This window comes from Clostridium perfringens ATCC 13124, from assembly GCF_000013285.1.
Classification (GTDB): domain Bacteria; phylum Bacillota; class Clostridia; order Clostridiales; family Clostridiaceae; genus Sarcina; species Sarcina perfringens.
The window spans coordinates 1,499,459-1,960,831 of the sequence record NC_008261.1 but is presented as its reverse complement, the minus strand read 5'-3'; the positions used below and the strand labels follow the sequence as shown (position 1 = coordinate 1,960,831).

Genomic DNA, 461,373 nt, shown 5'->3' with positions numbered 1-461,373 from the left:
AAAAGCCTTGCAGGCATATTATCACCTGAGTTAATATCAGAAAAGCTAGGTATAACAATAGAGGAAATTTACGAGCTTCAAAATGCAGAAGGCTAAAGAGAATAGAAAAATTTACTTTTAATAAAAAGCTTTGGATGAGAATAATTTTTAGAGATGAAAGTTATTTTCCACCAAAGCTTATTTTAGTATTTTAAATAATATATTTAAAATATGAACATCATAAAGAAGATATTCATAAAAATGAAAAATGTGCTATAATTAAAATCATTATAGATTTTTTAAAGGAGAGAAGTTAAAGAATGGAACTTTTAGTTTATGTTAAAGGAAGAAGGGATCCTTTTACTTATAGTGGTGATAGAATAGATGTTTTAGATTTTGAAATGAATGGGATAAAGTATAAGCAAATAAGATATTTTAGAAAAGGTTTTTCCAAATCAGAACTTATAGAAAGTGAATTAATAACTAGAATGAGAGAAAACAAGTAGATTAATTTTGCCATGAATAAAATAAGCCTTTACTCATAAAATAAAACTGATTTAAGATGAGGAGGTGAGATTTATGGCAAAGAAAGATCAACAATCTTCTTGGAATTCAAAAAGATTTAAAGCACCTAAAAAGAATAATGAAGAACCAGTGCCAGAAATTCAAGGAAAAAAATAGATATATATTGAAAAAATAATGAATAAGTGGCAAAATAAAACATAGAAAATTTATTATATGGAGGTGCAGGGGTGAAAAAATTAAATAAGTTTTTATCATTAGGTCTAATGGTATTATTTTCATTAAGTATATTAGTAGGATGTAATACTTCTAAGAAAGAAGAAGCTAAGGCACCAGAAGAAAAAACATCCATAGAAATAGTAGTACCAGATGGACTTCCAGCTATTAGTATAGTTAAAATGATAAAAGAAAAACCAGAAATAATAAAAGGCTTAGATATAAATTATTCAATAGTAAAGGGATCAGATGCTTTAGTTTCTAAGGTGTTAAAAGGAGAGGGAGATATATGTATAGTTCCTTCAAATGTAGCTGCTATTGCATATAACAAGGAAGCTAAATATAAACTTGCAGGAACAGTAGGTTTTGGTTCATTATATGTTATAAGCAGTGATGATTCTGTTAATAGCTTAGAAGATCTTAAAGGAAAAGATGTTTACAATGTTGGTCAAGGATTGACTCCAGATTTAATATTTAAGATATTACTTCAAAATGATGGAATAAATCCTGAAAAAGATTTAACATTAAGTTATGTAAATGCAGCTTCAGAATTAGCTCCTTTATTTATAGAGGGAAAAGCTAAATATGCAGTTGTTCCAGAACCTATGTTAACTCAAATAATGACAAAGAAACCAGAAACAAAAATAGTAGCATCATTAAATGAACAGTGGAAAAAAATGAGTGATTCAAAAATGGGATATCCTCAGTCTAGTGTTATAGTTAAAGAGGACCTAGCAAAAAATAATTCAGAGGCTGTTCAAAAGATCTTAAAGGAAATAGATAATAGTACTAAGTGGGCAAATGAAAATAAAGAAGAAGCAGGTGCCTTTGCAGAAGAAGTTGGCATAACAGGCAAAAAAGAAATAATAGCTAAATCTCTAGAAAGAGCAAATTTAAATTACGTAAGTGCTTTAGATAGTGAAAGTGAATATATTAAATATTATGACAAGATTTACAGCTTAGAGCCTAAAGCTATAGGAGGTAAAAAGATAAATGAAGAAATTTTCTTACAAAAATAAGAAATTAATATTTTTATCTTCAGTTATACTTTTTATTTTATGGCAATTAGCTAGTATGATTATAGGGAGTGAGGTAATATTACCTTCTCCCTATTTAACGTTTAAGGGGTTAATTGAAGTAATAAAATCAAATGATTTTTTCAAAATAATAATAAGTACTTTAGGAAGAACTTTCATAAGTTTTACCTTAGCCTTAGTTATTGCTTTATTTTTAGGTGTGTTTAGTGCTTTTAATAAATATGTTTATAATTTTATGATACCTATATTAAATGTAATGAGATCTTTACCAACAATAGGCTTTATAATACTTGCTTTAATTTGGTTAAGTCAAGGCATAGCTCCTATATTAGTTGGGTTTGTAATGAGTTTTCCTATATTTTATGATGCCATAATAGGAGCTATATTAAATATAGACAAAAATATACTAGAGATGGCTAAGGTTTATGAGATTGGTATGGGTAATTTAATAAAGAATATATATTTGCCAAGCATAAGTTTTGCCATATGTAGAATAATGGTTTCAACCTTTTCCCTAACTATGAAGTTAGTAGTTGGAGGAGAAGTTATTGGACAACCTAAATATGGTATAGGAACGGCACTTTTTGTGGAAAAGAATTATTTAAATACTAATATGGTATTTGCATGGATAATAGTAGTAATTATTATAGGAATAATTTTTTCTTTAATACAAAAAACTATTGATGGTAGAGTTTTTAGGTGGATGAAATAAAATGAGTATTAAATTAATAAATATAGAAAAGAATTTTGGAAGTAAAAAAATATATGATAAATTTTCTTTAACCTTTGAAGAGGGAAAAATAAACTGTATTTTAGGGAAATCTGGGTGTGGAAAAAGCACTTTATTAAATATAATAGCTAATCTTGAAGAGATTAACTCAGGCGAAATTATAGGAGTTCCTAAAAAAATAGCCTATGTGTTTCAAGAGGATAGGCTTATTGAATGGAATAGTATATACACTAACATGGAACTTCCCTTATTAAAAACTTACGCAAAGGATGAAAGAAAAGAAAAAATTAAAAATATCCTAAGAGAAGTTGAACTAGGGGATTGTATGAACTCATATCCTAAAGAGTTAAGTGGAGGTATGAGGCAAAGAGCAAATATAGCTAGGGCACTTCTTTATAATGGAGAACTCCTTTTAATGGATGAACCCTTTAAATCCTTAGATAAAAGTAGCAAAGAAGATATTATTGAGATATTTAAAAAAAATCATTTAGAAAAAAATAATACAGTTATAATGGTTACCCATGACATAAATGAGGCCTTAAGCTTAGGAGATAATATATTTTTATTAGGTGGTAACCCAGTTAGTTTAATGGATAAATTTAAAGATGTACAAAAATCAAAAGAAAAAAATAATATAGAAGATAAAATTCTACTTATTTTAAAAGAATAAGATTATAAAGGAGGGGTACAATGAGCAAAAAATTAGATTTACTACAGGATAAAGAAAGTACATTATTAAGAAAATATATGATACCTTCAGTTGCAGGAATGTTAGGCTTATCAGTGTGTATATTATTTGACACCATGTTTATAGGTCATAAAATCGGAGAATTAGGCTTAGCTGCACTAAATATAGCCTTGCCAATATATAATTTATATAGTGCCATAGGGCTTACTATTGGAGTTGGAGGAGCAACAGCCCTATCCGTAGCTATGGGGCAAAAAAAATTCCATAGGGTAAATAGAATATTTACTTCGGCAGTATTTGCAACTATCATATTTTGTATAATAATAAGTTTATTAGAAGTTTTCTTTTTAGATAAAATAGTTTATATGCTTGGAGCTTCAGAAGCAACCTTTCCTTTAGCTAAAGAATATTTAAAGATTATTTTAGCCTTTAATCCTGCTTTTATTTTTGCATCTGCATTTATTGTTTTTGTTAGAAATGATAGAGAGCCTAAATTAGCTATGTATGCAGTAATAGGATCAAATACAACTAATATAGTACTAGACTATGTATTTATATATATATTTAATCTAGGAATGTTTGGAGCAGCTTTAGCAACATCTATAGGGCAATTGGTAGCCTTAGGAGTTTTATCAATACATTTTATAAAGAAAAATAATACCATGCATATAGAACTTGGAGGAATAAATTTAGATAATATAGGAAAGGTACTTAAAAATGGAGTGCCTAGTTTCTTAAATGAAATATCAGCAGGCTTTGTCATATTTATTTTTAATATTGTAATATATAAATTTGAAGGAGACTTAGGAGTTTCAGCCTATGGAATAATTACAAACATAGTTTTAATATTCATGGCAGTCTTTAATGGAGTATCCCAAGGGGTTCAACCTTTAATAAGCGTAAATTTTGGAGCTAAAAAGGAAGAACGTGTTAAAGAATTCTTAAGGTTAACAAGAATAATAGTACTAATTTTAGGTGTAGGTTTTCTAGGTATGGGACTATTATTACCAAATCAAATGATAGGACTATTTACAAGTGATAGGGGAAGATTATTAAGTATAACTAGACAGGGAATATATCTATACTTTATAGCATTCTTATTTAATGGAAGCAACATACTTAACATAGCTTATTTACAAGCAGTTGAAAAATCAAAGGAATCATCTCTTTTATCAACACTTAGAGGATTAGTATTTGTTATTATATTTATAATAGTCTTACCAAGAATTATAGGGGTTTATGGAGTATGGCTAACAATTCCAATAACTGAGTTAAGTACACTTTTATTATTTTTAATATTTGAAATAAAAAGTAAAAGAAAAAATATATAAAACAATAAAAACCGTTGATTATCAACGGTTTTTATTGTAAATGCAAAGAAGTAAATATAGTATAGTAAGAGTTATAGTGATTTTTTAAACAGGAGGTTAAGTTAGTATAATTAACCTAATAACATACTATGCAGATTTATTAAAATGTGATAATAAATTAAATAAAAATATGATAATAAATTAAATAAAAAATTGTAGAAGTTAAATAAGTTGTATATAATAATATTAAAGCACTTTTTAAAGGAGAGATTTTTTTAATGGACATTGGTAATTATAGAGAGATGGATCCATATATGTTACTTAGTATTATAAATTTAAAATTAAGAGATTACTATAGTGATATAGAAAGTTTGTGTGATGATTTAGGAATTGAAAAAGATATTATTGGACAAAGACTTAAAGACTGTGGATACATATATAATAGAGAAAACAATCAGTTTGTTGCTGAATAATTATAATTTATGTTTTTTAAAATAGGGAGGATTAATTAAATGAACTTAAGAAAAGAACCATATTTATTGGTATTTGGAGCTTCTGTAGTGGATGTGTTTGGATTTAGTAAGGCCAGTTATAGACCCTATAACTCAACACCAGGTCATGTAAAGATATCTTTTGGGGGCGTTTGTAGAAACATTGCTGAAAATATGGCAAGAGTAGGCGTAAATACTAATTTTATGTCCATATTAGGTAATGATGAGCATGGAAAGAGTATAGTAGAGCACTCAAAGAAAATAGGATATCATATGGACGATTCTATGGTAATAGAAGGTGGAAGCACTCCAACTTACTTAGCTATTTTAGATGAAAATGGTGAAATGGTTTCTGCTATTGCAGATATGAAAAGTATAGGAGCTATGAATACTGATTTCATAGATTCTAAAAGAGAAATCTTTGAGAATGCTGAATATACAGTTTTAGATTCTGATAATCCAGAAATAATGGAATATTTATTAAAGAACTTTAAGGATAAAACTAACTTTATCTTAGATCCAGTATCAGCAGAAAAAGCAAGCTGGGTAAAACATCTTATAAAGGATTTCCATACAATAAAACCTAATAGACATGAAGCAGAAATATTAGCAGGTTTCCCTATAACAGATACAGATGACTTAATAAAGGCAAGTAATTATTTCTTAGGTTTAGGAATTAAAAAGGTATTTATAAGTTTAGATGCTGACGGTATATTCTATAATGACGGTGTATCTTGCGGTAAAATAAAGGCAACAGAAGTTGATGTTAAAAATGTTACAGGAGCAGGGGACTCTTTTGTAGCTGGATTAGGATACGGATATATGAATAAAATGCCTATAGAGGATATTGTTAAATTTGCTATGACTATGTCTAATATAACAATATCACATGAGGAAACAATTCATCCAGACATGGCTTTAGATACTGTTTTAGCTAAATTAGAGAAAACAACTTGGGAAGAAGAAAAATACGATTTAAATAAATAGAATAAAATATTTTGTATTTTCTTGTAGGCTTAAACTTTAATCCTACATAAATATATAAATGTGGTGAGGTGAGATTATGAGTAAAAAAATAAAAAAAGGAAAACTTGCTCTATTAGCCCTAGCAGGAAGTGCTTTTGTAGCATCACTGTTATATGATAAAAACCAAAAAAATAAAAAAGATATGGAAAACTTAGAATTAGAGTTACAAAATATAGAATCTGAAGAATAGAAAATGAAAAAGACACTAGTAATTACTAGTGTCTTTTATTTTAAATTAAAGAATTTGCTTTTTCTAAAGCTTCATCAAAATTTGTAGCAAAGTGATCTTCACCTAAAGTATCTATAAATCCCATAAGTCTCATAACTTTTTTTGGCTGTTCTTGTAATTCAGATATTATTAAAGTCATATTACGAGACTTACAACTTAGAGCTATATTTTTTATTTGTTTATATCCTGTAACATCTAAAGTCTTAGTATGTCTCATTCTTAAAACAAGAACCTTTGCATCATCATTTATTTCCTTCATTGTATTCATAAATGTATCTACAGCACCAAAGAAAAGGTGACCTCTTATATCATAGACTAAGACATTTTCTCCAACCTTAAGATTTTCCATATCAGTATCTATATTAGATTTATCAGAACAGTCACTTTCATTTAATTCATTTACTTCTATAGAAGTAGCAACTCTTCTCATAAATAAGCACATAGAAACTACCATTCCTATTCCTATAGCAATTACTAAATCAAATAATACTGTTAAGAAAAATGTTGTTAGTAATATAGCTATATCACTTTTAGGAGCCTTAAGTATTGCTTTAAAAGTTCTCCATTCACTCATGTTATATGAAACAATTATTAATATTGCTGATAAAGTAGTTAATGGAATGAATTTAGCAAGAGGCATAAATACAAGCATTATAAGTAATAAAGTTATTGAATGAACTATACCCGAAATAGGAGTTCTTCCCCCATTTTTAACATTGGCAGCAGTTCTAGCAATTGCTCCAGTAGCAGGAATTCCTCCAAATAGAGAAGAACCCATATTAGCTATTCCTTGTGCTATAAGTTCTGCATTTGAATTATGCTTGTCTCCAATCATACCATCTGAAACAACAGCAGATAATAAAGATTCAATTCCACCTAAAAGCGCTATTGTAAAAGCAGGTCCGATTAATGCTTTTAATGTATTAAGATTTAGGTTAGGAATATGAGGCATTGGAATATTTGAGCTTATTTTACCAAATTGACTTCCTATTGTTGCAACTGGTAAATTAAATATAAATACTACTAAAGTTGTTACTATTAAAGCTATTAAAGATCCTGGAATCTTTTTATTTATTTTTGGCCAAAAGATTAAAATAATAAGTGCTAGTAATCCTATAGCTAATGTATAAAGGTTTGTAGTGTTCATATGAGATATGTAAGCTTCCCACTTAGGTATAAACTCAGAAGGGGTTTTAGTCATTGAAAGTCCTAAAAAATCCTTAACCTGTGTTGAGAAAAGAGTTACAGCTATACCAGAAGTAAATCCTACCGTTATTGGATAAGGTATGTATTTTATTAAGCTACCAAATCGTAATAAACCAAATAAAACAAGAATAATACCAGCCATAAATGTGGCAATTATTAGTCCATCAACTCCATGATTTTGTATAATACCAAATACTATAACAACAAAGGCACCAGTAGGCCCACCAATTTGAACTCTACTTCCTCCTAATAATGAAATTATAAATCCAGCTATGATTGCAGTTATTAATCCTTTCTCAGGAGACACCCCTGAAGAAATACCTAATGCAATAGATAGGGGAAGTGCTATAATAGCAACTATTATCCCAGCGATTAAATCTTTAAAAAATTGTTCTTTTGAAAATCCGTTCTCTTTATCATCTAAAAGAGAAATTAACTTTGGTTTGTACATTGAAATATATCAACTCCTTATAAAACAGTCGATTTCTATTATATTACTTAAATGGTACATTTACAATTTCGTAGAACGATTTGAAACGTTATTAATTAGGAAATAGCTATTTTATTTACAAAAAGTTTACAGAAATTATCTTGAAGGTAACCTATGTTACAGAAGAATAGGGAAAGATAAAATATAATTGATTTATAAATTATATTAAGAGGTGAAAGTATGAGTTTATTTTTAGGAAAAATCCATTTTTGGTTATTTGATAAAATAAAGTGGTTTGAAAATCTAGAGGAAGAAGTTTTAAAAATAGCAAAGGAAAGAAATATGCCAGTAGAGGAGTGGGTTTCTTATGCAAATTTAAATTTTGGAGAAAAAACTCCAAATAAACCTTTAGATGAAATAATAGATGAAAGTAATATACATGGTTGGTTAGAAGGAAGAATAAATTCAGCTGAGAGTAGATGTGCATATTATATAACTAATATGTTAAAGGAAGATAAGGGAGTAAAGAAGGAGCTTATAGAGCTTTATGAAAACCATGGAAAAATAAATGCAGATGAGTGCAAAGGAAAAATAGATAGGGAAAATATTTTAGAAGTGTATAATTCTTTAAATGATTATATATTAGATGGTATGCCTTGTGATAGAATTAATGAGATTTTAGAAAATTCTCCTGAAAAAATAGTATGGCATATGAGTAGAGACCTACATGAAAGATTTTGGGAAAGTGTAGGAGGAGATGTAAATGAGTTTCATGATTTAAGAAATTCATGGATAAAAGCCTTTGTTGAAGAAATTAATCCACAATTAGAATTAGTTATTTATGAAAATGGACATAAGTCTATAGTAAGAAAATAGGTTAGACTATTAATTTTTAAATATTATAAATAAAAGTATAGTGAAATAGGTAAGATAATGGCACTTTGACAATTAAGGACATATTATAAATTAAAACCCTTTAACATAGGAGGATAATATGTATTTAGCTCAAGGTGCCATTATAAGTTTGGACTTAGGTAAAGGGCATATTATAGACAAAGATACATCAGATGATTTAAAAGAAAAAATTCAAAGAACTATTCTTTATTTTTTTAAGAAGGAAGTAGCTCAAAATAATTTAAGGTTTATTGATTTTACTCCCTATAATGAATTTTTTATTTCAAATGGAGAAAAGTTAAAAAGCATAGTGAAAAGAGTAAATAGAAGTGAATCAGATTTGCATATCACTTTAAATATTGATTTTTCAAAGTCAAATGAAATTTTTTGCTTTGTAGAAGAATTTGATTCAAAGGGGAGAAAGTTTGCAGAGAATATATGCTCATTTTTTGAATTAAGCAATTATAAGAATAAGGGCGTTAAGAAGGCCGAAGTTTATAATCTTTTATATATGGATAAACCAAGTATAATAATAGACTTAAATCTAAATATTAAGGATGAATCTGAAGTGGCTGAAAAAGGGGAATGCATAGCTAAAACCTTAGTTGAATCTATTTTATCCTTAGGAACAAAATAAATGTTGAGAGATAATCTCAACATTTATTTTTTAATCTATAAATTTCAGGAGTACTTTCATCTATTACTTCAAAGCTATATCCAGCTGATTTAAAATGTTTTATGATTGATGGCAATGCTTTAGCAGAATTATTATTAGAATATCCACAATGCATTAAAAGTACAATATAATCAGAATTAGAAATTGACTTTTGAACTATAGAACTTGGGCTTAGGTTTGGATTAAGAGCATCAGTGCTATCTACCGTCCAATCATATATTCTAAAGCCTTGTTTATGTAAGGAGTCTACTAAGGATTTTTTTAAGGTATATGTACTATTATTAGAACCAAATGGAAATCTAAGAGAAAATACTTTCTTTCCAATAACTTTTTCTATGGATTCTTGAGCTTTTAAGTTTTCTTCTAGGAATGAGGAGTCATTTCTGTAAATTTTATTTCTCTCATGGGTAAAGGTGTGTACTCCTATGGAATGACCCTCATCATTCATTCTTTTAACTAAATCAGGGTGTTTTTCTACTAGTTCTCCTATTAAAAAAAATGTAGCTTTTACATCATTTTCTTTAAGGGTGTTTAAAATTTCTTCTGTAACCTTACCACCAGGGCCATCATCAAAGGTTAAAAATATTTTTTTTGTGCTTTCTTCTAATTCAGCTGCTTTAATAGGTTTTGAAGAGGTAGCTAAGGCTGAAAAAGAAAATATTAATGTAATTAGTAAAAAAACAAATTTTTTCATTTTATCACTTCCTTAAGTATTATTTCTATATTTAAAACATCTTAATTAGTATTTTCAAAAAAAGCATTAAATATAAGCACATTAGGTTACAAATTAGAAAGGAATAATTGTTTTTTATTTCTTTCACTTTATGTTATAATTAATAAAATAAAAAATATAAAGAGAGTGATAATATATGGAGAAGTATTTAAGAATATTATTAGGAATAATTGTTACAATACTTATATTCGCTTTTGCAATTTGGGTATTACCTTATGTTTTAATAGGAGTTGCAATACTGATCCTTATAGGATGGGTGTACTTTAAATTTATAAGAAAGTATGTTAATAAAAACAAAAAAGAAAAAACAGAAACTTATACTTACACATTTACAAAAGAAGAAAAGAAATCAGAGGCTGATATGCAAGATGATGGCCCTGTTATTGATGTTGATTTTGAAGAAGTAAAAGATGATAAATAAGGATTGATTTAATGAATTTTAGAAAGTTAAAAATATTTTTTGAAACAGCTAAATGTTTAAATATGACTAAAGTAGCTAAGTCTATGTATATAAGTCAGCCATCTATAAGTCAAGCCATAGCTGAATTAGAAAGTGATCTTGATGTTAAACTTTTTGATAGAATAGGTAAAAGGCTTTATCTCACTCATGAGGGTGAAGTATACTTTGAATATAGTAGAAGAATTTTAAACCTTTATGAAGAGGCAAATAGTACCATTAGAAGTAGTAAAGAAGGTCAAAAAGGGAAAATAGTTATAGGTGCAAGTACAACAATAGGTATATATATACTTCCAGAGTTAATAAAGGAATTCAATGAGTTACATAAAAATATAGAAATCTCTTTAATAATAGAGAATACACAGTTAATAGAAGAGCTTATTATGGAAAATAAGGTTGATATTGCTTTAGTAGAAGGATATGTAAAATCAGATGAATTAGAAGTTTTTGATATAGGAAAGGATGAGTTAATATTTATAGCAAATCCTAATAATCCTATATTTTCAAAGGATAAAATAACTTTAAAAGACTTAGAAGATGAAAAATTTATTATGAGGGAGCCTGGAAGTGGTACAAGAGAAATTATAGAAAATTATCTTATAAACAAAGGGTGCAACTACAATGTATATATGGAACTTGGAAATACAGAGGCTATTGTAAGAGTTGTAGAAACAGGACTTGGTATAGCCTGTGTTTCTTGTAAAGCTATAGATGAAAGAATCAATGAAGGCTTAATTAAAGAAATAAAAATAGATGATATTAAGGTAAGTAGAGATTTATATCTTATATATCATAAGGATAAATTTATTTCTAAAAACTTAGAAATATTTATAGATAAAATTAAAAATTCAGATATATAAAAAAAAAGGATAGTAATACTTATTTTTTAGTATTACTATCCTTTCTTTTCTTTTATAGTAGATAAAAGAAAATTGATATAAAGTGACATAGGCTTCCTAATAATATGAATATATGAAATATTTCATGGAATCCTAAGTTATTAAATTCAAGAAATTTTGGTTTAAGTGCATAAATTATTCCACCAATTGTATATATAACTCCACCTATTGCTAACCAAATTAATGCTAAAGCAGGTATGTTTTTGAAAAATGGAATAGCACCTAAAGAAATCCATCCCATTCCTATATACATAAGAGTAGAAAGAATTCTAGGACAATTAAACCAAACCATCTTAAATAAAATACCTAAAATCGTAAGAATTACTATTAAAGAAGTTATAAAAATTTGAGCTTTACCTTCAAGACCAATAAGACAATAAGGCATATAACTTCCGCAGATAAGTATAAAGATCATAGAATGGTCTAAACGTCTTAAAAATGCTATAGTTTTTTCCTTTGCATTAACTAAATGGTATATAGCAGAGGCACTATAAAGCAACACTAATGAAAAACCAAATAGAATAACTGATAAAAGTGGTAATCCAATCCCGTATATATAAGTAGCTTTAGCTGTTAGTGCCACTAAGGCGAATATTGATAAAATAGCACCAAATAAATGAGTAAAACCATTTATTGGCTCTCTAAAAAACGTATTTTTCATAACATACCTCCAAGGAAAAAGTTTTCAAGTAGTTTTCGAAACTACTTACTATCATATTACAATTATCCTTTAAATATAGGAATATATCAACCTTTAAATTAGGGAGAATTTTAATGATATGTAGATAATATTGCCAAATAGCTTGAATTTATTTTGATTTCCTTATAATATAATATATATAGGATGAAATGTAGTTTTAGAAACTATGTGATAAATTAAATGGAATGGAAGTGATTTTATGAATTTAAATGATTTATTAGAGAGTTTAAATTTAGATAATAATATTAATTTAGAGGATATACCAGAATTAGATTTATATATGGATCAAGTAATACAATTATTTGAAAATAAATTAGGTGGAAATAAGAGATTTGAAGAAGATAAGATTTTAACTAAAACTATGATTAACAATTATGCAAAGGGAAAATTGTTAATGGATATAAAAAATAAAAAGTATAGTAAGGAACATATTATACTTATGTGCTTTATATATAATATGAAGGGTATATTAGCCCTTAGTGATATAAAACTAGCTCTAGGAGATATTGTTGAGGGATATAATAAGGAAGAATTTAATTCAGAGGATATAAGAAAGCTCTATAAAATATATTTAAAGGGACAAGAAAAGAATATAGAAGATATAAAGCAGGAAATTAATATAGATTTAAATAATTTAGGAGAAGAATTTAATTCACTAGAAAGTAGTGAAAAGAAATTACTTTTATCTGCAATGCTTGTGGATAAAGCAAATATATATAAAAAACTAGCTGAAAAAATACTTGATAGTGAATAGACATTAAAACACATAAAATGTAACAATTTGTAATTGGTAGTCATAATATATATTAATCATATGATAAAACCTAGGAGGGTAAATTATGGATTATAAAGATTACCAATGTGATTCTCAAGGAATAGAATTAAATGAATTAGAAGAATTATTTGAAGATGCAAGATATAATAACTATCATCATAATCACTGTGATAACCATGACCATCACAATCATTGTGATCATCATGATCATTGCAATCATCATGATCATAATCATGGATGCTGTGATGATGGAAGAGATTGTTGTAAGAGACCTCAACCAAAACCAATTCCTAAGAAAGGAACTATTGAAGTACAATCTTTATTAGGATGTTCTGATGGTGAACCAATAAGTGGAATGCCAATAGAATTATATAAAGTAGATTGTAACACTGGTTTTGAACTTGTAGATTGTAAATATACAGATCGTTGTGGTAAGGTTTGTTTTAAATGTTTAGAAGATGGATTATATGCTGTTAAACAACCTGTAGACCGTTGCTACTTTGAAGCACCAGAATACTATCCATGCTATGAAGTATGTATTTCTCCAAGAAATAAATATGCTAAAGTAGTAATAATCAACAAATTAAGAGATAGGGAAGACTGTAATAGACCACCTATACGTTGTAGATGCAATAGTGAAGCAAGCTGTCAATAATTAGAATAAAATTATTTAGAAGCTCACAGAATATTCTGTGGGCTTTAATTTTTATAAATAAAATTATATAATAGCTATAGTTTAATTTTATTTCTAAAAAATTATATAGATTAAACAAAAGAAAGGAATTTGATATGATAATTAGAATTAAGTATTTTGATAAAGCAACTAAATTAAAAAAAATAACAAAGGGTAATTGGATAGATGTATATGCTAATAAGGATGTATTTGTTAAATGTGGAGAGAGAGCAATGGTACCTTTAGGATTTGCTTTAGAACTTCCAGAAGGATGGGAAGGACATTTAGCACCTAGAAGTTCAACTTTTAAAACTTGGGGAATTATACAAACTAATAGTGTTGGTGTTGTAGATGATACATATATAGGAGATAATGATCAGTGGCATATGCCTGTTTATTGCTTACAGGGAAAAGACATTGAAAGTGAGAATGGGGAAGAAGTTAAAGGAACTTGGATAAGAAAAGGGGATAAAATAGGTCAATTTAGAATTATGGAAGTTATGCCAGAAATAGAGTTTGAAGAGGTAGAATCCTTTGGAAACAAAGATCGTGGTGGATTTGGTACTACAGGAACAAAATAGATAAATAAAGAAATGGTGTATTAAAATAACTTTAAGAAATTTATTTTAATACACTCTTTTATTTAAGTTCAATTTAAAAGAGAATACATGGGAAATTTTTTTTAAAAGAACTTTCCATGCATTCTCTTTTTAGATTGTTATATGAATAAATTCTTTTATTATTTTATTCCTCAAGAGATTCAGAAAGCTCTTCCCAAGTAGCGTAAAGAGAATCTATCTCTTCTTGAACTGAATTAATTTCTTTATTTACTCTTACACTTTCTTCTGGATTTGAATAAACTTCCTCAGTACAAAGCATTTCTTGAAGTTTTTCAAGTTCTTCTTCTTTTTGAGGAATTAATTTTTCAACATCTCTAAGTTGAGCTCTTAAAGCTCTAGCTGATTTTTCAGCAGATTTTTTCTTTTTTCTTTCTTCTTTTATTTGTGTTTTGGTTTTACCTTGGTTTATTTCCTCATCAATATCTTCATATCTATTAGGATTAGCTTTCTTATCCATATAATAATTGTAATTTCCTAAGTATGTTTTAAGACCATTTTCTTGAAGTTCAACAATTTTGTTAATTACTTTATTTAGGAAGTATCTATCATGGGAAATTACTATTAAAGTTCCATCATAACTTAAAATTGCATCTTCTAGGGCTTCTCTAGACATAATATCTAAGTGATTTGTAGGCTCATCTAAAAGAAGAAGATTGGCCTTTGAAAGCATAAGTTTTAAAAGATTTATCTTACACTTTTCACCACCACTTAATAGGGAAATTTCTTTAAATACATCATCACCAGTAAATAAGAAAGAAGCAAGATAATTTCTAACCTCAGTAGTAGTAAGATTAGGGAAGTCATCCCAAACTTCATCTATTATGGTTTTATGGAGATTTAAATTAGATTGCTCTTGGTCATAATATCCTGTAAATACGTTTTTACCAAGGGATACAGAACCAGAATCCTGTTTTAACATTCCCATTATTATTTTAAATAGAGTAGTCTTACCTCTACCATTTTCCCCTATTAGGGCAACCTTTTCTCCACGTTTTAAATCTAAATTTACATTTTCAAATAAAAGACTATCATAGCTCTTTTTTAGGTTTTCAATATGTAAAACATCATTTCCGCTTTTAACTAAGGTTTCAAAGCTTATTTTAGAGGCTTCTTTTATAACCTCTGGTGCCTCTAAACGATCCATTTTATCTAAAGCTTTTTGTCTACTTTCAGCAGCTCTAACACTTTTTTCTCTATTAAATGAACGGAACTTTTCTATAATTTCCTCTTGTCTTTTTATTTCTGCCTGTTGAAGATTATAAGCTTTTAATCTAGCTTCAATATCCTTTTTTCTAAGTTCAAGGAATTTTGTATAGCTTGCATTATAACAATGTATATTTCCACCAATAAGTTCAAAGGTTGTATTTGTTACAGAGTCTAAGAAAAATCTATCATGGGAAATAACAAAGACTGTTCCCTTATAACCATTAAGATATTCTTCAAGCCATTCTATAGCTTCTAAATCTAAGTGGTTTGTAGGCTCATCTAAAAGAAGTAAGTCTGGTTTTCTTAAAAGCAGTTTACAGAGTGCTAATCTAGTTTTTTGACCTCCACTAAGGTTTATAATTTGATTGTTGAAATCTTCCTCTAAAAAACCTAAACCTTTAAGAACTCTAGAAATTTCTCCTCTAAAAGTATAACCGCCTCTATTTTCATAAAGCTCTTGAGATAAGGTATAATCCTTTATAAGTTTATTATGATATTCTTTATTTGAAGCATCATAAGGTTCATTAAGTTTTTCTTCTAAGGTTTTAATTTTATCTTCAAGTTCCGTTAAAGATGAGAATACAGAAAGCATCTCATCATAAATAGTATTTTCACTATCTAAAGATAAATTCTGAGAGAGATATCCTAGGGTTTTGTTTTTATCTAAAAATAATTCACCACTATCATAATCTAGTTGCTTGGTAAGAATTTTAAATAAGGTTGATTTACCTTCTCCATTTGGTCCTATTAAACCAACCTTGTCACCTTCATTTATATTAAATGTTACATCTCTTAAAATCTCATCAATACCAAAACTTTTAGTTAAGTGTCTACAGCTTAAAATAATCATTTTAAAACTCCTATCATCGAATTTATAGTATTAATCACATACAATTATACTAATAATGAAGAATTTCATCAAATTAAATGTTTGCTTAGAAAGGATTTCATGAAATCCTTATGTTTTAAGAACCTAATTTAAACCTTTAGAATAATATATACCATTGGAGTGATGTGTTATGAATAATAATTTTAGAGAATTGTTTATAGGCGTTGATGAAGAAATAACTATTTATAATGGAAAAAAGATAGTACCAATTAATCTTGACAATGCAGCTACTACACCTGCTTTAAAGGAAGGATTAAAATGCGTTAGTGACATGTTGCATGTATATAGTTCCATTGGAAGAGGAAAAGGATATAAAGCAAATTTTTGTAATGAATTTTATGAAAACTCAAGAAAAAAGATTTTAGAGTTTTTTAATGTTAAGAATACAGAGGATTATACTGTAATATATGTAAAAAATGCTACTGAAGGGTTGAATCTTTTAGCACATTCTTTAGGAAACAAAAAGGATTATATAATAAGCACTAGAATGGAACATCATGCAAATGATTTGCCTTGGAGAGAAAATAGCAATATTTTATATGCTGAAGTGGATGAACTAGGACTTTTAAAAAAAGAAAAGATAGAAGAATTAATTAAAAAACACAAAGGAAAAGTAAAATACTTAACAATAACAGGTGCCTCTAATGTAACAGGATATTTAAATCCAATAAATGAAATAGCAAAAATGGCTCATGATAATGGAATTAAAATAATAGTAGATGCAGCTCAGTTAGTTGCTCATAAGCCAATAAATATAGGGGGAACTGGAAATAATGATCACATAGATTTTCTAGTTTTCTCAGCTCATAAAATGTATGCTCCCTTTGGAACAGGGGTAATTATTGCATTAAAAGAGCTTATAAAAGATAAAGATCCATTATTAAAAGGTGGAGGAGCAGTGGACTTAGTTTCAGATAATAAGGTCTTTTTAGATAGTGAGCCAGAGCGTTTTGAAGCAGGAACCCCTAATATAATAGGAGTATGTTCACTTTTATCATCAATTAAAGTAATAAAATCTATAGGTTTTGACAAAATAGAATTATTAGAGGAAAACTTGAAAAAAACTTTGTTAGATGGCTTAAAAGGTATGCCAGATATAATAACATATGGAGATTCTAATTATAAAAATAGAATAGGAGTAGTTGTCTTTAATGTTAAAGATATCCACCATGATGTAATATCAGAAAGGTTAGCTAACCTTAGGGGAATATCTATTAGAAATGGAACTTTTTGTGCTCATCCTTATGTTAGAAGGCTTTTAAACCTTAAGGATGAAGAATTTTCAAAATATGCTTATAGCAATAAGCCTAGACCAGGTATGTTAAGAGTAAGTTTAGGATTATATAATACTAAAGAAGAAATAGAGGAATTTTTAAATACCTTAGAAATAGTAAAAGAAAAAGATTTTAGACTATAAAATTTATTCTAAATAAATTCTTAAGTTTTCATATATAAGAATTTATTTAGAATTTTTTTATGTAAAATCACAGAAATAAAAAGAAATTTTTGATATTATAAATTATGTAATTAATCTTATATTAAATTAAAAAATAAAAGTTATATATTCTATTTAGAAGTTATTTTACTAGTTTAATTTAATAGGTTGCAGAACATTATAAATACTTATCTTTTGTGGAATATACAAGAGATATTTTAGAAAGAAGGAGAAAAATATGAAAAGTCCATCAGAATATCATAAGGAAGGATATACTTGTGCAGAGGCTATTATAAAATCTTATAATGAAGAATTTAATAAGGATATACCAGTATCTTTAGGAAGTGGCATGGGAACAGGAATGGCTGTTGGAAGTTTATGCGGAGCCGTAAATGGAGCAGTTGTAGCTATTGGTTTCATAAAAGGAAGAGAGAGTAATGATGAGAAAAATGAGGCCAGAGCTTATTCAAAGGAACTTCTAAATAGAATAAGAGAAGAGTTTAATTCAGAAATTTGTTTAGACTTAAAGAAAAGTAAGGTAAGTTGTGCAGAAATAATAGATTTTGCATATGATACTTTAAAGGATGTTCTTAAAGAAAAATAAAAGACATGCAGAAAATGCATGTCTTTTATTAAATGTAGGTAATTGAGTAAAATAATATTTATAAAACAAAACTATGATAAAGAGGAAGAGAATCTCTATCCTCAAAATCGCTAATTAATGGCTTAAGATATAATAAACCTTCTTCGGTTATATTATTACCTTCTTCATTTATCCATTCACTTGGAAAATATTTTATATTATTAGCTATTTTATCAGCTTCAATTAAAAAAGTAGAGCTTTTATATGGGAATGAAGAATCTCTTCTTATAGCAACCATATAACCACCTTCTGAATTAATAGAAGCTTCTAAGGCAGCTTGTCCTACCATAACAGCTTCATTTACATCTATTTTAGATGAAGCATGCATAGAACATCTTTGTAGAGTATTAAGTTCTAGAGATTTAACTCTATGTGTTATACTAGCTTGGATTATTAGGTTCTTTAAGTAAGTACCTACACCACCTAATTGAGCATGTCCAAATGAATCGTCATTTGGTGCAGTTTCAGTAAGAAACTTTCCATTTTCATCTTTTAATCCTTCAGAAGCTACTATATATACATGTTTTTTTTCTTTAAATATTCTAGCTACATCAGTTAAAAAGCTTTGTACTGAAAATGCTCTTTCAGGTAAATATACTAAATCAGCACATTTATTCCCGTTTATAGTTGCTAAGGCACCAGAAGCTGCTAACCAACCTGTATCTCTTCCCATAGTTTCAATTATGAAAATTCCATTATTAGTATAAACTTTTGAGTCTAAATAAGTTTCTAAAACTGCTGTAGATATGAATTTTGCAGCGCTACCAAATCCTGGAGTGTGATCTGTGTGCATTAAATCATTATCTATTGTTTTAGGGATTCCAAAGAATTTTATATCTATATTTTTAGCTTTTGCAAAAGCATTTAATTTAGCAGTAGTATCCATTGAGTCATTTCCACCTACATAAAAGAAAGCTTTTATATTAAGTGAGTTTAAAATATCTAAAAGTTTTAAGTACTCATCTTCACTTTCGCTAAGAGGTTTTAATTTATATCTACAAGAACCTAAACCAGAGGCTGGTGAATTTTTAAATCTTTCTAATTGAAGTTCATCAAGGTCTGAAAGGTTTATTATTTTCTTATTTAAAATACCTTCTATTCCGTTTAATCCACCATAAACATTCTCATATAAATTAAGTTTTTTATTTGCTTTAACTAGACCATAAACACTAGCATTTATTACTGAAGTAGGTCCGCCAGACTGAGCTATAATACAATTCATTTGAAAAATCTCTCCTTTTATTATGCACATTTATATAAAAAAGGTTAAATGTGCTATACTATTAAACTTAATAACGTACTCTATTTCATAATATACACTACTTTAATATTTCTTGTCAAATAGAAATATTAAAATTTTAATTTAAATTGAATTTGAAAATAATTCGTATTTATTTTGAGGATTTTAAAAAACATAGGGTTTTATTAAATTTTTTAAAAAATTAATTGATATTTTAATTAAAAAAAATAAATGGAGTTTTATTTAAATATTGGGTAACTTATTAAAGAAATTATCAAGAAAGTATTAAGAAAAATTAACAATGATTAAAGAAATATTTCTATTTTATTCATTTTTTGGTTGATTTTTGTTCACATAGTGCTATAATTAGTAATCGAGAGGTGAATTTTTTATGAACAAAAAAATCTTAATAGCAAGCCATGGCAAGTTGGCAGGGGGAATTCAGAGCTCCTTAAATATACTTGCAGATAAGGGTGATGATGTAGAAGTTATAAATGCATATATCACTGATGAGGATTACACTCCACAAATTGTAAATTTTATCGAGAGCATTGGGGAGAATGAGCAAGGTATAATATTTACTGACTTATTTGGCGGTAGTGTTAATCAAAAAGCAGTAACACAAGTTGCAACTGCTAAAAAGGAAAATATTTTTATAATTTCTAATGCTAATTTAGCAATAGTATTATCAATATTATTTTCTGCTGAAGATGAGTTAACAGAGGAGTCTATAAAAAATGCTATAGATGAAGCTCAAGTAACTCTTGTTTCAACAAAGTTATCTAGTGATGATGAGGATGACTTTTTCTAGATATTAAGAAATTAAAAACCAATATCTAACAATACCCTTTAAGAAAACGATTAATTATATTTATATGAAATAATAAATTTTTTTAAAGTAATAGTAATCGTTTAAAAAGAAAAAATTAACAAAATAGTATTTTGAATTTTAGGAGGAAAAAATTATGATAACTCAAATACGTGTAGATGACCGTTTAATACATGGACAAGTAGCAGTAGTATGGACAAAGGAGCTAAATGCACCACTTTTAGTAGTAGCAAATGATGAGGCTGCAAAAAATGAAGTTATGCAAATGACTTTAAAAATGGCTGTACCAAATGGAATGAAACTTTTAATTCGTTCAGTTGAGGATGCTATAAAAGTTTTTAATGATCCTCGTGGTAAGGATAAAAGAATGTTTGTTATAGTAAACAGTGTATCAGATGCTACAAAGATTGCTAAAGAAGTTAGTGATATAGAATCTGTAAACGTTGCTAATGCAGGACGTTTTGACAAATCTAATCCAAAAGACAAAGTAATGGTATTTTCAAGTGTTCAATTAAATCCAGATGAATTAAAAGCTGCTAAGGAATTATCAGAGCTAACTAATGTTAAATCTTATAATCAAGTATTACCATCAAATCCACAGCTTGATTTAAAGAAAGCTTTAGCACAATTTTAATATAATATTTGATTAAATAAACTAGACTTAGTTTAAATTAAAATTTTAGAATAGTTTATAAATCGATTTACATTGAATTTAAAAAAAATAAAGCTTAATAGAGCTTTTAGAAGTAAATATTAAAAAACTAAATATTTTTAGGGGGTAAAAAATATGTTGATGCATGCTTTAATGGCAGCACTAAGTGTATTTATCTGTTTTGCTGGTAACTACTTAACAGGACAAAGTATGATGGAACGTCCTTTAGTAGTAGGTCTTGTAACTGGTATATTAATGGGAGATATGAAAACAGGTATATTAATGGGGGCAGCTTTAGAAGCCGTATTCCTAGGAAATGTTAATATAGGTGGGGTTATAGCAGCGGAACCAGTTACTGCAACTACCTTAGCAACAACTTTTGCAATTATTTCTCATGTTGAAACAAAGGCAGCAATTACACTAGCTATACCTATTGGTATGTTAGCAGCTTTTGTTGTTATGTTCTTAAAAAACGTTTTAATGAATGTTTTTGCACCTGCTTTAGACGATGCTGCTAGAGAAAACAATCAAAAGAAAATAGTAGCACTTCATTACGGTACATGGGCATTATATTATCTTATAATATCAGCTATATCTTTCTTAGGTGTATTACTTGGAAGTGGTCCTGTAAATGCCTTAGTAGAAAATATACCTGCTAAACTAATGAATGGATTAAGCGCCGCTGGTGGACTTTTACCTGCAGTTGGTTTTGCAATGTTAATGAAATTACTTTGGGATAATAAATTAGCAGTATTTTATCTATTAGGATTTATTCTTACAGCTTACTTAAAACTGCCAGCTGTTGCAGTAGCAGTGGTGGGAGTTGTAATATGCGTTGTAACTTCACAAAGGGATTTACAGATTTCAAATCTTGTCCTTGCAGGTCCTAAAGGATCTGGACAGATGACCAAAGAAGATGAAGAGGAGGAATTTTTTGCGTAATGAAGATGAAGGAAAACTTATCAATTGAAGATAAAAAAATGTTACGTTCAGTATTTTGGCGTTCTTGGACTATGAATGCTAGCCGTACTGGTGCTACACAATATCATGCAGTGGGAGTTATATATACTCTTTTACCTGTAATAAATAGATTTTATAAAACTAAAGAGGAAAGATCAGAAGCTTTAGTTCGTCATACTACTTGGTTTAATGCTACTATGCATTTAAACAATTTTATTATGGGACTTGTATCTGCTATGGAACGTCAAAATAGTGAAGATGAAAACTTTGATTCAAGTTCAATTACTGCTGTAAAGGCCTCATTAATGGGACCGCTTTCAGGAATAGGTGATTCTTTTTTCTGGGGAATTTTAAGAGTTGTTGCAGCAGGTATAGGTATATCATTAGCTAGTACAGGCTCACCTTTAGGGGCAATAGTATTTTTATTATTATATAATATTCCAGCATTTTTAATACATTATTATGCACTTTATAGTGGATATTCAGTAGGTGCAAACTTTATACAAAAATTGTATGAAAGTGGCGGTATGAAAATATTAACTAAAGCTTCAAGCATACTTGGTCTTATTATGATGGGTTCTATGACTGCATCAAATGTTAAGTTCAAAACTATACTTCAAGTTGCTGTAGAAGGAAGCGACAAGCCTATTATGATTCAAGAATATTTGAATCAGTTATTCATTGGTATAGTTCCATTATGTGTAACTTTACTTGCATTCTACCTTTTACGTAAAAAAGTTAACATAAACATGGTAATGTTTGGTGTTATGTTCTTAGGTATAATATTAGGTTTATTAGGAATATGCTAAAATATACTTATAAGAATTCAGTGGTTTAAATACAATGGATTTTGTTTTAGTTTTTGATTAGATAGTATGTGTGGATAATTTCTACTAAAAAATGAAATTATAAAAAGGATATATTATGGTTGCAAAGATGCAATTTTAATATATCCTTTTGTATTTAAATTTATAATTAATTTTTAAATCATAAGTAAGACTAGATCAGTTTAATACTCCAATTTAGAAATATATTTTATACAAGTTTTTTTATGTGATATAATTTATATTAATGATTTAAATATTTGTTTAGGAGATTGTTATGGAAGTAAAAGAAATATTTAAAGCTAATGGTGTTAAAGTTACCAAAGCTAGATTATTAATATATGATTTGTTAAAGGAAAGTGATAGAAGTGTTACTGCCGATTATATATATAGTAAATGTAAAGAGATAAATTTATCTACTGTCTATAGAACTCTAGAGGTATTTTTAGAGAAGGATTTAGTAGATAAGTTTGAATTAGGAGATGGAAAAAGTTCTTATAAATTAAAGAATAGAAATATTCATAAGCATATTTTAGAATGTGATTTATGTCATAAAGAAATAGAAGTTCCATGTCCTATGCAACAGATTGAGGAGCTTTTAAGAAATCAAACAGGATTTAAAGTAAAAGAGCATAATCTTACTTTAAAGGGTATATGTGAAGAGTGTATAAATAATAAGAAAAAATAATTTTAAAATAGAATATTTACTTCAAAATTATAAGTATATGAATATTTATAATTTTGATATTTTATTTATAATTAATACTAGATTAAATAATAAATTATAGGCTATGAAGTAGTGAATAAAAATATTCATTATTTTATAGCTTTTTTTATTAAATTGTATGAACTTACAAAAAAGAAAATATAAAGAAAATCTTAATAAAAACTAAAATTTTTTCATTGTTTAAAGTATTTAGATTACTTAAAATGGGTTTAAAAAGGAGGGAATTATATGATAAAGTTTGATAAAAAAAAGAAGAATAATATTACTATAGTAAATATATATAATTTTATAAGAAAAACTGTTTATCCAAGTGGTGAATTTGTTGAAGATGATTTTCAGACAGTAGTTAGAGAGATTGAGTTAATAAAACAATATGGGTTTCCTGCAACCTATGCATTAAAACATGATGCTTTAATGGATGAAAGATTTGTAAACCTTATAAAAGAATCCATAGATGAATATGACGAAGTTGGAGCTTGGTTTGAGATAACTGAGGAATTAGCAAAGAAGGCCGGTGTTAAATGGAAGGGGGAAACTCCTATTGATGACCATGTTCATAGGGGATATTCACTAGGATACAGCCCAGAGGATAGATTTAAAATGGCTGATGTTTACATGGATGATTTTAAGTGTATATTTGGATACTATCCTAAGACAGTTGGTTCTTGGGTTATAGATATAAGAACTTTAACATATTTAAAGGAGAAGTATGGAGTAATAGGAGGGGCTATTTGTAGAGATCAAATTGGAACTGATGGATTTACTCTTTGGGGAGGATATTTTAATCAAGCCTATTATCCAAGTAAGTTAAATGAATATATTCCAGCTCAAAGGGAAGAAATGCAATTAGATTTACCTTTATTTAGGCTTTTAGGACCAGATCCAATTTATAATTTTGAAGAGGGATTACGAGAAGAGTTAAAAGGAGTCCATACTTTAGAGCCAGCATGGATAATTGGACAAAATAAAGAATGGGTTCATTGGTTTTTTGAGTGTTTAAATGAAGAGGAGACCTTAGGATTTTCTTATGCTCAGGTAGGACAGGAAAATACATTTTTATGGAATACCATGTATAAGGGATATGAAGTTCAAATAGAACATATATTCAATTTGCAAAAGGAGAAAAAGCTTAGAGTTGAAACCTTAGCTGAAAGTGCTCTTTGGTATAAGAAGAAATATAAATTAACTCCACCTACTACCTTTGGGGCTAAAAAGGATTGGAACACTTATAATATGAAAACTTTGTGGTATAACAGTAGATTTTATAGAAGTAGTTTTTTATTTGAAAATAATGTTTTAAGTATAAGAGATATTCATTTATTTAATGAAAATTATGAATCAAGATATTATGATAACTATTTAGATGATAATGAAAGTGTATTTGATGCATTGCCTTTAATGAGACCTCATTACTGGAAAAATGAAATAGATGAAAGACCAGAAATAAGCTTTGTTAAATTAAAAAGAATTGGTGTATATGAAAAAATTAAAGGAGATACCATAGATTTTAAAGGGATTAATGAGGATAAATGCAAAATAACATGGGATTTAAATCATGAGGAAAGCATAAAAATACTTTGCTATGAAGATAAGATAAGTATTAAATTTAATGTGAAAGATTCTAAAGAATGTATGCTTTGTATAAATACCTTACCTGTTCTTCAGGAATTAAATTTAAATACTATTTTATGTAAACATAATGATTTTAAATATAAAATCTCCTTAATTAAGGGAGAATTCTCAGTAGATGAAGAATATAAGATATTAATAATTCCAGAGGCGGGGGAAATACTTTTAGATTTAAATACTATTTGTGAAAAACCTAAGGAAAAAGAGTTCTTTACTGATGAATATTTAAAAAATAGAGAAGAGATAGATGGATATGTACCAGAATATAAAAGGTATAAGAAAGGTAGTAAGGTTAAACTTAGAGCCTTTAGACCAATTGTAAATATAGATACTTTACTTATGAATAAACCATTTTCTCAAGAAATTCTTTTAGGAAAAAGAGATAAAAAGGGAGAGATTAGATATACTTTAGATGGAAGTGAGCCAAATGAGAAATCCTTATTATATGAAGAGCCAATAGTTGTTAATGATAGAGCTTTTATAAAAGCTAAGGTTTTTAAAGAAGGATACAAGCCTAGTAACACTGTGGAAAGTAGAATATATGTAACTTTGCCAATAGCTAATATTAAAGGATTAACTAAGCCTACAGACCACTATATGTACAATAAAAGAGGAGTTTATGATTTAATAGATGGTGAAAAGGGAAGTTTACATTATACTGATGGAAAATGGCTTGGGTATACAGAAGATATGGAAGTAATAGTTGACTTAGGAGAAGTAAAAGAAATAAAAGAAATAATGGTTGGATTTTTACAAGACACAAGAGCTTGGATTTACTATCCTAAGTTTGTAGAGTTTTATTCTTCATTAGATGGAGAAGAGTTTACTTTATTAACAATGGAAGAAAAGGATAAGAATGAAAAAAGAGAAGAAGTAGGAAAAAAGGACATTACATCACAAAGAGAAATTAAGACTAGGTATATTAAAATATTTGCAAAGAATGAAGAGGTATGTCCAGCTTGGAGTATAATGCCTGGAGAGGGTCCTACCTTTATGTTTGTTGATCAAGTTACAGTAATATAAAGAGATTAATAGCAATAAAATTTGAAGGTTTTAAAGCTATTTAAAAGGAAAATTTTGTTCCTTTATAAATATATATAGGTAATATATTATTTAAAATACAGATGTATATTTAGGTTTTAGATATGTTATCATATCTAAAACTTAAATTAATTTACAAGAAATTAAGGCTAAAAATATAAATTTAAATTATTATATATAAAATAATTTTATATATTTAGCTTATATAAAATATGAATTATAATGTGTGGGAATAATTTTTTAGATACACAGGGGGAAAAATGGACAAGAGAATTGATTTAACCGAAGGAAAAATAACAAGCAACCTTATAAAACTTTCCATACCTATTATGGCTACCTCTTTTATACAAATGGCTTATAACATGGCAGATATGATATGGGTTGGTAGAATAGGAAGTAATGCAGTGGCAGCTGTTGGAACAGCAGGATTCTTTCCTTGGCTTGGTATGGCCTTTGTAATGATTTCTAAGGTGGGAGCTGAGATAAAAGTAGCACAGAGCTTAGGAAGAAATGATATAGATAGCACAAAGGATTATATAAAAAGTGCCTTTCAAATAAATATTATACTAGCTATTATTTATTCAATAATATTACTTTTATTTAATAGTCAGTTAATAGGATTTTTTGACTTAGGTGATGCTGAAGTTATAAAAATGGCTAAGACATATTTAATTGCAGTTGCTTTAGGAATGATATTTAACTTTTTAAATCCAGTATTTACAGCGGTATTTACTGGTTCAGGAGATAGTAGAATTCCTTTTATAGCTAATACTATAGGATTAATTTTTAACATAGTTTTTGATCCAATATTAATTTTTGGTATAGGAATATTCCCAGAGATGGGTGTACTAGGAGCTGCCTTGGCTACAGTTTTAGCTCAGGTTATAGTTACAGTTACATTTTTATATATAATGATAAAAAGTAAGGCTGAATACTTAAAAATAAATATTTTAAGTGGAATTAAAATAAATTGTATGAAAACTTTATTCCATATTGGATTACCTGCAGCACTTCAGAGTGGATTATTTACTGTTTTTTCAATGTTTATAGGGAAAATAGTTGCAGTGTTTGGCCCTGTTCCTATAGCTGTTCAAAAGGTGGGTTCACAGGTTGAAGCCATTGCATGGATGACAGCAGGTGGAATATCTACGGCCTTAAGCACATTTGTTGGACAAAATTATGGAGCTGGAAAGCTAAAAAGAATAGTAAAGGGATTTAATATAACTATGATAATTTCTCTTATAGTAGGAGTATTTGCTTCCTTAGTATTAATTTTCTTTGGAGAAGAGATATTTAGAATATTTATACCAGAGGCACAAGCTATAGAACAAGGAACAGTTTATTTAAAGATACTTGGCTATTGTCAGATTCTTGTTTGCGTAGAAATAACAACAACAGGAGCATTTAATGGATTAGGAAGAACTTATATACCATCAATAATAAGTATATTATTAACAGGAGCAAGAATACCAATGGCTTATATTATGTGTAAACCTGAGTTCTTAGGATTAGAAGGTATTTGGTGGGCCATAAGTATAACAGGTGCTTTAAAAGGGGTAGTAGTATATGCAATATATAGATACTTATATAAGAAAAACAAACTTTTTAAAGTATATAAGGATGAAAATGGAGAGGAATGTATAAGTATATAAATTCAAGTTATATATTTACCACTATGTTTTAAAAATAAGGGATTATATAAAAAAGATTAATAATAAAACTTACAAACGGTTTGAAGAGAAATCTAGTAATTCTCAGAATATGTTTGTAAGTTTTATTAACTTTTTATACAACCCATTTTTACTTATATTATAATTTTTTTCTGTTTAAAATTAATGATAATATAAGCACTATTACTGAAGTTAAAGCTATAGTTCCTCCTGGAGCTAAATCAAATAGAGAAGCTAGAAGTAAACCGCTTAAGACATCTATAACTCCTATTATCATTGAAATAATAAGGGACTTAGTAAATCCTTTTTTAAATTGCATGGCAGTAGCTGCTGGTATAACAATTATTGATGAAATAACCAGTATTCCCATAACTCTAATTGAAACAGAAATAGTAGCTCCTACTATGATTGTAAAAATATAATTTATAAGTTTTGTATTTATTCCAGAAACTTTAGCCCCTTCTTCATCAAAGGTAGTATAAACTAATTTATCATATAATGAAAATATTCCTATAAAACAAAGTAGAGAAACTAAAGCTATTATGGTTAAATCAGTTTTTGAAACTGTTAATATACTTCCGAATAAAAAAGAATTAACTGTTGTACTAGACTTACCACTACTAACTAGTATTAATGCTAATCCTAAACTAAAGGTAAGTATAATAGACATAGATAATTCTGCATATTTTTTATAATAATTTCTTAATAATTCTATAAGTAATGCACAAATAGTAGTAAATAAAAATGCTGTTAAAAGAGGATTAAATCCAAATACTAGCCCAATTGCAACGCCTGCAAAGGAAGAGTGGGAAAGTGTATCCCCTATCATTGAATATCTCTTTAACACAAGAAAAAGTCCTATACAGGGACATAAAAGAGATATTATAAAACCGGCCATAAATGCATTACGCATAAATTCAAATTGAAACATATTTTGTATAATAGACATTTTTAAAAAGAGCCCTTTCTATATAAATTCATTATTTATTTCATCTAGTTTTTTTAAGTATTCATTATTTTTAAATAAAGTAGCTTTAGAATCTTTTAATTCAAGAATATATGATGAATACTTAAGAGATTTTATTATATTGTGTTCAACACATATAATAGTCATTTCCTTCTCTTTATTTAACTTATAAATAAGTTCATATATATCTTTTTGAGTCTTTTCATCTATTCCTGTAGAAGGTTCATCTAATATTAATATATTAGGGTGTCCTATTAAAGCCCTTGCAATAAAAACTCTTTGTTGCTGACCACCAGAAAGAGAACCTATTAATCTATCCTTAAATTCTAGCATATTAACAGCTGAAAGAACCCTGTCTATTTCGCCTTTATCCTTTATTTTTAATGTTTTTAAATGTACTTTTAATACTTCATAAACCGTAATGGAAAATTGGGAGTTAAAGTTATCAACTTTTTGAGGAACATACCCAACGCTGTTTAAATTTATTTCGATGTTTCCCTTAATAGGTTTTAAGTATCCTAAAAGAAGTTTTAAAAGAGTAGTTTTAGAACTTCCATTTTCTCCTACTATTGATATAAATTCATTTTCAGGTAAGGTTAAATTTATATCATTTAATTGATAGGGTTTTTTACCGCTGTAGGAAAAGGAAAGATTATTTATCTTTATCAAATCGTATCACTCCTAGTATAATTCTAAATAAATTATACATGGATTTTAAATCAAGTGCAAATAATTTGCATTTTAAGTTAGCTTTTCTATTTCTTTTAAGTCCCAAACTGAATTTTCCTTTTTTTCAAAGTAAGCTTTGCAAGAAATAGATTGATGAGGCTTATCGTAACTAAGTCCATTAATTTCTACAATTGCAATATCCTTATCTAAAAATGATAATTCAAAATTTTTTATGGTTAGAAGGCTATTTTCTAAATTCCCTCTTGTTGTTAAATATTCAGTTGCAAAGTATAAATCTTTACACTTTTGCTTAATATAAATTTTATTAATAATAAAAACACTTGAAAATATAATAATAAAAAATAGGGATACTCCTAAAATAAGTCTTCTTAGCATAAATTTATTCATGAAAAATCACCTCTAGTATATTAATGTTACATAAAATATATTACCATAATTTTACAGTTAAATAAATATAAAGAGGAAGACTTTATTATATACGGCATATGCACTTGCAAATATAAATAGAAATTTTATAATTAGTATATATAGTAAAATAGGAAAGGATGATATAAGATGGATTTTTCTTCATTAGTTATAATGGAAAAAGATAAAGAAAATGGAGTTATAAAGGGTGAATTAGGAAGTTATTCAGTTTTAGAAGGAACTAATTTTGTTAAAAAATTATATTGCGTAGATGGAGATGTAAGTCTTTTTTTTGATACAGACAAGGATGTTTCAGAATGGGAATTTTCAGCAATATATGATTTGTTCAATGTGGAGGCCCTTACTTCATTAGGATATATAGTAGAAGAGTTTGATGAAGAATATAATCCAACTTGGGTAGTCAAATTTAAATTTGATGATGAGCATGAGGAAATGAGAGCAGTTTTAAATGAAGTTTGCTCTATTATAGATAAACAAATGAAGAAGGTTTTTGAGGACATAAAGGGTAAAGAAGAAGATTATAAATAATATTTGAAAGGAGAATTAAAATGAGTGAGGTCAAAAAACTTAGAAGAAGAGATGAAATTCCAGAAAGTGATAAGTGGAGAATTGATAAAATTTATGAAACTCCAGCTAAATGGAATGAGGAATTAAATAAGTTAAAAGAGGAAGCTCCAAAATTAAAAGATTTTGAGGGAAAGTTAGGAAACAAGGAAGACTTAAAAGCTTTTCTTTTATTAAATGAAAAGTTAAGCAGAAAACTTGGTAAACTATATGTTTATGCTCATATGAGAAGTCATGAGGACACATCTAATCCTGAAATGCAATCTTTAGTAAATAAAATAGATCCATATTCAGCAGAGTTTTCAAGTTATACTGCATACTTTGTTCCAGAGATATTAAGCTTAAAAGAAGGAACAATAGAAAATTTCATAAATGAGGATAAGGATTTAAAACAATATAAAATATATTTTGAAATGATATTAAATGAAAAGCCTCATATATTATCAAAGGAAGTTGAATCTGTTTTAGCTTCTGTATCAGATTGTTTAGGAGCTCCAGAGAGCATATATTCAATGCTTACTAATTCAGATATGACTTTTGGAGAGATAGTAGATGAAAGTGGTAGAAAGGTAGAATTAACTGAAGGAAACTATATTTCTTTTATAAAGAGCAAAGATAGAAAGGTAAGAGAAGCTGCCTTTAAACTTTTATTTGGAACATACAAAAAGTATGAAAATACTTTAGCAACAAGTTTAACAAGTTCTATTAAAAACTTTGTTTTTGAAAGCAAAACAAGAAAATATAATAGTTCCTTAGAGGCTTCTTTAAAACCTAATAATATTCCAGTAGAAGTTTACTATAATGCTTTAAAAACTGTAGATGAAAATATGGATGCTCTTCATAGATATGTTAGAATTAAGAAAAAACTTCTTAACTTAGAAGAAATTCATATGTATGATTTATATGTTCCAGTTATAGAATGCAAAAAAGAACATTTAGAGTATAAGGATGCCATAAGTTTAGTTGAAGAAGGATTAAAACCTTTAGGAAAAGAATATTTAGACATATTCAATGAAGGAATAAATGAAGGTTGGATAGATGTATATGAAAATAAAGGAAAGAGAAGTGGAGCTTATTCATGGGGATCCTATGATACTATGCCATATGTATTATTAAACTATAATTATGAGTTAAATGATGCATCAACTTTAGCTCATGAAATGGGTCATTCAATACATTCTTATTATACTAGAAAGACTCAACCTTATATTTATGGAGATTATAGTCTTTTCTGTGCAGAAGTTGCTTCAACAACAAATGAAATTTTACTTATACATCATTTAATAGAGAAAGAAACTGATAAAAATAAAAAATTATATCTAATAAATCAAGAGTTAGAGCAAATAAGAACAACTGTCTTTAGACAATTAATGTTTGCAGAATTTGAGTTAAAAACTCATGAAGCTATTGAAAATGGAGAATCTCTTACATCAGAAGTTTTATGTAAGATGTGGAAAGATATAAACATTAAATATTTTGGTAAAGATATGAATGTAGATGAAGAAATATCTATAGAATGGGCTAGAATACCTCATTTTTATTCTGATTTCTATGTATATCAATATGCTACAGGCTATGCAGCTGCATCTTCCTTTGCAAATTCAATTCTTTCAAAAGGAGAAGAGGCTGTTGAAAAATACAAAGGTTTCTTAAAGGCTGGAGGATCAATGTATCCTATAGATACATTAAAAATGGCTGGAGTAGATATGACAACATCTAAGCCTCTTAAAGATACCTTAGATAGATTTAATGAGCTTTTAGATATGTTGGAAGAAATTATTTAGAAGATTGAGGAGAGGCAATGAGTAAATTTGAGCAAGATTATTTCAACTTACTTATAAATAATTATGGTTTTTATGTAGAAGACTTAAAAGGAGAACAGGATAAAGAACTATGGATAGCTTTAAAGACAGTTAAAGATGATGGAAAATATGCAGTTATAATATCTAAGTCTTATGAAGAGGAAGAAAATTTAAAAATTGCAGAAGATTATTTAAAAAGCTTAGGTAAGTCATATTCTCTTCATAATATAATTCTTTATAAAAGCTATGATAGGGATGAAAAAAAGGATGAAGACTTTTCTATAGATGAGAATTGTCATAGAGTAATTGTTGATGTTCAGAAAAGAGAAGTTTTAAAAAGTGATAGGAGCTCTGAGCCTCTAGCAAAAATATTAGAATTTTTATTAAAAAAGAAAGAAGAACCAAAGGTTCCTTGGTATAAAAAATTAAGATGTGGAAAAGTTACAGGAATATTGATTGGTTTAAATATTTTAGCTTTTCTAGTTTGTCTTATTGTAGCTACTGCTTTAGGTGCTGGATTCTTCAGAAATATAGTAGAGATGAATCCACAAATTCTATATTGGATGGGTGCTAAGCATAATAATGCAATAATATTCCACGGAGAATATTATAGATTAGTAACCTCTATGTTTTTGCATGGTGGAATAGTACATCTTTTATTTAATATGTATGCTCTATATATATTAGGAGATTTCATAGAAAGGATTTATGGAGCGAAAAAATATTTAGCTATCTATTTTGTTTCAGGAATAGTAGCAAGTATATTTAGCTTATACTTTTCACCAGTTATGGGAGTTGGAGCTTCAGGAGCTATATTTGGACTTTTAGGGGCAGCTTTAGTTTTTGCTTATAATGAAAAAGATAGAATTGGTAAAGCCTTAGTAACTAATATAATAGTTATTATATTGCTTAATGTATTTATCGGTCTATCAATGTCTAATATAGATATATCTGCTCATTTTGGCGGATTCATAGCAGGAGCTATTTTAGGACTTTTCTTCCATAATTATAAAATAATAAGAAAATAAAAAAATTCCTCTGTTTTAAATAAGGCAGAGGAGTTTTTTTACCTTCAAAATTAAGAATAAATACTATATACTAAAAGATGGATAATTATTAAATAATAAGGGGAGAAGTATTTTGCAAATTTCAAATGTAGATATAAAATTAAATTCAGATGACTTAATGAGCTTTATTAATGATTTTGTGAAAATTAAAGGTTTAGAAATAAAAAGCTTAAAAATAAACAATAGTATAGAAGTGGAAGGCGTATTCAAAAAAGTTCTTGCTTTAGGTTTTAAGGCAACCTTGGATATTTTAGGAGTAGAAGGGGATAATCTTGTTATAGAATTTTCAAAAGCTAAACTTATGAGTGTTGGAATTTTAAAGCCTTTTAGAAAAATAGGTCTAAAGATAGCTTTAAAAGGTTTTAAAAATCAGGGGATATTAGTTAAAGAGGATAAAATACTTGTAGGTTATAAGAAAATACTAGGTAATATACCTTTCTTAAATTTAGATTTTAAGGAATTAAAAATTCAAGGAGAGGTTTTAAATATTGGCTTAGAAAAAATAGATGTAGAGCTTTCAAAGATTAAGGAACCTGTTTTAGAAATAGAAGTAAGAGATGATATTGAAGAAGAGGAAAAGACAGATGATTACATAATGAGCATTGATGTACAAAAAGTTGAGGACATGTATACAAGTAGCAGAGAGTATGTGGTTAATCATATTCCAGATAAAGCTAAAGATTATAAGGATTATATTATGTTCTTACCAGATATAGTAGCTTTAATATTTAGACTTTTAAAAGATAATAGAGTTCCTATGAAGACTAAGGCTGTAGTAGGTGCCTCTTTAGGATATGTAGTTTGTCCATTTGATATATTACCAGATAAAATACCTTTTGTAGGTGCTTTAGATGATTTAAGTGTAATTTTCTTTGCTTTAAATAGAATAATAAATGATGTAGACATAAATGTTATATTAGAAAATTGGCAAGGAGAAAATGAATTTGTAGTTATTTTAAGAAAGACTGTAGAATTCTTTAGTGGATTTACAGGTGCTAATAATTTAGATAATATATATGAAGTCATAGATGTAATAACTAATTAAAAAAGGAGTAAAATAATGGCTAAAAAATATTATGCTATAGCAAAAGGAAAATCAGGGATTCCTAAGATTGTTGAGACTTGGACAGAATGCCAAAAAGAAGTAATAGGATGTAAAGGCGCTAAGTACAAAAGTTTCGCTTCAAAGGAAGAGGCAGAAAAGTTTATTTCTATTCATGAAAATGGAGGAAGCTTTGAGGAAGTTAAAGGAAATGAAGAGGTTAAGGATGATTTAATTTATATTTACGTAGATGGTAGCTTTATGGTTTCTAAAGAAAATTATTCTTATGGCTTCTTAGTAGTAAAAAATGATGAAATATTATATGAAGATAATGGTGTTGGATATGATAAAGAAGCAATAGCTCTAAGAAATGTATCCGGAGAAGTTGAAGGAGCTATGAAGGCAATTGAATATGCCATAGAAAATGGATATAAAGATATAGTTCTTTGTTATGATTATCAAGGAATTGAGAGCTGGGCTTTAGGAACTTGGAAAAGAAATAATAGAATAACTCAAAATTATAATGAGTTTATGCAAGAAAAATTTAAACTCATAAAGGTTAGATTTAAAAAAATAAAAGGACACAGCGGAAATAAATTTAATGATAGGGCAGATATACTTGCCAAAAAAGCATTAGAAAGTCTTTAATGCTATGAATTACCTCTAATAAAAATGTTTTAATTAGACAAACTAAATATGAAATCATTATTAAAAGAGGTGATTATTATGGCAAAAAAATTAATGACTACTTTAGCCATAGGTGCTATTGGAGCAGCTGTTGGTATGATGGTAACTCCAAATTTAGACAGAAAAACTCAAAGAGCTCTTAAAAAGGCTTCAAGAAGAATGATTGATGCAGCGGGCGAAAGTATGGGATGGATGGAATAACTTATAAAAAAGCAGCTTAAGGCTGCTTTTTTGTATATATATAGAAATTTTTTTATTATGTAGAGAAATTTTCAATTATAATATATAATATTTTTAAAGAATAAGTATATATATTAAAAAATTAAAGATATAAGTTATTAAAATTAAAGTATATGATTAAAAAATGTTAAAAAATGCACAAACATATAGATTTTTTTACAAAAATACTGAATAATTGACATTAAAACCTAAATTTATGATATAATTTAATTGGTTATGGATGTTAAAATAATAACAGTAAGAGGATGATTTAAGCTATGGAAATATTATCATTGGGAGAAAAAATAAAAAGAAGAAGAAAAGAATTAAATATGACTCTTAAGGAATTAGCGGGGGAGAGAATAACACCAGGACAAATCAGTTTAGTAGAGTCAGGGAGATCAAATCCTTCAATGGATCTTTTAGAGTATATTGCAATCACGCTAAATACTTCCGTTGAATATTTAATGGAAACGGAAAAAACATAAGCTGAAAAGATATGTTTATATTACGAGCAAATAGCAGAAAGTGCTATTTTAAATGATGATATAAAAAAGGGTGAGAAATTTATAGAATATGCAATATATTATGCTGATAAGTATGACCTAATATATAGAAAAGCTAAAAACTTAGCATTAAAGGCTGAGATGTATTTAAAAAGCGAAGAATACGTTTTAGCTCAACAATATTTCTTATCTGCAAATATGTTGTTTTTACAAATAAACAGTAATATAGATATGGTAAAAACATACTTGAATATAGCAAAAATAAGCTTACATTCAAAAGCATATTATTCAGCTAATTCATACTTAAAAGAAGCTGAAAAGATATACATAAATAATAAATTAACTGAAGATTTACTTCTAGGAGAAATATATTATTTAATATCAAAAACATACTTCTTTATTGAAAATATACAAAAGGCAATCAATTTTGCATTTTTAGCAAAAAGCGAATTTGAAAAAGTTTACAACAAGAAAGCTTATGCTAAGAGTTTGGAATTACTAGCAGAAGAGCATGCTAAAGTTGGTGATTTAGAAAGTGCAATAGCATACTCAAAGCAAAGTCTTAACGTTTATAAAGAATTAGAACAATTAGATAAAATAAGTTCAATAGAAGATTCTTTAGGAAAATTATTCTTTGAATTTGACAATATAGAAGAGTCCTTTGAACATTATAATAGAGCTATAAAAATAAGAGAAGAAAACACTGATTCTAAACTTTTAGATACTTTATTTAATTTATGTGAAAATCATATTAAGACAAAAAATATGAATAAATGCATAGAAATTCTTAATGAAATAAAAAATAAATTAAATGTAAGTGATGTTAATAGATTAATAGAATATAAGATTCTGACTTTTAGAATAGAAGTCTTACAAAACAATATAAAAGAAGCAGAAAATATTTTATTAGATACACTTGAAATTGCTAAGAGAAATGATATGAAAAAGAAAGAAGCAGATATCTCCATAAGACTAGGTAAATTCTATTTAGAGCTTAAGAGAGATTATGAAGCGGCTAAATACTTAGACAAGGGTATAAATAACCTGAAAAATTTAGGTGTAATTAAAAGTTAAGGTATAGGTGAGAGTGATGGATTTTTTATCTACTGGGGAGAAAATAAAAAGAGCTAGAATATATAAAGGTTTAACATTAAAGCAACTTTGTGAAGATGATATATCTATATCTAGAATGAGCTGTATAGAGAATGGAAAAGTAAAAGCAGATAAATGGGTACTAGAGTTAGTTGCTAAAAGATTAGATTTAGATTTAGAGTATCTTTTATGTGATGATATAACACAACTAAATAATTCTATTGATAAGTATATTCAAAAGAAAGTCTTAACTGAAAGTGAAGCTGATGAGATAAAAGAGTACTTAGAATATTCTTTAAGCAAAGAATATGAAGATATTTCTGCAAAACTTATGCATATTTTATTTATAAATTATACTAATATTAGGGAATTTAAAAAAGCAAAAGATTTATTAAATGAGTATTCAAACATATACGAAAGCAATAAAGAGAGCAAAAGATTATATTATGAGGATTTAGCTTTATATTTTACAGTAAGAAAGAATTTTGCAGATGCAATAACATATTATAACATGCTTTTAGATTTCCTATTAAAAGATGGAATAGAAAAAAATAATGAGCTTTATATAAAAAATGCTACAGCTTTAGCAATATGTAATTACAGAGTTGGTAATATAGAGAAAAGTAGAGAAATAATAAAAGATATTTTCTCTATTCATGGAATTGATCTTAATAGTAAGTGCTTAGGGGAAGCCCAAGGAATTTTAGCTATTTTAGCACTTCTAGAAGGAAATAGTGAAGAGTTTGAAAGAAATTATACTTATTATAAAGAAAAGATAGATTGTAATTCTTACAACTGGAAAAGAATAAATAGTCTTATTATTGATGCTTTCTTAAAATGCGGAAAATATGAAGAAGCCCAAAAGCTTACTGAAGAATCTATAGAACAGGTTAATAAGGAAGATAAAATAGGGTATATAGAACTTTTATTATTTATAATAAATGTTTACAATGCTAATGGATGTATAGAAAGTGTTAAGGAATATTGTGAATTATCACTAGAATTAGCAATAAATAAAAATAATATGTTCTTTATAGAGAGAAGTTATTATTTTAAAGCAGAATTAAGTAAAAACGAGAGAAATGATATGCAATGGGAAATGTATATGAATTTAGCAACAGATCTTTTACTTAAATTTGGTACATATGAAGAGAAAAGAGAAAGATATTTAGAAATGGCTGATCTTTATCACTATTTAGATGATACTAATGAAGCTTTAAAATATTTAAGTTTTGCTATAAAAGAAGTGGATAATTTATATTAATATAGAATTAAGGAATTATATTAAATTAACTTTTTATACGCTTTACAAACACTATGAAGAGAATATCTAGTAATTCTCGGAATATGTTTGTAAAGTGTATTACTAATTTTGATGTAACTCCTTAATTTTATTTTAAAATGAAAGAAGAGCTAGAATTTTAAATTCTAGCTCTTTTCATATATATTTAATCTCTATAAAATAAGTCCATTGTTTGTTGTAAAAAACTTAATTTGCAATTAAAACAATTTAAATTAATCGGTCTAAAAAACTTTTTTAGCCTTGCCATAAAAAATACCTTCTTTCATATCTTCTCTTTTCTTCTATATTTATATTATATACCTATTTCCTTAATAAAATAATTTGCATGTATGTTTAAAAAAATGTACAAATGTAAGGAAAGTTTTTAAGGAAAATATTTGAAAAAGGCAAAAAAGTACTCTTTTTTCATGGTTATTATACAATATTAAACTTTTTTTAGTATAAATAGTTCTGCACAATATCCTTGAAGAGTTGTTTGTATATTTAAAATAGTATTTTTTTTGGCGTACTTAAATTCTATTTTAGGATAGGAAGCTTGGAATAATATATCCTTTTCTGCTTTTCTTAATCTTTTAGGTTTTCCCATGGAAAGCCAGTAATTAAATGAAGAGCCAAAGTTCTCCCCTATGGTGTATTTAGTTATTCTAACATCGCTATCTAAATCAAGTAAGTTTAAGGAAAGTTTTTTATCTACCAAGTCTTTAACCCCTCTTAACTTAGTAAAGTTTTTAAAATCTATAAGGGAATCAATTTCATCATTATAGGTATATACAAGAAGTTGATATTCATCCTCTGACTTAGTTAGTATATATCCATCTCCCTTATAAAGAAGTGTGTCTCCTAGTTTGCTTAAAAAATAGTAAGCATAATAAGAGGGTTTTTTAATTCCTTTATCATTTACCATTGCTGGATAGCCAAAGAAAACTTCATTTGTAATGTCAATTTGTCTATCTAAGGCATCAAAGGCTTTTATAAAGTTTAATTTGCTTCCTGAGCTTACAGTATTATGAATTATAAATGGAAGCATATAAGCTGTGTCATATATTAAATCTATTTTATTGTTTGGAGTATAAAGTTCATTTACTAAATTTAAATCCTTAGATTCAAACAATTCAATTAAAGAATTCTTTAGATCCTCATTAAATGTAGAGGTAAATTGGAATTTTAAATCTGTTAATTCAAAACTTTCTACCTCGCTAAAAAAGTCTATAAAGGATTTTATAACATCTAAGAAATTATCCTTAGAATATCCAGAATCATCTAGGACTATTAAAGGGATTAAATCTAATGAAGATATATATTCAAAAATATCAAAGGTTCTAGTCCAGTTAAAGAATTTTGAACCAGGGAATATGCCCATATCTGATGAAAATACATGTAGAAGTCTTATATAGTTATACCCTATATGATCTTGAAGATCTTCAACAATATCTTGGTTATCTTCTAATAATAAGTCAAAGGCATCTCCTACATTAAGAACTTCTTTAAAGTATTTATTAAATTCAGTGCCTTCAGTATTCATATTAAAAGTAAGCTTATGAATCTTATCTTCATAATTAAATCTTGGATAATCATCTAAGTAATAAGATAGTTCCTCAAGACTATCAGCTAAGGGATAGTAAGTTATTTCTTTTTGTTTATTATATTCCTCTTCACTTATTTTATGTTTTTTTCTAAATTGAAGAGGAGTGCAATTGTAATAGGCCTTAAAATGTTTATTAAAATAACGAGTATGAGAAAAGCCTATTTCATAAGATATTTCAGATAAGGACTTATCAGTATCTAAAAGAAGTTTTACTGATTCTTCAACTCTAGTTAAGTTTAGAAGGTCTGTAAAACTTAGTCCTGTTGCATATTTTATTTCATGGGAAAGATAATGAGTACTAAGAAACTCAGTATTAGCAATATCCTTTAAGGTTATATTCTTATTGTAGTTATTATATATATACTTAGAAATTCTATGGTACCTTTCTAGTAACATATTATTCTCATGAATTTCATCATTATCATATAAAAGATAGTGGAAATTATTTAAAAGGTGAAATAAAAGCTCTACTAGGGATTTTTCTATATATTTATCATAATCATCTACTTTTTGAGCTTCTTCACATAATATAATGGATAAAAATACTCTAAGTTTATCGTAAGATTCATCACTTTGAGCACCTTCATCAGAGGTGTTAGTATAGAAAAACATATTTTCTATATCGCTATAATATTTTTCGAAAAAGTGTGGATCTATTTTAAATATTAAAACTCTGTTATCCTTATTAGAATAAATTCTATGAGTTTGTTCTGTGTTTACTATTTCAATTTCATCTTCTTGTATTTCATAACTGTCAGTATCTATATCTACTTTTATGCTGCCCTTAAGAACATAAAGTATTTCTATTGCATCATGCCAATGCAAGGGGTAGTTTTTTATGTTTACATAAGATATGGTTACAGGTATGTCTGAAGGGAAATTAACATATTCTTTTCTCACTTAAAAAACTCCTTTATATAATAGGATTAAACTAAATTCTAAACAGTATTTGTTATATAAAATTTAGTTGAATTTATTTAATAAAATTAATTCTTAAAAAGATTTTTATATTAATAAGCTATTAATTACTGTAATTTTAAATAAATTCGCTTTTATTAATATTATATCCTAATAAATTTTAAAAATAAAATTTGTTAAATAATGTTATAGGGTCAGTTGATAAAAATAATAGGATGATTTAATATTAAAAGTGGTGATTACTTTGAATTATGTTTATATTTTAAAATGTAAAGATGAATCTTTATATACTGGATGGACTAATAATTTAGAAAAAAGAATAAAAGCACATAATAATGGATGTGGAGCTAAATATACTAGAGGAAGAGGGCCGGTAAAACTTGTTTATTTTGAATCTTTTGAGAATAAAAGAGAAGCTCAAAGTAGAGAGTATTATATAAAGAAGCTTACAAGAAATCAGAAGTTACAACTAATAAGTAGCAAAAGTATTAAGGAGGAAAATTATGAAAAAGAAATTAACCTATGATATTTATTTTGAAATTATTTTTTATATTTTACTTGTAGCATATTTAATCTATGGAATAATAAATAAAGATTTGATTTTATTATATTCAACAGGTTTAACCTTTATAACCTTAATTTTACCTAGACTTATATGTAAGATTGCAAAAATAAAATTATCTCCATTTTTAAATTTTATAATTGTAGGCTTTATATTTATTTCAATGTTTTTAGCTAAGGTAAATAATTTTTATGCAATACCACACTGGGACACTTTTTTACATACTGTATCAGGAATATTAACCTTTATACTTGGTTATATGTTATTTTTATATCTTAATAATTACAAAACTGACAATGTAAATTCTTTAGTTATAGCTATTTTTTCTATGATATTTGGAATTGCTTGCACAGCAGTATGGGAAATGTGGGAGTTCTTTACTGATCAAACCTTTGGATTAACTGCTCAAATAAGTTTATTTGACACTATGAAAGATATAATAACAGGAAGTATATTCCCTATAATTTTAGCTCCATCTTTAAATAAGTTTTTAAAGGGAAAAAAGAATAGATTATTTCAAGATTTAACAGACTTTATGAGAGAAAATAATAAAAGAAAATAGAGTTAAGAAGAGTATGATGTATCAAAATAACTAAGTCATAAGTTCTAGTTTTGATACATCATATTTTTTATAGTAAAAAATATTGATTTATTATTAATTAATTATGGATAAAAAGTTAAAAATAAATTTTTTCTTCTTTTATTATAGTGATTAAGGCTTTTTTATTTTAGAATTTAAGGGAAGACTTTTAAGTGGGGAGGCTTTAACATGTTTAGGGAAGAATTTAGTAATGTTATTAGTGCAGGTAGAGGTAAGATTGACTTGCTAAATAATAGTAAGGGCCGTTATTTAGTATATGCTATGCTTGCTGGACTTTATGTAAGTTTTGGTATAATGCTAGCATTTACCATAGGAGGAATATTAGATAGTGCTAATTCTCCAAGCACTAAAATAATAATGGGAGCATCTTTTGGTGTAGCCTTAAGTTTAGTGGTTTTTGCAGGATCAGAACTTTTTACAGGAAATAATTTTGTAATGACTATAGGAATGCTAAACAAAGAGGTAACATTTAAAGAATGCGGAAAAGTATGGGGACTAGCTTACGCTGGTAATTTTTTAGGATCTATAATAGCCGCTTTAGGTTTTATAGGGGCAGGATTAACTACAGGTAGTGTAAGTGATTTTATGATTAAAACTGCGGAAATAAAAATAAGCTTGCCACCAGAGCAATTATTTATAAGAGGAATATTCTGTAATATATTAGTATGCTTAGCTGTATGGTGTACCTTTAGATTAAAAACAGAAACATCAAAGTTAATAATGATATTCTGGTGTCTTTTTGCCTTTGTAACATCTGGTTTTGAACACAGCATTGCAAATATGAGCTTATTAGTAATAGGAGTTATATTAACAAAGGGAGCTACTATAACAGTAGCAGGAAGTTTATATAATCTATTTTTTGTTACATTAGGAAATATACTAGGTGGTGTTCTTTTAGGGGTAACCTACCATTATATAGCTAATAAAAAAGTAGAAAATAAAAAACTAGTTCATATTCAAAAATAGCTTTTTATAAAACTTACAAAGATTATGAAGAGGATTCTATTAATTCTCAGAATAAGTTTGTAAGTTTTTTTATTATATTTTCATAAAATCCTATTTTATATTTTTCTTTTAAATGTTAAAAATATAATTATATAAGTTCTATTATTTAATGAAATTTTGTGTTAAATTAGATTATATTGTGTTTGAATAATAAGATTTTTATAGAGTAGGAGAGATTATGAAAGCATTAAGTAGTGATAAATTAAAAGATATAAGTTTCTTTTCGGGACTTAATGATGAAACCTTAAAATATATAGAGAAAAATTCTAAAGTTTTAAAAAAGAAAAAGGGAGAGCATATTTTTAGAGATAAAGATAAGGTTCAGGATATTTTTATTGTTTTAAAAGGAAAAGTAACCCTATATAAGATGAATGAATATGGGCAAAAGAGAATAGTTTACATACTTGGAGAGGAAAGCTTTTTAAATGAAGTAATAGTTGATGACCTTCCTGCCTCAATAAATGGAGAAGCTTTTGAAAACTCAATAATACTGAGTATAGATAAAAATAAATTATTAAATATAATGAGCCAAGATTTTGAGCTTACAAAGATTGTTTTAAATGAAATGAGCAAGAAGGTAAGAAGATTATATAGACAAATGAAAAATGTAACTCCAATAAAATTAGAAAAAAGAGTAGCAGCAAAGCTTTGGAAGTTAAGCAAGGATTATGGAAAAGAAGTGCCAGAGGGGACACTTATTGACTTAGATATAAGTATAACTTACTTAGCAGATATGTTTGGTTCTCCAAGGGAAAGTGTATCTAGAGCTATTAAAACCTTAAGAGATGAAAATCTAATAATAAAAGAAAACAAAAAGATAATAGTACCTGATAGAGAAAAAATTGCTGCATATTTTAAATCATTAATATAAATAAGCTTTAGAAATTAAAAGCTATAAGGGGTTATTTATTTTTTTGTTTTGTAATTTAAGAATTTTTACAGTGTAACAAAAATCACATACTCAATAAAACTTTATTCTTATAATAGACTTTGTTAAATTCTTAATTATTAAAATATTATAAACAAATGAAAGAAAAAAACTTTCATTATTATAATCTATTAGAATTTATTTAATTTCAAAATAAAGTTAAATTTAAGAGGTGTTTTATTATGGGTTTAAGGCTTACAAAAGACAATTTTGATAAGATAATAGACTGTTTAAAAAAAGAATATAAGATATACGCTCCTAAAGTTATGGAAGGTAAAGGAAGATTTTCAGATACTGACATGACAAGATATGGAGAAATAGATTCTATAAATGATATTGAGTTTTCAAAGAAGTCAGATTTCTCATATAAAGAAGTTTTACTTCCAATAACTCAAACTTTATTCTTCTTTACTGAAGATAAATTTAGTGAAGCAAGTGTAGAGGAAAAGAATATATTAATTTTCTTAAGAAGCTGTGATATGCATTCCTTAAGAAGAATTGATGATATATACTTAAGAAATGGTTTTGAAGATCCTTACTACAAAAAACTAAGAGAAAAAGCTAAGTTTATAGTAATGGGATGTGAAAATAGCTTTGATAATTGTTTCTGTGTAAGCATGGGAACTAATAAAACAGATGAATATTCAGCATATATAGGATTAGATAATGATGAAGTTTTATTAGATATAAAAGATGAAGAGTTATCAAAAATCTTTGAAGCAGTAGAAAGTAATAAAGAAGAAGTTTCACCAAAGTTTGTAGAAGAAAATGAAACTAAGGTTGAAGTTCCAGAGGGAATTGATTTAAACATAATAAAATCAACTGTATGGAATGAATACTCAGAAAGATGTATAGCTTGTGGAAGATGTAACTTTGTATGTCCAACATGTACTTGTTTCACTATGCAAGATGTATTCTACAAAGATAATGAAAATGCAGGTGAAAGAAGAAGAGTTTGGGCTTCATGTCAAGTAGATGGATATACAGATATGGCTGGTGGACATAGCTTTAGAAAAGATAAAGGTCAAAGAATGAGATTTAAAGTTATGCACAAAGTATATGACTACAAAAAGAGATGGGGATACCATATGTGTGTTGGATGTGGTAGATGTGATGATATCTGTCCAGAATACATATCTTTTTCAGAATGTGTAAATAAACTTAAAGATGCTATAGAAGAGGTGAAGGATAATGCATAATGAATATACTCCTTTTATATCAAAAATATTAAACGTAAAAAAACATACTGACATAGAATATACTTTTAGAATGGAATTTAAAGGTGATGTTAAGCCAGGACAATTCTTTGAAGTTTCTCTTCCAAAGTTTGGAGAGGCGCCAATATCAGTAAGTGGTATAGGAGAAGACTATGTGGAACTTACAATAAGAAGAGTTGGAGTAGTAACAAATGAAATATTTGAAAAATACGAAGGAGATAAACTTTTCTTAAGAGGACCTTATGGTAATGGCTTTGATGTTAACAACTACAAGGGAAAAGAAGTTATAGTTGTTGCTGGAGGAACTGGACTTTCACCAGTTAAAGGAATAGTAGAGTATTTCTCACAAAATCCAAAAGATGCAGAAAGCTTTACTCTTATAAGTGGATTTAAAGGACCAAAGGATATTCTTTTCAAAGATGACATGAAAGAATGGGAAAAGAATATGAATATGATCATAACTGTTGACTCTGCTGAAGAAGGTTATGAAGGAAATACAGGACTTGTAACTAAGTACATTCCTGAATTAGAAATAAAAGATATGGATAATGTTCAAGTTATAGTTGTTGGTCCTCCAATGATGATGAAGTTTACAGTTTTAGAATTCTTAAAAAGAGGAATTAAAGAAGAAAATATTTGGATATCTCAAGAAAGAAAAATGTGTTGTGGATTAGGTAAATGCGGACACTGTAAGATAGATGACACATACATATGCTTAGATGGACCAGTATTCAACTACACTAAGGGTAAACTTTTAATAGATTAGGAGGAAAAGGACTATGTCTTTAGATATAAATACTAAAAAACTTAAGAAGAACGCTTTTAGGGTAACTAAAAGAAGAGGATATACAGCATCAAGAATAAGAGTTCCAGGTGGACACTTAGATGCTAAGTTATTACTTAACATTCAAGAAATAGCTGATACTTATGGAGATGGTACAGTTCATATCACTACTAGACAAGGTTTTGAAATACCAGGAATAGATATGAAAGATATACCAGAAGTAAATAAAAAGCTTCAACCTATTATAGAAGCTTTAGAAATAAATCAAGAAAATCCAGGAGATGGATACAATGCAGCAGGAACAAGAAACGTTTCAGCATGTATAGGAAATAATGTTTGTCCATTTGCTAATTACAATACAACAAATTTTGCTAAGAAAATAGAAAAAGCAATATTCCCAAATGATTTACACTTCAAAATAGCTTTAACTGGATGTCCAAATGATTGTATTAAGGCTAGAATGCATGACTTTGGTATTATAGGTATGACAGAGCCACAATATGAAAGAAATAGATGTGTATCTTGTGGAGCATGTGTTAGAGCTTGTAAAAAGAAAGCTACAGGAGCTTTAAGTTTTGAAAACTTCAAAGTAGTTAGAGATGGAAGCAAATGTATTGGTTGTGGAGAATGTGTTATGAATTGCCCAACAAATGCATGGACAAGAAGTAAAGAAAAATATTACAGATTAGCTATAATGGGTAGAACAGGAAAGAAAAATCCAAGATTAGCAGAAGATTTTATCCTTTGGGTAGATGAGGATAGCATCATAAAAATAATCTTAAATACTTATAAATATGTTACAGAATATATTGCTAAAGATGCTCCAGGTGGAAAAGAGCACATTGGATACATAATAGACAGAACTGGATTTATGGAATTCAAGAAGTGGGCTTTAGAAGGAGTAACTTTATCTGAAAAAGCATTAATGAAAAACAATGTTTATTGGAGCGGAATACATTATACAAACGGATTTTAATAAAGGTCTAGACTTTTATATTAAACTGAGTATTGATTTTTAGATAGACCATAAGATCTAGCTTAATTTCGCAAAGTATTGCTATGATCTGCTTCAGAATAATAGCTAAAGCTTTTAAACTCGCTAAGACTCAAACAAAAAAGCTTCTTAACGTTATTATGATGCAATACTAAATGCCTATTAAGATGGTCTTAAGGTTCTATCTAAAAGTCAGCATTAGTTTAATCAGCGTCTAATAAAAAGCACTCTATTTATAGAGTGCTTTTATTTATATAAGCTATTAATTATAATAAATATGTATTTTTCATATAACTAATACAATTATTTCATTGGGCATATATAATTTTTATGATATTATAAAATAGAGTGTTTTAATAAAATTTTAACATATGATATAAAAACTTAGGAGGCAGTTCATGATAGGAGTTATAGGGGTTAAAAGGAATGTAGATATAGCAATAAGAGAAAAATTAGCCTTATATCCTAAAAAACATAAGAAATACGTAGGAGAATTATTAAATTCATTTAAAGAAGTTGTAATATTAAATACTTGTAATAGAACAGAGATTTATTTTAATTGCACTGAAGAGATTTCAGAGGATGAAATTTTTGATAAAATTTTTAATGTGTTCAATTGGAATGATGATTTGAAAAAATATATGTTTTTATCAAAGGAAAAGAGAGCAGTAACCCATCTTATGGAGGTTATTTGTGGCTTTCATTCAAGAATTTTAGGTGAAGATCAAATTTTAGGACAAATTAAAGGTGCTTATAAAACAGCTATTTCAGATAATAGTATTTCATCAGAATTACAAAAGATGTTTGAAATAGCTATTGCTTGTGGTAAAAAATTTAAAACAGAGTGTAAAATGTTTGAAGTTCCAGTTTCATCAGTATCAATATCAATAAATAGTGCCCTATTAAAAGGATGTAGAAAATTTATGGTATTAGGATATGGAGAAATTGGGAAGTTAGCAATTAAGCACCTTTTAAGCCATAAAGTAGAGTGTATTTATTTAATAGTAAGGGATAAGAGTAAGGCAAGTGATTTAGAAGGTGAAATTGTAGAAGTTTTAGATTTTAATGAGAAAAATCAAGTTATAAATGAGATTGATTGTATAGTTTCTTGTACAGCAGCCCCTCATACAGTAGTTAGAAATGAAGATATAAAAACTGAAGGGGAGACAATACATATATATGATTTAGCTGTTCCAAGAGATGTTGACAAGGAATTATCAGAAAAAGAGAGAGTAATCCTTAAGGATATAGATGAAATAAGTAAGATTGATGATAAGAATAAAAAAATAAGAAAAGAACGAATGGAAGAGTATAAGCATATAGTTGAAGAAAGCATAGATGAATTTTTAAACTGGCTTAAAATAAGAGAAGTTTCAAGTAAAATAAGAAACATAAAAATAAGAGAAAATGAAATTTGTAGTGAAAGAATAAAGACTTTTTCTAATAAAGGAAATGGAGAAAATGCTAAATTAGCAGAAAGAATGATAAAAAGTACAGCTGATGCTTATGTTAATAGGGCAATAGAACTTTTAAAAAGTGAAGCCTTAAAGGGAAGTGATAGTTATTGTGCAGAAATAATAGAGAAGATATTTTTAACTTAGTGCCAATAAACATTATAAGCAATAAATTTCATGTTAAGGTCATAGGTGGAGGAAAAGCAGCCACCATAAAGATTAAAGGATTATTAGAAAAAGGTTGTTATGTACATATTTTATCTAAGGAGTTTTCAAAGGAAATCTTAGATATTGAAAATAAAAATTTAAAACTTGAAAAGGGAAACTATTATAAAGAGTTTATAAAAGATGCTCATCTTATAATAATAGCTGTGGATGAAAGTTCTCTAGTACATAAAATAAGCAAGGATTGTGAGAAAGAATATAAACTATATTTAAATGCAGCCAATTATAAAGAGGGTATGGTAGCTATTCCTTACAGTAGATGTTATGAAAATCTAGGCTTTAGTATAAGTAGTAAATTAGGATCTCCTAGGATAACTAGGGCTATAGGAGAAGAAGTATCAAATATTATTAAGGAAAATGACATATACTCAATTAAGGTGGCAAAAATTAGAGAAAAAGCTAAAAAAGAAGAGTTGAAGGATAATATAATAGAGATTATTTCAAGTAAAGAGTTTAAAAATGCCCTTTTAGAAAAAAGAGAATATGAATACTTAAAAAATCTTTTAGGAGAAGAATTAGCTAATTCATTAACTTTAGGATTAAAGTAATTATAACAGAATTTTTTATGAAAATATAAAAATAATCAAAATGTGAGGTTTGGATTAATGGAATTAATAATAGCGACTAGAAAAAGTAAGTTAGCACAAGTGCAAACTGAAAAAGTTATGGAACTTTTAAAGGAAAAAGAAAATGTAGATAGTAAGAAGCTTTTAGTTATGACAGAAGGTGATAGAAGACTAGATGTTTCATTAAATAAAATAGGTGGCAAGGGTCTATTTGTAAAGGAAATAGAATTAGCTCTTTTAAATAAAGAAGCTCATGGAGCAGTTCATAGTATGAAAGATGTTCCTTTTGAACTTCCTAGTGAATTTGAGCTTGTTGCAATGCCAGAGAGAGAAGATATAAGAGATGCCTTTGTATCTTTAAATGGATCAACTTTATCTAACTTAAGAAAAGGAGCTAGAATCGGAACTAGCAGTATAAGACGTGCAGAGCAGTTAAAGTTATTTAGAGATGACTTAGAGATTGTTCCAATTAGAGGTAATGTTCAAACTAGAATAAAAAAAATAACTGAAGAAAATTTAGATGGAATAATTTTAGCGGCAGCAGGATTAAAAAGACTTGGTATGGAAGATGTAATAAGTGATTATTTTGATCCAAAGGTATTTTTACCTGCTATTGGTCAAGGAGCTTTAGGAATAGAGTGCTTAAAAGGTGGAGAATTTAATGACTATTTTAAAGCTTTAGATAGCAAAGAGGTTAGAACTACTGTTGAGGCTGAAAGAAGTTTTATGAAGGTATTAAACGGAGGATGTCATAGTCTTATAGGTGCTTATTCAGAGGTTAAAGATAATGACTTATATATGATAGGTACATTTACTGTAAATAATAGAATAGTTAAAAAAGATATATTAGGAAATAAAGAAGATAATATATTATTAGGAAAAAAACTTGCAGAAAAAATATTAGGAGAGGTATAGGAGGAACTATGAGTAAAAAAGCATATATAATAGGGGCAGGTCCTGGAGATGAAGAGTTATTAACACTTAAAGCAATAAATGCATTACAAAAATGCACAGCTGTCTTATATGATAGATTAGTTGGGAACAATATACTTAATTATTTAAATGATGACTGTGAGATTTACTATTGTGGAAAAGAGCCAGGATGCCATTATAAAACACAGGAAGAGATAAATGAAAGTATAGTTGAGCTTGCTAAAAAAGGTCATGTTGTTGGTAGAGTAAAAGGAGGAGATCCATATGTTTTTGGAAGAGGTGGAGAAGAAGTATTAGCCTTAGTAGAAGAAAACATACCTTTTGAAGTTATTCCAGGGGTTACTTCACCTATTTCTGTTTTGAATTATGCAGGAATACCAATAACACATAGAGGATTAGCACAGAGTTTTCATATTGTAACAGGAATGTCAGCAAGAACTTTAAATGTAAATTGGAAAGCTTTATCAAAAGAAAATGGAACCTTAGTATTTATGATGGGACTTTCAAATTTAGAGACAATTGTTGAGAAACTTTTAGAAAATGGTAAAGATATAGAAACTCCTTGTGGAGTAGTAATGAGAGGAACAACTTCAAAGCAAAGAAAGGTTATTGGAACATTAGAAAATATATGTAAAAAGGTTAGAGAAGCTAAGTTAGAGTCACCTTGTATAATAGTTGTTGGAGATGTTGTCTCATTAAATGAAAAACTTTCATGGTATGAAAATTTACCTCTATTTGGAGCTAATATTTGCTTAACAAGATCTAAGGAACAATCTAAAGAGATTAAGTGGAAATTAAAAGAGTTAGGTGCAGAAGTAACAGAAATAAACTCTATAAAAATAAAAGAAACTGCTTATAATTTAGATGAATATATTAATACTTTAGAAAAATATGATCATATAGTATTTACTTCAGTAAATGCTGTTAATGTATTCTTTGATTATTTAGTAAAAAATAGAGTTGATATAAGAAAAATAAAAGCAGATTTTGCTGTACTAGGAAAAGCAACTAAAAAAGCTTTAATAGCTAGAGGGATTGTGCCAAGCATAATGGCTCATTCATTTACAGCAGAAGGTTTATTTGAAGTTTTAAAAGATAATATTAAAGAAGGAGAAGAGGTATTAATTCCATGTTCTTCTTTAAGCAGAGAATATTTGTTTGATAATTTAGCTTCTTTAGGAGCAAAATGTCATAGAGTTAATATTTATGATACTATATGCGGAGATGTTAAAAATCCAAGAGCTTTCAAGGAAGTTGATATGGTATTATACACAAGTCCTTCAACGGTTAAAAACATGATTGATATGATTGGACTTGAAGCTCTTAAAGAGAAAGTAAGCATAGCTATAGGACCTATAACTTTAAAAGCTTTAAATGAAAGTGGAATTGAAGGAAAAATGTGCAAAACACATTGTGGAGATGGATTTTTAAGTGAAATTGAGGGTATATGGCAAGAGGTTAAAAAATAAATTTGTGGTAAAATTAATTTTATAGGCAAATTACAAACAAATTAGGAGGAAAGATTATGATAAAGAGAGGAAGAAGACTTAGAATAAATAAGGAAATGAGAGACCTTGTTAGAGAAAATATTTTAACAGCAAATGACTTTATATTTCCTATATTTGTAGTTGAAGGAAACAACATAAAAAAGGAGATAAGTTCTCTGCCAGGAAACTATCATGTATCTTTAGATAGATTAAATGAAATAGTTGATGAAGTGGTAGCTTTAAATATAAAAGGTGTAATTATATTTGGTCTTCCAGAACATAAGGATGCTTGTGGATCAGAGGCATATTCTGATAATGGAATTGTTCAAAAGGCTATTAGAAAATTAAGAGAAGATTATGAGAACTTATTAGTAATAACTGATGTTTGTATGTGTGAATATACTAGTCATGGTCATTGTGGAATAATAGAAGGAAAAGATGTAGATAATGACAAAACTTTAAGTTTCTTAGATAAAATAGCAGTTTCACACGCTAAGGCTGGTGCTCATATGGTAGCTCCTTCAGATATGATGGATGGAAGAATATTATCTATGAGAAATGCTTTAGATGAAGCTGGATTTGTTAATGTTGGAATAATGAGTTATTCTGCAAAATATTGCTCAGCTTTCTATGGTCCTTTCAGAGAAGCTGCTAATTCAGCACCACAATTTGGAGATAGAAAAACCTATCAAATGGATCCTGCAAACTCAAGAGAAGCCATAAAAGAAGTAGAGCAAGACATAGAAGAGGGTGCAGATATAGTTATGGTTAAACCTGCCTTATCATATTTAGATATTGTTAAGGAAGTAAGAAATAAAGTAGATGTACCAGTTTGTGTTTATAATGTAAGTGGTGAATTTGCTATGGTTAAGGCAGCGGCTAAACTTGGACTTATAAACGAAAAACAAGTAGCTTTAGAAATGCTTTTATCAATGAAAAGAGCAGGAGCAGATATGATAATAACTTATTATGCTATAGAAGCTGCTAAATGGTTACAAGAATAGTTTAAGACTATAATATAATGAAAAAATATTTGCTTAACAATCTTATAGTTAGGAGAATGAATATGGACAGAAATAAAGAAATATTTGAAGAATCAAAAAAATATATGCCAGGTGGGGTTAATAGTCCTGTAAGATCTTTTGGAAGTGTTGGAATAAATCCTCCAGTAATAAAAAGTGGTAAAGGAGCTATGATAAAGGACGAGAATGGAAATGAATATATTGACTTTGTTTTAGCTTGGGGACCAATGATATTAGGTCATTGTGATGAAGATGTAGTAAAAGCAATAAAGAAAACTTCAGAGGAAAGTATAGCCTTTGGTGCTTCAACAAAATTAGAATTAGACTTAGCTAAGCTTTTATGTGAAACATTAGACAATGTCGACATGATAAGAATGGTAAACTCAGGTACAGAGGCTACTATGAGTGCTGTAAAGCTAGCAAGAGGATACACAAAGAAAGATAAAATAATTAAGTTTGCAGGATGCTATCATGGACACTTTGATGGATTCTTAATAGAAGCTGGATCAGGAGTATTAACAGAAGGAATTCCAGGATGCTTAGGTGTTCCAGAGGAAAGTATAAAGAATACTTTAATAGGAATATACAATGATGAGAAGCAAGTTGAAGAATTATTTGAAAAGTACGGAAATGATATTGCTGGAATAATAATAGAGCCAGTTGCTGGAAATATGGGTGTTGTTAAATGTGATCCTAAGTTTATGAGAAAACTTAGAGAATTATGTGATAAATATGGAGCACTTCTTATATTTGATGAAGTTATGTGTGGATTTAGAGTAGCATATAAAGGAGCACAAACTTTATTTGATGTTAAGCCAGATTTAGTTACTTATGCTAAAATAATGGGTGGTGGACTACCTTGTGGAGCATATGGTGGAAGAAGAGAGATAATGGAAAACTTATCACCACTAGGTGGAGTTTACCAAGCTGGAACAATGTCAGGAAATCCAATAGTAATGAGTGCAGGACTTGCAACAGTTAAAAAACTTTATGAAAATCCATCATACTATGATCATATTGAAAAAATAGGATCAAAACTTGAAAAGGGAGTTCTTGAAATAGCAAAGAAAAAAGGTTTAGGTCTTGTTGTTAATAGACAAGGTGGAATGATGACTTTATTCTTTACTGATTTAAAAGAAGTTAAATGTTATGATGATGTAAAAACTTGTGATGGAGAAAGATTTAAGAGATACTTCTTACATATGTTAAACAAAGGATTTAACATACCACCATCACAATTTGAGGCAATGTTCTTAAGTGTAAAACATACAGAAGAACATATAGATAAATTCTTAGAAGCTTTTGAAAGCTTTGAAGGATAATAAAATTTAAAAAGTTTTAAATCAATGCTGATTTTTAGATATATATTTAAGAAAAGACTTAATTTAATAGGAAGCTTTATTACAAATTAAATATACTTATATGTTTTTGTATTAGAAATTTTCTTTTTAATTAAGATATTTATATACCTGTAAATCAGCTTTAATTTTATAATTAGAAATTTTAATTAAGTGGGGTATTTATGAGAGAAAAAGTGAAATTAAAAAAAGACAAAGAATGTGATGTTTTTGTAATGGGAGCTGGAATTGCAGGAATTATGGCAGCAATTGAAGCCTCTAATAATGGTCAAAAGGTAATAATATCAAGTAGTTCAAATATCTTTTCAGGATCAAGCTTTTATCCTGGTACATGGGGTTTAGGGTTAATAGGGCCAGAGGATAGAAATGATGAAGAGGATTTAGCTAAGACTATTAAAAAAGTTGGGTGCAATATTGTAGATGAGGAATTAGTAGAAACCTTTGTTAAAAATATTAATCCAAGTATAGATTTATTAAAAGAAATGGGTGTTAAGCTTAAAGAAGCTAATAATTCAGGAGAAAAAGAATTCATACCATGCTTTGATCATAAAAATAGAAATTGGAATGGTATTTTATTTGAAAGTGCAAAAAAAGTTTTAGACCATAAGTTAAAGAGTAACGAAGTTTTGGAATATCCTTTTTCAGAGGTAATTGAAATAGTAAAGGAAGACAATAAGATTATAGGTGTAATACTTATTAACAGTTTAAATAAGCTTGAGTTTATAAAATGTAAAGCACTTGTAATTGCCTCAGGAGGTATAGGTGGTTTATTTAAATATAGGTTAAATACTACAGATATAACGGGGATGGGACAAGCTTTAGCCTTAAAAGCTGGGTGTAACTTAACAAATATAGAATTTATGCAAATGATGCCAGGATATATAAAGCCATGTCCAAAAACTATATTTAATGAGAAAACCTTTAAATATATAGAAGCTAGAAATGAAGAGGGAGAAGATGTATTTAAAGATATAGAAAACCTAAGAGAAAAGCTTGAAAAAAGATCGACTTATGGACCTTTTACTTCAAGATTAGACTCTAAGGATATTGACTATGCTATATTTAAAGAGTTTATGAAAAATAAAAATGGAGTTACTGTTAGATATAAAGATAGTTTGAAAAATAATATGCCAGAGTTTATTGAAGTTTATTTTAAGTGGTTAAAGGAAAATAAACATCTTACCCCAGATGATGAAATAAATATTGGAATATTCTTTCATGCAGCCAATGGAGGAATTAGCATAAATAAATGGGCAGAAACAAAGGTAGATGGATTATTTGCAGCTGGAGAATGTACAGGTGGTATGCATGGTGCAGACAGAATAGGGGGATTATCTACAGCAAATGGTCTTGTTTTTGGTAAAATAGCTGGAAAAAGTGCTAGTAGATATGCTTCTAGTAAAGGCTTAAGTGAAAAAGAAGAAGTAGAATTTGAAGCTTATGAAATAGAAGGAGCAGGGGATCTTATTTTAGAAGTTCAAGAAATAATGTTTAAAAATGCAATGATAGAAAAAAGTGAAGTAGGTGTTAAAAATTCACTTTTAAAGTTAGAGGAAATATCTAAGGGTTTTGTATATAAGAAAGAAGTAAATATGGAGAATTTAAGAAACTCATATAGACTAGAAAACAATATATTATTATGCAAGGCCATATTAAAAGCAATTGACCTTAGAAAAGAAAGTAGAGGTTCTCATTATAGATATGATTATCCAAAGGCAAATAAAAACATGGATAAGATGATAATGGTGGAGTTAGGTGATGATATTAAAGCTTATTTTAAAGAAAATTAGAATTACTATAAATAATAAAATTCTAATAGATTATTAAGATAGCCTTTTATATCTAGAAATCAATATTATTTTAAAATAGTGGTTAATTAATATAATTTAAAGTTTTGCAATTTATTATTAATAAAAAATACAGTGTATGGCAAAACATACACTGTATTTTTCTACATTAAAGGAGATACTAATCTTATTATGGATTCTCCAATTCGTGATATAATAGATCGTTTTTCAAAACTTTCAAGGGTTACTTTAGTACACACCTTTAGGTCTTTAAAGAATTGTTCTTCCATAGATTTTGAAATAGCTTCATTATATATAAATATATTGCTTTCAAAGTTTAAAGAAAAGCTTCTTATATCCATGTTAGCTGTTCCTACACTACATATAGAAGAGTCTGCCACTATGGTTTTAGCGTGAAGAAAGCCCTTTTCATATAAGTAGATCTTTGCACCAGCATTTAATAAGGATTCAAAATAAGAGTTTGCTATCCATCCCATAAATTTATGATCAGGATTACCAGGTAGCATTATTTTTACATCAACTCCAGATAAGGCAGCAAGTCTTAAAGCTTCAAGCATAGGTTCATCAGGGACAAAATAAGGAGTTTGTATGAAAAGATTTTTCTTAGCTGAATTTATAATTTTAAAATATCCATTTTTTATTTGTTGTTCAGTATGGTCAGGACCAGAGGAAACTATTTGAGCTCCAATAATCTTCTTTGGCAAATCAGTTGAATGAGGATTTATAAAATATTTTTTTAAATCTATGTCTAAATCTGATTCATTAGCATAACTCCAATCTAAAAGGAATCTTCCTTCTAGATCATTAATAGCAAGGCCCTTTATTTTAGTATGAGTATCACGCCAATGACCAATATTTTTATCTTTTCCAAGATATTCATCACCTATATTAAATCCACCTAAAAAAGCAACTTTGCTATCTATAATAAGTATCTTTCTATGATTTCTATAGTTAATTCTTAAGTTTATATATTTGCAAAAGCCAGGAAAAAATATTTTAAAATCTCCACCAGCTGCCTTTAATTTATCTATATCTTTTTTGTGTATAGAGTTACCAATAGAATCTACTAGTAATTTTACTTCAACACCTTCTTTAGCTTTCTTAGTTAAGGCTTGTAAGATTTTTTTGCCTATTTCGTCGCTTTTAAAAATATAAAATTCCATATGAATAAATTTTTCAGCTTTATTTATTTCATCAATCATTTCTTCAAAAAGACTATTAGCATCAAAATATAAATCTATATCATTACGTTGAGTGTAGGTTGAGTTGTCATTATTAAAGTTCATCATTATTAAGTCTTTATATTTTAAAGAAATATTATCTAATTTGTAGTGAGACTTAAATGAATTTAAATATTTTTGTTTTGTCTTGTCATCTAGAATTTTTCTTTTAAAGTTTTTTTCACGGGTAATATTTTGACCAAATAAAATGTAGATTATAAATCCTAATATGGGTAGAAAGGTTAATATTAAAATCCAAGCCCAAGTAGTTTGGGGATTTCTTCTTTCAATGAAGATTATGGAAATGATAAATACAATATTTATTAAAAATATCATATTTATAAATAAATGCATAATAATTCCTCCTTTGTATTTAGAAAGGTTTATCAGTCTAAATTTTTTTAATATATATTAGACTGATAAACTAAAAATGTTACCTTATATATATTTGTTCTAAAAGTTCAATTATGTTGACTTTACAATTTTCAGGGGTAGAGGCTAATAGCTTTATTCCCTTATAGCTTATTCTAAGTTTACATTTGCTATTTTTAAGCTCACTAGCAAACTCTAATATGGAACTCTTATCTAAATCCATATTAAAGGAACTTAATATAGTAAGATAAAGATACTCTGTGTAAAGATGTTTATGACTTACATAATTTTCATAAGAATCTATGCCTTCACATAGGAATTTAACATAATCATCTATATGATTAAATATTTCAGAAAGTTTATCTCTATAAATAAATTTTATAGAGTCAATTTCTAAGAATGCCTTATTTAAAGAAGATAAAATATCTTCTTTTATTATTGATACCTCTTCAGCTGAAAAAGTTAAATAAAGATTTAAATAGGAATCTCTATTAGAAAAAATAGTCTCTAAGTATCTTATAAAGGAATAAAAATCTTCTCTATTGTTACCAGGTTCTATTTGAAATAATATTTTAAAGAACAAGTTCCAATGAAAATCATAATTCATAGCATGGGCTAGTTTATTTCCAATTGAATTAGAAAATTCTGAGTCAAAACATAAGGGCTCAGCACCTATAGATAATTTGTTTTTAAAAGATATGGAATCCTTAAAAACTTCGTTTAATCTTACAGAAGTATTTACAAAAGTATTATAATATTCTTGAGAAGTATTACAATTATTTTTAGTAAATATGTAATCTATTATTATGTCACAGGCATTTCTAAAATCAACAGATATACCTAAATCATGTTTTACTTTAGAAGAGTATATATCATATATCATTTTAGAAAGTAAAATTTCAATACCTTCCTTCTTTAATCCAACCCCATTAGAATTATCCATATGAGAATTAACATGGTTAAATATAGTTAGAAGTTGATTATCTATTAAACATAAATTGTTTTTAATAGAATTAAGTATATTCTTATAAAATTTATCCCCTAAAATCATATTATAGTTTTTATATATGATCTTATGTTCAATTTCACCCCAAAAATTATTTACCATAGATTTTATTTGAAGTTCAAAATTAAACTTTTCTTCTTCATTTAGAATAAATCCATCTATTCTATATAATTCAAAACCATTTTTTTGTTTTAAGGGTTGATGTTCTCTAAGGTCTAAAAATATATTTGGATTTTGTGATGAGTAAGAAAATCCATCTTTATTAGTGCAATTAAATATTGTTCTTATAAATTTAAATATATGTTCCTCATCTTCTATAAATCTACATTCTATTCTGACACCTATTAAATCAGATAGGTTTCTAAATAAATCCGTAGGGGAATCATATTTTATGTAATAATTATGTCTTATTATTTTCTCTTTTAAACTAGAAGCTGATTTTACTCTAGTTGATATATTAAAAAATCCTTCACAAGAGTTCTCTAGTAGGGAGTAGAAAAAATCATCAAGCAGATTTGCACTATAGGCTAAATCTTTTTTCATCTCCTTAAGTAATTCTAAAGTACCTTTTGTAAATTCAAAAACTTTTAATTCCAAATTTAAAACACCGTCCTTGTTAGTTTATAAATAAAGTCAGTATATTTTAATAATACCAACATATAGTAAGTATAACAATAGAGGAATTTTAAATAATAATATATATAAGTGCTTTTATAAAAATGAATAATTTGTTAATAAAATCTCCTTAGAATTAAATATTAATTATATAAATGATTTATTAATAATAAATTATAAGAAAAAAACAGTAGTAATTAATAAATTCTGAAAGTGAAAAATAGACTTTGACTTTCTTTGACTTTTATAGTATTATAATTACATGAGATACAAAAAAGAGAATATTGAGGTGATAAAATGAATGCAGATAAAATGACATTAAGAGTACAACAAAGCTTAAATGATGCTTATGAAATAGCAGTTAAATATAATAATCAACAATTAGATATAATTCACTTATTTTCAGCATTAGTAAATCAAAAAGATGGTTTAATTCCTAATATATTTGAAAAAATGGGTGTTAATATAGATTCATTAAAAAGAGACATTCATGTTCAAATAGATAGGATGCCTAAGGTTTTAGGAGAAGCGGCACAATCATCAGGGGTTACTGCTACAAGAAGAATAAATGAAGTATTAATAAAGGCAGAAGAAATTTCAAAACAATTTGAAGATTCATATATAAGTGTTGAGCATGTAATGCTTGCAATGATAGATATAGATAAAAATGGAGCTGTAGGAGAAATCTTAAGAAAAAATAATATAACTAAAGATGGATTCCTAAAGGTTTTAAATGAAGTTAGAGGAAGTCAAAGAGTAGATTCACAAGATCCAGAAGGAACTTATGAAGCTTTAGATAAATACGGTACTAATTTAATAGAACTTGTAAAACAACATAAATTAGATCCTGTTATAGGAAGAGATGAAGAAATAAGAAGAGCTGTTAGAATTCTTTCAAGAAAAACTAAGAACAATCCAATACTAATAGGAGAACCTGGAGTTGGTAAAACTGCTATAGTTGAAGGATTAGCAGAAAGAATTGTAAGAGGAGATGTACCAGAAGGACTAAAGGATAAGGTAATTATCTCATTAGATATGGGTGCATTAATAGCTGGTGCTAAATATAGAGGAGAATTTGAAGAAAGATTAAAAGCTGTTTTAAAAGAAGTTCAAAGTTCAGAAGGAAAAATACTTTTATTCATAGATGAAATTCATACAATTGTAGGCGCTGGTAAAACAGATGGTGCAATGGATGCAGGAAACTTAATTAAACCAATGCTTGCAAGAGGAGAACTTCACTGCATAGGAGCTACAACTTTTGACGAATATAGACAATATATAGAAAAGGATAAAGCTCTAGAGAGAAGATTCCAACCTGTAATAGTTGAAGAACCAACAGTTGAAGAAACTGTATCTATTTTAAGAGGATTAAAAGAAAGATTTGAAATTCACCATGGAATTAGAATCCATGACTCAGCAATAGTAGCTGCTGCAAAACTTTCTCATAGATATATTCAAGATAGATATTTACCAGATAAGGCTATAGATTTAATAGATGAAGCTGGTGCTATGATAAGAAGTGAAATAGATTCTCTTCCAACTGAATTGGATATTATAAGAAGAAAGATCTTAATGCTTGAAACTGAAAAGGAAGCTTTATCAAAAGAAAATGATGATGCATCTAAGGAAAGATTAGTTGCTTTAGAAAAAGAGCTTGCAGAGCTTCAAGATAAAAATGATGAGATGACAATTAAATATGAAAAAGAAAAATCTCATATTTCAGCAGTTAGAGACTTAAAGGCTGAGTTAGATGAAGCAAGAGGATTAGCTGAAAAATATGAAAGAGAATATGATTTAAATAAAGTTGCAGAACTTAAATATGGAAAAATTCCAGAACTTGAACGTAAAATAAAAGAACAAGAAGCAAGTATGGAAAAAGATAATGAAAATGCTTTATTAAAAGAAGAGGTTACTGAAAATGAAATTTCAGAAATAATCTCAAAATGGACTGGAATTCCTGTTACAAAACTAGTTGAAAGTGAAAGAGAAAAACTTTTAAGACTAGAAGAAGAATTAAGAGAAAGAGTAATAGGTCAAGATGAGGCTACAACTGCAGTTGCTAATGCTGTAATAAGAGCAAGAGCTGGTCTTAAAGATGAAAGAAAACCAATAGGATCATTTATATTCTTAGGACCTACTGGAGTTGGTAAAACAGAACTTGCAAAAACTTTAGCTAGAAATTTATTTGATAGCGAAGACAATATAGTAAGAATAGATATGTCTGAATATATGGAAAAACATGCAGTATCTAGATTAATAGGACCTCCTCCAGGATATGTAGGATATGAAGAAGGGGGACAATTAACAGAGGCTGTTAGAAGAAACCCATATTCAGTAATATTATTTGATGAAATAGAAAAAGCACATGATGATGTATTTAACTTATTCCTTCAAATATTAGATGATGGTAGATTAACAGATAATAAAGGTAAAACTGTTGATTTCAAAAACACTATAATAATTATGACTTCTAACATAGGTAGTGGATACTTATTAGAAAATAAATCTAATGAAGGTATAGAAGATGATATTAGAGAAAATGTTATGAATGAAATGAAGTTAAGATTCAAACCAGAATTCTTAAACAGAGTAGATGATATCATAATGTTTAGACCTTTAAGCAGTGAAGGAATTAAGAAAATAATAGATATCTTCTTAAGAGATGTTGAAAATAGATTAAGAGAAAGAAATATAACTCTTGAAGTTACTGATGGAGCTAAGGAAATATTAGCTGAAGAAGGATATGATCCAGTATATGGAGCTAGACCATTAAAGAGATATATAAGCAATGTCTTAGAAACTGAAATAGCTAAGAAGATAATTGCAGGAGAAATTTATGATGGATCTGTTGCTTTAATAGATGGAGTAGATGGAAAAATTATAGTTTCTAGAAAATAAAATATAATAAATTTATAAGGACCATAGGTTTAATTAAATCTATGGTCCTTATTTTTATGTAATTTTAAATATATTTTTAATAAAATGATAACAAAAAACAAATTAATAATGAAAACATTTTAAATTTATAAAATTTTAATAAAAAACTGTAGAAAATTGAAAATTTTATGGTTATAATAATTTTAAAATACGAAAATAGTAAAGATGAAATTTATAATTTGAAAAGGAGAGATAAAAGTGGAACTGATAGGAATAGTAATAGTAATAATAGGATTTGCACTTAAATTTGATACTATAGCAGTTGTATTAGTAGCAGGACTATCAACTGGATTAGTAGCACATATGAGTTTATATGAAATATTAGAAAAATTAGGATCAACCTTTGTAAGCCAAAGACACATGACATTATTTATATTAACCTTACCTGTAATAGGTATGTGTGAAAGATTTGGCTTAAAAGAGAGAGCTATAACCTTAATAAAGAATATGAAAAATATGTCAACTGGAAAGCTTTTAAGTTGCTATTTATTTATTAGAGAAGTTGGGGCTGCAGTTTCACTAAGATTAAGTGGACAAGCACAATTTATAAGACCACTTATAAATCCAATGGCTCAAGGAGCAGCTTTCAGTAAATATGGAGAATTAGATGATAAAAATGAAGATTTAATAAAGGGAACAGCAGCTGCAATGGACAACTATGGAAACTTCTTTGGACAAAATGTATTCTTAGCAAGTTCAGGAGTTCTTTTAATAGCAGGAACCTTAGAAGAACTAGGATATGGAGTTAATGCTTTAGATATAGCAAAAGCTTCAGTTCCAATAGCTATAATAGCTTTAATATTAGGAGTATTACAAAATAGATTATTAGATAAAAGGTTAAGTAGAAACCTATCAAAGAACAAAGAAGAGATAAAATAGGGGTGATAATTAATGAATATGCAAATGATTTCTAATGTATTGCTTGAAATCTTTTATATAATAGTAGGACTTTTAATGTTAAATACTGCAATTGATACATTAAAAGACCAGGAACATAAAACTAGAATAGGAACGGCAATCTTTTGGACTATATTGTCAATCATATTTATAGCAGGAGGAGCTATTCCACCTGTAGTAGTAGGGGCATTACTTTTAGTTATAGGAGTATTAACTGCAAGTAAACAAGTAAATATAGGAAACCTAAAAATGCCTAATGTAGATTTTGCAGAAATGCAAGCTAAAAAGTTAAAGAATAAGATTTTTTTACCTTCAATTGTAATAGCAGTTGGATCTTTAGTTATTGCACAATTTACAAGTTTATCAGGAACTGTTGCCATAGGTATAGCTTCTGTGGCAGCTGTAATAACAACTTTCTTAGTATTAAAGGCTAAACCAAAGCATTTAGTAGAGGATAGTAACAGAATGGTTCAATCAGTTGGATCTACAAGTATATTACCTCAACTTTTAGCAGCTTTAGGAACAGTATTTACTGCAGCGGGAGTAGGAGATGTTATATCATCAGGTATATCTAATTTTATTCCTGAAGGAAACATATTAGCAGGTGTAATAGCTTACTGTGTAGGAATGGCAGTATTCACTATGATAATGGGAAATGCCTTTGCAGCCTTCTCAGTTATAACTGTGGGAATAGGATTGCCATTTGTATTTGCTCAAGGAGCTAATGTAGCCATAGCAGGAGCTTTAGCTCTAACTGCAGGGTATTGTGGAACATTATTAACCCCAATGGCAGCAAACTTTAACGTTATGCCAGCGGCCTTATTAGAGACAAAAGATAAGAATGTGGTTATGAAATGTCAAAGTTTATTTGCTATAATTTTATTAGTTATACATATAGCTTTAATGTATTTCTTAGCATTTTAATTAACTAGGTATTAGAAAGTAAGGAGTGTATGAGAATGAAAGTATTAATTACAGGATTTGATCCCTTTGGAGGAGAAAGTATAAACCCAGCTTTAGAAGCTGTTAAAATGATACCAGAAAATATAGAAGGAGCTCAGGTTATTAAATTAGAAATACCTACAGTTTTTAGAAAGTCTCTTGAAAAAATAGAAGAAAAAATAGAGGAAATTAATCCAGATGTAGTTATTTCTATAGGACAAGCTGGAGGAAGATTTGGTGTAACTCCAGAAAGAGTAGCTATAAATATGGATGATGCGAGAATAGAGGATAATGAAGGAAATCAACCAATAGATATTTCTATATATGAAGATGGAGAAAGTGCATACTTTAGTAATTTACCTATAAAAGCAATGGTTAAGGAAATGGTTGATAATGGAATACCTGCATCAGTTTCTAACACAGCTGGAACTTTTGTTTGTAACCATGTTATGTATGGAGTTTTATACTTAGTAAATAAAAAGTATAAAAATATAAGAGCTGGATTTATACATGTACCTTATATTCCAACACAAGTTGTAAATAAACCTAACACACCTTCTATGTCTATTAATGATATAGCAAAAGGATTAGAGCTTAGTATAAAGGCTATAGTTTTAAATGATAATGATATTAAAACTGTAGGAGGAGCTGTTTGTTAATGTTAGAACCTAAGGTTAAAAGAAAAATCTTTGTTTATGGAAGTTTGAGAACAGGATTTTTCAATTATGAAAAATACTTAAAAGGGAAAGTTATAAAAAGTGAATTAGGAAGGGTAAAGGGAACTTTATACCATATGCCTAAAAAAGGATATCCTGCTTTAATTGAAGGGAATGGATTTGTATATGGAGAAGTTATGACTATTCTTGATTACGAAAATGTTATAAATGCTATGGATCTTATGGAAGGATACTTAGGAGTTAATAACAAAAATAATGAATATAATAGAATTGAGATGGATGTTGAAATCTTAGGAAAGAAATCTTCTGAAAAATGTTATGTTTATTATTATGGAATGAATGATAAAGATGACTTTGAAAATAACAGTATATTAATACAGGATGGAAATTGGAGAAACTTTATGCTTAAAAAAGTTTCTTAAAGTAAAAAATAAGAGGTAAGAAAATTCTTACCTCTTATTTTTTGTTATTATTTCATTGATTGTTCGTATTTTTCTACCATTCTTTTAACCATTTCTCCACCAACGCTTCCGCATTGTCTTGAGCTAAGGTCTCCGTTATAATCTGAGAATGGTACTCCCATTTCATTTGCTACCTCATTTTTGAATTTTGATAAACCGTTTTTTGCTTCTGGAACTAAATGTTGTGACATTTTGAATTCCTCCTTTAAGTTTAATAAGATTTTTTTGAAAGGTTAAGTTTTTCTTTTCCTTTCAATATTATGATGTGCAGAATTGGATTTAATAATCTATAAACTTATATCCAATATAGGATTAAAAATCACATTATGGTATAAAATTACAAGTAGAACTGATTTATCTTATGAAAGTAAAATTAAAAATATCTTTGAAAAAAGCTCAAACAGAATTATTATCTGTTTGAGCTTTTTAATTTATACATTAAATTTTAAATCTTTATGTGATAAGAATCCATATGAAGAATCAGCTTCTTTAACAGCCTTTATAATAGCTTTCTCCATAACTTGAGCAGCTAAAAGACCAACTACATTTATATCTGCCTTAACTTTATTTGATGAAAGAGTAAATATTGTATCACCATCAAACATAGTGTGAGCAGGGCGAATGGTTCTTCCAAAACCATTTTGAGCCATAGATGCAATTTTATTAGCTTGAGCTTTATTAAAATCACCATTAGTCACTATGCACCCAATAGTAGTATTTCCTTTAAAAACATTTTTAGGATTAGAATAATTAGCTAATAAGCTTTCTTCTATGTTTATAAAGGAATTCCTATCTTGGCTTAATCCACCAGCTATTATTTTATTGTTATTATTAGGATCAACAATATCACCTAGGCTATTAACTCCTACAATAGCTCCTACCTTTAAATCTCCAACTTGCACTGCATAGCTTCCAAAACCACCTTTCATAGCAAGTTTTTGATTTAAGGCTTTACCTACTGTGGCACCTGTTCCACAACCTATATTTCCGTTTTTTGAGTCAAGATAGGTTTCAGAATTTTTACAGGCTTCTAAGCCCATTTCCTTATTAGGTCTTACTTTAGGATTACCACAGGCTAAGTCAAATAAAACAGCACCACATACTATAGGAACTTTAGCCACCCCTACGTCAAATCCAACATTTTTATTTTCTAGATATTCCATAACCCCTGAGCAGGAATCAAGTCCAAAGGCAGAGCCACCAGATAATACTACAGCATGAACTTTATCAACCATTTCCATAGGATTTAATAAATCAGTTTCTCTAGTTCCAGGAGCTCCACCGCGAACATCAACTCCTCCAGAAGCACCTTCTTCACATAGTAATACTGTACATCCTGTAGCACCTTCAAAGTCTTGAGCGTGGCCTAGTTTAAAACCATCTATATCTGTAATCTTTATTTTAAACATTATAATATACACCTCCATTAAATTGTTTTATATGATTTAGATGTTATATTTTAAGAATAATACTCTATTTTACATAAGTGATAATTTGCAGAGTTTAAAATTAATATAAAGTTTAAAAAATTTAAACCTTTACTAATAACTTAATAAAGTTTTAGCGTATAACTTTAAGTAAGCTATACGCTAAAATATATTTATAATCTTAAATTATCTTAAAATTTTTCTAACTCCTAATATAACAGGAATTGATATTAAGGCTGATATAAATGCCTCAGGAATTCCATTTGTAACTCCTATTCCTGCTAAAGTTAATTTTGCAGCATGTTCAGATATTCCTAGAGCAGAAGCATATCTTTCTAAATAAAAAACATATGTTAAGCCAAGTACACCTATGGTATTTGTTAAGGTTCCAATTACGGAAGCTGTACCTATAGATAGGGCTTCTTCTTTATTTTTATGTTTAAATTTAAACATGATAATCATACTTGCTAAAAAGAATAAAACACCGATTATAGCTGATATAGTTAAAGAATCTGTTAAAGCTTCAGAACTTACAAATAGAAGAACTCCAAGAATAAGAGAACTTATAATTGATGTAGCTTTTAAATTCTTTTTAGATCCTTTAATCATAGATGCATATACATAGTAACTTACCACACCTATAAGAATTCTAGGAACTAAAGCTATAATAGGATTTAGGAACATAAAGCTAGTTGGCATTGGCGCCGTAAAAGCTTGATACATAGAAAATAATCCAAAAACTAGTCCTATTAATCCTCCTACAATAGGACCCTCAATAATAGCTCCTATTATAACAGGAATATGCATAATAGTAGCCTTAACAGGTGGAATATTTATAAATCCTAATCCTGTTAATCCTAGAAATATTGATATACCAGATAGCATACCAATAACTACTAGTTTTCTTGTTTTTTGTCTAGTTTGATAGACTGCATTCATTGACTCTCCTCCGTTCTTATTCCCATTGGGATATAATTCGGTTGTTAAATTTTTAACCGTATAAAATAGTTCAGCTTCTAATATAGAATACCGACAGTGATATTTTAACATTAACTTTTTAAGTAATTCAATATAAAAAGGAAATTTTGTGCAAATTTATAAATGCCATAAAAGGTAGAATGGCTTACTTACAGGGATTAAAAGCATAAAGTAGTAATTTTCTGACAATTAATAAAAGAATGAATTTAAATTATTGGTGGTAAAATATAATTAAGTTAAATTAAAAATAAATTTTAATTAGTGAAAGTTTAGGAGTTTATATATGAAGGATAAAGAATTATTTGAAATTTTAGAAAAGCATATTTTAGAGGATAAGAATCCATCAGAATTTTTAAATTATTTAAAGGAAAAGAAGCTTTTAGAAGGCTCTTTTTTAGAAATATTAAGGGATTTAGAAGAGGTTAAGCAGGAGAAAAAACACCACCCAGAAGGAAATGTATGGATTCATACCTTGCAAGTTTTAGATGAAGCAGCAAGTTTAAGACAGCTTGCTAATAATAAAAGAGAATTTATGTGGGCAGCTTTACTTCATGACATTGGAAAGAGAGATACTACTAAGATGAGAAAGGGAAGATGGACTGCTTATGACCATGATAGGGTAGGAGCGAAACTTTCAAAAGAAATATTAGAAGAGGCTACTGATAATGAGAAATTTATAAGTGAAGTAAGCAGTTTAGTTAGATATCATATGTCTTATCTTTATATAGATAAAAATTTACCTTTTGTAAAACCAGAAGATATGGTTAAAAATTCAGATCTTCATGATATAGCTTTATTGACTTACTGTGATAGAGTTGGAAGAGGGAAAAAGACTTTAGAAGATAAGAAAAAAATATTAGATTCAATAAATAATTTTATAGTTAAAGTCAATGAGAAAACTAATGGAAACTATGAAAAATTATATGTTTTGGGAAAATAAGTAATTGATTTTTATAATGATTACTTATATAATGTCTATTATAAATTAAAATTCAATATGTTCGGATGAAGGTAATGGGAGAGTGATATTTTAAATATCCACCGAAGAGGGAAATCTTTCAGGTATTAGGACCGTTACTGGACGAGCCTCTGGAGAGACTCTTTTAAAAAAGAGCACCGAAGGAGCAAGGTCAAATTTTTTGACTGAAACTCTCAGGTAAAAGGACAGAGGATAAGGTTAGTTACTTAAATTTTTTAAGTATCCTTATTCTCCTCCGCAAATTTAAATTTAAGGAGGATTTTTTTTATGGAAAACTTATTAAATCAAATCGACAATTTAGTATGGGGAGTGCCACTTCTTATGCTGCTTGTAGGAACAGGAATATACCTGACTATAAGACTAAAATTATTACAAATTTTAAAATTACCATTAGCCTTAAAGTATGTATTTAAAAAAGATGAGGAATCTACTTGTGAGGATGCAGAAGGAGATGTTTCAAGTTTTGGAGCCTTATGTACAGCCCTTTCAGCTACTATAGGTACTGGAAACATAGTTGGTGTTGCCACTGCTATAAAGGCAGGGGGACCAGGAGCATTATTTTGGATGTGGGTAGCTGCTTTCTTTGGAATGGCAACTAAATATGCAGAAGGTGTACTTGCTATAAAGTATAGGGTTGTAGATGAAAATGGTCAAATGGCTGGTGGACCAATGTACTATATAAAAAACGGACTTGGTTTAAATTGGCTAGCTAATATTTTTGCTTTCTTTGGAATTGGTGTAGCTTTATTAGGAATAGGAACTTTTGGACAAGTTAAGTCCATAACTGATGCAGCAAGTATTACATTTAATGTTCCTACAATTATTACAGCAGGAGTAGTAACTTTATTAGTGGCTTTAGTAATTTTAGGTGGAATAAAAAGAATATCTAGCGTATCAGAAAAGGTAGTTCCTTTAATGGCGGGACTTTATATATTAGGAGTTTTAATTGTTATAGCTTTTAATTTAGATAAGGTTCCACATGCAGTATCAATAATTATTGAAAGTGCCTTTAATACTAAGGCTGCTTTAGGCGGAGCTGTAGGAGTTAGCATAATAACTGTAATGAAAAGTGGAATAGCTAGAGGGGTTTTCTCTAATGAAGCTGGGCTTGGAAGTGCTCCAATAGCAGCGGCGGCAGCTAAAACTAAGTCTCCAGTTAAGCAAGGACTTATTTCAATGACAGGTACATTCTTTGATACAATTCTTATTTGTACAATGACAGGTATAGTAATAATTCTTACTGGTGCTTATAGTGGAAGTTTAGAAGGAGCAGCACTTACAACACAGGCTTTTGAAATAGGTCTTCCTATAAGTAATATAGGAACATATATAGTTAATATAGGACTTATGTTCTTTGCATTTACTACAATATTAGGATGGAACTATTATGGAGAAAGATGCATTGAGTATTTATTTGGAATAAAAGCTATAAAACCATATAGAATTTTATATATAATTTTAGTTGCTATAGGATCATTCTTACCATTAACATTAATATTTATAATTGCAGATATTGTTAATGGATTAATGGCAATTCCAAACCTTGTAGGTATTATTGGATTAAGAAAAGTAGTAATAGAAGAAACAGAGGAATTCTTTAGGGAAAAAGCTTTAAGTGAAGAGAGTGCAGAATTAGAAGGAACTGTTTTAAATTAATATAAATAAAAAATCCATGAGTAAATTTTACTCATGGATTTTTTTATCTTCCTTCATTAGGAAGTTTACTTCTAACTATATTTTCAACTTTTTCAGGAAGCTCTGTAATTTCTTCCTTTGTAAGTTTATCAGTGTAAACTGGTGGATGAATATAAAGATTTACTTTACCAGGTTTTATGAAATAATGATTTCCTTCCATTATTTTATATGTTCCATCAATTGTAAGAGGAACTATAGGAACCTTTGGTTTAGTAGCTAATTTAAAACTACCAGCTTTAAATTCTCCCATTTTACTACATTGACTTCTTGTTCCCTCAGGAAAAACAACCATTGAATATCCTTCTTTTAATTGTTTAATTCCTTGTATAATACCTGCCATAGCTTTTTTAGGATGTTCCCTGTCAATAAATATAGCCTTTGAAAGTATTATCCAATCTTTTAATATAGGCATTTTTTCAAGTTCTTTTTTTGCTATAAATCCCTTTGGTCTATTAATAGAGTACATGATTACAGGAATATCCATATTACTTTGATGGTTACAAACAAAAAGAACAGGTCCATCAGGAATATTCTCTAAACCTTCAACATTAACTTCTATTCCAGCATCCTTAAGAAAAGTATGAGCTATTCTTCTACTGCATTGATATATGTATTCATCTCTTTCCTCAAGCTTACCTTCCTCTTCCATTTTATTTATTTTTTTTATATCAGATAAGGATTTTATTAATGTCCAGGCATATCCTTTTCCATACCAATATATAGATCTAAACATATATTTCGCCCCTTTAATATTACTAGTACTAAGTAATATTATAACAGTTTTTAAAAAATATCAAATATGGAATTTATTTTGTGGAGAGCAATAATAAAAAAGTATGGATATTTACTATTTCTTTCTTATAGAATATAATTTATCAAAATAGAGTTATTTTATTTGAGATAATTTAAATAAAAAATAAAGCAGAATAACTTATTTTAGAATATAAATTACTTTGATTGGAGAATACATTAAGATGAAAAATTTAGATTTGAAAAATGGAGTAATAATAGCAGATGGAGCTATGGGAACTAGAATAATGGAATTAGGAGTAAATTTAAAAGATACTCCATCAGAACTTTTAAATATTAAAAAGCCTGAATTAATAGAAAAAATTCATAGAGAGTATATAGAATCTGGAGCTAACTTAATACTTTCAAATACATTTATGTGTAATATTATAAATGCAAAAAGGAATAATTATAATTTAGAGGAAGTTGTGGGGGCAGGAATTCATATTGCTAAAAAAGCATGTGGAGATGGAGGTTTAGTTGCTTTAGATATAGGACCTCTTTCATATTATATAGAAGAAAATGATTCTTCTTTTAAAGAAATTGTTTATGAAAATACTGAAAGAATAATTAATGCTTCAAAAGATAAATTTGATTTAGTTATTTTTGAAACCTTAGGAAGTTTAAAGGAAGGGGAATTTGCAGTTAAAAAAGCAAAAACTTTAACAGATAAAAAGGTTATATGTTCTTTTACTTTAGCTTATAAAAAGGATATTCCTAATTTCATAAAAAATATGGTTTCAACTTTAGAGCCTTTAGGAGTAGATGCCTTAGGAATAAATTGTACAGGGTATGAAGAAATACTAATAGCCTTAGATATACTTAAGGAAAATATAAATCTCCCTATAATGATAAAGGCTAATTTAGGAATACCAAAAAAAGTAGGGGAAGAGCTTGTATATGATAAGACTTTAGAAGAATTTAAAAATTTATCTAAAAGAGCCCTTGAAAAGGGAGTTAATATAATAGGAGGATGTTGTGGAACAACTCCAGAATATATAAGAGCTATTTGTAATTTGAAATAGAGTATAAAAGAATAATGGTATAATAAGGGGATATAATTATGGCGAAAATAAGGGGAAAAAAGTTTTTTTAGAATTTCCTAATATATGTGTTTATTCACTAATAAAAAGTGATATTAAAGTTAAATAATCTATAAAAAGTCCACTAAACATATAAGATTGAAAATTGAATGAATGCTTTGTAAACGTATATAATCTAGGTATAGGTTAATGAACTTTAGATAAGGAGAGGTTAGGCATGAAAAAAGTACATGTAGTTTCCCACCAGTCACTGGGATAGAGAATGGTATATACCATTTCAAAAACATAGAGTTAAATTAGTAGATTTTATGGATTCATTAATAGATACCTTAGAAAATAATGAGCATTTTAAATATTTCCATTTAGATGGACAAACTATAGCTTTAGATGATTATTTAGAAATAAAGCCATATATGTTTCATAGATTAAAGAAACTTATAGAAGAGGGAAGACTTCATGTAGGACCATGGTATGTTCTTCAAGATGAATATTTAATAAGTGCAGAAGCAAATGTAAGAAATATGCTTTTAGGAATGAGATTTGCAAAAAGATTTGGAAACCCAGTAAAAATAGGTTATTTCCCAGATTCTTTTGGTAATATATCTCAAGCGCCTCAAATACTAAGAGGATTTGGAATAGATAATGCAGTATTCGGTAGAGGAATAACTCCAATAGCTTTTGATAACCAAAAGGTTGAAGAAGCAGGAGAAAATGAATATAACTCAGAGGTATTATGGAAATCACCAGATGGATCAGAAGTTTTAGGAATACTTATGGCTAACTGGTATAGTAATGGTAATGAAATTCCAGCAGATAAAAAAGAAGCTATTGAATTTTTAAATGATAGAGTTAATAAAGCAGATATGTATGCTACAACAAATCAAATACTATTAATGAATGGATGTGATCATCAACCAGTTCAAACAAATGTTGGTGACATAATAGATAATGTAAAAGAAGATGTTGATTTTGAATTAGTTCATAGTAATTTAGTTCAATATATAGAAGATGTTAAGAAAGAAGTTAAAGACTTAAAAGAGGTTACAGGAGAGTTAAATGGTCAATATACAGATGGCTGGTGGACTCTATGTAACACAGCTTCATCAAGACTTTACTTAAAGCAAATGAATAATAAGTCTCAAGTTCTTTTAGAAAGATATGTTGAACCTTTAGGAATTATGGCTTCATTAGAAGGAAAGAAATACGAAAGTGATTTCATACTTCAAGCATGGAAATACTTAATTCAAAACCATCCTCATGATTCAATCTGTGGATGTAGTATTGATGAAGTTCATCAAGATATGGTAACAAGATTTAAATCTAGTATGCAAATATCAGAGGAAATGATAGCTAGAAGTACTGAGTATATGTTAAATCTAGTAAATGGAACTACTACTGATAGAGAAAGCATTGTTGTATTTAATACATTAGGATGGGATAGAAGTGAGGTAGTAGAGGCTACAGTTGATGTAAATAAAGAATCAGATATAGAAAACTTCAAGGTTGTTACAGAAAATGGAGAGGAAGTTCCATCAGTGGTTGAAGCCTTAGGAGAAACATTTAAATATACTCTTCCAAATAATAGATTTAGGCAACCTGAGTATGTAAATAGATTTAAGGTTAAATTCTTAGCTAATAATATAAAAGCTTTAGGATTAAAATCATTTAAAATAGTTCCATGTGAAAAGAGAGAAGAAAAAGAAGTTTCCAAAGATTTAACTTTTGAAAATAAATTCTTCTCATTAAAGTTCAATGAAAATGGTACATTTGATTTAATTCATAAAGGAACAAATAAGGAGTATAAGAATTTAAATGCCTTTGAAGATTGTGGAGATATAGGAGATGAATACATCTTTAGAGCTCCTGAGAAAGATTTAGTGGTAAATACTTTAGGAAATAAAGCTTCTATTAATGTATTAAAAGATAATGAAGTAGAAAAAGTAATAGAGGTTAAAAATACTTTAGAAGTACCAGTAAAAGCTATTAAGAAAGAAAGTAGAAGAGTAGAAGAAATGACTGAAATTAAGTTAGTTTCTACTATAGTCTTAAGTGAAGTTTCTAAGAGAGTTGATATTAAAGTTGAAATAGAAAATACTGCAAAGGATCATAGAGTAAGAGCATTATTCCCAACTGGAATAGAAGCAAGCACTCATTTTGCAGAGGGACATTTTGATGTTATAGAAAGAGAAACAACTCCATGGGAAGGATGGCAAAATCCATCTAATTGTCAAAAACAAACAAACTTTGTTGATGTAAATGACGGAAAAGTTGGACTTATGATTGCTAACATGGGATTACCTGAATATGAGGTGTTAAGAGATGGTGAAAATACTATAGCTTTAACAATATTAAGATCTGTTGGAGAGTTAGGAGATTGGGGAGTATTTAAAACACCAGAGGCTCAATGTTTAGGAAAGAATGTTGCTGAATACTCAATAATAGCTCATGAAGGAGATTATACTGGAGAAAGAGCTTACGAAGAAGCATATAACTTAAATACTCCAATGTTAGCACTTCAAGGAGATTTCAAAGCAGAGGATTCTTTAGTTTCAATTAAAGGAGAAAATGTAGTTTTATCAGCCTTTAAGAAAGCTGAAGAGGGTGATTCTATAATAGTAAGAATATTTAACATTTCTGATAAGGAAGAAAACTTCCAAATAAAAGTTAATAGAGATGTTAAAGAAATAAATGAAGTTAACTTAAATGAAGAACTTATAGAAAAACTAGAAGTAAAAGAAAATGCCATTAATGGAATTATTTCAAAGAAACAAATAAAAACTTTTGAAATAGTGCTTTAATAAGGAAGTAATAAGAGGATATATCTTTTGATATATCCTCTTTATTAATTTCATGTGTCTTTTATTAGAGAACAGTTGTATTTTAAAATGTAGGGTGATATACTTTAGGTGTGTATATGATTAAAGATTAAAACCTGATTTTATCATATATAGAATATTTAAAAATTATATCTAATTATATAAAGTAAATAGAATAAAAATATTTTAATTAATATTTTTATTTTAGTGTTAAAGTATTTTTAAATTTAATTTATAAATGATGTTTTTTATTGAAAATATTAATTATAGGTGGTATTTTAATAAGTAGCGAATAAAAGAGGGCTATTATTTTACTTGGATTTTGGATATTTTATAGATGTAAAGAGGTGAATAGTTCCAATGGAAGGAAATTTATTAGTTATAGATAAAAGAGTATTACCAGAAGTTTTTGAAAAGGTAATAAACGCTAAAAGACTTTTAAAAGAAGGAAAAGTTAAGGAGATAACAGAAGCTGCAAAGCAAGCTGGTATTAGTAGAAGTGTTTATTATAAGTATAAAGACTATATATTTGAATTTGCAGAAACCCTTCAAGGTAGAAAAGTTATATTTAATATGGTTGTTACTCATGAAAAGGGAGTTTTATCATCTGTTTTAAATATATTATCAGATGTTGGGGGAAATATACTTACAATAGATCAAGGGCTACCTATACATGGATTAGCTCATGTAAGTTTCACAATAGACATATCAACTATGAAGTGTGATATAAAGGAAATGTTAAATGAAATAGAATTAGTTCATGGTGTTGAAAAGGTAGAATTTGTTGCCATGGAATAGAAAAATTCCTAACTTAGAATAATCTAAGTTGGGAATTTTTTTTGAAATTTATGTATTTGGTAGAAAATGTTTTTGATAAGGATAATTATTATGGTTTAATAATTAATATGATATAAGAAATGTGTATATATAATTATGTATATAGAAATTATATAAGTATAAGGAGGGTGAAGATGGAAGTTTATTTTGATAATAGTGCTACTACTAAGCCTTTAAAGGAAGTTAGAGATGAAGTTTATTATGCTATGGATGAATTCTGGGGTAATCCATCATCTTTACATAAATTAGGGGTAAAGATGCAAAGAAAGATTGAAGAGCTTCAAGAAAGTATTGCAAAAAAAATAAATGCTTCTAAGGAAGAAATAATCTTTACTTCAGGAGGAAGTGAAAGCAATAATATGATTATTAAAGGAGTAGTTGGAGAAAATAATCATATTATAACTACAACCTTTGAACATTCTAGTGTTTTAAATACTTATAGGGAATTAGAAAAGCAAGGTGTAAGTGTAACATATTTAAAGGTTAATAATAAAGGTTTTATAGATTTAAAAGAATTAGAAGAGGCAATAAATAAAAATACGGTTTTAGTATCTATAATGCAGGTTAACAATGAAGTGGGAAGCGTACAAAAGATTAAGGAAATAGGAAGATTAATTAAAGAAAAAAGTAAAAGAGCAAAATTTCATGTAGATGGAGTACAGGGTTTTGGAAAATTTGAAATTGATGTTAAGGCATGTAATATAGATTTTTATTCTGTTTCAGCTCATAAGTTTCATGGCCCAAAGGGAGTTGGATTCATGTATATGAGAAAGGGATTAAATTTAAAATCCTTAATAACTGGTGGAGAACAACAAAGAGGACTAAGGGCAGGAACGGAAAATACTCCTTCGTATATGGGCATGGTAAAGGCTATGGATATTGCCTATGATTCCTTAGAAGATTCTTATAATCATGTAAAAAATCTTAAGGAGTATTTTATAGAAAAACTTTCTAAAATAGAAAATGTAGTAATAAATAGCCCTAGTAGTGAAGAATATAGTCCTTACATATTAAATGTTTCTTTTTTAGGAATTAGATCAGAGGTTTTACTTCACATTTTAGAGGAGGATAACATATTTGTTTCAACAGGGTCAGCCTGTTCTTCAAAAGCTTCTATATCAAAGGGAAGTTACGTATTAAATGCTATGGGATTAGAACCAAAGTGCATTCAAGGGGCTATAAGATTTAGCTTTTCTAGATATAACAATTTAGAAGAAGTTGATTACACCATAGCTTCACTAGAAAAAGCTTTAAAATTTTTAAGGAGAATAAAAATATGAATAATTTAATTTTAGTAAAATATGCCTCAGAAATATTTTTAAAGGGGCTTAATAAAAATAAGTTTGAGAGAAAATTAAAAGAAAATATAAGAAAAAAGTTAAAAGATATAGATCATGAATTTATAACAGATCAAAATAGATGGTTCATAAAATCAGAAGACTTAGATGGAGTTATTGAAAGGGTAAAAAAGGTTTTTGGAGTTAAAGAACTTTGCTTAGTTACTCAGGTTGAAGGGGACTTTGATTCAATAAAAGAAGAGGGATTAAAGAAAATTAAAGAAAGCAAAGCTAAGAGTTTCAAAGTAGAAACAAATAGAGCTAATAAAAAATTCCCGATGAATTCTATGGAGGTTTCAAGAGCTGTTGGAGGATATATCCTTTCAGAACTTGGGGATGAAATAGAAGTTGATATACATAATCCAGAGTGTAAGCTTTATGTAGAAATAAGAGGAAATGCTTATGTGTTTACTGATAAAGATAAAATAAAGGCTGTAGGAGGCTTACCATATGGAATGAACGGAAGTACTATGGTTATGTTATCAGGAGGAATTGATTCACCAGTAGCAGCTTATTTAATGGCTAGAAGAGGAGTTGAAACTCATTGTGTATATTATCATTCTCATCCATACACTTCAGAAAGAGCTAAGGATAAGGTTAAGGAATTAGCAAAAATAGTAGGAAGATACACAGAAAAAATAACTCTTTATGTGGTTCCTTTTACAGAAATACAAATGGATATAATAGAGAAGTGTAGAGAAGATGAATTAACAATAATAATGAGAAGATTCATGATGAGAGTGGCTTGTGAACTTTCTGAAAGAAAGAAAATACAGTCAATAACTACTGGAGAAAGTATAGGGCAAGTGGCATCTCAGACTATGGAAGGACTTATGGTAAGTAATGATGTTTCAGATAGACCAGTATTTAGACCTCTAATAGCTATGGATAAAGAGGATATAATGGATATTGCAAGAGATATAGATACTTATGAGACATCAATACTTCCATATGAAGATTGTTGTACAATATTTGTACCAAAACATCCAAAGACTAAGCCTAGAGTTAAGGACATGATAATAGCAGAAAGAAAGCTTGATATAGAAGCTTTAGTAAATAAAGCTATTGATGAAATGGAAACTTTCATATTTGAATAATTAGTTTTTTATAAGCTTATTTATTGTGTTTTAAAGAAATTAAATATAAAATAAAAGGGCGTGTTTCAAAATAAGTTTTATTACTGAATTTTGATACAAACCCTTTTGTTTTTTAGGAGGAGTTATTAATGGAGAGAAATATTGAAAAAAGTATAGGAAAAATATTTAGACATTTTAAAGGTGATCTCTACTTAGTAGAGGGAGTAGTTACTCATTCAGAAAGTGGAGAGAAGATGGTATTATATAGAGCTTTATATGGAGAGTGTGGCCAATTTGTAAGACCTTATGATATGTTTTTAGAGGAAGTTCCAAAGGAAAAAGAAAATCCTACAGGACAGAAATATAGATTTCAAGAATTTGAAGTTGAAAGCTTAAATAGAAAATAATAATAGTATTTATTAATAAGATCTTTAAATTAATAAAATTTTAAAATTAAAATAACGTAATAGCTCAGAAAGTATTTTAAAATCCTTCTGAGCTATCTTAATGAATAAGAGGTTACAGCAGATTAGCCATAACGAAAAATGAGTTTAGAGAAATTTAAAACCCTAAAATAATAACGCGTACATTTTAGAATATGGTTTTAAAGTAACTCTCTAAAGTAGAGAAATATTATATAGGAACAGCTGTATAGATTAAATAACCCTACAGTTAGTATTATTGTCAAATATATTAAGTTATATACAAATTTAAAAATTATTTTTCATTACCAAAGGCTTTAGGTTTAATATAATAATCAATAACAGGTACAAGTAAATTCATAAGAAGAATTGAATATGACACCCCTTCAGGATAACCACCAAATATTCTTATTAAAGTAGTTATAAGGCCACAGCCAAAGGCAAATATAATTTGTCCTTTCTTTGTTAGTGGAGAAGTTACATAATCAGTTGCCATGAAAAAGGCTCCTAAAAATAATCCACCTGTAAAGATTTCATAAATTCCATTTCCACTTAAAAAGCCATTTCTACCTATAACAGTAGTTAATATTAAAACCGTACCAATATAAACAAGGGGAATATGCCATGTTATTACTTTTCTATAAAGCAAGTATAAAGCACCAATTAGTATAGCTAGAGAAGAAACCTCTCCTATGCATCCTGCAATGTTTCCAAGAAAAGCATTGCTTAAAGAAGGAAGATTTCCTTGTCCATTTTTTAGTAAAGCTAATGGGGTAGCTGTAGTAACTCCATCTAATGTAAATATACTAATGCTTTCAGGCCAAGCTGCTAGTAGAAAAGCCCTAGCTGCTAAGGCTGGATTCATAAAATTACATCCTATACCACCAAAAATTTGTTTTACTAATACTATGGCAACAATTGAGCCAATACATGCCACCCAGAGAGGAGTATTAATAGGTAGATTTAAAGCAAGTAAAACTCCTGTAACAATAGCACTTAAATCCTTTATAGTGATTTCTTTTTTTGTTATTTTTTGAAAGGCGTATTCAGAAATTACAGCTGAGATTGCACAGGTTGCAATTATAAAAATTGCTCTTAATCCAAATACTAATACACCAACTAAAGAGGTTGGAATGAGAGCTATTAAAACATCTCTCATTATGCTCTGTGTTGATAATTTATCTTTTATGTGAGGAGATGAATCAACTAAAAGATTCTCGTCATTTATGTGGCTTAATATTAAGGATTCCATAGATTCTTGTTTTGTATCAACCATTTTTTTCACCCCTTTAATTTTTAGATTTATTTCTAAGAGATTTCTTAGCATTTCTAATATTATTTACTATAGAAATTTTTGCAGGACAGGAAAATGTACAGCAACCACATTCTAAACAATCCATTCCACCAAGGAATTCAAATTCATCTAATTTATCTTTTAAAGCAAGTTCATTTAATTTTTGAGGAATTAAATTCATTGGACATGAATTTAAACATTTTCCACATCTTATACAATGGCTCTTAGGAAAATCATCAACTTTAGATAAGCATAAAATGCCAGAGGTACCTTTTGTAATAGGGAGATCTAAAGAATTTATAGCAGTTCCCATCATTGGTCCACCTAATATGATTTTATTTGGTTTATTTATAAATCCACCACAAAATTCAATTATATCCTTTACTGGTGTTCCAATTTTAACCCTTAAATTTTTAGGGGATCTTATGGAATCTCCAGTTACTGTTATAATTCTTTCTGTTAAAGGTAACCCATTTATTAAACTAGCATATAATTGATATATAGTAGATACATTAAAAACAATACATCCTATATCTAAAGGAAGCTTTCCAGAAGGAACTTGAAGTTTAGTTAAAGCATAAATTAAGTGTTTTTCAGAGCCTTGAGGATATTTACTTTTTAATGGCATTACCTTAATTTTATTATCTTCTCCTAAAATACTTTTAAATTTATCTATGGCGTTTAATTTATTGTCTTCTATACCTATGTAGATTAATGCCTTAGGGAAAAGTTCTAAAAGGATTCTTAAGCCACTAATTATTTCTTCCGTATATTCTAGCATAACCCTATGATCACAGGTTAAATAGGGTTCACATTCAGCTGCATTTATAATTATATATTTAATTTCTTTATCCTCTTTAACATTAAGCTTTACATGGCAAGGAAAGGTAGCACCACCAAGGCCAACTATGCCATAGTCCTTTACTAACTTAACCACATCCTTTAGGGAAAGTTCACTAGAATATTTAAGATTTTCCCTTGGATATTTTTCATATTTAGAATCATTTTCTATGATTATTGCCTGTGTATTAGATCCATTTATAGATTGAATCTCTCTAATATCTTTTATAGTTCCAGATACACTAGAGTGAATAGGAGCAGAAATAAAGGCTGAAGAATCAGCTATTTTTTCATTTACTAAAACTTTTTGACCAACCTCTACTATAGGCTCACAGGGTGCTCCTATATGTTGAGAAAGTGGGAAAATCAACTCTTTTTTAGGTTTAAAAATCTCTATGCTTTTATCCTTAGTAAATTCTTTATTATAAGGTAAATGAAGTCCTTTTTTAAAAGTAAAAAGACTCATGGATACACACCCTTTCATATAATCTTCATATTTTAATAATATGTATAAAATTTTTAAGAAATTACATATTTTTAATTAATAAGATTTTATATTAAGAAAATAAAATTATGTAAAACTATTGCTATAAGAAGAGTGTAAGGTTTACAATGAGATTTTTTGAAAAAATAATTTGAAATTGAAGTTTAATTAAATTTGAATCTGTAAAAACATAAGGGTATAATAAATATGTTAATAAAATGTTAAGTGTAAGGAGGGGAAATCTTTGAGTAATGAGAGTACGAAAAAAGTACTGTCACATAGAAAGGATTTAAGATTTAAATTAGTTCTAGAAGGTGCTGCCATAGGACTTTTATGTTCTTTAGTTTTAGTACTAAATAGAATTATTGTTAATTACTTATTTCCACTTTTTAAAAAGCTTTATGCATGGGCAGCATTAAGTATAACTAATATGATTATAGTTTTAGTTATATTAGCTATTTTAGGAGCACTTGTTGGATTTATGGTTAGAAGAGAGCCTATGATTTCAGGAAGTGGTATTCCTCAAGTTGAAGGAGAATTAATTGGTAAACTTAAAATGAATTGGCTAAAGATTTTAATTTATAAGTTCTTAGGAGGAGTAATTTCCTTAGGAGCTGGATTGTCTTTAGGTAGAGAAGGCCCATCAGTACAAATGGGAGCCGCTGTAGGAGAAGGATTTAGTAATGGTTTAAAAAGAATAAATATAGAGAAAAAATATTTAATAACCTCAGGTGCTTCAGCTGGTTTAGCAGCAGCATTTAATGCACCTTTATCAGGGGTAATATTTGCCCTAGAAGAGGTACATAAGAGTTTCTCACCTTTAGTTTTAGTTTCTGCAATGGCAGCATCCTTAGTATCTGATTTTGTTTCAAAACAATTTTTGGGAATGAATCCTAGTTTAGGAATAGAAAATGTTCCTGTATTACCTTTAAAGTATTACTGGGTATTAATAATATTAGGAGTAATTTTAGGTATAGGTGGTGCAATATTCTCAAAGGGAATTTTAAAAGTACAAAGTTTATATGGAAAGTTTAAAAATGTTCCTGTAGAAGTTAAGGTAATGATTCCTTTCTTATTAACAGGTATATTAGGTATTTTCGCACCAATAATACTAGGTGGTGGACATGAACTTATAATGGATTTAGCAACTAAGAGCTTTCCAATAAAGCTTCTTTTAGCTGTGCTTTTAGTTAAATTTTTATTAACTATTATAAGTTTTGGTGCAGGTACACCAGGTGGTATATTCTTCCCACTATTACTTTTAGGTGCAGTAGTAGGAAATATAGTTGGAATAGTAAGTTGTAATGCATTTGGAGTTCCAAATCAATATATAATAGATTTTATAATATTAGCTATGGCAGGTAACTTTGCTTCAATAGTAAAGGCACCTATTACAGGTATAATACTTATTACAGAGATGACTGGTTCTTTTGAACATATGCTAGCTTTATCTGTAGTTGTAATAATTTCCTATGTAACATCTGACTTACTAAAAAGTGAACCAATATATGAATCTTTATTAGAAAGATGGATAGAAAAGGTTGGTTCAGAAGTAGAAGAACCTTCTAATAATAAAACTCTATTAGAGGTTGGAGTAGAACTTGGTAGTGAAGCAGAAGGAAAAGAAATAAAAGATGTTAATTGGCCAGAGACAGCTCTTTTAGTTGCAATAAAAAGAGGAAATAACGAAATAATCCCTAAGGGATCTATTGAAATACAAAGTGGAGATTATTTAGTGGTTATGGTAGATGAGAGCAGGGCAAGCTCTGTCTTAGAAGAAATTCAATTCTTAACCTCTGCTAAAGAAGAAATTTAATTATACATATGAAAATATAATAATAAACTTTATAAAGATTTTATTATATAAGAATTAAAAAAAGACACTAGGAGAATTTGTAAAAATAAATTTTCTTAGTGTCTTTTTTATATTTAGTTAGGAATACTATCTTGATTTTTTCTTTTTCTTAATTGAATAACCAAAAGAACCTAGTGGTTTAGAATTAAGACCAAAATATTCTCCATGACTATATGCTAATAAATTAGCCTTATTAAAATGAATCTTTCCCTTTTCATCTATAAGACTTTCATCAACCTTTACATTAAGAACCTCAAATAAAAACATGTCATGTGTACCTAAAGGTGTTATAGATTTAAGCTTACATTCTAAAGCTACAGGTGCTTTTTCAATAGAAGGAGTACTTACAGCTATTCCTTTATCAAGGGCATATCCAAAGTGTTTAATTTTGTCAACTTTTCTTCCAGATTTTACACCGCAAAAATCAACAAATTTAACCATATCTCTACATGGTAAGTTTATAACACATTCCTTGCTTTCTTTTATATATTCATGGGATAATCTTTCCGGTCTTATTCCCATGGCGATCATTGGAGGTTTAGTGCAAACTGTGCTAACCCAACCAACAGTAAAAGCATTTACTTTATCTTCTTTATTTTTAGAAGTAACAAGAACTACTGGAGTAGGATTTAACATTACACTTCCCTTAAAATTAACTTTTTTCATATGTATCTCCTTTAATTTATATTAAATTCTTTATTAGACATAATTTAAGACTTTAAAATTATAACATGAAAAATTTATATGTAAAACCAGTGAATAATATTTTTTAGTGTTTAGAGAAATACTATTTATTATTTAAATACTAGAAAGGATTTTTATTATGAAAAAGAGATTTATATTTTTATTAGGAATTTTTCTTTTAGTAAATTTAGTTAGTACTACTTTACTGGGAGAGAAAGTTTTAGGAAAAGAAAAAGAAGAGGTTACTATATGTATTGATGCAGGGCATCAAGAAAAAGGAGATAAGAAGCTTGAACCTATAGCACCTTGGTCTAATGAAAAAAAGCCTAGAGTATCTTCAGGGACAGCGGGAGTTGGTACAAAAAATAAGGAGTATGAAATAAACTTAGAAGTAGCTATGATCTTAAAAGAGCTTTTAAATAGAGAGGGCTATAAAGTAGTTATGACAAGGGAGAAAAACCAGGTTACCTTAAGCAATAGAGAAAGGGCAGAAATAGGAAATACATCAAAGGCAGATATTTCAATAAAACTTCACTGTGATGGGTCAAATAATTCAGGAAAAAGAGGAGCCTCAATTTTAATTCCTTCCTCTGAAACAAAGGGAGTTAAAAGGTATATATGAAGAAAGTAAGAAATATGGAGAAATTTTAAGTGAAACTTTAAAAGAGGGTGGAGTAAAAGTTAACGGCGTTTTTGAAAGAAAAGATATGACTGGATTTAACTGGTCACAAAGACCTGTAATAATTTTAGAGATGGGATTTATGAGCAATTGGGAAGATGACGCTTTATTAGGAGATAAGTTATATCAACAGAAAATAGCTGATTTAATAGTTAAGTCCTTAGAAAAATATAGAGTAGAACTATAGTTAAAAATGATATGTATTAAAACTTTAATACATATCATTTTTATATTTAAATCAATAATAAACATCTACTAGATGAAAGCGTATATTGTCATTGCTCCAACCTAAATCAAAAGGAACAAGAAGTCTATCTGTGTTGTGACAAGTTACTAGGGGATAACCTTTACTATCTAATCCTGTAACTGTTGAAATGTGAGTTATTCGTCCATTTTTTTCATAAGCTACAAAATCACCAGGTCTTAAGTTATAGGCCGCTTTATATATTTCGGAATATTTACCCTTAGCAATATAGGAAGCACGTCCACTATTAACCATGTAATTTTTAAATGCTTGAGCATTTACCCAAGCCTTAGAACCTTCACCATCAGAATAGTTCCATGTTGAATTTTTCTTAAATCCACCACCTTCAAAAAGAATTTGAGAGGCGAAGTTTGCACAGTCTCCTCCTTGAGGGTTAAAGTCTGTGTATTTTTTATTATAGTTAAAACCAAGTTCATCATCTGCAGCTGCTCCACAATAGGTATGTGCATAATCTATAGCTTTCTGTGTTCTTTCATCAGGTGAATAAGATGGACTAGAACTATTTAAAATATAGGATTTAATTTCATCAGATTTTATATTATTTAAATCTAGAGAATCAGCAAAAGGATCAGTGTACCATTCCTTAGTGATAATATACCTATCTCCCTCATCTTTTAAATTTAAATAGTGATAAGTACCTAATCTAAAGGTATTAGTTTTAAGAGGATCATTAAGATAATAATATGTAAATTCACTTGAAACAACACATATTATTCCGTATAAGTCCTTTTCTCTTTCTCTAGCCTTTCTTATTTCAGTTTTTGATTTTATTTCATTAAATACAACTCCTTGTTTTTGAGACCAGTTGTTTAAATACTTAACTTTTTTACTTTCACTTTCATAGGCCCAAAGACTAGGCTTTTTTTCTAAATCATAAAATTTCTTTAATTCCTCTAAATCATTGTTTAATATGGCTATATTTCTATTTTTAAATAAGTCTTGAAGTACTTCTTCAAATTTTCCCTTTAATTCATCATCTTCTTTTTTGTCAGGTTCTTTTAATAAATTTATGGCTTCTGAAAATGCTGAAGTTTTCTTTTTGTTTAAGGATACATATATGGATAAGGTTAATAATACTATTAGGGATAAAGAAGTCACTAATAATATTTTTGGTTTTCTTTTCATTAAGCTCCTCCTATTTTTAATACATAATTCAATAATGTATATGATGAATAACTAAAAAAAATAATAAATAAAAGTAAATATTAACTTAATAAGAGATATATGCTTTTAAATTTTTAAAAATGTTGATAAAATTAATATGTAATAAGAGAGTAAAGGAGAATTACATAAGATGAAATTAGTAAAAGGAAAAATTCCATTTATAAGAAGTATTTTTGGATGTTTTATTTTCCCACTTGTAATCGGATACTTTTATACATACCTTAATCCGGAATGGTTTACAACAAATCAATGGGTTGGTGTGGCAGCTGGAGCTTTGCTTATAGCTAGAGGAATATTTGAAAAAGTTATGGCTAATAATCAAAGAAATGCAAAGGTTAGTTTTTTAGGTGGTGGAGCAATAATTTTATATGTTATTGCTAGATATTTTGGAATACTATAAAAATTATATACATAATTTTTAGTTTAATATTTTAAAAAGAAATATTAGTAAATTTAATAAAATTAATTAACCATAAGGAATAATCTTAAGCTAAAAGAGAAATGATATAGATTTAGTTATATCATTTCTTTTTTATTTAGAAATTAACATTCTCTTAAACAAAATATAGGAAGAAATTTAAATAAATTAAAAGCTATTTGGAAATAAATAAACTAGGATAATCTTTATTTTTAGAATATATTATTTAAAAAACTAAATTTATCTAAAGGGATAAATTTTAATCTATAACAGCAAACTTTTTAATATAGGGTAATTATGGTACAATTATTAAAATAAACATATTAACAAAATACCTTTCCATAGGAGTGTGAAAAATGAATTTTAAAGAGAATAATATTTATAGTGGATTTAAACTTTTAAACATAGAAAATTTAAATGAAATAGGTGGAGTAGGTTTAAGGTTTGAGCATGAAAAAACTAAGGCTAAACTTATAAAAATCCTAAGTGAAGATGACAATAAGTGCTTTGCAATAGGATTTAGAACACCACCTGAAAATAGTACAGGAGTTCCTCATATTTTAGAGCATTCAGTTTTATGTGGTTCTAGAAAATTTAATACTAAGGAACCCTTTGTAGAGCTTTTAAAAGGGTCTTTAAATACATTCTTAAATGCTATGACATATCCAGATAAAACAATATATCCAGTAGCATCAAGAAATGAAAAAGACTTTATGAATCTTATGGATGTTTACTTAGATGCTGTATTATATCCAAATATATATAAGCATAAGGAAATATTCATGCAAGAGGGATGGCATTATTATATAGAAAATAAGGAAGATGAATTAAAGTATAATGGTGTTGTTTATAATGAGATGAAAGGGGCATACTCATCTCCAGATTCTATACTTTATAGAAAGATTCCTCAAACAATATACCCAGATACTTGTTATGCCTTATCTTCAGGAGGAGATCCTGATGAAATACCAAATTTAACTTATGAAGAGTTTGTGGAATTTCATAAGAAATATTATCATCCATCGAACTCATATATTTTCTTATATGGTAATGGAGATACTGAAAAAGAATTAGAATTTATAAATGAAGAGTATTTAAAGAATTTTGAATATAAAGAGATAGATTCAGAAATAAAAGAACAAAAATCCTTTGAAAGTATGAAAGAAGAAAGTTTTACTTATGGAATAGCTGAAAGTGAAGATTTAAATCATAAAAGTTATTATAGTTTAAACTTTGTAATTGGAGATGCCACAGACGGAGAAAAAGGCTTAGCTTTTGATGTTTTAGCATATCTTCTAACAAGAAGCACAGCAGCACCATTAAAGAAAGCATTAATAGATGCAGGTATAGGGAAAGCTGTATCAGGAGACTTTGATAACTCAACTAAACAATCAGCCTTTACTGTTTTAGTTAAGAATGCAGAGCTAAACAAAGAAGAAGAATTTAAAAAAGTAGTAATGGATACTTTAAAGGATTTAGTTGAAAATGGAATAGATAAAGAACTTATAGAAGCTTCCATAAATAGAGTTGAATTTGAATTAAGAGAAGGAGATTATGGTTCTTATCCTAATGGATTAATTTATTATTTAAAAGTTATGGATAGTTGGCTTTATGATGGGGATCCATATGTTCATTTAGAATATGAAAAAAATCTTGAAAAAATAAAATCTGCTTTAACAAGCAATTACTTTGAAGATTTAATAGAAAAATATATGATAAATAATACTCACTCTTCACTTGTTTCTCTTCATCCTGAAAAAGGAATAAATGAGAAAAAGTCAGCTGAATTAAAGAAAAAGTTAGAAGAGATTAAAAATAGTTTTGATGAAAAGACTTTAAATGAAATAATTGATAATTGTAAAAAGTTAAAAGAAAGACAAAGTACACCTGATAAAAAAGAAGATTTAGAAAGTATTCCTATGTTATCTTTAGAGGATATAGATAAAGAAGCAACTAAAATTCCTACAGAAGAGAAAGAGATAGATGGAATTACAACATTACACCATGATTTCCATACTAATAAAATAGACTATGTTAATTTCTTCTTTAATACAAATAGTGTTCCTGAAGATTTAATACCTTATGTTGGATTACTATGCGATATATTAGGTAAGTGTGGAACAGAAAATTATGATTATTCTAAGTTATCAAATGCCATAAATATAAGTACAGGTGGAATAAGTTTTGGAGCTATAACTTTTGCTAATCTAAAGAAAAATAATGAGTTTAGACCATATTTAGAAATTTCATATAAAGCATTAAGCAGCAAGACTAATAAAGCTATAGAATTAGTTGATGAGATTGTAAATCACACTGACTTAGATGATATGGACAGAATTATGCAAATAATTAGAGAAAAGAGAGCTAGATTAGAAGGTGCTATATTCGATAGTGGTCATAGAATAGCTATGAAAAAAGTTTTATCATACTCTACAAATAGAGGAGCTTATGATGAAAAAATAAGTGGATTAGATTATTATGATTTTCTAGTAAATATAGAGAAGGAAGATAAAAAATCAAAGATATCAGATAGCTTAAAAAAGGTGAGAGACTTAATCTTTAATAAGGGAAATATGCTTATAAGTTATTCAGGAAAAGAAGAGGAATATGAAAACTTTAAGGAAAAAGTAAAATATTTAATAAGCAAAACAAATAATAATGATTTTGAAAAAGAAGAATATAATTTTGAGTTAGGAAAGAAAAATGAAGGGCTTTTAACTCAAGGAAATGTACAATATGTAGCTAAGGGTGGAAATTATAAAACTCATGGATATAAGTATTCTGGTGCACTATCTTTATTAGAAAGTATTCTAGGATTTGACTACTTATGGAATGCCGTAAGGGTTAAAGGTGGAGCTTATGGAGTGTTCTCTAACTTTAGAAGAGATGGCGGAGCATATATAGTTTCATATAGAGATCCTAATATAAAAAGCACTTTAGAAGCTTATGATAATATACCTAAGTATTTAAATGATTTTGAAGCTGACGAAAGAGAAATGACTAAATACATCATAGGTACAATAAGAAAATATGATCAACCTATAAGCAATGGAATAAAAGGTGATATAGCAGTTTCATACTACTTAAGTAACTTTACTTATGAAGATCTTCAAAAGGAAAGAGAAGAAATCATAAATGCAGATGTAGAAAAAATTAAGAGTTTTGCACCTATGATTAAAGATTTAATGAAGGAAGACTACATCTGTGTACTAGGCAATGAAGAAAAGATAAAAGAAAATAAAGACCTATTTAATAATATTAAAAGTGTAATTAAATAGATTTTAAATTTGATTTTAAAATTCTTTTATTAAAAAGTAAGTTTATTTTTAGAGATTTAATTGTAAATATGAATTTTAATCTATAAATACAACTTAAAAAATAATTTTAGACCTTATTGTATTTGAAATATTTTATTTCTACAGTAAGGTCTTTTTATTTTGAATTACATTTAAATAAATTAAAATAATAAAATAAAATGTGATATAATATTGTTTATTGTTACATAGAAAGGGAGAAAGACATAAATGGATTTTGTTGCAATAGACTTTGAAACTGCTAATGAGAAAAGAAATAGTGCGTGTTCTATTGGATTGACTGTTGTTAAGGATAATAAAATTGTTGAAGAAAAATATTTTTTAATAAAGCCTTGTGAAATGAGATTTCAGCCCATGAATATATGGATACATGGAATTAGACCAGAGGATGTTGAAAATGAGAGAACTTTTAATGAAATATGGGAAGAAATAAAGGATTACATAGATGGAAATTTAGTAATAGCTCATAATGCAGCTTTTGATATTAGCGTTCTTAGAAAAACTTTAGATTTTTATGATATACCTTATCCAGACTTTGAATATGCCTGTACAGTAGTTATGGCAAAGAATTATTATAAATCATTACCAAATCATAAATTAGGAACTGTAAGTGAAGCTTTAGGATTTGAATTTTCTCATCACCATGCAGGGGAAGATGCAAGGGCTTGTGCTAACATATTACTTAATATATGCAAAGATTTAGATATAGAATCAGTTGAAGAGCTTTCAGATAAGCTTGCCATAAGAATAGGTGCTGTTTATGAAAATGGATATAAGTCTTCTGGAAGAAAGGGAGAATGCAAATATTCAAGTAATTTAAGACTTAAAGAAAAGAAGAAAGAGGGAGAAATATCTTTAAAATGTAAAAATGTAGTTTTTACAGGGCCTTTAAGTTCTATGTCTAGAGGAGAAGCCATAGGAAATGTAATAAGGTGTGGTGGTTTTGTCTCAAGTTCTGTAAGTAAAAAGACAAATTACTTAATTACAGGAATTAGAGATTTAAATAAATTAAAAGAAAATGAAAAGAGTATTAAATTAAAAAAAGCAGAAAATTTAATAAAAGAAAATTTCGATATTAAGATAATAAATGAAGAGGAATTTTTATCTATAATAGAATAAATAAACTTTAATTTTAGATCTAAATATTAATAAATAGCTCATTTAGGGGCTATTTTTACTATTGTTAACAATAAGTTATTTACAATAATATTTATTATGCTAAAATAAGTTAGTAAAATTAATTAATTTATGTAATACTAGAATTAGTTAGCAAATTTTAATTAGGAAATTAGAGGTGATTAAATGGATAAATTATTTACTATAAGTGGAGTAGATTTTTTGGCAGGGGATTTTCAAGATGATATAAGTGAATTTCAAGATATAATACCTATATTACAAGATTTTCAAGAAGAATTAAAATTAGAGAAAATAGAGTGTACAGATGAGAATGATTGCTGTTTTAAAACTAAAGAAAATTATATATGTGAATTAGTTGGGGCTTTAACTGAAGATGATGAATTTTATTCATTAAAAGAGTTAAGAAGTGATTATAATAGATTTAAAGATGAAATGCTATATCCTTTTGGAATACAAGTTTATAAATGTACAGAATGTAATAAATGGATTATAAATTTACTAGAGGAGTAAGTTTTAACATATGGATAAATTGAGAGAGAGTATTACAGGGGTAGGTCATAACATTTATAGCTTTTATAAAAGAGTAAAGGATAAAATTATAAAAGAAAAGGATCCTAAGGTAATAATAATTTGTGTTATTGCTTTAGCCTTAATTATAGTATTTCTATATGGTAATGTTAGTAGTAAAAAGAGAGATGTAATTGAACAATTATCTAATTCCTTAAGCAAAGGAAATGAAAGAGCTTTAATGAACTTAATAGAAGATGGAAATAAAAATTCTGGAATAACAAAAGAGGAGTTAATACCATATATTGATTTTTTTAAAGCGGATAAAAGTAGAATTAATAAGTTAGTTTCTTCTTTAGAAAATGGGGATGAGATATACTCTACAAAATTGGAGTCTAAAAAAAGTTTTTGGGGAGAAAAATGGTATGTTGTAATACAAAAAAAGAAACTTATTGTGGCATCTAATTTCCCGGAAGCTAGTGTGTATTTAAATGGTAATTTTATAGGTACAACTAATACTAGTAGAACTTTAGAAATACCTAACTTAATACCAGGAGTCTATGATCTTAAGATTGAAAAGAAAGCATATAATTCTAATTTAGTAGAAGAAAAAAATATTGTTTTCATGGATAATAATAAGATAGACATACCTTTAAATGGAACCTTAGTCACAGTTAAGAGTAGTTTTGATGATAGTAATGTATATATAAATGGAGAGGACTCGGGTATAAAGGTAAAAGATTTTAAGGATGTTGGTCCTTTCCCAAAGGATGGTTCAACTTACTTAACTATAAAATGCAACACTCCTTGGGGAGAGATAGATAGCCAAAAGTTTTATATAGAAGATCATCCAGAAATAAATATAGAATTAGATTTAAAAGATACAATCATAAAAGAAGATGTTGAAAAAGTTGTAAAGGAATTTTATAGTAGCGTATTTCAGGCTTTAAATTCAGAGGATAAAAATGATATAAGAAATGCTAAGGATGAAGTTAAGGATAATATATATAATACATTAAGTCAAAAATATTTTCTTTTAAAGAATGACTATGATATAAGCGATCTTAAAATTAAGATGGAAAATAGTTCAATAGAACGAAATCATGGTGTTTATGAAGCTAGTATTGTAGTTAATGTTTCTTATAAGATAAAAAAGAAAATATTAGGAATAGATGTTAAAAGTGAATCAATGGAAAAAAACTTTTTCACAAATATGAAGTATGAAAATGGAAAATGGATAGTTTATAATGTACAAGACTTTTCATTACCAGGATTAGAAGAAGAGTAATTAATAAATAAAAAGGAGCTTTATCAAAAGTTATTTTGATAAAGCTCTTTTATTTTATAAAGTTATAGCAGCATCAAGAGCAACTTCCATCATCTTTGTGAAGGTAGTTTGACGCTCCTCACTAGTAGTTTCCTCAGCAGTAATTAAATGATCACTTATAGTAAGTATTGTTAACGCATTAACACCATACTTAGCTGCTAAGGTATATAAAGCTGCAGTTTCCATTTCAACAGCTAAAGTACCAAATTTAGCCCATTGTTTCCATGCTTCAGGATTATCATTATAGAAGCTATCAGCTGTGAATACGCTACCAACCTTAGGAGAATATCCTTTTTCAACGGCAGTATCGTAAGCGGCCTTTAAAAGTTTAAATGATGCTGTTGGAGCAAAATCTAAACCGTTAAATCTAACTTTATTTATTGCAGAATCAGTATGAGATGACATTGCTAAAACTAAATCTCTAACTTTTATATCTTCTTGCATACCGCCAGCAGTACCTACTCTTATTAAATTTTTAACTCCATAATCTCTTATAAGTTCATTAACGTAAATAGAAATTGAAGGAACCCCCATACCAGTACCTTGAACTGATATTTTTTTTCCTTTATATGTTCCTGTATATCCTAACATTCCTCTAACTTCATTGTAACAAACTGGATTTTCTAAAAAAGTTTCAGCTATAAATTTAGCTCTTAAAGGATCTCCTGGTAATAAAATTGTTTCGGCTATTTGACCTTCTTTTGCACCTATATGAATACTCATAATGTACCTCCTCATAATGTAAATGTTTTATAAATAAATTTTATCATAAATAATGAAAAAATGCTAAAAATTATAAAAAATTAAAATTTTAATTTAAGTAGTTAAAGCTTATTTAGTATGTTATATTAATAGGTAATAATACAAAATAATAATTTATTAAATTTGTATTTATAAAAATAATGAGGTGATAATTTTGTTAAATATAGATAGAAATGAAATTAAGGATACTCCAGAGTATGAAAGCTTTGGTGAAAATGAATTTCCACTGAAATACTTAAGTGAAGAAGAGTTAGAAGAGTTAGGCTTTAAAAAAAGTTGCTGTGGAAGTAGAGGAGGATGTCCTAAAAAAGCAAATGGAACCTGTGGAGGATGTTCTTCAAAGGGAGGATGCCAAGGAGGGTGTTCTAAAAATGGATGTGGATGTTCAAATGGATCTGGTTGTTGTAAGAATAAATAAAAAAAATACATACTCATATGAGTATGTATTTTTTTATATTATTTTCTTTTTTTAGCAACTTCTATATTAACAGTTCTTTTGTTAAGTTTTTTACCCATTGATTTTTTCATTATATTATTTACTGCATCAGCATCAACGTTAGCAAAGCAGAAGTTTTCTTTTATGTCTATATCTCCAACTTGCTTAGGGCTTATTCTAGCAGTCTCTTTTAAGAAGTTAACAAGAGATTTAGGAGTTATACCATCTCTTCTTCCAACAGACATAAATAATCTAGTTTCGTCCATTACAGGAGCTTCTATAGAATTTGAAGTGTAATCAAAAGAAGATTCTTTATCAAATACTATTTTTAAAAGAGCAGCTGCAACATCTACTAAGCTATAATCTTCATCTAATTGAGTAGCTATTGGAATAAACTTTTGGAAATCTTCTGAAGCTTCTTCTATAGTAGATTTTACATTATTTATTATGTTATTATGTTTATTTTGGAATATTTCATCAACTGTAGGTACAGCTTTTCTTATTATTTTACTCTTAGTATGCTTTTGTATTTGTTTAAGCATCATATATTCTTTTGGAGTAACTAAAGAATAAGCAACTCCCTCTCTGTTAGCTCTACCTGTTCTTCCGATTCTATGTACATAACTTTCATTGTCTTGTGGTAGATCGTAGTTTATAACGTGAGTTACGCTTTCAACGTCTATTCCTCTAGCTGCAACATCAGTAGCAACTAAGAAGTCTAAGCTTCCTTCTTTGAATTTTCTTAAAGTTTGAAGTCTATGGTTTTGGCTCATATCTCCGTGCATACCTTCAACCATATATCCTCTAGCTTGCATTTTTTCTACAACTTCGTCAACACCTTTTTTTGTTTTGCAGAAAATTATTGCAGCATTTGGTTCATCAAAATCTAAAACTCTACAAAGTGTTTCAAATCTATCTCTATGTTTTATTTCAAAATAAAATTGTTCTATTTTTGAAACTGTTAAAGAACTTTTCTTTATTGCGATGTGCTTAGTATCTTCTTTCATGTAATTTCTAGCTAATTTCTTTATTTGCGGAGGCATAGTAGCAGAGAATAAAAGTGTTTGTCTATCAGTTTTTAATGATTTAACAATTTCTTCTAAATCATCGATGAATCCCATGTTTAACATTTCGTCAGCTTCATCTAACACTAGGAATCCTATATCGTTAAGAGGTAAACTCTTTCTTCTTATTAAATCTAATACTCTACCAGGTGTTCCAACAACTATATCAACACCATTTTTTAAAGCTCTAATTTGTCTATCTATTGGTTGACCACCGTATATTGGTAAAACAGAAAGTTTTTCATGTTTTCCAAGTCTTACAAGTTCTTCATTAACTTGTATAGCAAGCTCTCTAGTTGGTGCTAAAATAAGTGCTTTTGGAGATTTCTTCTTTCCTGAAAAATCAGCATTATTTATTATAGCGCATCCAAAAGCAGCTGTTTTACCAGTACCAGTTTGAGCTTGACCGATTATATCGTGTCCTTCTAGGGCTACAGGAATACTTTCAGCTTGTATTTGAGATGGCTCTTCAAATCCCATATCTTTTATAGCTTTAAGTAAGCTTTCCTTAAGACCTAAGTCATCAAATTTTATATTGTTCATTCTTTATCCTCTTTCTTCTTGTATATTTTTAGTTTTTAAAATTTATTTTATTTTTAAAATTCTCACAATCAAACAAAGCTTATCATAACATAGTATCTCCATATAAGCAAATGATATTATTTAAAATAAAAATTAAAAAAGTTTATTTAAATGTTTACTATAAGTTATAATAATAAGGATTAAAAAGGAAGGAGAGAAATTAATTTGGAAGTTGGAATTTCTTCAGCATGTTTTTATCCAGATTTTGAATTGGAAAAATCATTTAAAATAATGAAAGAATTGGATTTTAATACAGGAGAATTATTTTTAAATACTTATTATGAGTATAGTGATGATTTTGTAAAGAAATTAATTGAGGAAAAAGAGAAAAATAACTTTAATATAAAATCAGTACATTTTTTTTCATCTATGTATGAACCTTATTTATTTGATCAATATGAGAGAAGAAGAAAAGATTCTTTAGAAGTTTTTAAGAATATATGTAAAGCTACTAATAAATTAGGAGCTTTTTCATATACCTTTCATGGTATGAGAAAACAAGAGTTTAATACTATTAATAAGAAGGGAATTTTAGATATATATAATGAATTAGCTTATATAGCAAGAGAAAATAATATATATTTATCTCAAGAAAATGTCTCCTGGTGTATGTCTTCAGATATAGAATTTTTAAAGTATTTAAAAAATAACATAAAATATGATATTAAATTTACCTGTGATATAAAACAAGCATATAAAAGTAATGAAAATCCTCTCCATTATATTGATATTATGGGGAAGGATTTAATTAATTTTCATATAAACGATAGAGATGAAAAAAGTATTTGTTTACTTCCAGGTAAGGGGAGAGTAAATTATAAACCTATCATTGAAAAACTAAAAACTTTAGATTATAAAGGACCATTAATAATAGAAGTTTATAGGGATAATTTTAAAACTTACGAAGAATTAAAAGATGTTAAAGATTTTATAGAAAAAAAACTACTAGTATGATAAAATGTATAAATGTAAGAATAAAATAAAAGAAATATTTGATAAAAAAAGAAATTATATGTTATAATTGCCTAGGTTAATTCATAAAAGATGAATTTAAAAGGCTATTTACAGGAGGAATATACAATGGAAGCTAAAATGAACAAAATAGACACAAATGTTGTAGAATTAGAAATTAAAGTTGATGCTAAGGACTTTAACGAGGCGTTAAAAAAGTCTTATAATAAAAACTCAAAGAAGTTTAACATACCAGGATTCAGAAAAGGAAAAGTTCCAATGAACATGGTTAAAAAATTCTACGGAGTTGAAGTTTTATTTGATGATGCAATAAACGCTTGTATAGATAAAACTTACGGAGTTGCTTTAGAAGAAAACAACGTAAGACCAGTTGATTATCCACAAATCGAAGTAGTAGAAGTTGGAGAAGGAAAAGACTTAGTTTACAAAGCTAAAGTTACTACTTACCCAGAAGTTACTTTAGGAGATTACAAAGGATTAGAAGTTGAAGAAGTATCTTACGAAGTAAAAGAAGAAGACATAGAAAAACAATTAGCTGATATGCAAGCAAGAAATGCTAGAGTTGAAACTAAAGAAGAAGGAACAGTTGAAAATGGAAACATAGCTGTTATAGACTTCAAAGGATTCATAGATGACGTAGCATTCGAAGGTGGAGAAGGAAAAGATTATCCATTAGAAATAGGTTCAGGAAGCTTCATAGATAACTTTGAAGAGCAATTAGTTGGATTAAAAGTTGGAGAAAGCAAAGATGTTAACGTAACATTCCCAGAAGCTTATGGAAAAGAAGACTTAAACGGAAAACCAGCTAAATTCGAAGTAACTGTAAAAGAAATAAAAGTTAAAGAATTACCAGCTTTAGATGATGAGTTTGCTAAAGAAGTTTCAGAATTTGATACTTTAGAAGAATTAAAAGCTGACTTAAAAGAAAAAGCTGTAAAAGCTAACGAATTAAGAGCTAAAAGAGAAATGGAAGAAAAAGTTATAAACGCTGTAGTTGATAACGCAAAAGTAGAAATTCCAGAAGCTATGATAAACAGAGAAGTTGAAAACATGGTAAGAGACTTAGAAATGAGATTAGGACAACAAGGACTAAGCTTAGAGCAATACTATGAGTTCACTGGAAGCACTGAAGATAAGATGAAATCTTACATGAAAGAAAATGCTGAAAGAAAAGTAAAAACTGATTTAGTTATGAGTGCTGTAACTGAAGCAGAAGCTATAGAAGCTACTGAAGAAGAATTAAAAGCAAAAGCAGAAGAAGTTGCTAAAATGTACTCAAACGGAGCAGAAACTGAGAAAATGGTTGATCTATTATTAAATGCTCAAAGAGCTGCTTTAGAGTTAGATGTTAAGAGAGAAAAAACTTTAAAAATGTTATTTGAATCTTTAAAATAATAAATAAATAAACTTTCAGATAATTGCCAGGAAGTATTTCTTGGCAATTATTTTAAAATTAAAAGTTTGTTTAGAAAAAGACTAATTAACAAATATCTATTTTTTTTATATAATAATTATGATAATGTATGTTTTTATGATATATATGGCAATATTATAATTAGAGTTTTTTTTAAAAGGAGGGAATTTAATGAGCAATTTAGTACCTATGGTAGTTGAACAAACAAGCAAAGGCGAAAGAAGTTACGATATATTCTCAAGATTATTAAAAGATAGAATAATAATGTTAAGTGGAGAGGTTAATGATGTAACGGCTAACCTTGTTGTTGCACAATTATTATTCTTAGAAAGTGAAGATCCAGATAAAGATATACATCTTTACATAAATTCCCCAGGAGGTTCTATAACTTCTGGAATGGCAATTTATGATACTATGCAATATATAAAGCCTGACGTATCTACAATCTGTATAGGTATGGCTGCTTCTATGGGAGCATTCTTATTATCTTCAGGAGCAAAAGGAAAGAGATTCGCATTACCAAATGCTGAAATAATGATACACCAACCTTTAGGTGGATTCCAAGGGCAAGCAACTGATATAGATATTCATGCTAAGAGAATATTAAAGATAAAAGATAAATTAAACCAAATCTTAAGTGAAAATACAAATCAACCTCTTGAAAAGATAAAAGTAGATGTTGAAAGAGATTATTTCATGGAAGCATCAGAAGCAGTAGAATACGGATTAATAGATAAAGTTATAGAAAGAAAATAATCTACAACTTAAATCTTATTGAAAGTTGAGGTGGATAAGATGGGAAAATTTGAAGACAAAAAGCAATTAAGATGTTCTTTTTGTGGTAAAAATCAGGAACAGGTTAAGAGATTAATCGCAGGTCCTGGTGTATATATATGTGATGAATGTATAGAGCTTTGTTCAGAAATAATAGAAGATGAATTTGAAGGAAATACAGAATCATCACCATTAGAAGCTAGCAATCTTCCAAAGCCACAAGAAATCAAAGACTATTTAGATCAATATGTTGTTGGTCAAGATAGAGCTAAGAAATCTTTAGCAGTAGCTGTTTATAATCATTACAAGAGAATAAATGCTAATAAGGCAGAGGATGATGTTGAATTACAAAAAAGTAACATACTTTTATTAGGACCTACAGGTTCAGGTAAGACATTACTTGCGCAAACACTTGCTAAAATGTTAAATGTTCCATTTGCTATAGCAGATGCTACAACATTAACAGAGGCAGGATATGTTGGTGAAGATGTTGAAAATATACTTTTAAAGCTAATTCAAAATGCAGATTATGATGTTGAAAGAGCTGAAAAAGGTATAATATATATAGATGAGATAGATAAGATTGCTAGAAAATCAGAAAATCCATCTATTACAAGAGATGTTTCTGGAGAGGGTGTTCAACAAGCCTTATTAAAAATATTAGAGGGAACAACAGCTTCAGTACCACCACAAGGTGGAAGAAAGCATCCACATCAAGAGTTTATACAAATTAATACTTCAAATATTTTATTTATTTGTGGTGGAGCTTTTGATGGAATAGATAAAATAATAGAAAAAAGAGGAACTAAGAGTTCTATAGGTTTTGGCGCTGAGGTTAAAGGAAAAAGCGAAAAGAACGTTGGAGAACTTTTAAAGGATATAATGCCTGGGGATTTATTAAAATTTGGTTTAATACCAGAATTTGTTGGTAGATTACCAGTATTAGTAACTTTAGAAGCTTTAGATAACGAAGCTTTAGTAAGTATTTTAACTAAGCCAAAGAATGCTCTAGTAAAACAATACAAAAAGTTATTTGAGCTTGATAATGTAAAACTAGATTTTACAGAGGAAGCTTTAAAAGCTATTGCAGATGAAGCTATAAATAGAAAAACTGGTGCTAGAGGATTAAGAGCTATAGTAGAAGAAACTATGATGGATATAATGTTTGATATACCATCAGAAGAGAATATTGTAAAAGCTACTATAACTGAAGAGACAATAAAAGATAGAAAAGATCCAGAGCTTGAAAAGCTTCCAGAAGGAGAAGTTAGACCAACTTTAAAAACTGAGAAGAAAAATAAAGCTAGAAAAGATATAGAAACTGCTTAATAGAAAAAGATGCATACTATTTATGCATCTTTTTTATTTTTTATGGAGTTTTTGGAATATCATCACAAAAATAGGTAAATACTAACCGTATAGAACGGGAGGTATTAGAGATGAATACTTATACATTTATAATGTTTCTACAATTACTTATGTCAATTTTATTCTATATATATATGAGCAAGTCCTTTGCGAGTAAGAAGAAAGATAATAGTGTTTTAGAAAAAGAAAATGAAAAAGAAATGGAAAAATTAAATAAATTAAGAATGATAAAACTGACAGAACCTTTAACTGAAAAAAGTAGACCAAGTAATTTAGAAGAAATAATAGGACAGGAAAAGGGAATAAAAGCTCTTAAAGCAGCACTTTGTGGGCCAAATCCACAGCATGTAATAATATATGGTCCGCCAGGGGTAGGAAAAACTGCAGCTGCTAGAATAATTTTAGAAGAGGCTAAGAAAATGGCAGCATCTCCTTTTAATAAGGACTCTAAATTTGTTGAAATAGATGCCACAACTTTAAGATTTGATGAGAGGGGGATAGCAGATCCACTAATAGGTTCCGTTCATGATCCAATATATCAAGGAGCAGGTTCCTTAGGGATTGCAGGGGTTCCTCAACCTAAGCCAGGAGCTGTAACAAAGGCTCATGGAGGAATACTTTTTATAGATGAAATAGGAGAACTCCATCCTATTGAATTAAATAAACTTCTTAAAGTTTTAGAGGATAGAAAAGTTTTTTTAGATTCAGCCTATTATAGTTCAGAAGATCCCAATACTCCTAGATATATAAAAGAAATATTTGATAATGGATTACCAGCAGATTTTAGATTAATTGGTGCAACTACAAGAAGTCCAGAGGAAATAGTGCCAGCTATAAGGTCAAGGTGCGTAGAAATATTTTTTAGGGGGCTAACTGTTGAAGAGATTAGAAAAATTGCTTTAAATGCCACAAATAAGGTTGGTTATAGAATAAGTGATGAGGGATTAGACATAGTATCTAGATATTGTACTAATGGAAGAGAAGTTATAAACTTAGTGCAATTATGTTCTGGCCTTGCAATAAATGAAAATAGAGATTACATAAAAGAGAGTGATATTTATTGGGTTATTGAAAATGGTCAATATAATCCTAGAATGGAAAGAATGATAAATGATAAACCTGAAATTGGGTATGTAAATGGCTTAGCTGTGTATGGAGCTAACAATGGAGCTTTAATGGAAATAGAAGCTACAGCAAAGCTATCAAGTAATAGTATAGGTAGTATAAAAATTACTGGAATAGTTGATGATGAGGAACTAGGCGGTGGAGAGAAGAAAATAAAGAGAAAAAGCACAGCATATTGTTCTGTACAGAATGTATTGACAGTATTAGATAATATATTTAATTTAAATTCAAAGGCATATGATATACATGTTAACTTTCCAGGCGGAATACCAGTAGACGGTCCATCTGCTGGAATAAGTATAGCTACAGCCATATATAGTGCCATAAAAGGAGTGCCTGTAAATAATAGAGTGGCTATGACTGGTGAGATATCAATAAAGGGAAAGGTAAAACCAATAGGGGGAGTAAATGCAAAGATATTAGCAGCAAAGAGAGCGGGAGTAGAATTGGTAATTGTTCCAAAGGAAAATTTAAGTAGTATAACTAGAGATATTGATGGAATAAAGATAGTTGGTGTTAAGAAAATTGAAGAGGTGTTAGATCTTGCACTTTATGAAGAAGAATGTATAGAAAAAGAGAGTTTAATAATTAAAGATAATAGGGCATTTTTTGGTGCTGGTGCCTTAAATGCAGAATCTATAAAGAAAGCTAACACTTAAAGTGTTAGTTTTCTTTTATGGAATTAAATAAGCTTGAAAAAAACTTGTAATATGTGTATACTTGTTAAAGACTATATATTTATATAATATGTAGTTATTAATTTTTTTGGAGGGGATATTTATGAAAGAAGATAAATTAATTCTTCCTTTAATTCCTCTAAGAGGTCTAACTGTATTTCCTAATATGGTTATATACTTTGACGTTGGTAGGGAAAAGTCAATAGAAGCTGTTGAAAAGGCTATGGCAGGAGATCAAAAAATATTTTTAGCAGCTCAAAAAGATATAGAGATTGACAATCCGAGTGAAGATGACATCTTTAATATAGGTACAATCTGTGAAATAAAGCAAATTGTAAAAATGCCAAAAAACACTATAAGAGTTTTAGTAGAAGGTATTGAAAGAGCAAAGATGGATGAATTCTTTGATAAAGAGGAATTACTTGAAGCATCAATAGAGAAAATAGATATTGATAATGAAATTGACCATGAACTTGAAGCTTTATCAAGAAAGTTAAAGGATGATTTTTTTGAGTTTTTAGATATTACAGCAAGTAGTGGAATAAATGGTGTTGATTTATTTGATAATCTAGAAGAAGAAAAAGATTTAAATAAGGTTACAGATTTAATTTCTTCATATGCTCTTATAAAACAAGAGGACAAGCAGGATATTCTTCAAACTTTAGATTTAAAGAAAAGAATAGAAAAATTAATATTTTATGTGAAAGAAGAAATTGAAGTAGCTAAAATAGAAAAAAGAATTGGAACTAAAGTTAAGAAGAAATTAGATAAAGGCCAAAGAGAATATTATTTAAGAGAGCAAATGAAGGTAATCCAAGAGGAACTTGGAGAAGATGATGATAATAAGAAAGCTATAATTGAGTTTGAGAAAGTTATAAATGAGAAAAAATTACCTAATCAGGTTAAGGAAAAAGCTCAATATGAAATTTCAAAGCTTAAGGCATCATCTCCATATTCTCAAGATGGAGGAGTTACAAGAACTTACTTAGAAAATTTATTAGACATGCCTTGGGGAGAATTTACTGAGGATACTTTAAATATAAAAGATGCGAGAAAAGTATTAGATAAAGATCATTATGGATTAAAGGACGTAAAGGATAGAATTCTTGAATATTTAGCTGTAAAGCAAATAAGTAATTCATTAAGAGGACCTATTCTTTGCCTAGTTGGACCTCCAGGGGTAGGTAAAACTTCTATAGCTAAAAGTGTTGCAACTTCACTAAATAGAAAGTTTGTAAGAATGTCTTTAGGTGGAGTTAGAGATGAAGCTGATATAAGAGGACATAGAAGAACTTACGTTGGAGCAATTCCAGGAAGAATAGTTACTGGATTAAAGGAAGCTAAAAGTATGAATCCAGTATTTTTACTAGATGAAATTGATAAGTTAGGAATGGATTTCAAAGGAAATCCAGCTGATGCCTTACTAGAGGTTTTTGATAATGAGCAAAATAAAACTTTTAGAGACCATTATCTAGAGGTGGATGTTGATTTATCAGAGGTTATGTTTATAACAACAGCAAACTCTTTAGATGGAATTCCAAGACCTCTTTTAGATAGAATGGAATTAATAGAGGTATCAGGATATACTTATGAAGAAAAATTCAGAATAGCTAAGAAATATTTAGTACCAAAGGTATTAAAAGAACATGGTGTTGATAATAAAATAATAACTATATCTGATTCTGCTTTAAAACTTATTATAGATAGTTATACAAGAGAGTCTGGAGTAAGAAATCTTCAAAGACAAATAGCTAATGTTATAAGAAAAGGAATAAAGGATATAATAGAAAAAGATAAGAAAAATTTAAATATATCTACTAAGTTAGTTGAAAAATACTTAGGGCCAAAAATCTTTAGCTATGAAGAAATTGATAAGGAAGATAAGGTTGGAGTAGTTACAGGAATGGCTTGGACTGCTTATGGTGGAGATACTTTACCAGTAGAAGTAATGGTTATGGATGGTAAGGGCAGATTAGAGCTTACTGGACAACTTGGAGATGTAATGAAGGAATCTGCAAAAGCTGCATACTCTTATGTGAGAGCTCATATGAAGGAATTAGGAATAAAGGATGAGTTTTATTCTAAGAAAGATATTCATATACATGCTCCAGAGGGTGCAGTACCAAAGGATGGTCCTTCTGCAGGGGTTACTATGACTACTGCCTTAGTATCAGCATTAACTGGTAAAAAAGTTAAACACAATGTTGCTATGACTGGAGAAATAACTTTAACTGGAAAAGTTTTAGCTATTGGTGGTTTAAAAGAAAAATGCTTAGCAGCAAGAAGAGTAGGAATTGATACGGTTATAGTTCCTAAGGAAAATGAAAAAGACGTAATTAAACTTCCTAAAATAGTTAAGGATAGTTTAAATATAATACTTGCAGATAAAATTGATGATGTATTAGAAAATGCATTGGTTGGAGTTGAAAAATAATGAAAATAAAAAGTTCGGAATTTATAATATCAGCGGTTAAGAGAGAACAGTATCCTGATGATAACCTACCAGAAATAGCTTTTGTTGGTAGATCAAATGTTGGTAAATCTTCTATAATTAATTCATTAACTAATAGAAGAGGCTTAGCAAAGGTAAGTCAAACTCCAGGAAAAACTAGATTAATAAATTTCTTCTTATTAAATAAAGATTTTTATTTAGTAGATTTACCTGGTTATGGATATGCAAAAGTATCTAAAAAAGAGAAGGCATCTTGGGGTGCTACAATAGAAAGATATTTATTAAATAGAGGACCTTTAAAGAAGGTTGTTTTATTAGTAGATTGTAGACATAAGCCTACTGCTGATGATGTTCAAATGTATGAATGGATAAAGCATTATGGATATGAAGTTGTAGTTATTGCAACAAAGAGTGATAAGATATCTAATAATCAAATAGGAAAAAGCGAAAAGCTTATAAAAGAAACTCTAGGATTACCTAAAGATCACAAACTTAAGTTCTTCTCTTCATTAAATAAAAAAGGAAAAGATGAACTTGTAGATTACCTTTTTGATGATTTAGTTGAAGAAGTTTAATTTCATAAATTAAATATAAAATTAACTTTTTAGATGTTTCTAGAATATAGTATTAAAGAAGCTGTGAAGATTTTATCTTCGCAGCTTCTTTTTTTGAAGTATATGCCCTTTTATCAATATTTATTACAAAAAGTAGAAAATATTCCATAAATATGTGTCAAAAATTTGTGAAGAGAATACTATATAGTATAAAGAAAATATATGGAGGTAACATTTATGGACTTAAATGAAATCTTAGAAGGAATGTCAAATGACAATTGTGGTAACTCAGGATGCTGTAATACTTCAGGATGTGGAAATTCTTTTGATAATTGTGGACAATCTGTAGGAGGAGTTAATAATTTTAACGGATTTGGAAATAACTCTTGTGGTGGATTTGGAAACAATTGTGGTGGCTTTGGAAATAACTGCGGAGGATTCGGAAATAACTGTGGTTTTGGCTTCGGTGGCGGAATATGGACATTAATTTGGTTATTCTTATTATGTGGTGGCGGATTCGGCGGAAATGGCGGATTCGGTGGAAATAGTAACAGATGCTGTTGCTGCTGTGAAGATGAATGCTGCTGTGGAGGCGGAAATGGTGGATTTGGATGTAACGCTATAATATGGATAATTATTTTAGCAACTTTATGTGGTGGCTTCGGAAATAATGGCGGAAACAATAACTGCAATGGATTATTAGGTAATTGTGGATGTTAACAAAGGCTTAGAAAATAGAAAAGGAGTAAAGAGAAATGAGTAGAAAGAAAAAATGTTGCTGTAATAGTCATGAAAACTATAGTAGACATGGCGGATGTACAGGAATGGATGCTTGTACAGTACTACCAACTCTTTTAGTTTTACAATGTTCAGGTTTATTATGTAACGATAGAGCATATATCTTAATTTTATTATCATTACTATGCGGTGGATTTAATGCTTGTGGATGCAACAATAATAGATGTTGCTAATAGAAAAAGGAGTGAATTTTTATGAGTAGAAAGAAATGCTGCAAATGTAGATGCAGATGTAAATGCGAATGCAAATGCAAAGGCAAAAAACATGATTGCTGCAGTCAACAAAGTAGAAATACTGGTTGTTCAGGATTTAATGCTTGCACAACATTACCAACATTGCTAATACTTTGTCAATCAGGTTTATTATGCAATGATAGAGCATATATCTTATTCTTATTATTCTGGCTATGTGGTGGTGTAAACGCAAATAGCTGCGGCTATGAATGTTGTTAGAATAATTTTTGGAGGGTTTTTTAACCCTCCTAAAAAAATAAAAAATTATAGTACATATACATAAATTTATTAAGGAGGATAGGAGATGTCAAAGCGTAGACGCAAAAATAAAGTTAGTGAAAATTCAAATCAAGGAAATTTTATGGGGGGATTAAATCCTCAGATGTTAGATATGTTAGGACTTGGAGATGTTGATGTAAACAAAGTATCAGAAGTTCTATCTTCTATGGGCAGTGATGGATTCGATATGAATTCTATAAATTCTATTTTAAATAACAAGGATGGAGGAAAGAATAATTCTTCTAAGAATAAAAGTAGTAAGAAAGGAAATATGAATAATAATAATCCTTTATCAGCTATTATGGGAGATGGAAACCCTATGGGGGATTTAAGCTCACTTATGGGATTACTAGGTGGCGGAGCACAAGGAATGAATCCAATGGGTAATATGGGGAACTTAGGAGCTATTGCTAATATGATGGGTGGAAATATGGGAGGTGGAAATTTAGGAGCACCAAATAATGTAAGTGGTGATACAAGTATGGATCCAATAGTTACTATGATACTTTCCCTTAGAAATTTTGTTGATCCTCAAAGAGCTAGATTTTTAGATAAGGTTTTAAAGATGTATAAGGAAGGAAAAATAACTTATTAGATTTATATACTTAATTTAAAAAAGAGATTTATCAAAACTTGTATATGAAATTTATAAATATATTATGAGAAATTCTTAACTTTGATCAAATTTTATTTATAATTTTTATTTATAAGTTATTTTGATAAATCTCTTTTTATTATTTATTAATATTTAAATTTATGGAACTTATTAAAAATGTATCATTAATTTTTTCTAATTGAATTATGAATTTAACTTGTGATTTATTATTAGGGTTTTCTTTTGGGATTTTATTAAAGTTTAAGGTCCAAGAGCAATTAGTGGCTTCTCCAGTATTATTCCAAGCTATATCCATAAAGAAAGCCTCTTGAAAGTCATAATAATAAGACTCTTTTTCTAATCTCCATATTTGAGATAGATCTTCTTTAGAAATATAAGTTGCAAATATATTTGGAAGTTCAGATATTTCATAATTTAAAGATATTATGTCTATAAAAGAAATTATAGAATATAGTCCAGTAGGTTCAACTGTATCATAGGATATATTTTTAAATTTTTTATTTAAAAGCATATATTTTTGAATATTTTCTTTACTATCACCTAAGGAAAAAGAAAGTATTTTAGGGGTTTTCCCATTATTTGAATCTACAATTCCTAATATATTGTTTGTAGAGTAAAATATATCTTCAAAGCCATTTCCAGTCCACTTAAATAAATGCTGTATAGAGCTATCTTCTTCAGAAGATTGAACAATTATCTCTTTAATATTATTTCTGTCTAAATCTAATAAGTTTAAAGTTATAGGACGATTAGGCGAAAAGTTACCTAGAGAATTAATTGTTTTATTTGGAGTTAATTCATAACTTTTTTCATTAATAGTTGCATTTATTATATAATTATTTTCACTTCCTAATTCTATATATAAACAATCTTCTTTCCCATCACCATTTAAATCTGACTTTATAGTTTCTTTAATAGTATTTTCATTAATAACAGATTTAGTAGAATTATCTTTAAAGGTAAATATTAAAGTAAAGGAAATTAAAATAATAGTAATAAAACTAAGATGTTTTATTAAATTATTTTTGTTTTTTAAAGTCATAAAATCACCTCAAATAGATTATATGCATATAATCTATTTTTTATTATTATTGTAATTTTTTTTTGCACTTTGAACAAAATATACTAAGGGTGGTGATTAATATGCTTTATAAAACTCATCTTGAAATAGGAGAAAATACATTTAATACTATTGAAGGAAGAGGAAGAAATTTAATTGATAAAAAAAGTTTTTTAAAAGGAAATGTTCTTCCAGATATTTCACCTAAATATAGGTTGAAAAAACATGGCAGAAAACAGTTTGAAGAGATTATTGATGAAAAGGTAAAAGAGCTAAGTAGGTTAAGTAGTGATGAAATAATAAATCATTTAGGAAAAGAAAAATTTAGTATAGAGTTAGGAGTAATATGTCATTTTCTATGTGACTTTTTTTCTTTGCCTCATGATGAGGAATGGGGTTTTAAGGAGAGTGTAACCTTAAAGCATGTGTTATATGAGAAAAAGTTACATAAGGTTTTTAGTAAAGATATAATAATAAAAGATAGTTATAAAATACTAGGAAACTCAGATTATGATGTGTTCTTTAAAAATGCTTTAAAGAAATATAGAGATGTATATGGACATAGAAATGATCTATTTTTTGCAATGTATTTAAATAATTCAGTTGTTAGATATGTTTTAGAATCCATAGAAGAAAATGATAAAATAAATCTTTCAAAAGAAAAACACATTGCTTTTTAATAATTGAAGCAAATATTACATATTATTATAAAAAGGATAAATGGGAGGAACTTAATATGATAATATTTGCAAAGAGGATTAATATAAAGGGAGTTATATATAATTTAATGAATTATAATGAGTATAATAAGAGAAAATATAGCTCTTTTTATAGATAAAAGTAAGTAAAACTTATATTGTTTTTAGAATTATAGATATGGGATAGTATAGAGTACATAAATCCTATATCTTTTTTTATAATCTTATTAATAAGGTGTAAACTTGAAAAAAGTATAACTTAGTATATACTTAAAAGTATAGATATATACTTTAAGGTGTATTTAAAGTTTTTATAAGGAGACAGGAAAATGAGAATAAATAGAAATGATTTATGCTGGTGTAACAGTGGTAAGAAATATAAAAAATGTCATATGGAATTTGATGAGAGAATAGAAAATTTAGCTAGAGAAGGATTTGAAGTTCCTACTAGAGATATAATAAAAAATGAAGAACAAATAGAAGGTATAAGAAAAAGTGCAGAAATAAACAATGCTGTTTTAGATTTAGTTGCAGAGAAAATAAAAGCAGGTATGAGTACTGAAGATATAAATAAAATAGTACACGATTATACTGTAAGTAGAGGAGCTATTCCAGCACCACTTAACTATGGTGGATTCCCTAAAAGTGTTTGTACTTCTATAAATGATGAGGTTTGTCATGGAATTCCTGATGAAAATATAATTCTTAAAGAAGGAGATATAATAAACGTTGATGTATCTACTATATATAATGGATATTATTCAGATGCCTCAAGAATGTTTATTATTGGAGAAGCTAGTGAAAATGCAAAAAGATTAGTTAAAGTAGCTAAAGAATGCTTAGAAAAAGGTATTGAAGCAGTTAAACCTTGGGGATTCTTAGGAGATATAGGAGCAGCAATTCAAGAGCATGCAGAAAAGAATGGATATTCAGTGGTAAGAGATTTTGGAGGTCATGGAGTAGGATTAAAATTCCATGAGGATCCATTTGTATATCACTATGGAGATGCTGGAGAGGGTATGGTATTAGTACCAGGTATGATCTTTACAATAGAGCCTATGATAAATGAAGGGAAATATGATGTCTTTGTAGATGCAGAAAATGATTGGACTGCCTTAACTATGGATGGATCACTTTCAGCTCAATGGGAGCATACAATACTAGTTACAGAGGATGGAATTGAAATAATAGCTAAATAATAAAAATTTAAAGCCTTCTAATTAATTTTAGAAGGCTTTAAAAATACATACTTATTGGTGCTATTAGTACAGCTGGTGATTTAACTTTAGGTTCTGGACATTTAGGAATTGGTATATTAAGATTTTTCAATAAATCTAAATAAGGTTCAATTGACTTTAATAAATCAACATAATAATTTTCCTGTGTAAGCTTTCTTAATAAATTTATACAATCATTATTATTTGTACAAACTTTAATAACTTTTCCTAAGACATTGCAATTACAATTACATTTATCAAAGACATAACAATCTCCATTTAAAAAGTATTTTGAATTGGTATTAAGTATGGCAGTATAGCCAGAACAATTCATAATTATATCTTCAGTTGAATTTAAAGAGAGTTTATCTTTAATTGTTTTTAGTAAATTTAATATTATAGAAAAGTTTAAATTGCCTAAGTTTTTATCTTTTAAAAGGGAGTCTAATATGTCTAAGGGAAAGCATTCTATTAAGCTTATTATTGAATCTAAGTAAGAAGAGAGTGAAGTTTCTGTTATGCATCCCTTTGTTCTTATAAAATCTCCTTCAGAAATATGAGAATCAACTAAATGAGAATTTTCAAGATCCTTAATAACTTTTGATGTAGTCATTCTTTTAAGCATAGTATTGTGTATTTCAAAAGAGGTATAAATTCTTTTTATTTCTTCTTCAGTTCTTCCAAATAGTCTATTTTCTATGCTTCTATCATTTCCATAACAATTTGTTTCATTAAAGTCATTTGATCTATTACTAGTTTTAAAACCCTTATTATACATTCGACTTTTTCCATCACTACAGAAGGTTTTATTATTTTCATCTAAGTGAATTCTTCCAGATAAGGTGTTGTCACAAATTCTTTTAGAAGTACGTATATCTATATATCCATTTAGATATACAGAAGATAGACTTTTTATTAAATATTCATCTATGTATATAAAAAGATTTAAAAGATCATTCATTATTATTCTCCTAAACTAACTTGATCATATTATAATTTATATTATGAATATTACTTTGCTATGAATATTAAATATAAAAATAAAATAAACTTAAAAATTTTAAAAGTATTTTTAGAATGAAAATTTACAAGAATTTATATGGAAAAATATGTATTGACAGAAATGAACAGTTAATATATAATAAAAATGTTCAAGCCGAAGTGGCGGAATTGGCAGACGCAGCGGACTCAAAATCCGCCGAGCTAATACTCGTACGGGTTCGAGTCCCGTCTTCGGCACCAAACACCTGAATATTATCAGGTGTTTTTTTTATTAATAAGATAAATATAATCTTTAGTATTGAAGGATTGGTATAAAAAGCTTATAATACAAAATAGAAGTTTTAAAAAGTAAAATTAAAAAAATATTTAATAAAGTTAAGTGGAAACTGAGAATATATATGTAAAATTATAGTATTATATAATAAAAGGGTCTTAGGAGGATATATGCTTATTGCTATTTTATTATTATTACTAAGTATTTTTAACATATTTATAGGAAAAAAAGTGAAGGATAAAAATCTAGCTCATCTTTTATCAGGTTTTGATAAGGAAAAAGATGATTTAGAGTATGTAAGTAGTGTCTTAGGAAATACCTTTAAGTGGATTGGAAATTTAGGGGTTATAATTACAGCTATTTATTTGATTCTAATTAATAGTATTTCAGTAGGATTATACTTAATTTGTTACGTAGGAGTTATAATACTATTTACAGTTAATCTTACCTTTAAAACAGATAGACACAGAAGAAGTAAATTAAAAGCATCAAAATAAATTAAAAGTACTAAAAGCTAAAATCTTTTAGTACTTTTTTAAATTACTTTAAACTTTGCTAAATTTTAATCAAAATATATGATTTTAATTTATAATATTGAATATGGAATAAAGTTTATAATATAATAAACTTTGTATTAATTCCCAATAGAAAACTTCAATTTATTATTTTACAGTTTAAATTTTTGAAATATTACGTTTATATAATGTTAATTTGGTAATAATTTAAAAGATTAGTCTGTTTAATAAATAATTGGAGGTATGTTTAGGTGAAACTTAAAAGTTACATATTAACAGGAGTTATTATTACATTAACAATAACTAGTTTTTTTATAGGAAGAAGCTATGAGTCTTACAAATTGAAAGCTTTAGAGGTGAGTAATGTAAGTTCTAATGAAGAGATAGATAATGAGAATAAAGAATCAAATAAAGAAGAGCTTAGTGAAGAGCAGCTTCGTATTAAAAAAATAATTTTAAATGATAAGGATGGATTGTTTAAGGTTGTAAATAAGGAAAACTCAATAGATAAAAGTTATAAGCCAGAAGAATTAATTATTCCAAAGGTTAATTTTGTAGGTTTAGAAAATGAACCTAGAAACAGAGTTAGCAATGTATTAAAGAAAGATTTAGAAAATCTTTTTAGTGATGCAAAAAAATCTGGGTTAGACTTATACCTTTCTTGTGCTTATAGGTCTTATGAAGAGCAGGAATATTTATATGGCAGAGCTTTAGAAAAAGAGAAGAGTGATTCAAGCAATCTTGTGGCTTTACCAGGAACAAGTGAGCATCAATTAGGATTAGCTGTAGACCTTACTACTAGATCTATAGGGTTTCAATTAGAAGAGTCTTTTGAGGATACAAAAGAAGGACAGTGGCTTTTAGAAAATTCTCATAAATATGGTTTCATTCTAAGATATTTAAAAGGAAAGGAAGATATAACTGGGTATAGTTATGAACCTTGGCACTATAGATATGTTGGAGATTTAGAAGTAAGCAAATATTGTTATGATAATAATCTTACATTAGAGGAATTATATGATGAATTGGATATAACAAAATAATATATAAATATAAGATTTTAAAGGAGATATTATTTTGTTTATAAAAATATAATCAAATATGGTCTAATAGGATATAATATAATCACAAGATGAAGTGATTATATGAGAAAATATTATAAACCTAAAGAATTTGCAGAATTATTAAATGTATCAGTTATTGAGCTGAAAAGGTGGGATAATGACAGAAAATTAAAAGCATTTAGAACTCCTACAAATAGAAGATGCTATACTTATGAACAGTATCTTGAGATACAGGAATACATAAAGAAACAAATAGTAGAAAAATAGTTATTTATACACGAGTTTCAACTTCTAACCAGAAAAATGATTTAAAAAATCAAGTTGAATTTCTTAGACAATATGCTAATACTAAAGGAATAATAGTAGATGAAGTTATAGAGGATTATGGAAGTGGACTAAAGTATAATCGTAAAAATAGAATAGACTTATTGATAGTTGTATGACAAATGAGATAAGTACAATTATTATAACTGATAAAGATAGATTTATGAGTTTTGGATATGATTGGTTTGAAATTTTTTCAGATAAATTCAATGTAGAGATTATAGTTGTAAATAATGAAAGTCTTTCTTTCACCACAAGAAGAATTATTCCAAGATATAATATCAATACTTCATATTTTTAGTTGTCGCATATATGGATTAAGAAAATATAAGAAAAAAATTAGAGGGGATGAAGAAGTTGAAAAGAGCATACAAGATAGAAATTAATCCTACTGATGATCAAAAATCTAAAATACACCAAACTATTGGTGTATCAAGATTTATATATAATTTCTACATTGCTCATAATAAAGAGATTTACGAGAAAGAAGGAAAGTTTGTTAGTGGTATGGACTTTTCAAAGTGGTTAAATAACGAATATATCCCAAATAATCAAGATAAAAAATGGATTAAAGAAGTATCTTCTAAAGCTACTAAACAAGCTATTATGAATGGAGATAAAGCATTTAAAGATTTCTTTAAAAAAGCTAAGGGTTTTCCAAGATTTAAGAAAAAGAAAAATCAAGATGTAAAAGCTTATTTTCCTAAGAATAATAAGACAGATTGGACTTTAGAAAGACATAGAGTCAAAATACCAACTTTAGGATGGGTAAGATTAAAAGAGTTTGGATATATTCCTAAAAATTCAGTAGTTAAAAGTGGTACAGTAAGTCAAAAAGCTGATAGATATTATGTATCTATATTGGTTGAAGAAACATATATAAAAATATCTAATCCCAATAATGAAGGTTTAGGAATTGACCTAGGTATTAAGGAATTTGCAATATGTTCAAATGGTAATAAATTTAAAAATATAAATAAAACTTCAACGGTTAAGAAAATCGAAAAGAAGTTAAAAAGAGAGCAAAGAAAACTTTCAAGGAAATATGAAAGTTTAAAAATAAGAAATAAAAATATAAAAGAAGGGAGAGCTACTCGTCAAAATATTCAAAAACAAGTAGTCAAAGTACAAAGACTTCATCAGAGATTAGCTAATATACGAACTGATTATATAAATAAAACAGTATTTTCAATAGTTAAGCAAAAACCAAGCTATATAACAATTGAAGATTTAGCAGTATCCAATATGATGAAGAATAAGCATTTATCTAAAGCTATTTCAAGTCAGAAGTTTTTTGAATTTAAAACTAAACTAATGTCTAAATGCAAACAAAATAATATAGAACTTAGAATAGTTGATAGATTTTATCCATCATCAAAGACTTGTAGTAATTGTGGAAAGATTAAGAAGGATTTAAAACTATCAGATAGAATTTATAAATGCGATTGCGGATTTACTATTGATAGAGATTTAAACGCAAGTATTAATCTTAAAAATGCAAAAGAATATAAGATAGCTTAAAATCAAAAGCACTTATATATGTACGGAGGGCTAACTTCGGAATTTAAGCCTTTGGAGAGCCATACAAAATCGTAGTAGCTTAGGCAAGGCGAGGCTTTATGAAGAAGGAATGATCTCGATATGGATACATTTGACCATATTTTGAGTAGCAGATAGGCTATGTATGTGATTAACTTTATAAGAGGGTTTTTAATGGCTTTAGCAGATAGTGTTCCAGGGGTTTCTGGTGGTACTATAGCATTTATAATGGGATTTTATAATAAGTTTATAAGTTCATTAAATGCTTTAACATCTACAAAAAAAACTGATGTAAGCAAAAAAGATGCTATAATATTCTTATTAAAATTAGGAATAGGTTGGATAACTGGTATGGTTTTATCAATATTATTTATAGCATCAATATTTGATAAAGAAATATATAAAATCAGTTCTTTATTTACTGGATTTATAATATTTTCTATACCAATAATAATTAGTGAAGACAAAGAATCATTAAAGAAAAACTATGGATACATAATATATGCTATTTTAGGAATAGCTATTGTTGCTGCAATAACATATTTTAACCCAGCTACAGGAAGTGCAAAAGGAACAAGTTTAGTATTAAATGAGTTTTCATTACCACTTGCACTATATGTTTTCTTTGCTGGAATGATTGCTATATCAGCAATGGTTTTACCAGGGATATCAGGATCAACATTACTTTTAATATTTGGTCTTTATGCACCTGTTGTAAATGGAGTGAAAGAAGTTTTAACATTTAATTTTAGTTATTTACCTATGCTTATAGTTTTTGGACTAGGGGTAGTTGTAGGAATAATAACTACAATAAGATTAATAAAATTCTTACTTTCAAATTATAGGTCTCAAATGATTTATTTTATAATAGGATTAATGATTGGATCTATATATGCAGTTTTTATGGGACCAACTACATTAGAGATTCCAAAGGCTGCTATGAATTTAAGTAGCTTTAATTTCCTATTCTTTATTATAGGAGGAGCTTTAATTTTAGGATTGCAACAGTTAAAAGGATACCTTGAGAAGAAAGAAAAAGTTTCTAATATATAAAAAATATATAGTAGCTGTCATTACGTAGAAGTAATGACAGCTTTTTCTTTAATATTGTAGATTTTTAGAATATAATAAGAGAAATAGAGGATTGTAGTCATTTCTTAATTAAAAATTAACCTTAAAGCCTTTGTTATACTAAATTTTTTATAGTATATTATTAATAAGCTAAAAATTTATTTATACGGAGGGATAAGCAATGTTTTTAAAAGAGTTAAATAAAGAACAAGGATTAGCATTTATAAATTTAGTAACTGAATTTGCTTTAGCTGATGAGAATATAAAAAAAGAAGAAGAAGATTTAATTCGTATATATCTTAAGGAATTAGATTTAGAAGAAGAGAAATTAGGAAATCTTTCATATGAAGAATCAGTAGAAACTATAAAAAATTCATCAGAAAAGGTTAAAAATATTGTTTATTTTGAACTTGTCAGAATAGGACTTGTTGATGAGGATTGTGATATAGAAGAAGTTGATTTCTTAGAAAAAATAAGCAAAGATTTAAATATATCAAGAGCTAAAAAAATACAAGTAGCTAATTGTTTCTATAACTTCTCAGAAAAAGATGGAGAAGAAAAATTAGAGGAAATGGCAAAAGATATAATAGGATAATAAAAAAAATAGAATCGGCTGTATCAAAATATAAGAATAAAAATTATTTTGGTATAAGCCTTTTTTATTTAATTATATGGAAAAATATGTATAATGGGGTTATAATTGAATTATAAAGTTATTAATAGGGGGAGAATATATGGGAAGTAAAGTTTTTGAGAGAAAAAATAGAGTTTATGATTTAAAATATAGTGATGATATAAGTAAAATTTGTAAACCTTATAAAATAGCTTCAAATATAGCTTGGATTGTAGTTGTAATTGCATTAGTAGAGCCTAGAGTTTTATTACCTACTTTTTTATTAAGCTTATTAATGTTTTTAAGTAAGAAAATGAAAGTATCATGGAGGGTAAGTACTTTTTTAGAAAAGGTGAGAAATGGAAGAGTCGATGAAGGAAAAAAGATTTTAAGTAAATTACAAGGGGATATAGAGGATCCTATTTATAAAGAACTTAAAGAGTTATTAAAAATATAAAAATTATCATTGACATAGAGGATAAAAGAATTAAAATAATTTAATAGGAACAGGAGATGATAATTAAAATGAATAATAAATACATGGTGGTAATTTCTTTAGATGCAGTATCTTCAAAAGATATTGAAATAATGAAGGAGTTACCTAATATATCTAAGCTAATGAAAGAAGGGTCACTTATAAAAAATGTAGAAACAATATATCCTTCTTTGACATATCCAGCTCATGTATCCATTATTACTGGGAAATATCCAGTTAATCATGGAATAACAAATAATATAGTATTAAATTTTAAGGATGAAAATCCAAATTGGAACTGGTACGGAAATAAAATAAAGGGAGAAACTCTTTTTGGACTAGCTAAGAAAAATGGTCTTACAACGGCTTCAGTGGTTTGGCCAGTTACAGGAAAAATGAAAATAGATTATAATATGCCAGAAATATTTGAGACAAAACCTTGGCATAATCAAATAATTATGTCTGCTTTAGCTGGAAGTAAAGTTTATCAATTTAGTATGAATAAAAAGTTTGGTTCTCTTAGAAAAGGTACAAAAGAACCTTATTTAGATAATTTTGTTACAGCATGTGCTAAGGAGACAATAAAAAAATACAAGCCTAATTTAACTATGGTCCATCTAATAGATGTGGATTCTCATAGACATGATTATGGATATGAAAGTTTAGAAGCTTTAGAAGCTTTAAAAAGACACGATATTAGAGTAGGAGAGATAATACAGTGTTTAAAAGAGGCAGGGATATATGAAAACACAACATTGATTTTACTAGGAGACCATAGTGCAATAGATACTCATAAGGTAATAAGGCTTAATAGTGCCTTTAGGGAAGAAGGATTAATAGAATTAAAGGATGGAAAGCTTAAAAGCTTTAAAGCAATAGCTAGGGAATGTGGAGGCTCATGTTATATTTATTTAGATAATAAAAATAAAGAAGATGAGAAGAAATGTTTAGAGATCTTGAAAAAGCTTAAGGAAGAAGGAGCTTTAGAATACATATTAAATAAGGAAGAGGCCATAAAAGTTGGAGCTAATGATCAATGTGATTTTATGGTAGAAGCTACTAGAGGATATTATTTTTCAAATGAATATGAAGGAAAAGTTATTGAGGAAACTAAAGATATAAAAAATAAACATACTTACAAAGCAGTTCATGGATATTCACCTAGAAAAAAAGATTATGGAACATTCTTTTTAGCTTTTGGAAGAGGAATAAAATCAGGTGTTGTTTTAGAGGAAGGTAAGCTTATAAATCATGGACCAACCTTAGGAAGAATATTAGGTTTTAATTTTCAAAAGGCAGATGGAATAGTTGAAGAGAGGATATTGAATCTGTAATAATTTTCTATGATTTTGAATAAAATAATTAATTGAATAAAATTGTTGAAATTGTCGCAAAATTATGATATTTTAAAATAGTAGAAAAAATATTGCCAAAAATTATTTCATAATGTAGATATGTAATTAATTAAAAGAACGCTTAAAATAGCGTTTTTTTTGCTTTTAATAATAATTCTAGAAAAAAGCTCTATAATAAAAGTTGATTCTGAGCATACTAAATATATAATTTAAGTTTTATAAAAAGATAATAGTTATCTTTTTATAGATATAGCTAAGATGTATTTAGTTTTTTATATATTGATAAAATAAAAATTAGTTAAAATATAGATTAATGTTAATATTCTAAATAGGTAAATTAAGAATAAATTGTTAAAATAGTTAACGAAAGTGATATAATTATCTTTAGTAAAATTTATTTTATATATGGAGGACTAAAGATGAAAATACTAAAATGGCTTTTAATATTTATTCCTATAAGTATTATAGGTGAATTTATGCATTTTTCTCCAACTCTTATGTTTATATTATCTGCTTTGGCAATAATTCCTTTAGCAGGTCTTATGGGAGAGGCAACAGAGGAAATATCATTTTATACTGGGCCTAAATTAGGTGGTTTTTTAAATGCTACTTTTGGGAATGCTACAGAACTTATAATTTCATTTTTTGCATTAAAAGATGGTTTGTTTGATGTGGTTAAGGCTTCTATTGCAGGTTCTGTAATAGGAAACATATTATTAGTGCTAGGTGCTAGTATGTTAGCAGGAGGATTAAAATATAAAACACAAAGTTTCAATAAAAAAGTAATGGAAACTAGTTCAAGTATGTTGTTATTTGCTGTTATTGGATTAACAATTCCTGCTATATTTATGCATACAATAAAACCAGAATTTTTAAACACAAAATATGAAAGTTTAAGTGTAATAGTTGCTGTAGTAATGTTTGCTATATACATATTAAGTTTAATATTCTCATTTTTCACTCATAAGGATATATATGCAGTGGAACAAGATGAGGAAGATGGAGAAGCTAAATGGTCATTAAAAAAGGCCATAACAGTGCTTGTTGTAGCTACAGTAATAATTGCCATAGAAAGTGAATTTTTAGTTGGGGCAGTAGAACCAATGACAGAGACTCTTGGGTTAAGTAAGCTTTTTGTAGGTATAATATTAATTCCTATAATAGGTAATGCTGCAGAACACAGCACTGCAATAATAATGGCAATGAAAAATAAAATGGATGTTTCAGTGGAAATAGCTATAGGATCAAGTCTGCAAGTTATTTTATTTGTGGCTCCAGTATTAATATTTTTAAGTCTTATATTTAAGCCTATGAGCATAATATTTAATGCCTTTGAATTAGTAGCTTTAATAGTTTCAGTACTTATAGCTAATAGAATTGTTAATGATGGAGAATCAAATTGGCTTGAAGGGGTACAACTTTTAGCTGTTTACATAATAATAGCAGCTATGTTTATGATCGTTTAAATTAAAAGATTAATTAAATAAAACAGGTGAATTTTAAAAAGTACTTATAATATAAGATATAATTTCAAAAATTAAGAGGTTGCATATATAATTAATAATAAAAATTATGTATATGCAACCTATTAATTTTTTAAATTATAAAAATAAATTTTTAAGATTTTCTATAAGAAGTTTATTATCTTCAGGTTTTAAGACACAAACCCTAAAGAAATATTCATTTAAACCTTCAAAAGAAGAACAGTTTCTTATTATCAATCCTTTTTCTAAAAGTTTATTATAAAGTTCAGTAGCAGTGAATTTTTTAGATCTAATTTTACAAAGTATAAAGTTACTGTAACTTTCATATACCTTTAAGTCCTTTATTGAACTTAATTCTCTAAATAAATAATCTCTTTCTTCTTTTAACTTAGAGGTATTTGAAAGAATATACTCTTTATCCTTAAACATAATTTCTCCCATTGTTGTAGCAAAGATATTTATATTCCACAAATCAAGTTTTTCAACCATTGACTTTTTAATTTCTTTATTAGAAATAAGTCCATAACCTAATCTTATACCTGGAGTTGAGAAAAATTTAGAAGTTCCTCTAATTACAAATAGATTATTAAATATATCTACTAGTGGAGTAGAGGAGTAAATTTCAGGCTCTGTAAACTCAACATAAGTTTCATCAACCATGAATATTGATGAAGTATTTTTTAGTAATAAAGAAATTTCATCCTTTGAAAAGGCGAATCCAGTAGGATTATTAGGATTACAAATTATAACTAAATCAAACTTTGAAGAGTTTATGCTATCTATTAATTTGTTAACATCTATTTTAAAGTTATCTTCTTCTTTGGAAAAAAACTTAGTTATTTCACAATTTATCTTTTCAAGTTCACTTTCATATTCTGAATAAGATGGAGAAAGTAATAAAGCTTTTTTAGGGTTTATAACACTTATAAAAGAGGATATTAATTCTGTAGCTCCGCTACCAACTATAATATTTTCTTTTTTGCAATGACAATATTGAGAGATTGACTCCTTTAAATCTTTATATTTAGGATCTGGGTATATAGAAACCATATCAATATTATTTAAAATTGCATCTTTAGCTTTTTTAGATGCTCCAAAGGGATTTATATTTGAACTAAAATCTTTAATATCTTTTTTATTTATACCTAATTCATTTGATAAATCAAATAAATTAGCACCATGATTAATACTCATAAGTACCTCCTAAGTTTATATAACTTTTTATCTCTTATCTATAGTATAATTCTTTAATTAAAAAATAAAAAGGTCTAGATTTTAATGAAATCTAGACCTTACTTTATTTTAAGATGCGTATTTGCTTGTTACGCTTTTAGAACTTATAGCTTTAATAAGTCTATTAACAGGTAAAATACCTAAAAGTACTACACATATTAAGCCATCAGCACCTATTAAAGAACCATTTACTAAAAATGAATATAGAATTGGAGACATTCCTTCAGGAGCAAAGGATCCGAAGAAAACAACTCCTGAAATAAAGTGAGCCAAAAATTTTAAAAATATTGCTACTACAGCTCCTGAAATTCTATGATTTTTAAAGAATCCTGCTACCCCTAATGCCATATATGGTATAGGATAATCAAATAATACTTGTACAGGATGAAGGATATATGGATCTATAAATAAGGAAATTATACCAAATAAAAATCCAGTAAGCATTCCAACTAATGGACCATAAGCATAAGCAATAAGTATTATAGGAATCATACTGCCTAAAGTTATTCCTCCACCTTGAGGAAATTTATATATCTTTAGCATGTTTAATACAGCAGTAAGTGCTAAAGCAATTCCTATTGTTGTAAGCATTTTTGCATCAAATTTGATGTCTTTAGCCTTTATAAGTAAAACTAATATTATTAGGACTCCTATTAAAGTGAGAATTGTTAGTGGATTAGTTACAATCTCCTTAAAATTTCCTCCTAAATTAATTGATGAAAAACTTTGAATAAAATCATTTATTATTTGTGAAAATGACATCATAGTTTTTACCCCCTCCTTAAACTTTAAGTGTGCTTAGAGAGTCTAAAGAATGTAAATAAAAAACCGAATCTAAATATAGATCCGGTTTAAATACAGCCCTAAACGCTTCCCTACGCTGGAATTAACCAGATCAGGTGTTGAGGGTTAATGATAAAATAATCATCTCTCAGCCTAAAGGCACCCCTAGCACATGAAATAATTCTAAGTATATTTTATATGCAAATGACAATTAGGTCAAGTAATATTAATTATTAAATAAAAATTTTTATCAAAACTTACAATGTTTAAATTTAACCTATACCACCATATATTATTCCAAGAATTATTACTAGTATAGTAACTAAGATAAAAATGTATTTCCCTAAAGGAATAAACCATTTTCCAAGTTTTTTATGAGCTCCCTTATTTACTTCTATTAATACATTTTCGCCACCAATAATATAGTAGAATACAACAGCTACCAATAAAGCACAAAGTGGAGAAATTATTATTGTAATAAGATTTGAGAAGTTATCAAAGATTCCCATATTTAATGATAAAGGTATTCCACATAAAAAACAAAGGACTGATATTATAATTGAAGTTTTTATTCTATTTGACTTAAAGTGAGCCATGAAAGCTTCAACAGGCCCCTCTAACATATTTACAGAGGATGAAATAGCAGCAAATATTACACTAAGAAAAAATAATGTACTTAGTAAGGCACCAAAATTCATACCTTGAAATATTTTTGGTAAAGTTATAAACAATAAAGATGGCCCAGATGAAGGATTTAATCCATATGCAAAAACTGCTGGCATAATCATAAAAGATGCTAAAAGGGCAGCCAAAGTATCAAATATGGCAGTTTGTATTGCAGATGATGGAATATCAAATTTATCATTTATATAACTACCATAAACAACCATACCGCATCCATTAAGGGAGACTGTGAAAAATGCTTGGCCAAGAGCCATTACCCAAGTATCTATTTTAAATAAGTTTTCCCATCTTGGAACTAATAGATATTTGACTCCTTCAAAAGATCCTGGTAAAGTTAGAGATCTTATGATTAAAATTATAAAAATTAAAAGAAGTAGTGGCATAACTATTTTGTTTAATTTTTCTATACCACGGTCTATTCCTAAAGAAACTATTATTAAAGTTAATATTATTGCTAGGGAAAACCAAAAGATTGTATTAGGTGTACCAGCAAAATTACTAAAGTAAGTAGTAGTATCAATAGTATTAATAGATCCAGTTAAACTTAAGAAAAAGTATTTAAGAATCCAACCTATTACTATAGAGTAGAATATAAAAACTCCTGTTAATCCTATAGGAGGGAGCATACCAAAGAATTTTCCTCCCTTTAATGATTTACTTTTAAAAGATTCAACTATACCAGTATATGAACCTGCTTTAAACTTTCTACCAAAGGAAAATTCAGTTATAAGACCTGTAGTTCCAAGTATAAAAACAAATAAAAAGTATGGTATTAAGAAAGCAGCACCTCCATATTGACCAAGTCTGTAGGAGAATAACCATATGTTACCAAGACCTAAAGCAGCGCCAACACAGGATATTACAAATCCAAACTTTCCAGTAAAATTTTCTCGTTCTTTCATTTAAAATACCTCCTAGATTTTTATATAAATATAAAAAAATAGGTCATATAGTTAAACTATACGACCTATAGGGTATTAAAACTCTTTATTAAGGCCATATAGTATTACCTATGTGACCTATCTTTATAACGAAAATTAAGCCATCATAGATACAATCCAAAATTCCTTTGGAGTTTGTATCTATGACTGCATATATTCAATCATAAATACAAACTATCTATAATAGCAATAATAAGAATTATTAAGTTTTGCTTTTATTAAGTTTGTACTATTTATCATAAAAAATTCTCCTAAAAACAAATTTACATTGATTATATACCTAAAAATATTAAAATGCAAGGTTTTAATTGTTAAATATTATCAATAATGTTTAAATTAAGATTGTTAGTAAGGGTATAGGCATAATCCATAGTATTATCCCAAAGATCACAAGGAGTGTGACAATCAGAGTTAATTATGGTTTTAACCTTTGCTAAAGAAACCTTATTCCAAAACTTTTCATAGGGATAAGGGAATCTTTCTCCATCAGAATATTTTTTCTTTCCTCTTCTAATACCGTTTGCATTAAATTCTAATATGAAATCATATTTTTTTGCTGTATCAATAATTAAATTACAGGCTTTATCACAATTTTCGTCCCAAGGAAAATCATTTATAAAGATTAAATCAGGGTGAGCTACAAAGTCAAAGTATCCACTTTTTATACCAAGACAAATACTTTTAGCATATTCTATATACTCTTTAGTACTTTTTAAGGAATATGTATTTTTCAATTCGCCATTTTCAGTTAAAAATAAGTGTTGACCTAGAGCTAAGTAATCAAATTTGAGCTCATTTTTTAGGTAATTATAATAAAAATCATCTGAAGGCAAATATTCTATTTCCAAACCAATTTTAATCTGAATAAAATTTTTAAATTTTATTTTAAGTTTTTCTAAAGTAGTCTTATATTCCTCAAGTTCGTTAAAGTTCATTCTAAGATTAAATCTATTATCTGGATAAGGACCATGATCACTAAATCCTAAAATATCTAAGTTGTTTTTTATAGCTGCATCAATATAATCCTTATCTTCTCCCTTAGCATGTTTACATCTTTTAGTATGGGTATGAAAATTAATTTTTTTTAACATAAATTCCACTTCCTCTCCTCAAATAGAGTATATCAAAAAAGCAAATAAAAGATAAATATTAATAAATTTTAAACAGAAAAATGTTAACAGAAAATTCTTTGACTTTTTCTTTTGAATAAAATAAAATTATTCCACGATAAGTAATGAACCATATTTAAAGCAGATAGTTTACAAAGGAAACTTTATCTAATTAAAGTTATTTTATTATTAATATTTAAAGGAGATATGAACATGGGGTAAAATTTTGATTTAATTTTTTGAATAAAACATTATTTTAAATTAATTTATTAGAAGAGGTAAAAAGAGGAATGAAAATAAGATTAATAGAAGAACATGAATTAAACAAGGTTAAAAGTATTTATGATAATGTTGTAAAAGAAATGAATTTAAGAGGACTTTATAATTGGAACGAAAGTTATCCCAATACTGAAATAATTTTTAAGGATATCTCTAATAAACATCTTTATGGAATAGAAGCTTCTGGAGAAATAGTAGCTGTTGCAACTATTAATGATTATGCTTATGATGTTTATAATGATATTGCATGGCAAGTTGATGGACCATTTTTGTCATTTCATAGAATAGCTGTTTCACCATCTCACAGGGGAAAAGGATATGGAAGAAAAATGATAGATTTTGTAGAAGAAATGGCAAAGGAAAAAAAGTGCAATTCCATAAGAATTAGTGCTTATCATAAAAATGAAAATGCAGTTAATTTATATAAAAACTTAGGATATGTACATGTAGGAGAAATGATGTCTATGAGAGATATAGTAGAACCTTTCTTATGTCTTGAAAAATCAATAATGTGATTATGATATGAACCAATTTATAGTTTTAAATAGACTATGAATTGGTTTTTTTATTGTTAAATTTGCATTAAGGTTATGTAAAGTGAGAATAATGAGTTTTTTTTATGAATAAACATATAATGAATGCTATGAAAAAAATAGGGTAAAAGATTAAAAAATGTAGTTATTACTCTATATATGTTGAAAAGAGGGGAGGGAAAATTAGCATTTAAAAATTTGTTTCAAGGGGGATTCATATGAAAAAGGATTATAAGATTTTAATAACTAAAGCATTATCCTTAAGCATGGTAGGAAGTTTATTTACATCTTATCCTACTTTTGCTAAGGAATTTAAAGCACAAGAGGGAGACTTAATAATATCTGAATATTTACATGGACCATCTAATTCAAAGGCTATTGAAATATTTAATGGAACAGGGGAAGGAATAAATCTTTCTAATTATGATTTGGCTGTATATTCAAATGGAAAATATGAGGGGAGTCCAGTTTCTCAAAGTTTAGAAGATAAGATTATAGAAAGTGGAGAGACTTATGTAATTTACAATAACCAAGGAAAAGATGAAAAATTTACTGAGGTTATAAATGATTTAGAAAATAAATTAGGGGTAGGAAGCCAAACAGTAGGTTTCAATGGTGATGATGTTATATTACTTAGAAAAAATACTGGAAATGGATACGAAATAATAGACTCCTTTGGAGCTAAGACAGAAAAAGATAAAAAGTTTTATGATAGTAAATTCATAAGTGCTAGAAGAAAATCTGAAATAAAAGATGGTGAAAATAACATAGATAAAACACCATTTGATGTTTCTATTCAATGGGATGTAGATACAGAAAATTTATATGATGATTTAGGAAAGCATGATATTTCATGGAGTGAAGGAGAAAATCCTTCAGGAAAAGTTCTTAAGGTAAAGGAAGCAAGAAATAAAAACTTAGGAGAGGAAGTTACTACAAGAGGTGTTGTAACTTTTAATGATAGAAATAAAACTCTTCATATACAGGATGAAACAGGAGCTATTGCAATTTCAAACTTTAAATCAGGAGTGGATTTTGGAGCAATAACTAAGGGGAATAAGATTGAAATAAGTGGCACATTAGATAATTTTAATGGATTACTTCAAGTACAAGCTACTGATATAAAAGTCTTAGGAGATTTAGGAATGCCTGATCCTAAGTTAGTTACTATTAAGGAATTAAAAGAGTCAAATTTTGATTCTCATTATATTGAGTTGAAAAATACAGTAGTTGATTTAGAAGCTAAAACATTAACACAAGGAGAGGATGTTTTAGATATTTACTTTATACCTTCAGGTTTAGAGGTTAAAACAGGAGATTTAGTAGATGTAAAAGGCGTTATTGGAAGATTCAATGATAAAGTTCAACTTTATGGTTCTTCAGCAGAGTTTACAAAAATAGTTGAAGATAATGAAAGTCCTGTAATAACTCATAAAAAAATTGAAAAGGCCAATATAAACGAAGATTTAAACATTGAAGCTAAAGTAAGTGATAATAATAAATTAGAAGAGGTATCTATTAGCTTTAAGGGAAAAGAGGATACTGAATTTAAAAAAGTAGTATTAAAAGAGGAAGATGGAATATTTAAAACTTTAATACCTAAGGAAGATTTAAAAGCTTCTGGAATGGAATATTATATTAAAGCTAGTGATGGTAAAAATATTTCAAGAGTACCAGAAAGTGGAGTATATGCTTTTCAGGTAGTAGACGAAGACTTAAGTGGACCAGAGGTTAAGAATGTTTTACCTAAGGAAAACTCAAGTGTAGGAGAAAACAGAAAACCTATTATAAGTGGAGAATTTATAGATAATTCTGGAGTAAATGTAGAAAGTGTAAAAATTAAATTAGATAATGAAGACATAACTAAAGTAGCTGAAATAACAGAAACTGGTTTTTCATATGAGATTAAGGAAGACTTAGAGGATGGAGAACATAGAGTGGAAGTTAGTGTAAGTGATTCTTTAGGAAATAATAGGGTGAAAGAATGGAAGTTTAGAGTAGGAAAGATAAATCATTATTATGGACAACTACATTCACATACTAATATTTCAGATGGAACTGGAAGCTTAGAGGATGCTTATAAATGGGCAAGAGATGAAGGTAAGGCTGATTATTTTGCCGTAACAGACCATTCAAACTGGTTTGATAATGATACTGAAGCTAATATAAATGATGGATCAATGAGTAAAGCTTGGACTAATGCTCAAAATATATCTGATAAATATAATGATGATGGTAACTTTGTTGCTATGTATGGTTATGAAATGACTTGGTCAGGATCTACTGGAGGCTGGGGACATATAAATACATTTAATACTCCAGGATTTGAAACAAGAAAAAATAGTGATATGAATTTAAAAAATTATTATAATACTATTTCTCAATTACCAGAGTCAGTTTCTCAATTAAATCATCCAGGAAAAACTTTTGGCGATTTTGCAGACTTTGGTTTTTATAGTGAAGGGGCAGACAAGGTAGTTAATTTAATAGAGGTTGGAAATGGAGAAGGACCTGTAAGAGGTAGTGGATATTTCCCAAGCTATGAATATTATACAAGAGCTTTAGATAAGGGATGGCATGTTGCTCCTACTAATAACCAAGATAATCATAAGGGAAAATGGCTTACAGCAAATGATGCTAGAACAATAATATTATCAGAAGAAAATTCAAGGGATGCTTTATATAAAGCTATGAACAAAAAGCAAGTGTATTCTTCAGAGGATAAGAATACGACTATTGATTATACTGTTAATAATCAAATAATGGGAAGCAATTTAGGTGAAGTAGAAGACTTAGATTTTAATATAGAAATAAATGATGAGGATAAAGAGGATACTATAAAGAAAGTTTCAATAATAGCTAATGGTGGAGTAGAGGTCATTTCAAAGGAATTTAATAGCAATAAAGTTTCTTGGAATTTTAAGCTTAAACCTGAATATAGCTACTATTATGTGAAAGTAGTACAAGGAGATCAAGATATTGCAGTTACAGCTCCAGTATGGATTGGGGAAAATGTAAATGTAGGATTAAATGAATTAAAAACTGATAAAGATATGCTTTTAGTTGGTGACGAGGCTAAATTCTCAATAGAAGTTTATAATAATAGTTCTGAAAGATTAAACAATATAAAGGTTGAATTCTTCAATGGAGAAATTTCAGGTGAGAAGAAAATTGGAGAAGAAATTATAGAAAGCTTAGAAGGAAATAGCTTAAAGGAAAGTTCTATAACATGGCAACCTGAAAGAGCAGGAGAATTTACTATTTATGCAAAAGCTACAATTTCAATAAATGGAACAGACAAGACATTTACTAAGAGTTCTAAGATAGAAGTTGTAAATGAAGGTGATGTTTATAAGGTAATGATAGATGGGGCTCATGCTAATCAATATGTAACAGGAAACTATGCAGGAAAAATAGATGCTTTTGAAAAGTTATTAACAGAAAATGATTGTATTCCTATAATAAACAAAGAAGAAATAACAGAGAAATCTTTAGAAAATGTTGACCTATTAGTTATAACTGATCCTCAAGGAATTGATGAGCCTAAGTATGAAGTTTACAAAAGTAATTTTACAGCCTCAGAAATTGACGCAATAGGAAAATACATGGATAAGGGTGGAAATATAATCATTACATCAAGGGCAGATTATAAAGATGGAGTTGGAGAGTATAGTAATGGTGCTCAATTAAATCCTATTTTAGAGAAGATAAATTCAGAATTAAGAGTAAATGATGACCAAGTTGCAGATTATGAAGTTAATGAAGGACAACAATTTAGACTTATGTTAAATAAGTATTCTTCTCCTAACTTTAATCTTGTTGAAGGATTAGGTGAAGAGGATAAATTTAGCTTCTATAGTGGATCATCAGTAGTATTAAAGGATGGAGCTAAGGGAGAAAAGGTTGACTTCTTAGTAAGTGGTCATGAATCTACAGGAACAGATGATTCAGATAAACAAGGGGATAATGTTCCAGTAGAAAAAGGACAAGTTAATGTTTTAGCAGTAGAAGAATTATCTAATGGAGGAAAGGTAGCCGTAGCTGGAAGTACTTTCTTCTCAAACTTTGAAATAGATGGAACTAATGCTGAAAGTAAAAGCAATAGTAAGGTAACAAAAAATATAATAAATTGGATGTTGCCTGAAAAAGAATTAGAAAAGCTTACTATTAAAGAATTTAGAGAAGATAAAAATAATGATGGAGAACCAGATAGATTAGGAGAAGAGTATGTTTTAGAGGGAATAGTAACAGCTCAGTCAGAGGCTGTAGAACCTAAAAATGCTTTCTTTGAAGTTATATACATTCAAGATGAAACTGGTGGAATAAATGTTTTTGGTGTTTCTAATACTCCTGTAAAAGTTGGACAAAAAGTAAGAGTTAAGGGAAGAGTAGAAGCATACCAAGGTGAATTTGAAATACAAATAAGTGATGAAAGTGCAGATTTAGAGATAATTGATGAAAATATAAATGAAGTGAGTCCTAAAGAAATGAGCACTGGGGATAGTATGCTTCATGAAAATGAAGGATGGTTAACAAAGGTAACAGGCAAAGTTGTTAACATGGATGATAGCAATCTTTACTTAGATGATGGTTCAGGAGTTTCAAGAATATATGTTGAAGGATATATATGGGATGGAATAAATGAAAATATGAAAGGTAAATGGGATCCAAGAATAAAAGTTGGTGATACTGTTTCAGCAATAGGACTTAGCTCAGAAGACCCAGAGGGCAATAGATTAAGGGTAAGAAATACTGGAGAAATTGTTCTTCAGGAAGAAGAAAATCTTGGAGTTATAAACACTGAAATTACAAGTGATAAAAATGAAATAAAAGAAAATGAAAAAATAAGCTTATTAACTAAAGTAGAAAATAGCACTAAGGAAGCTTTAGAAAATTTAACTTTAAAAATCTTTGCTAACAATGGTGAAAATGAAGTTTTATTAAAAGAAGAAAAAATAGATTCTTTAGGTGTTAATGAATCTAAGGAATTAACTTTTGAACATGCTTTTGAATTAGAGGGTAGATATAGTATAGGAATAAAGCTTTTTGATTCTGAAGGAAATGAAATAAAAAGTAATAATAAAGAGTTTTCACTAGTTGTTTTAAAAGAAATTAATGGTGGAGATTCTGATAATAATGGGGATGCCAATAATGGTGGAGATTCAAATAATGGATCAGGAAATGATTCAGGTGAGGAAAATAAACCAGGCATAGATAAACCTAATACAGAGAAACCAGAAGAATTACCTAACACTGGTAATAGAATGAATGCTAACATGCTTATGGGCTTTGGAGCTTTATACTTAGCTTTAGGATTTTATATGGTTTCTAAAAGAAAAAAAGTAAGATAAATAATTTATTAAGTTTTTAGGGCTGGCCTTCTTTAGGTCAGCCTCAATAATAAGTAAGTTAGGGTAGTAGGAGAAATATTATGAAAAATAGTAAAAAGAGTATTATTTTTATTATAAGTACAGTTTTAATATCTTTTTTAATTATAGGATTTTCAAGATTTATATTTGATAATGGCTTTATGAAGGATAGACTAAATAAAAATGTGCAATATTATGAAGGAAAAGTAAAGAGAATAACTAAAGAGATGTTAGAAGGAGATAAATACATAGAGGGTATAGAGCTAGGATATCAAAATATAGTCATAGAAATTTTAGAGGGACCAGAAAAGGGGAAGGAATATGAAATCGTAAATAATATTAGCAGAATATACAATATGCCAGTTGAGGAAGATACTAAAGTAATTCTAGGTTTCTTTTATGAGAAGGATGAAATAAAAGATATAGCTGTTTATAGTTATAAAAGAAGTAACATAATATTTTTGCTAGTACTATTATTTGTAATAGTCATAATTGGAGTAGGTGGAGTAAAGGGAATAAAATCATTAGTTTCACTGTTTTTTACTTGTGTTTGTATAATATTTTTAATGATTCCACTAATGTTAAGAGGGGTAAATCCAATATTAGCAGCAATTTTTTCAGCGCTTATAAGTATTATTGTTACATTGGTTTTAGTTTCTGGAATAAATAAAAAAACTTTTACTGCTATTTTAGGAACCTTAAGTGGAATAATTATATCAGGAGTAATAGCAATAAGTTTTGGAAAACTTGCAAATTTATCAGGTATTAGTATGGAAGAAGCTGAAAGTATGATGTATATAGCTGAAAATACCTCCTTAAATATTCATGGAATAATGTTTGCAGCTATATTAATAGCATCTTTAGGAGCAGTTATGGATGTTGCTATGTCTATTTCCTCATCAATTTTTGAAATAAATGATATTAATGATACTTTAAATAAAAGGGGATTATTTAAAAGTGGAATGAATATAGGAAAGGATATAATAGGAACAATGGCTAATACATTAATATTAGCTTTTGCTGGAGGGTCCTTAAATACAATAATAATGTTATATGCTTCTAATATGAGTAAAAATCAAATATTAAATTTAGATGTGCTTTGTATAGAAGTTATACAAGGCCTTGCAGGCAGCATAGGAATTATACTTACAGTGCCAATAACAGCTTTTATAGCAAGTTATTTTTGTAAGTTGAATTTAAAAAAAGTGTAAAAGGTCTTTTAAATCAGGGATATAATATGATAGTATAAAAATCTAGACATTATTAATTGAGAATATTTAAGACTAAATGAGGAGGAAAAGAATGAGTAAACAAAAGAAAGAGTTTCTTATGATTGGAATTGGATTAATAGGATTATCTCTAGTTTTACATTACGTGCATTATCTTATATTTCAAGATTTACATCATACACTAATATTTCTTTTTGCAGATATAGCCTTTATACCTATGGAAGTATTCTTTACTACTTTAGTAATTGATAAATTACTTGAAAAGAGGGAGAAAGAGCATTTAAGGGATAAGCTAAGTATGCTTATAGGAGTATTTTTTAGTGAATTAGGAACAGATATTTTAAATACATTTGTTTATGTAGATGATAATACAGAAATAATTGCTAAAGAGGCCTTAGTAACTAAGGAATGGAACAAAAATGAATTTAAGAATTTAGAAAAATTAGTAGATGAATATGAGTATGATATAGATATTAAAAAGGTGGACTTAATAGCTTTGGAAAAGAAATTAAATGCTCAAAAGGATTTAGTTATAAACTTAATAACTAATCCCATGTTAATAGAGCATGAAGAGTTCTCAGACATGCTTATGTCAATACTACATCTAAGAGAAGAACTAAGTAGTAGATGTTCTCATGAATTAGAAGATTATGAAATTCAACATTTAGCAAAAGATATAAATATTGCTTATAAATATTTAACCTTTGAATGGATTCAGTATATGAAACAATTAAAATCTAATTATCCACAATTATTCTTAAAAGCCTTAATTACAAATCCTTTTGATAAAAGATCATTAAAGGAAAAAGAATGTAGTTATTTATAAAAAAAGAAGTATGATATATCCTCTTAAGGTCATATCATACTTCTTTTTTAGTTATTCATTATTTGATATGTAGTTTTTTACATTTTTTAAAACTTCATCTTCACCAACATACATTATTATATCATCAGCCATTATTTTGAAATAAGGTCCTGGAGAAAGGAACATTTCTCCTTTTCTTTTAACTCCTATTATAGTTGCCTTTGTATTTTGCCAAAAGTCTAGATCCCCAATACTTTTTCCAACAGCAAAGCTTTCACTTTCAACAATGCTTTCAAAGGGTATAACAGTCCCTACATTCCTAAGTTGCGTAGCAAATTCAATTATATTTTCTATGTTTTTTTCAAGTTGCTTGTCTAATTCGTTCTTAGCTTTTAATATTTTATAAGTATCATTACTTAGGGTTGTAAAGTCAGATTGAGCTTTAAACTTGCTTAAAAAGTCCTTGGCATTTTCTTTACTATTTATGATTATTCCACTTTTTTCATTAACAGATACTACGTTCATATCCTTAAGTAAGGCCACTGAGCGTCTTATAGTTTCTGGTGAAACTTTATATATGCTAACTAGGGTTGTACGACCTGTAATTTTACTTCCTTCTTTAAAATCATTATTTAAAACTCTATTAGCTATATCAATAGCTATTTTTATGTAGTTTGGCGTTTTTGTACGTTTAGCCATTATAATATCACGCTCCATAGGATTAATATATTGCACTAAATTGATTTTATCACTTAGATAATGGCTTTGTAAATTATAAAGGATGTTTTTAGTAAAAAATAAGAGTAGAAAATAAAATTTAATCAACATATATATTAAAAATTATTCATATATATTTAATGTATTGAATAAATATGGTACTTAGAATAGTGTGAAAATTTGGGGGTGGAATTTTGTTAAAGAATAGAGAGAGGATGAAAAGGTTAATAGCTTGTGGAATAGCAGCAAGTATAGTTTCAGTTAATGGATTATCTGTTCTTGCTTCTGAGTTAAATAAGTCAGATAAAGTTAATTTAGCTTTAAACAAAAAAACTGTTGCCTCTTCAAGAGAAGTTAATGACAAATGGGGTGCAGAATTAATAACTGATGGTATTAAGGATAAGCCAAGTGATCCAAATGCTAAGCCAGGAAATTCTAGGTGGGCTAGTTCAAGAAGTGTACCACAATGGATATACATTGATTTTGAAGAAGCAACAACCTTTGATCAAGTTGATATACTTTGGGATGGTGCATATTCAAGAAATTATAAATTAGAGGTTTCTAATGATGGGGAAACTTGGGAAGAAGTTTACGCAACTAGTGAGGGGAAAGGAAATCAAGAGTCTATAAATCTTGGAGAAGATATAACTGCTAATTATTTAAGAGTTAGTTGTGAAGATACAGCTCATGAATGGGGAAATGTATCAATATATGAAGTTGAGGTTTATGATAACGAAAATGAGGAAAATGTAACTCCTCCAGAAACAGAGATAGGAGTTAATATTGCTTTAAATAAAACTGCTACGGCATCAGCATCAGAAACTAATACACTTACTCCAGACAAAGTTGTAGATGGAGATACATCTTCAAGAAATTCAAGATGGTCAAGTGGAGGATTTTCTAATGGTGCTAAACAGTGGATAACTATTGACCTAGAAAAGGAAAGCACTTTTGACAAGGTTAGATTATTCTGGGAAGCTGCCAACGCTAAGGTCTATGAAATCCAAACTTCTAATGATAATGAAAATTGGAAAACAGTTCATAGAAACGAAGCTGGAAAAGGTGGCACTGAGGTTATAGAATTAAGTGAAAAAGAAAATGCAAGGTATGTAAGAGTTTATTGTGAAGAAAATAATCCAGCAGTATGGAATGCAGTATCTTTATATGAAGTAGAGATATATAATGGAGAGATTCCTTCATCTGGTGATTTAGATGAAGTTTTAAACTCATTAGAAGTTCCTACTATAAATAAGGGGGACTCTAAACTTCAAATGCCAGAGGTTCCAAAAGGGTTTGAGATAAAATTTATTGGGGCAGATTATAATCAAATAATAAATGATGATATGACCATAAATGAACCTTTAGTAGATACAAAGGTAGTTGTGGATTTTGAAATAAAAAAAGGCAGTCTAAAAAGAGAAACTACTGGTATTGAAATAACTGTACCTGGTAAATATTCTGGTTCTTTAGGAAGTAATACTAAGCCAGAAGTAGTTCCAAGTTTAAGAGAATGGGTTGGAAAAGATGGAAACTTTACTATAAGAGATTCTTCAAGAATAGTTATTGATCCTACCTATGAAAATGAACTAAGCAAAACTGCAAGTGAATTTAAATCTGATTATGAGGAGATAGTTGGTAAACCAATGGAAATAGTTTACTCAAGTTCACCTGTAGAAGGAGATTTTTATTTTACTTTAAATTGTGAAGATAAGAGTATTGGAGAAGAAGGATATTACATGTATGTAGATGAGTATGTAAAGGTTGAAGCTACTCATAATACAGGAGCTTTCTACTCAACTAGATCAATACTTCAAATATTAAAGCAAAATGGAGAAACTATTCAGAAAGGAATAGTTAGAGATTTCCCAAGATATGAAAATAGAGGATTTATGCTTGATGCAGGAAGAAAATTCTTTACAATGGATTATTTAGAGCAGTTTATGGAAGTTATGTCTTGGTACAAATTAAATAACTTCCAAGTTCATTTAAGTGATAACTATATTTGGACTAATAATGAGAATTGGGAAACTGCTTATGCTGCTTTTAGATTAGAATCTGACACATATCCAGGTTTAACAGCAACAGATGGAAGTTATACTAAAGAAGAGTTTAGAGAATTTATAGAAAAGTCTGGGGATCATGGAGTAGAAATTATTCCAGAAATAGATGTTCCTGCTCACTCCTTAGCATTTACTCGCTATGATCAATCTTTAGCCTTAGGTACAGGAGGAGATGCAACTTATTTAGATGTAGGTAATCCAAAGGTTTATGATTTTGTAGATGGATTATTTGATGAATATTTAGGAGGAGAAAATCCAGTCTTTGGAGATCAAGATTTCCATATTGGAACAGATGAGTATAAGGGAGCACCAGAGAAAAAAGAAGAATTTAGAGCATTTACAGATAGATATCTTAAAAAAGTAAGAGATGATTATGGTAGAAATCCAAGACTATGGGGAAGTTTAGATGTTTTCCCAGGACAAACTCCTGTAACTAGCGATGGAGTCCTTATGAATATATGGTATAGGGGATATGCTGATGCTAGAAATATGATAAATCAAGGATATGATATTTTAAATACACAGGATGCAGATCTTTATATAGTTCCAGAAGCAGGTTACTATAATAACTATCTTAACACAAGATTTTTATATAATGAGTGGGAACCAAGAAGATTTGCTTCAGATTACAAACTTCCAGCGGGACATCCTCAATTAAAGGGAGGAATGTTTGCTGTATGGAATGATATGATAGATGAAAAAGCAAATGGAATTTCTGAAAGAGACATCTATGATAGATCATTCCAAGCTGCTCAAGTTTTATCAGAAAAAATGTGGGCGGCACCTGATAGTGAAACAAGTTTTGAAGAATTTAAAGAAAGAGTTGACAAAGTAAGTGATGTTCCAGATTCTAACTTAACTTATGATGTGGAATCTAAAACTGAAACTGTAATTGATTATGATTTTGAAGAAGATTCTACAGAAAATATTAAAGATAATTCTGGAAATGAATATAATGCTACAGGAGTAAATGTAGAATCTGTAGAAGGTAAAGAAGGAAAAGGAATTAAATTAAGTGGAGGAGAAAGCTATATTGATACTCCAATTGATAACAAAGGTTTAGACTATACGGTTTCTATGTGGGTGAAGAAAGATGCAAATGGAGATTATAGTGAGCAAATATTATCAGAATCTAACACAGGGGTATTAAAGGCTTGTCAAAAAGAAACTGGTAATGTTGGTTTCTCAAGAGAAGGATATGACTATTCATTTAATTATAAATTACCTGAGGATGAATGGGTAGAGTTAACATTTATTGGAGAATTAAATAAAACAAGTCTTTATGTAAATGGAGAATTTATAGAAACTATAAATAAGAGTAATGGTGGTAAGGTAGGAACATTTATTTTACCTTTAGATAAAATAGGAAGTTCAACTAATTCCTTTAAGGGTAGCATAGATGAAATTACTATTAAGGATGGGGCTCATAAAATTGTAGATCCTACAGTTATACCTCAAGAGCAAATGAGTGCAACTGCTAGCAGTGAGCATCCTAATATAGGATCAGAGGGAATAGCTGATTTTGCTATAGATGGAGATGAAAGTACTATATGGCATACTAAGTGGAGTCCTGTAGAAGCATTACCTCAACACATTACTTTAGACTTAGGTGGAAGTTATAATATAAATAAATTTACTCATATGCCAAGACAGGATGCCTTAAATGGTAGCATAAGTAAATATGAATTCCAAGTTAGTACTGATGGAGAAAACTTTACAAAGGTTTTAGAGGGAGATTGGACTGCTGACCATAGTACTAAGGTATTAAAATTTGATCCAGTAGAAGCTACTCATGTAAGATTAGTGGCTAAAGCTGGTCATGGTGGATTTGCCTCAGCTGCTGAATTAAATGTTCATCAAGTTTTAGAAGTTCCACAAGAGAATGTGGGACAAAGTTTCTTAACTTTACCAGAAAGCCTTAAAGTAAATGAAAATTTTGATGTTTTCTTAGGTGCTAACGAAATAAAAGAAGATTTATCAGCTTATGCAGCAGAATTTACTTTAAAATATAATCAAGAAGTATTTGACTTAGTTGAAGTTGCAAGTGGAATAGATGGAGTTTTGGTAAATTATAAAGAAGTAGAACCAGGCGTAGTAAAAATATTAGTTGCTAGTTTAGAAAAAACTATAGAAAATGATACAAACTTAGTAAAGGTAACTCTTACTCCTAAGAGTGAATCAGAAAGAGAAATTTTTGAAGTAATTTCAGCAAACTTAGGTGATGGAGAAAATGGAAAAGTTTGTGAATTAGGATTAACAAGTGGAGAGGTAGCAGTAGGCAAAGGTAGTGTAGATATAATTGTTAACCCAGTAGAAAACTTTGTGGCTTCAGAGATTAGTAGAAAATATGTAAATGTAACTTGGGAAGCTCCAAAGACAACTGAAGGTTTAGAAGGATATATTTTATATAAAGATGGTAAAAAGGTTGGAGAAGTTGGTGCTGATGAGACAACTTATAAATTTAAAGGCTTAAATAGACACACAATTTACAACTTTAAAATAGCTGCTAAGTATTCAAATGGAGAAATTTCTAGTAAGAAGTCAATAACTTTAAGAACAAGCAGAAATTAGAGAAATAAAAAAATAAGAAAAAGACCAGAATCCTTGATTTTGGTCTTTTTTTATAATAAATATTATTTTGCTATATAATATAATTAGTTATAGAAAGAGAGGATTGATTAACATGTTAAATGTAATCTTGTTAGGAACAGGGGGAGGCATGCCTATGCCAAATAGATTTTTATCATCAGTTGTTATGAATTTCAAGGGGAGAAAAATTCTTTTAGACTGTGGAGAGGGAACACAGGTTACCATGAGAGTAAATGGAACTGGATTTAAAAGTATAGATATAATTTGTATAAGTCATCTTCATGGAGATCATATATATGGATTGCCAGGATTACTTTCTACAATTGGGAATAGTGGAAGAGTAGAGGATATATATATAATAGGACCTAAGGGAATAAAAGAGGTTATAGAGGGATTTTTAATAACTCTCCCATATCTTCCATATAAACTTAACATACTAGAAGATGCAAGCAATTTAGAATTCATGGTTAAAAAAGAAAAAATGGAATTAGTTGAAGAGGATGAAAAAATAAGTTCAGATTTAAGTATAAAAACTCTAGAATTAGACCATTCTTCTCCTTGTTTAGGATACTCTTTTAATATAAGGAGAGGAAGAAAATTTAATTTAGAAAAAGCATTAATGAATAAAGTTCCAAAGGAAGTGTGGTCTAAACTTCAAAGAAATGAGGAAGTTAGTTTAAATGGAGTTAAATATTATAGTTATATGGTCTTAGGAGATGAAAGAAAGGGAATAAAACTAAGTTACACAACAGATACAAGACCTACAGAGGATATACCAGGTTTTATAAAGGAAAGTGATTTATACATATGTGAAGGGACTTATGGAAGTGAAGAGGATATGCATAAGGCCATAAAAAATAAACATATGACTTTTAAGGAGGCAGCTAATTTAGCTAAAAGAGGTCAGGTAAAGGAATTATTATTAACTCATTTTAGTCCAGCTATTAATGATCCAAAGGAATTTATAAATAATGCAAGAGAGGCATTTGAAAATTCCCATGTTGGAAGTGATGGAGAGGAAAGAGTTTTAAATTTTAAAAAATAATTAAAATAAAATAAGATGTTTAAAAATTCCAATAAATGTTATAATTAATATGTAATCTTATAACTAAGAAAGGGATTGAGGATATGAAGGGGTTAATAGTTTTTGGAGAAAAAGGTTCAGGAAAAGATACTGTGGCTAAGCTTATAAATGAATATTCAGAAAAAAGTGTTAGTTTCTTTAATATAGGAGACTTAGTTAGGGATATGTCATGTATATTTTTAGCAACAGATAAGTGGGAAAATAAAAAAAGAGAATTTTATGTAGATACGGCTATAAAACTTAAGGAAATAGATGAGGACTTTTTAAGTTACTATGTATTAGGAAAAATACTAGATAAGTTTAAAAAGAAATCTATGAAGGATATAGATAATGAGCAACTTATAATAGTAACTGGTGGAAGAACATATGAGGACTTTGAATTCTGGAAAAAGAGCGGTTTCAAAACATTAGGGGTTAAATGTAATGAAAAAGTAAGAATAGAAAGATTAAAAAGTAGAGATGGTTATGAACAAAACTCACAAGATGACCTTGAAAAGAATACAAGAAAAATAATTGATTTATGTGATTTTACAGTGGATAATAGCGGATCTTTTAAGGATTTAACAAAGGAAGTAACAGATTTTGTGGTTGAAAATGGATTATAAAATTCTACTAAGATAAATAAAAATAAGGTGTTTTAATAAATTTATAAAATTAATATTTGAGAATAATATTAAAAGGATAGGTAGGTTAATTCTTACTTATTCTTTTTTGTTTACAATAATGTTATATAATGTTAATATATGGTTTGTTGGGAGGAATATATGAAAAAGAAATTTGTAATAGGAATTTTAATTGTAATAGTTTTATTTTTAATTTTCGGATTTAAAGACATTAAAGACGGCTTTGAAGATGGATTTAATGCGGCGATAAAAACAGAGCATTTAAATTAGCATTATATGTGTAAAAGTATTATAAGTGTAAGTATTCTGAATTAAAAGCATAGTTTTTAACTGTGCTTTTAATTCAGAATTATTATGCTTATATATTTTAAGTACTTTATTTTATAATTATATAAAAAATAATAGTATATTAATATAATAGCTAATTATTTTTAAAATTACTTTTTAGGAGGAACAAATGAAAAAAGTCTCTTTAATATTTATAGCTTTAAGCTTTGCTCTTTTATTTCTAGGTTGTGGAAATAATAACGAAGCATCTAGATACTCTTCTACAGGAGATAGAGATACTATGGAATCCTTTGGTGTAGATGGACAGTTTGCCATCTATAAATTTTCTGATGAAAATTTCAATAAAAAATTAGATTTGTATGATACTAAAAATCAGGACGCTATTGATATTATATCAAATTATAAAGAAATAGAACCATATGTTTATACTATAGGAGAAAAAGGTTATACTAAATTAAACTATGCCAATGGGAATCTTATACAATCGAATGATTTAAACAAATTTTCAAATAATGATAAAGCTATATTTGAAGATTTAAACAAATAAAAAGAAATGCTTTTATAATAAATTTATTATGAAAGCATTTTTATTATATATGTGTAGAAAAGGAATGACATAAATGACCACCTTGAAGTAAATAAGTAGAATAAATCTAGATAATTATTTAGCTTAAGTAATTTAGCTTTGGCTAGATGAGTTTGTGTTTTATCTTCTAAATTATTTATATAGAATCTTTATAATCTTACTAGATTTAAGAGTTTATAATTAGTGTATTTTACCATTAATCTAGAATTTTGGTTCAATAAGATTTGATATTATATACTGAAAATATGGACACAAAATATCTTAATTTATATTAACTTCATCTGAGATAATATTAAGTTAAGCTTAGTTTTTAAAGAATTTTATTGTATAATTATAAATGATTTAAGTTTAAGAGGTGAAAATTATGGCAAAAGATAAGAAGCTTAAGACAAATGCTATGAGAATATTAGATTCTAAAAAGGTTTCATATGAAATGTTAAGTTATGAAAGCGAAGATGGAAAGATAGATGGAATATCTGTAGCTCATAAAATTGGAGTAGATGAGAAAAATGTATTTAAAACCTTAGTAGCTCAAGGAACAAGCAAAGAGTTATATGTTTTTGTTATACCAGTTGCAGAAGAATTAGATTTAAAAAATGCTGCTAAGATAGCTGGAGAAAAGAAAGTTGAAATGATAGCAGTTAAGGATATAATGAAATATACTGGATATATTCGTGGTGGATGTTCTCCAATGTTTATTTAGACAAAAATAGATGTTACATGAAAGTAACATCTAAAGAATCAGTTTCAGGATCATATATAATTTCTTTAAATAAACTCATAGCTATTTTTCTTTTGTCATCTACACTAAGATCATCATTAAATGCAAGTATATTATTATAGACTAATGAGCTATCTTTTTTAGTATTTGAATTAAGCTCTTGTAATTCTAGTTGTAGCAAATTATCTTTTAATATAGATTTTTCTTTTACTAATTCTTCTAATTTAGATATAAAAATAAGGGAAGCTTCATTACTTAGTAGAGCTATTTTGTCAGTAAGATTATTTATAGTTTTATCAATACTTTTTATTTGTTTTTTTATAGTATCTATTTTAGAAGAATTATCTATTTTATTAGAAAAATATGAAGAATTAAATGTTTTTTTATCTTTAAGCAAATGTATAAGTTCAGATACCTTAAATTCTAATATTTCTTGTTTAACTCTTTTAGTATTCGTACAAGTTTTTAATTTACCACGAACAGCATCCCTACAAGAATAATAACTATAAGTAGAAATATATATTTTTTCTTCACCATGTTTATTATAATGTTTGGTTTTAGTTGTTTTGGTTTGTCCACAAAATGTTTGACCACAATACTTACATCTAACTGTTTTAGTAAGCCAAAATTTCTCACTAAATCTATTACCTTCTCTTGATATATTTTTATCCATATCTTTATTTATAGAAATCCAAATAGAAGGCTCTATTAATCCAACTATATCACTAACAATAGCATATTTAGTTTCTTTATCTGTATATGTTAGATAGGAATGTATATTATCTTCATCACCTTGAACTATATATCCTTTAGTCTTTAAGTATAAAGATACAGAGGGAGAGCTTTTAACATATATAGGTTTTCTTAATGTGGTAGCTAAAGTTCCCCCAAGAAAATTATGATTATATTTTTCTTTTATATATTTAATAATATTAGAGTTTTTTTCTTTCTCATATTTCATATTAAAAACATCTAAAATCATATCTTGTTTATTCCATTCAAGTCCACCATTTAAACCATTTTTAAATCCAGTAGGAGGGGAGCCACCAGTCCATTTGCCTTTTTTAGCTATAGATAATAAATTATCTTTTACTCTTTGTTGAATATTAGTTCTCTCCATTTCAGCAAAACTAGCTAATAGTGTCAACATAACTTTTCCCATTTGAGTATTGGGGTCAAAACCTTCACTTATAGAAATAAGTTCAACATTATTTTCTTTAAATAGTTCTAATATTTTTAAGAAGTCTAAAGTGTTTCTAGCAATTCTATCTACTTTGTAACAAACAACTATATCAATTTCATTTAGTTGAGCCATTCTAAGCATTTTTTGAAAGGCAGGTCTATTAGTATTTCCACCTGAAAAACCTTCATCTTCAAAAACTTTAAATTTAGCATTAGGAAATTTATTATTTATATAATCTTTACACATATTAATCTGAGTTTCTATTGATACTGATCCTTCAACTAAAACAGATTTTCTTGAATAAATAGCAACTTTTTTCATAATAGACCTCCATTAAACAGAACAAGAATTATAAATTATTTCATCTTCCATAATCATTAATTTAGATATCCTAAACTTATCTTCTTTTAGGTAGAGTGATAATAACTTATATTTTATAATTTCTTCAGTAACATTAAAATGGAGAGCCAATCCACTTAAAGTACCAGATATGTGTAATAAAGCTTCAATTATTTCTTCATCAGAAACTAAATAGTTAGCAGCCCACATTCTAGCCTTCTTTTCTTGCTTACTTCTATTAATTTTATCAGAGTAAGTTATACATTCAGATGTTAAATTGCCTGAGGAGGTAAAGTGATGGCCAAGTTCCTCAGCTAACACAGATATATATTTTCTAGTATCAGTAAGTAAATTTTTATGTATTCCAATTATAGGATTCATTCCTGATACTTTAAAATATATACCTTCGATATTAGATGACTTAAAATAAACTTCTTCTAATTCTATGTTTTCATCTTCAATTACACTATAAATATCACTTAAACTTTTCATTAGTTCCACCATCCATTTTATTTATTTACAGGATAATTATAGCATCTATTTACTTAAAGGTCGAACATATGTTCTTATAAACTGTGAAAATAAGAACTAGATTAAAGTTGTCTAGTTCTTATCAAATGCATTTATAATAGTTGATTTTGAATAAAATAAAACTTCAACACCATAATATTTTCTTTCAACAGTATATTTTAATGGATATTGAATAAAAGAAAAATCATTATAGATATTAAAAATCTCAGGAGTGTTGTCATATGTAACAATCCATTTGTGAGTATGATCTAATTCTTTAATTTTATTTGCTAAATTCACATGATCTTGATGTTTGTAAAAATTTACATATAGATTTGAACCTTGATTATAATAAGGTGGATCAAAAAATGTAAAAGTTTTATCAGAGTTTGGTTTAATAATTTTATCAATTAATTCAATAGCATCATAATTATAAAGTTTAATATGTCTTTTATAACGAGAAATTAATTTTATACGTTCTATTAAATCTTCTTTATTAAATCTACAATCCATTTTGTAGTTTCCATTTTGATTATAGCCACCTATAACACCTGCTTTTATAATACCTGAACGATTAGTTCTATTAAGAAAAAAGGTTGAAAAACCTAATTCTAAAATTCTAGCATTTTTTTTATTGTTTTGAATTTCTTTTTGTTTGTACCATTCATCCATTGTTATTGGAGTATTTTTTATCAATTCACAAAATTTATTTGGGTATGACAATACACAACGCCAAAATGCATAAATTGATCTATCATAATCATTTATTATTATATTATCAACATGACCATTAATTAATAAATATAAACCAACAGCAGCTCCACCAGCAAATGGTTCAACATATGTATGACCATTTAAATCATTTAATTTTATTAAATTACCTACATATTTTGATAACTTATTTTTTCCACCTGGGTATCTTAGAGGTGAATAATTTTTTAGGCTCATAAAGTAAACTCCTTAGTCATTTAATTACAATATAAGTCTATCATAAAAATAAAACTTTGGCCATAAATTATTTTGTGATTGAATTTAATAAAACTAAAATAAAATATTCAAATTGATTCCAAGTGTTTTTTAAATTAGTTGCATCAGGTAGCATATGTTTATTATGAACATAACTATTAAATGTATTTATTGAAAATAGACTATCATGATTAGATATTGCTACATTAATAGGTTTTACTTTGTTTTTATCAATTAAATTTTTACTTTTTAAATCATCAATGCAAGCTTGTACTTTCTTATTGAGTTTATCGTTATTTGAAAGTCCAGTTAAATTAAGCTTTTCTATATATTCATCTACAACTAATTCTAAAAATACTCTAAAAAGAACTGAGGTTGAATTAGGAAAATCAGATACATCTAATTTTTTTAATTCTTTATAAATTTGTTGTATTCTTGGTACAGTTATTTTAACATGAAATGTACTTGGAATTAGAGCTTTTCTTTTATTAATATCTTTATTATCTCTTTTTGGAGAAGTAGATTTGATAGAGCTACTATTACCGGTATTGTTATTATTATTATTATTATTATTAGTGCTATTATTGATATTGCTAGAGTTATTATTATCAATATTAGCGATATTATTAGTATTACTAGTATTATTACTAGTATTATTACTAGTATTATTAGTAGTAGCACTATTATTGATATTGTTAGAGTTAATATTATCGGTATTAGCACTATTATCATTATTAGAGTTATTATCAATAGTTGTTTGTAAAGGTAAATTGATAAGATTTAAATTAGATAATATTTCAACTGGTTTATTTAATTTATTTGCATAATTAGGTAGTGAGTTGCTATTAAAAGTTTCTATATAATCCAATCTATCATTTTTAGTATAAACATCTGTTACTACAATTGTTTTATTTATCAAATCGTGTAGAATCTTTGACAATGGTTTCTTTATTTCGCTATCTGGATATAATTTATATATAGTATTTTTTTTAATATCTATACCAATATTTTCTCTTACATATGGATCACTTAATATTCTTTCAAGTGTAGTTATAGGTATATTAGTTAGATTTTGGGTTATTGTATCATCATAAATGTTACTTGATTTTATGTAAGAGAACAATGAAGTTATTATATTAGATGAATTATTGGGATTTGTTTTATTTAAAAATCGTCTTTTTTGAGTTGTATCCCATGGAATAGTACCTTTTCCACCATTAGATCCAGTATGTTTAAGTGCAATCCATTTATTGGAATCGGAAATATTATCTGTTATAGCGCAAGAAATCTTATCAATATTGATTTTAGAATTAGCGTTATTAAGTATTTTAGAATATTCATTAAAATATTTTTGTTCAATATCTTTTAGAAGATTCACATTATGTATTATTTTAAGAGCAGTTACCCTTCGATTTCCTTCTAATACAATATAAAATTCATTCTTTTTAAATACTAATAATCTTTCTAGTGGATTAAGTCCATTTTCTAAAATATCCTTTAATAATTCTTTGATTGCTTTATTATGATTTTGTAACATTATTTTTATTGCTGAAGTTTCATTGTCAACAGAATCAAATCTATAATTTTCAGGGTTTACGATAAGTTTGTCAATTGAAATATCTGTAAAAAAAGTACTCATTAAAATGTCTCCTCCAAATAAATATCAGTTATTTTTATAGTTTATAAAAACTATTTTTTATATTTATGTTTTACATATTCAATAAAATTTTCAATTTCCTTTTTAGCTTCATCAGGAAGCTCATCATCAATACCATTTTTATTGTGTAGAGCAATGGTAACTGATTTATCTTCTAATAATTGTTCAGCAGATTCTCGTATTTCTGTCTTTCCAATTAAGTAATCTACAGATACATTAAAATAGTTTGATAAAGTTTGTAGAGTTTCTGTATCAGGAGTTCTTCTATTTTGCTCATACATTCCAATAGCACTAGCTGATGTTTTTAATATATTAGCTAGTTGAGCTTGGGTTAAATCCTTCTCTTTTCTTAAAGTCTTTAATCTATTTCCAAACAATTATATTCACCATCCTTATATATATTTTACACAAAATGTGAAGTTAAAAACATCTATAAAAAGATTAAAACACAAAAAGTGTTAAAAAACTTGACTATACACAAAATGTGTAGTATATTTAAATCACACGATAAGTGTAGGAGGTTTACATGAATAGTTTACAAAGATTTAGGCTAAGTAAGAATTTAAGCAGAAGTGAAATAGCAAAATTACTAGGAATTTCCGAATCGTACTACACTAAAATTGAATTGGGAATAAGAAATCCTAGTTATAATTTCTTGAAAAAATTTAAAAGTAAATTTAGATGTACTTTAGATGAAATTTTTTTTGCAAACTAACTACACTTATTGTGTAGTTTGATTATCACATGAAAGGAGAAGAAAATACATGGCAAAACAACCAACTAAAGCAGCTAATAATGTGTATTGTATTGCAAGAAAAAAGGCTGCTGAATTTAATTCTAAATTTTCAAGTAGGGAGGGAGCTTCAGAGTTTTTAGGAATTTCAAAGGATTCATTAACTGATTATGAATTAGACCTTTGTAAAGTAGTTCCAGTAGATAAGGTTGTTATTATGGCAGAAGCATATAATGCTCCTGAACTTTTAAATCATTATTGTTGTAATGAATGTCCTATTGGCAAGAGAATTACTCCAATAATTGAATCAGAGAATATTGATAATTTGTATAAGTTTGCAATTTCAGTAGCTAATACATTAGATGATAGTGTTAATATTCAGAAGACATTATTAAAAATAGTTGAAGATGGAGTAATTGATGTATCAGAAAGAAAAGAATTGGAAATTATAGTAAAATTCTTTTCAAAATTAGAAAAGAGAGCAGCAGAAATGAGACTTATAGCAGAAAAATATTTAGGGGAGGATTAGGTAGTATGGCAAGAAGAAAAAAAGATGATCCTAAAGATTGGGATAGAAGTTTATTTCCAAAGAAAATTATAAAAGATGGAAATGTATTTATAACAGATGGATATATAGGAACAACTAAAGTGAGAATATTAAAACAACCATCTATGGAGGCTATAGAAAAATTCAATAGTTTCTTAGCTAAAAAGGCTATAGAGATTGAAAGTGAAAAGGCTAAAGAAATAATACAATGCAAATAATTTGTACAAGCTATAGGAGGTAATTATGGTATTAAAAGCAATTCAAAGATTAAAAAACAAATATTCAAGTTGTGATTTTAAAACTATTTTATGTATTGCAGAAGAGGATATCAGATTTAATAGACTTGGCTTTGGAAAGAAAACATCACAAATTAAATTCTTAGAGATTTTGAGTGAAGCAGAAATGCTAGTAAGAAGGGTTTAAATATGGATAAAGTTGAGATGAATAAAATTATTGAAAAAATAATAGAGCTTTCTTTAAATGGTATGTCATGTAAAGAAGCTCTAAACAAGTGTATTGATACCGACCAAAGCAATCAATGCACTCAAAAATACTTACAATTTAATTTTAGCATCCAAGATTAATTTAGGCAAGAAAAGAGGTGTATAAAATTGAAATACACAATTCATGGATTTAGTCAGAAAAAATTAATAGAATCAGGATTAGATAATGATGATGCTCTTATATTATCAGTAATTAAAGATATGTATTCAAGTAAAAATATGCAGTTTCAAATTATTGATGGAGAGCGTTTTATATGGATAGATCAGGGATATTTATTAGAACAAATACCGATAATAGGAACTCAAAGAAGTCTTAAGAGAAGATTAAAAAAGTTTGATGATTTAAAGATAATAGAAAGAAAAGTTTTATTTTGTAAAGATGGGATAAGAGGAAAATTTTCTTATATAAATGTTACTTCAAAATTAGATAACTTAACAGAATATATACCTTGGGACAAAATGTCCCAAGGGTTAGGACAAAGTGTCCCAAGGGTTAGGACAATATATCCCAACAAAGATTCTTCTATAAGAGATATAAATAATATTATATATAGTCGAGTTATAGAGTATCTCAATTCAAAGACTGGAAAATCATATAAAGCTACTACTAGAAAGACACAATCTTTAATTAAAGCTAGATTAGATGAAGGATTCAATGAAGAAGAATTTTTTAAGGTTATAGATAATAAAGTTTCTGAATGGAAAGGTACAGAGTATGAGAAATATTTAAGGCCTGAAACTTTATTTGGTAATAAGTTTGAAGGATATTTAAATCAAGAGCTTGGAGCAGGAACAAAAGAAATAAGTAAAGATAATCTTAATATAAAGAAAGGTAATTTTGATTATTAAAGGTGAGAGTATGGAGAGTAATTATGCTATTGATAGTGAAAAAGCTATTTTAGGAACTATTATACAAGATAATGATTTTATGATAAAAGCTATGGGTTCTTTGGAAGATAATGATTTTTATAGCTCTAAAAATAAAATTACATATAGAGCTATGAGAGAGTTGTTTAAGGATAACATAAGTTTTGATTTAACAATAGTCGCTGAGAAGTTATCCAAAGAAATAAAGGCACAAGCTATAACCTTATCTGATTTAACTGAAATATCATATCACACATCAAGAGGTACATTTGATAGTCATTTAAACTTAGTTAAAGAAAAGAGTAAGGAAAGAAAGTTAATTGTTGCTTGTAAAAGTATAATAACTGATGGTGGAAGTATTGAATCAAAAGTGGATTTATTACAAAATACTTTGCTTGAGCTTAATTCATCAGATAGAGAAGATAAATTTTATACAATGAGTGAGGTAATGGAGAAAACTTTAAATAAGATAGAAAAAGCTTTTAATAATAAAAGTGGATTAACTGGAATAAGTACAGGAATTCAAAAAATAGATAATGCGACAAATGGATTAGAGAAAAAAGACTTTATTGTATTTGGAGCAAGGCCTTCAATGGGAAAGACAGCTTTATCACTATCAATAATGGAAAATATAAAAGGCAAGGTTCTTTATATTCAGTTAGATATGAGTACCGAAGGAATGGGACAAAGGTTATTGGCTTCAAATACATGTATAGAAAATGGAAAGATTGCTAGAGGAAGATTCAATGATTCTGAGATGAATAGCTTATTAAATGTTTTTGATAGGTTAAGCAGGAAGAATAACATATTTGTTTATGAACCTGCATCAATAACAGTAAATCAAATAAGATTAATAGCTAAAGAAATTCAAATAAAGTATGGGTTAGATGTAATCATAGTAGATCATATAGGAAAAATAAGACCGACAACAAAGGGAAGTAAATATGAACAATCAAGCTATATATCAAATTCATTAAAGGCTATGGCTAAAGAGTTAAATGTAGCAATGGTAGCATTATGTCAACTTTCAAGAGCATCAGAGCAAAGGGCAGACCATAGACCAATACTATCAGACTTAAGAGATACTGGAAGCATTGAAGAAGATGCTGATGTAATAGGACTTCTTTATAGGGATGGTTATTATAGAGCAAGAGAGGATAAGGAAGATATTGTAGATGATGTTTTAGAAATAAACTTTGCTAAGTGTAGAAATGGTAGAACTGGAGTAGTTGAATTAAATTATAATTTGCCAACTCAAAGATTATCAGAATTTTAGGAGTGATTAATATGAAACTAAGTAAAGAAGAATTTGTTGCTAGATATGTTAATGACTTAAAAAAGAAGCGTAAGGCAAAAGAACTAGAATATGATAAATACAAGTTTACTACTATTGCCATAGCAAGAGGAAGAAATAATAGAAAGTATTATGACTAGAGAGGATGATTTAAATGAATAAAGTTGTTTTAGTTGGGAGATTATCTAAAGATCCTGAATTAAGATTTACTGCTAATAAAGGAACAGCAGTAACAAGATTTACACTAGCAGTTAATAGAGATTTTAAAAAAGAAGATGGAACACAAGAAGCTGATTTTATAAATTGCATAGCTTATTCAAAAAGAGCAGAAGTCATAGCTAAGTATTTAACTAAAGGTAAAAGATTTAGTATATCAGGGAGCATTAGAACTGGAAGTTATGATGCACAAGATGGGACAAGAAGATATATAACTTATATAGCGGTTGATGGATTTGATTTTATTGATTCAAGTGATAGTAAAGTAAATAATGATAAATTCAATGATGATATGATACCAGTTGATGATGGGGATATTCCATTCTAGGTAGTGACTAAGAGTAATCAAAAAGAGAGTTGTGTTTTACAACTCTCTATCTTAAAGGTGATTAATGAAGTGTTTATTTGATTTATTTTAACATATGATCTAACAGAATAGATACATATATATCTATTCTATAGCTTTAATTAAAAATTAAAGACATTTTAATATGCATAAAGCTAATACTAAGATTATCAGTAATGTTAAATCACCTTGCATTTAATCACCTCAATGGTTAATTTTATATTTAATATTATATTTAATATTATATTCAAAAATAAGATAGTTATTCATAAAAATATAGTAGGTGCAGGAGTGAAAAATTTAATTTTGAAAATATTAAAAGGTATGCTAGGAATAAGAAGTATATCGTTAATTAGAAGGTGTTTAGAGAATAAATATTAAATGACTAAGTAAATAAAAAGATTTTTACTAACTAGGATATAAGTTATTATGAAAGGATGTGAAAGTTCCTTTACAAAAGCTATATATTGTACAACTTAGTTAGTTTAAATAAAAAAAGTTAAAGTGAGGTATTCAAATGATAGGTAATATGATTAAGTTTAAGGATGATGTAGAAGGATTATTAAAGAGTTATAAAGAAACAGTAAGAGAAATAAGAGCTTTGGAATTAGAAATTGCAACTGTAGAAAATGAATATCAAGGATGTGGAGCATTACAATATTCAGAAAGAACTGGAACAACTTATAAAATAACAGATCCAGTAGTAAATGAAGTTTTATCAAAGGAAAAGAGAATACAGTTTCTTAAATATTTGAAAAGAAATAAGGAGTTGAGGATAAAGAAAATAGAAAACCTAATATCATGTTTAGATGAAGTTGAGTATGAGATAATCACATCATATTACTTTAGGGGAATGAATATGGAGAGTATTGCTGAAAGATTAGGGATGAATCCTAAATATCTTATATGCAAAAAATCAAAAATAATTAAGAAAATAGAGTTAGATATGATGAATTTAAAAAGTCTAACTAATTTCTGACTAAACTCTAACTATTATGTGGTTGAATAGCTAACTTTATATGCGTTAATATAATAGTATCAAATGAATAACCACTTAAACTTTAGAAGAGCTAACTTTATAGTTGGCTCTTTTTACTTTGTAAAAAAAGAGGTGAGATAAATGGAAAAGAGAAAGTTACCTATGTATATGTTGTGGGAAGGGAACAGACTTAAATGTGCATGTTCATTTTTCTCACCATTATGTAGTAAATATCAAAAAGGAAAGTGTCAAGAAGAAGTAGTTATTTATGATCCTTGTCAAGGAATTGATGAATGTATGAAACATAGTAGCTATAAAAGAGTAAATGGAGCATTAAGACAAAAATAATAAATTTTTTTGAAAATTATAAAACTTTAACTTATAATTATCTGTGGAGGGGATAATAATGGGAAAAAAATTGGATAGAGACCAAGAATTACAGAGTGTTGAGGCATTACAAAAATATTATTTTGCCAATAATCATCAAAATGGACCATTTAATACTAAGGTAGAAGTTTTATTAAAAAAAGGAAGGAAACTTGCATTTAATGCAAATGTTTCAATAGTTATAGCATTTGATAGTAGTTCGCAAAAGATAAGTATCATGTGGGAAGATGATGGTTTTGATGATTTTAGAGATATTCAACTCTTTGGAACATATAATTGTCATTATACAAAGATGAAATATCTAAAAACAAAAAAAATTCTAGAGATAAATTCATCAGATTCTAATAAAATAGTAAGAGTTTATGTACCATAATAAATAAAAGAAAGAGTTTTAATTATAATAAAAACTCTTTCTTTTATTTGTATTTCATAGAATAAGAAATAATTTTAGTTAAGTGAGGTAGTATATGAACTATGTTGAACCAATAAGAGATTCAAATAAGGTACATGAGATTGCTAATTACTTAAGAAAGTATAGTGAAAGAAATTATATTATGTTCATACTAGGTATTAATTCAGGATTAAGGATAAGTGATATTTTAAGTCTTAGAATTAGAGATGTTAAAGGAAAAGATTATATTTCCATTAGAGAAAAGAAAACTGGAAAGCAAAAGATATTTCCAATGACACCAATATTAAAAAGAGAAATAAAGAAATATTGTGATGAAAAAGATTTAGACCAATTTCTTATAAAATCAAAGAAAGGTTATAACAGACCTATTGGAAGAAAACAAGCTTACACTATATTAAGAGATGCAGGAGAAACTTTAGGACTTTATAACTTAGGAACTCACACTTTAAGAAAGACTTTTGGATATCATTTTTATATGCAATATAAGGACGTTGTTACACTCCAAAAGATATTCAATCATTCTGACCCTTCAATAACTTTACATTATATAGGGGTTGAACAGAGCCATATAAATAGAATGATTAAAGGTTTTAAAATCTATTAAATAGGACATAAAAGAATGAGGTGGCATTAAATTTTAAGACTACCTTTAAACTTAGATTTTATGAAGCTTTGAAGATAATTCATTTAAACCACACAATATGTATTATGGGGTATTATTTGCAAGTTGTTGAACTTGATATTGCAATAATATATAATATGTTATTGAGGTGATTAAATGGATAAAAAAACCATAATAAAAAATATATCAATAAGTTTAGGGGTAATATCAATATTGGTATATGCTTCATTATTTAGTATTTGGAAAGTATGGGGTAATCATTTTAAAGTTGCTGAATGGATTATATTTTGTGCTACAGTAGTAACTACTTTAATAGGAGCATATGCAACAATAATTGCTGTCTTAATTTCAATTGAATATTCTAAAAATCAGAAAAATGTTGAGCAAAAAGAAAAACTAAGAAGAATTAATATTATAGTTTATACTGAGTTATTAGAGTATATTAATTCAGTTAAGGAAGATTTTTTTTATTATATTTTTGAAGCAGGTAATACATGGGGGGTTAAGCGAGTAAGTGAAGATTTTAGATTTATAATTCCAGAAATAAAATCAAATGTAAAAGATTTAATATATGAACTAATGATTTATGATACCAATGAAAGTATAATAATTATAAAGAAAATATATGATTTATATATTGAAAATAAAAGACTGATTGATAAAAAAAGTAATCACGAAGTGATAATAGAATTTTTATTGGAAAATATATTGAATGATGAGTATAAAAAAACGGTTGATTGTACTACACCTAAGTTAAAGTTTGTGCCTGTAGAAGATACTAAGTTAAAGAATAATATTGAAGCTAGTAATCATATGAGACCAACAGAGCTAAGAGAAGAATTAATTCCACAAAGTCAGGAAGAGTCAGATTGTATAGATGACTTTGTGGAAAAATACAAAGAAAATACTTCTTTGATAAAAGTTAACGAAGAAATTGAAGGTGCATTAAAATATTTATTAGGAGCGATTAAAAATTAAAAAAGTTTGTAACTATAGTGGATGTAATAACCTTATAAAATTAAATGAAACTTATTGTAGTAAGCATTCATTTGATAATAAGGATAGACATAAGAATTATAAGGTAAGAAGAAAAGATAAAGATGAACAAGCTTTTTATAATTCTAAAGAATGGCATATAGTTAGGACTAACGTTATTGCTAGGGATTTAGGTTTATGTAAGGTTTGTTTAAGTAAGAATAGAATAAGAGTTGCTGATGTTGTACATCACATAATAGAGTTAAAGGAAAGCAGGGAGCTTGGATTAAGGACAAGCAACCTGCTTTCTTTATGTAATTCATGTCACCAAGAGATACATGCTAAATATAGAAAAGGTATGGTTACTAAAAGAAATACTCAGGAAGAGTTATTTAAGCTAATTCCTAAAGGGTAGGGGGTGTATAAAAAGTTTTTAAGGAGTGTCAAAAGGTCGCAGTATCTATGTCAGAAAAAATTTTTTCGTTTTTTGAACTAAAGGGGGGTAATGTTAGGTTTGGGAAGAAAGATGATTTCAGTTTCTCAAATTATTGCAAATGGTAATAAGAGCCATTTGACTAATGAAGAAATTGAAAAAAGACAAGAACAAGAAGAAAAATTAAAAAAATTACCTAGAGATAAAATAAGACCACCAACATGGTTATCCAAAGATGGTAAAAGTATTTTTAAGAAAATTGTTAAAGAGTTAGAAGCTGTAGATATACTTGCTAATATTGATAATTATAATTTAGCTGTTTTGGCTAACTCTATAGAAAAATATATAGAATGTACCATGAAGTTAAATTGTGATGAGCTTACAGTAACACATATTAATAAACAAGGATCTTTAACAACTCAAAAGAATCCTTTGATTTCTATTCAAATTCAATATGCTGATGTTATTAAAAAGTTAGGTGCAGAGTTTGGATTAAGTCCAGCAGCAAGATTAAAAATTATTCAAGAAGCATCTGATATTGATGATGATGAAAAAGCATTTAATAAGGATTTTGGAAATGTATAATACAGTTCTTGAAGAGCTTATTGATTATTCTAATAAAATACTAAATTGTGAAATTGTTGCTTGTAAAAGACATAAACAAGCTTGTCAGAGATTTCTAAATGATTTAGAAAGAATGGAGCATGAAGATTTCGAGTATTATTGGGATGAAGAGGAAGCTCAAAAAATTGTTAAGTGGTATAGTTACTGTAAACATTCAAAAGGAGTATTAGAGGGACAACCAATAATATTAAATTCATGGTCAAAGTTTGTAATTTGTAATATAGAAGCTTGGAAGCATAAGGATACAAATTATAGAAGGTTTAGATTTGCTTTTATTCAAGTAGGGAGAAAAAATGCAAAATCTCAAATGGAAGCTGGAATGGCTGGTTATGAAATAGGAGCAAAAGGGTATAATGCAGCAGAAGTTTATACTTTAGGAGTTGAAAGAGATCAGGCTAAAATTGTTTTTGATGAATGGGAGCTAATGACTTCTAAACCATTAAAGAAGAAATTTAAGTTTACTCAAAAAGAAATACGACATAGAAATAGTAATAGTTTTATGAAGCATTTAAGTAAAAAAGCTGGTAAAACTGGTGATGGTAAGAATCCACAAATGGCTATTATAGATGAGTATCATGCACATCCTAATTCAGATATGTATGATGTTATGAAATCAGGTATGATGGCAAGAACAGAGCCATTATTAGTAATAATAACTACGGCTGGAATGGACTACGAAGAAACGGCTTGTTATTATGAATATTTAGATTGTTGTTCAATATTAGATGGAACTTTTGAGAATGATAAATACTTTGTAATGATTTGTGAGCTAGAAAAAGAAGATGATCCTTTTGATGAAGAAGTTTGGTTAAAGGCTAATCCAATTTTATGTACTTATCCTGAAGGAATACAAAGCATGAGGGAAAATGCTAAATTAGCTAAGAATACAAGTAATGAAAAGAAGAGAATAGAGTTCTTTACTAAGAATTGTAATATATATGTTGCAGCAGGAGAAAAAAGGTATGTTGATGTTGAATACTGGAAAGCTTGTAAAAAGGAATTAACCTTAGAGGATTTCAGAGGACATGATTGTTATATTGGAATAGATTTATCAAAGTCAGGGGATTTAACTTCAATTGCTTTTGAGTTTCCTTATTTAGATGGGAATATTAGACGATATGCTTTATTTGGACAATCATTTATACCATCAGAAGTAGTTAAAGAAAAAATGATAACTGACAATGTACCATATGAATTATGGAGTAAAAAAGGTTGGTTAATAAAGACAGAAGCTAATGATGGTTTAATAGTAGATTTTTGGGCAGTTCTAAATACTATAGAAAGTATTGTAAAAGAATATGAACTAAATGTTATAGAAGTTAGTTATGACCCTCATGGAGCTGCAATGTTAGTTGGAGAACTAGAAAGAAAGGATTATACCTGTGTAGAATGTGGACAAAGTTGTGCAAAACTAAATGAAGCTACTGTAAATTTTAGAGATTTAATGAAAGTTAAGCAACTTGAACATGATGATAATAAACTTATGACTTGGTGTGTTCAAAATGCAGAGATTGATTCCAACTCTTTTGGAGAAATAAAAATAAGTAAAAAAAGCAGATTTAAAAGAATTGACCCATTAGCAAGTTGTATATTCGCTCATGTTAGAGCTATAACATATTGGAAAAGAGAAAACTTAAATGTGAGTGAATTTGCAGAAGAAGATTTCTTAAAGAGATTATGGGGGAGAAAATAGATGAAGTTTTTTAAAAAGTTATTTAATAAAAGAAGTAATTATGATGAAGAGATTGGTATTAATATATCTGATTCTAACTTTTGGGAGAAGTTTGGTATTAAATTAAAATTTTTAATATCAGGTAAGAGAGTATTAAAAGAAAATACAGTTTATATATGTACTAAGGTAAGAGCTGAAAGCATAGGTAAATTATCTTTAAAGATTTACAAGGATAGAGAAGAGTATAAAGAACATGAACTTTATTATCTTTTAAGATATAAGCCTAATCCATTAATGAACTCAATTAATTTTTGGAAGTGCTTAGAAGCACAAAGAACTTTAAAAGGTAATGCGTATACATATATAGAAAGAGATAGAAGAGGAAAGATAATTGGTTTATATCCTATTGATTCAGATAATGTAACTAAAGTTATGGATGATAATAACTTTTTAAGTAGTTTAACTAAAGTTTGGTATATAGTAACTGACAATAAAGGGATTAAACATAAGTTACTTCCTGATGAAATACTACATTTTATTGGAGATATTACTTTAGATGGATTAATAGGAATAGCTCCACTTGATTATTTGAAATGTACTATTGAGAATGGAAGAGCTACTCAGGAGTTTATAAATAAATTCTTTAAAAGTGGATTAACTACAAAAGGAATAATTCAATATGTAGGAGAGCTAGACGAAAAGGCAAAGAAAACTTTTATAAAAGAATTTGAATCTATGAGTAATGGTCTAGCAAATGCTCATTCGGTTTCATTACTTCCTTTAGGGTATCAATTTCAACCTTTGTCATTAAGCATGGCAGATGCACAATTTTTAGAAAATGCAAAATTAACTAAAAGAGAATTAGCAGCAGCATTTGGAATGAAGTCATATCATCTTAATGATTTAGAGAGAGCAACATTTAATAATCTTACAGAACAACAGAAAGATTTTTATATAACAACACTTCAACCATCTCTTACTAATTATGAACAAGAGATGCAAGATAAATTATTAAGTCAATATGAAACTTTAAATAATGTGAAAATTGAGTTTAATGTAGATAGTATTTTAAGAAGTGATATAAAAACAAGATATGAAGCTTATAGAATTGGTATTCAAAGTGGATTTATAGCTTCCAATGAGGTGAGAAAAAAAGAAAATTTACCACCAAAAGATGGAGGAAATGAATTACTTATAAATGGTAATATGATGCCTATAGCTATGGCTGGAAAACAATATTTGAAAGGTGGTGATAATAGTGGAGCATAAGGAAGTTAAAAGAGAAGTAAGAAATATAATTTCAAATTTTGAAGCAAGGTCAAATGATGAAACAGGAGTTAAAACAATATCAGGTTATGCATCAAAGTATAATGTTGAATCACAAGTATTAAGAGATTGGTGGGGAGATAAGTTTGTAGAAGTTGTTGCTGAGGGAGCTTTTGATAATAGTTTAAGAAACAATACTATAAAAGCTTTATATAATCATAATACTGATAATGTATTAGGTTCAACAAAAAGTGGTACTTTAAGGTTAGAAAGTGATTCAGTAGGATTAAGGTTTGATATTGATTTACCTAATACAACAGTTGCTAATGATTTATATGAAAGTGTAAAGCGTGGGGATGTTGATGGTACTTCATTTGGATTCAAGGTACTTGACGATAAATGGAGTAAAGTTGAAAAAGATGGTGAAGAAATAATGAAAAGGACTTTATTAGAAGTTGAGTTATATGAAATATCACCAACACCATTTCCTGCTTATGAAGATACTGAAGTAGATTGTAGAAGCTTAGAAAAAATAAAAATAAATGCAAAGAAAAAAGAAGAAAAAAGAAGTAATTTATTAGAGCTTATATATTGTTAAAGCTCTTTTTTTATTATTTAAATTTAGGAGGATTTTATAAATGAAATTATTTGAAAGATTAAAAGAATTAAGAGCAAAGAAGAAAGACTTAGAGGAAAGAAGAAAAGTAATAGTAGAAGAGATTAGATCATTAGCTAAAGAAGAGAAGGAAGAGGAAATAAGAAGTAAAGCTATTGAAAGAGAAAAGATAGAGGCTAGAATGGAAATAATTGAGGAAGAAATAGAATCAGTTATGGAAGCCATTGAAGAGGAAAGAAGCAACAGTAACTTTTCAGGTGGAAGAGTTTTAGGTGGAGAAGGTTCAAAAGAAGAAAAAAGAAGTTTACAATTAAGCGCAATGAGTAAAGTTGTAAGAGGAATATCTTTAAGTGAAGAAGAAAGAGATGTTATGTCAGCAACAAATAATGGAGCTGTAATACCTCAAGAATTTGTTAATGAATTTGAAAAATTAAAAGAGGGATATCCAGCTTTAAAATCATACTGTCATGTAATACCAGTTGCAAGAAATTCAGGAAAGTTACCTGTAAGAGCTGGGGGAAGTGTTACTAAACTTGCAAATTTAGAAGAAGATACAGAATTAGTTAAGGCTATGATGAAAACTAAACCTATGTCATATGATATAAATGATTATGGATTACTTGCACCGATAGATAACTCATTACTTGAAGATAGTGAAATAAACTTTTTAGAATTTGTAAATGAAGAATTCGTAGAATATGCAGTTAATACTGAAAATAGCGAAGTAGTAGATCAAGCTAATAAATTACTAGCTACTGAAGAAGTGAAAGATTATATAGAAATGGTTGAGAAAATAAATTCATTAGTTCCTAATGCAAGAAGTAGAGCTGTTATTGTTACTAATTCTTTAGGTAGAGGTTATTTAGATGCATTAATGGATAAGCAAGGTAGACCACTTTTAAAAGAATTATCAGATGGAGGAAGTTTAATATTTAAGGGAAGAGATGTGGTTGAATTAGACTCAACTACATTTAATACAGGAGAGGAAATCAAGTTTATAATTGCAGATTTAAAGACATTAATTAAATTTATGGATAGAAAACAATATTTAATAGATCAATCAAAAGAAGCTGGATATACTAAGAATCAAACTATAGCTAGAATTATAGAAAGATTTGATGTTGAATCACCATTAAAAAAATCAGAAGATGCAGCAGTAATAAGAAAATTTGGATTAATAGTAAAAGTAAATGAAGCTAAAGCGTAGAGTGATTAAAAATGAGCTTGGAAGAATTAAAAAAATATCTATGTATTGATTGTGATGAAGATGATGATCTTTTATTAGGTCTTTTAGAAGCAGCAGAAGAATATTTAACAAATGCTGGCGTGAAAAAAGATTATAGAAAGAAACTTTATTCATTAGCAGTAAAATTACTTGTAAAGAACTGGTATGATGATGAAGAAAGTATTAGTATTGGCAATAAAAATGATAAAGCTCAATTTGCATTAAATTCAATAATAACTCAATTGAAATATTGTGGTGATAATAATGTCTAGGCTAAGAGAAAGAATATATATAAAGAAAATAGAAGAAGTAATTATTAAAGGGAGAAGGCAACCACCAAGGGAGCCAACTCCCTTTTATGATTGTAGAGCAAAAGTATTAGATTTATATGGTAAAGAATTATATGAAGCTATGGCTATGAAATTAGAGAATACAGTAATATTTAAAGTTAGATATTGCAAAAAGTTAGAAGAGCTTAGGAATAAAGAAAATTTTATAGTTGAATGGCAAGGTAGACAATATGAAATATATTATCCTGATTTCTTAGGATATAAAAAGGATTTTATAAAACTAAAATGTAAAGAGGTGCTTTAATGATTAATATGGAGTTTGTTGGATTAGATGAACTTATAAAAACAGCAGAGAGCATTTCTACAAATGAAGGGTTAGAAAGAGTAAATAAAGATATACTTAAAGATTGTAGTGAATTAGCTTATGATACTGTAAAGCCTAAAATTCATAAAAGTAAAGATAATTCTAAGAGTGGGAGGAAAGGAAGCAGACCACCAGGGCATGCAAGTGATAATATTCCTAAACCTAAATTTAGAAAGAAGAATGGAAACTTATATGTAATTATAGGATGGGATAAAACGGATAATAGTCCTTATTATTATATGAAGATGGAAGAGTGGGGAACAACTAAAAGACCTCCACATCATAGTTTTGGTACTGTTAATAAATTGCTGAAAACTAAATATGATACTATTGCTATGTATCATTATGAAGCTCTTGTGAAGAAATTAGAAAAGTAGGTGATATATTGGAGTTTGATATTATTGCTTTGGTAGCTGATAGTTTAAGTAGTTTAGATATTCCAGTATTTGAAGGTTGGTATGATGAAGAGCTAAAAAAAACACATATTACATTCTTTGAATATTTAGAAGCTCCAGAGGATTTTTTAGATGATGAAGAAGTTTCAATTACTCATAATATACAAGTTGATATATGGACAACTAATAGTGAAGAAGGATTGAAGTTAAAAAATAAGGTCAAGAAATTATTAAAAGATAATGGATTTTTATTAGAGGATAGTAATGATCAATTTGAAGTAGATGTGAAAATTTATCATAAAGCTATGAGATTTAATTATAGCGAAGAATTAGATTAAGAAAGGTGGCGTTGATATGGCACAACCAAAAGGATTAAAAGATTTATATGTAGCACCAATAACAGAAGATAGTGCTGAAAATTATACTACTGGTAAACCAGTTAGATTAATGAAGGCAGCTAGTGTAAAAACAAAATTAAAATATACGAATGAACCAGTATATTTTGATGATGTTCAAGATGAAAGTGACAATGATTTTGAAGAGGGAACTATAGAAATCGAAGGGGATTATCTATCAAGAAAAATAAGAGAAATGATAAGAGGTCATAAAAATTTAGGTGGAATGACTGCTATAAATGCTGACGATAAAGCTAAAGATGTAGCTATAGGATATAGAACAAAATTAACTAATGGATTATATAAATTTTATTGGTGGTATAGAGTTAATTTTGGCGAAGAAGAGGATGAAGAGGCAGAAACAATAGCTAAAAAAGGAAAAAGACAAAATGCAAAAATAAAAGGAACTATAATACCACGAAAAAAAGATCGTAATATTGGTGTGGATGCAGATGAAATGGATCTTGCTGATGCAGGAAGTGCAAAAGAGGTTTTAGATGGATGGTTTGGACAAGTTCAAGAACCTAAAAGTTTAGGAACAGAAAAGAAAGTGAGTGAGTAACTATGAAGATAGAGATAAATGGTACTACATATGATAGTGGAAAAATAGTAAGAAAAAAGTATAGAACATATACTGAAGCTAAAGCTAAGATAAATGAAAAAGAGGAAAAGAAAATTGATTATACCGATGATGATTTAGAATTAATGGAAGATACAATAGTAACTATATATGATAATCAATTTACCAAAGAAGATATAGATGACAATTTAGATGTTGCTGAAATCATATTTGAATTTATGAAGTGTGATATAGAGATAGTAGGAAAACTAGATAAGAATATAGATAAGGCACAAAAGGCTTTTACGAAGGGCAAGAAATAAGTGATTTAAATATTTCTTGCAATAGAAAAAGAATTTATGCAACTGATATAACTGGATATAAGTATAAAAAATATCTTGAATATAAAAATACGATTAATGGATTAGATTTAATATATAGAATTATAGATTTAATATTTGATGGAAATATTAAAAAAAATAATTTGGAAAGATTAGATATAAAAGATTTGTATTACATTTTTAATTTTATAGAAATTTATATCAAGAATGAAGTTGTAGAAAGATTTAAATCTTTAGGATCAGTACAGGAAATTAAAATTGAAAAAAGTATCTTTGAAGAATATGACAAAGAAGAAGGATATGAAGAAGAAAGAGAAATAACAATATATGAAAATCTTCTTGACACATTATATAGTATTTTTAGATTTGCTAGAAAACAATGTAACATGAGTTTAAAAGAATGTTTAGATATTTCTATAGTTGATTTATTAGATTATATAAATTCAGAATTTGAATATTTAGAAGAGAATAAAGACAAGGATTATACAGATGTATAGTCCTTTTTATTTTGTTGAAGAAAGGAGGTTGATTAATGGGTGCTAATGTAAAAATAGGAGCAAATACATCTGACTTTCAAAAGCAAATGAAGGATATGGTAAGAGAGCTTAAATCTCTTGGCAGTACATTTAATTTAGCAAGTACTCAGGCTAAATTATTTGGTAATGCTAATGAACAATTAAAAGTAAAACAGGCTGAGCTTACTGAAAAAATGAAACTTCAAAATAGAATGATTAATTTACAAAAAGAAGCAATTAATAAGTTGACTAATGATGTTCAGAAGCAAAAAGAAAAAAGAGAAGAATTATCTAAAAAAATAGAAGAAGTAACTAAAAAATATAAAGAAAGTTCTGAAGCTACTGGAAAGAATAGCGAGGAAACAAAAAAGTTAGGAAAATCTTTAGCTGATTTAAAAGAAGAATATGCTAGGAATGAAAGAGCAATAGATTCATCTAATAGAAAAATAGATACTGCAAATATGAAAATGAATAAATCTAAGACAGAGCTATTAGAAAATAAAAAAGCTTTAGAAGAGGTTGATAAGAAATTAAAAGATATCAATTTAGATAAATTCTCTCAAAAAATGGACAAGGTAAGCAATGCTACAGGGAAGGCAGCTAGTGCTTTAAAACCAGCAGCAATAGCTGTTACTGGATTTGGTGTTGCTGCTGCAGTGACAGAAATGAAGTTTCAGGATGGTATAGCAAATATAAATACTCTTTTAGATGACCAAAGTCATTTAGAAGGATATAAAAATAAAATAATGGAAGTATCAAACCAAACAGGAATTGATTTGAAGATTGTAACAGATGGTATGTATCAGGCTATTTCATCAATTGGAGATGGAGGAGCAGAAACAGAGAAGATATTTGATACTATGGCTAAAAGTGCTAAGGCTGGTGGAGCAGAGGTTAAAGATGCAGTTGCTTTAATTAGTGCAGGAATGAAAGGATATAATCAAGTTAATGATGAAACAGCAAAGAAGATAAGTGATTTAGCCTTCCAAACAGCTAAGTTGGGAGTAACAACTTTTCCAGAAATGGCTTCAAGCATGCAACCATTATTCCCACTAGCAAGCAATTTAAATTTATCAATGACAGATTTATTTACTAATATGGCTACATTAACAGGGGTTACAGGAAACACTTCAGAAGTATGTACCCAGTTAAAAGCAGTATTTAGTAACTTAATTAAACCAACAGCAGATATGCAAAAATTAATGGAGAAATATGGCTTCCAAAATGGTCAAGCAATGTTAAAAAGTGAGGGCTTAATTGGTACTTTAAAAATATTACAAAAAGAAACTGGTGGACAATCAGATAAAATGGGAAAACTTTTTAGTAGTACTGAAGGACTAACAGCAATTACAGCATTAACAAGTTCACAGTTTGATACGTTGGCAGATAAGTCTAAGAAAATGAATGAGGCTATAGGAACAACTGATTCAGCTCTTGCAAAAATAAATAATACTACTGGAAATGATTTAAGAACATCTTTAAACTTAGCTAAAAATAGTCTAGTTGGATTTGGTGAAGTATTAGCACCATTTATTTCTTTAGCTGCTAAGGGAATAGGTGGTATAGCTAAAGCTTTTGGTGGATTAAGTGAAGGGCAAAAAAAGGCAGTAGTGGGAATAGGAGCTTTTGTAGTTGGTTCTTATGGAGCTTTAGCAGTAACAACTAAAGTTACAGGAACAATAAGAAATGCCATTAAAGATTATAAAGCATTTAGAGATGTTATGGAAAAATTAAAAATTGCTACAAAGTTACAAACAGCAGCACAGAAAGCTTTAAATTTTGTTACTGAAATATCTCCAGTAGGAAAAATTATATTAGTCGTTGGATTAGTAGTAGGAGCTTTAACTTATTTATATAATCATTGCGAGTGGTTTAGAAATGGAGTTAATAAAATATTTAGTGGACTTATAAAGTTTTTTACAGAAACAGTACCTAATAAATTAAAGCAGTTAATAAATTTCTTTAAAAATGATTGGAAGGAAATTTTGTTGCTTATAGTTAATCCTTTTGCTGGAGCTTTTGCATTAGCTTACAAGCATTGTGAAGGATTTAGGAATGGAGTGGACAAATTATTTTCAAATATTAAAGAGTTTTTTACTAAAAGTATTCCTGATTTCTTTAAGTGGTTAATATCTAAACTTACACAATTTAAAACAGACTTCATAAATAAAATAAAAGAGTTTGGTACTATAATAAAAACTAGAATAAAAAATTATATAGAAGAAGTAAAATTTATATTTAGTAATTTACCTAAACTTATGGGGATATTGATAGGAAAAATTGCAGGAGAAATTTATAAGGGATTTTTAAACATAAAAATATTTATCACTAAAACTATTCCAGATGCAATAAATTCTATAAAGCAATGGTTTGCACAGCTTCCTGAAGCAATAGGGAAACAATTACTTGATTCATATATGAAAGTAAAGACATGGGGAAATAATTTATATATTTCAGCAAAAAAGACAGGTAAGGATTTTATATATGGAGTGATAGATTATGTTAAGGAACTACCACATAAAATTTGGAATAAGATTACTGAAGCTTATGATGGAGTTACTACATGGGGAAATAATATGTACCAAGAAGCTAAGAAAGTGGGAAAGGAATTTGTTGATTCTATAGTAGATCATGTTAAAGAACTACCAACAAGATTTAAAAATTGGTTAAAAGAATCTTGGAATAAGGTAAGTGCATGGGGAGAAGATTTAAAGACTGCTGGTAAAGAGAGTGGTAAAAAGTTAGTTGATTCTATAGTAGATACAGTAAAAGCTATACCAGGACAAATGAAAGAGATAGGTAAAAATATAGTTCATGGGATTTGGGATGGTATAACAGGTGCTATTGGATGGATAAAAAGTAAGATAAAACAATTTTGTGATGGAATTGTAGAAGGATTTAAAAGTTCTTTAGATATACATTCTCCATCTAGGGTGTTAAGAGATCAGGTTGGTAAATTTATGGCTCAAGGTGTTGGAGTAGGTTTTGTCAATGAAATGGAAGATATAAATTTAGATATAAAGCAAAGTTTGGATAGAACTATAAATACTAATATAGTACCTTCTATATCAAATGTTGACTTAGAAAAAATAAATACAAAACTTAATAATACAAACAATAATAATATAGTAGTTGTAATTGAAAATGTAACTAATTTAGATGGTGAAGTAATCAGTACTAAAGTATATAAGAAAGTAGCTAAACAAATGAAAAGTGATGAAAATAGTTATAGAGTTACTAAAGGAAAGAAGGGAGGTCGAATATGTGCATAAATATTTTATTTGGTTCAATAATTGCACAGATTTAGAAATAGGAATTAAGGCAATAAAAAGACCATTCTTCCCTTCACTAAAAAAGAGATATAGAGAACAACAAATTGATGGTAAGGATGGGACTGACTATAAAATTATAGGTTATGAAAATAGAATTTTGGTTGTAGAGTATAACTTTATTGATAGGAAAAATATTCATGAAAAAGTAAGAAGAATAAGAAGATGGCTAGATAATATTAAAGACAAAAAATTATGGGAAGGAGATGATCCTTCTTATTTTTATATAGTTAAGAAAGTTGAATATGATGATATAGAAAGAAAATTAAAAACAATAGGTAAATTCAAAGTTACTTTTACACTAGAACCTTTTGCATATAGTTTTTATGGAGCTGAAGAATTAGAAATAAATAATGGGGACATGCTTTATAATAGTGGAGATTTTGAAAGTAAACCAATAATAACTATACAAGGAGAAGGAGATATAAAGTTATGGATAAATGAAAGTTTAATAGAATTAAATTTAACCATGGGAAAAACAACTATAAATTCTAAACTTGAATTATGTTATAAAGATACTTTAGATAATCCAACTAATAAGTACATGAAGGGAGATTTTCCTATTTTAAAATTAGAGGAAAATACAATTAGATGGGAAGGAAATATAGAGAGTATAAATATAATTCCTAATTATATTTATTATTAAGCTTATGGGGAAAGTACAATTATATAAATTTAATAATAAGAATTTTGTTAATAATGGAGATATGATATTAGAACCTTCTAAATGTACTTTGAAAATGGAATTAGTAACTGGATTAAATGAAGTAGCAATGGAGCATGAATATGATGAAGAGGAAAGATGGAAATATATTTCTAGAGATGATGTTATAAAAGTTAGTACACCATATAAAAAAATACCAGAACAGCTTTATAGAATCTACGATATAGAAAAAAACTTAGATTATATGAGTGTAAAAGCAAGGCATATATTCTATGACTTAGTTGACATATATATTAAGGATTTAACTAGAGAGGAAAATATATTTGATGTTAGATGTGTAAATTGTAATGGACAACAAGCATTAGATAAAATTTTAAAAGGGACAGAGTTTAAAGGACATTCAGATATAGAAAAGATAGCAACATCTTATTATTTTAGAAAGAAGATAGTACAAGCAATAGGTGGAGATGATAAAGAAAATTCTTTTTTAAGTAGATGGGGAGGAGAATTATTTTTAAATAATTTTGATATTTACTTAAATAAAAGAGTAGGAGAAGATAATAATGTTAGAATTGCATATAAAAAGAATTTAACAGGTTTAGTTGAAACAATAGATATGGATAGTTTAATAACTAGAGTAATACCAACTGGTTATGATGGTATCTGTATAAGTGGAACAACTCCATGGGTAGATTCTCCATTAATTAATAATTATAGTCATGTGTTTGAATCAGAGCAAAGATTTGAAGATATTAAGTTAAAAGGGACACCAAACAATAAAGGTGAAAATGCAGAGGGGTTTGATACACAAGAGCAGGTTAATGAAGCGTTAAAAAATAAAGGTAAGGAGCTTATAAGTAAAGGAATAGATAAGCCGTTAGTAAATTATAGTGTTCAATTTATTCCTTTATCAAGTACTGAAGAATATAAAGAGTATAAGTCACTAGAAGAGATTTTATTAGGAGATACAGTATATATAGAACATAAACCATTAGATATTAATATTAAAGCTAGATGTATATCACTTGAATATGATTGTTTAAATGAAGAAATGTTGAATTGTGAAATAGGAAATTATTTAGACACATATGCATCAGCACAAGCAGATAAGAGTGTAACATTTGATACTATTGCAGGAAGCTTTGATGGTGATGGGAATTTAGGTGGCGAAAATATAATTGGAGCAATAAATGCTATGAAAGCTCCATTATTAGCACAAAGAGATAGAGCAAAAAAATTAGATATAGTTGCTTGGATTCAAGAAGTTTTGGATCCAAATGATCCTGATTTTGGATGTGTTCAAGGTGGGACAAAAGGGATTCTTTTATCTGATAAAAGATTAAGCGATAATTCAGGGTGGGACTTTAAAACAGCTATAACTCCAAAAGGAATAATAGCTGACGAATTAATAGGTATTTTAACAACAGTTTTAATACGGAATATGGATAAAAGCTTTGAGATAGATTTAAAGAAACCTGGTGGAGCTTTATTTAGAAACAATGGAAAAGATGCAATAAAGATAGAAAATAATATGATTAAGCTTTACAATTGGAAAAAGAACGGCGATTATATAGGTGCGTTAATGTCATTGGTTCAAGGAGATGATGAAAATAAGCCTTTGATTGGGTTAGCAAATGATATTGATAGTGCAATGTCTCTTGGGTATGCTGTTGAAGGTAAGACAAAAGTTCCTTCTTATATTGCGCTTGACAAATATAACATTTTAGATGATTCAGGTGGAAAGCCAGTAAGAATATATGAAGAAGTAGATTTTAAAGGGAACAAAGTTTATAACATAGATATTCGTTCTGATAATGGTACAAATAGCATTCATGTTGGAGATCATTTTATTAATATAACTACACCTGATAATGAAATTGTAGTTGCAGGTTCAGGAACAAGGATAGGAAAAGATAAATCTTTATATTATGATGCTAGAACTGGAGAATTGAGATGTAATGACCTAGTATTAGATGGTGTTATTAAAAATACAAGTGGTACTACTGTATTTGACCCAAACTCTCCTATAGGAGGTGGTGTAGATACCCTAGGGAATGTTAGTAAAGGAATACCTTCAAGAAAATATTTCAGGTATGTCAAAGGAATAGAAGGCCTACAACAATATCCAGGTAATATTGGAGATGGCCAAATAACATATGGTTATGGAGTTACTAAAGCTAATGAGCCAACATACTTTGCTAAATTAGGTAATCCACCTTGTTCTGAAGAAACTGCATCTAAAGTTTTATTTGAATTAATACCAGACAGATATGGCTCTTTAGTTAAAAATCAAATGCTTAAAGATGGTTTAGACCTTAGTAAAGTTAATATAAATGTTTTTGATGCATTTGTAGATTTATGCTATAACTCAGGATATTATAATTCTCGTATGTACAGAGCTTGGATAAGGGGTGCTAGTATTGATGAAATTTATAATGATTGGCTAACATATGCAACTATGCCTGGAACAATTTTTGAAAAAGGATTAAAGCGTAGAAGAAAGGAAGAAGCTGAAATGTTTAAAAATGCTAACTACATTATGTCTCCTATTGGAATTTTAAACGCAAGTGGAAATCAAATAGGCACAGTAAAAGGTGATGGATACTTCCCACCTATAGAAAGTAGTAACTTTAAAACAATAAATAATGAGTATGGTAATGGTTGGATTATTCCAGTAAGTAATGGACATGTAACAGCAACATTCCCTTATTATCCTTCAGGGGCTCAACATTCAGGAATAGATTTTGGTGTTCCTATAGGTACGCCAGTTAGAGCTTCAAAGTCAGGTAAAGTTATAAAAAGAAGAGAATTAACTACAAGCTATGGTAAATATTTATTTATAGATCATGGCGGTGGATTAGTTACTATTTACGCTCATAATAGCGAGTTGCTAGTAAATGAAGGTGATACAGTAAAAGCAGGACAAGTTATATCTAGAAGTGGTAATACTGGAAATTCATCAGGCCCACATTGTCATTGGGAACTTAGAGTTAATGGTACAGCTCAAAATATAGCTCCTTCTTTAAAAGTTGGAGATTTAGTGTAAGAGAGTAGTTTTCTACTATCTTTTTTATTACAAGAAAGGAGAAATAATTTATGCAATATTTAGAACCACCTAGAAAAATTTATATTAATCGAGATGATCCAATAGAAATTAAAGCGGTTGAGCATGATATTAAATCAAGGTTTATAGATTTTAAGTTTCTAGGTGAAATTAATATTATAGATTTAACATATAGTACAGTTAGAATTTCTGGTATAAACCCCAAACATTTTTCTATTTTTGATGAGTTAACTATAGTTGATGGTAAAAAAGGAATTGCAAGATTAGAATTAACAGATGATTTTTTAATTCCAGGAACAGCAGATTATCAATTAACAATTAGTGATTCTACTGGTAGCCATCTTACACCGCTTTGCTTAGTTAGATTAATTATTTCCGAAAGTTTAGTAGATACTGAAGCTATACAAAGTTCTAATAAATTTTCTGCGTTAGATAAGGCTCTTGCAAAAGTAGATAATTTTAATGAGGTAGATGTAAGAAGTAAAGAAAATGCTTCTAACATAACTGAAATGACTAAAAAATTGGATTATACAGCAGAAAGAATGCAGGATAATACAGAAACTATTATTTATAACCTTAAAAACAAAGAAGGCTCTTATGGAGATTGTATAGTAATAAAGAGCGACGATGGAACATTTTCGATGATAGATTGTTTCATGGAAGAAAATTTTCAAATAATGATTCAACAACTAGATAAAATTGGAGTAAATAAATTAAAATATTTTTTTGCTACTCATGATCATTCTGATCATATAGGGAATGCACCAGCCATTATAGAAAAATATAGACCACAATACATTGTATATAAAGATGGAATAGATTATTCTAGGTTACCATCACAAGAAACTGAATGGGACACTAAAGGGTACCATGATAGAATGTTAGCAGCAGCAGATAAATTCAATGTACAAAAAATAGTTGCTAATGACCAACAGTTCAGAATTGGGAAAAATGATTATATAGAAGCTTTCGCATCTAAATTCTATGATTATAGCAATGAAAATAATATGAGTGTTAATTATCTTCTAGTATCTCATGGAACTAAATCATTGTTTCCTGGTGATAGTACAGTAGCTACTGAAACACATTTACAAAACAGAATAGGGAAAATTGATTTATACAAATTAAGTCATCACGGAGCAGACGGTGGTAACTCAGACAGGCGATTTGAAGAATTACAAGCTAGGTATTGTTTAATAGATAGATTGGATGTTTATAAGAAAGATATAATAAAAAACTTTGCTTTAAAATGTCTAAAATATGGCGGTAAAGTTTACTCCAACGATAATAATGATATGACAGTATTTAAGATAAGTCGAGGTGCTATTTATCCATGTTGTCATGAGTATAAATTACCACTTCAATTCCTGGATTACTATAGCGGCAAATATAAAATGACTAATGAAGCTGGTGGAATTGCAACTAAAGGAATTTACCCTTATAAGAGTGATTTCTATTTCGTAAAAGATGATGGATTTATTGCTAAAAATGAGTGGATAAAACATGATGGGATTGATTATCATGCAAGTTCTTCAGGTGCTTTAGATAGAAATTGCTTTATTCAAGGTACTTTTAATGAAAAACCTTGTTATTATTGGATAGATGAAAATTGCAAAATGGTTATAGAGCCTAAACTTATTTATTATAACAATAATACTTATTTAATTAAGTCTAATACATTAATGGCAGAAGAAGAGTTTTATGAATACCAAGCTAACTATTATTATGCTGGTAAAGGTGGAGCATTAAAGAAGAATGAATGGCTTTATAAAGATTCTAACTACTATTGGCTAAAATTTAATGGGGTAATGGCTTCCGAGGAAACCTTATTTATCGAAGGTAAATGGTACGACTTTAATGGAAGTGGAGTATGTACTAATCCAAGTGCTGGAAGAGATACAAAAGCTAAATAGAAAGGAGCGTGAATTATGAGAGAAATTGAACTAAAAGTTAATGTTGATTCTTATAATAACGAAGGCATTAAAACAATAAAAGGCAATAATAATGCTGAAATCTATAAAATATGTGTATTACAGAATAAGAGAAGATTAAATTTAACAGGTAAGACTGTTAAACTTGGCTATGTAATGGCTGGAACAACCAAAGGAGACATAATAGAAAATTTAAATATTACAAATGCAGAGCAAGGAGAAATAACTTTCCCAATAACTAATAGAATATCTAAACAAGATGGTGTCTATAGTTGTCAATTAGCTATTTATGGAGCAGATGGATTTTTAGAGCATACAGCAACATTTGGATTAACTGTAGAAGCTAATATATTTACTAAAATAGCTGGAGAAATAGCAGATAGTAAAGACTTTACTTATTTAGAAAATATACTAGACAAAGCTAGTAAATTAAATGAAAAGTTAAAAGAAAATACTTCTAGTGCTACTAATGCAAATAGTAATTTAGAATCTAATATAACAGAAGCTAATAATATTAATTCTAAGCTCTTAGAAAATACTTCTACTGCTACTTCTTTAAATAAAAATTTAGAATCTAACATAGATCTAGCTAAAGAAGTTAAAGAAACTATAAAAGATTTAGATACTAAAAATATAGAATCTACAGAGAAAATAGAAACACTAACTGGATTAAATTCTAAAGCTGAAGAACTATCAAATAATATAAATAAAGGACTACCTTTAAATTCAGAATTAATTAAAAATGTTGAATCAGCTAAAGTTGCTAACACAAATCTTGCAGCAACTAACCAAGAAGCTACTTCTAAAAATACAGAACTTCAAGCTTCTTTGGAAAAGACTAAAGAATTCATAGAAGGGTTGGATGGAAGTCAAAACATTCCTCAAATTCGTATGGATGTAACGGAACTACAGAATGGACTTAAAAGTAATCAAGCTTTAAGTTATGAAGGGAGTTCTATAAGTGCAAATGACACACTAGAAGGTAGAACAGAAAGTATGAAAATTAAGGGTAGAACTTTGAATAACCTATATAAACCAAATAATACAAGAGATGATGCTGGAGGAAACTATATACTTGTTGATACGCTTGTGAAGAATGAACCGAAAGACAGAATTGTTTATGTAGTGAATAATACTAACAAAATACTTTTATTGAATGTGTATAAAATAGGTGGAGGATGGGATAGCAACCCTATTTTAAAAGAAAATTCTATAACTAAATTAGACTTAACTGGTAAAAGATTAACTGGTTTTCTAGGTATGTATGATAGAGGGTGGACTAATAGTGAAACTGATAAGGAATTGCTAAGAAATACTTGCATAGTACTTGACAGAGAAGAAACTTATATGCCTAAAAAATATTTTGAAGGCTTAAAAAGCTTTGGAGAAGCAGAAAAGGTTGAAGATAAGTATAAAATTAGTGTTTTAAGTACTGGTAAAAATCTTTTTGATATACAAAAAATTCAACAAGGTGCAGTAACTAATTTTAAAAATGAAAATGGCGTTATAAGTGGAATTGCTAATCAATATAATGGAACAACATCAGCTAAAATAAGCATTGATAAAAAAACAAAAGTATTGATTAAGGCTAAATTAAAAGGTTGTAGATTAATAATAAATAATTGTTGGTTAGAAAGTGGCGAATTTAGAAATATGATAGATACTAACAATTGGAATAATAATCTTAATGATTTTCAAGTTGGACAAAGAATTGCCTATATTGATACTAATAGTAGTATAAGAATAGAAAATCCACATAATACACAAGTTAATTTTGTGGCAAAAGATTTATTTTGTTATGTTATAGATGGAACTGAAAATCAACCATACGAACTTTATAAATGTTATAAAAAAGATATTTTAATTAAAGAACCACTTCGTGAAGATGATTATCTTTATGAGGATAATGGACAAGTTAAAGTTTATAGAAATGATTTTGAGGTTAAGTTAGCTACATTAAATTTTATGAAGTCTAGTGTAGCTAGTGGCACAGATATTAACACTATCCGTTTTTCAGCACAATTACCAAATAGTTTAAATTCTAAAGGCGGAAAAGGAATAATTTCAAACTTCCCAATACTTTCAGAATCAACATGGGATAAAGATAAGGAAAATATGCAAATTTCTGGTGGTAATCTTTATATCAGAATAAATAAATCCAAGCTAACAACACAAGATGTAGAAGGCTTCAAAGCATGGCTAAAAGAGAATCCAACAACCGTGGTTTATCAATTAGCTACACCAGTAACAGAAGTTGTAGATGGGGTAATAGATATAGATTTAGATACCTATCAAGAAAAAACTTATTTTTCTATAGAAAATAGTTTACCAGGAACTTTAGACTTTAAAGTACCTTCAAACCTAGGAAGCTCTTTGCAAAACTTAGCTAAAGAAGTTAATAATATCTGGGATGTTATTAATAATTTATTAGTACCAGGTATATTAAAAGCTAACGGAAATCTTGCTATGATTAAATTAAATAATAATTTAAAATAAATGAAAGGATGATTAATTATGATGTATGAATTATGTAAAAGACAAATAGAAAATAGATGTAAAACAGAGAAGGAAAGAGAGGAAATGAAGCAATTTTTAGGCTGCTTCATGATGACTCATGAAATAACACCTGAACAATATATTGAGTTATCTAATCTGTTAGTAACTTCATTACCAACAGATCATGAAACAATTCAAGCTTAATAAAATAGAAGGGGAATAATTAAGGCTAGAGATAGTCTTTTTTTATTCTCTTAAATTACATAAAAAAGAAAGGGTAGCGATATGCATGAAGAATTAGTAGAAGATAAATTAAAAACACATGATAAAAGATTAAATAATCATGCTGATAGATTGGATAAGTTAGAGCAAAGTGATGCTAAAAAAGAAGTTCAAATAACTAACTTAATAAAAAGTATAGATACTTTAATAATGATATTAAAGATATTTATAACAATGTTTGGAGGCTCTATAGTAGGCTTCTTTTTTTATGCAATACAAAATCATTTATTTAAATAAAAAGAAAGAAGGAATGTAAAATGGAAAAGATATTAGACCCAATTTTAAGTGCTTTAGCTGCTGCTATTACACTTTTTTTAGCTACAATAATAAAAACTCTAGGTGACCAATTAATACAACTAATTAAAGTCAAGATAGAAGCTACAGACCAAAAGCTTAAAGCTTCTAAATTTAATGAAGCATATGAAACTGGTAAAAAAATATTCTTTGCTATAGAAGAAAAATATAGAATTACAGAGAATATAGAAAATCTTGCTAAATCAAAAGCTGATTTATTTGATAAAATGCTTTTAGAAAACTGTCCATACTTAACCAAAGATGAATTAATACAAATTAGACAAGCTATAGCAGGAGAATATAACAAAGGAAAAGCTATGCTATATGAAGATAGTTTAAAACAACAAGCTACACAATTAGTAGAAGAAAATGAGAAGTTAAAATTATTAAATGCAGAAACAGAAAATAAATTAGCAGCAGTAAAAAGCTTAAATGAGAGCCTATAATTTAGGTTCTCTTTTTTCTATAAAAAATATTTTAAAGAAAGAAGGAATTAATAATGCAAAGTAGAAACAATAATAATTTAAAAGGAATTGATGTATCAAACTGGAAAGGAAATATAAATTTTGAGAGTGTAAAAAATGATGGCGTAGAAGTAGTTTATATTAAAGCTACAGAAGGTAATTACTTTAAGGATAAATACGCTAAACAAAATTATGAGGGAGCAAAAGAACAAGGATTAAGTGTAGGGTTTTACCATTTCTTTAGAGCTAATAAAGGGGCTAAGGATCAAGCTAATTTCTTTATAGATTATTTAAATGAAATAGGAGCTGTTAATTATGATTGTAAATTAGCTTTAGATATAGAAACTACTGAAGGAGTAGGAGCAAGAGATTTAACATCTATGTGTATAGAATTTTTAGAAGAGGTAAAAAGACTTACAGGAAAAGAAGTTGTTGTATATACTTATACAAGTTTTTCAAATAATAATTTAGATAGTAGATTATCTAATTATCCAGTTTGGATAGCACATTATGGGGTGAACACTCCTGGAGCTAATAATATTTGGAGTGAATGGGTTGGATTTCAATATTCAGAGAATGGAAGTGTAGATGGTGTAAGCGGTGGATGTGATATGAATGAGTTTACAGAAGAAATATTTATTGATTCAAGTAACTTTAATTTAGATAATGCTACTACTAAAAATGTAAGCACTAAATTAAATATAAGAGCTAAAGGAACTACTAATTCTAAAGTAATTGGTTCAATACCAGCAAATGAAACCTTTAAAATAAAATGGGTTGATGAAGATTATCTTGGTTGGTATTACGTTGAGTATAATGGAATAGTTGGTTATGTAAATGCAGATTATGTAGAAAAGCTACAAATGGCTACTACTCATAATGTAAGTACTTTTTTAAATGTAAGAGAAGAAGGATCATTAAATTCTAGAATAGTAGATAAGATAAATGCAGGTGATATTTTTAGAATAGATTGGGTGGATTCCGATTTTATAGGTTGGTATAGAGTAACAACTAAAAATGGAAAAGTTGGATTTGTTAATTCTGAATTTGTTAAGAAGATCTAATTAAGAAGTGATAGATAATTAATATTATCTATCACTTTTTTCATTTTTGAAGCTATTTATACAAATAAAGTTAATCTATATTTTAATTATTGTCATGCTATAAAACTTTATACCGATAAGGATATAAACTTTTTATATTAATAAAAATATTATATAATGTTAAACGGAAAATGATAAATTAGGAGGTAGTTATGAAGATAGGTCCTAGAAAACCAAGCTTAAAAAAAAGTGTAAAATCAAGAACAACTGGAAAAGTAAAAAGACAAGTAAAAAAATCTATAAATCCTACATATGGTAAAAAGGGCATGGGATGGGTTAATGATCCTAAAAAGGCAGCTTACAATAAAGTATATAATAAGACAAGCTTTGATGCTATGGATGGATTAAAAAATGATAGTTCTAATACAGATGATGATGTTGTAACTTGTCTAAGTTGTGGATGTATAGCTTTTATTATAATTATATTATTTATAATTATATTTTTAATATTATAAAGTGAATATGGGATTGAATATTATGATGGTAATATAAGTGATTATGATTTAACATTTAAATTAGTATAAAAAGACTAGGTTTAACTAGTCCTTTTTGCATTAGAGTTATATATTTTAAGTGTTTATTGTATAATTATAAATGATTTAATTTTAAGAGGTGAAAATTATGGCAAAAGATAAGAAGCTTAAGACAAATGCTATGAGAATATTAGATTCTAAAAAGGTTTCATATGAAATGTTAAGTTATGAAAGTGAAGATGGAAAGATAGATGGGATTTCAGTAGCTCATAAAATTGGAGTAGATGAGAAAAATGTATTTAAAACATTAGTAGCTCAAGGAACAAGCAAAGAGTTATATGTTTTTGTTATACCAGTTGCAGAAGAATTAAATTTAAAGAATGCTGCTAAGATAGCTGGAGAAAAGAAAGTTGAAATGATAGCAGTTAAGGATATATTAAAATACACTGGTTATATTCGTGGTGGATGTTCCCCTATCGGTTTAAAACGTGATTACAGAACATTTATACATGAGAGTGCTAAAGGCTTAGATTTCATGATAGTAAGTGCAGGAAAGATAGGACATCAAATAAAATTAAATCCCAATGACTTAGTAGAAGTAGTATCTGGTAAATTTGAAAATCTAATAAAATAGTTTTGTCTAAATAAACATAGGTGGATGTTCCCCTATAGGAATGAAAAAGAACTATAAAACATTTATACATGAGAGTGCAGAAGATTTAGATTTTATAATATTTAGTGCAGGAAAGATAGGACATCAAATAAAAATGAATCCAAAAGACTTAGTAAGTGTTGTAGAAGGGAAATTTGCATTTTTAATAAAATAGTAAAAACTAATTAGAGTAGAGTTTAAAAGAACTTTTAAGAAATTAAAAGTTTAGAATTTTTAAAATAAAATTTAATTATTAAATCAAAAAGAAGCCACAAAGTTTTATGTGGCTTCTTTTTACTTTTTAAAGCATAGTTTTAGCAAATTTCATTAAAGAAGGAGCAGCTGCTAAAAGACTTTTGTTTGATTTTGAATTCATTTTTTTCATTGCACAGGTTACACCTATAATGCCTGCTGCAGCTCCTATGCAGGATGCAATAAGAACTTTTTTATTTACTTGAATTTCTTTGTTTAATAGACAAGATCTTATTTTGCAATCCTCATCATTAGAGTTAGCACAATCCTTTAAATCTTCAATAGAATCAAAGAATGAATAATCCTCTAAGTCATCTTCCTTAGAGTTATTCATTGAATAGTTATCTCTATAATGAGATGGGGGAACAAAGCGTTTAGATTTTTTTCTTAAGGCCTTGTATTCTTTATCCATATTTATACCAATTGCTTTATACATAAAATCACCTCAAATTTATTATTTACAAAATTAATTTATATAATCACAAATTAAAATCTTTTTATAATTTCCTTAATGATAAAAACTTAAAGATTAAAATAATATATTAAGTAACTTTAATATGATTGGTGAATAAAATGTATTATGTGGGATATATTCCAAATTTATTTAGAAGGCGTGAATTTGTATGAATAAAAATGATTTAAATAAAGTTGAAGAAGGATATTATGGGAATAAGGAAGATTATTATGATAAGCAAGGGCATTGTTACACTAGTTTTTTTATAAGTGATATTATTATAGATAACAATAAGAAAGGTAGCGTTACAATAAATAATAATTTTGATATTTCTAAAGAAAAAAAAGATTTTTTGAAAGAAGAACTTTTAAAATATTTTAAACTTGAAAAAAATGAAAGTTTAGATGATGAAGAGTTAGATAAACTTATAAGATTTTTTGTAGAAAATTTAGGAGCACAATTTTATATACAAGGGGTTATAGATTCTTATAAATATATTGTTGAAAAATCTGATGATTTGTTGAGTGTAGAAAGATGATAGAACATAGAAGTTGTCCAATTTAAATAGGGACAACTTCTTTTTTTGTTATTTTTGATATTTTTTTGTAACTATTTTGTTGATAAATTCTACTAAAGAATATATTATAGAAGGTGAAGAATTATTTTAGGCAGGGCTTAATATGACTACTAGGGAGGATTGTGTATGAATAGGAATAAGATAGCAGCTTTGATTTTTGCTGTATCAACGGTATGTGTTGTTTCAGCACACAGTGAAAATGCTTATGCAACAGAACATAAAAATTCTAATCAATTAGAAGAGAATAATCAAACTAGATCGGTAAAAAAAGGACAAGTTATAAATGTAAGTACAAATTTAAGAATTAGAAAGAGTCCAAATACAAGCAGTGATGTTATTGGATATTTAACTAATGGTGAAATTTTTAATATAGATGGAAAAGAAGGTTCATGGTATAAAATAAATGCTAATGGTAAAGTTGGATATATTCATGGAGATTATGTTAAAGAAGTAAGTGGAAATTCTAATAGTAGCAGCAATAATAGTGTAAGTAATTCAAATTTAGATACTTCATTAGCTGGGAAAAAGGGTACTGTTGTAAACGTAAGTACTTCTTTAAGAGTTAGACAATCACCAAGCACAAGTAGCTCAGTTGTAGGTAGCCTAAGAGGTGGTCAGACATTTGAGATAAAGGGTAAAAGTGGAAGTTGGTATTATATAAATGCAAATGGACTTACAGGCTATATTCATGGAGATTATGTACAAGTAGGTGAAAATAGTTCAAATAATGGTGGGCAATCATCAGGAAATAATGGACAATCATCAGAAAATAATTCAGGAATGGATACTTCATTAGCAGGAAAAACTGGTAAGGTTGTAAATGTAAGTACTTCTTTAAGAATTAGACAATCACCAAGTACAAGTAGCTCAGTTGTTGGATCATTAAGTGCAGGCCAAACTTTTAAGATAAATGGTAAAAATGGAGCTTGGTATAATATTGATGCACAAGGAACAAAAGGACATGTTCATGGAGATTATGTACAAGTATTAAGTGGAAACGAAAGTTCTAATAGTGGAAGTAATAATAATCAAAGTGGAAGCCAAAATAACAATTTAGATGAATCTTATAATGGAAAAGCTGGAAAGGTTGTAAATGTAACAACTAATTTAAGACTTAGAAGTCAACCTAGTACTAGTAGTTCTGTTTTAGCATATTTATTACCTAATGAAAGATTTACTTTACAGGGAAAGACTTCTTCAGGATGGTTTAAAGTAAATTATAATGGAAAAATTGGTTATTTACATGAAGATTATGTTAAAATAGTATCTTCAGATGAAGGGGCAAATGGAAATACAGGCGGAAACCAAAATGGAAGCACAAGTGGTGGACAAGTTAACCAAAGTAAATATGAACAAGTTTTAAGTATTATGAAATCTCAAATTGGTTCTCCATATATTTATGGAGGTGCTGGAGAAACACTAACTTCAAGCTTATTAAGTAGCTTAAGAAGAACTTTCCCAGATCATGCTGCAAGAGGATTTTATGATATACCATCAAACTATTTAAATGGAAATTACAGAGCCTTTGATTGTTCTGGATTAATGCAATGGAGTTTTAGACAAGCTGGAATTAGTTTAGGAAGAACAACTTGGGATCAAATAAACAATGGATATGAAGTTTCTCCAAGTAATGCTAAGCCAGGAGACTTATTATTCTTTAGTAATTTAGGCCATGTAGGTATGTATATAGGAAATGGTCAATGGATAGAGGCGCCTAACAAAGGTAAATTTGTTTCTATTACATCTGTTCCATGGAGTAAAATAGGAAGAGCAAGAAGGGTTCTTTAAGATTAACATAATAAATTTATTATAAAGCAAGTTATATTTAGCAATAGCTTACTAAATATGACTTGTTTTTTTATTTATTCAATATACAAATTTTGTAAAATATTATATAATTAGAATGTAAAATAATGGGAGGTGATTTGGTGAAAAAATTATTATTATTTATTAGTAGTTATGAAGGGGAAAAGAGTAATTCTTATTATATAGCAAATTATATAGAAAAAAAGTTATTAGGTAAGGTAGAATGTACTAAAATATTATTAAGTGATAAGGTGATAGATGGGATAAAAGATAAAGTTAGAAAGTGTGATAATGTGATTTTTATTACTTCATTAAGAAAAGATGAGTTTAATAGAATATCAAAAATGTTTTTAGAGGCCATTAGAGAGGAAAATAAGAATAAGGAGCATAATAAAGAAATAAAGTTTTCAGCTATTTTAAATGGTGATGTTGAAGTTTTAAGTGGAGTAGAAAAAATAGAAAAATTATTAGAAAACTGCATGGAGATATGTAACAAGAAATATATTGTTTGGCAGAAAGGCATAGGAGTATTAGCTAAATTAAATCTATGGGAAAGTGGTTTAGAAAACAATGCTTTAGAATATGATCAATTAGAAATAGAATTAGAAATGTTTTGTCAAGATATAGTAAATGAAAAGAGATACCACCATAATAGCTTTGCCATACCTAAAAAGGGCAGTGGGTTTTTTAAATTTATAAATAATAAAATAAAGCAATTTACTTAGGTTTATAACTAGAATATAATCATTAAATAAAAAATATATAATTTATGGAGATTAATTATATTTTTTATGATTTTGAGACTATTAAGTTATTATATAGATTAAGTTATTTAAATAAAAAGGGGATTAGAGAACATTATATAGCTTTGTTAAAAAAACAAAACTATATAATGTATTTTTCTTTAAATAAATTTTTCTTCAGTGAAAATTACTTGTATTTTTATAATTATTTTTATAAATGAAGGCTATTATCTAAAGTCCTTTTTTATTAGAATCAGGGGAAATACCTTTATCTTTTAAAATTTCATAAATTGTTTTAGATGTTGTATCTTCCATTGAATAGCCTAAGTCTATTAAAATTTCACTAAGTTTTTCCTCAGAAGAAGTTTCTATTTCTATGTATGGAAATGGACAAAATGATGGGTCATTAATATCTATTTCTATTAATGAATCTTTATATTTATAGCTTTCTCTATATTTCTTTATAGTTTCAAATAAATCTAATCCTAAAGATTTAAAGATATTTTTACCCATAGCCCCATCTTCTATGATTGTTTCATTTTCTTCCATTACTTTAAACTTATTTTGGCTAAGCATTTTTTTTGTAGTCATAAAATAAACTGTTTTATTGTTTATAAGGTCTTCAACAGTTCTTATTCTTGCATAACCTTTTTTATCTAATAATTTTCTATCTGGAAAATCAAAAATATCGTTTGTTTGATTTTCACGCTTTACATTCTCTGCTCCAAGTTTATTTAATGTTTCTCTTATCTTTTCAACATCTATATCTATAATACGTGTTTCAAGTTCTTTCATAATTAAAATACCTCCAAATTCTTTATAATACTATTATAAACAAATTGTTAAAGGGAGAAAAGAATAGTATGGTGATTTTTCCTTTATACTTTGATAAAATATAAGATGTGTCAAATTTAAGAAAAGTGGGAGGATAAAGATGGAATACGTAAATGATATAAATATAATAGAAGCTGTTATACATATATTAGACAGTAACAGTGATGAACCTATATTAAATGAGTATAAATTAGAGTTAACAGATGAAATTTATAAGTTTATATATAAGCATGTAGAAAAGGGGTTAAAAAGTGAAGATTTAAAGTATGCTGTTTTTAATCCAGAAAGACATATAGTTAAGGAAGTTTCTCAAGATTTTTTAAATGGAGTTAATAATGATATAGTGGAAGTTTCTAAGGAACTAGCAAGACAGATGTTTTATATTATGAAGGCAAATATAAATATTCCAAGTTGTGATTTACTTACAGTATCAATATCCACAGATCAAGGACCTATGCTAGGAATTTTAAAAATGGATTACATAAAGAACTTTACTCATAAGGTTGATTTTGTCCATGATAAAATAGGGATAGGAATAGTAGAACAGGCAGCAGGACTTCCAGCATCAGGACAAAAAGTTCAAAAGTGTGCATTTATAAAACCTATAAGAGAAGATCAAAAGGTTAATCTTATGGTAATAGATAAGAAAAAGAAATCTTCAGAAGGGGATGAGTTATCTTTAAATTACTTTGTAGATAACTATTTAGGATGCACAGTTTTTCAAAATGAAAGAGATATGACAAAAACTTTTGTAAAGGCAACAGAAGAGTGGACTAGGAATAATATTATTGAAGATGCAGAAAAAGCTGAAGGTATAAGAAGTAAAATAAAGAATAAGCTTAAAGAAGAGGAAATTATAAATATAGAAGAATTATCCCGTGAGTTATTTAATGAAGAAGAGCCTATACTAAAGAATGATTTTACAACCTTTGTAAGAGGTCATGGCTTAGAGAATGATGTTGAAGTTGATAAACTTTGGATTGAAAAAAAGATGAAGAGAACTAGACTTAAAATAGATAAGGAAATAGACTTATATATTGATGATGAAGCTTATCATGATGACTCTAAATTTGAAATTGTGAGAAATGGTGATGGAAGCATAAATATGGTTATAAAAAATATTAAGAATTATATAGAGAAATAAAAAAAGAGATTAGAAAATCTAATCTCTCTTTTATTATTTAAAACTATTAAGCTCTGTTTACTGAACCGAATAATTCCATTTTTTCTTTAACTGTAGCTTTTATAGCTTCGAATCCAGGATTTAATAATTTTCTTGGGTCAAATCCTTTTCCTTCTAAGTCTTTTCCAGCTTCTATATATTTACGAGTAGCTTCAGCAAATGATAATTGACACTCAGTATTAACATTTATTTTTGATACTCCTAATGATATAGCTTCTGCGATCATATCTGAAGGGATTCCAGTACCACCGTGTAATACTAAAGGCATATCTCCAGTAGCAGCTTTAATGTTAGCTAAAGCTTCGAAGTTTAATCCAGCCCAGTTTGCAGGGTATTTTCCGTGAATGTTTCCGATACCAGCAGCTAACATAGTAACTCCTAATTCAGCGATTTGTTTACATTCAGCAGGATCAGCGATTTCACCAGCTCCAACAACACCGTCTTCTTCTCCACCGATTGATCCAACTTCAGCTTCAACTGATACGTTTTTAGCAGCAGCTAAGTTGATTATTTCTTTAGTTTTAACTATGTTTTCTTCGATTGAGTAGTGTGATCCATCGAACATTACTGATGAGAATCCAGCATCCATAGCATCTATAGCTCCTTGGTAGCTACCGTGATCTAAGTGTAATGCTACAGGAACAGTTATTTTTAATTCTTCTAACATTCCGTTAACCATTCCAACTATTGTTTTGAATCCACACATGTATTTAGCAGCACCTTCTGATACTCCTAATATAACTGGTGAGTTATTTTCTTGAGCAGTTAATAATATAGCTTTTGTCCATTCTAAGTTGTTTATGTTGAATTGACCAACAGCGTATTTTCCTTCTCTTGCTTTATTTAACATTTCTTTTGCGTTAACTAATGCCATTTTGTTTACCACCTTTCAAAATCTTTCATTAACTTTTATTAGATTTATATATAGGGACAAAAAAAGTCCATGCGGGACTTGCCCCTTTCAATAACATTATAAACTAAAATCATTATAAATTCCACAATAAAATATATTTTTTAGGTTGGAATTTAAAATATTACCTATATTAACCTTCTGAATATCCTTTATATGCTTTGTATAGCTCTTGATTATATGTACTGAGGATAAACTATTGGAAACATCTTCAGCCTTTATATATTGAGTTAGACTAAGTATTTCCTTACTTAAATTATCTAATTGTTCATGATTTATGTAAAGAGATAAAGAAACATAATTTTCTTCTAAGAGATTACTTAACTTTAAAGACTCTTCATAAGATTCCTTCCAATCCTCTTTACTTAAGGAATTTTCTATTTTATTACTATAATCATTTACCTTGTCACATACATTTATTAGTTTATTATTAAAAAATAGAACAGAAGCAAGGAGGGAAAAAAATATTACTGATGAAATTATAGTGTTTTTCATAGTATGATGTCCTCCTTATCTTTCTGATTTTTTCTTTGAATAAATAATTTCCCATTAGAATCCATCATAACTAGGAATAATTTATCTCTAGGTGGATAATTAAGGGACTTTAATTTTTCATCTAACCATTTTTCATCCTTGTTCATTCCTTGAAGAGCTTTTTTATTTAAACGCCCATCTTCAAATAAAACAATTGGAATTTTTGATTCGCTTTCTTTTATTTTTAAGTCTTTTCTCTTAACATTATCACAAGCACTTTTAGGAATTATTGATATGGTTCCATTAGTTTCTATAATTGCATATTGAATATCGCTTATATCTAGATAACCAGCGCTTCGTAATTCTTCTAATATATCGTTCATTGTTAGCCTTTGTTTTTTCATCATTTCTAGGTTGATCTCTCCATCACTTATTATTATGGAAGGAGTACCATCTAGGATTTTTTCAAATAAACGGCTATGTTGTTGGATTTCAGATATTAATATTTTTACAAATAAAAGTGTAATTATAGGTACTATTCCTAAAAGGAGAGGAAGACGAGTATCTTGCATTGGTAAGGATGCTAAATCAGATAGCATTAAGGTTATTACAAGCTCGTAAGGTTGCAATTCCCCAATTTGACGTTTACCCATAAGTCTAATACTTATAATTACAATGAAATAAAGTATTGCTGTTCTTATAAAAGTTATTAGCATAAAAAATACCTCCTCTAATAAAATAGGGTAACAAATTTAAAGGGGATTTATACAAAAATAGATAATTTTTTTGAAGTTTTAAGTGTATAATAACAATAAGGCGGCTTATAAGTAGAGAGGAATGGTGTTTATGAAAAGCTTTAGGGTTAATGTAAATGGAGAAAGTTTACTCTTTAATGAGGGAGAAAAATATTCAGCAATTTTAAAAAAGGACTATATAAATGAAAAAATACCTATTACTTTAGTTAAACAGAGGAATAAGTATTATGAGTTTACTGATTTAATAAATAATGATGGGGATATAGAACTTATAAATATAAGTGATCCACATGGAAAAATAGCTTATAGTAGAACTTTACAGTTTGTATTTATAAAAGCAACTTTAGACTTATTTAAGGATGCTAGAATAAATATAGAGCATTCTATAAGCAAGGGAACTTTTGGAGAAATTCACAAAGAAAAGGCCTTAGATGAAGAGGATATACTAAAAATAAAGAAAAAAATGCAAGAGATAATAAATAAAAATATTATAATAGAAAAAATAAAGATGCCTAAGAAAGAGGCTATTTATATATTTAAATCTTATAAGATGCAGGATAAAGTTGATTTATTACATTGGGTTCAAGAAGAGTATGTAAACTTATATAAATTAGAAGATAGGTATGATTATTTTTATGGAGATATGGCATACTCTACAGGAGTTTTAAAGTATTTTGATTTATTATATTATAATCCAGGTTTTATACTTATGGTACCAAGCCATAAGGAGCCAACAGTTGTACCTGTATTTAAGGAACAAAAAAAGTTATTTAATGTATTTAGAGAGAATGAAACATGGTTAAATATATTAGGAACTCCAGATGTAGGTTCTTTAGATTATAAATTAGAGGGAGAAGAATCCTCAGACATAATAAGGGTTTCTGAGGCTTTGCATGAGAAAAAAATAGCACAAATTGCAGATATGATAAGTGAGAGAAAAGAGGTTAAAATTGTTTTAGTAGCAGGGCCTTCCTCTTCAGGTAAAACAACATTTTCAAAAAGACTTTCTATACAGCTTAGAGTTAATGGTTATATACCAATAGCTATATCCTTAGATGATTATTTTATAAATAGAATTCATACTCCTTTAGATGAAGAGGGAAAACCTGATTTTGAATCTATAAATGCTTTAGATTTAGAATTATTTAATAAGAATCTTTATGATATTTTAGAAGGGGAAGAAGTAGAAATACCTTCTTATAATTTTAAAATAGGAGAAAGAGAATGGCTAGGCAACAAGATTAAACTTCCTGATAATGGAGTGCTTGTTATAGAGGGAATACATGGACTAAATCCAAAACTGACAGAAAAAATTCCTTCAAAGAATAAGTTTAAGGTTTATATTTCTGCTTTAACACAATTAAATTTAGATAATCACAATAGAATTCCAACTACAGATGTCAGAAAAATAAGACGTATAGTTAGGGATTCTTTATCAAGAGGATATGGAGCAGAGCAAACTTTAGAAATGTGGAGTTCTATAAAAAGAGGAGAGGAAAAGAACATATTTGTTTATCAGGAAGAAGCAGATGTTATGTTTAACTCCACTTTAGTTTATGAATTAGCAGCGTTAAAGGAATATGCCTTAAGAGAATTAGAAAAAGTAGATAAAAATAGCAGTGTTTACTATGAAGCTAAAAGAATAATAAATACATTAAAGTTTTTTGTGGAAGTTAAGCCAGAGAGAGTAACTGAAAATTCGATTTTAAGAGAATTTATAGGTGGAAGTTGCTTCTATAAGTATTAATTAAATTAAAATTAAAAATATAGTAAGGAATTTATTATCTGTAATACTTAAAATATATTAGAAATTAAGTAGGGATTAATACAATTTATAAAGATTAGTTTGAAGATATTTTAATAATAAAGTATATTAAAATAAATGAGATGTATCAAAATAAAGTGTAAGCTTTATTAATGATACATCTCTATTTTATTTAGCTATTAAGTGAATTTGTAAATCTCTTGAAACCTTCTAAGCCTTCTTCATTTAATTTAAACACACCACAGTGCTCTAAAACAGATACGAATTTGTTTGATAATTCTTTATTTACAAAGTCATTTAAATCTGTTGATGATTTTAAATAATCAAATTTCTTCTTTAATTCAAGGGCCCATGGTCTATGATATTCTTCAATATTATCTAAAGAAATTTCATCCCTTAAGTATTCCTTTATTTTTTCAAGCTCTTTTAAAAGTCTTCCAGGTAAAACAGCAAGTCCCATAACTTCTATTAGGCCTATGTTTTCCTTTTTAATATGATGAACTTCTTCATGAGGATGGAATATTCCAAGAGGATGCTCTTTAGAAGTTCTGTTATTTCTAAGAGATAAATCAACTACGAATTTTCCATCTTCTTTTCTTACCATAGGAGTTATTGTATTATGCATTTCACTATTAGAATAAGCTAATATATCTAAAGTTTCATCTGAATAATCTCTCCATTTTTTTAGTATTAAATCAGAAGCTAATACTAGAGAATCTATATTTTCTCCTCTTAATCTTATAGTAGAAATTGGCCATTTAATAGCTTCACATTCCACATCTTCAAAGCCATCTATAGAGAAATTAAATAGTTTCTTAGCATCATTCATAGGGAATCTATGATTTCCTCCTTGATAATGCTCATGGGAAAGAATAGAACCTCCAACTATAGGTAAATCAGCATTTGAACCAGCAAAGTAATGAGGGAATTTATCCACAAAACTTAATAAATTTTTAAATGTTGAAATATCTATTTTCATTGGAACATGATCCTCTGAAAGTATTATGCAGTGTTCATTATAATAAAGATAAGGGGAGTATTGAAGCATCCAAGTTCTATCATTAAGATCTAATCTTATCATTCTGTGATTAGCTCTATCAGGGTGAGTTACTGTTCCCTCATATCCTTCATTTTCTATACATAATAAACATTTTGGATAATTACTTTTAACAGAATTTCTTGCTAAAGCTATTTCTTTAGGGTCTTTTTCAGGTTTTGATAAGTTTATTGTAATATCCATAGTACCATATTTAGATGGTGCCTTAAAATTTATATTTTTAGCTATTCTATCAGTTCTTATATAATTTGAACTTTTACTTAAAGAATAGAAATAATCTGTACTTTCCTTAGGTGAAATAGCATATCTTTTATAAAATTCCTTGTTTATTAAAGATGGTGTAGGTAAAAATATATTCATTATATCACTAGAAAATATGTCTTTTGAATATAAAGCATCTTCTATGATTTTCTTTTCTATAGCTATATTTATTAGTTCATTTAATGTTTCATGAAAAGAAAGCGTAAGCTTCTCTTCACATGGAGTATAACTATTTTCATTAAATAGACTAAGAAGTCTATTTCTAGTATATACAGTGTCCATGTCTTCTATGAGATTATTATTTATTGATATCTCTATTAATCTATCTATTAAAGCATTTAAATTATACATGAAAAATCCCCCTTAATTAAATTGAAGAGGGCATGTATCAAAATAGGTTTTTATAAAACTTACAAAGAGTATGTGTTTGTAAGTTTTATTATTATATTTTGATACAGCCCAAAGGTTTTATTTTAAAGTTCAGTAGGACCATTACCTATAGAAGCAACATAGAATGATGCTTCATATCCTATAGCATCCTTGTAAGCCTGTCCAACATTTTTAATAAATTCATCAACATGAGCATTATTAACTATTGCTATGGCACATCCACCAAAGCCAGCCCCAGTCATACGAGCACCTAAAACTCCAGGTTGTTTCCAAGCGTTTTCAGCTAGGGTATCTAATTCTTTACCAGTAACTTCATAATCATCTCTTAGGGAAATATGAGACTGATTCATAAGTTGTCCAAATAATTCAAGATTATTTTCTTTTAAAGCTTTTACAGCATCTTTTACTCTTTCATTTTCAGAAATAGCATGTACACATCTACGTAATTTATTAGAATCTTCTATTTTATCTTTATATGTTTCAAATTCTAATGAAGTTAGTTCACAAAGAGAAGAAATATTAGTATATTTCTTTAAAGTGTCTAAAGAATCATCACATTCTTTTCTTCTTTCATTATATTTAGAATCTGCAAGTTCACGTCTTTTATTAGTGTTCATTATAATTATTGAATTATCTCCTAAGTTTAAAGGAACATATTCATAATATAAGCTATTACAATCAAGTAAAATTGCCTTATCCTTTTCTCCTAGAGAAATAGCAAATTGATCCATTATACCACTATTAACACCTATATAAGTATTTTCTACCTCTTTACCTATTAGTGCAGCATCTACCTTTGAAATATTAAGAGAAAAGAAAGTATCTAAAATTTTTACTATTAACATTTCTAAAGATGCTGAAGAGGAAAGACCAGCTCCGTTTGGAAGATTTCCATTGATAACTAAGTCAATACCCTTATCTATTTTATATCCTTTTTCTATAAGTACTTTTAGTACTCCTTTAAGATAGTTTGTCCAATTATCCTCTTTTTTATAAGATAAATCATCTAAAGAAAACTCTATTACTCCAAGAGATTCAAAGTTAAGAGAGTAAGCTCTACAAATTCTATCTTCTCTTAAGCTTGCTGCTGCAAAAGTTCCAAGAGTTATTGGGCAAGGAAATACGAAGCCCCCATTGTAGTCAATATGTTCACCTATAAGATTTATTCTTCCTGGTGAGAAAAATAATGAAGTAGGTTCTTTACCAAAATTATTAATAAAAGTTGATTTAAGTGTATTTAATTCCATGATATACCTCCGAATAGAAAATCTGTAACTTAATTATACGATTACAAAAAATAAAAATCAATTGTTTTACTAAAAATTTTACTAATTTTTTGTTAAGTTATTTTTAAATATAGAATTTTTGATAAAATTCTTAAAACTAGCATGTTTAATAGAGTAAAGATTATTGAAAAACTTATATTAAGTTGTTAAAATCAAACTATAGATATGAGAGGGAGAGTGAATAATTTGGTTATAGAAAGTAAAATTAATGATGAAATAAGTAAAATAGTATTAAAAAATAATAAAGTATATGTGGAAATATTAAACTTAGGTGCTATTGTAGAAAAAATAAATGTAGAGGATAGATATGGAAATAAAGAAAATATAGTTCTTGCATATAAGGACGAGAAAAGCTATATTGAAAATCCTTCAAGTTTAGGTGCTGTAGTAGGAAGAGTAGCAGGTAGAATAGGAAGGGGTTCCTTTAAATTAAATGATAAGATTTATGAGTTAGATAAAAATAATAATGGAAACTGCCTTCATGGAGGGTATAAAGGTTTTAGTAAAAAAATCTGGGATTATTCATATAGTGAAGATGAAGAAAAATCTACAGCAACATTTACTTCTTTTAGTAAGGATAGAGAAGGGGGATTCCCAGGTAATTTAAAGGTCAAGGTTACTTATTCTCTTGAAGGAGACAAGCTTTCCATAGAATATAGAGCTTATTCAGATAAAGATACAGTAGTAAACTTAACTAATCATTCATATTTTAATTTATCAGGAAACAATAAAAGAAATGTATTAGAACAAAAACTTTATATAGATTCAGATAAAATATGTGAATTAGATAAAAACTTAATTCCAACAGGAGAGTTTTTAAGTGTAGAAAAAACACCTTTTGACTTTAGGGAGTCAAAAAAAATAGGTGAGGATATAAATAAAAACCACTTGCAATTAGAAATTGGATCAGGATATGATCATCCATGGGTTTTAAATAAGAAGGGTGATTTTGATGCAATCTTAGTAGATGAAGAATCAGGAAGAATTATGAAGGTTAAGACAGATCAAAAGGCAGTAGTATGTTATTCAATGAATTTTCCAGATGAATTACCTTTAGAAAATGGCAAAGTAGCCAAAAAGCATGATGGAATATGTTTTGAAACACAAAACTTACCAGTAGGATATGATGATTGCTTCTTAGATGGAATAATACTTAAAAAGGATGAAGAGTATTATCAAAAAACAATTTTTGAATTTAAGTGTATATAAAAAAATGTATGGAAGAATATTTCTTCCATACATTTTTTATTAGTTCTTTTTCATGTATTTTCTCATATCAAGAGCTACAGCTAGAACTATAATTAAACCTTTTATAACGAATTGTAAATAAGGGCTAACACCTATAAAAGCTAGACCATAGTTTATAACTTGGAATATTAAAACACCAGTTACTATTCCAGGAACAGTACCAACACCACCAGCAGTGGAAACTCCACCAACAACACAGGAAGCTATGGCATCTAGTTCATACATTTCACCAGTACTAGCAGTAGCACTACCAACACGACCAGCTTCTAGAGTACCTGCAAAACCATAAAGAACTCCAGCTAACATATAAACTAATAAAAGTGTTCTAACAACATTTACACCTGAAACCACAGCAGCTTCTCTGTTACCACCTATGGCATAAAGGTTTTTACCAAATTTAGTTTTATTCCATAAAGTCCAAATTACAGCTATTACAATAATTGCATATATAACTAAATAAGGTATTTTTATATTTCCATATATAGGAATGGAACCAAGTGTAAAATTACTAAAGGATTGGCTAAGACCACCTATTGGCATAGCTCCATATGGAGGTCTATCAAAGTATATTGAGTTAAGTCCATATATTCCTGTCATCATTCCTAGAGTAGCTATAAATGGAGGAACATTAAATTTAGAAACAACTAATCCATTTACAAGACCAACGATTCCACAAACAGCCATTGCTATTAAAATTGGAATGAATATAGGTAATTCAGGTAAATTAGGATACATTTTATATGCATAATCTCCAGCTTGAAGTAAAGAAGCTGATACTACGGCAGCAAGTCCAACTGTTCTACCAGCAGAAAGGTCAGTACCTTCAGTTAAAAGTATTCCTCCAACTCCAAGAGCTATTATTATACGAGAAGAGGATTGGCTTAATATATTAATAAAGTTTTTTAGTGATAAAAAATCTGGTGAAATAATACAAATTCCTATTAATAAGGCCACTAAAACTATATAAATAGCATTATTCATTAACCATTGGCTATTTAAATTAAACTTTTTCTTTGATTTGGTTTGCATTGTTAACTCCTCCTGTTACTGATAGATATTTTGCAGATAGATGCATAATTTCCTCTTGGGTAGTCTCATTAGCATTAACTATGCCAGAAACCCTACCATTACTCATGACTAGTATTCTGTCACATACACCTAAAAGTTCAGGCATTTCAGAAGAAACCATAATTATTCCTTTGTCTTCTTTAGCAAGTTCATTTATAAGTTGGTATATTTCGAATTTAGCACCAACATCTATACCTCTAGTAGGCTCATCTAGAAGTAGTATTTCAGGTTTTCTAAGAAGCCATTTTCCAATTACTATCTTTTGTTGATTACCACCAGATAGGCTACCGATTAGAGTTTTTTGACTTGGAGTTTTTACTTTCATTGAATCTATAACCCATTGAGTATCTTTAGAGATTCTTCCATTTGCTAAAAGACCGGTTGATGTTTTATAACTATCTATATTAGCTATTATAGAATTAAAATCTATAGGTAATTTTCCAAAGATTCCAGTTTGTCTTCTTTCTTCAGTAACAAGGGCAAAACCATTTTGCATAGCCTTAAAAGGCTTACTGTTATCAACTTTTTTGCCATGTAAAATAATATCTCCAGAGCCCTTTTCTCTAAGGCCAAATAAGGTTTCTAAGGTCTCAGTTCTTTTAGCACCAACAAGACCTGCAATTCCTAAAATTTCTCCCTTTCTAAGTTTAAAGGAAACATTCTTTAATTCATTTTTGGCATCACTAAGATTATTTACTTCTAAAATAGTTTCTTTAGGAATATGATCCTTTTTAGGGAATCTATCAGTAAGTTCACGTCCAACCATAAGTTTTATTATTAAATCCATAGTAAGATCTGAAGCTTTTTCAGTAGCAATCCATTTACCATCTCTCATTATGGTAACTTCATCAGAGATCTCTAAGATTTCTTCCATCTTATGAGAGATATAAATTATACTTATTCCTTGCTTTCTAAGTTTATTTATTATTTTAAATAGATGACTTACTTCTTTTTCTGTTAAAGAGGAAGTAGGCTCGTCCATTACTATTATTTTAGAGTTATACGAAACAGCCTTTGCTATTTCAACCATTTGCATTTGAGAAACAGATAGGGTAGAAACCTTATCACGAGGATTAACATTTATATCTAGATCTTTAAAGATTTTTTCTGTTTCATCATACATTTTCTTTTCATCTATAAAAAGTCCTTTTTTAGGATATCTACCAAGCCAAAGATTATCCATAACATTTCTTTCTCTAACTTGATTTAGTTCTTGGTGAACCATAGATACTCCATTATCTAGGGCGTGTTTTGAATTTTTAAATTGTACCTTTTGGCCAGAAATAAAAATTTCTCCTGAATTAGGGTGATATATACCAAATAGACATTTCATTAAGGTTGATTTACCAGCACCATTTTCTCCCATTAATGCATGTACAGAACCTTTTTTTACTTTTAAGGTTACATTATCTAAGGCTTTAACCCCTGGGAATTCTTTAGAGATATTTCGCATTTCTAACAGGTTTGAAGAGTCTTTCATCTTTTTTTACCTCCTGTTTTATTAAGGGCATATATCAAAATTAATTTTGATATAGCCCCTTTATTTTTTATAAATTATTTATATGAATCCTCAGCAACGTTTATATTGTCCTTAGTTATTCCTACATATGGAACACGGATTGATTTTTTATCATCAAGTTTCCAATTAGTTCCTTCAGTTATCTCTTTTCCATTTACTAAATTCATACAAGAATCCACTAGAGCTTGAGCTTGGTTCTTAGCATCGTTTAATACTGTACCAGCCATTTTACCAGCTTTGATTTTATCTAAAGCTTCAGGAATAGCATCAACACCATATATTGGAACAAACTTTTCAGGAGTTCCATCTAAATATCCTGCTTTTTCAAGAGAAGAAATAGCACCTAAAGCCATTCCATCATTATTACAGATTACCATTTCTATATTGTCACCATTTTTAGCAATCCAAGCATCCATTTTTTCAGTAGCTTTAGTTGAGTCCCACATAGCTGTATCCATTGCTAACTCTTCAGTTTCTATACCAGCCTTGTTTATTGTTTCAATAGAATATTTTGTACGAGCTTCTGCATCAGGGTGACCAGGTTCTCCTTTAAGCATTACATATTGTATTTTTCCATCACCATTTTTGTCCCAAGCAGGATTAGCTTTCCAACCTTCTGCCATTACTTCCCCTTGGATTATTCCTGATTCTTCAGAAGTTGTACCAACATACCAAACCTTGTCGTAGCTTTGCATAACAGCTTCGTCTGGTTCCTTATTAAAGAATACTACTGGTAAGTTGTCTGCCTTAGCTTTATCTACTACAGTAGGAGCAGATTTAGGGTCAACTAAGTTTATTGCAAGAATATCAACACCCTTAGCTATCATAGTGTCTACTTGTTCTATTTGCTTAGATTGATTATTTTGAGAGTCATTCATTAATAACTCGGCTTTTCCATTACAAAGTTTTTCTATATTTCTACGTTGGTATGACATGAAGTTATCTTCAAAACTATAAATTGTAGCTCCTATCTTAGGTGAATCGTTTTCTTTTGGTGTATCACCAGATGATCCAGTAGAGCCTGAACCTCCACCACAACCAACTAAAGTACCCATAGTTAAAGCTGAAATTAAAATTAGTGCTAAACCTTTCTTTTTCATAATAAGTCCTCCCTATTTTACCTTAAAACTTTATTGTAATTTTAAGTAAATTATAACATAAAATGAAAATAAAACAAGGGAAATTTGTTAAAAAATAATAAAGAAAGTATTATTTTATATTTGTTTAGTTAAATTTTATATATTATACAAAGAAAAGGTTAGAAAATTTTAGTAAAAAAATATATAATATAAAATAAGAAAAGTAAGGAGTGATTATGTGGCTACTATTAAAGATATTGCAAAGGGTGCTGGAGTTTCAATAGCTACTGTATCTAGAGTTTTAAATTTAGATGAAACGCTTAACGTATCTGAAGAAACAAGAAAAAAAGTAATGGAAATAGCTGAAGAATTAAATTATGTACCAGTAAAAGAAAGAAAAAATAAAATAAAAAATTACACCATAGGAATAGTTTATTGGTACACAGAAATACAGGAATTAAACGATCCATATTTTCTTTCAATAAGAATGGCTGTTGAGAAAAAGTGTAATGAAGAAAAAATTAAATTTAAACCAATAGATTTTCAAAAGATAATTAATGAAGGGACAAGAGAATATAGGGATTTAGATGGAATATTGGCTATTGGAATATTTGAAGAAGAAGAGATAAGCTTAATGGAGAAGTTATCAAAGAACATAATTTTTGTAGATTCTTCTCCAGAAGAGTGGAAATACGATTCAGTGGTAGTAGATTTTAAGTATGGAGTAAATATTTGTTTAGATTATTTAACATCCTTAGGCCATAAAGATATTGGATATTTAGGTGGTGAATCAATTCCCCATAATGGCAATGAGTCCATAAGAAAGGTAAATTACAGAGAGAAAACCTTTAAAGAATATATGGAGAAAATGGGTAACTATAAAGAAAAGTGGGTTCTAAAGGGCAGATTTTTACCAGAGCATGGTTATGAACTTATGAAGAAGGTATTAAAAGAGAAGGATCTTCCTACAGCATTTTTTATAGCTAGTGATCCTATGGCCATAGGAGCCTACAAAGCAATATTTGAAGAAGGATTAAGAATACCAGAGGATATAAGTATATTAGGTTTTGATGATATATGTACTGCTAAATTTTTAACACCTTCCTTGACAACAATAAAAGTTTTTACAGATCATATGGGAAGTATTGCCGTTGAGACACTTTTAGAGAGAATGAGAACAGGAAGAGAAATAGCTAAGAAAATAGTTTTACCTGTAAAATTAATAGAAAGAGAAAGTTGTAAAAGACTTTAAAGATAAATTTAATTTTATTTACTAAAAGAGACTACATGAAATTTTTTATGTAGTCTCTTTTAGTTATGGTAAAAATAATTTTAAAATATAAATTAAGATTTAAAATAGAGCTTAATATTAAAATAAAGCCTTTATTTTTTCTAAGTTTTTTATGCAGGCATTATATCCATAGTTATAAGCCTCTTCTAATTTAGTTACATCTTTTTCAAAACTTTCAATAGCTTCATCTTCATTTGGTCTTATTATAATCGCCTTACCAGCCTTTTCTAATTCTTCGCAAAATTTTACTGTTTCATTATATTTTATATGTCTTGATAAAAATGTATCTTTTAAGTTAGGGTATTTACGTCCCACTATTTTAGATGCTAACTTATTACTTTTTCCTAAGGTTTTTCTATAACTTTTAGGTCTAGTAAGAACTATTAAGTGTTTTTCATTTCCATCTGCTATAGCTTTTTTTATTGGAATAGGATCTAATAGTCCACCATCATAATATTCATTTCCATTTATTTTTATTGCTGGGAAAAGTATAGGAATAGCGCAAGTTGCTCTTAAAGCCATATATTTTTCATCTTTAACTTTTCCATCTAAGTATTCTGTTTTTCCTGTATTAGCATTTGTAACACCTACTAAAACTTTTCCCTTATAATTTGAAAGTGCATTAAAATCATAAGGGAAGAGTTTATTTGCTAATTCATCAAATACAAAATCTAAACCAAAGATGCTTCTACACTTAAAGAAGTTAGAAAGACTTAAATATCTCTTATCATTTCTATATTTTTTTAATATTTCAATATTTCTTCCTTTTTGATTAGAAAAATATGAAAAACCATTAGTTATTCCTGCTGAAACTCCAATACAATAAGGAAATATTATATTATTATCAAGAAGAGCATCCATAACTCCTGCACTAAAAATAGGACGAAAAGTTCCTCCTTCTAAAACTAAGCTAACCATAAAATATCCTCCTAAGCTTCATCATATATTTAAGATTATAATCCTTAAATTAAAAAAATTCAAAAAAAGGTATGTTGAAAAAGAAGGGTGACTATGGTATCATTTGGATTAGAAAATAGCATAAAAAATAGCTAGGGGGGCCAGTAGTGTCTGGCTGAGATTAGAAATGAAATTTCTTGACCCTTTAACCTGATCTGGTTAATACCAGCGTAGGGAAGCCCAAGATACATATATTTAAATTGATTTTAAAGCATATATAGCCTTAGGGCTGTATATGCTTTTTCTTTTTTAGAAGGAGTGAAAAATATGAGTAAATTATTTAATGCATTAACAATTGCAGGGTCAGATAGTTCAGGGGGAGCAGGAATACAGGCTGATATAAAAGCTTTTTCTGCTAATGGAGTTTACGGAATGAGTATAATAACTGCCATAACAGCTCAGAATACTCAAGGAGTTTTTGGAATAATGGATGTTACTCCTGAAATCATAGAAAAACAAATAGATGTTATTTTTAATGATATAGAAGTAGGTGCCATAAAAATAGGTATGGTATCTAAAATTGAATCAATAAAAGCCATAAGTAATGCTTTAGGAAGAGTAGAAAAATTGCCTCAAATAGTATTAGATCCTGTTATGATTTCAAAAAGTGGATTTAAGCTTTTATCAGATGATGCAAAAAATACTTTAATAGAGAAGTTAATACCTATATCTACTTTGATAACTCCAAATTTACCAGAGGCAGAAGAATTATTAGGCAGAGAAATACTTACAATAGAAGATATGAAAAAGGCAGCCTGTGATCTTAAAAAATTAGGAGCAAAAAATGTTTTAATTAAGGGTGGACATTTAGAAGGAGAGGCTACAGATATTTTATATGATGGTGAAAACTTTATTCTTTTTAATGAAGAGAGAATAAATACAAAGCATACCCATGGAACAGGATGTACCTTATCATCAGCTATTACAGCTAATTTATCAAAGGGAATGAATATAGTTGATTCTGTGAGATGTGGAAAAGAATATATTACAGGTGCTATAAAAAATGGGTTTGAACTTGGAAAGGGTGTTGGACCAACACAGCATTTCTATAAATTTTACTAGGAGGAATAAAAATGGAAGTTTTAAAAAGAGAAAATCCTTTAATACATATGATAACTAATTATGTTACAGTTAATGATTTAGCACAAGTAACCATTAATTATGGAGGCTTGCCTCTTATGGCTACCCATCATGATGAATTAAAAGAGATAACAAAAATGGCTAATGGATTATTAGTTAATATAGGAACTTTAGAGCCTTACCAAATGGAGTCATCAATGATTTCTATGAAAATAGCAAAGGAAAAAGGAATTCCCTCTGTTTTAGATCCAGTAGGTGTACAAGCATCAAAACTTAGAAAAGATTTTGCTAAAAAATTAATACTAGAGGGAGAGCCTTCACTTATAAAGGGTAATTTAGCTGAAATAAAAACCCTTATAGGTGAAACTTCAAATTCAATTGGGATAGATTCCTTTGATGATTCTTTAAGTGAAAATACAAAAAATAAGATAAAGGAATATGCAAGAGAAAGAAATCTTATAGTAGTTGTTTCTGGAGTGGTTGATTTTATAACTAATGGAGAAGAAAGTGCAAGTGTTAAAAATGGAACTTATAAAATGAGTAAAATTACAGGTACTGGATGTATGTTAGGAGCTTTATTAACACTAGCTTTAAGTTTTTATGACCATAAAGATTTAAGATTTAAAGAAGTGGTTAAAGCAGTATCTACATGGGGAATATGTGGAGAATTAGCTGAGGAAAGATTAAGAGAAAAAGAAGGGTTAATGACATTTAAGCATAATCTTTTAGATGAACTTTCAATTATTAATGATGAAACAATAAAGGAAAGGGAGAAGGTTATTTATGATTAATAAAGATTACAAAAAATTATATTTAGTAACAGACTATAGAATTCCCTTTAATGAGCTTTTAGAAAAAACAAAGGAAGCTTTAATTGGAGGGGTATCCATTGTTCAATATAGAGCAAAGAATAAAAAAACTAAAGAAATGTGTAAGGAAGCTAAGGAGTTAAAAAAGCTTTGTGATGAGTTTGGAGCATTATTCTTAGTAAATGATAGAATAGATGTAGCCTTAGCAGTAAAAGCTAATGGAGTTCATATAGGACAAGATGATATGGAAGTTTTCATAGCAAGAGAAATAATGCCAAAGGATGCAGTTATAGGTGTTACTGTTCATAATAAAGAGGAAGCTTTAAAAGCTATAAAAGAGGGAGCAGATAACTTAGGTGTTGGAGCTTTATTTTCAACTAATAGTAAAGATGATGCAACATTAATGACCTTAGAAACCTTAAGAGAGATAAAATCTGTTTCTAATATTCCACTTTATGGAATTGGAGGTATAACTCCTTATAACTTAAATAAGGATATTTTAGAAAATCTAGATGGGGTAGCTGTCATATCTGCTTTGTTAAATAGTGATAATATAAGAGAAAAAAGTAAGGAATTTTTAAATATTCTTAGTAAATAAAAATTTTTGAATATTAAACTTAAAATATGAAATAATCAAAAAGAGGTTCTTAAGTTATAGAATCTCTTTTTTATTTAGAGTTTATTTTATAGTATAATATTTATAATTTAAGGACTATTTTAACTAAACCTTAATTTTAAATAGGTATAAATTTTATTTTACATATGCTTAGTTTAGATGTGGTCTTAATTTTATATAAGTTAGATAAGTAGTGATTTTAGGAGAAGGATATGAGAAGAGAGTTTGAGGTATTAAATAATATTTTTGGATATAGGGACTTTAGAAAAGGGCAACAGGAGGTAATAGATAAGATTTTAAATGGAAAGGATGTATTTTGTATATTACCTACTGGAGGAGGAAAATCTTTATGTTATGAAATACCTGCTTATATTTTTAAAGGAACAACACTTGTTATTTCTCCCTTAATATCTCTTATGAAGGATCAAGTTGATAACTTAAATTCCTTAGGAATTAATGCTGCTTATATAAGTGGAGGAAATGACTTTGAAGAGGTTAAAAATATAATTAGGAAATTCATAAAAGGAGAATTTAAGCTTCTTTATGTATCACCTGAGAGATTAGAAAATAGATATTTTTTAGATAATATAGAAAAAGCTAATATTGCACAAATTGTAGTTGATGAAGCTCACTGCGTATCAATGTGGGGCCATGACTTTAGAAAAAGTTATAGCAAGATAAAACCATTTATTTGTAATTTAAAGAAAAGACCAATTATTACAGCCTTTACAGCTACGGCTACAGAGATAGTTATGAAGGATTCCATTGAACTTTTAGGTCTTTATAATCCCTTTATTTATAAGGGTAGCTTTAGTAGAGATAATTTGGAGATAAATGTATTAAAAGAAGTTGATAAATTAGAAATTATAAGTGAAATTATAAGTGAACATGAGGAAGAGTCAGGAATAATTTATTGCTCAACTAAAAATGAAGTTGAAGAACTTTATAAACATATGCTTTATAGAGGGAAAAGTGTAGGGAAATATCATGGATCCTTAAAAGATAAGGAAAAAAATTATTACCAAGAAGAGTTTTTAAATGATAATTTTAAGGTTATGATTGCCACAAATGCTTTTGGTATGGGAATTGATAAGCCTGATGTTAAGTTTATAATACATTCAACATTTCCAAAAAGTATAGAAAATTATTATCAAGAAATAGGCCGTGGAGGAAGAGATGGAAGCTTAGCTAAGTGTTATCTCCTTTATTCAGAGCAAGATATAAGGGTTATGGATTATTTGATAAGTTCAACTACAGAAATATCTAGAAGAACTATAGAACTTAAAAAACTAGAAAAAATAATAGAGTTTTGTAATTATGATAAGTGTCTTAGAAAATATATTTTAGATTATTTTGGAGAGGAAAATTCCATAAAGTATTGCAATAATTGTACTAACTGCTTAAAAAATAGTGATTTAATAGATATGACATTAGAGGCACAAAAAATATTATCATGTATATATAGAACAAAGGAAGCCTTTGGAGAAAGTGTTTTAATAGATATTTTAAGGGGGATTCATGGGCCAAAGATTGAAAAATATAAGCTATATGAGCTTTCAACCTTTGGAATAATGAAAGAATATACAAGTAAGTATATAAAGGACATAATAAAGGAGCTTTTATCTATTAAGGCTTTAGAGAGAAAAGAAGGAACATATTCTATGCTAAAGTTAAATAGAAAATCTATAGGAATATTAAAGGGAGAAGAAAAGGTACTTTTAGAGGTTAATAATAATGAAGAAAGCATGTGCATGGATTTAGAACTTTTCAAGAAGCTTCGTATTTTAAGAAAAGATATATCAAGAAGAGAAGGAGTAAAACCATACATAGTTTTTACAGATTCAATGATTATGGAGATAATAAATAAAAATCCTAAAAGTAAAGAGGATTTAAAAAATATTAGGGGTTTTGGAGAGCAGAAAATAACAAAGTATGGCCCTTTTATTCTTACAACTTTAAGAGATTATGAAAAGTATGGAAAAAGAAATTAGTTTTACTAATTTCTTTTTTGTTTTATAAGGATATTTTGTCATAGAACATAATAGATAAGGAATATATTTAGGGTAAAGGAGGGATTACAATGGATTTTAAAGAGTTTATAAAAAGCGATAGGGAAAAACATAATAAGCAGAAGTTTAAGGGAACATTTCTTGATTATTTAGAAATTGTAAAAAATAATCCTGATGTTGCAAAACTTTCTCATAAAAGGATTTATGATCTTATTATGGATAAGGGCTTTGAAATATTAAGACCTGAGGAAAATGCAAAAATTAAAAAGATATATGGTAATGAAAAAATAAAGAGATATAACTTTTTTAAAGAAGATTTTTATGGAATTGATACAGTTGTGATGAAATTAATGAATTATTTTCATTCAGCTTCAATGAGGGGAGAAGAAGCAAGACAAGTATTATACTTAGTAGGACCTGTAGGAGCTGGTAAATCCTCTTTAGTAGAATCAATTAAAAGAGTTTTAGAAACAGCACCGCCAGTATATGTTTTAGATGGATGTCCTATGCATGAAGAGCCACTGCATTTAATACCTAAACATTTAAGAAAAGAATTTGGGGATATGTTAGGTGTTGAGATTGAAGGAGATTTATGTCCAGTTTGTAAGTATAGATTATTAAATGAATTTGGTGGAGAATATGAAAAGTTTCCAGTTTCAACAAAGAATTTTTCAATTCGTTCTAGAAAAGGAATTGGAGTTGTACCTCCAGTAGATCCTAATAACCAAGATACCTCAATTTTAACAGGATCTATTGATATTTCTAAAATGGACATGTATCCAGAGGATGATCCAAGAATATTCTCATTAAACGGTGCATTTAATGTTGGTAATAGAGGGTTAGTTGAATTTATTGAAGTATTTAAAAATGATGTGGAATATTTACACACCATAATAACTGCAACTCAAGAAAAATCTATTCCTTCACCAGGTAAGGGATCAATGATTTATTTTGATGGACTTATAATAGCTCACTCTAATGAAGCTGAGTGGAATAAATTTAAATCAGATCATACTAATGAAGCAATCTTAGATAGAATAGTAAAAATTGAAGTTCCATATTGTTTAGAGCTTAGTGAAGAAATTAAAATTTATGAAAAAATATTAAAGAAATCTAATTTTGATGCTCATATAGCTCCTCATACTATGGAAATTGCTTCAATGTTTGCTATATTAACAAGATTACTTCCTTCTATGAAAGTTGATCCAATTACTAAACTTAAACTTTATAATGGAGAGGAAATTGTTGAAAAGGGAACAACTAAGAGAATTGATGTTTTAGAGTTAAAAGAAGAAGCTGGAACCATGGAAGGCATGAAGGGAATTTCAACAAGATTTATTATAAAGGCAATAGATAATGCTCTATCAAATGCAGAGCATAAGTGTATAAATCCATTAAGCGTTATGGAAAGTATAATAAAATCTGTTAAGGATATGGATATATCTCAAGAGGATAAGAAGAAATATTTAGGATATATTCAAGATACCATAAGAAAAGAATATAATAAGATTCTTGAAAAAGAAATTACAAAGGCATTTATTCACTCTTTTAAGGAGCAAGCAGAAAGTTTATTTAATAATTATATAGATAATGCAGAGGCTTATGTAAATAAAACAAAACTTAAGGATTCTTCAACTAGTGAAGAGTTAGAGCCAGATGAAGAATTTATGAGAAGCATAGAGGAACAAATAGGAATATCAGAATCTTCTTCCAAGGGATTTAGGGCAGATGTAACATCATATATGTTCTATATAGTTAGAAGTGGCGGAAAAATGGACTATAGATCTTATGAACCACTAAAAGAAGCTATTGAAAAGAAACTAACAGCTTCAGTTAAGGATTTATCAAGAATAATAACTAAATCTAGAGTAAGAGATAAAGATCAAGATAGAAAGTATAATTCAATGGTAAATCAAATGGAGAAAAATGGTTATTGTCCACATTGCTGCGATGTAATATTAAAATATGCAGCTAATAACCTATGGAAGGATTAAAATATGGCCATATTTAGAGATCAAGCAGAAAACCATGTAGAACATGATAGATCTATAGAGGATAGAAGACGTCACAGGCAGTTAGTAGAAAAATCTATTAAAGAAAATTTAGGAGATATACTTTCAGAGGAGAGCATAATTGGAGAGACTAAAAATAAAAAATATAAAATTCCTATTAGAGGAATAAAGGAATATCAATTTATTTATGGTGCAAATAATAAAGGGGTCACAACAGGTACTGGAGAAGAAAGACGAGGGGATAGAATTTCTAGTGATAAGAGAAAAGCTATTTCTAATAATAAAGCAGGAAATCAGGAGGGAAAGGATATATATGAAACTGAGATAACCTTAGAGGAACTTATGGATTATATAGTTGAGGATCTTGATTTACCTAACTTAGATAGGAAGAAGTACTCTGAAATAATAGTTGAAAGTGCAGCTAAAAAAAGAGGATATCAAAAATATGGTGTAAGGCCAAGGCTTGCAAAGAAAAAAACTGTTATGTGTAAAATAGCTAGAAAACAAGGAAAAAAAAGAGCATTGCGTGAAATAGGAGAAGAAGCGGAAATAGGAAGATTTCCTTTTAGAGAAGATGACTTAAGATATTATAAAGTGAAAAAACATCCTAAAAAAGAAAGCAATGCTGTAATGATTTTTATAATGGACGTTTCAGGTTCTATGGATAACACTAAAAAATATTTAGCTAGATCATTTTTCTTTGTTTTATCTAGGTTTATAAGGAGAAAATATAATAATGTAGCCTTTGAATTCATATCTCATACTACTACAGCTAAGAATGTTAATGAATATGAGTTTTTCCACAAAGGGGAATCTGGAGGAACGTATATATCTTCGGGAATAAATGCTGCCATAGATTTAATAAAAGAAAAGTATAACCCAGGCGTTTGGAATATATATCCTTTCTATGCTTCAGACGGCGATAACTGGAGTGAGGATAATGAAAAGGCTATGGAAGCTGTAAATGAAATTTCAGATTTAAGTAATATGTTTGGATATATAGAGCTTTTACCATCCACTTATTCCACTACAATGTTCTACAGATTTAAAAAAGAAATAAGTAAGAAAAATTTTGTCTCTGTAACTGTAAAGGAAAAGAAGGATCTGTGGAATGCTATAAAATATATGCTATCTGAAGAACTACAGGAAAAGAATAAGGAATGAGAGTTTTAAGATAAGGGGCTTTAAATATGGATTATAATTTAAAAGATTTAGAAGGATGGAACAATAAGATAGAAGAAATAGCAAAGAGTGAAGGACTAGATTATTATCCTCAGGAATATGAAATTATAGGCTATAATGAAATGCTAAGTTATGAAGCATATGTAGGAATGCCTTCTAAATATCCACATTGGAGTTATGGTAAGGCTTATGAAAAGAATAAAACCTTATATTCATTAAATATGACAGGATTACCATATGAGATGGTTATAAATTCTAATCCTTGCCTAGCTTATTTAATGAAGGATAACACTTTATTGCTTCAAATATTAACTATGGCTCATGTATATGGTCATAATGATTTCTTTAAAAATAATAGATTGTTTAAAGAAGGAACAGATGCAAATAATGCTTTAGAAATGTTTAAGCTAGATGCAGATACTATAAGAGGATATATAAATGATCCAAGTATAGGTTATAGCCAAGTTGAAAGAATATTAGATTCTGCTCATTCCATAAGATATCAAGTGCCAAGGGTTATAGGTGAAAAGAGGGAGTCGCAAGATGAGCAGAGAAAAAGAGTATTAGAGATATTTAATAAGAAAAAAGAAAATAGAGGTATTTTAGACTCTATGGAAGAAATACTTCCTCCTGATATAAGTAAAATTCCACTTAATCCAGATGATGATATTATTCAGTTTATAATAGACTATAGTAATTTAGAAGAGTGGGAAAAAAATATTCTAAAAATAGTTAGAAGAGAAAGCTTATACTTTTTACCACAAATAGAGACTAAGATAATGAATGAAGGCTGGGCAAGTTATTGGCATTATAATATTTTGAAAAAGTTAAATTTACCACAGGGACTTCATTTAGAGTTTTTAAAAAGACATAATGATGTTGTGGCTCCTGTTTCTTATGGACTTAACCCTTATTATATAGGTTTTAGAATTTTTCAGGATATAGAAAAAAGGTATGGCAGAGAAAAGATCTTTGAAGTAAGAGCATTAGAAAGAGATAATTCCTTTATAAGAAAATATTTAACTAGGGAGCTTTGTGAGGAGCTTAATTTATTCCAGTATGTTAAAAAGGGATTTGATTATGTTGTAGAGGAAGTTTCTGATGATTTAGGATGGAAGAGTATTAGGAATCTTATTGCAGATGAATGCGGTGTAAGCTCTATTCCACATATTAGAGTTAGAGAGCTAAATAAAAAAGATATGACTTTAAATTTAGAGCATGTTTTTGATGGAAGAGAATTAGAAGCTAATTATGCAAAGAAAACCTTAAAGTATATAAATATTTTATGGGGAAGAAAGGTAAATTTAAGTAGTAAGGGTAAAGATGGGTCAGATATATTATTTATGTGTGATGAATAGGAAAAAACTTTCATATTATAGAATATAAATAATATAAAATATGGAGTTAATATGAAAAGTTTAAAAGGATCTCAAACTGAAAAAAATCTTTACAAAACCTTTGCAGGAGAATGTCGTGCTCGAACAAAATATAATTTATTTGCTGAAGAGGCAAGAGAGGAAGAACAACATTGGATAGCAGATATCTTTGATGAAACTGCTAAGAATGAATATGCTCATGCTAGAGAAGTTTTTAGAAGATTTTTAGGTAATGTAGGAGACATACTAGATAACCTTATGGTAGCAGCTATGGGGGAAAGTGATGAATTTAAAGAAATATATAAAGAGTTTGAAGAAACAGCACGTAGTGAAGGCTATGAGGAAATAGCAGACTTTTTTAAGGAACTTAGAGAGGTAGAGGAATCTCATAATGAAAGATATATGGACTTTTATGATAAGGTTAAATCAAAAAGTTTATATTCATCAAAAGAACCTGTGAAATGGGTATGTACAAATTGTGGATATATCCATGAAGGAAAAGAAGCTCCAATGAATTGTCCTCTATGTAGATTCCCTCAAGGATACTTTAGACTTTTAAATGAATGTTAGTATTAAAGAGGAGAATTTTAAATGGGACAAATCGAGATTTTTAGAAAACATTTTAAAGAAGTTAATAATTTAAGTGTTGTTTTAAGTAGTTATGCTAATACCTATAGACTTTTAGTTGGAGCTGCTGGAGAATTAAATAATATATCCAAAGTTAGAAAGAGAGATTTAGATGATGCCTTAGATAGAGTTGATGAAATGGGAAAGATAATAGATTCTATTTTAGAGGTCATTAAGGATAATGAAGAAGCTTATATTAAGTATATAAAACTTAAATCTAAATTTATAATGGAAAAGGCTTCAAAGGATATAATACAAACTGAAGTAGAGCAGGACTTACTTTTTGAAAACTCTAATAGAGAGGAAGAAGAATAAATAATAAAAAATCCTATTAAAGAAAATTCTTTAATAGGATTTTTTGTTAAAATTTCTTTAATTGTAAATTACTAACCATTAAGTAAGAGAATACAACTAAAATTACTACTGGGAATAAAATATTTAAAGTAAACTTTATTGATAATAAAATAAATAAAGCAACAACAGCTCCAGCAATAGTTATAGGTACTCCTCTAAATACACCGTCAAATTCAGTTGCATTGTATCTAGCTAATCTGAAAGCTCCACAAATAGGGAAGCAAAGTAATAATGCATAACCTATAATTCCCATAGGACCTAAAGATTCAAAATTATAAAATACAAAAGTTAATACTGATGGTGCCACACCAAATGATACTAAATCCGCTAAAGAATCTAGTTCCTTACCAAGATCACTAGAAACATTTAAATAACGAGCAACTCTTCCGTCATATCTATCAACTAATCCAGCAAGAAGTATAAATATTGCTGCTAATAAATACTCTGATTTAAATGTTGCTAATAATGATAATATACCAAAAGATAGGTTTATAAAAGTAAATATATTTGGTATACTACTTTTTCTCATATAATCACTCCTAATAAAAATATTAACAATAATAAAATTATATTAATGTAAATCCCAAAATTAAATATATCTTAGAACAAAATAACTTTGGACTAATTGTGAATAAAAAGTTAAAACATAGATATTATTGCATAATTTTTAGTATAAGTCAAAATGTAATTACTTATACAGCATTATCGACAATAGGATTAACAAATGATATAATTTTATAATATTGTAGGGTTTGTATAATATATTAAAAATGATACCATTAATTGAAAGAAATATCAATTTAATTTATTTATAGTAAGTAATTAAAAGTGGAGGGTAAGACATTGAAGAAAGTAAGATTTATATATAACCCATATTCGGGAGAGAATGCTATTTTAAAGGAACTTGATAAAATAATCACTATGCATCAGGATAAGGGATATACTATAGTTCCCTATAGAATTCAAAGGGGAGTAGATGTAATAAATGCTCTAGATATAGTAGATTCTACTTATGAATACATACTTATTGCAGGTGGAGATGGAACTATAGACACTGTTGTAAATGCTATGAAAAAAAGAGGAATAGAAATTCCAATAGGAATTATTCCAGTGGGAACAGCAAATGACTTTGCAAAACATTTAGGTATGCCTCAAGATGCAGGTGCATGTGTTGAGCAAATATTAGATTCTTATGCAGTTGGAGTAGACCTAGGTAAGGTAAATGATAATTACTTTGTAAATGTATTATCTACAGGATTATTTACTGATGTATCTCAAAAAACAGATACAAATTTAAAAAATACAATAGGTAAATTAGCATATTATTTAAAAGGTTTAGAAGAATTGCCTAACTTTAGAAAACTAGATGTTAAAATAACTGCTAATGGCAAGGTGTTTAATGAGCCTATATATTTAATGCTTGTGTTTAATGGTCAAACAGCAGGAAACTTTAAATTAGCAACTAAGGCTAAGGTTCAGGATGGACTTTTAGATATAGTTATATTTAAGGCTTGTCATATTCCAGAATTAATACCTATGTTTATAAAGGTATTAAAGGGAGAACACTTAGAAGATTCTAGAATTGAGTATATAAGAACAGATGAGCTTCTTATAGAATCTGATGAGGAAATAGTTACAGATATAGATGGAGAGAGAGGGCCAGATTTCCCATTAAGAGTTCAATGTATTAAAGATGGAATACAAGTTTTAGGAATAAATAAGTAATATAAATAATAACTTATAGTAATGAGATTTAATATGTAAACAAGATAGGTGAGAAATAAATTAGGAGGAATTATGAATCAAACATTTATTTATTACACAGTATTGTTTCTTATAATTTTCATTACTATAAGTAATTTAGTAGAAAATTATAGGTATTCACCTAAAAAAATAAAAAATATAATAGGTATAGCTTTTTTGTTGCAAATTATAAGAATCGTATCCTTAATAGCATTAGCTTTAGTAAGTGATCAAAGGTATATAAGTTTATTTAAATATGTAGGTTTTTTAGATATAATATATATTCCTTTAATGGCATTAATAGCCTTTTATATTTTACTTAGAAGTGACAAGATAAATTTTCAGTTTTTTAAATTTGCACCAATGGTATTAACAGGATTTTATATTGGAGTAATAACTATTTTTAAACCTTTTTTTAAGATGTCTTGGGAATATGGTTACGTAATTACAACGGAAAAACAAATTTTACTTAAATCCATATATATTCTTTTTTTAGTAGCTATATTAAGCTTTTTAATACTTTTTAAAAAGGAAAACCATTCTGATAAAAAAGGTATAGTATTTTTAGGGGTGACCTTAGCTTTTATAATAATAGAAAACTCCTTAGAATTATTAGGAGTTAGATTTTTAAATGGTGCTATAATTAGTGAGCTAATATTATGTATTTTAGGTTTTTATATAGTTTTAACTTTTAAGAAAAATAGAATTTCTATAAGGGACTGTATCAAGAGTTAATAATAAAACTTATAAACAGATTCTGAGAATTACTAGATTCTAAGTGAAAGTCAAAGTCTAGTAATTCTCTTTATACTATTTATAAGTTTTGCTTAAGTAATTTTGATACATTCCCTTATTTTTTGAGGTAATAATAGAGTAAAAATAAAATTTAAAAAGTTAAGTGGATTAGATCCAAAACTCTTTTGAAGGTATATCCTCTAATATTTTTCCAGAATCTAATTTTATAATTCTTGAAGAGACCTCTTTTGCAAATTCCATATCATGAGTTATTATTAATACTCCAATATTTTCCTTAGCTAAGGATTTTATAATATTTGAAACATCCTTAGTTAAAGATGGGTCTAAGGCTGAGGTAGGTTCATCAAAACATATATATTTAGGGTTTAACATTAAAGCTCTAGAAATGGCAACTCTTTGTTTTTGCCCACCTGATAGTTCACAAGGGTAAGATCTAGCTTTATCTTCTAAAGAAAGTTTAGAAAGAATTTGCAATGCTTTTTTAGTAGCCTCTTCTAGGGAAAGGTTTAGAGTGTGCATTGGAGCTAAAATTAAGTTTTCTAAAATATTCATATGAGGAAAAAGATTGAAGGTTTGAAATACTAGTCCTATTTTTTTGTGAATTTCTTTTTGTGCTTTGGAATCTTTATATATTCCCTTCTCGCAAATTTTTAAAGAATCTAAGGTTATATCTCCAAAGTCACAGGTTTCAAGTCCATTTAAAATTCTAAGTATCGTTGTTTTACCAGCTCCAGAGGGGCCTAGTAAGGTTAATATTTCTCCTTCCTTAAGAGTAAAGGAGATGTTTTCTAATATTTTATTACCCTTAAAGGATTTCTCTAAGTTTTTTATTTCTATCATTTTTAATCCTCCTAATTATAATATGAATATTTTTTCTCTAACCTATTAAATATTTTAGTTAGAATTCCTATTAACAGTAGATATATTATGCCTATTAAAAACAAGGGAAGGAGAGAAGCGTCTCTGTTACTTGCAATTTTACCAGCTCTTAAAAGTTCACCTATGCCAACTACATAAACTAAGGATGTATCTTTAACTAAAGTAATAACTTCATTAGCAATTGAAGGCAAAGTCTTTTTAAATGATTGAGGAAGAATTATCTTTTTAAAGGTAAACCATTTTGAAAGACCTAGGATTTTACTTGCTTCAAATTGTCCTCTATCAATATCTTTTATACCAGACCTAAATATTTCGCCAAAATAAGCTGCGTAATTTAAGGTGAATGCTATTATGGCAGCTGGGAATCTATCTATGCTAACTCCTATTATTGGTAGTCCAAAAAATATAAATATTAGTTGTAATAATAAAGGGGTTCCACGCATAACTAAAACATATAAAGATGATATAAAGTTTACTATTTTAATATTTGATAATCTAAGTATTGCAACTATTATTCCTAAAGGAATAGATAAAAGTAGTGTTAATATAAAAACACCTAATGTATTTTTTAAGCCTTCTATTATTGAGGGCATTAAAGTAATAATATAATTCAAAGTTAATACCTCCTTATTTCTCTAAATCTTTTCCAAACCATTTATTAGATATTTTAGCTATAGTTCCATCTTCTTTCATATCTTCTAAAGTTTTATTTAAATGGTCTATTAAATTAGAATTTTTTCTAAGTCCTATGCTATAACTTTCTTCCCCTAAGTCTTCAGTAAGAACATGAAATTTACTAGGGTCATTTTTAAAAATATAATACTGAGCAAGAATTTCATCACAAACAACTGCGTCACTTCTTCCAGCTTCTAAATCCATAAAGCAATCATTAAAGCTATCAAAAAGTACAGGCTCTCCATTTTTAAAGGATTTAGTTAGTTTTGGTCTTTCAAATAGAGTGTCAAGAGAGCTAGAACCATCTTGAGTAGTTACAGTTTTCCCTTTTAGATCATTTAAGGTATTTATATTAGAATTAGAAAGGGTAACTATAACTTGTCTATTTTTTAAATATGAATTTGTAAATGCAACTTTTTTTTCTCTTTCATGTGTCATGGTGTATCCATTCCAAATCAAATCTATATTTCCATTAGTAAGTTCAGTTTCTTTCATTGACCAATCTATTGGTTGAAAAATAACTTTTAAATTCATACGCTTAAAAGCTTCTTTTGATAAATCAACATCAAAACCAACTATGTCACCTTTTTCATTTTTAAAACCCATAGGAACGAAAGTGTCATCTATTCCTATAATCACTGTGTTACTATCCTTTTTAGTTTCTATTTTCTTTGAGGAACAACCAGAAATAAGAATAGATAAAATTACTATGCTAATTAATAAAAATAATAACTTTTTCATATCTTTCTCCTTTCGATTTATTACACTAATACTTTACCATGATGAAGTAATAAAGTCAAATGAGAAATGAAATAATTTTATTTAAATATTGACAAAACGTTGCATTTTAGAGTTTATATAATATAATAAATTAGAGAGTTATGTAATTTTTTATTTATAGGTGGTGAAACTAAATGGAAGATAGCCCTCGAGAAGATAGGTGCAATTTTAAATTAAATATTATAAGAAAAGAGGGAAGTTATTTTCTAGATTAGATTAAACTTATAATATACTTCTCCTTTTCTTAAAAATGAAATTTAATTTTAAAATTTTTTTAAAATTAAAAAGGAGGAGAGCTGGATGAACAAATTAACAATGTTTTTATACAGTAACATAATCAATAAGAAAATATATGATGAATTCAATGAAGTCCTAGGAGTTTTAAAGGATGTTTATGTAACTACAGAGGATGGTTATCCAAGAATTATAGGATATAAAGTAAAGAGAGATGGAGTCATATTTGATTATGAGTTTAAAAATATAGATTTTTATCAAAAAGATAATGGGAAATTTAAAATACAAATAAGGGGGAGTAGAGAGATATTACCTAGAAATTATAGCTATCTTTTATCTCAAAATTTATTAGATAGAAAAATAGTAGATATAAATGGAAAAAAAGTAGTTAAGGTTGATGATTTAAGAATAGTAAAAATAGCAGGTGAGTTTAGGGTAATAGCTGTTGAAACTGGAAAGATAGTAAAGTTTAGACGTAATGGATTAGAGGGATTAGGAAAATTATTAGCTAAAGTTTTTAAAGAAAAGTTTCAAGAAAAAGTTATTATGTGGGAAGATGTTGAGTCTTTAGAAATGATTAATGATAACTTAAAGTTAGCTATTCCATATAAAAAGCTTCAAAAATTACATCCAGCTGACTTAGCAGATATACTTGAAGAACTTGATGCCATAAACAGAAAAAAAGTTTTCGATAGCTTAGATGAAGATTTAGCTGCAGATACCTTAGAAGAAATAGAACCAGAAGTACAAAGTAGTATAATAAAGGGACTTTCCCATTCTAAAACTGCAGAGCTTTTTGAAAATATTCCAAATGACGAAATAGCAGACATTATAGATGAACTAGATGAGGAAGAAAGAGAAAAAGTATTAATTGCCTTAGAAAATGAAGACGCAGAAGAAGTTAAAGAGCTTATGGGATATTCAGATGAATCTGTAGGTAGTATAATGAACAAGGATTTTATATCTTTTAATTTAGATCTTACTGTAAAAGAGACTATAGAACTTTTAAGAGAATTAGATGCAGATGAAGAAGTTATGTACTATGTTTATATAACTGATGAAGAAGATAGATTAAATGGAGTTGTAACTTTAAGAGATTTAATAATGAATGAAGAAAATAAGAGACTTAAGGAAATTATGCACACATCTTCCATAAGTGTTAATATAGATAGTACTATAGAGGATGCCATAGAAAAATCAACAAAGTATGATTTAATATCTATTCCTGTTGTGGACTATGAAGAAAAATTAGTTGGTATGGTTCTTATTCACGATATAGTTGATGAATTAATTCCTAACAACTTAAAAAGAAAATTTAAGAAAAAGTACACAGATTAGTTGACAAATTTTAATAAAAGAATATAATAAAGTATATAATTCGTATCAAAATAGTCGGATAAATGTTGTGATAAAGTAAAGTATTATAAGGATAGGTCACAGAGAGAAAGTGGGGCTGGAAATCTTTCACCAAAGCTTTATAAGAAGTGCGCTTTTGAACAGGAATTTCGAAAAGTTATAAGTAGAAATTTTCGAGTATCACCCGTTAACGTGATAGAGTATTTATAGTACTTGATTAAGTGAGGTCTTTACCTAATTAGAGTGGAACCACGGAGTAAAAAGCTTCGTCTCTAAATAGTGTAAGGCCTTTTTATTATATTTTTAAGGAGGAAATTTATATGGTTTTTAACAGTCTTTTAAGTTTAATAGGAAACACACCAATATTAAAAGCAAATAATTTATTTGAAGGGAATAATGTATTTGTTAAGCTTGAAAAATTTAATCCAGGAGGAAGTATAAAAGATAGAGCAGCTTTAGGAATGATAGAAGAAGCTGAAAAAAATGGATTATTAAAAGAAAATGGAGTTATAGTAGAACCAACTAGTGGAAATACAGGAATTGCCATAGCTATGATTGGTAAAATTAAAGGGTATAAAGTTATTATAACTATGCCAGAGACAATGAGTAAAGAAAGAAGAGATATGATCAAAGCTTATGGTGCAGAGATAATTTTAACTGAAGGAAGCAAAGGAATGAAGGGAGCTATTGAAGAAGCAGAGAGGTTAGCTAGTACAAAGGGATATTTCATGCCTCAACAGTTTTTAAATGAAGCTAATGCTAAAAAACATTATGAAACTACTGCGGAAGAAATAATAAGAGATATTCCAGACTTAGATGTATTTATTGCAGGGGTAGGAACTGGAGGAACTATTACAGGAGTAGGAAGAAAATTAAAGGAATATAATCCTAATATAAAAATAGTTGCTGTAGAACCTAGTGATTCAGCTGTATTATCAGGAGAAAATTCTGGTCCTCATAAAATTCAAGGAATAGGTGCTGGATTCATACCAAAGATATATGACTCATCAGTAGTTGATGAAATAATAAAGGTTAAAAATGAAGATGCATACACTATGGCAAAAAACTTTGCTGATAAAGAAGGGGTTTTAGTAGGTATATCTTCTGGAGCTGCACTAAAAGGAGCAAAGGATATTTTAGAAAATATAGCAAAAGATAAAAAAGTGTTAGTTATAGCACCTGATGGAGGAGAAAAATATTTTTCAACAGGGCTATATGAGTAATTTGTAGGAGTGAAAATTTTGTTCAAAAATTTAAAATATGATATAGAAAATGTTATGAAAAATGATCCAGCGGCTAGAACAAAACTAGAGGTTTTATTGCTTTACCAAAGCATACATGTTTTGATATTTTATAGAATAGCACATGGACTATATAAGATAAAATTATTTTTTCTAGCACGATTAATTTCTCAGTTAGGAAGATTTTTTACAGGTATAGAAATTCATCCAGGGGCAAAAATAGGAAAAGGACTTTTTATAGATCATGGAATGGGTGTTGTAATAGGAGAAACTGCAGAAATAGGAGATAATGTAACTATATATCATGGAGTTACTCTTGGAGGAACTGGAAAGGACAAGGGTAAGAGACATCCAACTATAGGGAATAATGTTATTATTGGATGTGGAGCTAAAATTTTAGGGCCTATAAGTATAGGCGATGGAGCAAAAATAGGAGCAAACTCTGTAGTATTAAAGAATGTTCCAAAGGGAAAAACTGCTGTTGGAATTCCAGCAGTTATTAAAAATTAATTTATAAATATGCCAATTTTTATTATTTGGTTTATAATAAGACTATATATAAATTTTATTAGTTAGAGAAAAATTAAAACCATATGTTTTACATTTACTAACTAAAAATTTAATATAGTCTTTTTTAGTTTGAGGTGATAATTTTTGAAGGAAAAGATTTTAGAGTTTTGTAAATCTTTAGGATTAGATACTGTGGGATTTGTAAAGTGTAGAAGATTTTCAGAACTTGAAGAGGTGTACAATATAAGAAAAGATAAAGGGTTTGAAAATGAGTTTGAGGAACAGGATATAGAGAAAAGAGTGAATCCTAATGTGTACATGGAAGACGGGAAGACCATAATAACAATTGCTTTTCCTTATTTATATAATGAAGACTATGTTGATAATGGATTTTCAGTTTATACTAGAGGAATGGACTATCATTATGTTGTCTCTAATTTCCTTAAGAAGATAAGCGAATATATAGAGTCTTTAGGGGGACGGGCAATTTCTTTAGTTGATAGTAATTCATTACCTGAAAGATATATTGCATACTTAGGTAATATAGGATTCATAGGTAAAAACAATATGCTAATCACTAAAAAGTATGGTTCCTATGTGTTTTTAGGAGAAATAATTACGGATTTAGAAATTCAGTGTGAAGAAGAAAGAACTTTAGAGGAATTAAGAACTCATAAGGAATGTGGTACCTGTGAGATATGCTATAAAAATTGCCCAACTAAGGTTTTAAATAGAAGTAAGATGAAAAATACTAATTCATGTATGTCTTATATAACTCAGAAAAAAGATATAGAAGATAAATATTTAAAACTTATGAAGGGAAGAATATTTGGATGTGATAGCTGTCAAAAAGAGTGTCCATATAATAAGGAAATAACTTATACAAATATAGAAGATTTTAAACCTCTTACTTTTATGCAAAAGGATTCTTTTGAAGATTTTCATCAAATAAGTAAAAAAGAATTTAATGAAACTTTTAAAAAGACTTCTTGTGGATGGAGAGGTAAAAATACAATTTTAAGGAATATAATGATTAAAAAGGTCTTAATTAATAAGGAAGATATATCAAACTATCAATTAAATTCTGAAAGTCTTAAAAATTTTAGAAATAGACTTTTAAATTTTTATGATGTATAATAATATATTGTTAAAATTTGATACAGGAGGTAAAGTTATGTTTACTCGTATAGGAGCTAATATATTAGTTAGATTACCGGATAGTATTTTTAAACCAATAGCAGGAAAGTTAATCGGTGGATGTTTAAATAAATATGCTGACCTTAATGTTTATGGACTTGATAAAATAAAGAAGGAAGAGGGTCCATTTATATTTATAGGAAATCATTTAAGTAATGCAGATGGATTAGTTTTAGATAAGGTTTTACAAAAAGAATATGATCCATATTTTATTGCTGGAGTAAAGCTAAATGATGAGGCTTTAACTAATATAGGTACAAGATTAGTTAAAAATATAAAAATAAAGCCAAATTCAGCAGACAGAGAATCCCTAAGCAAAATTGTTAAGGCTGTTAAGGGTGGAGAAAATATAGTTATTTTCCCAGAAGGAACAAGAAGTAGAAATGCAAAAATGATAGAAGCTAAAAAGGGAATTATACTTATAGCAAGATTAACAAAGGCCAAAATAGTACCTTTTGGAATGACTGGAACTGAAAAGCTTATGCCAATAAATGATGAAAATATGGGAGCAGAAAAGTTTCATCATTCAAAGGTTAACATAAAGTTTGGAACTCCTATTGACCTTCCAAAAAAAGAAAAAGATGAAGGAAAGCATGAGTATGAAGAAAGGGCTTTAAATTACCTTATGAAAAATATAGCCAATCTTTTACCAGAAGATTATAGAGGGGTATATAAGGATTAGGGGGATATACTATGAAAAAGAGAACTAAAGAGGTATTAGAAATATTAAAAGAAGAGTATCCAGATGCTAAATGTGAGCTAAATTATGAAACTCCCTTTCAACTTTTAGTTGCTACTATTTTATCAGCACAGACTACGGATAAAAAGGTTAATGAGGTAACTAAAGGGCTTTTTAAAGACTATCCAGATGTAGAATCTTTTTTAACTATAAGTCAAGAGGAACTAGAGGATAGAATAAAGCAAATAGGACTTTATAGAAATAAAGCTAAAAATTTAATTATGATGGTTCATCAATTAAAAGAAAATTTTGGTGGAGAAGTTCCTAAAACTATGGAAGGAATAACTTCTTTAGCTGGGGCTGGAAGAAAAACTGCCAATGTGGTTTTATCAAATTCCTTTGGAGTTCCATCTATTGCAGTAGATACTCATGTATTTAGAGTTTCAAATAGAATTGGCTTAGCACATTCAGATAATGTACTTGAAACTGAAAAACAACTTCAAAAAGAATTACCTAAAAAAGAATGGTCCTTAACCCATCATCTTTTAATTTTTCACGGGAGAAGATGTTGTATAGCTAGAAAGCCTAAATGTGATATATGTAAGATAAATAAATACTGTGATTATTTTAAAAATAATAGATAAAAAGCTACACAAAATAGTGTAGCTTTTTTTTATTTGCTAGCTTCTTTTTTATTATATAAAAATATAGAAAAAGATGCTAATAAAATTAAGACATATCCTATTAGGGATATTTTATCTGGTATATCTCCAAATAATACAAAGCCTATTAAGGCTGTGAAAATAACTTGAGTATAGTCATAAATTGAAATATCTCTTGCTGGAGCATATTTATAGGCAGCTGTTAATGCAAATTGAGCACAAGAAGCGGCAACCCCTGCAAGAATTAAAAATACAAATTGTTCTAAGCTAAAGGTTTCAAATTGAAATAACATAATAGGAAAAGTAGTTACTATTGAGAAGAAAGAAAAGAAGAAAACAATAGTAGCTCCCTTTTCTTTACCACCTAAGTATCTAACAAAGGTATAAGCACCTCCAGCAAAGGCTGCTGAACAAAGTCCAATTATAGCAGGAATAAAGTTACTTGCTAAATTCCCAGAAGGTCTAACTATAAATAAAACTCCAGAGAATGCAGCTAAAAGACATATTATATGAATTGGTTTTAATTTTTCTTTTAGGAATAAATAAGAAAATATAATAACGAAAAACGGACTTAATTTATTAAGAATAGTAGCATCTGATAATATTAATCTATCAATTGCATAGTAATTAGCCCAAATTCCTAAGGTTCCTAAGGCAGAACGTCCTATAAGAGCAAGTCTATTTTCCTTGTGTCCAAAAAGTAAGGCATTATCTTTTTTCACTAAATAAAATGCCACAAAACAACTAACTAAGTTTCTAAAGAAACTTTTTTCTATTGATGGTAAATCACCGGATAATTTTACAAATGTACTCATAAGAGCAAAACTAAGTGCTGATATGGTTATTAAAATTATACCTTTTGTTTTATTATTCATTTAATCCTCCTATTAAATTGTTGAAATTTTTATAATAACATTTTAGATGTTAAAAATAAATAGGTCAATATTAATAATATATAGTAATTTTATGAAGAAATGAATAAATTTTTGAAAAAAGAGGTATTTTTACTTATTTTAAATATTTATTTAATATATAATAGAAGTACTATGCTAAATAAGAATGGGGAAAATTTAGATATGTTAATTGGACTTTTTAACAATTTAGGTATTAAAGAGAAAACATTAAAAAGAATAGCAATAGTCACAGTAATATTACTTAGTTTATTTTTTATAAAAGGGTTAAATTTAATTTGTGCCTTAAATAGAGATTTGTTTAAGGATGTAAGTGTAGTTTATGCTGCTGAAGAAATTATAGTAATGACTCAAATAATTCTTTGTATTATGATATTATCTATATGCTTTATATATTATAGAGGACTTAAACGAAAAGAGTTCTTTGGTATATCCCTTGTTTATGTAAGTATTATTACTGAAATGATTTTTATAGTCTTAACAGGAAAAATAGTTGAAAATCAGGTTTATGACTTGAATTTATTTAGTTTGTTATTTAGAGGGATATTACTACTTTTAGCTGTTTTATGCCTTGAAAATTTTGATGCTTTTATAAGGAAATATAAAAAATTAACCTTAGTATTTGTAATATTGGTAACGATTATATTACAAATATTAAATGTTAATTATAACATAGGAATATATACATATAATTTTATATATAATTTAACTTTAGTTTTAATAGTTTTAACATATATATCTTGTATAATATTTTGTTTAGTTAGAATTTTTCAATTTAGAGAAATAACTTATTTAGTAATAATGATAAGTGCTTCACTTATGTTATTAAAATTAGTTTATGGCCTTTCTTTAAGTATAACTAATAATAATCTTATAAAAATAAACATTGTATTTTTTAATTTTATATCATTTATGAGCTTTGTATTTGGTATGTTTTTTGATTTACTTCAAGTTATAAAAAATAAAAATTTTATGCAAGAAGAACTAAGTGCATTTTTTAACCTAATAGAATTTGATTGTAATAGTGAAGTTGTAGTACTTAGTAACAATTTAAAAGTTCTTTATGCAAATGAAAAATGTAGAAGTAAGAGAATATCACCTAAAAATAGAGAAAATAAAACTTATATTGATTTAGAAAAACAAATTAAAGGATTTTTATATGATAAAAATATAATTTGTATAGAAAGTGTGCTTAGAAATTCTAAGGAATGGAAAGGTATAATAAAGTTAAATGAAGAGGATGAAGTTGTAAAAGTAAATCTTCAGAGAATAAAAAAAGAAAAAAATCTTTATTATGTACTTAGAATTAATGATATAACAGAAGAATACAAAATGGAGAAAAATTTAAAATTAGAGGAGCAAAGGCTTAGAGGAGTTACTGAAAATATAAAAGATTTAATATTTACAATTGATGTTGAAGGAAAAATAAGCTATGTAAATAAAGCAGTAATAGATGTTTTAGGATATAGTGAAGAAGAATTAATAGGAAAAAATTATTATGATTTATTATTAGTTGAATCTAATTTAAATATAATAGACAGCAAATATTTTAATGAAGATAAGATTTTAACAATAGATAAGGTAAGATCTAAAAAAGGGTTGGTTCAATTAGAATCCATTTCTAGTAGAATTAAGGATAATAAAAATAATACCTTAGGATGGGTAAGAGTTGCTAGAAATATAGAGGATGTAAGAGAAATAGAAATATTAAAGAATAAATTTGAAGAAATAAAGCAATATGACAAGGTTAGAAGTGAGTTTTTTGCAAATTTATCTCATGAGCTTAGAACTCCTATTAACATAATATATTCATGCATACAGCTTTTAAACACTAGTAAAAAGAATAAGGCAAACTTTGCTAATTTATATGATAAGTATGAAAAAACTTTAAAACAAAATTGTTTTAGGATGTTAAGGCTTGTAAATAATCTTATAGATATAACAAAAATAGACTCTGGTTTTATTAAGATGGACTTTATTAATTATGACATAATAAAGCTTACAGAAGATATAACTATGTCTGTAATTCCTTATGTAGAATCTAAGAATATAGATATAATCTTTGATACTAATTGTGAGGAATTAGAGATAAGATGTGACCCAGATAAAATTGAGAGAATAATTTTAAATTTATTATCTAATGCCATAAAATTTACAGAGCCAGGTGGAAAAATAGAAGTTAGTATTTTTGCAGATGAAACTTGGGTAGATATAAGGGTTAAGGATACAGGTATAGGAATTCCATCACACATGAAAGAATTTATTTTTGAAAGATTTATACAAAATGATAAATCCTTAAATAGAAATAAAGAAGGAAGTGGAATAGGATTATCCTTGGTTAAATCCTTAGTGGAATTACATGAAGGAAAAGTTTTCTTAAGAGAAAGTAATGAATCAGGTAGTGAATTTTCAATATTACTACCTAATGTGAAATTGGAGAATGATGTTTGCGAAAATGGAAGCTTAGATTATAAAACAGAGGTTGAAAAAATATCAATAGAGTTTGCTGATATTTATGAAATATATTAGGAGATTTAATAAGTTTAAATGATTTCATAAACTTTCTATTTTAAAAAGATAATGATATAATATTAAGGGCTTGTTTAAAAAAGACAAGTCCTTAATTATTTCTATTTGGAGGTAAAAATATGAAAGTTGGAGTAATAATGGGAGGCATTTCTTCAGAAAGAGAGATATCAATACAAAGTGGCAATTCTGTAGTTCATGCCTTAGATAAAGATAAATATGAAGCTATTCCTATAGTTTTAAATGAAAAAGAAGATTTAATAGAGAAGGTTAAAGGAATTGATTTTGCTCTTTTAGCTTTACATGGAAAATTTGGTGAAGATGGAACTGTTCAATCTGTTCTTAAAACTTTAGGAATACCATTTTCAGGATGTGGTCCATTAAGTAGTGCTATATGTATGGATAAGGACATGACAAAGAGAATTTTAGCCTTTGGAAATGTTAGAACAGCAAGATGGGTAATGGTTTCATCAGTAGATGAAATAGACTATGAAAAAATAGAAAATTTAGGTTATCCAGTATTTATAAAACCTAATAATGGGGGATCATCAGTTGCTACAACTTTAGTTGAATCTAAAGAAGCAGTTAAGGATGCTGTGTTAGAAGCCTTAAAATATGATACAGAAGTAATGATTGAAGAATACATTAAAGGTGATGAGATAACTTGTCCTATAATTGATGGAAAAATGTTACCTGTTTTAGCTATAAAACCAAAGGGAAAATTCTTTGATATAGCTTCAAAGTATGAAGATGGAGGAGCAGATGAATTTATAGTTAAATTAAATGAAGATCTTCATAAAGAAGTAGAAAAAATGGCTTTAGAAACTTACAAGTTATTAAAGTGTGATGTATATGCTAGGGTAGACATGCTAGTAAAGGATAATATTCCATATGTATTAGAAGTAAATACATTACCTGGTATGACAAAGAATAGTTTATTCCCTAAAAGTGCAGCAGGAATAAATATGAGTTTTGAAGAACTTTTAGATACAATAATAGAAAAATCTTTAAAGGTTAATAGAGAATAATTTTATTTAGTAACAACTTTCCCTGTAATATTATATTTTATATAGTAAGAACTACTTTGCAGGGAGAGTATTAATGCAAGATAAAAATCCATTAAGTACATTTGGTCCAGATTTAAATGAATTTAGCAGAGATGTTAATTTCTTAACACTAGCTAAAAATTCAGATTTTATTTATTTAAGAGCTTCAGGCTCTGGAACAGGTAAACTAAGAATTGATAATAAGTTTTTAGAGTTTGCAAAAGAGTGCAGAAGATTAGGAATTCCATGTGGTGCATATCATTTTGCTAAACCTTCTAAGGATTTAGATAGTGCTGTTATTCAAGCAGATCAATTTATTGATGTTTTGCAACAGGGTTTTGGAGATGGGGACTATGGAGATCTATTTCCAGTATTAGATGTGGAAACTCCTACAGATAAATCCTTAACTACTACAGAGCTTGTAAATTGGATTGATAGATTTAGAGATAGATTTGAAGAAAAAACTAGAAGAAGATTAATGTTATATACAGGATTATTCTTCATAGGTCTCTATGATGATTTTAAAGTTCCAGGAAAGGGATACCCTTTAAGTGATATGCCTTTATGGATTGCTATGTACACTAGAATTCCTTCTAATCCAAGGATTCCACCAAATGTTGGAGGATGGAAGAGATGGACTATGTGGCAATTTACTGATGAAGGAAAATTAGATGGAGTTGGAAGTCCGGTAGATTTAAACTGGGGGCCAAATAGCATAGATAGTTTAATGCCACCTTCTGCAGTTACTGGACTAAACGCATATATATCTGGTAATAAAATATTTGTTAATTGGACAGCTAATAAAGAGGATGATTTAAATGGATATAATGTTTTTGTAAATGATAATTATGCAGGAACATTACCAAGAAAAGCAACTAAAATTGTAATTGATAAAAGTAGATTTTATCTTCCAAAAGGAAAGCCAATAAGAATATCAATAGAAGCTTTTGATATTACTGGAGATTTTTCGAAAGAAAGAACTGAATATGTTTTAGATAATAATGGTGAATTCCTAGGATAGATTGGTTTTTATGTTAAATAGAGTTAAATTTTTTTAGCTCTATTTAATTTTTCTCCAAAAGCTATAAAAATTTTGTTATAATAAGAAATGTTATTATATTGTAATAATTTTTAGTAATATTTAGATTATAGTTTTTTTAGAAGGTTTTAGAGAGGAGAGTAATTGTGAAAGAAGAAAAGAAGAAATCAAGCACAGGCTTACTTAAAAGCAAAAAGAAAATAATAATATCAATAGTTATTGTATTAGCAATTATAATAGGTTCTATTGTTGCATATATAGTTAGTATTCAGAAAAAAGTTGAAGAGTGGAATGATAAGATATATCCTAACGTATATGTTGAAAATGTAAATTTATCAGGAATGACAAAGGAAAAGGCCATTGAGGTTTTAGAGAAGGATGTAAAAGAACCTGTAGAACATAAAACTATAAAAGTTCAGGCGGCAGATAAAAGTATTGAAATAAAATATTCTGATTTATCACCAGAATATAATATAGATGAAACTGTTAATGAAGCTATGAATTATGGAAAAGATTTAAATCTTTTTGAGAAAAATAACCTTATAAATGGAAAAGATAAAAAGGAATTAAATTTAGATTTTAAATATGATGAATCTAAGTTAACAGATTATGAGAAAAAACTTACTGAAATGGTAAATCAAAATGCTAAAAATGCTACCATAAGTATAAATGGTAGTAATATAAGTGTAATAGAAGGCGAAGATGGAAGAGCCATAGAAGAAGATAAAATGGTTTCTTTAGTAAAAGAAGCTATAAATGCAAATCCAGAGGATAATTCAGTTGTGGAAGTACCTGTAGAGGTTACAAAACCAAAAATAACTAAGGAAATGCTTTCAAAAATAGACGGCGTTATAGGAAGTTTTACAACAAGTTATACAAGCTCAGATGCTAATAGAAGTGCTAATGTTGAAATTGCAGCTAAAACGGTTAATGGAACTATTTTAATGCCAGGAGATACATTTAGTTATAATAATACTTTAGGGGAAAGAACCACAGCTAAGGGATATAGAGATGGAGCGGCTTACGTAGGAAATAAAGTAGTAATGGTTACTGGTGGAGGAATCTGTCAAGTTTCTACAACATTATACAGAGCTGTTTTAAGAGCTGGAATAATGCCAACAGAGAGACATAATCATAGTATGACAACTACTTATTCAGGCCCAAGTGAAGATGCTACAGTTTCATGGGGATCTTTAGACTATCAATTTAAAAACCCTTATGATTTCCCAATATATATACAAGGATATACAAGTAATAAACATGTAACATTTAATATATATGGAAATGTACAAGGTATGGATGGAAAAACTTATGAATTACAAACTGTAGTAAATGAAACTCTAAAACCATCAGTTAAAACAGTTGATGATCCTAATTTGCCAGAGGGACAAAAAGTTGTTGAGCAAAGACCAGTTACAGGATATAAGTCATCAGGATATTTAGTAACTTATCAAAATGGAAAAGAAATAGATAAGAAATTAATAGGACATGATGTATATAAACAAAAGGATGAAATTATAAAGGTTGGAACAAAAAAAGCTGAGCAACCAAAGCAAGAAGCACCAAAACAAGAACAGCCAGCTACTGCAAAGCCAGAGGAGCCAAAACAAGAGGCAACTCAGCCATCAACATCACAACCTGCTACAAATCAAGCACCTGATGCAACACCTCAAACACCTAATGCAGGGCAAACACCACCAGCGCAGTAAAATGCAGGAATAAATTAAAAGATAAAATAAATAATTTTTAGTTTTAAAGTGAATTAAAAATTTATTTTAAAACTTAAGCCATAAAATAAATTTAATATGCTAAAAGGGGGAGAGGTTAATAAATTAACTCTCTCCTTTTATTTTGGGAGGAGAATTTATGAAGTATAAAATGATATGTATAGATATGGATGGTACATTATTAAATTCAAAGAAAGTTGTAAGTGAAGAAAATAGAATTGCATTAAAAAAAGCTTATGAAAAAGGAGTACACATAATAATATGCACAGGAAGAAATCCTAAAAATGCAATATATTTTTCAGAATTTTTAGGAGTAAACTGTGCTGTAATAGCTAATAATGGAGCTTGGGTAATTGATGAAGATAAGGAAGTTATAATATCAAAGGATGTTTTAGATGAAAATCAATGTATGGATATTATGAGCATATGTAAAGAGTATAAAGGGGTTCCTAGTTTTCATTCAAGGGATAGTGTGTATTGGCCATCAAGATTTAGAAAATATTTATGTGATATTATTTTGAATAAAAAAATACCTGAAAAATATAGAGTTAAGAATATTTATGTGAAAGAAAAAGAAGAGTGGAGAAAGGTCTTTAAAAGCAATAACATAGGTAAGTGTATAATAATAGAATTAAATACTAAAAAGCTAAAGAAAATAAGAGAAAATTTAATTAAAAAAGGTAATTATGAAATTACTCAATCAGGAAGATATGCCTTAGAAGTAAATAATAAAGGGGTATCAAAGGGAAGGGCTGTAAAGGCTTTAGCAGAGGAATATAAGATAAAAAGAGAAGAGATTATATGTATAGGTGATAATGAAAATGACTTATCTATGATTACTTATGCAGGCTTAGGTGTTGCTATGGGAAATGCCATAGATTCTTTAAAGGAAAAAGCAGATTATATAACTGAAAGTAATGATAAAAATGGGGTAGCAAAGGTAATATATGAATTTGTATTAAAGAATGATTAACTTGCATTTTATTTCATTAGATAATATCATATACTTGTGACTTAACTTAAAAATTTATAATTTTTTACATTTATTTGGAGGGACAAAGGTGAATCTTAATATAGTATTATATCAACCAGAAATACCACAAAACACTGGTAATATAGCAAGAACATGTGTTTTAACAAATTCAAAGCTTCATATAATAAAACCTATGGGCTTTGTTATAGATGATAAACATTTAAAAAGAGCTGGATTAGATTATTGGAGTCAATTAGATCTTGAAATTCATGAAAGTTATGAAGATTTTATGAAAAAGTATGGAGATAAGAAAATTTACTTATCAACAACTCATGCTGAGGATCATTATGATGAAGTAAAGTATGAAGAGGGAGCTTTTATAATGTTTGGAAGAGAGTCAGCTGGAGTTCCAGAGGACGTTCATAATGCTCACCATGGAATAAAAGTACCAATGATAAATACAACTACTAGGAGTTTGAATTTATCAAACACAGTAGCTATTATAGCTTATGAAGCTTTAAGACAAATTGGATTTCCAAACATGAAATAAGGGGGAAATATATTTTGGATAAAATAAAGATCATAACAGATAGTACCTGTGACTTATCTAAGGAGATTATAGAAAAGTATGACATAGACGTAATGCCTATGTTAATAAACTTTGGAGAAGAGAGCTATTTAGATGGAGTTGAAATAAAAGTAGACTCTATGATGGAGAGAATTGAAAGAGAAGATACTCTTCCAACTACAGCTCAAATAGTTCCAACTAGATTTATAGAGAAATATAAGGGTTACTTAGAAGAGGGATACAAAGTTATATCTATACATATATCATCTAATATGAGTGGTACTTATCAATCAGCATGTTTAGCTAAAGCTGAGTTAGAAAGTGATGATATAGTTGTAATAGATTCAAGAAATGTAACAGTTGGACTTGGATTAATTGTATTAAAAGCAGCTAGATTAATAGAATCAGGAATAACTTTAGAGGATTTAGAAAAAGAAATTTTAGAATACAGGAATCATATTAAAAGTACTATAGCCTTTGAAAGTTTGGACAACTTAGTAAGAGGGGGAAGACTTTCAAAAGGGAAAGCTTTATTTGTTAATGCCTTAGGCATAAAACTTATGCTTAATGTACTAGATGGGGAAATGAATGTTCAAGGAAAAATAAGAGGAACTAAAAAGATGGTAAAGGCTATGATTGAACAATTTGATTCAATCCCTAAAAAAGAAGGAGAGCCTATTATATTAGTTGAACTTGAAAATGAGGACATTTACTTACCTATAAAGGAATATTTAGAAAATAATAATATTGAATATTTAAAACTTCCTCTAGGATGTTCAGTAGCAATTCATTCTGGTCCTAAAGTTTGTGCATTATTTTATGTAGAAGAATATTAAAAGAAACTCCTAAGGGAGTTTCTTTTTTTTACATAAATTTTCTTACTTAAAGAAATAATAATTTTGACTAAAAAAATAGGAGGACTAAAAATGAAATTAAAAAAAACGTTTAAAGTTTTGGCTTTGCTTTTAGGAGTAACTTCAATAATTGCTGGGTGTGGTGCAAACAATTCATCAGCTTTAAAAAAAGTAGATGTTATAGAAAAACAAGTTTATAATTTTGCTTTAGTAAAAGATGACTTTTCTAATGAGGAAAATTATTTTACTGACTTAGCTGTAGATGGATTAGAGAGAATAAAAAAAGAATATGGTGCTAGAATAGAAGTTTTTGATACTAATTCATCAGAGGATTATGAGAAGAGACTTAGAGAAGCAGCTCAAAATAATGACTTAACTTTTGCTTCAGCCTTTAAATTTCTAGAGAGTTTAAATAATGTGGCTAAAGATTATCCAGATAAAAACTTTGCTATAGTAGATACTGTATCAGACCTTCCAAATGTAAAATCTATAGATTTTAAGGATGAAGAAGGTGCATTTCTAATGGGAATAATAGCTGGTAATACTACTAAAACAAACAAGGTAGGTTTTATAGGTGCAATAAAGGAAGAATTAATAGAAACATTTTTATCAGGATTTATGGCTGGACTAAAGGTTTCAAATGAGGAAGCCTATAAAAATATAAGAAAAGGAAATTTAGTTCAGTACATAGGAAACTTTAATGATCAAAAGAAAGCAAATGATATAGCTAAAAAAATGTATGATGAAGGGGCAGATATAATATTTGAATCAGCAGGAGAAGCTGGAAAAGGACTTTTTAAAGCTGCTAAGGAAAAAGGAAAGTATGCTATTGGAGCTGATATTGATTGGGCAGAAAGATTTCCAGAGTATGCTGATGTTATATTATCATCAATGATAAAGAATCTAGATGATGCAGTATATACTACAGCAAAAGAAGTTATAAATAGTGATTTTAAAGCTGGCCCAAAGAATAAAATGGAAATAGGGCTTAAGGATAATGGAATTGAGATAGCTAAGACAACAAGCAATTTAGTTTCTAAAGAAGTTTTAGATAAAGTAGAACAATATAGAACTTCTATTATACAGGGAGAATTTAATGTGCCAAAGACCTTAGATGAGGTTGAAAATTTTAATATTAAGTAAAAGCAATATAAATATGAAGGTTGACAAAAGGTATATAAGTGTGTAATTATAAAGTGAAAATAAAATAAGAGCATTAGGTGTTTAGTAACTTAATAGGGAAAGTTAAAAACTGCAGCCCCCGCTACTGTTGATAAGGACGAGAACAAAAAGCCACTGTGATAAATAGTCATGGAAAGGATTGTTTTAGGATGATTTATTAGCCAGGAGACCTGCCTAGTATGCTATTCTTATTGTTTCGGAGGGAAGCATTATATAAGTTTAAAAGTATGTAAATTATTTTAACTGGTGGGGATAGTTATCCGTACCAGTTTTTTATTTTGAAAAAATATTTACAGAAAGAATGAGTATAAGCTTTTCTAAAGATTAATTAGAAATAGAGATTTCTAATTAAAAATTTTAACTCTATTTAATTAAGGATCAATTATTCTAAGGTTATACAAAGATATTATGTTTTAGTATAATTATGAAAAATTGAAATTATAATTTATGTTTTGTTGGGTATGAAATTTTATTTAATATTAAAAGTATAACTTACTAGTTAATAGATGCCTTATAATGTAGAGAGAAGGAAAATAATATTAATTAGGAGGGTAAAATAATTATGAATTTTACTAAGGAAAAAAAGAGATTAGATGTTAAGAGTTTGTGTTTTTCAGCTATACTTATAGCAATAAGTGTTATATTAGCTAACTTCCCTATATTCTCTAGTATAGCATTAGATTCAATGCCAGCTTTTGTTGGGGGAATAATAATATCACCTGTAGTTGGAGGAATAATAGGACTTTTAGCTCATTTATTTGTAGCTTTAAGAACAGGATTTCCTTTAAGTTTACCAGTACATATTTTAGTAGCATTAGAAATGTTTGTTGTTGTATACATAACATCAATAATATTTAACAGAGGAAAAGTAATTTTAGCAGGAATTGTTGGTACTCTTTTAAATGGAATAGGATTTACTTTTATAACAGGAGTATTTATGTATTTTGTTTTAGGAGGAATGAATCCTGTAGACTTTTTAAAACTTTTAGGATTACCACTTACTTTAGCAAGCTTAGTTAATATAGTTATAGCATTTATAGTAAGTAAGGGATTAAAAAATGCAAATATACAAGTTTAGAGACTTAACTGTATTAGAAAATGAAAAAAATAAACTAGTAATAGCTTGCGATAGTTGTGGTGGAATTGGTGAAAATGAAGGAGACTTTGTAAAAGCCGAAAATGAGATTGTATCATATTTCTCAGCTAGAGTATGTCTTTTTGAGCTTTTAGCTTTTAGGGCAAAACCATTAGTAATAGTTAATAACTTGGGTATGTCTATGAATAATGGAGGAGAAAAAATAATACAAGGAATCAATAGAGCCATAAAAGAGTATAATGCTGAGGACTTTTTCTATGAAAAATCCAATTTATCAGAGTGTGTAACAGGAAGCACAGAGGATAACTTTAAAACTATTCAAACCTTTTTGGGATTAACTATAATAGGAGAAAAAGAAGAAAACTTAAAGGTTAATTTTGAAAAGGGAGATTCCATTTGTTTATTAGGAATACCTAAAGTTGGACAAGAAGTTTTAGAGGATATAAATAATAATATTGGAGAAATCGTTACTTTTAAAGACTTTAAGATTTTAATGGATAATAAGGATGTTAAAGATATATTACCTATTGGATCAAAGGGGATTATTCATGAAATAAGTGAATTAGAAAAGAGTAATAAAATAAGGATAAACTTATCCTATGAAGGTGATTATTTAAGAAAATCAGCAGGACCTGCTACAGCTTTATTATTTATTTTAAGAAATAATTCTTTAGAAGATATAAAGAGAAAAATAAAAACTCCTATAATAAAAATAGGAAATATTATTTAAATTAAATATAAAAATAGTAAGGGCATTTATCAAAGCTTAATAAAACTTAAAAAATATTCTTAAAATCATTAGATTTTCCTAAGAAGTTTTGTAAGTTTTATTAAAAATTATTTTGGTATATGCCTTTCTTTTATAATTAGCTAAAATTTTAAATTATTGAAAAATAATTTTATTTGATGGATAATTATATAAGAAAGGTTAAAAGATAAAAGTAATAGGTTAGAATTAGATAATTTTAGGTGATATATATATGTTAATGGATTTTAATTTGAATTTAACCCAAGAGCAAAAGCTTATTATGACCCAGCAAATGCAACTTTCAATAAAACTTTTGCAAATGTCAACATATGATTTAAGAGAATATATTGAAAAAGAATTTTCAGAAAATCCTGTATTAGAAGCTCAGTATGAGGATATTAAAGAGGTATCAAAAGAGCAAGATAGATTAGAATATAAAGAGTTAGTAAAATATTTAGAGTCAGATAACTATGGTTCTCAAAGTTATGGTGAATATGATGAGGAAGGAATATCACCTTTTACTTTCATAAGTAAGCCAGAATCTTTAACAGATTATTTAGAAGGTCAAATATTAGAACTACCCATAGACGAATATATGAGAAGTGTATGTAGTTATATGGTCGAGTGTTTAGATCAAAAGGGATATTTAGATATAAAAAAAGAAGAATTAATGAATGAGCTAGAGTGTTCTGAAGAGACTTTTAATAGGGCTTTAATAGTTATTCAAAACTTAGAACCTGCTGGTATAGGGGCAAGAGATTTAAAGGAATGCTTAGAAATTCAGTTAGAAAGAAAAGGTGAAAATGACCCTATAGTTAAAGAGATTATAGATAATCATTTAGACGATTTAGCAGATAATAGATATCAAGTTATTGCAAAGGATTTAGACATTACTCCTAAAAAAGCACAAGATTATGGAGATTTAATAAAAACTTTAGAACCAAAACCATCAAGAGGCTTTTACACTGGTGATGAGGTGGGATTTATAATTCCTGATGCGGAAATAAGAAAGATAGATGGAGAATTCCTTATATTAATGAAGGATGGAGTTTTACCTATGCTTTCAGTTAACCCTTTATATAAAGATATATTAAAAGATAGTACTAATGATAAAGAGGCTACAGAGTATGTAAAGGAAAAAATAGATAAAGCTATGTTTTTAATTAAAAGTATAGAACAAAGAAAAAGCACTCTACACAAAGTTCTCCAAAAAATACTTGAAAAGCAAAAGGATTATTTTGAGAAGGGTGAAAAATATTTAAAACCTATGACTTTAAAAGAAATAGCTGAGAAGCTAGAAATGCATGAATCAACTATTTCAAGAGCCATAAGAGATAAGTATATTTTAACTTCCATGGGAACAATAAAGATAAAGGATCTTTTTGTAAACTCAATAAGTAATAAGGAAAAGAGTCATGGAGAAGAAGATGTTACAGTTATAAATATAAAAAAGGCTTTAGAAGAAGTAATTAAGGAAGAGGATAAAAGGAAGCCCTTATCAGATCAAGCCATAAGCGAAATTTTAAAAGAAAAAGGAATGGCTATTTCAAGAAGAACTGTGGCAAAATACAGAGAAGAGTTAGGCATAAAGTCATCTAGCAAGAGAAAAAGATTTTAAAATAGAAAAGAATTTCTATCTTGTGGTAAATGAGGTTATAAAGTGCTTATTTTCAGTGAAAATATAGAGAGACTGGGTAATATCTCTATATTTTTTTATATTTTTTAAAAAAATAAGAAAAAATTTTCTAAAAACCCTTTAATTTTTTCTTAATATGTTTTATAATAAACGTGCGGGACATTTGAGAAGCGAGTGGGACTTAGAGTGTCCAAAGGAGTTGTTAGATTTGCTAGAGATTTTAAAATTGCAAAAGATAATAGTTCCTGAAATGGTAGAACTATTAGTTAAAAGATACAATATAATCAGAACAATTTATTATAATCAGCCAATAGGTAGAAGAGCTTTGGCAAACAATTTAAATTTAGGTGAAAGAATTGTAAGAACAGAAATAGGTTTTTTAAAATCTCAAAACCTTATACAAATAAACACTCCAGGTATGTCTGTAACCCAAGAAGGAGAGTTCATGTTAGAATCTTTAAAGGGATTTATACATGAAATAAAAGGGCTATCTAATCTTGAGAAGCAATTATGTGATATGCTTCATGTAAGAAATGTAATTGTTGTTCCAGGAGATTGCAGTGAGGATGAAAACACTATAAAAGAGCTTGGAAAAGCCGCTGCAAATTATTCTAAGAATATCATTAAAGATGGCTATACTATTGCTGTTACTGGTGGAAGTACTGTAAAAGAAGTTATAGACGAATTACCAGAAATGGCAAACCTAAAAAATGTGTTAGTGGTGCCTGCAAGAGGTGGTATGGGTAAGAAGGTTGAGACGCAGTCAAATACATTAGCTGCAAATTTAGCTAAAAAGTTAAATGGAACCTATAAAATGCTTCATGTTCCTGATAATATAAGCAAAGAAGTAATGGATGCTTTAATGAAGCAGGAAGATATGAAGGAACTTATACAAAATATTAAAAATGCAGATATGCTAATATATGGTATAGGTCAGGCTAAAAAGATGGCTAACAAAAGAGGAGTGCCTAAGGATCAAATAATAAAGTTATTAGATTTAGGTGCTATAGGAGAAGCTTTTGGATGCTACTTTAATGATAAGTCAGAAGTTGTTTATGTAATGCCAACTTTAGGGGTTACAATAAATGATCTTAGAAAAATAAAAAATCACATAGCTGTAGCTGGTGGTAAGAATAAAGCAGAAGCTATTTTAACTACTGTTTATGGCAATGAAAATGCCGTTCTTATTACTGATGAAGGAGCAGCTAATGAAATTTTAAATTTTTTAAATAGAGATGAATAAAAAAATATGAAATCTCTAAAAATAACTTTGTTTAAAATATTTTTAAATATTTTATATATAAAAAACAACATCTTTTAGGAGGTATTTATAATGGTAAAAGTAGCTATTAACGGATTTGGAAGAATAGGAAGATTAGCGTTAAGATTAATGATCGACAACCCTGAGTTTGAGGTTGTAGCAATCAACGACTTAACTGATGCTAAGACTTTAGCACACTTATTCAAATACGATTCAGCACAAGGAAGATTCAATGGTGAAATAGAAGTTAAAGAAGGAGCTTTCGTAGTTAACGGAAAAGAAATCAAAGTAACTGCTAAAAGCAACCCTGCTGAATTACCATGGGGAGAATTAGGAGTAGACGTAGTATTAGAGTGTACTGGATTCTTCGCATCAAAAGAGAAAGCTTCAGCTCACTTAACTGCTGGTGCTAAAAAAGTTGTTATCTCAGCTCCTGCTGGAAACGACCTACCAACAGTTGTTTACAACGTAAACCACGACATATTAGATGGAAGCGAAGATGTTATCTCAGGTGCTTCATGTACTACAAACTGCTTAGCTCCAATGGCTAAAGCTTTAAATGATAACTTCGGATTAAACAAAGGTTTCATGACTACAATCCACGCTTACACTAATGACCAAAACACTTTAGATGCTCCACACAAAAAAGGAGACTTAAGAAGAGCTAGAGCTGCTGCTGCTAACATAGTTCCAAACTCAACTGGAGCTGCTAAAGCTATCGGTTTAGTTATCCCAGAATTAGCTGGTAAATTAGACGGAAACGCTCAAAGAGTACCTGTAATAACTGGTTCATTAACTGAGTTAGTTTGTACTTTAGATAAAAAAGTAACAGTAGAAGAAGTAAACGCTGCTATGAAAGCTGCTTCAAACGAATCATTCGGATACACTGAAGATCCAATAGTATCATCAGACGTTATCGGAATAAGCTTCGGATCATTATTCGATGCTACTCAAACTAAAATAATGGAAGTTGACGGACAACAATTAGTTAAAGTTGCTTCATGGTATGACAACGAAGCTTCATACACTAACCAATTAATCAGAACTTTAAAATGCTTAGTTTCTAAGTAATTTTTAAAATTAAATATTTAGACTGATTATATAAAAGGGTCTGGTTTTATAGTTAAAGCTATGAGGCCAGACTACTTTAACATATAAATGATTTTTGTTTATATTAAAGGTAATTATAAAATATTATTTAAGAGGTGAATATAATGAACTTCAATAAAAAGACTATAGAAGACGTTCAAGTAAAAGGTAAAAAAGTATTAGTAAGATGCGACTTTAACGTTCCATTAAAAGATGGTGTTATAACTGATGAAAACAGATTAAACGGAGCTATGCCAACTATAAAATACTTAGTTGATAACGGCGCTAAAGTAATCCTTTGCTCACATATGGGTAAACCAAAAGGAGAAGCTAAACCAGAATTCTCATTAGCACCTGTAGCTAAAAGATTAAGTGAAATGCTTGGTAAAGAAGTAGTATTTGCTGCTGACGACAACGTTGTTGGAGAAAATGCTAAAAAAGCTGTAGCTGAAATGAAAGATGGAGACGTAGTTTTACTTCAAAATACAAGATACAGAAAAGAAGAAACTAAAAATGGTGAAGAGTTATCAAAAGAATTAGCTAGCTTAGCTGAAATGTTTGTTAACGATGCATTCGGTACTGCTCACAGAGCTCACTGCTCAACAGTTGGAGTAACTGAATACTTAAAACCAGCAGTATGTGGATACTTAATTCAAAAAGAGCTTAAGTTCTTAGGAGATGCTGTAGAAACTCCAGAAAGACCATTCGTTGCTATCTTAGGTGGAGCTAAAGTTTCAGACAAGATAAACGTTATAAACAACCTTTTAGAAAAAGTTGATACTTTAATAATAGGTGGAGGAATGGCTTACACATTCTTAAAAGCTCAAGGATATACTGTAGGAAGTTCATTAGTAGAAGAAGATAAAGTTGAATACGCTAAAGAAATGTTAGCTAAAGCTGAGGAAAAAGGTGTTAAATTATTATTACCTGTAGATCACAGAGTAGCTAAAGAATTCAAAGATGTTGAAGCTGTAGTTACAGAAGATCAAAACATTGCTGAAGGATTCATGGGATTAGATATCGGACCAAAAACTGAAGCTATCTACGCTGAAGCTATAAAAGATGCTAAAACAGTTATCTGGAACGGACCAATGGGAGTATTCGAATTCGAAAACTTCAACAAAGGAACAATAGCTGTTGCTAAAGCTATGGCTGAAGCAGATGCTACTACTATAATCGGTGGTGGAGATTCAGCTGCTGCTGTAAATATCTTAGGATTCGGTGACAAAATGTCTCACATCTCAACTGGTGGTGGAGCTTCATTAGAATTCTTAGAAGGAAAAGTATTACCAGGAATAGCTGCTTTAAACGATAAATAATATTATAAACCTTAAAGTAGATATTTAGATTGAAGTATAAAGATTGTTGTTTTATAAAAAAATAAGACTAAGTTCAATGAAATTTATTTTTCATTGAATCTTAGCCTTATTATGCTAAAAGTTAAGAAAATCTTAGGCTTATTATTTAATATTTTCAAAGCTTTTAGAGAAATAATATATAGTAGGGGATTGAGCCTTATATATATTATTTAATATTTAAAATATTAATAGAGGTGAATATAGATGAGAACTCCAATAATCGCAGGAAACTGGAAAATGCACTATACAATAGACGAGGCTGTTAAATTAGTTGAAGAATTAAAGCCATTAGTTAAAGATGCTAAATGTGAAGTTGTTGTTTGCCCAACTTTTGTTTGCTTAGACGCAGTTAAAAAAGCTGTTGAAGGAACAAACATAAAAGTAGGTGCTCAAAACATGCACTTTGAAGAAAAAGGAGCATTCACTGGAGAAATCGCTCCAAGAATGTTAGAAGCTATGAACATAGATTACGTTATAATTGGACATAGTGAAAGAAGAGAATACTTCAACGAAACAGATGAAACTTGCAACAAAAAAGTTAAAGCTGCTTTCGCACACAACTTAACTCCAATCCTTTGCTGTGGAGAAACTTTAGAGCAAAGAGAAAACGGAACTACTAACGACGTTATAAAAGCTCAAATCACTGCTGATTTAGAAGGATTAACTAAAGAGCAAGCTGAGAAAGTTGTTATAGCTTACGAACCAATCTGGGCTATCGGAACTGGAAAAACTGCTACTTCAGACCAAGCTAATGAAACAATAGCTGCTATAAGAGCTATGGTTGCTGAAATGTTCGGACAAGAAGTTGCTGATAAAGTAAGAATCCAATACGGTGGATCAGTTAAGCCTAACACAATAGCAGAGCAAATGGCTAAATCAGACATCGATGGTGCTTTAGTTGGTGGAGCTAGCTTAGTTGCAGCTGACTTTGCTCAAATCGTAAACTACTAATAAATATTAGTAATTAAATAGTAGCAATAGGCAAGTAATACCAATTGTCTATTGCTATTGTTTTTTAATTAGGTACACATTATAATAAATGTATAAATAGAAATTTAGTTTTTGGAGGGTTATTATGAGTAAAAAACCTGTAATGTTAATGATATTAGACGGATTTGGAATTTCTCCAAACAAAGAAGGTAATGCAGTAGCTGCTGCTAATAAACCAAATTATGATAGATTATTTGCAAAATATCCACACACTGAATTACAAGCTTCAGGATTAGAAGTTGGTCTTCCAGAAGGACAAATGGGTAACTCAGAGGTTGGTCATTTAAATATAGGTGCTGGTAGAATAATATACCAAGAGTTAACTAGAATAACTAAAGAAATAAAAGAAGGAACTTTCTTCACAAACAAAGCTTTAGTTAAGGCTATGGATGAAGCTAAAGAAAATAATACTTCATTACACTTAATGGGATTATTATCAAACGGAGGGGTTCACTCTCACATAGATCACTTAAAAGGTCTTTTAGAGTTAGCTAAGAAAAAAGGACTTCAAAAAGTTTACGTTCATGCTTTCATGGATGGTAGAGACGTTGCTCCATCATCAGGTAAAGAATTCATAGTTGAATTAGAAAATGCTATGAAGGAAATTGGTGTTGGTGAAATAGCTACTATAAGTGGTAGATATTACGCAATGGATAGAGATAACAGATGGGAAAGAGTAGAATTAGCTTATAACGCTATGGTTTTAGGAGAAGGTGAAAAAGCTTCTTCAGCTGTTGAAGCTATAGAAAAATCTTACCATGATAACAAAACTGACGAGTTCGTTTTACCTACAGTAATTGAAGAAGATGGACACCCAGTTGCTAGAATTAAAGATGGAGACTCAGTAATATTCTTTAACTTTAGACCAGATAGAGCTAGAGAAATAACTAGAGCTATAGTTGATCCAGAATTCAAAGGATTTGAAAGAAAGCAATTACACGTAAACTTTGTTTGTATGACTCAATATGACAAAACTTTAGAGTGTGTAGATGTTGCTTATAGACCAGAAAGTTACACAAATACTTTAGGAGAATATGTTGCATCTAAAGGATTAAACCAATTAAGAATTGCTGAAACTGAAAAATATGCTCACGTAACATTCTTCTTTAACGGTGGAGTAGAACAACCAAACACTAATGAAGATAGAGCATTAATAGCTTCACCAAAGGTTGCTACATACGATCTTAAACCAGAAATGAGTGCTTATGAAGTAACTGATGAATTAATAAATAGATTAGATCAAGACAAATATGACATGATAATATTAAACTTCGCTAACCCAGATATGGTTGGACACACTGGAGTACAAGAAGCAGCTGTTAAAGCTATAGAAGCAGTTGATGAGTGCTTAGGAAAAGTAGCTGATAAGGTATTAGAAAAAGAAGGTACTTTATTCATAACTGCTGACCATGGTAATGCAGAAGTAATGATAGATTACTCAACTGGTAAACCAATGACTGCTCATACTTCAGATCCAGTTCCATTCTTATGGGTATCAAAAGATGCTGAAGGAAAATCATTAAAAGATGGTGGAAAATTAGCTGATATAGCTCCAACTATGTTAACTGTTATGGGATTAGAAGTTCCATCAGAAATGACTGGAACATGTCTTTTAAACAAATAATATAAGTTAGTTATATATTTTAAATAGTATTCTTCTTCATGAAGGATACTATTTTTTTATAATAAAATAAGTTTTTAGCTTGTGATTTTATTACTCATATAGGGCTTTATTTTTTTATTAAGTAAGCTCTATAGATAAAGGTTTAATTACTATTTATTTTTATTAATATTCAATATGATTTAAGCTTAAGGCTTTTATCTTTTAAGATTAATATTTATTTTATTAACACTTAAATTTGATTATTAATATTGATGATAAAATAATTTTAATATAAGAAAAGTCAATATGTTAAAAAATATATCTTTATTTTATATTAATAGTAATTTAAATCATTTAATTTGTCTTATTTTTAAAGATTAAAATTAAATAATGGAAGTTTGAAATATTTTCAAAAAACATTTAACAAATAAGGAGTAAAGAGTTATAATATATATAAACAAAACGTTAACAAAATGTTAACTATGTTTATAACTCAAAAATTTAAAAGTTTCTTACTTCTATTTGAAGCAACTAACTTTTTAATTTATTTGAGCTAATCAAATAACTTAAAAGGAGTTGAATTTAAATGAAACAGGAAGGAACAACAAAAAAATCATTGACACTTTTTGGATTTTTCGCAATGACAGCCTCCATGGTTATGGCTGTATATGAATATCCTACTTTTGCAACATCTAAATTGCACTTAGTATTTTATCTACTTTTAGGAGGTTTCTTATGGTTTATTCCAGTTGCTTTATGCGCTGCTGAAATGGCAACTGTAGATGGATGGGAAAAAGGTGGAGTTTTCACTTGGACTGGAAAGAACTTAGGTAAAAAATATGGTTTTGCAAACTTATTTTTTGAATTCTTTGAAATAACAGTTGGATTTGTAACCATGATTTATTTCATCCTTGGGGCTTTATCATATGTATTTGACTGGCCAGCACTAAATAGTAACCCAATGATAAAATTTATAGGTGTATTAGTAATCTTTTGGATTTTAGCATTATCTCAATTTGGAGGAACAAAATACACTGCTAAAATAGCTAAAATAGGTTTTATAGTAGGAATACTTTTACCAGCAGCTATTTTAATAATCTTAGCTCTTGTATATATAATTCAAGGAAATCCTATATATATATCAAGTAAAGATACTTTTGTTCCAGACTTTACAAAGGTAAATACCTTAGTTGTATTTGTATCCTTTATATTATCTTACATGGGTGTAGAAGCATCAGCTACTCATGCAAATGAAATGGATAATCCAAAGAAAGAATATCCATTAGCAATGCTTTTATTAGTTATAGTAGCAATTGTTGTTAGTACTTTAGGAGGTCTTGCAATAGCAGCAGTTATTCCTCAAGATCAAATAAATTTAAGTGCTGGGGTAGTTCAAACCTTTGCTGTTTTATTAGGTCACTTTACAGCTAACAATACAATTTTAGTTAAGATAATAGCTTTATTACTTGCCTTTGGTGTAATTGCAGAAGTAAGTTCATGGGTTGTAGGACCAACAAGAGGAATGATTATAGCAGCTGAAGAAGGCGCTATTCCAAAATCATGGGCTAAAACAAATGAACATGATGTACCAGTTTACTTAGTTATAGCACAAGGTATAATTGTTAGTATATGGGATGCTGTTTTAACCTTTGGAGCAGGTGGAAGTAATCTTTCATTTTTAGCAGCAATGTCATTAACAGTTGTAATTTATTTAAGTGGATATATTCTATTCTTTGCAGGATATATAAAAGCTATATTAGGAGAAGGATTAAATGGAGCTTATCAAATTCCTGGTGGAAAACCAGTTAAGATTATAGTAGCCATAATTGGACTTGCAACTTCTATATTTGCATTCTTTATATCTTTTGTTCCACCTACATCAATTGCAGGAAATGCAGTTCAATCACATGAGTACATGTGGATGCTTATTATAAGCTATGTAATATCATTAATATTACCATTTGCTATTTATGATTTATGTCAAAAATACATGCATTCTCATGAAGGAAATATCCATCATGCAGTAGCAGGTCATAAACACTAATTTAAAGAAGGCTGTCCTAAAGAGTTGATAACTCAGCTTGTTTAGGAGAGCCTTTTTTATTTAGTTATAACTTAAGTTTATATAAATTATTTCTGCAAAATAATATTAAAGTAAAATTTTAAAATTAATTTATAAATTCCTTTATAAGTGTAAATAATAAAACTAGAATTTAAATTACTTAATTACAGAGGACAAGGAGAATAAAAAATGAGCAAGAAAAAAACTTTAAATGGAATACAACAAAGTATGAAACAGCACAATGCTGAATCTTCAAATTCAAAAACTGGATTTAATGAGAGAAGTAATACAGCTAAAGAACCAGGAATAGCAAATACAAAAGGACTTTAAAATTAGAAAAATGAGCTTTTAAATAGCTCATTTTTCTTTTAAGGAATTTAAATTATTAAATAGTATTTGAATTTAAAAAACAAAATTTTATAAAAATTTTTTTGGGAGTATTAATTATTAATATTATAGTTAATTCATAATAAAACACTATTGTATTAAGTATAATGAACATTTGCTTATTAAATTATAAATTTTATAGGTATTTAAGGATTATTTTTCTAAAAAGATGAAAAGTGATAATCATTTTCAATAAATGTGATTTAAATCATATTTTTAATATAAAAAATAGATTAAAATTAAAGCATAAAATTTATTAGAAAAGTAAAGAATAAAAAATAATTGAGTATTAACTTGAATTTTCTTAAGGAGGAATTTAAAGATGAAACAATATATTGAAATAATTGACGTGGTAGCAAGACAAATTTTAGATTCAAGATGCTTCCCAACAGTAGAGGTTGAAGTTTATTTAGAAGATGGAACAGTTGGAAGAGCAGCAGTACCTTCAGGAGCTTCAACAGGGATATATGAAGCTGTTGAATTAAGAGATGGAGATAAAGATAAATACCTAGGAAAAGGTGTTGAAAAGGCAGTAGCAAATGTTAATGATACAATTGCAGAAGAAATAATAGGATTAAATGTATTAGATCAAGCTTACATAGATAAAACTCTTATAGAGTTAGATGGAACTAAAAATAAAGGTAAATTAGGAGCTAACGCAATCTTAGGAGTTTCTTTAGCAGTAGCTCAAGCAGCAGCTAACTATTTAGGAATGCCTTTATACCAATACATTGGAGGAGTAAATGCTAAAGTTTTACCAGTTCCAATGATGAACATAATAAACGGAGGAAGTCATGCTGATAACTCAGTAGATATCCAAGAGTTTATGATTATGCCAGTAGGATTTGATTGCTTTGAAAGAGCTGTAAGAGCTTGTGCAGAAGTTTATCATGCATTAAAGAAAACTTTAAATTCAAAAGGATACTCAACTGGTGTTGGTGATGAGGGTGGATTTGCTCCAAACTTAAAATCAAATGCAGAAGCAATAGAAGTTATCTTAGAAGCTATTGAAAAAGCAGGTTATGAGCCAGGAAAAGAATTCTTCATAGCAATAGATGCAGCTTCATCTGAGTACTACAAAGATGGAAAATATGTTTTAGAGCATGAAGGAAAAACTTTAACAGCTGCTGAAATGGTTGACTTCTTTGAAGATTGGGTTAACAAATATCCAATAATCTCAATAGAAGATGGTATGGCCGAAGAAGACTGGGAAGGTTGGAAGCTAATGACTGAAAGACTTGGTAAAAAAGTTCAATTAGTTGGTGATGACCTATTCGTTACAAATACAGAAAGATTAAAAACTGGTATAGAAAAAGGAATTGCTAACTCAATTCTAATAAAACTTAACCAAATAGGAACATTAACAGAAACATTAAATGCTATAGAAATGGCTAATAGAGCAGGATATACAGCTGTTGTTTCTCATAGATCAGGAGAAACTGAAGATACAACTATAGCAGACTTAGTTGTTGCAGTTAATGCAGGTCAAATAAAAACTGGTGCTCCGGCTAGAAGTGAAAGAGTAGCTAAATACAACCAATTAATCAGAATAAATGAAGAATTAGGTGAAGTAGCTGAATACAGAGGAAGAAATGCATTTTTCAACCTTTCAAAATAATTATATTAAAAGATAAAAAATAAAATTTTATAAATAAAAAACCTCTAAGCTTTCTTAGGGGTTTTTTGCTTTCGTATATTTATAAGTTAGTTTTATATTAGAAATTAGTCCTACATTAGAAATTACTTCTATATTAAAATTTAGTTTTATAGTATTTTTTTATATTGAAAAAATAGAAATTTTTATTTGAATAAATAAAGCTAAATAATATGGAATATGAGAAAAAAATAATTAGGTTATTTTAAGTCTTATAACTTTAGTGGAACATAAATATTTTTTAGGTTGTCATGACTTTAAAAGTTTAAGATTTATTAAAGCTATATTAATTATAAATAGCAACTTATATATTGATTATTCTTAAATAATATACTCGTAAATGATAACAAATAAAATAGTAAAAAAGAAAAAGTAAAAATAACAAAAGGTGGGTATAAAAAATAAATAGCTTTAATAAATAAAAAGAAAATTGAATTTTTTATTTTAAATAGAGGCTATAACAAAAGGGAAGTAACATTTAGTAATTGTATATTATATAATAATAAAAAACGATAAAATAATTTTAACTATTGAAAATAATACATTAATAAAGTAATATAGGAAAAAAGAAAATATTAAATAATCCTTTGAAGAGGAGTAAGTAGTTAAGCTTAGTTTCAATAAAGAGAGTCAATGGTGGTGGAAATTTGGCAAGAAAGAGTTTAGTGAATGGACCTTGGAGGAATAAAATGAAATCTCTTTAAGAGAAAGTAGTGGAATGGTGTGCTGCACCTTATAGCAGATAGAGTATGTTAGTACTTGAAAATGAGAGATATTAGTAAGTATTTTAAGTTTAAAACCCTAGCTAGGTCTATTTAGTTATAATTAAAATACAATACTAATATAAATTAGGTGGTATCGCGGATTCAACTTCGTCCTATTTTTAGGGCGGAGTTTTTTTATTTGTTACAAATAAAACTAGAAATTATTTGGCTAAGGAGTAACACCATATATTTAGCTGAATGGTAAAGTTTATATTTTTAGCTAAAAAGAAAAAGCTTACATTTAGCTAAAGAGTAAAATCTTATAGAACTAAGAATATACAGGTAAGTTTAAAAATAGTTTTGATTTTTAAATGTTCTTTAGATAAGTAAACATAGTTTCATATAAATAGAAAGCTTTAAAAATTAATAAAGGTTTTTATTGTTTTTATGATACAGAATTTTTAAAAGAGGGAGCAATATACTTCTTAATTAGTAAACCTACTTAGCATTTTTATTACTAAACTTTTGGTACACTCACTTAAAATCTATAAACAGTAGTAAACCTACTTATTATTTTTAGGATGTATTGATTATTTTATGAATCAAGGAGCTTTAAAAAGTAATAAATCTATTTATTATTTTATTACTATAATCTAATAAATATTATGTTTTAGTCTTAGTTAGGGATTTAATTAGGGATTATGACCTTATTAAGAATGATAATTGAGTTTAAATTTGATAGGGGGAGTTAAATATGAAATGAAGTTTAAAAAATCAATATGAAAATAATATAGAAAATTTAAAGTTAAAAACTCCCTTGAGGAGGAAATGGATTATTAGGAGGATTTTAAAATGAATGTAAGAAATAATACAAAACTTATAACAATAAATGCTTTATTATTAGCCATAGGAGTAATATTACATCAAATAACACCAATATTAGGCTTGCCAATGCAACCAGACTTTGCTCTTACTATGTTATTTATAATAATTATATTAAATGATAACTTTAAGATAACTATGGTTTCAGGAACTTTAATGGGGATATTTACAGCTATGACAACTAAGTTTCCAGGTGGACAATTACCTAACGTAGTAGATAAGATTTTTACTGCACTTATAGTATTTTTATTTATAGCTTTAATAAAAAAATCTAATATATTAGGAAGATTATCAGTAGAAAAGAGAAATAATATATTAATTGCAATTGTTTTACCTTTAGGAACTTTAGTAAGTGGAATTTTGTTTTTAGGAACTGCTAAAATAATTGTAGGACTTCCAGCAAGTTTTTCAATACTATTTTTAACTGTTGTAGTGCCTTCAATTGCTTTAAATACAGTTATAGGACTAGTATTATATAGAATTGTAGAAAAGTCTCTAAGAAGAGCCTCTTATAGTATAAGAGGATAGAAATTTAGATAAATTATATAATAATAGGAAGATGGGGAAAATATATATAAGAAAAGTAGTCAAACTATATAATATGCATTGTTTTATAAAAGTGTGATAGTCAAGGATATAAATATTGTAAATTTTTCATTGGTGTGATATGATAATTGCATGGAATTATGCAACTATACAAAGCTTAGGAGGTTTTCTTATGAACACAATTTTAGTAGTGGTCCAAACTATTTTAGCTATAGTAATTTTGGTTTCAATAATGATGCAACCAAGTAAAGCAGATGCCTTAAGTGGATTAATCCAAGGAAGTCAAGATAGCTTCTTCTCAAGAAATAAAGGTAGAACAAGAGAAGCTAGACTTATAAAAGTTACTATCTTTGCATCTGTATTATTCGCTATAAATACATTAGCTATAAATTTAGTTAAATAGTTATTTTTTGGCCACCCATATAATTAGGGTGGCTTTTAAATTATATTGGATTGATTAAAATTTCATATTTAACATTTTACAAGAATGGTTTTAGATTAATATTGGATTGAATTTCCTTAATCAAAGAGAGGATTTAAACATATCATATTAGTAGGATGATAACTCAATGTTTTCTAGCAGTATCTTAGATAATTAGGTGAGTTAATTCATTAGAATTTAAGAGAAACAGGCTTTGAGCTAAAATATAAAAGTTGCATTTAAATCTATATATAGAACGGAGGAAAAAGCATGAAAATAAAAGATATAATTTTAGGGTTTATGAAAGAAGAAGCATACAGACCAATGACAATGTTAGAATTATCAAAGATATTTAACATAAATAAAGCTGAATATAAACAATTTAAAAAAGTCTTTAAGGCATTAGAGGCAGAGGGATTAATAGCTAGAGATGAGGAAGATAGATTTGGCTTAATAGATAAAGTGGGTTTAATACCTGGAAAAATTCAAATACATCAAAAGGGATTTGGTTTCTTAATACCAGATGAAGAAGGTGTAACTGATGTATTTATACCTAAGAATGCTTTAAATGGGGCTATGAACGGAGATAGAGTATTAGGTAAGGTTGTAAAAGAAAGCCAAGAAGGAAAAAGACGTGAAGGTGAAATAGTAAGAATAACTGAGAGAGTTAACACAAAGGTAATAGGAATATATGAGGATAATAAGAGTTTTGGATTTGTACTTCCACAGGATCAAAGAATTCAAAATGATATATTCATATCTAAGAAGGATAGAAATGGAGCTAAAAAAGGTAATGTAGTTGTTGTTGAAATAACTAAGTGGCCAGATGGTAGAAGAAAGAATCCAGAAGGAGTAGTAGTAGAAATACTAGGAAACAGAGGAGATTTAGGTTTAGATATTATAACTGTAATTAAGAAATATGCTCTTCCAGAAGAATTCCCTCCACAAGTTTTAGCCTTTGCAGAAGAAATTTCAGAGGAAATCCCAGAGTCAGAAATTAAGAGAAGAACAGATTTAAGAGATGTAAAAATGGTTACTATAGATGGTGAAGATGCTAAGGATTTAGATGATGCTGTATCTATAGAAAGACTTCCAAATGGAAACTATAAATTAGGAGTTCATATTGCAGATGTAACTCACTATGTAAAAGAAAATAATCCTTTAGATAAAGAGGCCTTTAAGAGAGCTACTTCTGTTTACTTAGTTGATAGAGTTATTCCTATGCTTCCTAAAAAGTTATCAAATGGAATATGTTCATTAAATCCACAGGTAGACAGACTTGCTTTAACTTGCTTTATGGAAATAGATCATAAAGGAAATGTGGTTAACCATTCAATACATGAAAGTGTAATTAAAACTAATGAGAGAATGACATACACTGATGTAACTAAGATTTTAAGAGATAATGACAAAGAGTTAATTGAAAGATATAAAGATTTAGTAGATGATTTTAAGGCTATGGAAGAGTTATGTAAAATCTTGAATAAGAGAAGAATGGGAAGAGGAGCTATTGACTTTGAATTTGCAGAGAGCAAAATAATCTTAGATGAAAAAGGAAAGCCAATAGATATAAAACCATATGAAAGAGCTATAGCAAACAGAATCATAGAAGAATTTATGTTAGTATGTAATGAAACTATAGCAGAATATATGAATAAGGCTGAAATACCTTTTGTATATAGAATACATGAGGAGCCAGATAATGAAAAACTTCAAAGATTTAAAAACTTTGCATATAGCTTAGGATATTCATTTAATTTTGGAGAACTTATTGAGCCTAGAGATTTACAAAAGGTTGTTGAAGAAGTTAAGGGCAAAAATGAAGAGATGGTAATAAACACATTACTTTTAAGAAGTATGATGCAAGCTAGATATTCTCCAGACTGTGCAGGTCACTTTGGATTAGCAGCTGAATACTATTGTCACTTTACTTCACCAATTAGAAGATATCCAGACTTACAAATTCATAGAATAATAAAAGAATATATAAATAAGAAGATTGATCCTAAGAGAGCTAAGAGACTTTTAAGTATTGTTGACTCTGCATCTAAGCAATCTTCAGAAATGGAAAGAATAGCTCAAGAAGCTGAAAGAGAAACAAATGATCTTAAGAAGGCTGAATATATGAAAGATAGAATTGGAGAAATATTTGATGGTATTATTTCTTCAGTTACTGGATTTGGAGCCTTTGTTGAACTTCCAAATACTGTAGAAGGTCTTGTTCATGTAACAAGCTTTAGAGATGATTATTACATCTATGATGAGGAAAACCTTCAATTAATAGGTGAAAGAACTAAGAAGGTTTATAAACTTGGAGAAAAGGTTAAGGTTCTTTGCTCAAGAGTAGAAATGGATACTAGAGAAGTTTATTTTGAAATAGTTGAGGATAAGTACACTATTGAGGAAAAGGAAGCTGAAACTGAAGAGAGAGAGAATTTACTTGATGAAGTAAAAAAAGAGCTTGAAGCAGAGGGAAAGGTTGAAATAATAGAACCAAGAGAAGAAACTGCTGAGGAAGAGCTTTAATAATAGGAAGATAGAAAAACTTATAGATAGATTTCGAGAATTACTACATTTCATTAAGAATTTATAGTAGTCACTCCAAGTAAGTTACTAAAATCTGAAAACTTGCTGCGCTTCGGACATTCAGGTTTATTAACGTAACTTACTTTACGTGACTACTTAAATTCTAAAATTCATGTAGATATTCTCTATATTCTATCTATAAGTTTTATTAATATCTTTATATAATTAAAGGCTCTTAAGAGATAAGTTTGTATAATAGGATAAAATCTAAAATTAGAATATTTATTAGCTTATTAAATATTAGAATAATTCACATAGAAAATTAGTATGTTCAAGAGTTATTTAGTTAAAGCGTACGGTGATTTGAAACTTTTTATATGGAAAAGTATGGAGGGATATGATAACGTGATTTGAAGATTTTATGGTTTTATGGGGAGGATATAGGGGCTTATTAGCTTAAGGTTAATAAGTATAGTTTTGTGAATTTACATTTAAATAGTAAATATGTTAAAATAATAAGCAAAGAAAAGAAATAAGAGGCGTTTTGCTTTGGGTAAGTAAAATTGCTTTTAATATAACCATAGTAGGTGAGAAGTATGGCAAAGAGAAAAGACAATAAGACATTAGCAGAGAATAGGAAAGCTAGACATGATTACTTTGTTGATGAGGCTATGGAAGCAGGTATAGCTTTAGTTGGAACAGAGGTTAAGTCTATTAGAAACGGAAGAGTTAACTTAAAGGATTGTTATGCAGATATAAATAATGGAGAAATATTTATAAATAACATGCATATAAGTCCTTATGAGCAAGGAAACATATTTAATGTTGATCCTTTAAGAAAAAGAAAATTACTTCTTCATAAAAGTGAAATTCAAAGATTAATAGGAATAGTTCAACAACAAGGGGTTGCTTTAATACCACTTTCTTTATATTTAAAGAATGGAAGAGTTAAGGTTAACTTAGGAGTTTGTAGAGGTAAGAAAAACTACGACAAGAGAGATACAATGCTTGAAAAGGCTCATAAGAGAGAAATGGATAGACAACTTAAGGAAAGAAATAGATATTAGATTCTTTTCTAGAAGGTACTTAGAAGAAAAAGTTATTATTTTAATTTTAAAACTTTATCTTTTAAGTACCTTTTTTATATTTAAGTTAAGGAACTTTTGTTTATTATTAATTTATAAAGTTTTAGATTAAATTAGGTTATTATATGTTTTTATTAACTTATGTAAAGGAGGAATTTTATAAGGGGGAGGAGGTTAAAGTTTAGAGAGGTAGTAATTTAGAAAATTATAAATTAAAAGGAGGCAGTATTTAGGGGATTTATAAATTAAAAATAGTCAATTTTCTAGGAGAGCCTTGAAAATTAAAGACATAAAAGACTTTAAGTAAGAATAAATTTTTAAAAGATTAGGTTACAATTAGAAATTGATCATATAATATAAAAAATATTTACAATTAATATAAATAGGCATTTTAAAATTATAATATAAAAATTAATATAGGGGTGTTTTAATGAGAGTTTTAAAAGGGGTAATTTTAGCTATAATTCCAGCATTCTTATTTATGGGATGTGGAGAATTTTCTAAAAATGATGTTGCAAAGGTAAGTTTTGAGAAGCTTTCAGAAAAAGAGGAGCAGATTTTAAATTTGACTGACAATAGAGTTTTTTTCTATAAGGTGAAAAACATTTCTAAAAATAAGGGTTATAGGATTGATTTAAATTATGAGGTTTATAAAGAGGGAAAAGAAGTGAAAAATGAACCGATTTTGACAAGTGTAAGTGAAACATATGAAAAGGGGAAAGAGAATATAACCTTAGGAATAAACTTTAAAGATGATAATAGGATAAATTGTCTTTTAGGTGGAGATGGAGCTTATAGTCGTCATAATTACAAGGCTGAGGAAAATATAAAGGACTATTTTAGTGCTAATTTTGCTGGTGATTATGATTTAGAGCTTGAAAAAGGAAAGAGAGTTTGTCTTTATTATGCAACTTTAGGAAATGGAATTAGTAGTAATGTTATAGGAATGAACATGGATTCAGAGGAAATAAAAGAAACTATTAATAGAAATAATGACTGTATTTTCTTAAGTATAAGTGTAGATGATTTTAGTGAGTAGTTTATAAATGTATTTTAGAGATTAAAATAAATCTAAAAGAGTAAATGTTCCTTAGAAAAGTTAATGGTTTATAAATAGAATTTAGAGCCTTAATAAAGTTAGTATAAAACTAAGTATTATTAAGGCTCATATTTTAAACTTATTATATAAGATTTTTCTGTAGAAATTTAAAAAGGAAGTATAATTAAAAATTAATAGTTAAAAAATTAATCAGTATAAATTTATATTAACTCTTAAAGTTTTAAAATTAATATGTGTAATTTTTAAGATTTAAGAGTTTTTTTAGATTGATTCTAAATCTATGAAAAAATTAATTAGAATAATTTTTAGCTTTTCACTTTAAAAGTTAGTTTTGTATATTATGAATCTCTAATAATTCACTAAACTTTGAGAAAAATTTTAAGTTTGTAAGCATCTCATCCTTAAGAGCTATTTCTTTTAAGGAGTCACAATAGTTAAAGGCTCTTTCTAAATAATAAAAGGCATTATCAAAATCTTTTTTTAATGAATAAGCTCTTGCTTTATAATAAAAGGCCATAAAGTTATATGGGGATATGGCAAGGGCCTTATTTAAATTGTTTAGTGCCTTATCATAGTGACCTAAGCAAAGAAGTACATTTGCATATTCACAATAAGAAGCATCATTTTCTTGATCTATTTCTAAGGATTTCTCGTACATTTTAGAACTGTTTTTTAAGTCATTTAAAAGAAAGTAACATTCTCCTAATTTTTTATAAGCAGAGGCATTGTTTTTTTCAATTGAAACAAAATCTTCAAGATATTTAGTAGCAAGAAGATAATCACCATTTTCAAAAGCACAGTATGCCTTCCCTGATAAGGCGTTTTTAAAACAAGGGTTAAACTCAAGTGCTTTATCAAAAGATTCCTCAGCTTTAGAGTATTCTCCTATTTCAATATAAGAGAAACCTTTATTGCTTAAAGCAAAGGTATCTATAGGATTTAATTTTAAGGCTCTTTCTGAAAAATCTATGGCTCTATGGTAAAGTTTTAGATTATAATATACAAATGCAATATTATTGTAAAGTTCATAGTTAGGTTCTTTAAGCTTTTTTATTGCCTCTATGGAAAGTTCATAGGCTGCATCAAAATCTTTTTGCTTTGATAGTACTAAAATTTTATTATTATAGAAAAATAGAGGATCTAATTTTTTTGAATACTTGTCTAAAAGATAAAGAGCATGTTTAAATTTCCCTAGAGAGACATATTTCCTTATTTGTTTTTCTGGCAGAAAATTATCTGACTCTATTAAATATAAAATTATAATTATGGATAAAATACATATAAGTATTATTATTAATGATTGAAATGAAGTCATATTTATCTCTCCTAAATATTCTTCTACTATTATTATATAAAGAATTACTAAAAAGGATTACATGAATAATAAGAATACTGTATAATAAAATTAGATAGCAATAGGTTTTCCTATTATGATATAATATAGGAAGTTAATACTATAAATTAATAGTAAGAAAGGATGTAACCAAATGGAACTATTAAAAGATAAGATAAAAAAAGAAGGTAGAGTTACAGAAGATAATATTTTAATGGTTGATTCTTTTTTAAATCACCAAATGGATGTAGAATTTTTTAACGAAGTAGGAAAAGAATTTAAAGATAGATTTAAAAATGATCAAATAGACAAAATCCTTACAATAGAATCAACAGGAATAGGATTAGGAATAATAACTGCTCAATACTTTGATAATGTACCAGTTGTTTTTGGTAAGAAAATAGAAAGATTACCAAGAAACAAGAGAGAAGAGGTATTTAACTCAGAGGTTTATTCATTCACTAAAAAAACAATATACAATGTTGTTGTTGATAAGAAATTCATAAAACCAGGAGAAAAAATCCTTATAGTTGATGATTTCTTAGCAAATGCATGTGCAGTTTTTGGATTAATAGATGTTGTTAAACAAGCTGGAGCAGAAGTTGTTGGAGTAGGAATAGTTATAGAAAAAGGATTCCAAAGCGGAAGAGCTCACTTAGAAGACAAAGGAATAAGAGTTGAATCTCTAGTTACTATAGATAAGATAGAAGATGGAGAAGTTTACTTTAAATAATTTTTTTAAGATTATTTTTATTAGCTAAATAGGGCTAAAAAGTAACATTTTAAGCTTAAAGAGAGCAAAAGATAAGAAATTTTAATTTAGGTAAAATTAACCATTGATATTTTAAGTAGAATTAGGTATTATATAAATTGTCTGTTTTAGAATGTTAAAAGTTAATTAATTAGTCAAGGAATTTATCTCTTACAAACAAAAATATATGTCCCTTGACTAAATTAATTAATTAATATATAATGAGAACATAAGTTTGATTAAAACTTTTGAATTTAAAAATTGAATATGGAATTTTTAGCGTTTAGACCATATTATTATCTCATACATGGGGGCGTTTTGGCTTCGACGGGGGTAAGATGGGTTTGATAAGCGAGTCGAGGGAAGCATGGTGCCTCGATAATAAAGTATGCATTAAAGATAAACGCAGAAGATAATTTTGCATTAGCAGCTTAATTTAGCGCTGCTCATCCTTCCTCAATTGCCCACGGTTGAGAGTAAGGGTGTCATTTAAAAGTGGGGAACCGAGCCTAGCAAAGCTTTGAGCTAGGAACGGAATTTATGAAGCTTACCAAAGAGGAAGTTTGTCTGTGGACGTTCTCTGAGGGAATTTTAAAACACAAGACTACACTCGTAGAAAGTCTTACTGGTCTGCTTTCGGACACGGGTTCGACACCCGTCGCCTCCACCATAAAACCCTAGACAATACCGAAATGTTTTGTCTAGGGTTTGTTTTATGCTTATATAATATCTATAGCTTATATAAATATAAAATAGGATAATATTATACTTCTTATATAGTATGCATTAATAAAAATATTAAATAGTAGATAGTGGGGCAAGTTAGTTTGTAAATGTTGAGAAAAACAATTATCGTAGTTTTTATAAAATTGACAATAGTTTAAAAGATTTAGTTTTAAATGATAAATTGTGTTAAGTTTATATTAATTCCAAGCGTTATAGAGATACAATATTATTATTTTAATAAATAATAAAACTTTTAAATAATAAAGACTAGAAAAACTAATATTTAATTTAAAATAATATATTAGTTAGTTATAAATAAATTAGTATATTACAAATATCTTACTTCTCATCTAACAAAAATCCACGCCATATATGTCGTGGATTTTTTTGTGTAATGAATACTGGATTATATTAATAGTTATAAAAAGGTTATGCTAGTTGTAATGAATAGAAAAAAATAACTTGTATAAAATAAAAGTGGATGTTTGTAAAATGCTAAAAATTTATATGAAAATAAAGATATGAAAAGTATAGAATCAAATTTATATGAGAATAAATGTAAAAATATAGTTGTCATTTGTGAAATAAGTGAAATAAATCAATAATATTTTTTATAGAAAAATTGAGAATTTCTATGGTAATGAATTTTTTAGAGTATTAAGTATATCACAATGAATATATGTGATAATGTAAAGAGAATTATAAATTATATATTAACACGTTTTTGTAAAATTATATCATTTTATATATAAAAATAGTGATTTGATAATTAATGTAATTATATGTATAATTATAGTAAATAATTATGTTTAAGGTTATAAAGAGGAGTAAAAAATAATGGATTATATAAAAATACCTAAACGATTCGAGCAAAAATTAGAAAAAGATCCAGATTACAACAGCATAGTTAATGAAATAATTCGTAGATTTTCACCTATTATTAAGGAAAACAAGCTTGAGTTTTTTCCTGAGTATACTGATCATGGATTTTTACATATAAATAAAACTTTAGAAATTGCAAATAGAATTATTCCAAGTAAAACATTTGATAAGTTAAATACGTTAGATATAAGCATGATAATATTATCAATTTTTCTTCATGATTTAGGAATGCATATTACATATGAATTTTTTATTGAGTTAATTCGTGGTGAATCAAAAAAAACTATTGATATAAGAGTTGATAAAAAAACATGGGATATACTATGGGATGAATATTTTTCTGAAGCAAAGCTTTGGAGTGTTAAGAAACTTAAGGCTATATTTAATGATGAATTTGAAATAAAGCAACCACCTACAAAAAGGGGAGATGCAACAGAAAATGATAAGAAATTTATTGGTGAATTCCTAAGGAGAAATCATCCAAGATTAGCATATGAAATATGTGTATTTGGATTCTTGGAAGTTAATGGAGAGAGAATGGAGTTCTCAAAAAATTTAGATAATAAATTGAAAATGTTATTGGGATTTATAGCAAGAAGTCATGGTATGAATTTGTGGGATGTTTTTCAATACATAGAAGATGAATTTGGAAGAGCGCAAATACGAGCGCCAAAAAATGTACATGCTATTTATATTATGGTGATTCTTAGAATGGCAGACTATTTAGACATAGATAAAAGTAGAGCTAATACACCTATACTAAAATTTAAAAAAATAAATAGTATTATTTCGGAGCTAGAATGGAAAAAGCATAATGCTATTGATTATGTGGCTATGGAATATCAAGATGATCCAGAATCAATTTATGTATATGTTAATGAGATTACACAAAGTAAAATATATTTATCTATTAGAGATCTATTGAAAAATATGCAAAACGAATTAGATACATGTTGGGCAGTTTTGGGAAAAGTATATGGTGCATATGAAAATCTAAAACTTTCTTTTAGAAGAATACATTCTAATATTGATAATAAAGAAGTATTTTTAAAGTATATAAATTTTATTCCTGAAAGAGTTAAATTTGATTCAAATCCAGATATTTTAAAACTTTTAATTGAACCTTTATATGGTAAAAATCCAGCGTACGGAATAAGGGAGCTATTACAAAATTCTATAGATGCGTGTATAGAGAAGGAAAGAGTTTATTGTGATAAATATGAACCAAAAGTTATAATTACAATTTCGGATGATCAAGAGTATATAATTGTAGAAGATAATGGTATAGGTATGAATAAAGATATATTAATAAATTATTTTCTTGTAGCAGGGGCTTCTTTTAGAAATAGTGATGTTTGGAAAAAAACTTATTGTTCTAATAATAAGTCTATAATACCTAGAAGTGGAAGGTTTGGCGTAGGAGTATTTGCTAGTTTCTTACTTGGAAATGAAATTTTAGTTGAAACATCAAGAATGGGAGAGGAAATAGAATATAAATTTGAGGCAAATATTGATACGGATCAAATTGAAGTATTAAAAACAATTGTTGACAGTAATAAATCTGGAACAAAAATTAAAATTAAATTGGATAAAACAGTTATAGAACAGTTAAAAGAACAATATGAGAATACTGTAAGAGGAGTGAAATGGAATTGTTGGTATTTTGCTGAAAAACCTAAACTTATAATAAATGTTCCACCATTATGGAGAAAATATTCAATAAACGATGGGATTATAGTTAGCTTATATAATGAAAATATAGAATCTTATTGGAAATCAATAAGACCAGATGGATACTATAGAGTAGATTGGACATATAAAATATATAATAAACTTATTTGCAATGGAATAATTATACCAAATGATTATAGCGCTTACACTTTTAAGAGATATAGATTTCCAAGTAATTTTTTACTACCTACAGTTTCAATTGTTGATAGCGATGCTAATTTACCTTTGAATTTAGATAGAAATGGAATAAGTAGCAATAAAATTCCATTTGAAACAGAACTTGTAAAAGATATTTATACTGATATTATAGCAAATCTATTAACTATGGAGAATATTAGTGAGCTAAATACTCAACAATTAATAATTAAAGAAACAAAGTTTTTACATCCAGCTATTAGAAAAAGAGAGTATAAATATCATAGTTTGGAATCTGAAGATTTAATATTAACAAAGAAAGGATTTAATTTATGTCATTATTATAATTTAGAGAGATTAGATATTAAACTTATTAATAAAATGTGGGTAAACAGTGATACCTATGAAATAAATGATAAGGAATTAATTTCAAAAATTGATCAGTTAATAGTATCCAAAGAAAATATTTCTTCTATTCAAGATTTTAAGCAATGTATAGATTGTAATTTTCAAGTAAACTTAGGACGGGATTATGATTTAACAAATATAAGAGCTTTTATTAAAAAAGAGGATTTTAACTATATATTTGCAAAAGGTAAGAATAGAATGAGGGGTGGTTTCGAAGCTAATATACATATTGAAAGTGAAAGTGACAACTGGTATTGTATAGTATATGGAGATGTTCCAGATTCAAAGCTTAATATTGAATATTTTGAAAGAAATAGTAGTGATATAAATTTATATGTAGAATACTATTATACTATTTCACAGTATTATCAGAGTTATTATAATGAAACTACTATTTTTGAAGATATTATGGCAAAGTATTTTGGTGAAGATATTTATATTCCATATGATATTAATATAAGAATAGATAAATTTAATACAGTACTAAAAGAATTTAAAAAATATTTACCTACAAAATAATTTTTAAAACAGACAGTAAGTTGATAATTTCTATATATAATATTAGGAATGAAAGTTAATAATAGAATTTTTAATGGATAAATTTTTTAGTTGTTTTTATATTTTGAGGTATTTTAATTATAAATAAAAAAGAGAAAATTATTACATAAAATTAGAAAAATTTTTAAATAGAGTTATTTAGAAAGTATTTAGAAAAGAATTTACATTCACTTTTAAATAAAAGGAGTATTAAAATACAAACATATAGATAACCATTATATGGTAATTATATATTTGTATAGTTATATTAATAGTTTTTATAATTTGGAATTGATGACTATGAGAATTTATTATAATACTATTTTAAATTGTATAAAAGATTATAAACTGTTAGAGAAATAATAATTATAGAGAAACTATAAAATGTATTTATTTTAGAGTTTCTCTATTAATTCTTATCTAACATTATTTAATTCTTACTAAATACTTTATGACAGTAGATTCCTATCTTTTGTGATATATATCCTAATACGTTTCCACAAAGTAGTGCTGGTATTACAGCTTGCCAGTTTCCGTTTAATCCAAAGGTTGAGAAGCAGCCACAGAATGCTCCAGAGATAAATTCGAATTTTTTAAGCTTGGCTTGTATTACCATCATAAAAGAGAAAAAGGCTGTTAAAAAATAAGACCAATATTCATTTGGGAAAATAGATGCTCCTTTTATAATAAGCAGGGCGTAAATAATTCCTGTTGCATTTGAGCAAAGAGATCTAAAAAGTCCTTTAGCCATTCCACCTGAGGAATAATAACTAGTCCAACCAACAAAGCCAGTCCAACTTACCATTCCAAATACTGCTGCCATCCATGCCCAAACTCCAGATAGTATACCAACACTGATAGCCACATATACAAGTACGTCCATAGAAAAATATCCTCCTCATTAGTATCTTATAAACTTAATCTTAATGTTTTGTATCGTACCTTAATATTTTATCCAAAAGTAAACCTTTAATCAACTTATTAATGTGTTAAAATATAAATAGTTTATAATAGATATTTTTAAAAGGAGACGTAGATTTTGTCTTAGAGGATTTAAGCGGATTTTAGTTTAGAGATTTAGAAAGAGAAGTAGTTTTAAAGAGAGTAAGAGATAAATAAAAAAGTTAAAGGTGAATTTAAAATAACCTATATAATTTGAAAAATAATTTTTTTTATAGGAGTAGTATTTTAATATTATCTGTAAAGGAGAACTTATGGAAAATACATGGGAGAAAAAGTGGGTAGAGGATATTGAGTATTTAAAAGAAGAGCTTAAGAAAAGGCATAAAAATCTATTTGCTTATACAGCGGAAGAAAGTTTTAATGAAAAGATAGAGAATTTAAAAAACATGGTTAATGAACTAGATTATGAAGAGATGAAGGTTGAAATATCAAGGATTGTGGCTTCTTTAAAGGATGCCCATACTTCACTTATATTTCCTGCTAAAAGGTTTATTCCATTAAAATTTTATTGTTTTAATGATGGGGTATATATTATAAATACCTGCAAAGGGTATGAAAACCTGTTGTTTAAAAAGGTTTTAGCCCTTGGTGATATGAAGATAGAAGAGGTTTTAGAGGAACTTTCTAATATTATTTCCTTTGAGAATGAGTATTTCTTTAAGGCTCAAAGCATGAAATATATGCAAATAGCAGAGGTTTTATATGGACTTTTAATAATTGATAATATGGATAAAATAAAAATAACCTTAGACGAGGGAGAATATGAGGTTTTAAGCTGTTCCTTTGAGGATTTAGTTTATACAAATAAAAGAGTTCCTATGTATGCTAAAAATGATTTTTCTAATCTTTGGTTTGAAGTTTTGGAGAGTGGAGAGTTATACATAAAATATAATAGCTGTAGGGAGAATGGAGAGGAAAGCATAGGAAAAAAGATTGAAAATATAATGTGTCTAATTGAGAAGGAAAACATAGAAAAGGTAACTGTAGATTTAAGAAATAATTTAGGGGGAGATTCAACACTTTTTACTCCTTTAATAGAGTTTTTAAAGAGCAATGAAAAGATAAATAAAAAGGAAAATTTAAAAGTTATAATAGGAAGAGAAACTTTTTCTTCAGCCCTTTTAAATGCTTATACCTTTAAAAATAGTACTAATGCAAAAATAATAGGGGAACCTAGTGGAGGAAAGCCTAATTGTTATGGGGAGATCTTAAGAATTACTCTTCCTAATAGTAAGCTTGTAATTACTTATTCTACAAGATTTTATAAACTTATAGAAGATGATTTAGTTATGGCCCTTTATCCAGAGGAGGTTGTTTTAGAGTCAATAGAAGATTATATAAATGTATAATTTTTTATAACCACATGAATATGTTGTATAAATATATTCATGTGTTTTTTTTATGGAAATTTGATTCTTATAAATTAAGGTGATATAATTACCTAGGTAATTATTACTTAGGTAACTAAATGAAAGGAGGAATAAAATTGAATTTATATGGGCATAAAGTGAATCAACTAGCTAGAAATTTTACTAAGAAATTAAATGAAAAGATTGCTCCTCTTGGGCTATATTCATCACAGTGGAGTATTATATTATATTTACATGAAAAGAAACAGTGTACCCAAATAGAAATAAGTCAATATCTTGGGGTAGAGGCTCCAACGATTACTAGGACATTAACTAAGATGGAGAAAATGGGCTTAGTTATTAGAACTGAAGGGAAGGATAAGCGTGAAAGAATTATAAATTTAACAGAAAAGGCTTATGAAATGTTTCCTAAATGGTTTGAAGAAGCCAAGAATATAGAAGTAGAGGCTATAAATAATATTAATAAAGAAGAATTAGAGATTTTTAATAGTGTTTTAGAGAAAATGATGAACAATTTAGATTAATAAATATAAAGTTTAGTAGAAAATATAGACTTTAAAAAGGAGTGTACATGGATAAAACTATAATAAAACAATTATTTAAAATTAATAAAACTCCTTTTCCTTGGAAAAAAGCAATAAATGCTGGAATCTGTGCAGGATTTCCAGTACTTATAGGAGTTCTAATAGGTCAAATTCGTTTAGGATTATTAGGTGGAATAGGAAGTTTTTCATATTTATATGTTATAAATGAGCCTTATGCTCAGCGTGGTAAAAAAATATTTTTTGCAGCCCTTGGTATTAGCTTGTCAGTTGCTTTGGGAACTTTATTAGCTCCCTATCCAATACTTATTATATTAATGGTAGGTTTAATTGGAGGGATTACAATTTTTATATTTGGTGTTTTAAAAATACCAGGACCTTCTTCAATGTTCTTTGTATTAAGTTTTTTAGTATCAACAGGAATGCCTGTTAATCAGTCAGAAGCGTTTATAAGATTTTTTGTTGTGCTTATGGGAGGACTTTTTGCATGGTTAATGAGCATGAAGGGGTATTTTTTTAATCCACATGGTCCTGAAATAAAAGTTATTAAAAGACTTTATTTAACCTTAGCAGATTTTAGTGAAGCCATTGGAAATGAAGATATTAATGATATAAGAAATAAAACTGTAAATGCTTTAAGGGAAGCGGAGGAAATTCTTTTAACTGGATATATTCCATGGAAGAATTCATTCTTATTTAATAGATTATACCTTTTAAATGAAGAGGGTAATAAATTATTTTTAGAAATGCTTGAGTTGCATGTTAACAAAAATAAGAAGTTGCCAAAAGAATTTAGTAATATGATAAGAAAGTTAGCTATGGCAATTGACTTTAAGGATGGAGACAAGCTTAAGATAGATTCTTATGAAAACTTAGATATGGATTACCATAAGCTTTTACAAATAATTTATGATACTGAAGCTATCATAAATTTGCCATTAACATACATTGGAAGAAGTATTAAAATTTCAAAAACTTCATTAATGAGTAAGGTTAAAAGAGCTTGTAATAAAGATTCAATAGTATTTATTAATGCAATTAGATATGGGGGTGTTCTTTCTATATCAGCTATAATAGCCTTTAGTTTTCCTTTTTCAAGGCCATACTGGATACCTTTATCCTGTGCTGCTGTCATGTCAGGTTCAACTATTATATCAACCTTTCATAAATCAATTCAAAGATCCTTTGGTACAATTATTGGAGTAATAATAGCTACTATTATTTTAAAAACAAATCCAAATGGTTTTATAATAGTTATAATTAATATGATTTTAACAGCTTTAACAGAGCTTTTTATTGTAAAAAATTATGCCATAGCAGTAATGTTTATTACGCCAAATGCTTTACTTATAGCAGAGACTTCAACACAAATACATAATATTACTTATTTTGCAACAGCACGTATTACTGATATAGTGGTAGGTTCTTTAATAGGTTTAATAGGTATTTATATTTTTGGACGACGCTCAGCTTCTAGTAGATTAAAGGATTTAATAGTAAAATTAATACATAGTCAAAAGAATTTATTAGTTCTCCTATCAACTAATGATAAAGAAATTAACAATAAAAAGATAAAAGATATGAAAGAAAAAATGGGTGTAGACTTAATGAATCTTAAGGTGGCCTATAACACTGCCTTAGGGGAAGTTCCTCGTAATGAGGAAATGCTTGAAATGCTATGGCCTGTATTCTTTTCATTAGAGCACATTAGTTATTTACTTTCTAAGTATTGTACAACTAAGAAATATTTAAATTTATCTGATGATGAATTAGCCCAATTATTACTTGTATTAGAGAAAATAGCAATATCTATTGAGCAGGGAATAGATGTAAAACCTAAAAAGGTTCCTAATATAAAGGAAATATCTCAAATTTGCGAAGAATTTAATTCTATACAAAGGGTATTTTATATTAAATCTCATAAATAATAGACTTTATTTATTATGTTCAACCTTAACTTTTTAATTAAAATTTAAAGTTGAACATTTTTTAATAAAATTTTAAAAATGCATAAAAATGCGTATTTGGATGTTCGAAACGTATTCATATGGTTAAAATTAAAATAAGTTTTATTTCTTCTTTCAATTTTAATATTATTAAGCCTTTACATATATTTAAAAGAAATTTATAATTGAAATGTTTATAAATGTGTCGAAAAGATGTACGAATTAATATTTTTTTTAAAAATAAAACTGAATAAGGATTTTTTTGAGAAATATTAAAAACAATCTACTAAAAGTGTATTTATTGTACCATATGCACAAGATAATAATATTAAACTTATGGTATGTAACAAGGAGGAAAAAATGAAATATATTATTGGAGTTGTAGGATTAATTGTTATTTTAGCACTTGCGTGGATTGGAAGTAGTGATAAGAAGAATATAAAATATAAACCTATATTTTTAATGCTTATTTTACAATTCGTATTAGGATTTATACTGCTAAATACTCAAGTAGGAAATTATTTAGTTGGAAGTATAGCAAATGGTTTTGATGTGCTTCTTGCATGTGCAGGAGATGGAGTAAACTTTGTATTTGGTGGACTAGTTAATAATGATCAATTTTCGTTCTTTATTAGTGTTCTTTTACCAATAATCTTTATTTCTGCCTTAATTGGTATTTTACAATACTTAAAAATACTTCCTTTTGTAATTAAATACATAGGCTTAGTTTTAAGTAAAATTAATGGCATGGGTAAATTAGAGTCTTACAATGCTGTAGCATCAGCTATACTTGGACAATCAGAAGTATTTATTTCTGTGAAAAAAGAACTTGCTTTATTACCTAAACATAGATTATATACTCTTTGTGCATCAGCAATGTCAACAGTATCAATGTCTATAGTTGGTTCTTACATGGTTTTATTACAACCTAGATATGTTGTAACAGCAATTGTTCTTAATTTATTTGGTGGATTCATTATAGCATCAGTTATAAATCCATATTCTGTATCAGCAGAAGAGGATATTTTAGTAGTTGAGGATGAAAAGAAACAAACTTTCTTTGAAGTACTTGGTGAATATATCTTAGATGGATTTAAGGTAGCAGTTATAGTAGCAGCTATGTTAGTTGGATTTGTAGCAATCATTGCTGTAATAAACATGATTTTTAGATCAATCTTTGGAATGAGCTTCCAAGAGATACTAGGATATGTATTCTCACCTTTTGCATTCTTAATGGGTGTACCTTTAAATGAGTCAATACAAGCTGCCAGCGTAATGGCAACAAAGCTAGTATCTAATGAGTTTGTTGCAATGAATTTATTATCAAGTGGAACTTTAAATTTATCAGCAAGATCAATTGGTATTGTTTCAGTATTTTTAATTTCTTTTGCAAACTTCTCATCAATTGGAATTATTTCAGGAGCAGTAAAGGGGCTTAACCAAGAACAAGGAAATGTAGTTGCACGTTTCGGACTTAAACTACTATATGGTGCAACATTAGTAAGTATGTTAACAGCAACTATTGTTGGATTAATTATATAAATAAATTAAGTTTGTTTAGTTTATATAGTAAAATGTAATGAGAAATGAAAACAGCAATAATATTTAAAATATTATTGCTGTTTTTTATGTAGAAATATTTTTAAAAGTTTAAATTATTCTTTTTTTCTTGCTTTAATTTTAAAAGTACTATATTGAGATGGGATATAGTATTTGTTAAATAATATAGGAGGGGAATAATCATTAGCATATAATGTTTCTAAGACTAAATCGCATTGATTTCCTCCAACAAGCTTATATTTTGGATTTAAGGAGTTACCAGCAGAGGAATGCTTTATTTCTAATATAGAACTTTCTGATATTTCATAGGATTTATGTTCAAGAAAGTCTAGTAGCTCACTTTCATTATTTAAATCTATTTTAAGTTCTTTTATGGTTTCAACAGATATAAAGGTAAAAGCGTAGGCTAAAACTTTATTTTTGCTTTTATAATAACGTTCACAAGCAACTACTGCTGTGGAATCCTTTTCTAAAACCTGTTTAGTATAATCACTATCAAGTTCTAAGCGGAATACAAATTCAATATCTTGAATTTTTTCAGTATGACACTTGTATATAGGATTTCCTATTAACTCTAAGAAATCTCTTTTAGCACATTTTTCTGGAGATATTATAAAATTCCCTTTACCTCTTATATTTTTTACTAAACCGTCATCTTGTAGTAAAGCAAGTGCTTGACGCAAAGTCATTCGGCTAACCCCAAAGCTTTTTGCAAGTTCAGGCTCAGAGGGTAATTTTGAATTTAAAGGGTATTCCCCATTAATAATCATTTTATATAACTTATCATATACAGATGTATAGAGCAATTTTTTTGAAGTTTTAGTATCTTTTGTAGTGAGTTTCATCTTAACACCTTACTTATTTATAAAATTTATATTATATACAACCTTTAACAGAAATAGTATATCATAAATTTCTATTTATTTGAATTAATAGAGAATTATTTTTAAGTAGAGATGATAAAAATATACAAGTTAAAATAAGGTAAATTATATATATTATAGGATAAAACATAAAAATAAGGGATAAAATAAAGCTTTATAAAGGGTATTGAAATTGAAATAAAGATATGATAGTATTAACTTGTCTAAAAAAATAAGCAAAACTTAGACAAGTTTACTTACTGCTAAACAAGTTGATTTTAGTATGTTCTGTAAACGATTATTGAGGGAGGATGAAGTAAAAAGAGTAGACAAGTTTATAATGATTATTAGTAAGCTATTATTTAAGAAGCACAAATGAAAAAGAAAAGAGAGGATTTAAAATGGACATTTCACTTAATACTTTAGAAAATGTTGAAGAAGTAAAAATAAAAAAAGCGGTACCTGCTGTATTAGCTTTAATGATTTTTGCTTTAGTTATTGACAACTCATTTAAAATTATTTCACCAGATTTGGCTAAAGCTTTTAACATATCAGCCACTGCTGTTAGTTGGCAAGTAACTTTAGCTGGATTAGTTATTGGTATTGGAGCTGTTGTATATGCTTCTTTATCTGATTCAATAAGTGTTAGAACCTTATTGGTACTAGGAATTATATTAATATGTGTTGGTTCACTATTAGGATTTATTTTTCAGAAATCATTTTTAATTATTGTTATTTCAAGAATAATTCAGTCAGCTGGATTAGGAAGTGCAGAAACATTATATGTAATATTTATAGCAAAGTATTTTAAAGAGAGTGAACATAAAAAATACTTAGGATTTAGTACAAGTAGTTATGCTATTTCACAGGTAATTGGTACAATTACTGGAGGATATATCTCAACATATTTAAGTTGGCAAGTACTATTTTTAATTCCATTATTAACTTTAGTAATATTACCTTTTATATTAAAATATATTCCTAAGGAAAAGAATAAAGCTGGTAATGTGGATTATATAGGATTTATATTAGTTGCAACAGTTGCAGCAACATTAATGATCTTTGTTTCAGGATTCCAATGGGGAGTTTTAATAGGATTTATAGTTGCACTTGCATTATTCCTTATATACATAAGTAAAAATGAAAATGCTTTTATAAGCATTAAGTTTTTCACAAATAGAAATTTTATATCAGTATTACTTGTAGCCTTTGTTATATACAGTGTACAACTTGCATTTATATTTATGTTCCCATTCTTAGTTGAATCTATATACAATTATAGATTAGACCAAATTTCATTACTTTTAGTTCCTTCATATGTTTTAGCTGCTACTGTAGGAGCTTTATCAGGAAAGGTTTCTAAGAAAATAGGAAGTAAGCAATGTATTCAAATGGCTATAGTAGGTATAATAGTGAGTCTTATTATAGGAGCTTTATTTGTAAAAACATCAGTTTTAGTATTTATTTTTGTAATGATACTATTCTCAAGTTCTTTTGCTTTAATGTATGCACCTATGATTGATACATTAACAAGAACAATACCTAAGGAAAAAACAGGAACTGCTATTGGTTTCTATAATTTCTGTTTAAATATAGCTACTTCAATAGGAATAACATATGTAGCAATATTTATGGAAACTAAGTATTTAGGAAAGAACTTTACTGGACTTTTCAGTGACTTAGTAGCTATACAATATAGTAATGTTTTACTAGTATTAGCAGTTATATCTTTAGTAGCACTTGTATTATACTGGACTTTAATCGGAAGAAGAGAGAAAAAGGACATATAAATAAAACTTTAAAATTTTATAAAGAATAGTTTTAAAAAACTAAGTGTTAAAGAGCCTATAGGGTGGTCCATTTAAAAGACTATCTTATAGGTTTTTTGTTTATAAAATTTTAGTGGATTATAAATCTATTAAGTTTTTGGATAAATTATTAAAAAAAATGCTTATTTATATTAAATTTATTATAAAGACTATAAAATTAAAAGAAATTATGATATTATAACTTTAAAAAAATGGGCAAAATTAGAGAAATCTAATGACGCAAAGCTATAGGGACTAAGGTTTATAACTATGTCAGCCAGTTGCCAAAGAGTGCATTAAGCTTTTTGTTTTATATTAATTATGGAGGAGGGTGTAGGTTAAAAATTTAAAATTTATTTTGTACAAGCTTATATTAAATTGTAAGTAGAAATGCACTTCTGAGGGGAAAGTCAATCAGGAGGAGAGAAAAAATGAATAAGAGAAAAATAGCAGCTATAATTTTAGCTACGATGATTACAAATCTTTCTGCTACAACAATTGATGTTTTAGCACAGGAATTAAACACTAAAAACAATTCTAAGGTAGAAGTTAGTCATGATGATGAATCACATCAAGCAAGGGTAAGTAAGTTTGATTTATATAATAGTGATAAATTAGACGCTTATAATCAAGAATTTCAAGTCAGCAGATCAAATATAAAATCCATAAATAATAATGGTGGAAAGTATAATAGTTCTACTATTGATAAAGCCATAGATGGCAATCTAGAAACTCATTGGGAAACAGGAAAACCTAATGATGCAAATTTCACAAACGAAGTAGTAGTTACATTTAATGAAATAACTAATATAGATAGAATTGTATATTCTGCAAGAAGAGACTCTGCAAGGGGAAAAGGCTTTGCAAAAGAATTTGAAATATATGCTTCTCTTAAAGATGAGGGAGATGATTTTAATTTAGTAAGCAGTGGAGAATATACAGAATCAACTAGAGATTTAGTTGAAATAAAGTTTAATCCAACTGACTTTAAAAGATTAAAGTTTAAGTTTAAAAAGGCTGACCAGAACTGGGCTTCAGCAGCAGAATTTATGTTTTATAAAGAAGATAAATTAAATGAAAAGTTTAATGGATTATTTACAGATTCTAGTATGAATAAAGTATCTGAGGAATTTAATACATTAGAGAAATTAAATGCCTTTGAGAATGAATTAAAAGATCATCCAATTTATGATTTATACAAGGAAGGACTAAATAATGCTAGAGCTATTTTAACAGAAACTTCTGAGAATCCTACTAAGGCAACTTTAGGACAAATAACATATAATCTTAATGATGATTATAATAATCAATATAGAATGCCTTATAAAAATATAAAAGCAATAAAAAATAATGGAAGACATTATGCTGCTCAAAATATTGAAAAGGCTATTGATAATGATGTAAATACTTATTGGGAAACAGGAACATTAAATAGTTCTTCTTTTAACAATGAAGTTGAGGTTGAGTTTAATGATTTAGTAACTTTAGATAGAATAGTTTATGGTTCTAGACAAAGTGACTTAAAGGGCTTTGCTGAAGAGGTTTATATATATGCTTCTAGAACAAGTAAAGGGGATACATATAAGTTAGTTGCTACAGGGGCTCATGAAGCTACTAAGGGATTAGTTGAAGCTAAATTTGAGCCTACAGAATTTAAAAGAGTTAAGTTTAAATTTAAGAAATCTAAACAAAATTCTGCAACTTTAAATGAATTAATGTTTTATAAACCAGATGAAGTTTATTCTTCAATACCTAAGCTTTTCACAGATGGTACTATGAGTGAACTTAGTGAAGAGTTTAATAGTTTAGAAAAAATAAATGCCTTTAAAGAAAAAGCTAAAAATCATCCATTATATAATGACTTTAACGAAACTATAGAATTAGCCGAATCATTAATTTCTAATCCAAGAAAAGAGGATGTACTTGAATTAGAAATGAGAGGAGATTCTATAAGTGAAGCTAAAAAGAGAAAGGTATGGAATTTCCAAGACTGGCAAATAACAGGACTATCTGCTAGAGCTGGAGATAAAATAACTGTATATGTGGATGTAGCAGAAGGTGATCCTACTCCAACATTATTATACAAACAATCTTTAACTCAACATGGTGGAGCAACAAGCTTCCAATTAAAGCCTGGTAAAAATGAAATAACTATACCAGAAATAAATTATGAATCTAATGGAATACCTAAGGATGTTATTCAAGGGGGAGATTTATTCTTCACTAATTACAAAAGTGATAGTCAAAAGAGAGCACCAAAGGTAAGAATAGAAGGTGCAAGCAAATATCCTGTATTTATTCTAGGAAAATCAGATGAAAATGAAGTAATGAAAGAGTTAGAAGCCTATGTTGAAAAAATTAAAGCAGAACCTAAGACTACTCCAAATATTTTTGCAGTAAGTTCTAACAAGTCATTAGAATTTGTACAAGCTACCTATGCTTTAGATTGGTATAAGAAAAACAACAAAACTCCAAAGTACACAGCGGAGCAATGGGATCAATATATAGCTGATGCTATGGGATTCTGGGGATTTGATAACTCAAAAGATGTTAATTCAGATTTTAATTTTAGAATAATGCCTATGGTTAAGAACCTTAGTGGTGGAGCATTCATGAATGCTGGAAATGGTGTTATAGGTATAAGACCTGGAAATCAGGATGCAATACTTGCAGCTAATAAAGGATGGGGTGTTGCTCATGAACTTGGACATAACTTTGATACAGGCGGAAGAACCATAGTAGAAGTAACAAATAATATGATGCCATTATTCTTTGAGTCTAAATATAAAACTAAAACAAGAATAACTGACCAAAACATATGGGAAAATAATACCTACCCTAAAGTTGGCTTAGATGATTATTCTAATAATGAGTTATATAATAAGGCTGACAGTACTCATTTAGCTCAGTTAGCGCCATTATGGCAATTATATTTATATGATAATACTTTCTATGGAAAGTTTGAAAGACAGTTTAGAGAAAGAGATTTTGGAAATAAAAATAGAGAAGATATATATAAATCTTGGGTTGTGGCAGCATCAGATGCTATGGAGTTAGATTTAACTGAGTTCTTTGCAAGACATGGTATTCGTGTTGATGATAAGGTTAAAGAGGATTTAGCTAAGTATCCAAAGCCTGATAAAAAGATCTATTACTTAAATGATTTAGCAATGAATTATAAAGGTGATGGATTCACAGAGAATGCAAAGGTATCTGTAAGCACAAGTGGTTCAAATGGTAATATAAAACTTTCATTCTCAGTAGATGATGAAAATAAAGATAATATACTTGGATATGAAATACGCAGAGATGGAAAGTATGTAGGATTTACTTCTAATGATAGCTTTGTTGATACTAAATCTAATTTAGATGAGGATGGTGTATATGTAGTAACACCATATGATAGAAAGTTAAATACCTTAAATCCAATAGAGGTAAATGCATTGCAACCAACTTTATCTGTAAACCCAGTGATTACACTAGCTTTAGGTGAGGAGTTTAATGAAGAAGAATATATTGTAGCTAAGGACATAAAAGGTAATTCTCTAAGTGAATCTGTAAAAGTTAAATCAAGTAATGTAAATACTTCTAAAGTTGGAGAATATGAAGTTTTATATAGCTTAGAAGATTCTAAAGGCAATGAATACACTAAAACTTCTAAGGTTAATGTTGTAAGTAGAAAAGAGTATATGAGTGATTTAACTCCTAAACAATCTTCAAATGGATGGGGAACTGTTAGAAAAGATAAGAGCATAAGTGGAGGAGTAATAGGTCTTACAAGAGATGGAGACTTTGTTGACTATAATAAGGGATTAGGTCTTCACTCAAATGCGGAGTATGTATATGATTTAGAAGGAAAAGATTATGACTACTTTGAATCTTATGTAGGTGTTGATAAAGCAATGTCATCTAGACCAGCCTCTTCAGTTATTTTTAAAGTTTTAGTTGATGGAGAAGAAAAGTTTAATAGTGGAGTAATGAGAAGTACAACACCTCAAAAATATGTTAAGGTGGATGTAAAAAACGCTAAGGAGCTAAAATTAATAGTAAATGATGCTGGAGATGGAGATAGTTCAGATCATGCAAGCTTTGGAGATGCTAAATTAGCTACTTTATCTTCAAAACCAATAATTAAAGGTGAAAATTTAGCTTATAGTATGGATGAAAAAGTAGATTTAATGAAAGGAATAACTGCAACAGATATTGAAGATGGAAATATAACTTCTAAAGTACAAATAAAATCTTCAGACTTTGTTGAAGGAAAGTCAGGAATATTTACAGTTGTGTATTCAGTAACAGATAGTGATGGATTAACCTCTGAATGTTCAAGAACTATAGCAGTTACAGATAAAGAAACTCAATTATCTGATTTAAATTGGAAATCTGCAACTATAGGCTCAGGTTCTGTAAGAAAAGATAGAGCAGTAAGTGGAAATCAAATAAGATTATTAAATGAAGATAATTCTGTTGAAACCTTTGCCAAAGGAATAGGAACTCACTCATATTCAGAAATAGTTTATAATTCAGAAGGGTATGATATCTTTGACACTTGGGTAGGTATTGATAGACATGTTGCAGACAAAAAAGTTTCTAGTGTTAAGTTTAAAGTATATGTTGATGGAGAATTAAAGGCTGAAACAGATGTAATGAGAATTGATACTCCAAAGAAACGTTTAGTTGTAGATGTAAGAAACTCTAAAGAGATTAAATTAGTAGTAGATGTAGCTGACAATGGAAACAATTGGGATCATGCAGACTGGGCAGATGCTAAGTTTAGAAATTTAGCAGAGTATGATGCATCAGAGTTAAATAAGGCAATAGAAGAGGCTAAAAAATTAGACTTAAATAATTACACTGAAGAAAGTTCAGAAGCTTTAAAAAATGCAATATCAAAGGGTGAAGAAGCCTTACTTTCTAAGGATAAAGAGACAATAAATTCTGCCCTTGAAGAGTTAAATAAGGAAATGAATTCTTTAGTAAAAGTAGATTTAAATGCTGTTATTAATATACCAGATAAATATTTGCTTAAGTCCATTCAAAATCAATTAAATAAAACTGGAGATATAACTTTAGGGGATATGTATAGTTTAACGACATTAACATTAAGCGGAGTTGAAGACTTAACAGGCTTAGAAAATGCTAAAAATTTAGAAACTTTAAATATGGATTATAATGAAGTTAAAGACTTAAGACCTTTATCAAAATTAAAGAAGCTTAATACATTAAATGCACAAGAGCAATTTATTGCAGCAGGAGAGTTAAAGCCTTCTAATGGTAAAGTTATAGGTGACTCAAAAGTATATAATAGAGAAGGAAAAAATGTAGCTAAAACTATTAGAGTTGTTGATAAAAATGGAAATACAATTCTAGAACAAGATGCTAAAGATGAATTCACAATAAACACTAAGGATTTATCATCAGGATTATATGGTGTTCATGTATTATTTGAAGATGAAGGTTTTAGTGGAGTAATGTTCTATTTATTTAACGTATAATAAATGGAAAAATATAAAGTTATTTTGCTTATAAATTAATTTTATAATATAAAAGAACTAACTTTTTAAAATAATTTTAATAAAAGATATGTTTAGAGTAGAGTCTATAGAGAGGGATTCTACTCTATATTTTTTTGTTTATGATACAATTCTAAGCTTAATATAAATTAAGAAGGAGTTTTTAATTTTATTTATAATTTTTAAATATTAAACTAAAAATAATAGGGTATCTAATAATAAATGTAATTTTTATAGGAGGTGATAAAAATGGGTAATAAAAATAGAAATAGTAAAAAGAAAATGGCATCTTTAGGTCTTAGAAAAGATGAAAATGGAGATTATAAGTATATTGACCCTAATGATACAACTTCAGAATTTGTTCCAGTAAGGAATCATGGAAGAAAGTCTTCTCATAATTAAATATATATTTATTAAAGAGTTTTTTATCATAAACCACACACCTTTACTTAAATTGGTGTGTGGCTATTTTGTATTTAATGCTTTTTAAAGGAAATATTATTATATCTTCATTAAAATAATTTTTAATATGTTAAGTTATTTGTAATATATTGACATAAAAACATAAATATAGTAATATGTTGTGGAAATAAATTATATCAAATATAAAAAGGGAAATAAGGGGGAAAAACAATGGGGAAAAAAGGTAACAAACTTATTGAATTTGTTAGTAAGATCATGGCTTTTGTTATGGCAGTGACTTTATTATCAAGCTTACCTGTACAAAATGTATTAGCTAATGGCAGCAAAGAAACAAAGGGAGATGAGTATGAAATCTATCCAATTCCTCAAAGTATAAAATATGATAATAGCATAGTAACTTTAGGGACTGATGCTAATGTTGTATTTGAAGAAGGAATTGATGAGGCAACAAAAAACAGACTATTAGAGGTTTTATCAATTAAGGGAATTAATCATGAAGAGAGCAATGAAATAAAAGAAGATAAGACAAACTTTCTAATAGGAATAAATAACTCAGAAGGAGTTGTAGACAAGTACTTTACAGATAATAATTTAGTAAATGATTCTCATTTTGAAAATCATGATGCCCATGTAGTATCAGTTAAGGGAAATGTAATAGCTGTATTAGGTAAAAATACTGATTCAGCATTTTATGGTATCACATCTTTAAAAGCAATATTTAATCAATTAGAAGGAAATGAATTAAAGGAATTATTAATTGAGGACTATTCAGATGGTCAATGGCGTGGTTTTATTGAAGGATATTATGGAATTCCTTGGAGCAATGAAAATCGTAAGGACTTAATGAAATTTGGTGGGGATTTTAAGATGAATTCATACATCTTTGCACCAAAGGATGATCAGTATCACAGTCTTAAGTGGAGAGAGCCATATCCTGCTGAGAAGTTAGCTGAAATAAAGGAAATGGTTGATGTTGGAATAGCAACAAAGAATAAATTCATATGGACAATACACCCATTCTTAAAAGATGGTATGAACTTTGGATCAGAAGAGAGTTATAAAGCTGATTTAGAAAAGATAATAGCTAAGTTTGAACAATTATATAGTGTGGGAGTACGTCAATTTGGTGTGCTTGCAGATGATGCTGAGGGAGAAGCTAATAATCAAGTAAAACTTATGGAAGACTTAGAAAAATGGCGTTTACAAAAAGGTGATGTATACGAATTTATATTTGTTCCTAAGGTTTATACAAAGGAATCAGCTGGTGGAGATGTTAATAATGAATACTTAAAAACTATTGGTACAATGCCAGAAACTATTGATATCATGTGGACTGGTGATGTAATACTTGGTTATGTAACTCAAGAGACATTTGAATTCTTTGAAGAAGCTGTAGGACGTCAAGCCTTTATGTGGTTAAACTGGCCAGTAAATGATATTAACAATAAACGTTTACTAATGGGTAAGGGTGAGATGTTAGATCCAACAGTTACAAACTTTAAGGGAATTGTAACAAATCCAATGCAAGAAGCTCAAGCTTCAAAGGTAGCTTTATTTGCTATAGCTGATTATGGATGGAATAGAGCAGATTTTGATATGGACAAGAGTTGGAAAGATTCTTTCAAATATATAGAGCCAGATGCAAGTGAAGAATTATATACCTTTGCAAAACACATGAGTGATCCAGCTCCAAACTGGCATGGATTATCTTTAGAAGAATCTGAAGAGTTAAGACCAGTAATTGAAGAGTTTACAAGAAGATTATGGGAAAAAGAATCTGTTTTAGATTACAGTAAGGTTATTTTAGATGAATATCAAGAGATTTTAGATGCAACTAATAATTTTGCAACTAAATCTAAGAATGAATTATTAAAGAGTGAAATTAAAGGATGGGTTGATTCTTTAAGAGATTTAGCAGAATCAACTATAGCATATATAAATTCAGCAGTAGCTTTTGAAAAAGGTAACTATGAGGAAGCTATGAAATACTATGTTCTAGGAGAAGAAGAGTACACTGCTTCAAGATCTCATAGAACTCCTGTAATAAATGGACAATCTAGACCAGAACCAGGTACAAGACACTTAATACCATTTATTAAGGATTTATCTAAAATCATAGGAGATAATATTGACCAAGTTATAAATCCAGATACTACTAAGTTAACACTTCGTCCTTATACAAATATGTCACCTCTTTATTGGGGACATGTTCAAAATATAGCTGATGGAGATAATACTAGATATTCATGCATGTGGATTCGTAATTCAGCTAAAGAAGGAGACTATGTTGCTGTAGAATTAAATGAGGTAACTAAGGTTAATAGCATTACTTTTGAACAAGGACAAGATGAGGGAGATGCATTTAACTATGGTAAATTCCAATATTCTATGGATGGTGAAAATTGGACTGATGTAGATGGTGTAGATTATGGACCAAAAATGCATAAGATTGTAGTTGAAGGTTTAGATATAACAGCAAAATATTTAAGATTTATTCCTACTAAAGAAATTTTAAATAACTGGATTGCTGTTAGAGAATTCTCTGTTAATAAAAAAGATGAAAATAATATGAAAGTTAATGCATATACAAATGTAGAAGCTTTAGCTAAGAATGAAGTAAGTATTTCAGAGGAAAAAGCTACACTTTCAGATTTAAATGATGTTACTTTATCAAAGGGAGAATATGTTGGAATTAAGTTAAATAAGCTTAGAGAAGTAACTAACATAGTTTCAGATTTAACAAATAAGGATAATTTAACATTAGAAACATCAATTAATGGAGTTGAGTGGGTAGAAGCAAAAACTTTATCAGAAACTATAAATGCTCGCTATGTTCGTATTATAAATAATACAGATAAGGATGTAACTTTTAATTTAAATAAATTAGAAGCTGAATACTCTAATAATGATGTGAATTTTGATATTAGACCAACAGCAGAAGCAAAGTTTGAGCCTAAGAACTTAATTGATGGAAAATTAAATACAGCATTTAAACCACTAGAAAGTGCACCTAAATCTGGCCAATTAACTTATAGAATTTCTGACAAAACAGATATTAAGAAGTTTACAATAGTACAAAATCCAAATACAATTTCTAATGCAATTGTATCTGTAAGAAATGAAAATGGATGGAAAGAGATAGGAAGTTTAGGAAAGAGCTTTAATGAGTTTAATACAGAAGATTTTGAAAATGTCTTTGAAATAAAGGTAGAGTGGGATGGATTTGCACCTACTATTTATGAAATAGGACTTTCAACAATTAAAGAAGAGGTTCAAGTAGATAAGTCTAAATTAGAAGAAGCTATTAAGGAAGTAGAAAAGCTTAAAGAGGAAGACTATACAAAGGACTCTTGGAGTAACTTAATAGAAAAGTTAAATTTAGCTAAAGAGGTATTATCTAAGGAAGATGCTACTCAAGATGAGGTAGATAATGCTATAAAAGCTTTAAATGAAGCCCTTAATGGATTAGTTAAAAAAGAAGAGACTGAAGGACCAGTAGATCCAGACAAACCAGAAGGCCCAATTGATCCAGACAAGCCAGTTGATCCTGAGAATCCAGATAATACAGAGAAACCTGAAAATCCTGAAGGTACAGATAAACCAGAAACTCCAGACAAACCAGAGGGTAATTTACCAAACACTGGAGGAGCTTCATCATCAATATTCTTACAATTAGGAGTAGTAATGATGGCTTCAGGAGCTTTTGTATTAAAAAGAAAGAAAAGATAATTTTCTTAAAAGTTAAAAGCCTTAGAAAATAGTTATATGAGAAGCTGCATAGATTTATAGGTCTATGCAGCTTTTTAGTTTAATTTTATTTATATAAATATTTTTATAGGTTTTTATATAAGGTTTATGATGAAATGTTAAATTTCAAAAAAATCAATATTATTTAATAATAAATGTAAAAAATTTGTATATGTGAAAGAATTATCATGGATTTTTTTAAGTTAAAATGGTATTATTATAAGCATGATAAAAATATTTTAATAGTAAAATACACCATGAAAATATAAAAAAAATCTAATTTTTATAGGTAGATTTAAGCAAAGTATTAATTCATTGAAACAATGAAATACTTAATTATAAGCATTTCTTCTTTATGTATTTAGAAAGTTCTAAAAACATTTTAAAAGTATAGTGATAATAAATTACTATATAAAGGTTAACTTAATTGACAGCTTTTTGTTTAGCCTGTCTTTTAAGATGAGTTTAAATATAATATGCGCAATAATTAGTTTAGATAGCATTATAACTTTTGTTTTATGTGGATATAGTATAATATTTGTGCATTTTATAGAAAATATAACAAGAGAACATATCAATAAAGATTTTACTATTGGTATGAATAAACGAAAGGAGAGATTAGGTGTATGAAAAAGAAATTACCTAAGGAAGCTTATGGTGGTGTAAGCGGTAAAGATTATGTTCCTTATTTTACTGGTAAGTCAAAAAATGGAGTTAATCTTCCTGTACTAATAATAGGTATAGTATTAGCTATTGTTTTTGCTGCTTCAACTGCTTATTCAGGTATGAAATCAGGGTTAACTGTTGCTGCTGGTATACCTGGAGCTATCATAGGGTCAGTTTTTGTAGGAATATTTGCACGTAGCAAGGGTATTCTTGGAAAAAACATAACTCAAGGTATGGCAAGTGGAGGAGAATCTATAGCAAGTGGTATGATATTTGTATTACCAGCAATTATACTAATAGGAAGTGACTTTACTTTCTTAGAGGGTGTAGCTGCAGGTGTAGGAGGAGTTCTATTTGGTATAGGATGTCTATCACTAGTTTATAACTACCTAATAGTTGAGGAACATGGAAAACTTATGTATCCTGAGTCAATGGCAATATCTGAAACTCTTGTTGCTTCTGAAGGAAGTGAAGACTCAATTAAATTTATGGGTATTGGATTTGTTATAAGTGGTATCATAAATGTTTTAACAGGATCATTTTTAAACTTAATAAACAATACTGTTACATATTTAGGAAGCAAATTTTATAAGTGGAAGTTCTCTACTGAAGTAAACCCACTTTTACTTGGTATTGGATTTATAGTTGGATTAGAAGTATCACTTACTATGTTTGCAGGATCTATACTAGCTAACTTTGGTATAGCTCCATTAATAGGATATTTCAGTGATATGGCAGAGAAGAGCATGCATTCATGGAATGACGCTTCAATGTTAATTCACCAAATGGACGTAAATGCAATATCAGGAAGTTACGTTAAGTATATAGGAGCAGGAATGATGCTTTGTGGAGGTATTATAGGTGCTATAAAACTTATACCAACTATAATAGTTTCAATAAAAGAAACATTAAAAGCAAGCCCTGTTAATGAAGAAAATGCTGAGAAAAATAGCGGATCTATAATAATACTTTTAGTAGGAGCTGTATTAGCTTTTGTTATAGGATTCTTTATTTCTAATAGCATTGCAATGGCTATAACAGGAGCAGTTGTTTCAATAATCCTATCATTACTATTCGTAATAGTTGCAGGACGTTTAACTGGTACAATAGGAACATCAAACCTTCCTGTATCAGGTATGACAATAGCTTCATTAGTAATATTAACACTAGTATTCGTTATAATGGGATGGACTGGAAAAGCTGATAACAAAGCATTACTTTTATTTGCTACATTTATGGTTGTTTCAATCTCTGTAGCAGGTGGATATAGCCAATCTCAAAAGGTAACATATATAATTGGTGGAAGCAAAAAAGAAATGCAAAACTCTTTCATGATTGCAAGTATAGTTGGTGTTGTTGTTGTTACTGGAACAATATTAGTACTTTCTAGCCAATTATCAATAACTGGAGCAGATGCACCTTTTGCATTACCACAAGCTAACTTAATGTCAACATTAACTTCAGGTATAATGGAAGGAAACTTACCTTGGCCTATGATAATTGTTGGAGTAGTTATGGCTTTATTCTTATACTTAGTAGACTTACCAATAATGACTGTTGCAATAGGATTCTATTTACCTATATCAACAACTTCTATAATTTTAGTAGGTGCATTAATACGTGTATTTATTGAAAAAATGAGCAAGAGTGATCATGAAAAAGAAGTTAAGGTTTCAAATGGAATAAGTTTATCTTCTGGTCTTGTTGCTGGAGGATCTATTGTGGGATTAATAGGAATAGTTCTACAAGTAACAGGAATAATAACACCTGGAACACCAACTGGTTTTGTAGCTAGCAATGGAATGGCAATAATAGTGCTTATTCTTTTAGTTTTAGCAACTACATTGCCTATTATGAAATCTAAGGTGAAACATTAAGGTGAATTATAATGGATAATGAAGAACTTTTAAATATGCGATTTAAAATTTGTGATAATCTTCAGTATGAAGTTGATGAAGAGGGAATAGTTACTATTTTAGAAAAACAAGATCATAAGATTCAAAGGTTTTTTAGAAAATTGAAATTTAAGATTCCAATGTATAAAAGAACTTCTTTAGATGAATATGGTAGTGAGGTGTTTTTACAAATCAATGGAACTAATACCGTTAAGGAAATTGGTGAAGCTTTAGAGGTTAGGTTTGGTGAAAAAGTACATCCTCTTTATGAAAGACTATTAGTTTTTCTAAATCACATATATTTAAATTGCAAGTATATTGAAAAAGTAGAATAGATTTTATCTTGTAACCTACAAAAGTCTTTTTATAGATTTTTGTAGGTTATTTTAATTTTAGGATATATTTTAAGTGAAGTTGTAATTTTGAAAATATTTAACTTAAGGAGCGTTTAAACCTTTCTTAAATAAGGAAAGATATTTTAAGTTTATAACAAAGCATCCCTATAATCATATTTATTGTTTTTAAGTCATGGAAGAAATATTTAATATTTTTAAAACTATGAACAGAAAATATTGACTAAGAATAAGTAGATGCTATAATAAACAAGACTTGATAATAATTATTAATAACAAATGAAATGATTATTCATCATAAGAAATATAGGACATTAGGAATAGGGACATTATTATGAAAAATCAATATGAACTAAAGAATGAAAAAATTGGAAGGTTGCTTTTAAAATATTCACTACCAGCTATACTATCTATGATGGTAACTTCCTTATATAACACTGTAGATAGAGCTTTTATAGGTTCTATTAAGGATATAGGAGCCTTTGCCATATCTGGCTTAGGAGTAACTATGCCCTTGTTTACAATATTAGGTGCTTTCTGCGTTGCCATTTCTGTAGGAGGAAGCACTAATATATCAATAAAGCTAGGGGAAGAAAAGAAGGAAGAAGCTGAAAGAATATTAGGAAATACTTTTATATTATCCATAGTTGTTGCTTTAATCATTATGATCTTTGGATTCTCATTTTTAGAAAAAATACTATACTTTTTTGGTGCAAGTAAGGAAACTATTATATATGCAAAGGATTATATGAGGGTAATACTTATAGGGGCATGGTTTAACTTTCCTGGATTTGCTCTTAATAATGCAATAAGAGCTGAGGGAAATCCAAAGTTAGCTGGTAAAATCATGATAATAAGTTGTGTTTTAAACATAATTTTAGATCCAATATTTATATTCTTATTTCATATGGGAATTAAGGGAGCTGCCTTAGGAACTATAATTTGTCAATTCATAGTTTTTCTTTGGACAATGTATTATTTTACCTTAGGAAAGTCAAACTTAAAGCTAAGGATTAAAGGAAAGATATTAAATAAGAATATTTTAAGGGCAATAATTTTAATTGCTTTAACTCCATTTTTTATGGAGCTTGCAGCAGGATTTATACATTTAATAACAAATAGAGTTCTTAAGGATTATGGTGGAGATTTAGCCATAGGAGCAATGACTTCAATAACATCTATATACCTTTTATTTTTAATGCCAGTCTTTGGCTTAAGTCAAGGAATGCAAACCATAGTTGCATATAACTATGGAGCAAAGGAGTATAAACGTGCTAAAAAAACTCTATTAATGACTATAATAATTGCAACTTTAATTTTAACCTTAGGACTTGTACTTATTAGAATTTATCCAAGAGAGTTTATCAATATATTTACAAAGGATAAGGAGCTAATAAATATAGCACTTAATGGATTAAAAATATATACTCTTGCCTTACCTACCTTAGGGGTTTCAATCTTAGGGGCAGTATATTTTCAGTCCATAGGAAATGTTAAAAAGTCAATTTTTCTAAGTTTATTAAGACAAGTTATACTATTTATACCTATTATATTTATAATACCTAGAGTATATGGACTAAATGGAGTGTGGATTTCACAGCCCTTAGCTGATATTTTAGCTACCGTATTAATACTTATATTTTTAATAAAAGAATTTTACATAAGAGATACTCATGATTTAATTTGCAGAGCAGAAAGAACATAGTTAATTAGATAAGTTTTCGCAAAAATAGTTTAGTTGCTAAGTGGATAAGAAGAAAAAAGGCTGATATAATATTTTCTAGAATCTTTAAAAAAGGAGTAAACAAATGAAGTATTATTTAGCACCAATGGAAGGGATTACTGGATTTATATATAGAAATTCTTATGAGAAGTTTTTTGGAGGAATTGATAAATACTTTGCCCCTTTTGTTGTTCCAAATAGTAGTAAAAGTCTTAAAACTAAGGAATTAAGAGATGTTTTGCCAGAGAATAATAAAGGAATCAACTTAGTTCCACAAATACTTACTAATGATTCAGAAGGCTTTATCTCAACAGCTAGGAAGCTTAAGCAGTTAGGATATAATGAAATAAATTTAAATTTAGGATGTCCATCTGGAACAGTTGTTGGAAAGAAAAGAGGGTCAGGATTTTTAGCTCACAAGGAAGAACTTGATAAGTTTTTAGAAGAAATATTTAAAATAGATGACATGAAACTTTCAATAAAAACTAGATTAGGAATGGATAAGCCTGAGGAATTTTATGAGCTTATAAAAATTTATAATAAGTATCCTATGGAGGAGCTTATTATTCATCCTAGAACAAGACAAGATTTTTATGCAAATAAACCTAATTTAGAGGTTTTTAAAGATGCAATTTCTTTAAGTAAGAATCCAATTTGTTATAATGGAGATATTTTTACTGTGGAAGATCATAATAAATTAATTGAAACATTTCCAGAAGTAGATAAAATAATGTTAGGAAGAGGGATTTTAGCTAACCCAGCCTTAATGAATGAAATTTTAAACAATGAGTTTATGGACAAAAAGGTATTAAAAGAGTTTCATGATGAAGTATTTAATAAATACAGAGAAGTATTTAATGAAGATAGAAATGCAATGTTTAGAATGAAGGAGCTATGGGGATATATGATATATATGTTCTCAAATAATAAAAAATATGCTAAGAAAATAAAGAAAGCTCAGAAGGTGGTTGAGTATAACCAAGCTGTTACAAGTCTATTTTTAGAACAGGATATACTTAAGGGAGCTGGATTATTTAGTAGTGAAGAGTAAATATAAGATATGTTTCTTTATATTTAATATATTTATTTTAAAATCTATCAGACTTTAGTTTTATTGTCTGGTAGATTTTTTATTATAGGAATAAGAATAGTATAGTAAAAAATAGTAAATTAGAAAGTGTGCTATAATTACATTTATTAGAGCAATTAGACTTTTAACTAATATAATGAAAATATGGAGAGAAATTATATGAATGAAGAAAAGATTATTAAGAAACTTTCAGGTTATGATGATTTTAAGTGTATAGCTGATAGCTGTAAATTCACTTGTTGTGAAGGATGGGATATTGATATAGATAAGGATACATATGAAAAATGGAAAAATAATAAAGAAGATTCTAAATACCTTTTAAATAATGTAAAAGTGAGAGAAGTTAATGGGGAAAAATTATACTTTATAAACAAAGATACCTTTGAAGCGTGTTCTTTTTTAGATTGTAAGGGACTGTGTAATATAGTTAAGTGTAAAGGGGAAGAGTATTTATCTAAAACTTGTAGTACATTTCCAAGAATAAGTAATGAGTTTGAATATAGAAAAGAGCTTTCTTTATCATGTTCATGTCCAGAAGTTGTGGAAATATTAGATAATATAGATAGTGAGATTATAATAAATCAATTGGAAAAAATAAATAAAGAAGATATACCATTAGAGCTTAAATTGAGGGATACTTTAATAAATATAATGTATGAAGAGGGATTTTCCTTAGAAGAAAAATTACTTTTAGGTTTTGAGATGTTGTTAAATATATTAGAAAATGAAAGTTATACTAGTGAAGATATTTTCTTAGATGAACTAGAAAAGTATAGTAACATAGAGTACATAAAAGAAGTGATTTATCTATATAATGAAATAAAAATAAATAAAGGTGAATCATTAGAGGAAGTAAACTCTCTGTTTTTAGATATTATAGAAAATTATAAGAGTATTTCTAATCTAAAGTGTGTACTAGAAAGAGTATCTGATTTTGCTGAAAATACTAATATAAATCTTTTAAGTGAAAAGTGGGAGAAATATAAAGAATCATTTAAAGAATTTGAAGATTTACTTAAAAAATGTATTATATCTAAGATATTTAGTAATTGTACAAGTGATGATATGGAAGATATGATAATTTCTTTCCAATTAATTATATTAGAATATTTATTAACAAGATATTCTGTATTTTTAAATTATTGTATTAATGATGAAAAAATACAAAGGGAAGAGATAAAGAATAATATTATTACTTTTTCAAGAGTTATTGAAAATAATAAAGATGCTGTTATAGAGTTCTTAAATGATGGCTTTGAGGAGATAATTTTAGAAATAGGTTATCTATGTTTTATAAGTTTGGTCTAAATTGTATTTTAAACTAAGAAGAGATTTAAAACTATGTATAAGTTTACATATATAAGTTAACAATAACTTAAAATTTTTTATTTAAATACCATATTTAAGACAATAATCATATTGAAAAATATATATGATTATTGTCTTTTTGTGTTTATAGATGGATTTTATTTATTATTATAGGGACTTTCTACAGTTTTATAATGTTCGTGATTTTTATAAAAATATGAATAAATTTTTAATTTGATTAATTTAAAGGTATTAAAATAATATAATTTACGAATATTATTTTATATTATATTGACAATATACGTAATAAAAAGTAGAATAAAATTAAATTATGTAGAAATTAAAAACAGTGAGTAAAGATACAGCACTTAGAGACGGAGGAAAAACATGAGGAAAATAAGCCAGTATTTATTATTTATACCCTGCATAGTATTAGTAGCATATTTTATGATAGTTCCATTACTAGATGTAATAATTCCTACTTTCACTAATACAAATGGTGGTATGTTTAGTGCCTATAAAGAATTTTTCACAGATTCTTATATGATGTCAATATTTTTGAGAACCATTAAGATATCTTTAGTATCATCTATAATTTGCATGTTTATAGGTGTGCCAGTTTCTTATTACATATCAAGAGTTTCTAAAAAGGTGAGAGGTTTTCTTATAGCCTTAACAGTCTTTCCCATATTAACAAATTCAGTTGTTCGCTCATTTGCTTGGATGAGTATCTTAGGAAAAAATGGAATAATCAATAGTTTATTAATGAAGTTTAATTTAATACAAGAGCCATTATCACTACTATATACAGAAGGAGCTATTATAATAGGTACGATTTATATTTTCTTACCACTTATGATTATCTCCCTAGTAGGAGTTATGGAAAATATAGATAATGACTTATTAGAAGCAGCAGAAAGTTTAGGAGCTAATAGATTAAAAGCATTCTTTAAAGTTGTATTTCCACTTAGCTTACCAGGATTAATAGTTGGAACAGTTTTGGTATTTACAGGTTCCTTAACAGCCTACACAACACCTCAATTATTAGGAGGAAATAAAAATACGGTTTTAGCAACTTTAATATACCAAAAAACTATGACATTAGGTGATTGGCAGGGGGCCGCAGTTGTAGCAACAATAATGATTGTAGTCACTTTAATAGTAATAAAGGGGATTAACTTCCTAGCATCAAGATTAGATAAGAGAGGGGTTTCTTAAAGTGAAGAAGAGCAAAGTATTAACAACCTTCGTTGTTTTGGTTTATATATTTCTATTTGCACCGCTAGTAATTATTGCCATGACTAGTATAGGAACAGAAAATTATATAGCATTTCCTCCAAAAGGATTTAGTTTGCAATGGTTTATTACAGTATTTAAATCTGAGTCATTTATAAAAAGTATGGGGACAAGCTTCTTAATATCTACAGTATCTACATTATCAGCTTTGGTTATAGGAATGCCAGCGGCTTATGGATTAAGTAGATATAACTTCAAAGGAAAAGATATTCTTAAGAGTTTCTTCTTTTCGCCTTTAATAGTTCCTGGAATAGTAGTCGGATTCTCATTGTTTCAGTTTTTATTGGTAAAGATGAACTTATCAGTATATGCTAGTTTGTTTATTGGACATACTTTAATAATAATTCCTTACATCATAAGAGTTGTAGGATCAAGTTTAGAGGGATTTGATTATTCCATAGAGGAAGCAGCTATGAGCTTAGGATGTAAAAAATCACAAACTTTCTTTAAAGTAGTTTTACCAAATATAACATCAGGGGTAATGGCAGCATTTATGTTAGCTTTTATAAATTCATTTAACAATGTTCCAGTATCTATATTTCTAACTGGACCAGGAGTAAGCACATTACCTACAACTATGATGAACTATGTTGAATATAATTATGATCCAACAGTATCAGCTTTATCAGTAATCTTAATGATATTAACTATTGGAATTATGTACATATTAGAAAAAACATTAGGATTAAATAATTTTGCAGGATAGAATTTAAGTTAAAAATTTATTTGGAGGATGAAAACATGGATTTAATAAACCTACAGAATATAAATGTTTCTTATGATAAGAAAAATAATATATTGGAAAATCTAAATTTAAAAGTTAAAAAAGGAGAATTAGTTTCTCTTTTAGGACCAAGTGGGTGTGGAAAGACAACAACATTAAGGGTTGTAGCTGGATTTATAGAACCAACAGCAGGAAAGTTTTTATTAGGAGATGAAGATTATACAAATATACCTGTTCATAATAGAAACTTTGGATTAGTCTTTCAAAGCTATGCATTATTTCCTCACTTAACAGTAGAAGAAAATGTAGCTTTTGGATTAAAAATGAAAAAGATGAGCAAAGAAGAAATAAGAAAAAAGGTTGATGATATATTAAAAGTTGTTGATATGAGCCATTTAGCAAAGAGGTATCCAAAGGAATTATCTGGAGGACAAAGACAAAGGGTTGCCATAGCAAGAGCCTTAGTAATAGAGCCAAGTCTTTTATTACTAGATGAACCTTTAAGTAACTTAGATGCTAAATTAAGATTAAAAATGAGAGTTGAAATAAGAAAACTTCAACAAAAGCTTGGAATAACAACATTATTCGTAACTCATGACCAAGAAGAATGTTTTTCAATTTCAGATAAAGTAGCAGTTTTAAATAAAGGGGTAATAGAACAATTTGATACTCCAGAAAATATTTATTCAAATCCAGCAACAGAGTTTGTTGCAAGATTTGTAGGTTTTGAAAACTTTATAGATTTAATAAAGGTATCAGATGGTATATACAAAAATGAGAGTGGAATTAACTTAAAAGTTAACAAGGTTAAGGATAAGAATGAAGTAAAAGCAACTATAAGACCAGATGATATAAAGATTGTAAAAGAGGATTTAGAAAACACAGTAGATGGAGTTATAGAGGTTAGAACTTTCTTAGGAAAGGCATACCAATATGATATTAAAACAAAACTTGGGAATCTAATTGTAAATAGTGAAAATGACAGTATATATGAAAAGGGACAAAATATAAAACTTCAATTACCAGTAGATAAAATAGTAATTTTATAAAACTTAAATATAAAAAATATGTTTATAAAGGAGAATCTTATGAAAAAGAAAATTTTAGCAACCTTATTAACAGGATTAGTACTAGGGACATCTTTAGTTGGATGTGGAAAAACAGAAGGAGCAGAGGCAGGAAAAAAATTAGTAGTTTCAACTTGGGGATTAAATGAAGATGTATTAAAGGAGACAGTATTTGAACCATTTGCTAAAGAACATGGTGTGGAAATAGTTTTAGATATAGGTAATAACTCAGAAAGATTGACTAAGATGAAAAATAATCCTAACTCACAAATAGATATAACTTATTTAGCAGAATCTTTTGCAGAGCAAGGAGTAGAAGCAGGTATATTCGATAAATTAGATTATTCAAAGATTCCTAATGCAAGTGAGATGAATGAAAAGGCTAAATCTACAGTAGAGGCAGGATATGGACCAGCATATACATTAAATAGTATAGGAATAGTTGTAGATCCTTCAGCAGGAATTGAAATAAATTCTTGGGAAGATTTATGGAAACCAGAACTTAAAAATAAAATAGCTATACCAGATATTACAACAACTAATGGTCCAGCAATGGTAGAAATAGCAGCAGAAAAGGCAGGAGTAGATGTTAAAACTGATAATGGAGAAGCTGCATTTAAAGAATTAGAAGCTTTAAAACCAAATGTTGTTAAAACTTATAGTAAATCTTCAGATTTAGCTAATATGTTCTCAAATGGTGAAATAGTAGCTGCTGTAGCATCAGACTTTGCTTTTGGAACAATTTCAAAAGCTAAACCAGAGGTTATAAATGTAATACCTGAGTCAGGAACTTACTTAAACTTTAATACAATAAATATAAATAAAAATTCTAAAAATAAAGATTTAGCTTATGAATTTATTAACTATGCATTAAGCAAAGAAGTTCAGGAGAAAACTGCTAAAGCTTTAAATGAATCACCAGTTAATAAAGAAGTTAAATTAAGTGAAGAAGAAACTAAAAACTTAACATATGGACCAGTGGTTGATAATGCTAAGGTAATTGACTTTAAGTTTGTTAATTCAGTAATGGATCAATGGGTTAATAACTGGAACAGAATAATGAACTAGTTTGCAGGTAGTGAAATGCAAGTAGAATTAATTATTAAAAATTTAAACGTATATAATAGTTATTTTAAAAAATTCATAAAAGGTGATATCTTAATAAATAAGGGGAAATTTCTTCATATAGGGAAAGGATATGAAGATAGATTATGGTCTGAAAATGTAATAGATGGGGAAGGAAAATATATAATTCCTGGATTAATAGATATACACATGCATATAGAGAGTTCTATGACTATTCCAAGGGAATTTTCTAAGGCTGCAATAAAACATGGGGTCACTACAGTAGTAGCTGATCCTCATGAAATTGCTAATGTTTTTGGAATAAGAGGTATAGAAGAATTTATTAAATTTAAGGGAAATCTAGATATATTTTATGGTATCCCTAGCTCAGTACCTTCAACTTCAAGTTCACTAGAGACAACAGGGGAGAAAATAACTCACAATGAGGTAAAAAGATTATTAGAGTATGATAATATTATTTGTCTTGGAGAAGTAATGAACTTTAAAGACTTAATAGAAGATGATGATTCTAATATAAATAAAATAATAAATATAAGTAAAGAAAAAAATATACCTTTAGAAGGGCATTGTCCTAAAATACAAGGAGTAGATTTATCACTTTATATTTATAGAGGGGTTAATGGGGATCATACTCAGCAGTCAGTTGGATCCCTTCAAGAAAAAATTCAAAATGGTATGTTTATAGAGATGCAACATAAATCAATGACATTAGAGAATATAAAATTTTTGATTGAAAATAATTTATATGAGCATTTTGCATTAGTAACAGATGATGTAATGGCAGATAAATTAGTTAAGGGGCATCTTGATGAGATTTTAAAGGAAGCCGTAAAGCTTGGAATGTCTATAGAGAATGCAATATATGCATCTACATATACACCAGCTAGAAGAATGAATCTTTTAGATAGAGGAACAATTGCACCTGGAAAGCTAGCAGATTTTATATTGTTAGATAGTATAGAAGATTTTAATATATATGAAGTTTATAAAAATGGGGAAATGGTTTTTAATAGAGATAAGGGGTTAAAAGAAGAGTTTTTTGAAGATAAAAGCAAATTAGATTATAGATTTTATAATAGTATAGAATTAAATAATATTACTAAAGAAAGTTTAGAGGTTAAAGTACCAAATAAGTATAAAAATAAAGTAAATTGTAGAACTATGAAAGTCTTAAAGAATACTACTTTTACAGAAGAGGGAGAAGTAACTTTAAATGTTTATAATAATATTTTACAATGGGAAAAGAGTAGCTGTGCATTAATTGCTGTTTTTGAGAGATATGGTAAAAATAATAATATATCTTTTGGATTAGTAGAAGGAGAAATTATAAAAGAGGGAGCAATAGCAACTACTTGGGCTCATGATCATCATAACCTTATGGTAATGGGAAGAAATATTAGTGATATGACTATAGCGGCTAATGAGGTTATAAATTCTAGGGGAGGATATGTAGTCTCAAAAAATAATGAAGTAATTGCTAAATTAGAGTTACCAATAGGTGGAATAATCAGTGATGAACCTATTGAAATCATAGGAGAAAAGCTAGGGGAAGTTAGGAGTGCCATGAGAGATTTAGGATATAATCATATGAATGAAATTATGTCATTTAGCACTTTATCTTTACCTGTTAGTCCTGCATTAAAGATAACAGATAAAGGGTTAATAGATGTTAAAAAAGGTAGTATTGTTTCTTTATTCAAATAAAGTCTATATTAAGTGATTATTGATTTTTATTTAGTTAGCTTTAACTTAATTACGCAAAGTAATATAAAAGGAAAGTAAGGGGATGTATCTTAGTAGATATAGCCTCTTATTTTTAGCTATATTTTAGGTTGATTTTGGAGGGGATAATATGAGTAAAATAGTAACTTTAATAAAAAATGTTACAGTTATTACTATGAATGAACATAAAGAAATTATAGAAAATGGTTTAGTTGTTTTTGAAAAAAATAAAATAGTATATGTTGGAACTGATGTAAGGACAGAAGAAAAATTAAAAAGAAGTGGATATAAAGTTGAGGTAATAGATGGTGAAGAGGGAATATTAATGCCAGGTATGATAAACTGTCATACTCATGGGTCTATGGTTCCTTTTAGAAGTTTAGCTGACGATTGTAAGGATAGATTAAAGAGATATTTATTTCCCTTAGAACAAAGATTAGTTGATAAAGAATTGACTTATATAGGAGCAAAGTATGCTATAGCAGAAATGTTATTAGGTGGAGTAACTACCTTTTGTGATATGTATTATTTTGAAGATGAGGTAGCGAAAGCTGCTAAAGAATTAAATATGAGAGGAGTGCTTTGTGAGACAATAGTAGATTTTCCTTCGCCAGATTCAGAAAAGGCTTTTGGAGGGATAGATTATTCCATAAGATTTATAGAAAAATGGAAAAATGATGATTTGATAACTCCAGGAATAGCTCCTCATGCACCTTATACAAATACAGAGGAATCATTAAAGGAAGCATATAAAATTAGTAAAAAATATGATGTTCCTATAACTATGCATTTAGCAGAAATGGACTATGAGTTAGAGGAATATAAAAATAAATATAATCTTACTCCAGTTTCTTATTTAGATAAGCTTGGGGTTTTAAACTCTAATTTTATAGCGGCCCATGCAGTTTTAGTTAATGAAGAAGATATAGAAATTTTAAAGAAGAATAATGTTAATATATCTCATAATATAGGGGCAAATTCTAAAGGAGCTAAAGGAATAGCACCAATATTAAAGATGAGAGAAAAAGGAATAAATATTGGACTTGGAACAGATGGTCCTATGAGTGGAAATACTTTAGATATATTAAGCCAGATGTCACAAGTGGGAAAAATTCATAAATTATTTAATAAAGATAGAACTTTACTACCATCAATAGATTTAATAGAAATGGGAACCATAGGTGGAGCTAAAGTTTTAGGAATTGATAAAGAAGTTGGATCTATAGAGGTTGGTAAAAAAGCTGATTTAACTTTAATAGAAACAAAATCAGTAAATATGCAACCTATATATGATTATTATGCAACAATAGTATATTCTGCTAATTCTAGTAATGTAGAATTAGTAGTTGTTGATGGTAAGATTGTTGTTAAGGATAAAAAATTAGTAAGTGCTAGCTTTTCTGAAGTAAGAAAAGATTTACTAGGTTTAACAGAGAAAATAAAGAAAATTTCTAAAGAACTTTAGGGTTTTATATAAGAATAAAGCTTAATTAAACTTAATAGAATAAAAACACATTGAGAAATTCAATGTGTTTTTTAGTTATAAGTTTTATTATTTACTACTAAATAAATAATTTATAATGATAAATTATTTTGTAATAGTTAAAAAGTTTTTATGACTTTACCATGAATTTACTTGGTGGTATTATTATACATATAAGTTAAAATAAGTAAAATAGCTTATATGTATATTTAATAAGGGGGGAAATTAATATGCAATCATTTAACAAAAGGGGGACAGCTTTAGGAGCAGCAATTGCATTTGCTTTAACCTTAGCACCTACCTTAGTAATGGCTGAAACAAGACAAATTCCTGAATCTGAAACAGTAAATGTTGGATTCATAAAAGATGGAGAGAGATCAACAATATTCAATCAAAACTGGAAGTTTTTTAAGGGAGATCCTTCTGGTGCTGAAGGGGTAGACTTTGATGATTCTTCATGGAGAGGACTAAACTTACCTCATGATTGGAGTATTGAAGGAGATTTTACTGTTGAAGGGGAAGCTGAAAGTGGATTCTTATTAGGAGGAACTGGATGGTATCGTAAAGCCTTTGTAGTTCCTGAAAAGTATAATGGTAAGGATTTTACATTAAACTTTGATGGCGTATATATGAATGCTGAAGTATATGTAAATGGTAAAAAGGTTGGTGAGCATAATTATGGATACACTTCTTTTGCCTTTGATATTACTGAAGCTTTAATATGTGATGGACAAACTGAAAATATAATTGCTGTTAAGGTATCTAACCCAGTGCCAACTAGTAGATGGTATTCTGGAAGTGGAATTTATCGTGATGTAACTTTAAGTGTAACAGATTCTATTCATGTTGCCCATGCAGGAACAACAGTTACTACTCCAAAACTTGAAGAGCAAAAAGATGGAGACGTAGATGTAGCTATTGAGACTATAGTTGAAAACGAGTCCAAAGACAATTCTATGGTTACTGTAAAAAGTACAGTAGTAAATTCTAAGGGAGAAGAAGTTAGTGAGTCAGTAATAAATGAAAAAAGTATAGGAGCTAATGAAAGTTATACTTTCAATCAAACTGCTATTGTAAATAATCCAGGTTTATGGTCAGTTGATAATCCAAATATGTATAAGGTAAAAAGTGAAGTATTAGTAGATGGAAATGTTATAGATACTTATTTTACTGATTTTGGTTTTAGATATTATAATTTTGACAAAGATACTGGATTCTCTTTAAATGGAGAAAATATAAAGTTAAAAGGTGTTTGTATGCACCATGACCAAGGAGCTTTAGGAGCAGCATCTTATTATCGTGCAGTAGAGCGTCAAATGGAGAAAATGAAGGAAATGGGAGTAAATGCAATCCGTGTTTCTCATAATCCTGCTAGTGAAATGTTATTAGAAATTTGTAATCGTTTAGGATTGTTGGTTATTAATGAGGCCTTTGACACATGGACAAATCCAAAGAACGGAAATGTAAATGACTTTTCTAAGTATTTTAATGAAGTAATAGGAGAAGATAATGAAATTTTAAATGGTTCTCCAGAAATGACATGGGGAGAGTTTGAAGCTAGATCTATGGTTAAAAACTCTAAGAATAACCCATCTATAATAATGTGGTCAATAGGTAATGAGGTATTAGAAGGAATTAGTGGAAGTGCATCTAATTATACTAACGTAGCTCAAAATATAATTGATTGGATTAAGGATGAGGATGAAACAAGACATGTTACTATAGGAGATAATAGAACTAAAAATGGAGATAGAACAGCAGAGGCTATTTCAGAGGTGGTTGATGACAATGATGGATTAGTTGGTTTTAACTATGCAAATGAAGCACAGGTTGCACAGCAAAGAGCAAACCATCCAGATTGGACATTATATGCTTCTGAAACTAGTAGTGCAATACACACTAGAGGATATTATAAAACAAAGGGAATAGATTATAGTAATCATCGTATTTCAGAGTATGATAATAATCAAACAAGAGTTGGTTGGGGACATTCAGCTAGTGATGCTTGGAAGTTTGTAATCAAAAATGATTATAATGCTGGAGAATTTGTTTGGACAGGATTTGACTATATAGGAGAGCCTACTCCTTGGAATGGTACTGGTACAGGTACAGTTGGTGGAGGTAATGGAGCAGCTCCAAAATCAAGTTACTTTGGTATAGTTGATACTGCAGGATTTGAAAAAGATATTTATTATTTATATCAAAGTCAATGGAATGATGATGTAAATACATTACATGTACTTCCAACGTGGAACAGAGAAGATATAGTTATAGAAAATGGAAATGTTGAAGTAAACGTATTTACTGATGCTCACAAAGTTGAATTATATCTAAATGATGAAAAGATTGGGGAGCAAACTTCAACTGAGCATACAACTGATGCAGGATATAAATACTATACTTTTGGAAATGATTCATTGTATCCAGTATTTAATGTTCCTTATAAAGAGGGTACATTAACTGCTAGGGCATATGACAAAGAAGGAAATGAAATCACAAATACAGAGGGAAGAAATACAGTGAAAACAACTGGAGAGGCTTCTACTGTAAGATTAAGTGCAGATAGAGATACTATTGATTCAGATGGATATGATTTATCTTATATTACTGTAGATATTGTTGATGAAAATGGCAATATAGTTCAAAATGCAGATAACAGATTAAATTTTGAGTTAGAAGGAAATGGAAAAATTGTAGGTGTTGACAATGGAGATCAAACTGATACAGATTCTTATAAACCTACAAGTGATACAGAAGCTTCTAGAAAAGCATTAAGTGGTAAGGCATTAGTAATAGTTCAATCAACTAAGGATGCTGGAAATATAAGATTAAATGTTTCAGGTGAGGGATTACAATCTCAATCTATAGAAATTAATACTGTAAATAATGCTGGAGAAGATAAGTTCTTAGAATCTTATGAAATAGTTAAAGACTACTATGTTAATTTAAATGAAAAGCCAGAGTTACCAAGTACAGTAGAAGGAAGATACAGTGATGGAACAACTGAGACTTTTAATATTTCATGGAATGATTATGATGAATCACAATTAAATACTCCTCAAGTATTTAAGATAAATGGTAAATTAGAAGGAACAGATGTGGCTGTAAATGTAAATGTCCATGTAATTGGTGATGTGGTTTCAATGGAAAATTACTCAACATTTACTTATGCTGGACAAACTCCAACACTTCCTAAGACTGTTAAAGGATATTTAGCTGATGGAAATGAAAGTGAAGAGTTTAAAGTGGATTGGAATTTAGAAGGCGTAGATTTCTCTGAGCCTAATACAACAGTTGAAGTTTTAGGAGAAGTATCCTTATTAGGTAAGACATATACTGTTACTTCAACAGTGCGTGTAGTTGAAGCTTTAAAAGCTGCTGCTAACTTAGCTATAAATAAGGATACTAATAAAGATGTTCCTGCTTTAAGTCAAAGTTGCGTTTCTCAAGCTGATAATTTAAATTCTATTAATAATGGAATAACTAATAATGGTACAGATACAAGAGAACGTTGGACAAACTGGAATGAAAGAGATTTAACTGTAAATGGTGAACCTAAAGGGGCATATGTTCAATTAGATTGGGAAAATAAATATAATATTGATAGATTAGATTTATGGTTATTTACTGATAATATTTATGGAAGAATTCCTAAGAAAGTAGAAATAAGTTATAAAAATGAGGCTGGTGAATATGAGGTAGTTACTCATTCAAATACAACAGAGGTATCATACCTTGCTGGAGAAACAACTTATTTCTTAGATAAAGTAATAAATACTGATAGTATTCGTGTTTATATGCAACAACCTGAAGTAGGTAAGTGTATTGGATTATCAGAGGTTGCAGTATATGAGTATGTACCACAAGTAAGTGCTAATGAAGGTAATAAATTATCTGAAATAAAATTAGATGGCGAAGCCTTAGAAGGATTTAATCCTGATACTAATGAATATACAGTTAATTTAAAAGAATTACCTAAAACTGTAGAAGCTTCAGGGGAAGAAAATGTGGCTATAACTATATTACCAGTTCATAATAATAAATCAATAATCATTGCTCGTTCAGAATCTGGTGCTAAAAACATCTATACTGTAAATTATGTATTAGAAGAATCTGAAGGGTCAGCAGATATTAATGAGGATGGTTCTATAAATGTAGGAGATTTATCCATAGTATCTAAATATCAAGGAGAGATTATATCAGGAAATGCTTTAAGTGAAAAATCTGATATAAACAAAGATGGAGTAGTAGATAAAGCTGATATCCAAATAGTTATGGGTAAGATCTTAGGAGAATAATCTTTTAAATAAAAAATAAGTTGTATAAAAGGGGTGTGTATCAAAGTATAATAATAAAACTTACTTTGATACACGTCTATTTTTATTGATTTCTAAAGGGTGAAAATTTCTAAGTAGATTAACTACAAGGTTTCCATAGTTAATGAAATAAATTCTCTTGCAAAGTTATTTATGCCATTTTTAATTCTATTTGCTTCTGAGATAGTTAAATCTCTATCTTCCTTAGAAGCTGCTACTGCAGAGCCATAGGCATTTTCTCCTTTATTAGGTCTTTTTAGAGAGTAGATTAAATTTTCTATAGAATTCTTTAAGTTTGGAGCCTTTTCCATAAGGTATTTAGCTTTGTTTATATCTCTTATACCTTCTTTTAATTTTTCTAATCTAGGAGTAGAATAAAAGGTTTTACCTATACTATCCTTTTCTGCTGGGTATATAAGAAAAGGGTCTCCAGGTTCCCAATATTTGTAAGAAACATTTTCTAAAGGGTTTTCAACCCAACCATCCCATGACCAACGTAAAAAGCCATTGGTGTTTTGGTATAGGGAATACCAAATAGTAAAGGCACCTTCAGAAGGATCACTTATAGTGAAACTACTTGGATAATCTCCAGTACAGGTGTATATTGTAGTTAATAATCCAAGTTCTTGTCTATGAGTAGCCATATTTTTCATATCATCAGAATTATGATTTATATGGGATAATCCAATTGATATATCATCTATTCTATCTAAGAAGGAGTAGTCATTTCCACTTTCATAATCCATGGCAGAAGAAATTTTAAAATGCTCATAAGAGTTATTTGTTATGTTTTCAATTAAATCAACACAAGCTTTTAAATCATCCATACTTCTTTCATCCATTGAAATATAAGTTATGTTAAACCAACCCTTTTCTTCAAGATGAGACATAAATGAAGTTAAAAATTGTGTCCAAATGTTTATCCAAAGATCACTACCAGGGGTTGGATTTATGGCTTCTTCTTTATTAGTAGCTTCATTAAAGTACTGAATTCTATTATTCCAAGGGACAATACTATAACACTTTATTTGGCCAAAGCCCTTTTCAGGATCTAGAATTCCTAAGTCTATATTAAGTTGAATCCACTTATCAAAGTGAGAGTAGTCAAATTCAAAGGTGCCATAGGAGTTTTTTCTCCACTTAATCATTGAAGGGTCACTATCATAAGATTGATGATTCCAAGCTTCATGAACTATAGTAGCTATAACACCACGTCCTCCCATATTTCTATACTCTTTAAGATTACCTCTTAAATATTTAAAATGCTTTTCTGTAAATAAATCTTCTTTGCATATTTTATAATACCTTGCTATGGTGTAAGGATGTTGCCAAAATTCAATTTGAGTATTTGTTTCACTTGGAAGAGGTTGTACTAAGTTTAAAACTTCAAAGGAATAATCAAAAGTATAGGATTTTTCTAATTCATCAGCAGTGACCTCAATAGAACCATTATAAATTCCAGGTTTTGCATTCCTAGGAATTTTTATATTAATCCAAGCAGAGGCTATTTTATTTTTTTCTATATTTAGTGAACCAGAATTATGAATAATATCTGGGAAAGGTTCAAGGGGAGCAGAAGGATTACTACGTCCTATATTAGCTAAGGTTTCTTTAAGCCAAGAAATCTTAATATTATTTGAAGAGATTAAATCCCCATTTTCATTTATAAAGTCACTTGAAGAAAGGGTAACATTATTAACAGGAGAGGAGTTTGTCCACATAACAATTTTAGAATTAAGTTCATCTCCTATCCAAGCTACCTCATTCCAAGTATTTAAGTTTAATTTCTTTATTTCATCATAATCTTTTTGGAGATAATGAAAGTCAGTAGAGCCAATAGAAGCACCAAGAGTAGTATCTTTTTTCATAAAATAAACCTTCCTTCTTTTTCTAAAATTTAGTAATAAATACATTATAAAATAGATGTTTTAAAAATAGAACATTTAAAAAAAGTCTATTGTTAAAAGATTAAGTAAAGAAGAGATTTTATATTACACAATTATATTATAATCTCATAATTTTCTGAATTTATCATATACATTATAAAGGTATAAATTAAAATAGTAGTGTTTTAGAAAAACCTATTTTATGTAGAAACTTTAATTAAATTAATAGGGGGGAAAGAAGTGCAAGTTAATAAACTTTCAAAAAAATCATTATCTTTAACATTAGGGCTCAGTGTGGCTCTAACTAACACAGCACCATTATCAGTATTAGCAAATGGATCCAAGGTAGAGGATGTTGTAGCTAGTAAGAGCCAAGATAAAATCACTATTGGAAACGAGTACATTTCTAGAGAGTTTTCTATTGAAAACGGGAAGGTATTAACAAGTGAAATAGAAAATAGCAGAGCAAATACTACTTTAGTTCCACAATTAGGTTCAGAAGATTTTATTATAAATACAATACAAGAAAATTCTGATTTACCAGAAGTAGAAGCTAATTCTCCAAAGGAAGTTTTAGATAGAGCTAACTGGAATGCAACCCTTACAGCTAATAGTGGAACAGCATATCCAGCTACAGATATTGAAAAATTATTCGATGGAGATAAAAATACTTATATAGATAGTTATAATATAACTGGTTATCCAACATCATTAAAAATCGATTTAGGAGAAGTTAAAACAGTATCTTCATTTTCTTACCAAAAAAGACCTGGATTTACTGATGCTAATTATGGCAAAAATGGAACTATGGGACAGTACAAGCTTTATGTAAGTGAAGATGGAGAAAATTGGACAGAAGCTGGAGAGGGTGAGTTTACTAGAGAAGACTTTAACTTGCATCAAGAAGGTAATCTTCACAATGTAGGAGATGTTGTTTATGGTAATTTTGATAAAACTTATGAAAGTAGATATATAAGAATAGATCAATTATCAGATGCCTTAGGCAATACACAGGAGTTTTCAGGAGCAGAAATAAATTTATATTCAGATAAATATGAAAAACCAGAGGAACCAATAGCACCTAAAACTGCCATTAAATCAAGTGATTTAACAATAGATACTTCCTCTACAAAGATAGAAGATATTGAAAATGGGAAAAAGCTTACTATTTCATATGAGCCATATGATTTTAATGGAACTGAGTATGATATAGATATGGTTACTGTTCTTGAAAATGATGACCACTATATGAGATCTTTCCTTGAAATCAAAACTAATAATGAAAATGCAAAGATAGATTATATTGATTTAGATCACTTTATATTAGAAGATGGCATAAAGGATACTTTATGGTCCCATCCAGATTTAGAAGATGTAACTTCCATATTAATAGGAAAAAATGAATTGATGCTAGGGCAGCCTATTTATGCCAATGGTATGTTCTTTGGATCAGAATTCCCAGCTACAGATACTGATGTAGTGAATGATGGAATGCAAATTAGATATTATAGTGGTAAAAGTTTTGAAGAGTTAGAAAGGGATAATCAATTAACTACAGATGGAAAGTTTGTATCATGGCAAAATGTTGTGGGAGCTGCTAAGGGAGTAGATACAGATGTTGTTCAAACTGATTTCTTTGAATATATATCAGAAATAGCTACACCAACTGATTTTAGAAAGCAATATAATTCATGGTATGATAATATGCTTACAATAACTGATGAAAGTATTTCTAAATCTTTCTATGGAACAGAAAAAGGATTAACAGAAAATGGAGTGGAACCAATTGATTCTTATGTAGTAGACGATGGATGGCATAACTATAGAGATCCAGAATTTAACCCTAATATTTCAAAAGAACAAGCTGGAAATAGTATGAATAGAACTGGATTTTGGGAGTTTAATGATAAGTTTCCTAATGAGTTATATACATCTACAGAGTTAACAAGTAAATTTCAATCAAAATTTGGATTATGGCTTGGACCACAAGGAGGATATAATTTCTATGGTGGTTTTGCAAGATACTTAGAAAAAATGGGAACTGGATATGCTCAAACTAATAATGGGGTAAATGTTTGCGTTGGTTCAGATAGGTATATTAAGAATTTAACAAGTCTTTTCTTGGATTACCAAGAGAGATTTGATATAGATTATTGGAAACTAGATGGATTTGCTCTTAGACCTTGTACAAGTGAAAATCATGATCACATGACTGGTGGACACAACAATATGTATTATACAACAGACCTATGGGAAAAGTGGACAGATGCTTGGGAAACAATGAGAGCTAGTAGAGCAGAAGAAGGAAAGGACCTATTTATAAATGCAACTTGTTATGTAAACTTAAGTCCATGGATTCTTCAATGGGTAAATACTGTATGGATACAAAATTCACAAGATACAGGAGAAGCTGGTACAGGTTCAAGACATCAACAAAAAATAACTTATAGAGATGCTGTTTATCATGATATTTATAAATCAAACCAAATACAATTCCCTGCAAAGAATATATATAACCATGAGCCAATATATGGTGTATCTGATGGAAGTTTTGCAACTACAGAGGACTTTAGAGATTTCTTATTTGCTAATGCAGTTCGTGGAACAGCATTCTGGGAATTATATTACTCACCATCAATAATGGATGATGAAAAGTGGAAAGTTAATGCAGATGTTTTAGACTTTGTGGAAAATAATTTTAATGTTTTAGAAAAGGCTAAGTTATTCGGACATAGAGCTACAGAGGGTGTTTATGGATATTCTGCATGGGATGGCAATGAAGGTATAGTTTCATTTAGAAATCCAACGGGAGAGACTAAAGAGTATACTTTAGAGTTAATTGATATAGTAGGAGTTCCAAAGTCAGTATCAAATCTTAAAGGAAATCAAGTATTACCATATAAAGTTGGTGATATAGGATCAGTATCTTATGGAGATAGTATAACTGTAACTTTAGAGCCATATGAAACTAGAATACTTCAATATGGAAAGGTAGATAATAAAGCTTCTGAAATAGTTTCTGCTAAGGTAACTGGAGAAAATGAAATAACTATTAAGTACAATGAGCGTGTTGAAAATGGAGAAGGAGTTTATTCAGTTGAAGGAAATGAAATTATTGAATCTAAATTATTAGATGATTATAGAACAGTGGTTATAAGTACTTCTAATAAACTTCAAGGAGAGGCTAAATTAAATATTAATGGAGAAAGAGATGCTCTTCAAAATCCACTTACAACAAGTTTAACAATTCCTGTTTATAATAATGGAAAAATTGTTTCAGTACAAAGTGGAGAGGAATTAATAGGTGGAGAAAATATAAATAAGAAGTATAATGGAAATTCAGACACATACTTCTTAGAAATGAATAAAGCTTATGAGGTTGATACAAATGAAAGCTTTAAAGGAAAAACTGATTTTGCAATATCTATGGCTATTAATACTACATCATCTAATGTAAACTTATTAAGCCAAGGAGAGGAAATAAAGCTATCAATTGATGAAGAAGGATATGTAAACTTCAAAGTTAAAGATTTAAATCTTACTTCAAAGTCAGAAGTAACTACTGTTACAGAAAAGGCTCATGGAACTTTTGGAACTAATGAATATGTAGAAACTTCAACTGAATCAACTTTTGTTGGTAAAGTAAATGATGGAAAATTACATCATATATCTGCAGTTAGAGAGGTTAACGGAGTTCTTAAAGTTTATATTGATGGTGAATTAATGAATTCTGTATATGATAAGTCATTAATAAATCAAGAGATAAATGGTGGAACAATTATGGTTTCTGATAATAACTTTACTGGAGTTATAGGAGATATTGAATTAAGAAATAGTTCAATATACTATGATGAAGCAAAAGAACTTTATAATTCTTATGAAGGTTCTGACATAATTGAGTATAGCAGAGAAAATTGGGCTACAAGTGCTTGTTCAGAAATGAACCCACCAAGTGGCAATGATGGTCCTGCTTCATATGCTATTGATGGAAATGAATCTACTTTATGGCATACAAATTATGTTGGTGGAGATAATCATAGTGGAAATCATTGGCTTTCTGTAGATTTTGGTGAAGAATTAGACTTTGATACAGTTAATGTATTATCTCGTGGAAAAGAAATAAATGGTTCAATTAAAGGATATAAGTTAGAGGCTAATATAAATGGAGAATGGGCATTTGTTAAAGAAGGAGAATTCACAGATGGAGTTAAGGAAAAAATAGAGTTAGATGAAGCTATAAAAGCAAGTGGAATTAAATTAACAGCCCTTTCTACATTTAATGGACAAAACTTTGCAGCTGTAAGAGAAATAAGTGTTACTAAGAAGGATAGGGAAGCAACAGAGGATGAAATAAATGAATTAAAAGCTTTAGTTAAGGAAATAAATAAAGAGGATTATACTAAGGCAACAGCTAATAGATATATTAAGGTAGCAGAAAAAGTAAATGCATTAGATAAGATTAATTTATCACAATTAGATAGATTAAGAAGTGATTTAAATAAAGCTTATGAAGGATTAGTAGAAGCTAGAGAATTAAATAAAACTTTAGTAGAAGCTGGTAAATTAATTAAAGAAGATTATACAATTGAAAGCTGGACAGTATTTGAAGAGGCATTAAATCATGCAAAAGACTTAAACAATGATATAGAAGCTACTAAGGAAGGGGTAGATGAAGCTACATCAAGATTAAAAGAAGCTATGAATTCTCTTGAGAAGGTTAATAATGAAGGAGAAATAGTTAATGGACCTGTGAATAATTTTGAGGCTTCAGAAATAGCTAAGAAGAACGTAACTGTTACTTGGAGTGCTCCAGAATCTACAAAGGGCTTAGAAGGATATGCTCTTTATAAAGATGGCAAAAAGGTAGCTGAAATAGGTGCAGAAGAAACATCATATAAATTTAAAGGATTAAACAGACATACAATCTATAATTTCAAGATTGCTGCTAAATATTCTAATGGAGAACTTTCAAAGAAGGAAAGTATAACTTTAAGAACTGCTAGATAATAAAGAGTAAGTGGCTGTATCAAGATAAAAATATAAAACTTATAGATAGATTTTAAGAAGTAAGCATATTCCTTCTTTTTATACTATCTATAAGTTTTCTTATTTATATAGTCATCTTTACTTATTTTAAAGAAAGATTATTTTTAAGTAAGAAATATTTTAAATAGCTAATAATTAATTAGGATTAGAAAATTTAAATTTTTCTTTTAATATTAGAATAGAGCATAATTTATAAGTTTTAAATTTAAAGAAAAATTTCTACTGTACAATATAGTAGTAAACTATTTTTATAAGTTAAGCTAAGTCTATTATAATATTTCTAATACTTCTACAGTGTAGTTTCCACCAGGAGCTTCAACTTCTACTACATCTCCAACCTTTTTACCCATTAGGGCCTTTCCTAAATCTGATTCTATACTTATACACATGTTTTCTAAATCTAAATCCATAGTTGTAACTAAAGTAACAACATCCTCATCATCATCTTCAACAAATTTAATTCTAGCTTTGCTGTTAAGACCTAGTGTAGATTTATCATTACTTTCTTCATCAACTATTATTGCTGTTGAAATCATAGTTAAAAGGTATTGTATTCTATTATCATTTTCTCTATAGTTTCTACAAGCCTCTTTATATTCAGCGTTTTCTGATCTATCACCATGGGCTGCTGCCTCAAGTTTCTCTTTCGCAATCTTTGCTCTAACAACAGACATTCTATAGTCTAACTCTTCTCTTAACTTTCTAACGTTTTCCTCTGTCAAATAATTATTCATAACAAGATCTCCCTTACCTCTTAATTCTTTATTTTATCATTATACAACATTTACATAAATTTTAAAGGTGTTAATTAGGAAATAGGGTAGTATTTATAGGTCTTTATATTTAAGTGACAGAGTAAGTGACATATTAATGACAATTTTGAGCCAGAGATATTATAGTGATATCAATGGTTGTGCTATACATGACAGACTTTTTCTATTTATATATAGGGGGGGGAATTAAAAAAAGCAATAAAAAATAAGTAAAATATATAAATACCTATATATAAGGGGTAGAAAAACTTGTCATAGCGTCACACCATGGCAAAAGTGAGTAATACCAAGGGCTTAAGCTATGACAGCTTAGTTTTAAACCTGTCATCTTAATAAAACTACTTTAATTTTGCAGGGCTTTAAAGAAAGCGCAAGGAAAGTACTATGTGAAAATAAGATTTTATGTTTTTCAAAAACTATTAAAAGTTCAATTAGATGTTTTAAGAAAAGTATTTAATAGCATTACTATTTAATGGGTATAATCAGCTTTTTAAAGATAGAAAAAAACTTTATTTAAGCTTATTTTAAAGGGAAAAATATAGCTTTTTATGCTTTAGTGACGGAGTTGTGACGGACTTGTGACGGATTTTGAGTCAGAGTTTTCTTAGTGATACCAAGGGTTTTGACGGAATTGACGGACTTTTTTTACTCCTATATAATAGGGAAAATAAAAAAATAGTATAAAAAAAAGACATTTATTAAATACCCTATATATAGTGAGTGAAAAATAGCAAAAGTCTGACAAGGTTTGGCTAAAGCTAGTCATACCAAGGTTTTAGAGTATGACGGGCTTTTTGAAAGTCCGTCACAAACTTGTGAAAGTAAGTTAAAAAACTATTGAAAGTTCAATTTAGAGGTGAATGAGAGAGTTTAATACTATTATTTGATGGGTATAATTAACAATTTTGTTATACATTAAGGGAAAAACAGATATAAAATATAAGTGAAACTAAAAGAGGAAAAAGTTAGAAAAGAAATTAAAAGAAAATAAAGATAGTTTTAAATGAAATATGAAAATAAGAAATAAAAAAGAAAAGGAAGAATATGATATGAAAAAGGGAATTGGGGTAACTATTTCAATTTTAAGTTTAGGAGTTTTTTTAGCTTTATCATTTTTTATTATTGCTAAGAAGGAAATAAAGGATTATAAAAACATAGGGATTGATCTTACTTATGATGAAAGGATTAAGGAGCCTATTGAAGAACTCTTAGTTAAGTTTGTTGATTTTGATTATTCTAAAGAAGAGGTTAATTGTGAGGAGATAATTTCTAATAAGGAAGTTGCAGAGACATATAATTTAACTTTTAATTCTACACTTAAGTATAATTTAGAAAGTGAATTGAAGATGTCAAAGGTTTCTATAAAAAGTATTGTAAAAGAGCCTGATAATGAATATAGGGTAAACTTCCATAGGAAATTTGAGATAAAGTTTGACAAAAATAGTGATACCATATCAGGTGGAATGGATGATTATACAGCCTATATAGTTGAAAAGAATGGGGAATTTTATATAGATAGAATTCTTAATGATGTTGATTTTAACCAGTTTAAAAATAGTAAGAGTAAAATAGCTAAATTATTTAAATCAGAGGAGGAGCTTTTTAATGAGGCAATGAAATCTGAAATAGAAGCTAGAAAGAATTATGAGGAGTATCTTAAAAATTTATAATTAAAAAACCTAAATAAACTAATTAAGAAATAAAACTAGATAAGTATAGAGTCAATAACTTAAATAAATATATGGTTAAATATAACTTTTAATTAAACTTTATGATTTTATTCTTAATAAAATAAAAATATTTTAAATTAAACTTAAAGTTAGTTGATTTATTTTGGTTTATATGTAAATATATAGTAACAAAAGTTTTTAACATGAATATTTTATTATTTATAAACATCTAATTTAAAGGGGAAATTTGAAATGTCAAAGATGAAAAAATGTAAAGTTTGCTCTAAAGAAATAGCATCTAATGCTAAAACTTGTCCTGAATGTGGGGCGAAAAATAAAAAAGCAATATATAAAAGACCATGGTTTATAGTATTAGCAATAATTATAATAATTGGAGCTGTAGGAGGATCAAGTTATGAGGATTCAACAGTAGCTAATAATGAAACTATAAGTGAAGTGGAGCAAAATCAAGATAAAGAAATTAGTAATAATCAAGGCGAAGAAAAAGATGTTTTGGTTAAAGAAAATGAAGAAAAAGTAGATGAAAAAGAAGAAAAGGTAGAAGAGGAAGTTCTAAAAGAATATAAGTCTGCATTAAGAAAAGCAAAGGTATATAGTGATACTATGAGTATGTCTAAAGCAGGCTTATATGACCAATTAACATCTGAGTACGGAGAGAAATTTACAGCAGAAGAGGCTCAATATGCTGTAGATAATTTAGATGTAAATTGGAAAGAAAATGCATTAAAAAAAGCAAAAGTATATCAAGAGACTATGGCAATGTCTCCAAGTGCAATATATGATCAATTAGTTTCAGAATACGGAGAAAAATTTACAGAAGAGGAAGCTCAGTATGCTGTAGATAATTTATAGTAGTATATTTAAAATTTATGATTTAGTTTTAAACAAAGATTTTTGGCTTTAATACAAGAGATATAGAAATTTTCTATATCTCTTAATTTTTTAGCTATTTAAAAGGAAAACTCATTTAAAATAGAATTTTATGTTAAAAATTTCATATGTTATAATTACATAAAATAATAAATATTGTATAATTATAGAATGTGGAGTAAGAAATGGTAATATACACTTCGTAGTTTATTTAAGATAGTTTAAAAGAATAAATTTATAAAAACATATATTGTTTTAGTGAGTGGGGGAAGAGTTACTTTGGATAGAATTAAATCATGGGAATATGATGATGTTTATAATAAATTTGCCATAAAGGATTTAGATAAATCCTCATTTAAGAGGGGAAGCCATATACCAATAAAGGTTAGAAAGGTCTTTGAATGTGAAGATATTAAATATGGAGATAAGAAGAAAATAACTCTTATATATAAAGGGGAAGCCTTTGAAGCTGAAATAGAAGGCGGAATCAAAGGTAGAATACGAATGAATTGGCCAAAGTTAATACCTAAAATGAAGGAAGTTTTTAAAAATGAAATAAATGACTTTGAAGATTCTAAAGAGCTTAGTGTAAGAGTGCCTAGATTGAAATTTACAAAGGAAACAGCCATAAAATATGATGTGGAAATGAAAACTAAATATAGTCATGATGTTCTTTTTGAGTTAGAAAGGCTAGATATAGATGTTGAAAATAAAACCATAGAAGAAATAAATGAAGTGGGAGAAGTTATAGAGAGGATTGTTAAGGCTAGAAAAAATCAAAACAAATTTAGAGAAGCACTATTTAAAAGAGAGAGTAAGTGTAAAATTTGTGGACTAGCTCATAAGGAGCTTTTAATAGCAAGCCATATAAAACCTTGGAGTAAAAGTACACCAGAGGAAAAGCTAAATCCCTTTAATGGATTCTTACTATGCCCAAATCATGATTCCTTATTTGATAAGCATTTAATAAGCTTTCAGGATAATGGAGAAATCATAATATCTAAAAGGCTCTCAGAAAAGGAGCAGGAGCTACTAAACATAAATAAGGATATCGTGGTTAATATTGAAGATGGAAACAAGAAGTTTTTAAAGGAGCATAGAAAGGTTTTTTATGATATAGAGGAGGCCTATACTGTAGAGAAAGAATTAGCAATAAGCAATAAGGAAATATATAAGGTTGAATTAGAAGTTTAATAGGTTTAAATTTTTTATAGTTCTATTAAACTATGCCATAAAAATGATGGCTACTTAGCATAGTGTAGATAAAACTAGATATATCTAGGGTTCCATTATTTATATAGCATAAAAGTTGTTATGGAGTAGTTTTTTTGTTTTTAAAGAGAAAAGGGGCCCATACTTAAAAGTTTTTTAAGTATGGGCCTTTTTTAAAAGATTTTATAGGTTTTATTTAGGATACTTAGAAGCAAGAAAAGATCTAAATTATCCTAGTATTAATTTTATAAGTTCAAATTTTTTTAAGCTATAAATTCTTTAGCACACCAACCTATGTTTCCATTATATCTAACTTTGTACCAAGAACCACTTTCTTCTAAGATTTCAACCTTATGACCATTACCCATTACAGTTAATCTAGATGAAGTAGAGGAGTCTTTAGATGAGTGTAGCCACAATCCTCCATTAGCTTTTACATGGGCTGATCTTAATGAAGCTTCATTAGTATTTGATTGAACTAGATGAACTGTTTTACTTTCTTCCACAGTATTACTTTGTGATGTTACTGGATTGGTTAGGAACTCACTTGAACACCAACCTATATTTCCATTGTGGTCAATTTTAAACCAAGAACCACTTTCTTCTAAAACTCTTACCTTTGATCCTTTGTTCATTATACTTATTCTAGAAGAAGCATAGGAGTCTTTAGAGGAGTGTAACCATAAACCTCCATTTGCTTTTATGTAAGCTGTTTTTACTGTACTAGTAACTGGCTTGCTTACTTCAACTGTTTTGTTTTCATAAACTGGTTTATTTTCCTCTACATGCTTACTTTGTGAGCTTTGAGAGATAACAGTTGGGTTACTTAAAAATTGGTTTGAGCACCAACCCATAGTTCCATTATAGTTAACCTTGTACCAAGATCCGCTTTCATCTAAAATATCAACCTTTTCTCCATTACTCATTATGGTAATTCTAGAATATGCATAGGAATCCTTAGTAGAGTGTAGCCATAAACCACCATTTGCTTTTACAGAGGCTCTTTTAATATTTGTTAAAGTAGGTTTACTTGTTTCAGCTTCCTTTTTAGGTTTATTTTCTTCTACAGCTTTACTAGGAGAGGTATTTTTAACTTCCTCTACCTTATTAGATTCAGCAGGTTTTTCATAAGTAGTAGGTTCACTTAAGTACTTACTTGCACAGAAGCCAGTTTTACCATTATAGTTAACCTTAAACCAATCTCCATTTTCCTCTAAGATTGTAACCTTTTCACCCTTATCCATAATTGCTAATCTAGAAGAGATATATGAATCCTTAGAAGAGTGTAACCATAGTCCACCATTAGCTTTTATAGAAGCAGTTTTAACAATTGTTAAAGCAGGTTTACTTGTTTCAGCTTCTTTCTTAGGTTTATTTTCTTCCATAGTTTTTTTAGGTTCTGTAGATTTATTTTCTTCTACTTTTTTATTAGTTGAACTTTCAGAAGAAACTGGATTAGTTACATATTTACTTGAACACCAACCTGTATTTCCATTATAGTCAACCTTAAACCAAGAGTTATCTTCCTCTAAAACATTAACCTTAGCTCCATTACTCATTAGATTTACTCTAGAAGAGTATGAAGTATCCTTACTAGAATGTAGCCATAAACCACCATTAGCCTTTATAAAGGCAGTTTTTGCAACTGTTTCAGAAGTCTTACTTAATTCATCTTTTTTAGTTTCTTCAACTGGCTTACTAGATTCAGAAGGCTTAGCTTGTTCAGCTTTATTTGATTCAACTTTATTAGTAGCTTTATCCTTAGATTCATCTACTTTTTTATCTTCAGTTTTACCTTTAGAATCTTCAAATCCCTTGTTCACCTTTTCATCTTTGTCTTTAAGAGAACTTTCTATCTTTTTATTATCTTCTTTAGAATCAGATTTTTTATCTGAAGTATTAGTTTTAACTACGCCAAGAGGAGTAACAGAATCAGAGGACTTAGATGGAGCTTCCTTTTCTTCTAAGAAGTCAGTATATCTATGACTTATGTAAGCTTTTTGGCCATTATAAAGAACTTCATACCATCCATTTGAGGCTCTACCAGTTACAGTTAATTTATCTCCTCCATTAGCTAGTCCTACAGGCTTAATTCCTTCAGTAGTAGGGAAGGGTTTTTCATTAATATAAACATCTTGCTTAGCTGTTACAGTACCCTTTAAGGCTTCAACTGTATATTTATGATCCTTTGAGCTAACAGGTTTTGATGTTACAATGTTTGTTTTTACAATGTCAGAATTACTTTTTGAAGAATTTCCTTTATATTTGTAGTATCTTGTAGCTCTATATTGTCTATTCCATCCATTTTCTTTAGTGGGAGCTTGTCCATTTAAATTACGATGAGCATAGGCATCTCCATAGGTATAGGCTTCATTTCCCATTACATAGGCAATACCATTTGCTTTATCCTTCCATCCCATGAAACACATTGTGTGATATTCACCTGCAAAGATAATATCTCCCTTTTGGATGTTTGAAAAATCTCTATGCATTTCCCAGTTATTATTTTCAAGCCAATTCCAAAGGTTAGAAGTGTATCCAATATGACTTGGAACAGGTACTCCTATTGCTCTTAAACAAGCACCTTGGAAGAAAACACAAGTGTTGCTAGGGTCTCCATTATGAAGACGAATAGCTTCATTCATTGCATTAGATTGATTACTTCTAACACTTTCATATTCATATAATCTTCTATTAACATCTGAAGCAAAGTTACTTGAGTTATTAGATAAATTTTCAGAAGAATTCTTTGAATCTTTTTCAACAGGTAATTTTACTTCTTTTATAACAGGTTTTTGATTTTTTACCTCTTCTTTAATTTCTTCAGAACTTTTCTTTATGTCTTTATCCTCTTTAACTTTAGGCTCAGTTTTTACCTGAGCTTTATTTTCTTCCTTTGAGTTACTTTTATCTTGCTTTTTTTCTTCAACTTTAGGCTCGGTTTTTTTATCAGATTTTAAATTATCTTTATCCTTTGATTGTTTTTCATCTTTTATAGGGGGATTAGTTTCTTTTTTACTTTTTACCACAGCAACATTAGAATTAGACAAGTCAATATTAATCTTATCATTTGGTTGTTGTTGCTGCTGAACTATTGCTACAGCCATAAAATCATCTCCTATTTTCTTAAGTTTAAAATAGTGTATATAATACTTAAATTTTCCATGTAATTATACCATAATTAGAAATGTTAATAAATAATGGAATAATTGTGAATGTAATTTTAACTTGAATTTAGGAGTAGAACTTTATTTATAGTTTTTATATTTTATTTTAAATGAAATACTCGTAAATGATAATTAAAATAAAAGAAGCAATAAATTCTTAATATAATACTTAAAATTAAAAAATTTAATCCTTAGAAGTTACGCAATTATGTCTTAAATGAAAAGAAATGGTTACAAAAATAAAGAATAAGTTAGCACTTTTATAATCTTTTGATTAAATTTCTCTGTAAACGTTTTGTTAAACGTTGAAAAAAGAAGAATAAGAAAGTGATTTATACAATATATATATAATGAGGACTTATTAGTTTGATTTAAGGGGGAAAAGAAAAATGCTTAAAAACAAAAAACTGATCGCTTTATTATTAGGAGGAATAATTGGAACATCTTCTATCTTAGCTGGATGTGGCTCAGGGGGGAGTGCTTCATCTAGTGATGGAGAAGGAGAAAAACCAGTAAACTTAGTATGGTATGTAATCGGTAAACCACAAAATGATGGAGAATTAGTTGAGGAAGAGGTAAATAAGTATATAAAGGATAAAATAAATGCTACTGTAGACATAAAACATATTGACTTTGGTGATTATAGTCAAAAAATGAACGTAATAGCTAACTCAGGAGAAGAATATGATTTAGCATTTACATGTTCATGGGCTTTCCCATACTTAGATAATGCAAGAAAGGGAGCTTTCTTAGAGTTAAATGATCTTATAGATAGTCATGGAAAAGATCTTAAGAATGTTATTGATGAAAGACTTTGGAAGGGTGCAGAAGTTGATGGAAACATATATGCAGTGCCAAACCAAAAGGAAATAGCAGGAGCACCTATGTGGGTATTTGATAAGGAACTTGTTGAGAAATATGATATTCCTTACCAAGATATTCATTCCGTTGATGATTTAGAACCATGGCTTGCACTTATAAAAGAAAAGGAACCAGATTTTGTTCCATTCTATACTCAAGGAGATGGAATTCCTATAGAAGGTATAGAGGATATAACATCAGGCTTAGGTATTTTCTATGATGATAAAAGCTTAACAGTTAAAAATATGTATGAAACAGAGGAGCTAAAACATCTTTTCACTAAATTAAGAGAATTCTATGAAAAAGGATATATAAATCAAGATGCAGCAGTTAGTAATATGAAAAATGAAGTTAAGAGATTTGTGTGGAAGGCTGATGGACAACCATATGCTGAAAATGGATGGAGTCAATCTTTAGGTAGAGAGGTTGTAACTTCATCAATAGTTTCTTCATATGTTACAAATGCATCAACTACAGGTGCTATGACTGCTATATCAGCAACATCTAAGCATCCAGAAAAGGCTATGGAACTTATAAACTTAGTAAATAAAGATTCTACATTAAGAAATCTATTAATGTTTGGAATAGAGGGAACTCACTATGAAAAGGTTAGTGATAATCAAATAAAGAGAGATCCAAATGGACCATATAGTGTTACAAGTTGGGCTTATGGAAACTTATTTGATACTTATGTTTTAGATAGTGACCCAGTAGATAAGTGGGATGCTTTTGAGGAATTTAACCAAAAGGCTAAAACTTCAACTATATTAGGATTTAAATTTGATACAGAAAAAGTTGTAACTCAAATGTCAGCTGTAAGTAATGCTTTTGAAGAGTTTATTAAACCTTTATATACTGGTTCAGTAGATACTGAAGAGACTTTAGAAAAGTTAAATAAGAAGCTATATGATTCAGGTCTAGAAGATATAAAAGTTGAGTTACAAAGACAATTAGATGAGTGGAAAAAAGAAAATAAATAGAATTTAGGAATAAAATTAAATAATAATAAATAAAATGTAAAGTAGATTATAGTTTATATAATCTACTTTGTTTTTTGTTAAGAATATATTATTTTGGGAGGAATTATTATTATGGCAAGATTTACTTTACCAAGGGACATATATCATGGAAAAGATTCTTTAGAGGTATTAAAGGGCTTAGAAGGTAAAAAGGCTTTTATAGTTATTGGTGGCGGATCAATGAAAAGATTTGGCTTTTTAGATAAGGTTTTAAGTTATTTAAAGGAAGCTGGAATGGAAACAAAGGTTTTTGAGGGAGTAGAACCAGATCCATCAGTAGAAACTGTTATGAAGGGTGCTAAGGAAATGGAAGAATTTAATCCAGACTGGATAGTTTCCATAGGAGGAGGTTCACCTATTGATGCAGCAAAGGCTATGTGGATTTTCTACGAATATCCGGATTTCACTTTTGAAAAGGCTATTGTTCCTTTTGGATTACCTAAGCTTAGAAGAAAAGCAAAATTTGTAGCTATTCCATCAACTTCTGGAACTGCTACAGAGGTAACTGCCTTTTCAGTAATAACTGATTATAAGGCTAAGATAAAATATCCTTTAGCAGACTTTGAAATAACTCCAGATATAGCTATTGTAGATCCAAGCTTAGCAGAAACTATGCCAGAGAAGTTAGTAGCTCATACAGGAATGGATGCCTTAACTCATGCTATTGAGGCTTATACTGCAAGTTTAAGATCAAACTTTACAGATCCTTTAGCTTTAAAGGCAATTGAAATGGTTAATATGCATTTAGTAAATTCCTTTAAGGGAGATATGGAAGCTAGGGGAGAAATGCATGAGGCTCAATGTTTAGCAGGTATGGCCTTTTCTAATGCCCTTTTAGGAATAGTACATTCTATGGCTCACAAGGTAGGAGCAGTATTCCATATACCACATGGATGTGCTAATGCTATCTTCTTGCCATATGTAATTAAATATAATAGAAAGGCTTGTGAAGATAGATATGCACAAATTGCAAGACATATTGGATTAAAGGGAGAAAGTGAAAGAGAGCTAACAGATGCCTTAGTAGATTTAATAAATAAGTTTAATAAGGAACTAAATATACCTTCATCAATGAAAGAGTATGGAATAGATGAGAATGAATTTAAAGCTAATCTTAAATTTATAGCTCATAATGCTGTTTTAGATCCATGCACAGGATCAAATCCAAGGGAAGTTGATGATGAAACTATGGAAAAATTATATACTTGTGCATATTACGGCAGTGATGTGGATTTTTAAAGAAGATAAGATTATCTTTTTAGGAAGAATATAAAGCAGATATATATATAGTATAGATAAGAGGATTGTGTTAAAACTCAAAGATAAAATCTATAAATTTTATGAGTTCTTTGATACAATCCTATTTTTTAGGTGGGAGAATAAAATATTTTTTGGGAGAGGTTTAGTTAGATGTTTAAAATTTTAGAAAAAAGATATTTAAATGACTCTGTTTATTTAATGAAGATAGAAGCACCTAGAGTAGCTAATAAGGCTAAGCCAGGTCAATTTATAATACTTAGAACAGATGAAGAGGGGGAAAGAATTCCTTTAACCATAGCTGATTATAATAAGGAAGATAAAAGTGTAACCATTGTTGTTCAAGGCCTTGGAGCTAGCACCTTAGAACTTGGAAAATATAATGAAGGTGACTATATACATGATTTTCTTGGCCCATTAGGAAAGAAAAGTGACTTTATATATGAAGATTTAGAGGAGTTAAAAAAGGAAAGAATACTATTTGTAGCTGGTGGAGTTGGAGCTGCACCTGTATATCCTCAAGTGAAGTGGCTATATAACCATGGAATTTTAGCAGATGTTATAGTTGGAGCTAGAAATAAGGATTTATTAATCTTTGAAAAGGAACTTAGGGAGGTTTCTAAAAATCTATATATAGCTACTGATGATGGAAGTTATGGCTTTAAGGGAAGAGTAACTGAACTTTTAGAAGATCTAGTTAAGAATAAGGGCATAAATTATAATAGAGCAATTGTAATTGGACCCATGATAATGATGAAGTTTATGTGCATTCTTACAAAGGAATTGAATATTCCTACCACTGTAAGCTTAAATCCCATAATGGTTGATGGAACTGGAATGTGTGGTGCTTGTAGGGTTACAGTAGGAGGAGAAGTTAAGTTTGCTTGTGTTGATGGACCAGAATTTAATGGGCATTTAGTGGATTTTGATGAATCTATTAGAAGACAAGCTATCTACAAAACAGAAGAGGGAAGGGCCTTTTTAAAACTTAAAGAGGGAAATACCCATAGTCATGGTGGATGTGGATGTAGAGGTGATTTGAAAAATGAGTAATTTAAAAAAGAAAAGAGTTAAATCTAGGGAGCAAGATCCAATAGAAAGAGGTAAAAACTTTAAGGAGGTTTCCCTAGGATATGGAGAAGAAGAGGCTATTGAAGAGGCAAATAGATGTTTAGGGTGTAAAAATCCTAAGTGTGTAGAAGGCTGTCCTGTTTCTGTAAATATACCAAGTTTTATATCTTTCATAAAAAAAGGAGATTTTTCAGCTTCTTTTGAAGAATTATCAAAATATAATGCTTTACCTGCTGTATGTGGAAGAGTTTGCCCACAAGAATCTCAATGTGAAGGGAAGTGTGTTTTAGGAATAAAAGGAGAGCCATTAGCCATTGGTCAATTAGAAAGATTCATAGCAGACTTTGCAAGAAATAATAAATTAAGCTCTTTAAAAAAGAGTGAAAAGATTTTAGAGAAGGTAGCTGTTATTGGAAGTGGCCCTGCTGGTTTAACCTGTGCAGGAGAACTAGCTAAACTAGGATATAGAGTAACTATTTTTGAAGCATTACATGAATCTGGAGGGGTTTTAGTTTATGGAATTCCAGAATTTAGATTGCCAAAGAAGGATGTAGTTAAATATGAAATAGAGGAAATAAAAAAACTAGGAGTTAAAATAGAAAACAATGTGGTAGTTGGTAAAACTGTGGACATTGATGAATTAATAGAAAATGAAGGATTTAAGGCTGTCTTTATAGGTTCTGGAGCAGGTCTTCCAAAATTCATGGGGATTAAAGGGGAAAATGCCAATGGAGTTTTTTCAGCTAATGAAGTTTTAACTAGGGTAAATCTTATGAAGGCTTTTAAAAATGAAAGCCATACTCCTTTAAATTTAGGAAAAAAGGTTGCTGTAGTTGGTGGAGGAAATGTTGCCATGGATGCAGCTAGAACTTCCTTAAGATTAGGAGCAGAAACTCACATAATTTATAGAAGAAGTGAAAAGGAGCTGCCAGCTAGATTAGAAGAAATTCATCATGCTAAGGAAGAAGGAGTTATTTTAGATGTTTTAACTAATCCTACTGAAATTTTAACTGATGAAAAGGGTTGGGTAAAGGGTATAAAGTGCATAAGAATGAAACTTGGAGAGGAAGATTCTTCAGGAAGAAGAAGACCAATTGAAATTGAAAATTCAGAGTTTATTATGGAAGTAGATAGTGTAATAATGTCCTTAGGAACTTCTCCTAATCCTTTAATATCCAATGCCACAAAGGGATTAAAGACAAATAAGAGAGGATGTCTCCTTGTAGATGAAGAAAGCTTAAAAACCTCCTTAAAGGGAATTTATGCAGGAGGAGATGCTGTTACAGGAGCAGCTACAGTTATCCTTGCCATGGGAGCAGGAAAAAAAGCTGCAAAGTCCATTGATTCTTATTTAAGAAAAGAAGAGCAAAATAATATTTAGCAATTCTTAAGGAAGAGTTTCATATGAAATTTAAAAAAAATAAATTAACTCTATTAATCTTTACTCTTATAGTAATTTCAACAGCCATAATTTTTTATGTATTAAAACCTATTAATTTATTTAAGTTTATTTTATTTTTAATTTATATATTTTTAGAAATACTTTTATTTAGACTTTGGATATTAAGCACCTATGGTTTTATTTGTATTAATTGTGGGAATACTTTTAATATAGGAATCTTAAAAAGACTTTTATTTTTTAAGGAAAATAAAGAATGTCCAAAATGTAAAAGTAGAAATATAGTAAAGGAGCACCTTTGGAGTTATTGTTTAGACAGTTGGAATGATTTAGATGAGGATTAATATTAAACAAAGAAAGGTGATTATAATAATCTTAAAGAATTAGATACTATAAAAATTAAATTTAATCATTAAATGAATATTAATTTTCATTCTAGCCACAAATGAAACATAATTGACATACTTTTACTTTATAATTTAAACTATAATAAATTACTTATATTTGTATAGGAGGTAGAAACATGAGAAGAGAATCAAATCCTGCATTAGCAGCTGGGTTTGAAAAGGCTGTTAGTGATGGAACAACCATGACAGTTGGAGGAACTATAGTAAAAATATTAATAATGACAGCTATTTTAGGTGTTGCTTTTGTTTATAGTTGGATAGCTTTTCAAAATCCAGATGTGAATTATAAAAGTGCTTTAGTGGTTTCACTAGGAGGATCATTAATTTTAGGACTATTAACATCATTCATACCAAAGATTGCACAGTTTACAGCAGTTTTCTATGCAGCTTTTGAAGGTGTTCTTTTAGGTTCTATATCAAGATACTTTGAAAGTATGTTTCCTGGAATAGTATTCCCAGCTATGCTTTTAACAATAATATGCTTAGTTGCTACAGTACTTATATATAGAAGAACTCCAGAGATAGCTGGAAGAATTAGCAGAGGAGTTTTCATAGCCATAATATCAATTGGAGCTATTTACTTATTAGGAATGGTACTTAGTTTCTTTGGAATAACTTTACCTATATATGGTTCAGGAATAATTGGTATAGGATTTAGCCTATTTGTTGTTGCAATTGCTACAGCAAGCTTAATAATGGACTATGATTTCATACTAAAAGCTTCACAATATGGATATCCAAAGTACATGGAATGGTATGGAGCTTTTGGATTAATGGTAACTTTAATATGGTTATACACTGAAATACTAAATCTTTTAGCTAAATTTTCAGATAACTAAGGTATAAAAACTAATAAATATAAATAAGAGGTTTAAATCAAATTTAATAGTAAAACTTACAAACAGTATGAAAAGAATATAGTAATTCTCGGAATATGTTGTAAGTTTTATTAAAAGTTGTTTTCATAAGCCTCTTATTTTTTTGCCCTATTTTAGATTAAGCCCTAAAATAGGGCTATTTCTTTAATTAAATTTTATAAAGTTAGGAATACATAAATAAAAAGTAAATTATTTAAAATAGGCACATTTAAGTATTTACATATATGGTAAATAAAGTATAATTATTATAAAGAGAGCTTGAATTTTATGACTTTTAATGAAGAGATTTAGTAATAAATGAAGTTTTATGGTATATAAACTCATATTAGGTAGTGGGGTAGGAGGAAGTTATGGAGAATAGGAATGAAGATAACTTAATAGATGAATTTAATGAATTAGTTTCAGAAATAAGTAAATCAGTCTTTGAAAAATCTATTTATAGGGATTTAAAACTTACAGAAGAAAATTTAATAAAGACCCTTACAAGTACTTCAGAAAAAACTGCTACAATAAATAGAAATAACTTAATAAGTTTACAAAATAATTTAAAGGTAATATTAGATGAAGCTATAGCAGACTTTAATTTAGGGGTTCAGCAAGGGGAAGAAGCCTTTGAGAAAAAAGCTAATGAATTTTTAAACAATATAGAAGAGGTATCTACTAAGTCAAAAGAAAACATTTACCATTTAAAAGATAAGGCAAAGGAAACCTATGATGAAATAGAAAGGTTAAAGGAGCAAGTAGAGGGAATAAATAAAAATATAGGGGAACTATCAGAAGAAGAAGGGCTTCAAAATATAGCTACTTTACAAAGAATAGGCAGTGAATTAAGTGAAAAGATAAGGACAAGCAATCGCATAGCTAAGGAGCATATAGAAAAAATAGAAGAGATGGATAAAATGCTAAAAGGTGAATGCTTAAGAGTTATGAACTGCGTCAATAAACTAGAAAATAGGTTAAAGGTTGATAAGAGTGAAATTAGAGATAATTTTTTAGGCTTTAAGGAATATATTGGAGAAGGCCTTGAAGAGATAAATTATAATGTTAAGTTAGAGTTTAATGAAATAAAGGATCTTTTAGAAGAGGGAAATACCAATATGAATAACTCTATGGAATTATTAAATAGTGCCATAGATAAGTATAATGTTGATGTAATAGATGCCACAAGAAGGCTTGGTGAGAGAGTTAATAATTTAGATAGAAAAATATCTAATATGAATAAGGGGTCTGAGGAACCATTTTTCCATGAAGAGTTAAAAAGTGAATTAGATAAAAAATATTACTTTTTAGTAATTAGCATAGTAATTGTAGGCATTTTAGCAGTTTTATTTTAGGAGAAAACCATGTTAGTTAAGGAATATGAAGTAAAAGTTTCTAAAGAAAAAGAGGAAAATAAGGTTCTTTATAATTCACAGAGTTTAAATGAGAAGTTTTTAAAGCTATATAAGCATATAAAGAGGTATGAAAAGGAAAATAAGCTATTAATAATGACTTTAAAGTTAAGAGAATATATAAAGGATTTAAAAATAGAATTAGAATCCTTAGAAAAATGTGCAAGTAGCAATGGGGAGGATAATAAAATAAAATCTTTTTTAAGGAAAGCAAAAAGAGAATTTAAGGAGATAGATATAAAAATTAACTCTATAAGAAAAGAGAATTTTAAATCTTTAGAAGAGGAATTAATAGATGAAGTTTTATTAAATTTAAAGTACAAGCTATTAGAATCTATTAAAGAGTATAATGAAGAGTTAAACAGGGATTATTTATATCACAATCAGTTAAGAGTTGATTTTGGAATTCAATGTAAGGGTTTAAAAGAAAAGTTCTTAGAAGAATTAAAAGCTTACCTAGAAGGTTCTTCTAAAAGAATTAAAGAAAATATTAATTTAAAAAGCAAAGTAGTATTAAAGGAAATAAAATTATCTTCAAAGGAAGATATTAATTTAGACTTAGTAGATATAATAAAAAATGATATTTTAGAATTAAATTCTGTAAATGAGGAGATATTTAATATTTATAGAAAATATGAAAAAGCAATCCATGAGAGTTTTTTTGAAAGTTTAAATAAATTAGGAATAAAAGAATCAGAGAATGCTGTTTCATATAAATGTGAAAAGGTTGATTATACTTCCTTAAATAAGAGATTTTTTAAGCTTATAGAATCTTTTAACAAGGGATTTTTAAAAAATAAGATTTTAATTGATATAGAGAATTTCATAGGACATGAAAATATAGAAAATAAAATGGAAATAGAACTTTTATACGCCTTAGATTTATTTAAGGAAGAGTATATTAAAAGCATAGGGGAATTAATTTTAAACTTAAAAGAAAGATTAGAGGAAAATATATATTCTAATTTTGAAAGTGATTATGGAAAGTTATTTTCAGTAGAAGATCAAAGTGAAATATTAAATAATATGTATTTAAATTTAAAAAATGTAGAATCAAATAATTTTAATAAAATAACCTTAGTTGATTATTTAAACAATAGCAATAAAACTCACAAACATATTTCTAGAATTAATAGACTTTCCTAAGAATTTATAATCATTACTTAAAAGATATTACTAAAGCTTCAAAAGTTAAGTTAAAGTCAAAAGTTTTAATTTTGATTTTTAAACTTATACAATGGAGCTTTGTGAGATTGTATTACTAAGAAAAGAAAATACACCCATTTATGCATGTTAACTTTAAAATTGTAAAAAAATGTTGTATTATATAAGTAGATGTGAACATAAATAGATAGGGGGTAATTTTGTGGGGAAAAAGGTAATATTCCCTATAGTGATTATAATAATTATTCTTGGAGTTCTTGTTTCTATTTTTATTAAAGAAGATAATTCCTTTAAGGTGAAGGAAAGTGAAGTAGTGGCAATGAAATACTATATGAATAAAGAAAGAAATGAAAATTACCATAATGTACCTAAGGATTTAGAGAAGAAGAGTATTGAAGAGGTAGTAAGTGTTTTAAATGAAAGTGATGTTACGGAAAAAAAGAACTTTGCACCAATAACTGATAGTGATAGGAAATTATATATATTTTTAAAAAACAATGATGTAATAGTTATAAATAATAATAGTATAGATGAGGAAAAATACATAGTTGAATATCCTAATGACTCAATTTTAGGTAGCAGTAATAAATCAAAATATATGGTAATAAACTCAGAAAGGTTAAAAAATGTCTTTTTAAATATAGAAAATTCTTTTAATGATGTAAACGATTATAGGCAGAGAATGAGAGTATAGAGAGTTTTCATATTACAATTTTATATTAATAAAAGCGATTTAAAAATTTTTTTAAATCGCTTTTAATTTTGAATTTTATTTAAATTAATGTAAAATAATATTAATGATGTGTTAATAAATGCAAAGGAGAGAAATAAATTGAAAATTAAAGTAAATAATAAAGTTAAGCTTTTTTTAAAGATAACTTTTATAGCAGTAGTATTAGTTTTAGTGGCCTTTGGATTTAAAAATATGTTTAAGGAATTTAATATGACCTATTTTAATATGTATAGAGATAAATTGCATTTTTTTAAGCTAACTCTAATTGCCATAGCTGGTATTATTGCATATATGCCTTTATCTATTTATGATTTTATTTTGAAAAAGAATGTTGGAATAGATATTAACAATATAAAATTATATAAATATTCTTGGATAGCAAGTTCCATTGCAAGTTTACTTGGATTTGGAGGGGCGACCTCCTTAGCTTTTAAGCAATATTTTTATGGAAGTCATGTTAAGGATAAAAAGAAGCTATTAAGAGAAATTGGAAAGATCATATTTTTAAACTTAACTGGATTGTCTGTATTATGTATAATTTATATTCTCTTAGAATTTAAAGATATACAAAATTTAGGGCTTATAAAATATGTAGTATATGGAGTTTCTGCCTATGCTCCTTTGGTTATTATAAATTCACTATATAATTATAAGAAGAAAAAGGACGAAGAGGGATTCACCTTAAAGGTTGTAGGCATATCCTTTGTGGAATGGACCTTAAATATGCTCCTTATATATTTAATATTAGCTATTACAGGAGCTCATATAAAACTAACAGAATATTTTTATGTCTATGTAAGAGCTACAGCAGTTGGAATAGTTAGCATGGTTCCTGGAGGACTTGGCACCTTTGACTTAACCTTTATAGATGGCTTTAAAGCCTTAGGAGTACCTATAGAGCAAACCTTTTTAGTAATAATACTTTATAGGATAAGTTATTTTATATTGCCAGCAGCAATAGGGGTAATTCTATATATTCATGAGTTTGGAATGAATTTCAAAGCCTTAATAAAAAGTAGAAAAAATAATGAGGATTAAGTTTGAAAAGCATTAAGGGACTGTATCAAAATAACTTTTTATAAAACTTACAAACATATTCCGAGAATTACTAGATTTTAAATGAAAGTCCAAATTTTAATTTGGAAACTTGAACTTATCCAATGGAACTTTAGTTACATTGGAGTCATTTGAATAATCATTACTACGAAGATATTACTAAAGCTTCGAAACTTAAGTGAAAGCCCAAATTTTTAATTTGGAATCTTGAACTTATGCAATCGAACTTTGTGAGATTGTATTCCTAAGAAATTAACAGTCTCAGCTTTTTAACGTAATATCTTCTCCGTAATAATTTAAATTCTAAAGCTCATCTAGATATTCTCTTCATAATGTTTGTAAGTTTTATTTGTTATATTTTGATACACGTCCTTTTTTAGTTATATTTAAGGTAAAAATAAGGAAAGTGAAACATTAAAGTAATATTTAACAAGTAAAATTATACAAGGGAAATAATTCTTACATTTTTGTAATGCAAATGAAATATTAATCAATGGATGTGAAGAAAGGTAAAGTGTATAATAAATTTGGATTTTAAACATGGGGAGGACAAAAGGTGAAGTTAAATATAAAGATAAGTGACAAATTAAAATTATTTTTTAAAATAGCATTCGTTTCCGTAGTAATACTATTTATAGTTAGGGAATTTACTTCAGTATTTAAAAATTTCAATTCAGAATATTTCTTTATTTATAGAAATAAACTAGACTTTTTAAACCTATTAATAATTGCAGCATTAGGTATAATTTCTTACATTCCTTTATCTTTCTACGATTTTATTTTAAAGAGAAAAGTTGGAATAAGATTAAAAAATAGAAAGTTATATAAGTATTCTTGGATAGCAAGTTCCATTGCAAGTTTACTTGGATTTGGAGGAGCTACATCCTTAGCTTTTAAACAGTATTTTTATGGTGACTATGTAGATGATAAAAAGAAATTATTAAAAGAAATTGGTAAAATAGTAGCCTTAAACTTAACAGGCTTATCAATAGTTTGTTGTACATATATGGGGATTAGAATATCTTCATGGAATAACCTAGGTATAATAAAATATGCCATAGGAATAATAGCTTTATATGCACCAGGTTTTATAATTTACTCAGCTTATAAATATAGCAAAACAAGGGATAAGTTAGAGTTTTTCAGTACTTTAGGTATTATATTCATATCATTTTTAGAGTGGCTTACAACAATAATTTTAATTTATGCAACTTTAAGAATAACAGGAGCATCAATAAGTGTTTTAACTTTCTTACCAATATATATTGAAGCAGCGGTTGTAGGAATGATCAGTATGATTCCAGGGGGAATTGGTACCTTTGACTTAACCTTTATGACTGGATTGGATGTTTTAGGTATTCCTATAGAACAAACCCTATTAGTTATAATACTTTATAGAATAAGTTACTATATAGTTCCAGCTCTTATAGGTGTATTACTTTTTGTACATGATTTTGGTGGTAAAATAAATAAAAAGTTTAATGGATTACCTTATGAAATAGTTTCTAAGGTGGCTTATAAGATAGTAGTTTCTTTAGTATTTATATCAGGAGCTATTATTGTTTTATCAAATATAGCACCTCAATATTTATTAAAGATAAAATTATTAAAAGAAATTTTAGGTAAACAGGTATTAGGCTTATCAATTGGAATGAGCGTAGTACTAGGATTTTTAATAATGCTTGCAGCTCTTATGCTAAAATACAGGGCTAAAAGTATTTACAAAGCAAGTATGGTTTTATTTATATTAGGAATAATATTATCCTTAACAAAGGGAATTAATCCTTATGAATTAGTATTTTTAATTATTGTAGCGTACCTTTTATATTTAAGTAAGAGAATGTTCTACAGGGATAGTTTTGTTGTAAGTTGTAAAAACACCTTAATAGATTCAGGGATATTAATTGCATCTTTTTCAATTTATTTCTTTATTTTAATTACCTTTGGAACACATCTTAAATATGTAGGAATTGTTCGTAAAATGCCTTATAAGATGGCGTATAAATTTGGATTTATAGCCTTTGCTTTAGTAACTGTAATATATGTAGCTATTTACTTTTTAAATATAAGAAGAAAAATTCCTGTTAAGACCTTTGATGAATGTAGCGAATATGTAGAAAAGATAATAGAAGAATACAAGGGTGATTCTCTAACACATTTAGTATTTTTAAAGGACAAGTATATTTATTTAAATGAAGATAAGGATCTTTTCATTCAATATGAAGTCTATGGAGATAAGCTTTTTGTTTTAGGAAATCCTGTGGGAAATAATGAAAATCTATTTAGGGAAATAGAAAAGTTTTGTGAGTATGCTGATAATTATGGTTACACACCAGTTTTTTACCAGGTTAATGATGAAATGATAAGTTACCTTCACTCTAATGGATATGATTTTATGAAAATTGGAGAAGAAGCTAAGGTTGATGTAAAAGAATTTAAAGTTGTAGGAAATAAAATGAAGAGTTTAAAAACTTCAAGAAGTAAGGTGACTAAGGAAGGTTATACTTTCCACATGGTTGAACCACCTTTTTCAAAGGAATTTTTAGATTCCTTAAGAGAAATATCAGATGAATGGTTAGATGGAAGAAAAGAAAAAGGATTTTCAGTGGGATTCTTTGATGAAGATTATTTAAATAAAGCTCCTATAGCTATTTTAAAGGATAGAGAGGGAGAAATAAAAGCCTTTGCTAATATAATGTATATGTATGATGATGAAAGCTTCTCAGTGGATTTAATGAGATTTAGCAAAAATACTCCAAGGGGAGTTATGGACTTTATGTTCATAAATTTAATTGAGTATGGAAAAGAAAAGGGATATGAAATATTCAACATGGGAATGGCTCCTTTAGCCAATGTTGGTTTATCTAAATATGCTTTCTGGAATGAAAAATTAGCCCTTCAATTCTATGAGAATGGACAAGCACTTTACTCCTTTAAAGGATTAAGACGTTTTAAAGAGAAGTTTAGTCATAATTGGGAGTATAAATATATTGCTTACAGAAGAAATACATCCATACTAATAACGGTAATACAAGCAGCTATAGTTTGTTCAAGAAACAGAAATGTAGATGAAAGTATAGTTGTAAGAAACTTAAAAAGCTTAATTAAATAAAAAGTTGTATTTTAATAGGGTGTATCGTGAGATTTTTATTTATACAAAATTTAATTAAGAATAAAATATATGATTTCAAAAGGACCAATTTTAGGTCCTTTTAATTTTTAAATAATTTTTGCTTTAAGTGGATTATTAGTTTAAAATAAGCTTAAATAATATACTTTATATTAAAGAGGAGCTGAGAATATGAAAAAACTTAAATGGGGAATATTAGGACCAGGAAATATAGCTAGAGACTTTGCACAGGCTTTAAATAGGGTTAATGGAGAGGTTTATGCAGTAGCTTCTAGAAATAAGGAAAGAGCAGAGAAATTTGCAAGAGAAAACAATGTTAAAAAAGCTTATGGAAGCTATGATGAGATTATAAAAGACAAGGATATAGATGTAGTGTATATAGCAACACCACACAGTAATCATTATGAGTACATTATAAAAAGTTTAAATAATAATAAACATGTTCTATGTGAAAAGGCTATAACTGTAAATGAAAGAGAGTTAGAAGAAGCCTTAAAAATAGCAAGAGAGAAAAATTTAGTTTTAGAAGAAGCAATGACCTTATTTCATATGCCCTTATATGAAAAGGTTATAAAGAAGATAAATAATGAAGACTTAGGAAAAGTGAATATGGTTCAAGTTTCCTTTGGAAGCTTCAAGGAATATGATGAAAATAACAGATTCTTTAATCTTGATTTAGCTGGAGGAGCACTTTTAGATATTGGAACTTATGCCTTATCCTTTGCAAGATATTTCTTATCTAGTATGCCAGAGGAAATCTTAAGTACAGTTAAGAAGGCTAAAACTGGTGTAGATGAAGAGTCTGGAATAATATTAAAGACAAAGGAAGATGAAATTGCAACTATATCCCTAGCCTTTAGATCTAAAATGCCTAAGAGAGGAATTGTTTCCTGTGACAATGGATTTATAACAATTGATAATTTCCCAAGAGCTAATAAGGCAACCATAAACTACTTAGATGGTGCAGTAGAAGTTATAGAGTGTGGAGAAGAGGAAAAGGCCTTAGATTATGAAGTTATCTTTATGGAAGAGAGAATAAAGGAAAATAAAGAATCTAATAGTATAGAACTAACTTATGATGTTACAAAGATTATGAATAAGGTTAGAAAAGACTGGGGAATTGTTTATCCCTTTGAAAAATAATTAAAGTTTTATAAAAGGTTTAATTTTTGTAATAGCATTAATATTAAAAAATAATATATGAAATTAAAAGTCACCTAAGGAATATAATGTAGTATTAATATTCCTTAGGTGATTTAATTTGGATAGTAATGCTTTAAAAAAATATAAATCTTTAAATTATACAGATTTTAATAGTGATATGGATTCCTTTGTTAATTCAAACAATCTAGAAAGTAGCACTGATTATCTTTTAGTAACTAATTTAAAAACTAAATATACTTATGTTTATAAGAAGTCTAATAATAAGTGGATAAGGAGCTATAAATGGATTAGCACAGTAGGTAAGCCTTCTACACCTACTAGAAAAGGAATTTTCTTTATTAATGGAAGAAAGGCAGGATTTTCTGGAGCAGATTATTCAGTAAAGTATGCTACAAGAATAGTGGATGGCTATTATTATCACTCAATATTATATGATAAGACTGGAAAGAATATAAAAGATGGTAGGCTTGGTGAGGCATTAAGTCATGGATGTATTAGACTTAATCCAGATAATGCTAAATGGATATATGATAATATACCAGATAATACTACGGTTTTAATAGCTTAGATTACACATACTATTTTTGAACATTACTTTGAAAGGAGAAATTAGTATGGAGAAAATTCATTGTTTAGTAGATGGCTTAGGAAGTTCTACAAATAAGACTCAAGTTAAAAATGCTTTAGAAAATTTAGATGGTGTTCAAAAGGTATGTGTAGATGTAGCTAGAGGAAGTATAGAAGTTATGTTTAATGAGCATACAAGTGAGGGTGAAATTAAAAACTGCATAGAAAACACAGGATTTTCTATAAGAAGTTAGTAAGAGTTTTTAAAAGAAACTTTATTAAAATTATAATAAACCCTATAAAAATATTCCGAGTAATCACCATAAATTATATTGTGAATTTACTCGGAATATTTATTAAAACATTTAAATCTCTTCTTAACTTAACGGGATTTAAGCCTTAGTTTTTATAACTTTTGAACATTAGTAGCCATTGGGCCTTTTTCACCTTCGCTTATATCAAAAGAAACACTTTCACCTTCATGTAAATCTTTTTCAGGTCCTTTTTCCTTCACTTGTGAGATATGTACAAATACATCATCACCTTCATCACAAGAAATAAAGCCATAGCCTTTCTCTTGATTAAACCATTTTACTATTCCAGTTCTACTACTCATAAATACATCTCCTTAAATTAAAAAAGTCTAAACACTAATAGTATTTCATATAATAGTAAATTTAAACATATTTCTTTTAGAAATTTTACTCTTATTTTAAATTAAAGTTCATATAAACATATTTTCTAAAAGGTAATTTATTATGAAAAGTAGAAGGATACTTAGTAATTTTTTATATTTACTTTTGTAATATTATTGTATATAGTTTACTGGAAGGTTTTGATAAAATTTTTATATTGAGAACTGGAGAAAGGAGATATATGTGAAGAGTTTAGTTATTAAGTTTATTTCAATTTTTTTAGGAATAATATGTATATTATATTACATCTTAGTTAATGCTTTAAGTGGAAAAACAACCTTTAGCTCTTTTTATTTAATTTTAGGAGTAGTCATTATATTATACACACTTTTTATAAATAAGCTTTTAAAATTACAGTGGTTTAAAACGGTGTACAAGCCTATGAAGATTTTAGCTCTTATATGCATAAGTATATTTATAATAGTAGAGGGAGCAATAATTTTCTATCCTAAAAAATCCTTAAAACCTTGTGATTATATAGTTGTTTTAGGGGCTGGAATAAGGGGAGAAAATTTAACCGCTACATTAAGAGACAGATTAGATAAGACCATAGAATATTTAGAGAAAACTGGATTTAATGGAGAGATTGTAGTATCTGGTGGACAAGGTCCTGGAGAAAGCATAACTGAGGCTTATGCAATGGAAAAATATCTAGTGGAAAATGGAGTGCCAAAGGATAAAATTGTACTTGAAAATAAAGCAACTAGTACATACGAAAATCTAAATTATTCTAAGAAGATCATAGAGAACTTAAGTGGAAAGCCTATAAAAGACTTAGATATTTTAATAGTTACCACAGATTTTCATGCTATGAGAAGCAATCTTTTAGCTAAAAGAAATGGATATAATAAGGCTTATTTATATACAAGTAAAACTCAGTGGTATTTAGTACCTTCTATGTATGCAAGAGAATTTTTTGCTTTTTGTAAATCATATTTTCTTGATAAGAGAATTTAGCTTTTATAAATATTAAAATTTTAATTGCTTAATTTAAATTAGACATGAGTTATGATTAAAATTTAGAATATAGAATTAAAATGAAAAGCAGATTAGAAAAAACTAATCTGCTTTTTATTTTGCATGTAGTTATATGAATAAAATGTAAAAGGAGAATCACAACACAAAGAAACAAATTACAGGTTATATAGTTTAAGAATATTCATAGAAGACACTACATGCTTGTGTAAAATAAGAAAAAGTGAGGTTAAAAATTACTAAATTATAATTTTTATTACTATATATTTATGAGCTGTTTTTATGAAATATTACAAAATATAAAAAAAGAATGAAAATTTTTATTTACAAATTGTTTAAATATACTTAATATAATATATAGAAATAATATTTTGAAACTTTTATTGCATTTTGGAGGTGGTATGAATGGAAAGCGTTCCCCCTAGTAGGAACTTAAGATTAAAATTAAAAATAAGAGGAATGGTACATTTATATACCTTTAAGGAGCAAATTATCCTATAGATAGTTATTATTCCTCTTATTTAAGGAAAAGAGGAAATGATATGAATAAAAGAATAACAAAAGAAAAGCTAAAGGATATTTTAGCTAAATATCCAAGTAATAAATTTGATTCTCTAGATGATATACATCCAGCTGATATAGTTGATCTTTTAGAGGAGAATGAGGAAAATATTAAGCTTATAAAAAAACTTCCAGAAAATATGATTGCAGATATTATAGATTTTGCGAAGGATGATGACAAGGTAAATATATTAAAAAGTTTACCTGAAGAAAAGAAGAAGAAGGTTTTAAATTTAATAGCTTCAGATGAACTTACAGACCTTATGGCAAGCTTAAATCGTGAAGAAACTAGCAAATTACTTTCAAGTATGCCAGTTCAAGATGCTAAGGATTTAAGAAAATTATTAACATATGCACCAGATACAGCTGGTGGTGTTATGGCCACAGAGTTTATTTCTATAAAGGATACTATGAGTGTAAAAGAAACCTTAGAGTACCTTCAATTAGAAGCTCCAAAGGCTGAATCAGCTTATTACATATATGTTGTAGATGACTTAGGAATATTACAAGGTGTAGTTTCTTTAAGAGAACTTGTAATAAGTAAGTTTGACGAAAAAATTTCAGAGATTGTGAATAAAAACGTCATAAGTGTTCCTTTTGATATGGATCAAGAAGAGGTTGCAAATATATTTGATAAATATGGACTTTTAACAATACCAGTTGTTGATTATAAAGATATGCTTTTAGGTATAATAACAATTGATGATGTTATTGAAATTATAAAAGAAGAAACAACAGAAGATATACACCGTCTAGGTGGTGTAGATGGAGAAGAAAAAGTTGATAGTACAGTAAAAGAATCTGTAAAAAGTAGATTACCATGGTTATTTGTTAACCTAATAACTGCTTTCTTAGCTTCTGCCACTGTTGGACTTTTTGAAGGAACTATTAGCAAGGTTGTAATTTTAGCTACATTTATGCCTATTGTTGCAGGTATGGGTGGAAATGGAGGAACTCAAACCTTAACAATTATAGTAAGAGGTATAGCCTTAGGAGAATTAACTTTTAAAAATGCAAAGAGAATTTTCTTTAAGGAAATTGGAGTTGGTATTTTAACAGGGGCTGCCACTGGATTAGTAACTGCAATAGTTGCTGTTTTATGGTCAGGAAAACCTGCAATTGGAATAGTAATAGGATTAGCTATGATATTAAATATGACTGCTGCTACCTTTGCAGGATATTTAGTACCAGTTGTTTTAAAGAAATTAAAAATAGATCCAGCTTTAGCTTCTGCCGTGTTTGTTACAACAGTAACTGATGTATGTGGATTTTTCTTCTTCTTAGGTTTAGGAACTTTATTCTTACCATATTTAACTTAGATTATTATTTTTATTAAGAGGGTGGAATTAATGAAGAAGAGTTTTAGAAGTAAAAACATTTTATTAGTGGTAATTTTAGCACTTTTAGTATTTGTAGGAGGCAATATTTATTTTAGTAATCCTGACAATTTAGCAAGATTAGAGGTTGGTAACAATCCTCAAGGAATAATGAGCATACAAGAAAGTAATAATTAAAAAGGTGCTGTATCAAAGTAGATTTTAATAAAATCTTTGATACAGCACCTTTTATTTTGTTATTTGTTATTTTTTTTAGATTGAATATATTCAGCTATAGAAATTATAAGGCATATAAAACATGAAATAGCAACTAAAATATATACAAATCTCATTCCAGAAATAAATATATCAGGTCTATTAGGAACAGATCCTAAAACTCTAAATCCAGCTAACTTACTCATTTTTGCATATAAAATAGAGGTTGAAGCTGATACTCCAAAGGCAAGACCTAAATTCCTTATTAAGGCATTAGTACCTCCTGCTATTCCAAGCTTATCCTTAGGAACAGAGGACATTATAAGGTTTGTATTTGGAGATTGGAATAATCCATTTGAAAAACCTAATAAAGATAACATAAGGAATATGGATGTTTCACTTGAGTTACTATTTAATGATGATAATAAAATCATTGAAACTCCTGTTAAGAATAATCCTATTAAAGTAAGTATTTTACTTCCTATTTTATCTGATAATGTTCCACTAAGTGGTGCAATAACAAATAATACAATTGGATAAGCTGTCATTATAACTGAAATTTTTCCAGGACTATAGCCTAAAATGTCATTTAAGTAAAAGGGTTGAATAACATTAATTGTATTTATTGCAGTAAAGGAAATAAATGCACATATTAAGCTTACTGAGAATATTGGCTTTTTAAATAAGCTTAAATGAAGCATAGGATTCTTTATCTTGTTTTCATAGATTAAGAATAAAGCAAGAATAATAAGTCCAATTATTAATCCTAGGATTACATATATGCTAGTAAAGCCTAAATGTTGGCTAATTAATATTGATGTAAATATAAGAATTGTAGCAATGAAAAACATTGTTGCTCCAGGCTTATCCATTGACTCAGATTCCTTAGGAATTCTTATTGGTAGATATTTTTTAGCGAATATGTAGCAAATTATACCTATAGGTACATTTATTAAGAAAATATAGTGCCAAGTGAAATATGTAACTATGAATCCACCTAATGCTGGACCTAATATAGAACCTAAGGCAACAAAGGAACCAGAGATACCTAAAGCTTTTCCTCTTTCCTTAGGAGGGAAAACATCTGTTATAATACCTTGGTTAGTGGACATTAACATAGCGGCACCAATAGCTTGCACAACTCTAGATAATACTAGAATAGGAAGTGATGGGGATATTCCGCAAAGGAAAGATCCAAGAACAAATATTAAAATCCCTTTTATAAATACTGAACTTTTTGAATGCATATCTCCTAATCTACCAAAGATTAAAATTGATGCAGAAATTATTATTAAATATGAACTTACAATCCATTCAGTTCCAGCCATAGTTGCACCAAGTTCTTTTTGAAGAATTGGAAGGGCTACATTAACTATGCTACTGTCTAAACATGCCATGAATGGTTGCATTACTAATACTGCTAATATAAACCATCTGTTTTTATAAACTAAATCTTCAGTGTTTTTAGAGTTTTCATTAGCATTATTCACCTAATCATCTCCTTTATTAAATTTTAATTAAATTTTTGTTAAACATTAACTATACAATTATAAAACGACAAAATTTTATTGTCAAAATTGAAAAAACTCATATTTTTCATGTATAAAGGCCTTTTATGAATTAAAAAATATTAAATTTCTAATAATTACTTCCTTTATTAAAAGTTGACTTTAATTAAAATATGCTTACCTAAAAATATTGTTTTAATTTGGAAGAGGGAAAATATCCTATGTTATTATTCATATAAAAGTGTTAGAATAGATACAAAGGAAATAAGTTACATCAAGGGAGGACTTAATATGCTTAAGGTATTTTTTTCTTTTAAAAAACATTTTATAGAACATAAGCTATTGATTCTTTCAGTGGTTCTTTCACTATTTATGTCTAGCATATTAAAATGGAGTTTCTTCAAATATATAGTTGGTATATTATCTTTTTGTATGATTATGCTAGACTATAAAGAGAGTTTAGATAATTTTGTTGAAAGCAAAAAATTAATATATAAAAAGTATATAAGGAATATATTCTTTTTAGTTGATAGTTTAATTGTAGGATTTATAATAAATGAAGTATTTTGGATACTTACTAAAAATGAAATATTTCAATTTAAAGAAGGGGTTTTAAAGAGTACATTAATAACAACAATAAGTATAATAGCCATAGTTAATATTGTTTATGCACTTTTTCTAGAAAAATTAGATTTTGAAGACATAAAGTGGATAAGTATTGTCTTAACTTTATTTATAATGAATAGCAATGTTATTAATGGAACAATAAACAGTTTATACATAATTCAAAGTAAGGATGGATTAAATTTAATTATTACCTTAATAATTGTTTTAGGTATATTTTTTATTAGCTATTATATATTTAAAACTTTGATTTTACAAAGTATTAAATTAAAAAAATAAATATAAAAATAGGTATTGGGAAGAATAATAATAAATTATTTCAAATATGAGGAGGTAAAAAATGAAAAATAATTTTTTAAAACACAAAAAAAGTCCATTAATGTATCCAGCTTACTGTGGATCATCTTCAACTAAAGGGGAAGGTTTTAAATTAAAACCTTTAGATTATCCTTATGATGCTTTAGAGCCATCAATAGATGCAGAAACAGTAAAAATTCATCATGACAAACATCAACAAGCTTATGTAGATAAGTTAAATAAAGCTTTAGAAAAACATCCTGAGCTTTATGGCAAAAGCTTATACGATATTTTAAGCAATTTAGATGATATGCCAGAGGATATTATGGCTGATTTAGTAAATCAAGGTGGTGGAGTTTATAACCATGAATTCTACTGGAGCATTTTAGGAAAAGGATGTAATAGACCAGTTGCTGAAATAGCAGATGCTATAGACAGAGATTTTGGTTCTTTTGAAGAATTCAAAGAAAAGTTTAAACAATGTGGAATCTCTACCTTTGGTTCAGGTTGGGCATGGTTAGTTAGTGATAAAGATGGAAAGTTAGAAATCATGTCAACTAAGGATCAATCATCTCCTATTTCTTTAGGATTAATTCCTATATTAACAATGGATGTTTGGGAACATGCTTATTATTTAAAATATCAAAATAGACGTCCAGAGTATATAGACTATTTCTTCGATATAATAAACTGGAAAAAGTGTGAAGAATATTATAACAATAGATAATAGAAAAATATCATATAATATGTAATAAATCATAGAAAGAGCGTGTATTAAAGTGGTTTTTAAATAAAATTTACTTTAATACACGCTTTTTTAAATATTATATGGTAATATTTGTAAAATTATTGTAGTATACATATTATGTGAATGGTAAATTTAAAATTATACTTAGGGAGAAAAGCTGTTAAGTTTTTTATAAAAAATAACTTAAGGACTGAAAGATAGGGGGAAATTATGGCGCAATATAAATTTATGAGAAAAAATCTTTCAAAATATAAATCTTATTTATTAACTTCAATTTATGGATTAACGTCAGAATCATCAAAGGGAGTAAAGGATTATATTAGTAAAGAGTCAACTAAGAAAAATATTGATGGAGAAGTTATAGACTTAAAGGAAAAACTAAAAAGGGGATTAGAGTTTAACAATAAGGATATTACAAATCCTAAGTTTATTCTAGAAGGGAATATAGAATTTAGAAAAATATTAAGCATTGAAATATTAAAAAGTAATGGGTTAGAAATAGTTGTTGATAGAGAATTTCCTAATATAGTTCAATATAAAATAGGAGAGAAGATCCTTAAGGGAGCAAGAAAATCAAGGGATGAATTTTTAATAAATGGAAGTAGATTTAAACCTAAAGTAACCTCAGAAAAAATTTATGACCATATTGAAGGAGAGTATTATTTATATAGATTGAATTTTAGAAATATAAATGTAGAGATGGCAATATCTTTTAAAATAATTGATAATACAGTTAAACTTCAGTTTGAAGAAATAAATGAAAAGGGGGAGTTTAAGATTTATAAAATACAAATTCCAAATCATAATCTTATAAGCATAAATGAAGAGGAAGAAAATCTAGATATTACTACAGCAAGAGCTCATGGAATATTAAGTTCTAATGATTACTTTTATGATTTAAGAGAAAAAGAAGTTGATCAGAATCCAGTTCATCAGACTATGGCATTTTTAGATAATGGAGGATTAGTTGCATCTTTAGAGAATAATGTCCTTGATTATGAGAAACAAGTATATTATCAAACAACTTTAAATGAAGGGGTTAAAGAAGCAGGACTTTGGAATGGCTCATGGACATATAGGGAGCAATTAAGTGACTCAGAGGGTGGAACTTTTAGTGGAGTAACTGAATTACCTTGGTCAAGAATTGTAATTTCAGGAGATAAAAATAATGATGATTTAGTTGACTAATTATTTAGATGGTTTTGGACAAATGATGCTTATTAAAGGGTATGAATCAGAGGGGCATCATAGTTCTCACCAAGACTATAGTAATAACTTTAATAAAAGAGCTATTGGAGTAGAAGAATTTAATGAAATGTCTAAGGTTGTTTAAGAAAAATATAATACCTTAGTTGGGGTTCATATAAATATGAGGGAAATATATCTAATAATGTTAACTATTTATAATAAGAAAGTTTAATAAACTATGGGAAAAACTAATTGGAGTGAAACAAGTATAGTTAGAGATATGGGATTTGATAGTTATAAATTTAAAGAAACCTTAACTTTAAGAACAAAAAGGTAATAATAAAAATTGGGAGGAAAAAATTATCCTTCCAATTTTTTTAACTATTTACAATACTTGTAAACGATATTATAATTGTAATGTAAATATTTTGAAATAGGAGGGGACTATGAAAAGAAAAATGCTTAAGAGACTTTTAACTTCAGCTTTTGCTTGTATGTTTATTGCAAATGGCTTAATAACTACTACTGTAAGAGCTGTAGGACCTAAAACTGGGGAAGAAAACCAGGTTTTAGTTCCAAATTTAAATCCAACACCAGAAAATTTAGAGGTTGTAGGAGATGGATTTAAGATAACTTCTTCTATAAATTTAGTTGGTGAGGAAGAGGCAGATGAGAATGCAGTAAATGCTTTAAGGGAATTTTTAACTGCAAACAACATAGAAATAAATAGTGAAAATGATCCAAATTCAACTACCCTTATAATAGGTGAGGTTGATGATGATATTCCTGAGTTAGATGAAGCTTTAAATGGAACTACAGCAGAAAATTTAAAAGAAGAGGGATATGCTTTAGTTTCAAATGATGGGAAAATAGCTATTGAGGGTAAAGATGGAGATGGAACTTTCTATGGAGTTCAAACATTTAAGCAATTAGTTAAGGAATCTAATATACCAGAAGTAAATATAACTGATTATCCAACAGTTAGTGCTAGAGGTATTGTAGAAGGCTTTTATGGAACTCCTTGGACACATCAAGATAGATTAGATCAAATTAAATTTTATGGTGAAAATAAATTAAACACATATATTTATGCTCCTAAAGATGATCCATATCACAGAGAAAAATGGAGAGAGCCATATCCAGAAAGTGAAATGCAAAGAATGCAAGAACTTATAAATGCTTCTGCTGAAAATAAGGTTGATTTTGTTTTCGGTATTTCTCCAGGAATAGATATAAGATTTGATGGAGATGCAGGAGAAGAAGATTTTAATCATTTAATAACAAAGGCAGAATCTTTATATGACATGGGTGTAAGAAGTTTTGCAATCTATTGGGATGATATTCAAGATAAGAGTGCAGCTAAACATGCTCAAGTTTTAAATAGATTTAATGAAGAATTTGTAAAGGCTAAGGGAGATGTAAAACCATTAATAACAGTTCCAACAGAGTATGATACTGGAGCTATGGTAAGTAATGGACAACCTAGAGCTTATACTAGAATTTTTGCAGAAACTGTTGATCCTAGTATAGAAGTTATGTGGACTGGCCCTGGAGTTGTTACAAATGAAATTCCTTTAAGTGATGCACAACTTATAAGTGGAATATACAATAGAAATATGGCAGTATGGTGGAATTATCCAGTAACAGATTATTTTAAAGGTAAACTTGCCTTAGGACCAATGCATGGATTAGATAAAGGATTAAATCAATATGTAGATTTCTTTACTGTAAACCCAATGGAGCATGCTGAGCTTTCAAAAATATCAATACACACAGCTGCTGACTATAGCTGGAATATGGATAACTATGATTATGATAAGGCTTGGAATAGAGCAATTGATATGCTTTATGGTGATTTAGCAGAAGATATGAAGGTATTTGCAAACCATTCAACAAGAATGGACAATAAAACTTGGGCTAAATCAGGAAGAGAAGACGCTCCAGAGCTTAGAGCAAAAATGGATGAGTTATGGAATAAGTTATCTTCTAAAGAAGATGCAAGTGCTCTTATAGAAGAGTTATATGGCGAGTTTGCAAGAATGGAAGAAGCTTGTAATAATCTAAAGGCAAATTTACCTGAAGTTGCTTTAGAAGAATGCTCAAGACAACTTGATGAACTTATTACTTTAGCTCAAGGGGATAAGGCTTCATTAGATATGATTGTAGCTCAATTAAATGAAGATACAGAGGCTTATGAAAGTGCTAAAGAAATTGCACAAAATAAATTAAATACAGCCTTAAGTAGCTTTGCAGTTATATCTGAAAAGGTTGCTCAATCATTTATACAAGAAGCTTTAAGTTTTGATTTAACATTAATAAATCCAAGAACAGTAAAGATAACAGCTTCATCAGAAGAGACTTCAGGGGAAAATGCACCAGCTTCCTTTGCTTCAGATGGTGATATGAATACTTTCTGGCATAGTAAATGGTCATCACCTGCTCATGAAGGTCCTCATCATTTAACTTTAGAATTAGATAATGTATATGAAATAAATAAAGTTAAATATGCTCCAAGACAAGATAGTAAAAATGGAAGAATAACAGGGTATAAAGTATCTGTTAGTTTAGATGGAGAAAACTTTACAGAAGTTAAAACTGGAACTTTAGAAGATAATGCAGCTATTAAATTTATAGAATTTGATAGTGTTGATGCTAAATATGTAAGATTAGATGTTACAGATAGCGTTTCAGATCAAGCAAATGGTAGAGGAAAATTTGCTACTGCTGCAGAGGTTAATGTTCATGGAAAGTTAAAAGAAAATGCTGAGGTAACAGGAAGTGTATCTCTTGAAGCTTTAGAGGAAGTTCAAGTTGGAGAAAACTTAGAAGTTGGAGTGGGTATAGACGAATTAGTAAATGCAGAAGCTTTTGCTTATGATTTTACACTAAATTATGATGAAAATGCCTTTGAATATGTAGAAGCAATTTCTGATGATGGAGTATTTGTAAATGCTAAGAAAATAGAAGATGGAAAGGTTAGAGTGCTTGTAAGTTCTTTAACTGGAGAACCATTGCCAGCTAAAGAAGTTTTAGCTAAGGTTGTCCTAAGAGCAGAAGCTAAAGCAGAAGGAAGTAATTTAAGTGTAACCAATTCATCAGTTGGAGATGGAGAAGGATTAGTTCATGAGATTGCAGGAACTGAAAAAACAGTTAATATAATAGAAGGAACTAGTCCAGAAATTGTTGTAAATCCAGTAAGAGATTTTAAAGCATCAGAAATAAATAAAAAGAATGTAACTGTAACTTGGACAGAACCAGAAACAACAGAAGGCTTAGAAGGATATATTCTTTATAAGGATGGTAAAAAGGTAGCTGAAATAGGCAAGGATGAAACTTCTTATACATTTAAAAAGTTAAATAGACATACAATCTATAACTTTAAGATTGCAGCTAAATATTCAAATGGGGAAGTTTCAAGTAAAGAAAGCCTAACTTTAAGAACTGCAAGATAGTAATACAAATAATAATATAAGGTGCACCTCATTTTGAGATGCACCTTATTAAATTACATAGAATATAACATGAGATTTATCTTATTAAATAGAAATAGTATAAAAGACTGAAGAAAATATATTTAGTGGGATGTTTTTTGTAGAAAGAAATATTTTTTATAAAGAGATAAATTTTAAATTAGTAAAATGTGATATAAAGCACATTTTATGAATTTAAAAAATATTAGATTTTAAAATGTTTATTGAAAAGGATTAATAGGTAAAAATATAATTTGTTTTCAATAATTTGGGAAAAAATATGAGAATTATTCTCAAATGTTGTAATAAAATAAAAAAATATTGAGTTTTTTTAGAAAAATTTTTAGAAATATATTGTTACATCGCCATTGTTTTGTTAAAATAGACGTGAGGGTAATTAAATATCCCATAGGGACGAAAAAAGTCCCAAGTTGTTAAGAGGAATAGATATAGTAAATTTTTACTATAAGTTATTTTTTAGGGAGGAGAAATGAATATGATGTATTCAAGCGAAGTTCAAGAAATGTGTGTAATTGCTAAAGGTCCAAACCACGGTCCAGCACCAATCCCTGTAGAAGGTAGATGGGTTCAATCAAGAGAAATAAAAGATGTTTCAGGTTTAACTCATGGAGTTGGCTGGTGTGCACCACAACAAGGAGCATGTAAATTAACTTTAAACGTTAAAGATGGTATCATAGAAGAAGCTTTAATAGAAACTATAGGATGTTCAGGTATGACTCACTCAGCTGCTATGGCTTCAGAAATATTACCAGGAAAAACTATATTAGAGGCTTTAAACACAGACTTAGTTTGTGATGCTATAAATACTGCAATGAGAGAATTATTCCTTCAAATAGTTTATGGTAGAAGCCAAACTGCTTTCTCAGAAGGTGGACTACCAATAGGAGCAGGTCTTGAGGACTTAGGAAAAGGATTAAGATCACAAGTAGGTACTATGTACGGAACTTTAGCTAAAGGACCAAGATACCTTGAAATGGCTGAAGGATATGTAACAAAAGTAGCTTTAGATGCAGATGATCAAATCATAGGATACAGATTCGTTCACTTAGGTAGAATGATGGAAATGGTAGCTAAAGGAATGAGCGCTAACGAAGCTATGGAAAAAGCTACTGGTCAATACGGAAGATTTGACGAAGCTGTTAGAACTATAGATCCAAGACACGAATAATCTATATATTCATTATTGAAGGAGGATAATAAAATGGCATTATTTGAAAGTTATGAAAGAAGAATTAACCAAATACAACCTGTATTAGAAAAGTACGGAATGGAAACAATAGAAGATGCTAAAGTAGTTTGCGAAAATTTAGGAATCGATCCTTATACAATCGTTAAAGAAACTCAACCAATAGCATTCGAAAATGCTGGATGGGCTTACACTTTAGGTGCTGCTATAGCAATCAAGAAAGGATGTAAAACTGCTGCTGATGCTGCTGAAGCTATCGGAGAAGGATTACAAGCTTTCTGTATTCCAGGATCTGTTGCTGATGACAGAAAAGTTGGATTAGGACACGGAAACTTAGGAGCTATGCTTTTAAGAGATGAAACTAAATGTTTCGCATTCTTAGCAGGACACGAATCATTCGCTGCTGCTGAAGGTGCTATCAAAATAGCTGAAAAAGCTAACAAAGTTAGAAAAGAGCCTTTAAGAGTTATATTAAACGGTCTTGGAAAAGATGCTGCATTCATAATTTCAAGAATCAACGGATTTACATATGTTGAAACTAAATTTGACTATGTAACTGGTAAATTAAACATCGTTAAAGAAACTCCATACTCAAACGGTCCAAGAGCTAAAGTTAAATGCTACGGTTCAGACGACGTTAGAGAAGGTGTTGCTATAATGCATCATGAGGGAGTTGACGTATCAATCACTGGTAACTCAACTAACCCAACAAGATTCCAACACCCAGTTGCTGGAACATACAAAAAAGAATGTGTTGAACAAGGTAAGAAATACTTCTCAGTAGCATCAGGTGGTGGTACAGGAAGAACTCTTCACCCAGATAACATGGCTGCAGGTCCAGCTTCATACGGTATGACTGATACTATGGGAAGAATGCACTCAGATGCACAATTCGCAGGATCATCATCAGTTCCAGCTCATGTTGAAATGATGGGTCTTATCGGTATGGGTAACAACCCAATGGTAGGAGCTACTGTTGCAGTTGCTGTTGCTGTAGAAGAAGGAATGAACAAATAATAGATATATCAACGCTTAGGAAAGATATAAGTCTATTATAAAGTTTTAATAAATGAGTACACGTTATGTAAATATTAAATTTGCATGACGTGTATTTTTTTATTACAAATATTACTTTTGTTGAAAATGTTTTAGTATAATAAAATATAGAAAAAAATAGAAAAATTATAATTTAGTAAACAAAAAAGGTGGAATTTTAAAAAGATTTGTTTTATAATTATTGGCTAATTTTGATTTAGGAAGTATAATATTATTGGAAAGATTATGAGCAATAAGTAATAATTATAAGAAATTCATTATTTTCCTTAGAATTAACATTGATTTATAATGAATTTTTTATGATTTTATATAAAATATTAATTTTTTATAAAAGGAGGGTAACATGAATAGAAATAGATTAAGCTGTCTTATAGTAGGTGCTGTAATTGGAGCTGGAGCAATAGTTTGTACAACTAATACTAAAGTACATGCGAAACCAGTGAATGAGGTTAAAAACATTAATACTTCTAAAGGAAATTCATTTGGAGAAATTATTTCATCAGAAGACCTAGGATTAAGAAAAGGTGCAGATTCTTCTCATGAAATAATAACTTCAATACCTAGGGGCGCTAGAGTTAACATAATAGACAAGGTATCTGATAACTGGTATAAAGTTGGTTATAAAGATTTTGTAGGTTATGTAGAAGCTAAGGACATAAGAGTACTAGGAGATAATTTAAATCAAGATAATGTTGGTTTAATTTCTGCTAATCAATTAAATGTTAGAACTAGCCCAAATGAAAATGGTCAAGTGATTGGAACTTTACATAAAAATGATAAGGTAAATGTATTAGATAAATCAATTGATGGTTGGTATAAAATTGATTTTAATGGTAGAAGAGCATATGTATCTAGTAAATATGTTAATTTAATTTCATATAAAAATAATGAAGTTAAGACAGAAGTAAAAAAAGAGCCAATTGAAGGAACAGGTAAGGTTAATATAAATACAGCTTTAAATGTTAGACAAGCGTCTACTACAAATAGTAGGATTATTGGTAGCTTAAAAGGTGGAGAAAAAGTTAACATAATAAGTGAAAGTAATGGATTTTATAAAATAGAGTTTAATAATTCATATGGCTATGTTTATTCTAAATACATATCAAAAGATGGAGACAGTGAAAAGGTTCAAGTTGTAAAACAAGAAGAAGTTAAAAAAGAAAAAGTTGATGAATCTAAAAAAGAAGCTAAAGCTACTCCTAAAGCAGAACCTGTAGTTTTGGCTGTTAGATCTCTTAATAAGACAGGAATAGTAAATGTAAGTAGTTCACTAAATGTAAGAAGCAGCGCAAGTACAAGCAGTAAAGTTATAGGAAGCTTAAGCGGAAACACAAAGGTAACAATAGTAGGAGAAGAAGGAGCCTTCTATAAAATAGAATATAAAGGTTCTCATGGGTATGTAGCTAAGGAATATGTTAAAGATGTTACAGAAAGCAATAATAGTAACCAAGGTACACAGACTCCAGAAAAACCAAGTACTCCTGAAACTACTAAAAAGACAGGAATAGTAAATGTAAGTAGTTCTCTAAACGTAAGAGAAGGAGCAAGTACAAGCAGTAAAGTTATAGGAAGCTTAAGCGGAAACACAAAGGTAACAATAGTAGGAGAAGAAGGAGCCTTCTATAAAATAGAATATAAAGGTTCTCATGGGTATGTAGCTAAGGAATATGTTAAAGATGTTACAGAAAGCAATAATAGTAACCAAGGTACACAGACTCCAGAAAAACCAAGTACTCCTGAAACTACTAAAAAGACAGGAATAGTAAATGTAAGTAGTTCTCTAAACGTAAGAGAAGGAGCAAGTACAAGCAGTAAAGTTATAGGAAGCTTAAGCGGAAACACAAAGGTAACAATAGTAGGAGAAGAAGGAGCATTCTATAAAATAGAATACAAAGGTTCTCATGGATATGTAGCTAAGGAATACGTTAAAGATGTTACAGAAAGTAATAATAGTAACCAAGGTACACAGACTCCAGAAAAACCAAGTACTCCTGAAAGTACTGAAAAAACAGGAATAGTGAATGTAAGTAGTTCACTAAATGTAAGAAGCAGCGCAAGTACAAGCAGTAAAGTCATAGGAAGCTTAAGCGGAAACACAAAAGTAACAATAGTAGGAGAAGAAGGAGCATTCTATAAAATAGAATACAAAGGTTCTCATGGATATGTAGCTAAGGAATATGTTAAAGATGTTACAGAAAGTAGTAATAGTAACCAAGGTACACAGACTCCAGAAAAACCAAGTACTCCTGAAAGTACTGAAAAAACAGGAATAGTGAATGTAAGTAGCTCTTTAAACGTAAGAGAAGGAGCAAGTACAAGCAGTAAGGTTATAGGAAGCTTAAGCGGAAACACAAAGGTAACAATAGTAGGAGAAGAAGGGGCATTCTATAAAATAGAATATAAAGGTTCTCATGGATATGTGGCTAAGGAATATATCAAGGATATTAAAGACGAGGTAGTAACAGAACCAGAAAAACCAAGTAACCCTGAAAATAGTAAGAAAACTGGTGTTGTAACTGCATCTAAAGGATTAAATGTAAGGAAAGAAGCTAATACTTCATCTCAAATTATTGGAATTTTAAATAGTGGAGAAAGTGTTGAAATAATAGGAGAAGAAAATGGTTTCTATAAGATAACTTATAAAGGACAAGAAGCTTATGCATCTAAAAATTATATAAATATTTTTGATGGTAACTCAAATGTTAATCCTGGATTAGATATAGGAAATGCTTCAAAAACAAATTATGGAGTATCACTTAACGAATATATAAAATTACAACAAAGAAATAATCCTTCAAATTATTCATACTCAGAATTTGAAAAATATATAAATCCAGCTAAAGCTACTAATAAGCTACAGTTCTTAAGAATAGATAAATTTAGATCAGTTAATGTAAGTGGATTAAGTAGTAGATTAAGTAACAAAGGAGTTTTAACAGGACAAGGACAAGCTTTTGTAAATGCTGCTAAAGCCTTTAACATAGATCCTATATACTTAGTTGCTCAATGTTTACACGAAACAGGTAATGGAACAAGTAAACTTGCAAAGGGTGTAACAATTACTGAAATTGCAGATGAAAGTAAACCTATATATAATGGTAATGGTCAATTAGTAGGATATCATATGATTAAATTATCTAAGCCAGTAACAGTTTATAATTTATTTGGAATAGGGGCTAAGGATAATTCATCAGTTTTTCCAAATAGAGCTTTAATATTAGGAACAACATATGCTTATAATAGAGGTTGGACAAGTATTGAAAATGCTATAAAGGGTGCTGCAGAATTTGTTTCATTAAATTATGTTCATAGTTCAAGATATAGTCAAAATACTCTTTATAAGATGAGATATAATCAAAATGTATCAAATATATGGCATCAATATGCTACAACACCATGGTATGCATCAAGTATTGCTGATATTATGAGGAGTTATCAAGATTTATATTTAGAAAATAATTTCACATTTGATGTACCTGTTTTTGCAGGATAATAATTAAAGTGATTTACAGTTTAATTAAAATAGGAGTCTAGTTGACTCCTATTTTTTTTGCTATTACTATTTTATTCTTTATAATTATGATTAAAATCATATCTTTACAAAAAATAAGAAATTTAATAAGGATATTATTATAGAGTTTCTTTAGGAATTATAAAGTTTACTTACCTAATAAAATAATTAAAATCTTAAACAAGTAAATGAATAATTAAAACTTTTATTAAGTAAAATAATAGAGAAGTATTTTTAGGAGAATAGATTTTGGAATTTTTAGATTGGAAATTTATTTTTATAATAATAACTTTTGCTTTTATAGGCTTAATATGTATATTTAAAAGATCAAAGATTGGATTAACAGCAGCCTCAGTAGGTATTATTGGAAGTTTGATTTTATGGGGTTTTTTTAAAGTTAGTATTAAGGTTAGAAATTTCTTAGATGGAGTGGGTTTAAGTTTTAAAGATCTATTAAACTTTTTATTTGTAGTTATTACTGCAATAATAGCATTTTTAGTAATTTTTCTTTTTTTAAAGGCATTTAATAATTTTGGAAGTAAAATAAGAAAAAGATAAGACGAAAAGTCTTATCTTTTTACCATTCACCAGGATAAGCAACTATGTGTAATGTAACTTGACGTCTTCCCCAAGATATACATTCATCATGAGAGTTCATGTAAAGGTCAATAATATTTCCCTTTATAACTCCACCTGTATCTGATGCTATAGCATAACCATAACCAGGGATGTACACTTTTGATCCTAAAGGAATTACACTAGGATCAACTGCTATTGTACTTATTCCACCTGGATCTCTTACAGGTTTAAGTCCCATAGCTGTTAAGGTTCCACCACTATATGCAGTGGCTTCCATAGAAAGTGTTTTCTTATACTTGCCATCGCTACTAGGTTGGCTAGAACTATTATTACTGCTAGTAGTATTTGAAGAGTTTGCAGCATTATTTTTAGCAGCTTCCTCTGCTTTTTTAGCTTCTTCAGCTTTTAATGATTCAATTTTATTTTTAGCAGCTTGTACAGAATTGTTAGCTGCCTCTTTTACAGAATCAATGTTAAGTTGTGGTATTAATTGATTCAATGTGCTTACTGCACTTTCAAGTTCATTAATTGATGAACTTGAATTTATAACTGAAACTGAATGAGATATTAAAGACATTTCATTTTCTTTAATTACTTCTAAAACAGCCTCTTTTTGTTTATTTAATTCATCAATTTTCTTTTGTTCTTCAATTTTTTTACTATCTAAGGTTTTAAGAGATTCCTCAGTTGAAGCTTTCAATTCTTTAAGTTCAGCTTTATCTCTCTCTAACTTTTTAATATCACTATTAAGAGAATCTTTTTGCTCATCTAAACTTTGTATAAGATTTTTATCTAAAGCTGTAACCCTTGCTAAAGCGTCTATTCTTGTTATTAAATCTGATAAGTCTTCAGACTTAAGCAAGAAAACTACGGGATTCATAGAATCCTTACTTTTATACATAGCACGCATTCTTTTTCCTAAAACAGATTGTTTTTCATCTATTTCAGTTTTTAAAGTGCTTACTTTGCTTTCTGTCTCTTTTAAATTCTCTTCTGTATCTTTCATTTTAGCCTTATTATCTTCTAACTTAGCATTTAAATCTTCAATTTCATTATTAAGTTTTGACACTTGAGAGTTAAGTGAAATAACTTCATTATCTAATTGTGAATATTTTACTTTATTCTCCTGTATAGTAGATTTCTTATCATTTACTGTATCAGCAAAAACTACATGAGTAGCTGAAATACTAATTGCCATAGCAATTAATGCTGACAAAATTCTTTTTTGCATAAACTACACTCCTTTAGTTAAACTGTCCACAACTTAAGTGTATTTCATCATATATTACTGAATTATAACATAAAAGTCAAATGTAACACAAATTTAACCTTTAAAGATTTAAAATATGGTAAGAAAAAATTAACAACTTAATTATACTACAAATATAAAAAATAAGAAATTTACCCTATATTGAAATAATTAAGATTATATATTATAATTAAAAAAAATAATATTTTATATTTTTAGGTTTGATTTTAATTAAAAGGGAAAGTGGTTAAAGTCCACTACAGCCCCCGCTACTGTGATAGGATACAAGTTTCTATTTGACCACTGATTATATAAATTGGGAAGGGAGAAATGAGGATAAGCCTTAAGTCAGGATACCTGCCTAAAGATCATGAACTAAGCTTCGGAGGGAAGAGATTAGTACTTATTTGTTCATAATTTTGAGGAATAATTACTTTGATTTGTAAGCATCTGTTCTTTGTAGCACAGATGCTTTTTATTTTTAAATTTTAGAGGTGAAATATGAAAAAAGCTATATTAGTAGTAAGTTTTGGAACAAGTCATTTAGACGCATTAAATAATTCTATAAAGAAAATAGAAGATTCAATACAGGAAAACTTTAAAGAATATGATGTTTTTAGAAGTTTTACATCACATATGATAGTAAGAAAACTTAAAGAAAAACATAACATGGAAGTATTATTTCCAGAGGATGCTTTAAAGAAATTAGGAGAGGAAGGATATGAGGAAGTTATAGTTCAACCACTTCATATTATTCCAGGAGAAGAGTTTGATTATATAAAGCATATGGTAAAGGAATATGAACCATGCTTTAAAAAGATAGAAATAGGAAGACCAATATTCCATTATGAAGGTTTTGAATCAGGTCCAGATGATTATTCATATTTCGTAGATACAATGAAAGATTTAATAGAAAAGAATTCTCCATGTGTATTTGTTGGACATGGTAGTGCTCATCCATCAAATGCTGTTTATGGATGTTTACAATCTGTTTTAATAGATAAGGACTATGAAGATGTTTTTGTAGGAACTGTAGAAGGGTATCCTAATTTTTCAAATGTCTTAAAGAAAGCTAAGAAGAAAGATATAAAAGAAATAACAATAATTCCTTTAATGGTTGTAGCTGGAGATCATGCTAAAAATGATATGGCTTCAGATGAAGAAGATTCATGGAAGAGCAGATTTGAAAGTGAAGGAATAAAGGCTAATGTTATTTTAAAAGGCTTAGGAGAATACGAAGAGTTTGGAAATTTATACATAGATAGAATTAATGATGTTATTAATGGTACATATAAAGGACTTGGAGAAACTAAAAAGAAGAAACATAGAAGGGAAATGAAATAATGGATTACATGAAAAGCCCTATGGGAATTGAAAAAAGAAGTTTTGAAATTATAGGTTCTGAAATGCATGAACATAATTTTTCAGAAGAGGAATTACAAATAGTAAAAAGAGTTATACATACTACTGCGGATTTTGAATATCAAGATTTAATAGAAATAAGTGAAGGTGCTATAGAGGCAGGAGTTTCTGCATTAAAGAATGGAGCTAAAATATATACTGATACAACAATGGCTTTATCAGGAATGAACAAAAGAGCATTAAAAGAATTAAATGCATCAGTTGAATGCTATGTTGGATTAGAAGAGGTATTTAAATTAGCTAAAGAAAAAGAAATAACTAGATCAATGGCAGGAGTTGAACTTGCAGCAAAGGAAAATGTAGATATATTTGTTTTTGGAAACGCTCCAACTGCCTTATTTAAACTTAGAGAACTTATTAAGGAAGGAAAAGCTAATCCAAAGCTTATAGTAGCAGTTCCAGTTGGTTTTGTAGGGGCTAGTGAGAGTAAAGAAGATTTAGATGAACTTGGAATTCCTTATATAAGAGTTAAGGGAAGAAAAGGTGGAAGTACAGTAGCAGCAGCTATAATAAATGCATTACTTTATATGAATTATAAAAGAGATATGTAATAAAGAAGGTAATCTAAATGTTTGATATGTATATAGAAAGCGGTGGAAAGAAACTTAGATGTGGATACACTACAGGGTCTTGTGCAGCAGCTGCTGCTAAAGCCGCCACTTATATGCTTTTTAATAAAAAAGACATAAGTGTTATAGAAATAGATACTCCTAAAAATATAAAACTTAATTTAGAAATACAAGATATACAGGTCGAAAAAAATTCAATATCTTGCTCCATAGTAAAAGATGGGGGAGATGACATAGATGCTACCTCAGGTCTTGAAATCTTTGCAAAGGCAGAAGAAATTGAAGAAGGCTTTGAACTATGTGGAGGAGAAGGCGTTGGAGTAGTAACTAAAGAGGGTCTTTTTGTAGAAAAAGGACAACCTGCCATAAATCCAGTACCTAGAGAAATGATAAAAAAAGAAGTCTTAAGTGTACTTCCTAAGGATAAGGGAGTTAGAATAACAATTTTTGTTCCAAGAGGAAGAGAGATTGCTAAGAAAACATTTAACCCTAGATTAGGTATAGTTGATGGAATATCAATACTTGGTACTACAGGAATAGTTTATCCAATGTCAGAAGAGGCCTTAAAGGAATCTATAAGAATTGAAATAAGACAAAAAGCCGTAAATAATAAAGATCTTGTATTTGTATTTGGAAATATGGGAGAAAGATTCTTAAGAGAAAGAGGATACAAAAAAGACAATATAGTTGTTATATCTAATTATGTAGGTTTTTCTATAGAGTGTGCCTTAGCTCAAGGAATAAAGGATTTAACCATAGTAGGACATATAGGAAAGTTAAGCAAGATTGCCTTTGGATGTTTCAATACACATAGTAGGGTTTCAGATGTTAGATTAGAAGTTATAGCCCTAGAGCTTACCTTAATGGGATATGATTTAGAACTAGTAAAAAAAGTTTTAGATCAAAAAACAAGTGAAGGTGCCGTAAGACTTCTTGGAGAGGATTTTCCTATGTTATATGAAAGAATTGGAGAAAAGGTACTAAAGAGATTAGATATATATGCTTATGGTGAAGCAAACTTTAATATTCTTATGTACTATGGATCAAAGGAAATGAAGTTACTATATGAATCTAAAAATTCAAACTTGTTTGATTAAACTTAAATTAGAAAGGAATGAAGGCTTTTGGTTAAAATATTAGGATTAGGACCAGGCCATGAAGACTATATAATTCCTAAAGTTATTAAGGAACTAGAAAAAAGTGATTATATAGTTGGTTTTGAAAGAGCAATTTCTAGCTTAAAGTTTTTAAATAGTATAAATGATGAAAGATTTAAGAGAGTAAAAGGTTTAAAAGAAATAATAGAATTTCTAAATGAAAATAAGGAAAAGAGGATTTCAATAGTTGCCTCAGGAGATCCAACCTTTTATGGAATTACAAATTATATATGTAAAAATTATGAGGGAGAAGTTTCTATTGTTCCTGGAATAAGTTCTTTTCAATATTTAACATGTAGGGTTAATAAGACTTGGAATGATGCTTTTGTTGGAAGTATGCATGGAAGAGAAGAAAATTTTATAGAAGTTGTGAAGGAAAATAAACTTTCTATTTGGTTAACAGATAAAAAAAATACTCCTTCTGAGCTAAGTAAAAGGTTAATAGAAAATTCTATAGAATGTACTATATATGTTGGAGAAAATCTTTCTTATGAAGATGAAAATATAACAATTGGAAGCCCAAGAGAAATTTGCGAAAAGGATTATGGAGATTTATCTGTAATAATAATTGAAAGATAAATTTTCCTTTGGAGGATATATGAAGTTTATAAAAGATTCAGAGTTTATAAGAGGAAAATGTCCTATGACAAAAGAGGATATTAGAATCCTTACTATTAGTAAATTAGATTTAGATAAAGATTCTAATTTTTTAGATATAGGAAGTGGAACTGGTAGTATTACTATTCAAGCTTCTAAATTTATAGAAGAGGGATCTGTATTTTCTATAGAAAGAGATGAAGAAGCCATAAGAGTAACTAAGGAGAACTTAAAAAAGTTTAATTGTAATAATGTTACTCTTTTAGAGGGTGATGCTATAGAACATATGGAATCACTTTCAAAGGAAATTAAAGAAGAAAAAATCTCAAAATTTGATTCTATATTTATAGGAGGCTCTGGTGGAGGCCTTGAAAAAATTATAAATATATCAGATGAAATATTAAAAGAGGATGGAGTTTTAGTATTAAACTTTATAACTTTAAACAATGCATATAATGCAATAGAATTTTTAAAGAAATTAGAATATAAAACAGAAATTTCTTTAGTTAACATAAGTAAAAATAGAGAAAATACATACATGATGATTAGCAATAATCCAATTTTTATTGTTAAGGCATTTAAGGAGGAAAATTAATGGCAATATTATATGGAATAGGTGTAGGACCAGGAGATAGTGAACTATTAACAATAAAGGCAGTAAAGGCTATTGAAAATAGTCATGTTATAGTAGCACCAAGTGCAGAAGAAGGTGGAGAGAGCATAGCATTAATAGCAGCTCAGGAATACATAAAAGAAGGAACAGAAATAGCTGTTAAACATTTCCCAATGGGAAAGAAAAACAGAGAATTAAAAGTTAAAGAGGCTTATGACTTTATTTTAGAAAAACTTAAAGAAGGAAAAAATGTAAGTTTCTTAACTATAGGGGATCCTTATGTTTATAGTACTTATATACATTTATTAAATTATGTAGAAGACCATGGTTTCCATGTAAAAACTATTCCAGGAATAACATCTTTCTGTGCTGCAGCTAGCATAGTTGATAGAACATTAGTTGTAGGTAATGAACCATTACTTGTTCTTCCAGCAGGTAGAGTACATGACATAAAAGATGAAAAGTTCGTTGTAATAATGAAAGTTTATAAAAAAGAAGAAGAAGTTTTAGATGTTTTAGAAGAAAAAGGATTTGATTATGTTCTAGTTAGTAGAGCAGGTAGAGAAGGGGAAAAAGTTTTAAAAACTAGAGAAGAGATCTTAAATCATAGAGATTACATGTCTTTAATACTAGCAAGTAAATAGAGAAAAATTATAAATAAAAAATCGTATTTTATTAGGAGGCAAAGGATAAAATGTTATATTTTATAGGTGCAGGTCCAGGAGCTGTTGATTTAATAACTGTTAGAGGAAGAAATTTATTAGAAAAAGCAGATGTTGTAATATATGCAGGATCTTTAGTAAGCAAAGAACATTTAGATGTTTGTAAAGAAGGAGTTAAAATATATAACTCAGCTTCAATGACTTTAGAAGAGGTAGTTGAAGTTATAAAAGAAAATGATGGTGAAGATAAAGTAATAGTAAGACTTCACACTGGAGATCCATCAATATATGGAGCTATTAAGGAACAAATGGATGAACTAGATAAGTTCAATATACAATATGAGGTTGTACCAGGAGTAAGTTCCTTTACAGCAGCAGCTTCAGCTATAAAGAAAGAGTTTACTCTTCCATCAGTAACTCAAACTGTTATATTAACTAGAGTTGAAGGAAGAACACCAGTACCAGAGACAGAGGATTTAGAAAAGTTAGCAGGAATAGGAGCTTCTATGGCATTATTCCTTTCTATATCAATGATTGATAAGGTAGTTGAAAAATTAAAAAGAGGATATGGAAGAGAAGATGTTCCTATAGCTGTAATTTCTAGAGCAACATGGGATGATCAAGAAATAATCATAGGAACACTAGAAAATATATCAGAAAAGGTTAAGGAAGCTGGTATAAATAAATGTGCTCAAATATTAGTTGGAGATTTCATTGACTGTAATTATGAGAAGAGTCTTCTTTATGATAAGCATTTTACTCATATGTTCAGAAAAGGAATTGAATAAATATGATTGGAATAATAAGTGTTACTGAAAAGGGAGACTTTATAGGGGATAAGCTTAAGGATTTTTTTGAAGAAAATAATATTAGTTTCAAAGGAATTTATAAAAGTAAATGTGAAGATTTTTCTTTAAAAGGAGCCACACAGGAAATGTTTGAAACTTGTAAGAATATTATTTTTATAAGTTCAACAGGAATTGCAGTTAGGGCTATAACTCCTTTTATAGTAAAAAAAGATAAGGATCCAGGGATTGTTGTGGTTGATGTAAACAATAAGTTTACTATAAGTTTAGCAGGAGGACACATTGGTGGAGCCAATGAATTAACTTTAGAAGTAAGCAAAGTTTTAAATAATATTCCAGTTATAACAACTGCCACAGATAACCAAAATAAAGTTGCACCAGACATGGTTGCTAAAAGTAATAATCTTATTATAGAAGATTTAAAAAAGGCTAAAGACATGGCTTCAAGGTTAGTAAACAATAAAAAAGTTTATTTTTTAGATGATAATAATTTAATTAAATTGCCTTTAGGTTATGAAAGTACATATTTATTAAAAGACAATACTCTTTGGATAACTAATAAGGAAAAAAGTGAAGAGGAAAATCTTAAGGGAGTTTTAAGATTAATAAGAAAAAATATATTACTTGGAGTAGGTTGTAGAAAAGGAGTGCCTTCACAAGAGTTAATAGATTTTGTTAAATATTCACTTAAGGATTTAAATATTGATAAGAGAGCTGTCTTAAAAATAGGATCAATAGATTTGAAAAAAGAGGAAAAGGCTATTTTAGATTTAAGTGAATATTTAAATTGTCCTTTTGAAACATTTTCTAAGGATGAGATTAAGAGTGTTCAAGATGAATTTGAAGGCAGTGATTTTGTAGAAAAATCTGTTGGAGTAAGAGCTGTATCAGAGCCAGCAGTTCTTTTAATGAATGGAAATATTATAGTAAATAAACTAAAGAAAAATGGAATGACGTTAACTATTGGAGAGCTTAAAAGGTAAAGTAAAGGGAAGTAAGCTTTATAAAGGTAGAAAAAACTCTATTAAGATAAATGCCTTAGAAATTCTTTAAAAGTATAGTAGAAAAGTAAAAGCTTTAATAAGCTTATAACCATAATACTTTACAACTTAAGCCACATAATAAGGAGGAATAATAATGGGAAAATTATATGTAATTGGAATTGGACCAGGTGGATTAGATGAAATGACTTTAAGAGCAGTTAAAGCTATTGAAGAATCTGATATAATAGTTGGTTACACTAAATATATAGAAATGGTTAAAGACTTAATAAAAGATAAGGAAATCTTTAAAACTGGTATGCGTGGAGAAGAGGAAAGATGCAGAGAAGCCTTAGAACTTAGCAAAGATAAAAAAGTTGCTTTAATAAGTACTGGAGATTCAGGAATTTATGGTATGGCTGGACTTATCTTAGAGATGAGAAAAGATGAAAATGTTGAAATAATACCTGGTATTACAGCATCTAGTGCAGCAGGATCAGTTTTAGGTGCTCCTTTAATGCATGATAACTGTAACATAAGTTTAAGTGATTTAATGACTCCTTATGAAGATATAAAGAAAAGAGTTCGTTTTGCAGCAGAGGGAGATTTCGTAATTTCTCTTTACAATCCAAAGAGTAAGGGAAGACCACACTATTTAAGAGAGTGTGTTGATATAATTAAGGAATTTAGAGGAGAGGAAACTCCTATAGCAGTTGTTAGAAATGCTTTAAGAGAAGGAGAAAGTAAAGAAATATTTACTTTAAAAGACTTTAATGATGAAGTAGTTGATATGTTCTCAATAGTAATCATAGGAAACTCAAAAAGTTATATTAAAGATGGATATTTTGTAACTCCAAGAGGATATAAAATAAAAAAATAAAACTAATGGGGTGAGAATGTGATTGCACTTATATTAGGAACTTCAGAAGGAAGAGAGTTTTTACAAAATCTTAAGGGATTTGAAGATAAAATAGTTATATCTACAGCTACAGAATATGGTGGGGAACTTTTAAAAGAATTCCCTGTTGCATTTATGAATACAAAACCTTTAGATGAAGAAGGACTTTTAAATTTTGCTAAAGAATTTAATTTAAAAGGAATAGTTGATGCTTCTCATCCTTATGCAAAGAATGTTAGTGAAAACACAATAAAAGTATGTAAGAAATTAAACATAGAATACATAAGATATGAAAGAAATGGTGTACTAAAAGAGTTAGACAATCCTAATATTATTAGAATAAGTGGATTAGACAAGCTTAAAGAATTAGACTCTACTATTAATGGACCAATTTTAAATACCACAGGAAGTAATGGAGTAAAGCAGATATTAGAATCTTCTCTTGAAAATAGAGTTATTCATAGAGTATTACCTTCAAAAAAGGTTATGAATGATCTTATAGATTTAGGGGTTAAGATAGAAGATATAATTGCTATAAAAGGCCCTATTGGCTATGAACTTAATAAGGCTTTTATAGATGAATACAAGGCAAAGGCTCTTTTAACTAAAGATAGTGGTGAAAGAGGAGGAGCTTTAGAAAAAGCAAAGGCTACACTAGATTCAAATATTAAATTAATAATAGTTGAAAAGCCTAAGGTGGATTATGGTAGATGTTTTTCTGATATAGATGAAACAGTAAAATACATTAAAAATATTTTGAAATAACAGGGGGATAAAATGAGAAGAAAAAGAATTTTAGGTTTAGCTACTATAGGGTTAGTATTTTCCTTAGCTTTAGCAGGATGTACTGGAAGTTCAAAGGAAAGTACAGCTTCAAAAAACACTGAGGAAGGTTACCCAGTAACAATAAGTACATATGATCAAAGTGGAAAGGAATTTCAGGAAACTTTTGAAAGTAAACCTAAGAGGGTTATTAGTACAAATCAAACTACTACAGAAATAATGCTTGATTTAGATTTACAGGATTCCTTAGTTGGAACATCATTTATGGATAGTCCTATACTTCCAAGATTAGAAGATAAGTATAAAAATATAAATGTTCTATCAGAAACATATCCAAGTAAGGAAGCTGTTTTAGCTTTAAATCCAGATTTAATAATGGGATGGAAAAGTGTATTTTCAGATAAAAATCTAGGTTCTGTAGAATCATGGAATGAAAAAGGGGTTAAAACTTTTATTCAAAGAAACTCTGGTATTTCAAAAGAGCAGACTTTAGATGATGTTTATTATGATATAAATGATATAGGTAAGATATTTAATATAGAAGAAAAATCAACTAAATATGTTGATGATATGAAAGAAAGAATAAATAATATTTCTGAAAAGATAAAATCAGTTAAAGAACCTATGAAAGTTTTAGTAATAGAAGGTGAAGGAGAAAATAAATATAGAGTTTATGGACCTAAAACCTTAGTTTCAGATATGGTTTCAAAAGCTGGTGGTACTAATGTGGCAAAGGAATCAGGTAGTGTTGGAGTTGAGAATATAATAGAAATGAACCCAGATGCTATAGTTCTTATACATTACTTAAATCAAAATAAAGATAACAAAGAAGAAAAAGCATTATTAGAAAATCCAGCTTTAAAAAATGTAACTGCAATAAAAGAAAATAAAATAATATATACTCCTCTTTCAGAAACATATGCAGGTGGTGCAAGAACTGTAGAGGGAATAGAAAGAATAGCAAAGGGATTATACCCAGACTTATTAAAATAAATTAAGTAAAATATAAACTCTAAGGAACTAAGCTTAAAAATAGTTTCTTAGAGTTTAATAATATATTTTAGGGAGAGATAAATAAGGTTGTTTAATTTAAGTTGGAGAAAAGACAAAAAAGTTTTCATTGCAGTTTTGTTAATTTTACTTTTTATATCATCTATAATATTAGGAATATCTTTTGGAGCTGTTGATATTCCACCTTATGATGTTTATAGAGTGTTTTTATATAAGGTTTTTGGAATTAAGATTGGAAATTTAGATGAAATATTAAATAGTACTTTATTTGATATAATATGGGGAGTGAGAATGCCTAGGGTGCTTTTAGGAGCTTTTGCAGGTATGGCCTTAGCTATGGTTGGTGTAATTATGCAAGCTACTATACAAAACCCTTTAGGTGATCCTTACATACTAGGATTGTCATCTGGAGCATCCTTAGGTGCTACATTTTCAATATTAATAGGATTTTCAGGAGTGTTATCAAGCTTTGGAGCACCCTTAGGAGCATTTTTAGGAGCTTTAATTGCATCTATATTTGTGTACTTTTTAGCGAAAATAGGTGGGCGTATAACTCCTTTTAAGATGATATTAGCTGGTATGGTTATAAGTTCTATATGTTCATCACTTACAAGCTTAATAATATTTTTATCAAAGGATAACGAAGGCATAAGAACAGTTAACTTTTGGATGATGGGAAGTTTGGCTGGAGCGGAATGGAGTAATATAGTTCTTCCCATAGCAATATCAGTTATACCACTAATATACTTCTTTACTCAATATAGAAATTTAAACTTAATGGTATTAGGAGATGAAACATCTATTACCTTAGGGTTAAATATTGAAAAGCATAGAAAAATATATATGATACTTTCATCTTTAATAACTGGAGTTATTGTATCAGTATGTGGAACTATAGGCTTTGTTGGAATTATGATTCCACACATTGTAAGACTTATATTTGGACTTTTAGGGGCAGATGTAATTGCTAGATGTGCTATTACTAATATGGAACTTCCTATAGGAATAATTACCTCTGTAATAGGAGCCCCTTTCTTATTATGGCTTATGGTAAAAGGAACTAGAGAAAAGGAGTAAGGATTATGATAAGATTAGAAGAGTTAGAAGTTTCTATAAACAAGAGTGAAATTATAAAGGGAGTTTCATTTCATGTTAATAAGGGTGATTTTGTTGGGCTTATAGGGCCAAATGGAAGCGGAAAATCAACCATATTAAAAACTATATATAAGTTAATTGATAAAAAATGTGGGGCAATATACATAAATGGTAAAGAAATAGACAGTATTAGCATAAAGTCAATGGCAAGAGAATTAGCAGTAGTAAGCCAATTTAATCAATATAATTTTAGCTTTAAGGTTAAAGATATTGTTCTTATGGGAAGAAATCCATATAAAAGAACTTTTCAATTAGACAATAAAGAAGATTATGACATAGTAAGAGAGGCTTTAGAAAAGGTTAATATGCTTGAATATAAGGATAGAGATTTTCTGAATCTTTCAGGAGGAGAAAAACAAAGGGTATTATTAGCAAGAGCCTTAGCACAAAAAACAGAAATTCTTTTATTAGATGAACCTACAAATCATTTAGATATTAAGTATCAAATAGAAATAATGAATATAGTTAAAGAGTTAAATATAACGGTATTAGCTGCACTTCATGATATGAATTTAGTTTCAGCTTACTGTAATAAAGTATATATGATTGATAAAGGAAAAGTAGTTTATGGAGGAGAAACAAAAGAAGTTTTAACTCCTAAAAATATAAAAGATGTTTTTGGTGTTGAATGTGAAATAGGAGAAAATTCAAAAGGACATATAACAATAAACTTTTTATTTTAGATAATGACTCTGTTTTAAGCTTATAACTTAAGGCAGAGTTTTTATTATATAAACATGGAATTATTTAAAGTTAGTGTTGATTTTAGTTAGATATAAATAAAAATGTAAAGTTATAAAAGGTTTGAAAATCAAAATAAAATAATATAAAATTACAATATGAAAATAAGTTTTTTTATAAGGAGTATTTTATATGAAAAGTATAAGCAAAATTAAAGTAAGATATGCTGAAACAGATGCAATGCAGGTTGTACATCATGCCAATTATTATATATATTTTGAAGTTGCAAGAGAAGATTTTATAGAACAATTTGGAATTACATATAAGGAAATGGAAGACCACGGGATTATGATGCCTTTAGTAGAGACTCAATGTAAATATATAGATGCAGCAAGATATGGAGATAACTTAATAATAGAAACTGAGTATGATGAAATAACACCTATTAAGGTTTCATTAAAATACACAGTAAAAAGAGAAAATCATAATAAGCTTGTAGCTACAGGCAGAACTTTACAAACTTTTGTAGATAGTAAAACTTTTAAAATTATAAACATTAAAAAAGTTCATCCTCAAATTTGGAGCAAATTAACTAAGTATTAATTATATTAATAAAATGTAAAAAGCTAAATTATATATTGAAAAATAATATTAATTTAAATATAATCTAATAAAATAAAACTATTCTTTAAAGATAGTCCAGAGAGGCTACAAGAATTAATTATTTAGATTATAAATAAAAATTTTATTTAGTTTAAAGAATTAACTTCTTGCCTGTAATCTCTTTGGTAAGAAGTTTTATTTTTACCTTTTTAAATCAGTCCCGTGAGGCTGAAAAAAGGAGAAGCAGAGCTTTCTCCTTAAGAAAAAATAAGGAGGCTTAAATTATGGCACAACAATTAATAAGCAAAGAGCAAGGAAGTATTAAAACATTAGGAATTTTCTCTTACTTTAAAAATGGAATTTTAGGATTACAACATTTAGTTGCTATGTTTGGAGCTACAATACTAGTACCACTAGTAACAGGCTTAGATCCATCAGTAGCTTTATTCACAGCAGGGATAGGTACTTTAATATTCCACTTATGTACTAAAGGAAAAGTTCCAGTATTTTTAGGATCATCCTTTGCATTTATACCTGTAATACAAGTAATTGCATCTAAATATGGAGATTTAAGATATGCACAAGGAGGTATATTCTTTGCAGGATTAGCTTATGTATTAATTTCTTTTGGAATAAAGAAAATAGGTGTAGATAAAATAAAAAGATTTTTACCTGCAAGGGTAGTTGGCCCAATGATAATGGTTATAGGGTTAAATCTTATACCTAATGCCTTAGAAATGGCTGGGGTAAAATCTTTAATAGCTGGAGAAACAGGAGCTATGACTTCAGTTTTAATAGCTTGTACTACATTAGGATTAGCATTAATAATAAGTAAGTTTGGAAAGGGATTTTTTTCACAGTTAGCAATAATAACAGCAGTTTGTGTAGGATATACTTTAAGTTTAATTTTAGGACAAGTTGATACAAGTTTAATTCAACAAAGTACAATGGTTGCAGTACCAAACTTTACATTGCCAAAATTTGATTTTGGAGCAATAATGATAACTTTACCAGTTATTTTAGCTGTATCAATGGAGCATATAGGAGATATAACTACTAATGGACAAGTTGTAGGTAAAAACTTTATAGAAGATCCAGGACTAAATAGAACAGTATTAGGAGATGGATTGGCAACTTTAGTTGCATCTTTATTAGGGGGACCAGCTAATACTACTTACGGTGAAAATACAGGAGTTTTAGCTATAACTAAAAATTATAATCCATCAATTTTAAGATTAACAGCTGTTTTTGCCATAATACTAAGCTTTATAGCTAAGTTTGGAGCGGTTATAAGAACAATTCCACAATCAGTAATGGGAGGAATAAGCTTAATGCTATTCTCAATGATTGCTTTAGTGGGAGTTAAAACTATAAAAAATGAAGGGGTTAAATTAAATAAAACTAACCTAATATTAATGGGATCAATAATTTTTGTAGGTTTATCAGGCTTATTTATGTCAGAGCCTATAGGAATTGAAATAAGTGAAGCTGTAAGCATATCAGGCTTAAGCTTAGCAGCTTTAATAGGTGTTATTTTAAACTTAATAATCACTAAATTTGAATCAGCAAAGAGTAGAAAAGAAGTAATTGCTTAAATAAAAATAGCAAGTCATATATAAATGGCTTGCTATTTTTATTATTAAGTATGTAAAGTTTATATCTTAACTTCTTAATTCATCATTTTAATAAAATAGATTAGAAAATTTTGTTGAAATGTGGTAAAATATTAATAATATATATTAATATTTTGTTAACTTAAAGTTGATGAGAGGAAGTGTCAAAAATGAATTTAATAAGTAGCAAAATTGATGAAATGAAAGATGATTTAATTGAGTCAGTACAAAATATTATTAGAATCAAAAGTGTTGAGGATGAACCAAAAGAGGGTATGCCTTTTGGGGAAGGAGTTTCTAAATCTTTAGAATGCGCCTTAGAAATTTCAAAAAAATTAGGGTTTAAAGTAGTTAATTTAGATGGACATGTAGGATATGCTGAATATGGTGATGGAGAAGAGTATGTAGCAGCTTTAGGACACTTAGACGTTGTTCCAGAAGGTGATGATTGGATTTACCCAGCATATGGTGCAGAAATACATGATGGAAAAATATATGGAAGAGGTACAACTGATGACAAAGGTCCAATAATGGCATCATTATATGGATTAAAAGCTATAAAAGAATTAGGATTACCTTTATCAAAGAAAATAAGAATAATATTTGGTACTAATGAAGAGACTGGAAGCAAGGATATAGAATACTATTTAGAACATGAAAAGGCTCCAGTAGCAGGATTTACTCCTGACGCAGAATTCCCTATAATAAATGGAGAAAAGGGTATCACTATTTTTGACATTGTTAAAACTTTTGGAGAAAAAACAACTGATGGAGATGTATTAGTTGAGAGTATAAAGGGTGGAATAGCATCAAATGTAGTTGCTAGTCTTTGTGAAACAAAATTAAAAGCTAAGGAAGCAAATAAGGTTTGTGAAGAAATATCAAAATTTGCTAAAGAAAATAATATAAAATTTGAAGTATCACATAAAAATGATGAAATAGAGTTAAAAGTATTTGGTGTCTCAGCTCATGGTAGTACTCCAGAAAAGGGTATAAACGCTATAATGCAAACTATTAAAATTTTAGCAGAATTAAATTTAGCACAAGAAGATATAAAAGCTTTCGTTAAATTCTTAAATGATAACATAGGTGAAGATGTCTATGGAGAAAAATTTGGAATCTTATTACAAGATGAAGCATCAGGAAAATTAAGCTTTAATGTTGGAGTGATTGATTTAAATGATAAAGTAGGAAGACTTACTTTAAACTTAAGATATCCTGTAACTAAGACTTTAGATGATATGATGACTCCTTTTAATGAAAGAATAAAAGGTACTGGCATAGAAATAGAAAACTTTGAACATCAAAAACCATTATATTTCTCTCCAGATCATCCTTTAATAAAGACTTTAAAGAATGTATATAAAGAGGAAACTGGAAAAGAAGGAGAATTAATGTCTATTGGAGGAGGTACATATGCTAAGGAAATGCCTAATATAGTAGCATTTGGACCAATATTCCCTGGAGAACCAGATGTTATTCATAAACCAAATGAATACATTAAAATAGATGACTTAATTTTAATAAGCAAAATATATGCAAAAGCTTTATATGAATTAGCTAAATAATTTTATTTGGTTAAAATATAGACTTTATAAAAATTAATATTTAAATATAAAAAAGAGTGGTAAATTACCACTCTTTTTTATTCATGTTTATTTTGACATTCTTCACATATTCCATAGAAATACATTTTGTTTGAAAGTATTCTATAGTTTGAATGTTTTTGGGCTTCTTCATTTAGATGAGTATAATCTAAATTCTCAAGATCATCAACTCTACCACAAGCTAAACATTGAACATGACAGTGATCATTTGAGTTACCATCATATCTAAAGTTTCCTTCACCAACGTTAATTTCTTGTATTAATTCCACTTCTACAAGAGTTTTTAACGCTTTATAAACTGTAGCTAATGACATTGTAGGGTAATCTTCCTGTAAAGCCTTGTAAATAGTCTCAGCAGACGGATGTTCTTTCGTACCCTTTAAGTATTTATAAACAGCAATCCTTTGAGGAGTTAGTTTTAATTTTTTTTCTTTAAAAATAGTAGTTATATTGTCCATTTCCACCATCCCTATCATATATAAGAATTAAATATATTATATAATAATAATTATTATATGTCAAAGATTATCTTTTAATACTATTTAACATGAAATAATCTTGATTTTTATTGAATATTATTTAAGAAAATTAATAAAAAAAACTTGTAAAAATAGCCTTTTTATGATAAAATTTATTTAAAGGTTGTTAATTAATTAACAAAGTTTTTCCATGTTCATTTCATTTTCCTTTAAGAACAGTTTTTACTGTTCTTTTTTTTATATAAAAAGTATTAAAAGTTTTAATATATCTAAAAATACTTTTATTTTAATGAATTTTATTTTAAATATTTTTAAACGCTATTAACTATTTTACTTGTATAAAAAGATAATTGCAAGTAAAGAAATTAAAATTAATATTAATATGTTATAAAAACCTTATATTTTTTAAAAAATTTTTGGGGAATTCAATAAAAAAATTATTAATATAAAATTTTTACAAATAAAATCAATACATAATAAACAATAAAAGTAATATATGTAAATAAATTAAAGAAAAATAGAACCTTGTAATACTTTACTTAAAGTTAAAGGAGTGGTAAACTTTACTATATAAATAAATTACTTAGGAGGTTAATTATGTCAAAGTATAAAGTTGGAGATGAATTAATTATTGTTACAGATCCTAATCAAGAAACTAAAAAATTAAAAGATTTAAGCTTCTTAAAAAAAGATGGAGATTTTGCTTGTTTATCATGGGGTATAAAAATTGTTGATGTATTATATGAAAAACCAAATGTTACATTAACTTATAAAAATGTTATGGGAGAGACTAACAAAGTTTTTGCTGTATGTAAAAACGTTGAGAATTTTGATCACGAAAAAGTTTTAGAAAAGGCTTTACTTAAAGCTTTCCAAAATGAGCTTACAAATATTACAGTTATAAAGAATTCAGGGTTAAAGACTATATTATAATTAATTTAAGAGGGGATTGAGAGTATAATATGGCGTATTGTCCATTTTGGTCAAATGAGAGGGAGAAATTTAAGTGTTATAAGGAATGTCCAATGAATGAGAAAATCACAGGAGAAGAGTGTGTATTTTCTATGTATTTAGACAAAAGTTTTTTACTTGAGGATGATTATGAAAAATCAAATCTAGTTTTAAGTCAAGTAAATTAATAAGAGACGCTTCACATTAATGAAGCGTCTCTTATTTTTTAAAAATATAAGTGCTATTTATATATGCTAGAATATCTATGAAGTAAATTATGTTTTAAATTCCATAAACCATTTGATAAATCCACATAATAAGTATGAGGATTTTCAAATCTTAAAATTTCTGGCCAAAGTTTTTCACACTCTTTTTGAGCGTAATCTCTAATTTCCATTACTGTTGGATTTTTGTAGCATACTTTTCCATCTTCAAATATTTTAACTAGTAAATCTTTAACGTAATAATTAGTTAATGTTTTTCTTTTCCAAACATGAATAGGATCAAAAATCTCTAATGGTTTAGTAGTATCTATTTCTTCATCATTTAAAAGAATTAAATCAGCTAAGGCTGTATGAGTATTATTATCAAATATTCTTATTATTCTCTTAAATCCAGGGTTTGTTATTTTTTCTTCATTTTCACTTATCTTTATTCTAGGAATTATATTACCTTCTTCGTCTTCTACTGCAACTAATTTATAAACTCCACCAAAAACAGGTTCTGATCTAGCTGTTATAAGTCTTTCTCCAACTCCAAAGGCATCTATTGAAGCTCCTTGGCTTAATACATCTCTTATTATATATTCATCTAGAGAATTTGAAACTATTATTTTACAATCTGGATATCCAGCTTCATCTAACATCTGTCTACATTTTTTAGATAGATAAGTTATATCTCCACTATCTATTCTTATTCCTTTTGGTCTTTTTCCTAAAGGTTTTAAAACCTCATCAAATACCTTAATAGCATTAGGAACACCAGACTTTAAAACGTTATAAGTATCTATTAATAATGTACAGTTATCAGGATATGCCACTGCCCAGGCCTTAAAGGCTTCATATTCGTCTCCAAAAAGTTGAATCCAACTATGAGCCATAGTTCCTATAGCAGGTATGTCAAACATTTGATCAGCTATTGTACAGGCTGTAGAATCACAACCACCTATGGCAGCAGCTCTTGCTCCATAAATAGCTCCATCATATCCTTGAGCTCTTCTAGAACCAAATTCCATTACAGTCTTATCCTTAGCTGCTCTACATATTCTATTAGCCTTAGTAGCTATAAGTGTTTGGTGATTTATAGTAAGAAGTATCATAGTTTCTACAAACTGTGCTTGTATTACAGGACCCTTAACAATAACTAAAGGTTCATTTGGGAAGACAGGATTTCCTTCTGGAATTGCCCAAACATCACAAGTAAACTTGAAATTTATTAAAAAGTCTAAGAATTCATCACAAAATAATTCCTTTGATCTTAAATAGGCTATATCATCTTCTGAAAAGTTTAGATTTGATAGGTATTCAATTAATTGCTCAACACCAGCCATTATACAATAGCCGCCACCATCAGGTACCCTTCTAAAATACATATCAAAATAGGCAATTTTATTTTCTATGCCATTTTTAAAATATCCATTTGCCATAGTAAGTTCATAGAAATCAACTAGCATTGTAAGATTTCTAGGGTTTTTTACATCAAACTTATAATCCATATAAAAATTATCTCCTTTTCATAAGTTATCAATAACTATTGTAACCAGTAGTTAGAATTATTACAATATATATGTTAATAAATATTATGGTTTACTAGATTAATTTTAGTCAATAATTAAAATAAATTTTATTGAACATTAGGAGAATTATAATGTCTAATTTAGATAAATATCAAAATGAAGCTGTAAGAGCAAGGAGTAAAAGTGTCCTTGTTATAGCTCCACCAGGAGCAGGAAAGACCACAGTAATATTAAATAGAATTAAATATCTTTTAGAAGAAAGAAAGGTTAAAGGAATACATGTTATAGTAATAACTTTTACTAAGGCGGCAGCAGAAAATATGAAAAGTAGATTTAAAGAAATGCATAAGGAAGGTGTTATTCCATTCTTTGGAACCTTTCATGGACTTTTTTATAAAATTTTACTTAGGAATAAGGATGAAATAAGGCTTATAGAGTCTAAAGATTCTTATAATATTATAAGGAAAGTATTATCCTCTTATATAGAAGAGGTAAGTGATGAAAAAATAAAAGAGGTATTAAATAATATATCTAGAAAGAAAGTTTCTTCTAAGGATTTAGAAATATCAATGACTTATGATATTTTTAATAAATGCTATGAAGCATATGAAACTTTTAAAAATGAGAGAGGACTTTTAGATTTTGATGATTTACAAATAAAAGCAGTAACTCTTTTAAAAGAAAATCCTCATATATTAGGATATTATAGAAATTTAATAAAATATATATTAGTTGATGAGTTTCAAGATTGTGATGAAGTTCAATTAGAATTTTTAAGACTTATAAATAATGAAGTTTTTTGTGTTGGAGATGAGGACCAAAGTATATATTCCTTTAGAGGAGCAACTCCTAAATGTATGATAAACTTTGAGGAGAACTTTGAAGGTAGTGAGAAGGTTTATTTAAAATATAATTATAGAAGCTTAAAAAATATTGTGGAGGTATCTAAGGATGTTATAAAGCATAATAAAGAGAGATACCAAAAAGAAATAATAGCTTTTAATGAAAATCAAGGTAAAATAGAGCTTAAAAAGCCATTTAATGAGTCTGAGGAAGCAAATATAATTGCTTTAAAAATAGAAGAAAGCAAAAGATTAGGGAATAAATATTCTGATACTGCTATTTTGTATAGAACAAATATGGAGAGTAGAAGTTTTATTGATGCCTTTATTAGAAAAAAGATTCCCTTTAAGCTTTTAGATAAAGAGTATAATTTCTTTAATCATTTTATATGTAGAGATTTAATTGCGTATTTAAGACTCTCAATAGATCCATTTAATAAAGAAGATTTTAATAAAATAATAAACAAACCCTTTAGATATGTTTCAAAAAGCGCTATTTATGGAGTGATGAATTCTAAGAAGAAAGAAAATGTTTTTGATATATTAATGAATGTGGAAGGCGTACATCCATTTCAAATGAGAAAGTTTGAGGAGCTAAAAAGTGACATAGCTTATTTAAATAAACTTTCCTTAAATAGTGCTATTGATTTTATATTAAGTGATTTAGAGTATAGTCAGTATATAAGAGAGTATTCCTCTAAATTTAAGCAAAATCAAGAGGATTTATTAGATATTGTAGAAGAATTTAAAAGTTCAGCTATGGAATTTAAATCTATAATCACTTTTCTTTCTCACATAGAAAGCGTTGAAGAAAATTTAGAAAACTTAAATTCTAAAGGTAATATAGACTCTGTTATATTAAGCACCATGCATGGGGTAAAGGGAATGCAGTTTAATGATGTTCACATTGTAAATATAGTTGATGAAACAATACCACATAAAAACAGTATGGAAAATTTAGAAGAGGAGAGAAGACTTTTTTATGTGGGTATAACTAGAGCCATAAATAATTTATATCTTTATGCACCTAAAAGTGTAAGAGGTAAATTTAAGGAGCCATCTATATTTTTAAATAATACAAATCTAGATAGCCAATGTAATATAACTGATTATGGATTAAAGGAAGGAGATGTCATAAGACATAATTATTTTGGCATAGGTGAAATTTTAAAAATAGAGAAGGATACTATTTCAATTAAATTTATTCAAGGAGAAAATAAAAAATTTTCTTTAAGAACTTTGATTGAAAATAATTTAATAGAAAAAATAATTTGTGAAGTTTAAATGTGTAGTAACAAAGGAAATTAGAGGATTTAAAGAAAAATTTTCTTTGTTACTATAATTTTCAACATAATACACTTAAATAATATACTCGTAAATGAGTATAAAATATAATTGAAGAAAAAAACATAGTAATATATAATCAAAAATATATAAAATAAATAGTATATATAATATATTATTTATAAATGAAAAGTAGGTGTTAAAAATGAATATAAATTTAATGGATGAAGCTCAAGAATTAAAAGACTTACTTGTAGCTTTAAGAAGAGATTTTCATGAAAATCCTGAATTAGGTTTTGAAGAGTGGAGAACTTCAGGAAAAATAAAGGAATTTTTAGCTAATGAAGGTATTGAATATATAGAAACTGCTAAAACAGGAGTATGTGGCATAATAAAGGGAACACTAAAGGATGAATCTAAAAAAGATAGATGCATAGCTTTAAGAGCTGATATTGATGGTCTTCCTATGGATGATAAAAAGACTTGTTCATATTCATCAAAGGTTAAAGGAAGAATGCATGCTTGTGGACATGATGCCCATACAACAATATTATTAGGTGCAGCTAAATTATTAAGTAGACATAGAGATAAGTTTAGTGGTACTGTTAAGTTACTCTTTGAACCAGCAGAGGAGACAACAGGCGGAGCTCCTATAATGATAGAAGAAGGGGTTTTAGAAAATCCTAGAGTAGAAAAAATAATAGGCCTTCATGTTGAAGAAACTTTAGATGCTGGACAAATAATGATAAAAAAAGGAGTAGTTAATGCAGCATCTAATCCTTTCACAATAAAGATAAAAGGAAGAGGAGGACATGGAGCTTATCCTCACATGGCTGTAGACCCTATAGTTATGGCTTCTCAAGTTGTTTTAGGATTACAAACAATAGTAAGTAGAGAAATAAAGCCTGTAAATCCAGCAGTTGTTACAGTAGGAAGTATAAATGGAGGAACTGCTCAGAATATAATACCAGATGAGGTTATATTAAAAGGTGTTATAAGAACGATGACCCTAGAAGATAGAGCTTACGCTAAAGAAAGACTAAGAGAAATAGCTACATCTATTTGTACAGCCATGAGAGGAGAATGTGAAATAGATATAGAAGAAAGCTATCCATGTCTTTATAATAATAGCTCCGTTGTAGATTTAGTAACTGAAGCTGCAAAAGGAATTATTGGTTCTCAAAATGTTAAGGAACAAGAAGCACCAAAGCTTGGAGTTGAAAGCTTTGCATATTTTGCCCTAGAAAGAGATTCAGCTTTTTATTTCTTAGGAGCTAGAAATGAGGAGAGAAATATTATTTATTCAGCTCATAATAGTAGATTTGATATAGACGAGAATTTATTACCAATTGGAGTTTCAATTCAATGTAAAGCAGCATTAAATTATTTGACAAGGGAGTAAATTAATATTAATCTATAGAATAGTAATTATAAAATGATTTAAATTAGGAGTGAAGCAATTTGAAAATAGAGATAGGTACAAATGAAGCGGGACAGAGATTAGATAAGTTCTTAAGAAAATATTTAAAGGATGTACCTCTAAGTGCAATATTTAAAGCCCTAAGAAAGGGTGATATAAGAGTAAATGGAAAGAAGCAAAAAGAAAAGTATTCTCTTTTAGAAGGAGATGTTATAGAGATAAGATATCTTCAAAGTGTAGTAACTAAGGAGAAGAAAAAGCCTAATTTCCAAATGGTTGATTCAGGATCACTTCAAGTGGTATATGAAGATGAAAATATGCTTTTAGTTGAGAAATGGCCAGGAGTATTAGTTCATTCAGATAAAAAGAATGGAGCTCCAACCTTAACTGACTATGTATTATCATACTTATTCAGAAAAGGAGATTATGTTCCAGAAAATGAATTAACTTTTACTCCTGCATCTTGTAACAGATTAGATAGAAATACTTCAGGAATAGTATTTTTCGGTAAGAATTTTGAAGGATTAAAATTACTTAACGAGATGATAAGAGAAAGAAAAGTTAAGAAGTATTACTGTGCTTTAGTAAAGGGAAAAATACAGCCTGGAAAATATGAAGCATATATATCAAAAGATGATGAATTAAATAAGTCAACAGTTTACGATACTGAAAGACCAGATACAAAGAAAATAAAAATGGATGTTAAGGTTCTACAAACTAATGGTGCCTTTTCATTATTAGAAATAGAACTTATAACTGGAAGAAGTCATCAGTTAAGAGCTCATTTAGCTCATTTAGGAAATCCTATTGTTGGAGACTTTAAATATGGTGATAATAAAATGAATTCCTTCTTTGAAAATAAGTTTGGATTAACATATCAATTCCTTTATGCTTATAAAGTTACATTTAAAGAGGTTCCTGAAAAGTTTGATTACTTAAAAAATAAAACTATAGCTCAGGGATTACCTCCAATGTTTAAAAAGATAAAGAAGGATGTATTTAAATTTAGGATTTAGTTTTTAAGATAGGAGATTTTTATGAAAGAGCAGTCTATAACTAAAGGCTTTGCAATACTTTCTATTGCAAGCATAGTTGCTAAATTATTATCTTTAATTTATGTACCTTTTCTTACTAGAATTGTAGGAAGTGTTGGTATGGGTATATATGGCAAAACCTATGACATATTTGTTTTTGTGTATGCTTTAACAAATGTAGGTTTACAAACGGCCATATCAAAATATGTTTCAGAGTTAGATGCAGTTGGCAATTACAAAGATGCCTTAAGAGCATTTAAGATTTCAAGAGCATTTTTACTTGTAGTTGGTACAATATTTACTATAGTTTTAATGTTAAGTGCTAATTTTATAGCAAGTATGAGTCAGACTCCACAAATGGTTTATCCAATAATTTTCTTAGCACCAACAATTATGATAACAACAGTCTTAGTTACTTATAAAGGATATTTCCAAGGAAGATCTCAAGCTACACCAATAGCTATAGCAACGGTTATTGAACAGGTTGCAAATGTATTTTTAAGTTTATTATGTGCATATTTCCTTATAAAGAAAAGTGTATCTTTAGGGGTTGCAGGAGGAACTGTAGGATCTTCTGCTGGAGCCTTAATGGCGGTATTATATTTAATATACATATATAATATATATGGAGTTGAAAAAGAGGCTAAGAGAAAACAAGAGCCTGGAGTTAGAAGAATTACAGGTAAAAAAATAGCAAGAACCTTATTTAAATATGGATTGCCAATAACTCTTAGTACTGGACTTCAAAACTTAGGAAATATAATAGATATGTTAACTGTAAGTAATAGACTTGTTGATGCAGCTAACTTTTCTCAAAGTGATGCTAATGCACTTTATGGATATTTTTCAACAAGATATAAGATTTTAATAAATGTTCCAATGGTATTTATAACTTCTTTAGGATACATGGCATTACCTGCAATATCAAGAGCATATGCTTTAAAAGATAAAAAAGAGATAAAAAGTAAGATTAATTTCTCTATGAGAGTTACATATCTTTTATCAATACCATCAGCCTTTGGATTAGCTTTATTAAGTGAAAATATATATAGATATATTTTTGCAGATTCAAATGGATATAAGATGATGGTAATAGGTGCCGCTATGATACCATTAACGGCAATAGTTCTTATGCAAAATGTAATACTTCAAAGTGTAAGTCAATTTTACTATGTATTATTTACCTTAGCTCTTAGTATTGTAGTGAAGTTTACATTAAATATGACTTTAGTTGCAAATCCAGATATAAATATTTATGGAGCTGTAATTTCTGGAATGGTGGCTTTCGTAATTTCTTTAGTACTTAATCACTTTAGAATGAAAAAAACATTAAAGATGAAAATATCAATGTTAAAGTATGCATTAAAACCTTTATTAGCATCAATATACATGGGTATAGGAATAATACTTAGCAAATATGTAATATCTTTATTTATAGATTTTGATAAGTTAAGTTTAATATTAGGCATAGCTATATTACTAGTAATTATAGCTATAGGTGCATTTATGTATCTTCATGCTATTATAATTCTAGGAGGAATTAAAAAGGAAGATATAGAAGAAATTTCACCTAAACTTTTAAGAGTTATGCCAAGATTTTTAAGAAAAAATATAAAATAATAAAAAGTAAGGTATCTATAGTGTGATACCTTACTTTTTTATTTTTACTTTCTAAATAATTTTAAGATTTCATTTATTGCAAATGGAATTAAGGATACAAGTATAACCACAATCCAATCATATAAAAGTAAAGGAGTAACCTTAAATATATTAGCAATAAAGCTTATTGAAATTATTATTACTTGAAGGAAGATTCCAAGTAAAATTGAATATACTAAGTATTTATTAGAAAATATTCCTAAGGAGAACGCTGATTTAGTATTACTTCTTAGAGATAGTGATAAAAATAATTGAGATACACTTAGTACAACAAAAGCCATTGTTTGAGCATGAATTAAGGAATCAGCATAAAGTCTTTCACCTAATTTAAATGCAAATAGTGTTATTCCTCCTATTAAAACTCCATTTATTATAAGTTGAATTTTATCAGACTTAACAAATATACTTTCCTTAGGATTTCTAGGAGGGTTATTCATAACATCTTCCTTTGCTTTATCAACTCCTAAAGCTAGAGCTGGAAAACTATCTGTAATTAAATTAACCCAAAGAATGTGTATTGGTTGAAGAGGAGAATTCCAATTTAGTAATATAGCTGTAAATAGAGTTAGTATTTCTCCTAAATTACAGGATAATAAAAATACTATAGATTTTTTTATATTTAGATAGATTTTTCTTCCTTCTTCTACAGCAGAAACTATTGTTGAAAAATTATCATCAGTAAGAATCATATCTGAGGCTCCTTTAGATACATCTGTACCTGTTATGCCCATAGCTACACCTATATCAGCAGCCTTTAAGGAAGGTGCATCATTAACTCCATCTCCAGTCATAGAAACTATATTTCCATGAGACTTAAAGGCTTTAACTATTTTTACCTTGTGTTCAGGAGACACTCTTGCAAAAACTCTGTAATTTATAATTTTTTCATTGAACTCTTCTTCTTTAAATTTATCTATTTCATGACCAGTAATAGCTTGAGAAATATCTTCTGCTATTCCTAGTTCATTTGCAATAGCAAAAGCTGTATTTTTATGGTCTCCAGTTATCATAACTGGAGTTATTCCAGCACTTTTACATAGTTTAATAGAATCTTTAACCTCTAGTCTAGGTGGATCAATCATTCCAACCATGCCAATGAAAACTAAATCTTTTTCTAAAGAATCTAAAACTATATTTTCTTTAGATATATCTTTATATGCAAAGGCAAGAACTCTTAAGGCTTTGTCTGACATTATATTAGAGTTTTCTAAAACTTTAGCTTTATATTCCTTTGAGAAGTCTACTAATTTTCCATTAACAGATATTTTATTACAAATTGAAAGTATAGAATCTAAGGCACCCTTAGTAAATACACGAGCTTTTTTGTCATCTACTAAGTTTACTGTAGTCATTAACTTTCTATCAGAATCAAAAGGAATTTCATCTATTCTTTTAAATTCTTTTTCAAGTTTTTCTTTTAGTATATTAAGCTTAAAAGGAGATTCTAAAAGTGCTATTTCAGTAGGATCGCCAGTTTGGCTTTTTTCTGAGTATGTGGCATCATTACAAAGAACCATACAATCTACTAAAAGTTTAGATTCATTATCATTTAAATTAAATTCACTCTCTTTTATATAAGAATCATTTGTGTAAACAGTAGTTACAGTCATTTTATTTTGAGTTAGTGTACCTGTCTTATCAGAACATATTATACTTACAGAACCTAGAGTTTCCACAGCAGGAAGCTTTCTTATTATTGCATTCTTTTTTACCATTCTTTGAACTCCTAGTGCTAATACTATAGCAACTATGGCAGGCAATCCCTCTGGAATAGCGGCAACAGCCAAAGAAATAGAAGTTAAGAACATTTCAAGTAAATCTCTTCCTTGAAAAAATGAAATAATAAAAATTAGAATACATATACCTACAGCTAAAAATCCTAGAATTTTTCCAAGTTCGCTTAATTTTTTTTGTAATGGAGTCTCATCATTTTCTTCTTGTTCTATCATTTTAGCTATTTTACCAATTTCAGTATTCATTCCAGTACCAACAACCACTCCAACTCCACGACCATATGTAGCTAGAGTAGACATAAAGGCCATATTATTTTGGTCTCCAATAGGAATTTCTTTATCTGGTAAAAAAGAAGCATCTTTTTCAGAAGGAACAGATTCACCTGTAAAAGCAGATTCCTCTATTTTTAAGTTTGCTGTATCAATTAATCTTAAATCACCAGGAATATATCTACCAGCATCTATTATTACAATATCCCCTGGTACAATATCTTCTGAAAGAATTTCCTTTAAAGAACCATCCCTTTTAACAAGAGCTTTAGGAGTGGAAAGTTCCTTTAAAGCATCTAAGGCTTTTTCTGCTTTAGATTCTTGAATAACTCCTATAACTGCATTTATTATTATGACTAAGAGTATTATTAAAGCATCACTTATTTCTCCTAAAAATGCAGATATTATTGCAGCTATGATTAGTATATAAATCATTACATCTTTAAGCTGAGATAAGAACTGTTTAAATAGAGTTTTCTTCTTTTTAGTTTCAAGTTTATTCTTACCATACTTTTCAAGTCTTCTTAATGCCTCAGTAGAGGAAAGACCATTTTTTTCATCTACATCTAATTCCTGTAGTATTTCATTTTTTGATTTTTTGTACCACAAAAATAATCACATCCTTTCCTATTATATTAGCTTATAGATTTTTATAAAAAAAATACTAAAACAGATAGAATTTTTTTATTTTATATAAAATAGTATGATTATTAAAATGGAATTGTATAATATTTAACAATATTTTAATTTTTTATAAAATTCAGAGAAAAATAACAGAAAATTTAGTAAAATAAATTTAACTATGTTAAATAACTTATAAAATTTATTTAGGGTTTAAGGGGAGAAAAGTATTAAAAAGTGAGGGGATAAAATTGGACAAGATTACTTTAGTAATAATGGCAGCAGGAATGGGAAGTAGATATGGAGGTTTAAAGCAAATTGATAAAATAGGGCCAAAGGGGGAGACCATAATAGAATATTCCATTTATGATGCTATTAAAGCTGGTGTTACAAAGGTTGTATTTATAATAAAAAAAGATATTTTTAAGAAATTTAGAGAAACTATAGGGCTTAAAATAGAAAATATAATAGAGACTGAATATGTTTTTCAAGAAGTTGATAATTTAGAAAAAGAATTTAAAGGAAATTTTAAAAGAGTTAAACCTTGGGGAACTGGACATGCAATTTTATGTTGCAAAGGTTTTATAAAAGAACCTTTCATAGTTATAAATGCTGACGATTTTTATGGAAGAGAAACTTATAAAGTACTTTGTGAAGAAATTAAAAAAAGTAAGTGTGATTCTGAATACTTTATGGTGGGGTTTAGGGTAGGAAAAACATTAACTGACTTTGGAAGTGTATCTAGAGGAATATGTGATTTGAATTCTAAGGGAGAATTAATTTCTATTAAAGAAAAAACAAAAATTATGAAAAAAGGAAATAGTATATGCTATGAAGAGAATGGAAATTATTATAATATTCCTAAAAACACCTTAGTTTCTATGAATATTTGGGGATTAAAACCTAGCATATTTACAGAACTAGAATATAGATTTTTAAATTTTTTAAAAGATAAATGTATAGATAAATGTAAAGAGGAGTTTTATTTGCCTACAGCAATAGATGAGCTTATAAAAGAAGATAAAGTTAAGGTTAAGGTTTTAAAAACAAATGAACAATGGTATGGAGTTACTTATAAAGAGGATAAAGAAAGCGTTAGGGATTCTTTAAAAAATTTATCTAAAAAAATTTATCCAGATGATTTGTGGGAGGAGTTTAAATAAAATGAACAAGACTTATGATTTTAAAAGCATAGCAGAAAATTTTAATTTAGAGGGAGAGATAAAAACATCAGATAGCCATGTTTGTGGACATATAAATGATACATTTATAATAAATTGTGAAGGGGAAAATGGAGAAGAAATAAAATATGTTCTTCAAAGAGTAAACTCTGACATATTCAAAAATCCAGAGCAACTAATGGAGAATATTGAAAATGTTACTTCACATATAAAAAATAAAATTATAGAAGAAAATGGAGACCCTTTAAGGGAAACTTTAAATATAGTGAAGACAAAAGAAGGTAAAAGTTTCTATAAATGCAAAGAGGAAAATTATTGGAGAATTTTTAATTTCATACATGGCGCTAGTACCTATCAAATAGTTGAAAAACCTGAGCATTTATATACAGCTGGTAAGGCTTTAGGAAAATTCCAAAAGCAATTATCAGATTTTAATGTTGATATGCTTTATGATACAATTCCTGATTTTCATAATACAGAAAAGAGATTTGAGGTATTTATGGAAGCTGTAAGGGAAGATAAAAAAGGGAGAGCAAAGGATGTAAAAGAAGAAATAGATTTTGTAATTAACCGTGCTGAAGATACAAAAGTTTTAGTAAATATGATAAAAGAAAATAGACTTCCTTTAAGAGTTACTCATAATGATACAAAGTTTAATAATATAATGATAGATGATGAAACAGGAGAAGGAATTGCAGTTATTGATTTAGATACTGTTATGCCAGGACTATCACTATATGATTTTGGAGATTCTATTCGTTCTGGAGCTACAACTGCTTTAGAAGATGAAGTGGATTTATCTAAGGTAAACTTTGATTTAAATCTTTATGAGCATTTTGCAAAAGGATTTTTAGAGTCAGCAGGGGATGCCTTTACAAAAGATGAAATTGAATATTTACCTTTTGCAGCTAAACTTATGACCTTTGAATGTGGAATGAGATTTCTTATGGATTATTTAAATGGAGATGTTTACTTTAAAATACATAGGGAAAATCACAACTTAGATAGAGCTAGAAATCAATTTAAGCTTGTTTCTGATATGGAAAAAGAAATGGACAATATGAAGAAGATAGTATATTCATACATTTAAAAACTCTATTTTTATGAAAATATATTTGTCATTCTTTAAAACATTATAAATTTAGATAATCCTAATATGGAATTTAGACACTGTTTAAAATGTACAAGTAATAAATGTTATTGTATGAATCATATAAAAAATCATGAGCATAAATAAAATTAGGGGAAAGAATGGTGAATAGTATGAGCAAAAAAGAAACAGATTTAGGAAGGGATAGTATTGGAAAGCTCCTTTTTAAACTAGCTATGCCAGCTATAATAGCTCAACTTGTTAATGTTTTATACAATATAGTAGATAGAATGTTTATAGGAAGATTGCAATCTGGTGATATGGCTATGGCTGGAGTTGGGGTAGCCTTTCCAATTATAATGATAGTCGCTGCTTTTAGTGGTTTAGTTGGTATGGGAGGAGCTCCTTTAGCAGCGATTAAAATGGGAGAAAAGAAAAAAGAAGATGCTGAAGAAATAATGACAAATAGTTTTTCTGCACTTATAGGATTAGCTTTATTTTTAACAGTATTTTTCTTTATATTTAAGGAGCCAATTTTATGGGCCTTTGGGGCTAGTGATGCAACTATAGGATATGCTTTAGATTATTTAGGTATTTATTTAATAGGTACTATATTTGTTCAAATTGCCTTAGGAATGAATTCCTTTATAAATACGCAAGGATTTGCTAAGGTTGGAATGATAACAGTTATGGTAGGAGCTGTAATAAATATTGTATTAGATCCTATTTTAATCTTTGGATTTAATATGGGAGTTAAGGGAGCAGCTTTAGCAACTATAATTGGTCAATGCGCCTCTGCTATATGGGTATTATACTTTTTATTTGAAAAACAAAGTATTCTTAGAATAAGAAAAAAATTCTTAAAGCCAAAATTAAAAATATTATTTTCAATAATGGCTTTAGGAGTATCTCCATTTATAATGCAAGCTACTGAAAGTTTAGTCATAATAAGTATGAATAATAATTTATTAAAGTATGGTGGAGACTTAGCCGTTGGAGCAATGACTATTATGAGTAGTGTAATGCAAATAATATTACTTCCATTAATGGGACTTTCTCAAGGGGCACAACCTATAATAAGTTATAACTATGGGGCTAATAAAGTCTATAGAGTAAAAAAGGCCTTTAAATTACTTTTAGTATCATCAATGGTATTTACCACAATTATGTGGAGTGCATTAATGATGTTACCAGATGTGTTTGTAAAGATTTTTAATAGTAATAATCCTCAATTAATGGAGATAACCTCATGGAGTATTAAAATATACTTTGCAGGTATTTTACTTTTTGGTGCACAAGTTGCTTGCCAACAAACTTTCTTAGCTTTAGGACAAGCAAAGATATCATTAATTTTAGCCTTACTTAGAAAGATTGTGCTTTTAATACCATTTATATATGTGCTTCCAATGGTTTTTGAAAATAAACTTATGGGAGTTCTTATGGCAGAACCTTTTGCAGATATAATAGCAGCTCTATCAACAGTAACATGCTTTATTGTATTTTATAAAAAACATTTATCACAAGGTTTAGAAGAAGAAATAAAAGTAAATTCTTAATAAAAACAAAAAGTCTAGAGAAATTTAATTTTTCTAGGCTTTTTATTTTTATTAATTATGTGATAGAGTTTATATATACACAGTGAAAATGGGTGATTTAAGTGAAAAATGAATTAATAAAGATTTCTATAAGAAACTTAGTTGAATTTGTTTTAAGAAGAGGGAGTATAGATAGTCGTATAAAAGCATCTGTAAGAGCTTTAGAAGGAATAAAGGGACACAAGAAAATACAGAGTTCTTATTCTGAAAAGGATAGGGCTGAAGTTACCTTAAAAGAGGATATTGATTTTGAAGATTTTACTTTAAGGGTAGAAGGTAGAGCAGATGGAATATTAGAGGAAAATAAAAAAATAATTATTGATGAAATAAAAACTACTACAAAAAACGTAATGGATATAGATTATGATTTTAATGAATTGCATTGGGCTCAGGCTAAAGTATATGCTTATATATACAGCAAAGAGAAAAAATTAGACTCAATAATAGTCCAGTTAACGTATTACAATGTTGAAGATTTTGGAACAAAGTTTTTAAGGAAAGAATATAGTTTTCATGAACTTAGAGAGTTTTTCTATGATTTAATAGAAAAATATAAAGAATGGATAATTTTAGAGAAAATTTGGATAGACTTTAGAAATGATTCTATAGAGAATTTTAATTTCCCTTTTGAGTCTTATAGGAAGGGACAGAGAGAACTAGCTATTAGAGTTTATAAGGCTATTACAGAGGGGAAAAAATGTTTTGCAGAAGCACCTACTGGCATTGGGAAAACAATGTCTACATTATTTCCTGCAGTAAAAGCTTTAGGCGCTAAGGAAACTCAAAAAATTTTTTATATAACGGCTAAAACTACCACAAGAGAAATTGCAAATAATACTTTGCGTATTATGAGAGAAAAAGGATTAAATCTAAGAAGTGTTAATATAACTGCAAAGGAAAAATGTTGCAAGATGGAAGAAAAAAAGTGTATTCCAGAATATTGTCCTTATGCTAATGGATACTTTGATAGGGTTAATATTGCTTTAAAGGAAGCACTAAAGCATAAGGAAGAATATGATTTAGAATATATAAATGAATTATCTGAGGAATATAATATTTGTCCCTTTGAATTCTCTCTTGAGCTAAGCAATTTTTGTGATGTAGTAATATGTGATTATAATTATATATTTGATCCTCAAGCTTCTTTAAAGGGAATATTAGAAGGGAAAGCCAAGGATTATATTATTTTAATAGATGAAGCTCATAATCTTTTAGATAGGGGAAGAAGTATGTATTCTTCAAAATTATTTAAAGATGATTTTTTAAAGCTAAAAAGAGAATTTAAAAGTAAGGATAAGGGAATATATAACTCTTTAGATAGGGCTAATAAATATTTAATAGAAAAAAGAAAGGTTTTAGAAAATTTAGAGACTAAAAGTCTTGTGGAAAAGGAAGAACCAAGTGATTTATATGGAATTTTAAGAGGCTTTTTAGAAAAGGTAGATATTTATGAGAGTAAATCTAGTGAAGAGAATTCAAATCTTTTAGAGTTATATTTTAATGTTTATGAATTCTTAAATATATGTGGGTATTATGGAGAAGATTTTACTACTTTGTATAAATTAGATGGAAATAACTTGGAATTATTAATTAACTGTTTAGATCCATCTAGGATACTTAAAAGTATAATGAATAGGTTTAAATCAGTTATAATATTTTCAGCTACTCTTCTTCCTATGGAATATTTTAAAGAACTTTATGGAGCACAGGAAGGGGATTATTCTGTTAATTTAACTTCTCCCTTTGATTATAAAAATAAACTTACTATAGTTGGAAAGGATGTATCAACAACCTATTCTAATAGAAAGAAAACTCTTCCTAAAATAGTTAATTACATAATAGAATGTGTTAAGAGCAAGAGAGGCAACTATCTTGTATTTTTCCCTTCTTATGAATATATGTGGATGGTTCATGAGGAAATTAAAAAAAGAGAAGTTGATTTTAGCTTAGTAGCTCAAGGGGACCATATGAAGGAAGAGGAAAAAGAAGAGTTTTTATCTTTATTTAAAGAAGGAGGAGAAAAAACACATCTTGGCTTAGCTGTTTTAGGTGGGCATTTTTCAGAGGGAATAGATTTAACCTTAGATAAACTTATTGGAGTTATAATTATTGGAGTTGGTATGCCTAAAATTTGCTTAGAGAGAGAAAGTATAAAAGAATATTATAACTCTATAGGTAAAAATGGTTTTGACTATGCCTATGTTTATCCTGGAATAATTAAGGTGCTTCAAGCAGCGGGAAGATGCATTAGAACAGAAAAGGATAAGGGGGTAGTACTTTTATTAGATGATAGATACTTTACAAATAAATATAAGAGGTTACTTCCAAGAGAGTGGTTTTTAAATATTTTAGTAGAAAGTGAAGAAGGAATTAAAAACACTTGCAAAAATTTTTGGAAGGAAGTTTAAAGGAGCTGCAAAAAAATATAACAATAAACCTTATAAACATATTGAGAAAATAATATATTTCTCTAGAAAGTTTATTTACACTATTTATAAGGTTTACTAAAAATTATTTTGATACAGACTCTTTTTAATGTTATAATCATATGAAGATTTATTTAGAGGAGTTTTAAATAAGCTTAAGAAGAGACAAGTAGGTGAAGAAATGAGTGAAAATAAGTTTTTGCCAATTTGCAAAGATGATATGATAGAAAGAGGATGGGAACAATGTGACTTTGTACTAGTTACAGCAGATGCATACATAGACCATCATAGTTTTGGTACAGCAATTATATCTAGGGTTTTAGAGAATGCTGGATATAAGGTTGGAATAATAGCTCAACCAGATTGGAAGAGCGTTGATGATTTTAAAAAATTAGGTAGACCAAGATTAGGATTCTTAGTTAATGGTGGTAACATGGATCCTATGGTTAATCACTATACAGTAAGCAAAAAGTTAAGAAAGAAAGATCTATATACTCCTAAGGGGGAAATGGGTAAGAGACCTGATAGAGCTACAATAGTTTATTGTAATAAAATAAGAGAAGCTTATAAGGATGTTAACATAGTAATTGGTGGAATTGAAGCTAGTTTAAGAAGATTTGCTCATTATGATTACTGGGATAACAAAGTGAGAAAATCAATCTTAGTTGATAGTGGAGCGGACCTTTTAGTATATGGAATGAGTGAAAAGCAAATCGTTGAAGTGGCTGATTTCTTAAATCAAGGATTTGATGGAAAGTACATAAGACATATACCAGGAACATGTTACATAGCCGATAGTTTAGATGAAATCTATGAGGAGCATATAGTTCTGCCATCATTTAAAGAAGTTTCAAGTGATAAGAGAACTTATGCAGAATGCTTTAAAATTCAATATGATGAGCAAGATCCTGTAAGAGGAAGAACTTTAGTTCAAGAACATAATGGAAAATATGTTGTTATAAATAAACCAGAAATGCCTCTTTCAAGGGAAGAATTAGATAGAGTATATGCTCTTCCATATCAAAAAACTTACCATCCTATTTATGAGAAAGATGGTGGTATAGCTGCTATTGAAGAGGTTAAGTTTAGTATAGTAAGTTCAAGGGGATGCTCAGGAAACTGTTCATTCTGTGCAATAACCTTCCATCAAGGAAGAATTGTAACTAGTAGAAGTGAAGATTCTATAGTAGAAGAAGCTGAAGAAATAACTAAATATGATGATTTTAAAGGATATATACACGATATAGGGGGACCTACAGCTAACTTTAGAAAGCCAGCATGTAAGAAGCAACTAACTTTAGGAGCTTGTAAACATAAAAGATGTATGTCACCAGGTATATGCAAGAATATGGAGGTAGATCATAGAGAATACCTTCATTTATTAAGAAGAGTAAGAAAATTACCAGGAATTAAAAAGGTATTTATACGTTCAGGACTAAGATATGATTATATAATGGCAGATAAGGATGATACTTTCTTTAAGGAATTAGTTGAGCATCATGTAAGTGGTCAATTAAAAGTTGCACCAGAGCATGTATCTCCAAATGTTTTAAAATACATGGGTAAACCAGCAGGAAAAACTTATGATGAGTTTAGAAGAAAATTCTTTAGAATCACAGAAAGATTAGGAAAGAAACAATTCATCATTCCTTATTTAATGTCAAGTCATCCAGGATGCAAGTTAGAAGATGCAATTATGCTTGCTGAATATTTAAGAGATATAAATTATCAACCAGAGCAGGTACAAGATTTCTATCCAACACCAGGAACATTATCAACTACAATGTTCTATACTGGATTAGATCCTTTAACAATGGAAGAAGTTTATATTCCTAGAAGTAAAGAAGAAAAAGCAATGCAAAGGGCTTTATTACAATTTAAAAATCCAAAGAATTACAACATAGTTTATGATGCTTTAGTTAAGGTAGGTAGAGAGGATTTAATTGGTAATGGTCCAAAATGCTTAATTAGAGATAAAAATAGCTTTGGAAAAGGAAATAATCATAGTAATCACAAAAGTGGTGGAAGAAAGAGTAGAAATGAGAACAGCGGAAGAAGAGAGTCAGAAGATAAGAAAAGAAGTTCTCATAGTAAAAAACAAAGAGGAAACAAATCAAGAGGATTTGATCAAAAGAGCCAAAGAAGCTCAAAGGGCAAGAAAAGAAGATAATTAAATATAAGAAAGGTGGTTATTGAGTTTTTTGCTTAATAACCACTTTTTATGCATATATTTACAGTTAATAAGTAATCTTTATTTTAATGAGAATATGGAGTAATTTTTAAAAGTAAATTTAAATTTTGCTTGTTATTAAAACTTTTAATTAGGTGATATAATTAAATAATTATGATATAGTTAATAAAGAGTTAACGAAAAATGAATTATTTCTTCAAAATTTATTCATATTTTTGCATGATAATTAATAGAAATATATCAATTATTAATAAAGAGGTGACATTAACTTTGTATTACAAAATAGGTATTGATGCAGGGTCTACAACCTTAAAGTGTATAGTCTTAAATGAAGAGGACAAGATACTTTACTCAAATTATGAAAGACATTACTCTAAGGTAAGAGAAAAGCTAATCGAAGAACTAGAAAATATAAAAGGGATAATTGAGAATAAAAAATTTAAGATAGCTATAACTGGATCTGCTGGTTATGGAATTTCAAAAGAGTATAATTTACCTTTTGTTCAAGAAGTATTTGCTACAACTTTAGCTATAAAAAGATATTATGATGATGTGGATGTGGCAATAGAGCTTGGAGGAGAAGATGCCAAGATAATTTTTTTAACTGGTGGTTTTGAGGAGAGAATGAACTCAAGTTGTGCAGGGGGAACAGGAGCTTTCATAGATCAAATGGCTCACCTTATGGGGCTTACTGTAGATGAAATGGACAACTTAAGTCTTAAACATGAGAATATATATGAGATTGCTTCAAGATGTGGGGTTTTTGCTAAAACAGATATACAACCTCTATTAAATCAAGGAGCAAGAAAAGAGGATATTTCAGCTAGTGTATTCCAATCTGTTGTAAATCAAACAATAGGTGGACTAGCACAGGGAAGAAGTATTGAAGGAAAAATAATGTTTTTAGGAGGTCCTTTATATTTTTGTAAGGGATTAAGAGAAAGATTCATAAAAACATTAAAATTAAAGGATAATGATGTTGTTTCTCCTGAAAATGCACAGGTTTTTGTTGCTATTGGAAGTGCTATATATTCAAAGGAAAATAATAAAAAATATGAATATGAGGAATTATTAAATACAATAAAAGAAAATCATAATGAAATATCAACTATGAATGTAATAGATCCATTATTTAATTCTGAAGAAGAATATAATGAGTTTAAGGAAAGACACAAAAAAGCTAAGGTTAAAGTTAGTGATATAAATAATTATACTGGAGATGCATATGTAGGCATAGATGCTGGAAGTACTACAACAAAGGTTGTTTTAATAGATAAAGAGGATAATATTTTATATGAATATTATGGATCTAATAAAGGAAATCCTATTGAAGTTGTAAAAAAAGAATTAAAGCATATTTATAATATATGTGGAGAAAAAATTAGGATAATGGGTAGTGCAGTTACTGGCTATGGAGAAGAGCTAATAAAAAAAGCCTTTTCAATTGATTTTGGAATAGTAGAAACTGTAGCTCATTATATTGCAGCAAGTCATTTTAATCCTAAGGTAGACTTTATTTTAGATATAGGTGGACAAGATATTAAATGCTTTAAAATAAAGGATGGCATTGTAGCTAATATAATGCTAAATGAGGCATGTTCATCTGGATGTGGTTCATTTATAGAAAGTTTTGCTAATCAAATGGGATATGATGTAGAAACTTTTTCAAAACTTGGTTTATTTGCGAAGCATGGTGCAGATTTAGGATCAAGATGTACAGTTTTTATGAACTCATCAGTAAAACAAGCACAAAAGGAAGGGGCTACAGTAGAAGATCTTTCAGCTGGACTTTCCGTAAGTGTTGTTAAAAATGCTCTTTATAAAGTAATAAGAGCAAAAAGTCTTGATGAATTGGGAAAAAATATAATTGTTCAAGGGGGAACCATGTATAATGATGCCATCCTTAGAGCCTTTGAAAAAGAGCTTGGTATGAATGTTATAAGACCTAGTATATCAGGACTTATGGGAGCTTATGGATGTGCTCTTTATGCAAAAAGAAAAAATTTAAAGGAAAGTAAGATAATTTCTAAAGAGGATTTAGAGAATTTTACACATAAATCAAAAATCGCTAAATGTGGATTATGTACTAATAGATGTAATTTAACAATAAACATCTTTAATGATGGAGAAAAATATATTTCAGGAAATAGATGTGAAAAACCAACTGGTAATAAAAAATCTGAAAGTATTCCTAATATGTATCAGTATAAATATAAAAAATTAAGAGAATATGAATCATTAGATGAAGGAAAAAGAGGAACTATAGGATTACCAATGGTATTAAATATGTATGAAAATATTCCTCTATGGGCTACATTCTTTAAAGAGTTAGGCTTTAAGGTGGTTTTATCTGATGAATCAAATAAGAAGATGTATTTAAAAGGGCAACATACAATTCCATCAGATACTGTGTGTTATCCAGCAAAATTAGCTCATGGCCATATAGAAAACTTAATAAGTAAAAATATAGAGCATATATTCTATCCATGCATGAGTTATAATTTTGACGAAGGTATATCAGATAATTGTTTTAATTGCCCTGTTGTAGCTTATTATCCAGAACTTTTAAAGACAAATGTAAAAGAGTTAGATAGTAATAACTTTATGATGGAATATTTAAGCTTAAACAATAAAAAATTATTAAGCAAACAACTTTATGAGATTTTAAATAAAACTTTTGGAGATATAAAACAAAAGGAAGTTAAAAATGCTTTAGAAAAGGCTTATATAGAGTATGATAAATATACTAAGCATATAAAAGAAAAAGGTGAAGAATTTATAGAGTATGCTAAAAATAACAATAAGAAGGTTATAGTAGTAGCAGGAAGACCTTATCACATAGATCCAGAAATAAATCATGGAATAGACAAGGTTTTAAGTAGCTTAGGAATTGTTGTTTTAACAGAAGATTCTATTGAAGTAAGTCATGAAAAGCCAAAGGTTAATATATTAAATCAATGGACATATCAAGCTAGATTATATAATGCTGCTTATTATGTTGCTAAAAATAAAGATATGGAACTTATACAATTAGTTTCCTTTGGATGTGGAACAGATGCCATAACTTCTGATGAAGTTAAAGACATACTAGAGAGAAATAACAAAATATATACTCAATTAAAAATAGATGAAACTAATAATTTAGGCGCAGCTAAAATAAGGATAAGAAGCTTGCTAGAGGCTATAGCACAGGAATAGGTGATAGAATGGAAATGGAAAATAATAAAAATTTTGCAGTATTTACTAAAGAGATGAGAAAGACTCATACTATTTTAGCTCCTACAATGTTGCCAATACACTTTAAACTTTTATCTGGAATAATGAAAAAGTACGGTTATAAATTAGAATTTTTTGATGGTGATACAAATAGCGCTATTGAAGAAGGATTAAAAAGTGTTCATAATGATATATGCTATCCAGCTATGATTGTAATTGGACAACTTATGGAAGCTTTAAAAAGTGGAAAATATGACCCAGACAAAACGGCTTTAATAATGAGCCAAACTGGGGGAGGATGTCGTGCATCTAACTATATACATTTATTAAGAAAGGCACTAAAAGAAAATAACTTAGAGCAAGTTCCAGTAATTTCTTTAAACGCAAGTGGATTAGAAAAGCATGAAGGGTTTAAAATGTATCCAGGCTTATTAATAAAATGCATATATGCTCTTTATTATGGAGATCTGCTTATGTATATGTATAATCAGTGTAAATCTTATGAGATTAATAAGGGTGAAACAGATAGGGTTTTAGATAAGTGGATTGAGATTTTAAAAGAGAAGTTTGAAAGCTTAAAATATTTAAAGGTAAGAGAACTATATAAAAATATAATTTTAGATTTTTCTAAGATAGAACTAGAAGAAACTGAAAAAGTAAAGGTTGGTATAGTGGGAGAAATTTATTTAAAGTATTCTCCTTTAGGAAATAATAATTTAGAGGAATTTTTAAGAGAAGATAATGCTGAAGTTGTTATGTCTGGTGTTACAGATTTCTTTATGTATTGTCTATCTAATTCAGAAATAGATTATAAATTATATGGAATGAAAAAAGTCTCAAGTAAATTTACTAAAATTGGATGTTCATATTTAGAGCATTTACAAAATGTTATGATAGATTCAATAAAAAAATATAGTAAGTTTAGAGCACCTGCTCCATTTAAGGAATTAAAAACTTCTGTTGAAGAGTACATAGGAAGAGGAGTTAAAATGGGTGAAGGGTGGCTTATGACTGCTGAAATGTTAGAACTTATAAATAGTGGTGTAAATAATATAGTTTGTGCTCAACCCTTTGGATGTCTTCCTAATCACATAGTTGGAAAAGGTATGATTAGAGGAATTATGGAGAAACATCCAGAAGCTAATATAGTTGTTGTAGATTATGATCCATCTTCAACTAAGGTAAATCAAGAAAATAGAATAAAATTAATGTTAGCTAATGCTAAATTAAGTGAATATATATTAAATAACTAATAAATATAAGGTCTCAAATAAGGAATTGTTTTTTATTTGAGACCTTAATCTTTAATATTTTAATTTTGCAAAGAATTTTTATTAGTTTTATCTAAAAACTTGATTCTAATTTGTATAAAGAAGCAAGATGCTATAATAAGTTAAAGATTAAGCTTAAAAATATCTTAAATAATATAATTTTAAGTTTAGTAAATGTAGTGTTTAATATTATAATGTATTTAAGTAATTACTATATAGGAGGGGAATATGAATATTTTAATAGCTGAGGATGAACAAGATATAAGAAATCTTTTAGAATTGCATTTATTAAAGGAAGGATACACTGTATTTAAGGCTGTAAATGGATTAGAAGCCTTAGATATCTTAAAAAAAGAACATATACATTTAGCCTTATTAGATGTTATGATGGATGGAATAGATGGCTTTAATCTATTAAAGATGTTAAGGGAATGGAGTCAGATTCCAGTTATATTTTTAACTGCTAAAATTGAGGATGATGATAAAATATTAGGTTTAGGCTTAGGGGCTGATGATTATGTTATAAAACCTTTTAAACCTGTAGAACTTATGGCTAGGATTAAATCAAATTTAAGAAGGTGTTATAAATATTCTGGAGAAAATGAACTTATAAAAATAGGAAATTTAGAACTTAGTAAAGAAGGATGTACAGTTAAAAAAGATGGAGAAATAGTAACTTTAAACGCAAAGGAATTTAAAATTTTAGAAATGCTTATGAGCAACATTGGAAGAGTGTTTACTAAAAAACAAATATATGAAAATGTATGGCAAGAGGAATATTTAGGTGATGACAATACTATAATGGTTCATATAAGCCACTTAAGAGATAAGATAGAGGAAGATCCTAAAAATCCTTGCAAGATAAAAACTATAAGAGGGATAGGATATAGGTTTGAAAAAATTTAATTTAGGAAAAAACAGATATAAGGTATCAAATATATTACTTAGGAATTATCTTAAGGTATTTTTACTTATTACTATTATAACAGCTACTATATTTCTAATTTCTTTTATTATAGGGGTTAGTATATATTTAAAAAGTGAGCCAATAGAAAATGAATCTTCTAAAATACTTGCAGGAGAAATAGAAAATAAAGATTATAACAGCATAGGTAATCAAGATTATGTAACAGAGCATGGTGGATGGATTGAAATTATAGATAAGGATTTAAATATAATAGAAACAATTGGAGATCAAAAGGTGAAAAGAGATAATTATTCTAGTGAAGAATTCAGTAAAATCTTGGTGGATGAAATGCATGGAGTTAATATAGATGAGGATTACTTATCTTATACTGGCTATAGCAAGGAAGGAAGATTTTTTGTAATTACTAGAATACCTGAAGAAAACTTCGGAAAAATGTTTACTAGAAATCCTAAAATTGGATTTAAGATATTTGTATATATTATGATTTCTTTATATATCTTTATTTTTACAATGAGTCTAATCCTTTATTCAAAATTAACTTCTAAGACATTTACTAAACCTTTAGATAAGCTTATGAATGGAGTTAGGAAATTATCCTTAGGAGATTATTCTACTAGAATTAACATAGAAAAAAACAATGAGTTTGAGGAGCTTGGAGAGGCTTTTAATAATATGGCATCTAAAATAGAAGAGGAAAAGAAATTAAAAGAGAAATCAGAAAAGCTAAGGAAAGAATTTGTTAGAAATATAGCCCATGATTTAAAGACTCCCTTATCAAGTATAATAGGATATTCCAATATTATAAAAAACAACCCAGATATTGAAAAAGAGTCTTTACATAAATATATAAGTGTAATTGAGAACAATGGGGAAAGAGCAAATGAAATGATAATGGAACTATTTGAATTTTATACACTTCAAAGTTCTGAATTTATTTTACATAAAAAATATCAAGATTTAAGCGAGTTTTTAAGAAATTTAATTGCGGATTACATATATCTCCTAGAAGAGAAAGACTTTGATTTTGACTTTGAAATAAGTGAAGATGATCTTTACTTAGAGTTTGATAATAAAAGGCTTGAAAGAGCCATAGGCAATTTAATAATAAATAGCGTCAAATATAATAAAAAAGGAACTAAGTTTTTAATAAGCCTAAAAAAAGAAGGGGATAAGGTTAAAATAATAGTTAGTGATGATGGTATAGGCTTAAGTGAAGAAATAAAAAAACATATATTTAATCCTTTTGTTAGGGAAGAAAAATCAAGAAATTCTAAAAAGGGTGGTTCAGGGTTAGGATTAACCATAAGTAAAGAAATTGTAGAAAAACATGGAGGAACAATCTACTTAAGTGATGGCCCTTTAAAAGGATGTAATTTTGTTATAGAATTGCCAATAAAATAAAAAGGCTTAGCTATTAAAGCTAAGCCTTTTTTATTATGCAGCCCTTCTTGAAGGTCTTTTACTTCTACTATATTTCTTACTTGATTTTCTCTTTTTATATGAGAATTTTCTTTTAAAATAACTATATATCATATCAGTTATGGTATGAAGACCAGAACCTAAAAATAAGGCTAAAGCCATATTACCAAATAAAATTTTATTCTTTAATATAAAATTAAAAACTAACTTTAACATTTCTGGTGTAGATATATTAATTATGGAAAAAGAATATAACAATGAAGAAATTGTTATAGGGATAATAGATACATAAAGTATTCTTATTATAGGTCCTAATATAAATCCATGTGTAAAAACACTTCTATGTTCAAATAGTTTTTGGTATGGAATCCAAATAAACTTTAAATACCCCCATCTTCTAAATTCTCTACTTTTAATATCTAAATCTCCAGAAAACATATACCCACCAAACATATATATAGATACGCCTAATATTGTAAAGGCAAGGCTACTTCCTAAGTCTTCTAAGAAGATCATATTTATAAATAAAAAGAAAGAAGCTATAAAAGGGGTCATAATAACCGTAATTTTGTCATGTGTTTTTCCTGCTGCCAAAATATCACCCCACAAAAAAATATTTATAATAATAATATAACATATTTTGTACTAATATCACATAATTTATTACATTAACAAATTAAAACTTTTATTTTGAATTATTTTATCATAATTTATATAATAACTTAATTAATAAAAAAACTTTTGATTTTCTGATAATATTATAATAATAATAAATTATTAACTAAATATTAATAAAATATTTTTATTTAGTTCAAAAATTATTTAAAATGTTTAAATTTTATGATAAGATGGTATATTATATGTATAAAAATTTTATAACTTAATAATTTAACCAAGGAGGAAAAATATGAGCTCAGAACATAAAAGTAAATTGTCTTTAACAGCGCTTATATTAATGATTTTCACATCAGTATATGGTTTTGCTAACATGCCAAAGGCCTTTTATTTAATGGGATATAGTGCTATTCCATGGTACATAATATCAGCATTAGCTTTCTCAATTCCATATGCTTTTATGATGGCAGAATATGGAGCAGCATTTAGAAAGGAAAGAGGGGGAATATACTCATGGATGGCTAAATCTGTAGGACCTAAATATGCCTTCATAGTTACGTTCATGTGGTATTCATCAAATTTAATATGGTTAGTTAGTAACTCATCATCAATATGGATTCCTTTCTCAAATGTTATATATGGAAAAGATACTACAGGAACATGGTCTTTACTTGGATTAAGTGTTCCACAGACAATGGCTGTATTAGGATCAATACTTATAATAGTTATAACTTATGCAGCATCTAAAGGATTAAAGAGTATAACAAAGGTTACTTCAATTGGAGGAACTGTTGTTGCATTATCAAATATAGTACTTATTTTAGGAGCAATTATTGTTTTTGTAAGCAATGGATTTAAACCAGCTGAGGTAATAAATGGGTCTGCCTTTGTTCATGCACAAAATCCATCTTACCAATCACCAATAGGTGTATTAGGATTTTTAGTTTTTGCAGTTTTTGCTTATGGTGGACTAGAAGCTGTAAGTGGATTAGTTGATGAAACTAAGGATGCTAAAAAGAATTTTCCAAAGGGATTAATGATTGCATCTATAATAATAGCCGTTGGATATGCTGTTGGAATACTTTGTGTTGGATTATTTACAAATTGGCAAGAAGTATTATCAGGGGATAATGTTAACTTAGCAAATGTAGCATATATAGTAATTCAAAACTTAGGTGTAAAATTAGGTCAAGCTTTTGGCATGAGTACTAATGCTTCACTTCAATTAGGAGCTTGGTTTGCAAGATACATAGGTCTTTCAATGATGTTAGCCTTAATGGGAGCTTTCTTTACATTAAGTTATGCACCTATTAAACAATTAATAGAAGGAACACCTAAAGAAATCTGGCCAAAAAAATGGACTGTGTTAAATGAAAATAACATGCCAGTTAATGCAATGTGGGTTCAATGTATAGTTGTTGTTATATTTATATTAGTAGCTTCTTTTGGTGGAGAATCTGCAAATAAATTCTTTAGTTATTTAATATTAATGGGTAATGTGGCCATGACAATACCATATATGTTCTTATCTGGAGCTTTCCCAGCATTTAAAAAGAAAAAACATATAGAAAAACCATTTGTTATGTATAAGTCATATAAATCATCATTAATTTGGTCAATAATAGTAACATTTACAATTGGATTTGCAAATTTATTTACAATAATAAAACCTGTTATTCAGGATAAAGATTATACAGCTATGGCATTCCAAATAACTGGTCCAATAGTTTTTTCTATAATTGCTTTTATACTTTATCATAATTATGAAAAGAAAATGAAAAATAAATAATTTAAAACAACATCTTTTTAAGATGTTGTTTTTCTTATATTTTCTTAATATGGATTCTTATAGAATTTATGTAGTATAATTATTTTAACAATAATAAAATGGAGAGTGTAGCATATGAAGAAAAAAACATTAATTATTCTAGGTGTTATATTGATAGTATTAATAGGAGTAGGATTTTATTTTTTTAGTAACCAATCTACATATAAAGTCATTATTAATAATAAGACTAATAAAGAAATAAGTGGTTTACAAATAAGTTATAGCAATAATAGTAAAAATATTAGTGTACCAAGTATAAAAGCAGGTGGTTCAGAGGAAGTAAAGGTAAAAGCAGAGGGAAATGGTTCTTTAGTTATGTATTATACAGATATTTTAGGAGATTCTCATAAAGAAATATTAGCAGGTTATTTTCAAAAAGGATCCGAGGGAAAAGTAGTAGTAAATATTACAGCAGTAAATGACTTAGGCATATATGGCATGGAAATAGCTTCTCCTGAAGCAGAGAATATACTAAATAATCAGTAAACTATGAAAGGAAGTGAGTTAAAAAGAGAGGAATTCTCTTTTTATAGTTATGGAAAACATTATATATAATATTTTGTATATAATAATATATAGCTTTTTAGGATGGTGCTGTGAAGTTATATATTGTTATATAATAGATCACAAGTTTACAAATAGAGGCTTTTTAAATGGGCCATTATGCCCTGTATACGGATTTGGAGCTTTTTTTGTTTTAACATTTTTAGATATGTATAAAAGTAATATAATATTAGTATTTATATTAGGAATAATAATTACATCAGTTTTAGAGTATATTACCTCTTTTTTATTAGAAGCAATATTCCATACTAAGTGGTGGGATTATTCAAAACACAAGTTTAATATTCATGGAAGAGTGTGCTTACTTAATTCCACACTATTTGGTATATTATCAGTTATATTAGTTGAGTTTATAAATCCTATTATAGTTGATTTTGTTAGTAAATTTCCAGAAAAGATAGTTTTTATTGTAACAATAATTTTAGCAGCTCTAATTGTTATTGATTTTGTAGTAACAGTACAAGCTATGATTAAGTTAAATTCAAAATTACACAATCTTCAAGATTTATCTAAGGAGTTTGAGGAGTTTGGAATTTCCTTTATAGATAAGACCGAGAAAGAATTAGAACTTACTATGAACAAATTTAAGCGTGAGGCTAATTTAAAAGAAGAAATGTTAAATAGAGCTAAATCTCTAAGAAGAAATAATATTCTTCAAAGAAGACTTTTAAAAGCATTCCCTAATATGAAACATAAGAGATACAATGAATTACTACAAAAATTAAGAAAAGAAGATAAGCTTAAATAGAATATAAATTAAAATAAAGGAAGCCAATTAATTGGCTTCCTTTATTTTAATTGTATTTGTCCTTTGATAACACTTCTTTTTTTACTAATACTCCATTTTCATAAGTTTCCTTATAAGTTGTTGATGATTTAGGTCCATGTTGATCTACAGATATAACTATTTCTTTTCCTGGGTCTTCTTTTATACCCCAAATGTTAGACTTAACTTGTCCAGAAGAAGTTATATAAGTTTGAACAATAACTGGATTATTCATATTATTTTGAAACTTAAAGTCAATAACTCCACTTGCCATAGTAGCATCTCTACCTATAGGAGCATAAGTTACTGGAAGGCTATGAGGAGCTCTCTCAACTATTTTTAAGTCAGCATATAATACTGAGTTATAAAGAGTTGTAACTCCTTGACATATTCCACCGGCTAATATATCTACTACTTTGTTTCCAATATAACCAGGGGCATAAGTATAACCATTACTTTCAGTTCTATCTTCTCCTTCTTTATCAGCAGAAAAAATATCTCCTGGCATTAATATAGTACCATTAAGCTTACTTAAATAATTGCTAATATTTTTAGTACGTCCACCTGTTAAACTAGGAAGTTTAGTAGTATATGAGCCTAAAATAACCATGTTATTAACAGTTTCTTGAGTTAATTTAGGTTTTATTTCTTCCACAGGTATATTAATAGTACAATTTAGACTATCATGACTATTATTTAAATCATTAACTATTTCAGAAGTAAGCTTTTCTAAGTCAAGCTTGTACCCAATTTGTTCTTTAGTTGCTGATATAGAATCATTTGAAAAAGAAATAGTTGGTTCAACCTTTTCTTTATTGATTTTATTACTTATTTCAGAAAGTTTTTCACTTAAAACCTCTGAATTTGATTCAGGTTTAAACTGAAAATATTTAGGATTAGATTTTAACTTTAATCTTTCTATTGTATTAGAAAATATATTGCTATTTTTTCCGAAAGAAAAAACCTGATTAGATAAATCATTAATATCAAAGAAAAATCCTAAATCTTTTGCTGAAAAAGTTTCATTAAAATTGTCTTTATAATTAAATGTTATTTTAAAATTATTTAATAAATCAGAGTAGTGCTCATTTAATTTTTCCTTTAAATCTTTCTCATTTAAATTTGACACATTAATGTTTTCAACATAAATTCCTTCATAAGTAACATTTTTACTAGAATAAGTTTTAAATAAAACTACAGAAATTAAAATTAAGAATAAAGCTATAAGTACTAGTGAAATTTGTAGTGCTACCTTTTTTGAATTTAATTTTTTTATTCTCTTACTTCTCACCTTTATTACCTCAACTATTATTAATTAATATTATAAAACTATACGAGTATAACTTAACAAATAAATATAAATAAAATGTGTAGATTTTACATAATTTGCTTTATTCAAATAGTTTTAATTATGTAGTAAAAAAATTTTATGTTTAGTAGATTTTATATTAACCTTCTTTAATTATAATATAAAATATTGAAAAAATATACAACTCTGAGGGATTTTTCATATTATATTTAATAAGCTATAAATTTAAAGAGGAGTTATGTTTAAAAAAATTACTTTAAAAGATAAATCTCTTTACTACCAATATATAGATAAAAACAAATTCCTAAGCTGTGAATATTCTTTTGCTACACTTTTTATGTGGAAAGACTTTAATGATATAGAATATGATATAGTAAATAATATTTTTATTATTAAAAAATATGATAAAAATAATGGTAAATTTTTTATGGAGCCTTTAGGGGATATAGATGATAATTCTTTAATAAATATTATTGACTATTTAGAATCCATAAGAAAAAAAGAAAAGAGTAAATGGTTATTTGGAGATGTAAGCATAAATTTTCTTAATAGGTTAGAAGATATATATAAAGAAAATTTAATTTTTGAGGAAGAAATAAATAACTTTGATTATGTATATAACTTTGATGATTTAAGAAATTTATCAGGAAGAAAATTTAGAAAGAAAAGAAATAAATATAATCAGTTTATTAAAAACTATAATTATAAAACAGCATTTTTTAAAAGTTTTTTAGATAATAAAGAAAGGGAAGAATGCTTAGAATTTTTAGATAAATGGTATTTAGAAAATAAAGAAATGGATGAGGAGTTTTTAGCTGAAATAGATGGAACAAGAAATTTAATAAATTATTTAGGCCAATTAGACTTAGATTTAATAAAACTTTATGTGGACAATAAATTAATAGGAATTTCTATAGGGGAGAGATTTAATGATAGCACATATATAGTTCATGTGGAGAAGTGTTTAAAAGAATTCAAAGGAGCCTATGCTTTTATAAATAATGAACTATTAAAAAATTATTTTTTAGATTTAAAATATGTTAATAGAGAAGAGGATTTAGGGATATTAGGATTAAAAAAATCAAAAATGTCTTATAATCCAAAGTTTTTTGAAAGAAAATATTTAGTTAAAATAAAGTGAGGCAGTTTTACCTCACTTTATTTATATTTTATGTTTAGTTATATAGTTAAAATTTATTTTATTCTTTAAATCCATAGAATGAAGTTTTTGTCATATCTACAGATTTATTTATATTATTTAATGTATTTTGAATAAGTTGTTTGTTTTCATTCTTTTCAACTGTATTTAAAGCTAAATTTATATATTCTTGAGCATGAAGAGCATTTTTAACTGCCAAATTAAGTTCTCTTTTTATATTTTTATTTGAGTCTCCCATAACTAACACTCCTTAATATTAATCTTCATAATTATTATAATTATTTTGAGCATGTTCTATAGCACTAGCAACTGTTTTTAAGGCTGCATGTACTTCTGTTTTATTTTCTTCTTCCTTTAAGTTCATATATGCATTATTTAAGTGATTTTGGCAAGAACAAAGTTCATCAATAGCAAGTCTAAAATTATCCTTTGCATTATGTTTCATAAATAACACCACCTTTAAAATTTTTTCAATTATAGCTTGTGTATATTTAGTAAAATAATAAGTGGAAATAAGATTAATTAGTTCCTTACAATTCCTTTTACAAATTAAATAGTATATATATTTTTTACATATAAAGTATTATCTTAAATGATATACTCGTAAATGATTATTAAAATAAAAAAAATAAAAATAAAAATAAAAAATAGAAAAAACAGAGAAAAATCTCTGTTTTTAAAAAATTACTTATTTTCATTATTTAATCTATCTATCATAACATTCTTAGCTTTAATTTCAAAGGTATCATCTAAAGGTGATAATGAAATATCATCATATTTATTACTAAGAGCTAATGTTAAAATTCTATCTGCAAGCTCTGGATTCTTAGATAAAAGTGATCCGTGGAAGTATGTACAGAAAGTATTTTTATAAATACATCCCTCATAACCACTTTCCCCATTATTTCCATAACCATGAATGCATTTTCCAAGAGGTTTTAAATCTCCAATAAATGTTCTACCAGAGTGATTCTCAAAGCCAACATAAGTTTCATCAAATTCTTCGTTATGAATTACTGTGTTACCTATGAATCTAGTGTCTCCACCTTCAGTATATATATCTAAAATTCCTAAGCCATCTATTTTTTCTCCTGTAGGGGCAGTGTAATAATTACCTAAAAGTTGATATCCACCACAGATAGCTAAAAGAACTTTTCCTTCTTCAACATATTCTTTTAAAACATCTTTTTTTAGGTTTATTAAGTCATCAGATACTATTGATTGCTCAAAGTCTTGACCGCCACCAAAGAATACTATATCGTAATTATCTTTATCAAATTTATCACCCATAGAAACATTTATTACATTTACTTTGATTCCACGCAATTTTGCTCTATGCTTTAATATTAAAATATTTCCTACATCTCCATAAACATTAAGTAGATCAGGATATAAGTGACATATATTTAATTCCATATGAATCTCTCCTTTAACTACCAAAGCTTATCAATATAACCTTTGGAATGTAAGTATTTTCTATAGTTAATCATAGCAGTATAAGTTGCAAGGATATAAACCTTGTTTTCCTTAGAATTTTTGATTGCCTCTGTTAAGCCTTCAAAATCTTCCTTTATTAAAAACTTTTCAACTGGTAGATTAGCAATTTTCAATCTTACAGCCATATCATAAGCTCTCATTCCAGAGATAAATATTTCATTTAAGTCCATTGAATTTAATTTTTCAAAATCAACATCCCAGATCCAAGAAACATCCTTACCATCTGCATAATTATCATTTAATAAGAATGCTGCAGCAAAGCTTTCTGAATTTAGAAGAAGAGTATCTAAGGCTTGATTATATCCAGCTGGATTTTTAACCAAGATAATTCTAGCTTCCTTATCTCCAATTTTTATTGTTTCCTGTCTTCCAAAGGATGAACTTTGATTAGAAAATGATTTTTGAATAACTTCATCATTAATATGTAATTCTTTTGCAACAGAATAAGCACATAATCCGTTGTATATATTATAAGTACCAGGTTGAGTTATTGTAAATAAACCACCATTTATAACAACCTTAGAACTTTCAGGGGTAAGTTCTACTATTTCCTCTACTTTATATTTTAAATCTTCTCTTTTGAATCCACAGTTAGGACAGTAGAAACTTCCAAGATGATTGTATGTTATAAAGTTATAAGAATAAGGCTCTTTACAGAACTTACAGAACTTAGCATCAGCATTAATTTCTATATTCTTGTTTTTATTTAGAGAAACTTCGAATCCATAATAAACTTTAGGGTTTTTAACATCAAGTCTTCCTAATAAAGATTCATCTCCATTTAAAAGAAGAGTAGTACTTGGTACTTTAACAACTCCTTCTAATATTTTATTTAGAGTAGTATAAACCTCTCCATATCTATCTAACTGATCTCTAAAGAGATTAGTTACAGTTATTATTTCTGGAGTTATATACTCTGTTATAAATTTTAAGTTAGCTTCATCAACTTCAATTACTGCATATCTTTCTTTATTTGAAGAAAATTTGTAATTAGCTACGAAGGTACTAACTATTCCTGGATAAAGATTTGCTCCAGTAGCATTAGTTATAACATCTAATCCATTACCTTTAAGGACATTATATATCATTGAAGTAGTAGTAGTCTTTCCATTAGTTCCAGTAACTAAAATAACTTTATAATTTTTAGAAACTACTTTTAAAATGTTTCTATCGATTTTTAAAGCTACTTTACCTGGAAAGTTAGTTCCACCTTTAAAAACTTTCTTTGAAATAAATTGTGTCATTTTAGATAAGATTATGCTTAGATAAGATTTAATAGCTATTTTAAACACCACCTTACAATTACTTTTTAGTCAATCTTCTTAAACTATTATAGTATAGCACAAAGTATTTAATTTACCAATATAGTAATTTATTAATAATAAGTAGGGATTTTTTATTATTAGTAAATTAAATGTATTTATTCTATACTTACTAGAAATTTTACAATGCAATATATGTAGAAATATTGTATTATATATAGGAAGGATATAATTAAGTAGCATTAATTATACAAATAAACTAGACTAGGGGGAATACTAAATGTATCCAATAAGATTTGAAAACTTATACTATGATAAAGTTTGGGGTGGAAGAGATTTCGAACTTTTCAGAGACAATATGCCAGAGGGAATGATAGGAGAAACTTGGGATGTTGCTTGTCATCAAAATGGAATGAGTATAGTTGAAAATGGTGAATATAAAGGGTTAAGATTCGATGAGTTAATAGATAAATTAGGAAGTGACTTAGTAGGTACTGAAATATCAAAAGAGAAATTTCCTCTACTTATAAAATTAATAAACGCTAAGGATAAATTATCAGTTCAAGTTCATCCAAATGATGAATATGGTATGAGAGTTGAAGGAGAGCTTGGAAAAACTGAAATTTGGTATGTTGTTGAAGCTTTTGAAGGAGCTAATTTAATAGTAGGAACAAAGGATTGTACTAAAGAACAATTTGTTAAAGCTATAGAAACTGGTGAATTTGATCAGTATTTAAATAGAGTAGAAGTTAAAAAAGGGGATACTTTCTTTGTAAGAAGTGGACTAGTTCATGCTATATGCGAAGGTGTTATAATAGCTGAAATCCAACAAAATAGTGATACAACTTATAGAGTATATGACTATAACAGAGGAAGAGAAATCCATGTTGAAAAAGCTTTAGATTGTATCGATTTCTCATTAAAAGGAGAAAAAGCTAAGGGATTAAAAGTTTCATATGATCAATATGATAAAACTTATCTTTCACTATGTGAATATTTCTCATTAGAAAAATATGATATACATGGAGTATGTGAAGAAGAGAGTGATAAAGAAAGATTCTTCATATTTACATGTGTTGAAGGAGAAGGAATCATAACTTCAGAAGAAGGCGAATTAGCAATTAAAAAAGGAGATAGTATATTCATACCTGCATCCTTAGGAAAATACTCTTTAAAAGGAAACATGACATTATTAAAGAGTTATGTTCCAAAAGAAGGTGCTGTTGAAGAGGAAATACTTTCAGTAGTAAAAGCTTAATAAGATTTATTAAGAAAATCAATAATATATTTAATTGTATAATTTAAAGAAAGAGTATATGAAAACTAATTTAAAATAATAAATGATTATGAATTACTTTTAGAATAAAAAGCATAAAGTAATAATAATTTATAATAATTATTAATAAAATTAGTTTTAGATATACTCTTTTATTTATATTTATGTAAAAGTGGACAAATTTAACTAATGAAATTATAATAAAAAAGTAAAACTTAATTATTAGAAAGCGAGTGTAGTTATGGGAATTGATTTTTTATTCATACTTAAGGCCTTAATAATCGCAATTGTTGAAGGTCTTACAGAGTTTGTTCCTGTTTCCTCAACAGGACACATGATTCTAGTTGGTGACCTTATTCACTTCAATACGCAATCAGGTGGATTTCCTGAAATGTATGAAGTTGTTATTCAATTAGGTGCCATACTAGCAGTTGTAGTATTATATTGGAGAAAGATAAGTAGCTCAGTAGTTGAGTTTTTATGTTACATATTTTCATTTATCGGATTAAAAACATCAGGCGATAAAAGAAAATATGAAAAAAGACTTGCAGAATCAGAAACAGGTTTTAGATTTGGTATAAATGTTATTATAGGAACAATACCAGCAGCTATTTTAGGTCTTTTATTCCATGATGAAATAAAAGAATATTTATTTTCAACAAAAACTGTAGCTATAGGATTTATAGTAGGTGGTATATTACTTATAGTTATAGAAAATAACTTTAGAAAAAGAGCTAAAAGAAGTAAGATTGTAAAAGATATTGATAAAATGACATATGGACAATCATTACTAGTTGGATGCTTCCAATGTTTATCTTTATGGCCTGGAATGTCAAGAAGTGCATCAACAATAATGGGAGGATGGATTTCTGGATTAAGTACAACTGTTGCTACAGAATTTACATTTTTCTTAGCAATACCAGCTATGGTTGGAGCTTCTGGCTTAGATCTATTTAAATTTGATTATTCTCAAATGAATGCAACAAATTGGATCTCATTAATCTTAGGATTTATAGTTGCATTTATAGTTTCATTAGTTGTTATAGATAAGTTTATAAATTACTTAAAGAAAAAACCTATGAGAGTTTTTGCTATATACAGAGTATTTGCTGGTATAGTATTAGCTATTTTAATATTTACTAAAGTAATTAGTTAACAAAAAAGACAAGGATAAAATTCCTTGTCTTTTTTTATCGAAGGAAATAACAAATTTTACATAGATATCATTGAAATTATTATAATTTTCTAAATTTTTAAAATAATTTTACTTTCAAAAAAAAGCTTTATATGATATCATTTACTTAGAAGGTAATTGTAAAAAACTTACAGACTATGGTTTAAAATTGTTTAGGAGGAGGATTTTATATGATGCAACCAATTAAGAAAATAGCTATACTAACAGGAGGAGGAGATTGTCCTGGATTAAATGCAGTAATAAGAGCTGTAACTAGAACTGCAATCTTAAAATATGGATATGAAGTTATAGGTTATAAATTTGGATATAGAGGTCTATATAATAATGACTTTGTAAAATTGGATCTTGATTCTGTTTCTGGAATACTTCATAGAGGAGGAACAATACTTCATAGTTCAAATAAGGACAACCTATTTGATTATCAAGTTGAAGATGAGAATGGTAAAATAGTTAAAAAAGATGTTTCTGATGTTGGTGTTGAAAACTTAAAGAAAGAAGAGGTAGATGCTCTAGTTGTTATTGGAGGAGATGGAACCTTAACCTCTGCAAGAGATTTCGCAAGAAAAGGTGTTAATGTAATAGGTGTTCCTAAAACAATAGATAACGATTTATTAGCCACAGATGTAACCTTTGGATTTAATACTGCCACAGAAATAGCTACAGAAGCTTTAGATAGACTTCATACTACAGCTGAGTCACATCATAGAATAATGCTTTTAGAAGTTATGGGAAGAAACGCTGGTTGGATTGCTTTAGAATCAGGAATAGCTGGTTCTGCTGATGTAATATTATTACCTGAAATACCTTACGATATAAACAAGATAGTTGAAAAAGTAAAAGAAAGAGAAGAAGCCGGAAAACAGTTTACAATTATTGTAGTTGCAGAAGGAGCAAAACCTAAAGATGGAGAAGTAGTTGTTTCTAAAATAGTTGATGATAGTCCAGACCCAATAAGATTAGGGGGAATAGCTAACAAATTAGCTATTGACTTAGAAGGATTAATAAAAAATCATGAAATAAGAAGCACTGTTCTTGGACATATACAAAGAGGGGGAAATACCTCTACTTATGATAGAATACTTTCCACTAAATATGGAGTTAAAGCTGTTGAACTTATAAATAGTAATTTATTTGGAAACATGGTTGCATTAAAAGGAAATAAAGTATCCTATGAAAGCTTAGAAAATGTAATTGGACATACTAAAAATGTAGATCCAGAAGGTGAATTAGTAAACACTGCTAAAAGTATAGGAATTAGTTTCGCTGATTAATAATATAAAAACACTCATCATACTTAATTTGATGAGTGTTTTCTTTTCTGTTTAGTAAAATTTCACTTATAACTTAGTAAATCATAAGGATAAAGATGTATCTTAAAGCGAAAAATTAAACGTTAACAAGAAAAAATTTACAATTAATACTTCAAAATTTTCTGAAAATATGGTACACTTTAAACAAGGCAACAATAAAAGCAACATTAAAAGAAAGCTGGTGGGTATTTATGAAAGAAGTTCAAAAATATTTAGAGAGCAGAATTGGTTCGTATAGCTTTTTCTTTGAGGATTTAAAGAGTGGTTATACTTATGGTTATAATGAAAACGTTAAAATGATTTCAGCAGGTTGTATGAAATTACCTATAGCTATAGCTCTTATAAAAGAAGTAGAGGAAGGCAAAATAGACTTTTTGGATAAAGTTAAAATAGAAAGTTCAGATAAGGTCTATGGAACTGGTATAATACATGAGTTTGGAGAGAGGGATTATACTGTATTTGAACTTATGGTAGCAATGCTAATTCAAAGTGATAATACAGCAGCAAATAAAATAATTGATTTAGTCGGTATGGATAAAATAAATGAAACTATTAAGGAATTTGGTATGAAAAATACTGAGCTTAATAGAAAAACTGCCGATGAAAGAAATTTCAAATCAGATGTAGAAAATTATACAACAGCTTATGATTTAACTTTAGCCTGGAAAAAACTTAGTGAGGGTTCTTTCTTAAGTAAAGAAAACTCCCAAATGCTTATAGATATACTTACAAGACAACAGATTAAAAACAAACTAGCTTTATATATACCAGACAACCTTAAGTTTGATATATCAAGCAAAACAGGAGACAAAAAGGGAGTTGAGAATGATACGGCCTTAATTCATACTCAAAAAGGGAACTTTGCTTGTACAGTAATGTCTAGTGGAATTCCTAACTCAGTCTACGGGACTGTGACCTTGGCAAAATCTGGTAAAATGACCTGGGACGCCATCATGAACAATTGGCACTAATATTTAATGTATTTTATAAAACTTTAATAATAAAACTTACAAATAATGTGGAGAGAATATATAATTATTCTAAGATTTAAATTCTCAAAATGTGTTTGTAAGTTTTATTTTTAACTTAAAATATAAAATAATTATTAAAAACATTATTGACATAAAATTTCTAATATGGTATTATAAGCACAATAAAAGCAGTCCAGAGAGGCTGAATAAAATAACCTTTAAATTTGATCCAGAGAGGTCAATAAGGAAGTTATATAGTTGAATTATAATCGTAAAAGATTTATTTATACGTGAAAAGTCTTCCTTATCTTAGGAAGACTTTTTTTAATAAAATTATATAGCTTTTCTTCTTTAAATTAACACAGAGAGGTTAAAAAGGAGTGAAATTTTATGTTAAAAAACAAACACTTATTAGATCCATCAGATTTCACAATAGAGGAATTTGATGAAATTTTCAAATTAGCACATCAAATTATGGCAAATCCAAAAGAATATCAAAACATATGCAATGGTAAAATTCTAGCAACACTTTTCTATGAGCCAAGCACTAGAACAAGATTGTCTTTTGAATCAGCAATGCTTAGACTAGGTGGACAAGTTATAGGTTTCTCAGAACCAAATTCTTCATCAGTTTCTAAAGGAGAATCTTTAAGAGATACTATTAAAACAGTAAACTGCTATGCAGATCTTATAGCAATGAGACATCCTTTAGAAGGAGCAGCAAAAGTTGCTTCAATGTATTCAGATATCCCAGTTATAAATGCAGGAGATGGAGGTCATCAACATCCAACTCAAACATTAACAGATCTTCTTACAATAAAAGAATATAAAGGAAACCTAGAAGGAAATACAATTGCATTATGTGGAGACTTAAAATTCGGTAGAACAGTGCATTCTCTTATAAAAGCACTTTCAAGATATAAAAATAATAAATTCATCTTAATATCTCCAATAGAACTAAGAATTCCCAATTATATTAGAGAGCAAATTTTAGAAAAAAATAATATAGAATACAAAGAAATTACTAGTTTAGAAGAAGGAATTAAGGAAGCTGATATTTTATACATGACAAGAATACAAAGAGAAAGATTTGTAGATCAAAGTGAGTATGAAAGATTAAAAGATGTATATGTATTAGATGAAGCAAAAATGAAGGGTGCCAAAGAAGATATGATGGTTCTTCATCCTCTTCCAAGAGTAAATGAAATAGCCTATGAAGTAGATGAAGATTCAAGAGCATTTTACTTTAAGCAAGCCAAATGCGGAATGTATGTAAGAATGGCCTTAATGGCAAAACTTTTAGGGGAGGCGTAATAGGATGAAAAATAGAGAATTACAAAATCATAAATGTAAAAACACAAAATGTATAACTCAAGTGGAAAAATATGTTCCTCAAAGCTTTACTTTAATAGACAAAAAGAATAATACATACAATTGTGATTATTGTAACGCAGAAAACACTTTTCAAAAGCATTAAATTTAGGAGGACATAATTAAGATGAATTTGCTAATTAAAAATGTAAATTTAATAGATGAAAGCAACAACTTTTTTGGTGATATATATATAGAAAAAGGGGTAATAAAAGAACTTGGAACTGAACTAAATAAAGAATGTGAAACCCTAGATGGAAAAGGCTTAGTACTTATGCCTGCATTTATAGATACTCATGCACACTTTAGAGATCCAGGTTTTGAATATAAAGAAGATATTGAAAGTGGATCTAAGGCTGCAGTGAGAGGTGGATACACAACAGTAACCTTAATGCCAAACACAAAACCAGTTTGTAGTTCAAAAGAAATTTTAGATTACGTGGTTAATAAGGGTAAAGAGGTAGGCTTAGTAGATTTATATCAAACAGTTTCTATAACAAAGAATTTATCAGGTGAAGAAATAAATCATCTTAGAGAATTTGAGGGCAATCCTAATGTTAAGGCAATAACAGATGACGGTAAAGGGGTGTCAGATTCTAAGATTATGATGGAGGCTATGAAAATAGCTAAGGAAAATAACTGGATAGTAATGTCTCATGCTGAAAGCCCAGAGTTTTCAAAGGTTGATATGAGATTAGCTGAAAATATGATGACATGGAGAGATATTACACTAGCAAAGTTTGTAGATTGTAGACTTCACATGTCTCATGTAAGTACTAAGGAAGCTATGAAATATATAATAGAAGGAAAAAATGATGGAGTTAAAGTAACTTGCGAAATAACTCCACACCACTTAGCTTTAAATAATAAGATTAGTAATTATAGAGTTAATCCTCCTATAAGAGAAGAAGAAGATGTAAATTTCTTAATAAAGGCAATAAAAATGAACTATGTTTATTGTATAGGAACAGATCATGCTCCTCATTCAAAGGAAGATAAGGAAAAAGGAGCACCTGGCATGATTGGAATTGAACAAGCTTTCTCAATATGTTATACGAAGCTAGTTAAAGAAAATCACATAAGCTTAAATAAGCTAAGCCAATTAATGAGTGGAAATGCTGCTAAGTTATTAAACATAAATAAAGGAAAACTTCAACCAGGTTTTCTTGGTGATTTAGTTCTTATAGATTTAAACAAGAAAAGAATATTCAAAGAAGAAGATATAGTATCTAGAAGTAAAAACACACCATTTAATGGAATGGAGTTTTATGGAGATGTAGTAGTAACAATAAAGAATGGAAAAATAGTTTATAAGGGTGAATTTTAGGAGGTATATATGATAGCTGATAAATTATTTGAAAAAGTAGAAAAAAACGGAGTAGTTTGTGTTGGACTAGATACAAGCTTAGATTATATACCAGAGGAATTTAAAAGTAAGTTTTCAAATGAAAGCGATATGTTATTTGCCTTCAATAAAGAAATAATAGATGCAACACTAGATGTATCTGCATGTTTTAAAGTTCAAATAGCTTATTATGAAGCCCTAGGTCTTAAGGGATTAGAGTCTTACAAAAATACTTTAAGTTATTTAAGAGAAAAGAATGCTTTAATCATAGCTGATATAAAAAGAGGGGATATAGCTGCAACGGCTAAAATGTATGCAAAGGCTCACTTTGAAGGGGATTTTGAAAGTGATTTTATAACTCTAAATCCATATATGGGAATGGATAGCATAGATCCATACTTACCTTATATAGAAAAAAATGAAAAAGGAGTATTTGTACTAGTAAGAACTTCAAATAAAGGAGCTGAAGATATAGAGTATCTAGAGGCTGGACATGGAAAGAAAGTTTATGATGTAGTTGGAGAAAAGTTAAATACTCTAGGAAAAAACTATTTAGGAAAACATGGTTATAGTTCAATAGGTGGAGTTGTAGGTTGTACTCATCAAGAAGAAGCAAAAGAAATGAGAGATAAATTAGATACAATGCCATTTTTAATACCTGGATATGGTGCACAGGGAGGAACTGCTAAAGATGTAGCAGCTTATCTTAAAAATGGAAATGGTGGAATTGTAAACTCTTCAAGAAAGATACTATTAGCCTATAAAGCTATGGAAGATAGTAAAAACTTTGCAGAATGTGCTAGAAAAGAAGCCATTTCAATGAGAGACAGTATAAGAGAAGCAATTTTAAAATAGATAAAACACTTGGGAGGACAGATTATGGCTATGGAATATTTCAAAGGTAAAGTAAAGGAAAATATTGAATTAGTAGAGGGAATATACTCACTAGTAGTAGAGCATGAAGCTAAAATAAATGCAGGACAATTTTATATGATAAAAACTCCAAACACTTTCTTAGGAAGACCAATAAGTGTTTGTGAAGTAAATGGGAATGATGTACGTTTTGTGTATGCTACTGTTGGGGCCGGAACAAATGAAATGAAAAAAATGATTTCTGGAGATGAAATAGAAATAATAGGTCCTTTAGGAAATGGTTTCGATATAAATAAAGATTACGGAAAAGTTGCCTTAGTAAGTGGAGGTATAGGAACAGCTCCAATGCTAGAACTTGCAAAAAGCCTTAGAAAAAATAATAAAGATATTAAAATGGGTTTCTATGGTGGATTCAGAGATGACATATACTTAGTAGATGAAATATCAGAATATGTAGACGAGGTTAAAATTTCAACAAATACAGGAAAACATGGACATAAAGGATTTGTAACAGAAATTCTTCCTCTTCAAAATTATGATACAGTGCTATGCTGTGGACCGGAAATCATGATGAAGAAGGTAGTTGAAATGTGCAGGGAAGCTAAGGTTAATGTGTATATTTCCATGGAAAAACACATGGCTTGTGGAGTAGGTGCTTGCTTAGTATGTACATGTAAAACAAAGTCAGGAAATAAGAGAACTTGTAAAGATGGTCCAATATTTAATGGATTAGAAGTTGAATTCTAATTTAGGAGGGGTTAAAAGTATGTTAAAAACAGTTATAAATGGAGTAGATTTTAAAAACCCTGTTATAGCAGCATCAGGTACTTTCGGCTTTGGAGCTGAGTATAATAGCTTCTATGATGTGGGAGAATTAGGAGGAATAAGTTCAAAAGGACTAACTCTTAATAGTAGAGAAGGTAATGAAGGAATAAGAATATATGAAACTCCTCAAGGAATAATGAATTCAGTAGGACTTCAAAATCCAGGAATAGAGAAATTTATAGAAGTAGAACTTCCTAAAATGTTAGAACTAGGAACAAATATAATAGCAAATGTAGGGGGAGCTACTATAGAAGATTATGAAAAAGCAGTATCTCTTTTAAATAAAGAAAAGATAGACATGATAGAGTTAAATATATCTTGTCCTAATGTAAAATCTGGTGGAATGGCCTTTGGAATACAATCAGATGTAGCATATGAAGTGGTTTCTAAGGTTAGAAAAATATGTGATAAACCTTTAATGGTAAAATTATCACCAAATGCTGAAAATATATGCAATATGGCATATAGATGTGCAGAGGCAGGAGCAGATTCAATCTCTTTAATAAATACATTAAAAGGAATGGCAATAGATATAAAAAATAGAAAGCCAGTATTTAACAATGTGTATGCAGGACTTTCTGGCCCCGCTGTAAAACCTATAGCCCTTAGAATGGTTCATGAAGTTGCTAAAACTGTAGATATTCCAGTAATAGGATTAGGAGGAATTTCTACAGCAGAGGATGCCATAGAATTTATGATGGCAGGAGCATCAGCTATACAAATAGGTACAATAAACTTTGTAAATCCTAAAGCAGGTATAGAAATAATAAAAGGATTAGAAGACTTTTGCAAAAAAGAAGGATTAAAAAATATTAATGAAATTGTAGGATGCATAAAGTAATAAAAGATTAAATAGCTAAAAGATTATAAATAAATTTTAAAGATTATTAAATCACAAAATTTATCTTCATATTAATATAGTGATTTTTATAAAAAGTAATTTTGAAGATATTAAGAAAATAAATAAGAAAGTTTTGGAGGAATTAAATATGAAAAATACAGACGCTATGGTTATAGATACATTAAAAGAGGTTGGAGCATTATTAGAAGGACATTTCTTATTATCATCAGGAAGACACTCAAATAGATATTGCCAATGTGCTCAATTATTAAAATACCCAGAAAAAGCTGAGAAAGTATTAAAGGTTGTAGCTGATCAGTTAAAAGATATAGACTTTGACTTAGTTGTAGGACCAGCTATGGGAGGAGTTATAGTAGCTTACGAATTAGGAAGACAGTTAGGTAAGCCTGCAATCTTTACTGAAAGAGAAAATGGCGAAATGACTCTAAGAAGAGGATTTACTATAGAAAAAGGACAAAAGGTAGTAATAACAGAGGATGTTGTAACTACAGGTAAGAGTTTTAAGGAAGCTGCAAAGGTGATTGAAGAACAAGGTGGAGAAGTTGTTGCAGTAGTTTGTATAGTAGATAGAACTCCAGGCAATGTAACAGATTTCCCAATGTATAGTTCAATAAAACTTGATATAGAAAGCTTTGAGGCAGAAAATTGCCCACTATGTAAAGAAGGAGTGCCTTACATAAAACCAGGAAGCAGAAATATAAAATAATCCGATAAATTTTAAAAAAACTCTAGTTATAAAGCTAGAGTTTTTTATTTTAGAAAATATATTCTAAAAACTTATTTAAATCAATTGATTCTCATCACTTTATTACTTATAATAGAATAAAATACATTTAATTACAATAAAGAAGGGATATTATAAGTTGAGTATATTTTTATTTATGCTTCAAGAGGAAAAAGTAGAATATGATTTTCAGGTGAATGGTATTTCGGATTTAACTCATAATGTATCTAAAATATTTAAAGTTTATATAGATTAACATTGAATATAATAAATAAAAAAATATTATTTTGGTTAAAGAGGGATTATGAATTTAGAAAAAGTGATTTTTAAAAAAGATTTGATTAAGGATATAAAAAGTATTTCTTACTTATATGAAAGTGCAGGATGGTTTGACTATACTGAAGATTTAGAAAAATTAGAAGAGGCATTTAAAAATTCATTAAAGATAATTTCAGCATGGCATGAAGAAAAATTAATAGGTCTTATTAGGGTTATTGGAGATGGACTAACTATAATATATATACAGGATATAGTAGTTCTTCCTGAATATCAGGGAAATGGTATTGGTAGAGGTTTGATTAATTCTGTATTAGATGAATATAAACACGTTAGGCAAAAGATTCTAATAAGTGAGGATAAAGATTCCTCAATTGAATTTTATAAAAATATAGGTTTTAAATCAATTGATACTTATAATGGAGTAGCTTTTGTAAATTATATAGAGTAAATTTAAATCAACAAAGAACATCATTTAAATATTGATGCTCTTTGTTGATTTATTTCATTTCATAAATACTTTAATATTTTTTATTAAATATATCCTTTTCTTAATTTATAACATATGTAATTATAAATTTTTTCTAAAGAATACTTCCCCAACGTTATTTTCATTTATTGAAGTAATAAATCCACACTCTTCAAATCCTCTTCTGATATGCCATTTTTGAGCTTTTGTAGCATCAGTCATTGAAGAACTTAATAAAAACTCAGAATTTTTTTCTTTCTTTAAATACCCCTCTAAAAAGTTTAAAAGGCTTTCACCTATTCCAGAACCTCTAAGTCCATCCTTAACCACTATATAGCTTATAAAAGGTATATGAGTCCATATATACTCTTATTCATTTAATTTAGCCCCCTTGTTATTTCTTTTAAATAATTATATTACAATTATTTAAAATTAAATAATGATTTATTTAATTTTTTTTATTACAATATATTATATACAATTGAATTTAGAAATAAATCAGTTGTTATATTTTAAAACTTAATTATATTTTTTATTGATTAAGTATAGGAGGAAATTTAAATGAAATTAATATCATGGAATGTTAATGGCTTAAGAGCTTGTGTTAAAAAAGGCTTTTTAGATTACTTTAAATCTGAAGATGCTGATATATTCTGTCTACAGGAGACTAAACTTCAGGAAGGACAAATAGATTTAGATCTAGAGGGATATTTTCAATACTGGAACTATGCTGAGAAAAAGGGGTATTCAGGAACTGCAATATTCACTAAAAAAGAACCTCTAAATGTTTATTATGGAATAAATATGGAGCACCATGATAAGGAAGGAAGAGTTATAACTTTAGAATTTGAAGACTTGTTTATGGTAACTGTTTATACTCCAAATTCACAAAGTGAACTTGCTAGATTAGAGTATAGAATGGAATGGGAAGATGATTTTAGAAATTATCTTTTAGAGCTTTCATCTAAAAAAGGTGTAGTTGTATGTGGAGATTTAAATGTAGCTCATAAGGAGATAGATTTAAAGAATCCTAAGACAAATAGAAAGAATGCTGGCTTTACAGATGAGGAAAGAGATAAATTTTCTACATTATTATCAAGTGGGTTTATAGATACTTTCCGTTATTTCAACCCAGACTTAGAGGGAGTTTATTCTTGGTGGTCATATAGATTTAATGCAAGAAAAAATAATGCTGGATGGAGAATTGACTATTTCTTAGTTTCAAATAATTTAGAAGATAGAATAAAAGAAGCTTCTATAGACACTGAAATACTAGGGTCTGATCATTGCCCTGTTAAATTAATAATGGAATAGTTTTATCTTTTTATATTTAAAAGAAAGCCTTTAATTAAAGGCTTTCTTTTCTTGCTTATATAATACTTTTGAAAGAGGTAAGGCTATAACTATACCAACCCCAACTTGAAGTATATTACCTATTATATCCTTTGCTGAATATGCTAAAGCTCCTATTATGGTATTAGAACTTCCTGTAAATAAAAATGCTATTATTGCACCAGAGAAGAAATAAGCTACAACCATAAATATACCAGAGATTAAAAATGGTACTAAATAACTTTTTCTATGATTATACTCTAAAATAGCTCCAGCTATATATGCCATTAAAGCTTTTATTATAAATGTAAAAGGTGCCCAAATTATATATCCACTATATAAATCCACAAGAGCCATTCCTATACCACTAGCTAAAGCTCCACGCTTTTTCCCTAGTAAGGCTGCTGCTAAAAGAACCATACAATCTCCAAGATGAACAAAGCCTCCTACAGTAGGAATTCTTATTAAATTTGCTGATATAAATATTATTGCAATCATTAGTGCTGTAAAAACTGTCTTATGAAATTTACTGTTAGTGTTAACATTCATATTTTTCTACCTCCAGAACCAAAATATATTTATATATTAAAATATTATTAGTGTATTATCAAATGTATGGGTACAATTATATATTGTATAATCCCTTTAAAATTTATTTATTTATGATATACTGTTAAATAATACATAAATAGAAAGTTTACAGAAGAGGAGTGAAAAAAATGAAAGAAAAAAACATAGCAGCATTTTTTGATATTGATGGAACAATATATAGAGAAGGATTAATAACAGAAGTATTTAAAAAAATAATAAAATACGAATTAGTTGATGAAACTAAGTGGTATAAGGATGTACGTCCATCATTCATAAAATGGGATAAAAGACAAGGTGGTTATGATGAATATTTACTAAAAATGGTTGATATATATACTGAAGCAATAAGAGGAATAAGCAATCATCATATAGAGTATATAGCTAAGAAAGTAATAGAACAAAAAGGGGATAGGGTTTATACATTTACTAGAGAAAGAATTAAATGGCATAAAGAACAAGGTCATATTGTCATAGCTATTTCTGGATCTCCTTATGAGCTTGTAAAAGAAATGTCAGAAAAATATAATATGAATGATTTTAAAGGAACTATATATAAGCTTGATCATAACAATACATATAACGGAGATATAATTCCAATGTGGGATTCTGAAAGCAAAGAAAAAGCTATCTTAGAATTAAAAGAAAAACATAATATAGACTTAGAAAATAGTTATGCTTATGGAGATACCTCTGGAGATTTTACAATGTTTAAAAATGTTGGAATACCATATGCAATTAATCCAACAAGAGAGCTTATCACTAAAGTTCTTCAATGTGATGAAATTAAGGAGAAAATTAAAGTAATAGTTGAAAGAAAAGATGTTACTTATGATTTAGATATAAATAACTTAAAACTTCTTTAGATTATAAAAGGAGTATATATTTTTTTATCAAGCAATCTTATAATTCGTCTTTTTATCAAAAATTACGGGGTTGTATTTTTCTACTAACAATAAATATACGTTATATTATGAATTTATTGCTTTAACTTTAGTTTTTTATTCGTTAAATATTACTATTAAAGTATGTATTGAAAATTAAAAACTAATAAAATAATATGTTAAAATATAAAAAACTTGGATAGTTTAAAATCAATTAACTATTAAACAACATTGAAAACTTTATTTGAATTTATATTAAAATAGAGGAATAATATATAATAATTTGCTATAATATGTATATAAAAAGCGAAATGTGTAAAAGGGGAGACGTATATGAGTAATATTAAATTTTGTTCTATTATTATAAAGGATGACTTTAATAATATTTTAATTTCAAAAAGAAAAGGAAAAAAAGCAGATGAGCACCTATGGTATGTTTTTGAAAGAAAAATAAAAGGAAGAGAAACTCCAGAAAAATGCGCAAATAGAGCAATAAAGGAAGATTTAAAAACCATAGTTTTTGATTTAAATCAATTATGTGATTTAAATGTTAATGAAGAAGAAACTTTAAGAGTTTTTACAGGTTCCTTAAAAGAAAAAATTACTTGTGGCGCTAATATAACTACATATAAATGGATAAATAAAGATGATTTAGATGATTATACTTTTGCAAATGGAGAATTAGAAAAGATAAACGCTTTTTTTGATACAATATAAAAACATGCCAATATTGGCATGTTTTTCTTTTATTGTTATAATAAAACGGTGAGGTGATTATTATGACATTATTAAGAAAGAAAATTTTAGGAGAAGATTTTCATGTTACTATAAAACCTATATATAACAGAGAAGATACATTGGCATTTACCTTTTCGCCGGATCAGAAAAGAGTAGAAATTGGTGAAGAAATTACAATTACAGTGAAACATCCTACAGAAAAATATGATGCTTTCTGTGATGAATTAGTAGAACTTATAGCTAGATATCAAGAAATATAAAAAAACAGTCCATATGGACTGTTTTTCTATTATTAAGCAGCATTTTTGCCTATAAATTTATGTACAATTTTTTCACATGGCGGCATAAAAAATTGTATAGCTGGACCTGTGAAAAGTACTGCTATTATTGTTCCAAGACCTACAACACCAGCTAGTAAATAACCAACTACTAGGAAGCTTAAATCTAAACCGATACGTATCCAACGGTATTGGAAGTTAGTTTTATCTCTTATTATAAGAGGAACTAAATCGTTTGGTGCAACTCCTAATTCAGTACTAACTAAGAATGAGAATCCTATAGCTATTATAATACAGCTTACAGCTACAATTACGCATTTTGTAAATAAGTTAAAGTTACTAAGTGAAGTATCTAAACCAAATCTATGTAATATTCCCATGATTGCATCTATAGTAGGGCCTACAACTAAAACAAGTACAAAAGTTCCAACTTTAAGTTGTTTTCTATCTGCAATGAAGATTGCAATAACTAAAGTAACAAGTATTATCATGTTAGCAGTTCCAGTTGAAACGCTTAGAGCTTTTGAAAGTCCTTGAGTAAATACAGTAAAGGGGTCTGATCCAGCTCCGCTTAATAAGAATATTACAACACCTAATTGTATGATTGCCATTCCTAATAAGAAAAATATAAGCTTAGGAATAAGTTTTTCTTTTTTCATTTTTAATACACTCCTTGTTTTTGAGTTTTGTGAATCGTATTTTTGAATGTGAATTTAAATATTTAATGTGTATTTAAAAACTTAAAAGAAAACCAAACAAAATGATTATAACCATTGTTAATCTATATGTCAAATAAATTGAATATTTTAATAAAAAAATTCATAACTAAGTAAAATTTCCCTGTTAAAACTTACTATATTAGAATAAATAAGAAAATTGAAATGTACTTAATTTTATTTTATAATTATTACGTTAGATGGAAGAGGTGGAAAATATGAAGGATACTAAGACTAAAGAACATATTGCTAGAATAGCAAAAGCTTCAACATATTTTATTTTTAGAAATGGACCTGTAAATAAGCTTCATAAAGAAAATAAGGTTTCTGATGAAGAACTTAAAGAAATGCAAGAGTATATGCAAAATCACTTAGCATATCTTTATGAAGTTTTACTTGAAGAGGGTAATTTAAAAAAATATGAACTTGTAATGAATACTATGAATCAATTTTATGTAAATGATGATACAGAGGTAGTATTAGCTGATGAGGGCTTTGATTCTTTATATGATCAATTATTCCCTAAAAGTAGTAATATAATTCTTAAATAAAAAATGACTATGAGAATTTCTCATAGTCATTTTTTTAATTACAACTAACCTTTGGAATAAAGTCTTCTTCAGCCTCTTCAATTTTAATGTTAGTATTATTTCTTTTCTTTAAGATTGATTCTACTATTATAGCTATAGCCCCATCTCCAGTTACATTAGTTGCTGTTCCAAAACTATCTTGAGCAGCATGAAGTGCTATCATTAAGGATTTTTCAACATTACCAAATCCAAGCATACCTTCAAGTAATCCTAAAGCAGCCATAACTCCGCCACCTGGTACCCCTGGTGCTGCTACCATAGTTACTCCTAACATAACTATAAATGGAACCATAACAGAGAAAGTTGGAACTTGTCCTTTCATATACATTACAGCCATTGATGCAAGAACTAAAGTAATAGTATCACCTGCTAAATTTATTGTTGCTCCTAAAGGAATAACAAAATCTGCTACATCTTGATCAACTTTATTTTCCTTAGTACAGTTTAAAGTAACTGGGATTGTAGCTGCTGATGATTGAGTTCCCAAAGCTGTCATATATGCAGGAATCATATTTTTAAGTAATTTTAATGGATTTTCTTTCTTTAAAGTTCCAGCTAAAGCATATTGAACCACTAAATAAGATCCTTGTATTGAAAATAAAACTAAGTACACAAGTCCAAAAGACTTTAAAGTAGTAAAAATCTCACCATTATAACTTAACTTTGAAAATATTGAAAGTATGTAAATAGGTACTAAAGGTATTAACACATTTTTTATAGTTAATGAAATAACGTGATTAAATTCTTCTGATACTTTTAATAAGTAACTATTTTTTATTCTTGATATTCCTATTCCTAATAAAAATGCAAAAACTAAAGCTGACATAACACCAAACATTGGAGGAATATCAATTGTAAAATAAGGATCAACATTTACTGATCCAGTGCTTAGAGAAGCACTTACTATAAATTTAGGAAGTACTGCGCGTCCTATAAAGAAAGTAAGTATTCCTATTAAAAATGTTGAAGCATATGAAATTAAAGTAGTTATGAAAAGTCCCTTTCCTGATTTATTTCCTAAGGATGCTATACCAGGAACTATAAACCCAACTATTATAAGTGGGATTAAGAAACTTAGTAAATTCCCAAATATGCTATTAAAGGTCATTAATATTCTAATAGGTATATCTAAATTAATATAGGAACATCCTAGCCCAATAAGTATTCCTAAAATAATTGCAACAAATATTCTTTTTATTAAGGATAAATTTTTCATAATAGCCCCCTTTTGTATTCTTATTGAATACACATGTTTTTTGTATGAGTACATATTACTATAGTTAGGATTTAAAGTCAACAATAAAATCTAAATTATTTTATAAATTGTTCAGTAATTTTTATTTATAATTTTTATTTATCAATAAAAAAATATTGACATTTTGCAAATTTAATCTCATAATTGTTAATATAAAGTGAATAACTGAGATAGAGGCGCGATGATTAATAGTATCTTTGCAGAGGTAAGCACGTTGAAGCAAAGTGAAAGGATGAATCGCCGAAACCATTAGAAGAGGCTTTAATTCTATTAGGTTGGGGTTGCATAAAATATATGTAACACTGTCACAAATTATTTTGTGGTGTGCTATCATGAAAGAAGAGTATTGTATATAACTTTACGAACCCTTAAGCATGAAACACGCTTAAGGGTTTCTTTTGTTAGCGAAAACTTAGTTATCACTTATGGCTTAATTATTAAAACCATAAGGAGGACTAAAAAAATGAGTCAAGAACAAAATACTAATCTAAAAAGAGGCTTGAAATCAAGACATCTTAGTATGATTGCCATGGGTGGTGCCATAGGAACTGGTATTTTCTTAGCCATGGGAGATACACTTCATCAAGCCGGTGTAGGAGGAGCTTTTGTAGCTTACGGAATTATAGGAGTAATGGTATATTTCTTGTGTACAAGCTTAGGGGAGATGGCAACATATATGCCAGAAACAGGTTCCTTTGGAGCTTATGCAACAAAATTTGTTGATCCTGCTTTAGGATTTGCTTTAGGATGGAATTACTGGTATAACTGGGCTATAACAATAGCAGCAGAAATGGTTGCAGGTTCTTTATTAATGAAGTTTTGGTTTCCTAATGTTCCAGCAATAGTTTGGAGCGCATTATTCTTAGTAATTATATTAACTCTTAATTTATTATCTGCCAAAGCTTATGGAGAATCAGAGTTTTGGTTTGCAGCTGTAAAAGTTGCTACTGTTATAATATTCTTAATCGTAGGAGTTCTTATGATTTTTGGAATATTAGGTGGAGATAATGTAGGATTCAAAAACTTCTATGAAAATGGAGGCCCGTTTATTGGAGGAGCAAAATCAATTTTCATGATTTTCTTAATAGCTGGTTTCTCATTCCAAGGAACTGAATTAGTAGGGGTTGCTGCTGGAGAAAGTGAAGATCCTGAAAAAAATGTACCTAAGGCTGTTAATACAATATTTTGGAGAATATTATTGTTTTATTTAGGAACAATTTTAGTAATAGGTGCTTTAGTGCCAAATGCTCAAGCTGGAGTAGAAACAAGTGCCTTTACAATAGTATTTGAGAAATTAGGATTAGCTGGAGCCGCTTCCATTATGAATGCCATAATACTTACATCTGTTTTATCAGCTGGTAATTCTGGTATGTATGCATCAAGTAGAATGCTTTATGCCATGGCTAAAAGTGGAATGGCACCTAAGATTTTTGAAAAAACTAATTCTAGGGGAGTACCAGTTAATGCTATTATAATAACAACAATAATTGCAAGTTTATGTTTCTTAACAGGTATTTATGCTGAAAATACAGTTTATGTATGGCTTGTAGCAGCATCAGGATTATCAGGATTTATAGCTTGGCTTGGAATCGCAATATGTCATTATAGATTCAGAAAAGCTTATGTAGCTCAAGGTAAAGATATGAATAGATTAGTTTATAAAGCTAAATTATTCCCACTAGGGCCTATAATAGCTTTAATATTATGTGGAATAATAGTTTTAGGTCAAGGATATGCATACTTAGATGTTAGAAATGGAGTAGACTGGGGTGGATTAATTTCATCTTATATTGGATTACCTCTATTCTTTGGATTATTTGCATATTATAAAATTAAATATAAAACTAAAATAATAGACTTAAAAGATGTTGACTTAAGTGTAGAGCATATAGATACTGATGAGAGTATAGAAGATGAAGTATTTTCTTACTAAAAAAAGAGGTGATTTTTTCACCTCTTTTTTTATTTTAAAATTAGTAAATTTGTTTTATTACATAGTTTTGATCTGTTAAAGCTTTTTTAATTTCATCTATATGAGAGTGGCCATTGGTCTCTAAGGTTACTTCTATAACCATGTTCTTAAGAGCATCTGTTGCTTTAAAATGATCATGTTCAAGTTTTACTATATTAGCATTAGTATCAGCAAGAACTTTAGCAATTTTTAATATTTGGCCTGGTTTATGAGGAACTTCTAGACTAAAACCAAAAAGTCTTCCCTTAGCTACTAATGCACTATTTATTAATGCGGTTATAGTAACCATATCTATATTACCACCACTTATTATTGATACTACATTTTTACCTTTAAAATTTAATTTAGAAGAGGCTGCTAATGATACAGCTCCTGAAGCTTCTGCTAGAAGTTTATGTTTTTCACTTAAAGTAAAGAATGCTTCAACAATTTCATGGTCTGATACAGTTATTATATCGTCAACATATTCTTTTATAAATTTAAATGTTAAATCACCAGGTCTTTTTACTGCAATTCCGTCAGCAATGGTATCAACAGAGTCTAAAGCAATTATTTCTCCTGCCTTAAAACTTTTAACCATTGCATTTGCCCCTTCTGCTTGTACTCCAATTACTTTAACATTAGGGTTTAAGGCCTTAGCAGCTAAGGTAACTCCACTTATTAAGCCACCGCCACCTATAGGGCAGAGAATAACATCTACATCCTTTAAATCTTCAAATATTTCTAAGGCTACTGTGCCTTGTCCACAAATTACATCAATATCATTAAATGGGTGTATAAATAAGGCTCCTTGTTCCTGTTCAATTCTTTTAGCCTCATTAAAAGCATCATCATAAACATAACCTGATAAAACAACATTTCCTCCTAAATCCTTTGTTGATTGGATTTTTAGTAGAGGAGTAGTCTTTGGCATTACTATAGTTGATTTAACATTAGCTTGTGATGCTGCAAAAGCTACGCCTTGAGCATGATTTCCAGCAGAAGAGCAAACAACCCCTTTTGCTTTGTCTTCATCTGATAAGGATCTTATTTTATTTAAGGCACCTCTTATTTTGTAAGCACCTGTTAATTGTAAATTTTCACATTTCATATACACTTGGTTTCCAGATTTCCTTGAAAAAACCTCGCTGTATATTAAAGGTGTTTTTATAACTACATCTTCTATATTTTTTTTTGCTTTAATAATTTTTTCTAAATACAAAATAATCACCCCTCATTTCTCATTATGTAAACCTTTTATAATTTAATTATAACAAATAAAAATGGTTTTTTACAGGGAATATTTTTTAAAAAAGTATGCAAAATAATAGTAAAGGAAGGTGATAATCATGTCAAATTCTATAGTTAAAGTAAAAAAGAATAGTAATGGAGAAATTACAGATTACGTTTTAAGTAGTGGAAAGACTGTTTCTAAAGCTGAAGGTGTAAAGCTTGCAGAAGAGGGAATGATTGATGGAGTAATAATTTCTCATTCAAAGAAAGGGGAAGCTTATTTAAGAAGTATTCCTGATGGAAAAGAAAGTAACAACTTAGACGAATTATCATAATTAAAAAATTGCGATATGCTTATATTATAAGGAAACACAATAAAATGAAGATAGCTAAATTTAAGTTATCTTCATTATTTTTGCGTTCTAATATCTAAATACGATATTAGAATAGAGTCTTTAATTTATATAGGTAATTAAATTAGCAAATATACTATATTATTTTATTTATAATGTATATTTACTATGGTTTTGGTTATATTTAAGATATATTGATATTTATTATTCTGTATAAAACGTATTACTTTTATATGTAATACTAATTGTATTACAGTTAGTTAGAATAAATACTTTATAATTTTTCATCAAAAGATATTTTTAATAAAATAAGATGTTTCAAGGTTAAACAAAGTTAAAAAACAATCTTAAATCAGATTGTTTGAAATACACATATGAATTTCTAAAATACCCCCAATTTATAACTTCGCTAAATATACATTTAGCGAAGTTATTGTGTTTTTTGATAAAATATGCTACAATATAGTCATATCAAGGCTTTGAAAGGATTTTAGACTATGAATAATGAAGCGAATCAATTCGAAAATTTTAAATACTCACAAGAAATCAAAGAATTACTGAATATAAATTTAAGTAATGATGACTTAAATAATCTTGATCACATATATAACTATTACGATTCTCAAAACATCCAGCGTGACTATGAAGATTTAATTGAAGATATTTATATTTTTATTTTCAAGAGAAATCTAAGTATTACACAACTGGCAGAGATCTATAAAGTTAATCAAAGAATAATTAAACGATGGTTAAAAGAACTTGGAATGGACAAGCTTTTGGAAGTAGAAAAAGGTGTCGATTCTGTTGAAAAATTAAATTCTAAAAATAACGAATCCGATGAATTCCTTAAAAAGAATAAATTAAAATTTGATTTTTTAGAGAAATCAAAGCATCCAAAAAGAGTTATTGAATTCTTAAATTACTTAGAAAATGTAAAAGGAAAATCCGTAAATACCATAAAAGGATACTCAGTTGATTTAGGATTATTTTTTAAATTTTTAAAAGTTTATAAAGGTCTAGAAAATAATATTGAATTAGAAAAAATTGAAGAAGTTGAAATTTCTGATTTAGGTGATAATTTTATAAAGGATATAACCTTATCTGATATCTATGCATTTTTAGCTTTTTTAGAAAAAGTTAGAAACAATAGCGCTTATGCCAGAGCTAGAAAAGTTGCTACTTTAAAATCTTTCTTTAAGTTTTTAAATTCTAAAATAAAACTAATAGATGAAAATCCTACAGTAGAATTAGAATCTCCAAAGATAAATAAAAGACACCCAGTTTATTTAACCTTAGATCAAAGTATAACTGTTTTAAACTCTATGGATAAAGAAAATAAAAATTATTATAGAGATTATTGTATACTAACTTTATTTTTAAACTGCGGAATGAGATTATCTGAACTTTGTAATATTGAAATAGAAAAAATCAAAGGAGATACCTTAACTATTATAGGTAAAGGAAATAAAGAAAGAACTGTTTATTTAAATGAAGCTTCAATTGCAGCTATAGAAAACTATTTGAAAAATAGAAATGATTCAAAAGCTACTGAAGAAGCTAAAAAATACTTATTTTTATCAAGTAAATATAGACCTATAAATAAAAGAAGTGTTGAAATTTTAGTGAAAAAACATATAGAAAATGCAGGGTTTAAAGATCAAAAATATACACCACATAAACTTAGACACACAGCCGCCACCCTTATGTATAAGTATGGTAATGTAGATATAAGAAGCTTGCAAAATATATTAGGTCACGAAAATATTTCAACAACTCAAATATATACCCATGTAGATGATGAAACTTTAAGAGAAGCAGTTAAAACTAATCCTTTAGCAAATATAAAATAGCATCACTTCTTGATTTTATGAAGAAAATACGAGGATAGAACATATGTTCTATCCTCGTATTTTTAGCACTTTTATATAAGAAACACTCTTCTACTTTTCTTTTATTTTAAGTTTTCTAACCCCTGGAAATACTTCTTCTGTCATTTCTTCCATAGTTAAATCATCGTTTAAATCTATATCTTCAAGATATTCAATATGATCAAAAGCATCCTCATATTCATCTTGCTTAGCTAAATACTCTTCCCAAGTTTCTGTTGTAAGCTCTTCTTCTAAATCATCTTCCATTTCTTCTTGTTCTTCTTCAGCAAGTTTTTTAAGAGTTTCTTCTATTTTCTTGTTTTCTTCAACTTCTTTTGCTATGTCAGCTATTCTTATGGCTTTTGTATCTATCCCTTGCATCTCTAGACAATCACCGCAATTATCGCAAATCTTTCCATTATATACATCACAATAATCATCATTGTTAAATACTTTTTTATCCATAAAGTCACCTCTTACTTAAAAATCATCTTTTCATTATAACAAATATACTCTTTTTTATCAAATAAAAAGTTGTTTTTCCATAAAAAATAATACAAAAATCACCTTATTTTAAGTGTTTTTATGAAAGTTACGGTATGAGAACATAAGTTTGCTATACTCTCCTTACTGTGGTATAATATTACCAAAGAATCGTGAGGTGCAATTACTATGATTATTAAGGAAAATTCAGATAAACAAACTCAAATATATAACTTTTTAATTGAATTTACAAAATCAAAGGGGTATCCACCTTCAGTTAGAGAGATATGTCAAGCAGTTAGCTTGAAATCAACTTCAACTGTTCATGGACATTTAAAGAGATTAGAGAAAAAAGGATTAATATATAGAGATCCAACTAAGCCAAGAGCTTTAGAAATAGTAGAATTATCTAACGAAGAAAAGGAATTAATAGATATTCCTATAGTAGGTAAAGTTACTGCTGGTATGCCTATTTTAGCTACAGAGAACATAGAAGATATGTTTCAAATACCGATAAACTACGTTAAGCACAATAATGATTTATTTATTTTAAAAGTTACTGGAGACAGTATGATAGAAGCCGGAATCTTAGATGGAGATTTAGCAATAATAGAACAGAAAAACGTAGCAACAAATGGTGATATTGTAGTAGCTCTAATAGAAAATGAAGCTACCATAAAAAGATTTTTTAAGGAAAATGGATTTATAAGACTACAACCAGAAAACAAAAACTATGAACCTATAATAGTTGAAGATTGCTCTATTTTAGGTAAATTAGTAGGAATTTATAGAGCTTATTAAGAAAAAATGCTAGGGAATTTTATGCGTTACAAATTTCCTAGCATTTTTCTTATTTAAAAATATAAAAACTTATTATTTTCTTATTATTTGCTAAATATTCAACTATATAATCTATACTGAATATTAAAGCACCTATATTATCTAAATTGAGTTATTAATTCAATTCACCAATCAATATATTATGAATTTAACTTACTTTCTAAAACTTCTTTTTCATATTTTAAAGTTTTTATATCTAATTCTAAGGTTCTTTTCTCTAATTCTAACCTACTTTCAAAATCCTTTCTAAGCTTCTCAGACTCTTTTTCTGCCATTTTAGAGTATTTAGTCTCTAATAACTCTAACTCCTTCTTATGATCCTTTCTCATAGCTTCTACAAGCTTTTTATATGATTCTACCTCTTCCTTATAAGACTTCTCTTTTTCTTCATAGAAATTTAGCTTTTCTTTAAGAGCTTCTTTTTCTAATGCTAGAGATTTTATATGAGATTCTCTTTCTTTTAAAGAAGCTCTATCCTCTTCTCCCTTATTTCGTAACTCTTCATTTTCCTCCTTTAAAGATTCTAAAGATTTTAAAGAGGCTATTTCTTCTTTATTTTTTTCTATTAAATCATAGTTTCTAGATACTAATTGAGATAATGTGCTTTTATCTTTTTCTAAAGTTTTTATATTTTCTTTAAGCTCTTCTATCTCCTTTGTTTTAGCTTTATTATCCTCTTTTAAAGCCTTATCTCTTTCTATAAGTTCTTCTTCTCTTCTTTGCAGCCTCTCTATGGTCACATCCTTTATAGAAAGCTTCTTAACAAATTCCTCTTCTGCTCTTTTTCCTGCATCCTCACTCATTTGAAGAGAAGTTAAGAAAAGTTGGTTTATCTTGTTTAAATAATCCTGAAAAGACTCTATTTCTAACTTTCTTTCTATCAATGTTGATTTAGAATTCTCTAATTCATACAGTGATATTAATGCATCTAAACATTGTCCTTGATTTCCAAACTCATCAGATGCTATTTTCTTAAATTTATCGAAAGTTTCTTCAGTTACCCTAAAGCTTTTTACTTTTAATTCTTTGTTTCTGCTCTCTTCCAAAATATCCTTCCACCTTTCTTTGTAATACAATATGTAATATATAAAATGTAATACGTAATATTAAATTAATTAACTATTTTAATTATATCTTATAAAAAAGATTTATTCCATAAAAAGAATATAAAAAATAGGCCTTTATCAAAATAAATTTCAATAAGATTTAAAGTAAATAATTTTGAAGAAATATCTTTGTAAATCTTATTATTTTTTGATAAAAGCCTATGTTAATTTTTGTATTTACTAATTTAAATTAGCATATTATTTAAAAATGTTATTTAAAGCTATTAATACACCTATTTTAGCATGGTCAAAAGTTAATCCACCTTGTAAATAAGCTATATATGGCTCTCTTATAGGTGCATCTGCTGAAAGTTCTATAGAAGAACCTTGAATGAAGGCACCAGCTGCCATAATAACCTCATCTGAATACCCTGGCATAGCCCATGGTTCACATTCAACGAAAGAATCTATTGGCGAAGCATATTGAACACCCTTACAGAATTTTATAAGTTTTTCTTTATCATTGAATTTTATAGCCTGAATTATGTCACTTCTCTTGTCATTATATTTAGGAAGAACTTCAAATCCAGCAAGTTCCATTATTCTAGCACAGAATATTGCTCCTTTTAATGCTTCTATAGCAACATGAGGAGCTAAGAATAATCCTTGGTAGAAATCTTTCATCACTCCAAATGTACATCCACACTCAGCTCCTATACCAGGTACAGTAAGTCTATAAGATGCTTGCTCTACATATTTTTCTTTTCCTACTATGTATCCACCAGTTGGAGCTATTCCTCCACCTATGTTTTTAATTAATGATCCTGCTATTAAATCAGCACCAACATCTGTAGGTTCTATTATGTCTATAAACTCTCCATAACAATTATCAACAAATACTATTAAGTCTTCTCTTAATTCTTTTATAGCTTTTATTGCTTCTCCTAATTCTTTAACTTGGAAGGCATTTCTAAAGCCGTATCCAGTTGATCTTTGCATATGTATTAACTTTATTGATTCATCATCTTTAATCATTTCTAAAGCTTTTTTTATGTTAATCTTTCCATCTACAAGATCTACTTGCTTATAATTAACACCGTACTCTTTTAAAGAGCCTATATTTTCTTCTCCGCTTATACCAATTACACTGTGTAAAGTATCATAAGGGCTACCAGTAACAGCTAATATAGTATCTCCAGGTCTTAAGTTTCCAAATAAAGCTGTTCCTAAAGCATGAGTTCCATTAACAAAATGTGGTCTAACTAAAGCTTTTTCAGCATTAAAGATTCTAGCATAAACTAAATCTAAAGTGTCTCTTCCAATATCACCATAACCATATCCTGTTGAATTAGTAAAATGATTATCTGAAATTCTTTCCTCTTGGAAAGCCTTAAGAACTTTTAATTGATTATATTCTCTTATTTCATCATATATTTTAAATTCATTTTCTACATCAATTATAGCTTGATTATAAAGCTTTATAGTTTCATCTGTGAAACCATATTGTTTTTTTAGTAATTCTATAGTTGCATTAAGCATTATTATACCCCCGCATTATTAAAATATCGTACATTTATAAATCTTATCATATAGAAAAAAAATAGGCAAACCATCTAGGGTTTACCTATTTTTCTTTTCTATATTTAATTATCAAAAACTTGCGCGTTATTAAATAAAATAGGTTTAGCTGGTGATACTGTGCTTATAGCATGTTTATAAACTAATTGTTGCTTTCCATCACTATCTAAAACTACTGTAAAGCTATCGAACCCTTTAACGATACCCTTTAATTGAACCCCATTTACTAAAAATATTGTTACAGGAATTCTTTCCTTTCTTGCATTGTTTAAGAATATATCTTGTAGGTTATTGATTGACTTATTCATTCTATTGCCCTCCATAAATTTTTAATATAATTTAATTATAAACCTAAGAATTTATTATGTCATTAATAATTTTGGAAGAAATATCTTCTTCAGAGGCGAAAGTATCTTTATCTATAAATATAGCTCTAGGATCCTTTCTAAACCAAGTAAGCTGACGTTTAGCATAGTTTCTGCTACCTTGCTTAATCATCTCTATGCATTGTTCTAAAGAGATTTTACCATCAAGATAATATAAAACTTCTTTGTATCCTATACCTTTCATAGACTGCATATCATCAGTTAATCCCATGGCTTTAAGATTCTTAACCTCTTCTAAAAGACCTTTTTCAAACATTATATCAACTCTTTTGTTTATTCTGTCATAAAGCTTTGCTCTATCCATATTAAGTACATAATAATATATATTATATGGAGTTTCATAAATACTATTCTTAGCTTTAAAAGATGAAAATGGTTTTCCAGTTAACTTATAAGTTTCTAATGCCCTAATTACTCTTTTTCTATTATTAAAATGTATTGAATTATAGCTTTCTAAATCAATATCTTTTAGCATCTCATGTAAATATTCATTTCCATGCTCATTAGCTATTTTTTCAAGCTCTTCTCTATACTCTTCATCCTTATCACTTTCTGCAAAATTCATATTGCATATGATTGAATTTATATATAGTCCAGTTCCTCCTACTAATATAGGAAGTTTTCCTCTACTTTGTATATCTTTAATTTTTTCTGTAGCTAAGTCTTTAAATTCAGCTACACTAAACTCCTTACTAGGATCAACAAAATCTATTAAATAGTGAGGGACGCCTCCCATTTCTTCCTTAGAAATTTTAGCTGAACCTATATCCATGTATTTATATATTTGCATAGAGTCAACAGATATTATTTCACCATTTAGCTTCTTTGCTAGATCTACTGAAAGGTCACTTTTCCCTACGGCTGTTGGCCCAGCAATAATAAGTAAATTATTATTCATTTAAACTGTCTCTCTCCTTAAGTTATTCTTTTAAACTTCTTATCTAATTCATAACTGGTAAATTTAATTATAGTTGGACGTCCATGTGGACAGTGGAAAGGATCATTTATGTATCTTAAATCCTCTATTAAGTTTTCCATTTCTAATATGCTTAAAACATCATTAGCCTTAACTGCCGCCCTACAGGACATAGATGCTATTTTATTATATTTAACCTCTACAGTTTCTCCAGTACCCATTTTCTTCAAGTTATTTATCATAGATGTTATTAGCTCTGTTGGATTTAATTTATCTAAAAAGTATGGTACCTCTTCAATTCTTATAGAATTATCACCAAAATCGCTTATTTTAAATCCTGCCTTTTCAAAAATCTCTTTATTTTCATCATAATAAAGATAATCCTCTGTAGGTAAGGTTACTACTAGTGGAATCATTAGAGGCTGAATTTCAACCCTCTTTTTAGCTATATCTGAAGAATACTTCTCAAATAAAATCTTCTCATGAGCTGCATGTTGGTCTATTAAATATAAAGTAGAATCATACTCAGCTAATATATAGGTTTTATTAAATTGACCAATAACTCTTAGCTTAGGGAATTTTGCTTCTCTATAAATTATTTCCTCTATGGAATTTCCATATTCATTCTTATTACATTTATAGTCACTTCTTTCAAGTGATTCAGAAGTACTTTCACTTACTTTATCTTTAAGTTCATTTTTTATAAGTATAGGATCATATGAAATCTCTCTTTTAGCTGAACCTTCTTTAAAATTATTATTTTCTAAAGAGTTATTAATACTAAAAGATTCCTCCTGATTTTCTTTTGATAAGAAATCTACTGGAATATTAACCTCTGTTTTAGCTTCATAATCCTTAGAGGGATTATAAGAATAAATCTCTTCCTTCTTTCTATCCTCACTTACCTTATAATTTATATTTTCTTTTAACTTTTCTAAGGTACTTATTTCCTCATCTAAGCTTTCCTGAATAACTTCTTCTTTTAAAGCTTCAAATTTTTTCTCCTCTTCTTCTGGAAGAGTAAAGGTATCTTTTACATATTCCCTCATAGCTGAATGAACAGCATCAAAGACTACCTTGAATATAAAACGTTCATCTTTAAATTTAATTTCAGATTTTGTTGGATGTATGTTAACATCTATAAGCTCTGGATAAGTATCTATAAATAATACGAAGAATGGAAACTTACCTGTAACATTAAAGGATCTAAAGGCATTTTCCACAGCTACAGTTAAGCTTCTATTTTTTACATATCTCTTATTTACAAAAAGACTTTGATTATTTCTAGAGGCTCTTGCTAAGGTATCATTTCCTATAAATCCATAAACAGAAGCTGTGTCCTTATGCTCTTCAAAATATATTAAATTTTCAGCAGTGGACTTACCATAAATAGTTCTTATAACATCTATTAATTTTCCATTGCCATAAGTATTTAAAATCTTTTTATTGTTATTAAATAATTTAAATGATACATCTGGGTTAGCTAGTGAAATTCTGTTTACTAAGTCATTTATTAAGGCACTTTCTCTAGCCGTTGTCTTTAAAAACTTCTTTCTAGCAGGTACATTAAAGAATAAATCCCTAACTTCTATTTGAGTTCCTCTATTCATAGAACAATCCGTTAAAGATTCTTTTTCTCCCCCGCTAATTACTAATTCCTTACCCATGTCAAAGTCTGATACTTTACTCTTAAAATCAACCCTTGCTATAGAAGCTATACTAGGCAAAGCTTCTCCTCTAAATCCAAGGGTATTTATACTAAAAATATCATAAGTATCTTTTATTTTACTTGTAGCATGAGGATTAAAAGCTTTTTCAACATCCTCTGGATGAACCCCTGAGCCATCATCTATTATTTTTATAAGAGATTCTCCACCATTTTGAATCTCTATAGTTATATTTTTAGCCCCTGCATCTAATGAATTTTCTACAAGTTCTTTAACCACAGAAGAGGGTCTTTCAACAACCTCTCCTGCTGCTATTTTATTTGCTGTATCTGCATTTAAAATATTTATTCTATTCAAAATTTATAACAGCTCCTTCCCATAAGCTAAATTAAATTTTTAGCTTCTTTAACTAGAGCATATAATCTATTCATAGCCTCCATAGGATTTAAAGATAAAATATCAACTTCTGAAAGTTCTTTTATCAAATTATCTTTTCCTATGGCAGAAAAATCTAATTGTATTTGATCATCTTCTTTTTTATGTGTTTTAGCCTCTGAAGCTTTTGAAATAACTTCTTCTTTAATTTCAATTTTATCCTCTTCTACTAGGGTTTCTTTAACTTCATAAGAGGTTGTAATAGAGGCTTCTTCTATGTCTTCTTTTGAAGCATTTACTTCTTTAAGAGCTAAATCTAAGTTATCCTTTGAAGATTCCATTTCAAGAGTTTCTAAGATTTCCTTAGCTCTATTTATTACCTCATCTGGAATACCAGCAAGTTTAGCAACCTCAATACCATAAGATTGATCTGCTCCACCTTCTATTATTTTTCTTAAGAAGATAATATTGTTATCAACTTCCTTCACAGCTACTGAATAATTTCTAACTCCGTGAATTTCTCCTTCTAATTTAGTTAACTCATGATAATGAGTAGCAAAAAGAGTTTTACATCTTAAATTTTTATTTTTACATATATACTCTATAACAGACCAAGCTATACTTAATCCATCATATGTACTCGTTCCTCTTCCAACTTCATCTAAAAGAACCAAGCTATTTTCTGTAGCATTTTTTAAAATGTTAGAAACTTCCCACATTTCAACCATAAATGTACTTTTACCACCTGCTAAATCATCAGAAGCTCCTATTCTAGTAAAGATTTTATCTACTACACTTATATTAGCCTTACTAGCTGGCACAAAGGAACCTATTTGACACATTAAAGTAATAATAGCTACCTGTCTCATATATGTTGATTTACCAGCCATATTAGGCCCTGTTATTATAAGAAGTTGATTATCATCTTTATTTATAATAGTGTCATTAGGAATAAACTCTCCCTTAGGAATTACCTTTTCAACAACAGGGTGTCTTCCATTTTCTATTTTAGTTTCCCCATCTTCATTAATTTCAGGTTTTATAAAATCATTTTCTAAAGCTACAAAGGCTAAATTGCTTATACAATCTAACTCAGCAATTATCTTAGCAGTAGTTTTTAGTCTATCTATATGATTTTCAACTTCATTTCTTATATCTAGGAAAATATCATATTCTAAAGAGCAAAGTTTTTCACTAGCTCCTAAAAGTTTTTCTTCTATTTCCTTAAGTTCTGGAGTAATAAATCTCTCTGCATTAGCTAAAGTTTGCTTTCTTATATATCTTCCTTCAGGAATAGAACTATAATTAGCCTTAGATATTTCTATATAATAACCAAAGACCTTATTAAATCCTACCTTTAAAGATTTTATGCCAGTAAACTCTCTTTCTCTATTTTCTAAGCTAGATATCCAATCCTTACCGTTAGTCTTAGCAAGTCTTAATTCATCTATTTCACCATTAAATCCATCTTTTATTAAATCACCATCTTTTAATGTTAGGGATGGATCTTCTTTTATAGATTTTTCTAAAAGATCATAAATATCTCTTAAGTCATCTAAATTATGGTGATAATTCTTTAGAAGACTTGAAGTGCAATTTTCTATAATTCCTTTTACATTAGGAATTTTACCTATAGATGTTTTTAATGCTATTAAATCCTTAGCATTAGCATTTTTATTTGAAATTTTCCCTAATATTCTCTCTATATCATAAATATCATGTAAAGCTTCCTTAAGAGAGTCATTTAAAGAAAGATCATTAAATAATTCTTCTACAGCATTTAATCTTAAAGTTATCTTTTCCTTATTAACAAGAGGTTCTTCAATCCATCTTCTAAGCATTCTACTTCCCATAGAAGTTTCTGTCTTATCTAATACCCAAAGAAGAGAACCCTTCTTGCTTTTTTCTCTTAGATTCTCTGTAAGCTCTAAATTTCTTCTAGAACTTAAATCTATAGTCATAAAGTCAACCAAACTATATACTTCTATATCATTTATATTGGTTAAGCTTATTTTTTGAGTGTCTAGTATGTATTTAACTAAAGCATTACTTGATTTCTTAACCATTAAACTTAGAGAGTTTGATTTTTCTCCAAATTGATTATTTAATACTTCCTCAAAGTTTTCCTCAAAATATTCTATAGGCTTTCTACTTATTAAAGCTGGAGTAGTTAATGTTATATCTTTTATAAGCTCTTGATCTAAAGAATCTAAAAGTATTATTTCTTTAGGATTAAACTTAGATATTTCATCTAAAATAACTCCCTTTTCTAATTCTCCCTCTGTAGCTAAGAAATCTCCAGTAGAAATATCTGTTATAGCTAGTGAACATCTATTTCTCTCTAAGTCTGCATAAATAGTCATTATATAATTATTTTTTGTTTCCTCAACAAAAGAAGAATCTGTATATGTTCCAGGAGTTATAACCTTTATAACATCTCTTTTAACAATTCCTTTAGCAAATTTAGGATCTTCAACTTGTTCACAAATAGCAACCTTATACCCCTTAGCTACTAATCTTCCTATATATGAATTAGATGCATGAAACGGAATTCCACACATAGGTGCTCTTTTTTCTAAGCCACAATCTCTTCCAGTAAGAACTAATTCTAATTCCCTTGCAGCTGTTTCTGCATCCTCAAAGAACATCTCATAGAAGTCTCCAAGTCTAAAAAATAGAATACAATCCTTATAATTTTCCTTTATCTCAAAATATTGCCTCATCATCGGAGTCAGCTTCATTTTAGTACCTCCATCATTTCTATATGCTAAAACCTTATAACATTTTCTAAAATATCATAATCAATAACTATTATAACTTTTAAATATAAATTCTTTTTATTTAATTACTAAAGCCTAAAAACTTTTCTTTAAAAAGTTAATAAAATATACTTTGATTTTTTTAAAATGTTAATTATGTCATACTAATTATTCTAACATATTTTTTATGTAAGAAAAAACTAAAGCCTAAAATTAGACTTTAGTTTTTATCTAAATAATTATATTAATTAAATATTTCTTTTTCAAGTTCTTTTAACCACTTTTTATCTAAAGGTGGAACTCCCTCTAATCTATATGGAATATTAAGCCCTTCATATTTATTTACACCTAAAACATGATAAGGTAAAAGTTCAACCTTTTCTATATTATTAAGACCATCTACAAAATTCTTAATTCTCATTAAATCTTCTTTATTATCTGTATATCCAGGAACTACAACATGTCTTATCCACATTTTTTTATTCATGGACTGAGCTACCTTTAGAAACTCTAAGGATTTATCTATTGGAACTCTTACTAAATTTTTATATTTTTCAGGATCAGTTTCCTTTACATCAAATAATATAAGGTCAACATATTCAAGAATTTCTTCGTAATTTCCTAATCCCACACCTGCAGTATCTAATGTGGTATGTATTCCTTCCTTCTTACATAATTTTAAACATTCTAATAAAAATTCTGGTTGAAGAAGAGGCTCTCCACCTGAGAAAGTAACACCACCACCTGATGCATTAAAATATGTTTTAAATCTTTTTATCTTATTTACAAGCTCCTCTGGAGTATATTCAGTCCCCTTATCTTTACACCAAGTATCTGGATTATGACAAAAAGCACATCTTATTCCACAGCCTTGCATAAAAACTACAAATCTTATACCAGGTCCATCTACTAAGCCCATAGTTTCTAATGAATGAATTCTTCCTTTAACCATAATGCTGTCCCTCCTTACGGTAAACATTTCAAAAAAGAGTGTATAAAGCCTTCACCTTATACACTCTTATTATATAAGATTATAGAGAATCGTGGAATGTTCTGCTTATAACCTCTAATTGTTGATTTCTAGTTAATCTATTGAAATTAACAGCATAACCTGATACTCTGATTGTTAATGTTGGATACTTTTCAGGATGCTCCATAGCGTCCATTAAAGTTTCTCTGTTAAATACATTAACATTTAGATGGTGAGCTCCTTGTTTGAAGTAACCATCCATAATAGCAACTAAGTTATCTATTCTAGAATCTTCTTCTTTTCCTAAAGCATCTGGAACGATTGAGAATGTGTTTGATACACCATCTTCACAAACTTCACAGTATGGAATTTTAGCAACTGAGTTTAAGCTAGCTAAAGCTCCACTGTTATCTCTTCCATGCATTGGGTTAGCTCCTGGAGCAAATGCTTCACCAGCTTTTCTTCCATCTGGAGTTGAACCTGTTTTCTTACCATAAACTACGTTTGAAGTAATAGTTAAGATTGATAATGTGTGCTTAGCACCTCTATATAATGGATGTTTCTTAAGCTCACTTGAGAACTTTCTAACTATTTCTACAGCTAAATCGTCAACTCTATCATCATCATTTCCGTATTTAGGGAAGTCACCTTCGATTTCAAAGTCTACAGCTATTCCATTTTCTCTTATAGGTTTAACTTTAGCGAATTTAACTGCGCTTAATGAGTCAGCTACAACTGATAAACCAGCTATACCAAATGCCATTAATCTTCCTACATGAGTATCATGTAAAGCCATTTGTCCAGCTTCATAAGCATATTTATCATGCATGTAGTGGATAACATTCATTGTATCTACATAAAGCTTAGCAACGTACTCCAAAACTTTATCATAGTTAGCTCTTAATTTATCATAATCTAAAACTTCGTCTGTTATTGGCTCTAAACCTTTAATAACAACTTTACCTGATTTTTCATCAATACCACCATTTATAGTGTAAAGTAAAGCTTTAGCTAAGTTAGTTCTAGCTCCGAAGAATTGCATTTGCTTACCAATTTGCATTGCTGATACACAACAAGCTATTGAGTAATCATCTCCGTATATAGGTCTCATTAACTCATCATTTTCATATTGAATTGAGTCAGTTTTAATTGATACCTCAGCACAGAATTTTTTGAATCCTTCTGGTAATCTATCTGACCATAAAACAGTCATATTTGGTTCTGGAGCAGGTCCTAAGTTTATTAAAGTTTGAAGATATCTAAATGAGTTTTTAGTTACTAATGGTTTACCATTTACACCCATACCTCCAATACCTTCTGTTACCCAAGTTGGGTCTCCAGCAAATAAATCATTATACTCAGGAGTTCTTAAGTGTCTAACTAATCTTAATTTTATTATAAATTGATCTATTAATTCTTGAGCTTCTAACTCAGTTAAAGTTCCAGCCTTAAGATCTCTTTCTATGAAAATATCTAAGAAAGTAGAAGTTCTTCCTAGAGACATTGCTGCTCCATTGTTTTCTTTAACTGCAGCTAAGTATCCAAAGTATAAGAATTGAACTGCTTCCTTAGCGTTTGCAGCTGGTTTAGATATATCAAAGCCATATCTTGCAGCCATTGACTTTATTGCTTCTAAAGCTCTTATTTGCTCTGAAACATTCTCTCTTAATTGAATATATTCTTCTACTGAGCCTTCGCTTTCAAATGATATATTAGCATAATCTTTTTTCTTTTCTTCTATTAGATAATCTATACCGTAAAGGGCAATTCTTCTATAGTCACCTATAATTCTTCCTCTACCATAAGCATCTGGAAGACCAGTTAAAAGACCCGCAGATCTTGCAGCTCTTGTTTCAGCTGAGTATGCATCGAATACACCTTGGTTATGAGTTTTTCTATAAGCGTTAAAGTGTTCTCTTATACTGCTATCTAATTCATAGCCGTATTCTTTTAAAGAACTTTCAACCATTCTCATTCCACCGAAAGGATTAACTATTCTTTTAAGTGGTGCATCTGTTTGGAAACCAACGATAACTTCGTTATCTTTATCTAAATATCCAGGCTCATAATTGTCTATTCCAGATACTCTATCTGTAGCAACATCTATAATGCCTTTTTCTATTTCTTCTATAATTAACTTTTGAGCTTTTTCTAAAACTGCATCAGTTCTTTTTGTTGTTCCTTCTAAGAAACTCTTGTCTCCCTCATATGCAGTATAGTTCTTTTGTATGAAGTTTCTAACATCTATTCCATTTTGCCATACTCCTTCTTTAAAGCCTTCCCATTGTTTAAACATATGGTCTACCCCCTCTTTCTTAATTGAAAATCTTTATCAATCTAAATTTAACACATTTTCATCACATTGTAAAGTTTTTGAGAATCAATTTCAACACCTTACAGGTAAATTTTTGTTAATTTGTTAATATTTAAATTGAATTATAGAATAATCACTTAAATTATAAGGTATTTTTAAAAAAATATAAATAATAAATATTTAAAATTTTCACATACTTAATAATTTATAAATAAAAAAATCACAATTATTTCCAAATAAATCTTTACTTTTAATTTGAATCATAATTTTAAAATAAAAGAGATTCTATTTCTTAAGTTGAATAAAATCTCTTTTTCAAAATTGCCCCTTTTTACTAAAGTTAATTTTTTATGAATCTGATACAAGTATATTTTCCTTTTCACTATCAATTCTAAATCTACATATTCCATGTCTCATTAAAGTAATTTCTTCAAGGCTAAAACCATCACTATACAATGAGGAATAATATTTCAATATTAAAAAATCTTTCTCTGGATTTTCTATGAAGTTTTTAAATTTTAAAAGCATATGATCTTCTAAATAAAAATCCTCTTCTTCTCCATCCATAAAAAATATATTAACATTTGTCACAGATTTAATATCATTATCTAAGTTATTTTCTTTTAAATAGGAATCAATAGAAGTATAACCTTTTCTTTCTTTATTTTTACTAAATAACCCCATTACCTCTTACCCCCGTATACTGTTTACATAGAAATATTATAACATTTAATATTACTCTTTTTAAATATAAAAAAGAGTATCCACTCTTGGATACTCTTTAAATTACTATATAATTAAATTTCTTCTAACTGTTCTTTTATAAAGTCTACTAAGGATTTTGCTTTTATTTTTCTATAATTTTCTTTATCTTCTATAACAAAATAAAAGATATCTCCTTCTAGTTTCATAAGTTCAAAATCAGTGTCCTCATAAACTTTTTTAACCTTCATTAATTCTTTTAATTCTTTATTCCAATTCTCTCTACCTTGAATTTTATATCCTCTATCTAAATGCTCATAACCAAAATCTTCTTTAATAGCCCAATTTAACTTGCATAAATTAAAGTCTGTATCCAACCAAAATCTGTACTCTTTACCCTGTATTTTAAGATAATTGTTACAAACCTCAATTCTTATTTTTCCTACTTCTTCATTTTCTAATCTGTAATCAACAAAATTTTCTTTAATATCTTTTACAAATCCTAATTCTTCAGTTAAAAATTCATCAATCTTTCTATTTTCATTTGCAATTACTTTGTTTTGTGCATTATAAAACTTTTCTTTAATAGATAGTAACTCTCTAACTGTTCTATCTATTTCCTTTTTACATTCTTCTACTTCCATCTCTCTTATATTATTTTGCTTTAATTTGTTTAAATCCATTACTCAACACCTCTTTTAAATTTAGTATTTTGATGATTTCTATTGCATTAATCCTTTAATTCATCAATTACCATATCTCGCCGTCTTGAATAATCTAAGCCTATACTTTTTAAATTTTATATAGGGCTTTCTTATTAATAATACTCAATAAATAATACTCAATAAATAATACTTAAGAAATTTAGTTTTAAATTAGCACTTTTTTAAAGTTTTAATTTAGCCTTAACTTTCAAGTCTTTTTATAAAAAATTAAACTTTTACCATTTGTTGTTATTGACCAAAATTTTTTATCCATAAATAATCCCTCCCATAATACTTTATAATTTAATATTAACAAATTATGTATATTATGTAAACTATTTTTATGGAAATCAACTGGTTTTTTAAATATTTCTTGTAATTAAAATAATATATTTTCTTTATTTAAAGTTAATAACACTGAAACTTTTATTATAAAGTAGTATTAAAAATTTTTCCTAGTCAAAAGTTCTTTATATCCTAATTTATTTAAAATTTTTGCAAAATTAGATAAATCTTTTTTAAATGCTATTATAATTGGTTTCTTTTTACCTTTTAAATATATCTTAACAATATTATTTTTATAATCTAAATTAAAATAATCTATGTCAGACTTTTTTATTAATTTAAAATTTCTATAAATATAATCGTTATTTATAGAGATAGATAAATTAAAAGCATATATTAAAAAATATAAAGCTGCTATATTAAAAAAATTAATTTTGTTTGTATAAAAAAATAATATTAATTGTAAAGTTGCAACTACTGTTAACTGTATAATTACAGATAAAAATTTAAATAATGTAAGCTTTTGTATATCTTTTTTTCTGCTTGGATTAATATAATAGGATTCATTAGAAAATGATCTCTTATAAATAAACCAATTCTTTATAAAAATACATGAAAAAGATATAAAAAGCACAAAGTTAAATAAGTTAATAGCGTTTGTTTTCATTTAATTCTCCCCGTTATATTAAAATCTCAATTTAATATTAACAAGTTATGTATATTATGTAAAGTTTATAATGATATACATGTTTTTAACAATGCATATTGTTTATTATTTTGTTTATTTGCTAAAACTTTAACATCATAAAATATAGCTACAATATGTGTTATATATAGTTCAATACTATTGTACTTATATGAAAGCTTAATTATGATTTCCGAAGTGTCTAGTTTTATTACAATGAATTTATTTTTAGGCATAAGAAAAGAGCATACCCTTAGATATACTCTCTATTATTTATAATTAAAATCTAAATGCTTCTATATCAAATAAATCATCCAAATCTTCAACACTTAGATCCTCTATTCCATTAGATTTTTTTATTTCATTTATCAGAATATTTTTCATCATATGCTTTATTTACGCTAATAACAACGCTTCTCTATTCTATTTAAAGTTGATTTTATAATACTTTCACTATGACATTTTTTACATTGACTTTGAAGCTGTTTGTTTTTTCTAGCCAAATTGAATTATTCTATAGATTTAGTTTCACCACATTTGTTGCATTTTTTAAACTTGCCCCTATTTACTTCTTCTTTCGTTCTTTGAACTCCTAACACCTCAGCTAAAGCTCTTTTTTCAAACTCTATACGTCTTCTTATTTTATCACATGATTTGCAATAACTAGTTATCCCATATTTAGAAGCTTTGCTATTATGAAATTTATCTTTTTCTAAATACTCTCTGCATTTAGGGCAATAATATAAGTCACCTTTCTTTTTTTCAATCCAAAGTGATTTTTAATTTAATTCTTTCATTTTTGCAGTAATCTCATATTTGTTGAAAAAAGACCTTAGAATTAATCTAAGTTCTAAAAATTTACTTACCGTACTTTAATAAAAATTCAATCCATTCTAAAGTTATTTCCATATCCCCTAATTCAATAAATCCCATCCTTTAGAATATATTGTAATATTAATCCCTAAAATTCTAAAGGAGATATATCATGAAAAAATTATTAGTTGCTATATTAACAGGATTATCATTAATAGGCTTAGTTGGATGTGGAGAAGCTCCCATAACACCAGAATCAATAAATACTAAACTAGACCAATGTATAGAAATATCAAACAAAGATGCGGAAATACAAAAACAATATGACTGGGCAAAAGAAAATAATAGACAATTCGAAGGTGTAAATGAATTTACAGATGATGAATTAAATACAGTAGAATATCAAAAATTCTTAAACTTATCAAAAGCAGAAATATCAGTAATGGATAATGATGAACTTAAGAAAACTAATGCAATAGTAGATGCAGTATTAATGATGGCAACTGATGATTGCAAAGAGCAATTAATAATACCTTATTCAGTATCTACAAGAGATACAATGATAAAAGCTTATACTCAACCCAATATTATAATAAATGAAATGCATAGAATAGTTAATGAATTAGAAACTTATAAGATGAATGTAAATGAATTTATAGAAGTTGGAGTTCCTGACAACTGGGAAATGATAGGAGTCATGCTACCAGAATCAGACCAATCATTTAAAGAAATTGTAGACACAATAGAAGAATATAATAAAATTTATATATTTGATGATGAATATTTACAAATTATGGAAGAACTTCAAACATCATTTCATAACTTTGCAGAGCAATATCCAAAAGAAGCTTATCCAAGAACAGAAGATAGTTTAACATTACAACAAGCTAGAAAAAGCTTTAATCAAGCATATGACAAATTAATGATGTTTGATATAAGACAAGCAGAAGGAGTAGTAGCTCCATAAAACTGGATTTTTGGAATACACAACTATTATTTTTTAAAATAAACGAACTGCAACTTTTTTCTAGAATTACCAACTGTATAAGTATTATTTACTAAAATAAAAAGCACCTCCTATTAATTAGCTAAAAACTAACTAATAAGAAGTGCTTTAATACACTTAATAAAATTCCTCATTTATTTGGTTTTAATTAATATTATTTATTGGTCTCAAATCAAGTTTATTGACTTTTTTGTTATAGTATAATTATATAAATTACCTCATATCTAATTTATACCAAACATATTTTAGCCTATACTTCCTCTTACTTTACCCATTCTTACTATCCACTCATTTAGGATTTTAAGTTCTTCTGTGCTGTTACGCATTACATTTTCCTCAAGTCCCATTAAGTGCATAATTATAGGTTTTGTAGTTTTAAGTAAAGTATGGTAGAATTCATTTTCGTTTAAGAAATCATAATCCAATCCAAGGTTAAGAATTTCATTTACATATTTCATGTCTTCTTTATATTCTTGTCTAGCCTCTTCATCTATTATCTTCTTAGAAACTCCTCCATTTGCAAATCTAGCAGCAAATGCTAAGTCTTTTCTTAAGATTGGGTATATTTCTAAAAGTTTATCTATACCTTCTTGGCCATACTTAGTTTTTATTTCATTTAATGCTCTACCCATTCCCATAAGTTCAGGTGGCATTCCTAATGTGTACATAGCTCCAGTAAATGATATAGCTCTTGGAACTGCATATTCTTTTGAGTTATCTATGCTAAGAATTTCTTGTTTTAATACTTCATCCTTAACTAAATCTGCTACGTTGTCTAAGTTTGCTACTTCTCTATTATATTCTAATCCAGTTTTAGCTTTTGTTAATCTATCTCTATTCTTAGGAATAAAGTCAGATACAAATGAAACTGTATCTATTACCTTTAAGAATGTTTGAAGATAATGTTTTGAACAGATTCCTATGAATTCTTTCATTAAATCTTTATCTTCTTCACTGAAATTTCTAGGTTTTGATTCTGCAATTTTTGCTTTTAATTCATTAACTGCATGTTTAGTTGCTTCTTCACCATGATCATATCTTAAAGCAGATTGGAATGTGAAAGTTTTAATTCCACTATATGTAGCAAGGATTTCATCTATGTTTTCTTCTGAGAAATGGCCTCTAAATGGAAGTGATCCACAACCTAAGATTGGGCTTATAGTTACACCATGTTTTTCTCCCCATTTATAAGCTCCATCAACCGCCATAAGAACTGATAAAACTCCTGAAATTAATCCATATGACATAGCTGTATCAGATCTTGCTATCATTATTCTAAGATCTTTTAAAACATGTCCTTTACTCTTTTCTATTTCGTAATGTTCATCTAATATTCTATCTATATTTGCTAGTGCAGGTACATCCTCAACTAGAGGTATTATTCTAACACTATTTAAATCTAATTTAGTTTTGTAGTTTTTATTCCCCATATCAACTACTGAGTTAACTCTATCTTGAAACTCTGAAATTTCTTTACCAGTTTCAATCATAGGAACAACAACCTCTGAGATTGCTGGAATTCCAGTTAATTCTTTTGATTGAACATTTGTTTCAATTATAGACATTATACTCATAAGTTGTCTAAATACTGATTCTTTATTTGCATTAGGTATTCTAGGAGTTACCCTAACGTCTTTTCCTGGAATTATACCATTTGAAATTAATCCTAATGCTATTTGTGATGTTTGATGGTAAGGTGTTAACTTTCCTTCAAAATCTATCATAACTTCTTCTATTCCTAAACCACCTTTATCTTGTGGTGTTAATCCTTTTATCGCTTCTGCTGGTTCTTGTTGTATTGAAATATAAGTTTCTACATTATCCGGATGTTGAGTCATCATGGAACAAGGTATCTTCATAATAAGTCCCCCTTTTCGTTTTAAAAAAATGAAATTTATAAGTTAATTATATTGCAATAATTTATTAAAATCAAGTGTTTTTAAAATAAAAATGCAATTTTTTTAAAAAACCACTTGCATTTCAAAGTTGCAAGAAAAGTTTCACTGATAAATTCAACAGAAAAATATTTTTGCTTTAACGAACTTTATTTTAATAAGTAGTAAATATAATTCGTAATAAAGAATAATTTCACTATTTCAAACTATATTATCCCCAAATAAGTTATATTAATTTATTAAAAGCTAGATTTTTATAAGCAAATATTGCCTAGGAAACCTTTTTTAAATTTAAAAAAGATATTACTAGATAAGCTAAAATAAAAATACACCCTAATTAAATAAGAAAGATTACTTGCAAATTTATAAAAATTAAGTGGGATGTATCAAAAATCATCTTGATACATCCCACTTTTAAATTATTCTACTATTTCACCAATTAATGAGAATGGTTGTGCTCTAACTATTTTTAAGTTAACTAATTCACCTACTAGTTTTTCATCACCAGCAAAGTTAACTAATTTACCATTTCTAGTTCTTCCAGTTAATTTAGTTTCATCATTCTTACTTGGTCCTTCAACAAGAACTTCAACTACCTTACCTTCATATTCTTTATTTTTTATTACAACCTTTTTGTTTATAGCTTCAACTAATCTATTAAATCTATCATGCTTTATATCATCTGGAATTTGATTTTCCATTTTGTCAGCAGGAGTATGATTTCTTCTTGAATAGATAAATGTAAATGCTGAATCATATCCAACTTCTTCACAAAGACTTAATGTATCTAAGAAGTCCTCTTCAGTTTCTCCTGGGAATCCAATGATTATATCAGTTGTTAAAGTAACATCTGGTATTTCTGATTTTATTTTCTTAACTAAATCTAAGTAGTACTCTCTGTCATAGTGTCTATTCATCTCTTTTAATATTCTTGATGATCCACTTTGAACTGGTAAGTGAACTTGTTCACAAAGCTTATCACATTCTTTTATAGCCATGATAACATCATCACTTAAATCCTTAGGATGAGAAGTCATAAATCTAACTCTCTCTAAACCCTTAACTTCATTAACTTTTCTTAAAAGACCAGCAAAATCTATATCTTCTTCTAATCCTTTTCCATATGAGTTTACGTTTTGTCCTAATAAAGTTATTTCTTTATATCCTTGAGATACTAATTCTTCTATTTCTTTTATGATATCCTCAGATTTTCTACTTCTTTCTCTTCCTCTAACGTAAGGAACTATACAGTATGTACAGAAGTTGTTACATCCATACATGATAGTAACGAATGCTTTAACATCACTCTTTCTATCTATAGGTAATCCTTCAACGATTCCTTCTTCTTTGTTTAATATTTCCTTAACTTGAACACCTTCTTGAAGTACTCTATGTAGGTATTCAGGGAATTTATGGGCATTATGTGTTCCAAATATTATGTCAACATAAGGGAAAGTTTTTAAGACTTTGTCTGCCATACCTACTTGTTGCATCATACATCCACAAATCGCTATTACTAAGTTAGGATTTTTCTTTTTTAATTGCTTAAGTTGTCCAAGATTACCAAAAACCTTATTTTCAGCATTTTCTCTTACACAACATGTATTAAAGATTATAATAGAAGCCTCTTCTTTATTTTCAGTTCTTTCATATCCTTGAGATTTTAACATCCCTGATAATTTTTCTGAATCTTCTTCATTCATTTGGCATCCGTATGTAGAAATACAGAAGAGTTTTTTATCCATGTTATTTTCTAATGTCATGTCATTTCCTCCAATTTAAATTGTTATCTGTTGTATTATAGCATAAAATTTATTTTTATTAAAAGATAGATTTTTTAAATCTTATTATATAAATCAAAAATATTGAATTGCTTCTAATAACAAACTGAATTTAAAATAAAAAAAGTCTTATTTCTAAGACTTTTTTGTTATGTAAAATTTATTCATTAAATTGAATAAGTTACTAATTCGTTTTCTTTAACATTTTCTAAAGAAAATTCTTTTGTATCTATATCGTTAAACACACGTAAATATAACTTACCTAAGCTTTGATCATATGCACACATATAACTTGAAAAATCTGATTCTTTTTTATCTTCATAAAAACGTTCAACATCCTTTGGAACCCAAACAGAATTTAAAATGCTAAATAAACGTGCTGGAGCTTCTTCGTCAGTAATGTCCCCTATAAGATTTCTTAAATATGCTACACGTACAAACCTTGATGGTGAAGTGTAATCTCCAGGTAAGCCAAGTAAGCCTGTACCATTTGAAATTGGTGTAATAACTGTTTTGCTATTTAAATGATTTTGTTGCTTATTAAACCCTTGAACTTGAAGATAATTTGCTAAATTAGTCATATGCCAATCAAATGTTGGATCATTAGCCATTACCCCTACAGTATTATCAAAAACACGGAAATGTCCATGGTTTGTTGGTTCTAATACAACTGATTCTCCCATTTTATCTGTGAAAGTATAATGTGCAGTAATAGGATTACCTTTTCCAAGCTCTCCTAATGAAGGAATATCATCAGATGTTACTACAACTTTTGATATGTTATTTTTTATATCACTAACACTTTCAAAGTTGCTTAAAATCCAAGTAACTATTTCTCCACTATTAATGGCTATAAGTCCTTGCTTTTCTATATTTTCTTTCTTATCCCATGTACATGCCTTTAAAAATAAAAGACCTCCAGCAAGCCCCTTTTCATTAACTCCATCAAAAAACAGAGTAGATCCACATAAATTTATACCTAAAAAGGCGTATTTAGTTTTCCAAGGTTTACTTTGAGTTTCTAAAGTAAAGTTTCTAGGAACGATTGTTATTTTAGAACCAACCTCAAATGGATTAAATGATGTATCTAAAGTTCTTCCCCAATAAAGATTATTGTTAACACTAGAAATATGTATGTGAGTGCACACCTAAATCATCTCCTCAAAAATTTTTTAAATTATGTTTTTAGAGTATACCTACAAACATTTATTGTCAATTTGAGCTTAATGCATATATGTATGCTAAAAAGGAGATTTACTTTGATTTTTTTATTATATATACATTAATAAATAAAATTTTTTATTAAACATATAGTATTTTTTTATTTTTATCAATTTAAAGTAACTTAAATAAATACTTATAATTTTATTGCTTAGTAGCTATATAACTTAAAATATGTTTATCTAATAAGCCCTTTTTTCATATAATTAATACCTTCTTATTATTAGCTGTTTTTAAATTTTTTATAAACTTTATGATATAATTAAAACAAAGGAGGGAAACTATTATGTATTTTCAAGAATTATACGATTCAAGCAATATGAGCATTTTAATTGCATTTATATTCTACTTAATAAGAATCTACCCAAGTTATGTTATGGCTAAGAAAGCTAACTTAAAACATTCATGGATGATGTTCTTTCCTGTACTTGGAGAATTTCAGATGTTACATTTAGCAGGATTATCATACTTATATTTTATAATTTATTTAATACCAGTTGCTAGAGTTATACTTTTTGTAATTGTATTTTATAGAATACTTAGAAATTTTGGATTTGGACTATTTATGACTATATTAGGAATCATATTTTCTTTTATAGCATTCTTAACATTCTGGTATATTGTCCTAACTGATAGAGAATTTATAGGAGATATTCCACGTGAGTATCAAGAATTTTAAAAAGGCTCTGTTTTAAGTTTATATTTATTTTCATAAATTACTTAAAACAAAATAAGCAAAAAAACTAGAGTAGAAATTTATCTTCTCTAGTTTTTTTATATTCCCTATTTTTATATCTGTATACTTGAAATATGAAAATATATGAAATATAATGAAAATATAGGAATTGAGAGGTGTATGAATATGAATAACTTTGAAAAACTTTATACTATTGAAGACATAGCAAAGATGACTAGACTTACTTCACGTACCATTAGAAACTATCTTAAAGATGGAATATTAGAAGGCAAGAAAATTGGTGGGCAATGGAGATTTACTATGAAGGATATTGAAAACTTTTTTGATAACAGTAAATCTAAAGAAGAGGTAAGAGCTACCCAAAATAATGAAGTACTTGATTTTTTAGAAGGGAAAAATGTAGATTCACAAAAAGAAGTACAGATCTGTACTATAATAGACCTTCATTGTAAAAATATATTAGAAGGAAAAGAATTATCTAAAAAATTAATTACAATAATAAATGAAGATGAAGAGGCTGTTAAAAATGGTGCTAAATTTTCTTATGAATATATAAAAGAATCTTCTAAAGCACGTTTTACTCTATTTGGAGATCCTGAATTCATAATAAAAACATTAAAAACCCTTGAAAAATAAACATTCTCCTTAAGTATATTATATAGTAATATACTTAAGGAGTTATTAAACTTCTATATATTCATCTCTTATATACTTTTGATTTAAGTAATATAATTCCATAATATTTTTATATAGATGATATGATGCCTGTATAGGATATAATAATAAAATAAGATAATAACCGTAAATTGATTTTATTGTTATTTTAAATGAATATGCAACTATAAAAATAAGAAGTAATGCTAATAATAAAAAAACAAATGCCTTAATTAAATGTTTTAATATATACTTATCATTAAGCTTTAAATTCCCTCTATAGACTACTGATAGATATGAGGAGTTTACTAAAATAAAGTATAAAAATTCATCTAAATATTTATGGAATATTAAACCTAAAAATAAAGCTAAAAAATTCAAAAATAAAGCTATTAGAAAATATCTTTTAAAATACTTACTATAAAATTTATTTTTTAAAAATATGTTTATTGGTATACATATAATAGAGAATATAAATACATCTAAAATCATAATAGATTCCCATTATAAAACTTTCTAAAATAATAATTCATACATAATCCTCCATCTTTTATTTAAATAATTTTATCATTTTATATACAAATTGTAAAATTATGTTGAAATAAAAAATAACCTTTGGAATACCAAAGGTTATTTTATTATATCAAATATATATTTTTTGAAATCTTCAAAAGACATCTTTTCTATTGAAGCTCCCTTATTGACTTTTCCAGTAGCAAAATCATATGATGCTGATCCATAGTTAAAAGCTGGGCTACCAACTATAAAGTTACTTCCTGGAGTTCTGTATGTAACCTTACATCTTAAGATATCTTCACAAAAGTTTAAAACTTCTAAATAATCTTCTAAATGTTTTTCAGAAATCATCTTAACTATAAATGAGAATAATTGATATCCTCCTAATAATTGTTGCATTCTTCCACCATGCATATTAAAGATTTTATCTGTACTGTAGAAATACTTCATATCCTTATAAGTTAATGTTTTAAATTCACTATTTATCTCTAAATCTTTTAAATCAATTCCTTTTAAATCCTCTTCAATACTTTCCCACTTAATTGATTTTGGTGTAGCGTTATTATGCACTGTTTGAGTAAATTTCTCTATTGCATTATCCATATATTTATTAACTGTAACTACTTCATCATTTATGTAGACAGTAAATTCTCCATTTTCATATACTAAGCTAATTTTATTTTCCATAAAAAAGCACTCCATTCTTTAATTAATAATAATTATTATATAATAATAAGCTAAATTTGTCCATATTAAAATATTTGCTAACTCCTAAATAAGATTTTCTAAAGTTGTTAATACTAGTAAAGAGGAGGTGAATACCATGTATGATTTAAAAGAACTAGAAGAAAATCAATCAAATCAAGAAGGAACTAACATAGAAATAAGCGATCGTGCTTATTATAGTAACCATTTAACAGATAGTGTATTCAAAACTAAGATATCCTATGTACCAACGGATTCTCTTTTATAAACTCAATAATAAAACTTACAAATCCTTTAAGAAAAAGTTCTAAATTTTCTCAGAATAGATTTGTAAGTTTTATTAAAGATTTATTTTTATACATATAATTTATCCTAACAATTCATATATACTTATTTCAGAAGCTTCTTCAAAGCCAGTCTTTTTATATAAATTTATAGCATTTATGTTATCAGACTTAACCTTTATATATACTTCCTTTAATCCTTTTATCTTAGCCTGATTTAATATGTGTATAAGTAAAGCTTCACCATATCCTTTACCTCTAAACTCCTCTATTATTCCAAAGTTAGCAATAGTGTATTTATCCTTTAAAAGTAATATTTGACCATATCCAATTATTGTATCATCTTTTAATTCAAAAAATGCTAAATCCTCTAAAAAAGCTTTTCTATTACATTCATAAACAATATCTTTTGTTTTTAGTGGAATTCTGTTTTCTTCATAAAAGATCTCATTTTGTACCTTACAACGAATACTTTCATCTCTTCCCTTTACAAAATGGGTGAAAGTGAAATTTTCATTATTCTTTTTATTAAAATTAGAAATATCTATCTTTAACATTATATTAGAAGCCCTCTTTTCAAACCCATAAATTTTTAAATCAATTCCCTCATCTTCTTTTGCAGTTTCATATATATATTTACTTATATTAAACTCTGAAAAAACACCACTTTCTTCAGGAATACTTCTCATGCTACCTATCTTAGTAATTTTTTTTATATATGCATCAAAGTTTGCTACATAATCTATTTCCCAAAGCATATAAACCTCATTTTTATAAGTTACTTTGACAAAATAATTAGTACATAGCCTTTTTAGTGATAAATTTAAAATTCTTGCATATTTAAAATAATCCCACAAATTAAATCTAACTATATTCATACTACTACTCCTAAAACTTCGTCATATATTTATAGTATAAAACAATTCCCAGTTTAATACCAGTAGTACAAAATAATTATGAATTAAATTGCAGGATTACATTTAAAAATTATAATTCTTTAATCTTAGAAATCACTTCATTTATTATCCAATCTGGAGTTGAAGCCCCAGCAGTAATTCCTATAGTTTTAACACTTTCATCTTCTAATAGGCTTTCATCTAATTCTTTAACATTTTCTATATGATAGCTCTTAGGACATTCCTTTTTGCATATTTCATATAATTTTGTTGTATTAGAACTATTCTTTCCACCTATAACAAAAACTAAATCAGCCTCTTTTGAAAGCTCTTGTACACTTTTTTGTCTAACATCAGTAGCTGAACAAATAGTGTTAAAAGCAACTATTTCTTTACTTGCTCTTACTATTTCATTTAAAACCTTGTTCCAAGTTTCTTTTTTCTCAGTAGTTTGTGAAACTACACAAACCTTTGCTGGAATATTTTCAAGTTCTGTTTTTCCATTTGTTATTATGGCAGAATCATTACACCAGCCATTAATTCCAATAACTTCTGGGTGATTTTCATCCCCAACAATTATTATCTTATATCCTTGTTCATAACATTTTTTAACTTTTAGTTGAATGTTAGTTACATATGGACAAGTTGCATTTTTAACAATTAAACCCTTGTCTGTTAAATCTTTTATTACACTTTCTTTAACCCCGTGGGATCTTATAAGTACAACATCCCCCTTCTTTAAAGAATCAGCATCTGAAAGTTCAATTGCAAATATATCATTATCCTCTAAATAATTAACAACATCATTGTTATGAATAAGTGGTCCTAAAGTATATATTTTCTTTCCAAATTCTTTTTGATATTTTATAGCTTCATCAACTGCTCTTTTTACTCCAAAGCAAAAGCCAGCATTCTTAGCTAAAATTACGTTTCTTTCCATATTATTTCTCCATGTAGCTAGATATTTTTTCAACTACTCCCATTATACCTATGCCAGTAGTATCAATTTCAATAGCATCCTCAGCTTTTCTTAGAGGATCTACTTCTCTATTAGAATCTAGGTAATCTCTTTTTATTATATCTTGTAATATTTCATCATAATTAACTTCTACACCTTTTCCCATAAGCTCTTTATATCTTCTATCAGCTCTTTCTTCTGGGCTAGCAGTTAAGAAAAATTTGAAATTAGCATCTTTTAATACAACTGTTCCAATGTCTCTACCATCCATTATTACGCTATATTTTAAGGCCATTTTTCTCATAAGATTAACTAATCTTTCCCTTACTTCTCTTATTGAAGCATAAGCTGAAACATTTTTACTTATGTTAGGCATAGTTATTAATGAGTTTATATTTTCTCCATTTAATATAAGCTCATCATTTTCAAAATGCATATCCATTCCATCTATCATAACTAATAATTTATCAACTTCTTCAGCTGAAATATTATTTTCTAAGGCTTTTAAAGTAACAGCTCTATACATAGATCCTGTGTTTATATACATTAAATTAAATTTTTCTCCTATTATTTTAGCAATAGTACTTTTTCCAGCTCCTGCTGGTCCATCAATAGCAACTGTAATTAGTTTATTCATAATTCTTAAGTCCTTTCTCATAAAAACATTGTAAAATTTATACTCTCTTTAAGTTTACTATAAAGTTTCTACTAAACTAACTAAAATTTTTATTAACTTTATAGCAACTATAATTTTAAAATTAAATTGATTTTCCTGCTAAATATCCTGTTGATAAGGCTATTTGAACATTATATCCCCCTGTAAAGGCATCTACATCTATAACTTCCCCTGCAAAGTAAAGATTATCTACAATCTTTGATTGCATTGTTGAAGGGTCTATTTCTTTAGTTGAAACCCCTCCAGCAGTAACAATAGCTTCTGCTATATCTCTTAAGCCTTTTACTGTAAAAGTTAAATTCTTTAATAGATTTAATAATGTTCTTCTCTCTTCCTTTGTTATAGAGTTAACCTTTTTATTTTCATCTATTTTAGATAACTCTATGATAACAGGTATAAGTTTCTTTGGAAGAAGTTCATCTAAAGAATTTTTAAAATCCTTATTTAAATTCTTTTTAAAATCCTTTTGAATCCTTAAATCTAACTGTTTTTCCTCTAAGGCAGGCTTTAAATCTAGAGAAATTTCAAATTTCTCACCATCTTTTATGAATCTACTACCACTTAAAACAAGAGGTCCTGATATTCCAAAATGAGTAAATAGCATCTCTCCCTGCCCACTATAAACTACTTTAGAATTCTTTTTATTCTTTATTTTAAGCTCTATATTTCTAAGAGATAGGCCCTGTAATTCACGAACCCATGACTCTTCTATTTCTATAGGTACTAAGGATGGTTTTGGTTCTACTATAGTGTGACCCATCTTTTTAGCTAAATCAAATCCTATTCCAGTTGATCCAGTAAGAGGATATGACTTACCCCCAGTTGTTATTATAAAATAGTCACCTTTAACCTTTGAACCATTTTCTAAAATAACAGCTTCTATTTTATTGTTATTAAAAATAACATCTTTAACTTTACTATGTAATCTTAAGTCTACCAAAGCTTCATTTAATCCTCTTGATAATCCACTTATTATATCTGAAGATTTATCTGAATTTGGAAAAACTCTTGATCCTCTTTCTACCTTTAATTTAACTCCAGCATTTTCAAAAAAGTTCATTACATCAATATTAGTATAAGTATATAATGCACTATACAAGAAATGTGGATTCCCTGGTATAAAATCAAAAAATTCACTTATATCCTTTGCATTTGTTACATTACATCTACCTTTACCAGTAATAAATAGCTTTTTTCCTATTCTTTCATTACCTTCTAAAAGAATAACTTCATGATTTTCTGCTGCAGATATTGCTGCCATCATCCCTGCTGGACCGGCGCCTATAACTATTACTTTAGCCAATTTATCAGCTCCTTAATTTAATTGAATCAAACTAATAATAAACTTTATTAAATACATTTGTCAACAAATGCATTTCTTTAATATTCTATGTAATTTCGAAAAATGAAGCTATATAAAGATATAATTTATGAAACTTATAAATTATATAATAGAATAAAATTTATGCTCTATCTTAAAATAATTTATATGTTCTTTATACCTTTATACAGCTTTTTATTAAGGTTCTATATTATTTTTATTATATGAATAAACATTATAGTCTTTCCATATCTTTTCTAACTCACTAAATGTTGATGTTATCTTCTCTTTTTCTCTTATACCAACAGCTATGATTAATGCATTTATTACACTTAAAGGTGCAACTAATGAATCTACAAATGAAGCCATATTACTTTGAGCTATAAGTGTATGATCAGATTGAGATGCTAAAGGAGAAATTAAGCTATCTGTAATAGAAACTATTTTAGCATTTCTAGTTTTAGCAAATTCTAAAGCATCTATTGTTTTTAATGCATATCTTGGGAAACCTATACCTATAACTAAGTCACCTTCCCCTAAGTTAAGCATTTGTTCAAAAGTATCGCTTATTCCATTTGAAATTACTCTTACATTATCTAATATTAAATTTAAGTAAAATCCTAAAAATTCTGCAAGAGCAGTAGAACTTCTAAGTCCTATTATATATATTCTTTTAGCTTTGAATATTTCATTTACCACTTCATCAAAAGTTTTATGATTTATCTTTTCTAATGTTGCTCTTATATTTTCTATATCCGCTTTTAAAACGCCCTTTAAAGCATTTTCTTCACTTATAAAGTCATTAGATAACTCTAATCTTTGAACAGATGTTAACTTATTCTTTATTAATTCTTGAAGTGCTTTTTGTAACTTTGGATATCCTGAGAAACCAAGTTCTGTAGCAAATCTAACTACTGTAGATTCACTTACTCCAACATTATTTCCTAATTTAGCAGCAGTCATAAATGCAGCCTTATCATAATTCTTTAATATATATTCAGCTATAAGCTTTTGTCCTTTACTAAGCTTTGGAAACTTAACTTGAATTAATCTCATTAAATCTTGACTTTCCATTTTAAAAATCCTCTCTATACTTACTTAAATCTTATTTAAACTTCTTTTCAATAACAACTAAAGAAGGTGCACTCTTAGCTCTGTTTGTAAATTCCGTATGTAAAACACCATATTTATTTTTAGGTAATTTACTTGTAAACTGAAGTACGGCATCTTTCTCTATTTTACCTTCCTCATGTCCACTATAAAGGGCTATTATCATTAACCCATTATCACCTAATAAATCTAATCCTATTTCTATACTTTTTAAAGTACTATGTGCAACCGTAGTTACTTCCTTATTATTACCTGGAAGATATCCTAAGTTATAAACTATACAATCAACATTTTCTTCTTTTATGTAGGTTTCAAAGTTTTCATGTGAATCTAAAATAACTTCAACATTTTCTTTATTCTTTGATTTATATGAATTTACTGCCTCTTCTTGTATATCAAAGGCATATACCTTTTTAAATAATTCACTTAAAAAATCGCAATCATGACCATTTCCTAAGGTAGCATCTATTGCTATATTTTTATTTTCTATGAAAGAAGTTATTATATTATGATATATATTACTTACATCAGATACATATTTAAACATAATTACTATAGAGATTTTATATAATTCTCTTCTGAACTACTTAAATATCTCCATTCTCCTTTCTTTAAATTCTTTAAGGTCAAGCTTCCAATAGCTTCTCTTTTTAAAGAAACAACTTCATGATTAAAGGCAGCACACATTCTTCTTATCTGTCTATTTTTGCCTTCATGAATGATTATTTTAACTTTACAGCTATTTGTGTATTTTTCTAGTAATTCTATTTCACATTCTGCTGTTTTATAGTCTCCTATATCTACGCCTTTTCTAAATTTATTCATTTCTTCCTCTGTAAAAATTCCTTTTACTAAGGCAATATATTCTTTATTTAAATTAACTCTTGGATGTATTATCTTATTGTATACATCTCCATCATTAGTTAATAAAAGTAATCCTGAACTGTCATAGTCAAGACGTCCTATAGGATATATTCTTTCATTCACCTTTACTATATCTAATATGGTCTTTCTATTTTTTTCATCTTTATTTGTTGTAACATATCCTTCAGGCTTATTTAACATTATATATACTTTATTTTCCTCAGGACGTATTACTTTATTATTAACGCTAACAACATCTACTGATGGATCAACCTTAGTCCCAAGGGAGTCAACAACAATGTCATTAACCTTTACTTTTCCACTGCAAATTATTTCTTCACATTTTCTTCTTGATGCTACTCCACACCTTGCCATGTATTTTTGCAATCTTTCTTCCATTTTTCACACTCCATATGATAGTTTCTATTAATAATTTTAAATAACTATAGTGTAAAATGCAATATTTATTTCGAATAATTGCATTTTTTCTGAAAAAAACTTAAAAAATTATGTATAAATTAATAAATTTGATAGATTATAATTCATATTAAATAATAATTCCTTTCTATTGAAGAATTCCTAGTGTTTTGCTATACTTTAGTAAGAGGTGATAACATGGAAAAACTTTTATTTGGAATTTCAGGTTTACCAATAGGTGAAGAGGGCCAGAAATTCAATTACTCAACAGGAATTGAATACTTAAAAAAAATAGGACTAGAAGCTATGGAGCTTCCTTTTGTTAGATCCGTTAATGTTACAGCTAAAAACAGAGATAAAATAATAGAAGCTAAAGAAAAAAATGATTTTTATCTTTCAGCTCATGGTTCTTATTTTATAAATTTAAATGCTGAAGAAGAGGAAAAGAAAGAAAAATCTATTGAAAGAATACTTAAAGGTGCTGAAGCATTAAAAAGTGTTGGAGGTAGAAGCTTAGTATTCCATCCAGGATTTTATTTAAAAGCCTCAAAAGAAGAAGCTTTAAAGGAAATAAAGAAAAACTTAAAGAAACTACCTTATGAAGGTGTAGATTATAGATTAGAAACTACAGGTAAGGGAACTCAATTCGGAAACCTACAAGAATTAGTTGATATATGTAAAGAAGTGCCATCTTGCAAATTATGTATTGATTTTTCTCATATACATGCTAGAGGAATTGGTGCTTTAAAAGAATATAAAGATTTTGCAGAAATTTTAGAATATATAAAAGATAATTTAGGAAATGAAGCCTTAGAAGATTTACATATTCATATGTCTGGAATTCACTACACAGACAAAGGGGAAAGAAACCACTTACCTTTTTTAGAAAGTGATTTTAACTTTATTGAATGCTTAAGGGCACTTAAGGATTATAAAGTAAAGGGATGTATAATATGTGAAAGTCCTCTTTTAGAAAAAGATGCCTTATTACTAAAAGAAACTTATGAAAAATTATAAGATAGGAGAAAACCTCCTATCTTATACAACTAATCTATATTTTAAATTAGATATTAATTAAAACCAGTTTCCGCCACAGTTTCCAAAACCGCCACAGCCTAATAGAAGAAGCCAAAGTAAAGGAAATCCTCCACAAGCTCCAAATCCACAATTACCAAATCCTCCGCAATTGTTGAATCCACCACAGTTTCCACAGCCGCCACAATTATTTCCACATCCACAAGAATTTCTTCTACAAGAATTGCATGAGCAACAACATTTTCTTGACATAATATTCCACCTCACTTCTTTTGTATAGTATAGTATATTCAAGAAATCACAAATTGTTAATTACTTTTTGGAATAAATTGAGTTATACTTATAATATAAAATGTAAAATTGGAGGTGAAGTTTTTTTGGATAGAAGAACTCGTATGGTCGCACCAAGAAATATTATAAATGCAAAACAATTATATTCTTTTTATGTACTAAAAGAACTTTCAAAGGGACATGAGGTTTTTGGTAATAAAGTTTTAGAAGCTTTTAGAGATGAATTTTCTAGTGCTCCTCTTCCATTCCCAGTATCATCTAGTACAATTTATGATACACTTTATGACTTAGAGCAAAAAGGCTTAGTTACAAGTTATTGGATAGGGGATGACTTTATAAATAAAAGAACAAAAAAGATGTATAGAATAACAGATGAAGGCAAAGAGTATTATAAACTTCACGTTGCTGATTATGTAGATGCCTTAAGGAAAAACAAGTCAATAATAGATATACTAATAAAAATGCTTACAAACTAAATTTTAATCCTCTCTTTAAGTAAATATTAATTTAAAGAGGAATTAATTTTAATAAAAAACACATGAGTTTTTTAGCTCATGTGTTTTATTTTATATGATTATAGATTATTTTCTATATTTCTATATTTATTGTATCTTTCATTTAATAAGGTATCTAAATCAGTACCCTTCATTTCACCTAAGGCTTCTAAAATTGTCTTTTTAATGTTTTGAGCCATTTTAATTGGATTTTTATGTGCTCCTCCCCTAGGTTCTTTTATTATTTTATCTATTATATTAAAGCTTTTTAAATCCTGAGCAGTTATTTTCATTACACTAGCAGCTTCCTCAGCTCTAGAAGAATCTTTCCACAATATAGATGCAAAGCCCTCTGGAGATAATACAGAATAAATAGAGTGTTCTAGCATAAATACTTTATCTGCAACAGCTAAGGCTAAAGCACCTCCACTTCCACCTTCTCCAATAACTATTGATATTACAGGAACCTTTAATCCCATAAGTTCAACTAAGTTTTGAGCTATAGCTTGCCCTTGTCCTCTCTCTTCTGCACCTATGCCACAAAAAGCTCCTGGAGTATCTACAAAGCAAATAACAGGCCTTTTAAATTTTTCTGCTTGTTTCATAAGTCTTAATGCTTTTCTATATCCTTCTGGGTGAGGCATACCAAAGTTTCTTTTTATATTTTCCTTTGTATTTTCACCCTTGCATATGCCTATAACAGTAAAACTTAGATTATTTAAAAGAGCTATTCCTCCAATTATTGCTTTATCATCTCCAAAGTTTCTATCCCCATGTAATTCTATAAATTCATCAAATATTTCATTTATATAAAATTTTGCATTAGGACGATTAGGATCTCTAGCTATTTTTACTTTATTCCATGCATCTGCTGTTCTTATTAGTTCTCTACTCATAATCCACCTCATGCATTCTTAAAAGAGAAGTTATTACTTGTTTTAAATCTTTTCTTTGTACTATCTTATCTATAAATCCTTTTTCCAATAAAAATTCTGCAGTTTGGAAATCATCAGGTAACTTTTCATTAATAGTTCCTTCTATTACCCTTCTACCTGCAAAACCAACTAAACATCCTGGCTCGCTTAATATGATATCGCCTTCCATGGCAAAGCTAGCAGTTACCCCACCAGTAGTAGGATTTGTTAATACTGTAATATATAATAAGTTCTCTCTACCATGTCTATAAATTGCCCCACTAACCTTTGCCATTTGCATAAGAGAATATATTCCCTCTTGCATTCTCGCTCCACCAGAGCAAGTAAATATTATTAAAGGAAGTCTATTTTTAGTTGCATATTCAATGGCTCTAGTAATCTTTTCACCAACAGCCGTTCCCATACTTCCCATCATAAAATTAGAATCCATTACACAAAGAACTACTTTTCTCTGAGCAATATAAGCTTCTCCTGTTACAACCCCTTCAATAACATGACTTTTCTTTTGATATCCTTTAATCTTCTCTTCATATCCATTAAAATCTAAGGGATTTCTTCCAACCATTTTTTTGTCAAACTCAACAAAAGTATTTTCATCTGTTAAATATTTAATTCTTTCATATGCTCCTAACTTAAAATGATGACCACAATTAGGACACACATTAAAATTTTCTCTTAAATCTTCAGTATATAAGATTTTTGCACACTTTTCACACTTGCTCCACATACCAGAGGGTATATTTGGTTTTTCATCTTCATTTAATTCAGTATCATTTAATTCAACTGAACTAACAGTTATATACTTTCTTTTATTTAATAAATTCTTAATCATACTTATTCACCAACTTTTCAGATAAAAATGAAGTATTATAAGTACCATTTTTAAAATCTTCATGATCCAATATTAAAAAGTGATAGTCTATGTTAGTTGTTATACCATCAATAGCAAATTCATCTAAAGCCCTTTTCATTTTAGAAATTGCCTCTTCTCTATCTTTACCATGAACTATTAGCTTACCAATCATTGAATCATAACAATGGGGTATCTTATATCCAGAATAAATTGCTGTATCTAAACGAACTCCAAATCCTCCTGGGAAATTAATTTCCTTTATTAAACCAGGGCATGGCATAAAGTTTTTACTTGGATCTTCAGCATTTATTCTGCATTCTATGGAATGACCATTTATCTTTAAATCATCTTGAGTTATTTCTAACTCCTTACCAAATGCAACTTTTATTTGTTCCTTAACAAGATCAACACCTGTTATCATTTCAGTTATAGGATGTTCAACTTGTATTCTTGTGTTCATTTCCATAAAATAAAATTCACCATTTTTATCTAGTAAAAATTCAATTGTTCCAACATTGCTATAGTTTACAGCTTTAGCTGCTTTAACTGCAATCTTACCAAGTTTATCCCTTTGTTCATCACTTAAAATTGATGAAGGAGCTTCTTCTAAAACTTTTTGATTTTTTCTTTGAGCTGAACAATCTCGCTCAAAAAGGTGAAGGGCATTTCCATGCTTATCGCATAATAATTGTACTTCTATATGTTTAGGATTTTCAACAAATCTCTCAATGTAAATTTTATCATCACCAAAGTTTGCTTGAGCCTCTGATTTAGCTGTGTTGTAATTTGAAATAAAATCTTCTTCTTTATAAACTATTCTTATTCCTTTTCCACCACCACCTGAGGAAGCCTTTACTATTACAGGGAATTCTATTTTTTTAGCTATCTTTAAAGCAAACTCTGGACTTTCAATTTCACCTTCATATCCAGGTACAACAGGAACATCAGCCTTTTTCATTATTTCTCTTGCCATAGCTTTGTTTCCCATAAGTTCTATAGCTCTCCAATTAGGGCCAATAAACTCAATATTACACTCTTCACACATCTTAGCAAATCTTGGATTCTCAGATAAAAAACCAAATCCAGGATGAATAGCTTCAGCCCCAGTTAAAACACAAGCACTTAATATATTTTGAATATTTAAGTAACTTTCTTTAGAATTCCATGGACCTATACAAACTGCTTCATCAGCTAACTGCACATGTAGTGCATCTTTGTCTATTTCAGAATAAACAGCTACAGTAAGAATTCCTAATTCTCTACAAGCACGTATTATTCTAACAGCTATTTCACCTCTATTTGCTATTAATATCTTTTTAAACATAATTAAATCACCTAACCTATTGCAAACATAATTTCTCCAGAACAAGCGATTTTTCCATCTACAGTAGCCGTAGCTTTACCAAATCCAATGCTTCCTCTAAGTTTTATTATTTCAACTTCAAGTCTTAGAGTATCACCTGGTAAAACTTGTTTTTTAAATCTGACTTTGTCTATCCCTGCAAAGAAAGGAGTTTTTCCTTTAAACTCTTCTTTATTTAATAGTGCTATAGCACCTGCCTGAGCTAAGGCCTCTACTATTAAAACCCCTGGCATTACTGGATAATCTGGAAAATGTCCTTGAAAAAAAGGTTCGTTTATTGTTACATTCTTATATGCTACAACTTTACTTTCAGTTATCTCCTCTACTTTATCAACAAGTAAAAAAGGATATCTATGAGGAAGTATTTCTTTAATCTCATTTATATTCATCATAATTATGCTCTCCTAACTTTAAATAAGGGTTGACCATATTCAACCATATTTCCATTTTGAACTAATATATCAACAATTTCTCCAGATACTTCACTTTCAATTTCATTCATAAGTTTCATTGCTTCAACTATACATAAAACATCTCCTGAAGAAATTTTGCTTCCTATAGAAACATAACTCTTTTCTCCAACTCCAGGTGATTCATAGAATGTACCTACCATAGGTGAAGTAACTAAGTATAAGTCTTCATCTTGAATTATCTCTTCTTTAGGCTGTGATTTGACTTCCTCAACCTTTGAAATTGATTCATTTTTTTCTTCTGATATATCAGTTTTTTCTGTTTCTTCTAGATTTGAAGCTTTCTTTTCTTCTAATAAATTTCTAGTTAGAGATTTATCCATCTTTATATATGAATTATCTACTTTAACCTCAAAATAAGCAATATTAGAAGAATCGATTTTATCTATAAGCTCTTTAATTTCATTAAGATTCATAATTTCAACTCCTAATCCCACTTTTTAAATAATAATGATGCGTTATGACCACCAAATCCTAATGCATTATTGATTACATAATTTAATTCTACTTCTCTACCCTCATTTACAACATAATCTAAGTCACAATCTTCATCAGGAACTTTATATCCTATTGTTGGTGGAATAAATCCTTCTTCTAAAGCTTTAACACATATTACTGATTCTATAGCTCCAGCTGCTCCTAATAAATGACCAGTCATTGATTTTGTTGATGAAACTGGTATATCATAAGCTTTTTCACCAAAGCATCCTTTAATAGCTAAAGTTTCAAATTTATCGTTTAAAGGAGTACTTGTTCCATGTGCATTTATATATGAAATTTCATCCTTATTTATTTTTCCTTCTTCTATAGCTGCTTCTATAGCTCTCTTAGCTCCATCACCTTCTGGATCAGGTGAAGTTATATGATATGCATCACAAGTTGCACCATATCCTATAATTTCTCCATAGATTCTAGCACCTCTTTTTTGAGCACTCTCTAAACTTTCTAATATTAATATTCCAGCGCCTTCTCCCATAACGAATCCAGATCTTTCTTTATCGAAAGGTATTGAAGATCTTTTAGGATCATTATTAGTATTTAATGCCTTAAGATTAGTAAATCCTGCAATGGCAGCTCTAGTTATAGAAGCTTCTGATCCACCTGATATAACTATATCTGAATATCCATGTTTTATACTTCTATAAGCTGCACCTATAGAGCTTACCCCTGTAGCGCAGGCAGTAACTAGTGATTCACATACTCCTTTTGCCCCATACTTAATAGCAATATTTCCAGCAACTAAGTTTATTATTCCTGATGGAATTGCAAAAGGTGAAACTCTATTTGGTCCTTTAGTTAATAAAACATCAAATTGTGCTTCTAAGGTACCATATCCACCTATTCCTGAACCAACTATAACTCCTACTCTATTTGGATCTACATTTTCATCCTTTAAGTCTAATTTAGCATCCTTCATTGCCTCTTCTGTAGCTGCAAGAGCAAAATGAGTAAATCTATCTAAACGCTTAGCTTCCTTTTTATCTATAAAATCCTCTGCTTTAAAGTTTTTAACTTCTCCTGCAATTTTAACTTTATAATCACTAGCATCAAATAAAGTTATTTCATCAATTCCACAAACACCTTTTTTAGCATTGGTCCAAAACTCCTTTACATTGTTTCCAATTGGTGTAATTGCTCCCAATCCCGTTATAACAACTCTGTTTTCCATAATAATTACTCCTCCTACATTACCATTCCGCCATCTACATTTATGACTTGACCTGTTATATAATTTGCTGCATCTGATGCTAAGAATCCTACTAAGTTAGCAACGTCTTCAGGGTCTCCTAATCTTTTTAAAGGAATATTTTTAGAAGCTTCCTCTTTAACTTTTTCAGATAAAGAAGCTGTCATATCAGTATTTATAAATCCAGGTGCTACAGCATTTACAGTTATTCCTCTACTTCCTAATTCTTTAGCTAAAGATTTAGTTAATCCTATAACACCAGCCTTTGATGCTGCATAATTTACTTGACCAGCATTCCCAGCTATACCTACAACAGAAGTCATGTTTATAATTTTACCAAACCTTTGTTTCAACATTATGGCAGAAGCATGCTTTGCACAATTAAATGTACCTTTTAAGTTTACATCTATTACATTATCAAAGTCTTCTTCCTTCATTCTCATAATTAAGGTATCCTTTGTTATACCTGCATTATTTACAAGTATATCTATTTTCCCAAATACTTCCTTACATTTATCCATAAGATTTTTAGAATCTTCAAAATTACTTATATCACATTTTACAGTAAGAACTTTTACCCCTTTTCCTTCTAAAATGGCTTTTAATTCTTCTGCCTCTTTATCAGAATTTCTATAATTTATAACAATATTAGCTCCATGATCTGCTAATTTTAAAGCGATTGCTCTTCCAATTCCTCTTGTTCCACCAGTTACTATTGCTACTTTATCTTTTAACATAGGTTAAAGTACCTCCATCTCTCTTAATTTTGATAATGTTTTTTCTAAAGATTTTAAATCCTCTACATTAAGCACTGTAACATTTTTATTTATTTTTTTAACAAATCCACTTAAAGCTTTACCAGGACCTATTTCGATAAAAGTATCTACACCACTTTCAATCATTTTTTCTATATCATTTATAAATAAAACAGGCTTTTTAACTTGAGAAGTTAAAAGTTCTATTATATTATCATCTTCTAAATAGGCTTCTCCCTTAACATTAGACATAACAATTCCATTTAATTTATTTATTGAAATTTTATTTAATTCATCTTCTAATTTCTCAGCTGCTGGCTGTAACATTGAACAGTGAAATGGAGCTGATACAGGTAATTTTATAGCTCTTCCACCAACTTCTTTTATAAATTCCATAGCTTTTTCTAAAGCTACTAATTCTCCAGAAATAACAATTTGGCCAGGTGAATTATAATTTGCACCCTCAACTATTCCATATGGAGAACTTTTTTCTATTATTTCATCAACTTGTTCTGGAGTCATTCTTAAAACTGCAACCATTCCACCAATACCTTCTGCCACAGCTTCTTGCATAAATTTACCTCTTTTTTTAACTAGTTTAACTCCATCTTCAAAATTAATGGCACCACTATGAATAAGTGCAGAATATTCTCCTAAGCTTAATCCACAACTTATATGAGATTTAACTCCTAATTTATCTAGTGCTGTAAGTATAGCCATGTTTGTAGTTATTATTGCAGGCTGAGTAAATTCAGTTTTATTTAATAATCCCTCAGGATCATTAAAACAAAGTTCTTCCATATCTATGCCTAAGGCTTCACTACTTCTTTTAAATACTTCTTTACTTTCTTCAAAGTTATCAAAGAATTCTTTGCCCATTCCTACATATTGGGCTCCTTGCCCTGCAAATAAAAATCCTAGTTTAGCCATTAAAATACCTCCCAAAATTTAACGGATTAAAAATAAATATATCTATAATTATATTCTCATTTAGTATTATTTTCTAGATTTTTGTTTTTTTAAGAATTATAACTTAATTAAAGCGGCTCCCCAAGTAAGTCCTCCACCAAAGCCAACCATTATTATGTTATCTCCTTTTTTCAAATTACCTTCATTAATTGATTCACAAAGGGCTATTGGAATGCTTGCCCCTGATGTATTCCCATAATTCTGTAAATTTGTTATGAACTTTTCTCTTGGTATTCCTAATCTTTTAACTACGTAATCTATAATTCTTAAATTTGCTTGATGAGGAATTATAGCATCTATATCTTCTATTTTTATGTTTTCTTTTTCTAAAATCTCTACTATACTTTCTTCCATTACTTTTGTTGCAAACTTAAATATCTCTCTTCCATTCATGTTTATGTAATTTTCAGAAACTTCTCTTCCATCTTTAAATGGACTATTTAGAGGTAACCCCTGAATAACAAGGGAATCTCCCTTAGAACCATCAGATTTTACATTTACACATTTTATTCCACAATCTTCTTCTGTACTTGTAAGAACAGTAGCTCCTGCTCCATCTCCGAAAAGAACACAACTTCCTCTATCTTCCCAGTTTAGTGCTTTTGATAAAGTTTCTGCACCTATTATTAAGGCATTCTTAGCCTCACCTGATCTTATTAAAGATCTGCCTAGTTTAAGTGCATATATAAATCCAGTGCATGCCGCATTTATATCAAAGGCCCATGCATTTTTAGCTCCTAACTTATCTTGCACAATACAAGCTGTAGATGGAGTGAAGTTATCTGGAGTTACAGTAGCTAATATTATTAAATCTATATCTTCAGCACTTAACCCTGCTTGATTTAAAGCTTTCTTACTAGCCTCTACTGCTAAATCAGAAGTGTTTTCATCTAATGAAATATATCTTCTTTCTATTCCGGTTCTAGTTCTAATCCACTCATCGCTAGTCTCTAAAAATTCTTGTAATCTTTCATTTTCTACTAAGTTTTTAGGTGTATATAAGCCAAAGCCTATCATTTTAGCATTTTTCATATTAACTCTCCTTTGATTTCATAAGTTCTAGTTTCTTTTGAAAGAACTTATCTAACTTATCTAGAGAACTTATTAAAACCTCCTCTTCACCAACACCTAGTTCCTCTAAAACATGATCTATCATTTCTTCATGAAATTTTTCATGTACTTTATAAGCTAGAGTTCCTTTCTCTGTAAGTTCTATCATAACAACTCTTCTATCTTCTTCTATTCTTCTTCTATTTACATATCCTTTTTTTATTAATTTGTTTATAGCAGTTGTTAAAGTACCTACTGTTATTTTTAAATCAAATGCCACCTCTGACATTGTTCTTGCTTTCTCTATCCCTATGGCCTCTATAGTATGCATTTCTGTTATAGATAAATCATTAAATGGTGCACTTTTTAATGCAAATTCCTCTATTCTCAAAATATTATTGAATAATTTCACTAAAATATTATTTAATACTAATTCACTTTCCTTCATCCTAAAATCGCTCCCTTACTTCAAAATCATTAGGTATAAAATTCAAATATTTTGAATGTCAAACCAAATATTTTGATATTCAAAATATACTATACCTAATAAAAATTGTCAACTATTATAAATTTTATCTTAAAATAAACCCCATAGATAATACTATGGGGTTTATTTATTTTAAACATCCTCTGGCTTAAATGATATTAATAAATTTTCTCTATTGCTTCCTAAGTATCTATATTTTACATTTGCTTTATCAAACATAAATTTAGATGCCTTAACAATGTCAGTATCCTTATATTTATCTGAAAGGTATATTACTTCAGTTATCCCAGCTTGAATTATTGCCTTTGCACATTCATTACAAGGGAACAAAGTAGCATATACTCTGCAGTTTTTAACATTCTTACCTGTACTATTTAAAATAGCATTTAGTTCAGCATGACATGCATATGGATATTTTGTTTCTAAAAAATCTCCCTTATTTCCCCAAGGCAGATCATCATCTGAACATCCTTTAGGAAAACCATTGTATCCAATACCTACTATTTTATTATCATTATCAACTATACAAGCTCCAACTTGAGTGTTTGGATCTTTACTTCTTTTAGCACTAATTAATGCAACTCCCATAAAATATTCATCCCATGAAATATAATCTTCTCTTTTGCTAATCATATTAACCTCCTAAATAGAAACTTAACACTTATTTTAAAGTTTTTTTATTTTTTTTCAAGGGTTTTAAAAAATTTCATTGTTATTTTTTCTTAAATTTATTGCTTTTTTAGGACATTTAGATACACATATCCCACAAGATGTACATTTTTCATAATCAATTATTGCAAGGTTATTTTCAATCCTTATGGCTTTACTTGGACAATTTTTTTCACATAGCTTACATCCTATGCATCCTACGGAGCAATTTTGATTTACAATTTTTCCACTATCATTAGAATTACAACTAACAATTACCTTTTGATCTTCCTTTATTATATCTATAAGATTTTGTGGACATGCACTTACACAAGCTTTACATGCTACGCATTTTGAAGAATCAACTTTTGCTATACCATCTATAATACTTATTGCTTCAAATTTACATGCATCTTTACAGCTTCCTAATCCAAAGCATCCAAAGCTACATCCTTCACTTTCATTATCTTTTAAAAATTCTTTAGCCTCTATGCAATTTTTATTTTCTGGAATATTTAATTGAATCTTTTTATTTTTACAATCTCCCATACACTTTACAAAAGCAACTTTCTTTTCAACAGGTTTAACCTTTGCTCCTAATATTTCACCAATTTGCTTAGCTACATTTTGGCCACCTACTCCACACAAACTAATATCAGCTCCTTCATAAACTAAAGCATTAGCATAGGCATCACACCCTGGATAGCCACACCCTCCACAGTTAGCTCCTGGCAAAATCTCTC

The 461,373-nt window shown here is 28.3% G+C and carries 406 protein-coding genes, 1 tRNA gene, 1 other RNA gene, 3 pseudogenes, 7 riboswitches and 1 other annotated feature (2 of these 419 only partly in view); of the genes and pseudogenes, 303 read left to right on the top strand and 108 right to left on the bottom strand.

Annotated features, from left to right (window positions below; all coding sequences use genetic code 11):
• The 9 genes from CPF_RS08445 to CPF_RS15025 all read left to right on the top strand — a co-directional run.
• On the top strand, window positions 1–96 hold the final stretch of the coding sequence (locus tag CPF_RS08445; protein ID WP_011590860.1) for a hypothetical protein. It extends 762 nt beyond the left edge of the window; the window shows 96 of its 858 coding nt (coding positions 763–858); the start codon falls outside the window, past its left edge; it ends in the stop codon at window positions 94–96.
• Window positions 97–299: 203 nt separating this feature from the next.
• Window positions 300–485, top strand: a complete 186-nt coding sequence (locus CPF_RS08440) for a hypothetical protein (RefSeq protein WP_003457312.1) — start codon at window positions 300–302, stop codon at window positions 483–485.
• Window positions 486–731: 246 nt separating this feature from the next.
• A complete protein-coding gene (locus CPF_RS08435; protein ID WP_003457296.1) occupies window positions 732–1,736 on the top strand; it encodes an ABC transporter substrate-binding protein in 1,005 nt (334 codons plus the stop codon).
• Window positions 1,711–2,466, top strand: a complete 756-nt coding sequence (locus CPF_RS08430) for an ABC transporter permease (RefSeq protein WP_003474008.1) — start codon at window positions 1,711–1,713, stop codon at window positions 2,464–2,466. Before CPF_RS08435 ends, CPF_RS08430 begins: the two co-directional genes overlap by 26 nt.
• Window position 2,467: 1 nt before the next feature.
• A complete protein-coding gene (locus CPF_RS08425) occupies window positions 2,468–3,154 on the top strand; it encodes an ABC transporter ATP-binding protein (RefSeq protein ID WP_011590858.1) in 687 nt (228 codons plus the stop codon).
• Between the two features lie 20 nt (window positions 3,155–3,174).
• Window positions 3,175–4,503: an MATE family efflux transporter gene (locus CPF_RS08420; RefSeq protein ID WP_003457235.1), complete on the top strand. Its 1,329-nt coding sequence runs from the start codon at window positions 3,175–3,177 to the stop codon at window positions 4,501–4,503.
• A 257-nt stretch (window positions 4,504–4,760) separates the two neighbouring features.
• Window positions 4,761–4,955 (top strand): DUF4250 domain-containing protein, encoded by a 195-nt coding sequence (locus CPF_RS08415; RefSeq protein ID WP_003454644.1) that lies wholly within the window; start codon window positions 4,761–4,763, stop codon window positions 4,953–4,955.
• A gap of 39 nt (window positions 4,956–4,994) precedes the next feature.
• Window positions 4,995–5,960, top strand: coding sequence for a carbohydrate kinase family protein (locus CPF_RS08410; protein WP_003454665.1), 966 nt, complete (start codon window positions 4,995–4,997; stop codon window positions 5,958–5,960).
• 76 nt (window positions 5,961–6,036) lie between these two features.
• On the top strand, window positions 6,037–6,189 hold the full coding sequence (locus CPF_RS15025; protein ID WP_003457268.1) for a hypothetical protein: 153 nt from the start codon (window positions 6,037–6,039) through the stop codon (window positions 6,187–6,189).
• 40 nt (window positions 6,190–6,229) lie between these two features.
• Here the strand turns inward: CPF_RS15025 and CPF_RS08405 are convergent, their stop codons facing one another.
• A complete protein-coding gene (locus CPF_RS08405) occupies window positions 6,230–7,885 on the bottom strand; it encodes a SulP family inorganic anion transporter (protein WP_003457300.1) in 1,656 nt (551 codons plus the stop codon).
• A 219-nt stretch (window positions 7,886–8,104) separates the two neighbouring features.
• Here CPF_RS08405 and CPF_RS08400 point away from each other — a divergent pair, with 219 nt between their 5' ends.
• Both CPF_RS08400 and CPF_RS08395 read left to right on the top strand, forming a co-directional pair.
• Window positions 8,105–8,740: a hypothetical protein gene (locus CPF_RS08400; RefSeq protein ID WP_011590857.1), complete on the top strand. Its 636-nt coding sequence runs from the start codon at window positions 8,105–8,107 to the stop codon at window positions 8,738–8,740.
• Window positions 8,741–8,858: 118 nt separating this feature from the next.
• A complete protein-coding gene (locus tag CPF_RS08395; RefSeq protein ID WP_011590856.1) occupies window positions 8,859–9,395 on the top strand; it encodes a hypothetical protein in 537 nt (178 codons plus the stop codon).
• 16 nt (window positions 9,396–9,411) lie between these two features.
• Here CPF_RS08395 and CPF_RS08390 read toward each other — a convergent pair whose 3' ends face one another.
• Entirely contained in the window at window positions 9,412–10,128 is a 717-nt protein-coding gene (locus CPF_RS08390; protein ID WP_011590855.1) for a polysaccharide deacetylase family protein, read from the bottom strand.
• A 175-nt stretch (window positions 10,129–10,303) separates the two neighbouring features.
• On the opposite strand from CPF_RS08390, the gene CPF_RS08385 reads away from it, so the two are divergent.
• Together CPF_RS08385 and CPF_RS08380 are read left to right on the top strand one after the other, a co-directional pair.
• On the top strand, window positions 10,304–10,588 hold the full coding sequence (locus CPF_RS08385) for a hypothetical protein (RefSeq protein ID WP_003454593.1): 285 nt from the start codon (window positions 10,304–10,306) through the stop codon (window positions 10,586–10,588).
• A gap of 11 nt (window positions 10,589–10,599) precedes the next feature.
• Window positions 10,600–11,484: a selenium metabolism-associated LysR family transcriptional regulator gene (locus CPF_RS08380; protein ID WP_003457153.1), complete on the top strand. Its 885-nt coding sequence runs from the start codon at window positions 10,600–10,602 to the stop codon at window positions 11,482–11,484.
• A gap of 52 nt (window positions 11,485–11,536) precedes the next feature.
• Here the strand turns inward: CPF_RS08380 and CPF_RS08375 are convergent, their stop codons facing one another.
• Window positions 11,537–12,184 carry a PAQR family membrane homeostasis protein TrhA gene (locus CPF_RS08375; protein ID WP_003481593.1) on the bottom strand — a complete coding sequence of 216 codons (648 nt, stop codon included), beginning with the start codon at window positions 12,182–12,184 and terminating at the stop codon, window positions 11,537–11,539.
• Between the two features lie 238 nt (window positions 12,185–12,422).
• On the opposite strand from CPF_RS08375, the gene CPF_RS08370 reads away from it, so the two are divergent.
• The 3 genes from CPF_RS08370 (at window position 12,423) to CPF_RS08360 (ending at window position 14,252) form a co-directional block, all read left to right on the top strand.
• The gene (locus tag CPF_RS08370; RefSeq protein WP_003454691.1) at window positions 12,423–12,977 is read left to right on the top strand and encodes a DUF1836 domain-containing protein; all 555 of its coding nucleotides are present in this window, start codon (window positions 12,423–12,425) and stop codon (window positions 12,975–12,977) included.
• Between the two features lie 85 nt (window positions 12,978–13,062).
• On the top strand, window positions 13,063–13,653 hold the full coding sequence (locus CPF_RS08365; protein ID WP_003463726.1) for a hypothetical protein: 591 nt from the start codon (window positions 13,063–13,065) through the stop codon (window positions 13,651–13,653).
• A 134-nt stretch (window positions 13,654–13,787) separates the two neighbouring features.
• Window positions 13,788–14,252 carry a dUTP diphosphatase gene (locus CPF_RS08360; RefSeq protein ID WP_003468316.1) on the top strand — a complete coding sequence of 155 codons (465 nt, stop codon included), beginning with the start codon at window positions 13,788–13,790 and terminating at the stop codon, window positions 14,250–14,252.
• A gap of 163 nt (window positions 14,253–14,415) precedes the next feature.
• On the opposite strand, the gene CPF_RS08355 is transcribed toward CPF_RS08360, so the two are convergent.
• Window positions 14,416–16,347, bottom strand: coding sequence for an ABC-F family ATP-binding cassette domain-containing protein (locus CPF_RS08355; RefSeq protein WP_011590854.1), 1,932 nt, complete (start codon window positions 16,345–16,347; stop codon window positions 14,416–14,418).
• 169 nt (window positions 16,348–16,516) lie between these two features.
• Between CPF_RS08355 and CPF_RS08350 the strand changes: the two genes are divergently transcribed.
• Both CPF_RS08350 and CPF_RS08345 read left to right on the top strand, forming a co-directional pair.
• Complete coding sequence (locus CPF_RS08350; protein ID WP_011010462.1) at window positions 16,517–17,803, top strand: aminotransferase class V-fold PLP-dependent enzyme; 1,287 nt, start codon at window positions 16,517–16,519, stop codon at window positions 17,801–17,803.
• A 256-nt stretch (window positions 17,804–18,059) separates the two neighbouring features.
• A complete protein-coding gene (locus CPF_RS08345; protein ID WP_003454615.1) occupies window positions 18,060–18,425 on the top strand; it encodes a C-GCAxxG-C-C family protein in 366 nt (121 codons plus the stop codon).
• Between the two features lie 58 nt (window positions 18,426–18,483).
• On the opposite strand, the gene CPF_RS08340 is transcribed toward CPF_RS08345, so the two are convergent.
• Window positions 18,484–19,686 carry a 6-phosphofructokinase gene (locus CPF_RS08340; protein ID WP_011590853.1) on the bottom strand — a complete coding sequence of 401 codons (1,203 nt, stop codon included), beginning with the start codon at window positions 19,684–19,686 and terminating at the stop codon, window positions 18,484–18,486.
• A 409-nt stretch (window positions 19,687–20,095) separates the two neighbouring features.
• On the opposite strand from CPF_RS08340, the gene CPF_RS08335 reads away from it, so the two are divergent.
• From CPF_RS08335 to CPF_RS08305, 7 genes are all read left to right on the top strand, one after another.
• A complete protein-coding gene (locus tag CPF_RS08335) occupies window positions 20,096–20,515 on the top strand; it encodes a PTS sugar transporter subunit IIA (protein WP_003454549.1) in 420 nt (139 codons plus the stop codon).
• Window positions 20,516–20,669: 154 nt separating this feature from the next.
• Window positions 20,670–21,167: a PTS system mannose/fructose/N-acetylgalactosamine-transporter subunit IIB gene (locus CPF_RS08330; protein ID WP_003454565.1), complete on the top strand. Its 498-nt coding sequence runs from the start codon at window positions 20,670–20,672 to the stop codon at window positions 21,165–21,167.
• A 153-nt stretch (window positions 21,168–21,320) separates the two neighbouring features.
• Window positions 21,321–22,127 (top strand): PTS mannose/fructose/sorbose/N-acetylgalactosamine transporter subunit IIC, encoded by an 807-nt coding sequence (locus CPF_RS08325; protein ID WP_003454617.1) that lies wholly within the window; start codon window positions 21,321–21,323, stop codon window positions 22,125–22,127.
• The gene (locus tag CPF_RS08320; RefSeq protein ID WP_003457176.1) at window positions 22,127–22,954 is read left to right on the top strand and encodes a PTS system mannose/fructose/sorbose family transporter subunit IID; all 828 of its coding nucleotides are present in this window, start codon (window positions 22,127–22,129) and stop codon (window positions 22,952–22,954) included. Before CPF_RS08325 ends, CPF_RS08320 begins: the two co-directional genes overlap by 1 nt.
• Before the next feature lie 292 nt (window positions 22,955–23,246).
• Entirely contained in the window at window positions 23,247–23,657 is a 411-nt protein-coding gene (locus CPF_RS08315) for a Fur family transcriptional regulator (protein WP_003454598.1), read from the top strand.
• A gap of 267 nt (window positions 23,658–23,924) precedes the next feature.
• Window positions 23,925–26,348, top strand: a complete 2,424-nt coding sequence (locus CPF_RS08310; protein WP_011590852.1) for an FN3 associated domain-containing protein — start codon at window positions 23,925–23,927, stop codon at window positions 26,346–26,348.
• 278 nt (window positions 26,349–26,626) lie between these two features.
• Window positions 26,627–28,018 carry an MATE family efflux transporter gene (locus CPF_RS08305; protein WP_011590851.1) on the top strand — a complete coding sequence of 464 codons (1,392 nt, stop codon included), beginning with the start codon at window positions 26,627–26,629 and terminating at the stop codon, window positions 28,016–28,018.
• Between the two features lie 157 nt (window positions 28,019–28,175).
• On the opposite strand, the gene CPF_RS08300 is transcribed toward CPF_RS08305, so the two are convergent.
• The 3 genes from CPF_RS08300 to CPF_RS08290 all read right to left on the bottom strand — a co-directional run bounded on the left by CPF_RS08300 (window position 28,176) and on the right by CPF_RS08290 (window position 30,080).
• Window positions 28,176–28,985: a metal ABC transporter permease gene (locus CPF_RS08300; protein WP_003454588.1), complete on the bottom strand. Its 810-nt coding sequence runs from the start codon at window positions 28,983–28,985 to the stop codon at window positions 28,176–28,178.
• Between the two features lie 18 nt (window positions 28,986–29,003).
• The gene (locus CPF_RS08295) at window positions 29,004–29,672 is read right to left on the bottom strand and encodes a metal ABC transporter ATP-binding protein (RefSeq protein WP_011590850.1); all 669 of its coding nucleotides are present in this window, start codon (window positions 29,670–29,672) and stop codon (window positions 29,004–29,006) included.
• 72 nt (window positions 29,673–29,744) lie between these two features.
• Window positions 29,745–30,080, bottom strand: a complete 336-nt coding sequence (locus CPF_RS08290) for a hypothetical protein (RefSeq protein WP_003454606.1) — start codon at window positions 30,078–30,080, stop codon at window positions 29,745–29,747.
• A gap of 168 nt (window positions 30,081–30,248) precedes the next feature.
• Here CPF_RS08290 and CPF_RS08285 point away from each other — a divergent pair, with 168 nt between their 5' ends.
• The 8 genes and pseudogenes from CPF_RS08285 to CPF_RS08255 all read left to right on the top strand — a co-directional run bounded on the left by CPF_RS08285 (window position 30,249) and on the right by CPF_RS08255 (window position 38,362).
• A complete protein-coding gene (locus CPF_RS08285) occupies window positions 30,249–30,647 on the top strand; it encodes a DUF6762 family protein (RefSeq protein WP_003457290.1) in 399 nt (132 codons plus the stop codon).
• A gap of 20 nt (window positions 30,648–30,667) precedes the next feature.
• The gene (gene pepF / locus CPF_RS08280; protein WP_003481576.1) at window positions 30,668–32,467 is read left to right on the top strand and encodes an oligoendopeptidase F; all 1,800 of its coding nucleotides are present in this window, start codon (window positions 30,668–30,670) and stop codon (window positions 32,465–32,467) included.
• Between the two features lie 17 nt (window positions 32,468–32,484).
• A complete protein-coding gene (locus tag CPF_RS08275) occupies window positions 32,485–33,513 on the top strand; it encodes a rhomboid family intramembrane serine protease (protein ID WP_003454696.1) in 1,029 nt (342 codons plus the stop codon).
• 112 nt (window positions 33,514–33,625) lie between these two features.
• Window positions 33,626–34,597: a YkvA family protein gene (locus CPF_RS08270; protein WP_003481572.1), complete on the top strand. Its 972-nt coding sequence runs from the start codon at window positions 33,626–33,628 to the stop codon at window positions 34,595–34,597.
• Between the two features lie 15 nt (window positions 34,598–34,612).
• Window positions 34,613–35,242: a viroplasmin family protein gene (locus CPF_RS08265; RefSeq protein WP_003469106.1), complete on the top strand. Its 630-nt coding sequence runs from the start codon at window positions 34,613–34,615 to the stop codon at window positions 35,240–35,242.
• A gap of 78 nt (window positions 35,243–35,320) precedes the next feature.
• Window positions 35,321–35,482, top strand: coding sequence for a YtxH domain-containing protein (locus tag CPF_RS15020; RefSeq protein WP_003457284.1), 162 nt, complete (start codon window positions 35,321–35,323; stop codon window positions 35,480–35,482).
• A gap of 296 nt (window positions 35,483–35,778) precedes the next feature.
• Window positions 35,779–37,080: pseudogene (locus tag CPF_RS08260) on the top strand (helix-turn-helix domain-containing protein).
• Between the two features lie 16 nt (window positions 37,081–37,096).
• Window positions 37,097–38,362, top strand: a complete 1,266-nt coding sequence (locus tag CPF_RS08255; RefSeq protein WP_003457274.1) for a helix-turn-helix domain-containing protein — start codon at window positions 37,097–37,099, stop codon at window positions 38,360–38,362.
• 463 nt (window positions 38,363–38,825) lie between these two features.
• On the opposite strand, the gene CPF_RS08250 is transcribed toward CPF_RS08255, so the two are convergent.
• A complete protein-coding gene (locus tag CPF_RS08250) occupies window positions 38,826–40,886 on the bottom strand; it encodes a helix-turn-helix domain-containing protein (RefSeq protein WP_011010449.1) in 2,061 nt (686 codons plus the stop codon).
• Window positions 40,887–41,148: 262 nt separating this feature from the next.
• Between CPF_RS08250 and CPF_RS08245 the strand changes: the two genes are divergently transcribed.
• The 14 genes from CPF_RS08245 to CPF_RS08180 all read left to right on the top strand — a co-directional run bounded on the left by CPF_RS08245 (window position 41,149) and on the right by CPF_RS08180 (window position 55,830).
• Window positions 41,149–41,430, top strand: a complete 282-nt coding sequence (locus CPF_RS08245; protein ID WP_003454658.1) for a GIY-YIG nuclease family protein — start codon at window positions 41,149–41,151, stop codon at window positions 41,428–41,430.
• Window positions 41,408–42,028, top strand: a complete 621-nt coding sequence (locus tag CPF_RS08240; RefSeq protein ID WP_011590848.1) for a hypothetical protein — start codon at window positions 41,408–41,410, stop codon at window positions 42,026–42,028. Before CPF_RS08245 ends, CPF_RS08240 begins: the two co-directional genes overlap by 23 nt.
• Before the next feature lie 207 nt (window positions 42,029–42,235).
• The gene (locus tag CPF_RS08235; RefSeq protein ID WP_011590847.1) at window positions 42,236–43,033 is read left to right on the top strand and encodes a formate/nitrite transporter family protein; all 798 of its coding nucleotides are present in this window, start codon (window positions 42,236–42,238) and stop codon (window positions 43,031–43,033) included.
• A 217-nt stretch (window positions 43,034–43,250) separates the two neighbouring features.
• Complete coding sequence (locus CPF_RS08230; RefSeq protein WP_003469104.1) at window positions 43,251–43,943, top strand: Crp/Fnr family transcriptional regulator; 693 nt, start codon at window positions 43,251–43,253, stop codon at window positions 43,941–43,943.
• Between the two features lie 239 nt (window positions 43,944–44,182).
• Window positions 44,183–45,199 (top strand): anaerobic sulfite reductase subunit AsrA, encoded by a 1,017-nt coding sequence (gene asrA, locus CPF_RS08225; RefSeq protein ID WP_011590846.1) that lies wholly within the window; start codon window positions 44,183–44,185, stop codon window positions 45,197–45,199.
• Complete coding sequence (gene asrB, locus CPF_RS08220; protein ID WP_011590845.1) at window positions 45,192–45,983, top strand: anaerobic sulfite reductase subunit AsrB; 792 nt, start codon at window positions 45,192–45,194, stop codon at window positions 45,981–45,983. Before asrA ends, asrB begins: the two co-directional genes overlap by 8 nt.
• Before the next feature lie 13 nt (window positions 45,984–45,996).
• On the top strand, window positions 45,997–46,977 hold the full coding sequence (gene asrC, locus CPF_RS08215; protein WP_003454647.1) for a sulfite reductase subunit C: 981 nt from the start codon (window positions 45,997–45,999) through the stop codon (window positions 46,975–46,977).
• 416 nt (window positions 46,978–47,393) lie between these two features.
• Entirely contained in the window at window positions 47,394–48,596 is a 1,203-nt protein-coding gene (hemA, locus tag CPF_RS08210; RefSeq protein WP_011590844.1) for a glutamyl-tRNA reductase, read from the top strand.
• Window positions 48,560–49,222, top strand: a complete 663-nt coding sequence (locus CPF_RS08205; protein ID WP_041702704.1) for an NAD(P)-dependent oxidoreductase — start codon at window positions 48,560–48,562, stop codon at window positions 49,220–49,222. Before hemA ends, CPF_RS08205 begins: the two co-directional genes overlap by 37 nt.
• A gap of 57 nt (window positions 49,223–49,279) precedes the next feature.
• A complete protein-coding gene (gene hemC / locus CPF_RS08200; protein WP_003454674.1) occupies window positions 49,280–50,155 on the top strand; it encodes a hydroxymethylbilane synthase in 876 nt (291 codons plus the stop codon).
• Between the two features lie 8 nt (window positions 50,156–50,163).
• Window positions 50,164–51,642 carry a uroporphyrinogen-III C-methyltransferase gene (gene cobA / locus CPF_RS08195; RefSeq protein WP_011590842.1) on the top strand — a complete coding sequence of 493 codons (1,479 nt, stop codon included), beginning with the start codon at window positions 50,164–50,166 and terminating at the stop codon, window positions 51,640–51,642.
• A 56-nt stretch (window positions 51,643–51,698) separates the two neighbouring features.
• The gene (hemB, locus tag CPF_RS08190; RefSeq protein WP_003457183.1) at window positions 51,699–52,664 is read left to right on the top strand and encodes a porphobilinogen synthase; all 966 of its coding nucleotides are present in this window, start codon (window positions 51,699–51,701) and stop codon (window positions 52,662–52,664) included.
• 62 nt (window positions 52,665–52,726) lie between these two features.
• A complete protein-coding gene (gene hemL / locus CPF_RS08185; RefSeq protein ID WP_003481561.1) occupies window positions 52,727–54,004 on the top strand; it encodes a glutamate-1-semialdehyde 2,1-aminomutase in 1,278 nt (425 codons plus the stop codon).
• Between the two features lie 200 nt (window positions 54,005–54,204).
• Window positions 54,205–55,830 (top strand): FAD-binding protein, encoded by a 1,626-nt coding sequence (locus CPF_RS08180; protein WP_011590841.1) that lies wholly within the window; start codon window positions 54,205–54,207, stop codon window positions 55,828–55,830.
• A gap of 161 nt (window positions 55,831–55,991) precedes the next feature.
• On the opposite strand, the gene cls is transcribed toward CPF_RS08180, so the two are convergent.
• Both cls and CPF_RS08170 read right to left on the bottom strand, forming a co-directional pair.
• Window positions 55,992–57,422 (bottom strand): cardiolipin synthase, encoded by a 1,431-nt coding sequence (cls, locus tag CPF_RS08175; RefSeq protein ID WP_003454642.1) that lies wholly within the window; start codon window positions 57,420–57,422, stop codon window positions 55,992–55,994.
• A gap of 79 nt (window positions 57,423–57,501) precedes the next feature.
• Window positions 57,502–59,043, bottom strand: coding sequence for a GTP pyrophosphokinase (locus CPF_RS08170; RefSeq protein ID WP_003463725.1), 1,542 nt, complete (start codon window positions 59,041–59,043; stop codon window positions 57,502–57,504).
• Window positions 59,044–59,358: 315 nt separating this feature from the next.
• Here CPF_RS08170 and clpB point away from each other — a divergent pair, with 315 nt between their 5' ends.
• The 5 genes from clpB to CPF_RS08145 all read left to right on the top strand — a co-directional run bounded on the left by clpB (window position 59,359) and on the right by CPF_RS08145 (window position 64,936).
• On the top strand, window positions 59,359–61,959 hold the full coding sequence (gene clpB / locus CPF_RS08165) for an ATP-dependent chaperone ClpB (RefSeq protein WP_011590839.1): 2,601 nt from the start codon (window positions 59,359–59,361) through the stop codon (window positions 61,957–61,959).
• Window positions 61,960–62,196: 237 nt separating this feature from the next.
• On the top strand, window positions 62,197–62,877 hold the full coding sequence (locus CPF_RS08160) for a DUF969 domain-containing protein (RefSeq protein ID WP_011590838.1): 681 nt from the start codon (window positions 62,197–62,199) through the stop codon (window positions 62,875–62,877).
• 12 nt (window positions 62,878–62,889) lie between these two features.
• Window positions 62,890–63,819, top strand: coding sequence for a DUF979 domain-containing protein (locus tag CPF_RS08155; RefSeq protein WP_003454619.1), 930 nt, complete (start codon window positions 62,890–62,892; stop codon window positions 63,817–63,819).
• Window positions 63,820–63,854: 35 nt separating this feature from the next.
• Complete coding sequence (gene pcp / locus CPF_RS08150) at window positions 63,855–64,496, top strand: pyroglutamyl-peptidase I (protein ID WP_003463757.1); 642 nt, start codon at window positions 63,855–63,857, stop codon at window positions 64,494–64,496.
• Window positions 64,496–64,936, top strand: a complete 441-nt coding sequence (locus tag CPF_RS08145; RefSeq protein ID WP_011590837.1) for a gamma-glutamylcyclotransferase family protein — start codon at window positions 64,496–64,498, stop codon at window positions 64,934–64,936. The genes pcp and CPF_RS08145 overlap by 1 nt, the downstream gene beginning before the upstream one ends.
• A 47-nt stretch (window positions 64,937–64,983) precedes the next feature.
• On the opposite strand, the gene CPF_RS08140 is transcribed toward CPF_RS08145, so the two are convergent.
• The 3 genes from CPF_RS08140 to CPF_RS15255 form a co-directional block, all read right to left on the bottom strand.
• Window positions 64,984–65,166 (bottom strand): alpha/beta-type small acid-soluble spore protein, encoded by a 183-nt coding sequence (locus CPF_RS08140; protein ID WP_003454632.1) that lies wholly within the window; start codon window positions 65,164–65,166, stop codon window positions 64,984–64,986.
• A 240-nt stretch (window positions 65,167–65,406) separates the two neighbouring features.
• The gene (locus tag CPF_RS08135; protein ID WP_011590836.1) at window positions 65,407–66,384 is read right to left on the bottom strand and encodes a P1 family peptidase; all 978 of its coding nucleotides are present in this window, start codon (window positions 66,382–66,384) and stop codon (window positions 65,407–65,409) included.
• A gap of 204 nt (window positions 66,385–66,588) precedes the next feature.
• Entirely contained in the window at window positions 66,589–67,341 is a 753-nt protein-coding gene (locus tag CPF_RS15255; RefSeq protein ID WP_003478027.1) for an ECF transporter S component, read from the bottom strand.
• A gap of 322 nt (window positions 67,342–67,663) precedes the next feature.
• Between CPF_RS15255 and CPF_RS08125 the strand changes: the two genes are divergently transcribed.
• Together CPF_RS08125 and CPF_RS08120 are read left to right on the top strand one after the other, a co-directional pair.
• Window positions 67,664–68,320 (top strand): HDIG domain-containing metalloprotein, encoded by a 657-nt coding sequence (locus CPF_RS08125; protein ID WP_011590835.1) that lies wholly within the window; start codon window positions 67,664–67,666, stop codon window positions 68,318–68,320.
• A 139-nt stretch (window positions 68,321–68,459) separates the two neighbouring features.
• Window positions 68,460–68,558, top strand: a riboswitch (glycine riboswitch).
• Between the two features lie 68 nt (window positions 68,559–68,626).
• Window positions 68,627–70,015, top strand: coding sequence for an alanine/glycine:cation symporter family protein (locus tag CPF_RS08120; protein WP_011590834.1), 1,389 nt, complete (start codon window positions 68,627–68,629; stop codon window positions 70,013–70,015).
• A gap of 43 nt (window positions 70,016–70,058) precedes the next feature.
• Here the strand turns inward: CPF_RS08120 and CPF_RS08115 are convergent, their stop codons facing one another.
• A complete protein-coding gene (locus CPF_RS08115) occupies window positions 70,059–70,787 on the bottom strand; it encodes a lysophospholipid acyltransferase family protein (RefSeq protein ID WP_011590833.1) in 729 nt (242 codons plus the stop codon).
• 241 nt (window positions 70,788–71,028) lie between these two features.
• Here CPF_RS08115 and CPF_RS08110 point away from each other — a divergent pair, with 241 nt between their 5' ends.
• From CPF_RS08110 to CPF_RS08085, 6 genes are all read left to right on the top strand, one after another.
• On the top strand, window positions 71,029–71,868 hold the full coding sequence (locus tag CPF_RS08110) for a homocysteine S-methyltransferase family protein (RefSeq protein WP_011590832.1): 840 nt from the start codon (window positions 71,029–71,031) through the stop codon (window positions 71,866–71,868).
• Window positions 71,869–72,155: 287 nt separating this feature from the next.
• Entirely contained in the window at window positions 72,156–74,684 is a 2,529-nt protein-coding gene (locus CPF_RS08105) for an alpha-mannosidase (RefSeq protein ID WP_233419477.1), read from the top strand.
• Window positions 74,685–75,062: 378 nt separating this feature from the next.
• On the top strand, window positions 75,063–75,500 hold the full coding sequence (locus CPF_RS08100; RefSeq protein ID WP_003454663.1) for an ACT domain-containing protein: 438 nt from the start codon (window positions 75,063–75,065) through the stop codon (window positions 75,498–75,500).
• Window positions 75,501–75,673: 173 nt separating this feature from the next.
• Window positions 75,674–76,819 (top strand): cysteine desulfurase family protein, encoded by a 1,146-nt coding sequence (locus CPF_RS08095; protein ID WP_011590831.1) that lies wholly within the window; start codon window positions 75,674–75,676, stop codon window positions 76,817–76,819.
• The gene (thiI, locus tag CPF_RS08090; protein WP_004459380.1) at window positions 76,816–77,973 is read left to right on the top strand and encodes a tRNA uracil 4-sulfurtransferase ThiI; all 1,158 of its coding nucleotides are present in this window, start codon (window positions 76,816–76,818) and stop codon (window positions 77,971–77,973) included. Before CPF_RS08095 ends, thiI begins: the two co-directional genes overlap by 4 nt.
• A 128-nt stretch (window positions 77,974–78,101) precedes the next feature.
• On the top strand, window positions 78,102–78,359 hold the full coding sequence (locus CPF_RS08085) for a DUF1653 domain-containing protein (RefSeq protein ID WP_003475769.1): 258 nt from the start codon (window positions 78,102–78,104) through the stop codon (window positions 78,357–78,359).
• Between the two features lie 310 nt (window positions 78,360–78,669).
• On the opposite strand, the gene CPF_RS08080 is transcribed toward CPF_RS08085, so the two are convergent.
• Window positions 78,670–79,650, bottom strand: a complete 981-nt coding sequence (locus CPF_RS08080) for an RnfABCDGE type electron transport complex subunit D (protein WP_003478008.1) — start codon at window positions 79,648–79,650, stop codon at window positions 78,670–78,672.
• Window positions 79,651–79,663: 13 nt separating this feature from the next.
• On the bottom strand, window positions 79,664–80,974 hold the full coding sequence (gene rsxC / locus CPF_RS08075) for an electron transport complex subunit RsxC (protein WP_011590830.1): 1,311 nt from the start codon (window positions 80,972–80,974) through the stop codon (window positions 79,664–79,666).
• A gap of 262 nt (window positions 80,975–81,236) precedes the next feature.
• Between rsxC and CPF_RS08070 the strand changes: the two genes are divergently transcribed.
• Window positions 81,237–82,808 (top strand): ClC family H(+)/Cl(-) exchange transporter, encoded by a 1,572-nt coding sequence (locus tag CPF_RS08070; RefSeq protein ID WP_003475779.1) that lies wholly within the window; start codon window positions 81,237–81,239, stop codon window positions 82,806–82,808.
• Window positions 82,809–82,934: 126 nt separating this feature from the next.
• Here CPF_RS08070 and CPF_RS08065 read toward each other — a convergent pair whose 3' ends face one another.
• A complete protein-coding gene (locus CPF_RS08065) occupies window positions 82,935–83,513 on the bottom strand; it encodes a flavin reductase family protein (RefSeq protein ID WP_003457263.1) in 579 nt (192 codons plus the stop codon).
• A gap of 157 nt (window positions 83,514–83,670) precedes the next feature.
• On the opposite strand from CPF_RS08065, the gene CPF_RS08060 reads away from it, so the two are divergent.
• Window positions 83,671–84,153, top strand: coding sequence for an N-acetylmuramoyl-L-alanine amidase family protein (locus CPF_RS08060; RefSeq protein WP_265092965.1), 483 nt, complete (start codon window positions 83,671–83,673; stop codon window positions 84,151–84,153).
• Window positions 84,122–84,397, top strand: coding sequence for an N-acetylmuramoyl-L-alanine amidase (locus tag CPF_RS15205; protein WP_320153868.1), 276 nt, complete (start codon window positions 84,122–84,124; stop codon window positions 84,395–84,397). Before CPF_RS08060 ends, CPF_RS15205 begins: the two co-directional genes overlap by 32 nt.
• Before the next feature lie 51 nt (window positions 84,398–84,448).
• Here the strand turns inward: CPF_RS15205 and CPF_RS08055 are convergent, their stop codons facing one another.
• Window positions 84,449–85,600, bottom strand: a complete 1,152-nt coding sequence (locus CPF_RS08055) for an amidase domain-containing protein (RefSeq protein ID WP_003457302.1) — start codon at window positions 85,598–85,600, stop codon at window positions 84,449–84,451.
• Between the two features lie 169 nt (window positions 85,601–85,769).
• Between CPF_RS08055 and CPF_RS08050 the strand changes: the two genes are divergently transcribed.
• The 5 genes from CPF_RS08050 (at window position 85,770) to CPF_RS08030 (ending at window position 92,303) form a co-directional block, all read left to right on the top strand.
• Window positions 85,770–86,039 (top strand): hypothetical protein, encoded by a 270-nt coding sequence (locus CPF_RS08050; RefSeq protein WP_003454555.1) that lies wholly within the window; start codon window positions 85,770–85,772, stop codon window positions 86,037–86,039.
• Between the two features lie 374 nt (window positions 86,040–86,413).
• The gene (locus tag CPF_RS08045; protein ID WP_011590829.1) at window positions 86,414–89,335 is read left to right on the top strand and encodes an insulinase family protein; all 2,922 of its coding nucleotides are present in this window, start codon (window positions 86,414–86,416) and stop codon (window positions 89,333–89,335) included.
• Window positions 89,336–89,581: 246 nt separating this feature from the next.
• Complete coding sequence (locus tag CPF_RS08040; protein WP_003457170.1) at window positions 89,582–90,490, top strand: exonuclease domain-containing protein; 909 nt, start codon at window positions 89,582–89,584, stop codon at window positions 90,488–90,490.
• Between the two features lie 183 nt (window positions 90,491–90,673).
• Window positions 90,674–91,018, top strand: a complete 345-nt coding sequence (locus CPF_RS08035; protein ID WP_003457196.1) for a hypothetical protein — start codon at window positions 90,674–90,676, stop codon at window positions 91,016–91,018.
• Between the two features lie 10 nt (window positions 91,019–91,028).
• A complete protein-coding gene (locus CPF_RS08030; protein WP_003457229.1) occupies window positions 91,029–92,303 on the top strand; it encodes a zinc ribbon domain-containing protein in 1,275 nt (424 codons plus the stop codon).
• 54 nt (window positions 92,304–92,357) lie between these two features.
• Here the strand turns inward: CPF_RS08030 and deoD are convergent, their stop codons facing one another.
• Window positions 92,358–93,065 (bottom strand): purine-nucleoside phosphorylase, encoded by a 708-nt coding sequence (gene deoD / locus CPF_RS08025; RefSeq protein ID WP_003470332.1) that lies wholly within the window; start codon window positions 93,063–93,065, stop codon window positions 92,358–92,360.
• Between the two features lie 184 nt (window positions 93,066–93,249).
• Between deoD and CPF_RS08020 the strand changes: the two genes are divergently transcribed.
• The gene (locus CPF_RS08020) at window positions 93,250–93,522 is read left to right on the top strand and encodes a hypothetical protein (RefSeq protein WP_011590828.1); all 273 of its coding nucleotides are present in this window, start codon (window positions 93,250–93,252) and stop codon (window positions 93,520–93,522) included.
• 38 nt (window positions 93,523–93,560) lie between these two features.
• On the opposite strand, the gene CPF_RS08015 is transcribed toward CPF_RS08020, so the two are convergent.
• Window positions 93,561–95,147 carry a DEAD/DEAH box helicase gene (locus CPF_RS08015; RefSeq protein ID WP_003481525.1) on the bottom strand — a complete coding sequence of 529 codons (1,587 nt, stop codon included), beginning with the start codon at window positions 95,145–95,147 and terminating at the stop codon, window positions 93,561–93,563.
• Between the two features lie 204 nt (window positions 95,148–95,351).
• Between CPF_RS08015 and CPF_RS08010 the strand changes: the two genes are divergently transcribed.
• The 10 genes from CPF_RS08010 (at window position 95,352) to CPF_RS07965 (ending at window position 106,427) form a co-directional block, all read left to right on the top strand.
• Window positions 95,352–96,140 (top strand): sugar phosphate isomerase/epimerase family protein, encoded by a 789-nt coding sequence (locus tag CPF_RS08010; RefSeq protein WP_011590827.1) that lies wholly within the window; start codon window positions 95,352–95,354, stop codon window positions 96,138–96,140.
• Between the two features lie 126 nt (window positions 96,141–96,266).
• Window positions 96,267–97,553 (top strand): trigger factor, encoded by a 1,287-nt coding sequence (gene tig, locus CPF_RS08005; protein ID WP_003460760.1) that lies wholly within the window; start codon window positions 96,267–96,269, stop codon window positions 97,551–97,553.
• Between the two features lie 190 nt (window positions 97,554–97,743).
• Entirely contained in the window at window positions 97,744–98,328 is a 585-nt protein-coding gene (clpP, locus tag CPF_RS08000; protein WP_003448628.1) for an ATP-dependent Clp endopeptidase proteolytic subunit ClpP, read from the top strand.
• Window positions 98,329–98,367: 39 nt separating this feature from the next.
• Complete coding sequence (gene clpX, locus CPF_RS07995) at window positions 98,368–99,675, top strand: ATP-dependent Clp protease ATP-binding subunit ClpX (protein ID WP_003448621.1); 1,308 nt, start codon at window positions 98,368–98,370, stop codon at window positions 99,673–99,675.
• 110 nt (window positions 99,676–99,785) lie between these two features.
• Window positions 99,786–101,498: an ATP-dependent protease LonB gene (gene lonB, locus CPF_RS07990; RefSeq protein ID WP_003460767.1), complete on the top strand. Its 1,713-nt coding sequence runs from the start codon at window positions 99,786–99,788 to the stop codon at window positions 101,496–101,498.
• A 121-nt stretch (window positions 101,499–101,619) separates the two neighbouring features.
• Window positions 101,620–103,950, top strand: coding sequence for an endopeptidase La (gene lon, locus CPF_RS07985; protein ID WP_003460768.1), 2,331 nt, complete (start codon window positions 101,620–101,622; stop codon window positions 103,948–103,950).
• On the top strand, window positions 103,950–104,543 hold the full coding sequence (gene yihA / locus CPF_RS07980; protein WP_003448636.1) for a ribosome biogenesis GTP-binding protein YihA/YsxC: 594 nt from the start codon (window positions 103,950–103,952) through the stop codon (window positions 104,541–104,543). The genes lon and yihA overlap by 1 nt, the downstream gene beginning before the upstream one ends.
• 216 nt (window positions 104,544–104,759) lie before the next feature.
• The gene (locus tag CPF_RS07975; RefSeq protein WP_011590826.1) at window positions 104,760–105,242 is read left to right on the top strand and encodes a hypothetical protein; all 483 of its coding nucleotides are present in this window, start codon (window positions 104,760–104,762) and stop codon (window positions 105,240–105,242) included.
• Window positions 105,243–105,277: 35 nt separating this feature from the next.
• On the top strand, window positions 105,278–105,493 hold the full coding sequence (locus CPF_RS07970; protein WP_003460758.1) for a hypothetical protein: 216 nt from the start codon (window positions 105,278–105,280) through the stop codon (window positions 105,491–105,493).
• Window positions 105,494–105,857: 364 nt separating this feature from the next.
• Window positions 105,858–106,427, top strand: a complete 570-nt coding sequence (locus tag CPF_RS07965) for a hypothetical protein (RefSeq protein WP_011010422.1) — start codon at window positions 105,858–105,860, stop codon at window positions 106,425–106,427.
• A gap of 139 nt (window positions 106,428–106,566) precedes the next feature.
• On the opposite strand, the gene CPF_RS07960 is transcribed toward CPF_RS07965, so the two are convergent.
• Window positions 106,567–107,490, bottom strand: coding sequence for a hypothetical protein (locus CPF_RS07960; protein WP_011590823.1), 924 nt, complete (start codon window positions 107,488–107,490; stop codon window positions 106,567–106,569).
• Window positions 107,491–107,591: 101 nt separating this feature from the next.
• Between CPF_RS07960 and CPF_RS07955 the strand changes: the two genes are divergently transcribed.
• Both CPF_RS07955 and CPF_RS07950 read left to right on the top strand, forming a co-directional pair.
• On the top strand, window positions 107,592–108,188 hold the full coding sequence (locus CPF_RS07955; RefSeq protein WP_003460916.1) for a zinc dependent phospholipase C family protein: 597 nt from the start codon (window positions 107,592–107,594) through the stop codon (window positions 108,186–108,188).
• 347 nt (window positions 108,189–108,535) lie between these two features.
• Window positions 108,536–109,405 (top strand): methionyl aminopeptidase, encoded by an 870-nt coding sequence (locus CPF_RS07950; protein ID WP_003466212.1) that lies wholly within the window; start codon window positions 108,536–108,538, stop codon window positions 109,403–109,405.
• 37 nt (window positions 109,406–109,442) lie between these two features.
• Here CPF_RS07950 and CPF_RS07945 read toward each other — a convergent pair whose 3' ends face one another.
• A complete protein-coding gene (locus tag CPF_RS07945) occupies window positions 109,443–110,384 on the bottom strand; it encodes a DUF6414 family protein (RefSeq protein WP_003472741.1) in 942 nt (313 codons plus the stop codon).
• A 194-nt stretch (window positions 110,385–110,578) separates the two neighbouring features.
• On the opposite strand from CPF_RS07945, the gene CPF_RS07940 reads away from it, so the two are divergent.
• The 10 genes and pseudogenes from CPF_RS07940 (at window position 110,579) to cax (ending at window position 119,121) form a co-directional block, all read left to right on the top strand.
• Window positions 110,579–110,665 (top strand) — tRNA-Leu (locus CPF_RS07940).
• Window positions 110,666–110,869: 204 nt separating this feature from the next.
• Entirely contained in the window at window positions 110,870–111,196 is a 327-nt protein-coding gene (locus CPF_RS07935) for a hypothetical protein (RefSeq protein ID WP_003470421.1), read from the top strand.
• A 269-nt stretch (window positions 111,197–111,465) separates the two neighbouring features.
• Window positions 111,466–112,257, top strand: coding sequence for a M15 family metallopeptidase (locus CPF_RS07930; protein WP_011590822.1), 792 nt, complete (start codon window positions 111,466–111,468; stop codon window positions 112,255–112,257).
• 102 nt (window positions 112,258–112,359) lie between these two features.
• Window positions 112,360–112,988, top strand: a pseudogene (locus CPF_RS07920) (IS607 family transposase).
• Entirely contained in the window at window positions 112,960–114,123 is a 1,164-nt protein-coding gene (locus CPF_RS07915) for an RNA-guided endonuclease InsQ/TnpB family protein (RefSeq protein WP_003460029.1), read from the top strand. The pseudogene CPF_RS07920 and the gene CPF_RS07915 overlap by 29 nt, the downstream one beginning before the upstream one ends.
• Window positions 114,124–114,282: 159 nt before the next feature.
• Window positions 114,283–115,194 (top strand): DUF368 domain-containing protein, encoded by a 912-nt coding sequence (locus CPF_RS07910; RefSeq protein WP_003460063.1) that lies wholly within the window; start codon window positions 114,283–114,285, stop codon window positions 115,192–115,194.
• A 199-nt stretch (window positions 115,195–115,393) separates the two neighbouring features.
• Complete coding sequence (locus tag CPF_RS07905; RefSeq protein WP_003460053.1) at window positions 115,394–115,807, top strand: hypothetical protein; 414 nt, start codon at window positions 115,394–115,396, stop codon at window positions 115,805–115,807.
• Between the two features lie 139 nt (window positions 115,808–115,946).
• Entirely contained in the window at window positions 115,947–116,282 is a 336-nt protein-coding gene (locus tag CPF_RS07900; protein ID WP_003460059.1) for a hypothetical protein, read from the top strand.
• A 68-nt stretch (window positions 116,283–116,350) separates the two neighbouring features.
• Window positions 116,351–117,634 carry an ectonucleotide pyrophosphatase/phosphodiesterase gene (locus CPF_RS07895; RefSeq protein ID WP_041702701.1) on the top strand — a complete coding sequence of 428 codons (1,284 nt, stop codon included), beginning with the start codon at window positions 116,351–116,353 and terminating at the stop codon, window positions 117,632–117,634.
• A gap of 440 nt (window positions 117,635–118,074) precedes the next feature.
• The gene (gene cax / locus CPF_RS07890; RefSeq protein WP_003470420.1) at window positions 118,075–119,121 is read left to right on the top strand and encodes a calcium/proton exchanger; all 1,047 of its coding nucleotides are present in this window, start codon (window positions 118,075–118,077) and stop codon (window positions 119,119–119,121) included.
• A gap of 135 nt (window positions 119,122–119,256) precedes the next feature.
• Here the strand turns inward: cax and CPF_RS07885 are convergent, their stop codons facing one another.
• The 4 genes from CPF_RS07885 to CPF_RS07870 form a co-directional block, all read right to left on the bottom strand.
• On the bottom strand, window positions 119,257–120,333 hold the full coding sequence (locus tag CPF_RS07885) for a pyridoxal phosphate-dependent aminotransferase (RefSeq protein WP_003460055.1): 1,077 nt from the start codon (window positions 120,331–120,333) through the stop codon (window positions 119,257–119,259).
• Between the two features lie 108 nt (window positions 120,334–120,441).
• Window positions 120,442–121,137, bottom strand: a complete 696-nt coding sequence (gene thiT, locus CPF_RS07880; RefSeq protein WP_003449164.1) for an energy-coupled thiamine transporter ThiT — start codon at window positions 121,135–121,137, stop codon at window positions 120,442–120,444.
• Window positions 121,138–121,227: 90 nt separating this feature from the next.
• Window positions 121,228–121,332: riboswitch (TPP riboswitch) on the bottom strand.
• 95 nt (window positions 121,333–121,427) lie between these two features.
• Entirely contained in the window at window positions 121,428–122,741 is a 1,314-nt protein-coding gene (locus CPF_RS07875; protein WP_003460070.1) for a sodium-dependent transporter, read from the bottom strand.
• Window positions 122,742–123,091: 350 nt separating this feature from the next.
• On the bottom strand, window positions 123,092–123,880 hold the full coding sequence (locus CPF_RS07870; RefSeq protein WP_080503687.1) for a histidinol-phosphatase: 789 nt from the start codon (window positions 123,878–123,880) through the stop codon (window positions 123,092–123,094).
• Between the two features lie 299 nt (window positions 123,881–124,179).
• Between CPF_RS07870 and CPF_RS07865 the strand changes: the two genes are divergently transcribed.
• From CPF_RS07865 to CPF_RS07850, 4 genes are all read left to right on the top strand, one after another.
• Window positions 124,180–124,683, top strand: a complete 504-nt coding sequence (locus CPF_RS07865; RefSeq protein WP_003449110.1) for a GNAT family N-acetyltransferase — start codon at window positions 124,180–124,182, stop codon at window positions 124,681–124,683.
• A 236-nt stretch (window positions 124,684–124,919) separates the two neighbouring features.
• Window positions 124,920–130,052, top strand: a complete 5,133-nt coding sequence (locus CPF_RS07860) for a CehA/McbA family metallohydrolase (RefSeq protein WP_011590818.1) — start codon at window positions 124,920–124,922, stop codon at window positions 130,050–130,052.
• Window positions 130,053–130,132: 80 nt separating this feature from the next.
• Entirely contained in the window at window positions 130,133–131,281 is a 1,149-nt protein-coding gene (locus CPF_RS07855; protein WP_011590817.1) for a YibE/F family protein, read from the top strand.
• 91 nt (window positions 131,282–131,372) lie between these two features.
• On the top strand, window positions 131,373–132,125 hold the full coding sequence (locus CPF_RS07850) for a hypothetical protein (protein WP_011590816.1): 753 nt from the start codon (window positions 131,373–131,375) through the stop codon (window positions 132,123–132,125).
• A 51-nt stretch (window positions 132,126–132,176) separates the two neighbouring features.
• Here the strand turns inward: CPF_RS07850 and CPF_RS07845 are convergent, their stop codons facing one another.
• The gene (locus CPF_RS07845) at window positions 132,177–132,803 is read right to left on the bottom strand and encodes a TrkA C-terminal domain-containing protein (RefSeq protein WP_003449118.1); all 627 of its coding nucleotides are present in this window, start codon (window positions 132,801–132,803) and stop codon (window positions 132,177–132,179) included.
• A 212-nt stretch (window positions 132,804–133,015) separates the two neighbouring features.
• On the opposite strand from CPF_RS07845, the gene CPF_RS07840 reads away from it, so the two are divergent.
• The 6 genes and pseudogenes from CPF_RS07840 to CPF_RS07820 form a co-directional block, all read left to right on the top strand.
• Window positions 133,016–137,452, top strand: coding sequence for a discoidin domain-containing protein (locus CPF_RS07840; protein ID WP_041702699.1), 4,437 nt, complete (start codon window positions 133,016–133,018; stop codon window positions 137,450–137,452).
• A gap of 112 nt (window positions 137,453–137,564) precedes the next feature.
• Window positions 137,565–138,515: a ribonuclease Z gene (locus CPF_RS07835; RefSeq protein ID WP_011590814.1), complete on the top strand. Its 951-nt coding sequence runs from the start codon at window positions 137,565–137,567 to the stop codon at window positions 138,513–138,515.
• A gap of 83 nt (window positions 138,516–138,598) precedes the next feature.
• The gene (locus tag CPF_RS07830; protein ID WP_011590813.1) at window positions 138,599–139,159 is read left to right on the top strand and encodes an AAA family ATPase; all 561 of its coding nucleotides are present in this window, start codon (window positions 138,599–138,601) and stop codon (window positions 139,157–139,159) included.
• Window positions 139,160–139,318: 159 nt separating this feature from the next.
• A complete protein-coding gene (locus CPF_RS15200; protein ID WP_003481500.1) occupies window positions 139,319–139,447 on the top strand; it encodes a hypothetical protein in 129 nt (42 codons plus the stop codon).
• Between the two features lie 187 nt (window positions 139,448–139,634).
• Window positions 139,635–140,012 (top strand): hypothetical protein, encoded by a 378-nt coding sequence (locus CPF_RS07825; protein ID WP_011590811.1) that lies wholly within the window; start codon window positions 139,635–139,637, stop codon window positions 140,010–140,012.
• A 403-nt stretch (window positions 140,013–140,415) separates the two neighbouring features.
• Window positions 140,416–140,745: pseudogene (locus CPF_RS07820) on the top strand (aminoacyl-tRNA deacylase); the annotation flags it as partial.
• Between the two features lie 22 nt (window positions 140,746–140,767).
• On the opposite strand, the gene CPF_RS07815 reads toward CPF_RS07820, so the two are convergent.
• The 5 genes from CPF_RS07815 to CPF_RS07795 all read right to left on the bottom strand — a co-directional run bounded on the left by CPF_RS07815 (window position 140,768) and on the right by CPF_RS07795 (window position 145,804).
• Window positions 140,768–142,276, bottom strand: a complete 1,509-nt coding sequence (locus tag CPF_RS07815) for a recombinase family protein (protein ID WP_011590809.1) — start codon at window positions 142,274–142,276, stop codon at window positions 140,768–140,770.
• A 12-nt stretch (window positions 142,277–142,288) separates the two neighbouring features.
• On the bottom strand, window positions 142,289–142,786 hold the full coding sequence (locus CPF_RS07810) for an ImmA/IrrE family metallo-endopeptidase (RefSeq protein WP_011590808.1): 498 nt from the start codon (window positions 142,784–142,786) through the stop codon (window positions 142,289–142,291).
• A 111-nt stretch (window positions 142,787–142,897) separates the two neighbouring features.
• Window positions 142,898–143,752 carry a DNA adenine methylase gene (locus tag CPF_RS07805; protein WP_011590807.1) on the bottom strand — a complete coding sequence of 285 codons (855 nt, stop codon included), beginning with the start codon at window positions 143,750–143,752 and terminating at the stop codon, window positions 142,898–142,900.
• Window positions 143,753–143,819: 67 nt separating this feature from the next.
• A complete protein-coding gene (locus tag CPF_RS14850) occupies window positions 143,820–145,409 on the bottom strand; it encodes a hypothetical protein (protein ID WP_011590806.1) in 1,590 nt (529 codons plus the stop codon).
• A gap of 50 nt (window positions 145,410–145,459) precedes the next feature.
• A complete protein-coding gene (locus CPF_RS07795; RefSeq protein WP_011590805.1) occupies window positions 145,460–145,804 on the bottom strand; it encodes a helix-turn-helix domain-containing protein in 345 nt (114 codons plus the stop codon).
• A 149-nt stretch (window positions 145,805–145,953) separates the two neighbouring features.
• On the opposite strand from CPF_RS07795, the gene CPF_RS07790 reads away from it, so the two are divergent.
• The 39 genes from CPF_RS07790 (at window position 145,954) to CPF_RS07610 (ending at window position 176,930) form a co-directional block, all read left to right on the top strand.
• Entirely contained in the window at window positions 145,954–146,142 is a 189-nt protein-coding gene (locus CPF_RS07790) for a helix-turn-helix domain-containing protein (RefSeq protein ID WP_011590804.1), read from the top strand.
• 49 nt (window positions 146,143–146,191) lie between these two features.
• Window positions 146,192–146,689 (top strand): helix-turn-helix domain-containing protein, encoded by a 498-nt coding sequence (locus tag CPF_RS07785; RefSeq protein ID WP_011590803.1) that lies wholly within the window; start codon window positions 146,192–146,194, stop codon window positions 146,687–146,689.
• Window positions 146,690–146,694: 5 nt separating this feature from the next.
• Window positions 146,695–146,925 carry a hypothetical protein gene (locus CPF_RS07780; RefSeq protein ID WP_011590802.1) on the top strand — a complete coding sequence of 77 codons (231 nt, stop codon included), beginning with the start codon at window positions 146,695–146,697 and terminating at the stop codon, window positions 146,923–146,925.
• A 25-nt stretch (window positions 146,926–146,950) separates the two neighbouring features.
• Window positions 146,951–147,130, top strand: coding sequence for a hypothetical protein (locus CPF_RS07775; RefSeq protein ID WP_011590801.1), 180 nt, complete (start codon window positions 146,951–146,953; stop codon window positions 147,128–147,130).
• Window positions 147,131–147,132: 2 nt separating this feature from the next.
• Window positions 147,133–147,291 carry a hypothetical protein gene (locus CPF_RS14895; RefSeq protein WP_158301054.1) on the top strand — a complete coding sequence of 53 codons (159 nt, stop codon included), beginning with the start codon at window positions 147,133–147,135 and terminating at the stop codon, window positions 147,289–147,291.
• 27 nt (window positions 147,292–147,318) lie between these two features.
• Window positions 147,319–148,059, top strand: coding sequence for a conserved phage C-terminal domain-containing protein (locus CPF_RS07770; RefSeq protein ID WP_011590799.1), 741 nt, complete (start codon window positions 147,319–147,321; stop codon window positions 148,057–148,059).
• A gap of 10 nt (window positions 148,060–148,069) precedes the next feature.
• Window positions 148,070–149,353 carry a DnaB-like helicase C-terminal domain-containing protein gene (locus tag CPF_RS07765; protein ID WP_011590798.1) on the top strand — a complete coding sequence of 428 codons (1,284 nt, stop codon included), beginning with the start codon at window positions 148,070–148,072 and terminating at the stop codon, window positions 149,351–149,353.
• A gap of 11 nt (window positions 149,354–149,364) precedes the next feature.
• Complete coding sequence (locus CPF_RS14890) at window positions 149,365–149,511, top strand: hypothetical protein (RefSeq protein WP_011590797.1); 147 nt, start codon at window positions 149,365–149,367, stop codon at window positions 149,509–149,511.
• A gap of 14 nt (window positions 149,512–149,525) precedes the next feature.
• Entirely contained in the window at window positions 149,526–149,915 is a 390-nt protein-coding gene (locus CPF_RS07760) for a single-stranded DNA-binding protein (RefSeq protein ID WP_011590796.1), read from the top strand.
• 535 nt (window positions 149,916–150,450) lie between these two features.
• Entirely contained in the window at window positions 150,451–150,912 is a 462-nt protein-coding gene (locus tag CPF_RS14675) for a sigma-70 family RNA polymerase sigma factor (RefSeq protein ID WP_011590794.1), read from the top strand.
• A 141-nt stretch (window positions 150,913–151,053) separates the two neighbouring features.
• Window positions 151,054–151,260, top strand: coding sequence for a hypothetical protein (locus CPF_RS07750; protein ID WP_011590793.1), 207 nt, complete (start codon window positions 151,054–151,056; stop codon window positions 151,258–151,260).
• 58 nt (window positions 151,261–151,318) lie between these two features.
• Window positions 151,319–151,672: a hypothetical protein gene (locus tag CPF_RS07745; protein ID WP_011590792.1), complete on the top strand. Its 354-nt coding sequence runs from the start codon at window positions 151,319–151,321 to the stop codon at window positions 151,670–151,672.
• A gap of 94 nt (window positions 151,673–151,766) precedes the next feature.
• A complete protein-coding gene (locus tag CPF_RS07740; RefSeq protein WP_011590791.1) occupies window positions 151,767–152,315 on the top strand; it encodes a site-specific integrase in 549 nt (182 codons plus the stop codon).
• A 174-nt stretch (window positions 152,316–152,489) separates the two neighbouring features.
• Window positions 152,490–153,311, top strand: a complete 822-nt coding sequence (locus CPF_RS07735) for a hypothetical protein (protein WP_011590790.1) — start codon at window positions 152,490–152,492, stop codon at window positions 153,309–153,311.
• Window positions 153,307–153,723 carry an HNH endonuclease signature motif containing protein gene (locus CPF_RS15230; protein ID WP_041702752.1) on the top strand — a complete coding sequence of 139 codons (417 nt, stop codon included), beginning with the start codon at window positions 153,307–153,309 and terminating at the stop codon, window positions 153,721–153,723. Before CPF_RS07735 ends, CPF_RS15230 begins: the two co-directional genes overlap by 5 nt.
• Before the next feature lie 90 nt (window positions 153,724–153,813).
• On the top strand, window positions 153,814–154,326 hold the full coding sequence (locus tag CPF_RS07725; RefSeq protein ID WP_011590789.1) for a phage terminase small subunit P27 family: 513 nt from the start codon (window positions 153,814–153,816) through the stop codon (window positions 154,324–154,326).
• The gene (locus CPF_RS07720) at window positions 154,319–156,058 is read left to right on the top strand and encodes a terminase large subunit (protein ID WP_011590788.1); all 1,740 of its coding nucleotides are present in this window, start codon (window positions 154,319–154,321) and stop codon (window positions 156,056–156,058) included. The genes CPF_RS07725 and CPF_RS07720 overlap by 8 nt, the downstream gene beginning before the upstream one ends.
• Window positions 156,059–157,306: a phage portal protein gene (locus CPF_RS07715; protein ID WP_011590787.1), complete on the top strand. Its 1,248-nt coding sequence runs from the start codon at window positions 156,059–156,061 to the stop codon at window positions 157,304–157,306.
• Entirely contained in the window at window positions 157,296–157,901 is a 606-nt protein-coding gene (locus CPF_RS07710; protein ID WP_011590786.1) for an HK97 family phage prohead protease, read from the top strand. The genes CPF_RS07715 and CPF_RS07710 overlap by 11 nt, the downstream gene beginning before the upstream one ends.
• 40 nt (window positions 157,902–157,941) lie before the next feature.
• A complete protein-coding gene (locus CPF_RS07705) occupies window positions 157,942–159,126 on the top strand; it encodes a phage major capsid protein (RefSeq protein WP_011590785.1) in 1,185 nt (394 codons plus the stop codon).
• Window positions 159,127–159,137: 11 nt separating this feature from the next.
• Window positions 159,138–159,416, top strand: a complete 279-nt coding sequence (locus CPF_RS07700) for a head-tail connector protein (RefSeq protein ID WP_011590784.1) — start codon at window positions 159,138–159,140, stop codon at window positions 159,414–159,416.
• Entirely contained in the window at window positions 159,409–159,738 is a 330-nt protein-coding gene (locus CPF_RS07695) for a phage head closure protein (RefSeq protein WP_011590783.1), read from the top strand. Before CPF_RS07700 ends, CPF_RS07695 begins: the two co-directional genes overlap by 8 nt.
• A complete protein-coding gene (locus tag CPF_RS07690; protein WP_041702697.1) occupies window positions 159,738–160,175 on the top strand; it encodes an HK97-gp10 family putative phage morphogenesis protein in 438 nt (145 codons plus the stop codon). The genes CPF_RS07695 and CPF_RS07690 overlap by 1 nt, the downstream gene beginning before the upstream one ends.
• A gap of 8 nt (window positions 160,176–160,183) precedes the next feature.
• Window positions 160,184–160,531 carry a hypothetical protein gene (locus CPF_RS07685; RefSeq protein WP_011590781.1) on the top strand — a complete coding sequence of 116 codons (348 nt, stop codon included), beginning with the start codon at window positions 160,184–160,186 and terminating at the stop codon, window positions 160,529–160,531.
• 16 nt (window positions 160,532–160,547) lie between these two features.
• Window positions 160,548–161,150 (top strand): major tail protein, encoded by a 603-nt coding sequence (locus CPF_RS07680; RefSeq protein ID WP_011590780.1) that lies wholly within the window; start codon window positions 160,548–160,550, stop codon window positions 161,148–161,150.
• A gap of 2 nt (window positions 161,151–161,152) precedes the next feature.
• Window positions 161,153–161,470 (top strand): phage tail assembly chaperone G, encoded by a 318-nt coding sequence (gene gpG, locus CPF_RS07675; RefSeq protein WP_011590779.1) that lies wholly within the window; start codon window positions 161,153–161,155, stop codon window positions 161,468–161,470.
• 185 nt (window positions 161,471–161,655) lie between these two features.
• Complete coding sequence (locus CPF_RS07670; RefSeq protein WP_158301053.1) at window positions 161,656–161,985, top strand: hypothetical protein; 330 nt, start codon at window positions 161,656–161,658, stop codon at window positions 161,983–161,985.
• Window positions 161,986–162,020: 35 nt separating this feature from the next.
• Window positions 162,021–165,275, top strand: a complete 3,255-nt coding sequence (locus CPF_RS07665) for a phage tail tape measure protein (RefSeq protein ID WP_011590777.1) — start codon at window positions 162,021–162,023, stop codon at window positions 165,273–165,275.
• Window positions 165,268–165,978 carry a distal tail protein Dit gene (locus CPF_RS07660; protein ID WP_011590776.1) on the top strand — a complete coding sequence of 237 codons (711 nt, stop codon included), beginning with the start codon at window positions 165,268–165,270 and terminating at the stop codon, window positions 165,976–165,978. Before CPF_RS07665 ends, CPF_RS07660 begins: the two co-directional genes overlap by 8 nt.
• A 61-nt stretch (window positions 165,979–166,039) precedes the next feature.
• Window positions 166,040–169,042, top strand: a complete 3,003-nt coding sequence (locus CPF_RS07655) for a phage tail spike protein (RefSeq protein ID WP_233419449.1) — start codon at window positions 166,040–166,042, stop codon at window positions 169,040–169,042.
• Between the two features lie 50 nt (window positions 169,043–169,092).
• A complete protein-coding gene (locus CPF_RS07650; RefSeq protein WP_011590774.1) occupies window positions 169,093–170,973 on the top strand; it encodes an MBL fold metallo-hydrolase in 1,881 nt (626 codons plus the stop codon).
• A 15-nt stretch (window positions 170,974–170,988) separates the two neighbouring features.
• Entirely contained in the window at window positions 170,989–173,487 is a 2,499-nt protein-coding gene (locus CPF_RS07645) for a BppU family phage baseplate upper protein (RefSeq protein ID WP_011590773.1), read from the top strand.
• An 18-nt stretch (window positions 173,488–173,505) separates the two neighbouring features.
• The gene (locus CPF_RS07640) at window positions 173,506–173,691 is read left to right on the top strand and encodes a hypothetical protein (protein WP_011590772.1); all 186 of its coding nucleotides are present in this window, start codon (window positions 173,506–173,508) and stop codon (window positions 173,689–173,691) included.
• An 81-nt stretch (window positions 173,692–173,772) separates the two neighbouring features.
• Window positions 173,773–174,006, top strand: coding sequence for a hemolysin XhlA family protein (locus CPF_RS07635; protein WP_011590771.1), 234 nt, complete (start codon window positions 173,773–173,775; stop codon window positions 174,004–174,006).
• Window positions 174,007–174,026: 20 nt separating this feature from the next.
• Window positions 174,027–174,509, top strand: coding sequence for a cobalt ABC transporter permease (locus CPF_RS07630; protein WP_011590770.1), 483 nt, complete (start codon window positions 174,027–174,029; stop codon window positions 174,507–174,509).
• 53 nt (window positions 174,510–174,562) lie between these two features.
• Complete coding sequence (locus tag CPF_RS07625; RefSeq protein WP_011590769.1) at window positions 174,563–175,591, top strand: GH25 family lysozyme; 1,029 nt, start codon at window positions 174,563–174,565, stop codon at window positions 175,589–175,591.
• 191 nt (window positions 175,592–175,782) lie between these two features.
• On the top strand, window positions 175,783–176,085 hold the full coding sequence (locus CPF_RS07620) for a hypothetical protein (RefSeq protein WP_003460283.1): 303 nt from the start codon (window positions 175,783–175,785) through the stop codon (window positions 176,083–176,085).
• 166 nt (window positions 176,086–176,251) lie between these two features.
• Window positions 176,252–176,737: a Cys-tRNA(Pro) deacylase gene (gene ybaK / locus CPF_RS07615; RefSeq protein WP_011590768.1), complete on the top strand. Its 486-nt coding sequence runs from the start codon at window positions 176,252–176,254 to the stop codon at window positions 176,735–176,737.
• Window positions 176,738–176,777: 40 nt separating this feature from the next.
• Window positions 176,778–176,930 carry a hypothetical protein gene (locus CPF_RS07610; protein WP_003481409.1) on the top strand — a complete coding sequence of 51 codons (153 nt, stop codon included), beginning with the start codon at window positions 176,778–176,780 and terminating at the stop codon, window positions 176,928–176,930.
• Between the two features lie 126 nt (window positions 176,931–177,056).
• On the opposite strand, the gene CPF_RS07605 is transcribed toward CPF_RS07610, so the two are convergent.
• Window positions 177,057–177,443 (bottom strand): hypothetical protein, encoded by a 387-nt coding sequence (locus CPF_RS07605; RefSeq protein ID WP_011590767.1) that lies wholly within the window; start codon window positions 177,441–177,443, stop codon window positions 177,057–177,059.
• A gap of 187 nt (window positions 177,444–177,630) precedes the next feature.
• Here CPF_RS07605 and CPF_RS07600 point away from each other — a divergent pair, with 187 nt between their 5' ends.
• From CPF_RS07600 to CPF_RS07590, 3 genes are all read left to right on the top strand, one after another.
• Window positions 177,631–177,999, top strand: a complete 369-nt coding sequence (locus tag CPF_RS07600) for a DUF2164 family protein (RefSeq protein ID WP_003449139.1) — start codon at window positions 177,631–177,633, stop codon at window positions 177,997–177,999.
• 165 nt (window positions 178,000–178,164) lie between these two features.
• Window positions 178,165–179,826: a C40 family peptidase gene (locus CPF_RS07595; RefSeq protein ID WP_011590766.1), complete on the top strand. Its 1,662-nt coding sequence runs from the start codon at window positions 178,165–178,167 to the stop codon at window positions 179,824–179,826.
• Between the two features lie 140 nt (window positions 179,827–179,966).
• Window positions 179,967–180,569 (top strand): hypothetical protein, encoded by a 603-nt coding sequence (locus CPF_RS07590; protein WP_041702689.1) that lies wholly within the window; start codon window positions 179,967–179,969, stop codon window positions 180,567–180,569.
• A 249-nt stretch (window positions 180,570–180,818) separates the two neighbouring features.
• Here the strand turns inward: CPF_RS07590 and CPF_RS07585 are convergent, their stop codons facing one another.
• Entirely contained in the window at window positions 180,819–181,382 is a 564-nt protein-coding gene (locus CPF_RS07585; protein WP_011590763.1) for a class IV adenylate cyclase, read from the bottom strand.
• Between the two features lie 139 nt (window positions 181,383–181,521).
• Here CPF_RS07585 and CPF_RS07580 point away from each other — a divergent pair, with 139 nt between their 5' ends.
• Window positions 181,522–182,565, top strand: a complete 1,044-nt coding sequence (locus CPF_RS07580; RefSeq protein WP_011590762.1) for a nucleoid-associated protein — start codon at window positions 181,522–181,524, stop codon at window positions 182,563–182,565.
• Window positions 182,566–182,611: 46 nt separating this feature from the next.
• On the opposite strand, the gene fba is transcribed toward CPF_RS07580, so the two are convergent.
• The 3 genes from fba to CPF_RS07565 form a co-directional block, all read right to left on the bottom strand.
• Complete coding sequence (gene fba / locus CPF_RS07575) at window positions 182,612–183,478, bottom strand: class II fructose-1,6-bisphosphate aldolase (RefSeq protein WP_003449129.1); 867 nt, start codon at window positions 183,476–183,478, stop codon at window positions 182,612–182,614.
• Between the two features lie 96 nt (window positions 183,479–183,574).
• Window positions 183,575–184,009, bottom strand: a complete 435-nt coding sequence (locus CPF_RS07570) for a DUF4363 family protein (RefSeq protein WP_011590761.1) — start codon at window positions 184,007–184,009, stop codon at window positions 183,575–183,577.
• Entirely contained in the window at window positions 184,006–184,704 is a 699-nt protein-coding gene (locus tag CPF_RS07565; protein ID WP_003472738.1) for a DUF421 domain-containing protein, read from the bottom strand. The genes CPF_RS07570 and CPF_RS07565 overlap by 4 nt, the downstream gene beginning before the upstream one ends.
• 130 nt (window positions 184,705–184,834) lie before the next feature.
• Between CPF_RS07565 and CPF_RS07560 the strand changes: the two genes are divergently transcribed.
• On the top strand, window positions 184,835–186,490 hold the full coding sequence (locus tag CPF_RS07560; protein ID WP_003460743.1) for a nucleoside kinase: 1,656 nt from the start codon (window positions 184,835–184,837) through the stop codon (window positions 186,488–186,490).
• Between the two features lie 190 nt (window positions 186,491–186,680).
• Here CPF_RS07560 and galT read toward each other — a convergent pair whose 3' ends face one another.
• Both galT and CPF_RS07550 read right to left on the bottom strand, forming a co-directional pair.
• Entirely contained in the window at window positions 186,681–188,177 is a 1,497-nt protein-coding gene (gene galT, locus CPF_RS07555; RefSeq protein ID WP_011590760.1) for a UDP-glucose--hexose-1-phosphate uridylyltransferase, read from the bottom strand.
• Window positions 188,178–188,299: 122 nt separating this feature from the next.
• Complete coding sequence (locus CPF_RS07550; RefSeq protein WP_003465923.1) at window positions 188,300–189,463, bottom strand: galactokinase; 1,164 nt, start codon at window positions 189,461–189,463, stop codon at window positions 188,300–188,302.
• 225 nt (window positions 189,464–189,688) lie between these two features.
• Between CPF_RS07550 and CPF_RS07545 the strand changes: the two genes are divergently transcribed.
• Window positions 189,689–190,711: an aldose epimerase family protein gene (locus tag CPF_RS07545; RefSeq protein ID WP_011590759.1), complete on the top strand. Its 1,023-nt coding sequence runs from the start codon at window positions 189,689–189,691 to the stop codon at window positions 190,709–190,711.
• A gap of 39 nt (window positions 190,712–190,750) precedes the next feature.
• Here CPF_RS07545 and mglC read toward each other — a convergent pair whose 3' ends face one another.
• The 3 genes from mglC to mglB form a co-directional block, all read right to left on the bottom strand.
• Window positions 190,751–191,779: a galactose/methyl galactoside ABC transporter permease MglC gene (gene mglC, locus CPF_RS07540; RefSeq protein WP_003449090.1), complete on the bottom strand. Its 1,029-nt coding sequence runs from the start codon at window positions 191,777–191,779 to the stop codon at window positions 190,751–190,753.
• Window positions 191,751–193,298: a galactose/methyl galactoside ABC transporter ATP-binding protein MglA gene (mglA, locus tag CPF_RS07535; RefSeq protein WP_003449162.1), complete on the bottom strand. Its 1,548-nt coding sequence runs from the start codon at window positions 193,296–193,298 to the stop codon at window positions 191,751–191,753. Before mglA ends, mglC begins: the two co-directional genes overlap by 29 nt.
• Window positions 193,299–193,372: 74 nt before the next feature.
• Window positions 193,373–194,437: a galactose/glucose ABC transporter substrate-binding protein MglB gene (mglB, locus tag CPF_RS07530; protein ID WP_003477945.1), complete on the bottom strand. Its 1,065-nt coding sequence runs from the start codon at window positions 194,435–194,437 to the stop codon at window positions 193,373–193,375.
• Between the two features lie 217 nt (window positions 194,438–194,654).
• Here mglB and CPF_RS07525 point away from each other — a divergent pair, with 217 nt between their 5' ends.
• Window positions 194,655–195,668 (top strand): LacI family DNA-binding transcriptional regulator, encoded by a 1,014-nt coding sequence (locus CPF_RS07525; RefSeq protein WP_003470312.1) that lies wholly within the window; start codon window positions 194,655–194,657, stop codon window positions 195,666–195,668.
• 117 nt (window positions 195,669–195,785) lie between these two features.
• Here CPF_RS07525 and CPF_RS07520 read toward each other — a convergent pair whose 3' ends face one another.
• Window positions 195,786–196,625 carry a patatin-like phospholipase family protein gene (locus CPF_RS07520; protein WP_003460605.1) on the bottom strand — a complete coding sequence of 280 codons (840 nt, stop codon included), beginning with the start codon at window positions 196,623–196,625 and terminating at the stop codon, window positions 195,786–195,788.
• 123 nt (window positions 196,626–196,748) lie between these two features.
• A riboswitch (TPP riboswitch) is annotated at window positions 196,749–196,858 on the top strand.
• A 73-nt stretch (window positions 196,859–196,931) separates the two neighbouring features.
• Here CPF_RS07520 and thiD point away from each other — a divergent pair.
• The 9 genes from thiD (at window position 196,932) to CPF_RS07475 (ending at window position 206,690) form a co-directional block, all read left to right on the top strand.
• On the top strand, window positions 196,932–197,726 hold the full coding sequence (gene thiD / locus CPF_RS07515) for a bifunctional hydroxymethylpyrimidine kinase/phosphomethylpyrimidine kinase (protein WP_011590758.1): 795 nt from the start codon (window positions 196,932–196,934) through the stop codon (window positions 197,724–197,726).
• 11 nt (window positions 197,727–197,737) lie between these two features.
• The gene (gene thiM, locus CPF_RS07510) at window positions 197,738–198,535 is read left to right on the top strand and encodes a hydroxyethylthiazole kinase (protein ID WP_003460606.1); all 798 of its coding nucleotides are present in this window, start codon (window positions 197,738–197,740) and stop codon (window positions 198,533–198,535) included.
• Window positions 198,528–199,151 carry a thiamine phosphate synthase gene (thiE, locus tag CPF_RS07505; protein ID WP_003460600.1) on the top strand — a complete coding sequence of 208 codons (624 nt, stop codon included), beginning with the start codon at window positions 198,528–198,530 and terminating at the stop codon, window positions 199,149–199,151. The genes thiM and thiE overlap by 8 nt, the downstream gene beginning before the upstream one ends.
• 230 nt (window positions 199,152–199,381) lie before the next feature.
• Complete coding sequence (recQ, locus tag CPF_RS07500; protein WP_011590757.1) at window positions 199,382–201,160, top strand: DNA helicase RecQ; 1,779 nt, start codon at window positions 199,382–199,384, stop codon at window positions 201,158–201,160.
• 89 nt (window positions 201,161–201,249) lie between these two features.
• Window positions 201,250–203,172 carry a PrkA family serine protein kinase gene (locus tag CPF_RS07495; RefSeq protein ID WP_003460607.1) on the top strand — a complete coding sequence of 641 codons (1,923 nt, stop codon included), beginning with the start codon at window positions 201,250–201,252 and terminating at the stop codon, window positions 203,170–203,172.
• 3 nt (window positions 203,173–203,175) lie between these two features.
• Window positions 203,176–204,354 (top strand): sporulation protein YhbH, encoded by a 1,179-nt coding sequence (gene yhbH / locus CPF_RS07490; protein ID WP_003460597.1) that lies wholly within the window; start codon window positions 203,176–203,178, stop codon window positions 204,352–204,354.
• Window positions 204,355–204,380: 26 nt separating this feature from the next.
• Window positions 204,381–205,730 (top strand): SpoVR family protein, encoded by a 1,350-nt coding sequence (locus tag CPF_RS07485; protein WP_003460596.1) that lies wholly within the window; start codon window positions 204,381–204,383, stop codon window positions 205,728–205,730.
• A gap of 51 nt (window positions 205,731–205,781) precedes the next feature.
• Window positions 205,782–206,318, top strand: a complete 537-nt coding sequence (locus CPF_RS07480; protein ID WP_003460610.1) for a rubrerythrin family protein — start codon at window positions 205,782–205,784, stop codon at window positions 206,316–206,318.
• A 21-nt stretch (window positions 206,319–206,339) separates the two neighbouring features.
• Window positions 206,340–206,690 carry a hypothetical protein gene (locus tag CPF_RS07475; RefSeq protein ID WP_003453576.1) on the top strand — a complete coding sequence of 117 codons (351 nt, stop codon included), beginning with the start codon at window positions 206,340–206,342 and terminating at the stop codon, window positions 206,688–206,690.
• Window positions 206,691–206,736: 46 nt separating this feature from the next.
• Here CPF_RS07475 and pssA read toward each other — a convergent pair whose 3' ends face one another.
• The gene (gene pssA, locus CPF_RS07470; RefSeq protein WP_003453570.1) at window positions 206,737–207,258 is read right to left on the bottom strand and encodes a CDP-diacylglycerol--serine O-phosphatidyltransferase; all 522 of its coding nucleotides are present in this window, start codon (window positions 207,256–207,258) and stop codon (window positions 206,737–206,739) included.
• A gap of 314 nt (window positions 207,259–207,572) precedes the next feature.
• Between pssA and CPF_RS07465 the strand changes: the two genes are divergently transcribed.
• Both CPF_RS07465 and CPF_RS07460 read left to right on the top strand, forming a co-directional pair.
• A complete protein-coding gene (locus CPF_RS07465) occupies window positions 207,573–208,454 on the top strand; it encodes a YegS/Rv2252/BmrU family lipid kinase (protein ID WP_003460604.1) in 882 nt (293 codons plus the stop codon).
• Between the two features lie 72 nt (window positions 208,455–208,526).
• Entirely contained in the window at window positions 208,527–209,207 is a 681-nt protein-coding gene (locus tag CPF_RS07460) for a hypothetical protein (protein ID WP_011590755.1), read from the top strand.
• Between the two features lie 168 nt (window positions 209,208–209,375).
• Here CPF_RS07460 and CPF_RS07455 read toward each other — a convergent pair whose 3' ends face one another.
• The 3 genes from CPF_RS07455 to CPF_RS07445 are packed head-to-tail and all read right to left on the bottom strand — an operon-like array spanning window position 209,376 to window position 211,523.
• Complete coding sequence (locus CPF_RS07455) at window positions 209,376–210,068, bottom strand: amino acid ABC transporter ATP-binding protein (RefSeq protein WP_011590754.1); 693 nt, start codon at window positions 210,066–210,068, stop codon at window positions 209,376–209,378.
• Window positions 210,069–210,079: 11 nt separating this feature from the next.
• A complete protein-coding gene (locus CPF_RS07450; protein WP_003481390.1) occupies window positions 210,080–210,721 on the bottom strand; it encodes an amino acid ABC transporter permease in 642 nt (213 codons plus the stop codon).
• A 13-nt stretch (window positions 210,722–210,734) separates the two neighbouring features.
• Window positions 210,735–211,523 carry an amino acid ABC transporter substrate-binding protein gene (locus tag CPF_RS07445; protein ID WP_011590753.1) on the bottom strand — a complete coding sequence of 263 codons (789 nt, stop codon included), beginning with the start codon at window positions 211,521–211,523 and terminating at the stop codon, window positions 210,735–210,737.
• Between the two features lie 339 nt (window positions 211,524–211,862).
• Here CPF_RS07445 and CPF_RS07440 point away from each other — a divergent pair, with 339 nt between their 5' ends.
• From CPF_RS07440 to nth, 6 genes are all read left to right on the top strand, one after another.
• Window positions 211,863–213,134, top strand: a complete 1,272-nt coding sequence (locus tag CPF_RS07440) for a magnesium transporter (protein ID WP_003477931.1) — start codon at window positions 211,863–211,865, stop codon at window positions 213,132–213,134.
• A gap of 58 nt (window positions 213,135–213,192) precedes the next feature.
• Window positions 213,193–213,429 (top strand) — a binding site (T-box leader).
• A gap of 43 nt (window positions 213,430–213,472) precedes the next feature.
• Window positions 213,473–214,375: a cysteine synthase A gene (gene cysK / locus CPF_RS07435; protein ID WP_011010388.1), complete on the top strand. Its 903-nt coding sequence runs from the start codon at window positions 213,473–213,475 to the stop codon at window positions 214,373–214,375.
• Between the two features lie 18 nt (window positions 214,376–214,393).
• Window positions 214,394–214,903, top strand: a complete 510-nt coding sequence (gene epsC, locus CPF_RS07430; protein ID WP_003450775.1) for a serine O-acetyltransferase EpsC — start codon at window positions 214,394–214,396, stop codon at window positions 214,901–214,903.
• A 144-nt stretch (window positions 214,904–215,047) separates the two neighbouring features.
• A complete protein-coding gene (gene queG / locus CPF_RS07425; protein WP_011010387.1) occupies window positions 215,048–216,040 on the top strand; it encodes a tRNA epoxyqueuosine(34) reductase QueG in 993 nt (330 codons plus the stop codon).
• A gap of 37 nt (window positions 216,041–216,077) precedes the next feature.
• On the top strand, window positions 216,078–216,782 hold the full coding sequence (locus CPF_RS07420; RefSeq protein WP_003477926.1) for a lysophospholipid acyltransferase family protein: 705 nt from the start codon (window positions 216,078–216,080) through the stop codon (window positions 216,780–216,782).
• 11 nt (window positions 216,783–216,793) lie between these two features.
• Complete coding sequence (gene nth / locus CPF_RS07415) at window positions 216,794–217,423, top strand: endonuclease III (protein WP_011590752.1); 630 nt, start codon at window positions 216,794–216,796, stop codon at window positions 217,421–217,423.
• A gap of 29 nt (window positions 217,424–217,452) precedes the next feature.
• Here nth and CPF_RS07410 read toward each other — a convergent pair whose 3' ends face one another.
• Window positions 217,453–218,316 carry a DMT family transporter gene (locus CPF_RS07410; RefSeq protein WP_011590751.1) on the bottom strand — a complete coding sequence of 288 codons (864 nt, stop codon included), beginning with the start codon at window positions 218,314–218,316 and terminating at the stop codon, window positions 217,453–217,455.
• Window positions 218,317–218,415: 99 nt separating this feature from the next.
• Between CPF_RS07410 and CPF_RS07405 the strand changes: the two genes are divergently transcribed.
• The 24 genes from CPF_RS07405 to CPF_RS07295 all read left to right on the top strand — a co-directional run bounded on the left by CPF_RS07405 (window position 218,416) and on the right by CPF_RS07295 (window position 249,354).
• On the top strand, window positions 218,416–220,881 hold the full coding sequence (locus tag CPF_RS07405) for a PAS domain-containing sensor histidine kinase (protein WP_025647990.1): 2,466 nt from the start codon (window positions 218,416–218,418) through the stop codon (window positions 220,879–220,881).
• Window positions 220,882–221,000: 119 nt separating this feature from the next.
• On the top strand, window positions 221,001–221,906 hold the full coding sequence (locus tag CPF_RS07400) for a D-alanine--D-alanine ligase (protein ID WP_003481378.1): 906 nt from the start codon (window positions 221,001–221,003) through the stop codon (window positions 221,904–221,906).
• A 73-nt stretch (window positions 221,907–221,979) separates the two neighbouring features.
• Complete coding sequence (locus tag CPF_RS07395) at window positions 221,980–222,945, top strand: glycoside hydrolase family 25 protein (protein ID WP_003481377.1); 966 nt, start codon at window positions 221,980–221,982, stop codon at window positions 222,943–222,945.
• Window positions 222,946–223,109: 164 nt separating this feature from the next.
• Complete coding sequence (locus CPF_RS07390) at window positions 223,110–224,672, top strand: VanW family protein (protein ID WP_011590749.1); 1,563 nt, start codon at window positions 223,110–223,112, stop codon at window positions 224,670–224,672.
• A 157-nt stretch (window positions 224,673–224,829) separates the two neighbouring features.
• Window positions 224,830–225,663 (top strand): Cof-type HAD-IIB family hydrolase, encoded by an 834-nt coding sequence (locus tag CPF_RS07385; protein WP_003473016.1) that lies wholly within the window; start codon window positions 224,830–224,832, stop codon window positions 225,661–225,663.
• 88 nt (window positions 225,664–225,751) lie between these two features.
• Window positions 225,752–226,213: a tRNA (cytidine(34)-2'-O)-methyltransferase gene (locus CPF_RS07380; protein WP_003450463.1), complete on the top strand. Its 462-nt coding sequence runs from the start codon at window positions 225,752–225,754 to the stop codon at window positions 226,211–226,213.
• Between the two features lie 14 nt (window positions 226,214–226,227).
• Window positions 226,228–227,067, top strand: a complete 840-nt coding sequence (locus CPF_RS07375; RefSeq protein WP_003470185.1) for a DegV family protein — start codon at window positions 226,228–226,230, stop codon at window positions 227,065–227,067.
• 90 nt (window positions 227,068–227,157) lie between these two features.
• Window positions 227,158–228,228, top strand: a complete 1,071-nt coding sequence (locus CPF_RS07370; RefSeq protein WP_003470182.1) for a BMP family lipoprotein — start codon at window positions 227,158–227,160, stop codon at window positions 228,226–228,228.
• A gap of 58 nt (window positions 228,229–228,286) precedes the next feature.
• Window positions 228,287–228,460, top strand: a riboswitch (cobalamin riboswitch).
• A gap of 369 nt (window positions 228,461–228,829) precedes the next feature.
• Complete coding sequence (locus tag CPF_RS07365) at window positions 228,830–229,345, top strand: ECF transporter S component (protein ID WP_003450471.1); 516 nt, start codon at window positions 228,830–228,832, stop codon at window positions 229,343–229,345.
• On the top strand, window positions 229,326–230,093 hold the full coding sequence (locus tag CPF_RS07360; protein WP_011590748.1) for a hypothetical protein: 768 nt from the start codon (window positions 229,326–229,328) through the stop codon (window positions 230,091–230,093). The genes CPF_RS07365 and CPF_RS07360 overlap by 20 nt, the downstream gene beginning before the upstream one ends.
• Window positions 230,094–230,343: 250 nt before the next feature.
• A complete protein-coding gene (gene rpoN, locus CPF_RS07355) occupies window positions 230,344–231,729 on the top strand; it encodes an RNA polymerase factor sigma-54 (protein ID WP_011590747.1) in 1,386 nt (461 codons plus the stop codon).
• 226 nt (window positions 231,730–231,955) lie between these two features.
• Window positions 231,956–232,990: a sugar-binding transcriptional regulator gene (locus CPF_RS07350; protein WP_003450474.1), complete on the top strand. Its 1,035-nt coding sequence runs from the start codon at window positions 231,956–231,958 to the stop codon at window positions 232,988–232,990.
• A 90-nt stretch (window positions 232,991–233,080) separates the two neighbouring features.
• Window positions 233,081–234,079: a type I glyceraldehyde-3-phosphate dehydrogenase gene (gene gap / locus CPF_RS07345; protein WP_003460339.1), complete on the top strand. Its 999-nt coding sequence runs from the start codon at window positions 233,081–233,083 to the stop codon at window positions 234,077–234,079.
• A 143-nt stretch (window positions 234,080–234,222) separates the two neighbouring features.
• Window positions 234,223–235,416: a phosphoglycerate kinase gene (locus CPF_RS07340; protein ID WP_003450483.1), complete on the top strand. Its 1,194-nt coding sequence runs from the start codon at window positions 234,223–234,225 to the stop codon at window positions 235,414–235,416.
• 243 nt (window positions 235,417–235,659) lie between these two features.
• Entirely contained in the window at window positions 235,660–236,406 is a 747-nt protein-coding gene (gene tpiA / locus CPF_RS07335; RefSeq protein WP_003450470.1) for a triose-phosphate isomerase, read from the top strand.
• Window positions 236,407–236,530: 124 nt separating this feature from the next.
• Complete coding sequence (gene gpmI / locus CPF_RS07330) at window positions 236,531–238,069, top strand: 2,3-bisphosphoglycerate-independent phosphoglycerate mutase (protein ID WP_011590746.1); 1,539 nt, start codon at window positions 236,531–236,533, stop codon at window positions 238,067–238,069.
• Window positions 238,070–238,634: 565 nt separating this feature from the next.
• Window positions 238,635–240,092 (top strand): glutamate:gamma-aminobutyrate antiporter, encoded by a 1,458-nt coding sequence (gadC, locus tag CPF_RS07325; protein WP_011590745.1) that lies wholly within the window; start codon window positions 238,635–238,637, stop codon window positions 240,090–240,092.
• A 207-nt stretch (window positions 240,093–240,299) separates the two neighbouring features.
• The gene (locus CPF_RS15010; RefSeq protein ID WP_003450461.1) at window positions 240,300–240,440 is read left to right on the top strand and encodes a hypothetical protein; all 141 of its coding nucleotides are present in this window, start codon (window positions 240,300–240,302) and stop codon (window positions 240,438–240,440) included.
• A gap of 379 nt (window positions 240,441–240,819) precedes the next feature.
• A complete protein-coding gene (gene eno, locus CPF_RS07320; protein WP_003460354.1) occupies window positions 240,820–242,115 on the top strand; it encodes a phosphopyruvate hydratase in 1,296 nt (431 codons plus the stop codon).
• A gap of 1,592 nt (window positions 242,116–243,707) precedes the next feature.
• Window positions 243,708–244,265 (top strand): tryptophan transporter, encoded by a 558-nt coding sequence (locus CPF_RS07315; protein WP_011590744.1) that lies wholly within the window; start codon window positions 243,708–243,710, stop codon window positions 244,263–244,265.
• 190 nt (window positions 244,266–244,455) lie between these two features.
• Window positions 244,456–244,686 carry a preprotein translocase subunit SecG gene (gene secG / locus CPF_RS07310; RefSeq protein ID WP_003477916.1) on the top strand — a complete coding sequence of 77 codons (231 nt, stop codon included), beginning with the start codon at window positions 244,456–244,458 and terminating at the stop codon, window positions 244,684–244,686.
• Between the two features lie 288 nt (window positions 244,687–244,974).
• Window positions 244,975–247,230, top strand: a complete 2,256-nt coding sequence (rnr, locus tag CPF_RS07305; protein WP_011590743.1) for a ribonuclease R — start codon at window positions 244,975–244,977, stop codon at window positions 247,228–247,230.
• Between the two features lie 596 nt (window positions 247,231–247,826).
• Entirely contained in the window at window positions 247,827–248,297 is a 471-nt protein-coding gene (smpB, locus tag CPF_RS07300; RefSeq protein WP_003456486.1) for an SsrA-binding protein SmpB, read from the top strand.
• Between the two features lie 448 nt (window positions 248,298–248,745).
• Window positions 248,746–249,354, top strand: a complete 609-nt coding sequence (locus CPF_RS07295; protein WP_011590742.1) for a hypothetical protein — start codon at window positions 248,746–248,748, stop codon at window positions 249,352–249,354.
• 346 nt (window positions 249,355–249,700) lie between these two features.
• On the opposite strand, the gene CPF_RS07290 is transcribed toward CPF_RS07295, so the two are convergent.
• Window positions 249,701–250,690 carry a tetratricopeptide repeat protein gene (locus CPF_RS07290; protein WP_011590741.1) on the bottom strand — a complete coding sequence of 330 codons (990 nt, stop codon included), beginning with the start codon at window positions 250,688–250,690 and terminating at the stop codon, window positions 249,701–249,703.
• Window positions 250,691–250,862: 172 nt separating this feature from the next.
• On the opposite strand from CPF_RS07290, the gene CPF_RS07285 reads away from it, so the two are divergent.
• The 3 genes from CPF_RS07285 to CPF_RS07280 all read left to right on the top strand — a co-directional run bounded on the left by CPF_RS07285 (window position 250,863) and on the right by CPF_RS07280 (window position 255,860).
• Window positions 250,863–251,441: a xanthine phosphoribosyltransferase gene (locus CPF_RS07285; RefSeq protein ID WP_003465824.1), complete on the top strand. Its 579-nt coding sequence runs from the start codon at window positions 250,863–250,865 to the stop codon at window positions 251,439–251,441.
• 327 nt (window positions 251,442–251,768) lie between these two features.
• Window positions 251,769–252,129, top strand: a transfer-messenger RNA (tmRNA) gene (gene ssrA / locus CPF_RS14775).
• 893 nt (window positions 252,130–253,022) lie between these two features.
• Window positions 253,023–255,860, top strand: a complete 2,838-nt coding sequence (locus tag CPF_RS07280) for an HD domain-containing protein (protein ID WP_011590740.1) — start codon at window positions 253,023–253,025, stop codon at window positions 255,858–255,860.
• A gap of 448 nt (window positions 255,861–256,308) precedes the next feature.
• On the opposite strand, the gene CPF_RS07275 is transcribed toward CPF_RS07280, so the two are convergent.
• Window positions 256,309–256,761, bottom strand: coding sequence for a DUF1097 domain-containing protein (locus tag CPF_RS07275; RefSeq protein WP_011590739.1), 453 nt, complete (start codon window positions 256,759–256,761; stop codon window positions 256,309–256,311).
• A 331-nt stretch (window positions 256,762–257,092) separates the two neighbouring features.
• On the opposite strand from CPF_RS07275, the gene CPF_RS07270 reads away from it, so the two are divergent.
• The 4 genes from CPF_RS07270 (at window position 257,093) to CPF_RS07255 (ending at window position 262,241) form a co-directional block, all read left to right on the top strand.
• Window positions 257,093–258,190 carry a S41 family peptidase gene (locus CPF_RS07270; protein ID WP_011590738.1) on the top strand — a complete coding sequence of 366 codons (1,098 nt, stop codon included), beginning with the start codon at window positions 257,093–257,095 and terminating at the stop codon, window positions 258,188–258,190.
• A gap of 137 nt (window positions 258,191–258,327) precedes the next feature.
• Entirely contained in the window at window positions 258,328–258,735 is a 408-nt protein-coding gene (locus CPF_RS07265; RefSeq protein WP_041702676.1) for a MarR family winged helix-turn-helix transcriptional regulator, read from the top strand.
• 47 nt (window positions 258,736–258,782) lie between these two features.
• A complete protein-coding gene (locus CPF_RS07260; protein ID WP_011590736.1) occupies window positions 258,783–260,681 on the top strand; it encodes an FUSC family protein in 1,899 nt (632 codons plus the stop codon).
• Window positions 260,682–261,059: 378 nt separating this feature from the next.
• Entirely contained in the window at window positions 261,060–262,241 is a 1,182-nt protein-coding gene (locus tag CPF_RS07255) for a NupC/NupG family nucleoside CNT transporter (protein WP_011590735.1), read from the top strand.
• 113 nt (window positions 262,242–262,354) lie between these two features.
• Here CPF_RS07255 and CPF_RS07250 read toward each other — a convergent pair whose 3' ends face one another.
• The gene (locus tag CPF_RS07250) at window positions 262,355–263,104 is read right to left on the bottom strand and encodes a GntR family transcriptional regulator (RefSeq protein WP_003477901.1); all 750 of its coding nucleotides are present in this window, start codon (window positions 263,102–263,104) and stop codon (window positions 262,355–262,357) included.
• 419 nt (window positions 263,105–263,523) lie between these two features.
• On the opposite strand from CPF_RS07250, the gene CPF_RS07245 reads away from it, so the two are divergent.
• From CPF_RS07245 to CPF_RS07175, 16 genes are all read left to right on the top strand, one after another.
• Complete coding sequence (locus CPF_RS07245) at window positions 263,524–264,912, top strand: MFS transporter (RefSeq protein ID WP_003465811.1); 1,389 nt, start codon at window positions 263,524–263,526, stop codon at window positions 264,910–264,912.
• Window positions 264,913–265,135: 223 nt separating this feature from the next.
• Window positions 265,136–265,219, top strand: a riboswitch (cyclic di-GMP riboswitch).
• A 142-nt stretch (window positions 265,220–265,361) separates the two neighbouring features.
• A complete protein-coding gene (locus tag CPF_RS07240) occupies window positions 265,362–270,425 on the top strand; it encodes an NPCBM/NEW2 domain-containing protein (protein WP_011590734.1) in 5,064 nt (1,687 codons plus the stop codon).
• 267 nt (window positions 270,426–270,692) lie between these two features.
• Complete coding sequence (locus tag CPF_RS15005) at window positions 270,693–270,845, top strand: hypothetical protein (RefSeq protein ID WP_003456466.1); 153 nt, start codon at window positions 270,693–270,695, stop codon at window positions 270,843–270,845.
• A 231-nt stretch (window positions 270,846–271,076) separates the two neighbouring features.
• Window positions 271,077–274,595: a hyaluronidase NagK gene (gene nagK, locus CPF_RS07235; protein ID WP_011590733.1), complete on the top strand. Its 3,519-nt coding sequence runs from the start codon at window positions 271,077–271,079 to the stop codon at window positions 274,593–274,595.
• Between the two features lie 644 nt (window positions 274,596–275,239).
• Window positions 275,240–277,156, top strand: a complete 1,917-nt coding sequence (locus tag CPF_RS07230) for an OPT family oligopeptide transporter (protein WP_003477897.1) — start codon at window positions 275,240–275,242, stop codon at window positions 277,154–277,156.
• Window positions 277,157–277,167: 11 nt separating this feature from the next.
• Window positions 277,168–277,509, top strand: a complete 342-nt coding sequence (locus CPF_RS07225; RefSeq protein ID WP_011590731.1) for a PqqD family peptide modification chaperone — start codon at window positions 277,168–277,170, stop codon at window positions 277,507–277,509.
• Window positions 277,510–277,861: 352 nt separating this feature from the next.
• Complete coding sequence (locus CPF_RS07220; protein WP_011590730.1) at window positions 277,862–279,232, top strand: MATE family efflux transporter; 1,371 nt, start codon at window positions 277,862–277,864, stop codon at window positions 279,230–279,232.
• 103 nt (window positions 279,233–279,335) lie between these two features.
• On the top strand, window positions 279,336–280,301 hold the full coding sequence (locus CPF_RS07215) for a tRNA dihydrouridine synthase (RefSeq protein ID WP_011590729.1): 966 nt from the start codon (window positions 279,336–279,338) through the stop codon (window positions 280,299–280,301).
• Between the two features lie 198 nt (window positions 280,302–280,499).
• The gene (fliB, locus tag CPF_RS07210; RefSeq protein WP_011590728.1) at window positions 280,500–281,648 is read left to right on the top strand and encodes a flagellin lysine-N-methylase; all 1,149 of its coding nucleotides are present in this window, start codon (window positions 280,500–280,502) and stop codon (window positions 281,646–281,648) included.
• A gap of 387 nt (window positions 281,649–282,035) precedes the next feature.
• Window positions 282,036–282,866 (top strand): ABC transporter permease, encoded by an 831-nt coding sequence (locus tag CPF_RS07205; RefSeq protein ID WP_011590727.1) that lies wholly within the window; start codon window positions 282,036–282,038, stop codon window positions 282,864–282,866.
• A 1-nt stretch (window position 282,867) separates the two neighbouring features.
• Complete coding sequence (locus tag CPF_RS07200) at window positions 282,868–283,650, top strand: ABC transporter permease (protein ID WP_003467290.1); 783 nt, start codon at window positions 282,868–282,870, stop codon at window positions 283,648–283,650.
• Between the two features lie 35 nt (window positions 283,651–283,685).
• Window positions 283,686–284,717, top strand: a complete 1,032-nt coding sequence (locus CPF_RS07195; protein ID WP_011590726.1) for an ABC transporter ATP-binding protein — start codon at window positions 283,686–283,688, stop codon at window positions 284,715–284,717.
• Window positions 284,718–284,756: 39 nt separating this feature from the next.
• The gene (locus CPF_RS07190; protein WP_003462470.1) at window positions 284,757–285,803 is read left to right on the top strand and encodes an ABC transporter substrate-binding protein; all 1,047 of its coding nucleotides are present in this window, start codon (window positions 284,757–284,759) and stop codon (window positions 285,801–285,803) included.
• A gap of 15 nt (window positions 285,804–285,818) precedes the next feature.
• Window positions 285,819–287,525 carry an adenine deaminase gene (locus tag CPF_RS07185; RefSeq protein ID WP_011590725.1) on the top strand — a complete coding sequence of 569 codons (1,707 nt, stop codon included), beginning with the start codon at window positions 285,819–285,821 and terminating at the stop codon, window positions 287,523–287,525.
• Between the two features lie 148 nt (window positions 287,526–287,673).
• The gene (locus tag CPF_RS07180; protein WP_003462412.1) at window positions 287,674–289,008 is read left to right on the top strand and encodes an amidohydrolase; all 1,335 of its coding nucleotides are present in this window, start codon (window positions 287,674–287,676) and stop codon (window positions 289,006–289,008) included.
• A gap of 248 nt (window positions 289,009–289,256) precedes the next feature.
• A complete protein-coding gene (locus CPF_RS07175) occupies window positions 289,257–293,324 on the top strand; it encodes a glycoside hydrolase family 2 TIM barrel-domain containing protein (protein ID WP_011590724.1) in 4,068 nt (1,355 codons plus the stop codon).
• Between the two features lie 122 nt (window positions 293,325–293,446).
• Here the strand turns inward: CPF_RS07175 and CPF_RS07170 are convergent, their stop codons facing one another.
• Window positions 293,447–295,210: a DUF4091 domain-containing protein gene (locus tag CPF_RS07170; RefSeq protein WP_011590723.1), complete on the bottom strand. Its 1,764-nt coding sequence runs from the start codon at window positions 295,208–295,210 to the stop codon at window positions 293,447–293,449.
• Between the two features lie 258 nt (window positions 295,211–295,468).
• On the opposite strand from CPF_RS07170, the gene CPF_RS07165 reads away from it, so the two are divergent.
• A complete protein-coding gene (locus CPF_RS07165; RefSeq protein WP_011590722.1) occupies window positions 295,469–300,235 on the top strand; it encodes a discoidin domain-containing protein in 4,767 nt (1,588 codons plus the stop codon).
• Between the two features lie 308 nt (window positions 300,236–300,543).
• Here the strand turns inward: CPF_RS07165 and greA are convergent, their stop codons facing one another.
• Window positions 300,544–301,008: a GreA/GreB family elongation factor gene (gene greA / locus CPF_RS07160; RefSeq protein WP_003452135.1), complete on the bottom strand. Its 465-nt coding sequence runs from the start codon at window positions 301,006–301,008 to the stop codon at window positions 300,544–300,546.
• A gap of 1,049 nt (window positions 301,009–302,057) precedes the next feature.
• On the opposite strand from greA, the gene CPF_RS07155 reads away from it, so the two are divergent.
• From CPF_RS07155 to CPF_RS07145, 3 genes are all read left to right on the top strand, one after another.
• Window positions 302,058–302,717, top strand: a complete 660-nt coding sequence (locus tag CPF_RS07155; RefSeq protein WP_003473455.1) for a hypothetical protein — start codon at window positions 302,058–302,060, stop codon at window positions 302,715–302,717.
• A 252-nt stretch (window positions 302,718–302,969) separates the two neighbouring features.
• Window positions 302,970–303,590, top strand: a complete 621-nt coding sequence (locus tag CPF_RS07150; protein ID WP_011590720.1) for an Ltp family lipoprotein — start codon at window positions 302,970–302,972, stop codon at window positions 303,588–303,590.
• A 297-nt stretch (window positions 303,591–303,887) separates the two neighbouring features.
• Window positions 303,888–304,802: an HNH endonuclease gene (locus tag CPF_RS07145; protein ID WP_011590719.1), complete on the top strand. Its 915-nt coding sequence runs from the start codon at window positions 303,888–303,890 to the stop codon at window positions 304,800–304,802.
• Between the two features lie 281 nt (window positions 304,803–305,083).
• Here CPF_RS07145 and CPF_RS07140 read toward each other — a convergent pair whose 3' ends face one another.
• On the bottom strand, window positions 305,084–307,927 hold the full coding sequence (locus tag CPF_RS07140; protein ID WP_011590718.1) for an SH3 domain-containing protein: 2,844 nt from the start codon (window positions 307,925–307,927) through the stop codon (window positions 305,084–305,086).
• A gap of 449 nt (window positions 307,928–308,376) precedes the next feature.
• Between CPF_RS07140 and CPF_RS07135 the strand changes: the two genes are divergently transcribed.
• The 14 genes from CPF_RS07135 to CPF_RS07070 all read left to right on the top strand — a co-directional run bounded on the left by CPF_RS07135 (window position 308,377) and on the right by CPF_RS07070 (window position 324,338).
• Entirely contained in the window at window positions 308,377–309,828 is a 1,452-nt protein-coding gene (locus CPF_RS07135) for an ABC transporter substrate-binding protein (RefSeq protein WP_011590717.1), read from the top strand.
• A 111-nt stretch (window positions 309,829–309,939) separates the two neighbouring features.
• Entirely contained in the window at window positions 309,940–311,106 is a 1,167-nt protein-coding gene (locus tag CPF_RS07130) for an iron-containing alcohol dehydrogenase (RefSeq protein WP_011590716.1), read from the top strand.
• A gap of 171 nt (window positions 311,107–311,277) precedes the next feature.
• On the top strand, window positions 311,278–312,177 hold the full coding sequence (locus CPF_RS07125) for a sulfide/dihydroorotate dehydrogenase-like FAD/NAD-binding protein (RefSeq protein WP_011590715.1): 900 nt from the start codon (window positions 311,278–311,280) through the stop codon (window positions 312,175–312,177).
• Window positions 312,170–313,576 carry an NADPH-dependent glutamate synthase gene (gene gltA, locus CPF_RS07120; RefSeq protein WP_003456576.1) on the top strand — a complete coding sequence of 469 codons (1,407 nt, stop codon included), beginning with the start codon at window positions 312,170–312,172 and terminating at the stop codon, window positions 313,574–313,576. Before CPF_RS07125 ends, gltA begins: the two co-directional genes overlap by 8 nt.
• Window positions 313,577–313,599: 23 nt before the next feature.
• Window positions 313,600–313,938, top strand: coding sequence for a hypothetical protein (locus tag CPF_RS07115; RefSeq protein WP_011590714.1), 339 nt, complete (start codon window positions 313,600–313,602; stop codon window positions 313,936–313,938).
• A gap of 179 nt (window positions 313,939–314,117) precedes the next feature.
• The gene (locus tag CPF_RS07110) at window positions 314,118–314,840 is read left to right on the top strand and encodes a Bax inhibitor-1/YccA family protein (RefSeq protein ID WP_003456586.1); all 723 of its coding nucleotides are present in this window, start codon (window positions 314,118–314,120) and stop codon (window positions 314,838–314,840) included.
• 389 nt (window positions 314,841–315,229) lie between these two features.
• Window positions 315,230–316,213, top strand: coding sequence for a hypothetical protein (locus CPF_RS07105; RefSeq protein ID WP_011590713.1), 984 nt, complete (start codon window positions 315,230–315,232; stop codon window positions 316,211–316,213).
• A gap of 9 nt (window positions 316,214–316,222) precedes the next feature.
• Window positions 316,223–317,416, top strand: coding sequence for a hypothetical protein (locus CPF_RS07100; protein WP_011590712.1), 1,194 nt, complete (start codon window positions 316,223–316,225; stop codon window positions 317,414–317,416).
• 220 nt (window positions 317,417–317,636) lie between these two features.
• Entirely contained in the window at window positions 317,637–318,128 is a 492-nt protein-coding gene (locus CPF_RS07095; protein ID WP_003462589.1) for a hypothetical protein, read from the top strand.
• Between the two features lie 138 nt (window positions 318,129–318,266).
• A complete protein-coding gene (locus CPF_RS07090; protein WP_003467356.1) occupies window positions 318,267–319,205 on the top strand; it encodes a flippase-like domain-containing protein in 939 nt (312 codons plus the stop codon).
• A 574-nt stretch (window positions 319,206–319,779) separates the two neighbouring features.
• Window positions 319,780–322,335 carry a bifunctional lysylphosphatidylglycerol flippase/synthetase MprF gene (gene mprF, locus CPF_RS07085; RefSeq protein ID WP_011590710.1) on the top strand — a complete coding sequence of 852 codons (2,556 nt, stop codon included), beginning with the start codon at window positions 319,780–319,782 and terminating at the stop codon, window positions 322,333–322,335.
• Window positions 322,336–322,524: 189 nt separating this feature from the next.
• On the top strand, window positions 322,525–323,496 hold the full coding sequence (locus CPF_RS07080) for a Gfo/Idh/MocA family protein (RefSeq protein ID WP_003467193.1): 972 nt from the start codon (window positions 322,525–322,527) through the stop codon (window positions 323,494–323,496).
• A 118-nt stretch (window positions 323,497–323,614) separates the two neighbouring features.
• Window positions 323,615–324,085 carry a L,D-transpeptidase gene (locus tag CPF_RS07075; protein ID WP_003467334.1) on the top strand — a complete coding sequence of 157 codons (471 nt, stop codon included), beginning with the start codon at window positions 323,615–323,617 and terminating at the stop codon, window positions 324,083–324,085.
• A 46-nt stretch (window positions 324,086–324,131) separates the two neighbouring features.
• Window positions 324,132–324,338 carry a heavy-metal-associated domain-containing protein gene (locus tag CPF_RS07070; protein ID WP_003467361.1) on the top strand — a complete coding sequence of 69 codons (207 nt, stop codon included), beginning with the start codon at window positions 324,132–324,134 and terminating at the stop codon, window positions 324,336–324,338.
• A 152-nt stretch (window positions 324,339–324,490) separates the two neighbouring features.
• Here CPF_RS07070 and CPF_RS07065 read toward each other — a convergent pair whose 3' ends face one another.
• On the bottom strand, window positions 324,491–324,700 hold the full coding sequence (locus CPF_RS07065; RefSeq protein ID WP_003452066.1) for a cold-shock protein: 210 nt from the start codon (window positions 324,698–324,700) through the stop codon (window positions 324,491–324,493).
• A gap of 262 nt (window positions 324,701–324,962) precedes the next feature.
• Here CPF_RS07065 and CPF_RS07060 point away from each other — a divergent pair, with 262 nt between their 5' ends.
• From CPF_RS07060 to CPF_RS15000, 3 genes are all read left to right on the top strand, one after another.
• A complete protein-coding gene (locus CPF_RS07060) occupies window positions 324,963–325,736 on the top strand; it encodes a YdcF family protein (protein ID WP_011590709.1) in 774 nt (257 codons plus the stop codon).
• Between the two features lie 560 nt (window positions 325,737–326,296).
• Window positions 326,297–327,634, top strand: a complete 1,338-nt coding sequence (mgtE, locus tag CPF_RS07055) for a magnesium transporter (protein ID WP_003452139.1) — start codon at window positions 326,297–326,299, stop codon at window positions 327,632–327,634.
• Window positions 327,635–327,664: 30 nt separating this feature from the next.
• The gene (locus CPF_RS15000) at window positions 327,665–327,829 is read left to right on the top strand and encodes a hypothetical protein (protein WP_003452100.1); all 165 of its coding nucleotides are present in this window, start codon (window positions 327,665–327,667) and stop codon (window positions 327,827–327,829) included.
• Window positions 327,830–327,888: 59 nt separating this feature from the next.
• Here CPF_RS15000 and CPF_RS07050 read toward each other — a convergent pair whose 3' ends face one another.
• Window positions 327,889–329,337: an MFS transporter gene (locus CPF_RS07050; protein WP_003467196.1), complete on the bottom strand. Its 1,449-nt coding sequence runs from the start codon at window positions 329,335–329,337 to the stop codon at window positions 327,889–327,891.
• A 309-nt stretch (window positions 329,338–329,646) separates the two neighbouring features.
• Between CPF_RS07050 and CPF_RS07045 the strand changes: the two genes are divergently transcribed.
• The 9 genes from CPF_RS07045 to CPF_RS07010 all read left to right on the top strand — a co-directional run bounded on the left by CPF_RS07045 (window position 329,647) and on the right by CPF_RS07010 (window position 342,014).
• Entirely contained in the window at window positions 329,647–330,258 is a 612-nt protein-coding gene (locus tag CPF_RS07045) for a hypothetical protein (protein ID WP_011010339.1), read from the top strand.
• Between the two features lie 61 nt (window positions 330,259–330,319).
• Window positions 330,320–331,003, top strand: coding sequence for a superoxide dismutase (locus CPF_RS07040; protein ID WP_003467108.1), 684 nt, complete (start codon window positions 330,320–330,322; stop codon window positions 331,001–331,003).
• Between the two features lie 231 nt (window positions 331,004–331,234).
• Complete coding sequence (locus CPF_RS07035; protein WP_041702669.1) at window positions 331,235–332,212, top strand: hypothetical protein; 978 nt, start codon at window positions 331,235–331,237, stop codon at window positions 332,210–332,212.
• A complete protein-coding gene (locus CPF_RS14885; RefSeq protein WP_080503684.1) occupies window positions 332,205–332,357 on the top strand; it encodes an endo-alpha-N-acetylgalactosaminidase family protein in 153 nt (50 codons plus the stop codon). Before CPF_RS07035 ends, CPF_RS14885 begins: the two co-directional genes overlap by 8 nt.
• Window positions 332,358–332,658: 301 nt before the next feature.
• Window positions 332,659–335,664: an O-GlcNAc hydrolase NagJ gene (gene nagJ, locus CPF_RS07030; protein ID WP_003456570.1), complete on the top strand. Its 3,006-nt coding sequence runs from the start codon at window positions 332,659–332,661 to the stop codon at window positions 335,662–335,664.
• A gap of 514 nt (window positions 335,665–336,178) precedes the next feature.
• On the top strand, window positions 336,179–336,871 hold the full coding sequence (locus CPF_RS07025; protein ID WP_003477845.1) for an iron-sulfur cluster assembly scaffold protein: 693 nt from the start codon (window positions 336,179–336,181) through the stop codon (window positions 336,869–336,871).
• A 33-nt stretch (window positions 336,872–336,904) separates the two neighbouring features.
• A complete protein-coding gene (locus CPF_RS07020) occupies window positions 336,905–337,906 on the top strand; it encodes a GGGtGRT protein (RefSeq protein ID WP_003452142.1) in 1,002 nt (333 codons plus the stop codon).
• Between the two features lie 382 nt (window positions 337,907–338,288).
• A complete protein-coding gene (locus CPF_RS07015; protein WP_011590707.1) occupies window positions 338,289–341,438 on the top strand; it encodes an SH3 domain-containing protein in 3,150 nt (1,049 codons plus the stop codon).
• Between the two features lie 267 nt (window positions 341,439–341,705).
• Entirely contained in the window at window positions 341,706–342,014 is a 309-nt protein-coding gene (locus tag CPF_RS07010) for a hypothetical protein (protein WP_003456488.1), read from the top strand.
• Window positions 342,015–342,033: 19 nt separating this feature from the next.
• Here the strand turns inward: CPF_RS07010 and CPF_RS07005 are convergent, their stop codons facing one another.
• Entirely contained in the window at window positions 342,034–343,266 is a 1,233-nt protein-coding gene (locus tag CPF_RS07005) for a 3D domain-containing protein (RefSeq protein ID WP_003456592.1), read from the bottom strand.
• A gap of 218 nt (window positions 343,267–343,484) precedes the next feature.
• Window positions 343,485–343,664: riboswitch (cobalamin riboswitch) on the top strand.
• A 121-nt stretch (window positions 343,665–343,785) separates the two neighbouring features.
• Here CPF_RS07005 and CPF_RS07000 point away from each other — a divergent pair.
• From CPF_RS07000 to pepV, 16 genes are all read left to right on the top strand, one after another.
• The gene (locus tag CPF_RS07000; protein ID WP_003452057.1) at window positions 343,786–344,628 is read left to right on the top strand and encodes a sirohydrochlorin cobaltochelatase; all 843 of its coding nucleotides are present in this window, start codon (window positions 343,786–343,788) and stop codon (window positions 344,626–344,628) included.
• Window positions 344,628–345,257, top strand: a complete 630-nt coding sequence (locus tag CPF_RS06995) for a precorrin-8X methylmutase (protein WP_003452122.1) — start codon at window positions 344,628–344,630, stop codon at window positions 345,255–345,257. Before CPF_RS07000 ends, CPF_RS06995 begins: the two co-directional genes overlap by 1 nt.
• Before the next feature lie 17 nt (window positions 345,258–345,274).
• Window positions 345,275–346,372, top strand: coding sequence for a cobalt-precorrin-5B (C(1))-methyltransferase CbiD (gene cbiD, locus CPF_RS06990; protein WP_003456440.1), 1,098 nt, complete (start codon window positions 345,275–345,277; stop codon window positions 346,370–346,372).
• Between the two features lie 27 nt (window positions 346,373–346,399).
• Window positions 346,400–347,011, top strand: a complete 612-nt coding sequence (cbiE, locus tag CPF_RS06985) for a precorrin-6y C5,15-methyltransferase (decarboxylating) subunit CbiE (protein WP_003456587.1) — start codon at window positions 346,400–346,402, stop codon at window positions 347,009–347,011.
• Between the two features lie 19 nt (window positions 347,012–347,030).
• Entirely contained in the window at window positions 347,031–347,624 is a 594-nt protein-coding gene (cbiT, locus tag CPF_RS06980; protein WP_003452120.1) for a precorrin-6Y C5,15-methyltransferase (decarboxylating) subunit CbiT, read from the top strand.
• A complete protein-coding gene (locus CPF_RS06975; protein WP_003456602.1) occupies window positions 347,624–348,286 on the top strand; it encodes a cobalt-factor II C(20)-methyltransferase in 663 nt (220 codons plus the stop codon). Before cbiT ends, CPF_RS06975 begins: the two co-directional genes overlap by 1 nt.
• Window positions 348,287–348,336: 50 nt before the next feature.
• Window positions 348,337–349,092, top strand: coding sequence for a precorrin-4 C(11)-methyltransferase (cobM, locus tag CPF_RS06970; RefSeq protein WP_003452074.1), 756 nt, complete (start codon window positions 348,337–348,339; stop codon window positions 349,090–349,092).
• 2 nt (window positions 349,093–349,094) lie between these two features.
• Window positions 349,095–350,093 carry a cobalt-precorrin 5A hydrolase gene (cbiG, locus tag CPF_RS06965; RefSeq protein WP_003456627.1) on the top strand — a complete coding sequence of 333 codons (999 nt, stop codon included), beginning with the start codon at window positions 349,095–349,097 and terminating at the stop codon, window positions 350,091–350,093.
• A gap of 154 nt (window positions 350,094–350,247) precedes the next feature.
• Window positions 350,248–350,970 carry a precorrin-3B C(17)-methyltransferase gene (gene cobJ / locus CPF_RS06960; protein WP_003477836.1) on the top strand — a complete coding sequence of 241 codons (723 nt, stop codon included), beginning with the start codon at window positions 350,248–350,250 and terminating at the stop codon, window positions 350,968–350,970.
• A gap of 18 nt (window positions 350,971–350,988) precedes the next feature.
• Entirely contained in the window at window positions 350,989–351,753 is a 765-nt protein-coding gene (locus tag CPF_RS06955; RefSeq protein ID WP_003456657.1) for a cobalt-precorrin-6A reductase, read from the top strand.
• A 12-nt stretch (window positions 351,754–351,765) separates the two neighbouring features.
• Window positions 351,766–352,764, top strand: coding sequence for an ABC transporter substrate-binding protein (locus CPF_RS06950; RefSeq protein ID WP_003456650.1), 999 nt, complete (start codon window positions 351,766–351,768; stop codon window positions 352,762–352,764).
• Window positions 352,765–352,851: 87 nt separating this feature from the next.
• Window positions 352,852–353,859, top strand: a complete 1,008-nt coding sequence (locus tag CPF_RS06945; RefSeq protein ID WP_011590706.1) for a FecCD family ABC transporter permease — start codon at window positions 352,852–352,854, stop codon at window positions 353,857–353,859.
• Between the two features lie 5 nt (window positions 353,860–353,864).
• Window positions 353,865–354,620 carry an ABC transporter ATP-binding protein gene (locus CPF_RS06940; RefSeq protein ID WP_003456463.1) on the top strand — a complete coding sequence of 252 codons (756 nt, stop codon included), beginning with the start codon at window positions 353,865–353,867 and terminating at the stop codon, window positions 354,618–354,620.
• A 190-nt stretch (window positions 354,621–354,810) separates the two neighbouring features.
• Window positions 354,811–355,221: an acyl-CoA thioesterase gene (locus CPF_RS06935; protein WP_011590705.1), complete on the top strand. Its 411-nt coding sequence runs from the start codon at window positions 354,811–354,813 to the stop codon at window positions 355,219–355,221.
• 284 nt (window positions 355,222–355,505) lie between these two features.
• Complete coding sequence (locus CPF_RS06930; protein ID WP_003477835.1) at window positions 355,506–356,816, top strand: uracil-xanthine permease family protein; 1,311 nt, start codon at window positions 355,506–355,508, stop codon at window positions 356,814–356,816.
• A 188-nt stretch (window positions 356,817–357,004) separates the two neighbouring features.
• Window positions 357,005–358,402, top strand: coding sequence for a dipeptidase PepV (gene pepV / locus CPF_RS06925; RefSeq protein WP_011590704.1), 1,398 nt, complete (start codon window positions 357,005–357,007; stop codon window positions 358,400–358,402).
• Between the two features lie 77 nt (window positions 358,403–358,479).
• Here pepV and CPF_RS06920 read toward each other — a convergent pair whose 3' ends face one another.
• Window positions 358,480–358,899 (bottom strand): Fur family transcriptional regulator, encoded by a 420-nt coding sequence (locus CPF_RS06920; protein ID WP_003456471.1) that lies wholly within the window; start codon window positions 358,897–358,899, stop codon window positions 358,480–358,482.
• Between the two features lie 618 nt (window positions 358,900–359,517).
• Here CPF_RS06920 and CPF_RS06915 point away from each other — a divergent pair.
• On the top strand, window positions 359,518–359,853 hold the full coding sequence (locus tag CPF_RS06915) for a hypothetical protein (protein ID WP_003452838.1): 336 nt from the start codon (window positions 359,518–359,520) through the stop codon (window positions 359,851–359,853).
• A gap of 29 nt (window positions 359,854–359,882) precedes the next feature.
• On the top strand, window positions 359,883–360,059 hold the full coding sequence (locus CPF_RS14880; RefSeq protein WP_003477834.1) for a hypothetical protein: 177 nt from the start codon (window positions 359,883–359,885) through the stop codon (window positions 360,057–360,059).
• 53 nt (window positions 360,060–360,112) lie between these two features.
• Here the strand turns inward: CPF_RS14880 and CPF_RS06910 are convergent, their stop codons facing one another.
• Window positions 360,113–361,585 (bottom strand): nicotinate phosphoribosyltransferase, encoded by a 1,473-nt coding sequence (locus tag CPF_RS06910; RefSeq protein ID WP_003452832.1) that lies wholly within the window; start codon window positions 361,583–361,585, stop codon window positions 360,113–360,115.
• 152 nt (window positions 361,586–361,737) lie between these two features.
• On the opposite strand from CPF_RS06910, the gene CPF_RS06905 reads away from it, so the two are divergent.
• The 4 genes from CPF_RS06905 to CPF_RS06890 all read left to right on the top strand — a co-directional run bounded on the left by CPF_RS06905 (window position 361,738) and on the right by CPF_RS06890 (window position 367,806).
• Complete coding sequence (locus CPF_RS06905) at window positions 361,738–363,732, top strand: ATP-dependent helicase (RefSeq protein ID WP_011590703.1); 1,995 nt, start codon at window positions 361,738–361,740, stop codon at window positions 363,730–363,732.
• 205 nt (window positions 363,733–363,937) lie between these two features.
• Window positions 363,938–365,134, top strand: coding sequence for a M20 metallopeptidase family protein (locus tag CPF_RS06900; protein WP_011590702.1), 1,197 nt, complete (start codon window positions 363,938–363,940; stop codon window positions 365,132–365,134).
• Between the two features lie 59 nt (window positions 365,135–365,193).
• Window positions 365,194–366,168, top strand: a complete 975-nt coding sequence (locus CPF_RS06895; protein ID WP_003452833.1) for an RluA family pseudouridine synthase — start codon at window positions 365,194–365,196, stop codon at window positions 366,166–366,168.
• A 21-nt stretch (window positions 366,169–366,189) separates the two neighbouring features.
• Window positions 366,190–367,806: a putative polysaccharide biosynthesis protein gene (locus CPF_RS06890; protein WP_003456652.1), complete on the top strand. Its 1,617-nt coding sequence runs from the start codon at window positions 366,190–366,192 to the stop codon at window positions 367,804–367,806.
• 44 nt (window positions 367,807–367,850) lie between these two features.
• Here CPF_RS06890 and CPF_RS06885 read toward each other — a convergent pair whose 3' ends face one another.
• Window positions 367,851–370,457: a calcium-transporting P-type ATPase, PMR1-type gene (locus CPF_RS06885; RefSeq protein WP_011590701.1), complete on the bottom strand. Its 2,607-nt coding sequence runs from the start codon at window positions 370,455–370,457 to the stop codon at window positions 367,851–367,853.
• 263 nt (window positions 370,458–370,720) lie between these two features.
• On the opposite strand from CPF_RS06885, the gene CPF_RS06880 reads away from it, so the two are divergent.
• The 9 genes from CPF_RS06880 (at window position 370,721) to CPF_RS06840 (ending at window position 385,768) form a co-directional block, all read left to right on the top strand.
• Complete coding sequence (locus tag CPF_RS06880) at window positions 370,721–371,632, top strand: nucleotidyltransferase family protein (protein ID WP_011590700.1); 912 nt, start codon at window positions 370,721–370,723, stop codon at window positions 371,630–371,632.
• 1 nt (window position 371,633) lies between these two features.
• Window positions 371,634–372,740, top strand: a complete 1,107-nt coding sequence (locus CPF_RS06875; protein WP_011590699.1) for a phosphotransferase enzyme family protein — start codon at window positions 371,634–371,636, stop codon at window positions 372,738–372,740.
• Window positions 372,741–372,901: 161 nt separating this feature from the next.
• Complete coding sequence (locus CPF_RS06870) at window positions 372,902–374,296, top strand: MATE family efflux transporter (protein WP_041702666.1); 1,395 nt, start codon at window positions 372,902–372,904, stop codon at window positions 374,294–374,296.
• A gap of 101 nt (window positions 374,297–374,397) precedes the next feature.
• Window positions 374,398–376,743, top strand: coding sequence for a helicase C-terminal domain-containing protein (locus tag CPF_RS06865; protein WP_011590697.1), 2,346 nt, complete (start codon window positions 374,398–374,400; stop codon window positions 376,741–376,743).
• Window positions 376,744–376,942: 199 nt separating this feature from the next.
• Window positions 376,943–378,931, top strand: a complete 1,989-nt coding sequence (locus CPF_RS06860; RefSeq protein WP_011590696.1) for a YgiQ family radical SAM protein — start codon at window positions 376,943–376,945, stop codon at window positions 378,929–378,931.
• A 291-nt stretch (window positions 378,932–379,222) separates the two neighbouring features.
• Window positions 379,223–382,150: an acyl-CoA dehydratase activase-related protein gene (locus tag CPF_RS06855; protein WP_011590695.1), complete on the top strand. Its 2,928-nt coding sequence runs from the start codon at window positions 379,223–379,225 to the stop codon at window positions 382,148–382,150.
• Between the two features lie 8 nt (window positions 382,151–382,158).
• Window positions 382,159–383,421 carry a 2-hydroxyacyl-CoA dehydratase gene (locus tag CPF_RS06850; RefSeq protein ID WP_003453604.1) on the top strand — a complete coding sequence of 421 codons (1,263 nt, stop codon included), beginning with the start codon at window positions 382,159–382,161 and terminating at the stop codon, window positions 383,419–383,421.
• A gap of 246 nt (window positions 383,422–383,667) precedes the next feature.
• Window positions 383,668–384,345 carry a response regulator transcription factor gene (locus CPF_RS06845; protein ID WP_003453585.1) on the top strand — a complete coding sequence of 226 codons (678 nt, stop codon included), beginning with the start codon at window positions 383,668–383,670 and terminating at the stop codon, window positions 384,343–384,345.
• Window positions 384,332–385,768 carry a HAMP domain-containing sensor histidine kinase gene (locus CPF_RS06840; protein WP_011590694.1) on the top strand — a complete coding sequence of 479 codons (1,437 nt, stop codon included), beginning with the start codon at window positions 384,332–384,334 and terminating at the stop codon, window positions 385,766–385,768. The genes CPF_RS06845 and CPF_RS06840 overlap by 14 nt, the downstream gene beginning before the upstream one ends.
• Window positions 385,769–385,801: 33 nt before the next feature.
• On the opposite strand, the gene CPF_RS06835 is transcribed toward CPF_RS06840, so the two are convergent.
• Window positions 385,802–386,380 (bottom strand): metal-binding protein, encoded by a 579-nt coding sequence (locus tag CPF_RS06835; RefSeq protein WP_003456584.1) that lies wholly within the window; start codon window positions 386,378–386,380, stop codon window positions 385,802–385,804.
• Between the two features lie 313 nt (window positions 386,381–386,693).
• Between CPF_RS06835 and yjeM the strand changes: the two genes are divergently transcribed.
• The 3 genes from yjeM to CPF_RS06820 all read left to right on the top strand — a co-directional run bounded on the left by yjeM (window position 386,694) and on the right by CPF_RS06820 (window position 389,541).
• The gene (yjeM, locus tag CPF_RS06830) at window positions 386,694–388,190 is read left to right on the top strand and encodes a glutamate/gamma-aminobutyrate family transporter YjeM (RefSeq protein WP_003456419.1); all 1,497 of its coding nucleotides are present in this window, start codon (window positions 386,694–386,696) and stop codon (window positions 388,188–388,190) included.
• Window positions 388,191–388,304: 114 nt separating this feature from the next.
• Window positions 388,305–388,715: a hypothetical protein gene (locus CPF_RS06825; RefSeq protein ID WP_003453591.1), complete on the top strand. Its 411-nt coding sequence runs from the start codon at window positions 388,305–388,307 to the stop codon at window positions 388,713–388,715.
• 49 nt (window positions 388,716–388,764) lie between these two features.
• On the top strand, window positions 388,765–389,541 hold the full coding sequence (locus tag CPF_RS06820; protein WP_011590693.1) for a putative ABC transporter permease: 777 nt from the start codon (window positions 388,765–388,767) through the stop codon (window positions 389,539–389,541).
• A 46-nt stretch (window positions 389,542–389,587) separates the two neighbouring features.
• Here the strand turns inward: CPF_RS06820 and CPF_RS06815 are convergent, their stop codons facing one another.
• Window positions 389,588–390,850, bottom strand: a complete 1,263-nt coding sequence (locus tag CPF_RS06815; protein ID WP_003467177.1) for a VanW family protein — start codon at window positions 390,848–390,850, stop codon at window positions 389,588–389,590.
• 256 nt (window positions 390,851–391,106) lie between these two features.
• Between CPF_RS06815 and CPF_RS06810 the strand changes: the two genes are divergently transcribed.
• Window positions 391,107–392,009 (top strand): DUF2156 domain-containing protein, encoded by a 903-nt coding sequence (locus CPF_RS06810; protein WP_011590692.1) that lies wholly within the window; start codon window positions 391,107–391,109, stop codon window positions 392,007–392,009.
• 58 nt (window positions 392,010–392,067) lie between these two features.
• On the opposite strand, the gene CPF_RS06805 is transcribed toward CPF_RS06810, so the two are convergent.
• From CPF_RS06805 to CPF_RS06790, 4 genes are all read right to left on the bottom strand, one after another.
• Window positions 392,068–392,265, bottom strand: a complete 198-nt coding sequence (locus CPF_RS06805; protein ID WP_003456426.1) for a hypothetical protein — start codon at window positions 392,263–392,265, stop codon at window positions 392,068–392,070.
• Window positions 392,266–392,283: 18 nt separating this feature from the next.
• On the bottom strand, window positions 392,284–392,472 hold the full coding sequence (locus CPF_RS06800; protein WP_003481264.1) for a VWA domain-containing protein: 189 nt from the start codon (window positions 392,470–392,472) through the stop codon (window positions 392,284–392,286).
• Window positions 392,473–392,711: 239 nt separating this feature from the next.
• Entirely contained in the window at window positions 392,712–393,443 is a 732-nt protein-coding gene (locus tag CPF_RS06795) for a type 1 glutamine amidotransferase (protein WP_003453555.1), read from the bottom strand.
• Between the two features lie 17 nt (window positions 393,444–393,460).
• Entirely contained in the window at window positions 393,461–394,816 is a 1,356-nt protein-coding gene (locus CPF_RS06790) for a Mur ligase family protein (protein WP_011590691.1), read from the bottom strand.
• Window positions 394,817–395,066: 250 nt separating this feature from the next.
• Here CPF_RS06790 and manA point away from each other — a divergent pair, with 250 nt between their 5' ends.
• From manA to CPF_RS06730, 12 genes are all read left to right on the top strand, one after another.
• On the top strand, window positions 395,067–396,044 hold the full coding sequence (gene manA / locus CPF_RS06785; protein WP_003462511.1) for a mannose-6-phosphate isomerase, class I: 978 nt from the start codon (window positions 395,067–395,069) through the stop codon (window positions 396,042–396,044).
• Window positions 396,045–396,303: 259 nt separating this feature from the next.
• Entirely contained in the window at window positions 396,304–397,218 is a 915-nt protein-coding gene (locus tag CPF_RS06780) for an undecaprenyl-diphosphate phosphatase (protein WP_011590690.1), read from the top strand.
• A 209-nt stretch (window positions 397,219–397,427) separates the two neighbouring features.
• Window positions 397,428–398,528, top strand: coding sequence for a 6-phosphofructokinase (locus CPF_RS06775; protein ID WP_025647569.1), 1,101 nt, complete (start codon window positions 397,428–397,430; stop codon window positions 398,526–398,528).
• A 230-nt stretch (window positions 398,529–398,758) separates the two neighbouring features.
• Window positions 398,759–399,538 carry a serine hydrolase gene (locus CPF_RS06770; RefSeq protein WP_003456515.1) on the top strand — a complete coding sequence of 260 codons (780 nt, stop codon included), beginning with the start codon at window positions 398,759–398,761 and terminating at the stop codon, window positions 399,536–399,538.
• A 390-nt stretch (window positions 399,539–399,928) separates the two neighbouring features.
• Complete coding sequence (pyrB, locus tag CPF_RS06765; RefSeq protein WP_003453538.1) at window positions 399,929–400,852, top strand: aspartate carbamoyltransferase; 924 nt, start codon at window positions 399,929–399,931, stop codon at window positions 400,850–400,852.
• Between the two features lie 4 nt (window positions 400,853–400,856).
• Window positions 400,857–401,015, top strand: coding sequence for an aspartate carbamoyltransferase (locus tag CPF_RS06760; protein WP_041702664.1), 159 nt, complete (start codon window positions 400,857–400,859; stop codon window positions 401,013–401,015).
• A 21-nt stretch (window positions 401,016–401,036) separates the two neighbouring features.
• Complete coding sequence (locus CPF_RS06755; RefSeq protein WP_011590688.1) at window positions 401,037–402,236, top strand: dihydroorotase; 1,200 nt, start codon at window positions 401,037–401,039, stop codon at window positions 402,234–402,236.
• Between the two features lie 9 nt (window positions 402,237–402,245).
• A complete protein-coding gene (gene pyrF / locus CPF_RS06750) occupies window positions 402,246–403,109 on the top strand; it encodes an orotidine-5'-phosphate decarboxylase (RefSeq protein WP_011590687.1) in 864 nt (287 codons plus the stop codon).
• 24 nt (window positions 403,110–403,133) lie between these two features.
• Window positions 403,134–403,874: a dihydroorotate dehydrogenase electron transfer subunit gene (locus CPF_RS06745; protein ID WP_011590686.1), complete on the top strand. Its 741-nt coding sequence runs from the start codon at window positions 403,134–403,136 to the stop codon at window positions 403,872–403,874.
• 19 nt (window positions 403,875–403,893) lie between these two features.
• A complete protein-coding gene (locus CPF_RS06740; protein ID WP_011590685.1) occupies window positions 403,894–404,793 on the top strand; it encodes a dihydroorotate dehydrogenase in 900 nt (299 codons plus the stop codon).
• A gap of 148 nt (window positions 404,794–404,941) precedes the next feature.
• Window positions 404,942–405,520, top strand: a complete 579-nt coding sequence (gene pyrE / locus CPF_RS06735; RefSeq protein ID WP_003456665.1) for an orotate phosphoribosyltransferase — start codon at window positions 404,942–404,944, stop codon at window positions 405,518–405,520.
• 322 nt (window positions 405,521–405,842) lie between these two features.
• The gene (locus CPF_RS06730) at window positions 405,843–406,265 is read left to right on the top strand and encodes a GNAT family N-acetyltransferase (RefSeq protein ID WP_011590684.1); all 423 of its coding nucleotides are present in this window, start codon (window positions 405,843–405,845) and stop codon (window positions 406,263–406,265) included.
• Window positions 406,266–406,385: 120 nt separating this feature from the next.
• On the opposite strand, the gene CPF_RS06725 is transcribed toward CPF_RS06730, so the two are convergent.
• Entirely contained in the window at window positions 406,386–406,625 is a 240-nt protein-coding gene (locus CPF_RS06725) for a hypothetical protein (RefSeq protein ID WP_333494079.1), read from the bottom strand.
• Between the two features lie 219 nt (window positions 406,626–406,844).
• On the opposite strand from CPF_RS06725, the gene xth reads away from it, so the two are divergent.
• Window positions 406,845–407,597 carry an exodeoxyribonuclease III gene (gene xth, locus CPF_RS06720; protein WP_011590682.1) on the top strand — a complete coding sequence of 251 codons (753 nt, stop codon included), beginning with the start codon at window positions 406,845–406,847 and terminating at the stop codon, window positions 407,595–407,597.
• A 30-nt stretch (window positions 407,598–407,627) separates the two neighbouring features.
• Here the strand turns inward: xth and CPF_RS06715 are convergent, their stop codons facing one another.
• Window positions 407,628–408,164, bottom strand: a complete 537-nt coding sequence (locus tag CPF_RS06715) for an ECF transporter S component (RefSeq protein ID WP_003477808.1) — start codon at window positions 408,162–408,164, stop codon at window positions 407,628–407,630.
• Between the two features lie 170 nt (window positions 408,165–408,334).
• Between CPF_RS06715 and CPF_RS06710 the strand changes: the two genes are divergently transcribed.
• From CPF_RS06710 to CPF_RS06700, 3 genes are all read left to right on the top strand, one after another.
• The gene (locus CPF_RS06710) at window positions 408,335–409,069 is read left to right on the top strand and encodes an HAD-IB family hydrolase (RefSeq protein ID WP_003453545.1); all 735 of its coding nucleotides are present in this window, start codon (window positions 408,335–408,337) and stop codon (window positions 409,067–409,069) included.
• A gap of 351 nt (window positions 409,070–409,420) precedes the next feature.
• The gene (locus CPF_RS06705; protein ID WP_003456607.1) at window positions 409,421–409,804 is read left to right on the top strand and encodes an NUDIX domain-containing protein; all 384 of its coding nucleotides are present in this window, start codon (window positions 409,421–409,423) and stop codon (window positions 409,802–409,804) included.
• Between the two features lie 62 nt (window positions 409,805–409,866).
• Window positions 409,867–410,085 (top strand): hypothetical protein, encoded by a 219-nt coding sequence (locus CPF_RS06700; RefSeq protein ID WP_003453540.1) that lies wholly within the window; start codon window positions 409,867–409,869, stop codon window positions 410,083–410,085.
• Between the two features lie 32 nt (window positions 410,086–410,117).
• On the opposite strand, the gene CPF_RS06695 is transcribed toward CPF_RS06700, so the two are convergent.
• On the bottom strand, window positions 410,118–410,762 hold the full coding sequence (locus tag CPF_RS06695; RefSeq protein ID WP_003456593.1) for a YczE/YyaS/YitT family protein: 645 nt from the start codon (window positions 410,760–410,762) through the stop codon (window positions 410,118–410,120).
• Window positions 410,763–411,037: 275 nt separating this feature from the next.
• Here CPF_RS06695 and CPF_RS06690 point away from each other — a divergent pair, with 275 nt between their 5' ends.
• Window positions 411,038–411,370 carry a hypothetical protein gene (locus CPF_RS06690; protein WP_003456465.1) on the top strand — a complete coding sequence of 111 codons (333 nt, stop codon included), beginning with the start codon at window positions 411,038–411,040 and terminating at the stop codon, window positions 411,368–411,370.
• A 34-nt stretch (window positions 411,371–411,404) separates the two neighbouring features.
• Here the strand turns inward: CPF_RS06690 and CPF_RS06685 are convergent, their stop codons facing one another.
• Window positions 411,405–412,625 carry a dicarboxylate/amino acid:cation symporter gene (locus CPF_RS06685; protein ID WP_011590681.1) on the bottom strand — a complete coding sequence of 407 codons (1,221 nt, stop codon included), beginning with the start codon at window positions 412,623–412,625 and terminating at the stop codon, window positions 411,405–411,407.
• A 202-nt stretch (window positions 412,626–412,827) separates the two neighbouring features.
• Window positions 412,828–413,002: riboswitch (Lysine riboswitch) on the top strand.
• 125 nt (window positions 413,003–413,127) lie between these two features.
• Here CPF_RS06685 and CPF_RS06680 point away from each other — a divergent pair.
• Complete coding sequence (locus tag CPF_RS06680) at window positions 413,128–414,597, top strand: amino acid permease (protein ID WP_003460660.1); 1,470 nt, start codon at window positions 413,128–413,130, stop codon at window positions 414,595–414,597.
• Window positions 414,598–414,637: 40 nt separating this feature from the next.
• Here the strand turns inward: CPF_RS06680 and ilvA are convergent, their stop codons facing one another.
• Window positions 414,638–415,837, bottom strand: a complete 1,200-nt coding sequence (gene ilvA, locus CPF_RS06675; protein ID WP_003460673.1) for a threonine ammonia-lyase — start codon at window positions 415,835–415,837, stop codon at window positions 414,638–414,640.
• A gap of 127 nt (window positions 415,838–415,964) precedes the next feature.
• Here ilvA and CPF_RS06670 point away from each other — a divergent pair, with 127 nt between their 5' ends.
• Together CPF_RS06670 and CPF_RS06665 are read left to right on the top strand one after the other, a co-directional pair.
• Window positions 415,965–416,183: a DUF3892 domain-containing protein gene (locus CPF_RS06670; RefSeq protein WP_011590679.1), complete on the top strand. Its 219-nt coding sequence runs from the start codon at window positions 415,965–415,967 to the stop codon at window positions 416,181–416,183.
• A gap of 923 nt (window positions 416,184–417,106) precedes the next feature.
• Window positions 417,107–418,051, top strand: coding sequence for a tyrosine recombinase XerC (locus CPF_RS06665; protein WP_049752159.1), 945 nt, complete (start codon window positions 417,107–417,109; stop codon window positions 418,049–418,051).
• A gap of 90 nt (window positions 418,052–418,141) precedes the next feature.
• Here CPF_RS06665 and CPF_RS06660 read toward each other — a convergent pair whose 3' ends face one another.
• The gene (locus CPF_RS06660) at window positions 418,142–418,534 is read right to left on the bottom strand and encodes a hypothetical protein (protein ID WP_003477798.1); all 393 of its coding nucleotides are present in this window, start codon (window positions 418,532–418,534) and stop codon (window positions 418,142–418,144) included.
• Window positions 418,535–418,741: 207 nt separating this feature from the next.
• Between CPF_RS06660 and lexA the strand changes: the two genes are divergently transcribed.
• Window positions 418,742–419,353, top strand: a complete 612-nt coding sequence (lexA, locus tag CPF_RS06655) for a transcriptional repressor LexA (protein WP_003452542.1) — start codon at window positions 418,742–418,744, stop codon at window positions 419,351–419,353.
• A 179-nt stretch (window positions 419,354–419,532) separates the two neighbouring features.
• On the opposite strand, the gene CPF_RS06650 is transcribed toward lexA, so the two are convergent.
• The 11 genes from CPF_RS06650 to CPF_RS06600 all read right to left on the bottom strand — a co-directional run bounded on the left by CPF_RS06650 (window position 419,533) and on the right by CPF_RS06600 (window position 433,761).
• Window positions 419,533–420,438: a hypothetical protein gene (locus CPF_RS06650; RefSeq protein ID WP_003469966.1), complete on the bottom strand. Its 906-nt coding sequence runs from the start codon at window positions 420,436–420,438 to the stop codon at window positions 419,533–419,535.
• 258 nt (window positions 420,439–420,696) lie between these two features.
• Window positions 420,697–421,977: an aminotransferase class I/II-fold pyridoxal phosphate-dependent enzyme gene (locus CPF_RS06645; protein WP_003469951.1), complete on the bottom strand. Its 1,281-nt coding sequence runs from the start codon at window positions 421,975–421,977 to the stop codon at window positions 420,697–420,699.
• Window positions 421,978–422,081: 104 nt separating this feature from the next.
• The gene (gene hfq / locus CPF_RS06640; RefSeq protein WP_003460455.1) at window positions 422,082–422,324 is read right to left on the bottom strand and encodes an RNA chaperone Hfq; all 243 of its coding nucleotides are present in this window, start codon (window positions 422,322–422,324) and stop codon (window positions 422,082–422,084) included.
• Window positions 422,325–422,367: 43 nt separating this feature from the next.
• Complete coding sequence (gene miaA, locus CPF_RS06635) at window positions 422,368–423,300, bottom strand: tRNA (adenosine(37)-N6)-dimethylallyltransferase MiaA (protein ID WP_003469969.1); 933 nt, start codon at window positions 423,298–423,300, stop codon at window positions 422,368–422,370.
• 17 nt (window positions 423,301–423,317) lie between these two features.
• On the bottom strand, window positions 423,318–425,342 hold the full coding sequence (gene mutL / locus CPF_RS06630; RefSeq protein WP_011590677.1) for a DNA mismatch repair endonuclease MutL: 2,025 nt from the start codon (window positions 425,340–425,342) through the stop codon (window positions 423,318–423,320).
• Between the two features lie 26 nt (window positions 425,343–425,368).
• Window positions 425,369–428,101 carry a DNA mismatch repair protein MutS gene (gene mutS, locus CPF_RS06625; RefSeq protein WP_011590676.1) on the bottom strand — a complete coding sequence of 911 codons (2,733 nt, stop codon included), beginning with the start codon at window positions 428,099–428,101 and terminating at the stop codon, window positions 425,369–425,371.
• Window positions 428,102–428,363: 262 nt separating this feature from the next.
• Entirely contained in the window at window positions 428,364–429,071 is a 708-nt protein-coding gene (gene pflA / locus CPF_RS06620; protein ID WP_003477793.1) for a pyruvate formate-lyase-activating protein, read from the bottom strand.
• Window positions 429,072–429,150: 79 nt separating this feature from the next.
• The gene (gene pflB / locus CPF_RS06615) at window positions 429,151–431,385 is read right to left on the bottom strand and encodes a formate C-acetyltransferase (protein WP_003449375.1); all 2,235 of its coding nucleotides are present in this window, start codon (window positions 431,383–431,385) and stop codon (window positions 429,151–429,153) included.
• Between the two features lie 366 nt (window positions 431,386–431,751).
• Complete coding sequence (locus CPF_RS06610) at window positions 431,752–432,087, bottom strand: hypothetical protein (protein ID WP_003469972.1); 336 nt, start codon at window positions 432,085–432,087, stop codon at window positions 431,752–431,754.
• A gap of 113 nt (window positions 432,088–432,200) precedes the next feature.
• A complete protein-coding gene (locus tag CPF_RS06605; RefSeq protein WP_011590675.1) occupies window positions 432,201–432,788 on the bottom strand; it encodes a hypothetical protein in 588 nt (195 codons plus the stop codon).
• A gap of 463 nt (window positions 432,789–433,251) precedes the next feature.
• Window positions 433,252–433,761, bottom strand: coding sequence for a hypothetical protein (locus CPF_RS06600; RefSeq protein ID WP_011590674.1), 510 nt, complete (start codon window positions 433,759–433,761; stop codon window positions 433,252–433,254).
• A gap of 1,003 nt (window positions 433,762–434,764) precedes the next feature.
• On the opposite strand from CPF_RS06600, the gene CPF_RS06595 reads away from it, so the two are divergent.
• Window positions 434,765–435,559 carry a hypothetical protein gene (locus tag CPF_RS06595; RefSeq protein ID WP_011590672.1) on the top strand — a complete coding sequence of 265 codons (795 nt, stop codon included), beginning with the start codon at window positions 434,765–434,767 and terminating at the stop codon, window positions 435,557–435,559.
• A gap of 284 nt (window positions 435,560–435,843) precedes the next feature.
• Here CPF_RS06595 and ppcA read toward each other — a convergent pair whose 3' ends face one another.
• The 3 genes from ppcA to CPF_RS06580 form a co-directional block, all read right to left on the bottom strand.
• Window positions 435,844–437,457 (bottom strand): phosphoenolpyruvate carboxylase, encoded by a 1,614-nt coding sequence (gene ppcA / locus CPF_RS06590; protein WP_011590671.1) that lies wholly within the window; start codon window positions 437,455–437,457, stop codon window positions 435,844–435,846.
• A gap of 455 nt (window positions 437,458–437,912) precedes the next feature.
• A complete protein-coding gene (miaB, locus tag CPF_RS06585) occupies window positions 437,913–439,256 on the bottom strand; it encodes a tRNA (N6-isopentenyl adenosine(37)-C2)-methylthiotransferase MiaB (protein WP_003449335.1) in 1,344 nt (447 codons plus the stop codon).
• Window positions 439,257–439,441: 185 nt separating this feature from the next.
• Window positions 439,442–440,422, bottom strand: a complete 981-nt coding sequence (locus tag CPF_RS06580; RefSeq protein WP_011590670.1) for a linear amide C-N hydrolase — start codon at window positions 440,420–440,422, stop codon at window positions 439,442–439,444.
• Between the two features lie 359 nt (window positions 440,423–440,781).
• On the opposite strand from CPF_RS06580, the gene CPF_RS06575 reads away from it, so the two are divergent.
• Window positions 440,782–441,174 carry a hypothetical protein gene (locus CPF_RS06575; protein WP_003460714.1) on the top strand — a complete coding sequence of 131 codons (393 nt, stop codon included), beginning with the start codon at window positions 440,782–440,784 and terminating at the stop codon, window positions 441,172–441,174.
• Window positions 441,175–441,357: 183 nt separating this feature from the next.
• Entirely contained in the window at window positions 441,358–441,828 is a 471-nt protein-coding gene (locus CPF_RS06570; protein ID WP_003460703.1) for a helix-turn-helix domain-containing protein, read from the top strand.
• 648 nt (window positions 441,829–442,476) lie between these two features.
• On the opposite strand, the gene CPF_RS06560 is transcribed toward CPF_RS06570, so the two are convergent.
• Window positions 442,477–443,049, bottom strand: coding sequence for a hypothetical protein (locus CPF_RS06560; RefSeq protein WP_003449367.1), 573 nt, complete (start codon window positions 443,047–443,049; stop codon window positions 442,477–442,479).
• A gap of 136 nt (window positions 443,050–443,185) precedes the next feature.
• On the opposite strand from CPF_RS06560, the gene CPF_RS14995 reads away from it, so the two are divergent.
• A complete protein-coding gene (locus tag CPF_RS14995) occupies window positions 443,186–443,335 on the top strand; it encodes a hypothetical protein (RefSeq protein WP_003449347.1) in 150 nt (49 codons plus the stop codon).
• 99 nt (window positions 443,336–443,434) lie between these two features.
• Here CPF_RS14995 and CPF_RS06555 read toward each other — a convergent pair whose 3' ends face one another.
• The 7 genes from CPF_RS06555 to CPF_RS06525 form a co-directional block, all read right to left on the bottom strand.
• Window positions 443,435–444,229, bottom strand: a complete 795-nt coding sequence (locus CPF_RS06555; RefSeq protein ID WP_011590669.1) for a GNAT family N-acetyltransferase — start codon at window positions 444,227–444,229, stop codon at window positions 443,435–443,437.
• A 109-nt stretch (window positions 444,230–444,338) separates the two neighbouring features.
• Window positions 444,339–445,187, bottom strand: coding sequence for a 4-hydroxy-3-methylbut-2-enyl diphosphate reductase (locus tag CPF_RS06550; RefSeq protein WP_003460702.1), 849 nt, complete (start codon window positions 445,185–445,187; stop codon window positions 444,339–444,341).
• Window position 445,188: 1 nt separating this feature from the next.
• On the bottom strand, window positions 445,189–445,842 hold the full coding sequence (cmk, locus tag CPF_RS06545) for a (d)CMP kinase (protein ID WP_003460731.1): 654 nt from the start codon (window positions 445,840–445,842) through the stop codon (window positions 445,189–445,191).
• 121 nt (window positions 445,843–445,963) lie between these two features.
• Window positions 445,964–447,184 carry an NAD(P)/FAD-dependent oxidoreductase gene (locus CPF_RS06540; protein ID WP_003460716.1) on the bottom strand — a complete coding sequence of 407 codons (1,221 nt, stop codon included), beginning with the start codon at window positions 447,182–447,184 and terminating at the stop codon, window positions 445,964–445,966.
• Window positions 447,185–447,400: 216 nt separating this feature from the next.
• Window positions 447,401–448,276, bottom strand: a complete 876-nt coding sequence (locus tag CPF_RS06535; protein ID WP_003449332.1) for a MurR/RpiR family transcriptional regulator — start codon at window positions 448,274–448,276, stop codon at window positions 447,401–447,403.
• Window positions 448,277–448,307: 31 nt separating this feature from the next.
• On the bottom strand, window positions 448,308–448,859 hold the full coding sequence (locus CPF_RS06530; RefSeq protein ID WP_003460730.1) for a tRNA (mnm(5)s(2)U34)-methyltransferase: 552 nt from the start codon (window positions 448,857–448,859) through the stop codon (window positions 448,308–448,310).
• Window positions 448,860–448,864: 5 nt separating this feature from the next.
• Complete coding sequence (locus CPF_RS06525; RefSeq protein ID WP_003449361.1) at window positions 448,865–449,575, bottom strand: pseudouridine synthase; 711 nt, start codon at window positions 449,573–449,575, stop codon at window positions 448,865–448,867.
• 216 nt (window positions 449,576–449,791) lie between these two features.
• On the opposite strand from CPF_RS06525, the gene CPF_RS06520 reads away from it, so the two are divergent.
• Window positions 449,792–450,610, top strand: coding sequence for a TIM barrel protein (locus tag CPF_RS06520; protein ID WP_011590668.1), 819 nt, complete (start codon window positions 449,792–449,794; stop codon window positions 450,608–450,610).
• Between the two features lie 57 nt (window positions 450,611–450,667).
• On the opposite strand, the gene CPF_RS06515 is transcribed toward CPF_RS06520, so the two are convergent.
• Complete coding sequence (locus tag CPF_RS06515; RefSeq protein ID WP_041702661.1) at window positions 450,668–450,880, bottom strand: hypothetical protein; 213 nt, start codon at window positions 450,878–450,880, stop codon at window positions 450,668–450,670.
• Between the two features lie 125 nt (window positions 450,881–451,005).
• On the opposite strand from CPF_RS06515, the gene CPF_RS06510 reads away from it, so the two are divergent.
• A complete protein-coding gene (locus CPF_RS06510) occupies window positions 451,006–451,395 on the top strand; it encodes a PadR family transcriptional regulator (protein WP_003470407.1) in 390 nt (129 codons plus the stop codon).
• Window positions 451,396–451,493: 98 nt separating this feature from the next.
• Here the strand turns inward: CPF_RS06510 and CPF_RS06505 are convergent, their stop codons facing one another.
• The 12 genes from CPF_RS06505 to CPF_RS06450 form a co-directional block, all read right to left on the bottom strand.
• A complete protein-coding gene (locus CPF_RS06505; protein WP_003458527.1) occupies window positions 451,494–452,309 on the bottom strand; it encodes an acetyl-CoA carboxylase carboxyltransferase subunit alpha in 816 nt (271 codons plus the stop codon).
• Window positions 452,302–453,180, bottom strand: coding sequence for an acetyl-CoA carboxylase, carboxyltransferase subunit beta (gene accD / locus CPF_RS06500; RefSeq protein ID WP_003458574.1), 879 nt, complete (start codon window positions 453,178–453,180; stop codon window positions 452,302–452,304). Before accD ends, CPF_RS06505 begins: the two co-directional genes overlap by 8 nt.
• Window positions 453,173–454,525 (bottom strand): acetyl-CoA carboxylase biotin carboxylase subunit, encoded by a 1,353-nt coding sequence (locus CPF_RS06495; RefSeq protein ID WP_003458585.1) that lies wholly within the window; start codon window positions 454,523–454,525, stop codon window positions 453,173–453,175. The genes accD and CPF_RS06495 overlap by 8 nt, the downstream gene beginning before the upstream one ends.
• An 11-nt stretch (window positions 454,526–454,536) precedes the next feature.
• Window positions 454,537–454,956 (bottom strand): 3-hydroxyacyl-ACP dehydratase FabZ, encoded by a 420-nt coding sequence (fabZ, locus tag CPF_RS06490; RefSeq protein WP_003448879.1) that lies wholly within the window; start codon window positions 454,954–454,956, stop codon window positions 454,537–454,539.
• A gap of 2 nt (window positions 454,957–454,958) precedes the next feature.
• On the bottom strand, window positions 454,959–455,450 hold the full coding sequence (gene accB, locus CPF_RS06485) for an acetyl-CoA carboxylase biotin carboxyl carrier protein (RefSeq protein WP_003458640.1): 492 nt from the start codon (window positions 455,448–455,450) through the stop codon (window positions 454,959–454,961).
• 11 nt (window positions 455,451–455,461) lie between these two features.
• Window positions 455,462–456,703 (bottom strand): beta-ketoacyl-ACP synthase II, encoded by a 1,242-nt coding sequence (gene fabF, locus CPF_RS06480; protein ID WP_003458580.1) that lies wholly within the window; start codon window positions 456,701–456,703, stop codon window positions 455,462–455,464.
• A 14-nt stretch (window positions 456,704–456,717) separates the two neighbouring features.
• Complete coding sequence (gene fabG / locus CPF_RS06475; RefSeq protein ID WP_003458601.1) at window positions 456,718–457,458, bottom strand: 3-oxoacyl-[acyl-carrier-protein] reductase; 741 nt, start codon at window positions 457,456–457,458, stop codon at window positions 456,718–456,720.
• Window positions 457,459–457,461: 3 nt separating this feature from the next.
• Window positions 457,462–458,406 (bottom strand): ACP S-malonyltransferase, encoded by a 945-nt coding sequence (fabD, locus tag CPF_RS06470; protein WP_003466538.1) that lies wholly within the window; start codon window positions 458,404–458,406, stop codon window positions 457,462–457,464.
• Window positions 458,407–458,502: 96 nt separating this feature from the next.
• Window positions 458,503–459,477, bottom strand: a complete 975-nt coding sequence (locus CPF_RS06465) for a beta-ketoacyl-ACP synthase III (protein ID WP_011590666.1) — start codon at window positions 459,475–459,477, stop codon at window positions 458,503–458,505.
• 1 nt (window position 459,478) lies between these two features.
• Entirely contained in the window at window positions 459,479–459,943 is a 465-nt protein-coding gene (locus CPF_RS06460) for a MarR family winged helix-turn-helix transcriptional regulator (RefSeq protein ID WP_003470412.1), read from the bottom strand.
• Window positions 459,944–460,114: 171 nt separating this feature from the next.
• Window positions 460,115–460,615, bottom strand: a complete 501-nt coding sequence (locus CPF_RS06455; RefSeq protein WP_003470410.1) for a deoxycytidylate deaminase — start codon at window positions 460,613–460,615, stop codon at window positions 460,115–460,117.
• 63 nt (window positions 460,616–460,678) lie between these two features.
• Window positions 460,679–461,373, bottom strand: the 3' portion of a protein-coding gene (locus CPF_RS06450) for an RnfABCDGE type electron transport complex subunit B (protein WP_003470383.1). The gene runs 127 nt beyond the window's last position; only the last 695 of its 822 coding nucleotides appear in the window; its start codon lies off the right edge, out of view; the stop codon is at window positions 460,679–460,681.

What these genes read in the sequence shown, in the direction of transcription:
- CPF_RS08440 (WP_003457312.1), top strand. Translation starts at nt 300, where the DNA reads ATGGAACTTTTAGTTTATGTTAAAGGAAGAAGGGATCCTTTTACTTAT.
- CPF_RS08430 (WP_003474008.1), top strand. Translation starts at nt 1,711, where the DNA reads ATGAAGAAATTTTCTTACAAAAATAAGAAATTAATATTTTTATCTTCA.
- CPF_RS08425 (WP_011590858.1), top strand. Translation starts at nt 2,468, where the DNA reads ATGAGTATTAAATTAATAAATATAGAAAAGAATTTTGGAAGTAAAAAA.
- CPF_RS08420 (WP_003457235.1), top strand. Translation starts at nt 3,175, where the DNA reads ATGAGCAAAAAATTAGATTTACTACAGGATAAAGAAAGTACATTATTA.
- CPF_RS08415 (WP_003454644.1), top strand. Translation starts at nt 4,761, where the DNA reads ATGGACATTGGTAATTATAGAGAGATGGATCCATATATGTTACTTAGT.
- CPF_RS08410 (WP_003454665.1), top strand. Translation starts at nt 4,995, where the DNA reads ATGAACTTAAGAAAAGAACCATATTTATTGGTATTTGGAGCTTCTGTA.
- CPF_RS15025 (WP_003457268.1), top strand. Translation starts at nt 6,037, where the DNA reads ATGAGTAAAAAAATAAAAAAAGGAAAACTTGCTCTATTAGCCCTAGCA.
- CPF_RS08405 (WP_003457300.1), bottom strand. Translation starts at nt 7,885, where the DNA reads ATGTACAAACCAAAGTTAATTTCTCTTTTAGATGATAAAGAGAACGGA.
- CPF_RS08400 (WP_011590857.1), top strand. Translation starts at nt 8,105, where the DNA reads ATGAGTTTATTTTTAGGAAAAATCCATTTTTGGTTATTTGATAAAATA.
- CPF_RS08395 (WP_011590856.1), top strand. Translation starts at nt 8,859, where the DNA reads ATGTATTTAGCTCAAGGTGCCATTATAAGTTTGGACTTAGGTAAAGGG.
- CPF_RS08390 (WP_011590855.1), bottom strand. Translation starts at nt 10,128, where the DNA reads ATGAAAAAATTTGTTTTTTTACTAATTACATTAATATTTTCTTTTTCA.
- CPF_RS08385 (WP_003454593.1), top strand. Translation starts at nt 10,304, where the DNA reads ATGGAGAAGTATTTAAGAATATTATTAGGAATAATTGTTACAATACTT.
- CPF_RS08380 (WP_003457153.1), top strand. Translation starts at nt 10,600, where the DNA reads ATGAATTTTAGAAAGTTAAAAATATTTTTTGAAACAGCTAAATGTTTA.
- CPF_RS08375 (WP_003481593.1), bottom strand. Translation starts at nt 12,184, where the DNA reads ATGAAAAATACGTTTTTTAGAGAGCCAATAAATGGTTTTACTCATTTA.
- CPF_RS08370 (WP_003454691.1), top strand. Translation starts at nt 12,423, where the DNA reads ATGAATTTAAATGATTTATTAGAGAGTTTAAATTTAGATAATAATATT.
- CPF_RS08365 (WP_003463726.1), top strand. Translation starts at nt 13,063, where the DNA reads ATGGATTATAAAGATTACCAATGTGATTCTCAAGGAATAGAATTAAAT.
- CPF_RS08360 (WP_003468316.1), top strand. Translation starts at nt 13,788, where the DNA reads ATGATAATTAGAATTAAGTATTTTGATAAAGCAACTAAATTAAAAAAA.
- CPF_RS08355 (WP_011590854.1), bottom strand. Translation starts at nt 16,347, where the DNA reads ATGATTATTTTAAGCTGTAGACACTTAACTAAAAGTTTTGGTATTGAT.
- CPF_RS08350 (WP_011010462.1), top strand. Translation starts at nt 16,517, where the DNA reads ATGAATAATAATTTTAGAGAATTGTTTATAGGCGTTGATGAAGAAATA.
- CPF_RS08345 (WP_003454615.1), top strand. Translation starts at nt 18,060, where the DNA reads ATGAAAAGTCCATCAGAATATCATAAGGAAGGATATACTTGTGCAGAG.
- CPF_RS08340 (WP_011590853.1), bottom strand. Translation starts at nt 19,686, where the DNA reads ATGAATTGTATTATAGCTCAGTCTGGCGGACCTACTTCAGTAATAAAT.
- CPF_RS08335 (WP_003454549.1), top strand. Translation starts at nt 20,096, where the DNA reads ATGAACAAAAAAATCTTAATAGCAAGCCATGGCAAGTTGGCAGGGGGA.
- CPF_RS08330 (WP_003454565.1), top strand. Translation starts at nt 20,670, where the DNA reads ATGATAACTCAAATACGTGTAGATGACCGTTTAATACATGGACAAGTA.
- CPF_RS08325 (WP_003454617.1), top strand. Translation starts at nt 21,321, where the DNA reads ATGTTGATGCATGCTTTAATGGCAGCACTAAGTGTATTTATCTGTTTT.
- CPF_RS08320 (WP_003457176.1), top strand. Translation starts at nt 22,127, where the DNA reads ATGAAGATGAAGGAAAACTTATCAATTGAAGATAAAAAAATGTTACGT.
- CPF_RS08315 (WP_003454598.1), top strand. Translation starts at nt 23,247, where the DNA reads ATGGAAGTAAAAGAAATATTTAAAGCTAATGGTGTTAAAGTTACCAAA.
- CPF_RS08310 (WP_011590852.1), top strand. Translation starts at nt 23,925, where the DNA reads ATGATAAAGTTTGATAAAAAAAAGAAGAATAATATTACTATAGTAAAT.
- CPF_RS08305 (WP_011590851.1), top strand. Translation starts at nt 26,627, where the DNA reads ATGGACAAGAGAATTGATTTAACCGAAGGAAAAATAACAAGCAACCTT.
- CPF_RS08300 (WP_003454588.1), bottom strand. Translation starts at nt 28,985, where the DNA reads ATGTCTATTATACAAAATATGTTTCAATTTGAATTTATGCGTAATGCA.
- CPF_RS08290 (WP_003454606.1), bottom strand. Translation starts at nt 30,080, where the DNA reads ATGAATAAATTTATGCTAAGAAGACTTATTTTAGGAGTATCCCTATTT.
- CPF_RS08285 (WP_003457290.1), top strand. Translation starts at nt 30,249, where the DNA reads ATGGATTTTTCTTCATTAGTTATAATGGAAAAAGATAAAGAAAATGGA.
- pepF (WP_003481576.1), top strand. Translation starts at nt 30,668, where the DNA reads ATGAGTGAGGTCAAAAAACTTAGAAGAAGAGATGAAATTCCAGAAAGT.
- CPF_RS08275 (WP_003454696.1), top strand. Translation starts at nt 32,485, where the DNA reads ATGAGTAAATTTGAGCAAGATTATTTCAACTTACTTATAAATAATTAT.
- CPF_RS08265 (WP_003469106.1), top strand. Translation starts at nt 34,613, where the DNA reads ATGGCTAAAAAATATTATGCTATAGCAAAAGGAAAATCAGGGATTCCT.
- CPF_RS15020 (WP_003457284.1), top strand. Translation starts at nt 35,321, where the DNA reads ATGGCAAAAAAATTAATGACTACTTTAGCCATAGGTGCTATTGGAGCA.
- CPF_RS08255 (WP_003457274.1), top strand. Translation starts at nt 37,097, where the DNA reads ATGGATTTTTTATCTACTGGGGAGAAAATAAAAAGAGCTAGAATATAT.
- CPF_RS08240 (WP_011590848.1), top strand. Translation starts at nt 41,408, where the DNA reads ATGAAAAAGAAATTAACCTATGATATTTATTTTGAAATTATTTTTTAT.
- CPF_RS08235 (WP_011590847.1), top strand. Translation starts at nt 42,236, where the DNA reads ATGTTTAGGGAAGAATTTAGTAATGTTATTAGTGCAGGTAGAGGTAAG.
- CPF_RS08230 (WP_003469104.1), top strand. Translation starts at nt 43,251, where the DNA reads ATGAAAGCATTAAGTAGTGATAAATTAAAAGATATAAGTTTCTTTTCG.
- asrA (WP_011590846.1), top strand. Translation starts at nt 44,183, where the DNA reads ATGGGTTTAAGGCTTACAAAAGACAATTTTGATAAGATAATAGACTGT.
- asrB (WP_011590845.1), top strand. Translation starts at nt 45,192, where the DNA reads ATGCATAATGAATATACTCCTTTTATATCAAAAATATTAAACGTAAAA.
- asrC (WP_003454647.1), top strand. Translation starts at nt 45,997, where the DNA reads ATGTCTTTAGATATAAATACTAAAAAACTTAAGAAGAACGCTTTTAGG.
- hemA (WP_011590844.1), top strand. Translation starts at nt 47,394, where the DNA reads ATGATAGGAGTTATAGGGGTTAAAAGGAATGTAGATATAGCAATAAGA.
- hemC (WP_003454674.1), top strand. Translation starts at nt 49,280, where the DNA reads ATGGAATTAATAATAGCGACTAGAAAAAGTAAGTTAGCACAAGTGCAA.
- cobA (WP_011590842.1), top strand. Translation starts at nt 50,164, where the DNA reads ATGAGTAAAAAAGCATATATAATAGGGGCAGGTCCTGGAGATGAAGAG.
- hemB (WP_003457183.1), top strand. Translation starts at nt 51,699, where the DNA reads ATGATAAAGAGAGGAAGAAGACTTAGAATAAATAAGGAAATGAGAGAC.
- hemL (WP_003481561.1), top strand. Translation starts at nt 52,727, where the DNA reads ATGGACAGAAATAAAGAAATATTTGAAGAATCAAAAAAATATATGCCA.
- CPF_RS08180 (WP_011590841.1), top strand. Translation starts at nt 54,205, where the DNA reads ATGAGAGAAAAAGTGAAATTAAAAAAAGACAAAGAATGTGATGTTTTT.
- cls (WP_003454642.1), bottom strand. Translation starts at nt 57,422, where the DNA reads ATGCATTTATTTATAAATATGATATTTTTAATAAATATTGTATTTATC.
- clpB (WP_011590839.1), top strand. Translation starts at nt 59,359, where the DNA reads ATGAATGCAGATAAAATGACATTAAGAGTACAACAAAGCTTAAATGAT.
- CPF_RS08155 (WP_003454619.1), top strand. Translation starts at nt 62,890, where the DNA reads ATGAATATGCAAATGATTTCTAATGTATTGCTTGAAATCTTTTATATA.
- pcp (WP_003463757.1), top strand. Translation starts at nt 63,855, where the DNA reads ATGAAAGTATTAATTACAGGATTTGATCCCTTTGGAGGAGAAAGTATA.
- CPF_RS08145 (WP_011590837.1), top strand. Translation starts at nt 64,496, where the DNA reads ATGTTAGAACCTAAGGTTAAAAGAAAAATCTTTGTTTATGGAAGTTTG.
- CPF_RS08140 (WP_003454632.1), bottom strand. Translation starts at nt 65,166, where the DNA reads ATGTCACAACATTTAGTTCCAGAAGCAAAAAACGGTTTATCAAAATTC.
- CPF_RS08135 (WP_011590836.1), bottom strand. Translation starts at nt 66,384, where the DNA reads ATGTTTAAAATAAAGATTACAGATATAGATGGTTTTAAACTAGGCCAC.
- CPF_RS15255 (WP_003478027.1), bottom strand. Translation starts at nt 67,341, where the DNA reads ATGAATGCAGTCTATCAAACTAGACAAAAAACAAGAAAACTAGTAGTT.
- CPF_RS08125 (WP_011590835.1), top strand. Translation starts at nt 67,664, where the DNA reads ATGAAGGATAAAGAATTATTTGAAATTTTAGAAAAGCATATTTTAGAG.
- CPF_RS08120 (WP_011590834.1), top strand. Translation starts at nt 68,627, where the DNA reads ATGGAAAACTTATTAAATCAAATCGACAATTTAGTATGGGGAGTGCCA.
- CPF_RS08115 (WP_011590833.1), bottom strand. Translation starts at nt 70,787, where the DNA reads ATGTTTAGATCTATATATTGGTATGGAAAAGGATATGCCTGGACATTA.
- CPF_RS08110 (WP_011590832.1), top strand. Translation starts at nt 71,029, where the DNA reads ATGAAAAATTTAGATTTGAAAAATGGAGTAATAATAGCAGATGGAGCT.
- CPF_RS08100 (WP_003454663.1), top strand. Translation starts at nt 75,063, where the DNA reads ATGGAAGGAAATTTATTAGTTATAGATAAAAGAGTATTACCAGAAGTT.
- CPF_RS08095 (WP_011590831.1), top strand. Translation starts at nt 75,674, where the DNA reads ATGGAAGTTTATTTTGATAATAGTGCTACTACTAAGCCTTTAAAGGAA.
- thiI (WP_004459380.1), top strand. Translation starts at nt 76,816, where the DNA reads ATGAATAATTTAATTTTAGTAAAATATGCCTCAGAAATATTTTTAAAG.
- CPF_RS08085 (WP_003475769.1), top strand. Translation starts at nt 78,102, where the DNA reads ATGGAGAGAAATATTGAAAAAAGTATAGGAAAAATATTTAGACATTTT.
- CPF_RS08080 (WP_003478008.1), bottom strand. Translation starts at nt 79,650, where the DNA reads ATGGTTGATACAAAACAAGAATCTATGGAATCCTTAATATTAAGCCAC.
- rsxC (WP_011590830.1), bottom strand. Translation starts at nt 80,974, where the DNA reads ATGAGTCTTTTTACTTTTAAAAAAGGACTTCATTTACCTTATAATAAA.
- CPF_RS08065 (WP_003457263.1), bottom strand. Translation starts at nt 83,513, where the DNA reads ATGAAAAAAGTTAATTTTAAGGGAAGTGTAATGTTAAATCCTACTCCA.
- CPF_RS08060 (WP_265092965.1), top strand. Translation starts at nt 83,671, where the DNA reads ATGAAAAAGAGATTTATATTTTTATTAGGAATTTTTCTTTTAGTAAAT.
- CPF_RS08055 (WP_003457302.1), bottom strand. Translation starts at nt 85,600, where the DNA reads ATGAAAAGAAAACCAAAAATATTATTAGTGACTTCTTTATCCCTAATA.
- CPF_RS08050 (WP_003454555.1), top strand. Translation starts at nt 85,770, where the DNA reads ATGAAATTAGTAAAAGGAAAAATTCCATTTATAAGAAGTATTTTTGGA.
- CPF_RS08045 (WP_011590829.1), top strand. Translation starts at nt 86,414, where the DNA reads ATGAATTTTAAAGAGAATAATATTTATAGTGGATTTAAACTTTTAAAC.
- CPF_RS08040 (WP_003457170.1), top strand. Translation starts at nt 89,582, where the DNA reads ATGGATTTTGTTGCAATAGACTTTGAAACTGCTAATGAGAAAAGAAAT.
- CPF_RS08035 (WP_003457196.1), top strand. Translation starts at nt 90,674, where the DNA reads ATGGATAAATTATTTACTATAAGTGGAGTAGATTTTTTGGCAGGGGAT.
- CPF_RS08030 (WP_003457229.1), top strand. Translation starts at nt 91,029, where the DNA reads ATGGATAAATTGAGAGAGAGTATTACAGGGGTAGGTCATAACATTTAT.
- deoD (WP_003470332.1), bottom strand. Translation starts at nt 93,065, where the DNA reads ATGAGTATTCATATAGGTGCAAAAGAAGGTCAAATAGCCGAAACAATT.
- CPF_RS08015 (WP_003481525.1), bottom strand. Translation starts at nt 95,147, where the DNA reads ATGAACAATATAAAATTTGATGACTTAGGTCTTAAGGAAAGCTTACTT.
- tig (WP_003460760.1), top strand. Translation starts at nt 96,267, where the DNA reads ATGGAAGCTAAAATGAACAAAATAGACACAAATGTTGTAGAATTAGAA.
- clpP (WP_003448628.1), top strand. Translation starts at nt 97,744, where the DNA reads ATGAGCAATTTAGTACCTATGGTAGTTGAACAAACAAGCAAAGGCGAA.
- clpX (WP_003448621.1), top strand. Translation starts at nt 98,368, where the DNA reads ATGGGAAAATTTGAAGACAAAAAGCAATTAAGATGTTCTTTTTGTGGT.
- lonB (WP_003460767.1), top strand. Translation starts at nt 99,786, where the DNA reads ATGAATACTTATACATTTATAATGTTTCTACAATTACTTATGTCAATT.
- lon (WP_003460768.1), top strand. Translation starts at nt 101,620, where the DNA reads ATGAAAGAAGATAAATTAATTCTTCCTTTAATTCCTCTAAGAGGTCTA.
- yihA (WP_003448636.1), top strand. Translation starts at nt 103,950, where the DNA reads ATGAAAATAAAAAGTTCGGAATTTATAATATCAGCGGTTAAGAGAGAA.
- CPF_RS07975 (WP_011590826.1), top strand. Translation starts at nt 104,760, where the DNA reads ATGGACTTAAATGAAATCTTAGAAGGAATGTCAAATGACAATTGTGGT.
- CPF_RS07970 (WP_003460758.1), top strand. Translation starts at nt 105,278, where the DNA reads ATGAGTAGAAAGAAAAAATGTTGCTGTAATAGTCATGAAAACTATAGT.
- CPF_RS07965 (WP_011010422.1), top strand. Translation starts at nt 105,858, where the DNA reads ATGTCAAAGCGTAGACGCAAAAATAAAGTTAGTGAAAATTCAAATCAA.
- CPF_RS07960 (WP_011590823.1), bottom strand. Translation starts at nt 107,490, where the DNA reads ATGACTTTAAAAAACAAAAATAATTTAATAAAACATCTTAGTTTTATT.
- CPF_RS07955 (WP_003460916.1), top strand. Translation starts at nt 107,592, where the DNA reads ATGCTTTATAAAACTCATCTTGAAATAGGAGAAAATACATTTAATACT.
- CPF_RS07950 (WP_003466212.1), top strand. Translation starts at nt 108,536, where the DNA reads ATGAGAATAAATAGAAATGATTTATGCTGGTGTAACAGTGGTAAGAAA.
- CPF_RS07945 (WP_003472741.1), bottom strand. Translation starts at nt 110,384, where the DNA reads ATGAATGATCTTTTAAATCTTTTTATATACATAGATGAATATTTAATA.
- CPF_RS07935 (WP_003470421.1), top strand. Translation starts at nt 110,870, where the DNA reads ATGCTTATTGCTATTTTATTATTATTACTAAGTATTTTTAACATATTT.
- CPF_RS07910 (WP_003460063.1), top strand. Translation starts at nt 114,283, where the DNA reads ATGTATGTGATTAACTTTATAAGAGGGTTTTTAATGGCTTTAGCAGAT.
- CPF_RS07905 (WP_003460053.1), top strand. Translation starts at nt 115,394, where the DNA reads ATGTTTTTAAAAGAGTTAAATAAAGAACAAGGATTAGCATTTATAAAT.
- CPF_RS07900 (WP_003460059.1), top strand. Translation starts at nt 115,947, where the DNA reads ATGGGAAGTAAAGTTTTTGAGAGAAAAAATAGAGTTTATGATTTAAAA.
- CPF_RS07895 (WP_041702701.1), top strand. Translation starts at nt 116,351, where the DNA reads ATGAATAATAAATACATGGTGGTAATTTCTTTAGATGCAGTATCTTCA.
- cax (WP_003470420.1), top strand. Translation starts at nt 118,075, where the DNA reads ATGAAAATACTAAAATGGCTTTTAATATTTATTCCTATAAGTATTATA.
- CPF_RS07885 (WP_003460055.1), bottom strand. Translation starts at nt 120,333, where the DNA reads ATGAGTATTAATCATGGTGCTAATTTATTTGATTTATCAAATGAATTA.
- thiT (WP_003449164.1), bottom strand. Translation starts at nt 121,137, where the DNA reads ATGATGTCATTTTCACAAATAATAAATGATTTTATTCAAAGTTTTTCA.
- CPF_RS07875 (WP_003460070.1), bottom strand. Translation starts at nt 122,741, where the DNA reads ATGAAAGAACGAGAAAATTTTACTGGAAAGTTTGGATTTGTAATATCC.
- CPF_RS07865 (WP_003449110.1), top strand. Translation starts at nt 124,180, where the DNA reads ATGAAAATAAGATTAATAGAAGAACATGAATTAAACAAGGTTAAAAGT.
- CPF_RS07860 (WP_011590818.1), top strand. Translation starts at nt 124,920, where the DNA reads ATGAAAAAGGATTATAAGATTTTAATAACTAAAGCATTATCCTTAAGC.
- CPF_RS07855 (WP_011590817.1), top strand. Translation starts at nt 130,133, where the DNA reads ATGAAAAATAGTAAAAAGAGTATTATTTTTATTATAAGTACAGTTTTA.
- CPF_RS07850 (WP_011590816.1), top strand. Translation starts at nt 131,373, where the DNA reads ATGAGTAAACAAAAGAAAGAGTTTCTTATGATTGGAATTGGATTAATA.
- CPF_RS07845 (WP_003449118.1), bottom strand. Translation starts at nt 132,803, where the DNA reads ATGGCTAAACGTACAAAAACGCCAAACTACATAAAAATAGCTATTGAT.
- CPF_RS07835 (WP_011590814.1), top strand. Translation starts at nt 137,565, where the DNA reads ATGTTAAATGTAATCTTGTTAGGAACAGGGGGAGGCATGCCTATGCCA.
- CPF_RS07830 (WP_011590813.1), top strand. Translation starts at nt 138,599, where the DNA reads ATGAAGGGGTTAATAGTTTTTGGAGAAAAAGGTTCAGGAAAAGATACT.
- CPF_RS15200 (WP_003481500.1), top strand. Translation starts at nt 139,319, where the DNA reads ATGAAAAAGAAATTTGTAATAGGAATTTTAATTGTAATAGTTTTATTT.
- CPF_RS07825 (WP_011590811.1), top strand. Translation starts at nt 139,635, where the DNA reads ATGAAAAAAGTCTCTTTAATATTTATAGCTTTAAGCTTTGCTCTTTTA.
- CPF_RS07815 (WP_011590809.1), bottom strand. Translation starts at nt 142,276, where the DNA reads ATGAAAAAAGTTGCTATTTATTCAAGAAAATCTGTTTTAGTTGAAGGA.
- CPF_RS07810 (WP_011590808.1), bottom strand. Translation starts at nt 142,786, where the DNA reads ATGAAAAGTTTAAGTGATATTTATAGTGTAATTGAAGATGAAAACATA.
- CPF_RS07805 (WP_011590807.1), bottom strand. Translation starts at nt 143,752, where the DNA reads ATGAGCCTAAAAAATTATTCACCTCTAAGATACCCAGGTGGAAAAAAT.
- CPF_RS14850 (WP_011590806.1), bottom strand. Translation starts at nt 145,409, where the DNA reads ATGAGTACTTTTTTTACAGATATTTCAATTGACAAACTTATCGTAAAC.
- CPF_RS07790 (WP_011590804.1), top strand. Translation starts at nt 145,954, where the DNA reads ATGAATAGTTTACAAAGATTTAGGCTAAGTAAGAATTTAAGCAGAAGT.
- CPF_RS07785 (WP_011590803.1), top strand. Translation starts at nt 146,192, where the DNA reads ATGGCAAAACAACCAACTAAAGCAGCTAATAATGTGTATTGTATTGCA.
- CPF_RS07780 (WP_011590802.1), top strand. Translation starts at nt 146,695, where the DNA reads ATGGCAAGAAGAAAAAAAGATGATCCTAAAGATTGGGATAGAAGTTTA.
- CPF_RS07775 (WP_011590801.1), top strand. Translation starts at nt 146,951, where the DNA reads ATGGTATTAAAAGCAATTCAAAGATTAAAAAACAAATATTCAAGTTGT.
- CPF_RS14895 (WP_158301054.1), top strand. Translation starts at nt 147,133, where the DNA reads ATGGATAAAGTTGAGATGAATAAAATTATTGAAAAAATAATAGAGCTT.
- CPF_RS07765 (WP_011590798.1), top strand. Translation starts at nt 148,070, where the DNA reads ATGGAGAGTAATTATGCTATTGATAGTGAAAAAGCTATTTTAGGAACT.
- CPF_RS14890 (WP_011590797.1), top strand. Translation starts at nt 149,365, where the DNA reads ATGAAACTAAGTAAAGAAGAATTTGTTGCTAGATATGTTAATGACTTA.
- CPF_RS07760 (WP_011590796.1), top strand. Translation starts at nt 149,526, where the DNA reads ATGAATAAAGTTGTTTTAGTTGGGAGATTATCTAAAGATCCTGAATTA.
- CPF_RS14675 (WP_011590794.1), top strand. Translation starts at nt 150,451, where the DNA reads ATGATAGGTAATATGATTAAGTTTAAGGATGATGTAGAAGGATTATTA.
- CPF_RS07750 (WP_011590793.1), top strand. Translation starts at nt 151,054, where the DNA reads ATGGAAAAGAGAAAGTTACCTATGTATATGTTGTGGGAAGGGAACAGA.
- CPF_RS07745 (WP_011590792.1), top strand. Translation starts at nt 151,319, where the DNA reads ATGGGAAAAAAATTGGATAGAGACCAAGAATTACAGAGTGTTGAGGCA.
- CPF_RS07740 (WP_011590791.1), top strand. Translation starts at nt 151,767, where the DNA reads ATGAACTATGTTGAACCAATAAGAGATTCAAATAAGGTACATGAGATT.
- CPF_RS07735 (WP_011590790.1), top strand. Translation starts at nt 152,490, where the DNA reads ATGGATAAAAAAACCATAATAAAAAATATATCAATAAGTTTAGGGGTA.
- CPF_RS07725 (WP_011590789.1), top strand. Translation starts at nt 153,814, where the DNA reads ATGTTAGGTTTGGGAAGAAAGATGATTTCAGTTTCTCAAATTATTGCA.
- CPF_RS07720 (WP_011590788.1), top strand. Translation starts at nt 154,319, where the DNA reads ATGTATAATACAGTTCTTGAAGAGCTTATTGATTATTCTAATAAAATA.
- CPF_RS07715 (WP_011590787.1), top strand. Translation starts at nt 156,059, where the DNA reads ATGAAGTTTTTTAAAAAGTTATTTAATAAAAGAAGTAATTATGATGAA.
- CPF_RS07705 (WP_011590785.1), top strand. Translation starts at nt 157,942, where the DNA reads ATGAAATTATTTGAAAGATTAAAAGAATTAAGAGCAAAGAAGAAAGAC.
- CPF_RS07700 (WP_011590784.1), top strand. Translation starts at nt 159,138, where the DNA reads ATGAGCTTGGAAGAATTAAAAAAATATCTATGTATTGATTGTGATGAA.
- CPF_RS07695 (WP_011590783.1), top strand. Translation starts at nt 159,409, where the DNA reads ATGTCTAGGCTAAGAGAAAGAATATATATAAAGAAAATAGAAGAAGTA.
- CPF_RS07690 (WP_041702697.1), top strand. Translation starts at nt 159,738, where the DNA reads ATGATTAATATGGAGTTTGTTGGATTAGATGAACTTATAAAAACAGCA.
- CPF_RS07680 (WP_011590780.1), top strand. Translation starts at nt 160,548, where the DNA reads ATGGCACAACCAAAAGGATTAAAAGATTTATATGTAGCACCAATAACA.
- gpG (WP_011590779.1), top strand. Translation starts at nt 161,153, where the DNA reads ATGAAGATAGAGATAAATGGTACTACATATGATAGTGGAAAAATAGTA.
- CPF_RS07665 (WP_011590777.1), top strand. Translation starts at nt 162,021, where the DNA reads ATGGGTGCTAATGTAAAAATAGGAGCAAATACATCTGACTTTCAAAAG.
- CPF_RS07655 (WP_233419449.1), top strand. Translation starts at nt 166,040, where the DNA reads ATGATATTAGAACCTTCTAAATGTACTTTGAAAATGGAATTAGTAACT.
- CPF_RS07650 (WP_011590774.1), top strand. Translation starts at nt 169,093, where the DNA reads ATGCAATATTTAGAACCACCTAGAAAAATTTATATTAATCGAGATGAT.
- CPF_RS07645 (WP_011590773.1), top strand. Translation starts at nt 170,989, where the DNA reads ATGAGAGAAATTGAACTAAAAGTTAATGTTGATTCTTATAATAACGAA.
- CPF_RS07640 (WP_011590772.1), top strand. Translation starts at nt 173,506, where the DNA reads ATGATGTATGAATTATGTAAAAGACAAATAGAAAATAGATGTAAAACA.
- CPF_RS07635 (WP_011590771.1), top strand. Translation starts at nt 173,773, where the DNA reads ATGCATGAAGAATTAGTAGAAGATAAATTAAAAACACATGATAAAAGA.
- CPF_RS07630 (WP_011590770.1), top strand. Translation starts at nt 174,027, where the DNA reads ATGGAAAAGATATTAGACCCAATTTTAAGTGCTTTAGCTGCTGCTATT.
- CPF_RS07625 (WP_011590769.1), top strand. Translation starts at nt 174,563, where the DNA reads ATGCAAAGTAGAAACAATAATAATTTAAAAGGAATTGATGTATCAAAC.
- CPF_RS07620 (WP_003460283.1), top strand. Translation starts at nt 175,783, where the DNA reads ATGAAGATAGGTCCTAGAAAACCAAGCTTAAAAAAAAGTGTAAAATCA.
- ybaK (WP_011590768.1), top strand. Translation starts at nt 176,252, where the DNA reads ATGGCAAAAGATAAGAAGCTTAAGACAAATGCTATGAGAATATTAGAT.
- CPF_RS07610 (WP_003481409.1), top strand. Translation starts at nt 176,778, where the DNA reads ATGAAAAAGAACTATAAAACATTTATACATGAGAGTGCAGAAGATTTA.
- CPF_RS07605 (WP_011590767.1), bottom strand. Translation starts at nt 177,443, where the DNA reads ATGTATAAAGCAATTGGTATAAATATGGATAAAGAATACAAGGCCTTA.
- CPF_RS07600 (WP_003449139.1), top strand. Translation starts at nt 177,631, where the DNA reads ATGAATAAAAATGATTTAAATAAAGTTGAAGAAGGATATTATGGGAAT.
- CPF_RS07595 (WP_011590766.1), top strand. Translation starts at nt 178,165, where the DNA reads ATGAATAGGAATAAGATAGCAGCTTTGATTTTTGCTGTATCAACGGTA.
- CPF_RS07585 (WP_011590763.1), bottom strand. Translation starts at nt 181,382, where the DNA reads ATGAAAGAACTTGAAACACGTATTATAGATATAGATGTTGAAAAGATA.
- CPF_RS07580 (WP_011590762.1), top strand. Translation starts at nt 181,522, where the DNA reads ATGGAATACGTAAATGATATAAATATAATAGAAGCTGTTATACATATA.
- fba (WP_003449129.1), bottom strand. Translation starts at nt 183,478, where the DNA reads ATGGCATTAGTTAACGCAAAAGAAATGTTAAATAAAGCAAGAGAAGGA.
- CPF_RS07570 (WP_011590761.1), bottom strand. Translation starts at nt 184,009, where the DNA reads ATGAAAAACACTATAATTTCATCAGTAATATTTTTTTCCCTCCTTGCT.
- CPF_RS07565 (WP_003472738.1), bottom strand. Translation starts at nt 184,704, where the DNA reads ATGCTAATAACTTTTATAAGAACAGCAATACTTTATTTCATTGTAATT.
- CPF_RS07560 (WP_003460743.1), top strand. Translation starts at nt 184,835, where the DNA reads ATGAAAAGCTTTAGGGTTAATGTAAATGGAGAAAGTTTACTCTTTAAT.
- galT (WP_011590760.1), bottom strand. Translation starts at nt 188,177, where the DNA reads ATGTATAATTTAAATGCTTTAATAGATAGATTAATAGAGATATCAATA.
- CPF_RS07550 (WP_003465923.1), bottom strand. Translation starts at nt 189,463, where the DNA reads ATGGAATTAAATACACTTAAATCAACTTTTATTAATAATTTTGGTAAA.
- mglC (WP_003449090.1), bottom strand. Translation starts at nt 191,779, where the DNA reads ATGCAAACCAAATCAAAGAAAAAGTTTAATTTAAATAGCCAATGGTTA.
- mglA (WP_003449162.1), bottom strand. Translation starts at nt 193,298, where the DNA reads ATGAAAGACTCTTCAAACCTGTTAGAAATGCGAAATATCTCTAAAGAA.
- mglB (WP_003477945.1), bottom strand. Translation starts at nt 194,437, where the DNA reads ATGAAAAAGAAAGGTTTAGCACTAATTTTAATTTCAGCTTTAACTATG.
- CPF_RS07520 (WP_003460605.1), bottom strand. Translation starts at nt 196,625, where the DNA reads ATGGTTAGCTTAGTTTTAGAAGGAGGAACTTTTCGTCCTATTTTTAGT.
- thiD (WP_011590758.1), top strand. Translation starts at nt 196,932, where the DNA reads ATGAGTAAATTATTTAATGCATTAACAATTGCAGGGTCAGATAGTTCA.
- thiM (WP_003460606.1), top strand. Translation starts at nt 197,738, where the DNA reads ATGGAAGTTTTAAAAAGAGAAAATCCTTTAATACATATGATAACTAAT.
- thiE (WP_003460600.1), top strand. Translation starts at nt 198,528, where the DNA reads ATGATTAATAAAGATTACAAAAAATTATATTTAGTAACAGACTATAGA.
- recQ (WP_011590757.1), top strand. Translation starts at nt 199,382, where the DNA reads ATGAGAAGAGAGTTTGAGGTATTAAATAATATTTTTGGATATAGGGAC.
- CPF_RS07495 (WP_003460607.1), top strand. Translation starts at nt 201,250, where the DNA reads ATGGATTTTAAAGAGTTTATAAAAAGCGATAGGGAAAAACATAATAAG.
- yhbH (WP_003460597.1), top strand. Translation starts at nt 203,176, where the DNA reads ATGGCCATATTTAGAGATCAAGCAGAAAACCATGTAGAACATGATAGA.
- CPF_RS07485 (WP_003460596.1), top strand. Translation starts at nt 204,381, where the DNA reads ATGGATTATAATTTAAAAGATTTAGAAGGATGGAACAATAAGATAGAA.
- CPF_RS07480 (WP_003460610.1), top strand. Translation starts at nt 205,782, where the DNA reads ATGAAAAGTTTAAAAGGATCTCAAACTGAAAAAAATCTTTACAAAACC.
- CPF_RS07475 (WP_003453576.1), top strand. Translation starts at nt 206,340, where the DNA reads ATGGGACAAATCGAGATTTTTAGAAAACATTTTAAAGAAGTTAATAAT.
- pssA (WP_003453570.1), bottom strand. Translation starts at nt 207,258, where the DNA reads ATGAGAAAAAGTAGTATACCAAATATATTTACTTTTATAAACCTATCT.
- CPF_RS07460 (WP_011590755.1), top strand. Translation starts at nt 208,527, where the DNA reads ATGAATCAAACATTTATTTATTACACAGTATTGTTTCTTATAATTTTC.
- CPF_RS07455 (WP_011590754.1), bottom strand. Translation starts at nt 210,068, where the DNA reads ATGATAGAAATAAAAAACTTAGAGAAATCCTTTAAGGGTAATAAAATA.
- CPF_RS07445 (WP_011590753.1), bottom strand. Translation starts at nt 211,523, where the DNA reads ATGAAAAAGTTATTATTTTTATTAATTAGCATAGTAATTTTATCTATT.
- CPF_RS07440 (WP_003477931.1), top strand. Translation starts at nt 211,863, where the DNA reads ATGAACAAATTAACAATGTTTTTATACAGTAACATAATCAATAAGAAA.
- cysK (WP_011010388.1), top strand. Translation starts at nt 213,473, where the DNA reads ATGGTTTTTAACAGTCTTTTAAGTTTAATAGGAAACACACCAATATTA.
- CPF_RS07420 (WP_003477926.1), top strand. Translation starts at nt 216,078, where the DNA reads ATGTTTACTCGTATAGGAGCTAATATATTAGTTAGATTACCGGATAGT.
- nth (WP_011590752.1), top strand. Translation starts at nt 216,794, where the DNA reads ATGAAAAAGAGAACTAAAGAGGTATTAGAAATATTAAAAGAAGAGTAT.
- CPF_RS07410 (WP_011590751.1), bottom strand. Translation starts at nt 218,316, where the DNA reads ATGAATAATAAAACAAAAGGTATAATTTTAATAACCATATCAGCACTT.
- CPF_RS07405 (WP_025647990.1), top strand. Translation starts at nt 218,416, where the DNA reads ATGAATAAATTTTTGAAAAAAGAGGTATTTTTACTTATTTTAAATATT.
- CPF_RS07400 (WP_003481378.1), top strand. Translation starts at nt 221,001, where the DNA reads ATGAAAGTTGGAGTAATAATGGGAGGCATTTCTTCAGAAAGAGAGATA.
- CPF_RS07395 (WP_003481377.1), top strand. Translation starts at nt 221,980, where the DNA reads ATGCAAGATAAAAATCCATTAAGTACATTTGGTCCAGATTTAAATGAA.
- CPF_RS07385 (WP_003473016.1), top strand. Translation starts at nt 224,830, where the DNA reads ATGAAGTATAAAATGATATGTATAGATATGGATGGTACATTATTAAAT.
- CPF_RS07370 (WP_003470182.1), top strand. Translation starts at nt 227,158, where the DNA reads ATGAAATTAAAAAAAACGTTTAAAGTTTTGGCTTTGCTTTTAGGAGTA.
- CPF_RS07365 (WP_003450471.1), top strand. Translation starts at nt 228,830, where the DNA reads ATGAATTTTACTAAGGAAAAAAAGAGATTAGATGTTAAGAGTTTGTGT.
- CPF_RS07360 (WP_011590748.1), top strand. Translation starts at nt 229,326, where the DNA reads ATGCAAATATACAAGTTTAGAGACTTAACTGTATTAGAAAATGAAAAA.
- rpoN (WP_011590747.1), top strand. Translation starts at nt 230,344, where the DNA reads ATGTTAATGGATTTTAATTTGAATTTAACCCAAGAGCAAAAGCTTATT.
- gap (WP_003460339.1), top strand. Translation starts at nt 233,081, where the DNA reads ATGGTAAAAGTAGCTATTAACGGATTTGGAAGAATAGGAAGATTAGCG.
- CPF_RS07340 (WP_003450483.1), top strand. Translation starts at nt 234,223, where the DNA reads ATGAACTTCAATAAAAAGACTATAGAAGACGTTCAAGTAAAAGGTAAA.
- tpiA (WP_003450470.1), top strand. Translation starts at nt 235,660, where the DNA reads ATGAGAACTCCAATAATCGCAGGAAACTGGAAAATGCACTATACAATA.
- gpmI (WP_011590746.1), top strand. Translation starts at nt 236,531, where the DNA reads ATGAGTAAAAAACCTGTAATGTTAATGATATTAGACGGATTTGGAATT.
- gadC (WP_011590745.1), top strand. Translation starts at nt 238,635, where the DNA reads ATGAAACAGGAAGGAACAACAAAAAAATCATTGACACTTTTTGGATTT.
- CPF_RS15010 (WP_003450461.1), top strand. Translation starts at nt 240,300, where the DNA reads ATGAGCAAGAAAAAAACTTTAAATGGAATACAACAAAGTATGAAACAG.
- eno (WP_003460354.1), top strand. Translation starts at nt 240,820, where the DNA reads ATGAAACAATATATTGAAATAATTGACGTGGTAGCAAGACAAATTTTA.
- CPF_RS07315 (WP_011590744.1), top strand. Translation starts at nt 243,708, where the DNA reads ATGAATGTAAGAAATAATACAAAACTTATAACAATAAATGCTTTATTA.
- secG (WP_003477916.1), top strand. Translation starts at nt 244,456, where the DNA reads ATGAACACAATTTTAGTAGTGGTCCAAACTATTTTAGCTATAGTAATT.
- rnr (WP_011590743.1), top strand. Translation starts at nt 244,975, where the DNA reads ATGAAAATAAAAGATATAATTTTAGGGTTTATGAAAGAAGAAGCATAC.
- smpB (WP_003456486.1), top strand. Translation starts at nt 247,827, where the DNA reads ATGGCAAAGAGAAAAGACAATAAGACATTAGCAGAGAATAGGAAAGCT.
- CPF_RS07295 (WP_011590742.1), top strand. Translation starts at nt 248,746, where the DNA reads ATGAGAGTTTTAAAAGGGGTAATTTTAGCTATAATTCCAGCATTCTTA.
- CPF_RS07290 (WP_011590741.1), bottom strand. Translation starts at nt 250,690, where the DNA reads ATGACTTCATTTCAATCATTAATAATAATACTTATATGTATTTTATCC.
- CPF_RS07285 (WP_003465824.1), top strand. Translation starts at nt 250,863, where the DNA reads ATGGAACTATTAAAAGATAAGATAAAAAAAGAAGGTAGAGTTACAGAA.
- CPF_RS07280 (WP_011590740.1), top strand. Translation starts at nt 253,023, where the DNA reads ATGGATTATATAAAAATACCTAAACGATTCGAGCAAAAATTAGAAAAA.
- CPF_RS07275 (WP_011590739.1), bottom strand. Translation starts at nt 256,761, where the DNA reads ATGGACGTACTTGTATATGTGGCTATCAGTGTTGGTATACTATCTGGA.
- CPF_RS07270 (WP_011590738.1), top strand. Translation starts at nt 257,093, where the DNA reads ATGGAAAATACATGGGAGAAAAAGTGGGTAGAGGATATTGAGTATTTA.
- CPF_RS07260 (WP_011590736.1), top strand. Translation starts at nt 258,783, where the DNA reads ATGGATAAAACTATAATAAAACAATTATTTAAAATTAATAAAACTCCT.
- CPF_RS07255 (WP_011590735.1), top strand. Translation starts at nt 261,060, where the DNA reads ATGAAATATATTATTGGAGTTGTAGGATTAATTGTTATTTTAGCACTT.
- CPF_RS07250 (WP_003477901.1), bottom strand. Translation starts at nt 263,104, where the DNA reads ATGAAACTCACTACAAAAGATACTAAAACTTCAAAAAAATTGCTCTAT.
- CPF_RS07245 (WP_003465811.1), top strand. Translation starts at nt 263,524, where the DNA reads ATGGACATTTCACTTAATACTTTAGAAAATGTTGAAGAAGTAAAAATA.
- CPF_RS07240 (WP_011590734.1), top strand. Translation starts at nt 265,362, where the DNA reads ATGAATAAGAGAAAAATAGCAGCTATAATTTTAGCTACGATGATTACA.
- CPF_RS15005 (WP_003456466.1), top strand. Translation starts at nt 270,693, where the DNA reads ATGGGTAATAAAAATAGAAATAGTAAAAAGAAAATGGCATCTTTAGGT.
- nagK (WP_011590733.1), top strand. Translation starts at nt 271,077, where the DNA reads ATGGGGAAAAAAGGTAACAAACTTATTGAATTTGTTAGTAAGATCATG.
- CPF_RS07230 (WP_003477897.1), top strand. Translation starts at nt 275,240, where the DNA reads ATGAAAAAGAAATTACCTAAGGAAGCTTATGGTGGTGTAAGCGGTAAA.
- CPF_RS07225 (WP_011590731.1), top strand. Translation starts at nt 277,168, where the DNA reads ATGGATAATGAAGAACTTTTAAATATGCGATTTAAAATTTGTGATAAT.
- CPF_RS07220 (WP_011590730.1), top strand. Translation starts at nt 277,862, where the DNA reads ATGAAAAATCAATATGAACTAAAGAATGAAAAAATTGGAAGGTTGCTT.
- CPF_RS07215 (WP_011590729.1), top strand. Translation starts at nt 279,336, where the DNA reads ATGAAGTATTATTTAGCACCAATGGAAGGGATTACTGGATTTATATAT.
- fliB (WP_011590728.1), top strand. Translation starts at nt 280,500, where the DNA reads ATGAATGAAGAAAAGATTATTAAGAAACTTTCAGGTTATGATGATTTT.
- CPF_RS07205 (WP_011590727.1), top strand. Translation starts at nt 282,036, where the DNA reads ATGAGGAAAATAAGCCAGTATTTATTATTTATACCCTGCATAGTATTA.
- CPF_RS07195 (WP_011590726.1), top strand. Translation starts at nt 283,686, where the DNA reads ATGGATTTAATAAACCTACAGAATATAAATGTTTCTTATGATAAGAAA.
- CPF_RS07190 (WP_003462470.1), top strand. Translation starts at nt 284,757, where the DNA reads ATGAAAAAGAAAATTTTAGCAACCTTATTAACAGGATTAGTACTAGGG.
- CPF_RS07185 (WP_011590725.1), top strand. Translation starts at nt 285,819, where the DNA reads ATGCAAGTAGAATTAATTATTAAAAATTTAAACGTATATAATAGTTAT.
- CPF_RS07180 (WP_003462412.1), top strand. Translation starts at nt 287,674, where the DNA reads ATGAGTAAAATAGTAACTTTAATAAAAAATGTTACAGTTATTACTATG.
- CPF_RS07175 (WP_011590724.1), top strand. Translation starts at nt 289,257, where the DNA reads ATGCAATCATTTAACAAAAGGGGGACAGCTTTAGGAGCAGCAATTGCA.
- CPF_RS07170 (WP_011590723.1), bottom strand. Translation starts at nt 295,210, where the DNA reads ATGAAAAAAGATACTACTCTTGGTGCTTCTATTGGCTCTACTGACTTT.
- greA (WP_003452135.1), bottom strand. Translation starts at nt 301,008, where the DNA reads ATGAATAATTATTTGACAGAGGAAAACGTTAGAAAGTTAAGAGAAGAG.
- CPF_RS07155 (WP_003473455.1), top strand. Translation starts at nt 302,058, where the DNA reads ATGAAAATAAGAAATAAAAAAGAAAAGGAAGAATATGATATGAAAAAG.
- CPF_RS07150 (WP_011590720.1), top strand. Translation starts at nt 302,970, where the DNA reads ATGTCAAAGATGAAAAAATGTAAAGTTTGCTCTAAAGAAATAGCATCT.
- CPF_RS07140 (WP_011590718.1), bottom strand. Translation starts at nt 307,927, where the DNA reads ATGGCTGTAGCAATAGTTCAGCAGCAACAACAACCAAATGATAAGATT.
- CPF_RS07135 (WP_011590717.1), top strand. Translation starts at nt 308,377, where the DNA reads ATGCTTAAAAACAAAAAACTGATCGCTTTATTATTAGGAGGAATAATT.
- CPF_RS07130 (WP_011590716.1), top strand. Translation starts at nt 309,940, where the DNA reads ATGGCAAGATTTACTTTACCAAGGGACATATATCATGGAAAAGATTCT.
- CPF_RS07125 (WP_011590715.1), top strand. Translation starts at nt 311,278, where the DNA reads ATGTTTAAAATTTTAGAAAAAAGATATTTAAATGACTCTGTTTATTTA.
- gltA (WP_003456576.1), top strand. Translation starts at nt 312,170, where the DNA reads ATGAGTAATTTAAAAAAGAAAAGAGTTAAATCTAGGGAGCAAGATCCA.
- CPF_RS07115 (WP_011590714.1), top strand. Translation starts at nt 313,600, where the DNA reads ATGAAATTTAAAAAAAATAAATTAACTCTATTAATCTTTACTCTTATA.
- CPF_RS07110 (WP_003456586.1), top strand. Translation starts at nt 314,118, where the DNA reads ATGAGAAGAGAATCAAATCCTGCATTAGCAGCTGGGTTTGAAAAGGCT.
- CPF_RS07105 (WP_011590713.1), top strand. Translation starts at nt 315,230, where the DNA reads ATGGAGAATAGGAATGAAGATAACTTAATAGATGAATTTAATGAATTA.
- CPF_RS07100 (WP_011590712.1), top strand. Translation starts at nt 316,223, where the DNA reads ATGTTAGTTAAGGAATATGAAGTAAAAGTTTCTAAAGAAAAAGAGGAA.
- CPF_RS07080 (WP_003467193.1), top strand. Translation starts at nt 322,525, where the DNA reads ATGAAAAAACTTAAATGGGGAATATTAGGACCAGGAAATATAGCTAGA.
- CPF_RS07070 (WP_003467361.1), top strand. Translation starts at nt 324,132, where the DNA reads ATGGAGAAAATTCATTGTTTAGTAGATGGCTTAGGAAGTTCTACAAAT.
- CPF_RS07065 (WP_003452066.1), bottom strand. Translation starts at nt 324,700, where the DNA reads ATGAGTAGTAGAACTGGAATAGTAAAATGGTTTAATCAAGAGAAAGGC.
- mgtE (WP_003452139.1), top strand. Translation starts at nt 326,297, where the DNA reads ATGAATAAAAGAATAACAAAAGAAAAGCTAAAGGATATTTTAGCTAAA.
- CPF_RS15000 (WP_003452100.1), top strand. Translation starts at nt 327,665, where the DNA reads ATGAAGAAGAGTTTTAGAAGTAAAAACATTTTATTAGTGGTAATTTTA.
- CPF_RS07045 (WP_011010339.1), top strand. Translation starts at nt 329,647, where the DNA reads ATGCTTAAGGTATTTTTTTCTTTTAAAAAACATTTTATAGAACATAAG.
- CPF_RS07040 (WP_003467108.1), top strand. Translation starts at nt 330,320, where the DNA reads ATGAAAAATAATTTTTTAAAACACAAAAAAAGTCCATTAATGTATCCA.
- CPF_RS07035 (WP_041702669.1), top strand. Translation starts at nt 331,235, where the DNA reads ATGGCGCAATATAAATTTATGAGAAAAAATCTTTCAAAATATAAATCT.
- nagJ (WP_003456570.1), top strand. Translation starts at nt 332,659, where the DNA reads ATGAAAAGAAAAATGCTTAAGAGACTTTTAACTTCAGCTTTTGCTTGT.
- CPF_RS07025 (WP_003477845.1), top strand. Translation starts at nt 336,179, where the DNA reads ATGATGTATTCAAGCGAAGTTCAAGAAATGTGTGTAATTGCTAAAGGT.
- CPF_RS07020 (WP_003452142.1), top strand. Translation starts at nt 336,905, where the DNA reads ATGGCATTATTTGAAAGTTATGAAAGAAGAATTAACCAAATACAACCT.
- CPF_RS07015 (WP_011590707.1), top strand. Translation starts at nt 338,289, where the DNA reads ATGAATAGAAATAGATTAAGCTGTCTTATAGTAGGTGCTGTAATTGGA.
- CPF_RS07005 (WP_003456592.1), bottom strand. Translation starts at nt 343,266, where the DNA reads ATGCAAAAAAGAATTTTGTCAGCATTAATTGCTATGGCAATTAGTATT.
- CPF_RS07000 (WP_003452057.1), top strand. Translation starts at nt 343,786, where the DNA reads ATGAAAAAAGCTATATTAGTAGTAAGTTTTGGAACAAGTCATTTAGAC.
- CPF_RS06995 (WP_003452122.1), top strand. Translation starts at nt 344,628, where the DNA reads ATGGATTACATGAAAAGCCCTATGGGAATTGAAAAAAGAAGTTTTGAA.
- cbiD (WP_003456440.1), top strand. Translation starts at nt 345,275, where the DNA reads ATGTTTGATATGTATATAGAAAGCGGTGGAAAGAAACTTAGATGTGGA.
- cbiT (WP_003452120.1), top strand. Translation starts at nt 347,031, where the DNA reads ATGAAGTTTATAAAAGATTCAGAGTTTATAAGAGGAAAATGTCCTATG.
- CPF_RS06975 (WP_003456602.1), top strand. Translation starts at nt 347,624, where the DNA reads ATGGCAATATTATATGGAATAGGTGTAGGACCAGGAGATAGTGAACTA.
- cobM (WP_003452074.1), top strand. Translation starts at nt 348,337, where the DNA reads ATGTTATATTTTATAGGTGCAGGTCCAGGAGCTGTTGATTTAATAACT.
- cbiG (WP_003456627.1), top strand. Translation starts at nt 349,095, where the DNA reads ATGATTGGAATAATAAGTGTTACTGAAAAGGGAGACTTTATAGGGGAT.
- cobJ (WP_003477836.1), top strand. Translation starts at nt 350,248, where the DNA reads ATGGGAAAATTATATGTAATTGGAATTGGACCAGGTGGATTAGATGAA.
- CPF_RS06950 (WP_003456650.1), top strand. Translation starts at nt 351,766, where the DNA reads ATGAGAAGAAAAAGAATTTTAGGTTTAGCTACTATAGGGTTAGTATTT.
- CPF_RS06940 (WP_003456463.1), top strand. Translation starts at nt 353,865, where the DNA reads ATGATAAGATTAGAAGAGTTAGAAGTTTCTATAAACAAGAGTGAAATT.
- CPF_RS06935 (WP_011590705.1), top strand. Translation starts at nt 354,811, where the DNA reads ATGAAAAGTATAAGCAAAATTAAAGTAAGATATGCTGAAACAGATGCA.
- CPF_RS06930 (WP_003477835.1), top strand. Translation starts at nt 355,506, where the DNA reads ATGGCACAACAATTAATAAGCAAAGAGCAAGGAAGTATTAAAACATTA.
- pepV (WP_011590704.1), top strand. Translation starts at nt 357,005, where the DNA reads ATGAATTTAATAAGTAGCAAAATTGATGAAATGAAAGATGATTTAATT.
- CPF_RS06920 (WP_003456471.1), bottom strand. Translation starts at nt 358,899, where the DNA reads ATGGACAATATAACTACTATTTTTAAAGAAAAAAAATTAAAACTAACT.
- CPF_RS06915 (WP_003452838.1), top strand. Translation starts at nt 359,518, where the DNA reads ATGTCAAAGTATAAAGTTGGAGATGAATTAATTATTGTTACAGATCCT.
- CPF_RS14880 (WP_003477834.1), top strand. Translation starts at nt 359,883, where the DNA reads ATGGCGTATTGTCCATTTTGGTCAAATGAGAGGGAGAAATTTAAGTGT.
- CPF_RS06910 (WP_003452832.1), bottom strand. Translation starts at nt 361,585, where the DNA reads ATGGATTATAAGTTTGATGTAAAAAACCCTAGAAATCTTACAATGCTA.
- CPF_RS06905 (WP_011590703.1), top strand. Translation starts at nt 361,738, where the DNA reads ATGTCTAATTTAGATAAATATCAAAATGAAGCTGTAAGAGCAAGGAGT.
- CPF_RS06900 (WP_011590702.1), top strand. Translation starts at nt 363,938, where the DNA reads ATGAATATAAATTTAATGGATGAAGCTCAAGAATTAAAAGACTTACTT.
- CPF_RS06890 (WP_003456652.1), top strand. Translation starts at nt 366,190, where the DNA reads ATGAAAGAGCAGTCTATAACTAAAGGCTTTGCAATACTTTCTATTGCA.
- CPF_RS06875 (WP_011590699.1), top strand. Translation starts at nt 371,634, where the DNA reads ATGAACAAGACTTATGATTTTAAAAGCATAGCAGAAAATTTTAATTTA.
- CPF_RS06870 (WP_041702666.1), top strand. Translation starts at nt 372,902, where the DNA reads ATGGTGAATAGTATGAGCAAAAAAGAAACAGATTTAGGAAGGGATAGT.
- CPF_RS06860 (WP_011590696.1), top strand. Translation starts at nt 376,943, where the DNA reads ATGAGTGAAAATAAGTTTTTGCCAATTTGCAAAGATGATATGATAGAA.
- CPF_RS06850 (WP_003453604.1), top strand. Translation starts at nt 382,159, where the DNA reads ATGGAAATGGAAAATAATAAAAATTTTGCAGTATTTACTAAAGAGATG.
- CPF_RS06845 (WP_003453585.1), top strand. Translation starts at nt 383,668, where the DNA reads ATGAATATTTTAATAGCTGAGGATGAACAAGATATAAGAAATCTTTTA.
- yjeM (WP_003456419.1), top strand. Translation starts at nt 386,694, where the DNA reads ATGAGCTCAGAACATAAAAGTAAATTGTCTTTAACAGCGCTTATATTA.
- CPF_RS06825 (WP_003453591.1), top strand. Translation starts at nt 388,305, where the DNA reads ATGAAGAAAAAAACATTAATTATTCTAGGTGTTATATTGATAGTATTA.
- CPF_RS06820 (WP_011590693.1), top strand. Translation starts at nt 388,765, where the DNA reads ATGGAAAACATTATATATAATATTTTGTATATAATAATATATAGCTTT.
- CPF_RS06810 (WP_011590692.1), top strand. Translation starts at nt 391,107, where the DNA reads ATGTTTAAAAAAATTACTTTAAAAGATAAATCTCTTTACTACCAATAT.
- CPF_RS06805 (WP_003456426.1), bottom strand. Translation starts at nt 392,265, where the DNA reads ATGGGAGACTCAAATAAAAATATAAAAAGAGAACTTAATTTGGCAGTT.
- CPF_RS06800 (WP_003481264.1), bottom strand. Translation starts at nt 392,472, where the DNA reads ATGAAACATAATGCAAAGGATAATTTTAGACTTGCTATTGATGAACTT.
- CPF_RS06795 (WP_003453555.1), bottom strand. Translation starts at nt 393,443, where the DNA reads ATGGAATTAAATATATGTCACTTATATCCTGATCTACTTAATGTTTAT.
- manA (WP_003462511.1), top strand. Translation starts at nt 395,067, where the DNA reads ATGTATCCAATAAGATTTGAAAACTTATACTATGATAAAGTTTGGGGT.
- CPF_RS06780 (WP_011590690.1), top strand. Translation starts at nt 396,304, where the DNA reads ATGGGAATTGATTTTTTATTCATACTTAAGGCCTTAATAATCGCAATT.
- CPF_RS06775 (WP_025647569.1), top strand. Translation starts at nt 397,428, where the DNA reads ATGATGCAACCAATTAAGAAAATAGCTATACTAACAGGAGGAGGAGAT.
- CPF_RS06770 (WP_003456515.1), top strand. Translation starts at nt 398,759, where the DNA reads ATGAAAGAAGTTCAAAAATATTTAGAGAGCAGAATTGGTTCGTATAGC.
- pyrB (WP_003453538.1), top strand. Translation starts at nt 399,929, where the DNA reads ATGTTAAAAAACAAACACTTATTAGATCCATCAGATTTCACAATAGAG.
- CPF_RS06760 (WP_041702664.1), top strand. Translation starts at nt 400,857, where the DNA reads ATGAAAAATAGAGAATTACAAAATCATAAATGTAAAAACACAAAATGT.
- CPF_RS06755 (WP_011590688.1), top strand. Translation starts at nt 401,037, where the DNA reads ATGAATTTGCTAATTAAAAATGTAAATTTAATAGATGAAAGCAACAAC.
- pyrF (WP_011590687.1), top strand. Translation starts at nt 402,246, where the DNA reads ATGATAGCTGATAAATTATTTGAAAAAGTAGAAAAAAACGGAGTAGTT.
- CPF_RS06745 (WP_011590686.1), top strand. Translation starts at nt 403,134, where the DNA reads ATGGCTATGGAATATTTCAAAGGTAAAGTAAAGGAAAATATTGAATTA.
- CPF_RS06740 (WP_011590685.1), top strand. Translation starts at nt 403,894, where the DNA reads ATGTTAAAAACAGTTATAAATGGAGTAGATTTTAAAAACCCTGTTATA.
- pyrE (WP_003456665.1), top strand. Translation starts at nt 404,942, where the DNA reads ATGAAAAATACAGACGCTATGGTTATAGATACATTAAAAGAGGTTGGA.
- CPF_RS06730 (WP_011590684.1), top strand. Translation starts at nt 405,843, where the DNA reads ATGAATTTAGAAAAAGTGATTTTTAAAAAAGATTTGATTAAGGATATA.
- xth (WP_011590682.1), top strand. Translation starts at nt 406,845, where the DNA reads ATGAAATTAATATCATGGAATGTTAATGGCTTAAGAGCTTGTGTTAAA.
- CPF_RS06715 (WP_003477808.1), bottom strand. Translation starts at nt 408,164, where the DNA reads ATGAATGTTAACACTAACAGTAAATTTCATAAGACAGTTTTTACAGCA.
- CPF_RS06710 (WP_003453545.1), top strand. Translation starts at nt 408,335, where the DNA reads ATGAAAGAAAAAAACATAGCAGCATTTTTTGATATTGATGGAACAATA.
- CPF_RS06705 (WP_003456607.1), top strand. Translation starts at nt 409,421, where the DNA reads ATGAGTAATATTAAATTTTGTTCTATTATTATAAAGGATGACTTTAAT.
- CPF_RS06700 (WP_003453540.1), top strand. Translation starts at nt 409,867, where the DNA reads ATGACATTATTAAGAAAGAAAATTTTAGGAGAAGATTTTCATGTTACT.
- CPF_RS06695 (WP_003456593.1), bottom strand. Translation starts at nt 410,762, where the DNA reads ATGAAAAAAGAAAAACTTATTCCTAAGCTTATATTTTTCTTATTAGGA.
- CPF_RS06690 (WP_003456465.1), top strand. Translation starts at nt 411,038, where the DNA reads ATGAAGGATACTAAGACTAAAGAACATATTGCTAGAATAGCAAAAGCT.
- CPF_RS06685 (WP_011590681.1), bottom strand. Translation starts at nt 412,625, where the DNA reads ATGAAAAATTTATCCTTAATAAAAAGAATATTTGTTGCAATTATTTTA.
- CPF_RS06680 (WP_003460660.1), top strand. Translation starts at nt 413,128, where the DNA reads ATGAGTCAAGAACAAAATACTAATCTAAAAAGAGGCTTGAAATCAAGA.
- CPF_RS06670 (WP_011590679.1), top strand. Translation starts at nt 415,965, where the DNA reads ATGTCAAATTCTATAGTTAAAGTAAAAAAGAATAGTAATGGAGAAATT.
- CPF_RS06660 (WP_003477798.1), bottom strand. Translation starts at nt 418,534, where the DNA reads ATGGATAAAAAAGTATTTAACAATGATGATTATTGTGATGTATATAAT.
- lexA (WP_003452542.1), top strand. Translation starts at nt 418,742, where the DNA reads ATGATTATTAAGGAAAATTCAGATAAACAAACTCAAATATATAACTTT.
- CPF_RS06645 (WP_003469951.1), bottom strand. Translation starts at nt 421,977, where the DNA reads ATGCTTAATGCAACTATAGAATTACTAAAAAAACAATATGGTTTCACA.
- hfq (WP_003460455.1), bottom strand. Translation starts at nt 422,324, where the DNA reads ATGAATAAGTCAATCAATAACCTACAAGATATATTCTTAAACAATGCA.
- miaA (WP_003469969.1), bottom strand. Translation starts at nt 423,300, where the DNA reads ATGAATAATAATTTACTTATTATTGCTGGGCCAACAGCCGTAGGGAAA.
- mutS (WP_011590676.1), bottom strand. Translation starts at nt 428,101, where the DNA reads ATGAAGCTGACTCCGATGATGAGGCAATATTTTGAGATAAAGGAAAAT.
- pflA (WP_003477793.1), bottom strand. Translation starts at nt 429,071, where the DNA reads ATGGTTAAAGGAAGAATTCATTCATTAGAAACTATGGGCTTAGTAGAT.
- pflB (WP_003449375.1), bottom strand. Translation starts at nt 431,385, where the DNA reads ATGTTTAAACAATGGGAAGGCTTTAAAGAAGGAGTATGGCAAAATGGA.
- CPF_RS06610 (WP_003469972.1), bottom strand. Translation starts at nt 432,087, where the DNA reads ATGGGGTTATTTAGTAAAAATAAAGAAAGAAAAGGTTATACTTCTATT.
- CPF_RS06605 (WP_011590675.1), bottom strand. Translation starts at nt 432,788, where the DNA reads ATGGATTTAAACAAATTAAAGCAAAATAATATAAGAGAGATGGAAGTA.
- CPF_RS06600 (WP_011590674.1), bottom strand. Translation starts at nt 433,761, where the DNA reads ATGAAAACAAACGCTATTAACTTATTTAACTTTGTGCTTTTTATATCT.
- CPF_RS06595 (WP_011590672.1), top strand. Translation starts at nt 434,765, where the DNA reads ATGAAAAAATTATTAGTTGCTATATTAACAGGATTATCATTAATAGGC.
- ppcA (WP_011590671.1), bottom strand. Translation starts at nt 437,457, where the DNA reads ATGAAGATACCTTGTTCCATGATGACTCAACATCCGGATAATGTAGAA.
- miaB (WP_003449335.1), bottom strand. Translation starts at nt 439,256, where the DNA reads ATGACATTAGAAAATAACATGGATAAAAAACTCTTCTGTATTTCTACA.
- CPF_RS06575 (WP_003460714.1), top strand. Translation starts at nt 440,782, where the DNA reads ATGTATTTTCAAGAATTATACGATTCAAGCAATATGAGCATTTTAATT.
- CPF_RS06570 (WP_003460703.1), top strand. Translation starts at nt 441,358, where the DNA reads ATGAATAACTTTGAAAAACTTTATACTATTGAAGACATAGCAAAGATG.
- CPF_RS06560 (WP_003449367.1), bottom strand. Translation starts at nt 443,049, where the DNA reads ATGGAAAATAAAATTAGCTTAGTATATGAAAATGGAGAATTTACTGTC.
- CPF_RS14995 (WP_003449347.1), top strand. Translation starts at nt 443,186, where the DNA reads ATGTATGATTTAAAAGAACTAGAAGAAAATCAATCAAATCAAGAAGGA.
- CPF_RS06555 (WP_011590669.1), bottom strand. Translation starts at nt 444,229, where the DNA reads ATGAATATAGTTAGATTTAATTTGTGGGATTATTTTAAATATGCAAGA.
- CPF_RS06550 (WP_003460702.1), bottom strand. Translation starts at nt 445,187, where the DNA reads ATGGAAAGAAACGTAATTTTAGCTAAGAATGCTGGCTTTTGCTTTGGA.
- cmk (WP_003460731.1), bottom strand. Translation starts at nt 445,842, where the DNA reads ATGAATAAACTAATTACAGTTGCTATTGATGGACCAGCAGGAGCTGGA.
- CPF_RS06535 (WP_003449332.1), bottom strand. Translation starts at nt 448,276, where the DNA reads ATGGAAAGTCAAGATTTAATGAGATTAATTCAAGTTAAGTTTCCAAAG.
- CPF_RS06530 (WP_003460730.1), bottom strand. Translation starts at nt 448,859, where the DNA reads ATGTTTAAATATGTATCTGATGTAAGTAATATATATCATAATATAATA.
- CPF_RS06525 (WP_003449361.1), bottom strand. Translation starts at nt 449,575, where the DNA reads ATGGAAGAAAGATTGCAAAAATACATGGCAAGGTGTGGAGTAGCATCA.
- CPF_RS06520 (WP_011590668.1), top strand. Translation starts at nt 449,792, where the DNA reads ATGGAAAAACTTTTATTTGGAATTTCAGGTTTACCAATAGGTGAAGAG.
- CPF_RS06515 (WP_041702661.1), bottom strand. Translation starts at nt 450,880, where the DNA reads ATGTCAAGAAAATGTTGTTGCTCATGCAATTCTTGTAGAAGAAATTCT.
- CPF_RS06505 (WP_003458527.1), bottom strand. Translation starts at nt 452,309, where the DNA reads ATGAGTAGAGAACTAATAAGAACAGCAGATGCATGGAATAAAGTAAAA.
- accD (WP_003458574.1), bottom strand. Translation starts at nt 453,180, where the DNA reads ATGATTAAGAATTTATTAAATAAAAGAAAGTATATAACTGTTAGTTCA.
- CPF_RS06495 (WP_003458585.1), bottom strand. Translation starts at nt 454,525, where the DNA reads ATGTTTAAAAAGATATTAATAGCAAATAGAGGTGAAATAGCTGTTAGA.
- fabZ (WP_003448879.1), bottom strand. Translation starts at nt 454,956, where the DNA reads ATGATGAATATAAATGAGATTAAAGAAATACTTCCTCATAGATATCCT.
- accB (WP_003458640.1), bottom strand. Translation starts at nt 455,450, where the DNA reads ATGAATCTTAATGAAATTAAAGAGCTTATAGATAAAATCGATTCTTCT.
- fabF (WP_003458580.1), bottom strand. Translation starts at nt 456,703, where the DNA reads ATGGAAAACAGAGTTGTTATAACGGGATTGGGAGCAATTACACCAATT.
- fabG (WP_003458601.1), bottom strand. Translation starts at nt 457,458, where the DNA reads ATGTTAAAAGATAAAGTAGCAATAGTAACTGGTGGAACAAGAGGAATT.
- fabD (WP_003466538.1), bottom strand. Translation starts at nt 458,406, where the DNA reads ATGGCTAAACTAGGATTTTTATTTGCAGGGCAAGGAGCCCAATATGTA.
- CPF_RS06465 (WP_011590666.1), bottom strand. Translation starts at nt 459,477, where the DNA reads ATGAAAAATGCTAAAATGATAGGCTTTGGCTTATATACACCTAAAAAC.
- CPF_RS06460 (WP_003470412.1), bottom strand. Translation starts at nt 459,943, where the DNA reads ATGAAGGAAAGTGAATTAGTATTAAATAATATTTTAGTGAAATTATTC.
- CPF_RS06455 (WP_003470410.1), bottom strand. Translation starts at nt 460,615, where the DNA reads ATGATTAGCAAAAGAGAAGATTATATTTCATGGGATGAATATTTTATG.